The following is a 455,873-nucleotide window of genomic DNA, read 5'->3' as shown; positions in this document are numbered from 1 at the left end:
AGAATTTGCACGACGGGACGGGGTAACGGTTTGATGGCCGGTCCGTCTTCGTCAGGCCGGGGCCACCGTCTCGGACCGACGGCTTGCTCCGAGCCTGTAGCGTGGCCGACGGAGACCGTAACAACACCGCGCGCACCGCGGGCAGAAACGACGGCGAGGACCGATGGCACAGCAGCAGCGCGCTCAGGGCCCGTCCGACCCCGAGGCGGCTGGCGGCGGTATGTCAGACGCGCCGGAAATGTGGGGTAATGGCGGACTTGTCGGGGATGGCCGATATCGGCTGACCCGCAGACTCGGCCGGGGCGGCATGGCCGAGGTGTTCGCGGCCGAGGACGTACGCCTCGGACGCACCGTGGCGGTCAAGCTGCTGCGCTCCGACCTCGCCGAGGACCCCGTCTCCAAGGCCCGCTTCACGCGCGAGGCCCAGTCGGTGGCCGGACTCAACCACCATGCGATCGTCGCCGTGTACGACTCCGGCGAGGACGTCGTGGGCGCGCACAGCGTGCCGTACATCGTGATGGAGATCGTCGAGGGCCGCACCATCCGCGACCTCCTCCTCAACGCCGAGGCGCCCGGCCCCGAGCAGGCCCTGATCATCGTCTCCGGTGTCCTGGAGGCCCTCGCCTACTCGCACCAGCACGGCATCGTGCACCGCGACATCAAGCCCGCCAACGTCATCATCACGCACAACGGCGCCGTGAAGGTGATGGACTTCGGCATCGCCCGCGCCCTGCACGGCGCGCAGTCGACGATGACGCAGACCGGCATGGTCATGGGCACCCCGCAGTACCTGTCGCCCGAGCAGGCGCTCGGCAAGGCGGTCGACCACCGTTCCGACCTGTACGCGACGGGCTGCCTGCTCTACGAACTCCTCGCGCTGCGCCCGCCGTTCACCGGCGAGACGCCGCTGTCGGTGGTCTACCAGCACGTCCAGGACATCCCGACCCCGCCGTCCGAGACCTCCGACGCCGTGCCGCCGGAGCTCGACGGCCTGGTCATGCGCTCCCTCGCCAAGGAGCCGGACGACCGCTTCCAGACGGCCGAGGAGATGCGCGGCCTCGTCCAGTACGGCCTGCAGATGCTGTACGACCAGGGCGGCCACACCGGCACCTGGAACACCGGCCCGGTGACGATGCACGAAGGCCGGCACACCCCGGCCGCGGGCTTCGCGAACACGACCGTCATGGGGCACCCCGGCGACTCCGGCTCCGGCACGACGCAGATCCCGCAGCCGATCATGCCCTCCGGGTACGGCGGAGACGACGGCGGCTTCGAGGGGCGCGGCAACAGGGGCAGCGGCCGCGGCAAGCTGTGGATCCTCGCCGTCCTCGCGGTGATCGCCATCGCGGCGGGTGTCGCGCTGGCACTGAACAACGGCGGCGGTGGCGGCGGCGGCAAGGACACCAAGGACACGCCGACCACCTCGCAGACCACCGACGAGGACAAGGCCACCGACGAGCCGACGGACGAGCCGACCGAGGAGCCGACCGACGAGGTCACGGACGACGGCTCCGGCACGGGCACCGACCCGGACTACACGCCGTCGGACACGCCCACGTCCTCGCCGACCGACGAGCCGACGGAGGAGCCGACCGAGGAGCCGACGGAGGATCCGACCACCACCGAGCCGACGGACGAGCCGACCACCACCGAACCGACGGACGAGCCGACCGAGGACCCCACACTGCCGACACCGCCGACGGGCGGCGTCGAGGGCGGCTGACCCCTTCCTGGCGCAAAACAGCCTGTACGCGCGCGTGCGGCCCGGCAACGGGCTGCACGCGCGCGTGGCGTTTTCAGGACATATCGGCCGACCGGGTGGTGCTCCGAGGACACCCCCGGCTGGGATCTCACGTCCGGCGACTCTTCCCGTGTCCTGGGTCACCGATATAACGTGCCGTTGTTCCGGCCCCCTGCAAGGCTGTGACCAGGACTTGTTCCCGACTTTCGCGATTTACTTGGAAATCCAAGCAAAATCGCAGGTCAGGAGGGGTTTCACAGAAATGTGGAGCACTGGGTAACGTGCCTATTGCAGGGCGCTCGCCGGGGCACCTGTCACGCCTGTCCCCCAACGAGCCGCACCCACCCTGTGCGTCCGTAGGGCTTCAGGTGAGCCGCACTGGCACCCGGCGAACCCGGGTAGCCGGACCGACGGAGGAGCACACGTGACCGTGGAGAGCACTGCCGCGCGCAAGCCGCGACGCAGCGCCGGTACCAAGAGCACGGCCGGCAAGACAACCGCAAGGAAATCGCCGAGCACGGACCCCGAGCTCGTGCAGTTGCTGACGCCCGAGGGCAAGCGCGTCAAGAACGCCGAGTACGACAAGTACGTCGCCGGCATCACCCCCGAAGAGCTCCGCGGCCTCTACCGCGACATGGTGCTCACCCGCCGCTTCGACGCCGAGGCCACCTCCCTGCAGCGCCAGGGCGAGCTGGGCCTGTGGGCGTCGCTGCTCGGTCAGGAGGCCGCCCAGATCGGCTCCGGCCGCGCGACCCGCGAGGACGACTACGTCTTCCCGACCTACCGTGAGCACGGCGTCGCCTGGTGCCGCGGGGTCGACCCGACCAACCTGCTGGGCATGTTCCGCGGCGTGAACAACGGCGGCTGGGACCCGAACAGCAACAACTTCCAGCTGTACACGATCGTCATCGGTTCCCAGACGCTGCACGCGACCGGCTACGCGATGGGTATCGCCAAGGACGGCGCCGACAGCGCGGTGATCGCGTACTTCGGCGACGGCGCCTCCAGCCAGGGCGACGTCGCGGAGTCCTTCACCTTCTCCGCGGTCTACAACGCCCCCGTGGTGTTCTTCTGCCAGAACAACCAGTGGGCGATCTCCGAGCCGACCGAGAAGCAGACCCGGGTGCCGCTCTACCAGCGCGCACAGGGCTACGGCTTCCCCGGCGTCCGCGTCGACGGCAACGACGTCCTGGCCTGCCTGGCCGTGACGAAGTGGGCGCTGGAGCGCGCCCGCAACGGTGAGGGACCGACGCTCGTCGAGGCGTACACGTACCGCATGGGCGCCCACACCACCTCCGACGACCCGACGAAGTACCGGGCCGACGAGGAGCGCGAGGCCTGGGAGGCGAAGGACCCGATCCTGCGCGTTCGCCGGTACCTCGAGGCTTCAAACCACGCGGACGAGGGATTCTTCGCGGAACTGGAGACCGAGAGCGAGGCGTTGGGCAAGGGAGTGCGCGAGGCGGTCCGTGCCATGCCGGACCCGGACCACTTCGCCATCTTCGAGAACGTGTACGCGGACGGGCATGCGCTCGTCGACGAGGAGCGCGCCCAGTTCGCCGCCTACCAGGCGTCGTTCGCGGACGTAGAGGGGGCCTGACATGGCAGCGGAGACAGTCAAGAGCATGGCTCTTGCCAAGGCGATCAACGAGTCGCTGCGGCACGCGCTCGACTCGGACCCCAAGGTCCTCATCATGGGCGAGGACGTCGGCAAGCTCGGCGGCGTCTTCCGGGTCACCGACGGCCTGCAGAAGGACTTCGGCGAGAGCCGGGTCATCGACACCCCGCTGGCCGAGTCGGGCATCGTGGGCACCGCGATCGGCCTGGCCCTGCGCGGCTACCGCCCCGTGGTGGAGATCCAGTTCGACGGCTTCGTCTTCCCGGCCTACGACCAGATCGTCACGCAGCTCGCGAAGATGCACGCGCGCTCGCTGGGCAAGGTCAAGCTCCCGGTCGTCGTCCGCATCCCCTACGGCGGCGGCATCGGTGCGGTCGAGCACCACTCGGAGTCGCCGGAAGCCCTCTTCGCGCACGTGGCCGGCCTGAAGATCGTGTCGCCGTCCAACGCGTCGGACGCGTACTGGATGATGCAGCAGGCCATCCAGAGCGACGACCCGGTGATCTTCTTCGAGCCCAAGCGGCGCTACTGGGACAAGGGTGAGGTCAGCACCGAGGCGATCCCGGGCCCGCTGCACAAGGCGAAGGTCGTCCGCGAGGGCACGGACCTCACGCTGGCCGCGTACGGCCCGATGGTGAAGCTCTGCCAGGAGGTCGCCGCCGCGGCCGCCGAGGAGGGCCGGAACCTGGAGGTCCTGGACCTGCGCTCGGTCTCCCCCCTGGACTTCGACTCGATCCAGACGTCGGTCGAGAAGACCCGCCGTCTTGTGGTGGTCCACGAGGCCCCGGTGTTCTTCGGCTCGGGCGCGGAGATCGCCGCCCGGATCACGGAGCGCTGCTTCTACCATCTGGAGGCCCCGGTGCTGCGGGTGGGCGGTTATCACGCCCCGTATCCGCCGGCGCGTCTGGAGGAGGAGTACCTGCCGGGCCTGGACCGGGTGCTCGACGCCGTCGACCGTGCCCTGGCGTACTGAGGAGAGGGTCGTGACGACGATGACGGAAGCGTCCGTGCGCGAGTTCAAGATGCCCGACGTGGGCGAGGGACTCACCGAGGCCGAGATCCTCAAGTGGTACGTCCAGCCGGGCGACACGGTCACCGACGGCCAGGTGGTGTGCGAGGTCGAGACGGCCAAGGCGGCCGTCGAGCTGCCCATCCCGTACGACGGGGTGGTCCGCGAGCTGCACTTCCCCGAGGGCACCACAGTGGACGTCGGTACGGCGATCATCGCGGTGGACCTGGCGGGCGGGGCGGCACCCGCCGCTGAGGCGCCGGCCGCGCAGCAGGAGGCCGCTCAGGAGGAGCCCAAGCCGGAGGGGTCCGGCCGCCAGCCGGTCCTGGTCGGCTACGGCGTGGCCCAGACCTCGACGAAGCGCCGCCCGCGCAAGGGGGCCGACGTCCCGCACCAGGAGCCCTCGACGCCGGCGCAGGCACTGCAGTCCGAGCTGAACGGCCACGGCCCGGCGCCGGCGGTGCCGTCCGACCGACCGCTGGCCAAGCCGCCGGTGCGCAAGCTGGCGAAGGACCTGGGCGTCGACCTGGCCACGGTGACTCCGACCGGCCCCGACGGCATCATCACGCGCGAGGACGTCCACGCGGCGGTGGCCCCGTCCGCGCCGGCCGCCGAGCCGGTGCCCCAGGCCGCCCCCGCCGCCGCCCCGGCGCCGATGGCCGCGGCCACGTACGACACGGCCCGTGAGACCCGTATCCCGGTCAAGGGCGTCCGCAAGGCGACGGCGGCGGCGATGGTCGGTTCGGCGTTCACGGCGCCGCATGTCACGGAGTTCGTGACGGTGGACGTGACGCGCACGATGAAGCTGGTCGAGGAGCTCAAGGCGGACAAGGAGTTCGCGGGCCTGCGCGTGAACCCCCTGCTGCTGATCTCCAAGGCCCTGCTGGTCGCGATCAAGCGCAACCCGGAGGTCAACGCGTCCTGGGACGAGGCGAACCAGGAGATCGTGCAGAAGCACTACGTCAACCTGGGCATCGCGGCGGCGACCCCGCGCGGCCTGATCGTCCCGAACATCAAGGACGCCCACGCCAGGACGCTCCCGCAACTGGCCCAGGCGCTCGGCGAGCTGGTGTCGACGGCACGGGACGGCAAGACGACCCCCGCCGCGATGCAGGGCGGCACGGTCACCATCACCAACGTCGGCGTCTTCGGCGTCGACACCGGCACCCCGATCCTGAACCCCGGCGAGTCCGCGATCCTCGCGGTCGGCGCGATCAAGCTCCAGCCGTGGGTCCACAAGGGCAAGGTGAAGCCGCGTCAGGTCACCACGCTGGCGCTCAGCTTCGACCACCGGCTGGTGGACGGCGAGCTGGGCTCCAAGGTGCTGGCGGACGTGGCGGCGATCCTGGAACAGCCGAAGCGGCTGATCACCTGGGCGTGAGCCACGGGCAACAGCGAAAGGGGCGGCCACTGTCGAGTGGCCGCCCCTTTGCGTGTGACGCGGGGTGTCAGCTGATCTTGGCGTAGCCGTAGTTGATCAGCTTCTTCACGTCCGCCGTGCGGTTGGCCTCCGAGGAGGCGGTCAGCACGGCGCCCATGACCTGCTCGCCGTTCATCGTGGCGGCGAAGACGAGGCAGTACTTGGCCTCGGTGCCGGAGCCGGTCTTGATGCCGAGCGTGCCGTTCCAGCCGAGCAGCGCGTTGGTGTTCTTCCACGCCGCCATCGTGCGGGTGGAACCGGTCTTGGTGATCGTCTTGGCCGTGTACGACTTGGTCTTCACGACGCTCTTGAACGTGGAGCTCTTCATCACGCTGCGGGCGAGCTTCGTCAGGTCGCGCGGCGTCGAGGCGTTGGAGCCGTTGCTTATGCCGTCGAAGGAGTCGAACTTCGTGTTCGTCATGCCCAGGCTCTTGGCCATGGTGTTCATCTTGCCGATGAAGCTCTTGGTGCGGGCCGCGACCGTCGAGCCGGAACCGAACTTGTCGGCGAGGGCCATCGCGGCGTCGCAGCCGGAGGGCAGCATCATCCCGTACAGCAGCTGACGGACGGTCACCTTGTCGCCGACGATCAGGTGGGCCGTCGACGGGTAGCCCTTGCGGACCATGTAGTCGCTGACCTCCTTCTTGATCGTCACCTTGGTGTCCAGGTTCAGGTTCGACTGCGACAGCACGACCTTCGCGGTCATGATCTTCGTGGTGGAGGCGGTGAGCCTCTTGGTGTCAGCGGCCTTGGTGAAGAGCGTCGTGCCGGTCGCGCTGTTCATCAGGTACCCGCCCTTGGCGGTGATGGAGGGCGCCGTCACGGCCTGCGCGGGAGCCGCGGTGAGGGCTCCGGTCACGAGCACGGCACCGGTCGTGACGGCGACGGCTGCGGCTCTGCGCATGCGGAGGCCCTGGGTGGCGGTTATCAACTTAAATACCCCGATTACGTCGAATGCCCCGAAAGTGCGGCCGAGTTGGAGAGGGAAGAAAGTGGGGCCGCACGTGTGTGACACGTAATTAACACAGAAGGTTGTGCACCAGATGCGGCAGGTGCCGCGTCTTTACCCAGGGATTCCTTTTGGGGTCCGCATGATGGACGCGGACCGCCATGCGTACGTGTTGTATCTATGCTGTGGCCATGCCTTCCGCCCCGCCCGCCCCGCTCAAGCAGCCACCCGCCGCCGACCGCGTCTACACCCACGTCAAACAGGGCGTCCTGGACCGCCGTTACGAGGGCGGCACGCTCCTCACCGAGGGCGAGCTGGCCGAGGCCGTGGGGGTCTCGCGCACCCCGGTGCGGGAGGCGCTGCTGCGGCTGGAGGTCGAAGGGCTGATCAAGCTCTACCCGAAGAAGGGCGCACTGGTCCTGCCGGTCTCCGCACAGGAGATCAAGGACGTGGTGGAGACGCGGATGCTCGTGGAGGAGCACGCGGCGCGCAAGGCCGTGCCCGCGCCCGCCGGGCTCATCGAGCGCCTGGAGGAACTGCTCGCCAAGCAGAAGGCACAGGCCGCCGCCGGTGACCTCGCCGGGGCCGCCGTCACCGACCGGTGCTTCCACGTGGAGATCGTCCGCAGCGGCGGCAACGAGATCCTGTCGCGGCTGTACGACCAACTGCGCGACCGGCAACTGCGGATGGGCGTGGCCGTCCTGCACTCCCACCCCGACCGGATCGCCAAGACCCTCGTCGAGCACGAGGAGATCCTGCAGGCCCTGCGCTCCGGGGACGCCGAGGAGGCCGTCGGGATGGTCCACCGGCACATCGGCTGGTTCTCGCATCTGGCGCGGGGTGAGGAGCGATGAAGGCCGCCGCGTTGCCGGGCGGCCCTCCCCCGGAGGGGGCACCCCCAGGCGGCCGCCGCGCCGTCGCCATCTGGGGCATAGGCGTCTCGGTCTACTTCGTCGCCGTCATCTTCCGTACGTCCCTCGGGGTCGCCGGCCTCGACGCGGCGGACCGCTTCGACGTGAACGCCTCGGCCCTGTCGACGTTCTCGATCCTCCAACTGCTCGTCTACGCGGGCATGCAGATACCCGTCGGCCTGCTGGTCGACCGGCTCGGCACCAAGAAGGTGCTGGCCATCGGCGTGGTGCTGTTCACGGCGGGCCAACTCGGCTTCGCCTTCTCGCCGTCGTACGGCACGGCCCTCGCCTCGCGTGCCCTGCTGGGCTGCGGCGACGCGATGACGTTCATCAGCGTGCTGCGGCTCGGCACCCGCTGGTTCCCGGCCCGGCGCGGCCCGCTGATCGCCCAGCTCGCGGGACTTGCCGGCATGGCGGGCAACCTCGTCTCCACGCTGGTCCTGGCGCGGCTGCTGCACGGGGTGGGCTGGACGGCGGCGTTCGCGGGCAGCGCGGCCGCCGGTGTCGTCGTACTCGTCCTGCTGCTCCTGTTCCTGAAGGACCACCCCGAGGGGCAGGAACCGGAACCGCCCGCGCACCGGGGATCGGCGTACGTACGACGCCAGATAGCCGCGTCCTGGCGGGAGCCCGGCACCCGGCTCGGGCTGTGGGTGCACTTCACGACGCAGTTCCCGGCGATGGTGTTCCTGCTGCTGTGGGGCATGCCGTTCCTGGTGGAGGCGCAGGGGCTGTCCCGGGCGACGGCCGGTGAACTGCTCACCCTGGTCGTCCTGTCGAACATGGTCGTGGGCCTCGTCTACGGCCAGGTCGTCGCCCGGCACCACGAGGCGCGGCTCCCGCTGGCGCTGGGCACGGTGGGAGCGACGGCGGTGCTGTGGGCGACGACACTGGCCTGGCCCGGTGCGACGGCGCCGATGTGGCTGCTGATCGTGCTGTGCACGGTGCTCGGGGCGTGCGGGCCCGCCTCCATGCTCGGCTTCGACTTCGCGCGGCCGGCGAACCCGCCGGAGCGTCAGGGGACGGCGTCCGGGATCACCAACATGGGCGGTTTCGTCGCCTCGATGACGACACTGTTCGCGATCGGCGTGCTGCTCGACGCGACGGGGGACGACTACGCCGTCGCCTTCTCGGCGGTGTTCGTCCTCCAGGCCCTGGGCGTCAGCCAGATCCTGCGGCTGCGCGGGCGTGCGGAGCGCAGGGAGAGGGAACGGCTGGTCGCCAGCAGGGTGGAGACCGTACACGTGCCGGCGTAGCCGTCAGGGGACGTCAGCCGCGTACGGGTACGAGCGTGAGGTAGGCGATCCCGAGCACCCCGCGGTAGCTCATCCACTGGGCGCGATGCCGGTCGAGGCGCTCGCGCGTCTCGGCCGCGAGCGGGTGACCCGGGTGTTCGGCCAGCCAGATCTCCACGTCCGCCTGGTACGCCGACTCGAACTCCTCCCACTCGCCGAGGGTCGCCGTCTCCGTCCACTCCGGGCGGAAACCGGCGTCGACCGCGAGGTCGAGCAGGGTGGCGAGGTCGTGGTGGTCGGTGGGGGCGGCTCCGGGCCACATGCCGGAGAGCTCGGCAGCCGTCGGGGTGCGCTGCCAGAAACCCTCCCCGAGCAGCACCCGTCCGCCATCGGCGACCAGGCCGCGCAGTTCGCGCAGGGCATCCATGAGGAGCTGGGGCGGCTCTGCCGAGCTCAGGGCCTGGCTCGCCCCGACACACAGCACCAGGTCGGCCGGACCGCGCGAGGTCCCGACCGCGGACTCCTCGACGAACTCGGCCCTGCCCGCCAGCCCTCGGGCCTCGGCAAGGCGGCGGCCCCGCGCGAGATCCTCGGCCCTGATGTCGATGCCGACCCCCGTCGCCTCGGGCGCGGCCGACAGGACGCGCAGCATCAGCTCACCCCAGCCGCAGCCGATGTCGAGGACCGACGTGGGGTTCGTGCGGGTGAGCCGCTGGACGAGACCCTGCGCCCGTGCCTCGGACAGCGGACCGTGGAAGGTCAGCCGGGTGAGGCGGGGCGGTTCGTCGGTACGGGGGCCGGGGGCGGCCTCTGTTTCAGTTGTCGTGTCAGTCACGGCAGGCACGCTAACCCCGCGTCCCCTGCCGCCGACAGCGAATAACGGGCAGCCGCCTCGCGGCCCCCGGCGCCCGAAGGAGTCCTACGGCGTGACCGTGAAGTTCCGCAGGATCGCCGCCGTCAGGTCCGCGTCGCCCTCCGACTTCAGCCGGTCCGCCGCCGCCTCCGGCGTGATGCGGCCGCAGGCCAGGCGGACGTAGGTCTCCCAGTCGAGGGTGAGGGTGGCGGCGGGGCCCAGCGCGGGGGCCGTTTCGAGAGTGCCGCGGCCCTGGATGTCGATGCGGATCGTGCGCAGGAACTCGATCGGACCGTGCACGTCGAGGACGATCGCCGAACTGCGGGGCGCGTTCGCCTTGGTGGCGACGATGTCGGGCAGCTTGGCCAGCAGGACGTCACGGGCGACGTGTGCGCCGGGGGAATCGAGGTTGCCGGGGCGGCCGAGGGCCGCGCGCAGGTCCTGTTCGTGGACCCAGATGTCGAACGCGTGGGTGCGCATCGACTCCTCGAGGGTGAGCTCCGCCCCCAGCGGGCCGCGCACCTTCGTGCCGGGGTCGCGGGACTCGTTGCGCAGCTGGCGGTTGCGGCGGATGACCGTGTACTCCAGCTCGGACGTCATCTCCGGCGCCGTGTGGTGGCGGCGGACGTCGACCTGCATCTCCATGTAGCGCTGGCTGTCGTTGGTGACGTGGAAGAGGTCGCGCGGAAGCGTGTGGATGGGACGCGGGTCGCCGAGCATCTCGCAGTCCAGCCCGATGACATGGGACACGACGTCGCGGACCGACCAGCCGGGGCAGGGCGTGCGCCGATTCCACTCGCCCTCCACAAGCGGCGTCACCAGCTCGGATATCGCTTCGATGGAGTGGGTCCAGGCGTCGGCGTAGGGCTGGAGGGTGGGATGCAGACTCACGGAAACGGGACCCCTCGGCGGTTGGTACGTCGGTACGCGGGCAGGTTGTGGCGGCGGTGCCAGTGGGCGGCGGCTGCTGTCGGCGGGTGTCTTGAAACGCTAAGTTACGCTGCTGTGAGGCACCCCGGCAGTGCTTTCGTGTGACGATCGTAGGCCCCGCGTGGATGCCCGTGTGGACCGCTCGAATGCCAGGACGGTGGTAGTGTGCGCGCCTCTCTGCTCCAGATCGACGTCAATGAGGGCGAATCGGTCGAATCGCGTCGGCTGAGGGTCGCCTCGCTCGTGCGGGAACAAGCGGGCGCGGATCTGGTCGTCCTACCCGAGCTGTGGACCACCGGGGCGTTCGCCTACGAGGACTTCGGCAGCGCGGCCGAGCCGCTCGAAGGGCCCACGTACGAGGCGATGGCGAAGGCCGCGAGCGACGCGGGCGTGTGGCTGCACGCGGGCTCGATCCCCGAACGGGACCCTGACGGGCCGCTCTACAACACCTCTCTCGTCTTCTCCCCCTCTGGTGATCTGGCCGCCGCATACCGCAAGATCCATCGCTTCGGCTTCGACAAGGGCGAGGCGGTGCTGATGGGCGCGGGCGACGAACTGGTGACGGTCCGGCTGCCCGGGACAACCCTCGGCGTGGCCACTTGCTACGACCTCCGCTTCCCCGAACTCTTCCGCGGCCTCGTCGACGCCGGCGCCGAGACCCTGGTCATCCCGGCGGGCTGGCCGGAGCGCCGCCGGGCGCACTGGACGCTGCTGGCTCAGGCGCGGGCGGTGGAGAACCAGGCGTTCGTGCTCGCCTGTGGAACGGCCGGAACGCACGCGGGAGTTCCGCAGGCCGGTCACTCGATCGTGGTCGATCCGTGGGGCGAGGTGCTGGCGCAGGCCGGTGCGGGTGAGCAGATCCTCACGGTGGAGTTCGATCCGGGGAAGGTCGCGGTGACGCGGGATCAGTTCCCGGCGCTCAAGGACCGGATGCTGGGGCTGACGGCGCCGCGTCGCTGACGCCGTACCGCCCTCCCCGGCCGCCGTCCGTCAGTCGTCGTCCCCTCGCTCCTTCTCCGCCAGGTGGATCACGCACACCGCCACCGCGATCAGCAGCGCCGGATCCGCGTCGTCCCGTACGACGTCCACGCCGTAGGTCTCCCGCACGTGCAGCCACCGGCGGGATACGACGGCCAGCAGCTCGCCGTCGTACTCGACGGCGAACTCGCGGTCGAGGATCTTGCCGCTGACGTCGAGTTCCGTGCTGCCGTCCGCCAGGGACACCCGGTAGTGGTTGCGCAGCAGGGACAGCCGCTTGCGGCGGATCGTGGCGAGCGCTTCACCGGACCGCTCGATCACCATCGTGTCGCGCAGGGCGAGCATCTTCTGGTGGATGTCGATGAGGACGCGCCCCTGGGTGTCCTTCAGCTCGAAGGTGTCCCGCAGCCGCATCGCCTTGCCGTCGACGAGGAACACCTTGTTGCCCCGGTCGTCCTCGATCCAGTAGTCGTCACCGAAGCCGAGGAGCCGGTCGCGTACGAGGAATCTCATGACACGAGGGGTTCCCCGCCGCCCGGTCCGAAACGCCGTCTGTAGGCCGACGGGCTGAGTCCCGTATCGCGCCGCACGCGCGCGCGTAGGTTCGCCGCGGTGCCGAGCCCGCACCTGGCCGCCACCACGTCGAGCCGTTCCTCCCCGCGCTCGATCAGTCGGCACGCCAGCGCCACCCGCTCCCCCGTCAGCCAGGCCAGCGGCGTCGTCCCGAGCTGCGCCCGGAAACGGCGGTGCAGGGTGGCCGGCGACACCGCCGCCCGCGCCGCCAGGCCCGCCACCGTCAGCGGCTCGCCCAGCCGCTCCTGCGCCCACGTCAGCAGCGGCGCCAGCGACTCGTCCGGCACGTCCGGCACCGGCCGCTCCACGAACTGTTTCTGCCCGCCGTCACGGTGTGCGGCGAACACGAGCCTGCGAGAGACCGCGTTGGCGACTTCGGCGCCATGGTCGCGCCGTACGACATGCAGGCACAGGTCGAGCGCTGCGGCGCTGCCCGCGGCGGTCAGGATGTCGCCCTCGTCGACGAAGAGCACGTCCGGTTCCAGCAGGACCTCGGGGTGCAGCGCGCGGAAGGTGTCGGCCCAGCGCCAGTGGGTGGTGGCCCGGCGTCCGTCGAGCAGCCCGGCCTCGGCGAGCGCGAAGCTGCCGGTGCACAGGCTCATGACGCGGGCCCCGCGCGCGTGGGTGCGCCGGATGGCGTCGAGCACGGCGGCGCCGCGCGGCACGACGTTGTCCGGGCGGCCGGGCACGACGAGGGTGTCCGCCGCGTCGACCGCCTCCAGCCCGGGCACGCCGGTCAGCGTGAAGAAGCCGTGATTCATCCGGACCTCGGGCGTGGGCGTGCACAGCGTCACGTCGTACAGCGGCCCGGCGAGGCCCAGCTCGGGCCGCGGCAGCCCGAACAGCTCGGTGGCGACGCCGACCTCGAAGGGGTTGGTGCCCTCGTCGACGATCACGGCGACGCGGTGCGCCGGGCGTTGCTGAGAGGATCCTTGCGCCATATGCGATTCCTAGCACTCGTGCGGCGCGGGTGCCACCCGCACGATGAGCGCATGGAACCCATCTCCCGGCCCATCTCCCTGGAAAAGGCCCTCGCCTCCTTCACGGAGACCTGGAGCCCCCGGATCGTCACGGCCGTCAACGACTACGACGTCCGCATCGCCAAGGTCGACGGCGAGCACGTCTGGCACGTCCACGACCACACCGACGAGTTCTTCCTGGTCCTGGACGGCGAACTGCACATCGCCCTGCGAGAGCCCCAGGGCGAGCGCACGGTCGTCCTCCCCAAGGGCGCCGTCTTCACGGTCCCCCGCGGCACCGAACACAAGCCGTACGCCCCCGCCCCCACGGCCATCCTCCTCTTCGAACCCACGGGCACCCTGACCGTCGGCGACCACCACGACGAGGTTCCGGACCATGTGGACGCGACGACCGGGCATGCACTGACCTGACTGTCAGTGACCGGTGGCACCCTGGGGGCATGAACGACTCCGCACCTCGTCGCGTCCGCGTCCGCGCCCCCGAGCTGGTCGGCGAGGGCGGCTGGCTGAACACGGGCGACCGCTCGTACTCCCTCGTCGACCTGCGCGGACGCATCGTCATCCTGGACTTCTGGACCTTCTGCTGCATCAACTGCCTGCACGTCCTGGACGAGCTCAGAGAGCTGGAGGAGAAGCACCGGGACACGGTGGTCGTCATCGGCGTCCACTCCCCGAAGTTCGTCCACGAGGCCGAGCATCAGGCCGTCGTCGATGCCGTGGAGCGGTACGGCGTCGAGCATCCGGTGCTTGACGACCCCGAGCTGGCCACCTGGAAGCAGTACGCGGTGCGGGCGTGGCCGACGCTTGTCGTGATCGATCCCGAGGGGTACGTCGTCGCGCAGCATGCCGGAGAGGGGCACGTGCATGCGATCGAGCGGCTCGTGACCGAACTGGAGGCCGAGCACGAGGAGAAGGGGACGCTGCGGCGCGGGGACGGCCCGTATGTGGCGCCGGAGCCGGAGCCGACCGCCCTGCGTTTCCCGGGCAGGGCACTGCTGCTGCCGAGCGGGAACTTCCTGGTCAGTGACACCACCCGGCATCAGCTGGTGGAGCTGGAGGCGGACGGGGAGACGGTCGTGCGCCGGATCGGTTCCGGCACGCGCGCCTTCGCCGACGGTCCGGCCCACACGGCGGCCTTCAGCGAGCCGCAGGGTCTCGCCCTCCTCGACGGGACGACGGTCGTCGTCGCCGACACCGTCAACCACGCTCTGCGCCGCCTCGACCTCGCCACCGGCGCGGTCAGCACGCTCGCGGGCACCGGCAGGCAGTGGTGGCAGGGCTCGCCCACGTCCGGTCCCGCGCGCGAGGTGGACCTGTCGTCACCGTGGGACGTGGCCGTCTTCGCCGGGCGGGTGTGGATCGCCATGGCCGGCGTCCACCAGCTGTGGGCGTACGACCCGGCCGACGACACGGTGTCCGTCACCGCCGGCACGACCAACGAGGGCCTGGTCGACGGTCCCGGCGCCGAGGCCTGGTTCGCCCAGCCGTCCGGCCTCGCCGTGTCCCCCGACGGGGAGCGTCTCTGGCTCGCCGACTCCGAGACGAGCGCCCTGCGATGGGTCGACCTCGACGGCACCGTCCACACCGCCGTGGGCACCGGCCTGTTCGACTTCGGGCTCCGCGACGGTGCCGCGGAACAGGCCCTGTTGCAGCACCCGTTGGGCGTGACCGCTCTGCCCGACGGCTCGGTCGCGATCAGCGACACCTACAACCACGCCCTGCGCCGCTACGACCCCGCGAGCGGCGAGGTCACCACCCTGGCCACGGATCTGCGGGAGCCGTCGGACGCGGTGCTCGCCGGGGACGACATCGTGGTGGTGGAGTCGGCCCGGCACCGGCTGACCCGGCTGCGCCTGCCGGAGGAGGCCGTGCGCGTCGACGCGGTCGCCCACCGCACCCGGCGCGCCGCCACCGAAGTCGCCCCCGGCAGGCTTCGGTTGGACGTGATCTTCCAGGCGCCGGCGGGCCAGAAGCTCGACACCCGGTACGGCCCGTCGACGCGGCTCCTGGTCTCCGCCACCCCGCCCGAGCTGCTGCTCTCGGGTGAGGGTGCGGACACCGATCTCGCCCGCACCCTCCACCTCAACCCCGAGATCGCCGAGGGCGTCCTGCACGTCTCGGCGATGGCGGCGTCCTGCGACACAGCATCCGACAGCGGCTCCGCCGCGGGTGCCGCCAACGAATACCCCGCCTGCCACGTCCACCAGCAGGACTGGGGTGTGCCGGTCCGCGTGACCGGGACCGGCGCGGACCGGCTCCCGTTGGTGCTCGCCGGGATGGACGGCGAGGCGGAGTCTCAGACGCCGTAACCGTCGCTGTAGCCGTCCCGCCGATGCTGGGGCTCCTGGCCGACGACCGGTGTCGTCGGGGGCACCACCACGCGCTTGCGCCTGGCGATGCTGCTGAACGTCGTGACGCCGATGAGCCCCACGATCATGAGGATGATCCCGACCAGGTCGAGATTGACCCCCTCCATCTCCCAGTCGGTCGCAAACGTGAGGATGGCTCCCGCGGCGATGAGGATGATGCACCCGCCGAGGCCCATGAGTTGTCGCCTCCCTGTCCGGTCCGGTGGTTCCGGTCGGAGGCGGGTACCCCACCGCCCAGGAACTACCCCTCCAGGAACGCCACCAACGAGTTCGCCAGCAGCCACGGGTCTTCCGCGCCGCACAACTCCCGCGCGCTGTGCATGGAGAGGATCGCCACGCCGATGTCGACGGTCTTGATGCCGTGCCGGGCCGCGGTGATCGGGCCGATCGTCGTGCCGCAGGGCATGGAGTTGTTGGAGACGAAGGACTGGAAGGGCACGTCGGCCTTCTCGCAGGCCGCCGCCCACACCGCCCGGCCCGAACCGTCGGTCGCATAGCGGTTGTTGACGTTGACCTTCAGGATCGGCCCGCCGTTGACGCGCGGGTGGTGCGTCGGGTCGTGGCGCTCCGCGTAGTTGGGGTGGACCGCGTGGCCCGTGTCGGAGGACAGACAGACCGTGCCGGCGAAGGCCCGCGCCCGGTCCTCGTACGACCCTCCGCGCGCGAACACCGAGCGCTCCAGGACGCCGCCCAGCAGCGGCCCGTCGGCACCCGTGTCGCTCTGCGAGCCGTTCTCCTCGTGGTCGAAGGCGGCCAGCACCGGGATGTACGGCAGTGCGGCGCCCGAGCCGGCCACCGCGGCCAGCGCCGCAGTTCCGGCGTGGACCGAGAGCAGGTTGTCCATGCGCGGGCCCGCGACGAGTTCCTTGTCCCGGCCCAGGTAGGCCGGCGGCTCCACGGAGTGCACCATCAGGTCCCAGCCGGCGACCTCATCCGCCGCGAGCCCGGCCGTCTCCTCGAGGAAGGCGATCAGGTCGCCGTCGCGCACATCGCCGCCGAGGCCCCAAATGGGCTGCAGATGCCGCTGCTTGTCGAGCTTGAGCCCCTCCGCCGACACGGAACGGTCGAGGTGGATGGCGAGTTGGGGGACGCGCAGCAGCGGCCGGTCCACGTTCACCAGCCGTGTCGTACCGTCCCGCAGCGTCAGCCGGCCCGCGATGCCCAGGTCGCGGTCGAGCCAGGAGTTGAGGAGCGGTCCGCCGTAGATCTCCACGGCCACCTGCCGCCAGCCGTGCGCACCGGTGTCGGGCAGCGGCTTCACGCGCAGGTTGGGGGAGTCCGTGTGCGCGCCGACGATCCGGTACGGCATGTGGGGCGCCGCGCCCTCGGGGACGTACCAGGCCACGATCGCGCCACCGCGCAGCACGTACTTGCCGCCGCTCGTTCCGTCCCAGGCGTCCGTCTCCGAGACCTGCCTGAATCCGGCCTTTTCCAGCCGTTCGGCGGTGTTCGCCACGGCGTGGTACGGCGTCGGGCTCGCCGCCAGGAAGGACATGAGGTCGTCGGTGTGGCCGCGGTCGAAGCGGGGGGGTTCGCTCATGGGTTCACCTTAACGACGTACGAGGGCCCGCTCCCGGTGAAGGGGAGCGGGCCCTCGTAAGGGCGATGTGGAATGTCCGTGAGTGACTGGAACAGGTGGCTAGAAAGGGGCGGTGGCAGCGCCCCTTCGGCCGACTGGAAGGCGCCGACTAGAAGGCGGCCTCGTCCAGCTCCATCAGGTCCAGCTCGACGCCCTCGGCGAGCTTGCGCGCGCCGGTGACGCCCGGCAGGACGTTGGCCGCGAAGAACTTCGCCGCCGCGATCTTGCCGGTGTAGAAGGCCTTGTCCTTGGCGGAGGCCGACTCCAGCTTCTCGGCGGCGACCGCGGCGCCCTTGAGTAGCAGGTAGCCGACGACCACGTCACCGGAGGCCATCAGCAGGCGGGTGGTGTTCAGGCCCACCTTGTAGATGTTCTTGACGTCCTGCTCGGTGGCCGCGAGGTCGGTCAGCATCAGACCGACGATCGCCTCCAGCTCGACGGCGGCCTTCGCGAGGTGCTCGCGGGTGCCGGCCAGCTCCTCGCCGCCCTCACCGAGCGCCAGGAACTTCTTGATGTCCTCGGCGAGCGAGTTCAGCGCGGCGCCCTGGTTGCGGACGATCTTCCGGAAGAAGTAGTCCTGGCCCTGGATCGCCGTCGTGCCCTCGTACAGGGTGTCGATCTTGGCGTCGCGGATGTACTGCTCGATCGGGTACTCCTGGAGGAACCCGGAGCCGCCGAAGGTCTGCAGCGACTGGGCGAGCTGCTCGTAGCCCTTCTCGGAGCCGTAGCCCTTCACGATCGGCAGGAGCAGGTCGTTCAGGGCCTCCAGCGCGGAGGCGTCCTCGCCGGCGGCCTCCTTGACCTGGATCTCGTCCTGGACGGACGCCGTGTAGAGCACCAGCGCGCGCATGCCCTCCGCGTACGCCTTCTGCGTCATGAGCGAGCGGCGGACGTCGGGGTGGTGGGTGATGGTGACCTTGGGCGCGGTCTTGTCCATGAAGTTCGCCAGGTCCGGACCCTGGACGCGCTCCTTGGCGTACTCCAGCGCGTTCAGGTAGCCCGTCGACAGCGTGGAGATCGCCTTCGTGCCGACCATCATGCGGGCGAACTCGATGATGCGGAACATCTGGCGGATGCCGTCGTGCTTGTCGCCGATCAGCCAGCCCTTGGCGGGGTGCTGGTCGCCGAAGGTCATCTCGCAGGTGTTGGAGGCCTTCAGGCCCATCTTGTGCTCGACGTTCGTGGCGTAGACGCCGTTGCGCTCGCCCAGCTCGCCGGTCTCGAAGTCGAACAGGTACTTCGGGACGAGGAAGAGCGACAGGCCCTTGGTGCCGGGGCCGTGGCCCTCGGGGCGGGCGAGGACGTAGTGGAGGATGTTCTCCTCCATGTCGTGCTCACCGGACGTGATGAAACGCTTCACGCCCTCGATGTGCCAGGAGCCGTCCTCCTGCTGGACCGCCTTGGCGCGGCCGGCGCCCACGTCCGAGCCGGCGTCCGGCTCGGTGAGGACCATGGTGGAGCCCCAGGTCTTGTCGACGGCGATCTGGGCGATCTTCTTCTGGACCTCGTTGCCCTCCTCGTAGAGGATGCCGGCGAACGCCGGGCCGGAGCAGTACATCCACACGGCCGGGTTCGAGCCGAGCAGCAGCTCCGCGTACGCCCAGATCAGGGAGCGCGGGGAGGTGGTGCCACCGATGGCCTCGGGCAGGCCGAGACGCCAGTACTCGGAGTCCATGAAGGCCTTGTAGCTCTTCTTGAAGGACGCCGGGACGGGCGCGGTGTTCGTCTCGGGGTCGAAGACCGGCGGGTTGCGGTCGGCGTCGGCGAAGGACTCCGCCAGCTCGTTCTCCGCGAGCCGGGTCAGCTCCTCGAGGATGCTCTTCGCGGTCTCGACGTCCATCTCCTCGAACGGACCCGTGCCGTACAGCTTGTCGCGTCCGAGTACCTCGAAGAGGTTGAACTCGATGTCGCGGAGGTTCGACTTGTAGTGCCCCATGGTCACGGCTCCGTAGAGGGTCGGCGAGGCACTTGGTTCCTCGCGCTAGTTCACGTACCAACAAGTAGCTACGATGATGCTACCCGTCAGTAATAAGACGCAACCCCGATCCGCAATCTGTGACAGGTCACACCGGAACCGTCAGTGTCGCCGTGTAACCCGCCGCCGCGCTGCCCTTCATCGCGGCCAGCTGCCGGCCGTAACCGTCGCTGAAGATGCCGTCCGTCTCCAGGGAGAGACCGGTGAGGTTGCGCACGCTCTCGGCGTACCCGTCCGTGGCGTAGACCGTGTCGCAGACGTCCTTCGGGAAGGCGAGCTGCGAGGTGCTGGTGATGGACGTGCCAGCCGTGGCGTCCGCCAGGCTGCCGTAGACCTCGAAGTGGATGTGCGGCCAGCGGCCCGCGTAACAGCCGGGGAAGATGCTCCTGAAGGTGACCTGGCCCGAGCCGTCGGCCTCCTGGACGCCGCGCAGCCAGTTCTCGTCGGTGACGCCCTCGGAGTACAGGGAGTAGTCGCCCGCTCGGTCGCAGTGCCAGATGTAGACCGCGGCGCCCTTCTTCGGCGTCCCGCACCCGGAGGCGGCGTCGACCACCGTGAGAGTGACGGTCAGGGGCACGCCCTCGGCGGTGCCGCCCGCGGAGTCGCCGAAGCTGCTGGTGATGTCGCTGCGGACGACACCGCTCTCCTTGAGGACGTTCACGCCGTTCGAGCCGTCGCCGGGGAAGGGCCCGGCGGTCTCGTCCGGGATGGTCGCGCACTCGGCGGACGACGACGCGGACGACGACGCGGAGCCCTTGGCGGAGGAGGCCGAGGACGCCGCCGGAGTCCCGTCCTGCGAGGTGCAGCCCACCAGCGGGACCAGGCTCGCGCCCGCCATCAGCCGGATCATGCGCCGGCGGGCGAGGACGGGAAGGTCGTACGAGAGCCCTCTGTCGTGCTCGTGGACTCCGCCGTCGTGGACCTCGTCGGCGTGGTGTCGGCCCATGGCTGTCCCCTCGCTGGTGCGGTGCCGTTTCAGGCACCCCTCCCGATACTCCCGATACGACAGACGCTAGTGAGGGACGGCTGTCGGAAAGCAGTACGGCGGCTGTCGACTCGCTGTCGGTTTTGCCGGAGCCGTCGAAGCGGCCCCCGTACCGGTCCGCTCTCCCCGCCGCTCTCGGTACGCTTGCGTCCATGTACGGCTACGACCAGAACGTCGGCGCTCAGCAGCAGTACGCCTCGCCGCAGCAGCCCATGGCCGGCGGCGTCGGCGGCTATGGCCAGCAGCCACCCCTGTACCCCGAGCCGTCACCGCCCTCGCTCGCGGACGCGGTGCGGGCCTTCACCACCGGGCAGATGTCCGCCGAGGACTTCCAGCAGGTCTTCGCGACGTCGAAGGTCTACTGCCCGCGCGGCGACAACCCGGGCTTCCTCGCCCTGCACAACACCCAGCAGCCGGTGATCCCGATGTTCACCTCGCTGAAGGAGCTGCGCCGGTACGCGGGCAAGGAGTCCAAGTACTTCGTCATCACCGGCGCCGAGGTGATCGACCTGCTGCCGACCGGCTACGGCTGCGTCCTCGACATGGAGGGCGAGCACCGCATGGTCTTCGACGCGAAGGCCGTGGAGCAGATGGTCGAGTTCGCGATGCGGCGCATGTACGGCTGACCTCAGCGGTTGAGGCGTAGCGCCAGGCCGTCGAGGACCGCTTCCAGGCCGTAGGCGAACTTCTCGTCGCGCAGAGCCACCGGATCAGTGGTCGCGTTGAGAGCCTCCGCGTATCCCTCGGCGAGGTGCTCGTGGGCCGCGGCCGCCTGTTGGGCGGCGGGCATCAGACGGGCGATGAAATCGGCCTCGGTCTCACCGGAGCGGGCGACCGTGGTGAGCCAGGCGGCCTCCGTGGTGCTCATGCCGATCACGTACGACAGCAGCGTGTCGATCGGGCCGGTCGGCCTCGCGAACCCGGCGGCCGTGAACAGAGCCGCCAGCCGCTCGGAGAACGCCATCAGGTTCGGGCCGAGATAGGCGAGGCCCGCCTGTCCGAGCACCGACGACAGCCACGGGTGCCGCAGAGCCGTCGAGCGGAACGCACCCGCGGCCTCGCCGGCCGCCGCGCGCCAGTCGGGGCTGTCGGCCGGCGGTACGTGGATCTCGGCGGCGACCTCGTCGACGGCCAGTTCCATCAGCTCGTCCTTGGTGGCGACGTGCCGGTAGAGGGAGGCGGCGCCGGCGTTGAGCCGGGTCGCGAGCTTGCGCATGCTCAGCGCCTCGACACCCTCCGCGTCCAGCATGGCGATCGCCTCGCGCACGATCGTGGCGCGGCTGAGTGCCGGCTGGTCGGACTCGCGCTGGGGGCGGGCCCAGACGGAGGGGATGGAGCTCTGCTTCGTCGTCCTGGCGGCCATCGGCACTCCTTCGCATCCCTGCGTACATCGTTCGCATCGAGCGTACAGTAATCGATGGTTGCGAACACTGTTCCGTTGTGCGTACAGTGTTCGCAACGAAGGAACGGTGTTCACGAAGCCGGGGAGAACGTCATGGAGGGGAACGTCATGGACGTCAAGGGAACGCGTGATCCACGCCGCTGGTGGATCCTGATCGTGCTCTGCCTGAGCACGCTCGTGCTGGTCGTCGACAGCATGGCGCTGACCGTCGCGGTGCCCGTGATGACGGGGGACATCGGGGCGAGCGCCCAGGACACCCAGTGGATCCTGGACTCCTACATCCTGGTCTTCGCCGGCCTCCTGCTCACGTCCGGCAGCCTGGGCGACCGGTTCGGACGCCGGAAGGTGATGCTGATCGGGCTCCTGCTCTTCGGGGCGGCGTCACTGGCCGCGACCTGGTGCACCAGCCCCGGCGAGGTGATCGCCGCACGCGTCGCGATGGGTCTCGGCGGGGCCCTGATCATGCCGTCCACCCTCTCGATCCTCATCACCGTCTTCGACGAGGAGGAGCGCAGCAAGGCGATGGCGGCCTGGAGCTCGGTGTCGATGCTCGGCCTGGTCGGCAGCCCGGTGCTGGGCGGCGTCCTGATCGACCACTTCTCCTGGCAGTCGATCTTCTTCATCAACGTGCCGATCGTGGCGCTCGCGGTCGTCGCCGCTCTGGCGCTGATGCCGGAGTCCAGGGCGCCCTGGCAGAAGGCGGACCCGCTGGGTGCGGTGCTGTCGGCGGTCGGGATGACGGCCCTGGTCTGGTGGATCATCGAGCTCCCGCAGCACGGTGCGCTGGGCGGCCGCGCCACGGTCACCCTGGTGGTGGCGCTCGCCTCGCTGGCCGGCTTCGTGGTCTGGGAGAACGTCACCAAGTCGCCGATGGTCCCGCTGGTCCTGTTCAAGCACCGCAACTTCAGCGGCGGTTCGCTCTCCCTGGCGCTCGTGCAGATCGGCAACGGCGGTCTGCTGCTGGTCCTCACCCAGTACCTGCAGTTCGTGCTCGGCTACTCGCCCCTCAAGGCGGGCCTCGCCTTCCTGCCGCTGGCGATCACCGCGCTGCTCGGCAACGGCGTGGGCGTCAAGCTCGCCGCGAAGTACGGCAACCGGTGGGTGATCCTCGCGGGGATGCTGGTGATGGTGGCCTGCTTCGCCCTCATGGCCACGGTCTCGGCGGACTCCGGCTTCACGGTCCCGGCGGTGGCGCTCGGTCTGCTCGGCCTCGGCGCCGGCCTCGCGATGCCGGCCGCGGTCGCCGCGCTGATGGGCACCATCCCCGAGGACAAGGCGGGCGTCGGCTCGGCCCTGAACGACACCATCCAGCAGGCCGGCACCGCACTCGGCATCGCGATCCTCGGCTCGCTGCTGTCGAGCGGCTTTGCGGACCGGATGCCCGAGGGGGTGCCGGAGGAGGCGAAGCACTCGATCGCCGGGGCGGTGGCCGGCGGTGACGCCGGTCTGGTCGCGGCGGCCCGCGAGGCCTTCACCGCCTCGATGTCCACCACCTTCATGGTCAGCGCGATCGGTGTCCTGGCGGCGGCGCTGCTGGCGACGCTGGTGATGCGGGACGACCGGAAGAGGCCGGACGCCGCGGACGGCACGGCCGGGACGGACCGGTCGGACCGCACGGCCGGCAAGCAGCTCGAACCGGTCGTCTGACCTCCAAGTCCGCGCTCTTCCTGACACACTGAGCCGCTCCCGCACCACCGGGTCCTTGTGACGAAGGCCGCGCCCACTTCGGGTGTCGGCCTTCGGCTGTGCCCGGAGGGAATGCCCTCCGGGTTCTTCCCGTTAGGGGTAGCAAGAAGTTCAATGCTCAACTAAAGTGGACGCACAAGGAGGTACCGACATGCCTGCAGTGACCGTCGAGAACCCGCTGACGCTGCCGCGCGTCGCCGCGCCCGCGGACGCCGTGGCCCGTCCCGTGCTGACCGTCACGACCGCGCCGAGCGGTTTCGAGGGTGAGGGCTTCCCGGTGCGCCGTGCGTTCGCCGGGATCAACTACCGCCACCTGGACCCGTTCATCATGATGGACCAGATGGGCGAGGTGGAGTACGCGCCGGGCGAGCCCAAGGGCACCCCCTGGCACCCGCACCGCGGCTTCGAGACCGTCACGTACATCATCGACGGGATCTTCGACCACCAGGACAGCAACGGCGGCGGTGGCACCATCACCAACGGCGACACCCAGTGGATGACGGCAGGCAGCGGCCTCCTCCACATCGAGGCCCCGCCGGAGTCCCTCGTCATGTCCGGCGGTCTCTTCCACGGCCTGCAGCTGTGGGTGAACCTCCCGGCCAAGGACAAGATGATGGCCCCGCGCTACCAGGACATCCGCGGCGGCAACGTCCAGTTGCTCACCACCCCCGACGGCGGCGCGCTGCTGCGCGTCATCGCGGGCGAGCTGGACGGCCACCAGGGTCCCGGTGTCACCCACACCCCGATCACGATGATCCACGCGACGCTGGCGCCGGGCGCGGAGATCACGCTGCCGTGGCGGGAGGACTTCAACGGCCTCGCGTACGTCCTCGCGGGCCGCGGCAGCGTGGGTGCCGAGCGCCGCCCGATCCAGCTGGGCCAGACGGCGGTCTTCGGCGACGGAGGTTCCCTGACCGTCCGCGCCGACGAGAAGCAGGACTCCCACACGCCGGACCTGGAGGTCGTCCTCCTCGGCGGACAGCCGATCCGGGAGCCGATGGCCCACTACGGCCCGTTCGTCATGAACACCCGTGACGAACTCCAGCAGGCCTTCGACGACTTCCAGAAGGGCCGGCTCGGCACGATCCCGGCCGTGCACGGGATGAGCGCGGACGGCCCGTCCAAGGTCTGACCCGCCTGGCCTGCCTGGCCTGCCGACACGAGAAGGCCCGCCTCCGCGCCCCCTGGCGCGGCCGCGGGCCTTTCGTCGTCCCGTCACCCACCCGGTCCGCCCGCGCACGACAGCATCGCCCCGCGCATGATCCGCTGGAACCGTGCAGGCCCCCACCCCGCTGCTCCCCGATCCCGTCCGGCGGCTCGCCGCCTGGTGTGTCGTCGTGTTGCTGGTCGCGGGGGTCGTCTACGTCGGGATCCGGCTGGCCGTGGAATTCAGTACGGCCGTGGTGCCCGTCCTCCTCGCCATGCTCGGGACGGCGCTGCTGGGGCCGTTGCACCGGCGGCTGGTGAAGGCCAAGGTGAACCGGTCGGTGGCCGCCGGGCTCACCTGCGTCGCCGTGGTGGCCGTCGTCGGCGGGGCGGTGTACATCGTCGTCGCCGCCATCGTGGACAGCGGCGACGAGATCGTCGCCTCGCTCAAGCAGGCGGGCCGCGATCTCACGGGCCACTTCGGGGCCGCCGGGACCTCGCTGGACGATCTCGCCTCCAATGCCAAGGAGTTGCTCACCAAGTTCGGCGGGACGGCCGCCTCCGGGGTCATCAGCGGGGTCAGCGTCGTGGGCGAGACCCTCGCCATCGCCGTGCTCTCGCTGCTGCTCGTCTTCTTCTTCCTGCGGGACTCCGACCGGGCCGCCGGCGCCCTGCGGGCCCTCGTCCCCGGCGGGAGCGGAGACCTCGCGGAGGCCATGGCCAGGCGGGCCTTCCGGGCCGTGGAGGGGTTCATGCGGGGGACCACCCTGATCGCCCTCATCGACGCCCTGTGCATCACCGTCGGACTGCTGATCCTCGACGTCCCGGGCGCGGTCGGGCTCGGCGCGCTCGTCTTCGTCGGGGCCTACGTCCCCTACCTCGGCGCCTTCGTCTCAGGAGCCGTCGCCGTGCTGGTCGCGCTCGCCGACCGGGGGTTCGTCATCGCGCTGTGGGTGCTCGGGTTGGTGCTCGCCGTGCAGGTGCTGGAGGGGCATGTACTCCAGCCCGCGATCCAGAGCCGGACGGTCCAGATGCACCCGGCCGTCGTCATGGTGACGATCACCGCGGGGGCCTCCGTGGCCGGCATCCTCGGCATGCTGCTCGCCGTACCGCTCACCGCAGCCGCCACCGCAGTCGTACACGAACTCAGAGAGCGCTACGGCGACTCGGAGCCCTCCGAGCCGTCCGCGCCCCCCGATCCGTCCGTGCCCGCGCCGCCCTCGGACTCGTAGAGCTCGAACCAGATGCTCTTGCCCTCGCCCCGTGGGTCCACGCCCCAGGCGTGAGCCAGCAGCTCGATCAGCATCAGGCCCCGCCCGGACGACGCCAGTTCCCCGGGGCGGCGCATGTGCGGCAGGTCGTCGCTGGTGTCCGTCACCTCGACGCGCATCCGGCGGTCCCCCGGCTCGCCCCGCACCTCGGCCAGCAGCAGGGCGTCGGCGTCGGTGTGGACGAGGACGTTCGTCAGCGTCTCGGAGAGCAACAGGACAGCCGAGTCGACCTGGTCGTCGCAGGCCCAGTCGTGCAGCAGCTCCCGCAGCTGCTGCCGGGCCACCGCGACCCGCTCCGGCTCGGCCTGCGCCACCGACAGCATGGTGCGCCGGACCGTCGGCTGTACGCCCACCGGGTCACCGCAGCCGCACCCGTCCCCCTGCCGCCACAGCAGCAGCACCGCTATGTCGTCCTCGCGCCGGTCGGCGAGCGGGCCGGTGGTGTGGTGGGAGGACGGGCCGTGGACGGCCTGGACGAGGGCGTCGGCGAGTGCCTCCAGGTCGCCGTCGTGCTCCTCAAGGATCGTGCGGATGCGCTTCCAGCCGGTCTCCAGGTCGTGGCCGCCGGTCTCGATCAGGCCGTCCGTGCAGATCAGCATGGTTTCGCCGGGTTCCAAGGTGATCCGGGTCGTCGGGTAGTCGGCGTCCGGGTCGATGCCCAGCGGGAGGCCGCCGGCCGTCGGGCGGGCGAGCACCGTGCCGTCGATCATGCGGATCGCCGGGTCCGGGTGGCCGGCGCGGGCGATGTCCAGCAGCCCGGTCGTGGGGTCGACCTCGACGTACAGGCAGGTCGCGAAGCGCAGGTCGGTCGGGTCCTCGTCGAGGGAGCCGAACGTCATCCCGTGCAGGAAGCGCGAGGCGCGGGAGAGGACGGCGTCGGGGCGATGGCCCTCGGAGGCGTAGGCGCGCAGCGCGATCCGCAGCTGGCCCATCAGGCCCGCGGCCCGTACGTCATGGCCCTGGACGTCACCGATGACGAGGGCGAAGCGGCCTTCCCCAGACTTCGTCCGGGAGGTGCCCCCAGGCAGCGGGATCATGTCGTACCAGTCGCCGCCGACCTGAAGCCCGCCGCCGGTCGGGACATAGCGTGCCGCCACGCTCATGCCCGGTATCTCGGGGCCCAGCTGAGGGAGCATCGAGCGCTGGAGGCCGTCCGTCAGCTCCCGCGCGGACTCGGCGGCCTCGGCACGGGAGAGAGCCTGGGCGAGCATGCGGGCCACCGTCGTCAGCACGGACCGCTCGTCGGGCGTGAACGCGACCGGATAGGTGAACGCCGCCATCCAGGCGCCCATCGTGCGGCCCGCCACGGTCAGCGGCAGGAACGCCCAGGACTGCCGGTTGAAGTGCGCGGCCAGCGGCCAGGTGACGGGGTAGCGGTCCTTGTACCGCTCGGGTGAGGAGAGATAGACGGCACGGCCGGTGCGGACGACCTCGGCGGCCGGGTAGTCCGTCTCCAGGGCCATGTGTGTGAAGGGGCCCTCGTCGCCGGGCTGGTGGCCGTGATGGCCGATGATCGTCAGGCGATCGCCCGTCACCCCGAACACCGCGAGGCCGTCCGGTGAGAAGCCCGGCATCGACAGGCCCGCCGCGACCCGCAGCACCTCCGCCGTCGACCGTGCCTCGGCCAGCGCCCGGCCCGCGTCCAGCAGGAACGCCTCCCGGGAGCGCCGCCAGTCGCCGGTGACCGCCGTACGCCCGGCCGAGGTGCCCGGCACCGGTTCGGTGACCTCCTGGAGGGAGCCCGTCACCTCGTACGACTTCTTCTCGCGGTCGAAGGACGCATGGAAGCGGCTGCGGCCGAGCCGGATCACCCGGCCCCGCTCGTCCATGATCCGCACCCGCGCCTCACCGAGCGTGCCCTCGGCCACGGCGAGCTGGATCACCCCGCTGATCTCGTTCCAGTCGACCGGGTGCAGGCGGGCGCGCACCTGGGCCTGGCTGAGGGTGGCCTGTTCGGCGGGCAGCCCGAGCAGCCGTGCCGCCTCCGCGTCGACCGTGACCAGTCCCGTGGCGGTGTTCCAGTGCCACAGTCCGGTAGCGAGGGCGGCGAGAACCTCCCCCACGGCGGGCAGGGGCTCACCAGTGCGCATTGCCCCACTCTAAGAAGAGGTGATCGCACACTGCCACCGAAGCTGTACGGGGCACCTGGTCGGGAAGGGCCCGCGGGCGCCGCCAAATGGTGGGGAGCCGATCTTGGGGTCCCCGGTAGGCTGGGGGGAGTTTCACGGAAAGTTTCACGTGAAACAGGCCCCCCGATCCGCGAAGACTGGATGAACGACGATGCATCGGTACAGGTCCCACACCTGCGGCGAGCTCCGCTCCTCTGACGTCGGCACCGACGTCCGACTGAGTGGCTGGCTGCACAATCGGCGCGACCTGGGCGGCATCCTCTTCATCGATCTGCGCGACCACTACGGCATCACGCAGCTCGTCGCCCGTCCCGGCACGCCCTCCTACGAGGCTCTCGACAAGCTCTCCAAGGAGTCGACCGTCCGCGTCGACGGCAAGGTCGTCTCCCGCGGCGCCGAGAACATCAACTCCGAGCTGCCCACCGGTGAGATCGAGGTCGAGGTCGGCGAGGTCGAGCTGCTCGGCGCGGCCGCCCCGCTGCCCTTCACGATCAACACCGAGGACGGGGTCAACGAGGAGCGGCGCCTGGAGTACCGCTTCCTGGACCTGCGCCGCGAGCGCATGCACCGCAACATCCTGCTGCGTACGTCGGTCATCTCGGCGATCCGCCACAAGATGACGGCGCTGGGCTTCAACGAGATGGCGACGCCGATCCTGTCCGCGACCTCCCCCGAGGGCGCCCGCGACTTCGTCGTCCCCTCCCGGCTGAACCCGGGCAGGTTCTACGCCCTGCCGCAGGCCCCCCAGCAGTTCAAGCAGCTGCTGATGATCTCCGGCTTCGACCGCTACTTCCAGATCGCGCCCTGCTTCCGTGACGAGGACGCGCGTGCGGACCGCTCGCCTGGCGAGTTCTACCAGCTCGACGTCGAGATGAGCTTCGTCGAGCAGGAGGACGTCTTCCGGCCGATCGAGCAGCTGATGACCGAGCTGTTCGAGGAGTTCGGCAACGGCCGCCACGTCACGTCCCCGTTCCCGCGGATCCCGTTCCGCGAGGCGATGCTGAAGTACGGCTCGGACAAGCCGGACCTGCGCGCCCAGCTGGAGCTCGTCGACATCACCGACGTGTTCGAGGGCTCGGAGTTCAAGGCGTTCGCCGGCAAGCACGTGCGCGCGCTGCCGGTGCCGGACGTCTCCGCGCAGCCCCGCAAGTTCTTCGACCAGCTCGGTGACTTCGCGGTCTCGCAGGGCGCCAAGGGCCTGGCGTGGGTCCGTGTCGCCGAGGACGGCTCGCTGACCGGCCCGATCGCCAAGTTCCTCACCGAGGAGAACGTCAAGGTCCTCACCGAGCGCCTCGGCCTGGAGGCCGGTCACGCCGTGTTCTTCGGCGCGGGCGAGTTCGACGAGGTCTCGAAGATCATGGGCGCGGTGCGGGTCGAGGCCGCCAAGCGGGCCGGGCACTTCGAGGAGGGCGTCTTCCGGTTCTGCTGGATCGTCGACTTCCCGATGTACGAGAAGGACGAGGAGACCGGCGCGATCGACTTCTCGCACAACCCGTTCTCCATGCCGCAGGGCGGCCTGGAGGCCCTGGAGAACCAGGACCCGCTGGACATCCTGGGCTGGCAGTACGACATCGTCTGCAACGGCGTGGAGCTGTCCTCCGGCGCGATCCGGAACCACGAGCCCGAGATCATGCTCAAGGCCTTCGAGATCGCCGGCTACGACCGCGAGACCGTCGAGGAGAAGTTCGCCGGCATGCTGCGCGCGCTCCGCTTCGGCGCCCCGCCGCACGGTGGCATCGCGCCCGGCGTCGACCGCATCGTCATGCTGCTCGCCGACGAGCCGAACATCCGCGAGACGATCGCCTTCCCGCTCAACGGCAACGCCCAGGACCTGATGATGGGCGCGCCGACGGAGCTGGAGGAGGCGCGGCTGAAGGAGCTGCACCTGACGGTGCGCAAGCCGCAGCCCAAGTAGTCGGCTGAGCGAGGGGCCCGGAACCGTGATCGGTTCCGGGCCCTTTCAGGTTCCACAGGTAACCACAGCTCACACCCATGCCCCTTACAGCGCTCTTACCTAGCGTCCTGGGAATGACGGGAAACCACACGGCCCAAGAGCCGAAGCACAAACGGGATCTGACGCGTCGCAAGGTCGTCGTCGCCGGTGCGGGAGCCGCCGCGGCGGTGGGCGTGGGCGGCACGCTGGCGGCGGGCGCGTTCGCGGGAGAGTCGGGGACGAAGGGTGCGAAGGCGTCGGCGAGCAGCAGTTCCACCGCCGCGGAGGCCTGCTACAAGCTCACCTCGGAGACCACCGAGGGCCCCTACTACATCGACGCGGACAAGCTCCGCCAGGACATCACCGAGGACAAGGAGGGCATCCCGCTCACCCTCCGCATCAAGGTGATCGACGCCGAGAGCTGCAAGCCGGTCGGTAACGCGGCCGTGGACATCTGGCACTGCGACGCGCTGGGCCTGTACTCGGGCTACGAGTCCTTCTCGAACGGCGGCGGGGGCGGCACCCCGCCCACGGACGCCCCCTCGGGCACGCCCACCGCAGTGCCGTCCGGCACCCCGACCGGTGAGCCGCCGGCCGGCGGGGGTGGCGGCGGGCACGAGGAGCCGACCAGCGACACCCGCTATCTGCGCGGCACCTGGAGGACGGACCGCAAGGGCTTCGTCACCTTCAAGACGATCTTCCCGGGCTGGTACCAGGGCCGCTGCGTGCACATCCACACCAAGGTGCATGTCAGCGGCGCGTGGACGGACGCCGGTTACGAGGGCGGCACCACCTGCCACACCGGCCAGTTCTTCTTCGACGAGGAGACGGTGCTCCTCTCCGCCGAGGCGGAGCCGTACTCGACGTCCACGACGCAGCGCACCACGCTCGACGAGGACACGATCTACGACCAGAGCGGGACCACCGGCGGTCTGCTGAAGCTGAAGTACAAGAAGAACGACATCGCCAAGGGTGTCCAGGCGACGATCACCGTGGGCGTCGACCCGGAGGCGACGAACACCGGCACCTGACTCGACCTGACCCCACCCGAACGGCGCGGGGCGGATGTGTGCGTACACGTCCGCCCCGCATTCACATGAATGGACGCTGAGTCCGGGTGGCGGCGCCGTCACTCCTCCTCCGTCGGTGGCCTGAGTGCCTCCTCCTCCAGCAGGCGCTCGGCGATGTCGTCGGCCCAGGCCCTGACCCACCGGCGCAGCGTTGTCACTGACTCCGTGGTGAGGCCGCGGGCGGTGAACACCCGGTCGTCCAGCAGTTCCGTCGCCTCCAGGCGGGACTGGAGGTCGGCCGGGTCGAACTCGTCCCAGGCGTGGCGGCGGCCCTGCTCCTCCAGGTCGGGGAAGCTCCAGTGGGCCGCGGCGGCGTAGACGTCGATCAGGTCGCGTGCGGTGCCGCGGTCGGTCAGGGCGCGGACCTTGGTGCCGATGAGGTCTTCGAGGGAGAGGACCGGGCCGAGGTCGGTGGTGACCGGCGGGTGCCAGAGAGTCTCCTTCAGGAGGTCGAGCGTGTACTCCTCGGCACGGCCGCCCGAGAGCTGGTCACCGGCGTCCGGGGCGGTGACGAGCAGCCGGGCGGAGAGCGGGTCGGTCTCCAGGGGGCGTACCCGCCAGCCGAGTTCGGTCAGGCCGCGCAGCATGTCGGCAGCGATCCGGTCCATGGGCTCGGGCGACTCCGTCGCCACCTCCAGCGGCCCCCGCACCGACTCCCGCGACGTCAGACCGTGCGCCCGGACCGCGTACTCGCCGGCCAGGACGAGGGCATGGCGGGCGCCCAGAGCGAGGACATCGGTCAGGAGGTGGCGGGGCTGCGGGATCATCGTGCGCCGATTATGGCTGCCCCGCCGAGTCGGGCGACCTCGGCGGGGCCGGACGTACGGCTACTTCGCCACGAACTGCGTCAGGATCGCCTGCACCTCGTAGATGTCGACGCCCTTGGTGAACGTCTTCTGGACCGGCGTCGCCGACCCCGAGAGCCAGATCTTCAGCTCGGCGTCCAGGTCGAAGGTGCCGGCCGTCTCCACCGCGAAGTGCGTGATGCTGCGGTACGGGATCGAGTGGTACTCCACCTTCTTGCCGGTGATGCCCTGCTTGTCGACCAGGATCAGACGGCGGTCGGTGAACAGGATGGTGTCCCGTATCAGCAGGTACGCCGCGTGCACCTGCTCACCGTGGCCCAGCAGACGCGCGTAGTCCTGCTGCGCCTGCCCCTGGTCGATGGTGTGCGCGTTGCCGAAGAGTGCCATGAATGGATCCCCCCACTTGATGGCCTTACATGATCTTCGCAATGTACAGCGCCTCAGGGGCGTCCAGGCATAGAGGCCCAAAAGATCAGGTGTCGTACGAACCGTCCCAGGGCGCCCCGAAACCCAGGTGGTCCGGGTACAGCTCGGCCCACGCGTCACCCTCGTCCTCATCCGACACCAGGCCGAACAGCACGCCGTCGACGGTGAGTTGGAAGGGGCGGACGGCGATGTCCGTGTACGTACGGCGGGGCAGACTGCGCAGCTGCGTCGCGAGGTGGGCGCGGGCGCGGGCCAGCACCGAGTCGGCTCCGTGCGGGGCGCGCATCTGCTCGGCCCAGGTGCCGGCGCACCAGATCTCCGAGTCGCGGTACCGGCCTTCGGGGTCGAAGGTGTGCAGTACCGAATAGAGGCGTTTTTGCTCTTCCCAGCCGGTGCCGAGGTCGAAATCCTTGGGGAAGGCGTACGTGACCGATCCGAAGAACTGTCCGTCCGCGTAACAACCGATCGCCTCGGTACGGCCGTGCGGCTCGTAGGCGATCGGGATGACCTCTGGGACTGCCATGGCGGAAACCATACGGTCGTGACGGGGGGCATGGTGGCGGTGGGGGGCGATCCATGCCAACAGGATGGACAACATCCGCGTGATGTCCCCGAGTTGCACACCGATCAGTCAAGACCTCCACGGCAACCTTTCGGATCTCCGCGACCACAGACGGGTCGGAAGCCCGCCCACGCGGGATCGCTCGCCGCAGCGCGAGCCTCACCGAAAGCATCCGAAGGACTCATTCGTGGCATCCGATTCCCAACGCCCCGTCCACCGCCCCGTCCACCGCCCCGTCCGGCGCCCCTCCCACCGCCGTTCCGTCCGCGGGCCCCGCAGCGTCGTCGCGACCGCCGCTGCCCTGGCCGCCGGCATCGGTGCCGGTGTCTTTGTGATGAACGCCAACGCCAATGCCGACGCGGTCGACCTGTACCACCAGTCCCTGCCCGCGAAGGACGGATGGGCGGCCTCCGGCTCCGGTACGACGGGCGGCTCGAAGGCCGATTCCGCGCACGTGTACACCGTCAGCACCCGCGCGCAGCTCGTGAAGGCATTGGGGTCGGTCTCCGACACCACGCCCCGGATCATCAAGGTCAAGGGCACCATCGACGCCAACACCAGCGACGCCGGCAAGAAGCTGGCCTGCGCCGACCACGCCTCCGGTACCGGCTATTCGCTCGCCTCCTATCTCAAGGCCTACGACCCGGCGACGTACGGCAGGAAGGCACCGTCGGGCACGCAGGAGAACGCCCGCAAGGCCGCCGCGGAGAAGCAGAAGAAGAACGTCGTCTTCCGGGTGCCGGCCAACACCACCCTCGTCGGTGTCCCGGGCACGAACGCCGGCATCACGGGCGGCAGCCTCCAGGTGCAGAACGTGAAGAACGTCATCGTCCGCAACCTGACGTTCTCCGCCACCGAGGACTGCTTCCCGCAGTGGGACCCGACGGACGGTTCGGCGGGCGAGTGGAACTCCGCCTACGACTCCGTCACCCTGCGCGGCGCGACGAACGTCTGGGCCGACCACAACACGTTCACGGACGCGCCGGTCTTCGACAAGTCGCTGAAGACGTACTTCGGCCGCAAGTACCAGATCCACGACGGCGCCCTCGACATCACAGGCGGCTCCGACCTGGTGACCGTCGAGCGCAACGTGTTCAGCAGCCACGACAAGACGATGCTGATCGGCAGCAGCGACACGGACAGCACCGGCAGGCTGCGGGTCACCCTCCACCACAACGTGTGGAAGGGGATCGTGCAGCGGGCGCCCCTGGCCCGCATCGGCCGGATCCACCTCTACAACAACCTCTACGACACGACCGCGCTCAACGGCTACGAGCCGAAGTACAGCATCGACTCCCGCGCCAAGGCCCAGGTCGTCGCCGAGCACAACGCCTGGACGCTCCCGTCCGGCGCCAAGGCGGCCAAGCTGCTGAGCGGCGACGGCACCGGCTCGATCGCGGGCACCGGCAACCTCGTCAACGGCACCGCCACCGACATCGTGGCCGCCTACAACGCCGCGAGCTCGAAGAAGATCAAGACGACGGTGAACTGGAAGCCGGCGCTGACGGCGGGGCTCCAGACGTCGGCGAAGAACCTCGCGAACGAGCTGGCGACGACGACGGGCGCCGGGATCCTCAAGTAGTCGCCGGCGGTTCTTCCAGCCGCGGGAACAGCACCGCACCCTTGGTGACCGTCGTACCGGCGGGGAGCCTCCCCCAGTCGGCCGCCTCCTGGATCCTCTGGTCCTGGAGACGGCCCAGGGAGGCCTCCGCGCCCAGGGAGTCCCAGAGCTTCGCGGAGGTCTCCGGCATCACCGGTTCCAGCAGGACGGCGACGGCCCGGAGGGACTCGGCGGCCGTGTAGAGGATGGTGGCGAGACGGGCCCGGGCCTCCTCGGAGCCCGCTGCGTCAGCAGCATGGTCAAACGCAGTCTTGGCGACCTTCCAGGGCTCCTGCTCCGTGAGGTAGCCGTTGACCTGCCGGACGAAGTCGAAGACCGCCAGGATGCCGCCCTGGAAGTCCAGCTCGTCGCCGATCCTGCGGTCGGCCTCCGCGACGGCCTTGGCGAGAGCCTCCTGGACGGCCTGCTCGGCCTTGCCGTGGGCCGTCGACGCCGGCAGCTCGCCGCCGAAGTACCGGCCGACCATGGCCGCCACCCGGGAGGCGAGGTTGCCGTAGTCGTTCGCCAGCTCGCTGGTGTAGCGGGCGGAGAAGTCCTCCCAGGAGAACGAGCCGTCCTGGCCGAAGGCGATCGCGCGCAGGAAGTACCAGCGGTAGGCGTCCACGCCGAAGTGCGAGGTCAGGTCCTGTGGCTTGATGCCGGTCAGGTTGGACTTGCTCATCTTCTCGCCGCCGACCAGCAGCCAGCCGTTGGCCGCGATCCGGCCCGGCAGCGGCAGACCGTTCGCCATCAGCATGGCCGGCCAGATGACCGCGTGGAAGCGGAGGATGTCCTTGCCGACGAGGTGGACGTCGGCCGGGAACGTCGACTCGAACTTCTCGGGGTTCTCGTTGTAGCCGACGGCCGTGGCGTAGTTGAGCAGGGCGTCCGCCCAGACGTAGATGACGTGGTCGTCGTCCCAGGGGGCCTTGACGCCCCAGTCGAACGTCGAGCGGGAGACGGAGAGGTCCTGAAGGCCGCCCCGGACGAAGTTCACCACCTCGTTGCGGGCCGACTCCGGCTGGATGAAGCCGGGGTTGGCCTCGTAGTGGGCGAGGAGGCGCTCACCGTACTCGCTGAGCTTGAAGAAGTAGTTCTCCTCCTTGAGGAGATCCACCGGGCGCTTGTGGATCGCGCAGAGCAGAGTGCCGTCCGCCGCCTCGATCAGCTCGCCGGGGAGCTTGTACTCCTCGCAGGCCACGCAGTACGGGCCCTCGTAACTCCCCTTGCGGATCCGGCCGTTGTCGTACAGGTCCTGGAAGAACTCCTGCACCCGGTCGGTGTGCCGCTTCTCCGTCGTACGGATGAAGTCGTCGTGGGAGATCTCCAGGTGCCGCCAGAGCGGCTTCCAGGACTCCTCGGCCAGCCGGTCGGCCCAGACCCGCGGCGGCACGCCGTTCGCCTCGGCCGTCCGCAGGATCTTCTGGCCGTGTTCGTCGGTCCCCGTGAGGAACCACACGTCCTCGCCGCGTCGGCGGTGCCAGCGGGCGAGGACGTCGGCCGCCACCGTGGTGTAGGCGTGGCCCAGGTGCGGGGCGTCGTTGACGTAGTAGATCGGGGTCGTGACGTAGTACGTCATGACCTCACTCCATCACAGTCGCGCGACGCCCCTCACATCATTCAGGCGCCTTCGCCGCCGAAGCGCTCCTTGTACGCCTCCAGGTCCTCGTCCGTGAGCTTGGCGAAGAGGACCGGCGGGACGGTGAAGGGGGTGCCGGCGGGGACGGCCGTGAGGGACCTGGCCTCCTCGGGGCTCACCCAGGTCGCCGTGTCGTTCTTCAGGGCGAAGGCCTGGCGCATGGCGGCCGCCGACGTCGGGATGAACGGCTCCGAGACCACCGCGTACAGGTGGATCAGATTCATCGCCGTACGGAGGGTGAGGGCGGCGCCGTCCTTGTCGGTCTTGATCTCCAGCCAGGGGGCCTTCTCCTCCAGGTAGGAGTTGCCCGCGGACCACAGCGCGCGCAGGGCGGCGGCCGCCTTGCGGAACTGGAGGGTCTCCATGTGCTGCTCGTACTCGGCGAGGAGCTCGGCGATCTGCTCGCCCAGCTTCGCCTCCGCCTCGCCGGCCTCGGCGCCCGCCGGGACCTCCTCGCCGAAGCGCTTCTTGGAGAAGGACAGGACGCGGTTGACGAAGTTGCCGAGGGTGTCGGCCAGGTCCTTGTTGACCGTCGCCGTGAAGTGCTCCCAGGTGAACGACGAGTCGTCCGACTCGGGGGCGTTGGCGATCAGGAAGTAGCGCCAGTAGTCGGCGGGGAGGATCTCCAGGGCCTGGTCGGTGAAGACACCGCGCTTCTGGGACGTGGAGAACTTGCCGCCGTAGTACGTCAGCCAGTTGAAGGCCTTGACGAAGTCGACCTTCTTCCAGGGCTCGCGGATGCCGAGCTCGGTGGCCGGGAACATCACCGTGTGGAACGGGACGTTGTCCTTCGCCATGAACTCCGTGTAGCGGACGTCGGTGTCGACGTCGTACCACCAGGACTTCCAGTCACGCGTCGACGGGTCGAGGTCCGACCACTCCTTCGTCGCGCCGATGTACTCGATCGGGGCGTCGAACCAGACGTAGAAGACCTTGCCCTCGGCCGCCAGCTCCGGCCAGGTGTCGGCCGGGACCGGGACGCCCCAGTCCAGGTCACGGGTGATCGCGCGGTCGTGCAGGCCCTCGGTCAGCCACTTGTGGGCGATGGAGGACGCCAGGTGCGGCCAGACGCCGTCGTGGCGGGCGACCCACTCCATGACCTCGCTCTGCAGCTTGGACTGGAGCAGGAACAGGTGCTTGGTCTCGCGGACCTCCAGGTCCGTGGAGCCGGAGATCGCCGAGCGCGGATCGATCAGGTCGGTGGGGTCGAGTACGCGGGTGCAGTTCTCGCACTGGTCGCCGCGGGCCTTGTCGTAGCCGCAGTGGGGGCAGGTGCCCTCGACGTAGCGGTCCGGGAGGAAGCGGCCGTCGGTGGGGCTGTACACCTGGCGGATCGCCCGCTCCTCGATGAAGCCGTTCTCGTTCAGCTTGCGGGCGAAGTGCTGGGTGATCTCGACGTTCTGCGGGGAGGAGCTCCGGCCGAAGTAGTCGAAGGCCAGCGCGAAGCCGTCGTAGACCGCCTTCTGGGCGTCGTGCGCCTGCGCGCAGAACTCCGCCACGGGCAGGCCCTGCTCCTTGGCCGCCAGCTCCGCCGGGGTGCCGTGCTCGTCCGTCGCGCAGATGTAGAGGACGTCGTGGCCGCGCTGGCGGAGGTACCTGGAGTACACGTCCGCCGGGAGCATGGACCCCACCATGTTGCCCAGGTGCTTGATTCCGTTGATGTACGGAAGGGCGCTGGTGATGAGGTGTCGAGCCATCGGGGGCTGCTCCCAGGTCGGATTTCGGGGTTCTTGGTTCTTTGCGAACCTTGAAATCGTAGCCGACACGGGTGGGCCGCCCGCTTCCCATTTCGAGGGGTGGGAAGGGGGCGGCCCGGGTGGTTCGGGGTGATCCTCGGTGGTTACGGGCGCCAGCCGGCGAGGATGCCCTCGTAGATCTCCGCGTCCGTGAGCTCCTTCGGGTCCCCGCCGGCGAGGAAGTAGGACGTGTTGTCCAGCTTCAGCTTGCGGAGGTAGTCGAAGGCCTTGTTCTCCGGGTCGCCGAACGCGACGAAGGAGAAGAACACGGCGGGGTGGTTCTTCGCGGCCTCGGTGAGGGCGTGGGTGGCCGGGGTCTTGGCGTCGGGGGCACCGTCGGTCTGGAAGACGACCAGGGCGGGGGTGCCGGGGGCGGTCTTGGAGTGGTGGGCGACGACTTCCTCGACCGCGACGTGGTAACTGGTACGGCCCATGCGGCCGAGGCCGGCGTGCAGCTCGTCGATCTTGTTCTCGTGGTCGGTGAGGGTGAGCTCGCCGGTGCCGTCGAGTTCGGTGGAGAAGAAGACGACGTGGACCTTGGGGCCGGTGGCCTCGGGGTCGAGGTGGGCGGCCAGGGCGAGGGTCTGCTCGGCGAGGGCCTGGGCGGAGCCGTCCTTGTAGTACGGGCGCATGCTCGCGGAGCGGTCCAGCACGAGGTAGAGCTTCGCTGTGGTGCCGGTGAGGTTGGTTTTGGTGAGGGTGGCTGCTGCTGCGGTGTGGGCGGTGCGGAGGGTTGTGGGTACGGGGGTCTCGGCTTCGCCTTCGGCCTCGCTGTCGGCGGCTGCCGGGGCGGTGGGTGCGGCCTCGGCTTCGCCTTCGGCCTCGTTGTTCCCACCCGCACCACCCGTGACGCTTTCGTCGTCGGCTGCGAGTGGCCCCTGAGGGGCTTCCCCGCCGTCGGCGGCCGCGGCCACGACCGGCTCCGGCTCGGCCTCGACAGCCACGGGCTCGGGCTCCGGGGCGGTGTCCGTGGCCTTCGCCACCGGCTCCTCCACCACCGGCTCGGGCGCCGCCTCCGGCTCCTCGGCCGCCTCCACGGGCGCAGGCTCCTCAGCCGCAACCGGCTCCTCAGCCTCTGCCGCCTCGGCAGCGGGCTCCTCGGCGGCCGGGGTCTGCGCGACCGGCTCGGCGGCGGGCTCCTCCGCGGCGGGCTCCTCGGCCACCGGCGTCTCCGCGACCGGCTCCTCAGCGGCCACCGGCTCGGCAGCGGGCTCCTCGGCGGCCGGGGTCTCCGCGACCGGCTCGGCGGCGGCAACCGGCTCGGCGGCGGGCTCCTCGGCCACCGGCGTCTCCGCCGCCGGCTCTTCAGCCGCAACCGGCTCCTCGGCCGCCGCAGGCTCTTCAGCCGGCGTCTCCGCAACCGGCTCCTCAGCCGCAACCGGCTCCTCGGCCGCCGCAGGCTCCACAGCCGGCGTCTCCGCAACCGGCTCCTCAGCGACCGTCGGCTCCGCCGCAGCCGGCTCCTCCGCCGCAGCCGGCTCCTCCGCCGCAGCCGGCTCCTCCGCCGCAGCCGGCTCCGTCGCGGGGGCCTCCCCTGGCGTGGCCCGTTCCTCCGCCGGGCCCCCCGGCCTCGGCACCGATACGTTGTTGAAGGCGGCCGAGACCAAGTCGTGCTCGTTGTCCGACTCGGCGGTCGTATCCGGCGTTTCGGGCTTTTCCGGGCGGGCCGAGGGCTCCGACGTGCGCGGTTCCGGGACCTGGGCCGTGGTCGGCGGGGTGGGCTCCGGGGACGGGGACGGCAGCGTCGGCTGCGGTTCCGGCGAAGGAGTCGCACCCTCTGCTTCGGCGGTACGCCCCTTGCGTGACCGTCCGAATGCGTTTCGCAGGAGAGTGAGAATGCCCATGTCCGCAACCCTTCGCGTGAGTTGATGCCCGTCGATCCCTGGCCAGGACGGACACGTAAGGTTAGCGGCCCCAGATGGCGATCTTGGGGAGGGGCGGACACAGAAGGATTCCGTCCGTCGAGGTACGTCAAGGGCTGCATCGCGTCGATTCCGCGGCGCGGGCCCAACTCCCGTACGGATACCTCTGATTCACCTCCAGTTCATGCAGTCGCCCCGCTCCCGCACAAACGTGCCCCTACCGTCCCCCACGGTGCATTCAAGGGGAAGCAAGGGGAGTACCAAAAAATCATGCGCATTCAGCTGCCGATCATCAGAACGAACAGTGACTCGCATCCCGGCGGCCGGGCCGCCCTGACCTGCCGGTTCCGGTGTGGTGACGCCTGTTTCCACGAGGTGCCCAATACCACCACGAACCCGTACGTAGGTGACGTGATCGCCGAGGCCGTCAGCCGCCGTACGACGCTGCGCGCCGCCGCCGTCGTCACCGCTGCCGCCGCTGTGGGCGCCTCCGCCACCGTTGCTGCGCCGAAGGCCGAGGCCGCCGAGGCCGCCGCCGCGACCGAGCGGACCGGTACCTTCGGCCGCGGTGCGCGTGGTCTGCGGTTCAACCCCGTCGCGCCGAACACCGCCGACACCGTGACCATCCCGGACGGATACGGGCAGAACATCGTCATCCGCTGGGGCGAGCCCATCCTGCGCGGTGCGCCCGCCTTCGACCCGGCGAAGCAGTCCGCGAAGGCCCAGGCCGGTCAGTTCGGGTACAACTGCGACTTCCTCGCGCTGCTGCCGATGCCCGGCGAGCGCGGCCGCCAGATCCTCGTCGCCAACCATGAGTACACCGACGAGGTGCTCATGTTCCGTGGCTACGACGCCGCCAACCCGACCAAGGAGCAGGTCGAGATCGCCTGGGCCGCTCACGGTCTGTCCGCGGTCGTCGTCGAGTCCGAGCACCGTACCGGCAAGCTCACCCCCGTCTCGCGCCACCCGCTCAACCGCCGCGTCACCGCCACGACCGAGTTCCGGATCACCGGCCCCGCCGCCGGCTCCGACCTGCTGAAGACCTCCGCCGACCCGACCGGCCGGAAGGCTTTCGGCACCCTGAACAACTGCGCCGGCGGCGTCACCCCGTGGGGCACCACGCTGCACGGCGAGGAGAACTTCAACCAGTACTTCGGCAACGCCACCCGCGCCACGGACAAGCGCTACGGCATCGGCACCGGCGCCACCGAGCGCAAGTGGGAGCGTTTCGACAAGCGCTTCGACGTCGCGCAGGAGCCGAACGAGGTGCACCGCTTCGGGTACGTCGTCGAGCTCGACCCGTACGACCCCGACTCCAAGCCGCGCAAGCACACCGCGCTCGGCCGCTTCAAGCACGAGGGCGCGACCGTGCGCCTGACCGACGACGGCCGTCCGGTCGTCTACTCCGGTGACGACGAGCGCTTCGACTACTTCTACAAGTTCGTCGGCAGCAAGCGCATGAAGAAGGGCAGCTCGCGCGCGGTGCGGGAGCACAACCTCGCGCTGCTCGACGAGGGCACGCTCTACGTCGCCAAGCTCACCGGTGACTCCCCGGCCATCGAGATCGACGGGACCGGGAAGCTTCCCGCCGACGGCGAGTTCGACGGCAGCGGCGAGTGGATTCCGCTGGCCACGGCGACCGCGAAGGGCGCCGTCTCGCACGTCGAGGGCATGACCGCCGAGGAGGTCTTCGTCTTCACGCGCCTCGCCGGTGACAAGGTCGGCGCCACGAAGATGGACCGGCCCGAGGACATCGAGCCCAACCCGCACACCGGCAAGGTCTACGTCGCCCTCACCAACAACACCAACCGCGGCATCGGCACGAACGCCAAGACGGACGAGGCCAACCCGCGCAACGCCAACAAGCACGGGCACATCCTGGAGCTCACCGAGCGCTGGAACCGGGCCGACAGCCAGAAGTTCGCCTGGTCGCTGTTCCTGGTCGCCGGTGACCCGGAGGACCCGGCCACCTACTTCGCCGGGTACCCGAAGGACGGCGTCTCGCCGATCTCCTGCCCGGACAACGTCGCCTTCGACTCGTACGGCAACCTGTGGATCTCCACCGACGGCGCGCAGCTCGGCTCGCACGACGGCCTCTTCGGTGTCGCCACGCGCGGTGACCGGCGCGGTGAGCTCAAGCAGTTCCTGACGGTGCCGAAGGGCGCGGAGACCTGCGGTCCGCTCATCCAGGACCGCCGCGTGCTCGTCGCCGTGCAGCACCCGGGCGAGATCGACGGCGCCACGGCCGAGAAGCCGCTGAGCGCCTGGCCCGACGGTGCCGGCAAGATCAACCGCCCGGCGGTCGTGGCGGTGTGGCGCAAGGACGGCTGCGACATCGGCGTCTGAGACACGGAGGCCCTAGGGAAGGGCTGGGACCGGCGGCTGCCGCTCACCGTCGTGTTCCAGCCACTCCCGGTACGCGGGCGCCTGCCGCGCCGCCTCCCAGTACGCCTCCTCCAGCGCGGGATATACGCCGTCGAGGTCCGTCTCCGTTCGGGCCGCGAGGAGGAGCCGTACGCCGAGGGGATCGCCGTGCAGGCGCCGTACCGCCATCGTGGGGCTGTCGGCGTGGGTCGGCTGGCAGACGGCGACGACCTCGCCGGTGGCGACCAGGGCGTCGGCCGTGTAGTAGTCGCCGTGCAGGACGTGGGGATTGACGCCGGCCGCGCGGAACATCCGCTGCACGGCGTCCCACTCGCCGTCGACCGTCGGGTCGACCATCCAGCGGTCGTCGGCCAGGTCATGCAGGGCGACCTCGGACTTCGCCACGGCCGGGTGGTCGGTCGGCAACGACACGAACTGCGGTTCGCGCTCCATCAACACGCGTAGCCGCAGCTCCGGCGGGATCCGCAGCGGGCAGCCCTCCACCTCGTGCACGAAGGCGACGTCCAGCTGGCCGTCGGCGACCATGCGCAGCAGGGCGTTGGGGGACACGTTCATGTGGAGGGTGGGGTCCTGGCCGTGGCCGCGCAGCCGGCGCAGCCAGCCCGCCAGGGCCTTGCTCGCGGTCGAGCCGACCCGCAGTTCCGGGCCGCCCACCGCGGCCGCCCTCGCCTCGGCCACCAGGGCGCGCATATCGGCCACCAGCGGGCGGGCACGGCTGAGGACCAGCCGGCCCAGCGGTGTGGGCCGGCAGCCGGTTCTCGCGCGCAGGAACAGCGCGCCGCCCAGCTCCTGCTCGATCCGTCGCAGTTGCGTGCTCAACGATGGCTGGGCGACGCCCAACTGGCGGGCGGCCCGGTGCAGACTGCCGGTGTCGGCTATGGCGCACAGCGCGCGGAGGTGTCTCACCTCGAGCTCCATGCCCTCGGACACTAAAGCGGAACAGCGGGTTTCACCAGCCGCACAAATCCCCCCGGATGCCCGCCAATTGGGGCCCTGATAGGGCAGCGCTATCACCGATTGCCATCATCACAGCGGCCTCACAGGCGCCGACACTCGCCTTGACGACTCACCCCCCACCTAGGAGTCATCGATGCGTATGTCCACGTCCATGTCCGCCCGTACGGCGGCGGCAGTCGGTCTCAGCGTCGCGGCACTCGGCCTGGGCACGGCAGCCCCGGCCACCGCGGGCCCGGCCCACACCCCCGCCACCGCCGGCTACGTCGCCAAGTCCGCGGAGTCCGACGCCAGTCGGGCCTTCTTCGAGGCGGTCCTCAAGTCCGTCGCCGAGAAGCGCGCCGCGAACCCCCGCGCCGCGGCCGTCACCGTCGTCTACGACGCCTCCGGGGCGCCCACGTTCAGCGCGCAGATATCCCGCAGCACCCAGATATGGAACAGCTCGGTGTCCAACGTCCAGCTCCAGCAGGGCTCGAACGCCGACTTCACCTACCGCGAGGGCAACGACCCGCGCGGCTCGTACGCCTCGACCGACGGTCACGGCAACGGGTACATCTTCCTCGACTACGCGCAGAACCAGGAGTACGACTCGACTCGCGTCACCGCGCACGAGACCGGGCACGTGCTGGGTCTGCCGGACCACTACGAGGGCCCGTGCAGTGAGCTGATGTCGGGCGGCGGTCCCGGTCCGTCCTGCACGAACCCCAACCCGGACGCCAACGAGAGCTCCCGCGTGGAGCAGCTGTGGGCCAACGGGTTCGCTGCGGCGATGGACAAGGCGCTGCACAAGGTCGCTGCCCGCTAGTCGGGCCAGGATCCACCCCCCACACACGGCGCGGTCGCCCTCCTGCACGGGGCGGCCGCGCCGCTTTGTCCGATACAGCGCCGGGCCCCTTGAGCAGCTTCAGTGCGGGGACGCGATGGCTCTTGCCGCTGCCACCTCCTGGCGCAGCGGCTCCAGGACGCTGCCCTCCGGGCCGGTCAGGTCCGTGCGGACCTCGTACAGGGTTTCCGACTCGCGTAGGCCCTCTGCCAGTTCTCTCAGTTGGCGGGCCACCTGGGTTGCCTCCGTGGTGGACGGTGGAGCTGCGCCGTGGGCCACTCGTACCCTCGCCGCCGTGGTCGCGTCGACGATGCGTTCCACCGCTACGACCAGGGGCCACCAGGCGGCTGCCCGGCGGCCGGTGGGCGGGGGCTCGGTCAGGGCGCGTTGGAATTCGGTGCGGATGGCGGAGAGGGTGCGGTAGAGGCCGCGGCGCATCCGGGCGCGGGCCGGTGGGTCCACGGGGTCCGGGCCGAAGGCGCCCTCCACGTAGCGTGCCGTGTCCTGCACGGCGTCCGCGAGCCGGGCGCCGACCCGGGTGTGCCAGCTCTCCGGCCACAGCAGGTAACCGGCGATCAGGGCGATCGCGCACCCCATGAGGGAGTCACCGAGGCGGGGCAGCAGCAGGGCGGTGCCCTGACGGCTCAGGACGTCCGACAGGAGCAGGATCACCGGGGTGATGGCGGCCGTCTGGTAGCCGTACCCGCGCGGGGTGAGCGCCGGGATCAGCGGTGCCAGCAGGAACAGCACCGGTACGTCCCACCAGCCGCGCGGCACCTCCGCGAGCACCGCCGCCGCGATGACCAGCCCGGCGACCGTGCCGAGGGCACGCAGCAGCGCCCGGGAGAAGACGGAGCCGAAGTCGGGCTTGAGGACGAAGGTGATGGTCAGGGCTACCCAGTAGGAGCGGGGGACCAGGATGAGGGACACCAGCGCCTGGGCGATCCCGATGCACAGGGCGAGGCGCAGACCGTAGCGCCAGGAGGCCGCGGAGAGTGTGGCGCCCCGCAGTGCGCGGGCGGCGCGGATGCTCAGGGCGGCCGGGCGGCCCAGGCGGTCGTCGATGCCGCGCGGGTCGACGTCCGGGTCGGCGACGACGTCGGCGGCGTGCCGCAGGGCGTGGTCGACGGCGCGGCCGGTCTCGGTCGTCGGGGCGGGCAGTTTCAGCCCTATCGGTCCCGTGTATCCGCTCTCCACGGCGGAGGCGAGATGCCGTACCGCCGCCGGGACCTCGGGCGGGAGGGGGCTGCCGCTGAGGCGGGCGGCGGGGGCGGCCTCCACGACCGGGGTGATGGCGTTCAACTGGGCCAGCAGGCGGGTGAGTTCGGGGCTGCGGCCGTGATGGCGGGCGCGGTGGGTGAGGATGATGTCGTAGGACTGGTTCAGGGACTGCGTGACGGTGTGCCGGCCGGCGTCGTACGCCTGGGTGGTGCCGCTGTCGCTGCCGCCGACCTCCAGCAGCTCGGCGACCGCCCGGTAGCTGTCCGCCACCGCGGCCCGTTCCGGCACCCCCGACCGCAGCGGCCAGGCGAGCAGCGCCAGGACCAGGACGAGCAGCCCGCCGCCCGCCATCAGCAGCGGGGCCATCCACCACTCGCCCGGCAGCGGCAGCCCCGCGCCGATCACGGACGTCAGCAGCAGCAACAGCCCCGACACGGAGGCCACCGCACCGATCGTCGAGATCATCCCGGAGACCAGCGCGACGCCGGTGACGGCGGCGACGGCGACCCAGCCGTGGCCGTACACCAGGGCGCCGAGGGTGATGCCGACCGCGCCGAAGAGCTGCGGGATCGCGATCGTGGGGATGCGCAGGCGGTAGGCGGAGGCGGTGTCGCTGATGACGCCGTTGAGGGCGCCCATCGAGGCGAGGGCGCCGTATCCGGGGCGGTCGACGGCGAGCCCGACGGCCAGGGGCAGCGACAGCGCGATCGCCGCGCGGATCACGGCGGGCCAGTTGACGGGGGCCGGCTGGGCCCGGAGGTTGCGCACGAGCCAGTCGGGCGGGGTGAGGCCGATGGGAAGCTCGCGGGACATGGGGCCCATTATGGGCACGCCTGTTCAGCTCGTCGCCGGCCTCATCGCCGCTGGTGAAGGGTGACGTCGACGAGCAGGGCACGGTGGTCGGTGTCCGGCAGGTCGAGGAAGCGGGCGGTGCGGGCGGAGAAGTCGGCCGAGAGGAGCACGTGGTCGATCTGCACCCCGAAGGCCGGCGCGGTCCGGGCCGGCCAGCTGGGCGTGCGGTCCTCGCGGGTGAGCCGGGTGGCGTCGCGCAGACCGGCGTCGAGGATGCGGCGGAAGGCGGCGTGGTCCTGGGAGGCGTTGAAGTCCCCGGCGAGGACGACCGGGGTTCTGCCGTCGCCGCCGACGCTCTCGGCGGCGAAGTCCCGCAGGTCGCCGAGCTCCCGGCGCCACAGGTCGACGTGCCCGGGCAGCGGCGGCATGGGGTGCGCGAGCTGCAGCCGTACGGCATGTCCGCGCACGTCGGCGATCGCGCCGGGCATGGCCATGGTGCCGTCGACGCCGTCGGCCGGGTCGAGCGGGAAGCGGCTGAGGACGACCGACCCCGCCGAACCGGCCTCGATCCGTGCCGCCCGGTGCGGATAGTCGGTGCCGAGCGCTTCCTTGAGCCCGGCGTCGCAGGTGTACTCGCACTCCTGGACGAACACGATGTCCGGCCGCTCGCGGCGGACGGCGGCGACCAGGGCGTCGGTCGCCTGCCCGAACTCGACGTTCGAGGTCAGCACGCGGAAGGAGACGAGCGGGGCCCCGCCCGTCCGGCCGGTCTTCCCGTACGGCTCGATGTACCAGGCCAGCAGTCCGAGGAGGGCGACGGCCCACACGACGCCGAACCACCAGCGTGAGAACAGCGCGAGCAGCAGCCCGAGGCCCGTGGGCACGAGCAGCCACGGCAGGAAGGCGAGGAGCTGAGGGACGGGGGTGATGCCGTCGACGTCGGCGACCCGGCAGCCGATGACCGCGCTGACGCCCAGGAACAGCAGGGCGGCCGTCCATCTGCCGAGCCTGTGCCCGGCCCGGCCTCCTGGCTCGCCGTCCCGGGACGCCGTCCACTCGGCAGCCGCAGTCTCCAAGTCCCGGCCTTCCGCTCGCGGGTGGGATGCCCGAATCCTCCCTCAAAGACGGGGGTCATGGGGGGAAGGTTGCGTGGCGGCCACGGGTACGGATCACCCGTCCACCCGCGCCAGGAACTCCCCCAGCGCCTCGTCGAACTCCTCGGGCCGCTCCAGGTTCGGCATGTGGGCCGCGCCTTCGATCACCCGCAGGGTCGAGTCCGGGAGGGCCGCGTGCATGGACTGCGCGTCGGAGACGGGGGTGTAGGCGTCGTCCGCGCCGACGACGACCAGGGCGGGGACCGTGACCCGGGTGAGCAGGTCGCGGTAGTCGGGGCGTTCGGCGCGTCCGCGCAGGGCCGCCGCGGCACCCTCGGGCGGGGTCGCTGTCATCATGCGGTGGACGTGGGCCTTGACCTCGGCGTCGGCGTACGGCGCGACCATCTTCTCCAGCACCTCGTCGGCGTATCCGCGCATGCCCTCGCGCAGCAGCCGGTCCGCCATGGCGTTCCGTGCCCTCCTGCCTTCCGCCGTCTCCGCCGCCGGGAACGTGTCGGCGAGGACCAGACCCCGGATGCGGTGGGGGAAGCGGGCGTAGCACTCCATGACGATCTGGCCGCCCATCGACAGGCCCGCCAGCACGAAGGTCTCCACCTTGAGGTCGTCCAGCAGGGCCTCGATGTCGTCGGCGAAGGCGGAGAGCGGGGTGACGCCGGGGACGACCGGGGAGGCGCCGTAACCGCGCAGGTCGGGGGCGACGACCCGGCGGGCGGCGGCGAACGTCCCGATCTGCGGGGCCCACATCGTGCGGTCGAAGGGGTGGCCGTGAACGAGGACGAGCGGGACCGATGCGATATCGGCTCCTCTGTCCTCATATGCGAGGAAGGGGCTCATGTGGACGACCCTAGATCGCCCCAACTCCTCGGTGCAATAAGATCTTTGCCCTCGGTGCAATCCGGGGAGCCTGTGCCTGCGTATGGGGGTCTCGTGGACGACTATCGGCGTCTCGCCGACCGCATGGCCGACGACATCGCCGCCGGACGGCTCAGGCCGGGCCAACGGCTGCCCCCGCAGCGGGTGTTCGCGCGGCGGAGCGGGATCGCCGGGTCGACGGCGGGGCGGGTGTACGCCGAACTCGTACGGCGCGGGCTGGTCGTCGGCGAGGTGGGCCGCGGGACCTTCGTGCGGGCCGCTCCGGCGGGGAACGGGCGGGCCCTGGTCGAGGCCGCGACCGCCGCGCCGGTCAACCTGGAGCTCAACTACCCCTCGGCGCCCGGCCAGTCGGAGCTCCTCGCCCCCGCCCTCGCGCCGCTCCTGCGCCCCGACGTCCTGACCGACGCTCTCCGTCCGGCCGCAGTCACCGGCACGCCTGAAGCCCGCCGAGCGGCGGCCGGCCTCCTCGCCACCCCGGACTGGCATCCCGCCCCCGACCGGATCCTCTTCACCGGCAACGCCCGCCAGGCCGTCGCCGCCGCCCTCGCCTCCCTGGTCCGGCCGGGCGGCCGGGTCGGCGTCGAGGCGCTGACGTATCCCGTGGTCAAGGAGATCGCGGCCCGGCTCGGCATCACCCTGGTGCCGCTGGCCACGGACGAGGAGGGCCCACGCCCGGAGTCCGTCGCCGCCGCCCACCGCACGGCTCCGCTGGCCGCCCTCTACCTGCAGCCGACCCTGCACAACCCGACCTCGGTGACCACGAGCCCCGAGCGCCGACGCCGACTCGCCGATACGGCCGTCGACTTGAACCTCCCCGTCGTCGAGGACCGCATCTGGTCGTTCCTCACGGACGACGACCCCCTCGCCGCCCACGCGCCCGGCCTCACCCATGTCGTCGACGGCCTCTCCAAGCGCGTCGCGCCCGGGCTCACCGCCGGCTTCCTCGTCGTACCCGAGGAGCGGGTCGGGACCGTGGCGGCGGCTGTCCGGTCCGGTGGGTGGAGTGCGGGGCGGTTCGCGCTGGAGGCGGCCGTGCGGTGGATCGGGGACGGGACGGTGGAGCGGCTGGTCGCGGCCAAGCGGGCGGACGCCGAGCGCCGCCGGCGGATCGCCGACGAGGAACTGCGCGGGTTCGCCGTACGGTCCGATCCCCGCGCCTATTTCGCCTGGTGGGAGCTGCCCGCGCCGTGGCGCGCGGACACGTTCACGGCCGCTGCTGCGGCGCACGGCATCGCCGTGACGCCCGGTCCCGCCTTCGCGGTGGATCCGAACCGTACGCCGGACGCCGTCAGGCTCGGGCTTGCGTCGGTTCCTGCGCCGGATCTGCGGTGGGCGCTGCGGATGCTTGGCGGCGTCGTGCGAGCGGGGCCGTGAGGCGGCAGATGAGGGGGACGGTCGGGTCGGGGGTGGTGAGTAGCCGGGGCGCGGGGCGTTGGCAGCGGATTGTGGGCAGGGGATGCGCGGGTTCGCGGGACGCCGTCAGGCTCGGGCTCGCGTCGGTTCCTGAGCCGGATCTGCGGTGGGCGCTGCGGATGCTTGGCGGCGTCGTGCGAGCGGGGCCGTGAGGCGGCAGATGAGGGGGACGGTCGGGTCGGGGGTGGTGAGTAGCCGGGGCGCGGGGCGTTGGCAGCGGATTGTGGGCAGGGGATGCGCGGGTTCGCGGGACGCCGTCAGGCTCGGGCTCGCGTCGGTTCCTGAGCCGGATCTGCGGTGGGCGCTGCGGATGCTTGGCGGCGTCGTGCGAGCAGGTCCGTGAGGCGGCAGACCAGGGCCACGGCCAGGCCGAGGGCGATGAGCAGCCAGGACACTGTGCGCAGGGTCTGGGTCAGGGCGTCGTAGACCGCGCCCGCGGCCGGGCGGTGGGCCGCTTCGGCCAGGCCGGCCAGGGTGAGCCGGCGGCCGATCACCAGCGTCAGGAGCAGGAGCGCGCCGCCGAGGGCCGTGCCCAGCGCGGTCGCCGTGACCGCGCGGCGGCGGCAGGCGGCGACGGCGATGCCGGTCGCGGCGAGCGCGACGGCGGAGACGGGCAGCCAGAACCCGGCGACTTCGAGCACGTCGTACCCCTTCCTGAGCCGGTCCAGCTCGTGGGCCGGGAGCACGGGGACGTCGGTGTGCTCCACCGGGATGTGGTGCGCGAACGGGATGCGGTCCTCGGTGAGCCGGCGTTTGACCTGGGCGGTGACCGGGGCGAGGTCGACGGTGACCGTGCGCTGCTGTCCGTCCTGGAGGGCGCTCAGCACCGCGTCGTGGACGGCCCTGTTGCCCGCATCCCACGCGGTGCGGAAGGCCTCGGTCCGGGTGAAGGAGCGCACCGCGTCCTGCACGAAGGGGCGCACGGCGCCGCTCTCGGGCGAGACCGGCGAGACGGGGGAGACGGGGGAAGCGTCCAGTCGGTCGCCTACCGCGTCCATGATCCCGGCGCCGACGGTGTCCGCGACGGCGCCCTGCACCGCCGGATCGTGGGCCAGCGGCGCCATCGCGGTCACATACCGGCCGGTGTCGACCAGTGCGTACGTCACCCACGCCGCCAGCGCGCCGAACGGCACGAGGAGGCACGACAGGGCGATCAGCACTGCCGACAGGGCGTTCCGCAGACGGGTGGGCACCCTCTCAGGCAAAGGTCACCGGGGGCGGGGCGCCAGCGGTGTGCCTGCATACGGCGGCACTGTTCCGCCCTCCCGTGCGCCGTTCACCCGAACGGGTGGCTCATCAGAGGCGCTGGCCCTGGGCGTCCTCGTGCGTGTAGTAGCGGTAGAACAGCACGGCGAAGCAGGCCGCGCCGATCACCAGCCCCATGATCGAGGACCTCAGGACCGTGTTGGGGGCCTGGCTGTACAGGAACCCGAACGTGCCGCCCGTGAAGGCGGCCCACAGGACGGCGTGCACCTCCCGGATCATCCGCGAGGCGACCCAGCGCACGGCGACGTACAGCACCATGAACGCGGCCGCGGTGACGAAGCCGAAGAGCAGGTTCCAGCCGGTGATCTCCCCGCCGGAGCGCCGGTTCGCCGCGGCCCAGTAGCCGTAGACCAGTCCGAGGACGACCGGCATGGCCACACTCGCGACGCGGTGCGTCCGCGCGCTCAACACATCGGGCAGACCGCTCAACCCGGTCGTACCCACCCGCCGGGCCCGTCGGGGCACGGGTGCCGCATGAGCCATGAGAGCACTCCTCTCTCTCCACGCCCCCGCCATCCAGAGCACACCTGGGGCGGTCGGGTGGCAAGTCGGCGGTGCCGATCCCGCCCCGTCCGGCGTTCGAGGACGGGGCCCGGGTACCCGGATGCGGCGCGTCGAACGCCGTGTTTCGCTGAAGCCCATGAGGGCCGTAAGCGACGGTGAAGCCGGCCCGCAGGGCGTCGCGCGCCGGTCGGGGCTGCTGAGCGTGCGCGGTCACAGCGTTGCCTGGGTGCCGCCGCTGGTGCTGCTCGTCGGCATCGTGGCCGTCGACTTCAGGACCAGCAGCGACTTCCGGATCCTGTCCTGGATCGTGCTGGTGCCCGGTATCGCCGCGGCGATCTGCGGGGTGTGGGGGACGGCGATCTTCGCGGTGCTCGCCCCCGCCACCTACCTGGCCGCCGACGCGGCCCTGCCGCACGAGTACCAGGCAGGCCTGCCCGACCTCGTCCTCGCCGGCATCGGCGGCGTCCTCGCCACGCTGGCCTGCGCGGTCCGCGTGCGCGGTGAGCGGCGCATGCTGCACATCCAGGACGTCGCCGCCACCGTCCGCCGTACCGTGCTGCGCCCGCTGCCGCCGGGCTGGGGCGGTCTGGAGCACGCGGCCGTCTATCTCGCCGCCGACAGCGAGGCCAGGGTCGGCGGAGACTTCTACGACATCCAGATCGGCCTGCACGGCACCCGCGTCATCCTGGGCGACGTCCAGGGCAAGGGGCTGGGTGCCGTGGAGGCGGCGGCCGCACTGCTCGGCACGTTCCGTGAGAGCGCCTACCACGAGCCGGACCTGGCGAAGGTCGCCGTACTGCTGGAGGAGCGTCTGCTGCGGCACATCCGCCTGCGCGCGGCTCTGGGCAAGGAGGAGGGAGACCGGTTCGCCACCGCCGTCCTGATCGGCTTTCCCGAGGAACAGCCGGACACGATCGATGCCGTCGTCCTCGGCCACGACTGTCCGCTCGTCGTCGGCCCCGACGGCGTGGAGTCCCTGCCGCCCGGCCACGCCCTGCCTCTCGGCTACGGCGGTCTGGCCCCCGCCGACGGTCCGCCGCCCGTGCACCGGGTGCCCCTGCGGCCCGGCGAGACCCTGCTGCTGACCACGGACGGTGTGACCGAGGCCCGGGACGGCGACGGCGTCTTCTTCCCGCTCGACACCGAGGTCGCCAAGGCCGTCGCCGCCGACCCGGACATCGCACAGCCCCGGCGCCTGGTCGACTTCGTGCGGGAGAGCACGCTGCGGCACTGCAGGGGGCATCTGTCCGACGACACGACGGTGTTCGCGGTACGGCGGACGGCCGGTGTGGGGAATGGGGACGGAAACGGACGTTTGCAGCCCTGAGATCCCCTCTTTGCACCCGCAGCGGTTACGGTGCTGCCGTACGTGATCGACGGGGGATGGGGAGGGGCCGATGCCCGGAACAGTGCTGTTGCTCGCCGCCTCACCGGCGGGCAGGGGCTGTCTGGTGGACGCCGCCTCCGTGCTCCCGATCCTCGCGGCGGTCCCGCCCGCGGTGCTGTCCGGCACGGACACCGCCAACGTCGTCGAACTCGCCGACCCCCTGGAGCCGCAGGCCGTCCTCACCCGCCTGCGGGCCGCGGCGGTCGCCCCCGGCCCGCTCACCGTCTTCGTCGCCGGCCAGCTGCAACTGGACCGCCGCCAGCACCTGCCCCACCTGGCGCTGGCCCGGTCCACCCCGTCGACCGTGCGCTACAACGGTTTCCCCTGGCACTGGATCCGCGAGGAACTGCGCCTGCGCGCACCGGGTTCCACCTCGCTGGTCCTCGATCTGCACGCCGACCACGAGACCTGGCGGTGGCTGCTCGCCAACCCCCTCGACTCGGGCCGCAACCACGCCGTCTACGGCCGGATCGCGGCGCCGCCGAACCGGCGGACGCTGGCGGGCCCGGCGTACATGAAGGCGGTCGCGACCCTGCTGCGCAGCGGACACCGCCCGCCCCTGGACCAGTTGCACCAGCAGGCGCTGTCCCGGATCGCCCCCGAGGCCGGGGTCGGCATCGACATCGTGCTGACCGCACAGGGCCCCGTGCCGAGCGACCCGCACGCCGCCATCACCAGTGCCGTCCAGACGGGCCGGCACGCAGACGCCGACGCGCTGGCCGCCCGGTACGAGCAGACCGCCGTCCACACCCATGGCCACGCCTCCGAGGAGGCCCTGCACTGGGGCGAGGTCCGCGCGGACCTGGCGATGCTGGCCGGGGACCCGGTGCGCAGCTGCCGCACCTGGCTGACGGTCGCCTCGTCCCGGCTCTCCGCCGGACAGGCCCCGGACGCGCCCGCGGTGGAGGCCGCGGTGGACCGTGCCCACCACCAGTGGGGGCAGATCCACGACACGGCCCTCGCACGCGAACTGGGTCCCGTCCTCGTGGAGTTGAGGAGCAGAGTGCCGGGACGCCGGCGCGGCGCCCTGGAGAACGTCCACCGACAGCTGCGGCAGCTGCAGGTCAGCGGCTGACGGTCAGGGCGGGTCCCCGTGCGGGCGGTGGTGGCCGGCGTGGTTGCTCTGCGAGATCTACGGCGTCGTCGTCACCGGGATGACATGCTGGGTCGGTTGCTCTGTCCGAGTCGGTTCTGCTGCTCGGGTGGGGCCCGTGTTGGCTGCCAGGATCAGAGTTGCCACGGCGATGACGGCCGCGGCGAGACCTCGGGTGTACCGCTCGGTGGTGTTGGTGCGTTCCTGCACGGCGACCTCGCAACAGCCAGGTGTTAACCACGTTTAATACGCGGTTTAACCTATGGGCTGTCGGAGTCGAACGGCAAGGGGCACAGGGGGAGTTGGGGGCGTTGAGCGTGTCGGACCGTGATGATCCTGGGACGATCGGGCGAAGGGTCCAGCAGCTGCGGGCCGATCGTGGGCTGACGCAGCGACAGTTGGCGGAGCCGGCGTACACCCCCGCGTACATCTCCACCCTGGAGGCGGGACGGGTGCGCGCCTCCGACGAGGCGTTAAGGCATATCGCCGACCGGCTCGGCGTCGCCTTCGAGGAGCTCGCCACCGGACGGCCCGCGCACCTCGTCACGGCCCTGCGGATGAGACTGACCGAAGCCCAACGCGCCCTCGCCACCGGCGAGGCCGAGGCCGCGGCCGAGCAGTACACCGCGCTGCTCGCGGAGGCGGACGCGCACGGGTTCGCCGAGGAACGGGCGGCGGCGCTGCTCGGGCTCGGCCACTGCGACATCGACGTCGGGGAAATCGACTCCGCCCGGCGGTACTTCGAGCGGGCCGAGCAGGTCCTCGCGGACGCCGACGCCCCGCTGCCCGCCCGGGTGCCCGCGCTGCGCGGCCGGGCCGTGTCCCACTACCTCGCCGGTGAACTGCGCTACGCCGTCTACCTCATCGAATCCACCCTCGACGAGCTCAACCGCGGCGGACTGCACGACCCCGACGCCCTCCTGCTGCTCTACGCCAGCGTCATCGGCCCCTACATGGACATGGGCGCCCACGCCCGCGCCGCCCAGGCCGCCGAGTACGCCCTCGCCCTCGCCCCGCAGGCCGCGGACCCCGCCCTGGTCGCCCGTATGCACCGGTCCGTCGCCCGCACCCTGCTCGCCGAAGGCCGGGTCGCCGAGGCCGACGCCTCCCTCGCCAAGGCCGCCGAGCTGTACCGCCAGCTCCAGATCCGCACCGAACTCGCCAACTGCCACTGGATGCGCGGCTACGTCTACGCCCAGAACGGCGACCTGGAGCGCGCCGAAGCCGAACTGCGCGAGGCCCAGACCATGCTGACCGCCAAGCGCGCCGCCCTCTACACCAGCCAGGTCGCCGTCGAACTCGCCGACGTACTGCACCGGCGCGGCAAGTCCGACGAGGCCGCCGCCCTCCTCCACGAGGTGCTCAGCGACCTCAGCCCCGAGCGCGGCGCCCTGCACTCCGCCGCCGCCCACCGCCTCCTCGGCATCATCGCCGAGGACGCCCGCGACACCGAGGCCGCCGAGGAGCACTACGTCCGCGCCCTGAGCCTCCTGGAGCGCGCCGGCGCGGCCGGTGACCTGGCCGACCTGTGCCGGCTGCTCGGCGATCTGCTGCGCCGTACGGGACGGGTGGAGGCGGCGCTGGACGCGTACCGGACGGGACTCGGCCACCGTACGGCCCCCGGCACCACCACCCTCGGACCCGCACCCGCACAGCCCCCTCTGTAACCAGCCCAAGCCGGCCCACAGGTCGTCCCGCTTGGCTGCGCGGGACATCCGGACAGGTGGGGACAGGCACGTGGACAACCAGCGGACCGCGCGGACGCTCGCCGACGGGCTGCGGCTCGTCGTACGCGCCCTCGTGTACGCCGTCGTCGGCGGCGCCGCGCTCCTCGCCATCGCCACGGTCGTCTCCGTCCTCGGCCCCATGCTCGCCCTCGACCTCTACACCCCGCCCGTGGCCGCCTGGTGGACCGTCTTCACGGCGATCGCGGTGCAGGGCGTGCCCTTCCTGCTGCTCGGCACGGTGGTCTCGGCGGCGATCGGGGCGTTCGTGCCGGAGCGGCTCTTCAGCCGCCTGCTGCCGAGCAACCAGGCGCTCGCGGTACCGATCGCCGGGGCGGCCGGTGTCGTCCTGCCGGGGTGCGAGTGCGCGTCCGTGCCGGTGGCCGGGAGCCTGATGCGGCGCGGGGTCGCCCCCTCGGCCGCCCTCGCCTTCCTCCTCTCCGCGCCCGCCGTCAACCCGGTCGTCCTGGTGGCCACGTCCGTCGCCTTCCCCGGGCAGCCGCGGATGGTCCTCGCCCGGCTGATCGCCTCGCTGGCCACGGCGGTGGTGATGGGCCGGCTGTGGGCCCGCTTCGGCCGTGACGAGTGGCTGCGTCCGCCCGAGCGGCACGCCCACCCGGCCGCCACCGGACTGCGTGCCTTCACCGCCGGCCTCCAGCACGACTTCCTGCACGCGGGCGGCTTCCTCGTCCTCGGCGCGGCGGCCGCGGCGACCTTCAGCATCGCGGTGCCGCGCTCGGTACTGGACCTCTTCACCACCTCGCCCTGGCTGTCGGTGCTGCTCCTGGCGCTCCTGGCGGTCGTCCTGTGCGTGTGCAGCGAGGCGGACGCGTTCGTCGCCGCCTCGCTGAGCGGCTTCTCGCCCACCGCACGACTGGCGTTCATGGCGGTCGGCCCGATGGTCGACCTGAAGCTGATCGCCTTGCAGGCGGGGACGTTCGGCCGGTCCTTCGCCCGAGAGGCGCTAGCGCTCGGCCGGGGAGAGCCGTGCGTCGGGCCGCGGGCCGGTGGGGGCCGGCCGCGCAGTTCCCCGCGCCCCTTGCGGGGTCGCGGCCGGCGGGGTTTCGCCCTACTGGCTACGGGTAGTCGGGCGTGGTCCGGGGCGGGCGGTGGGGCGACCGCGAAGGCCTTGGACCACGCAGGCCGCGCAAGGTGAGGAGGCTGCCGTGCGGCCAAGAGACGATCACCGTGGTGAGACAGGGCACGAGCGGACCGGTGCCGCCGAGGCGCTCGCCGAGAGCGTGCGCGGGATGGGACCCGGCGAGATCCCGGCGCGGCTGTGCAACGTCGCCGTCGAGCTGCTGCCCGTGACCTGCGCGAGCGTGTCGCTGCACAGCGACGGCATGCCCGTACAACTGGGCGCGAGCAGTGCGCAGGCCGCGTATGTGACGGAGATCCAGGCGACCCTCGGCGACGGGCCCTGCCAGTCCGCCGTGGAGAGCGGTACGGCCGTGCTGGCACGCGACCTCACGGCGGGGCGGGACGTCCTGCGCTGGCCGGTCTTCGCCCAGCAGGCCACGGCCGCCGGGGTGCGGGCGGTGTACTCGATGCCGCTCGGCAACGACACGGTGTGCGTGGGCACGCTGGACCTCTATCGCGATACGCCCGGCGACCTCACGGAGCGGGACCTGCGCACAGCGCGGGTGGTGGCCGGAATGATGACCGTGGCGCTGATGGCGCTGCCGCGCGCGGAGGACGCGGGCGACCTGGGGGACGAACGATGGCTGAGCGGCCTCGCCGTCGACCAGGACCAGATCTACCAGGCCACCGGCATGATCATGGCCCAGCTGGGCGTCGGCACGGGCGAGGCGCTGGCACGGCTGCGGGCCCACGCGTTCGCGCACGGGCGCACGGCGGTGGACGTGGCCCGGGAGGTGGTGGACCACCAGCTGCGGTTCGACCGGGACCGGGGCCGCCTATGATCGCCGACCATGGACATAGTGGGTTACTTCATCGCGCTGGTCGTGATCATCGGCTTCGCCGGCGCCGAGAGCCGAATCTCCCGTACCGACCGGCGAGTTGCCCGGGTCGAGCGCAAACTCGACCTGATTATCGATCACTTGGGCCTGCGTGACGACGATCCCCGGATGGCGAAGGTCGTGGCGCTGCTGCGGGACGACAAGAAGATCCAGGCGATCAAGGAGTACCGGGAGATCACGGGAGTGGGCCTGGCGGAGGCCAAGGAAGCCGTCGAGCGCATGGGGCAGACGTGACCACCCCGGCACACAGCGATCTCGCGGCGGCGAAAGAGCTCGTCTACGACCCCTGCGGATTCACCTGCTCGCAGCCGGTTCCCGAACCCGAGAGTGCCGAGTACGCCGCCCACGCCTTCACCCTCGACGGCCTCTTTGTCCGGTTCCGCGCGGCCAGGACGACCCCCACCAAGGTCGGCCAGTTCGTCACCGTCTGGAAGAGGTCCCCGGGCGGGCCCATCCAGCCCTTCGACGTCATGGACCCCGTCGACCTCTTCGTCATCAGCTGCCGCGACGGTGAGCACTTCGGCCAGTTCGTCTTTCCCAAGGACGCGCTCCGCCGGCGCGGTGTCGTGTCGGTGGACGGTTCCGGCGGGAAGCGGGCCTTCCGCGTGTACCCGCCCTGGGTGACCACCACCAACCGCCAGGCGACCAGCACCCAGGCATGGCAGCTGGACCACTTCCTGCCCCTGGACCAGGACGGGCCCGTCGACTCCGCTCGCGCCCGGAAGCTCTACCACCCGTAGGACGGGGCGCCGGGACGACGTCCTAGATCTCCGCCCGGCCCCGCTTCCTGACCTCCGCCAGACGGTCGGCGCCCGTTTCGACGGCTGCCCAGGTGGCGTCGGCCGGTACCTCGCCGAGGCCGCCGTTGGTGATGGCGATCGCGTCGTCTCCCACGCGGACGGCGGCGACGTGCAGGGTGAGCGTGGGCGCGTCTTCGGACTCGGAGACGGCGCGCAGGACGACCCTCAGCCCCTGCCGGCCGTCCCCGACCTCCGGCATCTCGGCCTCCGTCACTTCGACGGCCATCTCCCCGCTCGCCGCGGTCGCCGTGAACTCGCCGCACGTGTCCGGCACGCGTCCCAGCCACGCCAGCGTCCGGTCCAGGTCCGCGGGCCGATGGGCGACGACCTGGTAGCGCAGCTGGGCCTCGTCCCAGGCGTCGTCCAGTCCGACCGACGCACGCGTCCGGGCGTCCGGGCCGAAGAGTTCCTCGGCATACAGGGCGTCGAGGAGGCGTCGGCAGTCCGCGGACTCGGTTTCCGCCTTGAGCATGGCCTCCCGCCAGGTCGCGAAGCCCTGCGTGGCCGCCCAGGATTCCCCGAGGTCGGCCTCGCTGATCAGAGCGTCCCGCGCCTGGGCCTCCGTCAGGGTGGGGGCGGCGCCGGGGGATTGGGACCGGCTGACGGCGCTGGGGGAGGCCGGGGTGCGGACGCCCGTGGCCGCGGTGTCCAGTCCGGCGAAGGAGCAGGCGGCCGCGGTCAGCAGGGTTGCCGCCGTGAGCGCCGAGGCGGTGACGGTGCGGGCCGGGGGACGGGGCATCGCAGGCCTCCTGGAGGGTGCGCTCAAGATCAGTACGTGCTCTTAAGGCACCACCCCAGGGCTACGGCCACCAGCGCGCCGGTCCGTCCGGGTGACGGCTGTATGTGGGTCCTACTGCGTCTGGACGTACCCGATGAAGGTGGCGTACGCCTCCGGCGAGAGCGTGAGCGTGCCGACCTCGGGGTTCTTGGAGTCGCGGACGGCTATGTGGGGGGTGGGGTGGGCGACCTCGACGCATTCGCCGCCGCTGCTGCCGCTGTACGAGGACTTGCGCCAGGCGACCGAGCCGAGCGGGGCGCACTCGACGCAATCGCCGCCGCTGGTACCGCTGTAGGACGACTTACGCCACTTCAGCTCCATAGCGTTCCTCCATCACGCGCGCGATCAGTGCCGCTGATTCTTTCGGCGAGAGAGCCTCGGCCTGAAGGCGAGCGTAACCGACTGAACGCCCCCTGATCACTGCAGGATTGGCCGTCATGTGCCCCTGGTCGTAGCTCTCGCTGTAGAACAAGTCGGGGTGATCGTCGAAGCGTAGGAGAGTGAAGGAGCCCATCACTCCGGAGTGCTGTCCGACCGAGAACGGCAGCACTTGGATGTGCACCGACTGGTTGTCCTGGAAGCTCAACAGGTGGGCGAGTTGCTCGCGCATGACGTCCGGGCCGCCGATCTCCCGATACAGCGCCGCCTCGTCCAGAACGACCCACAGGGAAGGCGGCTGTTCGCGCTCCAAGATGCGTTGCCGTTCCAGCCGTGCCGCCACCATCTCGTCGAGCGTGACGGTGTGGTCCACCTCCATCACCGCCCGGGCGTAGGCCTTGGTCTGTAGAAGCCCGTACACCAGCTGGCACTGGTACGTGGAGATGTACGTCGCCTTCGCCTCCATGTCGGCGAATGGCTGGAACCACGTCGGCAGCTGGCTCCGCAGCACCAGCCCCACCAACCGCGAGAACATCCCGTCCGTCACCAGCGCCGCATCCAGCCGCTCGGCGAAATCCCGCGTCGGCACCTTCAATGTCGTCTCGATCTGGCCGATCAGTGAGCCCGAGCAGAACAGCACCGAGCCCAACTGCTTCAGCGTCAGCCCCGCCTCCTCCCGTTTCCGCCTCAGCTCGTAGCCGAAGTAGTCCAACGGAGAGGCCGTGGGATCGAGTTGGCGGATGTGAACCAAGGCGTACCACCCCCAGAGTCGGTATGTAGCAGAGCGTAACCATGTGACTTCGCATTGGTGACGCGAATCGTGAAAATCACCGCGACGCCCCCACCCACCCGCTGTTACGGTCGCCCCATGCAGCGCGCCAACCCGTCTCTGACGACGACGCCGGACTCCGTCCCGGCGCCGCGCTGAAAGCTGCGCGAAGATCAAAGCCCCGGGGCGAGTGCCCCGGGGCTTTGTCGTGGGCGTTCGTCCCCTCACCCGGAGGAGCAGCCATGCACGACCACCGCCGCCTCGGCCGCGAACTGGACCTCTTCGACACCGACCCCCTGATGGGCGCCGGCCTGCCGTACTGGCTGCCCGACGGCGCAATCGTCCGGCACGCACTGGAGGAGTACGTCCGGGAAGCGGAACGCGAGGCCGGCTACCGGCACGTCCACTCCCCCGTCCTCGGCAAGCGCGAGCTCTACGAGATCTCCGGGCACTGGGACCACTACAGCGACGACATGTTCCCGCCGATGGATCTCGGCGGCGGCGACGGCGACAGCGGCAGCGAACAGCTCGTCCTGCGCCCGAGCCTGTGCCCGCACCACGCCCTGATCTACCGCTCCCGCTCCCACAGCTACCGCGAACTACCCTTCCGGATGGCCGAGTTGGGCGGCATGTACCGCGCCGAGCTGTCGGGCGTCCTGGGCGGCCTCACCCGCGTGCGGGCGATCCACCTCAACGACGCCCACATCTTCTGCACCCTCGACCAGGCGGTCGACGAGGCCCGATCCGCCCTCCAGCTCATCGCCCGCGCTTACGCCGACCTGGGTATCCGGGCCGTCCGCCACCGCCTCTCCCTCCCGTCCGAGGGCGGGGGCGAGGGCGCGGGCGGCGGCAAGTACGTCGCCGATCCCGAGCTGTGGCAGCGAGCCACCGCGCTGCTCCGCGAGGTGCTGGACGCCTCCGGCATCCCGTACGAGGCCGCGGAGGGCGAGGCCGCGTTCTACGGTCCCAAGATCGACGTCCAGATCGCCGACCCGGCTGGACGGGAGTCGACCCTCTCCACCGTGCAGATCGACTTCCACCAGCCCGAACGGTTCGACCTGCACTACATCGGCCCCGACGGCGCCAAGCACCGCCCGGTCATGGTCCACCGCAGCATCATCGGCAGCGTCGAAAGAGCCGTCGCCCACCTCATCGAGCAGCACGGCGGCGCCTTCCCGGTCTGGCTCGCCCCCGTCCAGCTGGTCGTCCTTCCCGTGTCGGACGCCCAGACCGAACAGGCGGAGAGGCTGCTGCACCGGGCCCTCGACCAGGGCCTGCGCGCCGAGCTCGCGGGCCCCGAACACGGCACCCTGGGCGCCCGTGTCCGGGCGGCACGGCTCGTGCCGTACCAGGCGGTCATCGGGGAGCGGGAGGCGGCGGCCGAGGCGGAGGGGGAGCTGGTGGCCGTACGGCTGCGGGACGGGCGTAAGCCGGGGGCCGTACCGGCCGCGGAACTCGTCACCCGGATCGCCGCCCGCGCGGCGGCCCGCGGCCCCGAGCTGTGGGACGGCCGAGACGCCCGATGACGCCTGCGACGGGTGCTGACGGGTGCTTAAGACGCCGTATGACGCCGCGCGCACGAAGCCCGTACGGCGGCGCCATACGGCGACGCACTCCACCTGGACAACACCGTAAGGTCGGTTCCGGTGACCCGCCACCGCACGCACCCGTGAGAGGAACCCCGCCGTGACGAACGCCGACGGTCCGCCCATCCCGGTGATCATCGACTGTGACACCGGCGTCGACGACGCCCTCGCGCTGCTGTTCGCCGTACGCCACCCGGGTGTCGACCTGCGCGCGGTCACCTGCGTGGCCGGGAACACGGATGTGGACGGCGTCGTACGCAACACCCTCACCGTGCTGGAGCAGGCCGGCGCCCCGGACATCCCCGTCGCCCGGGGCGCCGGACGTCCGCTGATCGAGTCCGCCCGCTCGGCCCGGCACGTGCACGGCGAGGACGGCATGGGCGACATCGGCCTGCCCGCCCCGACCCGCGCCCCGGCCGCCGTGGACGCGGTGACGCTGCTGCGCCGCGAGATCCTGGCGTCCCCGCGCCCGGTCACCCTCGTCCCGACCGCGCCCCTCACCAACATCGCCCTGCTGCTGCGCACGCACCCGGAGGTGACCCGCAACATCGAGCGGATCGTCTTCATGGGCGGCGCGGTGGCCTGCGGAAACGCCACGCCGGTCGCGGAGTTCAACGTGTGGCACGACCCGGAGGCGGCCGCGATCCTGCTCACCGCCGGGGTGCCGATCACCATGTACGGCCTGGACGTCTTCCAGCAGGTCGTGGTGCCCGGAGCGGACGTACGGCGGCTGCGGGAGAGCGCGGAGCCCGGTGCCCGTCTGGCGGGCCACCTGCTGTCCCACCGCCCGGCCACGCCCGATGTCGCCCCCGACTCCGAGGCGGGCGGTATCGGAGACGCGGGCGCGGTGTGCGCGGTCGTGGACCCGGCGGGCATCACCACCCGTCTGCTGCCCGTCGAGGTCTCCCTCGCCCCCGGGCCGACGCGCGGCCAGACGATCGTCGACCGCCGGCCCCGGCCCGGTGAGGCCGAGATCCACACCGGCCTGCGCGAACAGCCGTTGGTGGACGTCGCCCTGGACGTGGACGTGGACCGCTTCGTGAAGCTGTACCTGACGACGGTCGAGCGTTTCTGACCGGTCTCCGGACACTGTCGCTCCCGTACCGAAGGCGCGTCCGTGGCCGCCGCGCTTACGCCGTCCGTGTTCCGTCGGAGACGGGGCTGAGGTGCCGGAAAGGCGCACGTCAGTCGGGTCGAGGTGTGGCCGGCCACACCTCGGCAGGGGGCCAACCACCACCTCCGACAGGCCAGTTGGCCTGATCGTCCGCGACCGGCCGCGTTTCTAGGTTGGTGTCCGCATCGCACAGAGCGGTGCCGACACCGACCGACCCGCAAGGAGCACCCGCCATGAAGCGCACCGCCACGGCCCTGGTCGCCGCGATCGCCGCGTCCGTCCTGACGATTCCCGCCGCGTCGGCCACCGCCAAGTCCCCGCACCCCGCTCAGGACTCGCTGCGGGACCGCGTGGGCGCCGTGATGGAGACCGGAACTGTCGGCGCCGTGGCCCGCTCGACCGGCCCGCGCGGACAGCGCTCCGCCGCCGCGGGCGTCATCGACAAGGCCACCGGCGAGGCGGCGCGCCCCGGCGACCGGTTCCGGATCGCCAGCGCGAGCAAGACGTTCGTCGCCACCGTGGTGCTGCAACTCGCCGGCGAGGGACGGCTGTCGCTGGACGACACCGTCGAGGACTGGCTGCCCGGCGTCGTCTCCGGCAACGGCAACGACGGCAGCAGGATCACCGTACGGCAGCTGCTCCAGCACACCAGCGGGCTCTACAACTACACGTCCGACCTCCCGCTGCTCGCGAGCGTCGAAGGCTACGAGGCCGGCCGGTACACCACCTGGACCGACGAGCAGCTGGTCGCGATCGCGATGAAGCACGAGCCGGACTTCGCACCCGGCACCAAGTGGTCGTACTCGAACACGGGTTACATCCTCGCCGGAATGATCATCGAGAAGGCCACCGGGCACACCTGGCAGCAGGAGGTCACCCGGCGCATCATCAAGCCGCTGCACCTGAGCCACACCCTCGCCCCGGGCACCGGGACCCGCATCCCCGGCCGCCATCTGCACGGCTACTCGAACTTCGACGGCTCCGGCGCGACCATCGACGTCACCGAGTTCAACCCGAGTGCGGCGGGCGCGGCCGGCGCCATGATCAGTACGACGGCCGACCTGACCCGCTTCTACCAGGCGCTCCTCGGCGGGCACCTGCTGGGCCCGGCCGAGATGAAGGCGATGAAGACGACCGTGCGGGCCCCCGAATTCGACGACGTGTGGCCCGGCGCGAGCTACGGCCTCGGCCTGGTACGGATCCCGCTGTCCTGCGGCGGCTCGTACTACAGCCACGGTGGCGACCTCCCCGGCTACACCACCCGCGACGGCGTCACCGCCGACGGCCGCCGTGTCGTGGTCCTCGCGACGACGGGCGACGGAGCGGCCGACATGTCCACCGAGCACGCCCGGAACAACCTGATCGACGGCGAACTCTGCACCCCGGGCAGGCAGTAGCACCACGGGCGGTGCCGATCGCCCGGTGGCCGTGGGCGGGGCGGCCCCTCACACCGCGGCACCGAAGAACACCCGCACCTCCTTGATCAGCCCGTCCCGGACGGTGATCGTCTCGACGTTGCGGAAGCGGCCGCCGGCGGTGAGCTCGTACTCGTAGTACGCGAAGACGAGTTCGCCGTCGGCCGGGGTGACGTGCAGCATGCGCTGCTCCTTCACCCGGCCGGCGGTCGGGAAGCACCGCTCGAAGAAGGCCGCCTTGCCGATGTGGTCGTCCTGCGGGCTGGTGAAGGTGAAGTCGTCGGCGTAGAGGGGGAAGGCGGCTTCCCGGTCCTGTGCCAGGTAGTGGCGGAACGCCGCCCTGACGATGTCCGTCGGATCGCTGCTCATGCGGGACTCCTCAGCCGTGGTGGGCGGTCCCCCGCCACCCACCGTATCCAGCGGACCTCGCGCCGCGTGCGCACCACAAAGGGCCCGGGGTGTTCACCCCGGGCCCCTTCACATGCCGTCTGCCCGGGCCGGGGCGGGCGCCGTCCGGGTGAGAGGCACGGGCCGCGCGCGTGGCGCAGCGGATCGCCCGGCCCGGCTGCCGCAGGATCCGGACGCGTGGCACACACCTTCGACGAACTGGTCGCGATGCAGCGGGCGGCGGACCAGGCGCACTCCAGGGTGGAGGACCTGCGGGACGAGTACGGCCCGCCCGCCCACACCCCGTGGACCGACCTCCAGACCGACACCTACACAACCGCCTGGCGCACCTGGCGCGACCTCGCCCGCACCGTCCAGACCGCGGTCACCGAGCACGCGACGGAACAGGGCATCGCCCGCAGCGAGGTCGAGGCGGACGTGAAGACGACGGCCCGCCACCCGAGGCCCACGGCGCAGGACTGACGTCGGCTTCCCGGCGGCCGGACGGGTGGTGCGGACCGCACTCCTGGTCCGTACGGCCGAACAGCGCGCGTCGTCCGCGCGGGCGGGACCCGACAATCGCAGGCAGTGGTGTTGCCGACGCGCGTGTGAGGAGCTCTGCCGACGATGAGCAGATTCAGGAGGGCAACGGTCCTCGGTTGTCTCGCCGTGGCCGGCGCGATGACTGCGGCCGGAGTGGCGTACGGCGCTGACGGGGCGTCAGGGTCGGGCGGCAGTGACCTGTGGGCGACCGCGACCATCGAGCCCGGGCGGGAAGGCATCGTCCAGGTCGGCGGGTACGAGGGGGCGCCGCTGGGCGCGGGATCGGCACTGACCCTGTCGGCGCCCGCGACGGCGAGGGTGACGGGCACGCCGTTCGCCGCGGGCGGTTACCAGGGGGCCGTGACTCTGGGCGGGAGCGCCGGGACGTACACCTTCGTGGGGACGCCCGGCCCGGTCGCCGGGGAGTCGGCATCGGCGGCCTGGAAGGGCCGTACGTTCCCCTTCGTCCTGTCGGTACCCGCGGACGCCGAGCCCGGTACGCGGCTGCCCGACTGCGCCCTGGTCCTGAAGGACGCCGAGGGAACGGTGCAGGAGAAGGGCACGTGCGCCGTGACCGTCGGGCTGCCCGCGCCGACCCTGTCCCGACCCCAGTCGGGCGTGCCGCTGGGCGCGATGCCGCGGATGTCCGGGACGGCCTACCCGGGCGCCCAGGTCACGGTGCGCGACGCGCTGGAGGAGGAGATCTGCGCGACGACCGCCGCGCCCGACGGCGCATGGTCCTGCGTGCCGAGCGTCGCCCTCCAGCCGGGCGCCGGGCGCGTCCAGGCGACGGCCACGTTCAACGGGGTCAGCGCGGCGAGCGAGCAGATCCACGTCCTCGTGACGGAGGTGGCAGGCGCGCAGCCGGACACGGTCACGGACAGCGAGGGCGGACGGCTGACGCCGAAAGCCGCGCACGACCACGCCGGGCGCGCAGGTCGGTAGCGCGCCAGGTCAGTAGCGCACCGCCCTGGCCACCTCCGTCCGGACATCCCCGCCCAGCTCACGCGTGCTGCGTACGGTGCCCTTGCCCGTCTTGCCGGCGGCCACGTCCGACACGGTCACCACGTTGGCGTCCAGCAGATTGCCGCCCTCGTCGCGGAAGTTGATCTGTACGCCGAAGGACTTCGTCGAGTCGGTCGTGTTCTCCGCCGTGACCTCCACGGTCGTACGGCCGTCCGAGTCGGTCGTCGGATCGCCCAGCCGGATCGCGCCCTTGGCGTTGACGCCGCCCTGGATGTCGTCGAGCTGCTGCCCCGCCTTCGCGGTCGCCGAGGCGAAGGCCGACGCCGCCTGGCTGGCCACCGAGGAGGGCGTGTCGTCGTCGCTGCAGGAGGTCAGGGTGAGGGCGGCGGCCACGGCGGCGGTCGTCGTGAGGATCGCGGTGGTCGTCCACCGCGTTCGATGACCGGGCATGGCGCCTCCAGCAGGTCGTTCGGTCCGATGTCCTCCAGTGAAGGTCCGTACGCCGCTGTCCGCACTCCGGGCACTCCGGGCGTCACCCGATCGGTCCTTCCCCCGTGGTGGCCGCCCCCGGGCCGGTCGATCGTCGAACCGACCGCAGAACCCGACCACGGGTACACGCGAGAAGTGGGGTACGGCAGCCATGAGCCAGCAGCAGCCGCAGTCGCAGTCGCATGCGACGGACGCGGCCCACAGCCCCGCCGGGACGCCAGGCTCTCCTGGCGGTACCCAGACCACCTGGGGCTCGGCCGCACCCGACGCCGGCGGCTACCGCCCCGGCCCGCCCGGCCCCTCCGACACCGGCTGGGCCACCGGCGCGCTCGTCTTCGCCGGTGTGCTGATGCTGGTCAACGGGCTGCTGGCGATCCTCCAGGGCATCTCCGCGATCGCCGAGGACGACGTCTACGGCAGCGTCGGCGACTACGTCTACAAGATCAACCTCATGGCGTGGGGCTGGGTCCTGCTCGGCATCGGCATCGTGGCCGTGTGTGTCGGCTACGGCATCCTCAGGGGAGCCTGGTGGGCCCGGATCACCGGCATCTTCCTGGCGTCCCTCAGCATGGTCGCCCACTTCCTGTTCCTGCCGTACACGCCGGTCTGGTCGGTGATCATGGTGGGCATCGACTTCTTCGTGATCCTCGCCCTCGCCACGGCTCCGGACGTCCCGCGCGCTAACGCTTCAGCGCGCGGTAACGCTTCAGGAATGCGCTGATCCTGGCCGGGTCCTTGCGGCCGTTCAGCTCGGTCAGCAGATCGTCGGGGCACAGTTCGTAGAGGTCGCCCCAGAAACGGCGGCCGTGGTTGTCCCAGATGCGGTAGCCGCCGGGGACACCCCTGGCCACATAACGTCGTCTGCTCAATCCGCCCTCGCCCCCGTCCGGACCGTATGCGCGTCGTGCACCTACGGTCCGGACAGGGTGGCAGGGCGCGACCGCTCGCGTCGCCTGGATTTCCGTAGGGGCACGGCGGGGTACGGCGGGGTACGGGGCTCAGCCGTGCCCGATGCCGCCGCCGCCGAAGGAACCGCTCTTGCCCGGCAGCCAGCGCTTGCGGTGCTGGTCCGTGCTGCGCCTGCTGCCCGCGTGGTGCAGCTCGTGCGGCAGGAGCCGTTCCCTGCCCTCCGCGTGCGGCACTTCGTCGGGCTCCCTCAGCTCCCGCTCCTCATGGACCGCGCCGGTGTCGGGAAGATGGGGCTGCTCGTCGGCCGTGGGCCGGGGCAGCTCTCGATCACGGACCCGCATGCCGAAGTGCACGGCCCAGACCAGGGCGCCGGCGATGAACAGGCCACCCACCAAGGCGGCGATCACGTTGAGTACTTCACTCGACGTGGCCGCTAGTACAAACGTCGTCGTACTCATGCCCCAATTATCGCCGAAACGGCCGAATAAGCTCCTTGTGTCGCCGAGGCGCCCCGGAACCGCGTGTTCTCGCGGGTCTACGCGCGTTCCGTGGTGTCGTCCAGCTCGGTGAAAAGGGTCAGCTGCAGGGCGCCGGGCGCTTCCAGGCGGGAGTTGAGGGAGTTCCAGGGCGTACGGGTGGGCTCCGCGAGAACCTCCGCTCCGGCCGCCGCCAGCCTTGCCGTGGCCGCCGTGGAGTCGGCCACCTGGAAGGCGACCCGGACATGACCGGCCACGCGGCGGCCGACCTCGACCTCGTCGATGAACTCCGCGTGCTTCGGATCCGTCAGCTCCAGCGTCGCCCGGCCGGCGTCGAGGATCGTGACCCGCCCACCGGGCGAGGTGAACGCACCACGCTCGGGAAGCCCCAGCACATCCCGGTAGAACCGCAACGCCTCGTCGTAGTCGTCCGCCGTGACCACCAGACGGAGCTCGCGTACGGGGGGTTCGGCCTGGGCGCCGGCGGCGGGTACGTCGGACATGTTCGGCTCCTACTCGACGGGCGGCTCTTCGCATTGGTTGTGACACCTGAACCCTGGGCCTTGGGCCGGTGATTCCCGGCCGACGTCGGTACCGGCCCCGCCCGTGGTCACCGCGGTCCGCGGACGCTGCCCCGCTACGGCGACCTGGTCCTGGACGACGCCGCCTGCCGGGCCCGCCGCGGCCCACGCCCCCGCCCCCTCGATCTGATCCACACGCGCCGGGGCTTCGGGTACTGGCTCGGGGGCGCCGGCTGAAGCCACGACCGGGCTACGGCCGCACTGCCCGGACTCCCCTCACCGCCCAGGCCCGTGCCGTGAGCGGGACGGAGCCGTCCGGGGCCGTGGGGATCGTGGCGCGCAGTGCCTCGCGCAGTCGGTCGCGGGCGGCGGGGGTGAGGGAGGCGACGTAGCCGGGGGCGGGGCCCTGGCCGGAGCGGAACGGGTCCCAGAGGTCGGTGAAGTCGGCGAAGACCGTGGGTACTTCGAGCGGGGCCGTGGTCACGTCGGTGAGTCCCGCGCCCGTCCACAGGCTGTGGAGGGGTTCCGGGCGGCAGTCCCCGAAGCGGCGGGTCTCGTCCAGCGCGGCGGCTGCCGGGTCGGTCGCGGTGGCCGCGGTCCAGAAGTGGCGCAGGAGGTCCATGCCGTCGCCGTAGTCCCACACGTACGCCGCGACGAGGCCGCCCGGACGGACACCTCGCGCCAACTCCCGTACGGCGATGGCGGGTTCGGGCAGGAAGTTCAGCGTCAGCCCGCTGACCGCCACGTCGAAGGCGCCCTCCGGCACGGGGAGCGCCAGGGCGTCCGCCACGACGAAGCGCGTGGCGGCGGACGACGTTCTTCCCCTTCGCGCGGCCGTCCTCACGAACGCCTCCGAGCGGTCGCACCCCACCACCCACCGGGGCCCGCACTGCTCTGCCACCACCGCCGACAGCGAGCCCGTGCCGCACCCCACGTCCAGCCACCGCAGACCGAGGGCGCGGTCGAGCCACGTCACGAAATCCCGCGCGACCAGGCGGCTCCACCGGCCCATGTACCGCTCGTAGTCGGCTCCCGACGTACACGCGTCGGAGCGCTGCTGCGCCATGCCGTCAACGATCCACCTTTCGGCGCCGCCCGCACCCGCACCGGCACGCACATCGGCCTGCGGATCGGCTACCAAAGAGGCACCCCGAGCGACGATCGGCCGACGCGGGCCGGGCCGTCCCCGCCCGACCATGGACACGTCCGGCGAACGGGAGGAGCGGGAACATGGCGGACCTGCGGTTCGGAGCGGTCGTATCGGCGCTGATGATGGCGGTGGCCGGTGGGGCCTGGGCGGCTGCTCCCCCGGCGTCCGCGTCCGCGTCGGCTTCGGCTTCGGCTTCGGCGTCGGAGAGCGGGCGGCACGACACCGCGCGGCAGCTGTACGTGGCGCCCTGGGGGAGCGACGGGTGGCCGGGCACGTTCGAGCGGCCGTTCGCGACGCCGGCCCGGGCCCAGCAGGCGGTGCGGGCCAGGACGGCCGGGATGACCTCGGACATCGTGGTGAACCTGCGCGGCGGCACCTACCGGCTGACGGCTCCGCTGCGGATGTCGCAGGCCGCCGGCGACTCCGGCCGGGGCGGCCACCGCGTCGTCTACCAGGCGTACGGCCACGGCACCCGGTGGCAGGAGCCCGTGACGCTCAGCGGCGGCCGGGAGATCGGCGGATGGCGGCCCGACCCGCAGCGGCGGGGCGTATGGCGGGCGGACGCCGGCACGCTCGAAACCCGTCAGCTGTACGTCGGGGGGAAGCGGGCCGCCCGGGCGAGCCAGGGTGACGGCATCCCCGGCAGGCTGAAGGTGACCGGGACCGGCCTCACGACCACGAGCGCCGTCCCACGCGGCTGGCGGGCGCCGCGCGACATGGAGCTGCGGTTCCGGTTCGACTACCTGGAGGGCCGCTGCGGCATCGCGGGCATCACGCCGGGTCCGGGCGACGGGTCGACGATCACCATGGACCAGCCGTGCTGGCGGATGGCCCACGACCTGTACGGGCCGGACCTGCTCGCCCTGCCGTCCGACGTCGAGAACTCGCCCGACTTCCTGGACAAGAAGGGGAGTTGGTACCTCGACCGCTCCCGTCCCGGACACCACGAGCTGCTGTACCGGCCGCGGGCGGGGGAGGACATGCGGCGCCAGCGGGTGACGGCACCCGTGCTGGAGACACTGGTCAGCGGCACCGGCAGCACCGGCCGGCCCGTGCACGACATCGCCTTCAAGGGGCTGACGTTCGCCCACGCCGGCTGGACGGCGCCCAGCGAGCCTGCCGGGTTCGCCGCCGCGTGGAGCATGTATCTGCGGCCGGGGAAGGGCGACGACAGCAAGCTGCTCACCGTGCCCGGGAACGTCGCCTTCCGCACCGCCGAACGCATCACCTTCCAGGGCAACCGGTTCGTCCATCTCGGCGCCCAGGGACTGGAGTTCTCCGAGAACAGCTCGCACAACACCGTGGACGGCAACGTCTTCACCGACATCTCGGACGGCGTCGTCGTGCTGGGAGCCCTGCCACCGGACACGAAGGGCACGGACCGCGGCAACCGGGTCACCAACAACCGGGTCCACCGCACCGGGGCCGACCACCACGCGTCCTCCGGCATCTGGGACGCCGGCAGCCGGGAGACGACCATCGCGCACAACCAGGTCGACCACGTGCCCTACACCGGCATCCTCTCCGGTCCCGCCGAGGACGTGCGCGGCCTGATGAGCGGCAACCGCATCGTCGGCAACCGCGTCTTCGCGACCAACCGGCTCCTGGCCGACGGCGGCGGCATCTATCTGCGGGGCGAACAGGGCACGTCGTACGCGGACGGCGCGGTCGTCAGCGGCAACGCGGTCACGGACAGCGCGTACGGCACGTGGAACGTCGGCATCTACACCGACGACAGCAGCACATGGATCACCGTGCGGGACAACGCCGTCCACAGCTACCGCGCCTCGATCGGCGGGTGCAGTGAGGACTGGGGCGACCGCCCCGTGCAGAACGTCCGCTTCCACGGCAACTTCTGGGACGACACCGTCCCCGACTGGCTGCCCCGCCGGTCCTACCCCGGAGGCTGGCCGCCCGCACCCGACTGCGGTGACCCCAAGAACCTCGAGTTCAGGCAGAACACCCTGCTGACACCGGCCGACCCCGCCTCGGACTGCGCGGCCCGCCCCGCCTGCGCCGCGATCGTGGACCGGGCCGGGCCGGGGGAGTCGTACCGGCGGAGCCTGGGCCTGAAGTGAAGGAAGGCGTAGGAGGGTGTGGGCCCGGGACGCCTCGCGCGGCCCGGGCCCACTGACTGTCGGAGCGTCAGCCCGCGTTCTTGCCGAGCAGCTTGTTCATCTCGTCGATCTCGGCCGTCTGGGCGGTGATGACGGCGTCGGCCAGGGCGGTCGCGGGAGCGTACTTGCCCTTCGCCTTCTCGGCCTCGGCCATCTCCACCGCGCCCTCGTGATGCTCGACCATCATGGTCAGGAACATGGAGTCGAAGGCCTTGCCGGAGGACTTCGCCAGCTTGTCCATGTCCTTCCGGTCCATCATCCCGGCCATGCCGGAGCCACCGCCGTGTCCGCCGGAGTGGTCCATGCCGTCCATGCCGGGCGCGTCCGACGGCACGTCCTCGCCCCAGGCCTTCAGCCACCCCGACATGGTCCGGATCTCCGGGTCCTGGGCCTTCTCGATGCGTGTGGCGAGGTCCTCGACCCGGGCCGAGGAGGCACGGTCGGCGGCCAGTCCGGCCATCTCCACCGCCTGCCGGTGGTGCGGGATCATCCCCTGCGCGAAGGAGACGTCCTGGGCGTTGTGCGCGCCGGCGGTGGCGTGGGCGCTCGTCGAGGACGACGGGTGCGCGCCGGAAGCGGTGTCCGAGTGGTCGCCGCCCCCACAGGCGGCGAGGACGAGTGCGGCGGTGACGGCCGTCGCGGCCGGGGCGGCGCGACGGACCACGGTACGTGTGCTGGTCATGCTGGAACTCCTGCGATGTACGGATGTACGTGAGTTGCGGCGCCCTCGGGGCGCGGCACGGACATGGCTGAGTGCCGTGCGCCTCAGTGGTGAGGGGGACGGCTCGGCCTTGTCCTAGGTCCGCAGGATCTGCAGTTCGGCCAGTGAGGGAGGCGCCCGCCCGCCGTCGGGCGCGGCGGCCACGGAACGGCCGTCGAGGCCGACCGCCACGGCACTGCCGGCCGGATCGGGCACCGGGGCCGGCAGCACGGGGCCCGCACCGACGGCACTCGACGCGCACGTCGGGTCGGCATGCTGGGCGTGCCCGCCGCCCGAGTCGGGGCCGTGGCAGGCGGACTCGTCGGTCACGGCCGTCAGGTGGGCGCTCATGACGGGAGCGCCGTGTCCGGGGTGCGCAGAGGCCGCGACGGCGTCGGCGGGGCCGAGCGCGTGCATCCCGAACAGCCCGGCGAGCAGCCCGAGCAGCAGAAGCATGCGCCACGGCCCCGGCAACGGGATCCGCAGCGCACGGTCTTGCTGCGCACGGGCTGTCACGCCGCCATCGTAGCGGCGGACGGCTTTGCCATCTCTTTACAACCCGCCTCGCCGCCGCGTCGTCTCTTCGCTCGACCCGTCACCCAGCCCGCCGGGTACGGCAGTACCGGCCGGGCCGACGAAAGAGAGCGACTCAATGCGCCGAACCGTCCTCAGCGCCATGGCACTCAGCTGCGCGGCCCTGTTCGCGACCGCTGCCCCCGCGCTCGCCGACAGCTCGACCCCGACCCCGGCCCCGAGCACGACGGCCACCTCCCCCGCCACGGACGCCCCGAGCCCCAGCGCCGAGCCGACCCGTCCCCCGGCCGACGCCACCCCCGAGCCGTCGGCCACGCCGACCCGGGACGACGGCCAGGTCTCCGTCAGGCCGTCCGGGGCGCCCGACACCGGCGTGACGCCGACCTCTTCGGACTCCGGCAGCGGACAGGGCGGGCTGATCGGCGGGGGCGCCGCCGCGGTGCTCGTCGCCGGGGGCGCGACGGCCTTCGTCGTACGGCGTCGCCGGGCCCCGGGGGCATGATGCCGCTGTCCAGGCGGGCGTTCGCCACGGCGGCGATGGCGTCGTTGCTGGTGGGCTGCGGCGGCCAGGGCACAGAACAGAGTGCTACCGCGGGCTCCCGGAGGAAGAGGGACACGGAAGCCTCGAAGGAGGGGCAGGAGGGCGGGTCCTCCTCGGCGTCCTCGAACTCCGCGCGCACGCCGGGCAGTTCGCCTCCGGTCCGGCTCCGGATCCCGGCGATCGACGTCGACACCCCGGTCATCCGGCTGGGCCTGGCGCAGGACGGCACCGTGGAGGTGCCGCCGATCACGGCCGACGACCGGGCGGGCTGGTACCGGCACTCACCGACGCCGGGCCAGGTCGGCCCGTCCGTCATCCTCGGCCATGTCACGGTCGGCTCCTACGGGGACGGAGTGTTCCGGGACCTGGCGCGGCTGCGCCGGGGCGACCGGATCGTGGCGCGCAGGAAGGACGGCACATCGGCGGAGTTCGCCGTGAGCTCCGTACGGACGGTCGCCAAGGCGGACTTCCCGGCGGACGACGTCTACGGTGACGTGGACCGCCCGGAGCTGCGGCTGATCACGTGCGGCGGCCCGCGCTCCGGCGACGAGTACCGCGACAACGTGATCGTCTTCGCCGAGCTGAGCTCCACGGCCCCCTGACCGCACCCCGCTCCCCCAGTACCGGTACGGAACCGGTGCCGGGCCGACGGAACGTACGCCGTCGGCCCGGCATCCCCCTCAGTGCCGCGCAAGCTTCCCCACGACCATGGAGAGCGTTGAAACGGTCCCGCGACGAGGCAGCGTCCGAGCTGTTCGCTGCCCTCTACCCCCGCCTGGCCGGCTGGTGCCGCCGTCTCGTCGACGACGACGAGACGGCCCACGAGATCGCCTCGGAGGCCTTCACCCGGCTCTGGGCGCGCTGGAGCCGGGTGGAGGAGCCGCGCGGGTTCCTCTACGTCACCGCGGCGAACCTGGTCCGGGACCACTGGCGCAAGCTGGAGCGCGAACGGCGGGCGATGCGCCGGGCCACGACCGAAGCCGCGGTCAACTCCCACTCCGAGCAGGAGGACCCGTCCGTCCGCCTGCTGGTCCAGTCCCTCCCCGAACGCCTCCGCGTGCCGATCCTGCTCCACTACTACGCTGACATGCCGATCCGGGAGGTGTCCGTGCTGACCGGACGAAAGGAAGGAACCGTCAAGGCCGACCTCCACGCGGCCCGCGAACTGCTCCGCGTCCACCTGAGGAGAAGCCTTGACCACACGCTTTGACGAAGACGCGGACGGTCCGGAGTTGTCCCCCGACGACCCGCTCGCGGTGATCCTGCGCCCCGCCACGGACTACCTCGCCCCGCCGCAAGGCAGCTACGAGTCCATCCGCCGCCGGGCAACGCGCCGCCGACTCGTCCGTGCGTCGATCGGGGCGGCCCTGACCTGCGCCGCGGCGGTCCTGGTCGCCGTCCCCCTCACCTCGGGAACCTCCGACGCCCCGCCCTCCCCGGCGCCCCCGCTCGCACCCCCGCCCGCGACCGACCGCACGACGCCGCCCACCCCGTCCCCGTCGCCGCCGCGAGGGATCTCGGCGACCCCGACGGTGCCACCCGAGGCCACGACCTCCGAGCCCACCCCGACGGCCCGGGCCACCGACCTTCGTACGCCGAACGGTTCGAGCCTGCCCACGGCCGCTCCGTCGACGCCGACGCCGACGCCGGACGGGCCGGGGGCGTCGGTGGATCCGACCACGGGCGGCGTGACGACGGACGTGACGGGGACGCCGCGGCGTTAGTCGTGTGCGTGTGAACGAAAATGACTCGCGGCGCTGCGCGGGCCGCATTACGCTCGCCCGCGATGACGACTCACTCTGTTCACAGATTGGGGGCCCCGTCCGCGCAAGGTGAGTGCTGATGAGCACTCGGATCGCGAACGGGAACACCCGGCTCTCCGAGCCTTCCTCTCCTTCCCTGTCTTCTCCCCTGTCCTCCTTCTTGCTTTCCTTCTGGCCGCGCGTGCGGGAGTTCGCCGTGCCGGCCGCCATGATCGAGACCGCTACCGCCCGCCGGCTGGCGGGGGACTGGGCCGGGGCCTGTGCCGCCGCCGGCGTCGACGTCGATCTCGAACTGCGTTCTGTGCTGCGGGACTACGGCCGGGACACCGCCGCCCGCCTTCGCAGCGACCTACGGCACCTCGCCCCCGACCTGCTGCGCTGGCACATGCCGAGGATCGCGCCCGACGGGCTGTTGCGGCCCGGGCTGACTCTCGCGCTGGCCAAGTACGGCGGTGGGGAGCGGGGTTGCAAAGGTCGCCTGCATCTCGTCGTACGGACTCCGCCCGCCTGGGCCGATGCCGGGCAGCGGATCAGCCTCGGGTTGTGGGACGGGGCATCGAACCCCCACGCCCACACCCACACTCACACCCACCCGCATCCGCGTCCCAGCCGACGGTTCCGGTTCGATCTGCACCGACATCTGTGGGATGCGCGGCGGGCCGGTGAGCTGCGGATTCGGGCCGGTGGGGGGCTGCCCGGCGGTGACCTGCCCGGGCTCGATCCGGACCTGCTCGGGACTCTGCCGTACGGGCGTGGCTGTGCCGTTGACCGGTGGGCCCACGAGGCGCGGTTGCTGCTGCGCGCCGAGGGGCGCTCCGCCCAGGCCGTGCTCGTGCGGTTGGGGGGAAGGCGTCGGCTGGTCCTGGAACTGGAGGGCGACCGGGACGAGGGCGGGTGCGGGGTCGGTGGCGCCGGGCCGGCCGCGATGCGGATCGCGGCGGCCACGAAGCGCAGTGCCGGTGCGCTGCCGGTGCTGCCGGACGCGGCGACTTGGGTGCTGCCCGACCTGGAGTTGCTGCGCACCGGTGCTGTCGACGCCGATCGGCTGCATCCGCTGGTCGCCGCGGCCCTCGTACCGGATCGTCCGCCGCCGTCACGACCGTCCCGACCGTCACGGCCGTCCCCGGATCCGGACCGGACAGGGCAGCCACGTCTGGTCGAGTGCCGCGGTGCCCGGCATCGGATCGGTCCGGTCGACGGGGTACTGGCTCCCCTGGACCACGACCCCGCCGAGATCCAGCGGGAAGAACTGCTGGCCGCCCTCACCGGAACGCCGCTGCCCTGTCTCCAGGCCATCGATGAGGCGCACCGGCATCCGGAGTGTCTGCCCGACGTCCGCGAACGGCTCTGTCACGGCGACACCGCCGGTGCGCTGGCGGTCGTCGAGGGGCTGTTGGGGCCGGACGCGGTGCTGCGTGACGGTGCGTTGCGGGACGAGTTGCAGGCCGCTGCGCGCCGGCGGCTCACCTACGGCCTCTTCCGGGCCGGGTTGATCGGCCCCGGTCCGGGCCGGATCCGGTACGACGAACGCGGCCGGCCCCGTGAGCGGCGCGGGCACCCACGGCACGCGGCACTTCGCTGACCGCGCCACGCCGCAGCTGCCTGGATCCGTAAGGCGTCCTCGCTCCTTTCCCTCACCTCACCTCACCTCATCTCACCCCGCCCGCCCACCCTCACGAGACCCACAGGTGACCTCACATGCCCACATGCACCCAGAACCAGCCCGCCATGACCCAACTCGACGTCGCCGCCGACCTGTTGGACCTCCTCCGCGCCACCACCACCGAACCCCGGCCCGACGTACAACTGGAGGCCCTCACCCTGGCCGTGGCCGCCGACCTGCCCGTCCTCCTCTGGGGCGAGCCGGGGATCGGCAAGACGGCGGCGCTCACCCAACTCGCCGCCACCCTCGATCTTCCGCTGACCACGGTGATCGCCAGCGTCCACGAACCGTCCGACTTCTCGGGGTTGCCCGTCATCGGGGACGACCCCGCGGAACAGGGGGTCCCGATGGCTCCGCCGGACTGGGCCGTGCGGCTGGTGAAGGCCGGGCGGGGGCTGCTGTTCCTGGACGAGTTGTCGACCGCGCCGCCCGCGGTGCAGGCGGCGCTGCTGCGGCTCGTGCTGGAGCGGCGGATCGGGGCGTTGCGGCTGCCGCCGGGGGTACGGATCGTGGCCGCCGCCAATCCGCGGTCGTCCGCGGCGGACGGGTGGGAGCTGAGCGCGCCGCTGGCCAACCGGTTCGTGCATCTGCAGTGGACCCACGACCACGAGGTCGTCGTACGCGGCCTGGGCGGCACCTGGCCACGGGCGACCCTGCCGCGGCTCGACCCGGAGAAGCTGGCGGGGGCCGTGGACTTCGCCCGGCGCGCTGTGTGCGGGTTGCTCTCCGGGCGGCCGGGGCTGGTGCACCGGTTGCCCAGCGGTGAGGCGCGGCGGGGTGGGCCGTGGCCCTCGCCCCGGAGTTGGGAGATGACACAGTGCCTGGTCGCCTTCGCCACCGCGGCCGGAGCCTCGCGGGAGGTGCTCTCCCTGCTGGTGCGGGGCACCGTGGGGGACGGGCCGGGGCTGGAGCTGCTGGCGAGCGTCGACCGGATGGACCTGCCCGACCCCGAACTGCTCCTCGCCGACCCGGCGAGCGCCGAGCTGCCCGAGCGGGGGGATCTGCGGCAGGCCGCGCTGGACGGGGTGGTGGAGGCGGTCCGGGCCCGGCCGGACAAGTCCCGCTGGGACGCGGCCTGGGCGCTCCTGGTCCGAGCCGTGGAAACCGGCGCCCCCGACCTGGTCGTCGTCCCCGCCACCACCCTCGCCTCCCTCCGCCGGCAGGACTGGGACGTACCGACCTCCCTCGACCGGCTCGCCGGAGTGGTGTCCCTGTCCCGCCGAGCGGACCACACGGCGGCACGGACAGCTGCGGTGACCGCGGAGGCGGGGCGGCGATGAGCGGGGGTGCGGCGGGGGCGCGCCGGGATGCGCCCGGGTCGGTGGAGGTGCGGCCGGCGGGCGCGGGCCCGTCGGGAGCGCGCCGGGCTGTGCCTGGCGCGAGCTCCCCGGGGGCGCTCGCGGAGCCGGTTCGGTCCGGCGGTGCGGGGCACTTGAGGGCGGCGGATCCGGCCGGGGCCGGTCGGGACGCCTTGCGGTCTGCGCCAGGCGGGGCGCCGCTGAGCGGGAGTGCGGCGGGCTCCATGAGTGGCGACCCCTCAGGTACCCCCCACCCTGCACCCGACCCCTCACCCCGCCCCCTGGACCGGGAGAAGCTCTTCGCCGCCCGGCTTCATGCCGCTCGGGTTCGGCCCTATCTGGCCACTGCCCTGTTCGCCCTCCACGTCGTCGAGTCGTGGCGGGTGCCGACGATGGCTGTGGACCGGCACTGGCGGTGTTACGTGTCGCCGGGGTTCGTGGCGCGGACGCCGGTGGAGGAGTTGGCCGGGGTGTGGGTGCACGAGGTGTCGCATCTGCTGCGGGATCATCACGGGCGCGGCGACCGGGTGGCGCGTGAGCGCGGGCTGACCGGTCCCGGGGAGCGGCTGCGGATGAACATCGCCGCGGACTGCGAGATCAACGACGACGTGTACGGCGACGGGCTCGCCCGGCCCGACGGCGCCGTCGAACCGGCGACGCTGCACCTGCCAGAGGGCGAGCTCATGGAGGATTACCTGCGGCAGTTCCGGCTGGGACCGCGTACGCAGGATTTCGCGTGGCTGGACTGCGGCAGCGGGGCCGACGGGCTCGAGCGGGAGTGGGATCTGGGGGCGGACGGCGCGCATGGGCTGAGCGCGCAGGAACGGGACGCCGTCCGGTTCCGGGTCGCGCAAGGCATCACCGGGCGGCCGGGCAGCGCCTCGCGCGGGTGGCAGCGGTGGGCCGAGGAGGCGTTCCATCCGCCGCAGCCCTGGCGGGAGTTGCTGGGGGCGGCGGTGCGGTCGGCCGCCGGTGGCCCCGGGGCCGGCGAGGACTACACCTACGGCCGCCCGTCGCGCCGCTCCGCCTCGGTGCCCGGCGCCGTCCTGCCGAGTCTGCGGCGCAGGCCGCCCCACGTCTGCGTCGTCATCGACACCTCCGGTTCGGTCAGCGACGCCGAACTGGGCAGCGCCCTGCTGGAGGTCGCCGCGATCTCCAGGGCCGTGGGCGGGCGGCGGGACCTGGTCAGCGTGGTGCCGTGCGACGCGGCGGCCCAGGACGTGCACCGGGTCTGCCGGGCCGAGGGAATTTTGCTGGTCGGGGGCGGGGGCACGGATCTGCGCGCGGGCTTCGCCAGAGCCCTGCGTGCGCAGCCACGCCCCGATGTGGTCGTGGTCCTGACGGACGGCCAGACACCCTGGCCGAGCACCCGGCCGCCGTGCCGGACCGTGGTGGGGCTGTTCCCCCGGCCACGGGCGGCGGCCCGCTCCTGGGACGAGGACGATCCCGAGTACGTACCGGACGCACCGCCGGCGTGGGCGCGCGTGGTCGAGATCGGCGCGGTGGGAGCGGGCCGGTGAGACCCGGGCGGGACACACGGGTATGAGATCTGAACCGTGGGCCGTCGTACCCACGGTTGAGCCGCCGCCGCTGCGTACTGCGTTCTCAGTACCCCCGATTGTCGGCAGCCGCACGACGACACGGCACCCCCGCTCCGGACAGCCTGGGCACACGTTCGAGTCCCAGATGTGGAGACCCCCTGCCGTGGCTACTTTCCTGTATCGAGTGGGCCGTCTGGCCTTCCGGCGGCGCTGGTACGTCGCCCTGGTCTGGGCGGCCGTCCTGGCCGCCGTAGGACTGGGTGCCCTGAAGGCCCCGGGCGCCGTCGACGAGGAGTTCTCGATGCCGGGCATCGAGTCGCAGAAGGCGTTCGACCTGATGGAGGAGCGCTTCCCCGGCGCGACGGCGGACGGCGCCACCGCACGGGTCGTCTTCGTCGCGCCCGGCGGTCAGAAGGTGACCGCCGCCGAGAACAAGAAGGCCGTCCAGGAGGCCGTGACCGAGCTCGGCGACGGGTCGCAGGTCGCGAGTGCCGTCGACCCGTTCCGGGCGCAGGCCGTCAGCAAGGACGGCACGACGGCGTACTCGACCGTCACCTACAAGGTCGGGGCGAGCGACCTCACCGACGCGAGCAAGGCGCATCTGGAGCGGACGCTCACGCAGGCCCAGGAGTCGGGGCTGACCGTCGAGGCCGGCGGGACCGCCATGGACGACGGCGGCGGTCCGGGCGGGGCGGCCGAGGCCATCGGCGTCGCCATCGCCGCCGTCGTGCTGCTCATCACCTTCGGGTCCCTCGCCGCGGCCGGGCTGCCGCTGCTGACGGCCGTCATAGGCGTCGGCGTCAGCATGGCCACGATCCTCGCCCTGTCCAGCGCGCTCGGCCTGTCCACCACGACCGGCACCCTCGCCATGATGCTGGGCCTGGCCGTCGGCATCGACTACGCCCTGTTCGTCGTCTCGCGCTACCGGGAGGAGCGTGCCAAGGGCCGTACGCCGCAGGAGGCGGTCGGGATGGCCGTCGGTACGGCCGGCTCCGCGGTCGTCTTCGCCGGGCTCACCGTCGTGATCGCGCTCGCCGGACTCGCGGTGGTCGGCATCCCGATGCTCACCAAGATGGGGCTCGCCGCGGCGGGCGCGGTCGTCGTCGGCGTACTGATCGCGCTGACGCTGGTCCCGGCGTTCCTCGGCTTCTGGCCGAACGCGGTGCTGTCGCGGCGGGCCCGCAAGAGCGGCCTCATTGAGGAGAGCGAAGTCAGCAACGGCGGCACCCGCTGGGCGCGGTTCGTGCTGCGCCGGCCCCTGCCCGTGCTGCTCCTCGGCGTCGTCGGACTCGGGGCGCTCGCCGTGCCGATGACGGATCTGCAGCTGGGCATGCCCGGTGACGAGGCCAAGTCGACGTCGACCACCGAGCGGCGGGCCTACGACGCGCTCGCCGAGGGCTTCGGGCCGGGCTTCAACGGGCCGCTGACCGTCGTCGTCGACGCCAAGGGCGACGCGGATCCGAAGGGTGCCGTCAGCACGATCGCCGAGCAGATCGGCGGCACGAAGGGGATCGTGTCCGTCTCCCCCGCCCGCTTCAACGACGCCGGTGACACCGCCGTCTTCTCGGTCGTGCCGTCCACCGCGCCGACCGACGAGAAGACCAAGGACCTGGTGACGGCCATCCGGGGCGAACGGGACGGCGTCGAGGCCGAGACGGGGGCCACCTTCGAGGTCACCGGCACCACCGCGATGAACATCGACATCGCCGACAAGGTGCAGGCCGCGCTCGTCCCGTATCTGATCGTCGTGGTCGGGCTGGCGATCGTGCTGCTGCTGGTGGTCTTCCGGTCGCTGCTCGTCCCGCTGAAGGCGGCCCTCGGCTTCCTGCTGTCGGTGCTGGCGTCCCTCGGCGCGGTCGTCGTGGTCTTCCAGCAGGGGCACGGCGCCGAACTGCTGGGCGTGGAGCAGACCGGGCCGATCATGAGCCTGATGCCGATCTTCCTGGTGGGCATCGTCTTCGGGCTCGCCATGGACTACGAGGTCTTCCTCGTCTCGCGGATGCGGGAGGCGTACGTCCACGGCGAATCGCCCGGCCAGGCGGTCACGTCCGGCTTCCGGCACAGTGCCCGCGTGGTCGTGGCCGCCGCCCTGATCATGATCGCGGTCTTCGCCGGGTTCATCGGGGAGAGCGACTCCATGATCAAGATGATCGGCTTCGGGCTCGCCTCCGCCGTACTCTTCGACGCCTTCGTCGTACGGATGGCGATCGTGCCCGCGGTGCTCGCCCTGCTCGGTGACAAGGCCTGGTGGCTGCCGAAGTGGCTGGACCGGATCCTGCCCCGGGTCGACGTGGAGGGGGAGGCGCTCAGCGGGCGGTCCGCGGCGGAACCCGCCCCGAGCGAGGCGGCCGAGCTGGAAGCGGCGCGCACCTGACCCGTCCGCCCGGCACCTGATCCGTCCGCCTCACCCCCCACCGGGACCGCCCGTGACGAAGGACACGGGCGGTCCCGTCCGCCGTCCGTACCGTCCTCGCGCGCAGGCGTCCACCATGGACCCAGCCGACCAACCGGAGAGCACGATGAGTACCAGCCCGGAGCGGCGCTACGCGGACCGCATCGAGGAGTTCTCGGACCGCCACCCCCATGTCGTCGACGTGGTGCTGGTCGCGGCGCTGATGGGCTGCGCGTCCCTCGGCAGCATGCTCACCCTGCCCGGCGCCGACCCGCCGGACCAGGACAGGACCGCCGTCGCCTTCATGGGCGTGGCCTGCCTCGCCCTGCTGAAGCACCGCAGGCATCCGCGCGTCGCCGTCGTCGTGGCCGCCGCGTGCACGGTGACCGTGATCGCGCTGGGGTACCTGCTCACCCCGCTGCTGCTGGCCCCCGTCATGGCGGCGCTCTACTGGCTGGCCACCCTCACCGAACGCCCGACGACCCGCGCCTACGGCCTCGCGACCATGGTGGCCGTGACCGTCGCCGCGGCGATCTCCGACAGCATGGACCACCTCTCGCTGCTGCTCAGGACGATCGGCCCGTTCTTCTGGCTGCTGCTGCCCCTCGCCGCCGGCAACATGACGCGGCTGCGGCGCGCCTACCTCCAGGCGGTGCAGGCCCGTGCCGAGCACGCCGAACGCACCCGGGAGGAGGAGGCCCGGCTGCGCGTCACCGAGGAGCGCATGCGGATCGCCCGCGAGCTGCACGACGTCGTGGCCCACCACCTGGCCCTGGCCAACGCCCAGGCCGGCACAGCCGCACACCTGATGCTCACCAGCCCGCAGCAGTCGCAGAAGATCCTCACCGACCTGACCGGGACGACGTCCTCCGCGCTGCGCGAGCTGAAGGCCACGTTGGGGCTGCTGCGGCAGAACGGCGACCCGGACTCCGCCCCCCTGGAACCGTCCCCCGGGCTGGCCCGGCTGCCCGAGCTGGTCTCCGCGTGCGCGTCGGCGGGGGTCACCGTCACGGTGACCACGGAGGGGGAGCCGCAGCCGCTGTCCCCCGGCGTGGACCTGACCGCGTTCCGGATCGTGCAGGAGGCGCTCACCAACGTCACCAAGCACGCCACCACGGAAGCCGCGACCGTCGGACTCAGCTACTCCGACTCCCGCCTGCTGATCACGGTCGTCAACGACGGCCCCGCCGCAGCCGGTGCCGGCCCCGCTCCCGGGACCGGGGCGCTCCACGGCTTCGGCGTCATGGGCATGCGCGAGCGGGCCCACTCCATCGGCGGTGAACTCCGGGCGGGCCCGCGCCCCGAGGGCGGCTTCGAGGTCACGACGGCCCTGCCGCTCCAGCCGCACGGCGCCGGGGAGCGGGCGACCCCATGAGCGGCGGGGCCCCTCCGTGCGAGAATGCCGGTGCTCCACGTCCGTGTCCGCACGGTGTCCCACTTGCTCAGCGCTGATCCATCGAGGTTGTTGTGACCAAGCCCGTCGCCCGCGAGCCCCTGCGCCGCAACGCGCGGGCCAACCGGGCACGCATCCTGGCCACGGCCCGCCGGGAGTTCGGCCGGAACCCGGACGTCACGCTGGAGGAACTGGCGCGCGCCGCGGGTGTCGTACGGCGCACTCTCTTCGGCCACTTCCCGGGGCGCGAGGCGCTGTTGGAAGCCCTCGCCGAGGAGGCCTCCGAGAGTCTGCGCAGTGCGCTGGCCTCCGGTGTGCAGGCCGTCGAGGGGGAGCCCGCCGAGCGGTCGCTGGCCCGGCTCGCGTTCTCGATGTGGCCCGTGGGCGACCGTTACCGCCTGCTGCTGGCGCTGGCTCAGCGCGACCTGGGTGCGCAGCGGGTGGCCGAGGTGCTGGCGCCGGCCCGCGCCACGGCCACGGCCATCCTGGAGCGGGGTCAGCGGGACGGCGTCTTCCACACCCACCTGCCGGCCGCCGCGCTCAGCGCGGGGCTGGAGGCGATGACGGTCGCGCTGCTGGAGTCGGTCAACACCGGGGTGCTGGAGGACGACGGCACCCGGGTCGCCATCGTCACGCTGATAGCGGCCGGTGTGCCGGAGGAGCGGGCGCGGGCCGTGGCGGAGGCGGTCGCGCCGACGGTGGCCCCGGTGCCGGACGCCGCCGACGCCTGAGGCGTCGTATCCCCGGTCATCCGCGCGTAGCCCGCGAGCGTCTCCCGACAGCGTCCCCCGACAGGGGAAGGACGGTGCCGGGCGTCCCCTCCCGGCACCGTCCGGGGCCGTGTGCCGCTCAAGGCACGGCCCGTTCAGGGGTGGCGGCGGCTCAGACGGCGCCGCCCGTGTGAGCCTCCTGCGAGTCGCGGGTCTCCTGCGTTCCCTGCGTCTCCTGGGGCTCCGGCTTCTCCAGCGCGTCCTCCGAGCGGTGCTTGCCCGCCTTGCGGTGGCCGGGCAGGACGGCGAGCACGATCAGCGTGCCGGCGGCCATGATGATCCCGCCGATCATGCTGGTCCGGGCGACGCCGTGGGCGAAGGCCTCGTGCACCGCGTCGATGAGGGCCTGCGCCTGCTGGGCGCCGCCGGCGGGGTTCTTCGCGACCTGCTCGGCCACCGCGATACCGCCGCCCACCGAGTCCTGGGCCGTCTCCAGCGCGGAGTGCGGCAGCCGGCCGCCGATCAGGTCCGAGAGCTTGTCGCGGTACGCCGTCCCCAGCAGCGAGCCGAGGATCGCGATGCCCAGGGCACCGCCCAGCTCCAGCGAGGTGTCGTTCGCACCGCCGCCGACGCCCAGCTCGGACTCGGGGAACGAGCCCATGATCGTGTCGGTGGCCGGGGACACGCTCAGGCCGATCGCAAAGCCCAGCATGATCAGCGAGGCCAGGAAGTCGGTGTACGAGGAGCCCTGGTCGATCCGGGTGAGCAGGAACACGGCGACCGTGCCGATCAGCATGCCGGAGACGACCATGGCCTTCACGCCGAGCTTCGGCGTCAGCCGCCCGGTCGCCGCGGCGCCGACGAAGACGGCACCGGCCAGCGGCAGCAGCCGTACGCCGGTCTCCAGCGCGTCGTAGCCGAGGACGAACTGGAGGTACTGCGTGGCGTAGTAGAGCGCGCCGAAGGTGCCGAAGAAGAAGAACAGCACCGCGAGCATCGAGCCGCTGAACGGCCGCTGGGCGAACTTGCGCACGTCCAGCATCGGGTGCGGGTGGCGCAGCTCCCAGGCGACGAAGGCCAGCAGGCCGACACCGGCGGCCACGGCCGCGGCGATCGGGCCGGCGCCCCAGCCGAAGTGCGGGCCCTCGATGGCCGCGTAGACGAGGGAGCCGACGGAGACGATGGACAGCAACCCGCCGACGTAGTCGATCCGGCCCATGCCCGCCGCCTTCGACGGCGGTACGAGCGCCAGCGCGCCGACGACGGCGACGATCGCGATGGGCACGTTGATCAGGAAGGTCGACCCCCAGGCGTGGTCCTCCAGGAGCCAGCCGGCGACCAGCGGGCCCACGGCGATGGCCAGGCCCGAGGTGGCGGTCCAGCCCGTGATGGCCTTGGCGCGCTCACCGCGAGGGAAGATCGCGACCAGCAGGGACAAGGTGGCCGGCATGACGACGGCGGCACCGACTCCCATGACCGCGCGGGCGGCGATGACCAGCGCCGTCTCGTCGACCAGGCTGCCCATCACGGACCCGCCCGCGAAGATCAGCAGACCCACGATCAGGGCGCCGCGACGGCTGTACTTGTCGCCGATCGCGCCCAGGACGAGCATCAGCGCCGCGTACGGGACGGTGTAGCCGTCGATCACCCACTGCAGGTCACTGCTGGTGAGGTCCAGATCCCGGGTCATGTCGGGCGCGGCCACGATCAGCGACGTGTTCGCCATGACGACGATCAGCAGGCTCAGGCAGAGCACGAGCAGTGCCCACCAGCGCCGTGTGTACGGCCCGGTCATCTTCTCGACGGGTGTGGTGGCAAGGAAGGGCACGGGGACTCCCAGGGAGGGCGAGTTATTTGCACATCAGTGAGCAGACTAGTTTCTTGCCCGTCGATGTGCAAATATCGCCGGTGAGCCCACCCGACCCCTCCCTCCGCACCGAGGTGCCGACGTGACCACCCCGACAGCCCCGCACCCCGTACGCCGCCGCCGTACGACGCGTGCCACGCGCGCCCGCATCCTGGACGCGGCCCTGCGGGAACTGGGCCGCAACCCCGAGTGCAGCCTCGGCGACATCGCCGAGGCCGCCGGGGTGGCACGGCGCACCGTCTACACGCACTTCACCGGCCGGGCGGCGCTGGTGGAGGGGCTCGCGGGGGAGGCGGCGGAGGCGATACGCCTTGCTGTCGCCGACACGCACGAGGCCACCACGCACGGGGCCGACACCCACGGGACCCGTACGAGCGGGGGCGATCCGGGCGCCACCGGCCCGGGGGCACCCGACCCCGGCCCCGCGAGTGCCCTCGCCCACTTCGTCCTCACCCTGTGGCCGGTCGGCGACTGCTACCGCACGCTGATGGGCCTCGCCCGCCAGGACCTGGGCAGCGCGCAGGTGAGCGGCCTGCTCGCCCCGGCCCGCGAGCGGGTCGCCGGCATCCTCGCCGAGGGGCAGCGCCAGGGCGTCTTCCACGGCGCCGTACCGCCCGGCCCGCTCAGCGGCGCCATCGAGGCCCACCTGCTCGCCCTGCTCGGCACGGTCAACTCCGGGATCTGGGCCGACGACGGCACGGGTGCCGCCACCGCCGCGCTGATCGCCGCCGGAGTCGACAGCGACACCGCCGCCGCCACGGTCCGGCAACTGCACGCCACCGACCGGATCCGCCCGCCCCACCGACCCCACTGAGGAGGCCACCGCGCATGCGCAGGTCCCAACAGCACGGACACGACTACGAGTACAACCCCGACTACGACCCCGACCATGGCTACGGCCCCGACTACGCCTACGAGCCGTACACCCCGCACGAGCCGATGGATCCGAACGAGCCCCACCGCCCCCGCCGCCACCGCAGCCGACGACGAGTCACCGCCATGGCCGTAGCCGCCCTGCTCACGCTGACCCTCCTCCCCGTCGCCGCCGACCGGTTCGTGGCGGCGCGCATCGAGTCACGTACGGCGAAGGCATTCCAGGAGGGCATGGACACACCCGTCGAGCCGGAGGTGCACGTCCGCGGCTTCCCCGTCGTGACGCAGGCGGCCTCCGGCCCCCTGGACCATGTCGACATCACCGCCCACGACATACCGGCCCGCGGGACCACGCGCCCCCTGCCGGTGAGTGAACTCCGCCTCCGGCTCAACGGGTTGACGAAGTCCGACGACGACAGCGAGGCACGGGCCCGCAGCGCGGAAGCCACCGCCTTCCTGTCGTACGCGGACGTCTCGAACGCGCTCGGCCTGGAGATCTCCCAGGGCCGCCGCCCGGGCCGGGTGAGCGCGGTCGTCCTCCTGCCCCTCGGTGAGGAGATCACCGTGACGACGACCGTGGCGGCGGACTCCGGAAACCGCATCGCCTTCGACGACTTCGCCGTCTCGGGCGGCGCGTTGCCCGGTGTCGGGAGCGCGGTCCTCGACAAGGTCTTCGAGCGGCCGATCCAGCTGCGGAACATCCCCGAAGGCCTGCACCTGCGCTCGGTCACCCCCACGGCCGACGGCCTCAGCGCCCGCTTCTCGGGCCACGCGGTCACCTTCCGGCCGGACGGGGAGGCGCAGGGCGACGTCTGACGGTCCGCCGGTGCGGCCGGCCGGGGCGTCGGGGAGCCGACCTCGGGCTCGGCTTACCTTCGCGGAGTACCGTGCGGCGTGATCACCGGCGGCCCGGCCGTCGCTGCACGGAAGGACCGAACCTGAACACCCCGCTCGCCGAGACGCTGTCCGTGGCCATGCTCGTGCTCGTGCTGGTCTGTGCCGTCGTCCGTCCCTTCAACTGGCCGGAGGCCGTGGTCGCCGTACCGGCCGCGGCGCTGGTGGTGGCGACCGGCGCGATCTCCCCGGGCCACGCGCTGGACGAGGCCGAACGGCTCGGGCCGGTGATCGGCTTCCTCGCGGCCGTACTGGTCCTCGCCCAACTCTGCGACGACGAGGGGCTGTTCCAGGCCTGCGGGGCGTGGATGGCACGTACGGCCGCGGGCCGGCCGCGCCGCCTGCTGATGCAGGTGTTCCTGGCCGCGTCGGCGATCACGGCCGTGCTGAGCCTGGACGCCACGGTGGTGCTGCTCACGCCGGTGGTGTTCGCGACGGCGGCCCGGCTCGGGGCCCGCCCCAAGCCGCACGTCTACGCCTGCACGCACCTCTCCAACACGGCCTCCCTGCTTCTGCCGGTGTCCAACCTGACCAACCTGCTGGCGTTCGCCGCCAGCGGGCTCAGCTTCACCCGGTTCGCCGCGCTGATGGCGCTGCCGTGGGTGGCCGCGATCGCCGTGGAGTACGTCGTCTTCCGGCGCTTCTTCGCCACCGACCTGGACGCCGGGGCGCAGGCCCCGCACACCGCCGACGCCCCCGAACTGCCGCTGTTCGCCCTGGTGACCGTGGGGTGCACGCTGGCCGGGTTCGTGCTGACGTCGGCCGTCGGCATCGATCCCGCCTGGGCGGCGCTGGCCGGCGCGGTCGTCCTCGCCGTACGGGCCCTGCTGCGGCGCAGTACGTCCCCGAAGGCGCTGCTGCGGTCCGTCTCGGTGCCGTTCCTGGCCTTCGTGCTGGCGCTCGGGATCGTGGTCCGCGCGGTCGTCGACAACGGGCTCGACACGGCCCTTGGCCATCTCATCCCCGACGGCACCGGGCTTGCGGCCCTGCTCGGGATCGCGGCGCTGGCCGCGGTGCTGGCCAATGTCATCAACAACCTGCCCGCGGTGCTGGTCCTGCTGCCACTGGCCGCCGGCTCCGGCCCCGGCGCGGTCCTCGCGGTGCTGCTCGGGGTGAACATCGGCCCCAACCTCACCTACGCCGGTTCGCTCGCCACCCTGCTGTGGCGGCGTATCGTCCACGCGCATGACGCGGAGGTGGAGCTGGGGGAGTTCACCCGGCTCGGTCTGTACGCCGTACCGGCGAGCCTCCTCGCCGCGGTGCCGGCACTGTGGGCCTCACTGGCCGTGATCGGAGGAGGCTGATCCCATGACGGTGGTCGTCTGGATCGTCGAGGGCACCTGGCCCGCCTGTGTGGACGCCGCGCGCCGGCACGCGCCCGAGGATGCCGAGGTCGTCCTGCTGCACGTCACCGGGCACGAGGTCGCGGACGCCGCGCACGGCGCGTTCGCCGGGCTGCTCGGCCGGGGCCACCCCGAGCGCGACCCCGGCACCCGCGTCGAGCACCTCGCCGCCGCCTCCGCCGAGAGCCTCCTCCAGACGGCCGCCGAGCGTCTCGACCGCCCCTGCACGCGCGTCGAGCGCTCCGGCCGCGTCGAGCGCGAGGTCGTCGCCGCTACGGAGGGCGCCGAACTGCTCGTCCTGGCCCGGGACGGCGACCGCGCCACCCTGGGACCCCACAGCCTGGGCCCCGCAAGCCGCTTCGTCGTCGACCACGCCCCGTGCCCGCTCCTGCTGGTCTGGCCGGAGCCGGCTCCCGACCTGACGACTATGCCGCCCCCGCCGCCTCATCCTCCGCACCACGCATAGCCGGCGGCCCGGCCACGCCCACGCACGCCTCGTTGCCCTCGGGGTCGGCCAGTATCCAGAGCGAGGGGGCGTGGGTGTCGTCGACCAGCCGTCCGCCCGCTGCGATCGCCGCCTCGACCCGGGCCTCGGCCCGGTCGTGGGGTACCCAGACGTCGACGTGCAGGGTGTTGCGCTGGGGGCGGGGGGCGTCCAGCTCCTGGAAGTAGAACGGCGCTCCGCGGCGCCTCGGGTCGACCAGGTCCTCCGGGCTGCCTGCGCGGTCCTCGTAGCCGAGCAGTGCACGCCAGAACGCCACCACCGCGGGCCCGTCCAGGGCGTCCACGGTGACCTGGACGGTCTGCACGGCCGACGGGTCGGCCGGGATGCCCAGCCGCCGCGCCACGGCCGAGATCTCCCGGGCCAGCTCGACGTCCCGCTCGGTCAGTCCGAAGTACTCGTCGGTGAGCGTGACGACCCGGACGTCGACGGCGTCGGCCCGCACGTCGACGTCCGGAACGCCGTTCCCGGCGGCCGCCAACTCACCGATGGCCCGCACCAGTTGGACGCCCGCCGCGAACGACCCGGTACGGAAGTACGCGCACGCCCCCTCGCCCACGACGCGCCAGTCCTCCAGGCCGGCGGTCTCATGGAACTGCTGGGGCCTGATCCGCCGGACCTCGTTCTCCACATTCCCCGCGTATGTCATGGGCGCAACATAGCGGCCAGTGGTGGAGAGGTGGCGTCAGAGGCCGAACTCCTGGGGGGACAGGTTGAGCGTCGAGCATGCCTCGCGCAGGACCTGCTCCTCCGCCGGTGCGATGTAGCCGTCCGCGCCCGCCACGACGAAGCCGGTCTGGACGACCGCCCGGGCCTCCGTCGGCTTCTTCGCGGCCTTGGCGATCTCCTGCAGGGCCTCGGTCTTGCCCTGCTGGAAGTTGAAGGACAGCTGGTCGACGTGCTTGTTGAAACGCTGCCGCAGCTGCTCGGACGGGAAGTTCTGCAGGACGTCGTTGTTCAGGATCAGCGACTCCACATGCTGCCGCTCGGCCGGGTCGACATTCCCGTCGGCGGCGGCGACCAGGGCACACATGGCCATGCTGGCGTCCCGGTAGGCGCCGCTCTTCAGCTCCGTCTTGAGGGAGGTGAGCTGCGTCTTGAGCGCGCTCACCAGCTGGGCCTTGGATCCTCCCGAGGACCCGGAACCCGGCCGCCCGTGCCCGCCGGAGCTCCGCCCGGCCTGTGCCTGCTGCTGCAGACCCTTGGCCTGGTCCTTGATCCGATCCCACATCGCCATCCGTGCCACCTCGGCTTCAGCCCATGTCGTTCAGGTCGACTGCGTGTGTTGCATGTGTTCCGTGTGTCCTCCTGCAAACGTCCGCCGGCCCGTGGGAGTTCCTGGGCCGGGGAGTCCATGGGCCCGTCACCCCTGGATGTACGGGGACGCCGGGCTGCGCACGGAGAAGTAGCCGCGGCCCGTCGCGCCGCTCACCATCCACAGGGCCGCCACGTCGATGCCGGCGACCACGAACGTCGCGAGGTTGGGCGCCCCGGAGGCCAGCGAGCCGAGGAAGGCGACGGCCGTCGACAACGCCACGAACGACAGGCACACGATCAGCACCACACGGACCCAGCCGCGGCGCTTGCGGGCCAGCACGACGCAGGCGATCAGCAGCGCCGCCAGGCCCCAGCAGAACAGCGCCAGGAACCAGGCCATGCCCATCGGCATGAGCAGGTCCTGCCCGTGCTCCTGCTTGCTCCGGTTCTCCTCGACGACCGCCCAGCCGCCGAACGCCGTGCCCAGCGCGTGCACGGCGACGACCACGAGGACGAAGACGACGGCCCCGGGCATGCGCACCCCTCCGGGAGAAGCCGGGCGGGCCTGCTCGGGCTGGTAGGGAGAGCTCTGCATCGCGTTCACCTCATGCTTTCGTTGTCCGGCAGGTCGTGGACCCGGGCCCAGTCCACTTCGTAGACCGCGCTCTGCAGGTCGTCACCGTGGAAGTTGTCGAGCTGGATGGTCTGGTGCATCGACGGGGCGCACTGCATGCAGTCGCGGTCGTCGTTCGCCCCGTCGGCGAAGCGGAACCACTCCTCGCCGTCGATGAAGCCCCGCACGTGGTCCGGGGTCCACTCGACGGCGACGTTGTGCCACTGCGTCAGATCCACGCCGCACCGCTGCGCGAACTCCTGCTGCACGGGCACGCCTTCGGGGTGCGGGTAGTGCAGGAAGGCCTCGGCGCACTGCTCGCCCGGGGCGCCGTTCTCCAGGTAGTCGTACTCGCCGTCCTCGGGGTGCCGGTTCGAGTCCGGCCACAGGATCAGCAGCGGGTGGTACTGCCGCCCGTTGTCCGGGGCGGTGGCCCGGGAGCGGACCCTGGCCTCCCACCTGCCGTATCTCCGGCCGTACGACGAGGCGAGCCAGCCGGAGTCGCCGTCCGCCTCCCCGGTCATGCGCAGGATGCCGCCGACGACACGGGTGTTGACGTCGCAGCGGCGGCCGTTGTCGCCGTGGCCGGGCCAGCACGTGTCGGGTCCGCCGCCCGCCAGGCGCCACCGGTCGCGGTCCGGTACCGCGGGCTCGGCCTCGGAGCCGTAGTCGAACTCGTCCGACCCCTGGGGCAGCGGCTCGCCCCAGCCGTACCGCTCGGCGGCGGTCACCGCGGGGCCGGCCGCCGTGGTCGTCATACGTCCGGCTGCGGCGTTCACCGTGGCCGCCGCGAGCGCCGGCCCGAGGACCGCCGCGCCGAGCCCCACGGCGAGGTGCCGGGCGCGAAGTCGTCGGTCCATGACTCCCTTTCAGCGGGTCGTGTACGACAAGAGCGACAAGCGGGAGCGGCGGGCCGAGCCCTCCCCCCTTGGCGGGGCTCGGACCGCGCCATGGCCGTCCTGGCCACGTCCCACGACCAGTCGACCGCCGAGCGGGGTTGTTCGGCAGGCCGGTCCCCGGCACCGAACAACCGGGAGGCGCGGACGTCGCCAAGCGCGGACCGCCCTTGGCATCTACGCCACACAGCGGCCCGAGGCGAGTTCCTGCCGCCGGGCATCAGTGCGAACGCCATCCTGCGCTTCTGCCTGAAGGCGGTGGGGCACACCGTCAGCGACCTGGTCCTCGGTACCGGCGCCTACAAGTCGGGCATCCGCGCGACCATGTTCAGCCACTCCGACCGTGGCAGCTGCTGGGTGCCGGCGAGGGCTACGGCCCGCTCATCGTCGCGTCCGCGTACGTCGACGGCACGGCCGCCGGGGCTCATGCCCTCGCTTGTCACTCTCGGGTGGCATTCCTCCGGGAAAACCCTGACAAACGCTTGTATCACCAGCACACTGCCCACACGCCATCGACACCACGGGAGCCGCGTATGACCAGCAACCCCTACTTCAATCAGCCCTTAACACCAGCCCGGCCGCGCATGTTCAACTCCACGGTCGCCAAGGTGATCTGGGTACTGGTTCCGATCGTGACCGTCGGCCTCGCTGCCGCAGTCCCCTTCGTCGTCGCCGCCGTCAAGGGCGTCGTGAAGCCATGGCTGGCCATCGCCTACGTCGTCGGGGAGATCGCCGTATTCTCCATCGCCTTCGCGATCAGTCCCAACCCTGATTCCACCAGCCCAGTGCCCGGGTTCCTCATGGTTCTTCTGATCATCACCGCCGCGACGCACACCGCGCTCCTCGACAACGACAAGATCAGCATCGGGAAGTAGGCCATAGGCTTCCGCCGGTTGATCCAGACCGCGCAGCGTGGTGCTCCCGCCGTCAGCCCCGGCCTCGTTGCTCATGCGAGTGGCGGGCCCGGGTCCGTGTCCGGATGCTCCTCCGGAGTGCATCGTGGTGCCGTACCTCCCCACCTCGCGTGCCGGACGGGTGACATCCCTGCATGAAGCCGCACGTCACAGCCAGCAACCGCATCTCATGCCCTCTCCAGCACGCACGTCCAGGGGGACTATGCGCACCCGCACCACCATCGCCGTCTGCCTGCTACTCGCCGGCCTCACCGCCAGCTGCTCATCGAACGACACCGATGAGCCGACCGTGGCGAAAGCCTCCGTCACAGAGTCGGCCGGCCCTACCCCGAGCCCCACGCCGTCACCCAGGCAGGAGACGTACAAGCTCGGCGACATCGTCGACATCAGCGCTGGCGGCAACGACTTCTCCGCAGCCACGCTCACCTACAAGAACCAGGGCGTCACCAGCCCGCCGGGACTTCTGCAAGAGGGGCAGAAGTTCGCGACGGTCCAGGTGAAGGTGTGCAACCGGAGTGATGAGCCGATCGAGGTGAGTCCGTTCACGTGGTCGCTCGCGTACGAGGACGGGGCGCGGGTGGAGCCGACGCACGTGAGCGGGGGTGGGCTGCCTCAGCCGGCGTACCCCCTGGACGCGAAGGTGCGGGGCGGGGACTGCGTGCGGGGCTACATCCTGTTCGAGGTGCCCGAGGAGTTCGGCCGAGCGGAGCGGGTGTTGTATTCGCCGGGGGATCTGGATGAGCCGGTGGAGTGGACAGTCCCGACGGTGTAGCCAGAAGCCCCCGGCACGGGCCACTACGGCCGCGCCGGGGGGCCTTACACATGGTCGCGGGCGCCGCATACGCTCCCGCCCATGGCTGACTACCTTCAGGTATCCACGGCAACCCCCACCCGCGACCAGGCCATCGACCTCGCCCGCACTGCCGTCGCCGAACGGCTCGCCGCCGGTGCGCAGATCATCGGCCCCGTCACTTCCGCGTTCTGGCACAACGGTGAGTTCGGAACGGGCGAGGAATGGCAATTGCTGCTGAAGACCACCCGAGCCCGCTACCCGGAGCTGGAGGCTCACCTGTTGGCGAACCACCCGTGGCGGAACCCGGAGATCGCCGCCGTGGCGATCGAGACCGGGGCGCAGGGCTGCCTCGACTGGATCGCCGCGAACACCAGCTCTGCCGAGTAGCTCAACTGCGAGCCATGTCCAGGACGTCGGCGACCACGGGCAGCGCCTGGTGCTTACCGAGCCGTTGCAGTACCGGCGCCAGCCGCTCGCGCGGACGTACGGACGCGACCCCGGAGGACAGGTCGAGCGCGCGGCCCGTGACCGTGGCTGCCTGCTCGATCTCCCCGGCGGTCAGGTACGAGTCGGCGAGCCACGACAGATATAGCGCCTTGTCCCGCGCGTGTGAGTCGTCGTACCGGGCGAGCGCTGCTTCAAGGACGGGCACCGCCCGCAGCGGGCGACGGAGCTCCGTCCAGCAACGGCCGTACATGATCTGCAGCTCAGTCTCGTCGACCCACGCCGCCCAGTCGGGTTGGGGCGCGCCGTCGACCTCGGCGAGCGCGGCGCGAGCGGCGTCCAGGGCACGCTCCGTCTCGTCGGCGTGGCCCGCCACCGCGTGCGCCCACGCGAGCCGCTCGTACAGCAGGGCCCGCACCCCAGGTGCCGCGTCGCGGCCGGCCATGGCGCACGATCGGGCAGCGGTCTGTACTGCGTTCTGCCGGGCATGCTGGTCCCCACACAGTCCCTGGTACGCCAGGAAGGCGAGCGCGTTCCCGGCGAGCGCGGCACAGCCGCCATCGACCGCGGCCTTCTGGCTGGCTTCGTACAGGCCGCGCGCCTCGGCATGCCGGCCGCCGTCGAACGCGGCCCAACCGGCCTGCTGCGCCTGCTCGGAGAGTACGGACAGCAGCCTGCGGCCCGTCTCTTCGGTGTACGAGCCGCGGCGCAGGAGCGTCCTGGTGGCCTGGTACTCGCCGAGGTAGGTGCGGTAGGTGTCGCCGCCGCCGAGGACGTCGTCGAGGCGCCGCAAGCGGGTCGTGCGCTGTCGTAGCCGCTCGGGCAGATCGCTGCCGACTCGGCCACCCTCGGAGGCCCGGGAGAGTTCGGGGAGGCCCACGGCGAGTCCGGCGGCAGCGGAGGTCTTGAGGAACTCCCGGCGTCCCGCGTCCGCCGAGCCCTCGGGCGCCGCCTCCCACGGGCGCCGGGCCAGCCCCACCATGTGACCAGGGATACGCAGCGCATCGGCGATGGCGGCGATCTTCTCGAAGGTAGCCACCTTGCCCTGTCCCTTGGCCAGCGTCCCCACGCGCTCCGGCTTGATGCCGCACTCGGCCGCGATCATCGAGTAGCTGATGCCCGCCTCGGTGCGGGCGACGTGGATCACGGTGCCGAAGTCGTGGGCAGCAAGCGCGGATCGCACGTCGGGGCGCTCAAGTAGCCCACGGGGGAGCGCGGTTGGCGGTTCGTGACCGGACATGAGGTGCCTCATCGCGCTCGGTGACGGCGTGGTCTGACGGTGAGGGTACCCATGACGGGTACCCCTCGGAGGGAAGTCAGAAGCCGTACGTGCTCGGAAGATTGAGCCCTCAGACCCCGACGAGGTACTGGCCTCCCGGGGCGTGGCCAACGCTGCCTGGAGCGCCGACATGCCAACAGATGCCACCTACCTACCCACTTCAGCAGGCCCGGGCTCGGCCGATCCGCCGGACATCAGCACGATGCGCGCCAGTGTGCGCCAGCTGCTCGGGCCGGATGACGCCCCGGATGCGCCGCCACCCAATGCCGGCGAACTCGACACGCTCACCCTCACCCTGCGCGGGCACCTGGCGCTGATCATTCCCGAGGTAGAGCGGGCAGCCGGGCCGCGGCCCAAGGACACTTCGACGTTCTGTGCCCTGGGATGCATTGGGGAGGCCCGAGGGAAACTGCGCCACACGCCGGGCGCCACGCTGCAGTCCCGGGTTGCCCATGCCCGATGCCTGGCCCGCGTCTTGCATGCCCTGTGCGACCACTACGAGCGGCTCGCCATCAAGGGCGAGACACGCGAGCAGACCGCCCTGCGGCGCCTGGGTGAGCACTCCGTGAAGTGCCCGGCCTGCCGAACCTTGGACGACGAGGGAGCGAACGCGAACCTCCCCTGCACTGAGGGCGATCGCATGTACGACGAGTACCGGCAGGCGCGCCGCGCCAAGGCGTCGCCCTTGGGCCATCCGTGACGTGACATCCAGGCTTCCGTCCGGCCGCCGGCGGGAAACGGATCGCGAGTCAGGGAGAACGGCTGCGATGACCGCGGCGTTCCGCTCGGTTCTGCGGACCGTGGCCATCTGCTGCCGTTGCCGGGCGAGGTCGGCGGCTTCGGCGACGGGCCTCCTGGGGCTCCGACCCCTAATGGGGCGTCACATTGGATTCCCGGGGCGGAGTCGGCGGGACGGGTCGGCAAGCCGTTGAACGGCGTAACCCTCGGCTCACCGCACCGAGTGGCCCGGAGGAACCGTGAGGATCGGGTGAACGCCCGTGCCCCGACCGGCGATACGTCGGAGAGTCGGTCGAGGGTGACCGAAGGGGAGGGCGGGCCACGTGTCGGGACAACCGGGGCCGGGGCGTACCGAGGGCGAGCTTGATCCGGAGGCCGGACCGGTACCGCGTTTCGCCGCCGAACTGCGTGCCCTGCGCGAGTCCGCGGGGAAGCCCACCTACCGGGCGATGGCCGAGCGGGCCCGGTACGGCGTGACCACCCTGTCGCAGGCGGCCGCCGGAAAGCAGCTGCCCTCCCGCGCGGTGACGCTCGCGTACGTCAAGGCGTGCGGCGGCGACCTGAGCGAGTGGGAGCGGCGCTGGCGCGAGGTGTCGGACGAGCTGGCCGCCGAGGCAGCCGCGGCCGACGACAGCTCCCGGCCGCCGTACCGTGGCCTGACCCGGTTCGAACCGGGCGACGCCGATCTGTTCTTCGGCCGGGACCAGCTGGTGGAGCGGCTGACCGAGCTGAACCGCAAACACCGCTTCACGGCGGTCTTCGGCCCGTCCGGCAGCGGCAAGTCCTCGTTGCTGCGGGCCGGGTTGATCCCCCGGCTGCGTATCGCGGGCGGCGGTGAGGGCGGCGATCCCCGCGACGTGCCTCCCGCGGCCGTACGCATCCTCACGCCCGGCGCGGACCCGCTGCGCACTCACGCCGAGCGGCTCGTGCCCGTGCCGGACACCGACGCCGACACCTGGCTGATCGTCGATCAGTTCGAGGAGCTGTACACCCTCGGCGCCGACCCGGCCGAGCGGGACGCCTTCATCGACCGCCTCGTCGCCGCCGGCGACGCCGACAGCCGGCTGCGGGTCGTCATCGCGGTGCGGGCCGACTTCCTCGGCCGGTGCGCCGAACACCCGGGCCTCACCGCCGCGTTGCAGGACGCCACGCTGCTCGCCGGTCCGATGAGCCGGGCCGAGCTGCGGGAGGCCATCGTCCGCCCGGCCGCCGCGGCCGGACTGATCGTCGAACGCGCCCTGACCGACCGCCTCCTGGACGAGGTCGAGGGTGCCCCCGGCGGACTGCCGATGATGTCCCACGCCCTGCTGGAGACCTGGCGCCACCGCAGCGGCCGCGTCCTGACCGAGAGCGCGTACGAGGCGGCCGGTGAACTGCACGGCGCCGTCGTCCGCACGGCAGAGCAGGTGTACGGCGAACTCACCGCACCGCAGGCCGAGTCGGCCCGCCGGATTCTGCTCCGCCTCGTCGCCCCCGGCGCACCGGACACCCGCCGCCCCACCGACCACGCCGAGCTCGACCTCGGCAATCCCGCCGACACCCGGGTCGTACTGGAACGGCTGGTCCGGGCCCGTCTCATCACCTTCGACGACGGCACCGTCGACCTCGCCCACGAGGCCCTCATCACCGCATGGCCCCGCCTGCGCGCCTGGATCGACGCCGAACGCGACCGGCTGCGCGTCCACCGCTCCCTCTCCGAGGCGGCCCGCACCTGGCAGGCCCTCGGGCAGGAGAACGCCGCACTCTACGCCGGGTCCCGGCTGTCCGCGGCCCGCGACGCCTTCCCCCGCGACACCTTCCCCCGCGACACCGCACCCGAGGGCGGCCGCAGCGAGGAACTCACCCCACTGGAGCGGCAGTTCCTCACCGCCTCGCTCCGGCGCCGGCACCGCGCCGCGCTGCTGCGCCGTACGGTCGTGGCCGTCCTCGCGGCACTCACCCTGCTCGCCACCGGCACCGCGGTCGTCGCCCTCCAGGCCCGTGCCACCGCGCAGGCGGAACGCGACGAAGCCGTCTTCGGCCGGCTCACCGCCGAGGCCGACCGGGTCCGCGACACCCAGGCCGGGGTGGCCGCCCGGCTCGACGTGGCCGCGTACCGCATGCGCTCCACCCCGGACCTGCGGACCCGGCTCGCCTCGGACGCGGGCCGGGTGCTGGCCACCCGGCTGCCCGGCCACGACGGTGTCGCCGGCTCCGTCGCGTACGCGCCCGACGGCCACACCCTCGCGAGCGGCGGCCATGACGGCCTGGTCCGGCTGTGGGACACGGCGGCGGGCAAGCCGCTGGGCGCACCGCTGCGCCTCGGTACGGGAGGCGTCGGCGCGGTCGCCTTCTCCCCGCGGGACGGTGACCTGCTCGTGGCCACGGGGAAAGGCGGCGGCATCCAACTATGGGATGTGCACGACCGGTCGCGGCCCCGCGCTCTCGGCCGGCCGCTCGTGAGCCACGACGAGCAGAACGTCGTCTCCGCCGCGTTCGCCCCGGACGGCACGACGCTCGCCACCGCCGGCGACGACGGCACCGTACGCCTGTGGGACATGACCGACCCGGCACGCCCCGCGCCGATCGGCGAGCCCGTCGACGCCGACGCATCCGAGGCGCGCAGCGTCCGCGCGGTCGCGTTCGCCCCGGACGGGGAGACCCTGGCCACGGGCGGCTACGACGGGACCGTACGGATGTGGCGGTTCGGCGAGGACGCCGGGAGGAAGGACGGGACCGGGATCGCACCGCTCGGCAAGCCGCTGCGGGAACACACCGACCCCGTCTGGACACTGGCCTTCTCCCCGGACGGCCGCACGCTGGCCTCGGCCGGCTTCGACGAGACCGTGCGCCTGTGGGACGCGTCCGACCCGGGCCGTGTCCAGCCGCTGGGCGAACCGCTCAGGGGGCACACCGCGCCCGTCATGTCGGTGGCGTTCAGCTCCGACGGCGAGACCCTGGCGACCGCGGGCGAGGACGACCGGCCCCTGCTGTGGAACGTGGCCAACCCCGCCTATCCGCTACAGCTCGGGGAGCCGCTGACCGGGCACACCGAGGCCGTGTGGGAGGTGGCCTTCAGCCCCGACGGCCGCACCCTCGCCGGCGCCGGCGCCGACGGCGGCGTCCTGCTGTGGCACCGGCCGCCCACCGTCCTCACGGACTTCACCAACCCGCTCACCGCCGTCGCCTTCAGCCCCGACGGCCGCCTGCTCGCCGTCGCCAGCACGGACGACGGCCTGATCCGCCTGTGGGACGTACGCCGCCCGGACCGCCCACGCCGGATCCCGCGGACGCTCGGCCACGAGGACGCGGTCCTGTCCGTCGCCTTCGCCCCGGACGGCCGTACGTTGGCAAGCGGTTCGAGGGACGGGACCGTACGCCTGTGGGACCTCTCCACGCCCGAACGTCCCGCCCCGCTCGGCGAACCGCTCGACGCGCACGACCGCGGTGTCCTCGCCGTCGCCTTCGCCCCGGACGGCCGCACGCTGGCCACCGGCGGCGACGACGACACCGCGCGGCTGTGGGACGTACGCCGCCCGGACCGGGTGCGGCCGCTCGGCGAGCCCCTGCGCGGCCACACGGACGCCGTCACCTCCGTGGCCTTCAGCCCCGACGGCCGCCTCCTGGCCACCGGCGCCGAGGACGACACGGCACGGCTGTGGCAGGTGGGCGGAGAGGGCGACGGGACCCGGGGGCGGCCCGCGGGCGCGGCCCTCACCGGGCATGACGAGCCGGTCAACGCGGTGGCGTTCGCCCCGGACGGGAAGACGCTGGCGACCGGCAGCGACGACCGTACGGTCCGGCTGTGGGACGTGCGACGGCCGGACCGCGTCCGTCCGTCGGGGGAGGAGCTGGCCGAGCATCGCGGGGCGGTCAGGGCGTTGGCCTTCGCCCCGGACGGCCGGACACTCGCGACCGGCAGCGGTGACCACACCGTCCGCCTGTGGGACGTGACCGACCCCGCCCGCGCCGAGCCCTACGGCCAGGAACTCACCGGCCACACGGACACCGTCACCTCCGTCGCGTTCGGCGCGGACGGCACCACCCTCGCCTCCGTCGGCTACGACCTGACGGCCCGGGTGTGGACCCTGGACGCGGACCGCGCGACGGCCTACGTCTGCGACCGCACCGGCGGCGTCCTGAACCGCGCCGAATGGGAGGAACGGCTGCCGCGGCTCGGGTACCGGGACGTGTGCGAGGGGCGGTAGGAGCGGTCAGGGGCGGTTTTCGAGTGCGGTCCGGGGGTGGCTCAGGGGGCGGTGAACTTCAGCACCGCGCCGTCCTTGTTGTGCGCGACCACGGTCGCCTTCAGCCGGTCGCCGAAGCCGGCCTCGCCGCCCGCGCCGCCGAGCTGCATCAGGGTGCCCGCCGTCTGGAAGGTGACGTAGTCGTCGCCCAGGGACACGTGCACAGTGACGTCGTTCGCCGTGATGTTCGCCGTGGAGGTCACCAGGACCTCGCACGCGCCGTCCGTGCAGGCGCCGTAGTTCCTGCCGTCGGCCGCCTCGGGGAGCGGGCCGTCGGGGACGGGCGCCGGCGAGGCGGTGTCCTCGCCCTGGCCGTCGGGCTTCCAGCCCGGGGCGCACTGCTCCGCCCGCTCGTACGCGGCGGCGAGCCGTGCGTCCTGCTTGGCCAGCGCGGGCAGGTCCGGCCGGGGCGAGGTGAGGGACTGGACCAGCTTGTCCACGTCCGCGGCACTGCCCTCGGCGTCGCCGTCGGCCGGGTTCGGGGACACCCGGTCGAGTTCGGCCACGACGCCCCGCACCTTCTTCAGCCAGGCGTCGCGCAGCCGGTCGGCCGCGGGGACGCCGGACGGGCCGAGGTCCGCCAGACCGCTCTCCACGTCGTCCACCGCCGAGGGCGTGCCGGCGAGGTAGCCGACGGCGCGGGCTCTGGCGACCAGGTCGGCCTGGGCGTCCGAATCCCGGATCTCCCCCAGGTCGGCGGCGCTGTCCGACCGCAGATCCTTGAGCGCCACCGTCGACTCGCACATGCCGCCGACCCACTTGACCAGCTGCCCGGACGGTGACTTTGCCGGCGTCGGCTCGGCCGACCCCTTGCCCGAGGTCCCCGACGCGTCGGCCTTCCCGCCCTCGCCCTTCCCGTCCTCGTCCGTCCCGCCCCCGCACCCGCCGAGAGCCAGTACCAGCCCGGCGGCGGCCACCACGGCGACGCTCACCCTCTTGACCATCGATCGACCTCTCTCCGTGCGCTGCACCCGTCTGCACGGGCCGGATCCCGGCGCCGTGGGACCAGTCCAACGCGGGCACGGATTGTTCGGTCACCCCGCACTCAGCCGCGAACAATGCCCTTCGGCGGCGGTGCCGTGCTCCGGCGCCCGACGAGCCGGGTCGGGACGAGCGTCGTGCCGTGGTCCGGGCCGCCGTGCCGCATCTTGCTCAGGACACCCTCGACGCAGAGGCGGCCCACCTCGGCGAAGTCCTGGTGGATGGTGGTGAGCGGGGGCTGGAAGGACGCGGACTCGGGGATGTCGTCGAAGCCGATGACGCTGACGTCGTCGGGGACCTTCCGGCCGCGTTCGTGCAGGGCGCGCAGCAGACCCAGCGCCATCTGGTCGTTGGCCGCGAACACCGCCGTGCAGTCCGCCTGTCCGGCGAGCCGCAGACCGGCCCGGTAACCGGACTCCGCCGACCAGTCGCCGCGCACCAGGGGCGGCGGGTCCACGCCCGCTGCCGTGAGGGCGCCCCGCCATGCGTTGGCACGGCGCTGCGCGGCGAAGGAGTCCTCCGGCCCGGCGAGGTGCCACACCGTGTCATGGCCGAGGTCCAGCAGATGCCGTACGGCGTCGCGGGCGCCGCCCGCCTGGTCGGTGTCGACGACGGTGTAGCGGTCGCCGGCGTCCGAGTCGGCGACCACGACCTGGACGCCGGGCGGCAGGGAGACCGTCGCGGCGTCCAGCAGATGGATCTCCATGATGACGATGACCCCGTCCACGGCGAGTTCGCCGAGGCGGGAGAAGGCGCCGTTCACCTCGTCCTGGGTCGGGACGGCGACGGGCAGCAGCGTGACGGCGTAACCGTGCTGGGCGGCGGAGGTCGCGATCGCCTCCAGGGTGCGGATGTTCCCCATGGTGGAGAGGGAGAAGGTGATCACGCCGAGGGTGCGGAACTCGCCGCGCCTGAGGGCCCGTGCGGCGCTGTTGGGCCGGTAGCCCAGCTCCCGCATCGCGGCCAGGACCGCCTGCCGGGTCTCCTCGTTCACGCCCGGGAAGCCGTTGGAGACGCGGGAGACCGTCTGGGAGGAGACCCCGGCGAGGCGCGCGACGTCGGCCATGGAGGCGCCCTGACGGGGGCGGGCGGCACGCTTTCGCGTCCCCGCCGGTGTGCCGTCACCGTCCGCTGTGCCCATCGTGCCCACCTTGTCCCGTAGGTCGCCGGACTACGCAACTTTCGGTCCCCGACGACTCCTTGACCCCTGAGATTCGGACAGTGTAGACATCCCGCCAACGCATGTTTACGTAAACATTCCGAGCAGAAACGATACGAGAACACACCGAACCGCACCGAACCGAACCCCAGCTGGAGTACTCGACATGGCACACCGCACCCGTAAGAGAAGGCTCCTGGGGGTCGGCATCACGGCCCTCGCGACCGGAACCGTGCTGGCCGCCACCACATTGCCGGCCGCGCACGCGGAGACCCCGACGGCCGCCGCTTCGGTCACCGTCGTGCCGGACCCCTCCTACAAGCAGGAGAAGTTCGAGGGCTGGGGCACCAGCCTGGTCTGGTTCGCCAACGCGACCGGTGACTACCCGCCCGCGATACGCGAGCGGCTCGCGAAGCTCCTCTTCGGCGACGACGGCCTCGCGCTGAACATCGCCCGCTACAACATCGGCGGCGGCAACGCCCCCGACGTCAAGGACTACCTGCGGGCCGGCGGCGCGGTCCAGGGCTGGTGGAAGGCGCCGGCGGGCACCACCCGCGAGGACGTCGACTGGTGGGACGCCGACGACCCCGCCGACTGGAACACCAAGGCCGACAAGACGCAGCGCTGGTGGATCGACCGCATCAAGAAGGACATCACCCACTGGGAGACCTTCAGCAACTCGCCGCCCTGGTTCATGACCGAGAGCGGCTACGTCTCCGGCAACTTCGACGCGGGCAAGGACCAGCTCAAGACGGAGTCCGTCGACGACTTCGCCGAGTACCTGGTGGGCGCCACCGAACGCCTGGAGAAGGCGCACGGCATCAAGGTCGACACCCTGGACCCGTTCAACGAGCCGAACACGAACTACTGGGGCACCCGGCTGGGCCCGGACGGCGAGCCCGTCGGCGGCCGTCAGGAAGGCGCCCACATCGGTCCGGAACTCCAGCAGAAGGTGATCAGCGCGCTGGGCCCGACCCTGGCCAAGTCCCGCACCCACGCGGAGATCTCCGCGATGGACGAGACCAACCCCGGTACCTTCGCCACGAACTGGAACTCCTACCCCGAGGAAGTGCGCGACCTCGTCGGCCAGATGAACGTCCACACCTACGGCACCGGCCAGCGCACCACGGTGCGCGACCTGGCCAAGGCCGCGGACAAGCCGCTGTGGATGAGCGAGGTCGAGGGCGACTGGGGCGACGGCCAGAGCTTCACGGACATGCGGCCCGGCCTCGGCCTCGCCCAGCGCATCGTCGACGACCTGCGCGAACTGGAGCCCCGCGCCTGGGTGTTCTGGCAGCCCGTCGAGGACCACGACAACATGAAGCCGGGCGGCGAGTCCGCGAAGGGCGGCAACTGGGGCGAGATCCAGCTGTCGTTCAGCTGCACGTCGCAGGACACGCTCGAGACCTGCCCGGTCTACACGAACACCAAGTTCGACACGGCCCGGAACTTCACGCACTACATCAAGCCCGGCGACCGGCTGATCAAGACGAACGACACGTCCAGCACCGCGGCCGTCTCCCGCAAGGGCGACGCGGCCACCGTCGTCCACGTCAACAGCACCGCCGAAGCCCGCGAAGTCACCCTCGACCTATCGAAGTTCGGGCGGATCTCGTCCCGGGCCACCGTCACCCCGGTGGTGACCAGCGCCGACGGCAAGCTGGAGCGGCACAAGGCGGTCCGGGTCAGCGGTGAGCGGGCCACGGTCACCGTGCCCGCCCAGTCGGTGACGTCCTTCCTCGTCAAGGGTGTGTCCGGCGTCGCGGAGGACGCGGCCGAACTGAAGAAGGGCCACACCTACCGGCTGACCGGCGTCCAGAGCGGCAAGGACCTCACCCTCGCCGACAACGGCACCGGGCTGGTCATCAAGAGCGCCGACGCGGCCGACCCGAGCGGCCGGCAGTGGCGGGTGGAGCAGATCAGCGGCTCCGACAACCGCAAGCGGTACGCCTTCACCGAGGCGAGCGAGGGCAAGCGCCTGGCCGTCCGCGACGGGGCCCTGGTGGCCGAGCCGGACGAGGGGCGCCGGGACAGCGCCGCCCAGTGGATCATGTCGACGACCGGCGACGGCACCTGGACCCTGGTCAACGCCGCCACCGGCCGGCTCGCGGAGGTCTCCGGGCAGTCCACGAACGACGGCGCCGGGGTCGGCGTGTGGCTGGCGAACTCCGGTGCCAACCAGCGGTGGAAGGTGACCGAGGTGACGGGCGCCGACGCCGCGGGAACCGAGTAGTCGGACCGAGCGGCCGGTCGGGGCGGCACGTCAGGACCGCGTGGGGCGTCCGGGCCTCACTGGTCCGAGTAGCCGATGTCGCCGATGGTCCAGGCGCTCACGTCTTCCAGGGCGACCCGGTACATGCCGCCCGTGTCGGGAATGCCGAAACTGCCCTGGAGGATCCGGGCGACGTGGAAGTGGAGGTGCGTGGGCCGCTCACCGTGGTCCGGCCCGCGGCCGTCGCTGTCCTGGTGGTCGTCCCCGTGGTCTGCTCGGTGCCGGGTGAACGCGGGGGCGAACTGCCCCAGGTGCTCGGAGTCCCGCAGGACTTCGGCCACCCGCTCCTTCCACAGGGATTCCGGCGCGAGCCGGCCCGTGATGACGGCTCCCGGAACCACCACGGTCAGGGACATCTGGCTGCTGTGCCGCGACTCCACCATCGCGGCGATCTCGACGAGCAGGTCGTCAGGGTGCGTCATGCCTCCGGAGCCTAGCCCGACGAGGTGCGTCCGGGCGTGGCAGGAGGCGAGGCGTCACCAGCCGAGCGCACCTTCGTCAGCTCGCGCGTCCCGGGTCGGCGGGACCGGCGGCGGCGTGTCGTGGCAGACGAAGCCGAGTCTGGTCAGCGCCCGGCGCATCTCGCCCGCGGTGAAGTCGCGGCGGTTCTGCCTGGTGATCACTTCCCCGACCTGCATCACGGGGTAGACGCGGCGGCCGATGGTCACGGCCACGCCGCTGACCGGTTCGGGGGTGATGCCGCTCATCGACTGTTCGACCTCGCTCTTGATCAGGTCGAAGGGGAAACGGGCGATGACGCAACGCATGGATGCCTCCACGGCACGAGAATGAGCCGAAGGAATTCGAAAATCCGGACCTCTCGGCGGTGAATCCGAGGCTGTTGACAATCCGGGAAAGTCAGGAAATGCAAAGAGCTGGGGCCCGCACCCCAAGAGCGCGGGCCCCAGCCACTTAGAACGCGTCAGCGTCAGGCAGGAACGATGTTCTCGGCCTGCGGGCCCTTCTGGCCCTGCGTGACGTCGAAGGTAACCTTCTGGCCTTCCTGAAGCTCGCGGAAGCCGCTGGTGGCGATGTTCGAGTAGTGGGCGAACACGTCAGCGCCGCCGCCGTCCTGCTCGATGAAGCCGAAGCCCTTTTCCGCGTTGAACCACTTCACGGTGCCAGATGCCATATTGAATCTCCCTTGGGGGGCAGTGCCGGACTCCGCACTTTACGGGTCCGAGTCGCCGCGATGATCACCCCTCCGGAAAGATCCGGAAAGCTCTGCAAAGAAACAAATCTCTGGCAACCAAAACTGCAACTGGTATCACGCTAACACAGCTCGGGCGTAAGTACCCGTGTGTTTTCGGCACCGGGTATTGATTCTCATCCCGCAGCAGCCTGCATTTCTGTACCGGCGGGACTAGGTATTCGGGCCGCGCTCGTCCAGCTTCCGGCGCATGTCCCGGTTCAGGCGGAGGGCGTCCGCCAGCTGGTCCTCGAGGGAGATGATCCGGCAGGCCGCCTCGACGGGAGTGCCCTGGTCGACGAGCTCGCGGGCGCGGGCGGCGATGCGCAGCTGGCGCCGCGAGTACCGGCGGTGACCACCTCCCGAACGCAGGGGAGTGATCAACTCGGCCTCGCCGATGGCCCTCAGGAAGGCGGGAGTGGTGCCGAGAACGTCGGCGGCCCGCCCCATGGTGTAGGCGGGATAGTCGTCGTCGTCGAGATTCCCTGCGACAGGGGCGTTCTCCGCGGGCATGGCACCTTCGTTTCGGGGACGCGGCGAGGGACCCGGCAGGCACGGCACCCGTGCTCCGAACGGTTCAGCACCCTCTGCCTCGTGTCACAACCCTAGCGCCGACAGCCCAGGAGATGTGGTCCGGCCGTTGCAGACTTTCCCCGCCGCCAGGATCAGGCCACGTGCCCGAGGGGATGCCCGGCCTGTCATGGGGGCTGGTACCAGTACATATGGCGATATGTCCTCGGGTCGCTGAGGTTGCGGGGCCCGTCGCCGGATCCAAGCATGGGCTGAGGTGAGGAAACTGTTCCGGGAGAGATGAGGCCCATGACGGTTCCCGCGGAGCGGCCGCTGCGCTGTCTGGTCACCGGTGCCACCGGTTACCTGGGCGGCCGGCTGGTGCCCGAACTGCTGGCCGCCGGGTATGCCGTGCGGTGTCTGGCCCGTACGCCCGGCAAGCTGCGGGACCATCCGTGGGCGGGGCAGGTGGAGGCCGTGCGGGGGGACGTGACGGACGAGGAGTCCGTGCGGGCGGCGATGGAGGGGATCGACGTCGCCTACTACCTGGTGCACGCGCTGGGCACGGGGCGGGGCTTCGAGGAGACCGACCGGCGGGCGGCGCGGGTCTTCGGTGAGCAGGCACATGCCGCCGGGGTCCGGCGGATCGTCTACCTCGGCGGGCTGACCCCGGCCGGCGTACCCGAGCAGGCGCTCTCGCCCCATCTGCGCTCCCGCGCCGAAGTGGGCCGCATCCTCCTGGCCTCGGGCGTGCCGACCGCCGTGCTGCGGGCGGCCGTGATCATCGGGTCCGGGTCGGCGTCGTTCGAGATGCTGCGGTATCTGACGGAGCGGCTGCCCGCGATGGTGACCCCGAGCTGGGTGCGCACCCGCATCCAGCCGATCGCCGTGCGCGACGTGCTCCGCCTGCTCGTGGGGTGCGCGCAGTTGCCGTACGACGTGAACCGCACCTTCGACATCGGCGGACCGGACATCCTCACCTACGAGGAGATGATGCGGCGCTACGCCGCCGTCGCCGGACTGCCCAGGCGCGTCATCGTCCCCGTGCCGCTGCTCACCCCCCGGCTGTCCAGCCTCTGGGTCGGTCTGATCACCCCGGTGCCGGGCGGACTCGCCCGCCCGCTGGTCGAGTCGCTGAAGCACGAGGTGGTGTGCGCCGAACGGGACATCGTCGGTTACGTGCCGGACCCCCCGGACGGGCCCGTCGGCCTCGACCGCGCGATCCGGCTGGCGCTGCGGCGCGTGCAGGACGCGGACGTCGCCACCCGGTGGTCCTCGGCCGCGACGCCCCGCGCCCCCAGCGATCCGCTGCCGACCGACCCCGACTGGGCGGGCGGCAGCCTCTACGCCGACGACCGTGAACGCACCGTCGCGGCGTCGCCGCAGGCGCTGTGGCGGGTGGTCGAGGCGATCGGCGGCGAGAACGGCTGGTACTCCTCGCCGGTGGCCTGGTCCCTGCGCGGGTGGCTGGACACGCTGGCCGGCGGAGTGGGCCAGCGCAGGGGACGCCGGGACGCGAACCGGCTGCGGGTCGGCGACACCCTGGACTTCTGGCGGGTGGAGGAGATCCAGCCGGGCCGGCTGCTGAGGCTGCGGGCGGAGATGCGGCTGCCGGGCCTGGCCTGGCTGGAGATGACCGTAGACCGGGACCCGCAGGGGCGCACGGTGTACCGGCAGCGGGCACTGTTCCATCCGCACGGACTCGCCGGGCATGCGTACTGGTGGGGCGTGGCACCCTTCCACGCCGCGGTCTTCGGCGGGATGATCCGCAACATCGCCGCCGCGGCCGAGTCGGCCGCCGACGAGCCGGTCCACGATCGGCCGGCCCGTACACACTGAGGGAGCCCAAGGAACCGTGCGCGTCTCGGTCGCCCTGTTCACCGCGGACCTGCGGGTTCACGACAACCCGGTCCTGGTGGCCGCGCTGAAGGACGCGGAACGCGTCGTCCCGCTCTTCGTCGTCGACTCGGGCATCCGCCGCACCGGCTTCGTCGTGCCCAACCGCGCGGCGTTCCTCGCCGACAGCCTGGCCGACCTCGACGCGGCCCTGCGTGCCCGCGGCGGCCGGCTGGTGGTGCGTACCGGCGATGTCGTGGAGGAGACCTGCCGGGTGGCGGCGGAGACCGGCGCCGCGGTGGTGCACATCGCGGGCGGGGTCAGCCGTTACGCGGTGCGGCGGGAGGAGCGGCTGCGCGCCGAGCTGGCCGGCGACCGGCGCGAACTGCGCGTCCACGACGCCTCGTTGACGGCCGTGCCGCCCGGGGCGCTGACGCCCGCGGGCAAGGGCAAGGACCACTTCGCGGTCTTCTCCCCGTACTTCCGCCGCTGGGAGAGCTTCTCGGTACGCGGCGTCCGGCGCGCCCCGAAGGAGGTGCCGGTACCGGACGTACGCTCGGCCGACCTGCCCGGCGCCAAGTCACTGGCATCGGGCTCCCCGTCCCCCGCCCTCCCCACCGGCGGTGAATCCGAGGCCCGCCGCAGGCTGCGCTCCTGGCTCTCCGGCCCGCTGTCCGGGTACGACGACCGGCACGACGACCTGGCCGCCGACGCCACCTCCAGGCTCTCGCCCTACCTCCACTTCGGCTGCCTCTCCCCGACCGAACTGCTGCACAAGGCCCGCGGACAGGACACCCCCGGCGCCGACGCCTTCGTCCGCCAGCTCGCCTGGCGGGACTTCCACCACCAGGTCCTGGCGGCCCGCCCCGACGCGGCCCACCACGACTACCGCCCCCGGCACGACCGCTGGCGCCGCGCCAGGAAGGACATTGAAGCCTGGCAGGAGGGCCGTACGGGCTACCCCGTCGTCGACGCGGCCATGCGGCAACTGAGCCACGAGGGCTGGATGCCGGGCCGGGCCCGTCTGCTCGCGGCGAGCTTCCTCGCCAAGACGCTGTACGTGGACTGGCGGGTGGGCGCCCGCCACTTCCTGGACCTGCTCGTCGACGGCGACCTCGCCAACAACCAGCTCAACTGGCAGTGGGTGGCCGGCACCGGCACGGACACCCGCCCGAACCGCGTCCTCAACCCCCGTGTCCAGGCCCGCCGTTTCGACCCCGACGGCGCGTACGTACGCCGCTGGCTCCCCGAACTGCGTGACCTCGACGCCCGCACGATCCACCGTGTCCCGGCCCTCGACGACACCGCCCGCGCGGACCTGGACTACCCCGCCCCGATCGTGGACCTGACGGCGGGCGCCGACCGGTTCCGGGAGGGGCGGGGCCGGTGAATTCCTGACGACGTCTGCCCGACAGGCACAACCGGGACTGATCCGTACCGGCCCGCACCGGGTCTGCCAGCCGGTTCAGTTGTCGTCGAGCAGTCCGACGTCGTGGGCCAGTACGGCTGCCTGGACGCGGTTGGCGCAGCCGGTGCGGGTGAGGATGCGGCTGATGTGCGCCTTGACGGTGCCGGCGCTGAGGTACAGCCGGTCGGCGATCTCCGAGTTCGACAGTCCCGTACCGAGCAGGCGCAGGACATCGCGCTCGGCCGGGGTCAGTTCAGCGATCCTGTGCAGGGCGGACTCGGTGCCGCGGCCGGACTGCACATGGCGGTCCAGCAGTTGGCGGGTGACCCGGGGCGCCAGGACCGGTTCCCCCTTCGCGGCGAGCTGTACGGCGCGGATCAGTTCGGTGGGGCCGGTGTCCTTGAGGAGGTAGCCGTTGGCCCCGGCCCGCAGGGCGCGCGTGACGCTCGCCTCCTCGCCGAAGGCCGTCAGCATCACGACATTCGTACGGGGCGACAGGCGGGTGATGTCCTCGGCGGCCGCGATGCCGTCCCTGACCGGCATCTGGATGTCGAGCAGGGCGACGTCGACGTCCTGGGTGCGACAGGCCGCGGCGGCTTCCCTGCCGTCCCCGGCTTCGGCCACGACCTCGATGTCGTCGGCGTTCTCCAGGATCAGCCGGATACCGGTGCGCATCAGCGCCTCGTCGTCGGCGATCAGGACTCGGATCATCGGCTCATCTTAGAACTCGGCTGTTGTAACTCACGCCTGCGTAACTCGTCGCTTGTAACTCCACTCCCGTAACTCCACTCCCGTAACTCCCCTTCCGTATTTCCCCTTTCGGGATTCACCTCAGCGCCGCCAGCAGCACCACGACGAGGAAGCCCGCCGTCGGCAGGACCACGAGTACGGAGGCGCAGCCGGCTCCGAGGACGCGTGGCCAGGTCAGGACCTCGGTCGACAGCGGGGCGTGGGCTCCTCTCGGGGGCGGGAGTGTCCCGGCGGAGGTCTCCGGGAGCGGTCCGGACACGGACCCGATCGCATCGGTCGGCAGCCGTGCCGCCACGCGGAAGCCGCCGTCCGGCAGAGGCCCCGCCCCGAAGGTGCCGCCGAGCAACGAGATGCGTTCGTGAAGTCCGGCCAGCCCACTGTGGGTTCCCCCCTGAGAACGGCCCGCCTCGCGCGGCGGCCCGTTCGTGACGTCGACCTCGATGCCCGCGTCCGTACGTCTGACCTCCACCCGTGCGGGCGCACCGGACGCGTGTTTCAGCACGTTCGTCAGCCCCTCGCGGACCACCCGGTGGATCGCCTGCCGCGCACGGGCGCCCACCTCGGCCGTGCCGGGAACCGACCAGTCCAGCTCGACCGGGCCGCCGCCCGCCTGCCGGGACTGTGTCACCAGGGCGGCGATGTCCTCACGCGTCCCCCGCTCGCTCGCGCCCCCGTTCCCGCTGCCGTCCGTCGGATCCATCCCGTCCGCCAGTTCCGCGCGCCGCAGGACGCCGAGGATCTCGCGCAGTTCCTCCATGGCCGTGCCGGCGGTCGTGCGCAGCAGCTCCGCCTGCCCCGCGAGGGGCGGCGCCTGCCGGGCGGCGGCGAGTTCCAGCGCTCCCGCGTGCACGGAGATCAGGCTCAGCCGGTGGCCGAGGAGATCGTGCATCTCGCCCGCGATCCGGGTCCGCTCCTCCAGCCGGGCCGCCTCCGCGGTGAGCGTACGGGTCTGCTCCAGATAGGCGTTGCGCTCCCGCAGCAGGCCGGTCAAGGGGCGGCGGCGGCCCAGCAGGGTCCCGGACAGGGCGGGGAGCAGCAGGAGGAGAGCCGCGGAGATCGCGTTGTCGGCCAGGTCCATCGGCAGCTGCTGCCACCGGAACAGGCCGATGGCGACGGTCAGGACACCGAGGACTCCACAGGCCGCGCCCACGGCCCGCCAGGCGCGCCGGGTCGGTGCGATACGGCGCGTGGCGGACAGCACGATCAGCACAATCACCGGCAGCGTCCACACGTTGCCGCCCATGACCAGCGGCGCGGCACACAGGACCGCGGCGACGGGACGGTCACGCCGTACGGCGACGAGCAGCGCTGCCCACAGTGCTTCCAGGACCGCCAGTACCGGGTGCTGAGGGTGCACCAGCAGCAGCGGCAGCAGCCCCAGGGCCGCCGCCAGCGCGGCAGGGGCGGGCGTCCCCCGGCGGCCCCCGGGTTCCCCGCCCGTCACGTCCGCGTGGGTCACGCGCCCGCCCGGCGCGGCAACTCCGCCCGCAGCGCGGCGACGTCCACCCGCGAGGCGGCCGACAGCAGCCGGACCACTTCGGTGCCCTCGGCTTCGAGCAGAGCCGCCAGCAGGTGGACCGTACCGACCGAGGGTGAGCCGTGCTCGACGGCGGTGAGCTGCGCGACTGCCTTGGCCCGCTCGGCGGAGTCGGAGAGCCGCACCTGGCCGGCATCGCGGTCCGACGCGGAGGCGCTGTCCGCGGGGGCCGTCGGTGTGCGTTCCATGGCCGCACGGGTCAGGGAATCCTGCCGTACGCCATGCCTGCGCAGCAGCGCGGCGGCGGAGTTGGCGGCGGCGAGGTCCTCGGGCAGGGGGCGTCCGGCAACGGCAAGGGAGCGGTCCAGGGCCAGGATGCCCAGCAGCAGATCCACGGGCTCCGCCGCGGAACGCCCGCACCGCACAGCCTGCCGTACGGCCTCGACGGTCACCGCGAACACGATCGGTGAGCCGTACACGCCGGCCCCGGAGGTCCACGACGTCAGCGCGCGCGTCAGCCGGTTGCCGCTCCTGCCCAGCGTCCCGGCCCGGCGCAGAAGGGTGACGCCACGCGATTCCGGCAGTTCGGTCTCCGCCGGGGCGCTCGCGTCCAGCGCGTCGAGTGCGGTCGCCGCGGCTGCCAGGTCCAGCTTCTGCAGCACCAGCGCCTCCCGGGCCCGGCTCTCCGGCAGGTCCAGCAGAGCCCGTACCACATGCCGGCAGCGCACCGGGACCGTACCTTCGGCGCGGGCCGCGGCGAGCGCGAGCAGCAGGCACCGTCGCAGTGCGCCGGTCATCCCGGGCAACTCCCGTGCGACGTCCGCGGCCGGTCCGCGCTTCGCCGGCCCGAGCCGCCAGTGCGCCTCACGCCAGGCGGCGGTGACCTCGTCGTCGTCGGCACCGGCCGCGACGGTCGCGCCCGCGTCCTCGTCCCCGTCGTCGCTCACCCAGCCACGGCCGCCCCGACCGGCGATCAGGCCGCTGAGCGAACCGGCCTTCCGCATCCCCGGGGCGATCGCCGCACCCGCGTCCGTGTCTCCCATGACGAGCGCGGCCAGCAGGTTCTCGGTCCCGACGACGGCTGCCTCCTGCTTGAGCGCACCGCGCAGCGCCGCCACGAACAGGTCCACGACGTCGCACTCGAACTCCACGGTGGTTCCGGCCACGTCCGTGGCGCCGTTCCGCACTGCGGCACTCGCTCGCTGATCCATCGAAAGCTCCCCCTCGGGCTGCGGTATCCGGTCCTGTCCGGTCGTGACCGACCCTAGGCAGCCGCCTGCCGGCACCGCGTCGGCCGACCGGCCAGGCCTCCGGTCCGACCGGCCAGGTCCACGGGCCGACCGGCCGGGCGGCAGGGCCTCCCGGTCCGATCGGCCGGGGTGAGAGCATGCGGCGTGTTCGTTCGCCGACGTATGCAGGCCGAGTGTGACGCAGGTCACGGGAAGTCGGTGCGGGGTGCCGGACAGCTCATTGAGGTGAGCACTCATATGCGTACTCGGGTACGGGCCGGGGAGTCGAGCGCGTTCGCTGAGCTCTTCGACAGCTACTCCCGCGCGGTCTACAACCATGCCTTCCGGCTGACGGCCGACTGGTCGGTGGCCGAGGACGTGATGGCCGCGACCTTCCTGGAGGCATGGCGGCTGCGCGACAGGGTCGAGCCGGAGGGCGGCTCCCTGCGGCCCTGGCTGCTGGGCATCGCCACCAACACCGCGCGCAACCAGTACCGGAGCAACCGGCGCTACCGGGCGGCGGCCACCGCGGCCGCGGCGGCCGAGCTGTCGGTGGCCGACCACGCCGACGAGGTGGCCGACCGGGTCGACGACCGCCGGCGCCTCGCGACGGCCCTCACCGCGCTCGCCGCGCTGCGCAGGCCGGAGCGCGAGGTCATCACGCTCTGCCTGGGGGAGGGCCTGGACTACGAGGCCGCGGCCGAGGCGCTCGGGATCCCGGTCGGAACGGTGGCCTCCCGGCTCTCCCGCGCCCGCAAGAAGCTGCGCGCCGCGGCCGTCCGGTCGGCAACCGAAGGACAGGGCGGGAAAGTTCGCGGGAATCGGGAAGGCGGCCGGCTCGGCCGACAGATAAGAGGCGATCACACAAACGCGATACGGCCCGCACAGGAAGGAAACCGATGAACGCGAACACGTCCCGGCAGCACCCGGCAGAGCGGGATGAGAGCGCAGAGCTCCTGTCCCGGACGGCGCGTGACCTGCCGGTGGGCCGTCACGAGTTCCACAGGGAGCGCCTGATGGCCCAGATCCACGACATGCAGCAGGAAGAGCGCACGGCGACGGCGACGGCAACCCCGGGGGGCCCCGAAGCCCCTGCGAAGGTACGGCGGTTCCGGCTGCCGCGTCCGGCGATCGTGCTGCCCGCCATGGCGGCCGCCGTGGCCGGCATCGTCGTCGCCGGGTTCGCGGTGTCCGGCGGTGGCGGAGCCACGGGCGGCCGTGACGGAGCCCAGGACGGCGCCCTCGCGACGGGACCGGCCCTGACCACGCAGCTCGGCGCCGCGACCACCGAAGGTGTCCCGCAACTGCTCGACCAGATCTCGCTGGCGGCGGCCGACGTGTCCCACCCGACCGTCAAGCCCGGCCAGTACGTCTACGTCGAGTCCAAGACGGCCGACACCTTCGTCAGGACCGTCGGCGACAAGACCAGCCTGGCCAGCCACCAGCTGCACCGCCGGCAGGTGTGGATGTCCGCCGACGGCACCAAGGGCTGGCTGATCGACCCCGCGGTCAACGACAGCCCCGAGGGCGAGACCCTCAGCCTCCCCGACGAACAGGGCAACGAGCGCGAGGCGTACCTGAACGCTCCGTCGTACGACTACCTCGCCGGGCTCACCACCGACCCCGACGCACTGCTGGCCAAGATCTACAAGGAGACGGAGGGGATGGGCAACTCGCCCGACCAGCAGGCGTTCACCACGATCGGGGACCTGCTCGGGGAGAGCTACCCGCCGGCGGAGCTCTACTCGGCGCTCTTCAAGGCCGCCGAGAAGATCCCGGGCGTCGTCGTCGTGAACGACGCCGTGGACGCGGTGGGCCGGCACGGTGTGGCGGTGGCCCGGCTCGACGAGACCAGCGGCCAGCGCGAGGAGTGGATCTTCGACAGGAAGACCCATGTCTTCCTCGGCGATCGCAGCGTCCAGGTACGGAAGGGCACCGGCGAGTCCGCTCTGATCAAGCCCGGCACGGTGATGTACACGAGCGCGATCATCAACCGTGCCGTCGTCGACGGGATGAAGCAGACCCCGTCGCAGGCCGGCTGACCCGGCCCACGACCCCGAACTCTCGCAACGAACCTCGCAAACAGGGTCGTTGCGAGAGCCTTCGTGTCCCGGAAAAGCGTTCCAGGACGACCGTATTCTCCCTGCTCAGAGGGCGTTCCAGCGTTCCGGCGTCCCCAACTGACCGTCATACGTGGCCGCTGGGACGGATCACCGCACAAGCTTCGGTCATCCAGTCACCACCCACCGGAACACGAAGGGCACAGCCACATGTCGAACCTCCGCACCTCCCGTATCCGCCTCGCCGGCGCCGCCGCGACCGCAGTCCTCGCCACGCTCTCCCTGGGCGCCTGCAGCGACGGGGCGGGCGTCAAGGACGAGGGTGCCTCGACGACGGTGCAGCCCTCGAAGAACACGAACCCGGACTCCGGCACCGATGCCTCGAACGCCGGCTCCGGCTCCGGCTCCTCCTCGAACTCGTCGAACTCCGCGGGCTCCTCGGGCGCCAAGACCTCCACCAACGGTTCGGGCATCACGGCCCACACCCCCACGTCGACGACGCCCGCCGCCTCCTCCGCCAAGCCGGTCACCTGTGAGGGCTCCAACACCAAGACGGTCGCCGCCCCGCTGAACCGCCCCCTGAACCACATGCTGCTCACGGTGACCAACACCGGCAGCAAGAGCTGCTACCTCTACGGCTACCCGGCCGTCCGCTTCGGCGAGGCCCAGTCCGTGCCCCCGGTCATCGAGGACTCGCAGCCCCAGGCAGTCGTCACGCTCCAGCCGGGCGAGTCCGGCTACGCCTCCGTGAACCTCTCGGCAGCCGACGGCAGCGGCACCAACGGCCACACCGTGAAGTCCCTGTCCGTCTACTTCCAGGGCCGCTCCGGCAGCGGGAGCGTCGGCACGGGCGCCCACCCGTCGCTGCCCGCGAAGGGCGTGTACGTCGACGACTCGCTCAAGGTCACGTACTGGCAGCAGGACATGGACGACGCCATCAACTGGTGACGTGGCGCCCGGTCATCGCCGACTGCGTTGTCAGTGCCCGCGGCTATGGTCTCCCACGCGCGGTCGGCTTCCGGGGGTTCCAGCTCCGTAGGGAATGGTTGCATCCCCGGTCTGTCGGGGGCGGTCCGGAGATACGTCCGGGACCCAACCGACGGCCGGGCTTCGTCGATGGCCAAGCAGTGACCTGCCAGCGCCGACCGCGCACCACCCTCCGTCCGGACAACCGCAGCACCCGGGTGCCCGTCGGCCGCTCACCCCGATGTAGGTACCGATGAAGGTACCGACGAGGGCCGCCGAGCTGCTTGCTCCTCGTCGGCGCCTGACGGTTCCCCCTTCGTGGCGGCACTCCAGATCGCCGTCGTCATGCTCTCCGCGAAGTCGGTCGGGGGCGGTTCGTTCGGCAGCCGGGCCGGGGTCGTCGTGCCCTTCTTGGTGCCGGCCCGGTCGGCGAACAGGGCGACCGTCAGGGTGAGCCGGCTGTCGTAGCCGGTGGTCCACACGGTCCGGCGGGCGGTTCCGCCACCCGCCCCCTCGGTGGTGAACCCCTGGGTCTGCGCCGGGCGGACGCCCACGGGGATCGGCCCGCCCCCGGTCATCGCGCCCGCCATCATCGCTTCCTTCTCGCCCAGCACCTGCCGCACATCGGGCCGCGCCTTGTAGACCGTACGGCCCGCCCGGGTGATGCGCGCGACGGTGTACGGGGCGGCGTACTCACCGCCCGCCGCGACCGTCGCATAGGCCGATGCCAGGTTCAGCGGGGTCGGCGCCGGTGTCCTGAGCAGGGCGCGCAGTGGCTCGTCCGCCCGCGCGAGTTTGGTGAACGGGTCCAGGGCGGTTCCCGCCTCCACCGCCCCGCTCACGGCGTCGTTGAAGGGCTGGCGCGCGTAGTCCGAACCCCCGTACAGCAGCCGTACCGCTCCGTCGCCCGGCACCATCCCGACGACCGCGGTGTGCACCCGCACCCCGCCCTTGCCGCCGGGATGCTCCGCGACCCGCTGCGTGGCGGTGTCCTGGAGGGCCAGGTCGAAGGTGGTCGTCACGTTGTAGCCGCCGCTCGCGAGCTGGTCCTCGGTGATGCCGAGCCGGGCTGCGGCCTCCTTGGCGGCGACGTCGATCAGATACTGCCGCTGCCCCTCGGTCTCGCCCGGCGGATAGAACCGGAACGCCGGGAAACGCGCCGCCGCCCGCTGCTGCGCCGTGATGCTCCTACTCGCCGCCATCGCGTCGAGCACCCACTCCCAGCGGTCGCGAAGCTTCGCGGTCACCTTCGGATCGGAGCCCGCCTTCTCGTAGTACGAGGGGATGTTGACGATGGACGCGAGCGCGGCTCCCTGCGCGACCGTCAGGTTCTTCGCGTCCACGCCGAAGTAGTTGCGTGACGCGGACTGGATCCCGGCGGCGCCCCGGCCGAAGTACACGGTGTTGAGATAGCCCTCGAGGATCTCGTCCTTGCCGCGGGTGCGGTCCAGCTTGATCGCGATGAGCGCCTCGCGCGCCTTGCGGGTCAGCGAACGCTCCGGGCTCAGCAGCGCGTTCTTCACGTACTGCTGGGTGATGGTGGAGCCGCCCTGCGGCTCGCCGCCCGTCAGCGTCGCCAGCGCGGCCCGCGCGACGGCCCGCGGAGAGATCCCCTTGTCCGTACGGAAGGAGCGGTTCTCCGCCGCGATCACCGCGTCCTGCACATGCCGGGGGACCGCCGACAACGGGACGTCCTGCCGGTCGACCGGTCCGCGCCGGCCCAGATACGCCCCGTCCGCGTCGAGGAACACGGTGCTCTGGGTGACGGTCTCCGGGTGCGGCCTGGGAATGTCCGTCAAGTGGTACGCCACGACGGCCGTCGCGCACAGCGTCGCGACCAGCGCGAGGAAGGCATGGAGCAGCCGGCGAAGTCGCCGGCCCCGGGTGCGGCGGAACCGGACGCGCAGCGGCACGCGTTCGCGGTGGCGGGGCGTCGAGGGCCTGCCCGGCTTCCCGACCCTTTTCCAGCTCTTCTCCAGCCACCGTGCCGTGTTCATATCCGCCACCATTCGCGGTCGGACCGTGCGGCGACCTTGCCCGAGGTGTCGTACACCGTGACGATCCGCTCGTCCCCGCCGAGGGAGAGAAGCGCCTTCATGTCCTCCCCGGGCAGCGGCGCGGGCGCGTACCAGACGCCCCAGCCCGGACTGCCCGCCAGGACGAGGACCTTCGCGGTGGTCGTGCCGTCGCCGGTTCTCACCTCGACGCGTCCCGGCTCGCCGCGCAGGCCGCGGAAGAGGCCCGAGAGGAAGAAGCCGCCCCGCACGGTGTCCGCCCGCGCGGACACGGCCGCCGCGCCGCCCGGTCCGTCGACGGGGAGGTGGTTGTCGTCCTGCGGGAGGGCATCGGGCACCGACCAGTGCCCGCCGTCGGCCGTGAGCCACACCCGTACCCCCGGAGCCACGGTCACCCGCTCGCCCGGCGCCACGACCCGGACCGGGCTCGTCGCCGAACGCTCGCCCCGGGCCCCGGACGCTCCGTCCCGCGCACCGCCCCCGATGCGGTCGACGCTGAGGAGGGCGACCGTCACCGGCGTGAGCAGCGCCACGCAGGCGGTCGAGGTCACGGCGAGCCGGCGCCGCCGCCGGAGACGGCCCCGTGTCTGGAGGCCGGCCAGCGGCACCTCGGACGGAACGAGGTCCTCGACGGCACGGGCGTACCTCTCGCGCAGCCGTACGGGTTCGTCGCCGGCCTCCTTCAACCCGTGCCGGGCATGCGCACGGACCGCACTCACGGAGCAGCCCAGCACCTGGGCGATCTCCGAGTCCGCCAGCCCCTCCCAGATCCGCAGCACCAGAACGGTCCGCCGGCGCGCTGCCCGCCTCCCGCGCAGCGGGCGCAGATGGCTCCGCACCAGACAGCGCCGCACATGGAAGTCCACGTCGTCACGCGGGACTCCGCGCCACCGCGCGCACATCCGCACCAGCGTTCTCCGCACCAACTCCTCAGCCGCACCGGCGTCGTCGGTGAGCAGCCGCGCGGTCGCGACCAGCCGGGACCAGTGCGTCCGGGCGTAGGCGGCGAAGTCGGGGCCGGCGGGGAGTACGGCGTGGCTGGGTGGCACGTGGGGGGTCCTTCGGCTCGGGGACTGGGACGTGGCTCGTGGCCGGGTGCGCAGGTGCCCAACACCGTCCAGGAAAAGGGAGCCTGAAACCCCCGTGCACCGTCTTCCTTATGGGTTGCGCTTCACTGGATGCGATCCACGCGATCCAGCGGGACCTACGGGACCTGTACGCACGGGCGAGGCGACCGGGTTGCAAGGAAACGGAAAGAGCACGGATCCCGGTGGGGAGTGGGGGTGGCGGGCATGACCGAGGAAGAGTTCGACGCCTTCTACGCGGCCGCGTTCCCTCGGCTGACCGGACAGCTCTACGCCTTCACCGGGGACCACGGCGAGGCCCAGGACGTCGTGCAGGAAGCGTTCGTACGGGCCTGGGACAGGCGCAGACAGTTTCTGGCGGACAGTGCGCCCGAGGCGTGGATCCGCACGGTGGCCATGCGGCTGGCGGTGAGCCGCTGGCGGCGGGCGAAGCGCTGGCTGGAACTGGTGCGGCGCACTCCGCCGCCCGACTCCACACCGGGGCCCGGCCCTGAGCACACCGCGCTCGTGGCCGCCCTGCGCGAACTGCCCGAAGCGCAGCGGATGGCGATCGTCCTGCACCATTTGTGTGACCTGACCGTGCAGCAGGTAGCCTCCGAGACCGGCGCGCCCGTGGGGACGGTCAAGGCGAGGCTGGCGCGGGGACGGGCCGCGCTGGCGGAGCGCCTTGCGGAGGACGGGGCCGACGAGCCGGTCCGGAAGGAGAGCGGACGTGTCCGATGAACTCTCTGCCGCACTGCGCGAGTTGGCTGCCGCCGAGGCGACCCAGCCGGTCGCAGCCGGCGCCGAGATCCGCGGCCGGGCACTGCGCCGCAGACGCCACCGCCGTGTCGCGGCGACTCTGGGTGCGGGAACCGCAGGCCTCACCGCACTGGCCGTCGCTCTCACGCTGCACCTCGGCGGAACCCCGCACGACCCGGACCGGCTCCGCACCCCGGCCGCAACCCCGGCCGATCCGTCCGCGCCCTCCGCGCCGACCCCGACCAGCCCGGAGCCCGTCTCCGGCACCCTCGACCTGCCCAGGGGCACTCTCACGTTCGGCGGCCGGCTGATGTCGGTCCTCTGGGAGTCGGCACATGACGCCCCGGTGATCCCGACGACCTCGATGACGGTGGTCACGAAGCAGGAGCAGCGAGAGCTGCCGGTCGACATCCCTTCCAAGGACCGTGCCGTGGTGGACGTCCCGTATGTGGTCGAGCTGCGCGACGACAAGGACCAGCCGCTCTACGTCGGTGCCTTCACCTCACAGCTCAAGGCCCTGACCGGATTCCGCGTCGGCGGCGGCCTGATCGCCCTCGGCGCCGAGGACGCCAAGTCCTTCTACGCCCGGGTCGGCCTGGGCGAACGCATCTCGGTGAGTACGGGGGCGACACCGACGGCCGATCCTTCGGTCGATCCTTCAGCCGATGTCTCGATGCCGGTGGAGGGACGCCCGAGCGGCGCCGTCCGAGAGTCCCCCCGCTTCATGCCCTCGTCCTGAACGAGGAGCCTTGACGCCTGTGCTCCGGCCGACGACTCCGCGTCGCCGGCCCGCCGCGCGTCACCGCGCCGGGAGCCGCCACCACGCCGCCGACGCGTCGCGCAGGGTGTTGGTGCCGCAGTGCACCTCGCCCATGCCGAGGTGGTAGGTGTACCAGTCGTCGATGTACGACACCTGCAGGCCGACCTTCCGGTACCCGGCGGTCACCGCTTCCGTGAAGAGGTCCTTGCCGTTGACGACGGGTCCCCACTGGCGCGGGGCGAGGTAGCGGTCGCGGCCCAGGAGCACGCCGTTGACCGCTCCGGGAACGTACGCGCTGGTCGTCACCGTCGCCGGAGCCGCCGCACGCGGGGCGGCCGGGTTCTCGGCGAGCCACTTCTGCTGGCCGTTGTCCTTGAGGCTGTTCACGAGGTCGGAGCCCGCGCCCATGCGCGTCAGACGCGGCACGGGAACCTCCTCGCCCTCGGAGGTCAAGGCCTCCGAATCACGGGTGTACAGGGCCGGTACGCGCACGATCTCGGCCTCGGTGACGCCCGTCTCGCGCTTGAGGATCTCCAGGTTGGCCGCGATGCGCCGGGCCGCCATCTCGTTGTCGGCCACCAGGTGCCGGGAGGCGAGCGCCTGGTCGATGGTCTCCTTCGGCGCCGGGGTGTCGGCGCGGCCCGGGACGGAGAACATCTTCGTCGAGCCGTGGCCGTCGCGCTTGGCGTCGCGCAGCAGCCGCAGCCCCGCCTGCGGGTCGGCGACGCCGATGCGCCAGCCGCGCGGGGTGTCCGCGGGCAGGAACTGCACGAACTCGTCGACATGCCCGACGCCCAGCCAGGAGGTGTCCAGCAGCAACGGGTCCTGCATTCCCTGCGACTTGAGCATGGTGCGCATCACCTTCGACGGGCGTGCCCCGCTGTCCTTGCGCTCGCCCATGATGATGCGGCCGGCCGGGAAGGAGCGCCCGCCGTGGGTGTAGGGCGGGATGGTCTCCAGGTTGCCCATGGAGTTGAGCGACCAGTCGTCGGGTTCCGCCGGGTCGGTCACCTCCACGACGCCGATGTCCCGGCCGCGCACCTTCTCGAACAGTTCCCGCCCGGCGTCCCGGTCCGGCTGGGCGGAGCGCAGCATCACGCGCATCACGTGCCGTTCGCCGTTCGGCCCGGTCATGCTGACGTAGGCCGGTTCGACGAAGTCCTGGGCCCAGCGGTCGGCGTACTTCTCGAAGGTGACCAGCGGCGTGGTGATCCCGGCCTTCTTGACCTCCTTCCCGAGCGCGGTGACGAACTCCCGCTGAAGGCGGCTGTCCGGGCCCTCGCCCTGGACCTTGGACACCATCACCTGCTGGGTGTTCTGCAGGTGATGCTGGGTCAGCAGCGGCGCCACGCGCAGGGTGACCGCGTCGGAGGTGGACGTCTGCCCGGACGTCACCGTCAGCCGGACCACCGCCCGCCCGTCCCACTTGGCGCTGTCCCGGACGACGTCGGTGGCCTCGACGCCGAACTCCACACCGGAACGCAGTTCGGCGGCGGTCAGCCGGGTCCCGGACGTCACCAGGACCCAGGCGCCGGCCCGCTTGACGAAGAGGTGCGTGTGCTTGCCGCCCGTGGTGATCTTCAGGCTGCCCTTGGCGCCCGCCGGGAGGTCGGCCATGGGCACGGAACGGACCCGGGCGAGGTCGGCGGCGTCCGCGCTGCCGTTGACCTTCTTGTCCGTTCCGTCGTTGCACGCGGCCAGCTCGGCGTCGGACAGCGGTCTGCCGCCCGGGCCGGTGACGGGACACCGTTTGGTGTCGTCGTCGATGTTGGGCAGGTATACGGCCCCGCGCTCGACCGACCAGCGGTCCTCACGGTATGCGTCGGTACCGCCGGTGACATCGACCCGCCCGTCGCGGTTCACGTCCGCGCGCAGATCGGCGCCTGCGGACGGTCCGGCGACGGGGGCCGAGTACGCCGGCCCCGCCAGCACGGATCCCGTCGCGGCGAGAGCCAGGACCAGAGAGCCGGCGGGGTACGGGCGTATGCGTATGCGTGAACGTGAACGCACGGCGCGTTCCTCTCAGTTGAGGGAGCAGTTGAGCGGTGTCGTCGTGCAAGAGGCGGAACGATGCGCTGTGCGTTCACTGCGGAGCGAGACTTGCTCAGTGGTCGTCGCGGACGCTGGTCGCGATGCCGTTGCTGATCACGACCTCGGCGCTGAAGCCCTTCTTGGCGGCCGCCTCCAGTTGGGCCTCGGTGCACTCGGTGCCGCCCTCGCCGCCCGCACCCGTGTTCACGGCATCGCAGATGTCGTCGTAGCCCCGGATCTCGGTGTCCTCGGCGATGAAGAACTGCTGCTCCACGCCCTTCATGTCGGAGACCGTGTACTTGCCCGGTGCGAGGTAGGAGACGTTGCCGAACCAGGTTCCGTTGACGCCCTTGCCCTTGTTGATGCCTTCGAGGACGCTCTCGTCGGAGTTGGAGCCGGATTCGGAGCCGGATTCGGAGCCGGAGCCGTTGTCCTGCTGGGCGGCGCGCCGCTCGGTCACCAGGGTCGCGATGCCGTTCTTCATCTTCACGTCGGCGCTCACGGCGTCCTTCTTGGCGGCCGCCTCCAACTGGTCCAGCGTGCACGGCGCGTCCACCTTGGCCCCGGCCTCGCCGCAGATCGTTCCGGCGCCGTAGACCTCGGTGTCGTCGGCGACCAGGAACTGCTGGTCGCCCTTGCCCGGTACGGACACGATGTACTTGCCCGGGGCGAGATAGGTGACCTCGCCGTCCGTGAACGAGCCGCTGACGCCCTTGGAGTTCTTGGAGCCCTGGGTGCCCTCGGAGTCCGACGCCTTGTCCGCGACCGCCGTCGCGCCCGTTCCGCTCTTGCCGGCCGAGTCCGCGTCGGAGCCGTTCTGGCACGCCGTCATCAGCAGCCCGGCGGTGATCGCGGTGGCGGCGACGACGGCGGTGCGCAGGTGGCGGTTCATCACGGGAGGTTCCTTCCGAGGCGGGGATAGTGGGGAGCCGGCGGCGTTCTCCGCCGGTTTCCCGCTCTGTACCGACTATGAGGAGCGCCCCGGCCCGCAGGTCACGCCCGTCTGCCCTTCAGGACACCCCCGTGGCACGGCCGTGACACAGCAACACAACGCTGGTCCGGGGAGGTGCGCGCGGGCGCCCGTCGGCGACGGCTCCATTCCCGCCGGGGGGAGTTACCGTGGGTCAACCGAGGGCACGCCCACTGGAGCGTGTCCCAGACAGGAGTGCCTTGATGGCAGCCGTCGCTCAGCCCCCGCCCTCCCCGCCCTTGGTCCGTCTGCGACTGGCGCCGCTCGGCGCGGTGGCGCTGCGGGTCGACGGGGCGTGGTGGCCCCGCTCCCGCAGCCTGCTGACGGAACTCCCCCCGCTGATCGGCGCTTTGCCCGAGGAGTGGGGGAAGATCGTCGTCGTCACGGTGAACGCGCAGATGTGGGCGGATGCGCCGGGACGGATACTCGTCGGCCATCACGTCGTACGGCTGCGCAGGGAGTCCGTCTGGCGGCGCCGGTACACCGTGCGCCTGCTCGCCCCGGACCAGGGCCGGCGGGACCTGCTGGTCGTGCCCCCGGAACTGGCCGCGGCGGACGCCGAGTACCTGATGGCGGCCGTGGCGTCGTACGGCCCCTGACCGTCCTACGACACCGTTCGAACCCGGAGGCCGGTCGTCAGGAGTACGGTTGAGGAGCCGAGGGCTTGTCGTATGCCGGTGCTCAGACCGGTCTCGTCCCCGGCCCGCAGTACGACACGGGCCACTCGGGCCCGGGGCAGGGTTTCGCCATGGCACCCCGCACGACACTCGAAGCCACGCACCGCCCCCACCGCCCGGAGACCGTGGACGAGCCGAGTCGGCCGAGCGCGCGGAGCAGGGTGGAGGTCCGCATCGTCGCCGAGGACCCCGAAGCGGCCAGGCAGGTCGCGGACGCGCTTCGGCTGATGTTCGCCGGAGCCGAACAGCGCAGTTATCCCGAGGGCCCTTCGGGGACGGGAACGCGACTGCATCTCACGCTCGACCCCTCGCACACCGCGGGCCCGCTCCGTTCCTGGCTCGACACCAGCAGACCACCGGCCGACCAGTCCCACCCGGACGAGACCGTCTGACGGCTCCCGCCCCTCGTATCCCCTTCCATCCGGTCGGTGTCCCTCAGTTCACTCGCGGGTAGCGGGTCGGCCGATCGGCGGGAGCGGGGTGCGGACCGACACACCCCGCCCGCCCGAACCGTTCGTTCTCGCCCTGGAGTTCTCATGCCCTTCGCCCCGCAGCCTCCGCCCTCTTCCTCATCGGACGTCCGGCTGAGCCTCGCGTCCCAGCCGGCGCACGGCCGGATGCCCCGGCTCATCGACGGAGCCTGGTGGCCCCGCTCCTACGACCTGATGTCCGAACTTCCCAGACTGCTGGGCGGACTGCCGCCTGCCTGGGGACACATCGGCAGCGTCACCGTGAACGGGGTCGGTTGGTCGCCGTTCCCGGGGCGGATGCTCGTCGCCAACCAGGTCGTACGCCTGCACCTGACGAATCATCCGCAAGCCCCGCCCACCGTCTGCCTGCTCGCGCCGGGCCACGGCCGATGGGATCTGCTGGTGGTGTCGCCCGACACCGGACAGGCGACTGCCGGGCGGCTCATGGATGAGGCCGCGAGGGGGATCACCGCGGCGGACGGCGGGGGACAGGCGGCCTGAGGCGCGCCCGCGCCCACGTGGTCAGCTCGAACGTGGTCGGCCCGGACCGGGACCGGAACCGTCGGACGCTTCGTTCGCGGCACGGCGGTACGCGGCGTTGATGCGCTGGGCTTCCTCCAGCTGGTCCTCGAGGATGACGATGCGGCAAGCAGCCTCGATCGGGGTTCCCCTGTCGACGAGCTCGCGGGCGCGGGCGGCGATCCGCAGTTGGTAGCGGGAGTACCGGCGGTGTCCGCCTTCCGAGCGCAGGGGGGTGACCAGGCGGGCCTCGCCAATGGCCCGGAGGAAGCCAGGGGTGGTGCCGAGCATTTCGGCGGCCCGGCCCATGGTGTACGCGGGGTAGTCGTCGTCGTCAAGACGATCGCTGAGCGGAATATCTGCTGCCATGTCACCTCGTTGTGCAACGCGTCGAGGGGCCCTGATGCCGTACGGCACCACGGCGCCGGAGGGAATTCAACACCATCTGGCGGACCTGGTGCCGTGCCGACCTGCTCGCGAGGCGACGAGACGGCGACGCGGCCGTACGACGGTGAGGGCCCTGCCGAAGCGTGTCGGCAGGGCCCTCACCGGGTCTTGGGCGGCGGTTTTCCGGCGGCTCTAGGCAGCCGAGCCGAAGCCGGTCCGCCGCTGTGCCCTGCGCTGCGCGGCTTCGCCGAGGGGCCGACCCTGGCCGCCGTTGCCCCGGCGGCCCCGTCGTCCCTTGGACGGGGACGAGGCGTTACGGGGACGTTCCACGGTCGGCGCGGTGACGACGACCGGGATACCGGAGGGTGCCTGGGCACCGGTGATGCGGCTCAGCTCCGCCTCGCCGGACCGTACCTGGGCCACCCGGGGGGTGATGCCCGCCAAAGCCATCAGTCGGTTCATGTCGCGACGCTGGTCGGGCGTCACCAGGGTGACGACGCTGCCGGACTCGCCGGCGCGTGCCGTACGACCGCCGCGGTGCAGGTAGTCCTTGTGGTCACTGGGCGGATCCACATTGACGACCAGGTCGAGGTTGTCGACGTGGATTCCGCGCGCGGCGACGTTGGTCGCCACCAGTACCGTCACATGCCCGGTCTTGAACTGGGCCAGCGTCCGCGTGCGCTGCGGCTGGGACTTGCCACCGTGCAGGGCCGCGGCGCGGACACCGCTGCTCAGCAGGTGCTTGGTCAGCCGGTCCACCGCGTGCTTGGTGTCGAGGAACATGATCACTCGGCCGTCGCGCGCCGCGATCTCGGTGGTCGTGCGGTGCTTGTCCGCGTCGTGCACATGGAGGATGTGGTGCTCCATCGTGGTGACCGCGCCCGCCGACGGGTCGACGGAGTGGACGACCGGGTCCGACAGGTAGCGGCGGACCAGCAGGTCGACGTTGCGGTCCAGGGTGGCCGAGAAGAGCATCCGCTGCCCACCGGGACGCACCTGGTCGAGCAGGGCGGTGACCTGGGGCATGAAGCCCATGTCGGCCATCTGGTCGGCCTCGTCGAGGACCGTGATGTCGACGGCGTCCAGCCGGCAGTCGCCCCGGTCGATGAGGTCCTTGAGCCGGCCCGGCGTCGCGACGACCATCTCCGCCCCGGCGCGCAGCGCGCTGACCTGCCTGCCGATGGACATCCCACCCACGATCGTGGCCAGGCGCAGGTTCACGGAGCGGGCGTACGGGGTGAGCGCGTCGGTGACCTGCTGGGCGAGCTCGCGGGTGGGGACGAGGACGAGGGCGAGCGGCTGCCGCGGCTCGGCGCGCTGACCCGCGGTACGGGCCAGTACGGCGAGGCCGAAGGCGAGGGTCTTGCCGGAGCCGGTGCGGCCACGGCCGAGTACGTCCCGGCCGGCCAGGGAGTTCGGCAGGGTCGCCGCCTGGATCGGGAACGGCACGGTCACGCCTTCGCGGCCGAGCGTGGCCAGCAGTTGCGCCGGCATGGCGAGATCGGCGAACGAGTCGACGGCGGGCAGCCCCGGCGTGATCGTCTTCGGCGGCGCGAACTCGCCCGACACGGGCCGTGCGGCCTGCCGAGTTCCATTGCCCCGGGAACGGCGCGGACCACCGGAGCGGCCGGCGCCTCCTCCGACGCGGTCGGATGTGCGGGATGTGCGGGATGTCCGCTCGGATGTACGGGATGTGCGGGCACGCTTCATGCGAAACCTTCCTTGATGAGGCGCGTATCAAGGAATTCCCGCAGCAGTTGAGCGGCGCAGAGAATCTCGAGACGAGCCGAAGTCGATGCGGGCATGGCCGAACCGACGGGAAATGCGTCACCGTCCGGTGACGTGGTGGAACCTTCCCGTCGTGCGCCCTGAAATGCAGCGAGCCGGGGCCCGCACCCCAGAGGTGCGGGCCCCAGCTGCGAAGTATGCGTCAGTGCCGATGTCAGGCGTTGACGATGTTCTCGGCCGTCGGGCCCTTCTGGCCCTGCGCGATGTCGAAGGACACCTTCTGGCCTTCCTGCAGCTCGCGGAAGCCCTGGGCGGCAATGTTCGAGTAGTGGGCGAAGACGTCGGGGCCGCCGCCGTCCTGCTCGATGAAGCCGAAGCCCTTTTCCGCGTTGAACCACTTCACGGTGCCAGTAGCCATTTTATTTCCCTTCGAGGCGGTTTCAGGAATTTGCACTGTGCGAATTCCGTGTCGCCGTGATGATTACCCCGTCGGAAATGAACCTTCTGGCAACCACACCTGCAACTCCGCTCGACAGTAGCACGGTGCGATCGGGCCTGCACCGTCGATAATTTCGTTCGGTCGGCGGCCGGGGAATATTCGCCGTGCCCCGCTCCTATTTCTCATTCCACGGGAGCAGATATTGCTCCGCGCGGGCCGCCGCCTTCCGGCCCCGGACTGCCGCCCGCAGCCCTGTGACCTCCGACGACGGGAAATTTGTCGCTGCTGCCGTCGCCGGCGGACGGCACACCGGCGAACGGGCCGGGACGCCACTACCGCGATGAAAGTCACATCCCCCGCGGAGGGCGAAGCGAACCCGCGTTCGCGCCGGCGAGATCATGATGAAGGGCACCCCGACCGGGGCGGCTCAACGCACCGGAAACCCGCAGGAGTAACCCTGCTCCTTGAGCCAGGGGAGGATCCGGCGCAGGGCCTCGACGGTCTGGGAGCGCTCGCCGCCCGCGTCGTGGAAGAGGACCGTCGGCCCGTTGGGCAGCTCCCGCTCCACGGTGGCGACCATGGCGTCCGTGCCCGGCCGTTCGAAGTCCTTGCTGTCCACGTTCCAGCCCAGCGGGCGCATGCCCCGGGAGGCGGCGAGCTTGCGGCTGTAGGGAGTGAAGGCACCGCCGGGCGCCCGGTAGTACAGCGGCCGTACGCCCCCGGACGCCTTGGTGATCATGCGTTCGGCGTCGAGGATCTGCTGGGACTGGTAGGCCTCGGACTGCTTGTCCATGGTGGTGTCGTGCGACACCGAGTGGTTGCACAGCAGGTGCCCGGCCGCGACCACCTTCTTCACGAGGTCGGGGTGGGCCTGCGCCTGCGTCCCCACCATGCAGAACGTGGCCTTCACCCCGTACTCCCTCAGCACGTCGAGGACTTGAGGGGTCCACACGGGGTCGGGGCCGTCGTCGATGGTGATGTTGACGCCGCGCGCCCCCTTGTCGGAGGCGTGCACGATGGTCTCCGCGACCGCCTTGACGTCACTGCCCGGCCCGGCCGACGCGGTGGCCTTCGGCGACGAGGCCCCCACGGCATCGGCCTGCGCGGTCCACAGTGAGGCACCGGTGGCGAGCATCGTCACCCCGAGCGCCGCCCCGACCAGCTTGCCGTACCAGCCCCGCCCGCCGCTGTGCCGTGCCATGTCCGCCCCGCTTTCGCGCAGTTCCTCGCCGATGCCCGGTCACCTTGTGACCACATGGCAGGACGAGGGGCGCCGGTCATGGGATGCGTCCGTTACCGATCACGGACAATCTCGGGGGAGTTCGCGGACAACTCGGCGAGCAGGGGCCGCAACCATGCCGGCCGGCAGGGCCGGCGGCGCAGCTCAACTCGTCGGCGGACCGGCCAAGTCGTCCAGTTCGGCGGCGAAGAGCCGCGCCGGGTCGAAGCCCATACCGGCGAACTGGCCGGCGAGTTCCAGGGACAGCACGCCGTGCAGCCGGCTCCAGAAAGTCAGGGCCCGGTGGAGCGCCGCGGGCGGGGCGGGATGGCCGCGCGCCCAGTCCCGGTGGCCTTCCAGGTGCGCGTCGAACGGCGTCGCCGGACCGTCCGAGGGCACCTCCGAGGGCAGCGCGGCACAGGCGTCCAGGATGGTCGCCATGATCTCGGAGGAGATCGCGGTGGTGTCGTCGGGCGCGTGGTAGCCGGGGATGGGTGTGCCGTAGATGAGGAAGTAACGGTGGGGGTCCCGCAGGGCCCAGCCTCGCAGGGCGTGCGCCAGCCCGGTCAGGTCGGCGCCGGCGTCCGAGGCCGCGCGGAAGGTGTCGGCGAGGCTTCGGTACGCGTCTTTCACGAGCTCGGTGATCAGCTCGTCACGGCCGCTGAAGTACCGGTACAGCGCGGGTCCGCTCATGCCCATCTGCTTGGCGATCGCGTTGAGGGAGAGCGCGGACGCGCCCGCCGTGGCGACCTGCTCCCACGCGCGTTGCTTGATCTCCGTACGCACCTGGGCGCGGTAGCGCTCGCGCGGGGTCGTCGTGCCCTGTTCCGCCACTGACCTGCCACCTTTCCGTGCCGTTGCGCTCCACTCGCACCGTCTTGTTAGAGGTTATCACTGAAGCTATTGACTCTCCGCGGCGTGATGCGTTAGAACTTATAACGAACACGACAGCGCATAACCACATCGGGAACGCAGTGGAGGTCACCATGGGCACCGAAGGACTCGTTGAGGTCGTTCTGCCGGGCAAGGTCGAGCCCGAAGGGCTTCGGATCCGGCACGGAGCCGTCCCCGCCGCGGGCCCGGGCCAGGTCGTGATCCGGATGGAGGCGACGGGCGTCTCCTTCGCCGAGCAGCAGATGCGACGCGGCCGCTACTACGACCAGCCGGCCTTCCCCTTCGTGCCCGGCTACGACCTCGTGGGCACGGTGCTGACGACCGGCGAGGGCGTCGAGCCGCACCTGGCCGGCACCCGGGTCGCCGCCCTGGTCAAGGTCGGCGGCTGGGCCAGCCACGTGGTCGTCGACGCGGCGGACGTGGTGCCGGTGCCGGACGGGATCGGCGCGGCGGAGGCGGAGACCCTCGTCGTCAACGGCATCACCGCCTGGCAGATGCTGCACCGCAAGGCCCGGGTCCGGGCCGGGCACACCGTGGTGGTGCACGGTGCCAACGGCGGGGTCGGATCGGTCCTGGTCCAGCTCGCCCAGGCCGCGGGCGCACGAGTGATCGGCACGGCGTCCGCGCGCCACCACGACGCCCTGCGGGAACGGGGAGTCGCCCCCGTCGACTACCGCGCCGACGACGTCGCCGCTCAGATCCGCGAGCTCGCCCCGCACGGGGTGGACGCCGTCTTCGACCACGTCGGCGGCGCCGGCATCGTCGACTCCTGGCGCCTCCTCGCCCCCGGCGGCACGGTCGTCTCGTACGGCAGCGCCTCCACCCGGGACGACGAGGGCTCCAAGCAGATGCCCGTCCTCAAGCTGCTCGGCCGGGTGTGGCTGTGGAACGCGCTGCCCAACCGCCGCCGCGCGTACTTCTTCAACGTGTGGGCCGGCCGGGCCCTGACCAAGAACCGGTTCCGGTCCCGCCTCCACGCCGACCTCACCCAGGTCTTCGCCGCACTCCAGCGCGGCGAGGTCAGCGCCCAGATCGCCGCGCAGCTGCCGCTGACCCGCGTCGCCGACGCCCTTCGGCTGGCCGAGTCGGGCACCGTCGCCGGAAAGGTCGTCCTGAACCCGTAGCGAGCCTCCGAGCGCCCGGCCCCCCCTTCACACCGACCGACCCACCCACCAGGGAGAGGCACCCCATGTCCAGCAACAGCCCGTCGAACGCCCCCGTCCAGCAGCCGCGCCGGCACCGGAGCGTCATGGCCGCGGTCACCGTCGCACTCGCCGTCACCGGCGTCCTCGCAAGCACCGTCCCGGCCGCCCAGGCGACCCCGCACAGCCGTCCGTCCCAGTGCGGCGGTCGCGGCGTCGACCAGGACGCCGTCATCCGCTACGAATCCGACGTCTTCATCAAGGCGCCCCTGAGCACCGTCTGGAAGCTCCAGACCGACGTCGAACGCTGGCCGTCCTGGCAGGCCCCCGTCCTCACCGCCGAGCGTCTCGACGACGGCCGCCTGAAGGCGGGTTCGCAGTTCCACTGGACGACCCCCGCGCCCGCCACCCCCACGACCCCCGCCACCACACTCTCCATCACCTCGACCGTCCAGGAACTCCAGCGCCACAAGTGCATCCTGTGGAGCGGACCCGCGATCGGTGAGGGACTGCGCATCGACGAGGGCGTCCACCTGTGGACGTTCAAGAAGGTCAAGGGCGGCGTACGCGTCCACACCGAGGAAACCTGGACCGGCGACCAGGTCGAAGCGGACGTGCCCACCGCCACCGAGGCCCTCGGCTGGGGCCTCGAAGCCTGGCTGCGCGACCTCAAGGCCACCGCCGAAGGGTGACGCACGTGACGCACGGCAAGCAGGCCCAGGTCTCTGACCTGGGCCTGGGGCGTGTCTCAGCAAGACGGGTCTCAGCAAGACGTGTCTCAGCAAGCCGGGTCTGAGCAAGCCGGGTCTCAGCGCAGGGCGCTCTTCCCCTGCCACTCGCTCCACGACAGGTTCCACGCGCCGAACCCGTTCCCGGGCGCGACCACGCCCTTGGTGTCCTTGCCGGTGATCTCGAACGGGTCGCCGGGCCGCACCTGTCCGTAGAACCAGGCCGCGTTCGCGTCGCTCATTCCTATGCAGCCGGAACTCTGGTTGGCGCTGCCGAAGTAGCGCGCGTTCCACGGGGCGGCGTGGGCGTACATGCCCGACCAGGTCAGCCGCATCGAGTAGTCGACCATCTTGTCGTAGGCGTCGCCGAGGCCCACCGTCTCGGAGTTCATGTTGATCGTGCCCTCCTTGGCCATGAGCACGGCGGTTCCGCGCCAGGAGCGCTTGTCACCGCCGGGGGTGCCGCCGGAGACCGGTATGCGGCGGACCGTCTCCCCGTCGCGGACGAGGGCGAGTTGGTGGCTGTCGAGGTCGACCTTGACGATCTGCCGGGCGCCGACGGTGAAGGTGGTCGTGTAGTCGCGTACGAACCAGCCGCCGTCCGCGCCCGAGTCGGTGCCGTTCAGCTCGGCGTTCAGCGTGACCTTGGTGCCCGGCTTCCAGTACGTCCTGGGCCGCCAGTCCACCCGGTCCCCGCCCGACCAGTCGCGTATCCAGCCCCAGGAGCCCTCGGTGCCGTTCGAGGTGGTGATCCTGAGCTGTTTCTCGACCTCGGCCTTGTTCCTGACCGGACGGTCGAAGACCAGGGAGATCGGCTGGGCGATGCCGACGGTGGCGCCGGCGCCCGGCCGCCAGTCGACCTTGTTGACCTTGTCCGCCTCAGCCGTGGTGAAGGCGGCCCTGGTGCTCTTGGCGGTTCCGCCCTCGGTCCTGGTCGCCGCCGTCACCTCGTACGACGCACCGGGTACGGCCTTGCGGTCGGAGACCCACGACCGGCCGTCGGCGGCGACCTTGCCGGCGAGCCGGTGGCCCTCGGCGTCGGTGACGGTCACCGAGGTGAGTCCGCCGCCCGAGGCCGTGACCCGCACGGGCTCGCCCGCCGGGACCCGTTCTCCCGTGGGCGTGACGGTGACCGTGACAGGGCGTTCGTCGGCGGTCGGCTTCACCTTGTCGTCCGGAGCAGTGGGGGATCCGCTCGACGAGCAGGCGGCGAGCGGCGTCAGCAGGGCGGCCATGGCGGCGGCCACGACGGCGGCCCGGACGCGGGCAGGGGGAAGTACACGGGTGCGCGACAACGGGACCTCCGGGAAGGGCGGGAAAGGGTGGGTGAGTGGCGATGTCGTGACTGTAGAGCCGGAAAACCCGAGGTCAGCCGCTATGCGGCTATGTGACGGCGGCTGGTGAGGAACGGTCATGGTCCGGTCACATTCGCCGGACGGAGCGGTCATGGGCCGCTGTGAACCTCCTGTGTGTCCCCGCGACAGACCCGGGGAGAAGGAGAGGTTCAGACTGTGTCAGCGCTGCTCGTGCCGCCCGGCCGCGTGCCCCAGGCACGGAACCGGGACGTGGTCCTGCGAACCGTCACCGCGGAGACCTACCGCGCCTTCCTCGCGTCCCCCGCCGGTACGGCCCTCGGCGCCGGCTTCCTTCAGTGCCCGTCCTGGGCCGACGTCAAGGAGGGCTGGCGCTCCCAACTGCTCGGCTGGGGGCCCGACCCGGAGGCAGGGCAACTGACGGGCGTGGCCCTGGTGTTGCTGCGGCAGTTCCCCGGCACCCGTAAGTACTTCGCCTACCTGCCCGAAGGGCCCGTCGCCGACTGGAGCGACCCCGACATCGACGGCTGGCTCGGTCCGCTGCTGGAACACCTGCGCCGCGCGGGCGCCTTCGCCGTGCGCATCGGCCCGTCGCCCGCCTACCGGCGCTGGGACGCCGCCCATCTCAAGCCGCTCACCGGCCCGGGCCGACGCCTCGGCGACGTCCTCGCCAGCGAGGTCGACCCGCTCGGCACCGCCGTCGCCGAGCGGCTGCGGGCCCGGGGCTGGCGCCGCTGCGGCGGCGAGGGGACCGCGGGGGACGGCACCGGAGGGGACGGGGACGCCCAGCCCCGGCACGTCTTTCATGTGCCGCTCGCCGGACGCACCCCCGAGGACCTGTGGTCCGGGCTCAACCAGGAGTGGCGGCGCAATGTCCGCCGGGCCCAGAAGGAGGGCGTGGAGGTGGTGGTGGGCAGCGCCGCGGAACTCCCCGAGTTCTACCGGCTGCTCGGCATCACGGAGCGACGCGACGGTTTCCGGCTCGGCCGCTCGCTCGCCTACTACGAGCGTCAGTACGCGGCGCTCAACGCCGAGGAACCGGGCCGGATGAAGCTGTACCTCGCCCGCCACCGGGGAGAGGTCCTCGCCGCCCACACGATGATCACGGTGGGCCGCCGGGCCTGGTACCAGACCGGCGCCTCGGCCGATCACCGCCGCGAGGTCCGTCCCTCCAACGCCCTGCAGTGGCGGATGCTGCAGGACGCCCACGCGCTCGGCGCCGACGTGTACGACATGCGCGGGGTACCCTCCACTCTCGATCCGGGCGAACGTGCGTACGGACTGCTGCGCTGGAAGCTCGGCACCGGGGGACGGGTCGTCGAGACGTTGGGGGAATGGGAGAGACCCTTGGCCGGCAGCGCCAACCACACGCTTCACCGCGCCTTCCAGGCGTATCTGAACCGCCGATGAAGCAGACGACGCCGACTTCAACGACGCCGGCCGGCACGGATAGCACGGAGACCACGGAGACCACGGAGACCACGGAGAGCACGGAGAGCGCGGAAGGGACTAGGGCGGAAGCGACCAAGGCGGCCTCCCCGGCTTCCTCCGCGGCACGCGGCAGCGCCGTCATGGCCGCCGGTTCCCTCGTCTCCCGGGTCACCGGTTTCGCCCGCTCCGCCGTCGTCGCGGCAGCGGTCGGCACCATCGGGCCCGTTGCCGACGGCTACGCGGTCGGCAACTCCCTGCCCACCATCGTCTACATGCTGCTCCTCGGCGGCGCGCTGAACGCCGTCTTCGTGCCCGAACTGGTCAAGGCCGCCAAGGAGCACGCCGACGGGGGAGCCGCGTACACCGACCGGCTCGTCACCGTGTGCGTCCTCGCCCTGCTGGCGATCACCGCGACCGCGGTCTGGGCGGCCCCCGCGATCGTCGACGCGTACACCGACTACACCGGCGAACAGGCGGCCATGACGACCGCGTTCGCGCGCTACTGCCTGCCTCAGATCTTCTTCCTCGGACTGTTCACGCTGCTCGGCCAGGTGCTCAACGCCCGCGGCCGGTTCGGCGCGATGATGTGGGCGCCGGTCCTCAACAACCTCGTCGTCATGACCGTGTTCGGCCTGTACCTGGCGCTGGCCATGGGCGGCGGGGACACACTCACCGCGACCGAGACCGCCGTCCTCGGCTGGGGCACCACCGCCGGTATCGCCGTCCAGGCACTCGCCCTCGTCCCCGCCCTGCGCGCCGCCCGCTTCCGCTGGCGGCCCCGCTTCGACTGGCGCGGCAGCGGACTGACCCGCCCCCTGCGAGCGGCCGGCTGGCTGGTGCTGCTGGTCCTGGCCAACCAGGCCGCCTACTGGGTCACCACCCGCCTCGCCACGACCGCGGGCCTCGACGGCGGCCCCGGATACGGCGCCTACAACAACGCCTATGTCCTGTGGGTCGTACCGCACGGCATCATCACGGTCTCCGTGGTGACCGCGCTGATGCCCCGGATGAGCGCGGCGGCCGCCGACGGCGACACGGCCGCCCTGCGCGGCGACGTCTCCCACGCCCTGCGGGTCTCCGCCGCCGCCGTCGTGCCCGCCGCCTGCGCGCTCTTCGCCCTCGCCCAGCCGGTGATGGCCCTCGTCTTCGGATACGGCAGGACCAGCGCCGCCGACACGGCCGCCATGGCCGGAATCCTGATGGCCTTCGCGCCGGGACTCGTCGCCCTGTCCGGCCAGTACGTCCTGTCCCGCACTTTCTACGCGCTCTCCGACACCCGTACGCCGTTCCTGCTCAACCTCGTGATCGTCGCCCTCAACGCGGGACTGTCCGTGGCCGCCGCGCACCTGCTGCCGGCCCGCTGGGCCGTGACGGGCATGGCGGCGGCCTACTCACTGGCGCTGTGCGCGGGCTGGGCGGTGACCGCCCGGGTGCTGAGCCGCCGGCTCGCCGTCGCCCGACCCCTGCGGTCGTCCGCCGTCGGCGCCCACGTACGGCTGATGCTCGCGGCCGTCCCCGCCACCGCGCTGAGCCACCTCGCGGTCCTGGGAACCGCACCGGCGGGGCCGGTGGTCTCCACGGGTGCCGGCGCGACCGCCGTCATCGTCACCTTCGCCCTGCTCGCCCGTCCGCTGCGGCTCGCCGAACTCGAAGCGCTGCTCTCCGGCATACGCCGGACCCGGACCCGGACCTGACCTGACCTGACCCGACGATCACCCCTGACCACCATCGAGGGAGAACCGCCGATGCCCCGCGTGCTCCTCATCGAGGACGACCCTTCCGTACGCGAGGGGGTCGAACTCGGTCTGCGCCGCCGCGGCCACGAGGTACGGGCGGCCGCGACCGGCGAGGCCGGCCTGGCCGCGATGGCCGAGTTCCGCCCCGATCTGCTGCTGCTGGACCTGATGCTGCCCGGCATGAACGGCGTCCAGGTCTGCCGTCAGGTCCGCGAGCGCAGCCAGCTGCCGATCATCATGCTCACCGCGCGCGGCGACGACTTCGACGTGGTCATCGGCCTGGAAGCCGGCGCCGACGACTACATCGTCAAGCCGGCCCGCACCGAGGTGATCGAGGCCCGGATCCGTGCCGTACTGCGCCGCCTGGACGACGGTGGCACGGGCCGCCCGGCCATCGAGTTCTACGGCGAACTCGCCATCGACCGGGTCGGACTGACGGTCACCAAAGCCGGCCGGCCGCTCGCGCTCGCCCCCTCGGAGCTCAAGCTCCTGCTGCACCTCGCCGCCGCGCCCGAGCAGGTGTTCAGCAGGCAGCAACTGCTGGAACACGTCTGGGATCACAGCTACCACGCCGACGCCCGGCTGGTCGACGCGTGCGTCGCACGGCTGCGCGGCAAGATCGAGGACGAGGTCGGCAGCCCCCGCTACGTCCAGACACTGCGGGGCTTCGGCTACCGCTTCGGGCCCCTGTGACCGCCGGTCGTCGTCCCGGTCGGTTCAGGGCGTTCGGGCTGCGTACGCGGCTGCTGCTCGCCTTCCTGCTGGTCGCCGCCGTCAGCGCCGGCACCACCGCCGCGCTGACCTTCCGCGAGGCCCGCACCGCGCTGCTGGAGACGGCCCAGGACACGGCGGTCACGTCGTTCCGTGACCACGTCCAGCAGACGGCCTTCGGGCTGCCCATGCAGGGCGGGGAGGACCTGCAGTCAGTTCTGCGTGACATCGCGCGCAAGGGCAAGCCGCACCCCTGGGTGGTGTTCGCCGAGTACGGATCGGTGCGCGCCTCCTCGGGCGAGAACCCCGTCTCCACCGTCATCACACCCGAACTGCGCCGGGCCGCACGGGCCAACCCCCACGGCAGCTTCGAACGGGTCGTCAAGGACGGCGTTCCCTACCTGACCATCGCCATGCCCATGGTCTTCAAGACCAGCCCCGACAGCGTGCTGCCCAGCGGACTCGTCCTGTACGCCGTCATGCGGATGACCGACGAGCAGGTCAACGTCGACGCTCTCCTCATGGCCGGCCGGGACGGTGCCCTGCCCGGCCTCGCCATCGCGCTGATTCCCGGCCTGATCGCCGCGCGCAGCGTGCTGCGACCGGTGCGGGAACTGAGCCAGGCGGCCCGGAGCATGGGCAGCGGCAGACTCGACACCCGGATCGCCGTGCGCGGCAGCGACGAACTGGCGGACCTGGCACGCACGTTCAACGAGTCGGCCGGCCAACTGGAGAGGACGGTCCGGGAACTGCGCGAGGCCGAGGCCCGCGCCCGCCGCTTCGCCTCCGACGTCTCGCACGAACTCCGTACCCCCCTCGCCGGAATGCTCGCCGTCACCGAGGTCCTCGACGAGGACGCGGATCACCTGGACGCCGACACCGCCCGCGCGGTCCGCCTCGTCAGCGCGGAGACCGGGAAGCTCGCCGTGCTCGTCGAGGACCTGATGGAGATCTCCCGCTTCGACGCCCGCGCGGCCGAACTGAACGCCGACGAGATCGACGTGGCGGAGACCATCCGGAAGACCCTCCACAACCGGCACTGGACCGAGACCGACGGCCGGGTCCGCACCGAACTCCCCGACGGCATCCGCGCCCGGCTCGACCCGCGCCGCTTCGACGTCGTGATCGCCAACCTGGTGGGCAACGCCCTGCGGCACGGCAGCGCGCCGGTCACGGTACGCCTGCGCACCGAGACCCGCTCCCCGGCCACCCCCGACCTGCTGATCACGGAGGTCGCGGACAACGGCCCCGGCATCCGGCCCGCCGTGCTCCCGCACATCTTCGACCGCTTCTACAAGGCCGACGCGGCCCGCACCCGCTCGGCGGGCAGCGGCCTGGGCCTGGCGATCACCCTGGAGAACGTGAAGCTGCACGGCGGAACGATCCACGCGGGGAACCTGCCCGGGGGCGGCGCCGTCTTCACCGTCGAGATACCGCTCCACGCGGAGGAGGCCGGCGGATGAGGCGTGCGCGGACGCGCCGTCGTACGGCGGCCGTCGCCCTCGGCGTCGCGGCGACGGCACCGCTGCTGGGTGGCTGCGGCATCCAGGAGACCGACGTGATCGAGGCGGGCGGTCCGGCCAGCTTCCAGGCCTTCCTCAACCGCGACTACGACATGCTGCTCTTCTTCCGTGCCCCCGACGGAGGGCTGAGCCCGGTCATCCGGACGACCGAGCCCTCGAACGCATACGTGGAGCCGGACTCCGAGGACCAGAACCCCGGCGAAACGGCCGGCCCGGTGCCGACGGAGAAGGTCGTCAAGGCGTTGCTCGGCGGCCCGGGGAAGGACGACCGGGCCGCCGGCCTGAGCACCTCGCTCCCGGCGGCCCGCCCCGGCGGAACCGTCGAGGTCGGGCGCGCTGCGGGTGACGAGGTCAGGATCCGCCTCCCCATCGCCCTGCACGGACTGGACAGCACGGCGCTGCGTCAGCTGACCTGCACGATCGCCTACAGCCAGGACGCCGACGGCAAGGTCACCGTGCAGCTGACGGGGCAGGACGGGGCAACGAGGTCCGGCACGTGCGGACTCGCCCTCGGCGGCATGAGTACGCGTGGGGCCCGCCGCTGACGGAGGGCCCCACGCGGTCGTCACCTTGTCCCGGGTTCAGGGTTCAGAAACGGCCGGCCATGCCCGGGATGCCCCGAGGCGTCGGCAGCGGGAGCGGGTTGTCGCCGGCGCGCTCGCGTGCCTCCGGAGCGGCCTTGCAGGTCACGTCCTTCACCGGCAGCCTTCCGGTGGTCAGATAGGCCGTGGCCGGCTTGTCGGCGCACGACTTGGAGCCGTAGATGCCGTGTCCGACACCTCCGGCGACCGTGACCATCTTCGCGCCCTTCATGACCCGTCGCAGGCCCTGCCCACTGGCCAGCGGGGTCTGGGAATCCCACTCGTTCTGGAGGATCAGCGCGCCGACCTTGTTGTCGATCGTGGTGGCGGGCTCGGAGCCGTTCTTCTTCCAGAAGGCGCACGGCTTGATGTTGGAGACGAAGTCGCCGTACAGCGGGTACCTGGCCTTGTCGCGGATCGCGTCGGCGCGGTACTGCTCGGGATCGCGGGGCCAGTTGCGGGTGTCGGCGCAGACGACGGACCAGAAGCCGGCGTCGCCGTTGTCCTCGGGCACGGCGCGGGCGAACGACGGCGGCTGCGGCTTGAGCGTCCTGGCCTCCCGGCCACCGGAGGTCGGCCTGCCCTCGGCGGCCTTCTTCAGCTCGACGACCGACTCGGCGGCGTCGCGCACACTGAAGAACGTGGCACGGGTGCCGGTGCGGATGTCGTCACCGGTCAGCTTGGTGCCGTCGAGCTCGATCGGCTTCCTGTCGGCCTGCGCGACCAGGTCGTAGAACGTCTTGCGGACCGCCTCGGGCGTCTTCCCCAGCTTGTACGTGGAGTGCCGCTCGGCGGTCCACTCGGTCCACCGGGTGAAGGCGGGCTCGGTGCCCTCCGCCCAGATCTGGATCATGCCGCGCCAGACCCTGGCCGGGTCGACGGCGCTGTCCAGCACGAAGCGGTCGGAGCGCTTCGGGAACATCTGCGTGTAGACGGCGCCGAGGTAGGTCCCGTACGAGTACCCCAGGTAGGAGATCTTCTTCTCGCCGAGCACGGCACGGATCACGTCCATGTCCCGGGCGGTGTTGCGGGTGGTGATGTGCCGCAGCTTGTCGCCCTGCTTGGCGTCGCACTTCTCGGCGACGGTCCGGGCCCACTTCACGTCCTTGGCGAACGTCGCGGCCTTGTACGGCCGTTCCGAGTTCGCCTGCTCGGGCGTCAGGCCGCAGCTGACGGGGGAGCTCTGGCCGATGCCCCGCGGGTCGAAGCCCACGAGGTCGTACTTCGCCTTCACGCTCTTCGGCAGCTCGCTCGCCATGAACTGCGGCATGTCGACGCCCGGACCGCCAGGTCCGCCCGGGTTGAGCAGGAGCACACCCCGGCGCTCCTGCTTGGTGCTCGTCTTCAACCTCGATATCGCGAGATCGAGCTTCTTGCCGCTGGGGCGGTTGTAGTCGAGCGGCACCTTGATGGTGGCGCACTGGAAGGTCGCCGGCATCTCTCTGTCGCAGCGGTGCCAGGCCGGCTTCTGCTCAAGGTACTGACTCAACGGGTTCGCCGCGGCGGACGCAGCGGATGACGCGGACGCAGCGGACGCCGTGGCCGGCGCGAGTGCGGGGACCAGGGCGGCGACGGAACTGGCCGCCAGGAAGCAAGCTATTCGACTGTTTCGCACGTGGGGGAGGTCCTTGGCCTTGGTGTGTGTGGATTGGACCCACCCTTTCGGCTAAAGGAGTTGGGGCGAATCCATCACAGAGCCAAGGTTTCTCCGACCGTGGAAGGACAGACGGGACGACGGATGGTCCCGGAGTCGGACAACCAAGATTCGCTTCCCGGCATCCTGGGCCGAACTCCCTCCGTCACGCCGAGGCCGACCGGGCCTTTCTGACGTGCAGCACATTGCCGTCCAGGGGCAGTGGTGACCGGCCCACCAGGGCGAGGCCGGCGTCGGCGAACAGCCGCCCGTAGTGGGCCGCGTGTCGTTCGCGGCCGCCGACGTTGCACATCATGTGGAGGTCCCAGGCGGTGGCCAGCGAGACCGAGCCGTCGCAGGGCAGTACGCGTTCGACGACGAGCAGATCGGCGTGGTCGGGCATCGCGCGGGCACAGTGGCGCAGGATCTCGCGGCAGCGCTCGTCGTCCCAGTCGTGCAGGATGCGGGACAGGACGTAGACGTCACCGCCCGCGGGCATGTCCGCGAAGTCGCCGGCCACAAAAGCGCATCGCGTGCCGAGGCCGGTCTCCTCAAGTCGGCGGCGGGCGGCTTCCACAGCGTGTGGACGCTCCAGCAGGACCCCGTTCAGACTCGGGTGCGCGGCGAGGATGCGGCCGAGCAGCTCCCCGTTGCCGCCCGCGACATCGACCACCGTGGCCCCGCCGGGTGCCTCGGCCGCCGCGGTGAGCGCCGGATGTGCGGGGACCGGGTCGAACATGGCGGATCCGGCAGCCATGGACTGGTCGAAGAGTTCGGCGAGTTGAGGGTCGCGGGCGAAGTGGTCGAAGTGGTTCTCGCCGAAGAGATGGTCGAACGCGACCTGCCCCGTGCGCACGGTGTGCACGAGTCCGGCGAAGGACTCGTAGAACGGGCCGCCGTACATCAGCGCCAGCGCCCGCATCGATCCCGGGGCGCCGGCGCGCAGCAGTGCCCCCGACTCGGTGAGCCGGAAGCCGTCGCGGCCTTCCGTCACCGCGCCCAGCATCGCGAGATAACGCAGCAGCGTGGCCAGATTCCGCGGCCTCGCGCCGACCGCCCGCGCCAGTTCCTCGACGCCGACCCCTCGCTCCGAGTCCATGGCGTCGGGCACCCTCAGCTGCGCGAACGCACTGAGTGCCTGTGTCGTCCACGCCCCGGGTCACACCGTGGTCGCAGTGGTGCCGGCGCACCGAGTCGGCCGGCAGCGATCGCCGGGCCGCGCCGTGCCGCCCGTCGCACCCGGCCACGTACCGCGCCCGCCATCGGCCGGGCCGACCGTCCGCCTCGTGCACGGTCACCGAGGGCTGACCGGTGTCGGTGTCGAGGACGGCCACGGCCTCGGTGGCGAATTCGACCCGCCCACCGCAGGCCAGAAACCGCGTCAACAGGTCGGTGACCAGGTGCTGTTGGGGATAGACGGTGTGCCGCTCGCCGCGCCCGAGCCCGCTGTAGTCCAGCCGGAACCTGCCGTCCGCGGTGCGGAACTCGCAGGTGCTGTGCGCCTGTCCACGCAGGTGCAGCCCCTCGGCCAGACCGTGCCGCTCCAGGATCCGCACGGTGTTGGCCGCCAGGAACCCGGCGCGCGCCCGCGTCCGGATGTGCCCGCGTGCGGCACGCTCCAGGACGACGCAGTCGATCCCGCTGTCCTGGAGGAGATTGCCGAGTATGAGCCCGGCCGGTCCGGCGCCGAGGATGACCACGTCGGTTGCTCGCCGGGTCTGGCTTTCTGTCACGAGACGGGATAGTAGGTCCCATGAAGTTACTTAACTGACAAGAATCACCTGATTGGGGAGGGCCGTGGCAGCGAGGCGGGGCGCGAGGCCGGAGCGGCGCGCCGACCCGGTGGACGCGCGCGGTCACTGAAACGGAGGCCCACCCCCGGACGGTGCGTGGTAGCGTCCGTATACAAGGTGTATACGAGAGCTGGGGGTTGCCGTGACGTCCGGTCGGGAGAAGGCGTACACGTATCTCAAGGAGACGGTGCTGACGGATCCCGGGATGCAGGGCGCCTTCCTGTCGGAGCAGGAGCTCGCGGACCGGATCGGCGTCTCCCGCACGCCCATCCGGGAAGCGCTGCTGCAGCTCGCGGCCGAGGACCTGGTCGAGCTGGTGCCGAAGCGGGGCGCCCGGGTGTCCCCGCTGACGGGGCGGGAGATCCGCGAGCTCATGGAGCTGCGGGGCATCGTCGAGCGGTACGCCGCGCAGCAGCTCGTCTCCGGCGGCGGAGCGCCGGTGGCGGAACTGCGGTCCCTGCTGGAACGGCAGCGTGGGCTCACCGGCGCCGACCAGGCGCGGGAGTTCATCGCCGTGGACCATCGTTTCCACGCGGTCATGGTGTCCGCCGTCGGCAACGCCCTCCTCGACCGGCACTACGAGGGCCTGCGCAGCCGCCAGGTCCGTACCGGAGTGGTCGCCCTCTTCAACCAGCAGGGGCGTCAGGAAGCCGTGCTGGAGGAACACGAAGCCATCCTGGACGCCCTGGAAGCCGGTGACGCGCAGGCCGCGTGGGCCGCCATCGACCACCATCTGGAGTCGACGCTCAAGGTGCTGCTCGCGGGTTAGGACATGGGGTAGGTGATCACCAGCATGGTGACGCCGTCCCGGGACGTCCAGGGGCCGTGCGGCATCCCCGGCGGGCGGCAGGCGTACATGCCGGCCGTGAAGGTCCGGCCGAGCGTCAGGTCGTGCAGCGCTCCCTCGACGAGGTAGACCTCCTCCCAGAAGTCGTGACGGGTCACGCCGTCCGCCGACGTGTCGGTGCCCGGCGCCCAGCGGACGAGCGCCGTACGGGATCCGCGCTCGGGATCGTCGGCCAGGACGCGCTCCTCGACGCCCGGGCCGCCGCCGGCCGGGGTTCGCCACGGTCCGTCGGGGAGGTGGAACTCCAGCTCGGGCTTGCTCATCGCCACATCTCCGGGCGCCTGTTGGCCAGCACGGAGGTCCGCTGCCGGACCGCGGCGACCTCGTCGACGTCCAGGTCGGCGACCAGCAGCTCGGGCTCGGTGCCCAGAGCGTGCCGTACGGTCCCGTCGGGTCCGGCGACGAGACTGTGTCCGATCCCCGTGGGGGCGGAACCCGGGCCGGCGCCCGCGCCGGGGTCGGCCTGGTCGACGGCGGCGAGCCACACGGTGGCATCCAGCGCGCGGGCCCGCACCAGCAGCTCCCACTGCTCGCGCTTGCCGGGCCCGGCGCCCCAGGAGGCGGCCAGCAGCGTGGCGACGGCTCCGGCGTCGGCGTGCGCCCGGAACAGCTCCGGGAACCGGACGTCGTAGCAGGTGGCCAGGCCCAGCCGTACGCCGTCCACGTCGATGACGGTCGTGGCCGAGCCCGCGGCGACGGTGTCGGACTCACGGAAGCCGAAGGCGTCGTAGAGATGGATCTTGTCGTACGACGCCTCGACCCCGGGCCCGGTGGCGAGCAGGGTATTGGCCACCCGGCCCCCCGTGGCCGGGGTGAACATGCCGGCCACGACGACCGTGCCGGTGGCGCGGGCGATCCGCCGCACGCCGTCGGCCCACGGTCCGTCCAGGGGCTCGGCGAGCGGTGCGAGCGGGGTGCCGAAGCAGGCCATCGACGCCTCCGGGAAGACGACGACGCGGGCCCCGGCGTCCGCAGCGCGCCGTGTCCACTCCTCGATGAGCAGGAGGTTCTTCTCGGGGTCGGGGCCGGTGGTGAGCTGGCTCAGGGCGATCCGCATGGTGCGGTCCTCCTTCGTCCGGGGTCAGTGGGAGTGGGTGGCCTTCACCGGGTGCGGCGCCTTGGGCGCGGCGAGGGCGGCGTCCTCGTCGAGGGCGGCTTCGGGGTCGCGCCCCAGCCGGACGCCGACGAGGGAGACGGCCGAGGCCAGCGCTATGTACACGGCCAGCGGCGCCCAGGTGCCGTAGGCGCTCAGCAGGGTGGTGAACAGCAGCGGGGCGACGGCGCCGCCGATGATCCCGGCCAGGGTGTAGGCCAGGGACGAGCCGGTGGAGCGCAGCCGGGGCTCGAACTGCTCGGTGATGAAGGCGGCCTGCGGGCCGTACAGACAACAGTGGATCACCAGGCCCACGACGACCCCCGTGGCGAGGGGCAGCCAGGTGCCGCCGCCGATCATCGGGAAGAACACGAAGGGCCACACACCGGCGGCCACCGCGGCACCGCCGTACAGCAGGCGGCGGTTGACCCGGTCGGAGAGGGCGCCGGCCAGCGGCATGAGGAAGACCTGGATCGAGGAGCCGATGAGCACGGCCGCGAGGGCGGAGCCGCGTGACATGCCGAGTTCCTGGGTGGCATACGTCAGGACGAAGACGGTGAACATGGCGTACAGCACGTCGGGGCCGACGCGGCACAGGATCGCGGCGAGCAGGGCGCGGGGCTGGGTGGTGAACACCTCACGGATCGGTGCCTCCGGGCGGGAGTGCTCGGCCTCCATCGCCTTGAAGACCGGGGTCTCCTCCAGCTTCGCCCGGATCCACAGCCCGAACCCGACGAGGACGCCGGAGAACAGGAACGCCACACGCCAGCCCCACGACTCGAACTGCGCCTCGGTCAGCAGCGCGCCGAGGGCGGCGAGGACGCCGTTGGCCAGCAGGTTTCCGGCGGGCGGGCCGACCTGGGCGGCGGAGGCGTAGAAGCCGCGGCGGCGTGGGTCCCCGAACTCGCTGGACAGCAGTACGGCACCGCCCCACTCGCCGCCGACGCCGACGCCCTGCGCGAAGCGCAGCACGACCAGGGCGATCGGGGCGGCCACGCCGGCCGTCGAGTACGCGGGCAGGACGCCGATCAGGAACGTCGCCGCGCCGATGAGGACCAGCGTGGCGATCAGCACCTTCTTGCGGCCGATCACATCGCCGAGGCGGCCGAAGACGAACCCGCCCAGCGGGCGTGACACATAGCCGACCGCATAGGTGGAGAACGCCAGGAGCGTGCCGGTGAGCGGGTCCTCCGAGGGGAAGAACAGGTCGCCGAAGACCAGGGCGGCCGCGGCGGAGTAGACGGCGAAGTCGTACCACTCCAGTGCCGTGCCGGTCAGGCTCGCGACGAAGGCCCGGCGGACGCCGGAGTGCCGATCGGACGCCTTCGTGCCGTCCTTCGGCTCGTCCTTCGTGTCGTCCTTTGGGGTGTCGGGCATGGTTCCCATCCTTGCTCGGGGACGTCGGGGGACATCGACCTTCCGGCATACTTCTTGTATACAGGTCGTATGCGCAAGCCCTGCGCGACGAGAACTTCGTCCCCGGATCCCCGACCCCGACCCCTGGGAGTGCCCTCATGGCCGTGCTGACCTTCGACCTGCCCGACGGATCGACGCGCGAGGTCGACGTCGTCCAGGTCCTCAACGCCGGGTACGCCGGACGCAGCCAGGAGGACGTCGCCGCGCACGTCGCGGAGCTCGCCGAGCTGGGCGTGCCCGGCCCGTCCGTGACGCCTGCCCTGTATCCCGTCTCCCCCTACCTCGCCCAGCAGACCGACCGGGTCCACGCGCAGCACGGGCACACCTCAGGCGAGGCGGAGTGGGCGCTCGTCGTGGCGGACGGCGGGGAGCTGCTGCTGACGGCGGCCTGCGACCACACCGACCGCGACCTGGAGGTGCACGGCGTGGCCTGGAGCAAGAACGCCGGCCCCGACGTCCTCGCCCGCCGCGCCTGGCGCCTGGCCGACGTGGAGTCCCGCCTCGACGACCTCACCCTGCGCGCCTGGGTCACCCACGGCGACACCTCGACGCAGATCCAGCACGGCACCCTCGCCGAGCTCCTCGCCCCCGCCTACTGGGTCGACGTCCTGCGCTCACGCGACGCGCTCACGCCCGGCACCGTCCTGATCTCCGGCACCATCCCCATGACCCCCGGCGTCGACCAGTTCGCCGAAGCCTGGAGCGTCGAACTGGCCGACCCCGCCACCGGAGACACGATCCGCCTCGACTACGACGTCCGGCCCATGCCGGCACCCATCGGCTGACGCGAGGGCCTGGCGGCGGCGCCCGCGAGCTCGGCCACGGAACAGAAGGAGTGGCACGTTGACCGACCACGACGAGGCGGGCGGCGTCCGGCCGTTGGAGCTGGCCTGGGTGAACCGGCACCTGGAGGTCGGCGAACGGGTCGTCGGGGCCGAGGTGCTGGACGGCGGCATCACTGCCGACATGCGGAGGCTGACCATCGGCACACGGGACGGTGGCACCCGTGACCTGGTGCTGCGGACCTTCGTCGACGTGGAGCACGCCGAGGACTGGCTGAACAGGGAGGCCGGTGCCCTGACCCTGCTCCAGGGGACCGGCGTGCCGGCTCCCGGACCGGTCGCGGTCGATCCGGCCGCCGCGCATTGCGAGTACCCGTCGCTCCTCATGACTCATCTGGCGGGCCGGACGGTCCTCGACGACGAGGGATTGGAGACGCGTGTCCCTTTGCTGGCCCGTCAACTCGTGGCGATCCACGCGCTGCGACCCGCCGAGCGGCCCCGCGAGTACGTGGCGTTGACGACCGCCGACACCGTCGTGACTCCGAAGGGCGCCGACGCGGCGGCATGGGCCGCGGCGATCGACGTGATCCGGCGGCCCGCGCCGCCCTACGAGGGGCGGTTCCTGCACCGGGACTTCCACCCCGGCAACGTGCTGTTCGACATGCCGCCCTCAAGGCCGGCGGATACCCGGATCACCGGCGTAGTCGACTGGGCGGCTGCCTCCTGGGGCCCGGCGGACCTCGATGTGGCGCACTGCTCCACCAATCTCGCGCTGCTGCACGGCCCGGTGTGGGGTCTGCGGTTCGCCGAGGCGTACGAGGAGGCCGGCGGGGTGCCGGCCGCGGCTGCGAGCGAGCGGCTGTACTGGCGGGTGCGGGACGCGCTGGCGTTCTCGGAGGAAGTGCAGTCGGTGTCGCGGCCATGGCGGGAGGCAGGGAGGACGGACCTGACGACGCGAGCCGTTGAGGAGCGGCTGGACGCCTATGTCAGCGCCCTGATGGACGCGCTGGGGTGAGTCCGGGGCGTCCCGGGCGTCCGGAGAGTCCGGAGAAAAGCGGGGAGCCCCGGTGCCGCCTGAACGCAGACCTTCCGCCGGTCAGTTGGGCCCGTCGGGACTTCGGGAGAAGGCCGTGTCGCCGGCCGTCGCCACGATCGCGTCCTTGACGAGCAGCACACGCGGCGGGGTGCCCTGCGCCTTGTCCCCGGGGTCGTTCAGTGCGGAGGTGCGCCATACCTCCGCTCCGGTGCGGCTGTCGAGGGCCAGCAGGCGGCCGAAGCGGTTCGAGAAATAGACCCGCTTGTACGTCGCCGACAGCACGGGCGCGGACAGGCTCTCCATGTCCGTCGCCTTCTGCCAGAGCTGCTTGCCGCTGTTCGCCGACACCGCGGTGACCGACCCGTTGGCCCGGACGAAGTAGACGACGCCGTCCACAAGGGTGGCCGCGCCGGTCAGCGGACGTGCCAGCGGTATCCGTTTGACCTGCCCGGTTTCCGGGGCCACGCGCAGCAGGGCGTTGTACGGCCGTTCGTACCCGGACTCGTACACGTCCTTCGCGGTCTGCGGGGCGAGGAACAGGGGCTGCCCGCCGACAGCACCGAGCGCTTCCGCCTTGCGGGGCAGTACGGCGGCTTCGGTCAGGCTGCCGGGTTCGAGCTTCATCAGGTCGACCGGGGCCTGGCCGGGCTCGGTGCCGGCCGAGCACAGGGCGTAAGGGACGCCTCCCAGTGCCGACGGAGCGCAGTACTCGTCCAGCGAGGCCGCCCGCCACAGTTCCTTGCCGGAACGGCCGTATGCGACGAACGATGAGGAATCGGGAGACAGGGTCAGCAGTCCGCCGCCGTACAGGACCGGGTCCGCGGCCTTGTCGATGTCGCGCTGCCACCGGCGCTGTCCGGTGCCGGCGTCGAGGGCCACCACGCGCCTGGTCGCATCGTCCGGATCCTCGTACACATAGACCAGCCCGTCGCGAACGCCGATCGGTCGCACCCCCTGAGGACGGGTGCCGCTCCGCCACAGGGTGCGGCCGGAGGCCGGGTCGATCCTGGCGACCGTGAAGCCCGTACCGCCGCAGAACAGGGCGCTCCCGTTCGCCACGCACCCGGGGGCCTGGTAGTCGAGGGGGACACCCTTCACGTCGTCCCGCAGGGCGGTACGCCACGGCCGCCAGCCGTCGGGCAGTGACGCGGCAGGGGTGGTGGTCGTGTCGGTGGCGTCGGAGGCGGTGGTCGTCTCCTGGCCCGACAGGAAGACACCAGCCCCGATGGTCAGCCCCATGACGGCCAGTGCCGCGACGAGGCCGGTGAGCAGCATCCGGGCTCGGCGCCCCTTGCCGGTGCCGGCTCCCACAGAGGTGGTGGCCGCGCCCCACGGAGCAGGCCGGGGCCGGGGCCGAGGGCTGGGACCGGCGGACTCCCCGGCCTCCCTGGCCTTCATGGGCGCGGTGGCGTCGGATTCCGGCAGCGCCTGGAGCATCCGATGCAGATCCGTCAGTTCGGGCCGTGCGGCCGGATCCTTGTCGAGGCAGCGCTCGACGATGAGCAGGAGCGCCTCGGGCACCCCTTCGAGGTCCGGGGCCTCGTGCATCACCTGATAGCCGGTCATGTAGGGGCTGTCGGCGTCGAACGGCCCGGTGCCGACGGCCGCGAACACCATCAGCGACCCCAGCGAGAACACGTCCGAGGCCGAGGTGACGTCCCGGGGCGAGGCGAGCTGTTCCGGCGACATGAAGGGCGGCGTGCCGATCACCCGCCCGGTCACCGTGAGGCTCTGGTTGTCGGCGGCGCGCGATATGCCGAAGTCGATGACGCGCGGCCCGTCCTCGGTCATCAGCACGTTGGCCGGTTTGAGGTCCCGGTGCACCAGGCCCGCCCGGTGGATGTCGCGCAGCGCCTCGGTGAGACCCAGCCCCAGCGCGCGCAGTTCCCGCTGGCTCAGCGGGCCGTCCTTCTTCACGACTTCGGCGAGGTTGAGCCCGGGCACGTAGAGCGTCGCCATCCACGGCCGGTCGGCGTCCGGGTCGGCGTCCACCACAGGAGCGGTGAAGGCGCCGCTCACTCTGCGCGCCGCCGCGATCTCCTGCCGGAAGCGGGTTCGGAACTCCTCCTCCTCGGCATACGACCCGTGCACGAGTTTGACCGCGACCTGCCGCCCCGACGCGGAGACGCCCAGATAGACGACCCCCATGCCGCCTGCCCCGAGCCGACCGAGCAGGGTGTACCCGCCTATGTACTCCGGGTCCCCGGTGCTCAGGGGCGTCATCGCCGATCTTCCTTCCCCGCGCCTGCCCTACCTCACGGGGATCAGCGTAGGGCCTGCCGCCGCGGAGGCTGAGTGGCGGCTGTCACGGATCGGGTGTGCGTGTGCCTCTGAGGCCTGCGATGGGGTGCTCATCATGGTCAGTCCTGGTCAGTTCTGGTCAGTCCTGATTGGGGCTCAACTCGGTCCCGTTCAGGCGAGTTGTACCGGGACGCCGGAGTCATTGGCGGGGGTCGGCTCCTAGTCGGCGCGTTCGGCGGTCCAGGTGATCCGTGGGGGCTCGACCCGTGCGCAGAGAGGTCCGCCGTGCGCGTCGGTCAGGCCGAGGCGTCCGACCAGCAGCCCGTCGCGTGCGGCGGCGGCGAGTACGTCGGCGGGAATGACGTCGAGCATCAGCTTGGCGCGGCGGAACATCGTGAAGGTGCCCGACTCGTCGACCGTGCCCCACGAAAGGTAGATGAACCGCCGGCCCAGACGGTCCTGTACATAGGGGCCTTTGACCTCGGTGCCGGTCGGCGAGTCGCTCGTGGTGCACTCCAGGGTCCAGGTCGCGGACGGTGCGTCACCGGGCTGCGGCGCGAGGAGTTCGGCCGGCCGGTCGCGGCGTTGCACGGCGACGTGAAGATTGCCGTACTCAGCGGCATTGCCGTCGGCAGGGGCCGGACAGGTGAGGCCGGGCAGGTCGACGGCGTCGATGCGGATGCGCATGCCCGCCATCATCCGGCCGATGTTCGAGCGTTGGCGAGTCGAGGCGGCGGACTCTCCATCGACGGGATTCCCCCAACGGGTGCTCGACGGCACATCTGTACGGTGAACTGAGGCCTCCACTTGGCTCATTCGTCGAGTTGAACCCCTCGAACGAGGTACCCGCGGTCAATTCTGCGATGCGTGATCAAGAACCTCAGGCGAGCCGCGCTCGCGACCGCACTCCTTCTCGCGCCCCTCGTGACACCCACCCCGGCCCATGCCCAGCATCGCCCCGCCGAGACGTACACGCTCCCCATGGCGGCCTCGGTCCACCTCCTCCCGCTCGCGGCAGAGGTGCGGGACGGCTACCAGCGCACGAGCTTCAAGCACTGGAACGCCGGCCAGAACCCCACCGACGGCTGCAACACGCGAGCCGAAGTGCTGCTCGCAGAGGCGGTCGAGCAGCCTGAGGTCCTCCCCGGCTGCAAACTCTCCGGCGGGCGCTGGTGGTCGTACTACGACGCCAGATGGCTCACCTCGGCGTCCGCCCTGGACGTCGACCACATGGTCCCGCTCGCCGAAGCCTGGGACTCCGGAGCGTCGCAGTGGACTGCCGAGCGGCGTGAGGCATACGCCAACGACCTCGCCGTCCACCCCTCCCTCGTCGGCGTCTCCGCCGCCTCGAACCGCAGCAAGGCCGACAAGGACCCGGCCGAATGGCTGCCGCCGGCCGTCGAGATCACGTGCCGGTACACCGCGGAGTGGATCGCGACCAAGCTGCGCTGGGGGCTGACCGCCGACACCCCCGAGCTCGAAGCACTCACTCAGCACGCGGAGGCGTGCCCCGGCACGACCGTGACCTACGAGCCCGCGCCGTAGAACCGGGCCTCAGAACTGGGCCTCGCCCCCTACCCCGCCCTGACTGCTCAGAGGCGGGGTTCTTCACGGCAGGGCCCGAGCAGTCGACACCTGCTGTTACGCAGATTCGCGTGATGACCCGGCCCCTGGCGAGGTGGCGCACGTGGCGAGGAGACGTCAAACCCCAACGCCCGCAAGGCCTCCCGCCCTGTCTGTGTGTCAGCAATGAGCTGTAGCTGACATAGCTGGACGTTACATCCGAGAGTAATGGAAATATGGACAACGAGTAACAGAGGTGATGCCTTCTCCCAAACTTCTCCACGGCGTGGACAAAGTGTGGTCGCGGCCAGCCGGCCGCCAACACACAGCACCGCATCGACTCCCCGGCAGCCTGTAGCGGCCTCTCGGGGAGGGTGCCCGCACCACGGGAGACCTCTTGTCCGCCTCCGCTTCTTTCAGCGCCCGTCGTATCGCCGCCACCGCGCTCGCCGCCGGCGCCCTGGTCTCGGTGGTCACGCTGCCGGCATCCGCCACCGACCACGCCCGTCACGAGCGGCCGAAGGTGAAGATCTCGGACGTCCAGTACGACTCCCCGGGCCGTGACGACCGCTCCAACCGTTCCCTGAACCGGGAGTGGGTGGAAATCACCAACACCACCCGTCACACCGTCAACCTCGACGGCTGGACCCTCCGGGACGAGGACGGCCGCACCTACACCTTCGACCACTACCGCCTGGAAGGCCGCGCCACGGTCCGCGTCCACACCGGCATCGGCCGCGACACCGACAGCGACCTGTACCAGGACCGCCGCCAATACGTCTGGGACAACCGCTCCGACACCGCCACCCTCCGCAACGACCGCGGACGCTTCATCGACAACCAGTCCTGGGGCTACGACCGCCACCACGGCCACCACGGCCACCACCACCACTGACCCCCACCGCACGCGCGTGAACTGAACGCATCCCCCACCCACCGACAGCCACCAGCGCGCCCGGCCTTCCACGGCCGGGCGCGCCGCGTGCATGGGCGGTCCTCAGCGATCGGCTGCTGCGAGGCTCCCGAAGCGACTTGGATGGGCGGGGAGTCTGTCCCAGGGCGATGGTGAGGTCGTTTAGGGCGGTTACCGGACGGGGGCGGTGCGCTGACGGGTGGCCCGGGCCGGCCCGTCCCGTACCGCACTGTGACGTTTGAGCATGCAGGTGCGCTGGGTATTGCGGGCAACCTGTGTGACGGCTGTGCCCAACTCATGGCAATTTGATCTGGGGGTATGAGAGTGGCACCGCGTGTAGCACGTCATCGGCGTTCACTGAAGCGTCGTGTCCTTACGGGGGTTTCGGTTGCTGCGGCGGCCGGGATCGCGGTCACCGCGGCGGTGACCGCGAGCAATGGTGCCTACGCGGACGAGACCGTGGGCGACATCCAGATCACCGGCGTCGCCGTCAACGGTGGTAAGAGCATCGTGGTCGACACGGCCGACAAAACGATCACGGTCTCGGCCACCGCCACCGACCCGTCGGGCATCTGGGATGCTGATTTCTACTTGTGGCGGGGCCCGGGCGGCACTGACCCGCATGACAACCCCGACGGCTACATCCTGCCCAACGAGGACACCACCCCGGCGGACTGCGTTGCCTCCAGCAGCACGACGTCCACCTGCACGAAGACCTTCACCTTCGAACCGGACTGGTGGCTCACGAGCGCCGACGCCGGTACATGGAAGGTCGGTGTCCAGGTGTGGGCCAACGACGACAGCCGGGCCGAGCGGTGGGCCTACACCACCACCCGCCTCCAGCGGCACTCCAAGCTGACCGCCAACGCGAGTCCTGAGCCGATCGCCAAGGGCAAGACACTGACGATCACCGGCAAGCTCACCCGGGCCAACTGGGACACGCTCGACTACCGGGGCTACACCAACCAGCCGGTCAAGCTCCAGTTCCGCAAGGCCGGTACTACGACCTACACCACCGTCAAGACCGCGACCACCTCCAGCACCGGCAACCTGACCACCACCGTCCCCGCGTCCGAAGACGGCTACTGGCGCTGGAACTTCGCGGGCACCTCCACCACCCCGGCCGTCAACGCGACCGGCGACTTCGTGGACGTGCAGTAACCCCGAACACCGCTCTCGACAGATCACGTGTGCACGGCGCTCACATCAACGTGCCCTCGCTCTCCTGCAGAAGAGCGAGGGCAGTGGTGTCGGGTTACCACTCTTGCCCTGGGTGTTGTCGGGCGCTGGCCACAAGTCCGCATGCCGTCTTGCCGGTTGCGGACGGGAGGGGAGCCCACAACGGCATGTCTTTGGCCCGCGGATGACGTTCTCGGATCAGTGATCAGTGGAGAAGGTTGTAACTCACCCTGGGGCGTGCGGATCGCGTCGCGTTGCTCGGGCAAGCCCTAGGCTTCCCGGGGTGATTGAGACCATCGTTCTCGACGTCGGCGAGACCATCACCCGCGACGACCGGTACTGGCACTCGTGGGCCGACTGGCTCGGTGTCCCGCGCCATACGCTCTCCGCGCTGGTCGGTGCCGTGGTCGCCCAGGGGCGCGACAATGCGGATGCCATCCGGCTGGCGCGTCCCGGGGTCGACATCGCCGCCGAGTATCACGCTCGTGAGGCCGCGGGGCGCGGCGAGGCGCTCGATGAATCGGATCTGTACGACGACGTACGGCCTGCCTTGTCCCAGCTCCGTCACCTCGGGGCTCGCGTCATCATCGCCGGGAATCAGACCTCCCGCGCCGGCGAACTGCTCCGTGACCTCGATCTGCCTGCGGACCTGATCGTGACGTCCGGGGACTGGGGTGTGGCCAAGCCGCAGCCGGAGTTCTTCCATCGGGTGCTGGAGGTGGCGCAGGCCGCGCCGGAGCGGACGTTGTACGTCGGTGATCACCCGGCGAACGACATCTTCCCGGCCAGGGCTGCCGGATTGCGTGTGGCGCACCTTCGGCGCGGCCCCTGGGGGCATCTGTGGGCCGATGACCCCGAGGTGGTGGCCGCCGCGGACTGGAGGATCGACGACCTCACGCAGCTCGCGTCGATCGTGGCCAACTGAAGAGACCGCGGAACGAGTTGTCGCGGCCGTCTCGTCGGGCCGAGCGATGGGCCACGACGGTTTCAAGAGCGCTGTCGGCCCTCGGTGCCGAGTGTGTTCGACAGCCTGTACCGGACCTCCACGTTCCGGTGCTCCACGCCGACGTCGACCGGGTCGGCCAGGTTCGTCCTCGTGCTCACCGTGGCCGAGCGGGTGCCGGGGCTCCCGCTGAAACGGACGTCCGCCCGCGGTGCTTCGCGGAAACGGAGCCGGTCGGCCGCCACGGTGGAGGTGAACTCGATGTCCGCGTGCCGGTGTTCAGGCCTTCACGGAGGCCGGCCGTCGTCCTCCGGCTCTTGCTCCCGCACTCGCTTCACCTTGCGACGAGGCGCTTCAGCGCCCCGTCGCGCCCGCCCCTCGCCACCTTCGGCGGCCCGTTGCCTGCGCGCGGGTTCTTCGCGCGCGAGCTTCCGTTCTGCGCGGCCTGTCGCGCCCCCGGCCTTCCTGGCGCGTGTGGCGCCGCCACTCGCGGACTTCGGGACGTCGGGCTCTTTCTCCGCGGTGTCCGGCAGCGTCTCGCCGGCCCGCGCAGCGGTTCCCTCCACCGTGTCCCCGGTCCGCTCCGCGAGCCCCGCGACCGCGCTGCCCGTATCGTCACCCACGTCCTCGACGGCCGTTCCGGCCCCGCGCCCCACGTCCTCGACGGCCGTTCCGGCCCCGCGCCCCACGTCCTCGACGGCCGTTCCGGCCCCGCGCCCCACGTCCTCGACGGCCGTTCCGGCCCCGCGCCCCACGTCCTCCACCGCCCTGCCGGCACCACGCCCGACCTCGTCGAGCGTCCGGCCCGCCCCAGTGCCCACCTCACTTACGGCGGTCCCAACGCCCGAGGTCACGTCCCTGAGGATGTCCGGGTTGCGGTCGAGGGTCGTCAGAACCCTCCCAATGACCTCCACGACGTTGTCCAGACGCACCTTCAGCTGCGCCTGCGCCTCCACACCCTTGATGTCGAGGTGGACGGCGCCCAGCTCCACGTACGCCCCCACATTCAGCCGGAGCAGGTCGAGCACCTCCGCCTGGAGCGACACCTTCGCGCGCAGATCCTCGACGTCCAGGGCGATCTCGTCGACCTTCAGCAGGGGGACGTCGAGGAGAACGTCCGGCTCCGTGAGCTCCGCGCTGACGGGTTCCTCGTCGGCGTAATCACCGATGTCATCGGCGTCGGTTTCCGTCACGTCCTCTGTGCCCTCGTCGTCCATGCCGCTCCTCGGGAACGCGTACGTAAGGGGGTATTTCCGATCCTTTCACCGCCCATGGGAGGCCGCCACCGGTCGGCGAGCTGCCCGGCGCCGCCCCAGAGGATGTTCCGGGCCATGCGCGGGGCGGGCCGCCAGCAGGGGGCGCAGGAACTCCAGCAGGTCCTCGTCGATGGGCAGGACATCCCGCTCGCGGTGTCGCTGAACGCGGGAATCGCAACGACATCACCCAGCCGGTACTCCTGCTCAAGAGAATTCCCTCGGCCCGTGGCCTCGGCGGACGCCGGTGATCGCACGCCCTGGCGTCCCGCATGGATCCGGCCTCGGCATCCATCGGGCCAGGGCGTGCGGCCGGCCGCAGGCGATGCGGGACGCGAGGACGGCCGGGCATCGAGCGCCGTCTCCCACTTTGCGAGAGCCGCCGCCAGCGGCAGCGCCAGGGGGGTGCTCTGGCCGGCCTGTGCCTGGGCAAGCTGCGTGCCGGTTGCCGATGAACGACGATGGAGGGATAGGGGTTGGCCGATTCTGTAGCTTCCGCCTCCCAGGGCGCCTGCCACCTGTAGCGCGCCGAGGACCGCGGCGGAGGGAGTTCGCCGTGGACCCACCTGTCTCCTCCGGCCCGGAGGAGCCTGACCGGCATGGGCCGAGCGGCCCGTTGGACCATGCCGAACGAGCGGAGTACGAGCGACTCCGGCGCGTTCTCGGCACGCGACACCGGCGTCTGCGACTCTGTGGGGCTTCCCTGCTTCTCACTCTGGCCGTTCTGCTCGCACCTGTCAGTGTCGTTGCCACCTGGATAAATTCCGAGGTCACCGATGTTGATCGGTATGAGCAGACCGTCTCACCCCTCGCCAGGGACCCCGCCGTCCAAGATCTGATGATTGATCGTGTCACTGACGGTCTGGTGGAGAACATTGACGCTCGCAAGATCACCGACGGGCTGGCCGACGCGCTGGCGGACCGTGATGCACCCCGGTTCCTCGTCGACGCGGCCCGGTCGCTGGATGAACAGCTCAAGGGCGGACTGACGACCGGCGTGCGCTACGCGGTCGAGAAGGTGGTGACGAGCGACGCCTTTGGCCAGGCGTGGGACGCCATCCACCGCGGCGCGCACACCGCCGCGACGAATGTCCTCACGGGGGAGGGAGGCGGAGCGCTCGAGGTCAGGGGCGACACCATCACACTGAACGTCGGCACTGTGATCGAAGAATTGCAGGAGCAGCTGATCGGCGTGACGCTTGTTGAGGCAGCGGACGTTCCCGGGGCCGACAAGTCGATCGTGCTGGTTCGGAACGACAGTCTGAGTGAGGCCCGTGATGCCGCCCGCTGGCTCGGCGTCGTGGGCCCGTGGTTGCCCCTGGCGGTGGTTGTGCTCGCCGGGCTGGGCATCTGGGCGGCACCTTCCCGCCGGGTTGCGCTGATGGCCGGCGGCATCGGCGTCGCCATCATGATGTGCGGGCTTCTCGTAGGACTCGCCGTCATGCGCCAGATCTTTCTGGATGCGGTGACTCCGGTTGCCCAGTCGCAGGATGCCTCAGCTGCCGTCTACGACACCCTGGTGAGGTTCCTGCGGCAGGCCATCCTCACCGCGCTTCTCACGGCCTTGCTCACCGTGATCGCAGGGTATTTCTACGGACGAGGCCGCGGTGCCGCCGCTGTACGCTCAGCCGCGGCCCGAAGTACGGAATCTGCCGGGCACGCGCTCGCCCGGACCGGGCTGACGACAGGTGCCGTCGGACAGTGGCTGCGCACGAACCAACGCCTGACCACAGGCGCCGTCATCGGCGCCGGGGGCCTCACCCTCTTCCTGTGGAACTACCCCACGCCCGCCTCTGTGGCCCTTCTGCTCCTGCTCGTCGTGGTTGTCCTGGTGATCCTGAACGTCCTTGCCGCTGCGGACGGATCGGAGCAGCACTCACAGAGGTGACGCTGCTGATCCCGGCACAGGGCAGCACGCAGAACGGCCAGTCGATCGGCACCCCGGCAGTCGACGTCAAAGGCCCTGGACCATGAGCGGTCCGGGGCCTGTTGGCCGGTGCCCCGGCATGATTCGAACCTGCGACACCCGCTTCAGTAGTTCGACCAGCGCTCCGTCCTGCCCCAGAGCCCTGCGGCTGGGTAGTCCACGGTGGCGCATGCAAGTGCGTTCCCGTCCGGCGGCGTTGATGTCACCTGCGGATGTCAACCTGGGCTAGCGCTTCCTGCGTATCTTGCGCTTCTTCGCCTGGGCTTCCTTCGCCTTGCGCCGGGCCACACCGTATGCCGACCACGGCCCCTGATGCGCTGGGCAGCGGGAGGTGCCTGACACAACCTGCCCCTGACACCGACCGCCTGTCTCAGGCTGTTCGATCAGGACTTCCGCCTCTGCCTGTCGTTGGCGTCTACCGGCTCAAGCACACAGGGGTCAGCTACGTGATTCACTCCAACTGCACGACCTCCCCCGAGAAGAGGGTTGTCAGCTACTCCCCCCATCGCGTTGGCTGGTACCTGTGGGAAAGCTGAGGAAGATCACTGTCGTTGGAGGAGTCGCAGCGGTAGTTGCGCTGGCAGGCTGCACCAGCGACCAGGATCAGGCCACGCCCTCTCCTGAAACGCCGTCACCCCGGCCCACCGCCTCTCCGGCAGGCTCGCCGGCATCAGACCGCGCCGAGCACGTACCCGGGGAGACCGTGACCAAGGCGCCGGTCCTTCCGGACGGAAAGGTCGTAGCGCAGGCCGTGAACGCCACCGGCAACCGCGAAATGGAGATCCGCGGCGGAATCAAGGCCGGCCCGCTGTCAGTCCTCGTGAATTGCCAGGGCCAGGGAACACTGACCGTCTCCGTGGAGCCGGTCGGGTTGAGTTTTCCCCTCGAATGCGTGGATGGAGAGGTGAGTAGCACCTTCAACCAGCTATCCCTGAAGCGCGCTCGTGTTCACGGCACGGTGAGCGTGACTGCCCCGGCCGGCGTGCGCTGGGCACTCACCGTCGGACGGTAGACGAACGGGGTTCGGCAATCGGGACGATTTCCGAACCCCGTTTCCCGGAGGCAGGCTCCATCCCTTCCCCCTCAGACTGGATCCCTGAAGCAGTCTTAGTCCACGGTCGGCAGGCCTGGTTCGGCCGTGCGGCGAACTCAGGTGAACTGGTGGCTCCTGGCGCCCGTAGCCAGTGCCACATTGGAGGCTGTCGCGCGAATGAGCTGTTTCGCGGCCACAGTTCACCCGCCTTGAAGCTCGCTTCTCATCTGCTCCCGGAATTGCGCGACGACTTCACGCATCACTTCGTGATCACCCTCTTCTACAGCCGCGCTCCACTCAGTGGCCCGATGCTGAACTTCCGCACTGCCGAAGGCATACAACGCATTGAGCGCGTCCGTTGTCATTTCGATTCGCTTACCTTTGGTCCAATAGGTTTCAATCTGTTGGAGTTTTTCTGCTTTGCCTTGATTTTTATACTTCGCTCGCCGTCTTTCGAGGTCGAGGACGCGAAGTGCTGCGAAGTATGCCTCTCGTCGTTCCTGAGTGAGACGTGCCTGTCTCTCGGCCTCGCGCGACGCGCGAACCATCTTCTCGGCATGTGCTCGGCTCTGTGCGCCGGCCAGCCACGTGAACACAACGCCGACAACTCCAGACGCGGATGCGGCGACAGGTGCTACCCACTCCCAGGCCATGAGTCGATGGTGGCAGTGGGGAGTGCCCTTCGCTCCTCAAAGTGAACGACGTCAAGCTAGGGGGGCGAGGCCTGCGGCTGCTTTCACCGTGATTCCCCGCTGGTCCCCGCCAATGGTGCGGTTGTGGTGCGCACTCCGCGCACCGGTCTAGACAACAAACAACCCCCGGGTCACTGACCTGGGGGTTCGTAGTGGAGCGGGTGACGAGAATCGAACTCGCGCTCTCAGCTTGGGAAGCTAAGGTGATCTACGGAACGTTGCCTGGCTGACCTGGACAGGAGCACTGCCGACGTTTTGGCCGCTCCTCGGGTTGATACCCGGTGTTCCCCGTGGCTCCCCGCACGATCTGGCACGGGTGTGGCACGCCTGCTACCTAGGGACGGCAGAGCCGGAGTCGCTAGCATCGTCCGTACCGAGGGGCAGTCATGGCACTGGGGCGTAAGGGCGCACGGCGCATCGTTGGCGACGGCACGGCCTACCGTTGGCGGCTGCGATGCACGCCCACATACTTCCAGGGTCTGGCCTGGTCGCCGAGCACGTTTGCGGTCGAGTATGCGGACACCCCGGGGACAACGCTCTTGATCACTACCGACCAGCCACACCTGAACAACTGGATCGGGCGAGGGGCCGAACCGGTACTGCCACCCGACGTTGTTCAGGCCATCGAACGCGCCCTGCGCGAGGGCTGGACCCCGACGGCTCCAGGGTCCACCTTCCATCTCGACCTGTCCGACGGCTTCACCCCCTCGCCCTCGGCCGGCGGGCGGCACCACGTGCGGCCCGTCACCACAAGGAGGGACTGTCTCAGCGGCGCTTTCTGTACCTCAAGCACTCACACTCGGACAGCCCGCGCACGTCCGGGATGTGGTTGTAAAGCGTGCCCGGAGAGTCGCCGAGCAGCTTGGCGATCGAGGTGGTCGAGCGGCCCGGGTCGGGCAGCAGGTCGCAGGCGGCACGGATGATCTCCTCGGTGGCGATGCTGGGGCGTCCGCCGACCCTGACCGCCATCCGCCACCGCTACGCCTCAGGGGCCCACCCCTCCGGCATCTTCGTGCGCTTGTCAGTCACGATGTCAGTCGTGACTGCCCGGGACAGGTCGGCCCCCGTAAGGATTGCCCCGGACAGGTCAGCCCCGGACAGGTCGGCCCCCGTCAACGTTGCCCCGGGCAGGGCGGCCTTCGTCAGAGTCGCCCCCTTCAGGACAGCCTCCGTCAACGTCGCCTTGCCGAACTTGGCCCCCGTCAGCGTTGCCTGTACCAGGTAGGCCTCCGTCAAATCCGCCCTGCGCAGATTGGCGTCCGTCAACGTGGCGTAGGCCAGGTCAGCCCTCGTCAACGTCGCCTCGAAAAGGGTCGCCTTCGACAGAGTCGTCCTGATCAGAGTGGCCTCCGTCAACGTCGCCCCGGTTAGGCGGGCCCCTGTCAGATCCGCCATGCGCAGGTCGGCGTAGGTGAGATCTGCGGCCTTCAGATGTGCACCAGCGAGGTGAAGCCCACGCAAATCGAGCTGTTGGCGGGGGTCGACGTGGGTGCGTGATTCTGCTCGGGTGAGTGCGGTGAGCGCTGCCTGTACGTCTGCCTCCAGTTCATTGGGAAGGCCGCCGGGGTCGGGGTCGTTCTGACGTCGGGCTTTAGGAGCTCGGTGGCGGAGGAAGTGGCCGAGGACCTCGGCAGCGTCGGTGGCTGCCTGTTCGGGGGCGTCCTGCACGATCTGCTCGAGGGCGAGGATGCCACCGATACGGACGTAGATCTCGGGCGAGCCCAGCCGTTCAAGAGCTTTGGTGAAGCGGTCGGTGATCTGCCCGCGCCGGGTGAGACGGTAGGTGCGGGCGGTGTAGAGCAGGGCGATGCTGGCGCCGAGAGCAGCAACGACCGCGACCAGAGCGGTACGCAGACCGGTGACGAGGGCTGCTGATCCTTCACCGAGAGCTTTGCGATCGATGTACTTGGCATCCAGGACATAGGGCCCGCGCCAGATAAGCCATGGGAGGCCGACCACAACTGCGAGGCCTCCTATTGCCATCAGGGCAACCAGCCCCCGTCGTCGAAGACGGTCGGCTCTCCTGACGCGCTCCCGGCGTCGGTCCAGCGCGGCACCTATCCGTAAAGCGCTCTTTCGTCGGCGAGCGCTCCTACGCCCCTGAGCTAGTGCAGACGGTCTTTGGGCCAAGTCAGACAACAGGTTCATGCCTGCTAGACAACCTTCAGGCTTGGTGCGGTTGCAGAGTTGCAGCCAGCCAGACCATGATCAATCTTGGCGAGGTCATACAGGCTGCCCGAAGAGCGTGAGGGGCGCCAATGGCCAGGGCTCGTTGTCGTACTTCGCTGCTGTACTGCACCCGTCGGAACGGCCCCTCGATGATGGAGCCCCGCTTTAGGAGTTCGATCCGAGCTGGCTCCGCCTGCGGCTGTCGGCTGAAGCGGCAGCCAGGTAGAGGTGCGGATGTGCGCCCCTGTCCCGCGTCGTTGATGTCAGCTGTGGATGTCAGGAGCCTTCTGATCCGTAGCTCTACGGAGATCGGACGAAGGTCATACAGGCTGTGGCGGTACAGCAACCAGCTGCTTCGGCACAGCCATGGCCGTGCGCATTGCCGCTTTCGTTCATGCGCCTGCGTTCTCAGCAACGCAGACGTACATGGGAGGTTGCGCATCGTCCTCGTTCGGGAAGTCCAGGACGCCGGGGTAGGTCATCCTGGTGCCCGGGTAGGACCCCTCGCAGGACAGAGGGCTGTCCGAGAAGACCGAAGTGCCGTCCGCCTGGGTCACCTGTCCGTCTGAGCCGACCAGGTACGCACCGCACTGATAGCCGGCCGCGTTCATCAGAAGAGTGGCATCCTTTCCTGCACCATCGCTGCTGCCCGTCCACGCGAGACAGTAGGCGGCTCCGGGATCCCCTCCGGTGGCCGGCTGCGAGATGACGTGGATGGCCTGGAGAGGCACGGGCCCGCCGCGCAACCCGTCGATGTCTTCCACATGCCAAGGTGCTCCAGCAACACAGACATCGGCCTTTGGCTCACAGCCAGTTGGACCATCAGACGTCTTGTAGGTCACCGGGATACACAACGGCGATGCATCCGCTGACCGGGACGGTCGAGCACTCGACGACGAGGCCGGCTCTGAAGGTGTCGGGGTTCCACTGTTTCCGTGTCCGGCTCCTGTGGCGCTGCGTGTTGCGTTGGAGAGCGCCTTCCCATCAGAAGTGTGTCCTGAGTCCGTCTGCTGGTGCAGAACCAGAGCCAGGCAGACGCCAACAACTACTGCGACACTTCCCCCAGCCATCGTCGCCTTCCACGGGAACCGCGGTGGTCGAGAAGCTGCGGCATCGCGGATTACGGGGATGTTCTCCAGCGTGTCCCCGTTGTGGAAGGCAAGCACTTCATCCGGACGCGGCGGTCGCTGCGGCGGTGGTGTACTCACGGTCCCCCCTGCTTGCTGTGCTGGCGGCCACGGTAGGGCACCAGCGGCAGGGACAAGATGGACTGGTGGGAAGCGCAACGGTGTCGTGACCAGCGCTACGCACGCCCGGCCGCCTGTCGGCTTGGTGCCCGGGTGCTCCCCGGGATTACCCGAACGATCTGGCACGGGTTTGGCATGCTGCGACTCGGATCCGATCCGAGTCGCAGCATGCGACGCACCTTTAAGCGTTAATGATCTTCTGGACTTCGCGAAGCTTCTCCTCCGCACTGAGTGACGAGTAGTCGCCGCTCACCAGCCCGTCCAAGGTGCTCCGTACGTTGTGCGAGTGGGGGTGCAGAACACAGTCCAAGACGCGGGCACGCTCGCTCCCGTCACGCGTATACACCCACACCTGCTGTTCCTTGCGCGGTTCTGTGTTGCACTGGGGATCAAGGACGGCAAGCGGGAAGTACCCGAGACCCGAAGCTTCGAGTTTACGAGCGATGGAGCTGAGGACATGCTTGCCGAGTCTGTCGAACCCCAATGCGGTCCGTAGGCGTCCCAAGTTGTCTTGCATCAGCCCGCCTTCGTCTTCACACGCCTCAGCGGTCTCTTGAAGATCAGCCACTGCACCCTCCCCTGGTGTGGCACTGAGTGGAGAGCATATAGGGATCATGGAAATAAAATGCGTGATCTCCGGAAGCTCATGGTTGCCAGATTCCTCGTGACGAGGCGCGTAACCGCTGACGCAGACTGTGGGGCCCGTGCATAGGCTCCGGAGGGTGCTTTGGTAGGAGCAACCACCGCTGGTCAGAGCAAGGTATGCGGGTGACAGGGTCGCGCTTGTCCACAGATAGTCCGCGACTGGGCAAAGCCTCCTCCTTTCAGAGCGGCGGGGCTGAGCGGTAACGCCTGTTGCGCACCCCCATGCGCCCTCCGTGCTTCTGCCGTCACGATCCGGGGAGATTAGTGCTTGACATGGCGTAAATACTCCCAGTTATCGAACAACTTGAGAAGCATCTGTAACATTGGCCGCTTGTTTTCCCGCAAGTGACAATGCGGCATTGTGAGCCATTGAAACTATCCGTACTCTCCCAACGCATCGAATTAGCGAGTCGGAGTACGGGGGTGCTGTGGCCGGCGGTCAGGGTGATACAGGGGGACGCGCGCGCTCGACCGGGAGTGTTACACACACTCCTTCTGCATTGACAGAAGAGGAAGAAAGACGCCTACAGGAAGAGTATCGCCAGCGCGTAAAAGTATTTGACGAGATCGAAGACGATCTGCGAGCTTCCAGAACCTTTCAGCGCATTTTCGTGTTGTGCCTGTTCGGCGCCGTAGCGCTAGCCTTTTTGCTGGGATACACGGTAATAGTCGGGCTTTGGGAGTCGAAGCCAAATTTCACACGCTGGGCTGGACTGGTAATTGTTCTGGGGCTCTGGATTGCCCTAACTTGGACCATCTGGAAGAACCGCAAGAAAATCGTTAGTCGCGCCGGATCCCTCCGTAACGCGTTACAGGATCGCCAGACGGCCGCCGCCCGCCTGCCACTGGACTCTCCATCTGGACTCCGAATCTATCGCGAAGCATCACTCGATCTTATTGCCCAATACCGAAAAGGGGCCAGCAGGAATCGGCGGGTTCATAACGTATTCCAACTGTTGATCATCAGTGGCTCGATCGCAACGTCGACCCTCACTGCTATGAATGAGGGCAGCAATAAAGTTCTCGCCATTTTCACGTCGGCCCTCAGCGCGGCGGTCGGCATCTCGGCTGGCGTTACCGGATACTTCAAGTTTCGGGAGCGCGGCTACAATCTTCAATCCACTGCAGATGAAATTGAGAAGCATTACAACGCTTCTCAATTTATGCTCGACGACTATGCGAGCCAGAACGGCGTACCCCTGGCTGAAGCAGACCGTCTGCGCCTCTTCGCGAGATACGTGGAGCGTCTCAAAGAAGAGCAGCGAAAGCGAGAACTGCAACTAGAGCAGTCCAGCTCGGCTCGCGAGGAACGGGCCAGTTAATCCGGCTAAGCGCGTTGTCGAGCCTACGGAGAAGAGTCCGTGACTGCAATGTGGCGGTGGCTGCTGGCGCCTATAAGCCAGTGGCGTTCTCATCGGCTAGTGATGCATCACGGCCCATCGCTGAGTTATGAAACAGCATGGTGTCTGGTATTACTGGCTCAAGATCCGGCATCCCTTCCCTACGTGCGTCGATTATGGCTTCAAAATGAACGTGGAAATTCTCATGCAGGCGTCATGGTGGACGTCTGGGTTCAAATAACCGAAGTGGAGAGGGGAAGACGTCTTAAGTGGCTACAACGCCATTCCGAAACGCCTTTGTATAGGTTAGGTATCACGGAAGAATTGATCGAGCTAGCTGGACTGTCCGTCACTGAGTGGTCCTTGCCACCCAACTGCCCGGCCACGTCCATCGTGGTTCAGCAGCGAGGCCGCAGGTCTGAGTGACTCTGCCGCGTCTGTGTCGACCGTCTTCGGAGACCTGAGAGTCGTCGGTCGCCCTCCTGCCCAGAGAGCACCAAGCCGGCCGACTTCATGAGTGGCCACAGTCTGGATGCCTGGAGCGTCATAGCCTGCGACGCACCTAAACGGAGCGACTTCTTCGTCCCGAAGCAACTCGGGAGGCTTGCTGTCCCTGGGCTAAAGCGCCTGCCACCTGCGCTGACGGTCCGGTGACGTCCATGGTTGTTCGCGGTTGTGCGCCGTGGTTGTCACGCAGTTAGACACTCAGTGCGCTTCTCTACCATTGGTCTGGTTGGTCGGCTGACCCTCAGTCCCGGACTTGTGCAGTCCAAGAAGTTCTCTACGCGCTTCGCGGCGGCTACGAACCGGTGCAGAACTCATTGAGACGCTGACTCCTGGTCCACAGCGATGTCGTCAGTTGTCGGATTCCACAGCAAGGTGGGCCTTACCACTTTGGTGCGAGTACCAACCGTGGAGCCGTAGGGGAAATGCTTGTCCCTGGAGATGAAATAATCAGCATTGCGCCGAATTGCGGTTGCAAGATGAGCCGCGTCAGCGCCAAGCAGGCGGTGAGCTTCCGAAATCTTGCGAGCATCCCGCGCGGTTATTTGGTCAACCTCCACCCACTCGACATCGAGTGACTCCAAGTATTGCTCGACGACTTTATCGCGGTCATCGCGAAATGCGCGTTCGTCGGAACGCTTCTGACCGTTGAGCTCGACCAATAAGAGGGTGGAAGCGACCAGGCGGATGTCGCCACGATGGGCGGCCAACAAAACTTTCAGCGAATCGGGCCAGAGTGTAGCCTCGCGACGGATGACGTTAATGAATATGCAGGAATCTACATAAACAAGTGGTTCAACCACGTCTCACCCGCCTAATGTATTCTTCCGTGCTGAGTCCGTCTGTAAAGTTGGGGTCAATCCCCAGAAGATCCCACGGGCCGACACTGCTGCCCCGATCCGGAATGGCCTCGATGGAATCCAGAACCAGCGACACTGGCTGACCGAGGATATTACGTTTCAGCAGGCCCTCTACAAGGACACGCTCGCCCCACGCTTCCCTCAGGAGGGCCGATTGGTCTTCACGTGCTTCAATGCGCACTGCATGCTTCGAGTTGTCCACCTTCAAGAACGCGCGCGGCGTGCGGCCCGTGCGATGCTCCAGAACTTCAAGTACCCCGCTAATGCTTGAGAAAGCTTTCTTGACGGGCTCGACGGCTCGTGCCGCATTAGTGGTAGTCGCTTGATCGACAGTTGCCCATTCATTCGGCGCCCGCATGCTCGCTACTGCGACGCGATCAACATCGCCGGATTTTACGTGCTTGCCGATAATGCCGACTCTGTTCACCGTGGCATCGGTGAAATAGGCGGGGATCTCGGCGATTTTCGATAGAGATTGAACCCCGCTCACCAGCCCATCTATGGGCACGGATAGCGTCGAAATTGCTCGCTTGTTCGGGATTTCCTTGGGTGTCAGGATCATGCGCACCTCTTCACGCATGCTCATTTCCTTGATCGCCCAATGCATGCGCGGTGTCCGTGTGGGGATAGCGGCGCGATCCACTTCTTCCAGAGTTTTCCGAACCTCGGAAAGGATACTTGTGTAAGCCTGCAAGTCGAGCCTGCGATGTCCGGGGACGATGCGCACCTCAAGGGCTGCCCCGCCGATCTCTGCGATCGTCATGTACGCCCCCTTCAGGTCTGGTGCTGGCCGCGTCACCATGTACGCCTGGCTCTACCCCCTGCTAAAGCCAGGCTAACGGGCATGCGGGGAACACCGCACTAGTTGTCACACGGCCGTACCCGAAAGAAGCGATTTCCGCCTGGCCGGGGAACCGAGTCTGCTCCCGCCAGCCCACCACTCTCCCCAGCTCCCATCCCGTCCGCCGTCGACCCACACGTCTGCTCGGCTCCGCCTGGGTCGACGGCGGACGGGATGGGAGCCCCCAACACGCACTCCGGCGGATCCGCAGTCGGCAACGGTGCTCCTGCCATCCCGGTGTCGGCCGATCCCCCGCCGGAGGCATCGTGGTGACCGGACACCGCCCTGTGCGGAGATCGATTCGCGGTTCTCAACTCGCCCACCAGCGCGACGCGGCCCCCGGCCGGGCTGGAGCGGGGCGGAGACAGGAGCGCAGGCCCGGCCGGGGGTCGGGCCGCGCGCGGGGAGCGGAGCGAGCCGCTTTGAACCCGTAGAGAAGGTTGTTACTCAGGCTCCAGCTGGGATGTGCCACAGGGGTGCAACGTAGCGCTCCGGACGGCTGTTGATGAGGAGCTGGCGCAGTTCGTCGCGCTGTGACCCGTTGAGGTTCAGGACCTCTGTGAGGTGCCGGAACGTCGTGTGGGTGACTCCGCGGCTTCGGGCCTCGTCCTCGAACCGGTCGAGCTGCGAGAGCACGCTGTCGCGGTCGAGTTTCACTGCTGGCTGTTCCTTGAGCCAAGCGGCCTTGTTGCGCTCGTAGTCGATTTCCGAGTAGCCGCAGACTTCGCGACTGTGGGCCTCCACCTCGTCCAGGGTGGCGGTCGACAGGATGGCGCGAGCCAGCTCGTTGCGGTTCAAGGCGTCGTCCAGGTCGACTTCATGGACAGTCGGGCCGTCGTCCGTGAGCGGAATGGGGAGTCCGGCATCCCGTACTTCGCAGATACCTCGTACTCCTCGCGCCGTTGCAGCGAGCATCCCGGTGGCCTCGGACGGGTGCCATTCCAGTACGGAGCTGACTGGCTCCGTGTTTTGCGCGGTCAAGGTGAGGACGAGGGACCCGAGCAGACTGCGCACCTCGTCGAGCGGCAGTTCACCGTCCAGACCGGGTCCGGCGACCAAGAGCCTGACGGGAGCGTTCACCTGGCAGCACGCGGCCAGAGTGAGGGCGTCTGCCAGCGGGCTCTTCAGCGTCGGTTCGTCGCCTCGCGCGAGGATGTCACCGCCCACGTCCAGGAGGTCGATCGAGGTCGGCTCCAAGTGGCCTACCAGCTCTTCGAGTTGGCGGGCAATGCCCTCGGCACCGTGATGCGGGTCGATCAGAGCGAAGGTGTGCCGGAGCTCTGCCGCGAGTCGTGGGACGGTGGATCCTGCCGGGGCGATCGGGCGGGCTTCGGCCGGCACCGCCCAGACCGAGGGAGTGATGGGTTCGAGGCCCGTGAAGTCGGATGGGCCTCGGGGGCCTGGCACGGGGTCGACCAGTAGGCGGTCCCATGCGTAGGTGAGGATCACCGCCTGATCCTCGTCGCCGTACAGGGCGGCGTCAAGCATTGCGGCGGCGACTGCGTCGCCTCCTCCTCCTGCTGCGACGATCAACCGCGTCATGTGGTCAACATTACGGGTTCGGCGTCTGGCCACTCACCCTATAGTGGCTAGAGGCCATAGCCACTTGGATGAGGAGGGGACATGCCTCAGATCGAAGAGGCGCAGCCGAAGTATCTCCAGATCGCTCACTACATCCGCGATCAGATCCTTCGGGGCGACCTGAGGCCGGGGGACGAGGTCCCTTCGGAGCGGCAACTGGCGGCGAACTGGAAGGTCTCCAGGCCAACGGCGGCGCGGTCGTTGGAGGCGCTGAGCCACCAGGGGCTTGTTGAGAAGAGGCAGGGTTCGGGTACGTACGTGCGGAGCCTTGAAGTCAATCGGCGGGCACGGGAGTTGTACGGGCGGGCGCGGCAGACCGGGAAGATCTACACGCCTGGTGAGTACGCGGTCATCACCTCCGCCGGGTGGATGGAGGCGCCGGATCACGTGGCTGAGGCGCTGGGCCTGGTGAAGGATCGTCGGGCAGTGCACCGCCGGCGCGTGACCAACAACCAGGACGGGCCCATCACGCTGTCCACCTCGTGGTTCGCGCCGGATGTCGGGCAACGGGCGCCCAAGCTGCTGGAGCCCGAACGCATCCAAGAGGGCACTCTGATGTACGTCGAGAACATGACGGGACGGCAGGGGAGTTACGCCGAAGACCGCATGTGCGCTCGGCAAGCGAGCGACGAGGAGAGCGCAGACCTCCAACTGGTGTCCGGATCAGCAGTGTTGATCGTGCACCACGTCGTGTTTGACCTCCAAGACCGGCCGTTGGAGTTCGCCGAGGCCACCTACCCGCCGAACCGCTGGGCGTTCGAGCAGGGCTACCCGCTCACCTGATGGCCCGTCATTTCGGGGAACTGCTTGCGTCGCGCGAGTGGCTAATGCCACTATCCAGTAAGTGGCTAAGTCCACTTACGAAAGGGGGCATGGCGTGGCGGGTCAGCGGCCGGCACATGGCGCGCACTTACCTTGCCGGGGATGTCGTGGGCGGGGCTGGAAGCGAGTCAGTACGCGCACGGCCCTGGCGCTCTCCACCGTCAACGACCGTGCCCGTGCCGCATCGAAACGGCGCTGCCTCGACTGTGACGGCAGCGGCAAGGAGTGAGCACGGATGGCCTACACGATCGACCGCTATCCCTCCGAGGACTCGCCGCGACTGGGTGCGATGACCCTGCACCCCGTGGCGGAGTCGGTGCCTCGGGCCCGGCGCTGGTTCCGGAAGTTCATCGCCCCCTACAACCCGGCCTGCTCGGTCGACGACTGCCTGTTGATGGTCTCGGAGTTGGTGACCAACGCCATCGCCTACGGTCGGTCGGAAGACCCGTGGCACGTCCGGGTGGAGTGGTTCCGCGAGGGGACCTCGCTCCGTGTCGAGGTACACAACCCAGGGTTTCCGGCGAATGTGAGGCTGCGGCACCCCGACGCCGCCGACGCGCACGGTCGTGGGCTCCTCCTCGTCGACGCCATCGCCGAGTCGTGGCACTCCGGGCCCAGTCGGTGCGGTGGGACGGTCGTCTCCTTCGTGATGGCCGACGCCTGGCCTGCCTGAGGCAGGTGTGGCGCGGCAGTATTGCGTAATTGGATTTATCGCTGGTCTGGTTGACCAGTTGACTTGGCTAGCCTCGATAGGCGGCGTTCATGGCGTATGAAGTGGAGGCACCTAAGTACGTCCGCCTAGCCCAGACGATCCAACGCCGCATCGAGGATGGCACGTACCCGCCGGGCACGCGGGTCCCCAGTGAGAATCAGCTGGTCCAATCCTTCGGGATGTCCCGCCCAACCGTTGTGCGCGCCCTTGAGCTGCTGAAACGGGACGGTTGGCTGGAGTCCCGGCAGGGGTACGGCACGATCGTGCGGGGGCGGCCGGCCGTCGTCGAGCAAGTCCCGGTTCCGGCGCGCTGATCTATCAGCACTCCGACGAGGAGCGGCAGCGTGACATCGCGGCCGGGCTCGACGATCTGGTCCGCGCTGAGCGTGCGAAGCACCACAAGGACGACCGAGCGCACCGCAAGGAGTAGCCCACTGGCAGCTAGCCAGGCTCTTATGGTGCGGATGTGGTGCGCGCCCTGCCCACCGGTCTAGACAACAAAGAACCCCCGGGTCAATGACCTGGGGGTTTCACATGGAGCGGGTGACGAGAATCGAACTCGCGCTCTCAGCTTGGGAAGCTGATGTTCTACCATTAAACTACACCCGCGTAAGACGCCCGCCGGGAAGATCCGAGAGGATCCGGAGGCGGTGTCCGATCGCCTGGTCACTGTACCTCATCACCGGCCCCCGGCGCTGACGCCGTGGGGCCTGAGTGGGTTTCAGGGGCTGGGATCCGGGTGCAGGGGGCGGGAGTTGGGGCGTACGGTGGAGGGGTGGGAGAGGGTCCGGGCGGGGTCGGAGTGCCGCCTGGAGAGCCGTCCCTTTGATCCCGTAATGTGGCCTCTCGTCGTCAGGCAGGCAGTAGCCGGACGCGGCTCTTGGGGAAGGGACTCTTGGACTTGATGGAGCGCACCGTCGTCCGTTGTGCCGATGGGCACGTGTTCAGCACCGCTTCGTTCCCGATGCAGCAGGCCGATCGCCTCGGCCCCGGCCGGCTCCTCCGGTGTCCCCGGTGTGCACGGCTTCGGAGTGTGGTGCCGGTGACGCTGGAGAAGCGGTAGCGGAGCAGGGTAAGCAGCGGTAGGCGAGCAGCACGAAGTAGAAGTAGAAGTAGAGGTAGAGGTAGAGGTAAGCAGCCGTAGCAGGAGTATCAGCAGTCACCGCAGGTGTGGCGCTGGGCGCGCGGGCGGCGCGATTGTGGCCGTTCCGCGCGCCTTGCGTATCCTCGGGGCGTGCTTCTCTCAGACAAGGACATCCGGGCCGAGATCGACGCCGGGCGGGTACGGATCGATCCCTACGACCAGACCATGGTGCAGCCGTCCAGCATCGACGTACGGCTGGACCGGTACTTCCGGGTGTTCGAGAACCACCGGTACCCGCACATCGATCCCTCCGTCGAGCAGGCGGATCTCACGCGGCTCGTGGAGCCGGAGGGGGACGAGCCGTTCATCCTGCATCCCGGGGAGTTCGTGCTCGCCTCGACGTACGAGGTCATCTCGCTGCCCGACGATCTTGCGTCGCGGCTCGAGGGGAAGAGCTCGCTCGGGCGGCTCGGGCTCGTCACCCACTCCACCGCCGGGTTCATCGACCCGGGGTTCAGCGGGCACGTCACCCTTGAGCTGTCCAACCTCGCCACGCTCCCCATCAAGCTCTGGCCGGGCATGAAGATCGGGCAGCTGTGCATGTTCCGGCTCAGCTCGCCCGCCGAGTTCCCGTACGGGAGCGAGCGGTACGGGTCCCGGTACCAGGGGCAGCGCGGTCCGACCGCCTCCCGGTCCTTCCAGAACTTCCATCGGACTCAGGTGTGAGCGGCGGGATGAGCGAAGAGCAGGTACGCGAGAACCTCACCTACGAGCGGTTCGGCACCGCCGTTCGCGAGCTCGCGCAGGCCATCGCCGATGACGGGTACGAGCCGGACATCGTGCTGAGCATCGCCCGCGGCGGGGTCTTCGTCGCCGGCGGGCTCGCCTACGCCCTCGACTGCAAGAACCTTCACCTGGTGAATGTGGAGTTCTACACGGGGGTGGGGACCACGCTCGAGATGCCCGTCATGCTGGCGCCCGTCCCCAACGCGATCGACTTCACCGACAAGAAGGTCCTGATCGCCGACGACGTCGCCGACACCGGCAAGACGCTGAAGCTCGTGCACGACTTCTGCGTCGAGCACGTCGCCGAGGTGCGGTCCGCGGTCATCTATGAGAAGTCGCACTCCCTCGTGAAGTGCGAGTACGTGTGGAAGCGCACCGATGAGTGGATCAACTTCCCGTGGAGCGTCGAACCGCCCGTCGTCCGCCGGGCCGGGCAGGTGCTCGACGCCTGAGAGGCGCGACGAGACGATGAGAAGGGCCCCCGGCATGTCGAATGCCGGGGGCCCTTTCTCGTACGTGTTCTCGTACGTGCTCGGCCGAGCCCGCGTCCTAGAACGTGCCCAGCTTCACGATCGACAGCAGCGCGACCAGCTGGATCGCGCTCGCGCCCAGGGCCTTCGGCCAGGGGAGGTCGTGGGACTTGGAGACCATCAGGGTGAGGAGGACGCCGGCTGCGATCCAGGTGGCCCAGCCGAGGGCCTGGACGAAGGTTGCGTCGCCGCCCGCGAACATGGCGAAGACCAGGCGGGGGGCGTCCGTGAGGGACGTGATCAGCATGGAGAGGCCGACCGTGGGCTGCCAGGCGCCGTCGCCGCCGAGCTGGCGGGCCAGGGTGTGGGTGACCACGCCCAGGACGAAGGCCGACAGGACCATCGCGACGGCGGTCGTCAGGACGATGGGGACCGCGTTCGAGAGGGTCGCGTTGATCGCGTCCGCCCGCGCGCCGTCGAAGCCGAAGACGGCCAGCAGGCCGTAGAGGAAGCTCACGATGAGGGCGGTGCCCCACATCGAGTAGTCCCGCATCTGCAGGAACGTCTGCGCGGGGGACAGGACGATGCCGCGCAGCAGCTGCTTCCAGTGCAGGCGGGGGCCGGCCGGGGCGGCCGGGGCCGTGCCCGCCCGGTAGGTGCCGCCCTGGCTGTAGGCGTCCTCGTCGACCGAGAACGCCTGGGTGTGGCCCGGGTTGTTCGCCGCGTACGGGTCGGGGGCGCCGCCGCCCGGGCCGTGCGGGTAGCCGCCGTCGCCGAAGTACTCCGGCTCGCCGTGGCCGCCCTGGCCACCGGCACCGTAACCGCCGTAGCCGCCACCGCCGTTCGCCTGCGGCCAGCCGCCTGCGCCGCCGCCCTGGCCGCCGTACGGCTGCTGCGGCGGCGGGGGATAGCCGTACGACTGTCCCTGGGGCGCCTGCTGCCCGTACGGAGGTTGTTGGGGGCGCGTTTGCGGGCTGCCGTTGTTCCGGCTTCCGCGTCCGATCCTGAATCCAGCCACGTCTTCGAACGTACCTGGTCCCGGAGATTCGCGTGCCGGGCCCTGCGGTTCGGGCCCGGCTTTGCTGCCGAGCTGTGACATCCCCTAGGGGGTGTCCCTAGCGCAGCATCACCTGTCCCAGCCGCAGGTAGCCGGACGGCAGGCCCAGCGAACCCGGGCCGAAGCTGATCGCCTTGCCGGTGGTCACGCCCGAGGCCGCGCCGCGCAGGTTGTAGAGGGAGCCCGCGGGGTGGTTCTCGCCGTCGGCGCCGACGGACAGGTCGGCCTTGCCGTCGCCGGTGAGGTCGCAGAGGCGTACGGACGCGCCGAAGCGGTCGGCGGACTCGGCGGTGCCGGGGACGCCGGCGGTGTTCTGGGTGAAGGACTGGGCGCCGGTCGCGGTCAGGCCGGAGGCCGAGCCGCGCAGCACCGTCACGCTGCCGGCGATCTTGGCCGCGCCGATGGTCTCGTGGAGCGTGCCGACGGCCACCTCGGCCCTGCCGTCGCCGGTGACGTCGGCCACAGAGAGCGCGTTGCCGAACCAGTCGCCTTCCTCGTCCGAGCCGGGGACGCCGGGGGTGTCCTGGGTGATCGTGGTCTGGGGCTGGGTGCGGACGCCGGTCGCGCTGCCGAGGTAGGCGCTGACGGAGCCGCCGAGGCTCGTGCGGCCCTCGTCTCCGTACGTCGCCGTGACCACGTCCGCGTAGCCGTCGCCGTTGAGGTCGCCGACGGCCGCCAGCTCGTAGGCGCCGTTCTTCAGGAACGTCTGGCGGGTGAGGCCGGAGGCGGAGCCCAGGTAGACGAAGGCGCCGTCGTCGTACGTCTCGGCCTGGCTGCCGCTGACGACCAGGTCTGTGGTGCCGTCGCCGTTCAGGTCGCCGGAGGCCAGGCTCTGGGCGCCGTAGATGCTGCTGCCGGTGCTGTACAGCTCGGTGGCGAGCTCGTAGCGGGACGCGGCGCCCGTGGCCTTGGTGAAGCCGCCCCTGTGGATCCAGATGTCGCTGCCGGTGCTGCCGACGGCGAGGTCGGCTCTGCCGTCCCCGCTGTAGTCGCCGACGGCCAGGGACATGCCGTACTCGTTGTGGTCCGCGGGGGCGGGGTCGGGGACGACCTGGCCGCCGGAGAGGCCGCTCTTGGCGCCCCAGACGATCACGACGGCGCCGGACTCGGCGTTCTCGCCCGTGCTGCCGATCACGAGGTCGGCGTATCCGTCCCGGTTCAGGTCGCCGGAGGTGAGGGCCTGGCCGAACTCGTCGCCCTGCTCGGCGGTGCCGGGGATGCCGGCCGTGTTCTGGGTGACGATCGTGCGGCGGGAGGCGCTGATGCCGTTCGCGGAGCCGTAGTTGACGACGACGGCGCCCGCATCGGTCTTGCCGCCGACCGGGGTGTACGGCGCGGCGGTGGCGAGGTCGCGATAGCCGTCGCCGTTGAAGTCGTCGGCGTACTTGGCGGGCGCTGCCGCGGCCGGGGCGGCGGTGAGCAGCGGGGCGGCCGTCAGCGCGGCGGCGACGGTGGCCGTGGCGAGGGCCAGGGCATGGAGTCGGCTGCTGCGGTGGTGCCGGAGCATGTGGGGCCTCCTGCGGTGGGGTGGGTGGTCGAGGGGGAGAGGCGGTCCCGCACGGCGACGCCGACGTGCGGGTACGCCCGTCTGCGGGGCGTCAGCCCGCCAGTACGTCTCCGAAGTACGCGTCGCCCGTCGGGCCGCCGACCGTCGCGGCGCCGAAGGACTTGGAGCCGGTGGCGGTGATGCCGGACGTGCCGGACTTGAAGAGCCAGACGGAGCCGTCGCCGGTGTTCTCGTGGGCGGCGCCCGCGACGAGCTCCGCGCGGCCGTCGCCGTCGACGTCGGTGAGGTGGACCGCGCCGCCGAAGTTGTCCAGCCGCTCGGCCGTGCCGGGGACGCTCGCGGAGTCCTGGCTGAAGACCTTGGCGCCGCTGCCCGTCAGACCGGACGCCGAGCCGTGCAGGACCGCGACCGAGCCCGCCTGGTACACCGAGCCGATGGCCTCGTTCTGGATGCCGACCGCGATGTCCGGGTATCCGTCGCCGTTCGTGTCGCCCGCCGAGAGGCTCCAGCCGAAGCCGTCGCCCTTCTCGGCGGAGCCGGGGACGCCCGCGGTGTCCTGGGTGATCCTGGCCGGGGTGCGGGAGCTGATGCCGGTGGACGCGCCGTACGTGACGGTGACCGCACCGCCGGGGCCGCCGTTCGGCTCGGTGGCCGACTTCTCCATGAAGTTGCCGGTGACGATGTCGCCGTAGCCGTCCTTGTTCACGTCGGCGATCACCGCGTCGTAGCCGCCCGCGGCCTTGCCGCCGGCGGCCGGGGCGGACGCCGTGCCCTTGTAGAGGACGCTGCGGGTGCGGTAGCCGCCGGTGAACTCCTCCTGGCCCATGACCAGCAGGTCCGTCCTGCCGTCGCCCGTGACGTCGCCCGCGACGAGCTTGTCGGCGTTGATGCCGGTCTGCTCGAACGTGTCGATGCCGACGAGTTCCGCCGCCTGGCCGGCACGGGTGAACGGGCCCTTGAAGACGTTCAGTTCGGGGAAGGCGATGTTGGCGGCGGCCAGGTCGGTGTCGCCGTCGCCGTCGAAGTCGCCGGTGGCGACGGACCAGCCCAGCTCGTTGCGGTTCTCGGGGAGCGGCGAGGCGATGTCGGTGCCGGACTTGATCCCGCTCGCGCCGCCCCACAGCACCGTGAGCACGCCGGAGTCGTCGGTCGAGCCGATGCGCTCGCCGTGCACGCCGACGACGATGTCCGTGTATCCGTCGCCGTCCAGGTCGCCGGTGGTGAGGCGGTCACCGAAGTAGTCGCCCGACTCCGGAACGCCCGGGATGCCCGCGGTGTCCTGGCTGATGATCTGCCGCTTGCCGGTGTTCGGACCGCTCGCGGTGCCGTAGACCACGGCGACATAGCCCGCTCCGGTCTTCCCGGCGACCTTGGCGATGGGGGCGGCGATGGCGACGTCGCGGTAGCCGTCGCCGTTGAAGTCGCCGGACAGGCCCGAGGGGGCGGCGGAGGCGCTGGTCGCCGGCAGGGCGGTCAGCAGACCCGTCGTGAGCGTTGCCGCGAGCAGAAGAGTGCGCTTGCGCATGGTGAAGTCCTTGTCAGGGCTCAGGAGTTGAGGGCCGTGCCGTAGCCGGGGCTGCCCGCCGTGGACACGCCCGTCGTGCCCGGGCCGAAGCTCGTCGCGCCGCCGGTCGTCACGCCGGCCGTCGCGCCGCGCAGGGACCAGACGGCTCCGTCACCGTTCTCGCCGGTCGCGGCGACGGTGAGCTCGGCGCGGCGGTCGCCGGAGTGGTCGGCGAGCAGGACGCGGTCGCCGAAGCGGTCGTTCGACTCGGACGTGCCGGGAACGCCCGCGGTGTTCTGCGTGAGGGACTGCGCGCCGGTCGTCCGGAGCCCGGAGGCCGAGCCGTACAGGACGGTCACCGCGCCCGCGCCGGAGTTCTCGCCGGACGCGCCGACGGCCAGGTCGGCGTAGCCGTCGCCGTTGATGTCGCCGAGGGAGACGTCGCTGCCGAAGCGGTCGCCGGACTCCGAGGCGCCGGGGACGCCGGCGGTGTCCTGGGTGAGGACGAGCGGGGCGCGGGACGTGTCCGTGCCGCCGGAGCCGCCGTAGACCACCGTGACCTTGCCGCCCTTGGCGCCGGCCGGGTCGGCGGAGGTCTCGCGCTCGTTGCCGATGGCGATGTCCGCGTACCCGTCCTTGTCGATGTCGCCGATCGCGGAGACGTAGCCGGACGGCAGCTCCTGCATCCAGTCGGTGTAGTTGCCGATGGACGGGTCGGTCACCAGGTGGGTGATCGCGTCGTCGGTACCCGTCCTGCGGCCGTGCACGACCACGTTGGTGTGCCAGGAGGCGGTGACGGGCCCGACGGCCAGGGACGTGATGCCGTACGAGGACGCGTACGGGTGGGGGAAGCCCGAGCCGGAACCGCCCTGGAAGGAACTGGTCCTGGTGAAGGGGCCGTTGACGAAGGCGAGGGTGAACAGGCCGTTGGCACCGACCAGGATGTCCAGGTCGCCGTCGGCGTCGACGTCGCCCACCGCCACCGTCTGCCCGTAGCGGTCCACGTCCCTGTCGTTGGAGTTGGGCACCGTACGCGCCCCCGACAGACCCGACTTGGCGCCCCAGACGACGACGACCGTGCCGTCGTTGGTGTCGCCGTTCACGTCCTCGCCGGGCGTGCCGATCAGCAGGTCCGCGTATCCGTCGGTGTTGAGGTCGGCGGAGGCGACCGCGGATCCGAAGGCGTCGTCGGCCTCCGCGGCGCCGGGCACGCCGGCGGTGTTCTGGGTGATCAGGGTGCGCGTGGAGGTCTTCAGCCCGGTGGAGCTGCCGTAGACCACCGAGACCGCGCCCGCCTTGGCCTTGCCGCCCACCGTGGCGCCCGGCGCGCCGATCGCGAGGTCGGCGAGGCCGTCCCCGTTGAAGTCGTACGGCTTGGCGGCCGGGGCGGCGTGGGCGGCCGGGGCGGAGAGGGTGAGCGCGAGCGGGGTCAGGGCCGCCGCGAGGAGGGCGCAGGCGATGCGGTTGCGCATGGGGCGGCTCGTCTCGCGGGGGAGTTGACGGTTGGTCACTGGGAGATCACCGAGCCGAGGTAGTGGCCGGCCTTGAGGGCGATACCGGCCACGGTCAGGCCCTTGGCGCCCGAGGTGGTCAGGCCGGTGGACGTGCCGCGCAGGGTCCAGACGCCGCCCGAGCCGTTCTCGCCGTCCACGCCGATCGTGAGGTCGGCCTTGCCGTCCTTGGTGATGTCGGTCAGGTCGACGGCGGAGCCGAAGCGGTCCCAGGCCTCGGCGTCGCCGGGGACGCCGGCCGTGTTCTGGGTGTAGGACTTCGCGCCCTTGGTGGTCAGACCGGAGGCCGAGCCGAACAGCACGGTCACCGAGCCCGCTTCCTGCGCCGAGCCGATGTCCTCGCCCCAGGCGCCGACCACGACGTCCGCGAATCCGTCGCCGTTGATGTCTCCGGCGCTCAGGGCCGAGCCGAACGCGTCGTCGGTCTCGCCCGAGCCGGGCACGCCGGTGGAGTCCTGGTGGACGACCGTCGGCTGCTGCGTGGGAGCGGGGCCGTTCGGGCCGCCGTACCAGACGGTGATCTGGCCGCCCTTGTGGCCGCCGGGCTTGTCGGTGTTGGGGTCCGAGGGGTCGCCGAGGGCGAGGTCCCCGTAGCCGTCGCCGTTGATGTCGGCGACGGAGCCTGCGAAGCCGTCGGCATTCACCAGCTCGGACAGCTTGTACCCGGTGGCGGTGTGGCGGTAGTAGAGGATCTGACCGCCGGAGTCGCCGTCCACGCTGAACGGGTAGACCCGCTCGGCCGCGCCGTCGCCGCTCAGGTCGCCGGCGATCACCTCGAACGTGGTGCCGAGCTCGCCGACGCCGTAGTGGCTCAGCGGACCGCCGGTGCGGGTGAACGGACCCAGGTAGAGGCGGGTGTGGTTCTGGCCGGTGAGCGTCACGTCCGTGTCGCCGTCGCCGTCGAAGTCCCCGGTGGCGATGCCACGCGAGAAGCCGCCCCACTCGGCGATCGTGGACGGCTGGGGCAGCCCCTTGCCGCCGGACAGACCCGACTTGGAGCCCCACAGCACGGTGCCGGAGCCGACGCCGTCCCGGTCTCCGATGCTCTCGCCGGAGGAGCCGACGACGAGGTCGGAGTAGCCGTCGCGGTCCAGGTCACCGGAGGCGAGGGAGGACCCGAACAGGTCGCTCGACTCGGCGGTGCCGGGCACGCCGGGGGAGTTCTGGGTGATGACGGCCTTCTTGGTCGCCGAGACGCCCGACGACGAGCCGTACAGCACGACGACGGCACCGGCGCACGACGCGGAGCCGACATCGGTGCACACGGCGCTGACGGCCACGTCGCGGTAGCCGTCACCGTTGAAGTCGCCGGCCAGGCCCGACGGGGCGGCGGAGGCGGTGGCGGCGGGCAGCGCGGTGAGCAGGCCCGTGGTCAGGGTGGCGGCGAGGAGGAGGGGGCGCTTGCGCAAGTGGGTGCTCCTGGGAGGAGGGCCGGGCCCGCGGGGGACGGGCCCGGCCGTTCAGCGGGTACGACGGCCGGGTGCCGCCGTACGGGGATGCGGGCCGGACAACTGCACGGCCTGCCTGGCGGACTCAGTCCGCGAAGACCGCGCCGAACTGCGGGGTGCCGGTCGTCGAGAGGCCCGAGCTGCTCGGGGCGACGGTGCGCGAGCCGGAGGTGGTGATCTTCGTGCCGTTGGAGGGCAGGTAGGTCAGGCCGCCGTTGCCCTCGTTCTCGTACGAGCCGAGGACGAGGTCCGCCCTGCCGTCGCCGGTGACGTCGTCGAGCTTGACGTCGGCGCCGAACAGGTCGTTCTTCTCGTCGTTGCCGGGGACGCCCGCGGTGCTCTGGGCGAGGCCCTGGACGCCGGAGACGGTGTCGATGCCGCTCGCGGAGCCGTACAGGACGGTGACCTGGCCGGTGTTGGCGAGGCCGGCGATGTCCTCGTTCGGGGAGGCGACGACCAGGTCCTGGTATCCGTCGCCGTTGACGTCACCGAGGTCCAGCTCCCAGCCGAAGCCGTCGCCCTGCTCCGAGGTGCCGGGGACGTTGCCGGAGTTCTGGGTGATGCCGGAGGTGGCGGCGGGCCCGGCGGCGGCGCCGTAGGTGATGTTGACCTTGCCGCCGTTGGAGGCGTCCGGGACGGGGGTGCCGTCGGTGGTGGTGCTGTCCCAGCCGGCGCCGCTGACGATGTCGCCGTAGCCGTCGCCGTTGATGTCGCCGATGGCGGTGATGATGCCGGGCTTGAGGACCTTGGCGGAGGCGACGCTCAGGCCGCTCGCGGTGCCGGGCACGAAGTAGTTCTGGTTCCAGCCGTAGTCGGTCTGGGTCTCGTACCCGTCGACGATCAGGTCCGTGCGCTTGTCGCCGTTGACGTCACCGGCGGTGAGGCTCAGCGGGCCGTAGGGGAAGTCGTTGGTGCCGGTGTGGATGGGCGGCTTGACGGTGTAGCGCCCGCCGGGGGTGCCGGTGGCGTTGAAGCCGCCCTTGAAGACGTGGATGGTGCTGGACGAGTTGCCGACGGCCAGGTCGGCCTTGCCGTCGCCGTCGAAGTCGCCCGCGGCCAGGTCCTTGCCCCAGAAGTCGTGCGACGAGGGCGCCGGGTCCGTGACGGTGACGCCCTTGCCGGTGAGGCCGCTCGCGGAGCCCCACAGGACGGCGACGCCGCCGCCGTTGGTGTCGGTGCCGACCTTCTCCCACGGGGCGGAGACAGCGAGGTCGTCGTAGCCGTCGCCGTTGAAGTCGGCGTACGCGGACTCGGCGCCGAAGCCGTCGCCCGCCTCGGCGGTGCCGGGGGAGCCGGTGGTGTTCTGGCTGATCGTCGTGCGCTTCGCGGACGATACGCCGGTGGCGGTGCCGTAGAGCACGACGACCTGTCCGGCGCCCGCGCGGCCACTGACGTAGGAGCCGTGCGCGGAGGCCACGACGTCGCCCCGGCCGTCACCGTTGAAGTCGGCGGCCGGTACGTGCGCGGAGTCGGCAGCGGTCGCCGACGTGGCCGTCGCGAGCGTGAGCAGTCCGCCCGTCAGCGCGGCCGCGGTGGCCGTCGCGAGGGCGAGTCGCAGGTGGTGCTTGTGCATGCGGGTTCTCCTGCTGCATGCGGGGGATGCCTGGCAGACATCCGCAGTTGATGGGGTGCGACCGCTCGTGTTCTCCGGGAGTTGACCTCGGGTTCACGGGGTGGTCGGCGATCAGGAGACTCGCGGTGGGGTGTGAGGGTTGTACGTGAGTTCGAGAAACTTCTGAGGTCCCCGGTGCGGCGCCGCCGCCCGCGATTCCGGTCACTCCCCACGCGTCTGCCGAGGTGGGGCGTTTCGTGCGGATTCCGTGACCCCTTGGGGGTCCCTTCACCCCTCCATGGCATCATCGGGCCCATTCGGCCACCGGCTGTCGTTTGCCGATGCGACTGCGAAGCGTGAACGGGGAGAAATCGCGTGGGGGACCACTTCAAGACCGATATCGAGCAGCTTGCCGCGTTCACCAAGGACCTCAACGGCGCCAACGAGTCCCTTGAGCAGGTGCGAACCGCGCTGCAGCACGTGCGGTCGGACCAGATCGGGACGGCGGAGCTGGACGAGGCCTGCGACACGTTCCAGGAGCGCTGGAAGTACGGCAACGAGCAGATCCGCGAGCGCATCGGCAAGCTCACCGAGGGGCTCCAGAAGAACACGGACAACTACCGCGAAGTGGAGACCTCCCTGGAGGAGAGCTTCAAGCGGGCCGCGGCTGCGGGGAAGTGACTGATCGCGATGGCACAGAATCCCTACGTCCACCTCGGCTGGAACCCCGTGCCGGGCGAGCCCGGCGAGGTCGAGAAGCTCCGCACCCAGCTCGTGAACTCGGCGAGCGCGCTGCAGACGGCGTACCAGAAGATCGACAAGCTGCTCGGCGAGTCCAGTTTCTGGGAGGGCGACGCCGCCGTCGGCTTCCGTGAGGCCCTCGACGGCGATCTGCCGAAGTACATGAAGGACGCCCACAAGTCGCTGACCCTGGCCGCGGGCCACCTGGGCAGCTGGCACGGCGGGCTGACCGGTCGGCGCGAGCTGGCGCACAAGTACGACGTCGAGGCGGCCGACCACAAGGGCGACCTGAAGACCGCCGACGCCCGGCACGACACGGCGAAGCAGGACCCCGACCTGAAGCTCGCGGGGCAGACCTTCCAGGAGGGCCCCGAGCTGGAGTCCGCCCAGGCCCGCCTGAACGCCGCGAACACCCGGCTCAGCGATGCCGTCACCGCGGTGAACAACGCGCAGGGCGCCCTCGACGACGTACTGCGCAAGGCGCGCGAGCTGGAGGGGACGCACGAGGCGGAGGCGCGGGACCTCGCGAAGAAGCTGAAGGACGCCACGAACGATCTGGCACCCGAGGAGCCGGGGTGGCTGAGCAAGGCCCTCAGCTGGATCGGGGACAACCTCACCAACATCCTGAGTGTGCTGGCGGCGGTGGCGGGGTTGCTGGCGCTGTTGTGCACGGGGCCGTTCGGGATCGCGATGCTGCTGGCGGCGGGTGCGCTGAGCCTGGCGACGATGGGGTCCCGGCTGGCGGATCCGAAGGTGCGGGCGTCGCTGGCGGACGGCTTCACCAAGGGTGAGTTCGACTCCGACTTCTGGGAGAACTCCATCGGCCTCGTCGGTGACGCGCTGGGTGCGGTGCCGGCTGTGGGTGCCGTGACGCGCGGCCTCAACGGGGCGGTTCAGTCGACCCGTTTTGCGAGCGAGTCGGTGAGCGTGGGCCAGTTCCTCGGCCGGTTCGGCGATGACACCGTCACGGCCGCCGGACGGCTGATGCCCGCCACGACCGACGCCGGGCCCATCGGGAACCTGATCGTCCGGGGCGTGGGCGGCGGCGAAGGCCTCACCAAGGCGCTGGCCTACGCCTCTCCGATCGCCGGCGTCGGGACGGCCGGCTTCGGTCTCGCGGCCGACCAGATCGACGCGCTCAAGCCCGGCAAGGACGGGGCCACCGGCGTCGACGGCGGCCGCGCGGGCCTCTTCGACGCGCCCGGTGCGCTCGGCCCGATCCAGGCCACGCTGCGGGCGGTGCTGCGATGACGGAGCAGACGGAGCAGACCGAGCAGACGGAGCAGACCCAGCAGACGGAGCACGCAGCCGAGAGGCCGCTGCGCCTGGTCATCGACGACTCGGCCCGGGACAGCAGCGCAAAGCTCTGGTACGCGCTGCCCGACGGCTATCTCGACGTACCGCTCGAAGCGCTCGATCCGGCGCCGGGAACCGAGTACGAAGAGCAGTTCGCGAACGTCATGGCCCTGATCCTGGCCAGTGCGCCCGAGGAGCAGCGCGACCGCTACGTGGGCGCGCTGCGGGACATGCGGTTCGTGGTGGCGCAGATGCGCAGCGAGGGCGTCATCGGCTGCTCCCTCGGCATGCACTTCGCCGGCGACGGCTCCTCGGCCATGTCCACGGTCACGGTCGCCCTGCGCGACGTCGAGTGGGCGCCCCCGAAGCTCACCGCGGTCCGGGCGGTCTCCTTGCGGGAGAGCGCGGTGAACGTCAAGCTCCTGACGCTGCCCGGCGGTCGGCCCGGCTCGGTGAGTGACACGCTGGTGACCACGCCGGCCATGGCGGGGATGCCCGCGCAGGACCTCTATCAGTGCGACGTGTACATCCCCGCGCCGTCCGGTACGCAGCTGGCGGTCCTCACGCTGAGCACGACCTCCGTGTCCGCGCGTGCGCACTACCGTGAGTGGATGGAGGCCATCGCGCACACCGTGGCCTTCCACGACCCGCTGCCGGACATCGAGCGGACCGTGCAGGGCGACGGACCGGACGCGGACCCCGACCGCATCAACACCACCATCACGGCCGACTTCGGATGACCAGGTGAGCGCATGAGTACGTACTCGACGCAGAGCGGCTTCGACGGCCCGGTGGCGTGGGACACGCCCGGCACCAGCAGTGGCCTGGCCCGCGCGGTCGCGGCCCAGCTGGCCAAGTTCCTCGGCTGGGTGGCCCTTTGGTGGGCCGCGCTGTATGTCACGATCGTGCTGCTGCCCGTGGCGGCCGTGGTGCCCATGGTCCTGGTGCTCGCCGTGCTCGTGTTCAACGCCGTGTTGTCCCTCGGCAGGCTCTTCCGGTTCCGGCGGGTGCTCCGCATCCTGCGGGTCTATCCATGGCGGCAGCAGCGGGGTGCCGTCCGGATCACGAAGGGCAAGGACGCGGTCTTCGTGCTCCCGGATCCCGACAAGCCCGAGACGACGGTGTCGCTGAAGGCGGCTGCGGGACTGTTCAGGTCCCTGACCCGCCAGTCCATGAAGGACTACGACGAGGAACTCCGGTACGCGGGTGACCCGCGCTTCGCCTGCGTGGTGGCGGGGCCCGGCCTGCGTGGGCTCAGCTACCTTGCCCAGCCCACCGCCTACAACCACCGCACGTCCCCCCGCCGCAAGGGCCTCAGCCCCGAAGCCCGCCGCCGCGCTCGCGCCATCGGCGCCCGGGTGGCCGACTGACGGGGGCGGACGTCGGCCCGGCTAGCGTGCCAGGAACTCCGAGCTGGAGAACCGCACCGACGGCTCCGCCGCCACCAGCCCCTTCTTCACGCCCGGATACACCGCCACCGTGTCCTTCGTCTCGCCGGCATACGTCCGCACCACCAGGTCCGCCCGCCCGTCCCCGTCGAAGTCGGCGGCCGTCACGACGCGCGTGGTGCCCCGGGCGGGCGGCTTCACCGTCACCATGCCCGCCGCGGTGAGTCCTGCCGTACGACCGCGGAGGATCCGCAACTCGCTCCCGCTGGACAGGAGTTCGCTCTGCCCGTCACCGTCGAAGTCGGCGGCGTCGAGTACCGAGCCAGGGGTGGCGAGGGTGCCGCGGGCGGTGGCTGCCGGGAGGTCGTAGCGCAGGGACGTTCCGTCCATCGTGCCGATCGCCGCGTCGAGGGCCGCCTTGCCCTTGCCGAAGGTGCCGAGAGCCACGTCGATGCCGGTCGGGAGGGTCGCGCCGGTCCGGGTCGGTCCGGTCGGGCCGCCGAGGACGAGTGATGACGTGCCCGCGCCCTCCGTCGTACGGACCACCAGGTCGTCGTATCCGTCGTCGTTCACGTCGGCCGCCGGGCCCGAGGGGGCGTTCCCGGGGGCCTCGACGGGGGCACCCGCCGCGCGTGGAGCGCCCTTGCGGGTGAACGGGCCGCGCAGGAAGCTCAGTTGGCCGCCGGAGGCGTGGACTACGAGGTCCTGCGCGTCGTCGCCGTCGAAGTCGCCGCACACGGGCTGGTCGGGCCAGTCCTTGCCGGCGCGGGCGCGGGCCGGGATCGCGAGCTTGACCGCTTTGCCGGTGAGGCCGTTCGGGGAGCCGTAGAGGATCTGCAACGGCACCGGGGGCTGCCCCTGGCCGTCGTAGGGCGGGTCGGTGGAGACGACCAGGTCGGTGAAGCCGTCGCCGTCCAGGTCACAGGTCGCCTCCGCGTCGAAGGCGGCCGGGAACCGGCCCTTGGTCGGGGCCGCCTGGCGGCGCGGACTGAGCAACTGCCGCGCGCCCGGGGTCAGTCCGCGCTCGCCGCCGTAGACGATGCCGATGCCCGCGTCGTCGGCATGGGCCTGCGCCTTGACCAGGTCGTTGAGGACCAGGTCGCGGTGGCCGTCGCCGTTGAAGTCGGCGGGCGTCCTGCTGCCCTTGCCGTGCGGGACGGGGAGCCGGGCGGGGGCGTCGGCTATGTGGACGGGGGTGTGGCGGGCCGGCTCGGCGTCGTCGTGCGGGGTGGGGCCGCAGGCCGTGAGGGGGAGGGCGAGGGCGCAGAGGGTGGCGATCGTGCCGGTCACGGCCGCTCTGCTCTTCCCGGTTCTTCGCGCGCGCACCGCTCACCTCGTCAGCACCTGGGGCAACAACTGGGTAATGATGCACGCGTTCGAGATGGGGCGACAGACCTGTGCGGGGATGGGGTGCGGGGGATGTGCGGTCTGGCTGAAAGTGTCCGCAGGGCGGGATGCGAACGCAGGGAACGTTTCCGGCGGGACTTGGCGTTGACCTCAGGACTGCTGCTGCGCCGAACCAGGAACCTGGGGGGACCATGCCCGATATCGCGCCCGACGCCACTGTGACCGCCCTCCCGCCGCTCGCCGCCCAGGCGGCACGCCTGATCGAGCTCGGGGTGCATGAGCTCGCGGGGATACCGGCCCACGAGCTGCGTACCTTCGCGGAGAACGCCGGGGGCGCCGACGGCGATGCGCTCCTCGCCGTCCACCCCGACCGCGCCCCCGCGTCCGCCCTCGCCCCGCTGCTCCGCCGGGACGGCAAGCCCGGCTTCGTCGTCGTCGACATGCCCGACGTCGATGACTTCGTCCCTGACATCGTCGAGCTGCCCGACGCGCCGCTCTACGTCGTCACCGGCCTCGACCGCGGCGACCGCATGGCCAACTGGAGCCCGGAGGAGGCGCTGCCGGCCCTGACCGAGGAGGGCCGCAGCCCGCTGCTGCTCACCGAGGGCATCCACTGGGTGCTCCAGCAGCCGGCGATCCTCGAGCGCAACCGCTGCTTCATGACCATCGGCTCCCGCCTGCGCAAGCCGAACGGCACCCTGGACGCCCGGACTCCGGCGATCTGGATCAGCAACGGCACGGGACGCGACGGCCGCGAGCGGCGCAATGCCCCGAAGGTCGGCTGGTGTTGGTGGGGCAACCGTCATACGTGGCTGGGGTTCGGATCGGCGACGGGCCGTGGCAGCGGGGTACAGCCGCAGGAGTCGTAGCCGCATTCGTTTCAGTTGATACCGTTTCGAGTGAATCGGCCGCTGTAGTGTGGCCTCATGCCCGCCGACGTTCCCGCTGTGCCCGCCGCCTCGCGTGCGACCGACCGCCCCGGTGACGGGTCGCCGTTCGCTCTCGGTCTGCTGCTGCGCCGGGCGCACTGGCGCGCGCAGACGGTGATGACGGAGGCGCTGAGGCCGCTCGGCATCGAGTTGCGGCATTTCGCCGTGCTGATCGTGCTGGTGGACCGCGGGCCCACGGTGCAGCGGGACCTGGCGACGGCCACCGGGACGGACAAGGCCGGAATCATGCGGGTCGTGGACGACCTGGAGCGCAAGGGGCTGGCCGTACGCAAGGCCGTTCACGGAGACCGTCGGGTGCGGGCGGTGGAGATCACGCCTCAGGGCATCGAGCTCTTCGACGCGGCCCACGTGGCGGCGGAGCCGCGGGCCGAGCGCCTGGTCGGCGGACTGCGGCCGGGCGAGGCCGAGCAGTTGAGGGATCTGCTGACCCGGTTCGCCTATCCGGCGGACGACGAGGCCTGAGCGCACCGGCCCACTCGCCGACCGGTCCACTCGCCGACCGGCGTACCCGCCGACCGGCGTACCCGCCGACCGGCGTACCCGCCGACCGGCGTACCCGTCGACCGGCGCATCGCAGCGCGCCCGTCGGCGGGTACGCCGTGTGCCGTCCCCGGCGAAGGCGTCACGCGGCGAGGCGCTCCGCGAGTTCCTTGGCCTTGGCGGCCGCGTCCGCGAAAGCGCGCGTGCGGGAGGCCTCGTAGAGGGGGACCAGTTCGGACATGGCCGGGTTGCGGGGGGCCATGGTGAGTTCCGGGACGATGAAGTCGAGGTCCAGGCCGAGCGTGCGCTTCAGGACGACTTCCAGGTAGTTCTGCACGAACTCGAAGCCTTCGCGCGGGGTGCCCGGTGCGTATGAGCCGCCGCGGCTGGCGATGACGGTGACCGGGGTGCCCTGGGCGGAGGGGTTCTCGCCCGCCGTGCGGCCGAGCAGGAGCACGTTGTCCAGCCATGCCTTGAGGGTCGACGGGATCGAGAAGTTGTGCATCGGGGCGCCGAGCAGGACGGCGTCCGCCGCCTCCAGTTCCTCGATGAGCTTCACCCGCTCGGCGAACGCGGCGGACTGCTCCGTGGTGCGCTCAGACGGGTCGGCGTAGCCGGCGGACCAGGCGGTGGCCGTGATGTGCGGGACGGGATCGGCGGCGAGGTCGCGGTAGATCACCGTGCCCTTCGGGTGCTGCTCCTCCCAGGCCGTACGGAAGGCGGCCGCGACCGAACGGGACGAGGACGCCTCGCCGGGGAGCACGGACGAGTCGATGTGCAGCAGCGTGGCCATGGGCTTTCTCCAAGGGGGGTGCCCGAGGCGGGGGTTGCCAGGGGCTGACGGGCATGGCTTGAGATCGACCATAGTTAAACACGAGACGGTATCGAATGATACCGTCGCGACTGCAACGGAGACGGACGCACCGAGCAAAGAGGAGGCAGGCGACCTTGGACGTCTACGAGGCGGTCACGAGCCGACGGGCCGTGCGCGGATTCACCGATCGGCAGGTCCCGAGGGAGGTGCTGGCCCGCGTGCTGACCGCCGCGGCCTGGACCCCGTCGGCGTCGAACGTCCAGCCGTGGCACGCCTATGTGCTGACCGGCGCACCGCTGGCCGAGCTCAAGAAGCGTGCCGGCGAACGCGTGGTTTCGGGCGACCCCTGGGACGAGCCGGAGTACGAGCAGTACCCGCCCGATCTGAAGTCCCCTTACCGCGAACGCCGGTTCGCGTTCGGCGAGCAGCGCTACGGCGGACTCGGCATCCCACGCGAGGACCTGGAGGCGCGCCAGCGGGCCGCTGCCGCGAACTGGGACTGCTTCGGCGCGCCCGCCGCCCTGTTCTGCTACCTCGACCGTGACATGGGCCCGGCGCAGTGGTCCGACGTCGGCATGTATCTGCAGACCGTCATGCTGCTGCTGCGCGCCGAAGGGCTGCACAGCTGCACGCAGATGGCGTGGGCGAAGTACCGCAAGACCGTCGCGGAGGTGCTGGCGCCGCCGACCGAGCTCATCCTCTTCTGCGGCATGTCGATCGGATTCGAGGACGTCACCGTGCGGGACCCCCGCACGGGCCGGGCTCCACTCGACGAGACGGTCACCTTCGTCCACGGCCGCTGACATCCCGTCATGTCCTGGACGCCCGACGGCGACACCGCTACGGCGACTGGCTCTCCCGGCCGCTCGCACCGGCTGCTCCGGTCGGCGCGCGCACCATGAACACGTCCACCGCATCCTCGGTCTCGATGGTGAACCCGTGCCGCTCGTAGAGCCGTCGGGCCGGGCTGCCCTGCAGTACGTTCAGCCGGACGAGGACACCGTCGCGGTCACAAGACTCCATCAGTTCGCGCAACACGTCCGAACCGATACCCCGGCCCTGGAGGTGCGGGGCCAGGTAGAAGTGTTCCAGCCATTGCTCCTGCGACCGCCCCGGCCATGGGCCGTCCTCGGCCGGTCGCAGCGCCACGCAGCCGGCAAAGACCTCGCCCGTCTCGATCACCCAGGTGTGCGCCGGGTCGAATCCGTCCCGCAGCCGCTGCCGCACCCGGCGCTCGTCGTAGCGCCCGAGCCGCTCCAGATCCGCCCGCAGCACCACGGCACGCAACTCGGCCACCGCCTCGACGTCGTGCGCCGAGGCCGGCCGAAGCCCCCAGTCCGCCATGATCGCCACGCTATCGCGCAGGGCTCCGGCCGGCGTCAGGGGTCCGTCGCGCCGCTCAGTAAGGCGCCGTGGGAGAACACATCATGGATGTAACGGCTGCTACATTCACCCATGTGACCGATGTGACTGATACCGACGTGCGCTGGATCGTCCTCGTCATCAAGGTTCCGGCCGAACCCTCCCGGCACCGGGTCGCCGTCTGGCGTGAGCTGCGGAAGATCGGTGCGCTGTCGCTCGGGCAGGGCGTCTGGGGCGTACCGGACGTGCCGGTGTTCGGCGACGGGATCGCCCGGGCGCTGGAGCTGACCGAACGGGCCGGGGGCGAGGCGGTGTCGCTGGCGGCCACCGGGCGTGGCGCGCAGGACGGGCAGCGGTTGCGGACGATGTTCACGGCCGCCCGGTCCGCCGACTGGGCCGAATTCCTCGCCGACTGCGGCAAGTTCGAGCAGGAGCTGGCCAAGGAGATCCGCATCGCCAAGTTCACCCTGGCCGAACTGGAGGAGGAGGAGCAGTCGTTGGAGCGGCTGCGCCGCTGGCACCGGGATCTGACGGCCCGGGACGTGTTCGGCGCCCCCGAGGCCGTCACGGCCGGCGAGCGGCTCAAGGACTGCACGGCCGCCTGCGAGGACTACGCCGAGCGCGTCTTCGCCGCCCTGCACCGGACACCGGTGTCCGAGGAGGGGACGGGCACTTGACCGCGACACCGGCGCCGGCCCGACAAACAGCCCCCGCCCACCAGATGTGGCCCCTGTACGCCGCCGGCTTCACCACCGCCTTCGGTGCGCACGGCATCGCCGCCAGCCTCGGCGGCCACTCCGACGACGCGGTGACCTCCCTGCTCGTCCTGGGCGGCCTGCTCGCCCTGTACGACGGCGCCGAGGTCCTCCTCAAGCCGCTGTTCGGGACGCTCGCCGACCGGGTCGGCGCCCGCCCGGTGCTGCTCGGCGGCCTCGTCGCGTTCGCGCTCGCCTCCGCCGCCTACGTCGCTGCCGACAGCCCCGGCTGGCTCTGGGCCGCCCGTCTCGGTCAGGGTGCCGCGGCCTCCGCGTTCTCGCCGTCCGCCGCCGCGCTGGTCGCCCGGCTGAACCCGGCCGCCAAACACGGGCGGGCATTCGGCAGTTACGGCTTCTACAAGTCCATCGGCTACACCCTCGGCCCGCTCCTCGGCGGGGTTCTGGTGTGGGCCGGCGGTCTGCGGCTGCTGTTCGCCGTGCTGGCGGTGCTCGGCGTGGCGGTCGCGCTCTGGGCCGCGGTCGCGGTTCCGCACGTACCGCCGTTGCCCAAGCAGCGGCAGACCGTGCTGGACCTGGGCCGGCGCCTGGCCGACCCGGCCTTCCTTCGCCCGACGGCCGCGCTGGCCGCCGCGACCGCCGCCCTCTCCGTGGGCGTCGGCTTCCTGCCGGTCTCCGGCGCCGCCGCCGGACTCGGCACGGTCGCGACCGGAGCGGCGGTCTCGGTGCTGGCGGCCTGCGCCGCCGTCGTGCAGCCGAAGGCCGGGCGGGCCCTGGACGAGGGCCGGCTCACCGTCCGCACCGGCCTCACCGCCGGGCTGACGACCACTGCGACGGGGCTGGCCTGCGCGATGCTGCCCGGCCTGGCCGGGATCCTCCTCGCCGCCGCCCTGATCGGCATCGGCACCGGCCTGATCACCCCGCTCGGCTTCGCCGCGCTGGCCGCGTCCACCCCTGCCGAACGGCTCGGCCAGACCATGGGCTCCGCCGAACTCGGCCGCGAACTCGGCGATGCGGGCGGCCCCCTCCTGGTCGCAGCCGTCGCCTCCCTGGCCACCCTCACATACGGCTACGCCACCCTGTCCCTCCTCCTGGCCGCCGGCCCGGTCCTCACCCTCGCCCTCGCCCTCGCGGCTCGGCGGCGGGCCACGCGCGGAGTCGTACGGGAGCCGTCCGGCGGAGGATGAGCCGGCGCGGCGGCGCGTGGGCCTGGGGGGAGGACGTCCGAGGGGCGTCCGCGAGCTCCCCGACCGATGAGTTCCCGCACCGCATGAGGTCAAAGGGGGTACAGACGTCCGACGTGCCCCCGGACAGGACATCCAGGGCCCCGAGCGGAAGTGGTGTGTGCGATGAAGGTGACGGTGCAGGAGTTTCTGTCGCTGGACGGTGTCTCCCAGGGGCCCGGGTCCCCGGAGGAGGACACCAGCGACGGGTTCACGCAGGGCGGCTGGTTCGTGCCGTATGCGGACGAGGAGTTCGAGCGGCTGGTCGGCAGCTGGCTCGGGGAGGCGGACGGGTTCCTGTTCGGGCGGCGTACGTACGAGAACTTCGCCAGGGACTGGCCGAAGATGACCGACCATCCGAACGCCGGGCCGCTGAACGGCCTCCCGAAGTACGTGGCCACCCACACCCTGACCAGGGCCGACTGGAACCCCACCACGATCCTGTCCGGTGATGTGCACGCCCAGGTGGCCGAGTTGAAGCAGCGGCCGGGCAGGGAGCTGCAGATCCACGGCAGCGCCCGCCTCGCCCAGTCCCTGCTGGCCGCCGGGCTGATCGACACGCTGCGGCTCGCGATCGCCCCGGTCGTGGTCGGGCAGGGCCGACGCCTGTTCCCGGACGGCGGCGCCCCCGCGGGTCTACGGCCCGTCAGCCACCGGATGACGGCGGGCGGTCTCTCCGTGCACGTCTTCGAGGCGGCGGGACTTCCGCAGTACGGGACCTATGGGGCCGCGCCCCAGCCGTGATCCCCCGCAGGTCCTCGAAAAGGAGCCCGACCCGGCGCTGCGCCGCGCCGAGCTGACCGTGGACAGCTGTGCCGCGTCGTCGGCGGCTCGGAGCGGACGGACCGGGTGACGGCGGACGGGGTGTACCTCCAGGAGGGCGAACGGCTGTGACCTGCCCGGACCAATGGAACCGGTAATCGTAAGTCCCTCGATAACACCGCATCATAAATTTGCGTTGATATTTTAGATAATCACCGTTGACGCATATTCCCCCGAATGCCAGATGTCCTGCCCTGTCCGGTGCTCGTTAGGTGGGCGTGACTTGGCATGAAAAACATGCAGCTGAGGCTCGTCCGCTCCGCTCGCTTCAGGCAGCTGATCAGACCACTGCGGAAGGCATCACGCACTGCTCGGATCTGCTTGAGGATTTTCTGAGAACCATCAGCCGGATGGAGAGCGAATATCTCCGGGCCACGATGGAAGGGGAAAAGTTCTAGCAATGAGGGCCGACTATGACGCGGTAGACGAACAGCCTCTTTATACTCAGCAGCTCGACATGCAGAACCTCTGGCATGTCCCCGATGCGACGATCTCGTCGTCGGGCGGCTGGGACCTGGACGAAGAGCTGGCCCAGATGCTGAACACCACGCAGGGCATCGATCTTTCCGCCGCTTCTGTTCCCGCTCCCGCTCCGACCCCGCCGCCGGCACACCGCGACAGGCCCCCGCCCCGCCCGGTCCATCGAAAGCGGCCTCAGCCCAGCAATAACATCCTTGCCGGAAACCCAAAGATCTTCACCGTCGGGGTCCTGGTCACACTCATCACCCTGTGTGCGGTCACGATGCTCACCTGGTCCATTTCGTATTCGTACGATCAGCTGCGCTCCATCGCGCTCCTTGTGGTGTCGCCGAATCTGGCCCATTGGTGGCCGTTGACGGTCTACGGACCGTGGCTGCTGGCGGGTCTGTCCATCCTGCGGGCTTCCGTTCAGCGTCGGACGGCCCGGCGTTCCTGGGCCGTCATGCTGATCTCCTCCGGCACCGCGGTGGCGTTGTGCATCGGCCAGTCGGCGCATTCCCTGCTTGCGATGGTGGTCGTCGGAATTCCGCCGATCACCGCCCTGGTCTGCTTTCGCGAACTCGTCGGACAGTTCTCGTCACGGCCCGGCCCCCGGCATGCCGCCGACGCGATGAACGGACCCAAGCAGCCGAAGCCGTAGGCCGAAGCCGCAGACCGATCAGGACTGGTACGGCTGCTGCGGCTGCCCGTACGGCTGCTGACCGCCGTGGGCGCCGTGCTGTCCGGCGGCGGCGGCCTGCGCCTGCAGCTGCTCCGCCTGCTCGCCGGTCACCTTCTGTTCCGCGCCGCAGAAGGTGCACTGCGTCGCGTACTTGGTCGAGACGGGGAACAGCGGGACGAAGAACAGCGTGAACTTGGTGACGCGCTTGCGCAGCGTATGCGCGGACGGGTTGCCGCAGTGGCCGCACACCAGCGTCAGTATCGCCAGCTGGTAGAGGTAGCCCTTGGTGCCGAAGATGATCACGAGGTGGTCCTTCCGGAGCGGGTTCTGCCGCAAAAGTACAGCTGTCGAGCGTACGGCGACGCCCCCAGGCCCTGCGGGGCGTGGGGGCGTCGGACTGCCGTAGGGACTGCCGTAGCGGGTGCTACTTGACCGGCTGGGGCTCCGGCTCGCTCTCCGCCTCGGCGGTGCCCGCCGGGGGCTCGTCGTCCGGGACCGGGGTCTTGACCGACTCCAGCAGCAGCTGGGCCACGTCGACGACCTGGATGGACTCCTTGGCCGTGCCATCGTTCTTCTTGCCGTTCACGGAGTCCGTGAGCATGACCAGGCAGAACGGGCAGGCCGTCGAGACGATGTCCGGGTTCACCGAGAGAGCCTCGTCGACGCGCTCGTTGTTGATGCGCTTGCCGATCCGCTCCTCCATCCACATCCGCGCACCACCGGCGCCACAGCAGAAGCCGCGCTCCTTGTGGCGGTGCATCTCCTCGTTGCGGATGCCCGGGACGCTGGCGATGATCTCGCGCGGGGGCGTGTAGATCTTGTTGTGCCGGCCCAGGTAGCAGGGGTCGTGGTAGGTGATGATGCCCTCGACCGGGGTCACCGGGACCAGCTTGCCCTCGTCCACCAGGTGCTGGAGCAGCTGGGTGTGGTGGATGACCTCGTAGTCGCCGCCGATCTGCGGGTACTCGTTGCCGATCGTGTTGAGGCAGTGCGGGCAGGTGGCGACGATCTTCTTGGCCGACTTGGGCTTGCGGGACTCCTCGGTCACCTTGCCGTCGTCGTCCATCTCCTCGCCGAACGCCATGTTCAGTGCCATGACGTTCTCCATGCCGAGCTCCTGGAACAGGGGCTCGTTGCCGAGGCGGCGGGCGGAGTCACCGGTGCACTTCTCGTCGCCGCCCATGATCGCGAACTTGACGCCCGCCATGTGCAGCAGCTCCGCGAAGGCCTTGGTGGTCTTCTTGGCGCGGTCCTCCAGGGCGCCGGCGCAGCCGACCCAGTAGAGGTACTCGACCTCGGTGAGGTCCTCGATGTCCTTGCCGACGACCGGCACCTCGAAGTCGACTTCCTTCAGCCACTCCAGGCGCTGCTTCTTCGCCAGGCCCCAGGGGTTGCCCTTCTTCTCCAGGTTCTTGAGCATCGTGCCCGCCTCGGACGGGAACGCGCTCTCGATCATCACCTGGTAGCGGCGCATGTCGACGATGTGGTCGATGTGCTCGATGTCCACCGGGCACTGCTCGACGCAGGCGCCACAGGTGGTGCAGGACCACAGGACGTCCGGGTCGATGACGCCGTTCTCCTCGGCGGTGCCGATCAGCGGACGCTCGGCCTCCGCGAGGGCGGCCGCGGGGACGTCCCTCAGCTGCTCCTCTGACGCCTTCTCCTCGCCCTCCATCGTCTTGCCGCCACCGGCCAGCAGGTACGGCGCCTTGGCGTGCGCGTGGTCGCGCAGCGACATGATCAGCAGCTTGGGGGAGAGGGGCTTGCCCGTGTTCCAGGCGGGGCACTGCGACTGGCAGCGGCCGCACTCGGTGCAGGTGGAGAAGTCCAGCAGGCCCTTCCAGGAGTACTGCTCGACCTGGGAGACACCGAAGACGTCGTCCTCACCGGGGTCGGTGAAGTCGATCGGCTTGCCGCCGGAGGTCATCGGCAGCAGCGCGCCCAGCGAGGTCCCACCGTCGGCGTTGCGCTTGAACCAGATGTTCGGGAACGCCAGGAAGCGGTGCCAGGCCACACCCATGTCGGTCTTCAGGGCGACCGTGATCATCCAGATGAAGGAGGTCGCGATCTTCACGCCGGCGAAGAAGTAGGTGAGGTTCTGGAGCGTGGAGATGTCCATGCCCTCGAACCACGACACCACCGGGTACGAGATGAAGAACGAGGCCTCGTAGCCGTCCACGTGGTGCTGGGCGCCCTCCAGCGCGTGCAGCATGAAGATGCAGACGCCGACGATGAGGATGACGCTCTCGACGAAGTACGCCTGGCCGGTGTTGGACCCGGCGAAGCGGGACTTGCGGCCGGCCTTGCCCGGACGGCTCAGCTGGCGGATCACGATCAGGGTGAGGATGCCGAGAACCGTCATGGTGCCGAGGAACTCGACGAAGACGTTGTACGGCGCCCAGTCGCCGATGACCGGCAGCATCCAGTCGGCCTTGAACAGCTGGCCGACGGCGTTGACGATCGTCAGCAGCAGCGAGAAGAAGCCCACCGCCACGAACCAGTGCGCGACACCCACGATGCCCCAGCGGTTCATCCGGGTGTGGCCGAGGAACTCCCTGGCGACGGTGACGGTGCGCTGCACCGGCTCGTCCGTGCGGGTGCCCGCGGGCACGTTCTGGCCGAGCCGCATGAAGTTGTAGATCTGAAGGATGGCGCGCGCGAACAGGGCCACGCCGACCACGATCAGAACCAGCGACACGATGATCGCGGCGAGTTGCATTTCGGGGCTCCTCGGGCCTGCGAGGGGGTGGTTCGAGGGTGTCCTCGACATTACTAAGCGGTAACTTATGCAGTCCTCTGAGACTACCCGCATCCTCCGTCGCACTGTAGCCAGGCGCGGAGTGATGTGAGTCGCTGAGGGTTGCCTTAAGAACAGATCGTGTTATTCATCCCGAAATGGTATATACGGCACTAACCTATCCCCGTGCTTTACGGGATCGCCGCCGCCACCACCGCCCTGCTGCTCGCCGCCCTCCTCGCGGCGCTGCTTCGGCTGCCCGCCCTGCGCTTCGGCATCTTGGACCGCCGGCGCCAGCGGCCGACGCCCCTGCTGGGTGGTGTCGCCGTCGCGCTCGTGACCTGCCTGGTGGCCGCCGCCGGGGAGTGGACGCGGTTCGCCCCGCTGGGCTCGGAGATCATGCGGCTGGTGATCGCCGCGGGCGCCGTCGCCGCGCTCGGGCTGGTCGCCGACGTGCGGCGGGTGAAGGCGCGGTTCCTGATCGGCGGTACGGCGGTGGCGGCGGCCTGCGTGGTGCCGTACGGCGACACCGGGATCCTGCTGGGGCTGGTGGCCGTCGGCTGGATCGTTCTCGTGGCCATCGGGTTCCAGGCGCTCGACCATGCGGACGCCCTGGCCGGCACCGTCGGGGTGCTCACCGCCTTCGGTGTCGGGATCTGTGCGGCGGCCGAGGTGATGGACGAACTCGCGGTGCTGCTCAGCGTGCTGGCCGCCGCGCTGACCGGGTTCCTCATGCACAACTGGCATCCCGCGCGGATCGGGCTCGGGGCGTGCGGGTCGCTGTTCGTCGGGTTCGTGCTGGCGGCGTCGGCCGTGATGACCCGGGCCGGGCACGATCCCTTGTCGAGCGCGGCCGTGCTCTACTCGCTCACCTCCCTCGCCACCGCCGACGTACTCCTCGTGGCGCTGTCCCGCCGGCTGGCCGGACGGCCGCTGCTGCGGGGCGGGCCCGACCATCTCGCTCATCGTTTGCGCCGGATCGGCCTCACCCCGCAGGGTGGGACCGTCCTGCTGGGGGTCGCGGGGTTCTCCGGGGTACTCGTCGGCGTCCTCGTGCACATGGGATGGATGGCGCCGTCCGCGGCGTTCTGGGTGGGGGTGGGGGTCCTCGTCACCGTCTTCGCGATGCTGCACATCAAGCCGTACGGGCCTCGGCGTCAACCCTATTTTCCCGTAGGGGGTGCGGTTCGCCCGCCCGCGCAGGCGACATCGTCGCAGGTCGGAGCCCAGTTGCGTGTAAGGAACGGATAAGAGTTGAGTGAGGTCGACTCAGCTCTGTTGACCGGTTGCGAGCCGTCGTGCACACTTGAGTCCGTTCCACTCAAGTCAGCTGGAGGAATCAACCATGGCACGTGCGGTCGGCATCGACCTGGGCACGACTAACTCCGTCGTCAGCGTTCTGGAGGGCGGCGAGCCCACCGTCATCACCAACGCCGAGGGTGCCAGGACCACGCCGTCCGTCGTCGCCTTCGCGAAGAACGGCGAAGTGCTGGTCGGCGAGGTCGCCAAGCGTCAGGCGGTCACCAACGTGGACCGGACCATCAGGTCCGTGAAGCGCCACATGGGCACCGACTGGAAGACGGAGCTCGACGGGAAGCCCTTCAACCCGCAGCAGATGTCCGCCTTCATCCTGCAGAAGCTGAAGCGGGACGCCGAGTCCTACCTGGGCGAGAAGGTGACCGACGCGGTCATCACCGTCCCGGCGTACTTCAACGACTCCGAGCGCCAGGCGACGAAGGAGGCCGGCGAGATCGCCGGTCTGAACGTCCTTCGCATCGTCAACGAGCCCACCGCGGCCGCGCTGGCGTACGGCCTCGACAAGGACGACCAGACGATCCTCGTCTTCGACCTCGGTGGCGGCACCTTCGACGTGTCCCTCCTGGAGATCGGCGACGGCGTCGTCGAGGTGAAGGCCACCAACGGTGACAACCACCTCGGCGGCGACGACTGGGACCAGCGCGTCGTCGACTACCTGGTGCAGCAGTTCAAGTCCGGTCACGGCGTGGACCTCGCCAAGGACAAGATGGCCCTCCAGCGTCTGCGTGAGGCTGCCGAGAAGGCCAAGATCGAGCTGTCCTCGTCCACCGAGACCTCGATCAACCTGCCCTACATCACCGCCTCCGCCGAGGGCCCGCTGCACCTGGACGAGAAGCTCACCCGGGCTCAGTTCCAGCAGCTGACCGCGGACCTCCTGGAGCGCTGCAAGACCCCGTTCTTCAACGTCATGAAGGACGCCGGCGTCTCCATCAACGAGATCGACCACGTCGTCCTCGTCGGTGGCTCCACCCGTATGCCCGCCGTCGCCGAGCTCGTCCGCGAGCTGACCGGCGGCAAGGACGCCAACAAGGGCGTCAACCCGGACGAGGTCGTCGCCATCGGCGCCGCCCTGCAGGCCGGTGTCCTCAAGGGTGAGGTCAAGGACGTCCTGCTCCTCGACGTGACCCCGCTGTCCCTCGGTATCGAGACCAAGGGCGGCATCATGACCAAGCTCATCGAGCGCAACACCACGATCCCGACCAAGCGGTCCGAGATCTTCACGACGGCCGAGGACAACCAGCCGTCCGTGCAGATCCAGGTCTACCAGGGCGAGCGCGAGATCGCGGCGTACAACAAGAAGCTCGGAATGTTCGAGCTCACGGGCCTTCCGCCGGCCCCGCGCGGTGTCCCGCAGATCGAGGTCGCCTTCGACATCGACGCCAACGGCATCATGCACGTGACCGCGAAGGACCTCGGCACGGGCAAGGAGCAGAAGATGACCGTCACCGGTGGCTCCTCGCTGCCGAAGGACGAGGTCAACCGGATGCGCGAAGAGGCCGAGAAGTACGCGGAGGAGGACCACGCCCGCCGCGAGGCCGCCGAGTCCCGCAACCAGGGCGAGCAGCTCGTCTACCAGACGGAGAAGTTCCTCAAGGACAACGAGGACAAGGTCCCCGGCGAGGTCAAGACCGAGGTCGAGGCCGCCGTCGAGGAGCTGAAGACCGCGCTCAAGGGCGAGGACACCGCAGAGATCCGCACCGCCACCGAGAAGGTCGCCGCGGTCTCCCAGAAGGTCGGCCAGGCCATGTACGCCGACGCCCAGGCCACGCAGGGCGCCGCCGGCGGCGGTCCCGAGGGCGCTGCCCCGGGCGGCAAGGCCGCTGACGACGACGTCGTCGACGCCGAGATCGTGGACGACGAGCGCAAGGACGGTGCCGCGTAATGACGGAGGAGACCCCGGGCTTCGAGGAGAAGCCCGACGTCCCCTCCGGCGCCACCCCTGACGACGCCGAGTCGAAGGCCGTCCCTCAGGAAGGGGCGGCCCCGGCCGGGGACGGAGCAGCAGACCCGGGCCTGGTGGCCCAGCTGGACCAGGTGCGTACGGCGCTCGGCGAGCGCACGGCGGACCTCCAGCGGCTCCAGGCCGAGTACCAGAACTACCGCCGCCGCGTGGAGCGGGACCGGATCACGGTCAAGGAGATCGCCATCGCGAACCTCCTGACCGAGCTCCTGCCCGTGATCGACGACATCGGCCGCGCGCGTGAACACGGCGAACTCGTCGGCGGATTCAAGTCCGTCGCGGAGTCGCTGGAGACCGTCGCGGCGAAGATGGGACTGCAGGCGTTCGGCAAGGAGGGCGAGCCCTTCGACCCGACGATCCACGAGGCCCTGATGCACTCCTACGCGCCGGACGTCACCGAGACGACCTGCGTGGCGATCCTGCAGCCCGGGTATCGCATCGGCGAGCGCACCATCCGCCCCGCGCGGGTGGCCGTCGCCGAGCCCCAGCCGGGCGCGCAGGCGGTCAAGGAGGAGTCTGCCGAGGCGGCCGACGACAAGGAGAGCGGTGGCCCGGACGAGGGCTGACGTTGAACTGACGAGGTACTACGGGAAGGGGGTACGTCGAGGATGAGCACCAAGGACTTCATCGAGAAGGACTACTACAAGGTCCTCGGCGTCCCCAAGGACGCCACCGAGGCCGAGATCAAGAAGGCGTACCGGAAGCTCGCCCGCGAGAACCATCCGGACGCCAACAAGGGCAACGCCAAGGCGGAGGACCGCTTCAAGGAGATCTCCGAGGCGAACGACGTCCTCGGTGACCCCAAGAAGCGCAGGGAGTACGACGAGGCTCGCGCCCTGTTCGGCAACGGCGGCTTCCGCCCGGGGCCGGGCGGCGCGGGCGGCGGCAACTTCAACTTCGACCTGGGCGACCTCTTCGGAGGCGGCGCCCAGGGCGGCGGCGGCCAAGGCGGAGCCGGCGGCTTCGGCGGCGGACTCGGGGACGTCTTCGGGGGCCTGTTCAACCGTGGCGGCACGGGGACGACCCGTACCCAGCCCCGGCGCGGCCAGGACATCGACACCGAGGTCAACCTCAGCTTCACCGAGGCGATCGAGGGTGCGACGGTCCCGCTGCGGATGTCCTCGCAGTCACCGTGCAAGGCCTGCGCGGGCACCGGCGACAAGAACGGCACGCCGCGGGTGTGCCCGACCTGTGTCGGTACCGGCCAGGTGGCGCGGGGCTCGGGCGGTGGCTTCTCCCTCACCGACCCGTGCCCGGACTGCAAGGGGCGCGGGCTGATCGCCGAGCACCCCTGCATGGACTGCAAGGGCAGCGGCAGGGCGAAGTCGTCCAGGACCATGCAGGTCCGCATCCCGGCCGGGGTGTCGGACGGCCAGCGCATCCGCCTGCGCGGCAAGGGCGCACCCGGCGAGCGCGGCGGCCCGTCCGGCGACCTGTACGTCACGGTGCACGTCGACGCGCACGCGGTGTTCGGCCGCAAGGAGGACAACCTCACGGTGACCGTCCCCGTGACGTTCACGGAGGCGGCCCTCGGCGGCGAGGTCAGGGTCCCCACCCTGGGCGGACCACCGGTCACCCTGAAACTGCCGCCCGGTACGCCCAACGGCCGCACCATGCGGGCACGGGGCAAGGGCGCGGTCCGCAAGGACGGCACCCGCGGCGACCTTCTGGTCACCGTCGAGGTGAGTGTTCCGAAGGACCTGACGGGGAAGGCTCGTGACGCACTTGAGGCGTATCGCGAGGCGACCGCGGATGAGGACCCGCGGGCGGAGCTGTTCCAGGCCGCGAAGGGAGCATGAGTCAGATGGACGGTCGTCGACGCAACCCGTATGAACTGACCGAGGAGACCCCGGTCTACGTCATCTCGGTGGCGGCCCAGCTGTCCGGCCTGCACCCGCAGACCCTGCGCCAGTACGACCGCCTGGGCCTGGTGTCTCCGGACCGCACCGCGGGCCGGGGGCGCCGCTACTCGGCCCGCGACATCGAACTGCTGCGCACCGTCCAGCAGTTGTCGCAGGACGAGGGCATCAACCTCGCCGGCATCAAGCGCATCATCGAACTGGAGAACCAGGTCGCCGCGCTCCAGTCCCGGGTGGCCGAACTCCAGGCCGCCGTCGAAGGAGCCGCGGCGGCTATGCAGCAGCGCGAGGCGGCGGTACATGCGTCGTACCGCCGCGATCTGGTGCCGTACCAGGAGGTGCAGCAGACCAGCGCGCTGGTGGTGTGGCGGCCGAAGAAGGCCAAGGACTAGGCGGCGGCACGGCCGTACGCGAAGGGGCCCGGAGGTTCGTTGAGAACCTCCGGGCCCCTTTCCCATGCCGTCAGCGGCCGACGAAGAAGACCGGTGACGTGCAGGTCGCCGCGGCGGACGCGGGGGCGGCGAGAGTGGTGAGCAGGCCGCCCGCGGTGGCGAGCACGATGGCGGTCGCGGTGGCCGCGGTCGTGCGTCTGGCTGGGTTCATGCGGTCCTTCGTCCAGTTCGGCGACGGCAGTGATCAACCGTCGCCGAACGGGACCGGTCGGCCCGCCAATTGCTTGTACGGGCCACGGCGAAGGCGACCACCGCGTCAGGGAATCAGATCCCCGATCGCATCCACGACCAGCATCCACATCGGCTGTGCCCCCGTGCCGAATCCGGCTGCCAGGGCGTAGCCGAGGCTCACGTCCAGGGCCTCCGGAGCCGCGTCCTCGTGCCACTCGGCCGAGACCTCTCCGTTGCCCTGGGAGGTGAACTCGCCGAGGCGCCGGCCGTCGCGCAGGAAGCGGCTGTCCGGCACGGAGTCGGGCAGCAGCCGCCAGACGCGGCCGGCGTGCCGGACGTCGACCGCGTACGAACGCCGGGTCAGCCGCCCCTTCGCCGGGCGCACCTGAGCCTCCTCGCCGTCCACGGTGAGCGTGAGCCGGTCACCGGCCCGAGTGCCGACGGGGATGTGCTCCTCGGCCTCGGTACCGGCGGACCGGCTCAGCACGATCCGCGGTACGGCGGCGCCCTCGACGACGACTTCGCCGCGCTCGGTGTCCAGCCGGACGGTCAGCGTGCCGAAGTGGCCGTCCTCCACGAGGGTTTCGGTGATGACGGTCATGCGGGTGATCTTCGCAGGTCGGTCGGGGCCCGGGTCGGTCAGGTGGCGGGCGCGGTCACTGCCCGGTCGCCCGGGGGGACGGGCTCGGTCCCGTCGGCCTGCGCACCCGTCACCCAGTAGGGCCGGCGCTTGAAGACCGGCGAGCTACAGGTCGCTGCGGGGGTCGTGCGTCTGGCTGAGTTCGTTCGATCCTCTGGTCGAGTGCGGGTCGACGGGGGAGTCGTCCTGAACGGGACCCGTGGCGAATGAGGTTGGTTGTGCGGATCTTGGCGCGTGTTCGATCCAGGTTCGGTGGAGGGGGTGTAACGGCCGTTGCGATATGTTTCGCCATGTCTTTACATGATCAGCGGAGCGTGGTGTTGCGCACTCGTTAAGTGATTCCGCTTGACGCTGGGGGCGGTCGACGCGTTGTCTTTTCAGACATCTGGGCGCAATGGCGCGCCCGTGTCCCGAAGGCACCAGAAGTGAGCTCCTCTATGCGTCCCTTGCGCCCCCTGCGCCGCACCGCCACCGCCGTGGCCGCCGCGTCCACGATGACCCTCTCGCTGGCAGCGTGCGGGGCACTGGGCGTCACCGGGGACAGCAGTGAGGCGAGCCCGACCAAGGGCGACGACGTCACCGTGGGGCTGCTGCTGCCGGAGACGGCGAACACGCGCTACGACAAGTTCGACTACCCCATCATCAAGAACAAGGTGGCGGAGCTCACCGACAAGCAGGGCCAGGTCGACTACCGCAACGCGGACGCCGACGCCAAGAAGCAGGCGAGCCAGCTCCAGCAGATGATCAACGACCAGGTCGACGTGATCCTGCTGGACGCCGTGGACGCCCACGCGATAGCCGACGGCGTGCAGAAGGCCAAGGAAGCCGGCATCCCGGTCATCGCCTACGACCGCCTCGCCGAGGGACCGATCGACGCGTACGTCTCCTTCGACAACGAACTGGTCGGCGAGGTGCAGGGCCGCTCCCTCATGGAGGCCATGGGTCCGGACGTCGACTCGTCCGACAAGATCGTCATGATGAACGGGTCGCTCACCGACCCGAACGCCAAGCAGTTCAAGGCGGGCGCCCTCTCCGAGCTCAACGGCTCGGTGGACATCGCCAAGAGGTACGACACCAAGGACTGGAAGCCGGAGAACGCCCAGGCCAACATGACCGAGGCGATCAAGGACATCGGCGCGAACAACATCAAGGGCGTCTACTCCGCCAACGACGGCATGGCCGGCGGCATCATCAAGGCCCTGCAGGCCCAGGGCGTGACCGATCTGCCGCCGATCACCGGACAGGACGCCGAACTGGACGCCGTCCAGCGGATCCTGAGCGGCGAGCAGTACATGAGCGTGTACAAGTCGTACCCGCAGGAGGCCGAGAGCGCCGCGGAGATGGCCGTGGCCAAGGTCCAGGGCAAGGACATCCAGTTCGACTCCCTCACCCAGGACCAGGTCGACAGCCCGACCGCCAAGGACATCCCGGCCCTGCTGGTCCCGGTGGTCGCCCTGACCAAGAAGAACGTCAAGCAGACGGTCCTCGCCGACGGGATCTACGAGCTGTCGGAGATCTGCGCGGGCGAGTACAAGGCCGCGTGCGCGGAGGCCGGGCTCACCAAGTAGGGCGCAGACACGGCTCACCGGACAGGGTCCGTCGGTCTTCCGACGGGCCCTGTCTCGTTTTCCGGCGCCTGGTGCCGTCGTCGACGGCGAGGGTCCGCTTTGCGAGTGCGCTCGACTGGCTGCTCGGGTTGACCGGGCTGTTCGGGCTGCCGAGGACGGCGGCTCGTCGTCGGCGTTCGCGAGTGTGACGTCGCCCGCCCCGGCCGCCCTCGAAGGCGTACGGCACCCCCCCTGTCGGTCATAGCCCGGGCCGCCCGGGCGCCCGCGTCCGGCCGACGCGGTTTGCAGCGCGCAGCGCAAAGGCCGGTATGGCACCCCCAGCTTGTTGCAACTCGACGGACGGAGGCCGGGAAAAACCGGGGCGTACTGGTGGTTTACGGCGGCCGTCCCGGCGGGAGCCGTGTTGCGGAGCACGGCCGGTCCGCGCATAGTTGCGCTGCGGAAGCGCGAGCGAACCGTAGGCCCGATGGGCCGAGCACGGTGGGCCTGTCGACCAGGGCCACGCCCGGCCCGGGTGTCCCGGCAGAGGTCGACACCGCGCTCCGGAGGTGAGCGAGCCGGCGAAAGGCAAGAACCGGGGGTGGATGGGGCGATGGCCGGGCACGGGACCGAGGAGCATCCCCACGGTGCCGACCGACTGTGCGACGCGGGGGATCGCGTGTACTCCCGGGCCGTACGGCGCGGCCGCGTGTCGCGCCGGGACGCGGAGCCGGTGCCCTGCCTGCTGGACCTGGCGCTGCTGCATCCCGACCCCGACGACATGGACTGGCTGGTGCCGACCTCCCCGCAGGAGGTCATGACACGGCTGCTGCGCGGGGTGTACGACGAGGTCAGCGCGAGCCAGCGGCGGGTGGGCTCGGCGGTGGCGGCGTTCGAGTGGTACGCCGGGCTCGGTCCGCAGCTGCCGCAGGCGTCCGGCGTCGAGGGCACGGCGATCCGGGTCCTGGACGGTGACTCACGCATCCAGGGCGCGCTGGACGAGGCGACGCAGGCGTGCACCAGCCAGGTGCTGACCGTGCAGCCCGGCGGCATCCGTCCCGAGCACGAGCTGACGGAGGGGCTGCACCGGGCCATGGAGCTGCGGGGGCGGGGCGTGCGGATGCGCGACCTGTACACGCACGTGGCGCGGCACGGCCAGGGCCTGCTCAACTACCTTGAACTGATGGGTGATTCGGTCGAGGCCCGCACGCTGGACGAGGTGATCGACCGGCTGATCCTCTTCGACCGCACGGTGGCCTTCGTCCCCGCGAACGCGGACCGCACCATGGCGCTGGAGCTGCGGCATCCGGCGCTGGTGAACTACCTGGTCACGGTCTTCGAGCGGCTGTGGCGCCTCGCGATCCCGCTGACCGCGCCCCTGCCCGACACCGGCATCGAGGGCATCTCCCACCGCGAACAGTCCATCGCGGCGCTGCTCGCCGAGGGCCACCAGGACGCGGTGATCGCGGAGCGGCTGGGGATAAGCGTACGGACGTGCCGGGCGCACATCGCGCGCCTGTCGGAGACCCTGGGCGCGGCAAGCCGTACACAACTCGGCGTCCGTATCGCCCAGGTGGGCCTGGACCGCTCGCGGGCGTCGTCGTCGGGGGCCGCGGTGATCAGTGTGCCCGGGGTGCCCCGGGTGCCCGGTCAGGAGTCCCCGACCGGCCGCTGAGCCGGGCCGGGCCGAGCCCGAACCGTCCTCACGGCTCCACCCCCCGTCCCCGTCGCTCAGCTGTCGTTGTCGAGGATTCCGGACTGCGCGATGAGGAAGCCGAGTTGGGCGCGGCTCCCGCTGCCCAGCGCGGTGGCCAGCTTGGCGATATGGGCCCGGCAGGTGCGCACGTTCATGCCCAGCCGGCGGGCGATCGCCTCGTCGACGTGTCCCTCCACCAGGAGCTTGGCGATGGAGTGCTGGATCTCCGTGATGCCGTCGGGCGCGGTCTCGTAGGGCGCGTGCTCGGTCAGCGGTACCGCGCGGCTCCACATGAACTCGAAGACCTTGATCAGGTAGCGGATGAGTCCGGGATGGCGCAGCTCCAGGGCCACCTGCTGGTCGTCGCGGGTGGGGATGAAGGCGACCGACTCGTCGCAGATGATGAGGCGCTCGACCAGTTCGTCGATGGTGCGGTACTCCACCTTGCCGTCGGAGAGCTGGGCGACATAGGCCAGCTTCCCCGGGTTGTAGCGCACCGTGTGCTGGTAGAGGGTCCTTATCCGCACTCCGCGTTCGATCAGCGGCCGGTCCCGCTCCAGGCCCTGCAACAAGCTGCTCTCCGAGATGCGGTTGCTCGGCTGGACCGTGAGCATCTCGGTCTGGCACTGGGCGGTGGCCAGATTGAGGGCGGCGTTGATCCGCTCCCCGCCCTCCAGGACAGTGATGGAGTGCGTGCTTCCCGTCACCTGAGCGCTGAGGTCCATGTATGGCTGGAGTGCGTCGGCCAGCTCGACGGACATCCGCCTGCGCTCGGAGATCTCCCGCTCGATGGGATTGAGCCGTTGAGCCAGGGCGACCGACGCCGGAACGGGACGCAGCCAGTTCGGGTCGTCAGCATCCGGGTAGAGCAGAGCGAACTCCATCAGGCAGGGAGCTGACTCCACGTCGATGCGTGCGATACGCCCCGTGCGCAGCGCGTTCGCATAGAGTCGGCCACCTTCCGCGCACATCTCGGTCATCGCATGGGGATGTATCGCTTTAGTCTGATTCGTCACCAAATCTCCACCCCCCAGGGTCCTGAACATGCAGGAACATGATGCACCGATCGTGTGGCCATGAAGTGCCCGAATGAGCCATCGTCTTACTCGACGGGGGAAGAGGGGACCTTCAAGTGAGGACGAAGCCGACTATGCGGAACAGAATGCTTCGCTCGATTCTTGTCGCCGCCTTCTCCACCGTTGTGGCCTTCGGAGTCCTGGGGGGCCTCTCGGAATCGAAGAGCGACTCGCGAGCGGACAGTAGCTGGCCCTCCCGGTCACAGACTGTCACGATTGCCAAGGACAGTTCCTGGCCGACCAACGCCGAGGCGAGCAGCGGTGAGCAGGAGTCGGCATGACCATCCCACCCGACGACCGCTCCTTCCGCCGAGAAATGGCCACCGCCTACCGGTCCGGCTGGCACTTCATCGACCTGGTCACCGCGATCCCCCACTCCGGTGACTCGTTGATGGTGACCGTCTTCGGAGAACCGGTCGTCGTCACGCGGGACGACGACGAGGACGTACGGGCGTACCGGTGTCTGCGACGGCCTCGGGGGGCGCCGCAACCCGTCAGGTGTGCCATCCGGTACGGAATGATCTTCGTCAATCTCGATCAGCGCGACCACCGCCTGGTGGAGCCGGAAGCCCCGGCGCCAAGGACCATCTCAGCCACCCCCCGCAGTGCCTGACGCGATTCCCCCGTCGTAACAGATCGCTCAGGTGCTTCCCCCCGCAGCGGCGTCACCGTGACCTGAACACGGTGACGCCGCTGCAGTTTCCGGGTGACATTTCCCCGTATCCGCCTGTTCCGCCGGTGGCCGAAACCGGTCGCCCGGTATCCAGCCACTGGGAACCAGGCCCCCTTGGGTCGCGTCCCAGGGCTCACCCCTGCCCCATCGCCCGCGTCAGTTCGATCTCGATCACCACCCGGTCGGGATTGGGCCGCGGCATACGCCCGTACCGCTCTGCGTACCGGCGTACCGCCTCCGCGACCCGCTCGGCGTCGTCGTGGACGTGCGCCAGGCCCTCCAGGGTCGCCCACCGCCGTCCGTCCACCTGGCAGACCGCGACCCGGGCGCCGTCCGGGCCGGCGGCCCGGACGTGGCCCACCTTCGCGCTGGACTTGTTCGTGATCACCCGAGCAAGCCGCGCCTCAGGGTCGTATGTCACTCCGACGGGTACGACATGCGGGGTGAGGTCCGGGCGAAGGGTCGTCAGGGTGCACAGGTGTCTCTCCTGCCAGAAGGTGAGGTACGGCGCGTCCGGCGCGCCGGGATCCTGGGGGTATGCCGCCATGGCCCGGAACCCTATGCCCCGCCTAGCCGCCCCAAGCCTCCCCGGACTACCTTGAGTGGAATAGACTCAACTTTGTGTACGCTGACTCAGTCAGTTACTGGGAGACGCTGACGCCAGGAGGAGAACGCCAACGTGGAAGCCGAGCTGACCAACAGGAGCCGGGACGCGATCAACGCGGCCAGTAACCGGGCCTTGACCGAGGGGCATGCGGACCTCACGCCCGCCCATCTGCTCCTCGCTCTGCTCCAGGGGCAGGAGAACGAGAACATCATCGACTTGCTGGCGGCCGTCGACGCCGACCAGGCCTCCGTGCGGGCCGGCGCCGAGAAGGCGCTCGCCGCGCTGCCCAGCGTGACCGGGTCCACGGTCGCGCCCCCGCAGCCCAACCGCGAGCTGCTCGCCGTGATCGCGGACGCCCAGGCGCGGGCCAAGGAGCTCGGGGACGAGTACCTCTCCACCGAGCACCTGCTCATCGGCATCGCCGCCAAGGGCGGCCAGGCGGGTGAGGTGCTCGCCCAGCAGGGGGTCACCGCGAAGAAGCTGCTGGAGGCCTTCCAGAAGGCCCGCGGCGGGCGGCGCGTCACCACCGCCGACCCCGAGGGGCAGTACAAGGCGCTGGAGAAGTTCGGGACCGACTTCACGGCCGCCGCCCGCGAGGGCAAGCTCGACCCCGTGATCGGGCGGGACCAGGAGATCCGGCGGGTCGTGCAGGTGCTCTCCCGGCGCACCAAGAACAACCCCGTCCTCATCGGCGAGCCCGGCGTCGGCAAGACCGCCGTCGTGGAAGGGCTCGCCCAGCGCATCGTCAAGGGGGACGTGCCGGAGTCGCTGAAGAACAAGCGGCTCGTCGCGCTCGACCTGGGCGCCATGGTCGCCGGGGCGAAGTACCGCGGTGAGTTCGAGGAGCGGCTGAAGACCGTGCTCGCGGAGATCAAGAACTCCGACGGGCAGATCATCACCTTCATCGACGAACTGCACACCGTCGTGGGCGCCGGTGCCGGCGGGGACTCCGCCATGGACGCCGGGAACATGCTCAAGCCCATGCTCGCCCGCGGTGAGCTGCGCATGGTCGGCGCCACCACCCTCGACGAGTACCGCGAGCGGATCGAGAAGGACCCCGCGCTGGAGCGGCGCTTCCAGCAGGTGCTGGTCGCCGAGCCGACCGTCGAGGACACCATCGCGATCCTGCGCGGGCTCAAGGGGCGCTACGAGGCCCACCACAAGGTGCAGATCGCGGACAGCGCCCTGGTCGCCGCCGCCACCCTGTCGGACCGGTACATCACCTCCCGGTTCCTGCCCGACAAGGCCATCGACCTCGTCGACGAGGCCGCCTCCCGGCTCCGTATGGAGATCGACTCGTCCCCCGTCGAGATCGACGAGCTCCAGCGGTCCGTGGACCGGCTGAAGATGGAGGAGCTGGCCCTCAGCAAGGAGACCGACGCGGCCTCCCTCGAACGCTTGGAGCGGCTGCGCCGCGATCTCGCCGACAAGGAGGAGGAGCTGCGGGGCCTGACCGCCCGCTGGGAGAAGGAGAAGCAGTCCCTGAACCGCGTCGGCGAGCTGAAGGAACGGCTCGACGAGGCGCGCGGGGAGGCCGAACGCGCCCAGCGCGACGGTGACTTCGACTCCGCCAGCAAGCTGCTCTACGGCGAGATCCCCGCCCTGGAGCGGGACCTGGAGGAGGCCTCGCAGGCCGAGGAGGAGGCCGCCAAGAGCACGATGGTCAAGGAGGAGGTCGGCTCCGACGACATCGCCGACACCGTCGCCGCCTGGACCGGCATCCCCGCCGGCCGCCTCCTGGAGGGCGAGACGCAGAAACTCCTGCGGATGGAAGAGGAGTTGGGCAAGCGGCTCATCGGGCAGGGTGAGGCCGTGCGCGCCGTGTCGGACGCGGTACGCCGCACCCGTGCCGGCATCGCCGACCCGGACCGCCCGACCGGCTCCTTCCTCTTCCTCGGCCCGACCGGCGTCGGCAAGACCGAACTCGCCAAGGCCCTCGCCGACTTCCTCTTCGACGACGAGCGGGCGATGGTCCGCATCGACATGTCGGAGTACGGCGAGAAGCACAGCGTGGCCCGGCTGGTCGGCGCGCCCCCCGGGTACGTCGGCTACGAGGAGGGCGGCCAGCTGACGGAGGCGGTGCGCAGGCGGCCGTACAGCGTCGTGCTGCTCGACGAGGTCGAGAAGGCGCACCCCGAGGTCTTCGACATCCTCCTTCAGGTGCTGGACGACGGACGGTTGACGGACGGGCAGGGCCGTACGGTCGATTTCCGCAACGCGATCCTGGTGCTGACGTCGAACCTGGGCAGCCAGTTCCTGGTCGACCCGATCACCAGTGAGGCGGAGAAGAAGGAGCAGGTCCTGGAGGTGGTCCGGACTTCCTTCAAGCCGGAGTTCCTCAACCGCCTGGACGACCTGGTGGTCTTCTCGGCACTGTCGAAGGACGAGCTGGGCCGGATCGCCCGGCTGCAGGTAGACCGGCTCGCCAAGCGGCTGGCCGAGCGGCGGCTCACCCTGGAGGTCAGCGACGAGGCCCTGGCCTGGCTCGCCGACGAGGGCAACGACCCGGCCTACGGTGCCCGGCCCCTGCGCCGCCTCGTGCAGACCGCCATCGGCGACCGCCTCGCCAAGGAGATCCTCTCCGGCGAGGTCAAGGACGGCGACACGGTACGGGTGGAGGCCTTCGGGGACGGCCTGATCGTGGGGCCGGCCACGGGGAAGACGCTGTAGCCGCAAGGAACGCTGGGACGGCCCGCCCCGCATCCCGGGACGGGCCGTCTTCATGTGGTCACCGCGGCACGTGCTCGCGCGGTCACATGGTGAACGCGGCGAAGCGCACGAGTGCGGTGTCGGCGTCCTCGTACTCCACCCTCACCTGCACCGCGTGGGCGCCCGCGTCGGGATGGCCGCCCGGGGCGTCCACATCGAGACACAGGTCCACGTCCACGGCGCCGCAGAACTTCTTCCCGGGCGCCGGCGCGTCCGGATACGTCCCCTTGAGCCAGTCCGGGACGTCGGCGCGCGGCATGCGGAAGGTCGCGCTGTAATGGATGTCCTGGAACCCTTGCGTCTTGCACGCCCCGACGACCTCGGCGCCGTCCGGCAGCTCGGCCCCGCCGAAGTGCAGGGCGTCCGCGCAGGAGACCGTATCGGCACCGGAGCGGGGCGGATCGTCTGCCACCACCCACATCACCACCAGGGCCACGAGGCCCGCGAGGACCAGCCCCGGCAGTGCCATGATCGCGGCGAACACCGGCCATCTGGTGCGGCCCCGAGGCGCCTGAGCGCCTCCCGCGTCTCTCTCTGTTCCGGACATGACCCCCGCCTTCCGCATCGGACCGTCGCGACAGGCCAGATCATGTCAGCCGAGGGCAGACAGGCCCTGTCCGGGCTTGCCACCCCCCTCCCCGCATGGGGGAGGATGGCGGAATCCGTACGAAGGGAAAATCACGGTGAGCATCGACCCGTCCTCGATCCCGAACTTCGGGGGCCAGCAGCCGGAGCCCGGGCCGCCGCCCGGACCCGTTGTCCCGGATCAGGACCTCGTGAAGCAGCTCCTCGACCAGATGGAGCTGAAGTACGTCGTCGACGACGAGGGTGACCTCGCGGCGCCGTGGGAGCAGTTCCGTACGTACTTCATGTTCCGCGGCGAGGGTGACCAGCAGGTCTTCTCGGTGCGGACGTTCTACGACCGGCCCCACAAGATCGACGAGAAGCCCCTGCTTCTCGAGTCGATCGACGACTGGAACCGCCGGACCCTGTGGCCCAAGGTCTACACCCACACGCACGACGACGGCACCGTCCGCCTGATCGGCGAGGCACAGATGCTGATCGGCACCGGCGTGAGCCTGGAGCACTTCGTCTCGTCGACGGTCAGCTGGGTGCGGGCCGCCATCGAGTTCGACAAGTGGCTCGTCGAGCAGCTCGGCCTGGAGCAGGAGATCAACGAGGCGGACAAGCCCGAGGACGACGAGGAGTAGTCCTCGACACCCGGATTCGGCAGAGCCCGGCCAGGGCACCGGCCATCACGGTCGCGTGCCGGGCCGGGTTCGTGCTGTCCGCGCCCGTCCACAGCCTGTGGACGGGCGCGAGCACTCAGACCGCCAGGGACTTGAGCCGCTTCACCGCCTCCTGAAGGACCTCCGTCCGCTTGCAGAACGCGAACCGGACGAACGGCGCCCCCGCCTCCCGGTGGTCGTAGAAGACCGCGTTGGGAATGGCGACCACCCCGGCCCGCTCCGGCAGCGCACGGCAGAAGGCGAAACCGTCCGTCTCGCCGAGCGGGCGGATGTCGGTCGTGATGAAGTACGTGCCCGCGGGCTCGAAGACCTCGAAGCCCGCCTCCGCCAGCCCCGCCGCCAGCAGGTTCCGCTTGACCAGCATGTCGTCACGGAAGGCCGCGAAGTAGCTGTCGGGCAGGGCGAGCGCCTCGGCGACCGCGTACTGGAACGGCCCCGACGCGACGTAGGTCAGGTACTGCTTCGCCGAGCGCACCGCCGTGACCAGGGCGGGCGTCGAGGTCAGCCAGCCGACCTTCCAGCCGGTGAACGAGAAGGTCTTGCCCGCCGACCCGATGGACACCGTCCGCTCCCGCATGCCCGGGAACGTGGCGAGCGGCAGGTGCTCGGCGTCGTCGAAGACCAGGTGCTCGTACACCTCGTCGGTCACCACCAGCAGGTCCCGCTCCACGGCCAGCTCGGCGATCGCCGCCAGCTCCTCGCGGGTGAGGACCGTGCCGGTCGGGTTGTGCGGCGTGTTGATCAGCAGCAGCCGGGTGCGGTCGGTGACCGCCGCGCGCAGCTCGTCGAGGTCGAGCCGGAAGCGTCCCCCGCCCGGCCGCAGGGTGACCGGCACGCGCGTGCCGCCCGCCATGGCGATACAGGCCGCGTAGGAGTCGTAGTACGGCTCGAAGGCGATGACCTCGTCGCCGGGCTCGACGAGCGCGAGCAGGGCGGCGGCGATGGCCTCGGTGGCGCCGGCGGTGACCAGGACCTCGGTGTCGGGGTCGTACGACAGCCCGTAGCGCCGCTGCTGGTGCGCGGCGATCGCGGTACGCAGCTCGGGGACTCCGGGGCCCGGCGGGTACTGGTTGCCGCGCCCGTCGCGCAGGGCCCGTACGGCCGCCTCACGGACCTCCTCGGGGCCGTCCGTGTCGGGGAAACCCTGACCCAGGTTGATGGACCCGGTGTGCAGGGCCAGCGCGGACATCTCGGCGAAGATCGTCGTCCCGAACTCGGCGAGCCGGCGGTTGAGCAGGGGGCGGGAGCTGGAGGTCATGCCGGCCATCCTGCGCCCAAGCTCTGGAGTTCCTCAACCTGCCAAGCCTGGACGGGTGCTCGGCCTCAGGCCGGTGTGCCGCTCACCTGCGCTGACGGGGCGGCAGAAGTCCGTGCTTGTTCGCGTTCGGGCCGAGCGCGGGCGGGTGACTCCCGTCAAGATCGTCGGTCTGCGGGCGGCTTCGCGGTTCGTCGGGACCAGCCGGCCTCTCACCAGCGCGGTCGCCCATTCGGGGCCGGTGCGTATCGGGGCGCATCCTCCTCGGAGGGCTGCGTAGAGTACCTGCGGTCATCGATTGGAGAAGACGTTGGACGCGGTCGAGTTCCCTCTCAGCGCTCGGGTGCGTGGGGCCCGGCGATGGCTCGTGGCCACGACCGTGGCGGGTGCCGTACTCGTGGGAGCCGCCGTGGCGTCCGTGACCGCCGACGCCTCCGGCTGGGTGCCGGTGCCGCGGGCGATCCAGGCGGGTTCGGTGCTGGTGACGCTGTTCGTGCTGCCCGTCGCATGGGTGGGAGTGCACGCTGTGTGGGCGCTGCGGGGGCGGTCCGAGCTGTTCCTCGCCGCCGGAAAGCACCCGCGGCGGCGTCCCACCGACCGACAACTGGTCGACCACCTGCGCGACGAGCACCCGCTCACGCCACTGTGGTGGATGGTTTCCGTCCTCAGCAGCCTCGGCACGCTCTGCCTCGGGGTGGCGCTTCCGTTCGCCCTGGCGGACGGCGCCGCACTCGCCGGTGTACTCCTCGGGACCGGGCTCGCCGTGTCCCTGGCCGCCCTGGCCCTGGCCGTGCCCGGTATCCGCCGCGCCGCCCGCCAGGGCTCGGAGGACCGAAGGCGGCGCACCGAGCTGTGGTCCCTGCCCTCCGCCGTCGAACGCCGGCTCACGAACTCCCTCCTCGGCGCCGGCGACGGGGGACACCTCGGAGTCTGAACAATCGTTGGGCAAGATCACGTCCAGTGACGGCCCAGTGCGCCCCGAACGGCCCCTGAACTGCGCTTATATGCAGGTCAGGGGCCGTTCCGCCGAGAGAACCCTCTGAAGTTCCTCAACTCTGCTTTGGGCCGTGAAGCGGCCGGGCATCTCCCTCCCACGCACCGAGCGGGAGGCGCCCACGGGGGGACGCCACGGTCCGCTTCGGGGGAACGGAAGGAGGCTGACGCCATGATCACAGGGTTCGTTCTGGCGCTGGTCGCAGTGGTCTTCGTCTTGATCTTCGTGTCCGCCGTGCGCGGCGGCTCACGGTCGGCCAACCGCTCGCACAGCCGAAGGAGCAGCTCGCACGACAGCGGCGGCAGCAGCAGCTGGTGGGCCGGCGGAGGAGACAGCGGTGGTTCGTCCTGCGGGGGCGGCTCGTCATGCGGAGGCGGGTCGTCCTGCGGAGGGGGCGGGGGCGGCGGCGGATGCGGTGGCGGAGGCAGCTGACACGGGGCAGCTGAGCTCCCCGAGCAGGGGGAACCGCATCCGTATGGAGTGGGGCCGGTACCTGGGACCGGCCCCGCTTTCGTGTTCACACCCGCGCACCGGCGCACGCCCCGCCCTCTGAGGCGTGCGCCGGAGTTGAACAGTTGAGCTGATAAGCCCTCTGAGGGATGGAAACCCTACGAACTTGGGTAAAAACGCTGTGGCGGCGCCACACTTCATGATTCCCTGAAAATCACCAACGCAGCCCCTCGGACGTCCCGCGGACACCCCTTCTGACCGGCCGACTGGGCTGACCGGCTCGACTCCCGGTGTCGGCCGGGGTGCGCCGCCGGAGACCGAAACCTCCCCTCTTTCTTTGCGTGCTTGCGGAGCCGACCCATGCTCACGACCCTGAACACCGCCTATACCGACACGCGCGCGACCGACCTCGCCTGGGCCCTGGGGCGGGAACCGCTGCCCGCGCTGGCCACACTCGACCTCGAACTGACCGGGACGAAACTCCAGTTGAGACTGCTCGGCGCGTCCCACCAGGTACTCCTGGAGGAGGAGCGGGGCATCTGCTCGGAGACGGTGGCCTGCATGCCCGGCAGCAGCACGCCCCTTCCGCTCGGCGTGGCCAAGCGGGCGGGCGACTGGGAGTACGAGTTCGCGGCCCGGGTGGAGGTCCTGTCACCAGGTCAGTTCGCGGGCCGTGCCCAGGAGTTGCTGGCCCTGGTCTCCGACCACCCGCACGGCCTCGCCGGCGTCTTCCCCGGCAGCCCGCACGCCTTCACCGCGATGCTGGCCCAGCACCACGAGGGTCAGGTGCACTGGCGGACGTGGCACGCGTACCCGCAGGACGGGCAGTTGGTGGCGACGCGAACGAGGGTGGGGGTGAGAGCGGTGGCGGTCACGCTCAGACCCCGGTCCAGGCAGTCAAACCGCCAGGCCAGCCCGTCCGGCGCTTGAGCCCCCGGCGGCGGCGACGCAAACGTCCCGCACCTCAACAACACACGTGTGGGTGACGTAGCGTGCCGCAGGCGTAACGTACCGTCGGCAACGTGATCGAGCCGCACGCCCCCGCCCCGCCCGGCACAACACCGCCCTGGGGTGGCCCCGCACGGCTTCCGGTCCGGCCGGGGACCGGGCGGTTCCTGGTCCTCGCGGGCGTCTTCGTCTGTGCTGCCTGCGGACTCGTGTACGAACTCGAACTCGTCGCCCTCGCCTCGTACTTGATCGGCGACTCGGTCACCCAGGCCTCCGTCGTCCTGTCCGTCATGGTCTTCGCGATGGGCATCGGCTCCCTCGCCGCCAAACGCCTGCGCCCGTACGCCGCGGCCGGCTTCGGCGCCATCGAGGCCTTACTCGCCCTCGTCGGCGGGTGCAGCGCGTTCGCGCTCTACGCCGTCTTCGCCTGGACCGGCGACTGGGGCGGCCTGTGGGTCAACGGCCCCCGCTGTCTCCTCGTCGCCTTCTCCCTCACCATCGGCCTGCTGATCGGCGCCGAAGTGCCGCTGCTGATGGAGCTGATCCAGCGCATCCGGCGCCAGGACGCGGGCGGCGCGGTGGCCGACCTGTTCGCCGCGGACTACGTCGGCGCGCTCGTCGGCGGCCTCGCGTTCCCCTTCCTTCTGCTGCCGCTGCTGGGCCAGTTGACCTCCGCGCTGATCACCGGCGCCGTCAACGCCGTCGTGGGCGGCGCGCTGGTCCTCGGCCTGTTCCGCGGGGACCTCAGCCGCCGCGCCCGGTGGCTGCTGGTGATCGCCAACGTCGCCGTCCTCGGCGTGCTCGCCTCGGCCGCCGTACTCGTCGACGACTTCGAACGGGCGGCACGGCACGCGGTGTACGGGCGGGACGTCCGCGTGGCACTCCACACGGACCTCCAGGAGGTCGTCATCACCGGCGGCACGCACGGCCGCCCCCTGAACCTCTTCCTCGACGGCCGCCTGCGGGTCAGCGGCCAGGACGAACGCCGCTACCACGAGGCGCTGGTCCACCCCGTGATGAGCGGCGAGCGCTCACGCGTGCTGATCCTCGGCGGCGGGGACGGGCTGGCGGCGCGCGAGGTGCTGCGCCATCCCGGGGTGGACCGGGTCGACGTCGTCGAAGCCGACGCCGAGTTGGTGAGCCTGGCGCGCCGGGATCCTCCGCTGTCCGACCTCAACGACCACTCCTACGGCGACAGCCGCGTCCACGTCATGACGAGCGACGCGTTCCGCTGGCTGCGGGCGGCGCCGCCGGCGACGTACGACGTCGTCATCTCGGACCTGCCGGACCCCGGCATCACCGCCAGTACGAAGCTGTACTCGCAGGAGTTCTACGGCCTCGCCCGGCGCGCCCTGGCCCCGCACGGCCGCCTGGCCGTCCATGCCGGCCCGGTCTCCGCACGGCCCCGCGTCTTCTGGACGGTCGACACGACACTGCGCGCCGCGGGCCTGCGGACCGCCCCGTACTGCGTCCGAGGCCGCGGTTCCGGTTTTGCGGCGGGCCCCGACCGCTCGGCGGGCCCGACGCCGGCGCCGCACGACTGGGGGTTCATCCTCGCGGGCCGGGGCGAGCGTCCGGCGCTGCGGCTCGGGGCGGGGGAGGGGGTGCCGCGGCCCGGGACGCTGACGCGGGAGGGGCTGGTGGCGGATGCGCGGGCGGCCGAGGGGACGCGGGTCGCGGGGTTGGGGGCGTCGACGTTGGTGCATCCGCGGTATTGAGGGGCGGGGTGGGGCGTGGTGGGGCGGGGTGGGTGCAGGGCTCTTGGTGCGGGCGGGGAGGGTACGCCCGGCGGGAGGGCTCGTGGTGAGAATCCTCGGATGTGTGGGTGCGGTTCACGCCATGCTGGGTAGGCTCGGTCCCCATGGAGCATGAGGTGTTCGTTCCGGTTGCGGCCGAGCGGCTCAGGGCGGTGCTGGCCGATCCCGTACGGGTTGCCCGGGCGGTCCCCGGGCTCCAGCAGGACGCCGGGGCCGAGCCCGTTGCCGGGCGGCTGAAGGTGCGCGTCGGTGGTCACACGATCACGTATCGGGGCGCCGTGCGGGTGTCTGCGCGCGAGGACGGCGACGGTGCCGGTGACGGTGCGTCTGCCTTCGCCGTCGAGGGCGATGCGACCGAGGTGCGGGGCAGCGGGGTCGTGAAGCTCGCGCTCACGGTGTGGGTGCTTGAGGCCGAGGGTGGGGCCACCGTGAGGTTCGCGGGGACCGCTTCGGCGGACGGGCGGGTGGCCGAGTTCTCGGCGGAGGCCGTTGGCTCTGCTGTGGGTCGGTTGCTGAACCGTTTTGGTGAGCAGTTGGGGGTTGTCGCGGGGGAGGGAGCGGGTGCCTCCGAGGGTTCCGAGGATGTGGAGGGCTTGGCTCCTGGGGAGTTCGAGACTCGGGTGACCAGTGACTTCGAAACGACGCCGGATGCGGATGACGCTGCGGCGCCTTCGCCTTCGCCCTCGCCTTCGTCGGCTCAGGGGTCGGATTCCGGGGACGGTGAGGAGGAGGCGTCCGTCTTTGATGCCGAGGTTCCGCCGCCGGCGCTCGAACCGGAGTCCGAGGCCGAGGTCGAGTCCGAGTCCGAGGACGGTGAGGCTCCCGTGGCCGAGGCGGCTCATGCTCGGCGGACGATGATCGGGCGCAGCGCCGAGGAAGTGGATCACGCGCCGCCGCGGGGGCGGTACGCGCCGGTGCCGGCGCCGCAGACTGTCGTGGCGGGTTCTACTTTGCGGTGGGCTGCTCCGGCGGCTGCGTTGGTGTTGGCGTCGGCGATTGTGGTGGGGCGGGCGTGGCGGCGGCGCCGGTGAGGGCGTTTTTCCGCCCCTGCCGCCCCTACCCTTCCCGTCCTCCAGGGGCTGCCGCCCCTTCGACCCCGCCTCTGGGGGCTGCCGCCCCCAGACCCCCGCTGTCGGCCTGAACGGCCTCGTCCTCAAACGCCGGACGGGCTGAATTGCCTGGACCGGCGTCGGGAGGTGAAGCCACCTGCGGGTGGGTGGGGGCTGGGGATGGCGGTGGCTTGTCCTCGAAGGCCGGACGGGCTGAATTGTCCGGACCGGCGTCGGGAGGTGAAGCCACCCCCGAAGGCCGGGCGGGTCCGGGATGTCTCGGTGCGGTTCAGGAGGGTTGATCGTCCCAGTAGGGTCGTCCCCGTGAGTAACGAACACATCACGCTGACCGCGGGTGACGCGGAGGTGGACGTGCTGCCGGGGAACGGTGGGCGGGTCGGGGGGCTTCGGGTCGGGGGGACGGAGTTGTTGCGGCAGGGGGAGCGGTTCGGGTGTTTTCCGATGGTTCCCTGGTGCGGGCGGATCCGGGACGGGCGGTTCCTGGACGGTGCCGTCGTGCGGCAGATGCCGCTGAGCGCCCCGCCGCACGCCATCCACGGCACGGTCCGCGACGGTGCCTGGAAGGTGGCCCGGGTCTCCGGTGACGAGGCCGTCATCACGTACGACCTGGTCGAGCCGTGGCCCTACCCCGGCCGGGTCACCCATGTCATCGCGCTCACCCCGGACAGCCTCAGCCTCACCATGTCCGTCGAGACGTACGAGACGTCCTTTCCGGCCCAGATCGGCTGGCATCCCTGGTTCAACCGGAACCTCGGCGGAGAGGACGCACAACTCGAATTCGCTCCCGCCTGGCAGGAAGAGCGTGGTGACGATCATCTGCCCACCGGGAATCGGATCGACCCCCGGCCCGGTCCCTGGGACGACTGCTTCGGGATGCCCGGCGGTGTCGATGTCACGCTCACCTGGCCGGGGCAGCTGGAGCTGAAGGTGGCCAGTCGGGAGGAATGGGTCGTCGTGTACGACGAGCAGGAGGCCGCCGTCTGTGTCGAGCCGCAGACCGGGCCGCCCAACGGCCTGAACACCCTGCCCCGCCTGGTCACGCCCCTGGAGCCGCTGGAGGCTGCGACCGTCTGGAGCTGGCGGCGCCTCTAAGCTGGGCGGCATGACTGACGTACGTGGCGCGCTGTTGCAGCAGATCAAGGACAAGGCCGTGGTGCACGGCAAGGTGACCCTGTCTTCGGGGCTGGAAGCCGACTACTACGTCGATCTTCGGCGCATCACCCTCGACGGGGAGGCCGCTCCGCTGGTCGGGCAGGTGCTGCTCGACCTGACCGCGGAGCTGGAGTTCGACGCGGTGGGCGGGCTCACCATGGGCGCCGACCCCGTCGCCGGCGCGATGCTGCACGCCGCCGCCGCGCGCGGGAAGCGGCTGGACGCCTTCGTCGTGAGGAAGGCGGCCAAGGCGCACGGGCTGCAGCGGCAGGTCGAGGGGCCGGACATCGCGGGGCGGCGGGTGCTCGTCGTCGAGGACACCTCCACCACCGGCGGCTCGCCGCTCACCGCCGTCGAGGCCGTGCGCGCGGCGGGCGCCGAGGTCGTCGCCGTCGCGACGATCGTCGACCGGGCCACCGGTGCCGCGGAGAAGATCCAGGAGGGTGCGGGTGTGCCGTACCTGTTCGCGTTCTCCAAGGACGAGTTGGGGCTCGACTGACCTCCGTCCCGGCGGACGTCCGTCTCGGCTGCTGACAGGCGCTCGGAGCATCCCGGTTCGTCGTGGAAAGATGGCCCCGCGATGCCGACGATGACGTCGCAATCGAGGTCTAGGTCAGGGCCGTAAAGAAGAACGCAGTACGCAGCACGTCAACCCGCACACTCAAGGAGCGGACAGATGCCCATCGCAACCCCCGAGGTCTACAACGAGATGCTCGACCGGGCGAAGGCAGGCAAGTTCGCCTACCCGGCCATCAACGTGACCTCCTCCCAGACCCTGCACGCGGCCCTGCGCGGCTTCGCGGAGGCGGAGAGCGACGGCATCATCCAGATCTCCACGGGTGGTGCGGAGTTCCTCGGCGGCCAGCACAGCAAGGACATGGTCACCGGCGCCGTCGCCCTGGCCGAGTTCGCGCACATCGTCGCCAAGAAGTACGACATCACCGTCGCCCTGCACACCGACCACTGCCCGAAGGACAAGCTCGACGGGTACGTACGGCCGCTGCTCGCCGTCTCGGAGGAGCGGGTCGCGCGCGGTGAGAACCCGCTGTTCCAGTCGCACATGTGGGACGGCTCGGCCGAGACCCTCGCCGACAACCTCTCCATCGCGCAGGAGCTGCTGGAGCGCGCCCGCGCCGCGAAGATCATCCTCGAGGTCGAGATCACCCCGACCGGTGGCGAGGAGGACGGCGTCTCGCACGAGATCAACGACTCGTTGTACACGACGGTCGACGACGCGATCCGTACGGTCGAGGCCCTCGGCCTCGGTGAGAAGGGGCGCTACCTGCTCGCCGCCTCCTTCGGCAACGTCCACGGCGTGTACAAGCCGGGCAACGTCGTGCTCCGTCCCGAGCTGCTGAAGGAGCTCAACGAGGGCGTCGCCGCCAAATACGGCAAGGCGTCCCCGTTCGACTTCGTCTTCCACGGCGGCTCCGGCTCCTCCGCCGAGGAGATCGCGACCGCGCTGGAGAACGGCGTCGTCAAGATGAACATCGACACCGACACGCAGTACGCCTTCACGCGTCCGGTGGCGGCCCACATGTTCCAGAACTACGACGGTGTCCTGAAGGTCGACGGCGAGGTCGGCAACAAGAAGACCTACGACCCGCGCACCTGGGGCAAGCTGGCCGAGGCGAGCATGGCGCAGCGCGTCCTGGAGGCCTGCGGAAACCTGCGCTCCACCGGCACGAAGATCAAGTAGCCGTTACGCATGCAGCGAGCCCGGTGCCACGGCACCGGGCTCGCTGTATACCTGGGGTCATGCCCGACGTCCGGATGGCCTCCCCACAAGGCAAGTGGATCCTGCTCACCACCGTCCTCGGCTCCAGCATGGCGATGCTGGACTCGACCGTCGTCAACGTCGCCCTCCCCCGGATCGGCGAGGACCTGGACGCGAACCTGTCCGCCCTCCAGTGGACGGTCAACGCGTACACCCTCGCCCTCGCCGGTCTGATCCTCCTCGGCGGTTCCCTGGGCGACCGCTACGGCCGCCGCAAGATCTTCGTCATCGGCGTCGTCTGGTTCGCCGCGGCCTCGCTGCTGTGCGGGCTCGCCCCGAACGCCGGTTTCCTCATCGCCGCGCGGACCTTTCAGGGCATCGGCGGCGCGCTTCTCACACCGGGCTCCCTCGCGCTGATCCAGGCGTCCTTCCACCCCGACGACCGGGCCCGGGCGGTGGGCCTGTGGTCCGGTTTCGGCGGTATCGGTGCTGCCATCGGCCCGTTCCTGGGCGGCTGGCTGGTCGACGGCCCCGGCTGGCGCTGGGTCTTCCTGCTCAACGTCCCGCTGGCGCTGCTGTGCGTCCCCATCGCCCTGCGCCACGTCCCCGAGTCCGGCGACGGGTCCAAGCACGGCCGCTTCGACGTGCTCGGCGCGGCCCTCGGAGCGCTGTCCCTCGCGCTGGTGACGTACGCGCTGATCGAGGCCCGCGACGGGTCCCTGGTCATCGCCGTCACCGCGGTCGCGGGCGTCGCCGCCGGGATCGCCTTCCTGTACGTCGAGAAACGGCGGCCCGACCCGATGATGCCGCTCGACATCTTCGCGTCCCGGCAGTTCACCGCGGTCAACCTGGTCACCGTGTGCGTGTACGCGGCCCTCGGCGGCTTCTTCTTCCTGGCCGCGCTCCAGCTCCAGGTCGTCTCCGGCTACTCGGCCCTGCAAGCCGGTACGGCACTGCTGCCGACGACCGTGCTGATGCTGCTGTTCTCCGCCCGGTCCGGTGCCCTGGCCGGCAAGATCGGGCCGCGCATCCCGCTCACCGTCGGGCCACTGGTGAGTGCGGCCGGCCTGCTGCTGATGCTGCGCGTCGGCCCGGACGCCTCGTACGTCGCCGACGTACTGCCCGCCGTTTTCGTCTTCGGCGTCGGCCTGGTCACCCTGGTCGCTCCGCTGACCGCCACCGTCCTCGCCTCCGTGAACGTCGCCCGCGCGGGCCTGGCCAGCGGCATCAACAACGCGGCGGCCCGAGCGGCGGGCCTGATCGCGGTGGCCGCACTGCCGCTGCTCGCCGGCATGAGCGAGGAGGCCTACCGGTCGCCGGACGCCTTCGACAGCGCGTTCGGACGGGCGATGCTGTGGTGTGCCGGGACCATGGTCGTCGGCTCGGCAATCGCTTTTGCCACGGTACGCACCCTGCCCCCGGACTGCCGCAAACCGGAATGCCTCCACCACGGCTCGATCACTTCGCCGCCGCTGGAGGGGGTGCGGAGCAGGTCCCGGCTGGCGGGGGAGGGGGAGGGCTAGGCGCCGGTCCAGGCATGCCGGCGGCGAGGGCGAAGGACACGGCACCCACCGGCCCCGGCGATGGCCCACACTTGAACCCATGGCCATTCACGAAAACCTTCTCGGGGGCCCGCCCCCGACCCACCTCCCCGACGACCCCGAGCCGCGCGAGCTCCTCGCCGGCGGCACCGCGCCCGCGGACGTCGCAGCGAAGTACCCCACTTCCTCCCTGGCCTGGGCCCAGCTGGCCGACGAGGCCTTCGAGCGCGGCAGCGTCGTGGAGTCGTACGCCTACGCCCGTACGGGCTACCACCGCGGCCTGGACGCCCTGCGCCGCAGCGGCTGGAAGGGCCACGGCCCGGTCCCCTGGGAGCACGAGCCGAACCGCGGCTTCCTGCGCGCCCTGCACGCCCTCGCCCGCGCCGCCGGGACGATCGGCGAGCAGGAGGAGTACGAGCGCTGCTCGCAGTTCCTGAAGGACTCCTCGCCGACGGCGGCCCAGACCCTGGGCTAGCCGCCGCGCCTCCCCCGTCGTGGGGCCCGCCGGTGTGACGAGGGCGGGCCTTGCGATGCGGGGGGACATCCCTGAGGATGCCGGTGGGGACCGGGGCCCCTTTGTCGATAACGGCAGGGCGGACCGCTACCCGGAGTTACACAGGAGACAGCAATGTCCCAGCAGGCTCACCGGTCCGCGGAGACATCCCCGGAGACTCAAGAGCCCGAGACCCCCAATCTCGACTTCGCAGGCACGACGCCGTACGAGGACTACGTCAAGGCGGACGTGCTCACCCACCTCCAGCACACCCTCTCCGACGACCCCGGAGAGATGGTCTTCCTGGTCACGACCCAGGTCATGGAGCTGTGGTTCACCGTCATCGTCCACGAGTGGGAGACCGCGGCACGCGCCCTGCGCGAGGACCGGCCGGCCGTGGCGATCGACGCCCTGAAGCGTTCGGTGCGGGAACTGGACGCCCTGAACTCCTCCTGGAAGCCGCTCGGCCAGCTCACGCCGGCCCAGTTCAACTCGTACCGCAGCGCCCTCGGCGAAGGCTCCGGCTTCCAGTCGGCGATGTACCGCCGGATGGAGTTCCTGCTCGCCGAGAAGTCCGCGTCCATGCTGGTCCCGCACCGCGGCGCCCCCCGCGTCCACGCGGAACTGGAGAAGGCGCTGCACGAGCCGAGCCTCTACGACGAGGTGCTGCGTTTCCTCGCCCGCCACGGCTGCGCGATCCCGCAGGCCGTCCTGAAGCGTGACGTGTCCCAGAAGTACGAGCCCTCGCCCGCGGTCGAGGCGGCCTGGACCGCGATCTACGCAGGCGACCAGAACTCCGAGCTCGCCCGCCTGGGCGAGGCACTGACCGACGTCGCCGAACTGGTGTGGCGCTGGCGCAACGACCACCTGGTCGCCACCCGCCGCGCGATGGGCGCCAAGGCGGGCACGGGCGGCTCGGCCGGCGTGGCCTGGCTGGAGAAGCGGGCGCAGAAGAACGTGTTCCCGGAGCTGTGGACGGCGAGGTCCCATGTCTGAGTTCGCCGAACTCGCCGCCAGGGCCGAGAAGCTCGACGCGACCGACGAACTCGCGGGCAAGCGCGCTCAGTTCATGCTGGACGAGGTCGTCTACCTCGACGGCAACTCGCTGGGCGCCCTGCCGTCGAACGTGCCGGGACGGGTCGAGGACGTCGTACTGCGGCAGTGGGGGCGGATGCGCATCCGCTCCTGGACCGAGAGCGGCTGGTGGACCGCTCCGGAGCGGATCGGCGACCGGATCGCCCCGCTGGTCGGCGCGGCGCCGGGCCAGATCGTGGTCGGTGACTCGACAAGTGTCAACGTCTTCAAGGCACTTGTGGCCGCCGTGCGGATGGCGGAGTCCGCCGGTCCCGGCCGGGACGAGATCCTGGTCGACGCGACGACCTTCCCCACGGACGGCTACATCGCCGAGTCGGCGGCCCGGATGACCGGCCGTACGCTACGGCCGGTGACGCCCGCCGAGGTGCCGGCGGCCCTGTCCGGCCGTACCGCCGCAGTCCTCCTCAACCACGTCGACTACCGCACGGGCCGGCTGCACGACCTGCCGGCCCTCACCGCCGCCGTGCACGCGGCGGGCGCGATCGCCGTGTGGGACCTGTGCCACAGCGCGGGCGCGCTGCCCGTCGGACTCGACGAGCACGGTGTCGACCTGGCGGTGGGCTGCACGTACAAGTACCTGAACGGCGGCCCGGGTTCACCGGCGTACCTGTACGTGCGTCACGATCTCCAGGACCGCTTCGACTCCCCGCTCCCCGGCTGGAACTCGCACGCCGAGCCCTTCGGGATGCGTCCCGCCTACGAGCCGGCCTCCGGCGCCCTGCGCGGCCGGGTCGGCACGCCGGACATCCTCTCCATGCTCGCCCTGGAGGCGGCCCTGGAGGTCTGGGACGGTGTGTCGGTCGAGGCGGTGCGGGCCAAGTCGCTGGCGCTGACGGACTTCTTCCTGGAGTGCGTCGGGGCGTATGTGGGGGAGGGGCGCGTCGAGTCGCTGACCCCGCTGGCCCATGACGAACGCGGCAGCCAGGTGGCCCTGCGGTGCGAGAACGCCGGGGAGGTCATGCAGCGGCTGATCGAGCGAGGGGTCGTGGGCGACTTCCGGCACCCTGACGTGCTGCGGTTCGGATTCACGCCGCTGTACGTGGGGTTCGCGGAGGTGGAACGGGCGGCCCGGGTGCTGGCGGCGCTGCTGCCCGGGGAGGCCCGGCCCTAACCGGCGTACACCCCCGCCACGGCAGCCGCGTGCGCGGCCCGCGCTGCACGCTCCGCGGCGGGGGCGTCGGGGATGACCCCGGTCGTCAGCAACTGGTAGTAGAGGGGTGCCGACACCGCCCGTACGACCGCCTCCGGGTCCGTCCCCTCGGGCAACTCCCGCCTGGTGACGCCCTGTTGCACGCACGGCGCCCACTCCGCCACCCGCACCTCGTAGAACCGGCGGAGCGCCTGCGCCGTACGCTCGTCGCAGGTCGCCGCGGCGATGACGGCACGGAACAGGGCACCCTGCCGGGGATCCGCCAGCGTCCGCTGCACCAGCGTCGCGTTGGCGAGCAGGTCGCCCAGCACGGACCCGGTCTCCTCGCGCGGCAGCGACTGCTCGGCCATGTCGGCGAGCAGGTCGGCCACCAGCCCGGTCACCGAGCCCCAACGCCGGTACACGGTGGTCTTGCCGACCTCGGCCCGGCGGGCGACGTCGGCGAGGTCGAGGCCGTCGAAACCCTGCTCCGCGAGGACGTCCCCGGCCGCCCGCAGCACGGCCTCACGGACACGCGCGGTACGCCCTCCGGGACGTACGGTGCCGGGTTCGGCGGACATATCGGCCTCCTTGGTGCGCTCGCGATCTGCGTCCCCAGCGTAACGGAACAGTGGAACCATTTAACCCTCACCCTGCGTGACATCCCCATGTCCACGCACGTCACCCGCCTGATACCGTCCCCGCCAACGGCCGAATTCCCACGTGGTCCGCCACCCCGCTTTCGTCCAAATCCGTTTCGTCGCTGAGAGGTTGGAGCATGCCGGAGGACGTCGCAGCAGCCCGGGCCGCCGCCGAGGAGGAGTCCGCCTTCTCGCACGCGCCCGTGGACCCCGACGCCATCGCCTCGTACGGCGACCACCCCGACCAGGTGATCGACTTCTACGCGCCGCGCGGCGAGTCCGTTCCGGGCGTCCTGGCTCCGCTGGTCGTCGTCCTGCACGGTGGCGCATGGCGGGCGCCGTACGACCGGCGGCATGTCACGCCGTTCGCCGACTTCCTGGCGCGGCGCGGGTTCGCCGTGGCCAACGTGGAGTACCGGCGGGGGGCGGAGGGCGGGGACTTCGGCGCTGCGGATTCCGGTACGGGTGGCCCGGTCGCGGGACGCTGGCCGGACACGTTCGACGACGTCACCGCCGCGCTGGACGCGTTGCCCGCTCTCGCACGGGAGGTGCTCCCGCAGGCCGATGCGCGCCGGATCGTGGTCACCGGCCACTCGGCCGGCGGTCACCTGGCCCTCTGGGTGGCGGCCCGCCATGTCCTGCCCGCGGACGCCCTCTGGCGCACCGACCGCCCCGCGCCCCTGCGGGGTGTGGTCGCGCTTGCCCCGATCGCCGACTTCACGGTCGCCGACAAACTGGACGTCTGCGGGGGCGCACCGCGGCAACTCCTGGGCGGGGCAGTGGAGTTCCCCGAGCGTCAGCCGTACGCCGACCCCGCGCTCCTGCTGCCGACGGGCATCGCCACGACGGTCGTCCAGGGCCGGACGGACGTCGTAGTCCCCCAGGCGGTCGCCGAGTCGTACGCGGACGCGGCGGCGAAGGCGGGGGAAGTGATCGGTCTGACACTGCTGGAGGACGTCGGCCACTTCCCGCTGATCGACCCTGCGGCGGATGCGTGCGCGGTGGTGGCGGAGGAGATCGCACAGCTGGCATGGTGAGTTCGCAGATGCCCTCTCACCTGCGAGTATCCCGTCACCTGCAGCTGCCCCGTCACGTGGGCGCGCCCCGCCCGGAGAGGCCCCTGCCGGGAGGGCCCCCTCATACCCGTAGTACCTGAGAGCTACATCGCAGGTGAGCTCCCTGGCATGACGCGGACGACAAGTCCGGATCCGTAACTTCCCTTCCAGGTAGGCCCGATGGCCGGGCGGACTGGAAGGGATGACGACCATGGGGCGTACGACGGGGGCAGCGGGGGCGAGCTCGTCGGGCAAGGTGGGTGCGCCGGGCGAGCGGGCCGAGTCGAGCGAGGCGGCCGACTCCGGCGGGCCGGGCGAGCGGGGTGCGCCGACCGAGCGGAGTGCGCCGCGCAGGCCGAGGAAGGCGCGCCGCACGCACCGACTGCGTCGAGCGCTGCTCGCCACCCTGATCACCGGTGCCGTGGTCGTTCCGCTGGCCGGTGCGGCGCGGCCCGAGATACCCGCTCCGAAGCCGGCCGCCTTCGCGCCGGTCACGGCGGCGACGCTGGACGACGCGTATGCGGCCAACCGCGCCAACGCCGCCGAGGCGTCCCGTATGGCCGCGGCCAACGGCAGCCGTGAACGCGCCGCCGCGGACCGGGCGATGGCCGACCCGTCCCGTCACTTCCTCACCTTCGACGGCCGCGGCCCCGGCCTCGCGACGGAGGTCTTCGGCGACCTGGCGCACGCCGACCGCATCGCCGTCCTGGTCCCCGGCTCCGACACGTCCATCGAGACCTACGGCCGTTTCCGCAATGCCGCCCGCGCGCTGCACGAACGGCTCACCCGGGAGGCCTCGCAGGGCACGCGCACCGCGGTGGTGGCCTGGCTCGGCTACGAGACGCCGGGCACGATCAGCGCCACGGTCGCGACGGCCGGGCGGGCCGAGGACGCGGCTCCCAAGCTGCGGGAGTTCGTGCGGCAGCTGCGCGCCATCCCGGACCGCACGCCGAGCGCGGCAGGCGGGCCGCACATCTCCCTCCTCTGCCACTCCTACGGCTCGGTGGTCTGCGGCAGCGCGGCTTCCGACCTCGACGTGGACGACATCGCCCTGATAGGCAGTCCCGGCACCGGCGTCGACACCGCCGGCGCCCTGCACACCCCGGCCCGCGTCTGGGCGGCCCGCGGCGGTGACGACTGGGTGGCCGAGGTCCCGCACATCAGGTTCGACCTGCTCGGCACGACCATCGGCTTCGGCACCGACCCGATGTCGCCGTCCTTCGGTGCCCGGGTCTTCTCGGCGGGCTCCGGCGGCCACAGCGACTACTTCAGCCCGGGCTCGCCGTCCCTGACGAACCTGACCCGCATCGTCCTGGGCGAGACCTCGGAGGTGACCCATGGCTGAGTCCACCATCGCCGGGCGTCCGCGCGGTGCCTGGCGGGGCATACCGGAGGGCATACGGCTGGGCGCCGCCCGCGTCGACGCCGTCACCCCCGTCGAACGGGACCGGGCGGTCGACGCCCTGCGCGCCTTCGCCATCCTCGGCGTCGTGCTCGGCCACTGGCTGGTGACGGCTCTGGTGGCGGACGGCGGGTCCGGCCTGCGCACCGCGAGCCCGCTCCAGCACATGCCGTGGCTGGCCCCGATCTCCTGGGCCTTCCAGACCCTCGCCGTGTTCTTCCTGGTCGGCGGCCATGTGGCGACCCGCGGCTACACCTCGGCCCGGGCCCGTGGCACGACGTACGGACAGTGGCTGAGGTCCCGGCTGTCGCGCCTGTTCAAACCGGTGGCGGCCGTCCTCACCCTGTGGACGGTGACGTCGGTCCTGCTGCTCCTCTCGGGCACGGACATCGACACGGTCCACACCCTGGTCAAACTGGCCCTGTCCCCGCTGTGGTTCCTCCTGGTCTTCGCGACGCTGACGGCGGTGACGCCCCTCCTCCTGCGCCTCAACCCCCTGTGGCCCCTGGCCGTCGTTCTCCATGTGGACCTCCTGCGCTTCGGCCTGGGCGGCCCCGCGTGGCTCGGCTGGGTGAACGTGGCGGCCGGCTGGCTGGTGCCGTTCAGCCTGGGCGCGGCGTGGACCCGGGGTGAGCTGGAGCGCCGCCGCGCGGGCTGGATCCTGCTGACGGGCGGCGCGGCGGCGACGGCGGCGCTGGTCGCCTGGGCGGGCTACCCGGCGTCCATGGTCGGCGTGCCCGGCGCCGGCATCTCCAACCTCAACCCACCGACCCTGGCCGCCGTCACCTTCGGCCTGGCCCAGTGCGGCCTGGCCCTGCTCCTGCGCGAGCCCCTGCGCCGCACGATGCGGCGCCCCCTGGCCTGGGCGGCGGTGGCCCTGCTCAACCTCTCCGCGATGACGATCTTCCTCTGGCACCAGACGGCCCTGATGGCCACCACAGCCACGGGCCTCCTGGCAGGCCACCTCCCCGGCCTGCACACCCTCCCCGACAACCTCACCTGGGTGGCGGCCCGCCTGGCATGGCTCCCGGTGTTCACCCTGGTCCTGGCGGCCTGCTGGACGGCATTCCGCCTGTACGAACAGGGCCCGCGCCGCCCCAAGGGCCGCACCTCCAGGGTGATCCGCTCCAACCCCACCCCACAGAACGAGAAAACGAAGGCCCGGCACCATGCCTAGTGTTGACCCCGTGAACGACGAGGAGGAGAAGCCGAGGGCCGCCGAGGGGGAGCGGGGTTCGCGGGGGTCGGCTGCGGGGGCTGCGGGGGCTGACGGAGGGGGCGCCTCGCAGGCGCCGGCCGCTGCGGCTGATGGCGAGGGTGCCTCGGCGGTGCAACCCGCAACGCCTCACGGCGGCCACACCTCGCACGTGCCGCCCGCAGCGGCTGACGTCGGGGTTGCCTCGCACGCGCCACCCGCAGCCGCCGACGGCGAACACGCCCCACCGGTGCCGCCCGCACCAAGGAAACGCCCCCTCGCCACCAACCTCCGCAAACCCTTCGGGAGAACCTGGCTCCGCTGGCTGACCATTTTCCTCACCACCTGGATCGCCCTCGGCGTCTCCCTGGCGGGCGGCAACGAAATCAGCGAGAGCTACGACCTGAGCACGGCCGACGGCCTGATCGCCGGCTTCGCCCAAGGCATCACCCTGTGCCTGGCCCTGTGGCGCCCGGGCAGAGCCTGGGCCCTCAGCCTGGCGGCCACATTCATCACCGCCATGATCGCCCGCCCCCACCTCGCAGACCTCCCAGCCCCAGCCCCCGCCCCCAACTGGCCCTGGAGCACCCCAGAAGTCATCGCCCACGCCGGCGTCCTGCTGCTCCTGGCCCTCCGCGTCCCCACCCGCAGGGCCGTCGCGGCCCTCGCGGTGTCGGCGCTGGCCACCTTCGCCCTTCAGGGCGGGCTGGGCGGCACGAAGTACTCCGGCACCGGCGCCGCGGCGGTCGCCGTCTTCGCCATCGCCGTCGTCGTCGGCACCGCCCTGCGCGGCCGCAAGGAGGCCCGCACCCAGCTCGTCGTGCAGGAGACGCTCACCGCGGAGGAACGAGCCCACCGCACCCTGCTGGAGGAGCGCAGCCGTATCGCCCGCGAGCTGCACGACGTGGTCGCCCACCACATGTCGGTCATCTCCATCCAGGCCCAGGTAGCCCCCCACCTCGTCGAGAACCCGTCCGACGAGCTGAAGGAAAACCTCGACGGCATCCGGCAGAACGCCCTGGAGGCGCTCACCGAACTCCGCCGCGTCCTGGGCGTCCTGCGCTCGGAACACCCCGACGCCCCGGACAACGTGGAAGCGGGCGGCACCGGCACAGGCACCGGATCGACAAGCGCCCCGCACGCTCCGCAACCCACCCTCGACCGGCTCGACGCGCTCGTGGAGAACACCCGGGCCGCCGGCCTGACCGTGACCCTCGACGTCACCGGCGAGCGCCGCCCGCTGCAGCCCGGCCTGGAGCTGTCGGCGTACCGGATCGTGCAGGAGGCGCTGAGCAACGTACTGCGCCATGCCCCCGGCGCGACCGCCCGCGTCGAAGTCGTCCACGAGCGCAGCGGCCTGACCGTGTGGGTCGCCAACTCGCGGCCGGAGCGTCCCGCGCCGCCGTCGCCGGGCGCGGGGCACGGGCTGCTCGGCATGCGGGAGCGGGCCGCGATGCTCGGCGGCGCCCTGTCGGCGCACCCGTCGCCGGACGGCGGCTACCTGGTGAGCGCCTATCTGCCCGCGTACCCGCGCCTCGAAGGCCTCGGCTACGTTCCCCAGGATCCCCATCACGCCCACGCCCACGCCCCCGCCCCCGCCCCGGACAAGGACGGCACCGCATGACGAGCAGCCCCATCCGCGTACTCATCGCCGACGACCAGCAGATGGTCCGGCAGGGTTTCACCGTGCTGCTCAACACCAAGCCCGACATCGACGTCATCGGCCAGGCGGTCGACGGCCTGGACGCGGTCACGAAGGTCGCCGACCTGCTCCCCGACGTCGTGCTGATGGACATCCGCATGCCCGAACTCGGCGGCATCGAGGCCACCCGCCGTATCACCGCCGCGACCCCGCAGATCAAGGTGCTGGTGCTGACCACCTTCGACCTCGACGAGTACGTGTACGAGGCACTGCACGCGGGCGCCTCGGGCTTCCTCCTCAAGGACGCCTCCGCCGACCAGCTGGCCGAGGCGGTCCGGGTCGTGGCGGCCGGCGACGCCCTCCTCGCGCCCGGCATCACCCGGCGGCTGATCGTCGAGTTCTCCCGCCTGGTCAAGCGGCCCCGCGCACCGCTCAAGGAACGTGTCGGCGACCTGACCGAACGCGAGACGGAGGTCCTCGCGCTGATCGCGCAGGGGCTGTCGAACGCGGAGATCGCCGAGCGCCTCGTCGTGGCCGAGCAGACCGTGAAGACCCACGTGGGCCGCATCCTGGTGAAGCTGGGGCTGCGGGACCGTACGCAGGCGGCGGTGTTCGCGTATGAATCGGGGGTGGTGCGGCCCGCCGGACACTGAGCGGGGCCGCAGCCCACGGACACCCGCATCCGGCCTCGACCAGCAGCGATACCCGTAGTACCTGAGATGGACCTGCGGGAACCCTTCTCACTGGGGACGACCGCGACACGGCCCTGCGCCTACCGTTCTGTACGTGACCGAGACGACTCAGATGCCGACCCCGCCACCCGGGGACGGGGCCAAGACGCGCAGCCCCGAGTTCCGGCTGGCCGTGAATGCCGTGCAGGGGCTGCGCCAGGATCTGTTCCACGACGCCTTCGCCTACCGCCCGCTGGCCCGGATGAAGGTCGACGGCCCCGTGACCCGGCGGCTGCCCGGCCGCATGCGCGAGTACGCGACCTGGACACCGCATGCCGTGATCACCACGATCGGCCTGCTCACGCTCCTCATGTCCGCCGCCGACAACGACAAAGGGGCGCTGCTGCTCGGCCCGCTCGCTCTGATCCCGATCCTGCTGACCATGGTCCGGCCGGTCGGAGCGTTCTGGCTGTCGATGGCGGCCACCCCGGTCAGCCAGGTCTTCGGCAGTTCGTGGGACGGCTGGCCATGGCTGCCTGCGACCTTCCTCTGCCATCTGACCGTGCTGACGGTCGTGGCGATACGCACCAGGCCCCGCACGGCCGCCTACATGTGGGTTGTCACCGCGGCGTACGCCTTCGCGGCGGACGTGCTGTTCGGGTCGCCGGGCTACTACGGCACGAACTCCGGCCCGATGCTGATCCTCTCCGCATTGATGCTGCTCGTCGTCGCCGTCTGGCACACGCGCAAGGAGGCCCGGCAGGAGGTCACCGCCCAACAGACCGTGACCGCGCAGGAGCGCTCCAAGCGCACCCTGCTGGAGGAGCGCACGAACATCGCCCGGGAGCTGCACGACGTGGTGGCCCACCACATGTCGGTCGTCGCCATCCAGGCAGAGGCCGCCCCCTACCGGGTGGAGAACCCTCCGCCGGAGCTGGAGCGGGCCTTCGCCACCATCCGGGAGAACGCGGTGGCGGCCCTCACCGAACTGCGCCGCGTCCTGGGCGTCGTCCGCGCCGAGGACTACGAGGCCCCGGACGCCCCGCAGCCCACCCTCTCCGACCTGGACGCACTGCTGGCCAACGTGCGGGACGCGGGACTGAGCGTGGAGAAGACGGTGATCGGCGCGGTCCGCGAGCTGCCGCCCGGTGTGGAGCTGTCGGCGTACCGGATCGTGCAGGAGGCGCTGAGCAACAGCCTGCGGCACGCGCCCGGCGCGAGCGCCCGGGTGGAGGTCGGATACGTTCTCGGTGGTCTCGGCCTGCGCATAGTCAACGGGCCGCCGCCCGCGCCGGCCCTCGTGAAGCCCTCGCCGGGTGCCGGGCACGGCATCACCGGGATGCGGGAGCGCGTCAGCATGCTGAACGGTGAGATGACGGCGGACCGGACGGAGGACGGCGGCTACGAGGTGGCCGTGTTCCTGCCGGTCGCCATGACGACAGAGGACGGCTCATGACCATCCGTGTGCTGATCGCGGACGACCAGATGATGGTGCGCGAGGGCTTCTCGGTCCTGCTGAACGCGATGCCGGACATCGAGGTCGTCGGCGAGGCGGTCAACGGACGGGAAGCGGTGGACCGGGTCCGCGAACTCACCCCGGATGTCGTGCTGATGGACATCCGCATGCCGGAGCTCAACGGCATCGAGGCGACCCGGGAGATCGTCGCGGCCGACGGCGCGGCGAAGGTGCTGGTGCTGACCACCTTCGACCTCGACGAATACGTCTACCAGGCGCTGCGCGCGGGAGCCTCCGGCTTCCTGCTGAAGGACGCCTCGGCTCGCCAACTCGCCGACGGAGTAAGAGTGGTGGCGGCCGGCGAAGCTCTTCTCGCCCCCTCCATCACCCGGCGGCTGATCACGGAGTTCTCGAAGCTGTCCGACTCCCCGCGTCTGATGTCGTCCGCGCACGCGGCGTACGGGGATCTGACCGAGCGGGAGACGGAGGTGCTGGTGCTGATCGCACAGGGCCTGTCGAACCAGGAGATAGCCGGGCGGCTGGTGGTCGCCGAGTCGACGATCAAGACCCACGTCAGCCGGATCCTGGTGAAGCTGGGCCTGCGGGACCGTACGCAGGCGGCGGTGTTCGCCTACGAGGCGCGGCTGGTCACGCCGGGCTGAGCGGACACCCCTGGTCAGGGAGGGGGAGGTGGGGCTAACGTCCGGGCATGGCAGCTCCTTCCGCCCTCGCGTTCGACCCGTGGGACCCGGCGTTCCTCGCCGACCCGTACCCCGCCTACGCAGAACTGCGGGACAGGGGCCGGGTGCACTGGTTCGAGCCCACGAACCAGTGGCTGGTCCCGCATCACGCGGACGTCTCGGCGTTGCTGCGCGACCGTCGCCTCGGCCGGACGTACCAGCACCGTTTCACCCACGAGGACTTCGGGCGGACGGCGCCGCCGCCGGAGCACGAGCCGTTCCACGTCCTGAACGACCACGGGATGCTCGATCTGGAGCCGCCGGACCACACCCGGATCCGCCGGCTGGTGTCGAAGGCGTTCACGCCGCGCACGGTGGAGCAGCTGAAGCCGTATGTGCAGGGGCTGGCGGGTGAGCTGGTGTCGGGGCTGGTCGAAGCGGGTGGCGGTGATCTGCTGGCGGACGTCGCGGAGCCCCTGCCGGTCGCGGTGATCGCCGAGATGCTGGGGATTCCCGAGTCGGACCGGGCGCAGCTGCGGCCCTGGTCGGCGGACATCTGCGGGATGTACGAGCTGAACCCGTCCGAGGAGACGGCGACCAGGGCGGTCCGGGCCTCGGTCGAGTTCTCGGAGTACCTCCTGGAGCTGATCGCGGCCCGCCGCAAGGAGCCGGGCGACGACCTGATCTCGGGCCTGATCGCCGCGTACGACGAGGGTGACCGGCTCACCGAGCAGGAGATGATCTCGACGGCGGTCCTCCTGCTGAACGCCGGCCACGAGGCCACGGTGAACTCCACGGTCAACGGCTGGTGGGCGCTGTTCCGCAACCCCGACCAGCTGGCGGCCCTGCGGGCCGACCACTCCCTGATCCCCTCGGCGATCGAGGAGCTGATGCGTTACGACACCCCGCTGCAGCTCTTCGAGCGCTGGGTCCTGGACGAGATCGAGATCGACGGCACGACGATCCCGCGCGGCGCGGAGATCGCCCTGCTGTTCGGCTCCGCCAACCACGACGCGACGGTCTTCGAGACCCCGGCCGAGCTGGACCTCACCCGCAAGGAGAACCCGCACATCTCCTTCAGCGCCGGCATCCACTACTGCATCGGCGCCCCGCTGGCCCGCATCGAACTGGCCGCCTCGATGACGGCCCTGCTGGAACAGGCCCCGACCCTGCGGCTTGCGGCAGAGCCGGAGCGGAAGCCGAACTTTGTGATCCGGGGGCTGGAGGGGCTGAGCGTCGAGGTCGGGTGAACACTCGATCGGCTGATCGCTGAGCGAATCCCGATCGAGGGTCGTCGGCTGCTCGTCAAGCTGGTGCCTGCCTACGAAGGGAGGCACCATGACGGTTATGGCAGAGCGCGCGTCGTCTCAGTTGTCGGTGGACATGTTCGAGCGGATCGCCGAGTTCGCCGAGCGGGAGGACGAGACCGTCAGGTTCGAGTTCATCGACGGACGGATCGGGCTCAGGAAAGTGACAAACGGCAACCACGGCGCGATCACTATGTGGCTGATCCGGCAATGCATGCGTGCCAGGCCTGAGCTCGACCTCAATCCATTGCAAGGTCTCAAGGTGGAGGCCTACCGCCAGGGACGGGCCCGACCTGACGGGGTGCTCGCCCCGGTTGATCACTTCGTGGGCCAAGGGGACTGGGCCGACCCCCACGGCGTGCTGATGGCAGTCGAGATCACGTCGTACGACTCGGACACGCACAACCGGGACCGGGTCGAGAAGCCTCGGGCGTACGCCGAGGCCGGCATCCCGGTCTATGTGCTGATCGACCGGGACAACCTGACCGTCCTCGTACACAGCGATCCGGACCTGGAGGACGGCTACCGGGACATCCACGTGGTCAGGCTCGGCGGCAAGGTAACTCTCCCCGATCCGGTCGGCATCGACCTCGACACGGAGGAGCTCAAGCTGTACTTCGACTGATCCCGGTCACGTCGTCATGTCCCGCCGCCGCAACCCCGCCAGCCCCCCGGCCACCAGCACCACCGCGAGACCGGTGAGGGCCAGCACCGGCCCCCACTCCATCCCCCCGCCCGGCAGCTTCGGCAGATGCCCGAACGGGGACAGGTCCAGGACCGCCTGCGGGACATCGAGCGCGGGGCCCACCCAGCCGATCAGCAGCACCGCCCCGGCCACCCCCCACGCCGCCATCGCCGCGCGCGGGAGCAGGCCGTACAGGAGGACCGCCAGGCCGCCGACGACCCAGACCGCGGGGAGCTGGACCAGGCAGGCGCCCAGGATCGGGCCGAGCTGGTTGCCGTAGCCGACGGCGAAGCCGAGGCCGGCCAGGAGCATGATCAGGGCCGAGCCGGCGAAGGCGATCACGAGATGGCCGGCCGCCCAGCGCAGGCGGCCCACCGCGTTCGCCAGGATCGGTTCCGCCCGCATCGACGTCTCCTCGCCGTGCAGCCGCAGGACGGAGGCCACCACGTACAGGGCGGCGATCAGGCCGAGCATGCCGACCATCGAGGCGAGGAAGGCGTCGGTGATGCCGGACTGGCCGCCCATCCGCTGGAAGATCTCGCGGGCGTTGTCGTTGTCGCCGACCAGGTCGGCCACGCCGTCGGTGAGACCGCCGTAGATGACCCCGGCGAGGAGGAACCCGATGCTCCAGCCGAGCACGCTGCCGCGCTGGAGTCGCCAGGCGAGCGCGCCGGCAGTGCCGAGGCGGCCGTCGGGCGGTCCGGGCCGGGCGGGCAGGAAGCTCATGCCGACGTCCCGGCGCCCGGCGAGCTCGTACGCCACCACGCCCTGGACGACGGTCGCCCCCGCGAACAGCAGCAGGACCCACCAGCGTTCGTGTGCGAACGGCCGCAGGTTCTCCAGCCAGCCCAGTGGCGACACCCACGTCAGCGCCGACGAACCGTCGTCCGACGCCGAGTCGCCCGCCGCGCGCAGCACGAACGCGGCGCCCACCAGCCCCGCCGTCAGCCCCCGTGCCAGCCGGGCGCTCTCCGTGAACTGGGCGACGATCGCCGCGAGCGTGGCGAAGACCATGCCGACCCCGGCGAGAGAGAGCCCGAACGCCAGCGCGCCGGACGTCCCCTGGCCCGCGAGGCCGGCGGTCACCAGCACCGCCAGTACGGCATTCGCGACGGCCGCCGTCAGCAGCGCCGCCGTCAGGGAGGCCCGTCGGCCCACCATCCCGGACGCCACCAGCTCCTGACGGCCGCTCTCCTCCTCGTCACGGGTGTGCCGTACGACGAGGAGCATGCTCAGCACGGCCGCGAGGGCGCCCGCGTACACGCCGACCCGCCAGGCCGTCAGGGCGCCGATCGAGTCGCCGAAGACGGGGCCGATCAGGGCGCGGAAGGAGGCGTTGGTGGCGGTGTCCTGCACCAGGTCGGCCCGGTCGGCCGGGGTGGCGTACAGGTTCTCCAGGGTGTTCGGCATGGAGAGGATCATCAGCGCGTTCACCGCCACCCAGACCGGGATCATCGCCCGGTCGCGGCGCAGGGCGAAGCGCAACAGCGTGCCCGTGCCGGCGAGTTGGCGGGTGCCGCCGCCGGTCCGTACGGCGAAGTCGCCGGTCGTCGTGGTCGCCGTCGTCATCGGGCCACCTCGCTCATGTCGGCCTGGTAGTGCCGCAGGAACAGCTCCTCCAGCGTCGGCGGCGTCGAGGCCAGCGACCGTACGCCGGACTCGCTGAGCGACCGCAGGACGGCGTCGAGTTTGTCGGTGTCGACCTGGAGGCGGACGCGGTGGCCCTGCCCCTTCTCGATCGACTGAATGGCGAGGTCGTGGACTCCGGGCAGCTGCGCCAACCCATTGGGCGGACCGGCCAGTTCGGCCGTGACGCTGGTCCGCGTCAGATGGCGCAGGTCGGCCAGGGAGCCGCTCTCGACCGTACGGCCCTTGCGGATGATGCTGACCCGGTCGCAGAGTTCCTCGACCTCGCTGAGGATGTGCGAGGAGAGCAGGATCGTACGGCCGCGCTCGCGCTCCTCCTCGACGCAGCGCTGGAAGACCTCCTCCATCAGCGGGTCCAGACCCGACGTCGGCTCGTCGAGGATCAGCAGGTCGACGTCGGAGGCGAACGCGGCGACGAGGGCGACCTTCTGGCGGTTGCCCTTGGAGTACGTGCGGCCTTTCTTCGTCGGGTCCAGCTCGAACCGCTCGATCAGCTCGGTCCGGCGCCGCTTGTCGAGGCCCCCGCGCAGCCGGCCGTACAGGTCGATGACCTCGCCGCCGGACAGGTTCCGCCACAGCGTCACATCACCCGGCACGTACGCGATCCGGCTGTGCACCTCCACCGCGTCCGCCCAGGGGTCGCGGCCGAGTACCTGCGCGCCGCCCGAGTCGGCGCGCAGCAGGCCGAGCAGGACGCGGATGGTGGTCGACTTGCCGGCGCCGTTGGGGCCCAGGAAGCCATGGACCTCGCCGGTCTCGACGTCCAGGTCGAGGCCGTCGAGTGCATGCGTCTTGCCGAACGACTTGTGCAGTCCGGAGACGGTGATTGCCTTCGTCATGCTTCAGAACGTACGCTTCTTTCAGAAATTTGTGAAGTTAAGGAAGCGTAGAAAGCCTCGATAGGATGGGTGCATGACGGAATCAGTCGGCGCAGGGGCGGCAGGCCGGGACGCGGAGTCCGTGTCGAAGTTCGTGGAGTCCTTCGCGGCGCAGCTCGTCGAGGCCGGGATGCAGCGCATGGCCGCCCGCGTCTTCGCCGCGCTGCTCTCCTCCGACAAAGGCGTGCTGACCTCCGCCGAACTGAGCGAACAGCTCCGCATCAGCCCCGCGGCCGTCTCCGGGGCGGTGCGCTACCTGTCCCAGACGCACATGGTGACGCGCGAGCGGGAGCCCGGCTCGCGCCGCGAGCGCTACCGGGTGCACGGTGACCAGTGGTACGAGGCCCTGACCAACCGCGAGGCCGTGCTCAAGCGGTGGGAGGTGGCCCTGCGCGAGGGCGTCACCAGCCTCGGCGCCGACACTCCGGCGGGCCGCCGGCTGGCGGAGACGCTCGCCTTCTTCGAGTTCGTGGAGACCGAGGTCGCGGCGATGATGGAGCGCTGGCGGGCCCACCGCGAGAAGACCTTCGGCCAGGGCTGACCCGCCCCGCTCTCCGCACCCTCGGCGACCGCGTCCGCACCCGGCAGGCCCGCCGGCCGGCTCACCGCCCCGGCAGCATCAGCCGCAGCCCGCCCTCGCCCACGGTCCACGTCCGTCTGCGTACCGGCCCGGAGACGGCCGTGTCGGCCCGGTAGCGGAAGTGGGCGCCCGAGACGGTCACCGTCCGGCCCTCGGCCCGCAGCGGTGTGGCCTCCGCGCCGACCGAAGCGGGGCGCACCTCCACCTCGGCCACCCCGGCGAGCCCCGGCGCCACCGACACCGCCTCGACCGGCTGGTCGAGGTCCACCAGCGTCGTCCCGTCGACCTCGACCCGCAGCCGCGACGGTCCCGTCTCGGCAGGGGAGGCGCCGCGCGCCGGCACCAGGGTCCGTACGAGCGACTGACACGTCCGCAGCCAGGGCCGCCCCGCCATCGACCCCACCGCGGTGGCCCCGGCCGGCGCGGCGGGGTCCCGTATCGGCGGGATCCGCAGCGCGCCCAGCACCACCCCGTCGCTGTCGTCCACGAGCAGGTCCAGCCGCCGCTCCACCCCGTCCAGCACCGCCCGGGCCGCCGCCACCGCCCCTATGGGCAGCCCGAGGGATCCGGCCAGGGCCAGCGCACCGCCGACCGGCACCACCGACAGCACACATTCGGCCAGCTCCCGCTGCCGGTGCAGCACCGTCACCGCACGCATCAGCGCCCGGTCGTCGCCCACGACCACGGGCCGCCGAGACCCCCGTCGGGTCAGCGCCCTGGCGAATTCGTCGGGATCGTCCGGCAGGCAGACCTTCGTGGCCGCACCCGCGCTGAGCACGTCTTTCGCGATCCTGACGGACTCACCGTCCGTCCTCCGAGCAACCGGATCGATCACCACCAGCAGCTGATCGGACGTCGCGAAAGTCGCCACCTCGGCCATGCCTCGCTTCCTCGGGTAGCATCTTTGTGCAAGAGCCCCTTGCGCTATTGCGCCAGGGGCTTCGTCTATTCCGGGGCTATCCGGTCCGACGGTTCGCGGCCAACGACGGTCGCGTCCGGTCGAGGTGTACACGGTGGAAGACCTCCGCGTACACCCCTGACCTTGGACATGCCCCGCCCGGAAGGGGTGTACGCGCGTGCCCGCACTTGTGCTGCTCGGTGCTCAGTGGGGTGACGAAGGCAAGGGAAAGGCGACGGACCTGCTAGGCGGCTCCGTCGACTATGTGGTGCGCTACCAAGGCGGCAACAACGCCGGCCACACGGTAGTCGTGGGCGATCAGAAGTACGCCCTTCACCTGCTCCCTTCCGGAATCCTGTCCCCGGGGTGCACCCCGGTCATCGGAAACGGCGTCGTCGTCGACCCGTCGGTCCTGTTCTCCGAGCTGAACGGGCTGAACGAGCGCGGCGTCGACACGTCGAAGCTCCTGATCAGCGGTAACGCTCACATCATCACGCCGTACAACGTGACGGTGGACAAGGTGACGGAACGCTTCCTCGGGAAGCGGAAGATCGGCACGACCGGCCGCGGCATCGGCCCGACCTACGCGGACAAGATCAACCGCGTGGGCATCCGGGTCCAGGACCTCTACGACGAGTCGATCCTGACCCAGAAGGTCGAGGCGGCCCTCGACGTCAAGAACCAGGTCCTCACCAAGCTCTACAACCGGCGCGCGATCGCCGTCGACCAGGTGGTCGAGGAACTGCTGGGCTACGCCGACAAGCTCGCGCCGTACGTCGCCGACACGATCCTCGTCCTCAACCAGGCCTTGGAGCAGGACAAGGTGGTCCTCTTCGAGGGCGGCCAGGGCACGCTGCTCGACATCGACCACGGGACCTATCCCTTCGTCACGTCCTCCAACCCCACCGCCGGTGGTGCGTGCACGGGCGCCGGCGTGGGCCCCACCAAGATCAGCCGCGTCATCGGCATCCTCAAGGCGTACACGACGCGCGTCGGCTCGGGTCCCTTCCCGACCGAGCTCTTCGACGAGGACGGCGAGGCGCTGCGCCGCATCGGTGGCGAGCGGGGCGTGACGACCGGCCGTGACCGCCGCTGCGGCTGGTTCGACGCGGTGATCGCCCGGTACGCGACCCGCGTGAACGGTCTGACGGACTTCTTCCTCACCAAGCTGGACGTCCTGACCGGCTGGGAGCAGATCCCGGTCTGCGTGGCGTACGAGATCGACGGCAAGCGCGTCGAGGAGCTCCCGTACTCCCAGACCGACTTCCACCACGCCAAGCCGGTCTACGAGATGCTGCCCGGCTGGTCCGAGGACATCTCGAAGGCCAAGTCGTTCTCCGACCTCCCGAAGAACGCCCAGGCCTACGTCAAGGCACTGGAGGAGATGTCCGGCGCCCCGATCTCCGCGATCGGCGTGGGTCCGGGCCGGGACGAGACGATCGAGATCAGCTCGTTCCTGTGAGTCGAAGAGGGGCGCCCGCCTGGGCGCCCCTCCTTCTCCTGATGGAGCAGTGAACGGGCGGATCGTGCAGGGCGCCCATAGCGTGAGGTCGTACGGCTCAGCGACGACCGGAACGAAGGTGTGTCATGCGCGTGCTACTGAAGGCGAATATGGACACGGAGAAGGGGAACGAGGCGATCCGCGCCGGCAAGCTCCCCCAGGTGATCCAGGAGCTGATGGAGAAGGTCAAGCCGGAGGCCGCCTACTTCACCACCGAGCACGGGCTGCGCACGATGTTCCTCTTCTTCGATCTGAAGGAGCCCTCCCAGATGCCGGCGATCGCCGAACCGCTGTTCTTCGAGCTGGGCGCCAAGGTGGAGTACACGCCGGTGATGAACGCCGAGGACGTCCAGAAGGGGCTCGCCCAGCTGAAGGTCGGCTGACCGTCAGCTGAAGACGATCATCGACCCCTGCGCCAGGCTCCGCGTCGCCGCCGCGTGCAGTCCCAGCCACACGTGCCGTTCGCGGGCGAAGGGGCTCGGGTCGTAGGGGCCGGGGACCGCCGGCTCCTCCAAGGACGTGGGGGAGAGCGGGGGTTGCGGCGGCGCCGGGGGGTTGGCCGGGTCGATGCCGATGATCTGGGCCACGAACTCCAGCTCGCGCAGGAGTGCCTGGGAGGAGCCCAGGGGGCCGCCGCCCGCCAGGAGCTCGTCGTTGGCGAGCGGGTTCGGGAAGTCGACGGGGACGTAGGCGCCCGCGTGGTCGTAGTGCCAGACCAGGTGTGACTGCTGGGCCGTCGACTCGAACATCTCCAGGAGCTGTTCGTAGTCCCCGCCCAGGTCGTCGACCGGGGTCACCGGGAGGCCGCAGACCTGGAGCAGATACGCGCGGCGCAGGAAGTGCAGGGCGTCGTAGTCGAAGCCGGCGACCGGGGCGACGTCGCCGGACAGGCCCGGCATGTACTGGTACACCGGAACCGGCGGCAGCCCGGCCTCGGTCAGCACCTTGTTGTATTGCGCGAGTTCTTCGGCGAACGGGTTGTCGGGGGTGTGGCACAACACGTCGACGAGCGGTACCAGCCACAGGTCACAGGCCAAAAGAGGGCTCCTCACACAGCGGTCGGGCAGCAGTCACACGGCGTGGCAAAGGCGTAGCACAGTGGGTAGCACGGTGGTCAGGGAAGGGTAATCGGTGCGGGTCCGGGGCGGACCCCCTCATGCCGGTCTTCGTGGGGCTCTTCAGGGCCCGGGCTCTTCCGGGGCTCGTCATGCAAGTCCCCGCTCGTGCAGGTCCCATACCCACACTCCGTCCACCCACCTCTCCGGAGCGCCCACCAGCTTCTCCGATGCCGGGTACGGTCGTTCGGCGGATGAGCAAGTTGCCCGCCCGGCCCGGGAGTTCGCGCAGCCGGTGCCGGCGGGCGCCGGGGTTCCGGAGGTCGGGGGTCGCCGCACGTCGGGGCCTTTCGCAGCTCCCGCTCGTGGGTCACCCGCCCGCCAGTCGCTCGATCAGGGCGAGAGCGCTGGCGTCGTGGTCGGCGATGATCGAGCGGGCCGTGGGCAGGTCGCGGCGCATCAGGGCGTCGACCAGTTCGGTGTGCCGGGACCACAGGTGGCCGCGCAGATCGTCGAGGCGGCGCAGATGCTGGACCGCGCAGACCCAGGACTGCACGCGCAGCCGGTGCAGGAAGTCGGAGAGGTACGGGTTCCCGAAGAGGGCGCCGAGTTCGCGCCAGAAGCGCAGGTCGTAGCCGATGAGTACGGTGAGGTCGCCTGCGGTGGCGGCGCGCTGCGCCTCCTCGGCGCGGCGGCGTACCCCGACGGCGGCGGCCAGGACGCGCGGGTCGTCGGGATCCCGGTGGCCCTTCTGGTCGGTGGCCAGGACTTGGAACATGCCGTCGGTGACCAGGCCGCGGGCCTCGATGATGCCGCGGTAGTCGTCGACGGAGTACTCGTGCACGCGGAAGCCGCGGTGCTGGTCGGCCTCCAGGAGGCCCTGCGCGGAGAGGTCGACGAGTGCCTCGCGGACCGGGGTCGCGGAGACGCCGTACTGGTCGGCGATCTCCTTGACCGTGAACTCCCGGCCTGCCTGCAGCCGCCCGGACAGTACCTCGTCGCGCAGTGCGTCCGCGATCTGCTGCCGCAGGGTGCTGCGGGTCACGGAGCCGTTGCCGCCGGTGCCGGTGCCGGGCATGGTGAGGGCGTCTCCCGTCGTCGCGATGAGGTGGCGTGCGCATGTATGTCTACGAGCACGCCACCTTACGCGTTCGGCTTCCGCGTGAGATTCCCGCGACGGCCGGACTTTTCCGCCCCCGCCGCCCCTGCCCCTCCCGTCCTCCAGGGGCTGCCGCCCCTGCCCGTCCCGTCCTCCAGGGGCTGCCGCCCCTTCGACCCCGCCTCTGGGGGCTGCCGCCCCCAGACCCCCGCTGTCGGCCTGAACGGCCTCGTCCTCAAACGCCGGACGGGCTGAATTGCCTGGACCGGCGTGGAGAGGTGAAGCCACCTGCGGGTGGGTGGGGGCTGGGGATGGCGGTGGCTTGTCCTCGAACGCCGGACGGGCTGGAATGCCGGGCCGGCGCCGAGGGGCGAGGCTGTTTGATGGGCGGAGCCCCGGGTCGCTTTTCGAGTTCGGCCTCTTGGCTGACCGAGTCGGGTGGTGGGTGGATGAGGCTGGGGGTCTGGGGGCGGAGCCCCCAGGGGTTTCGAGTCCAGCCTCCTGGCCGACCGAGACGGGTGGGCCGGTGGGCAAACCCCCTGGACGCCTACTCCACGTACCCGTCCGCCACAGCCAGCGCAGCGTCCAGCGCCGCGAGGCCCTCCTTCAGTTCCGCCTCCGTCACGTTGCAGGGCGGGACGACGTGGGTGCGGTTCATGTTCACGAAGGGCCAGATGCCGCCCGCCTTCGCGGCGGAGCCGAACGCGGCCATGGGGGCGTTGGCCTCGCCCGCCGCGTTGTAGGGCACCAGCGGCTCGCGGGTCTCCCGGTTCTTGACCAGTTCGAGCGCCCAGAACATGCCGACGCCGCGGACCTCGCCGACGGAAGGGTGACGTTCGGCCAGCTCACGCAGCGCGGGTCCGACCACGTCGGAGCCGAGCCGGGCGGCGTTCTCGACGACGCCCTCCTCGGCCATGACGTTGATCGTCGCGACGGCGGCCGCGCAGGCCAGCGGGTGCCCGGAGTAGGTCAGACCACCGGGGTACGGCCGCTTCGCGAAGGTCTGTGCGATGGCCCCGGAGATGGCCACGCCGCCCAGCGGCACGTACCCGGAGTTCACGCCCTTGGCGAAGGTCATCAGGTCGGGCGTGACATCGAACAGGTCCGCCGCGAACCACTCACCGGTCCGCCCGAACCCCGCCATGACCTCGTCCAGGATGAAGACGATCCCGTACTTGTCGCAGATCTCGCGGACGCCCGCCAGATAGCCGGCCGGCGGAATCATGATCCCGGCCGTCCCGGGAACCGTCTCCAGGATGATCGCGGCGACGGTCGACGGGCCCTCGAAGGCGATCGTCGTCTCCAGGTGCTCCAGCGCCCGCGCGCACTCCTGCTCCTCGGTCTCGGCGTAGAACCGGGAGCGGTAGAGGAAGGGCGCCCAGAAGCGCACGACACCGGCCGCGGCACTGTCGGAGGCCCAGCGGCGCGGGTCGCCGGTGATGTTCACGGCCTGCTGCGTACCGCCGTGGTACGACCGGTACGCCGACATCACCTTCGGCCGCCCGGTGTGCAGCCGGGCCATCCGTACGGCGTGCTCCACGGCGTCCGCGCCGCCGTTGGTGAAGAAGATCTTGTCCAGGTCGCCCGGCGTCCGCTCGGCGATCAGCCGCGCCGCCTCGGACCGGGCCTCGACGGCGAAGGCGGGCGCGAAGGTGGTCAGGTGTGCGGCCTGCTCCTGTATCGCGGCGACGACCTTCGGGTGCTGGTAGCCGATGTTCGTGTAGACGAGCCCGCTGGTGAAGTCGAGGTAGCGGTTGCCGTCGTAGTCCCAGAAGTACGACCCCTCCGCACCGGCGACGGCGAGCGGGTCGATGAGTTCCTGAGCGGACCAGGAGTGAAAGACATGCGCACGGTCCGTGGCCTTCACGGCGGCGCCGACCTCGGGATTTGGCTGAGGGGTCATGCGGCCGAGCGTACGGGTGGGCCCTTCCGGCGCGATATCGGCGTCCTGTCTGCGGTCGCTGGGTTTCCGCGACAGATTGTCGACGCCCATACAACCCGCCCGTTGACAGTAAGCTGTCTAAGTGACAGGATGTTGTCATCTTCGAGGTCTCCAGGAGGAGCCATGAGCAAGCCCGTGTACCTCGCCGTCTACAACACGCTGGCCGACTGGGAGCCGGGCCACGCCACCGCCCAGCTCGCCCGCGCCGGATACGAGATCCGTACGGTCGGCCCGACCCGGGAACCCGTCACGACCGTCGGCGGGCTGCGCATCCAGCCCGACCTGGCCCTGGACGACGTACGGCCCGCCGACGCGGCCCTGCTGATCCTCCCGGGCGCCGACCTCTGGGACACGGGCGACGAGCTCGCCCCGTTCGCCCGCAAGGCGCGGGAGTTCCTGGACGCGGGTGTGCCCGTCGCGGCGATCTGCGGGGCGACGGCCGGGATGGCGCGCGAGGGGCTGCTCGACGACCGGGACCACACCAGCGCGATCTCCTTCTACCTGGCCGCGACCGGCTACGGCGGCGGCGAGCGGTACGTCGAGGCCGACGCCGTCACCGACGGCGGGCTCGTCACCGCCGGCCCGACCGAACCCGTCGCCTTCGCCCGGGAGATCCTGCGGCTGCTGAAGGTGTACGACGACGAGGCCGTCGACGCCTGGTACCGCCTCTTCCACGACTCCGACGCCGAGGCGTACGCCGTACTGGAGAAGGCCGGAGTTCTGTGAGCGAGGAACGCCAGGATCTGCTGAGCCGCAGCGCGCTCGGTGTCTTCAGGCTCAACGGCCAGTTCCTCGCGGTCGCCGAGGAACTGGCCCGGCCGGCCGGGCTGACGGCGGCCTGGTGGCAGGTGCTGGGCGCGGTGCTCGGCGAACCCCTGCCCGTCGCCGGCGTCGCCCGCGCCATGGGCATCACCCGGCAGAGCGTGCAGCGCATCGCGGACCTGCTGGTGGAGAAGGGGCTCGCCGAATACCGGCCGAACCCCGCGCACCGCCGGGCGAAGCTCCTCGCGCCGACCGAGGAGGGGCGCGCGGCGATCTCCAGGATCAACCCCGGGCACGCCGCCCTCGCGGACCGGCTGGCCGACGCCTTCGGGGACGCGGAGCTCGCCGAGGCCGTACGGGTCCTGGAACGGTTGTCGAAGGTCCTCGACGGGATCGACGCTCCCGTTACCGAACCGTAGACGCCGCCCCGCTCACCTCCCGGTATGCCGCACTATCGTGGGGCCGTCGCGTAGGCGGGGGCTTGCGTGGGTGGGGTTGGGGGCGAGCGATGGAGAAGCTGGGGTCGGGTGATCCGCAGCAGATCGGGGCTTATCGGCTGCTGGCGCGGCTGGGAGCGGGCGGCATGGGGGACGTGTATCTCGCCCGCTCCGACCGCGGCCGTACCGTCGCCGTGAAACTCGTCCGGCGGGAACTGGCCGCCCAGGAGGAGTTCCGGGCCCGGTTCCGGCAGGAGGTGCAGGCCGCGCGGCAGGTCGGCGGGTTCTGGACCGCGCCGGTGCTGGACGCGGACACCGAGGCCGACGTGCCCTGGGTCGCCACCGGGTATGTCGCCGGGCCCAGCCTGCAGCGGGTCGTCGGGCGCGACCACGGGGCCCTGCCCGAGCGCTCGGTGCGGATCCTGACGGCCGGGCTGGCGCACGCGCTCAAGGACATCCATGCCGCGGGGATAGTGCACCGGGATCTGAAACCGTCCAATGTGCTGGTCACCATCGACGGGCCCCGCGTGATCGACTTCGGGATCGCCCGGGCGCTGGAGACGGTGGGCGGCGAGAGCGGGCTCACCCGCACCGGCGCGCTCGTCGGCTCACCGGGGTTCATGGCGCCCGAGCAGGTGCGGGGGGACCGGATCACGCCCGCGTGCGACGTGTTCTGCCTGGGCTCGGTGCTCTCGTACGCCGCGACCGGCAGGCTGCCCTTCGGCTCCGTCGACAGCGGCGCGCACGCCCTGATGTTCCGCATCGCCCAGGAGGAACCCGACCTGGAAGGGGTGCCCGAGGGGATCGCCGAGCTGGTGCGGGACTGCCTGCGCAAGGACCCGGGCGCCCGGCCGACACTGGACCGGATCCTGGAGCGCACGGGGGCCGAGGACACCGTCTCCGGGGGGCGGTCCCGGGATCCGTGGCTGCCGAGTGCGCTGGTGGCGCAGCTGGGGCGGCATGCGGTGCGGCTGCTGGACACGGAGGATCCGGTCGGGCCGGGGGAAGCCGGCGGAGCGGAGGGGTCCGCGAGGCCCGGAGGTGCGGACGGGCCCGCGCGTCCCGGCCCGGCGGAGGGTGGCTCCGGGGAGCCGACCCCCGCGGCCTCGCCCGAGCACGCCCCGGCCGCCGGGGCGACACCGCCGGACCAGCTCCCGACCGCGGCCGCGACCCGGGTCGGCCCGCCGCCGGGGCCGGGTGCCCCGCCCGGGGGCGCCTTCGGAGACGCCGCCGCCCCTGGCGGCACCCCGGCCCACCCGGCCTACGGCTCTCCGCAGCAGCACCCGCAGCAGCCGGCGTACGGCTACCCGGAGCCCGGCCCGCACTTGCCCCACGGCCCGGCCCCGTCGTACGGCGCCACACCCTCGTACGGCCCGAACCCGCCGTACGGTCACGGCTCGTCGTACGGCCCCACCCCGCCGTACGACGTACCCCTGCCGTACCTTCCCACCGCCCCCGAGGAGCCCCGCCGGAGCGGTCGTTCCACGGTGGCCCTCGTCCTCATCGCGCTGGTCGTCGCCCTTGCCGCCGGTGGTTCGGTGTACGGGCTGATGAACGGCGGCGGTGAGGAGCGGACCGGCGGTGATCCGACCGTCTCCCCGACCGTCACCACCGACACGACCGGCTCCGGGGGCGACGACCCGAACGCCCCCACCCCTTCCCCGAGCCCGACCACCTCGGCGCCGGGGGACGGTGTGATCCCGCCCGGCTTCCTGGGCACCTGGACGGCCTCGATCGACAACGCGGGCGGCGCGAACACCCGCCGGCTGACCATCCGGCAGGGCGAGGTCGGCGACACGGTTCTCTCCCTCGTCGCCGACGGTCCCGCCGGAACCGGCACCTACCACTGCGAGTTCGAGGCGGACCTGACCCGAGCGCCGGTCGGGAACGGCCCGTTGGCGATGGGCCCGTCCACCGTGACGACCGGCGAGCCCGCCACCTCCTGTTCACCGGGCGGCGCCACCGAGATCACGCTGCTGCCGGACGGCAGGCTGGAGCGGGTGAACACGAGCAGCGGGGAGAAGCTGACGTACCGGAAGCAGTAGCGGGCGCAGTAGCGGGAGCAGTGCCCAACCAGTGGTGTGATTCCGGTGAACGCCCCTTTCCTGTGAGCTAGTTGAACAAACCGCGAACTCCCGCAGGAGTCGGTCGTATGTTCCCCTGCGCGTGCGTACGGTGACCCCACCATCCGACTCCGGGGAGTAGCGGGGGCACCCACATGGAGTGGCTGAGCGCAGAAAACGTCGTGGCCATCGGGACGGCGGTCATCGGCGTCGTCGCGTCCGGTGTCATGGTCTGGTACGAGCGCCGGGTGCCGCGCCGCAAGCGGATCGGCTATCGCGTCCAGATGGACAACGCGATCGGCGACGACGTGCGCTCGGGCCGGGAGAACCGGCGCCTGGGCCTGTTCGACGAGGCGCCGGGCATGGTCGACGCCACGCTGGTCCTGCTGCGCATAGAGAACGACGGCTCGCAGAGCATCGACCGCGACGACTACACGAGCCCCGAACGGCACGGGCTGACCGCGGTGTTCACCGACCGCACCATTCGCGGTGTCTCGGTCACGCAGCCGACCGACATCGACCACATCATGGACCACTTCAGCGCCGACCGCGGCTTCGGCTACGACGGCAACCGGCTGCGCATCCCGCGGGTGCCGCTCAATCGCGGCGACTACTTCAAGCTGCTCGTGCTGCTCTCCGGCGGTGACGTGGGGCGCGAGATACGGCTGTACGGCGGGATCCGGGAAGGCGAGGTGCACCCCAACCGCAGTGCCACCCCGGACGAGAAGGAGAACGTCTTCAGCCTTCCGGCGCGGGTGTTCACCGCCCTGCTCACGGCGTCCGTGCTGGTGCTCGCCGGGATCGTCGTCTTCCGGGACGGCAATCCGATCGAGTGCGCGCGGGGTGGGCTGACGGTGACCGGCTCGACCGCGTTCGCGCCCGTGATCGAGACGCTCGCGAAGGACTACGAGGGCAAGTGCCAGGGTGCCGACATCACGGTCGAGGCGCGCGGCAGCGAGCTCGGTGTCGTCGAACTCGACGCGCTGGCGGGCCGGTCGAAGGACAGCGCCCGTTCTGTGATCGCCTTCTCGGACGGGCCGTCGGGGGAGCGGCTGGGGCTGCGGGGGAAGAAGATCGCGCTGTCGGCCTACACGCTGGTCGCAGGCGAAGGGAACACGTTCGCGGCGGCGGGGTTGTCGGTGCGGCAGGTGCGGGAGCTGTATGCGGGGACGTACACCCGCTGGGGACAGCTGATGTCCGAGGCGGAGCGGGAGACGACGTACCGCGACCTCGCCGACCTGCCCATCGTCCTCGTCAGCCGGGGGGACAACTCCGGGACCCGGCAGATCTTCCAGGAGCGGGTGCTGGACGGGCGGTGGGAGAGTGCGCCGAGTACTTCCCTGGACTGCCGGGAGAACCCCTCGGTCGTCGTGCGCTGCGAACTCGCCTCCACCGGCGATGTGCTGAAGAAGGTCGCGGCAACGCGAGGCGCCATCGGCTACAGCGAACTCGCCCTCGCCGAGGCCGCCGAGAAGGACGGCGTGGCCAGGGTCCCGCTGGACGGCAAACAGGCCGACATCGACGAGATCGAGACCAACGGCAGCACCTATCCGTATCGCGACGTCGAGTACGCCTACACCTACGGCACCCCGCGCAACGGGACCCTCGCCGCCGGCTTCCTCGCCCACCTCGACGAGGAGACGAGCCGGCAGGCGATCCGCGACAAGGGGCATCTGCCGTGCCGCCAGGCGATGCCCCTTTGCGAGTGACTTCGCCGGTCCAGGGGGCGAGGGAGAGTCACCGGATCTCCGGAGGACGTTGGCGCGGCATGTTGGGGCGGGTGCCGTTCGCCGGGGAGGCGGGGAAGCGGCCCAAGGCCGTGCCCGTGTCGTGGCGGGTGCCGCCGGCCAGCGCGGACTGGATACCCAGCGGCGCGGACCCCGTCCGGAACTCCACCATCCAGTCGGACGTCTCCGCACGGACCAGGTCCGTCACGTCCTCGCAGAACCGCCGCAGCACCCCCAGGCACCGCTCGGCAGCCTCACCCGCCGTCCCCTCGGCCGGCCCCAGAACCTCCCGCACGCTCTCCGTCGCCCAGTCGAACTGCAGCGCCTGCAGCCGCCGCTGCACCGCCTGGGCCGTGGCGACGTCCCTTATCCACCCGGACGTCAATCCGAAGAACCGGTCGGCCGCGACGCACGCCACCGCAAGCAGCAGCGCCAGGTATCCCCAGGGAGCCGCCCCGCTCGCCGCCCCCGTCAGATCCAGCAACGGCAACGCGGCCCCGACGACCGCCCCGAACGCCGCCCCGCCCCGCAACGCCCGCGCCCCCCGCCGCTTCCACACCCGGTCCGCCAGATACCACGCGGCCGTGTTCAGCGCCCCCCGCTCCACCCACCGGTACAGCTCGTCCAGCCGCACCGCCGGCTCTCCCCAGTCCCCGAGCGGAAAGGCCCGACCCGTCAGATCGCCCGGCCGCAGTCCGGCCGCCCCTTCGCCGCCCCGCCCGTCCTGTGGCGACCTGTCGGGCTGCATCTCCGGCTGACCCACCCGGCACTCCCTACTGATCACGGTGTGTGACCGCACGTACGACCCGGGTACGACCACCGCGCCGCACGGAACGTCACGCAACACCTGAAGCTGACGCGCCGGACCCTTCCTACCGCCCAATGGGTGGCGAAGAGATGCCTTTCGCCTCTTTTCCGCCCGGAAGGGGGTCTTGATCAGGTATAGGACTCCAGTTCCTCTCACTCGAAAGAGTGCCGGGGCGACGGCTGCCCGGACCACGTAGGCTCGTGCTGAACGGGAAAGCCGTACAGAGGCAAGGAGCTGATCGTGATCCCCGGTGGTGGCCAGCCCAACATGCAGCAGCTGCTCCAGCAGGCCCAGAAGATGCAGCAGGACCTGGCGAGGGCGCAGGAGGAACTGGCGCAGACGGAGGTCGAGGGCCAGGCGGGCGGCGGCCTGGTGAAGGCCACGGTGACGGGTTCCGGCGAACTTCGGGCGCTCAAGATCGACCCGAAGGCGGTGGACCCGGAGGACACCGAGACCCTCGCCGACCTGGTCATCGCGGCTGTACAGGCGGCCAACGAGAACGCGCAGGCGCTCCAGCAGCAGAAGCTGGGCCCGCTGGCCCAGGGCCTGGGCGGCGGCAGCGGCATCCCGGGCCTGCCCTTCTGACGCCGCGGTGTTGTCCGGCTTGTCTTTCTAAGACGGCCCGGCGCCAACTACCGTACGTACCGTAAGGAACCCGCAGGACCCAGGAAGGACGGCAGTCCGTTGTACGAAGGCGTGGTCCAGGACCTCATCGACGAACTGGGGCGGCTGCCCGGCGTCGGTCCCAAGAGCGCGCAGCGGATCGCCTTCCACATCCTGCAGGCGGAACCGACGGACGTACGGCGCCTCGCGCAGGCCCTGATGGAGGTCAAGGCGAAGGTCCGCTTCTGCGCGACGTGCGGGAACATCGCGCAGGAAGAGCTGTGCAACATCTGCCGGGACACGCGCCGCGACCCGGCGGTGATCTGCGTGGTCGAGGAGCCGAAGGACGTCGTGGCGATCGAGCGGACCCGCGAGTTCCGCGGCCGTTACCACGTCCTCGGCGGCGCGATCAGTCCGATCGAGGGTGTCGGCCCGGACGACCTGCGTATACGAGAACTTCTCGCGAGGTTGGCCGACGGGACGGTCACGGAGCTGATCCTGGCCACGGACCCGAATCTGGAAGGCGAGGCCACGGCCACGTACCTCGCCCGCATGATCAAGCCCATGGGCCTGAAGGTCACCCGCCTGGCCAGCGGCCTCCCGGTGGGTGGCGACCTGGAATACGCGGACGAGGTCACCCTCGGCCGCGCCTTCGAGGGGAGACGACTCCTAGATGTCTGACGCCACGCTGCACGCGACCGAGCAGAACCCGGACGACTTCGCGGTCCAGATCTCGGACCAGATCGAGAGCTTCCTGGTCGCCGTCACGGAAGTGGCGAAGGGCGACGAGCCGGGCTCGACCGTGCCCTTCCTGCTCCTGGAGGTCTCCCAACTCCTCCTGGCCGGCGGCCGGCTGGGCGCGCACGAGGACATCGTCCCCGAGGAGCGCTACGAGCCCGACCTGGGCCCGGAGCCCGACGTCGACGAACTCCGCGAGAACCTCGCCCTCCTGCTGGACCCGGTGGACGTCTACTCGGAGGTCTTCGACCCCTACGAGCCGCGCAGGGCCCCGGTTCCGGCCCGGATCTCCGACGACCTGGCCGACGTCATCACCGACCTGCGCCACGGCATGGCCCACTACCGCGCCGGCCGCACCACCGAGGCCCTGTGGTGGTGGCAGTTCTCCTACTTCTCCAACTGGGGCTCGACGGCGTCGGCGACCCTGCGCGCCCTGCACTCGGTCCTCGCCCACGTCCGCCTGGACCAGCCGCTGGCGGAGCTGGACGGCCTGGACACCGACCAGGGCGTGGGCGACGAGACCCTGGAGTTCGAGGCCGGCAAGGTGATGGAGCAGGAGATCGTGGAGCCGCTGGGGCTGCGCCCGGCGAAGTAGGTGCTCCGGCGGGTGTGACGCGAGTTGCAGAACACGGCTTCTGAACCGGCGTAATGCGTCGGGCCCTCGGGAGGTCTCACAGGCACGCGCAACGGCCGCCCCGGCCGACGTGCCCGCCCCCGGACAGCGAGGTCACGACCTGGACGTTCGCCCGCGTGCTGCTGCGCGAAGGGCTGCGCGCGCCCGCCGGGTTCGGCAGTGTGCGGGTCCGGCCGCGGACTCCAGGACGGGGTGTAGCCCGCTACACCTCCCCTTCGGCAGTGCACTCCCTCGTGGCGGACCTCGGCACGCGGGATCGTTGATCGCACCAGGTCAACGGCCGTCGAACCGGCCCCGCCCCGAAGGAAACCGTCGTGAAGACCCTGCTCTCCTCCCGCCCCGTCCTGTGGTTCCTCTTCCTCTTCAACGCCGTCGTCGCGGCGGCCGCCCCCTTCGTCGTCGACGGCACGCAGGGCGTCATGACCGCCGTCGGCATGGGGGTCGTATCGCTCGGCGCCGGGGTCGAGTTGGCGCGCGGGCGCGGTCGCAGCAAGGCTGCCGCTGTGTGAACGGGCGGGCGCGCAACGTGAATTGGAGAGCTGTTGTCCCGGGCCTGTACGTGCGCTGCACGGGCCCTAACCGGTGCCGGGCGAGTCTGGGGTCACTTCCACCAGACCCTGGAGATGCGATGACTCGTCGTTCCATCAGCAAGCGCGTAGCCCTTGTCACCGCCACCGCAGTTGCAGCCGTAGGCACCGTCACCGCCGGTGCCGCGGTCGCCGGGCCCGGATGGGGCGACGGGAAGCCCAGCAAGGAGCAGGTGGCCGGCCTGTTCGACCAGTGGAACAGGACGCTGCAGACCGGCGACCCGGAGAAGGTCGCGGACCTGTATGCGAGCGACGCGGTCCTGCTGCCCACCGTGTCCAACCAGGTCCGCGCCGACCATGCCGCGATAGTCGACTACTTCGAGCACTTCCTCGCCAACAAGCCCGTCGGCAAGAAGATCGAGACGCACATCAACGTCCTCGACAACAACTCCGTGATCGACGCCGGCACCTACCAGTTCACGCTCACCGACCCCGAGACAGGGGAGAAGAGCGTCGTCAAGGCCCGCTACACGTACGCGTACGAGAAGCGCGGCGGTGAGTGGCTCATCGTCAACCACCACTCCTCGAAGATGCCCGAAGGCTGATCCGTACGGACAGCCCGCTCCCGGGGGCGTCGCCCAGGGCCACCGTCCCGCCGTCGTCGGTCACCAGTTGCTTGACGACGGAGAGGCCGAGCCCCGAGCCCGTGCGCCCGGTCAGGCCCTTGCCACGCCAGAAGCGGTCGAAGGCACGGGACTTGTCGGTGTCCGGCATGCCGGGGCCTTCGTCGTCCACCGACAGCACCACCTCGTCGCCCCGCGGCTCCACCCGGACCGTGATCGTGCCGCCGTCCGGTGACACCTCCAGGGCGTTCGAGAGCACGTTGTCCAGCACCTGTTCCATGTGACCGGGGCTGGTCAGCACAAGCAGCCGGCCGTCGGCACTCCCCCTGAGCGCGATGGTGACTCCGCGCTCGTCGGCGGCCGGCCTCCACACCGCCAGCCTCTCCTGCACGATGTCCCACAGGGCCAGCGGCTCCGCCGCGGTGACCTTCGCCTCCGCCCGCGCCAGGACCAGCAGGCCGTTCACCAGGCGGCTCATCCGGACGACCTCCGCGGTCGCCTGCTCCACGTCCTCCTTGACGAACTCGTCGTCCACACCGTCCGCGATGTTGTCCAGCGACAGCCGCAACGCCGTGAGAGGGGTCCTGAGTTGATGCGAGGCGTCCGCGACGAAGATGCCCTGCGAGGCGATCAGGGTGTCCAGGCGTTCCGCGCCCTGATTGAGGGTGCGGGCCAGCGTCTGTGTCTCCTGCGGGCCGGTGACGGGCGAGCGGGCCGTGAGATCGCCGTCGCTGAACTTGCTCGCCATGTCGTTGAGTTGGCGCAGCGGACGGGTGAGGCGGCGGGCCACCACGACGCCGATCACGGCGGCCACGCCCAGGACGAGCACGGCGAGGATCGCGCGAAAGCCCCAGATCTGCCACAGGCGGCTGGTCATCTCGCCGGTCGAGTACTTGATGCGTACGGCGCCGACGACCGGGCCCTTGTCGTTGTCGCCGGCCGTGGCCCCCTCGTGCGCGGGGACGGTGACGACCAGGTGGTCACCCCAGATGAAGTCGGAGCCCCAGTCGACCGAGGACTCGCCCGATCGCAGGGCCCTGGTCAGTGCCGCGTCCGCCGTGGGCCGCGGCAGGTCGGCGGCGCAGCCCGCGGTTGGGGTCACCTGGATCTCGTCCTCGTAGGCGTTGGCCACCTCCTCCAGGGCCTCGCACGCCGCGCTCTCGTCGTTGCCGAGCAGCAGGGCCATGGCGTCGGCCTCGCGCAGGACGGACGCCTTGGTGTCGTCCCGGAGCTGGTCGGTGAGCGTGAAGGCCACCGGCACGGTGAACAGGGCGATGGCGACCGCGACGAGCAGGACGTAACTGCGGACGAGCTGACGGATCATGACGTGCCGTCGCCCCCGCCGCTCCCGCCCCCGTCACCCTTGACGATCTCCAGCCGGAACCCGACCCCCCGCACCGCCTCGATCGTGATCGCCCCCGCCAGCTTCCGCCGCAGCGCCGCCACATGCACGTCCAGCGTCTTCGTCGGGCCGAACCAGTTCGCGTCCCAGACCGCCTCCATGATCTGCTCGCGCGACATCAGCGCCCCGGGCTCCTCGGTGAGGAAGGCCAGCAGGTCGTACTCCTTGGGCGCGAGGGCCACCTCCGTGCCGTCCAGGCGGACGCGCGCGGCCTTGCGGTCGATGGTCAGGCGGGGCCCGTAGTGGTCCGGACCGGTCTCGGCGGACGTACGGGGCCGGGCGCGCCGCATCACCGCCCTTATCCGTGCGATGACCTCGCGGACCCCGAAGGGCTTGGAGACGTAGTCGTCCGCGCCGAGCTCCAGCCCGACCACCCGGTCCGTCTCGTCGCTGCGCGCGCTGATCACGATGATGGGCACGTCGCCGCGTCGGCGCAGGGCCTTGCAGACGTCGAGTCCGTCGGTGTCGGGGAGGCCGAGATCGAGGAGTACGACGTCGTAGCGGTCGTCGTGACTCAGCGCCGCGCTGCCCGTGGTAACCCAGGCAACCTCGAAGCCGTACCGCAGGAGTCCTCGCCGGAGCGACTCGGCGACCGGTTCGTCGTCTTCCACCAGAAGTACGCGCACAGGGCGAACCATAGTGGTTGAACTTTAAAGACGTCCGGCCGCCGAGCCTGTGAACAGGCGATATGTGGGCAAAACGCGGTTACCACATGATCGGCAGCCGCTCCGGAATCCGCTTCATGAAGCCGGTCCGCCACACCAGCTGCTCGATGGGCACCGCCAGGCGCAGGTCCGGTATCCGCTCCAGCAGGGTCTCCAGTGCGATCTCGGCATGTCTGCGGCCGAGGGCGGTGGCGGGGCAGTAGTGCCGGCCGCCGCCGAACGAGAGGTGCGCGGTGCTGTTCTCGCGGGCGAGGTCGACGGTGTACGGATCGGGGAAGGCGGCCGGGTCGAAGTTGGCGCCCTCGACGAGGACGAGGATCAGCTCGCCCGCCTTCACCTGCACATCCCCCAGCTGTACGTCCTCGGTCGCGAGCCTCGGCAGGCCGTCGCCGATGGACAGGTTGATGCGCAGGAGCTCGTCCACGGCCGCGGGGATCCTGTCGGGGTGCGCGATCAGCTCGGCCTGGAGCTCCGGGTGCTGGATCAGCGACACCAGCGCCATGGTCAGGAAGCCCGCGGTGGAGATGACGCCCGCGCCGAACATCGTCACCCCGACCGTCGCGAGCATCTCGTCGGTGAGGTGGCCGTATTCGGGGTCCGCGCGCAGGGCGGCGAGCTCGGCCATCAGACCCGTCGTCGCCGGGTCGTCGAGCCGCTCGGTCATGTACGTGATGTCCCGGTCCCAGTTCAGCCGGGCCCCCGCCACCGGGCAGGCCGAGTTCATGAACGCGATGTCCAGACTGCGCATCAGGCGGGGCGCGTCCTGCTGCGGGATGCCGAGGATGCGGCAGTGCATGCCCGCCGAGTACGGGTCGGCGAAGCCGCCGCGCAGATCCGCCGGGGCGCCCTCGCGGACCAGCCCGTCGACGAGCTCGGCGGCGTAGGACCGCAGCCACTCGGCGAGGCCGGGGCTCTTCGGGTTGAGCGCCTTCAGTACGGCCTTGCGCAGCCCGGCCCCGGTGATGTTCCCCATGTTGTTGACGACCTCGGGCGGGATCGTCAGCGCGTACTGGCGGGGCACGCCGGGGGCGGAGGTGTCCTTCAGGCTGAACCGCGGGTCTTCGAGTACCTGCCTGCAGAGTTCGTACGACGACACGAGCCAGGCCTCGTCGCCGGCGATGGTGCGGACGCGCCGCACGGGCGTGCCGGTGCGCAACTCCTCCACCTCGGACGGGAGTTGGTCGCCGCGCCAGGAGAACGGGAAGTCGATCGCGGTGAGTGTTTCAGCGGACATCGGTGCCGGTCTCCTCCGGGTCGGTTCCCGCGGCGGGCGTCACGATGGCGTGCCCCTGGTTGCGGGAGGCGCGCAGGCCGGCGCCGCGGGAGTAGAGCAGCTCGGCCATCGGCAGGAGCTGGTGGTAGCAGTTCAGGGAGGAGGGGACGCCGAGGATGGCCGGGGTGTCCAGGAAGAGGGGGGCCTCGGCGCAGACGTAGGCCAGGCAGACCTCGCGCTGGGCGTCGCTCGCGCGTCCCGCCCTGCCGGCCAGGAAGGTGTCGATGAGCTTCTCGCAGGTCGTGCGGAACTCGTCGTCGGTGGCGAGGCGGGTTCGGAGCCGGTCGTGGATCTCGCGGTACGCCGTGTTGCCGCGGAAGTCGGACATGGCGTGGGCGTACAGGCGGGTGCCGCCGGGGTCGACGGCCTGGACGGCGCCCAGGACCTTGGCCCGCACGCCGCGCAGGTTCTTCACCGCCTTGCGGCGGGCGTCCTCGGGCGGATAGCCGGACGCGGCGTACATCTCGGCCACGTACAGGTCGGTGTAGACGAAGTCCACCCGCTCGAAGAGCGCGAGGCCCCAGCGGGCCAGGTCGTGGACGCGGGCGGCGGAGAAATAGCTGTTGCCGGGGGAGACGCCGATGACGGCGTGGTCACCGGCGGTGCGGATGACTTCGCAGTGGGGTGTGAAGGGTTCGATCTTGAAAAGGCCGGCCGGGGAATCCGTTTCCGGGTGATCCGTGGCGGGTGCCGAGGCGGCTGGAGTGACGTGCTGGATCTCTGAAGCGGTCGCAGTCGTCAAAGGAGGAGGGTCCTTCGCGTCGCAAGTCCCGATGGAGCCGTGTGCTCCTGGTGTGGCGACGACGACGCGAAGTTAGCGTTCGACTACGGAGAGCGTCAATGCCCTCTTGACGCCGATAGCCCGCCGGTAGTGACCTGCCCCACTTTCCGGAGTGCCCTGCCCGCGGCCGGGCAGACACCATCCCGGAGCGTCCGAATCTCACCATCTGGGAACCCCAAGGTCGTTTTCGGACGCTCGATAGACTGAGCCGACACACACGGACTGAGCGAGGAGCGCACGTGGGCCTTGTCGTGCAGAAGTACGGAGGCTCCTCCGTAGCCGATGCCGAGGGCATCAAGCGCGTCGCCAAGCGGATCGTGGAAGCCAAGAAGAACGGCCACCAGGTGGTCGCCGTGGTTTCCGCGATGGGCGACACGACGGACGAGCTGATCGATCTCGCCGAGCAGGTATCCCCGATCCCTGCCGGGCGCGAGCTCGACATGCTGCTGACCGCGGGAGAGCGGATCTCCATGGCCCTGCTGGCCATGGCGATCAAAAACCTGGGCCACTCGGCCCAGTCGTTCACCGGCAGCCAGGCAGGTGTCATCACCGACTCGGTCCACAACAAAGCCCGGATCATCGATGTGACACCGGGCCGGATCCGCACCTCGGTGGACGAGGGCAACATCGCCATCGTCGCCGGTTTCCAGGGCGTGAGCCAGGACAAGAAGGACATCACCACGCTGGGGCGTGGCGGGTCGGACACCACCGCGGTCGCGCTGGCAGCCGCGCTCGACGCCGAGGTGTGTGAGATCTACACCGACGTCGACGGCGTGTTCACCGCCGACCCGCGCGTGGTCAAGAAGGCGAAGAAGATCGACTGGATCTCCTTCGAGGACATGCTGGAGCTGGCTGCGTCCGGCTCGAAGGTGCTGCTCCACCGCTGTGTGGAGTACGCCCGCCGGTACAACATCCCGATCCACGTCCGGTCCAGCTTCAGCGGACTTCAGGGCACATGGGTCAGCAGCGAGCCGATCGAGCAAGGGGACAAGCAGGTGGAGCAGGCCATCATCTCCGGTGTCGCGCACGACACCTCCGAGGCCAAGGTCACGGTCGTCGGTGTGCCGGACAAGCCGGGCGAGGCCGCCGCGATCTTCCGGACGATCTCGGACGCCGAGATCAACATCGACATGATCGTGCAGAACGTGTCCGCCGCCTCCACGGGCCTGACGGACATCTCCTTCACGCTCCCCAAGGCCGAGGGCCGCAAGGCCATCGACGCCCTGGAGAAGAACAAGCACGGCATCGGCTTCGACTCGCTGCGCTACGACGACCAGATCGGCAAGATCTCCCTCGTCGGCGCCGGCATGAAGACCAACCCCGGTGTCACGGCCGACTTCTTCAAGGCGCTGTCCGACGCCGGCGTGAACATCGAGCTGATCTCCACCTCGGAGATCCGTATCTCGGTGGTCACCCGCGCCGACGACGTCAACGAGGCCGTGCGTGCCGTGCACTCGGCCTTCGGGCTCGACTCGGACAGCGACGAGGCCGTGGTCTACGGGGGCACCGGGCGATGACCCGACGACCGACGCTCGCGGTCGTGGGAGCGACCGGGGCCGTGGGCTCGGTCATGCTCCAGATCCTGTCCCAGCGTGCGGACATCTGGGGTGAGATCCGTCTGATCGCCTCGCCGCGCTCGGCCGGCCGCAAGCTGGCCGTGCGCGGCGAGGAGGTCGAGGTGGTGGCGCTCACCGAGGAGGCCTTCGCCGGGGTCGACGTCGCGATGTTCGACGTACCCGACGAGGTGGCCGCCCGATGGGCGCCGTTCGCCGCCGCCAAGGGCGCGGTGGTGGTGGACAACTCGGGCGCCTTCCGCATGGACCGGGAGGTGCCCCTCGTCGTCCCCGAGGTCAATCCGCACGCGGTCCGGATGCGGCCGCGCGGGATCGTCGCCAACCCCAACTGCACGACCCTCTCCATGATCGTGGCGCTGGGCGCGCTGCACGCGGAGTTCGGGCTGCGCTCCCTGGTGGTGTCCTCGTACCAGGCGGTGAGCGGGGCGGGGCGCGCCGGTGTGGAGACGCTCAGGCAGCAGCTGTCCCTGGTCGCCGGTACGGAACTGGGGACCGCACCCGGTGACGTACGGCGGGCCGTCGGCGACAACACCGGGCCGTTCCCGGAGCCGGTCGCGCTGAACGTCGTGCCGTGGGCCGGGTCGCTGCGCGAGGACGGCTGGTCGTCGGAGGAGATGAAGGTGCGGGACGAGTCCCGCAAGATCCTCGGGCTGCCGCAGCTGCCGGTCGCGGTGACCTGTGTGCGGGTGCCGGTGCTGACCGGGCACTCGCTGACCCTGCACGCCCGCTTCGAGGGCGAGGTCACGGTCGCCAAGGCGCGCGAGATCCTGGCGACGGCACCGGGGGTCGTGCTGTACGACGATCCGGATGCCGGCGAGTTCCCGACACCCGTCGACGTGGTCGGCACGGATCCGACCTGGGTCGGCCGGGTGCGGCGCGCGCTCGACGATCCGACGGCGCTCGAACTCTTCGTCTGCGGAGACAATCTGCGCAAGGGCGCGGCCCTCAACACCGCGCAGATCGCGGAGCTCGTGGCGGCGGAGTTTTCGTGAGGCCCCCGGTGGCACCGGAAAACCCCTTGGCCTGGGCCGATTCGTTTGTAGGATCTGTGTGAAAAGTGTGAGCTGATCGATGGTCCGGACCACTTGAACCGGGCCCCGGCGGCAGCTGAAGATTTTCCTCCCCGCTCTTGCAACCGCTTGCAGGGCGGGGAGCGTCTTTGCGGTCGCCCTTATGGGGTGTGGAGACGCGTTTTTTTCTGGCGTGGGGACGCCAATGAGCAGGCGTGGGGACGCCCGCTCATATATAGACATAAGGGAAGAGCGGGTAGGCATGTGGGCGTTTGACGCACGGTCAGTTGTGCTGCCTGGCACGAGACGGTCGGCCGCGGGGTCCGGAGGCTCGGCTGCCGTGGGCGGAGGGCCTCATGCGGGGACTGACGCAAAAGTGACGTCCGGCACGTACAACCCTCTCGGGGGGACGCGTGTCCAACTGGCGTGGCAGAGGTTCTCGACTTCAGCGCGGCGACCCGCGGTACGGCCCTACGGCCGCCCCGCCGTCCCGTCCGACCCCGCATGGGCACGCCCGGCGGCATGCCGGTGATCGCGCCCATGCCCGCAGCGCGGCCCACCCGCATCCCAGGTCAGCGCGACGGCGCCGAGCTCGCCGAGAACAGCGCGGCGGCCGGTACGACCGTCGACCATCTCACCGAGACCTACCGGGCGCACTACCGCTCGCTGCTCGGTCTCGCGGCGCTCCTCCTCGACGACACCGCCTCCTGCGAGGACGTCGTCCAGGAGGCGTTCATCCGCGTCCACTCCGCGCGCAAGCGGGTGCGTGACCCGGAGAAGACGCTGGCGTATCTGCGCCAGACCGTCGTGAACCTCTCCCGCTCCGCCCTGCGCCGCCGCATACTCGGCCTGAAGCTGCTGTCCAAGCCGATGCCCGACATGGCGAGCGCTGAGGAGGGGGCGTACGACCAGCTCGAACGCGACTCCCTCATCAAGGCGATGAAGGGCCTGCAGCGCAGGCAGCGCGAGGTGCTGGTCCTGCGGTACTTCGCGGACATGACCGAGGCCCAGGTCGCCGATACGCTCGGCATCTCCCTGGGCTCGGTGAAGGCGTACGGCTCGCGCGGCATCGCTGCGCTGCGGGTCGCGATGGAGGCGCCGGCATGAGCGAGGACCATGACGGCCGGCGTGACCCGGCAGGGTGGCCGGACAAGCAACAGCCGAAGCAATCGCACGCTGGGAACGGAACTGTGAACCACGGCCCCGACGACCAGAGCCCCGAGGGGTTCGACTCGGACGAGCTGGCACTGCGCCGCATGCTGCACACCGCGGTCGACGAGATCGAACCGCGCGACGGCACGCTGGACCATCTGCGGCGGGCGGTCCCCGCACGGCGGGCGCGCAAGCGGCAGGCGCTCGTCGGCGCGGCGGCCGCGGTGCTCTTCATCGGCACCGCCGTCCCGGCTCTGCTGCACGTCTCCAACTCCACCGGCTCCGACGTCAACCCGTCCGTCGCCGGCCACGGCGAGCAGGCGCAGGGCGGAGCCGGGGAGGGCAAGCAGACGGAGGGCGGCGCGGGCACCTCCGGCGGCACCTCGGGCAGCTCCGACGAGGACAAGGGCCAGGGCGGCGAGAAGGAAGACGACAAGGGCACCGGCACCGGTCCCGGCACGGGCCCCGGAAGGCCCGACGACCCCTTGGCGACCAGCACGGCCGGCATAGCCGTGTGCACCCCGGACCAGCTCGGCGCGTCCGGTGCCTCGGCCGACCTGCCCGACTCGTCCGGCACGGTGTACGGCACCTTCCGCTTCAGCAACGTCTCGGGCACCGAGTGCACGGTGAGCGGCCCCGGCACGGTCGGTGTGGTTCCGCAGGGAGCCGCGGACCCGACGAAGGTCACCTCGGCCCGGCACATCGCCGGTGACGCCGCGGTCGGCCTGCCCGACCCGTCGACGGAGTACGCCTCCCTCGTCCTCAAGGCGGGCGCCTCCTACGAGGTCAAGTTCGCCTGGCTCCCCTCGGCGACCTGCCCCACGACGGGCGACAACAACGGCGGTGGCTCGGGCGGTCCCGACCCCTCGCCGGACCCGACCCCCACCGAGGACCCCCCCGGTACGACCGAGGGCACGTCCACGGGCGGCGACACCGGCACCTCCACGCAGCTGCTGACGGAGGACACGACGGCCGACGGCAGCGTGGCGGTCACCAACACCCCGGAGGCCGGAGCCCCTAGTGCCACGGTCACGGTGTCCAACGCCTGCGCGGGCACGGTGTACTGGACGGGCCTGCTGCCGGGTGCGTAGGGCACGGGCGGCAGCGCCGCTGTCCCCGGCCGGCCAGGCGTAGTCGCGCCCGTCGTGCGCCTAGGCGTTCGCCTTCTCCTGCGCCGGGCCCTCGTTCGGCTCCCCGGCACCGGCCCGGTTCCCTTCGTCCACGGCGGTCTGCTCGTCCCCGTCGGTCTCGCCGTCCGGGAGCAGGCCCAGTTCCGCGTCCCGTGCGAACTCCGCCTCGCGGCGCAGCAGACGGAACCACATGAAGACCACGAAGCCCGCGAAGACGAACCACTCGCCGGTGTAGCCGAGGTTCTGGAACGCCTTCAGGTCGAGCCCGGTGTCGTTGGGGGAGGCCACCGGGACCGGCTTCATACCGGAGTCGGCCTTGTTGAGGGTGACCCAGGCGTCGTAGACCTCGTCCGGCACCAGGTTCACCAGCGACGCCGCGCTGATCGCCCCGGTCTGGCCGGACGGCAGGCCACCCTGCGCCGGCACGCCGTTCTCGCCCGGCACCTCGGACGCCTGGAGCGCGCCGGTGACCGTGACCTCGCCGGACGGTGCTGCGGGGATCGCGGCACGATCGGCGTCGCCCGGCCGCCAGCCCCGTACCACCGGCAGGGTCCTGCCGTCGTCGGTGTGCAGCAGCGTCAGGACGTAATAGCCCTGCTTGCCGTCCAGCTCGCGGTCGGGCACGAGCAGCTGCTTGCCGTACCGGCCGCTCGCGATGGCCTGCTTGCCCACCGTCGCCTTGTCCACGGGCAGCAGCTCGGCGAGCGGACGGGCCGCCTCCTGCTTGTTCTCCGCGGCCTGCTCACCGGCGCTGCGGTGGTCCTCGACCCGCGCCTCGAACCGGCTCAGCTGCCAGGACCCCATGAACACGCAGAAGGGGATGGCGAGCAGCACGAAGACGTTGATCCCCCACCAACGGGGCGTCAGCAGAAACCGGTACACGCCCTCAAAGGTACGGGGCTCCGGCATAGGGCCGGGCCGCGGGGTCAGTACCGCTCGACGAGGTGCTCCCGGCCCGCCGGCGGCTCGTACGGCTCCGGCCAGAAGTCCGTGACCGTGGATATGCGACCGCTCCCGTCCCCCGTGAAGAACGAGATGCCGTACATCTCCTCCAGCCCCACCGTGAAGTGGACCCAGGTCACGACCTGTTCCGGCTCGGCGACGACGCGCTCGACGCGCAGCCGCCAGTCCCCCGGGTACTCCCGGTTGAACCGCACATACCGCTCCCGCCCGCTGATGAGCTCGCGGGTCTGCGGCAGCGTGTACACGACGTCTTCGGCGAGCGTCTCGGCGAACGCGTCCCACTCCCGGGCCGCGGCGGTGGCCCAGAACCTCTCGACTGTCCTGCGCAGATCGGTCATGGAACGGAGTCTGCACCCCGCCACTGACAATCGCCCTGACCTGCGCGAACGCTCGTGATCGAGCGATAGCCCTTCGGTCAGGCCGGTCCGTCCCAGCGGGCCCGCAGCGAGTGCATCAGCGGAACCCGCGGCCGGCCCGTGGGAACCGGAAGCAGCCGTCGCGCTCCTCGAAGGACTCGAACCGGCGGAACAGCGAGGGGTCGTGCTGGGTGTCCAGGCCCAGGTGACACTGCAGATGCAGCAGCGTCCGGCTCGTGACGTCCCCCACCTCCTCGTGCCACCCGGGGGGATCGGGGAGTGCCTGGTCGCGAAGTTATCCACAGGCTGGGGGCCTCGCCAGCGGATTGTCGGCCGGGCCAGGCACTATGGGGCCATGACTGAGAGCCACGGGTCCGATTCGCGGGATCACCACATGCAGGACAAGGGCATGCCGGGCAAGGGCATGCCGGACTGGGAGAAGCGCTTCCGGGCACCCCGGGTGTCGCTGCCCGACTGGGCGGAGGACGCCCCGGACCGCTCCTTGTTCGTGTCGAACGCCACAGGGACGTACGAGCTGTATGCCTGGGACCGTGCGACGGGAGAGCAGCGCCAGGTGACCGACCGGCCGAACGGCACGACGGACGGCGTGCTGACCCCGGACGGCGCGTGGATCTGGTGGTTCGACGACAAGGACGGCGACGAGTTCGGCGTCTGGCGCCGCCAGCCGTTCACCGGCGGCGAGGACGAGCTCGCGGCGCCGGGCCTGGACCCGTCCTACCCGGCCGGCCTCGCCCTCGGCCGGGACGGCCGGACGGCGATCGTGGGCCGCTCGACGGACGAGGACGGCACGACCGTTTATCTGGCCCGCACCGGCGAGCCCCCGGTGGAGATCTACCGCCACCGCGAGTCGGCCGGGGTCGGCGACCTCTCGCACGACGGCTCGCTGATCGCCGTCGAGCACACCGAGCACGGCGACGCGATGCACTCCGCGCTGCGCGTCCTGCGCCCCGACGGCTCGGCCGTCGCCGAGCTCGACGACACCAAGGGCGGCACGCAGGAGCTGGGCCTGGAGGTCCTGGGCTTCGCCCCGGTGGACGGCGACGCCCGCCTGCTCATCGGCCACCAGCGGCGCGGCCGCTGGGAGCCGCTGGTGTGGGACGTGGCGACGGGGGAGGAGACGGACCTCGCGCTGGAGCTGCCGGGTGACGTCGGCGCCGAGTGGTACCCGGACGGGACCGGCCTGCTGATCGCGCACAGCTTCGAGGCCCGCAGCGAACTGTTCCGGTACGACCTGGCCCGGCGTGAGCTGGAGCGGGTCCCGACCCCGGCGGGCTCGGTGTCCGGGGCGACGGCCCGTCCGGACGGCAGCGTGGAGTACCTGTGGTCGTCGGCGGCGGAGCCGTCGGCAGTGCGGTCGACGACGGGACGGGTGGTGCTGGATCCGCCCGGCCTGAAGTCCCCGGGTTCGGTCCCGGTGGAGGACGTGTGGGTGGAGGGGCCGGGCGGCCGCATCCACGCCCTGGTCCAGCGTCCCGCGGGCGCCGAGGGCCCTCTCCCCACCGTCTTCGACATCCACGGCGGCCCGACGTGGCACGACAGCGACGCCTTCGCGGCGGGCCCGGCGGTCTGGGTGGACCACGGGTACGCGGTGGTGCGGGTCAACTACCGCGGCTCCACGGGCTACGGGCGTGCCTGGACGGACGCGCTCAAGCACCGGGTGGGCCTGATCGAGCTGGAGGACATCGCTGCGGTCCGCGAATGGGCGGTGACCTCGGGCCTGGCCGACCCCGCCCGCCTCATCCTGACCGGCGGCTCCTGGGGCGGCTACCTCACCCTCCTCGGCCTCGGCACCCAGCCGGACGCATGGACGCTGGGCATCGCGAACGTCCCCGTCGCCGACTACGTCACGGCGTACCACGACGAGATGGAAGCCCTGAAGGCCATGGACCGCACCCTCCTGGGCGGCACCCCGGAGGAGGTCCCGGAACGCTTCGAGGCCTCGTCCCCCCTGACCTACGTCGACCAGGTGAAGACCCCGGTCTACATCGCGGCCGGCGTGAACGACCCCCGCTGCCCGATCCGGCAGATCGACAACTACGTCAAGCGCCTGGAGGCCCGCGAGGCGGTACACGAGGTGTACCGCTACGACGCGGGCCACGGTTCCCTGGTCGTGGACGAGCGAATCAAGCAGGTACGCCTGGAACTGGACTTCGCGGAGAGGCACTTGGGGGGCTCGGCTGCTTGAGGCCGGCGCTTCTCGATGCCGGTCCCGGCATTTCAGCCCGTCCGGCGTTTGAGGACGAGGGCTGCCTCTGGGTGTCCAGGATTGAGGGGCAGGTGTGGCCATTCCGTGACCGTTCCGTTGCCTCAAGGTGTGATCGACGCAGCCAGCAACAAGCCCCCCAACTGCGGCCCTTGCTCACGCAGTTGGGGGCGTTGCCCGTCCCGGACGGGGGAGGCCGGGGCGGAGGTACGGCTTCCGTTCCCCTGGGGTGTCTCTCTGCCTTGGGCCACCCGGGCGCGATTGCCCAGGCTCCAGGGTGGCCTACCTCTGGCGAGGCGCGTTACAGGGTGGGCGCAGCGACCGAACGCATTTCAGAACGGGGTGTTTCATCGCGCCTGGGTGGTAGCGGGCGCAGATGCTGCGGATTGCAGAGCGGGTTTCCGGGCGCCCAGGCGGCAGGGTCGGCCACAACGCATTTGCTGTGTCCGGGCATTCCGTGCGCGATTCCCTGTTCATCGATCATGGCTGCCGTCGCTCTCACGGTAAAGATTGCCCTCCGCAGGGGCCACCCGCCAATAGGTCTCGACCATGGCTTTGTACTGTCGATGGCCGGGGTTCAGACCCGTGTGTTTCAGCGCCCAAACCTCCACGGGCGCAGGGTCGTTGTCAGATGCGGGCGCCTCCACGCCGCACGCCATGCACACGGCGGAATAGATGGCCTGCGGCGCGCCATCCCCGGTTTCCGCGCCCAGGGTCCATTCCGCGGCTTTGATGATCGAGCGCGTCAAAGTGCCCCCCTGCTACGCCGGTTTACTTCGGCCACTCTCACGCTCAAAGGGGCACGCCCTTGGGCGCCCCCTTCCAGGGTCCGCAAGGCCGCCGCGACGGATTCCGGATAGGCCACGTGGTCAGGGTGGCGACGCAGCAAAACGGCGCAGTCCGTTTTCAGACTCTCGTCACTGGTCGTGCCCTTGAGCGCTTCCAGCGCCTTGCACTCCTTGCAGGCGCTCATCGGGCCGTCTCCCAGGGACTCACCCACGGTCCTGCCCATGGGGGTGCCTCGCCCGTGCGGGCCGCTCGACGCTCTTTCTCATGAGCCAGCACGTACGGCCGGACCATGGAGCCCGTGAGCTCCCAGGCTTCCTCTGCCCTGACCTGCGGCTGCCTGCGGAGCCTGGGCACGTCTACGAGCCTGGCGCCGACCACGTAGGGGGTTGGCCGATAGCGCCTCTCCCTGGGGGCCTGGGGGCACTCTGCGGCGCCTGGGGCGCTGCCTGTCGGGGGTGCCTGCCGGAGGTACGCGGGCCGAACAGGACCGCGCTCATCCATTCGAGTGCGTGTGATAGGTAGGACACTGTCAGCGCTTCTCTGAAGCGTTGGCCATGCCCCGGGACCGTCGTGAGCGGTCGCCGGGGTCTTCTTGGTCATCGACCGTAGGAGCGGCGAGAGGGGGGCAGGGGCACAATCTGTGCCCCTGCCGTCAGGCAGCCAACAGCCCGATCTTTACAGCGAGTTCGGACGCACGGCGGCGACGGGCCGGATCTTTGGACTCGGCTTCTTCAAGGACGATGCGCTTCGCATATCCGTTGTACTTGATCGTTTCCGGTGCCGCCTCGTGTGCCTTCCCCAGAGTGGCGAGGGCGACGTCAGGTTGCCCGTCGAGCTGGTAGCCACGGGCTTCCTCGATACGGTGGCGGGCTCGTCGCGGCCTCGATTTGATCGTGACCGCGTCAGCGGCGGCAGCCTGCCGTACCGACTCGCCACCCTGGCGTAGCTCCACAGCCACGGTGACCGCATGTGCGCCCATGATGGCGCGAGAGAACGACGTCACTGGGTGGTAGTAGTCGTCAGGGAGCCGCTGGGCCATGGCGCGCGCCTGGTCCCAGTACCGCCATGCCGTGCCGGTCTCTGCCCTCCGGGCAGCGGTGTATCCAGCCTCGAAGGTGAGGGCGCCGGTGATGGCGAGAACATCGTCTGAGGCATCAGGCAGGAGCGGTTCGAGATATGCCAGGGTCTCCAGATTGACCGCGTCGGCAGCATCGAAGTGCGCTGGCCCCGCATCGCGGTGCGCCTGCGCGGCCAGCCACGCGGCCACGCCGATAGCGTGCGGATCCTCGGACTCCTGGGAAGCGATCAAGCCTCGTTCGGCGACGCGCCACAACAGGGCAGCGTCCGGCTGATAGGCCACGAAGAACTGACACAGCGAATAGACCTCGGCGAGCACGGCCTGGGCCGCCCTGCGATCGGGAGCAGTCTCAGCCTGCCGCACGGCGAGTTGGGCATCCCGGATCAGATCCGGCAGCAAAGCGCCGATCACCTCGCGGTGGTTGGGTGCCTCATGCCGGGCCTTCCAGGCGCGGGCGAGCCTCGCCTGAAGGTGCGCAGCCGGGGGTGCCTCCTGCTGGGTCGTAAGCGGGAAGGCATCAACAGCGGCTTTGACCGCGGCGAGGCGAGGGTGACCGGGGCCGCTGAACAAGTCGACGTGTACGGACTGGTTGCCGGTGAGATCCGACAGGTCACGGACACGCAGCAACTCGGCAATATGCAGGACGGTCTCCAACTTGGGAGTCTTCAAACGTCCGGTCTCGACGCCCTTCACCCAGGATCCGGACTTGCCGAGCAATCCGCCCAACTGGTCGCGTGTCATGCCCTTGCGGGTTCGCAGCATCTGTAGGCGCTGGCCGAAGACCAGCGGATCGGCGTACTGGTCCGGGGTAGCATCTTCAGACGACACGGCCTTGCCCCTCTCTGAACAGCTCGACACTGTCAGGGTATGGGGCAGGGCCGCTCTCGCGTGAGGATCCCGCTCTACGCCGGTCTCCGCGACGGACTCTGGCGCGGCCCGACGGATGCAAGTGCTCGCCTGTACCAGGGCCCCGATGCCCTCTCCGCAACGCGAGGGGACATAAGGCTCACCCGTGATGGCACCCACACCTAAGAAGTTTCACGGGCGGCAGCCCCCAGAGGCGGGGTCGAAGGGGCGGCAGCCCCTGGAGGACGGGAAGGGTAGGGGCGGCGGGGGCGAAAAAACACCCCCTACGCCTCCGCCCGCTCCCGCGACCGCCTCCCCAACAACTCCGCCAACCCCCGCCGAGTAGCCGCCAGCACCACCCGGTCCTCCTTCTGCAGGACATACGCGTCGGGCAGATCCCACACCCACCCCGACACACCACCCACCCCGCCGCGGTCCTCGTAGGCCTCCTCCACCGCAGGCTCCTCCCGCCGTTCGTCGCGCCGCTCGTCCCGCGACGTCCGATCCAGCGCCAGCACCCGCCACGCACCGGCCCGAAAGGCCTCACCGACAGTCTTGTCCTCAAGCTGTGGATGACCACCCACATCCACCGCAGCGAACAACAACACCCGCCGCTCGACAGGAATCGCCCCCAGAATCTGCCGCCCCATCATCGCCCCGGCGAACGCGGGCGCGGCCAGATGCGTCACGCTGCGGCTGCGCGTGGACGCATGGGGGTGCGCGGCCCGCAGGGTCCGGTACACGGCGGTGGCGAAGTCGTCGTCGTACAGACGAAGGACCACGCGGAGGTCCGGCCGCACGGAGCGGGCATACAGCGCGGCCTCCAGATTGGTCGTGTCGGCACTGGTCACCGCGAGCAGCGCATGCGCCCGATGGATCTTCGCGGCCTCCAGGACCCCCTCCTGCGTGACGTCCCCGAGCACCACAGGCACCCGCAGCCGCCGCGCCGTGGCCATCCCGCGCGCGTCGGGGTCGGCCTCCACGCACACCACGGGGATGTGCAGTTCCCGCAGCCGGGTCAGCACCCGGGTGCCGATCTTGCCCAGGCCGAGCAGCACGACATGCCCGCCCAGCCCGCGCGGCGGTTTGCGCAGGGCGGACGCGGAGCGGAAGGTGCCGAGGGCCTCCAGCACCGCCGCCAGCAGGACCGGAAGCAGCAGCAGACCCATCAGCCCGGACAGCAGTTGGAGGATCTGCCGGGCCAGGGACTGATGGAGGGCGGGTTCGTTGATGGCGAAGAGGTCGAGGAGGGTCATGTACGTGGCGTACAGCGGGTGTTCCCCGGTCACGACCGTCAGCGCGACGGCCAGCGCGGCCACACACCCCACCAGCCCGGCCAGCGACCACCTGAGCCGTCGTGAGAACAGTGAGGCGAACGACGGTACGACGCCTCGCCCCGAGGGCAGGGAGGGACCCGCGTACGACACCTGCTCCAGGACGACCGTCCCGCGGCCCGTGGCTTCCTGCACGGCCGCCGCGTCCGGCAGCAGCAGCGGTCCCTGTTCGTCGCCGTTCTCCGAACCGTCCGTCCCCGCCGGGTCGTTGCTGGTCGTGGACAGCAGGGCCAGCGTGGCCAGCCCGGACGGGGCCGCCTGCCCCGGGCGCAGGGGCGGGCGCTCCACCGCGCGCAGCAGCAGGCCGTCGGTCTGTACGACCTTGGTGGTGCCGGCGACGGCCGTGGCGGCCAGTGCGGGGGCGGCCGTATCGGCGTCGGACAGGACGGTCGTGGAGGCGTCGAGTCCGGCGTCCCCGGCGCCCGTCGCCAACGCGGCCGCCTGGTCGAGGAGTTCCTCGATGTGCTGGCCCAGGCGCCGGTTGTACAGGCGCAGGACGAGCCGGAGGCGGGGGTTGAGGCGGCGGGCGGTGAGGGCGGCGCGGATGTTGGTCTCGTCGTCGTCATAGACGAGGGCGAGCGCGTCGGCCCGTTCCACGCCCGCGTCGGCGAGGGCGGCCTCCGTGGCCTCGGGGGCCTCCACCACCCGGATGTTCCCGGCCGGTTCGCTGCCGCCGCCGGCCCCGCCGCCCGCACGGTTGACGGCCGCGCTGACCGCCCCGAGCAACGCCGCCGACGCGGCCCGGGCACGGCCCACGACCGGTGGTCGTACCGTGCGCTCGGAGGGTGGCACGAGGAGCGTCACCTGCTCGCCGTACACCCCACGCAACTCGGCGGCCAGCCGGTGCGCGAGCCCGTCGTCGCCGCACACGACCATGTGTGCGGCCGTGTCACTCCCTAAGCCCTGATTCGGAACGCTCGCCACGAGGGAAAAGACTGCCTCAATGTGACGGGTGGTTCCAGAAGTGGCCCCCTCGGGTCTGAACGCCCGCTCGCTTCGGGCCGTACCGGAGGGGAGGGAAGCCAGCGCCCTACCGCACCACCGGAGGTACCTCGCCCGTGGCGATCACCAAAGCGGCCCCGCAGCAGACGGACGGCGGGACCGGCGACCGCGATGGCCGCCGCACGCAGCGGGGGCGGGCCGGGGAGGAGGGCCGGCACCTCAACTCCTCGCTCCTGCTCACCATGCTCATGCTCGTGCTGGTGCTCCTCCAGAGCCCGATCCGCCGTGCGCTCTCCGCACCGGTCATGCAGAGCTGGACGACGGTGTTCGTCGCGGTCATGGTCCAGGCGCTGCCCTTCCTGGTGCTCGGCGTGCTGCTGTCGGCGGCGATCGCGGTGTTCGTGCCGCCGTCCTTCTTCGCCCGTGCCCTGCCCCGCCGTCCCGCCCTCGCCGTCCCGGTCGCGTCAGCGGCGGGCGCGGTGCTGCCGGGCTGCGAGTGCGCGTCCGTGCCGGTGGCGGGGGCACTGGTCCGGCGCGGCGTCACCCCGGCCGCGGCGCTGGCGTTCCTGCTGTCCGCGCCCGCGATCAACCCGATCGTGCTGACGGCGACGGCGGTCGCGTTCCCCGGCAACCCGGAGATGGTCCTCGCCCGCCTGGTCGCGAGCCTGTTGGTGGCCTGCGCGATGGGCTGGCTGTGGTTGCGCCTCGGCCGCACGGACTGGCTGAAACCGCCGTCCCGCCAGGCCTACGACGGCCAGAGCAAGGGCGAAGCCTTCTGGGGCTCCGTCCGGCACGACGTGATGCACGCCGGCGGCTTCCTGGTGGTCGGCGCGATGGCGGCGGCGACGCTCAAGGCGGTGGTCCCGGAGACGTGGCTGAGCACGACGGCGGACAATCCGGTGCTGGCGGTCCTGGCCCTGGCGGTCCTCGCCGTGGTGTTGTCGATCTGCTCGGAGGCGGACGCGTTCGTGGCGGCGTCGCTGTCGCAGTTCTCGCTCACGGCCCGGCTCACTTTCCTCGTCGTGGGCCCGATGATCGACCTGAAGCTGTTCGCGATGCAGGCGGGCACCTTCGGCCGCGCCTTCGCCCTGCGCTTCGCACCGGCCACCTTCGTGCTGGCCGTGGTCGTGTCGGTGCTGGTCGGGGCGGTGACCCTGTGAACCGTCAGGCCCAGTCGGCGGTCCTCTTCCTGCTCGGCGCGTCCCTGCTGCACGCGGCCACCACCGACCTCTATCTGCGGTACGTCAAGCAGGGCCTGCGCCCGCTGGTGCTGGTGGCCGGCGCGGTACTGGTCGCGGCGGCCGTGGCGACGGTCTGGTACGAGCGGAAGCGGGCCCGACGGCAGAAGGAGCACGCTGCCGACCACGCGGAGAGCCACGAGAGTCACGAGGACCACGGGAACCAGGAGAGTCACGAGAGCCACGTGGCTCATGGGAGTCACGAGGCCCACGACAGCCACGAGGCCCACGAGGACCACAGTCATCGCGAACCCCGCATCTCCTGGCTCCTCGTCCTCCCCCTCCTCGCCCTGATCCTGGTGGCCCCGCCCGCCCTCGGCTCCTACAGCGCGACCCGCACCGGTACGGCCCTCCAGGAGCCCCTGGCCTACCCCGCCCTCCCCGCCGCCGATCCCCTGAGCCTCAGCCTCGTCGACTATGCGGGCCGCGCCGTCTACGACCACGGCCGCACCCTGCGTCACCGCCAGGTCCGGCTCACCGGCTTCCTGGCCCTGGACCGCGACGGCACCCCCTACCTCGTGCGCATGGCCCTCAACTGCTGTGCCGCCGACGCGCAGCCGGTCAAGGTCGCCCTGACCGGCCAGGTCCCGCCGGTCCTCCAGCCGGACACCTGGCTCCGGGTCACCGGCACCTACGTCCCGCGCCGCGCCGAGGACCCGGTCAACGGCGGCCCGATCCCGTTCATCCAGGTCACGGCGGCGAAGCCGGTGGCGGCGCCGACGGACCCGTACGACGAGAGCTGGAACAGCTGACGAGTGCCCTCTCTTGCCGGTCCCCGGGACGCCCCCTACGCTGAATCTGATGGGTCGTCAGATTCGGGAGGCATGGCGTGGCCAGTACCGAGAGCGGCACGAAGGACCTGCCCAAAGTCATCAGCGTGGACGATCACGTGATCGAGCCCGCGCACCTCTTCGAGACCTGGCTCCCGGCCAAGTACCGGGACCGGGGCCCGAAGCCCCTCACCGCCGGGATCGGGGAACTCGCGTACGTCGGTGGGAAGTACCGGTTCACGACGGACCCGGAGGGCCAGATCACCGACTGGTGGGAGTACGAGGGCGGCCTGTTCCCGTACAAGCGCATCATCGCGGCCGTCGGCTTCTCCCGGGACGAGATGACGCTCGACGGCATCACGCGCGAGCAGATGCGGCGCGGCTGCTGGGACCCGAAGGCCCGGCTGGCGGACATGGACATCAACCATGTCGAGGCCTCGCTCTGCTTCCCCACCTTCCCGCGCTTCTGCGGCCAGACCTTCGCCGAGGCCAAGGACAAGGAGGTCGGGCTCGCCTGCGTGCGCGCCTACAACGACTGGATGGTCGAGGAGTGGTGCGGCGACAGCGGCGGCCGGCTGATCCCGCTGTGCCTGATCCCGCTGTGGGACATCGACCTCGCGGTCGCGGAGATCCATCGCAACGCGGCGCGTGGGGTGCGGGCGGTGACGTTCAGCGAGATCCCGACGTATCTCGGGCTGCCGTCCATCCACTCCGGCTACTGGGACCCGTTCTTCGCGGCCTGCGAGGAGACCGGCACGGTCGTCAACATGCACATCGGGTCCTCGTCGCAGATGCCGGCCGCGTCCCCCGACGCCCCGCCCGCCGTGCAGGCCTCGCTGAGCTTCAACAACGCCATGGCGTCGATGATGGACTTCCTCTTCTCCGGGGTCCTGGTGAAGTTCCCCCGGCTGAAACTCGCGTACAGCGAGGGTCAGATGGGATGGATCCCGTACGCCCTGGAGCGCGCGGACGACGTCTGGGAGGAGCACCGGGCCTGGGGCGGTGTGAAGGACCTGATCCCGGAGCCGCCGTCGACGTACTACTACCGCCAGATCTTCTGCTGCTTCTTCCGCGACAAGCACGGCATCGAGGCGATCGAGACGGTCGGCGTCGACAACGCGACCTTCGAGACGGACTACCCGCACGTCGACTCGACCTGGCCGGAGACGAAGCGGGTGGCCGAGGAGCATGTCGGCGGGCTCTCCGACGAGGTGGCCTACAAGCTGCTGCGCGGAAACGCGATCCGGATGCTCGAACTCCCCTTTGATCAGTGATGGGTCAGTGATGGGTCGTGATTGATCAGGGGTGAGTCAGGGCTGGATCAGGGCTGGATCAGTGATTAAAGGGGCGTGGTGGCTGGGCAGTTCAGTCGTGTAGGCGACGGCGGTCCGCGACGGGAGCACGGATGAAGGTCTCGATCGACACCAACCTCTGCTACGGCTCGGCCGAGTGCGTGCACAGGGCCCCGTCGGTCTTCGAGTTCGTGGACGAGTACGGCGTGGTGAGACCGGGGCGGGAGGGGAGCGGCGACGACCCGCAGGTGCGGGAGGCCGCCGAGAAGTGCCCGTCCCAGGCCATCTCCCTCACCGGGTGACGGCGTTCACGGACCGGTCGGGTACTGCCACCCGAACGAGCCCAACGCCCGTGCCCTGGCCTCCACCACCGCCATCCGGGCCTGCCGCTCCGCCGGGTCGACGTGCGCCGACTGACCCGTCATCTGGCCGTCCCACTTCCGGTAGAGCAGCCCCGCCTCCGCCGAGAACCAGCCCCGGCTCACGGAGTTGAGCGCGAGCAGCAGGCCCGTGTCCTCGGACGCCGGGAGGGCCATCCAGCCGCCGAGGGCGAGCAGGAGGTCCCGGCGTACGCACAGGGTCGCGGGGTGGACCTGCGCGCGGAAGTCGTTCGCCCGCCAGAAGTCGAGTACGGCGCCCTGCTCGATCGGCCCGTCCTCGGGGTCGCCGGGGAAGCCGGCCGTCGAGCCGTCCGGCAGCAGGTCCAGGACCCGTGAGGTCGTCCAGCCGACGGCAGGGTCGGCCCCCAGCACGGCCAGGTCGCGGGCGAGCGTCCCCGGGGTGAGCTGGTCGTCGGCGTCCAGGATCTTGGCGTACTCGCCCTCGGTGTGCGCGAGCGCGACCGTGCGAGCCACTCCGGGGCCTCCGGGGCGGCCCTGACGGAAGGTCACCCGCGGGTCGTCGGGGACGTACGGGCGGACCTCGTCGGTCCTTCCGTCCTCCTGGATCACCCAGTGCCACTCCCAGCCCGGCGGCAACTCCTGCGCGCACAGCGACCGGTGGGCCTGCGGCAGGAACGCCGCCGACGGGCCGTGGACAGCGGTGACGACGATGACGCGCCGGGACACGGCGGCCCTCACCACCTTTCGGACATGCGAAGGCCCGACCGCTGGCGACGGGGGATGCACCAGCGATCGGGCTGGGGCCAACAGTAACAAGGCTGCCTGCCTCGTGGGAGCCGCCTCATCCGCTGCGATGACGCGTTGTGATCGGGATCACGGAAACCGCTGTCCGTGGCGCCCCCGTCGTACCACTTGCGTTCACGCCCCGTCACTGAGCGCACGGAGTGAGGAGGAGCCGGGAGCCGGGAGCCGTATGCCGGCACGGGCGGGCCTAGTTCGCGCACGGCGGCTCGTACGACAGCCGAGGCAGGTACTCGTGCCACTTCTCCCGCGTCAGCACGCCCTGCGTGGTCGCGCAGACGCGGCTGATCGCCTGGTCGACGTCCAGGTTCCACAGCCGGACCGTGTCGGTGCCGCTGGAGACGCCGAGCATGTGGCTGGTGGGGCTGAACGACAGGAAGTTGCCCGTCGTGGCGTTCGGGCTCATCGCCTCACCGATCGCCGAGGCGTCGGACGGGTTCGAGACGTTCCACAGCCGGACCGTGTTGTCGTTGCCGCCGCTGGCCAGATAGCGCCCGCCCTTGCTGAACGTCAGGGAGACGACGGCTTCGGTGTGGCCGCTCAGGGGGTCCCCGTGCGGGGTTGCCCGGCGCGGGTCGGTGACGTCCCAGAGCCGTACGGTGTCGTCGTCCCCGCCGCTGGCCAGCGTATGGCCGTCCGGGCTGTAGGCGAGCGCGTTGACGGGCCCGGCGTGCCCGGTGAGCGGTGCGCCGCGCAGGGTGGGCCGGCGCGGGTCGGTCACGTTCCACAGCCGGATCGTGCTGTCCGCGCTGCCGCTGGCGAGCGTGCGGCTGTCCGCGCTGAAGACGAGGGAGTTGATGTAGCCGTTGTGCCCCTTGACGGGTGCGCCGAGCGGCACGACGTGCTCGGGGTCGCTGACGTTCCACAGCCGGATGGTGCGGTCGTCGTAGGCGGTGGCCAGCGTGCGGCCGTCCGGGCTGTACGCCAGCGCGTCGGGGCCCATGAACCGGGTGCGCAGGGTGATGGGCGTCCCGAGCGAGACCGGCCGGGTCGGGTCGCTGACGTCCCACAGATGCACGGCGCGGTTCCCGGTCAGCACTGCGAGGGTGTGGCCGTCGGGGGAGAACAGCAGGGACCGCTGGCCACCGTCGCCCGGCATGAAGGCGTCGTTCAGCAGCACCGGCCGGGCCGGCTTCGCCACGCTCCACAGCCGGATACTGCCGTCGCGTGCGGCCGTGGCCAGCACCCGCCCGTCCGGCCGGAACGCCCCGCCGCGGCCGATCATGTCCGACGTCGGTATCGACCACAGGCGGACCTTGCTGTCGCCGCTGCCGGTGGCGAGCGTACGGCCGTCGGGGCTGAACCCGAGCGCGTACATCTCCCCGCTGGCACCCGCGAGCGGCTCGCCGACCTGCGAGGGATACGCCCGGTCGCTGACGTTCCACAGGCTCGCCGTGCTGTCCGCGCTGGCGGCGGCGAGCATGTCGCCGTCGGGGTTGAAGGCCACCGACCAGATGGGGCCGGTGTGCCCGGTGAGCGGTGCGCCGAGCTGCCGGCCATGGCGGGGGTCGGAGACGTCCCACAGCCGGATCGTGTCGTCCGCGCTGCCGCTGGCGAGGGTGCGGCCGTCCGGGCTGAACGCGACGGAGTGCACCAGGTCGGTGTGTCCGGTCAGCGTGGAGATCGCCTTCGGCCGGCCCGGTTCGGCCACGTCCCACAGCCGGATGGTGTCGTCGTCGCCCCCGGCCGCCAGCGTCCTGCCGTCCGGGCTGAACGCCACCGAGCGCACGGCGGCGCCGGCCCCGGTCAGCGGCTCGCCCAGCGGCTCGGCCCGCTCCGGATCGCTGACGTCCCACAGCCGTACGGTCCGGTCCTCGCTGACGGAGGCGAGCGTACGGCCGTCAGGGCTGAAGGCGACCAGGTAGATCGTGGCGTCGTGCCCCGTCAGGGGCGCCCCGAGCGGACGCGGCCGGTTCGGCTGCCGTACGTCCCACAGCCGGACCGTGCCGTCGTCCGAGGCACTGGCGAGGGTGCTGCCGTCCGGGCTGAAGACGGCGCTGCTCACCCAACTGCTGTGCCCGGCCAGGGGTTCGCCCAGGGGCTTGGGCCGCTCCTGGTCGGAGACGTCCCACAGCCGTACGGTCCGGTCGTAGCCGGCGGTGGCCAGGAGCCGTCCGTTCGGGCTGAAGGTGGTCAGGTAGACGGCGCCGGTGTGGCCGCGCAGGGGCGTGGCCAGCGGGGCGTTCACGATCGAGATGAGCCGGCTCTTGGTGTCCTCGTCGTCCGGGCGCAGCCGGTTGGCCACCAGGTCGAGCTGGGCGGACAGCGACGGGTCGGTGTACTGGAAGCGGTCGGCCTCGGCGAGCACCTGCGCGTACACGGCGTCGTCCCGCTGCTGCCAGGCGACCACCGCCGCCCCGACGGCCACCATCACCAGCGCGAGCAGCGCAGCGACCGCGCTCCGCATGATCCAGACCGTACGCCTGCGCAGCCTGACCGAGGCGGCGAGGAACTCCACCGCGCCCCGGGTGAGGAACGTGTCCCCGGCGGACCGCGCCCAACTGTGGGCCTGCTCCAGCCGGGAGCCCCGGTACAGCAGCGACGAGTCCCGCGCGGACTCCTCCCAGGCCCGGCCGTCCTCCTCCAGCCGCTGGCGCAGCAGATTGCCCTGCCGGTCCTCGTCGATCCAGTCCCGCAGCCGCGGCCAGGCATGCAGGAGCGCCTCGTGCGTGATCTCCACGGTCTCCGCGTCCAGCGTGACCAACCGGGCCCGCACCAGCGCCTCGAGTGACTCCTCCGTCTTGTTCGGGTCCGTCGACTCCTTCGCCAGCTGCCGCCGCGTTCCCCGCCGCCGGGTCGTCTGTGTGTCCTCTCCGAGCCGGACCAGCCTGAGCAGCAGCAGCCGCGCTGCGGTACGCGCCGCCGGATCGAGGCCGGACCAGGCCCGCTCGGCGGTGGCCGCCACGGCACCCTGAATCCCGCCGGCCGCCCGATACCCGGCCAGCGTCAGCCGCCCGGCCTTGCGCCGTTGCCAGGTGGCGAGCAGCGCGTGCGACAACAGCGGCAACGCCCCCGCGTCATGCGTCCCCCGCGGCCCGTCCGCACTCACCTCCCGCACGATGAGCTCCGCCAGCCCCGGCTCCAACTCCAGCCCCACAGCCTTGGCCGGCCCGGTCACCGCCTCCCGCAACTCCGAGGCCGTGAGCGGCCCGAGCACCATGTGCCGGTGCTGCAACGCGTCGGCCAGCTCCGGGTGCGCGAGGCACTGCTCGTAGAAGTCGGCACGAATGCCCAGAACTACGAGAACGGGCGGCGGGTCGCCGGGTTCGGCGGGGGTGCAGGCGGCGTGGAGGAGCTGGACGAAGGTACGGCGGTCTGCTTCTTCGGGGCAGAGGGTGAAGGTCTCTTCGAACTGGTCGACGATGAGGACGGGCGGGGTGGCGGGGGCGACGGAATGGGTGGAAGTGCCGGTGCCGGAGGAGCGGTCTGGGTCGGCGTGGACGTGAGCGCCGTCGTCGCCGTCGTCGCCGTCGTCGCCGTCAGCGCCGGAGGCCTCGCGCCGGGCCCAGGCGAGGACTGCGGCGCGTATGCGGCGCCCGAAATCGGCACGGAGCTCCTCGGCGCCGGTTTCGTCCCCGTCCTTCGCCCGCCGGCCCGAGCCCGCAACGTCCGCCGACCGGACGACATCGGCGAGTTCCGGTATACGACGGGTCAGCTCGGCAAGCGGATCGGCACCCGGCACGAGCTGCACCACGGCGCCCGCCGGACCGCTGCTCCCCGCCCCGCCCAGGGCGCCGTTGCGCAGCGCAGTCACCAGACCGGCGTTCAGCAGGGAGGACTTGCCGGCCCCCGAGGCACCGACGAGCATGACGAGACCGCCGGTCTTCTCCACGGCGCGGAGCTGCGCGACCAGCGCGTCGGTACTCCGCTCCCGCCCGAAGAACCACCGGGTGTCCTGCTGCCGGTACGAGGCCAGCCCCCGATAGGGGCACACCCCACCGGCCACCGCGGGCGCCTCGACCGAAGCCTGGAGGTCCTCCTCTTCCCCGGAGGTGGCCCGCTCCCACAGCCGCTGCCACTGCCCCAGGTCGTACAGCCCGGCGGACACGGGCGTGGGCCGCGCGCGGCGCGCCTGCGGAACGAGGACATGCAGTACGGCTGACAGCGCGGCGAACTGGGCCGGCACGTTCTTGGCCCGACGCCAGTCACTGATCCGCTGAGCGGACACCCGTACGGGACGCCCCCGCTCGTCGACCCGCTGAAGCCGTACGACCGCGTCGGCCACACTCTTGAGCGGCGGATTGCCGGCCTCCTTGTAGAGCAGCGCGAGCCGTTCGGCAAAGGCCGTGCGCGCTGCCGAGTCGGAACTCAAGCCCTCCACTCCCTTACTCCGCCGCTGCTCGGCCCCACCTGGTCTTCCGGACCGGAAAACTCACTTTATACGGCTGACCTGCGGCTAAGACGGCGTCCGGAGACCGGATGTTCCTCTCCGGCACGCTCGACTGGCAGGATCACGACGCAATTGCGCATCCATCGCGCGACGCCCAGGCAGGCCACCAGCCCAGAGCCCGGAGAGACCACTCATGGCGCCGCATGTTCTCGGACACCTTCGACACGATTCGTTTTCGCAGGAACTACGAGCCCTCGACGCCGCCCCGGTCCAGCTCGACCCGCACTGACCCGCCGACACGGCACGTCACCCACGGGTCGACACCTCCTCGCCGTTCGGCACCGGTCCCCACGAGGGGAGGGACCGGTGCCGGACGACGCGGTTGCCATTCGCGCAGGCGCGGGCAGGCGCGAGGGTTGAAGTCCGGTCATGGACGGTCGCTGTGCGCGGCATCCGGAGTGGTGGTCACACAGAGGTTCGGAGAGCAGATCGGCTCCGGTGCGCAACCTTCCGGCGAAATGCATCGGCGCGCTCGCGTCGTCCAGGGCGAACTTACCGCCGAGGGTGAGCATCGCTGTGCCGGAGCCGTCGACCTCCTCGTGGCTGCGAATGATCGACTTCAGGTAGCCGGTCAGCCACCGAGGTCCACTGCATTGGTCCCCCGCGAAAGTCGGTCTATTTGCTCTTATAAAGAGCGTCCATTCGGTCAACTCCGGCTACAAAGCGTGAAAATAGGCCACATGCGGTCCGGTCTATGTGCAAGAGCACGGCTCGACGGCAGCATGGTCAGGCGCTTGAACGGCGCGCTGCGCCGCGGAGTGAGATCGTCGGGGGTGTTGGTGAATCACGCGTGGCCGCCGTCCACCTTTCTCGGCCGGTTGAGAACTGCGACCCGCGACGAACTCCTGGAACAGGGCACCCCGGTCACCTATCCACCGCATAGGGCGCTACTGCAGCAGGGAGACGAGAGCCGGCATGTCCTGCTGATCACAAGTGGCGTCGTGAAGGTCGTCGCCAGCGCGGAGAGCGGCTACGACATGCTGCTCGCCGTCCGTATAGCGGGTGACCTGGTGGGCGAAATGGCGGCCTTCGAGGAGCGCCCCAGGTCCGGCACGGTGATCGCGTGCAGTGATGTGACCGCACGGATCATCCAGGTGCGGACGCTGGAGACCTTCCTCACCCGCCACCCTGACGCCATGCGGGCCATCCTTCACATGCTGAGCGCCCGGCTGCGCTGGGCCAACCGACGCCGGATCGATTTCCAGGCGTACGACTCGCTGACCCGACTGGCCCGGGTTCTGGCCGAGTTGAGTCAGGCATACGCCCAGCCCGTGCCACACGGCGACGGCAAGCGATGCGTCCTCGGTGTGACGCTCACCCAGAAGGAACTCGCGTCGCTGGCCGGTCTGGCTCTCAACACGGCGGAAAAGAGTCTGGCCGCTCTGACAGCGAAGGGACTGGTGGAACGGAGCTACCGGAACATAACCATCTGTGACGTTCCGAAACTGCTTGAATTCGCCAAAGTCGTGGCCGACAACCCGTATTGATACGGGATCACTTCACGCGCTCTCTCCTAGCCTCTCGCACACGCACTTCATGGGCAGTGTCAGCCCATGGCCTGCCCCAGAGAGGAATGATCGGGTGGTTGAGTGGTCGGGGTTCCGTCCCTGCACATGTATAGCCGTGGACGCACAGGCCTATGGCAGCCAGAACGACCGTAGACAGTCCGAAACTCAGCATGACCTGCCGCGGCTCCTCGATCGAGCCGCCAGAGGCGCCGGCTTGGACCGCGCACAGTGGAAGATCCAGCGCAAGGGCGACGAACAGCTCGCAGTGCGGCCCCTGGACGGCACCGAGCCCCGTCTGGTCGACGACTACGTCCGCCATCTCCTCGCCGAGCTGCGCGAGTACAACGCCCAGCGCATTCCCCAGGCCCGGATGCGGCTGCGGGCCGTCATCCACCAGGGACTGGTGGAGTTGGCGGACAACGGCTTTGCCGGCTCGGCCGTGGTGGCCACCGCGCGTCTGCTGAACGCCCGTCCGCTCTACGAAGCCCTGGCTGCCCACCCCGCCGCCGACCTGGCGCTCCTGCTGTCCGACGACGTGTTCCGCGCCACGGTGGCGGGTGGCCACACGACCCTCACCACCGAGGACTTCACCGAGGTCACCGTCCAGGTGAAGGAGTACGAGGCAACCGCCTGGCTGCGCGTGCCCACGCATGCCGCACCGGCCGCCGCCTCGCGCGAGCCCGGGACCGCGGAGACGGGGAAGCCCGTGGCCCCGGCGGCGGGGGAGCCCGTGGCCCCGGCGGCGGGGAAGCCCGTGGCCCCGGCGTCGGGGGAGCCCGCGGCGGGCCGGCTCGAACGGGCCGCCGCGGGCGAAGCCGGCAGCGGGACGGGGGTCAGCAACGCATACCGGGCCGACAAGATCAACGTCACCAACGTGGCCGGCTCCGTGGACGCACGGGGAGCCGTCTTCGGCTTCGGGAGCACGGGTGACTGACGCTTCGGACCACGCCGACGGGCCGGCCGTACCGCCCGTCCCCGCTCCTGACGACGACGTGGAGCCGCCCACGCCGGACTACGGCGGCGGTGTGCCAGAGGCCGGAGAGGACGACCGTGGCCCGGATTCCGGACCGGACGCCGAGCGGCGCAAGGAGCAGGACGAGCGGGAGGCGGACGACCGGGGCTATGACGATCTGCGTCGTGTCCACCAGCTCGTCAACAACAACTTCTACGGTGTCGTCGACGCCTCCGGAGCAGCGTTCGGATTCGGCGCCGCCTCGTCACTTGGACTCGCCCCCGGCACCATCGAGCCCGAGGAGACGGACCGCGTCCTGCGGTTCTACGTCCCGCCGCAGCCCTGCTTCGACGCGGCGCTCGGCAAGCTGCACGAGGACGGCCTCGTGGTGCTGACCGGCCAGGACCGCTGCGGCCGGGGCGCAGGCTCCCTTGCCCTGCTCAGGAAGATTTTGGGCAAGGAGGCCAAGCTGCGCAGCCTGTCGCCCGCCAACGCCCTGTCTGAGCTGGCGGCTTCGCGGCAGCTCAAGCGTGGGCAGGGATTCATCATCCTCGACTACGTCGGCGAGCTGCATGTCGAGGCGGTGCAGGCGTACGACATCGGGCGGCTGAGCGAGGAACTGCGCCGCGAGGGGTCGTACCTCGTGATCACGGCGGGCGACGCCACCAGCCGGCGGCTGGCTCTGCGGGACCACTGTGTGCCGTGGCAGGCCCCGGACCCCGTGGATCTGTTCGAGCACTGCAGAGAGAACCTGCCGCAAACCGGCCTCGAACCCGACACCGAGAAGGAGCTGCTGGAGCGGGTAGGCGAACAGCGAGGGCCGGCGGACGTCGTCGCCGCGGCCGTGGCCCTGTCCCGGGACGGCGCGGAGGCGGCGCTGGACACGCTGCGGGACCGGCACCGGGAGCAGGTCCAGGAGTGGTTCCGCAGGAAACCGCCCACGGAGGACCTGCTTCCGCTCGCGGCCCTGGCCTTCCTGGAGGGCATCCCTGAGCGGACGTTCGAGAAGGAGTGCGCCGCTCTCGCCGCTCATGTCTGCAACTGGGAGCAGAGCGGCGAAACACCGGTCGTGGAGGCGGACGGACCGAAGGGGAAGCCGTTGCGCGGTGCAGCGGCCGACCAGTCCCGGGCCCGGTGGAGAGACCGGGCGGCGGGGCTTGTGACGACCGAACACCGGCCGGGGCCGAGCCGGGACGCTGAGCGCAGCGAGCGGCGCCTGGTCTTCACCACGCCTCGCGTCCGCGAGCTCGTCATCGAGGAACTCCACGACCTGTACGGCTACGCACTCTGGTATCCGTTGCGCCAATGGCTGAGCGAGCTGGCCCTGCTCGGCGACCTCGACTCTCGGACGGAGGTGGCCCGGGGTGTCGCGCTCCTCGCGCGGTACGCGCTGGTCGAGGTCGACGAGAACTTGCTGAAGGTGTGGTCCGACGGCATCACCAGCCAGCGGGTGACCGCCGCGCTGACGCTCGGGTTCATGTGCGACGACGAGCATCTCGCCCCGCAGGCCCTGAGCATCGTCGTGAGCTGGGTGGACAACAGCGGTCCCGGGCGTGCCGTGACGGCAGCCATGGCGCTGACGGGCCGTTTGGGCTCGCTCTACCGCCTGCAAGCGGTCAACTGGTTGTTGTTCCTCACGCACCGGGGCGAGCGGATTGCGTTTTCGGCCCGGCGTTCCCTGGTCCTGCTGCTACAGACCGCCGAACAGGACCCCGATCGTGTCCTGTTCACCCTTCGGTACGTAAGGACCGTGATCGCCAGGGCGGCCCCGGGTTCCCGGGAGCGGTCGATTGCCCTGAGGACCGCCGTGCAGCTCCTGGAAGCTGCCCGGCTGCAGGCTCCCGAGCCCGTCACCGCGGCACTGCTGCGTACTGTCCCGGACAGTGCCCGCCATCTCGGATCGCTGTGGGCAGACGTCCTGCACAGCAGCAACCGGAGCCGGGCGGTCAGCGCGCTGTGCCGGACGCTGGTGCAGCTGCGGGACGACCCGGCCGTCACCGACGCCGTAGGCGAACTCGGCGAAGCCATGCGGAACGCCATGAACCGGCGGCAGTGGACAGCGCTGTGCCATCACATGTCCATCGCGCTGAAGCACCCCGACTACGCGATTCCCGGTGCCCAGCGACTGGCGCAGGTGCTCCTGGGATCACTGCGCGGCCCGGCCCAGGCGGAGTCGCAGTACTCGTCTACGTCCCTCAGATCCACCCCTCCCTTCACTTTCGCTCAAGGAGGCCGAAACAAGTGAACTACCCGGTCATAGCCGAGCACATCCTTGCCACGGTGCAGGGCACCTGGTGGTCTCGGCGCCGCCGCCGCGAGGACGTGCCGCCGCTGCCGCCCGGCGCGGTCTATGTCTTCAGAGTCGGCGGGAACTACCGCACCTTCCCCGAGGGCATGGTGTTCGACCCGTCCCACCCCGACGTGCTCGATGCCTCGTCGGTCAGCTTGGTCGACACCCGGGCGCGTCTGGTCGATGTGGATCGCCCGCTGCCGTCAGTGAGCGAGGCGGACAACTTCACGATGCGCGCGTCCTTCACCTGCCAGGTGACCGACCCGACTGTGATCGCTCGGCAGGGCATCATCGACGTCACCGTTCCCCTGCGCGCCTACCTGATGGGCGACGGCGACCTGCCAAGGGTGAGCGCTGGACACCGTGTCGAGGAGATCAATGCGGTGCGCACCGAGGCCGGCCACCGCATGGCCGCCTACAGCGCGGTCGTGCCGCCGCGTGTCGCGGGCATGAGCGTCGAGTTCGTCAACGCCGAGGTGCACGCGTCGGACGACCTGCGGGACTGGGAGCAGAAGCTGCGCGACGAGCGGCGCTCCTGGGAACTCCAGCGGGGACAGCGCGACTTCGAGACCCAGGACGCGCTCCGCATCGCGGAACTGCTGTCCCAGGGATCCGACCACGTGGACGCCTTCGGCATCGCACGCAAGGAGATCGACGTCACCGAGGTGGCGTCCCGTGTCCATCGGATCACCGGGGACGAGTCGGCCCGCCGGCACGAAGCCGAGAGGGCGGAGCGGGCCCACACGCAGGGGTTGGAGACGTCGGAGGCGCAGATGCGCCGCGAGATGCTGCTGACGCTGCTGCGGCAGATGGGCGGCAGTGAGTACGTCGACTACCACCAGGTCCTGGAACAGGTCCTGCGGGAGACGGGCGGCCAGGCCGCACCCGGCATCGGAGCCGCCGCGGACACCGCCCGCATGGTCGAGTCGGGACAGGCACGCTCCGGTCGTACGGGCACGGGCCGGGACGCTTCGCGCGACCCGCAGGGGGGTTTCGTCAAGGACGAGGACGATCTAGTTGACTGACTTCCTGACGAACGATGAGACGGCCTCCGGTACGGCGAACGGCCAGGGCGCTGCCTCTCCTGTGGCAGACGGCCGGGCCACCGCCCGCACCACGGGCACGACCTCTGCCCGCACCACGGGCACGACCTCTGCCCGCACCACCGGTGCCGAGACCCTGGCCGGCTCCACCCGTCGCCCCTCCGGCTTCGACACCGCACGACGCCTGCGCTCGCTGACCGGCGTCGACGAGGAGCTGCTGACCAGGATCAAGTTCGAGCGGAGCAAGTACACGGCCCTCGGCGGGGTGGTGCTCGGCACCTCGGTCATAGCGGCGTTCTCCATGTGGAACTTCGCGACGCAGGCGCTCGGCAAGGTCTCTTACGTGGCCCTGCTCCCGACGGTCATCTGGATGCTGTTCGTACTGAACCTCGACCGCTGGCTGGTCACTCCTCAGCCGAACGCACGCCGGCGGGTCGGGCCTCTCCTCACGCGCCTGCTGATTGCGCTGATGCTCGGCACGGTGATCGCCGAGCCGCTGGTGCTGCGCATCTTCCAGACGGCCATCGAGGAACATGTCGCGGATGAACGTACGGACGCCATCGACCAGTTGCGCACGAACCTGGTCCGCTGCAACCCCGTACCGTCCACGACGCAGACAGCCACCCCGAAAGGCTGCGACAGGACATACGTCCTCTCCTTCGGTGCGACGCCGGGCGAACAGGCCGAGGAACTGGCCGCCTTGCGCTCGGACGCAGCCGCCCTGCAAAAGCGGGTGGACCGGGACACCACCAGGCTGGAAGGCATCGACTCCGAGGTTCTGGACGAGTGCCGCAGGCTGATCCGCATAGCGGCCACCGGTCTGCTTCAGCGGACGTCCGAGTGCCTGCGCCTGCGCGAAAAAGCGCACGACTACCGGACCACCCACCGCACCAGGGACAACGAGGAGCGACTGGCCGGCATGAACAGCCGCATCTCGAAGATCGAGGCTGACCTGACCTCGTCGCGCGGCGCATTTCTCAAGTCCCGGGCCGACGGCATCGAGCAGCGGCTGGACGACGAACGAGCCAAGCAGAAGGAGATCGGTGTCCTGGAACGGATCCGGGCGCTTGACGAACTCGCGAGCGGGAACCCTGTGCTGTTCGCGGGTATCTGGCTGGTCCGGCTGCTGTTCATACTCCTCGACGTGCTCCCCGTGCTGGTGAAGTACCTGAGCGGAGAGACCGCGTACGACCACATGCTCACCGGCGAGAGCAACAGCGCGGTGAAGATCCACGGCGAGGAGGTCCGGCTGGCCGAGCGCCGAGCCGTGGCGAACCTCGAGATCGCCCAGGACGCCATCGAACAGGAGATCCGCCGCCACCGTGCCGAGTCGGAGGCGGCGTACCGCGAACACACGGCTGCGATGAACATCCGGGTCAGGCAGGCTGTGAACGCGCTGGAGGACGAGATCCGCCGCTCGTCGACGGTCTGACGCACCCGCCTGCACCACGAACACAGCACCACGGCCGCCCCGCATCCCGGGGCGGCCGCATGACACTCACGGAACGCGAGGAGGAGGCATGACCACACCCGGAGGCGACCCCGATACCGGCGCCGCACCCGACCGGGGCACAGAACTCGCCAGGATCCTGCTGTCCGAGGCCCGTGAGGAGCTCGTGCGGGCCGACAACAAGGCCGGCCTCCTGCTGGCGTCCCTGGGCGCGGCCCTGACCGCCCTGCTCGGCGCGATCGGAAGCGGCGTCATCGCCCCACGGAACTACCCGATCGTCCCGCAACTCCTCCTCTGGATGGGCTGCGCTGCTTGCGTACCGGCGCTCGTCCTGCTGGGTCTGGCAGTGACTCCACGCCTTGGAAACCCCCACCACTCCCGCACTCACTACTTCGGCGACGCGAGGCTGGCAATGTCGGTCGCACACCTGGAGCGGACGGTCCGCCGTACCGACCCAGTGGCCCGGGACCTGAGTCAACTGGCGACCCTTTCCCAGATCGCATGGACCAAGTACCGCTGCATACGCCACGCACTGGCCTGGGGCACGGCCTTCTGCGCGCTCACGCTGCTGGGCATAGTGACGGGAGCGTCAACTTAGCGGCATGAGCAGCGAGCCGCTGGATGCGCGGGGACTGGCACGGATGTTGCGCAAGTGGATGACGACGCGTGGGAATCGCACTGCCCCCGCCCTCTGAGAGCAGATCCGCCCCGTGATCCAGACCGGCGCCATGGTCATGGACGGCATGTTCAAGCGCGATCCGGAGCGCTAGTCACGCAGATAGACACGCAGCAACGCCAGAGGGCCCTCACCGATCCGGTAAGGGCCCTCTGAACTGCTATTTAGCTGTCGGGGTGGCGGGATTTGAACCCACGACCTCTTCGTCCCGAACGAAGCGCGCTGCCAAGCTGCGCTACACCCCGATGTCGCTGCTGTCGCGGCGACGTCGTTTACTTTAGCCCACCGGTGGCTTGAGACGAAATCCGGTTTTCGTGCGGTGGTGGACCCGGTGGCGGATGGGGTTGGGGCGGGCGTGGTCGAGGGCCACGAGGGCGATGGCCAGGGCGTAGATGGCGAGGCCGATGAGGAGGGCGTTGCCGAGGACGCTCTTGTATCCGTGCCGGGCCACGTCGAGGAAGGGGTAGAGATAGCGGGCCGGCGTGCCGGCCACGAGCAGCTCGCCCCGGGTCAGGGCGATCGCCAGGTAGACGAGGGGGTAGAGCAGCCAGGTCGCCGCCGGGCGCAGGTGCAGCTGACCGGGAGCCGTCAGGAGCAGCCAGTCCAGCAGGGCCGCGATGGGCGTCGCCGTGTGCAGGACCTGAGTGGTGATCGCGTGCCAGCCCGTGGGGTCCGTGGCCTCGCCCGTGAGGACGCCGGGGAGGGCGTAGGGGCTCGACTCGTTGGCCAGCAGCAGGTGGTAGACGAGGCCCGTGACCAGGGCGTAGAGCAGCGTGGCGCCCGTCAGTGCGGAGGGCAGGGGGCGGCGGGCGGTCCAGGCGCGGCGGGCCGAGAGGATGAAGACCAGGGCCAGCAGGATGTTGGCCTGGATCGCGAAGTGGCTCAGGGTGCGCACCGGGCTGCCGAGGGTCAGTTCGATGGCGACGGCCGCGGCCGCGACCAGGGCGACCAGCAGGCGGTACACGGCTGCCAGGGGGCGGCGGGCGGGGGCCACCACCGCGGTGGCGGGGACGTGGGACGGCAGCAACGCGGGGATGCCCGGTATCGCGGGGAGGTCCGGGATGTCCCTGGGTATCGGGGCTGTCATGCCCTCACGCTAAGCAGGGTGGGGCAAACGGGCGATACGGGTGGTCCGTGCGGGTTACGCCGAGCGGCCCTACGGCAAGGCCCGGCCATGAGAGGCACGGCCAGGCGAGGCCAGGCGAGGCCAGGCGAGGCCAGGTCAGGCCAAGCAGAGCCAAGCCCAGTCAAGCCGCCGGTGCCGCCGCCGGCCCCGTATCCGCCCCGAGGCCCCCTCTTACCCCCGCCCCACCAGCATCAACAGCCCCACAGCATCTACTCCCGCCCCACCAGCGTCAGCAACGTCGCCTCCGGCGGGCAAGCGAAACGGAACGGGGTGTAGCGGTTCGCGCCGCAGCCTGCCGAGACGTGCAGGTAGGACGTACGGCCCTGAGCCGTGTGCGTGGACAGACCCTTCACGCGGTCCGTGTCGAGGTCGCAGTTGGTGACCAGGGCGCCGTAGAAGGGGATGCAGAGCTGGCCGCCGTGGGTGTGGCCGGCCAGGATCAGGGGGTAGTCGTCGGCCGTGTAGGAGTCCAGGACGCGCAGGTACGGCGCGTGGACCACGCCGAGCGCGAGGTCGGCGGCGCCCGACGGGCCCCCGGCCACCCGCTCGTAGCGGTCCCTCTTGATGTGCGGGTCGTCGAGGCCGGTGAGCTCCACCGACACGCCCTCGACCTTCAGCGTCCCGCGCGTGTTCGTGAGGTTGAGCCAGCCCGCGGCGTCGAAGCCGTCGCGCAGGTCCTCCCAGGGGTTGTGGATCGCGCTGACGGCGGGCGCGTTGCCGTTCAGGCCGTGGCGGCCCTGGGCCTTCTCCAGCAGATAGCGGGCGGGGTTGCGCAGCTTCGGGCCGTAGTAGTCGTTCGAGCCGAAGACGTACGCCCCCGGGAACTGCATCAGGGGGCCCAGCGCGTCCAGCACCTCCGGTACGCCCTCCGGGTCGGAGAGGTTGTCGCCGGTGTTGATCACGAAGTCCGGGCGCAGGCCCGCCAGCGAGCGCAGCCAGCGCTGCTTCTTGCGCTGGCCGCCGACCATGTGGATGTCGGAGACCTGGAGCACTCGCAGCGGACGCATGCCCGCTGGCAGGACGGGGACCGTCACCCGTCGGAGGCGGAAGGAACGGGCCTCGAAACCCGCCGAATACAACAGTCCGGCGGCGCCAACCGCCGTGATGCCCAGGGGTACTCCGTATCGCGCGCGCATACGACCATCGTGTCAGACCGGCGAAGTCCCCGTGCCGGGCCGCCCCCGGTAGGGCATCGACGCGCACGCCCCTTGAAATCAAGGGGCGTTCCCTGCCGCACACCTGCGACAATCGACGGCATGACCACGCTCAAGTCGAAGCTGCAGGAAGACCTCAACGCCGCGATCAAGGAGCGCGACGAGCTCCGCTCCTCGACGCTCCGGCTGACGCTCGCCGCGATCACCAAGGAGGAGGTCGCGGGCAAGGAGAAGCGCGAGCTCTCCGACGACGAGGTGCAGAAGGTGATCACCCGCGAGGCGAAGAAGCGCCGTGAGGCGGCCGAGGCCTTCGCCCAGGGTGGTCGTGCCGAGTCCGCCGAGCGGGAGAAGGCGGAGGGCGAGGTCCTCGCCACGTACCTGCCGAAGCAGCTCAGCGACGACGAGCTGAACCAGATCGTCGCCCAGGCCGTCGAGGAGGCCAAGGCGGCCGGCGCCGAGGGGCCGCGGGCCATGGGCGCCGTCATGAAGATCGTGAACCCGAAGGTGGCGGGCCTGGCGGAGGGCGGCCGGGTGGCCGCGGCGGTCAAGAAGCTGCTCGCCGGCTGACACCTGCGGCACGGCAGGCGGTGTGGCTGCCGACCGCTCCGCCTCGGACGACAGACGGCCCCTGTCCCTTCGTACGAACGAAAGGACAGGGGCCGTCCCCTTTTCAAGGCCGCGTCAGCCACGCCCTCCGGTGCCGCCCCCGTTCGACTGGCCCTGCCACCAGCCCTCGGGGATCGAGAAGGACGGCGTCGGGAACGTATCGCCACCGCCGCCGTTGTTCCCGCCGCCGATCAGGCCGCCGATGACGTTGTCGCCGTTGTTCCCGTCGTTGCCGTTCTCGTCGCCGTCCTCGTCCTCGTCACCCCGGCCGCGGTCCGGCTTGTCCTCCGGGATGTCGACGGTGTTGAAGTTCTCGTCGGGCTTGCCGTCGAGGGCGCCGTTCATGGCGTCCCGCCAGATCGGGCCCGGGACCCGGCCGCCGTAGACGAGGTCGTGGTACTGGCCGCCGATGTAGATGTTGCGCATCTTGACCTTCTGGGTGGCGCTGCCGACCCAGACGGCGCCCGAGAGGTTCGGCGTGTAGCCGACGAACCAGGCGTTGCGGCGCTCGTCCGTCGTACCCGTCTTACCGGCGCTCTGGCGGTTGGTGAGACCGGCCTCCTTGCCGGTGCCGGAGTCGACCACGCCCTGGAGCAGGGTGTTGATGGTGTCCGCGGTCTGCTCGGACATCGCCCGCGAGCACGTCGACTTGGGCACCTCGAGCGACTTCTGCTCCCCGCCGACCTTCTGCGAGATCGACTCGATGGCGATCGGCGTGCAGTACATGCCGCGGGAGGCGAAAGCGGCGTACGCGCTCGCCATCGTCAGCGGGGAGAGGCCGATCGAGCCGAGGGTGACCGAGGGGGTCTCCGGGAGCTTGTCGCCGTTGCCCTGCCGGACCTGCAGCTTGTCGGTGATGTTGACGACCGGGCACAGGCCGATGTCGGCGACCATCTGCACGAAGTAGGTGTTGACCGACAGCTCCATCGCCTTCCTCAGGCGGTAGGGGCCGCGCTCGGACTCGGCTTCGTTCTCCAGCTTCTCGCCGTTCAGATTGGTCCACGGCTTGCTGTCGCACGTCTGGACCGGGCTCGGGTACTCCATCTCGTACGGCGACGGGTACTCCTGCGTCGGCGGGCGCCCTTCCTCCAGCGCGGCCGCCGCGACGAACGGCTTGAACGTCGAACCGGTCGGGAAGCCGAAGTTGGAGCCGCCGTAGGCCGCGTCGACCGAGTAGTTGTACTCGGTCTCGTTCTTGCCGTAGCCGTACGGCTTCGACTGGCCCATGCCGAGGACCTTGCCGGTGCCGGGCTCGACGAGGGTGGTCGCGGCGGCGACCTTGTCGTCCTGGTTGACGTGGTCCTTGAGCGAGGCCTGGACCGACTCCTGGGCCTGCGGGTCGAGGGTCGTCGTGATGGTCAGGCCGCCGCGGTTCCAGATCTTGGCGCGGGCCTCGCGGTTCTTGCCGAAGACCGGGTCGCTGAGGAAGACCCTCTCGACGTACTGGCAGAAGAAGCCGGCGCCCTTGACCGCGGTGATGCAGCCGTTGTTGGGCTTGCTGACCTTCAGGCCGAGCGGCGCCTCCTTGGCCTTGTCGGCATCCGCCTGGGAGACGTCGCCGACGTCGGCCATGCGCTGCAGGACGATGTTGCGCCGCTTGGTGGCCTCGGCCTCGTCGTTGACCGGGTCGTAGCGGCTCGGCGACTGGACGATGCCCGCGAGCAGGGCCGCATCCTGGAGCTCGAGGTCCTTGGCGGACTTGGAGAAGTAGCGCTGGGACGCGGCCTCGACGCCGTATGCCTGCTGGCCGAAGAACGTGATGTTCAGGTAGTTCTCGAGGATCTTCTTCTTGCCGAGCTCCTCCTCGACCTGGATCGCGTACTTCAGCTCCTTGATCTTGCGGCCGAGGGTCTGCTGGGTGGCCTGCGCGACCTTCGTCGCGTCGTCGCCGGCCTCCTCGACGAAGACGTTCTTCACGTACTGCTGGGTGAGCGTGGACGCGCCCTCGGTGACGCCGCCGCTCTGCGCGTTGCGGTTGAGGGCGCGCAGGACGCCCTTCAGGTCGACCGCGCCATGCTGGTAGAAGCGGGCGTCCTCGATCGCGACGATCGCCTTCTGCATGTACGGCGAGATGTCCTTGAGGTCGACCACCGTACGGTCGCGTGAGTAGACCGAGGCGATCTGGTCGCCCTTGGCGTCCAGGATCGTGGTGCGCTGGCTCAGCGGCGGCGTCTTGAGACTGACCGGGAGCTCGTCGAAACTCTCGACCGAACCCTTGGCCGCGAGCCCCAGCGCGCCGACGGCGGGCAACGCGATACCGGCCAGCACGGCTCCCGCGAGCACACTGACACCGAGGAACTTGGCGGCCTGTTGCGTTGGCGACAGACCACCGCCCGAGCGCTTCTTTGGCATGGGGGCAGCCTAAACCGTAGAGATGAGCGAACCGAGGGCCGACCGTGCGCGAGCAGAGCACGCTCGCGGATGCAGCCCATTCGCCGGACAGGCATGCAGGCGTTGGCCTAAGCTGCTGTCAACTGTCACAGCAGCGCGGCCACGTATCAATACGTCCGGCGACCCCGAATCGTTCCGGAGGTTCCTCACTTTTTTTGGTGGGGACGTGTCCGAATCCGCCTTGTGTGTCATCCGGCGTCCGTTGTGACTCAACAGAACTGTCCCGGTTTGCCGGGAAAGTCACGCATGTCGCCAGCTCACTCCCCCGGGTGATCTGCCGCTTACGCATAGTCCGTTCGGGCCATTCAAGATTGGGCCCGAAGGGGGTGTTGCGCTGTGCCCACCTTCCGTAACGTCCTCAACTGGCGGCGGTGAATATGCCGCTGCCGCCGTGGGGGAGCCTCGATTCGGGAGAGGACGGCGCCGGTATGGGCTGGGTAGTCGACTGGAGTGCGCAGGCGGCCTGCCGCACTACCGATCCGGATGAACTGTTCGTTCAGGGAGCAGCGCAGAACAGGGCCAAGGCGGTGTGCACCGGATGCCCGGTGCGCACGGAGTGCCTGGCGGACGCGCTGGACAACCGCGTCGAGTTCGGCGTGTGGGGAGGAATGACCGAGCGGGAGCGCCGTGCACTGCTGCGCAGGCGGCCCACCGTGACCTCCTGGCGGCGGCTGCTGGAGACCGCGCGCACGGAGTACGAGCGGGGCGCGGGCATCCTGCCGCTCGACGACGACCAGGTGTACGAGGACTTCGCGGCGGTGAGCTGAGGGGTCAGGGCTGAGGGGGCCAGGAGGGCCTCCTCCCGGAACCCCCTCAGGTGCCGGCCGCGGGGTCGGGCAGCTCCGGCCGATGGGCCGCGAGTCGGTTTCCGATGTCCCGCAGTCCCGCGAGGTCATGGACATCGCCGGGCAGCGCGGCCACTTCGGCCACCGCCACCTCGGGGTGCAGCGAGGTGAAGCGGTCACGCGTGCGCTGCTCACGGGAGAGCAGCTGCATGCGCTCGGCGTGCAGCCTCAGCAGACCTGCGGTGAGTTGGTCGACGGACCGCTCCACATGCCCGGTGGCGGATTGCGGAGCGACGGGCTGCGGCTCGTCCGTGGCTGCGGTGCGCTCCGTGTCCGGGGCGGGGGAGCCTGCCTCAGGAGCGGCGGGGGAGCCTTCTTCGGGAGCCGGTTCTTCGGAAGCGGTCGATTCGGAAGCGGTCGCCTCAGATGCGGTCGCTTCAGATGCGGCCGATTCTGAACTGTCGTACGTGTCGGGGGAGTTACGAAGTCCAGCTTTCCCGCCCTCCTGATCCACAATGCCGGGCTCTTCAAGATTTTCCGCGGCGGCGAGCGCCCGCTCGGCCGACAGCCGGGCGGCGCCGCTGCCGTGGACCCGGTTGAGCACCAGACCGGCGAGCGGCATGTCCTCGGCGGCCAGCCGCTCCACGAAGTAGGCGGCCTCGCGCAGCGCGTCCCGCTCCGGCGCGGCCACCACCAGGAACGCCGTCCCGGGCGCCTGGAGCAGCTTGTACGTCGCGTCCGCGCGCGTCCGGAACCCGCCGAACATGGAGTCCATCGCGGCCACGAAGGTCTGTACGTCCTTCAGCAGCTGGCCGCCGAGCAGCTTGCCCAGCGCGCCCGTCATCATCGACATGCCGACGTTCAGAAACTTCATCCCCGCACGGCCGCCCACCTTCGCCGGGGCCAGCAGGACGCGGATCAGCTTGCCGTCCAGGAACGAGCCGAGCCGCTTGGGCGCGTCCAGGAAGTCCAGCGCCGAGCGGGACGGCGGTGTGTCGACGACGATGAGGTCCCACTCGTCCCGGGCGCGCAGCTGCCCGAGCTTCTCCATCGCCATGTACTCCTGCGTGCCCGCGAAGCCCGCCGAGAGCGACTGGTAGAAGGGGTTGCCCAGGATCGCGCCCGCCCGCTCGGGGTCCGCGTGCGCCTCGACGATCTCGTCGAAGGTGCGCTTCATGTCGAGCATCATCGCGTGCAGCTCGCCCTCACCCTCGACGCCCTTCACCCGGCGCGGGGTGTTGTCCAGGGAGTCGATGCCCATCGACTGGGCGAGTCGGCGGGCCGGGTCGATGGTGAGGACGACCACCTTGCGCCCGCGCTCGGCGGCCCGCAGTCCCAGCGCCGCCGCGGTCGTGGTCTTGCCGACGCCGCCCGAGCCGCAGCACACCACGATGCGGGTCTTCGGGTCGTCGAGCAGCGGGTCGAGGTCGAGCACGCGCGTGGGGGACAGGTGAGAGGTGCGCGCGGCGTCGGTCGCCTGGGCGGATTCCGGACGGCTCATGACATCCCCTGCTTCCGACGCTGACGCTCCTGACATACGACGTGCCGGTCCCGCCGTACGGCGGGCCGCTCCCGCCTGCTGAACGGACTCGTGGCCCGCCTGCTGAACGGACTCGTGTCCTGCTTGGTGAACGGACTCATGACAGGCCCTGTTCCCGCAGCTCGCCCGCGAGTTCGTACAGGCCCGCCAGGTCCATGCCCTCGGCGAGCAGCGGCAGTTCGTGCACCGGCAGCCCCAACTCGTCCAGGACCGCCCGCTGCTCCTGCTCCAGCGCGTACCGCTCGGCGTACTCGTCGGCCTGCCCCAGCAGCGGGTCCACCAGCCGCTCGGCGTTCCCGCCGCGCCGTGCCCCGCCGAGCCCGGCGGAGGCCAGCGACTTGGCGACGGTGGCGCGCGGCACACTGCGTACGAGTTCCAGGTCGGTGGCGTCCAACACCTCCGGCCGCACCATGTTCACGATGATCCGCCCCACCGGCAGCCGTGCCGCCCGCAGCTCGGCGATCCCGTCCGCGGTCTCCTGGACGGGCATCTCCTCCAGCAGCGTCACCAGGTGCACGGCCGTCTCCGCCGACTTCAGCACCCGCATCACGGCCTGAGCCTGATTGTGTATCGGCCCTATCCGGGCGAGCCCTGCCACCTCGTCGTTGACGTTGAGGAAGCGGGTGATGCGCCCGGTGGGAGGCGCGTCCATGACGACACAGTCGTAGATGAACCGCCCGGCCTTGTCCTTGCGCCGCACGGCCTCACACGCCTTGCCGGTCAGGAGTACGTCTCTCAGCCCCGGCGCGACGGTGGTGGCGAAGTCGATCGCGCCGAGCTTCTTCAGGGCCCGGCCCGCACCGCCCATTTTGTAGAACATCTGGAGGTAGTCCAGAAGGGCCAGTTCGGGGTCTATGGCGAGGGCATACACCTCCCCGCCCCCTGGAGCGACGGCGATCTTCCGCTCCTCGTAGGGCAGCGCCTCTGTTTCGAAGAGCTGCGCGATGCCCTGCCTGCCCTCGACCTCGACGAGAAGCGTCCGCTTCCCCTCCGTGGCGAGGGCGAGGGCGAGGGCGGCGGCGACCGTGGTCTTTCCGGTCCCACCCTTGCCGCTGACGACCTGGAGCCTGCTCACGTCTTCGAGCCTAACCAGTCGGTGCGCAAGCTACGCGACAGCCTGTGGACAACGTGACCGCGGTCGGCCGCATGACCCTCGCCGGGCAGCGGATAAAGTCGGCCACATGACCAAGTGGGAATACGCAACTGTGCCGCTGCTCGTCCACGCCACGAAGCAGATTCTGGACACCTGGGGCGAGGACGGCTGGGAGCTCGTCCAGGTCGTGCCCGGGCCGAACAACCCCGAGCAGCTCGTGGCCTACCTGAAGCGGGAGAAGCAGGCATGAGCGCGGTCGAGGAGAAGCTTGCCGAGCTGGGCCTGACGCTCCCGGAGGTCGTGCCTCCGCTGGCCGCGTACCAGCCGGCCGTCCAGTCCGGCGTGTACGTCTACACCGCCGGCCAGCTGCCCATGGTGGAGGGCAAACTCCCGGTCACCGGCAAGGTGGGCGCGGAGGTCACCGCCGAGGAGGCCAAGGACCTCGCCCGCACGTGCGCCCTGAACGCCCTCGCGGCCGTGAAGTCGGTGGCGGGCGACCTGGACCGCATCGCGCGCGTGGTGAAGGTCGTGGGCTTCGTTGCCTCGGCCCCCGACTTCACCGGCCAGCCCGGCGTTCTCAACGGCGCGAGCGAACTGCTCGCCCAGGTGCTGGGCGACAAGGGCGTTCACGCGCGCAGCGCGGTCGGCGTGGCCGTGCTTCCGCTGGACGCGCCGGTCGAGGTCGAGGTCCAGGTGGAGCTGACCGGGGCGTAGCCGACGGCGTTGGCGCAGGCCTTCGGCGGTGCGGCCGGCGTGGCGGCCCGCCGCCGGGTGCCGGCCACACGGAGGGGTTGAACATCGCTGAACGGCACCGTAAATGAGCGGCCCGCCGCCCTCCCGGCACGGCACAGTGGGCCCATGGCCGAAACCGTCCTCCGACGCGGGCTCGACGCCCAGGGGTACATCGCGCGCGAGGGGGCGCTCGGGCGCGTTCCCCATGCTTTCCGGCCCGTCGTCGCCGCCGCGCGCGACCGCCTGCTGGATGTGTTCGGGGCGCGGCTGCACAGCGCCTACCTCTACGGGTCGATTCCGCGCGGCACCGCGCGCGTGGGGCGCAGCGACCTGGATCTGCTGCTCGCCCTGCGCGAGGAGCCGACCGAGGCGGACCGCACGGACGCACGCGGACTCGACGAGGCGCTCGACAAGGAGTTCGCGCAGATCGACGGGGCGGGGACGCTGCTGTGCAGTCGCAGGCAGCTGCTGAGCGACCTGGAGCGGTACGACGGCGGGTGGTTCGTCGCCTGCCTGTGTACGCCCCTTCTGGGGGACGATCTCGCCGAGTATCTGCCGCGCTACCGGCCCGACTCGCTGCTCGCGCGCGAGACGAACGGTGATCTCGGCCTGCTGCTGCCCAAGTGGCGGGCGCGGATCGCCGGTGCCGACGACAGCGATGACGCCCGAAGGCGGCTCGTCCGGTTCATGTCGCGGCGACTGGTGCGGACGGGGTTCACGCTCGTCATGCCTCGCTGGGGCGGGTGGACCAGCGATCTGGTGGAGATGGCGGAAGCCTTCGGCTCGTACTGTCCCGCGCGGGCCGAGCAGATGCGGACCGCGGCCCTGCTCGGGTGGGAGCCGACCGGCGACGCGGCCGTCCTCCGGTCGTACGTCGAGGATCTCGGCCCTTGGCTTGCGCAGGAGTACGCGCGCGTGCACGGCGTCAAAGCCCCCCGGCCCGACTGAGGACGCTCAGGAGGCGGCTCTCGGCTCGGCGGGATGAGTCCGTCAGATGAGCCCGTGCTCCTCCAGATAGTCCAGCTGCGCCCGTACCGACAACTCGGCCGCGGGCCACAGGGACCGGTCCACGTCCGCGTACACGTGGGCGACGACCTCGGCCGGGGTGCCGTAGCCGTCCTCGACCGCCGTCTCGACCTGGGCGAGGCGGTGCGCGCGGTGGGCGAGATAGAACTCGACGGCGCCCTGGGCGTCGTCGAGCACGGGGCCGTGACCCGGGAGGACGGTGTGCACGCCGTCGTCGACCGTGAGGGACCGGAGCCGCCGCAGGGTGTCCAGGTAGTCGCCCAGACGGCCGTCGGGGTGCGCCACGACCGTGGTGCCGCGCCCCAGGATCGTGTCGCCGGTCAGGACGGCCCGGTCGGCCGGGAGGTGGAAGGAGAGCGAGTCGGCTGTGTGGCCGGGCGTCGGGACGACCCGCAACTCCAGGCCGCCGATGTCGACCACGTCCCCGGCGCCGAGCCCCTCGTCACCGAGCCGCAGCGCCGGGTCGAGGGCACGCACGTGTGTGCCGGTCAGTTCGGCGAAGCGTACGGCGCCCTCGGCGTGGTCCGGGTGGCCGTGGGTGAGCAGCGTCAGGGCGATGCGCTTGCCGGCCTTCTCGGCCGTGTCGACGACGTTGCGCAGGTGTCCCTCGTCCAGCGGGCCCGGGTCGACCACGACGGCCAGGTCCGAGTCGGGCTCGGACAGCAGCCAGGTGTTGGTGCCGTCCAGGGTCATCGCGGAGGGGTTGGGCGCGAGGACGTTGACGGCGCGGGCGGTGGCGGGCCCGGAGAGGACCCCGCCTCGCGGCTGGCCGGGGAGGGCTGCTGCGTCCGTCATACGAGGGGGCCTTCCAGGGCTGTCGGCACGGCGGGAACGTCGGGAACCGCGGGCGCTGCGGACACTTCGGGCAAGGTCATGCGGGGGCTCCGCCGGTCGGGATGTGTTTGGTGAACTCGTCGTGGCCTGGCCAGGACAGCACGATCTCGCCGTCTTCGAGGCGGGCCTGAGCCAGGACGGGCGTGAGGTCGCAGCCGGGAGCGGCGGCGAGAGCCTCAGCGGCGCTGTCGTACGGGGTCAGCCGGCGCAGCGTGGCGATGGTGGGCGGCATCATCAGCAGCTCGCCCTTGTCGTACGAGGCGGCGGCCTCCGCAGGACGGATCCACACCGTGCGGTCGGCCTCCGTGGAGGCGTTGCGGGTGCGCTGGCCCTCAGGGAGGGCGGCGACGAAGAACCACGTGTCGTAGCGGCGGGGTTCGAACTCCGGGGTGATCCAGCGGGTCCAGGCGCCCAGCAGATCCGAACGCAGCACCAGTCCCCGGCGGTCCAGGAACTCGGCGAACGACACGTCACGGGCCACCAGGGCGGCACGGTCCGCCTCCCAGGCCTCGCCGGTGGTGTCACCGACCACGGAATCGTGGGTGGGGCCGGCGAGCAGGACCCCCGCCTCCTCGTACGTCTCCCGCACGGCCGCGCAGACGATCGCCTGGGCCGCCGCCTCGTCGACACCGAGGCGCTGCGCCCACCACGCGCGCGTGGGGCCCGCCCAGCGGATCTGCTGCTCGTCGCGCGGATCGACGCCGCCGCCCGGGTAGGCGTACGCCCCGCCCGCGAAGGCCATGGACGCTCGGCGGCGCAGCATGTGCACGGCCGGGCCGGTGTCGGCGTCCCTGAGCAGCATGACGGTGGCCGCGCGTTTCGGGGCGGCGGGGGTGAGGCGTCCTTCCGCAAGAGCGCGGATTCGGTCCGGCCACTCCGGTGGGTACCACTGCCCGTTTGCCATGGGCGGAGGCTATCTCCTGGTGCGCAGATGTTCGAGGGGTGGCCGGTCAGGGGGCAGTCGAACGCGCCGGGGCCCCGCCTCACGGAGAGACGGGGCCCCGGCGTCGTACGGCTCGGTGCACCTGGCGGTGACTCGGTGTGCCTAGCGCGAGCGCTTGGCCAGTCGTTCCACGTCCAGCAGGATCACCGCGCGGGCCTCCAGCCGGAGCCAGCCGCGCTGTGCGAAGTCGGCCAGCGCCTTGTTCACCGTCTCGCGGGAGGCGCCGACCAGCTGGGCCAGCTCCTCCTGCGTCAGGTCGTGCACGACGTGGATGCCCTCCTCGGACTGCACGCCGAAGCGGCGCGAGAGGTCCAGGAGCGCGCGGGCCACGCGGCCGGGGACGTCCGAGAAGACGAGGTCCGACATCGCGTCGTTGGTGCGGCGCAGCCGGCGCGCGACGGCGCGCAGCAGCGCGGTGGCCACCTCGGGGCGGGCGTTCAGCCAGGGCTGGAGGTCGCCGTGGCCCAGGCCCAGCAGCTTGACCTCGGTCAGCGCGGTGGCGGTCGCCGTGCGCGGGCCCGGGTCGAAGAGGGACAGCTCGCCGATGAGCTCTCCGGGGCCGACGACGGCGAGCATGTTCTCGCGGCCGTCGGGGGACGTCCGGTGAAGCTTGACCTTGCCCTCGGTGACGACGTAGAGCCGATCGCCCGGGTCGCCCTCGTGGAACAGTGAGTCGCCACGCGCGAGGGTCACCTCACTCATGGAGGCGCGCAGTTCCGCGGACTGCTCGTCGTCGAGAGCCGCGAAGAGCGGATTGCGCCGCAGAGGGTCGTCCACGAGTTCTCTCCTTGTCGACCTGCTCAGGGGATCGCTCCCCCGCGTACCAGGGGACCGTGCTCCCCATTTTGCCGGACGGTCCAAACAGTGTGATCTGTCACAAGGATGCCGCACAGGTGTCCCGAGGTAAGCGGCAGGGGTCCAATTGGGGGCCGATCTTCAGGGTCCGGGGCGGATGTCAGTGTCGGGCTTTAGGCTGGCCGGGTGTCCAAATCGCCGGTGAGAGCACAGGCCAAGGGGGCTGGGCGGGTGGTTGTACGTCGGGATTCCGCTGTGGGCGAACAGGACCCTGGTGGCGGACGGAAAACGGCAAAAGCGGCGAAAAAGGCGCCGGGTGAGACGGTGCCGCGTGGCGAGAAAGCGGCGGTGAAATCGAACGCTGCTGAGAAGGGTGCGAGCGGGAAGCAGTCGGGCGGCGCCAAGGCGCCGACGGGTGCGAAGAAGGCCGCGCCTGGCAAGAAGGCCGCGCCTGCCAAGAAAGCTGCAGTCACGAAGAAGTCGACCGCGACCAAGAAAGCCACGCCGGCCAAGAAAGCCGCTCCCGCGAAGAAGACGGCTCCTGCGAAGAAGGCGGCCGGCGCGAAGAAATCGACCGCGGCGAGGGCGAGCACGAAGAGGGCGATCAGTAAGAAACCGGCCATCGTCCCCGAGAAGGCCACCGCCTCGGTGAAGGGCGCGTCTGCCGTAAGGACCGTCACCCCGAAGCCCCCCACGGCCGAGTCCCGCACCGCCCTCGTCCGTCGCGCCCGCCGTATCAACCGCGAGCTCGCCGACGTCTACCCGTACGCCCACCCCGAACTGGACTTCGACAACTCGTTCCAGCTCCTGGTCGCCACGGTCCTGTCCGCCCAGACCACTGACCTGCGCGTCAACCAGACGACGCCCGCGCTCTTCGGCAAGTACCCGACCCCGGAGGATCTGTCGGCCGCCAACCCGGAGGAGGTCGAGGAGATCCTCCGTCCGTGCGGTTTCTTCCGGGCGAAGACCAAGTCGGTCATGGGCCTGTCGAAGGCGCTGGTGGAGAACCACGGCGGCGAGGTCCCGGGCCGGCTCGAGGACCTGGTCAAGCTGCCCGGCGTCGGCCGCAAGACGGCCTTCGTCGTCCTCGGCAACGCCTTCGGCCGCCCCGGCATCACCGTGGACACGCACTTCCAGCGGCTGGTGCGGCGCTGGCAGTGGACCGAACAGACGGACCCCGACAAGATCGAGGCCGAGATCGCCGCGCTGTTCCCCAAGAGCGACTGGACGGACCTCTCGCACCACGTGATCTGGCACGGCCGCCGCATCTGCCACGCCCGCAAGCCCGCGTGCGGCGCCTGCCCCATCGCGCCGCTCTGCCCGGCCTACGGCGAGGGCGAGACCGACCCGGAGAAGGCGAAGAAGCTCCTCAAGTACGAGAAGGGCGGCTTCCCCGGCCAGCGCCTCAAGCCCCCGCAGTCCTACCTCGACGCGGGCGGCAAGCCGGCCCCGCCGCTGGGGGCCGGATGACGCGGCCGGGCAGACGGGCTGCCGGGGCACCGGTGCACGGTCGCGCGGCGGGGGCGGGACGGTCCGGCCGGTGGCCGGCGGGTGGTCGTACCGCAGGCTCGGAACGGACCGGCCGACGCTCGGCATGCATGCGTACGGCCCGCCCGGAACCGTTCGAGCGCCGGCGGGCGTGTGGTCGTACGGCCACCTCCGGGCGGACGGGATGCCGTTCGGCGGGCGGGCGTGTGGGCCGGACGGAACGATCTAGGCGCGGTCGGGCGTTGGACTGGGCAGGACGAGGGGGGTGGCGATGACGCGGGCGAGCGATACACAGGGCGGTCCGGTGGTGCTCAGCAACGAAGGGCTGCCGGCCTGGCTGGCCCCGGTGGTGCGGGTGGTGGAGACGGTCGAGCCGGTGCAGCTGAGCCGCTTCCTGCCGCCGGAGGACGGCGCGGGGCGCCAGTCGGCCGTACTGATCCTCTTCGGCGAGGGCGAGCGCGGGCCCGAGCTGCTGCTGATGGAGCGCGCCAGCTCACTGCGCTCCCACGCCGGACAGCCCTCCTTCCCGGGCGGCGCCCTCGATCCCGAGGACGGCGACCCGCAGGCCGACGGGCCGCTGCGAGCCGCTCTGCGCGAGGCCGAGGAGGAGACCGGTCTCGATCCCGGCGGCGTCCAGCTCTTCGGTGCGCTGCCCAAGCTGTACATCCCGGTGAGCGGCTTCGTCGTGACGCCCGTGCTGGGCTGGTGGCGCGAGCCGAGCCCGGTCGATGTCGTCGATCCGAACGAGACGGCCCGCGTCTTCACCGTCCCCGTGGCGGATCTCACGGACCCGGACAACCGCGCCACGACCGTCCACCCCAGCGGGCACCGAGGTCCGGCATTTCTGGTCGAATCGGCCCTGGTCTGGGGCTTCACGGCCGGCATCATCGACCGTCTGCTGCACTACTCGGGCTGGGAGCAGCCCTGGGACAGAAGCAAGCAGGTCCCGCTCGACTGGCGGTCATGACAGGGTGGCCTCCGTGAATGTGCTGGACATCCTGTTGCTGGTCGCCGCCGTGTGGTTCGCGATCGTGGGCTACCGCCAGGGCTTCGTCGTCGGCATCCTGTCGGTGATCGGCTTCCTCGGCGGCGGTCTCGTGGCCGTGTACCTCCTCCCGGTCATCTGGGACGCGTTGACCGACAACGCCGAGGTGAGCACGACCGCCGCCGTCGTCGCGGTTGTTGTGGTCATCGTCTGCGCCTCCGTCGGCCAGGCCCTGACCACCCACCTCGGCAACAAGCTGCGCCGGTACATCACCTGGTCCCCGGCCCGCGCCCTGGACGCGACGGGCGGCGCCCTCGTCAACGTCGTCGCGATGCTGCTGGTGGCCTGGCTCATCGGCTCCGCCCTCGCCGGGACCACCCTGCCGACGCTCGGCAAGGAGGTCCGCAGCTCCAAGGTGCTGCTCGGCGTCTCACAGGCCCTGCCCGACCAGGCGGACACCTGGTTCGCGGACTTCTCCACGGTCCTCGCGCAGAACGGCTTCCCACAGGTCTTCAGCCCGTTCTCGAACGAGCCGATCAACGAGGTCAAGCCGCCCGACCCGGCCCTTGCGGGCAGCCCGGTGGCCGCCCGCGCCCAGCGCTCCATCGTCAAGGTCATGGGCACGGCGACGAGTTGCGGCAAGGTGCTGGAGGGCACCGGCTTCGTCTTCGCCGACCGCCGCGTCATGACCAACGCGCACGTCGTCGGCGGCGTCGACGAACCCACCGTCCAGATAGGCGGCGAGGGCAGGAAGTACGACGCCACCGTCGTCCTCTATGACTGGGAGCGCGACATCGCCGTACTCGACGTGCCCGACATGGCCGCGCCCGCGCTGCAGTTCACGGCCACCGACGCCGAGAGCGGCGACAGCGCGATCATCGCGGGCTTCCCGGAGAACGGGGCGTACGACGTGCGTGCCGCGCGGGTGCGCGGACGCCTGCCGGCCAACGGCCCGGACATCTACCACCGCGGCACCGTGCGCCGTGACGTCTACTCGCTGTACGCGACGGTGCGTCAGGGCAACTCGGGCGGCCCGCTGCTCACGCCCGAGGGCAAGGTGTACGGCGTGGTCTTCGCCAAGTCCCTCGACGACGCCGAGACCGGTTACGCGCTCACCGCGGACGAGATCCAGGAGGACATCGTCAAGGGGCGTACCGCCAACCAGCAGGTGGACAGCGACAGCTGCGCGCTGTAGGCCCGGGTGCCGAAGGGCTGCTGGGCGCCGCCGGTGTCAGGTGCGCGGGTGGCGCAGCCGCACCGAGACCCAGCGGGCCCGGCGGCGCAGAATGCGCGGAATGCCCACCCGGAGGTCCGAGCCCGGCATCTGCGGGGCGGTGCCTCGTTGGTGGGAGCTCAGCCCACTGGCCGAGCGGCGATTGCGTGCTGCGTCACTGTAGTCGTGCGTCCAGCCCATACCCCGACGTCTGCCCCTGCCCGATGGTCGATAACCGCCCCCAGGGCCCCCAATTGGCCTATGCGCCAGGCAATTGGCTGTTCGTAGTACACCTGTTCAGATCCGGATACCGGGCGCATCGGAGCGGTCACCGATCGGGTTCGGGATCTTTCAGCCAGTTGATCAGTTCGGTGGAGAAAGCGACCGGGTCTTCCTCGTGCGGGAAGTGCCCGAGCCCGTCGAACAGCCGCCACCGGTACGGCGCTTCGACGTACTCGCCGGAGCCGGCCGCGCTGCGCGTGCGCATCACGGGGTCGAGCGAGCCGTGCAGATGCAGCGTCGGGACGCGCACCGGCCGCTTCATGCGCCGGTTGAACTGGATGCCGTCGGGGCGGGCCAGCGAGCGCACCATCCAGCGGTACGGCTCGATGGAGCAGTGCGCGGTCGACGGGATGCACATCGCGCGGCGGTACGTCTCCACCGCCTCGTCGTCCGGCAGACGCGGGCCCGACCAGTCCCGGACCAGCCGCGCGACCAGCGCCCCGTCGTCGGCGGTCAGCTGCCGCTCGGGAACCCAGGGCCGCTGGAACCCCCAGATGTAGGAACTCGCACTCGTCTGCTTGACGTCCGAGAGCATCGCCGAACGCCAGCGCCGCGGGTGCGGCATGGACGCGACCGCGAGCCTCCGTACGAGCTTGGGGCGCATCACGGCCGCCGTCCACGCCAGGTATCCGCCGAGGTCGTGTCCGACCAGCGCGGCGTCGGGCTCACCGAGCGAGCGGACGACGCCGGTGATGTCGAGGGCGAGGTTGGCCGGGTCGTAACCGCGCGGGGTGCGGTCGCTGCCGCCGACGCCCCTGAGGTCCATCGCCACCGCCCGGAAGCCTGCATCGGCGAGGGCGACGAGTTGGTGCCGCCAGGTCCACCAGAACTGCGGGAAGCCGTGCAGGAGCAGCACCAGCGGGCCGTCGCCCATCTCGGCGATGTGGAAGCGCGCACCATTGGCGGCCACGTCCCTGTGTGTCCAGGGACCATCGGGTCGTACGACCGAGGCAGGTTGCGCCGAGGGGGTGGCGGGATCCGTCATGACGACGAGCGTGCCACAGCCTCGATGGCGGCGGGCGCCCGGTCCTCCAGCTCCGGTGTCGTCGCCGGGGCCGGACGCGGATGCGGCTTGGCCTTCTGCAGGACGCCCGCCGTCTCCTTCACCGAGGCGGCGACCTTCTGCGGACCCTGGCTCTTCTTGGCCTTCTTCGCGAACACGACCCCGATCAGTGCGAGGACGAGGGCGATGAGGACGTTCGCCGCGAAGGACAGCAGGAAGCAGATCGCGAGGTTCCAGTCGCTCCAGGTCCGAATGCCGTACGCGAGGGCGAAGTTCAGCATCGGCAGCGAGAACACCAGCACCGCGGCGGCCACCGTGAACGCGCCGCCGCTCGTCGCGCCGCGCTTGACGTCCTGCTTGAGCTGCGCTTTCGCCAGTGCGATCTCGTCGTGCACCAGCGCCGACATCTCGGTCGTCGCCGAGGCGAACAGCTGGCCGATGCTGCGTTCGGTGCCGACCGGGCTGCCGTCGGGTGCGCTCATCGCGGGGTCTCCCTCGTAGTCACGGTTCCGTCTTCTGCCTGACTGGGTGCGGTTCCGTCTTTTGTGCCGTCCCGTCAGATCATGCCCGACGCTGCTCCTCCTCGCCTGCCCCGCCCGCCACTTCGGCAAGCGCGTGGCGTGCGGCGACCTGCTCCTCGGCGATACGACGGTGCTCGGCGGCCTTGCGATCGTGGATGGCGGCCATCCGCAGGTGGTACTCCGGAGTGTCCTCTTCATAGATGTCCGGAATGCCGCTCTCGTCCTCGTCGCGCTCCTCGGCTTCGACCATCGCGCGGTACTTGGCGTTCCGGATCTTCAGCAGCACCGTCGCCAGAACCGCCGCGATGAGGGAGCCCATCAGCACGGCGGCCTTGACCTCGTCGGTCAGCGTGGCGTCGCCCCCGAAGGCGAGCTCCCCGATGAGCAGCGAGACGGTGAAGCCGATGCCGGCGAGGGTCGCCACGGCGAACACGTCCGCCCACTCCAGGTCGTCGCTGAGCGAAGCCTTGGTGAAACGTGCCGTCAGCCAGGTGCCGCCGAAGATCCCGATCATCTTGCCGACGACGAGCCCGAGGACCACGCCCAGTGTCTCCGGCCGGACGAACACATCGCCGAGCGCACCGCCGGAGACGGCCACGCCGGCGCTGAACAGCGCGAACAGCGGCACGGCCAGGCCCGCCGACAGGGGGCGTACCAGGTGCTCGATGTGCTCGCCGGGGGAGTGCTCCTCGCCCTCGCGCCGGGTGCAGCGCAGCATCAGGCCCATCGCCACGCCCGCGATGGTGGCGTGGACGCCGCTGTTGTACATCAGCGCCCAGATGACGAGGGCGAGCGGAACGTACACGTACCACCCGCGTACGCCCTTCCTCAGCAGCAGCCAGAACACGCCCAGCCCGACGGCGGCGCCGCCGAGCGCGGCGAAGTCGATCTGGTCTGTGAAGAAGATCGCGATGATCAGGATCGCGAAGAGGTCGTCGACGACCGCGAGGGTGAGCAGGAAGGCGCGCAGGGCGCTCGGCAGGGAGGTGCCGATGACGGCGAGCACGGCCAGCGCGAAGGCGATGTCCGTGGCGGTCGGGACGGCCCAGCCCGCCGGCGAGCCGCCCCCGCTGACATTGGTCAGCGTGTAGACCAGCGCGGGCACCGCCATCCCGCACAGCGCGGCGACGACCGGCAGTACGGCCGCCTTGGGGTCTCGGAGATCACCGGCGACCAGCTCACGCTTGAGCTCGATACCGGCGACGAAGAAGAAGATCGCCAGGAGTCCGTCGGCGGCCCAGTGCTCGATGGACAGGTTCAGCCCGAGGGCCTCGGGACCGATGTGGAAGTGGCCGACCGTCTCGTAGCTGTCGTGCAGTGCGGGAACGTTTGCCCAGACCAGCGCGGCGATCGCGGCGACGAGCAGGAGCACACCGCCGACGGTCTCCGTGCGCAGCGCGTCGGCGACGAAATTCCGCTCGGGCAGGGACAGCCGCGCGAAGACCTTGCGGGCGGGAGCGGTGGTGCGGGACGCGGCCACGAGGAAGACCTCCGGTCGGTGGGCAGGACAGAACACATGCCGACCAGACTTCCCGGCGCACCTGAGGGTGAGGCTCTTTTTGGTTAGTTTACCTAAGGGTGCGCCGGGGTGCATCCGTCGAGTTCCACCGTACGTACACGAAGGGCACCCGGCGCGCTTGACGCCGGGTGCCCTTCGCGGTCGTGCTCAGTCCTCGCTCGGCGCCGCCGGGAGCTTCGCCTGGATGAGGTCCATGACGGTCGAGTCGGTCAGCGTGGTGACATCACCGAGCTGGCGGTTCTCGGCGACGTCCCGCAGCAGCCGGCGCATGATCTTGCCGGAGCGGGTCTTCGGCAGCTCGGCCACCGGCAGGATCCGCTTCGGCTTGGCGATCGGTCCGAGGGTGGTACCGACGTGGTTGCGCAACTCGTTGACCAGGCCCTCGTCCTCGGCGTTCGCCGACCCGCGCAGGATCACGAAGGCGACGATGGCCTGTCCGGTGGTCTCGTCGGCCGCGCCGACGACGGCCGCCTCGGCGACGGAGGGGTGGGAGACCAGCGCGGACTCGACCTCCGTGGTGGAGATGTTGTGGCCCGACACGAGCATGACGTCGTCGACGCGCCCGAGGAGCCAGATGTCCCCGTCGTCGTCCTTCTTCGCCCCGTCACCGGCGAAGTACTTGCCCTCGAAGCGCGACCAGTACGTGTCGAGGAACCGCTGGTCGTCGCCCCAGATGGTGCGCAGCATCGACGGCCACGGCTCGGTCAGGACCAGATAGCCGCCACCGCCGTTGGGCACCTCGTTCGCCTCGTCGTCGACGACGGTCGCGGCGATGCCGGGCAGCGGCGTCTGCGCGGAACCGGGCTTGGTCTCCGTGACACCCGGCAGCGGCGAGATCATCATCGCGCCGGTCTCGGTCTGCCACCACGTGTCCACGATCGGGGTGAGGTCGCCGCCGATGTTCTTGCGGTACCAGATCCACGCCTCGGGGTTGATCGGCTCACCGACGGACCCGAGCACCCGGAGGCTGCCGAGGTCGAACTTCGCGGGGATGTCGTCGCCCCACTTCATGAACGTACGGATCGCGGTCGGCGCCGTGTACAGGATCGTCACCCCGTACTTCTGCACGATCTCCCAGAACCGGCCCTGGTGCGGCGTGTCCGGCGTGCCCTCGTACATGACCTGCGTCGCGCCGTTCGCCAGCGGCCCGTACACGATGTACGAGTGCCCGGTCACCCAGCCGACGTCGGCGGTGCACCAGTAGACATCCGTCTCCGGCTTGAGGTCGAAGACGGCGTGGTGGGTGTACGCGGTCTGGGTGAGGTAGCCGCCGGAGGTGTGCAGGATGCCCTTCGGCTTACCCGTCGTCCCGGACGTGTACAGGATGAACAGCGGGTGCTCCGCCTCGAACGCCTCAGGCGTGTGCTCGGCGCTCTGCCGCTCGACGATCTCGTGCCACCACACGTCGCGACTGTCGTCCCAGGCGACCTCCTGGCCGGTGCGCCGGACGACGAGCACATGCTCGACGTTCTCCACGCGCGCGACCGCGTCGTCCACGGCCGGCTTGAGCGCGGACGGCTTGCCGCGCCGGTAACCGCCGTCGGAGGTGATGACGACCTTGGCGTCCGCGTCCTGGATACGGGTGGCGAGCGCGTCCGCCGAGAAGCCGCCGAAGACGACGGAGTGCGCGGCGCCGATACGCGCGCAGGCCAGCATCGCGACCGCCGTCTCGGGGATCATCGGCATATAGACCGCGACCCGGTCGCCCTTCTGAACGCCCAGCTCCAGCAGGGCGTTGGCGGCCTTGGAGACCTCGTCCTTGAGCTCGGCGTAGGTGATCGCGCGGCTGTCGCCGGGCTCGCCCTCGAAGTGGATGGCGACCCGGTCGCCGTGTCCGGCCTCGACATGCCGGTCCACGCAGTTGTACGCGACGTTCAGCTCGCCGTCCTTGAACCACTTCGCGAACGGCGGGTTCGACCAGTCCAGCGTCTCGGTAGGCTCCTTGGCCCAGGTCAGCCGACGGGCCTGCTCGGCCCAGAAGCCGAGCCTGTCAGCCTTGGCCTGTTCATACGCCTCCGCTGTGACGTTGGCACCTGCGGCCAGGTCGGCGGGGGGTGCGAACCTGCGTTCTTCCTTGAGCAGGTTGGCCAGGCTTTCGTTGCTCACGACATCTCCCTTTCCCAGGGTGTCCGTTGTGTCCCAGGCCACAGCTCATCAGACCCGGGGGCCCGATGACAAGGGTCGACGGAAAATTGGTTTAGACCTGTCGGCGGGCGGGGTCCGAGGACGGCCGGAGGGCTTTCGGGCGCCAGGGTGAACGCGCCGGGGTCATCCGTTCCCACGGACGCCGGACGGACGCGGTTCAGCTCTGTAATCCCTTTCACATTCCAGCCTGGTCCAGGCGAAACGCCGGCCCGGCGGGAAAGGGGGTTCGGGGCCCCGCCCGGCTCGGAAATGGATCCCCCCAGGTGAAGTGCGGCTCACTTGAAGCGCGGGCCCACGCACGACCCATGTGAAGCGCGGCCCCGCGCCGAGCGAGGCCGCGCACACCTCCCCGCATCACGCCGACAGATCCGCCACTCCCACATGGTCGAACACGTCGTCCGTACTCTCCTCACCCTCCTCGGCGAGCAGATACGCCTGCGCCTCGCCCACGTGGAAGTACATCCCGTGCAGCTCCAGCGCCCCCTCCCGCAGAGCCCGGGCCACCGACTCGTGCGCTCGCAGATGCTCCAGCTGTTGGACCACGTTGGTCAGGCACAGCTGCTCAACCGCATCAGCCGGGGCTCGCCCGGCGAGTCTGGCCCACGGTCGGTCCTCGTCGGACATCCGCACCAGGCTCGGCAGCCCATGCCGCAGCCATCTCCTGAGCGGGGTCTGCGGGCCGTCCGGCTCGGAGTTGAGCAGCGTCTGCATCGCCCCGCACCCGGAGTGCCCGCACACCGTGACGGACCGCACCTCCAGCACGTCCACCGCGTACTCGATCGCGGCCGCCACCGAGTCGTCGCCGCTCTCCTGGCCGGGCAGCGGAACGAGGTTGCCGACGTTGCGCACCACGAACAGGTCGCCGGGACCACTGGAGGTGATCATCGACGTGACCAGCCGTGAGTCCGCGCAGGTGAGGAACAGCTGGGATGGCTGCTGCCCCTCCCGCGCCAGCCGCGCCAGCTCGCCCCGCACCAGGGGCGCGGTGTTGCGCTGGAACGCGCTGATGCCACGGGCCAGTTGTCGGCCACTCGGCCGGCTCCCGTCGGTGCCGCCGGTCACCCCGCGGGTCTCGCTACCCGCGCCGACCCTGTCGGCCCCGTCGACCCCGCTCTCGTCGGGTCGGCCGGATCCGGTGGGGCTTTCGGTTCCGTCGGACGTGCCGGCACCGCCGACCGTGTCGAGTTCGCGGCTGTCGTCCGAGGCGCCGGTGTTGCCGGCGGCTCCTGTGGTGCCAGAGGCTCCGGTCTTGCCGGGCGCGCCTGCCTCGTCGCTGTCGTTGGCCCCGGCCGCCTGCGCTTCCCCGGCCTGTCCGACGCGGGATGTGACGGAATCCGGGATCTCGCACTGGTGGTTGCGCCAGGCTGTCCAGGGGTGGCACCGGCAGTCGGCCGACTCGGCCGTGCCCGTCCCGTCGAGATGGAGACCGACCGGTCCTGTCGGCTCACCGATCCGGACCCCGGATCTGCGGCCGATCAGCTCGACGGAGCCGCCGTGGGCGGTGTGCGTGTTCTGCCAGTCCTGCAATGACTCGTACGCCGCGTGGTCCATGAACGAACCGTCCAACTCCACTACGGCTCGGGCGCCTTGGGGTACGAGATGCAGGGCCCGGCTGAGCCGTGGCACTGCGAGGAACGTCAACTGGCCTCTTACGTGTACGTGATGGACTCCTTCCTTCTCGTCGTGCGTGATGCGGGTGCGGGTGAGGCGGTGCATGGCGACGGCGACGGCCATGGCGATCCCCAGCGTGACGCCCTCCAGGACGCCGAAGAACACCACGCCGAGTGTGGTGGTGGCGTACACCAGCACCTCTCGGTGGCGGGTCACCGTGCGGATGTGGTGCAGGGACACCATCTGGATGCCGACGGCCATCACCAGGGCGGCGAGCGAGGCGAGCGGGATGAGCTCCAGGATCGGGACCATCAGCAGCGCGGCGACTACTACGAGAACGCCATGCAGCATCGTGGAGTTCCGGCTGACGGCACCGGCTTGCACATTCGCGGAACTGCGCACGGCCACTCCGGCTACGGGCAGCCCGCCGAGCACGCCGGAGACGACATTCGCGGCGCCCTGACCGAGCAGCTCACGGTCCAGGTCGGAGCGCCCGACGCGGGCGGACAGCTCCGGCCGCGTGGCGACCAGCTTGTCCACGGCGACCGCACCGAGGAGTGACTGCACGCTGCACACCAGCGTGATGGTCAGCACGGCGGCGACCAGGCCGAGGACCGGGCCCTCGGGAAGCCCGGCCAGGGCATGGCTGCTCCAGGACGGCAGGTCGACCTTGGGCAGGCTGAGCCCTGCGAACGACGCGGCTGTGCTGGCTCCGGCGACGGCGACGAGCGGGGCCGGCACCTTGCGCAGCAGCCCGCCAACGCGGCCGGGAATCCGGGGCCAGGCCAACAGCAGGGCGAGGGTCAGCGCGCTCACCGACAGGGCGGCGGCATGCACACCGGCCAACTGGGCCGGCAGCTCCCGCATGTTGTCGAGGACCGAGCTGTGCGGGATGCCGCCGAGGACGATGTGCAGCTGGGCCACGGCGATGGTGACGCCGATGCCGGCGAGCATGCCGTGCACGATGGCGGGGCTCACGGCGAGTGCGGAGCGTGCCACCCGCACGAAGCCGAGGCCGAGTTGGGCGAGTCCGGCGAGGACGGTGATGGCGCAGGTCGTACGCCATCCGTATCTCTGGATGAGCTCGGCGGTGACCACCGTGAGACCGGCCGCGGGGCCGCTGACCTGGAGCGGAGTGCCCCCGAGATAGCCGACGACGATCCCGCCGACGGCGGCGGCGACGAGGCCGGCCTGCAGGGGCGCGCCCGTGGCGAGGGCGATGCCCAGGGACAGGGGGAGGGCGATCAGGAAGACCGCGATCGAGGCCGACACGTCGGCGCCCGCGATGCGGTGGCGGGGCCGGGTCGGGGGCGGGCTGTGGGGTTCGTGGAGGTGCTTCTCTCGGCTGGGTTCGTCGGTGCGGGTGGGGACGAAGGCTGACATGTTTTCCCGTCTCCTCCGGGGCAGCGCGGTCGCGGATCTGGTGGTCCCCCGCTTTCGGGCGAGGGGTCGGGTCGCGGCCGTGTGGTCACGGCATGCAGCGGCGGGATGCATTAACAGTCGGTAAACGGATCGTAATGCAGAGTAAAGTACCGGAATAGTTTTTCCGAGCAAATGGACTAATAAATCCCCCTGAAGGGTGAAGTGGCCGATTAGTCGGCTTGTCGTACTAATTCCTTCTCGGCCCCATGCGATCTTGACGGCGCTGTCGGCACCCGAGAGAAGGAAGAAGGTGGACGGAGCATGGCCGCCACCCGCCACAACGCCGCCCCCCGCGGAATTGCCGCGTCACACAGGGCCTCCGCGGCGCACAGGATCGTTGCGACGCACAGGATCACCGCGGGCACCGCGATCGCGGCCGTCTGTGCTGCTTCGCTCGCCGGTTGCTCGACCGGCACCGATGCCGGGCAGGGCGTGCCCGGACCGCCCAAGGTCAAGCCGGCGGCACCCGCGCCGCAGAACGTCGTCCGCCTGATCGGCGACGGGTCCACCGCGTACACCGGAGCGCAGCCGCATCTGCCCAGACCGGAGCGGCTGAAGCCCGGTCAGAAGCCGCCGCAGTTCGTGGTGTTCTCCTGGGACGGCGCCGGCGAGGACAGCCAGAAGCTGTTCTCCCACTTCCGTGCGGTCTCCAAGGCGAACAACGCGACGATGACGTACTTCCTCAGCGGCGTGTACATGCTGCCGAACCACAAACGCGACCTGTACCGGCCGCCCCAGCACTCCCCGGGCCGCTCCGACATCGGCTTCAACGACGAGGAGGGCATCGCCGACACCGTGAAGCAACTGCGCCTCGCGTGGCTCGAAGGCAACGAGATCGGCACTCACTTCAACGGCCATTTCTGCGGCAGCGACGGTGGGGTCGGCGAATGGTCGGTGGAGGAATGGAAGGACGAGATCACCCAGGCGAAGAAGTTCGTGAAGTCCTGGAAGACCAACGCCGGAATGGCGAAGACGACCCCGCTGCCCTTCGACTACGACAAGGAGCTCATCGGCGCCCGCACGCCCTGTCTGGAAGGTCAGAAGAACTTCGTGAAGGCCGCGCGGGATCTCGGCTTCCGCTATGACTCCAGCGGCGTCAACACCCAGCTCTGGCCCACGAAGAAGGAGGGCCTGTGGGACCTGTCGCTGCAGCTCGTGCCCTTCCCCGGGCACTCCTACGAGCAGCTCACCATGGACTACAACTTCATGGTCAACCAGTCGGGCACCGACACCCAGGGCGACCCCGCCAAGCACGACTTCTGGGGCGATCAGATGCGGGACGGCCTGCTCAAGGGCTTCCACCGGGCGTACGACGGCAACCGCGCGCCCCTGATCATCGGCAACCACTTCGAATCCTGGAACGGCGGCACCTACATGCGCGCCGTCGAGGACGTCGTCGAGGCCGTGTGCAACAAACCCGACGTGCGCTGTGTGTCCTTCCGCCAGCTCGCCGACTGGCTGGACGCCCAGGACCCGGCGACGTTGAAGAAGCTGCGCACCCTTGGGGTCGGTGAGGCCCCGAAGGAGGGCTGGGCGTCCTTCCTGTCGGGGCGCCCGGCCCCGGCCCCGAAGGGGGTGCCCGGGGCGCCGGCGGTGAGGGAACGGGCCAAGGAATAGATCAGGGCGGTACGTCAGGCGGTCGGTCAGGCGGTAGGGGTCAGGCGGTAGGGGTCAGGCGGGAGTTGTTGCCCCTGACAAGGCCGCGACATTCTCGCCGAGGACGTGCTCGCCGAGTACGAATCCGGGGTCGATCTGCGCCGCCAGGTCGGCCCCGGTGCGCTCGTTTCCCCAGGACTGGGCGTTCTTCAGGTGGAAATGCACCATCTGGCGGGTGTAACTCTCCCAGTCCCGCAGCTCGTACGTGGCGTCCACGGCCGTGTGCAGGCGGCGCAGGGCGAGCTGATTGACGTCCTCCAGGAGCTCGAACCGGGGCGGGCGGCCCTTCTCCATGGCGCGCACCCAGTCCGAGTGCCCGACGGTCACCAGCAGGTCGTCGCCGACCTCGGCGCGGAGGAAGTCGAGGTCGTCCTGACCCTGCACCTTGTTGCCGATGACCTTCAGGACGACGCCGAAGTCGCGGGCGTACTCCTTGTACTGGCGATAGACGGAGACCCCCTTCCGGGTCGGCTCGGCGACGAGGAACGTGATGTCGAAGCGGGTGAACATGCCGGAGGCGAAGGAGTCCGATCCCGCAGTCATGTCGACCACGACGTACTCGTCGGGACCGTCCACCAGGTGGTTCAGGAACAGCTCCACCGCCCCCGTCTTGGAGTGGTAGCAGGCGACTCCGAGGTCGGAGTCCGTGAAGGGGCCGGTGACCATCAAACGGACGGCGCCGCCGTCGAGTTCCACCGGCCGGGCGCAGGCGTCGTACACCGCATTGCTCTCGCAGACCCGCAGCAGTCGCGACCCCTCGCCCGGCGGCGTCGTCTTGATCATCGTCTGCGCGGAGGCGATCCGCGGGTTGGAACCGCGCAGGTAGTCCTTGATCAGCGACAGCCGCTCGCCCATCGCGGGCAGTGCCGCGGCCTCCGTGTCGTCGAGGCCGAGCGCGGCTCCCAAGTGCTGATTGATGTCGGCGTCGACGGCGACGACCGGCGCGCCGACGGCGGCGAGGTGGCGGATGAACAGGGAGGACAGGGTCGTCTTGCCGCTGCCGCCCTTCCCGACGAAACCAATTTTCATGTTCACAAAGGGTAGTGGAGTGATAGCTGTACGTGGCACACGTGCGTGAAGAAGGCCACTCGATCGTGGGGTGCGCGCCCGGGTTGCGTAGTGTCGTACTCATGAGTACGACAGGCGCGTCCGCCGATCCGCTCGCGACTCTCGGTTCCCTGCCCGGTGTGCCCGAGTCCGTGGAGTCCGTGCGTAAATCCGTGGACCGGGTGTACGGGCACCGGATCATGCGGCGCCGCAGTAACGAGATCACCGGCGAGGCGGCGCTGCGCGGCGCCCGTGGGTCGGCGTCGCTGTCCGGGGCGGACTGGGCGCTGGAAGAGGTGCGTCGGCGTACCGACTTCAGCGGGGACGACGAGGCGCGTGTTGTTGGCGCCTCCCTGCGGCTGACGGCCGAGGCAGGCCAACTGCTGTCCATCTGGCGGCAGTCGCCGCTGCGGGTGCTGGCCCGGCTGCACCTCGTGGCGGCGGCGAGCAAGGACGACCGGGTCGGACGGCCGCGGCAGGAGGGCGAGCCGGTCGACGAGCCGCTTGTCGAGCTGCCGCTGCCGAGCGCGGCGGAGGTGCATGGCCGGCTGGAGGGGCTGTCCGAGCTGATCATCGCCGGCGGGTCCGCGCCCGCGCTGGTGACGGCCGCCATCGTGCACGGCGAACTTCTCGCACTGCGCCCCTTCACCTCCCACAACGGCCTGGTCGCGCGCACGGCCGAGCGCATCGTCCTGGTCGGCAGCGGCCTCGACCCGAAGTCCGTCTGTCCGGCCGAGGTCGGCCACGGCGAACTGGGTCGCGCGGCCTACCTGGCAGCGCTCGACGGTTACGTCTCGGGCACCCCCGAGGGCATGGCCGCCTGGATCGCCCACTGCGGCAAGGCGATCGAGCTCGGCGCGCGCGAGTCGACGGCTGTCTGCGAGGCGCTTCAGCGCGGCGCGGCGTGACGCACGCGCGCGAGAGGCATTGCGAGCCGTGAGGCATTGCCATCAGTGAGCAGTGGCGAGCCCTTGGGCGCGGTGATCTGCAAGGCATGAAAAAGCCCCCGGGCGGGGGCTCACATAAGTTGCGGCGGTACGAGAATTCGTACCGCCGCTGGCATGTCCACCGGGTTACCAGGCGTCCTCGATATGTTGCCCATCAGGTCGGGAACTTTGCCCGTCACCTGGTGCGGCTGGCCCGTAATCGACGGGTCGACGTCGCGTGGGTGCCCGGTGTCCATGCTCGGTCCGTGGGGCCAAATGCGTGTTTAAGGTGATCCTCTCGGATGTCCTTGGTCTCGCGGGCCGTTGAGTCCTTTGTACTCCTGGACCCAACCGAGCGGAAGGCCTGGCTGCAGTTCTTTACTTTTGCTCGCAAAACGGAGACAAACGGTCATCGGTATAGCGAACCTGGTGCGCCCAGTCCTGGGAGCGCAGTTCAGGCGAGTGCGGAGCGGCGTCGACTCGCGTACCAGACGAGGCCCGCGGTGGCCGCCGCGGCTCCTATGGCCGCAGCCGCGACAAGGGCGGGACGCGGGGGTACGGAGAACGAGGGAATGCGCTGCTTGAGCCGGACCGGGCGATGGAAGTCGAGAATCGGCCACCCGCGCGCGACTGCTTCACGGCGCAGTGTGCGGTCGGGATTCACCGCATGGGGATGGCCGACGGCCTGAAGCATCGGCAGATCGGTGGCCGAGTCGCTGTAGGCGTAGCAGCGGGAGAGGTCGTAGCCCTCGGACCCGGCAAGCTCCTTGATTGCCTCGGCCTTCGTCGGGCCGTACGCGTAGTACTCCACCTCTCCGGTGAAGCAGCCGTCGTCACCCACGACCATGCGCGTGGCCACCACGCGGTCGGCACCGAGCAGCTCGCCGATCGGCTCGACCACCTCCGCGCCCGACGTGGACACGATCACGACGTCGCGGCCGGCGGTGTGGTGCTCCTCGATGAGGGAGGCGGCCTCGTCGTAGATGATCGGGTCGATCAGGTCGTGCAGCGTCTCGGCGACGATCTCCTTGACCTGCTGGACGTTCCAGCCGCGGACGAGCGCGGAGAGGTACTCGCGTGTGCGCTCCATCTGGTCATGGTCCATACCGCCCAGGCGGAAGACGAACTGGGCATATGCGGTCCGCAGGGCGGCCCGGCGGTTGATCAGACCGCCTTGGTAGAAGGACTTGCTGAACGTGAGCGTGCTCGACTTCGCAATGACCGTCTTGTCCAGGTCAAAGAAGGCGGCTGTGCGGGGCAAGGAGTGGTTTTCCACGACCCCGAGCATAGGCGCAGCCCATTCGGCGTAAGGTGGGCGCGTGGGTTTGCCTGAGAGGGCTCTCGGGTACACCATGGAAGTCACGGATCGTTCGCGACCGTGCTAACACGGTCCGGCTCCTCCCCCCCCGAGTCGGCCGTGGAGACGACCCCCGCTCTCCCCCCCGGCGGGGGTCGTCGCATGTCCGGGTGCATTTTCCCCTTCTGAGAGCGGCCGCAGGGCCGAGTTGAGGCGGCTGCGGCCGCCTCTTTTGCATGCCCATGATTCATCACTGTGCGTAGCGATCGGGCTGCTCTGCGGAAGTCGCACAGGGGTCGGTGCGGGGTCACCGGTATGGGTGACGGCGATATTCACAACCGCCGAGTTGTCCACAGTTATCGACCAAGATCCACACGATTTCCGGGTTCGCTGCACCGTGTTTCCAACGCGTCCCGCTCAGGCCGACTTCATGGCCGGTTCTGGTTAGTCGGTTAGTCGGGCGTGTTTGGCCGGTTCGTATCGGCCGTTCATATGGAGGCCGCTCGCCGGTTCTTCACACGTTTGGGAATCGCGGGGCCGCAGGGCTGCGCGAGTGATGCAGCGAAGGGGGACGGAAACCGTGACCGCAACCGTCACACACGATCCGCCACCCGCCGCCTCAGGGCGGCCGGGCCGGCCGTTGATCGTCACGGAGGACGCCGATCTGCTCGACGACCTGCTGCGCCTGTGCGCCGCGGCAGGCGCCACACCGGAGGTCCACCACGGAGTGCCCGAGCCCAGAGGCAACTGGGAGGCCGCGCCACTCGTCCTGGTCGGCGACGACGCAGCACGCCGCGTGCGCGGTGCCGGACGCCGACGCGGAGTGGTACTCGTCGGCCGCGACCAGGACGATTCCGGGGTCTGGCGCCGGGCCGTCGAGATCGGCGCCGATCACGTCCTGATGCTGCCGGACGGCGAGCAGTGGCTGGTCGACCGCATCGCCGACGTCACCGAGGGCGTCGGGCGCCCCGCCCTCACCGTCGGCGTCATCGGTGGACGCGGCGGGGCCGGCGCCTCCACGCTCGCGTGCGCCCTCGCCGTCACCGCCGCAAGTGAGGGGCTGCGCACGCTGCTCGTGGACGCCGATCCGCTGGGCGGCGGACTCGACGTACTCCTCGGCGGCGAATCGGCCGACGGCCTGCGCTGGCCGGCATTCGCCGGCTCACGCGGACGGCTCGGCAGCGGGGCCCTGGAGGAGTCGCTGCCGAAACTGCACTCCCTGCGGGTCCTGAGCTGGGACCGCGGCGACTGCGTCGCCGTCCCGCCACAGGCGATGCGAGCGGTCCTCGCAGCGGCCCGGCGCCGGGGCGGCGCGGTCGTAGTCGACCTGCCCCGCCGTATCGACGACGGGGTCGCGGAAGCCCTCGCACAACTCGATGTCGGGATCCTCGTGGCCCCCGCCGAACTGCGCGCGGTGGCGGCCGCTCGGCAGGTGGCCTCCGCGGTCCAACTGGTCCTGCGCGACCTGCGGGTTGCGGTACGCGGACCGTACGCGGCCGGGCTCGACGACCGCGAGGTCGCCCGCCTGCTGGATCTGCCGCTCGTGGGCGAGGTGCCGGTCGAGTCGGGACTGCTGCGGCCGCACGAGAGCAAGGATCCGCCGGGGGTGGCGGGGCGGGGGCCGTTGGCCCGGTTCTGCCGGGAGTTCTGGGAGCGGGCGTTGCTTGAGGCGAGGGTGGCATGAGTAAGGCTTCGGGGTTTGGGCGGGTCGGCGGTCGCGAGACTCGGTCGGTGCGGGGGCCGTCCGCGGGGGCGCGAGCGGGCGGCGGGGCGTCAGGTGGCTGGGCGTCGGGCGGTGGGGCTCGCAGGGGTACGCCGCGGTGGGCGTCGGATGGGTCTGCGAGCGACGCGGCCGAGCGGCGGCTGGCGAGTCGTGCGGTGAGTGGAGCTGTGGCCGGGCCGTTGCCGGGCCACACGGCGAACGGGGCTGTCGTGGGGCGGCTGTTGGACCCGACGGCGATTTCGGGCGCCGGGCGGCGGGAGTGGGCCGACAGGGACGGATCGTCGGTTGTGCCCTGGGAGTCAGCCGACAGGGCTGGGTCGTCGGATGCGCGGTGGGCGGTGGAGGGGCCGGCGGCCGGGGTGGGCATACCGGCGGGGCTGCTCGACGGGGTGCGTCAGAGGCTGGCCGAGAGCGGGGCCGAGCCGACTCCGGCACGGGTCGCGCAGGCCTTGCGCGAGCAGGGCAGGGTGCTGGGGGACGCCGAAGTCCTCGGGGCGGCCGAGCAGTTGCGGTCCGAGCTGGTCGGGAGCGGCCCGCTGGAGCCGCTGCTCGCCGATCCGTCCGTGACGGACGTGCTGGTCTCGGCGCCGGACCGGGTCTGGGTGGACCGGGGCGGCGGCCTGGAACTGACGTCCGTGTCCTTCCCGGACGCGGCGGCCGTACGGCGCCTCGCCCAACGCCTCGCCGCGGTGGCGGGGCGGCGCCTGGATGACGCGCGGCCCTGGGTGGACGCCCGGCTGCCTGACGGGACCCGGCTGCACGCGGTGTTGCCGCCGGTGGCCGTCGGCTGCACCTGCCTGGCGCTGCGTGTCGTACGGCCGCGGGCGTTCACACTCGACGAGTTGGTCTGCGCGGGCACGGTGCCGCCGGGCGGGGACCGGGTCCTGCGGGCGCTGGTCGAGACGCGGCTGTCTTTCCTGATCAGCGGCGGGACCGGCAGCGGAAACCCCAATCTATGACTGAGACACCTCTAGAGCGATCTTGCTGGGGAGGGTTTCGGGGCTGGCGAAAACCTGCCTCTGACCTGCGGCTTTGTGGTCCGATTTCGCAGTCGCCGTGATCACCTTTGAATCGAAGGTGACGGCAGAAAGCGGCCCCGGCGACAGTCGGGGGAGGCTGTCGGCCGGGGCCGCGGGGATCGTCACCGGTGCGATCGGCGCACCACGCCGGTGACGGGGTCTAGTGCCACTCGGTGTGCGCGTAGTGGTCCTTGTGCCCGCCGGAGCGGTGCGGCGGCCAGGTGCAACGGCCCGGCCCGTTGGGGTTGCGCTCCCAGCAGTACCCGGCCGCCTGGCCGGCGGCGCGCGACGTCTGGTCCTGTGCCGCCGAGGCGGCGGTGCGGTGCTGAGTCGACGTGCTCACGGGGTTCCTCCTGACTGGTCGGTCTCCGGGGTGCGCCTGCGCCGCCTCGGCCGCTCCGGGCACTTCGGCCCGCACTCGTACACCTCGACGCTCAAGTCGTGTGCGCCCGCCGACCCTTCAGCCCGGCCGGCGGACCGGGCGCCGTCGGCCAGTGAGGTGTGGCACCAGCAGCAGGCCCACCCGGAGTACTGCGCGCGGGTCAGCCCGGTTGCGGGCGGCGGCTTGGGCTGCCATGTCATCGGCTCGTCCCTAACTGCGCCCACAGGCCGCACTCGTCGGTGGTGAGTCCGGCGAGGTGGGCCAGGCTGGTGACGAGTGACCAGCCTGGCCCGTTGCTGTAGAGGATCGGGAGCGGGTCGGTGCCGCGCGCCGTGATGCGGATGCGGGTCCCGGCGGTCGAGATCTCCATGTCGACGACCGGGGCGCCGGAGCCGAGTACGGCGGTGTACAGCTCGCTGGCGATGAGGGGGGCGTCGGGGTGCTTCACGCGGCCGGCGGTCCACAGGCGGACGTGTGCTGCCTCGATAGGCTCGCCCTTGAAGGGCTTTTGCCATGTATGACCCGACTCGGGCATAGCTGTCCCCCGGAGACAGATGGTATCTGAATACGGATACTTGCTTTGTGTATTCAGATTGTCGCCGGGATTGGCGTTGGTCAAGTGGGGCGGGAGAGTATGCGTATACAGATTGACGCGATCAGTGGAAGCGGGAGCATCGCTGTGGCACAGCCTGAGTACCTGCGCATCGCCGCCGACCTGCGACGACGCATCGCGCCAGGCGGTGAGTTCGAGCCCGGCGACCGCATCCCGACGCTGCCGGAACTTTGCGCGCACTACGCGGTCTCAGAGATCACGGTCCGCAACGCGATCCGGCTGCTCGCCAACGAAGGTCTCCTGGAGTCCCGGGCTCGCGCAGGCACCATCGTTCGGAAGCGGCCGGCCATCCACCGGATGCCCGCCGACCGCTACCGACAGACGCCCGGGACGCGCTCCACCCCGTACACGAAGGATCAGGGCATCTCCTGGTCCGAGTACCGGCTCGACAAGCGGTTCGAGCGCGTCCAGGCCGACGCCGAGATGGCCGCGCTGTTCGAGTGCGAGGTGGGCGAGCGACTCCTTGCCCGGCACTTCGTGTTCTACGACAACGACCAGCCCACCCAGATGAGCACCAGCTACGTGCGCTGGGCGGACGTCGAGGGCACGCCGGTCGCCGACCCCATCAACGAGCCGTGGCCCGGCGGCACTCGGGCGCAGATGGCGTCCCTCGGTATCCGCGTCACGGCGATCACGGAGTCGTTCCAGGCGGGCATGCCCACCGAGCTGGAGGCGGCGACGCTGCGAATCGGCTCGGGCGTGCCGGTGCTGCGGTACACGCGCAGGCACATCGCCGACACCGGTCGCGTCGTCGAGGTGGCCCACCCGATCGTGCGCCGCGGCGACACGACCATCGTCGACTTCCGCATCGAGCTGGAGGACTGAGGGTGTAGCTACACCCTGGACGCACGAAAGCGGCCCCGCCCTCCCGGAGGAGAGCGGGGCCGCATTTCGTTTCGTGTTTCGTTACGGGTACTGGCGGCGGCTCGGGTCGAGGCCCATGGAGAGCAGCCCACCGTCGTCTGTGGGTTCGGGGTCGGGTGCGCCGTCCTGGCGGCACACTCGCGCGTAGGGGTCGTAGGACGGGGTCTGCCACGAATAACCCTCGGGGCAAGACTGCCCGGCCGGCCCGGGCGGACCCTGCTCGCCGGTGTCACCCTTCTCCCCACGCTCGCCTTGAGGGCCTGGCGGACCGGTCACGGTGGCGCCCGGGGGTCCTTCGGGGCCGGGCACGGTGGAATCCGCGCCCGGCTGACCGGGAGCCCCGGACGCGCCGGGCGACGGGGTGATGGTGGGAGCCGGCTCCCCAGGATCCCCCTTGTCTCCCTTGTCGCCCTTCTCTCCGGGGACTGGGATGGGTACGGGCACCCGGACGCGGTCGTCGAGGTCTTCGACGGCCTGGCTCGGGTCGGGCGCCTTGGGTGTCTCGCCCGCGGCTTTGACCTGCTCGCGCAGGACGCGGACGTCGGAGGCGAGGACGCTCACAGCCGCGCCTCGTCGGTCGGTCTCGTCGGCGAGCTGGTTGTAGTAGGACCGTCCGATGACGACCGCCCCGGACAGGGCCAGCAGCCAGCAGAAGACGGCGATCCACCGCCAGCGCCCAGCGAGCGCGCGCTCTGCACGGGTCACGGATCGCCTCCCAGGTTGATGACTTGGGCACGGAGGCGGGCGATGGTCACGTAGTCGTCTCCCTGCTGCTTGAGCAGCTCGCCGACCCGGGCGTCTCGTTCGGCGAGTTGCTTACGCAGCCCATCGCGTTCCTCCTGGATCTGGTCAATCTCCGAGTTCATGCGGGTGGTTGCGTTCTCACCGCGCTTGCCGAGGTACGCCACCACCGAGCCGGACAGAACCCCGATCAGCGCGAGGCACGCGCCGATGGTGGTGGCGTCCAAGGTGGCTCCCTACAGGTCGCGCGGAGGGGCGGCCGGCTTGTTGGGCACAGCCCAGGTGAAGCCGAGCGCGGCGAGCACGGCCAGGCCAGCGGCCCAGCCCTCGGCCGCGGTGATGGTGTCGTCGGCAAGGGCGGTGGACAGGGTGCCGCCGCCCGCGACGACCGCGGCGACGACCGCCTTCCAGGACTTCGAGATCTTCATCAGGAACCCTTCTTCTCCAGCACGGTGACGCGCTTCTCCAGCGCCGTCAGCCGCTCCTCGACGGTCGGGGGTTTCGGCTTAGGCGCTGGCGCAGGGGCTGTGTCCGGCGACCAACTGGCCGGGTGGTCCAGCCGCTCGGCGACGCGCTTGCGGATGTCGGGCATGGAAAAACCGGGGCCGCGCGGGTCGACCTTGCCCGGCTGCCACTCCTTATGGCCGATCACGGAGGTGTCGCCGTCGTTGCCCCAGCCGTGCGCACGACACAGGGCGGCGGACACGCGCACGATGGCCTCGACCTGCGCCTCGGGCCACGGGTCTTTGCCGTCGCCGAGGTTCTCGCACTCGAAGCCGTAGAAGCGGGCGTTACCGTCGGTGTTCGCCTCGTTCGGTGCGGGCAGTGCGTTCTCGGCGATGACGGCCTTGAGGACGTCGTCGTCACCCAGGCCCGCGTGGTTGGTGCGTCCGTAGCCAACGAGGTGCACGGTGCCGTCCTTGGCGATGACGCCGTGGCACAGCGGGCCGGGGAGGGACGAGTAGCCGTCGGTGCAGATCTTGACGGTGTTCGCGGTTCCCTTGGTGACGGTGTGGTGGACCATCACGCCGTGCACGGGACCCCAGGCGCCGTGTCCGGCCCGGCTGTGGGTGCGCCAGTTGCCGCGCTCCTGGATCCTCACGCCCTCGGCGCGAAGCTTGGCCAGGAACGTGGCCGCGCTCAGGGGAGTAGCCAACGTGTCTCCAGACATGAGAAAGGCCCCGGGCCGGCGGCACGGGGCGGGGAACGAGGGAGGGTCAGCCGGTGGGGGTGATCGGCTGCGCTTGGGAGTACGTGCGAGACGCGGAGACGAACCGGAAGTCCGCCGAGGTTTCGATCATGTCGACGAACTTCTGCACGATGTCCGGCACCGCAGGCGCGTCCGGGTTGTCGGTCGTCGCGTCCACGTTGAAGGTGACGGGGTAGTCGCCGGCCGAGTCCCGGCTCTGCGCCGTGATCCTCCACAGGCTTGCGGTGGGGTCTCCGGGGGTGCCGAGGGGCATGTCAGGGCTCCTTGTTGAAGACGATGTGAAGGCGGAGGTTGCGGTTCGTGACGATGTTGCTGGACGCGGTACGCAGGGAGCAGATGCCGTCCGTGCCGATGACCCAGCCACCGGTCGCGGTGCCGTCATCCCACGTGCCGTTGATGGTCGAGGCACTGTTCGGTCGCCACCCCGAGGGCGCGGTTCCCACGGCGGTGTCGCCGATGTTGCCGGAGGTCGCGGTGATGTCCGCGCCGGACCTCAGGACGTAGATGTTCATCTCGATCGTGGACCGGCTGCGGTTGGCCCAGAAGTTGTTCAGGGTCCACCCGGAGGCGATCACGAAGCCGCTGGTGGTCTCGTCGTCGAGGGAGGAGTCGTTGAGCCGATCGGCCGTCATCAGCATGCCGGAAAGCCACACGGTCACAGCCGCCTCCTACATCGCCACGTAGACGGGATGGGCCAAGCTGATCGGCTGGCCGCTCGAATGGGACTTGCTGACGCCGTTGATCCCGCGGGTCACGGTGAACGTCTGTGACGTGGTGGTGCCCGTGCAGGCGGTCACCCGCATCATCTCCCCGCCCGTGCGGACATCGAACGGGAACTCCGCGGCGTAGGTGGCCGAGTCGATCCACCGTGCGACGGCCGTGGTGAGCACGTCCACGCCGGTCTCCGAGGCGTCCAGGGCCTCCGCCAGCTGACAGCCGCCCGTGTCCGCCCGCCCGTAGGTGGTGGAGCCGACCACACCGGCCGTCCACGGTTCGCCGGGCACGCAGTTGAACGTGATCTTCCAGACGTCCGGGCCGACTTCCTCGGTGTAGCCCTGGACCAGGACGTCGACGTCGTCGGGCCCGTGGTCGTCCGGCAGTCTTGTCAGGCGCAGTTTGTCGCCGACGTCGAGCCGGAGGATGTCGTCGATCATCTGGAAGACGCGAGGGTTGGCCAGGTCGAGCGTGACGCGGGTGTACCGAACCCCGTTGTAGGTGCCCAGGTGTACCCGCATCGCGGCGACCTGGCGGGCCTGCGCGTCCGTCTCGACGCTGTAGGTGTACGCCTGGTCGTAGCGGCCCACACCGCCGTCTTCGGGGTCCTGGACGGACAGTGCACCGTCCTTTCGGACCTCCCGTGCGGGCACGCTTCCGAACTCCCGCTTCACGGATACGTCATTCTCGGTCAGCTTGTCGCCGTCTTCCGGCCGGAAGGGCGCCGAGATCAGGCCTGCCTTGAAGTCCAGGACGAGCCCCGGGGGCTGGTTCCACAGCGTCGACTGCCCGCGGTGGATGATCTCGATCCGGTCCCTTGCCTCGAGGAGGTAGCCGAAGTTCGTGCGGGCTGTCTCGTTCATGAGCTCCAGCAGCTTCTTCGACCCCTGGATGCCCATGCGCTGTTGGAACACTGTCTCCCCGGCGACCGAGGCGACGTACCCGGCCTCGGTGGCCAGGCGCTCGATGCGGTCCCCGGCGCGCTCGCCCTGGAAGCCGGTGAACGCGTCGTACATCTCGCCCGCGGTGGGGCCGGTGCTGTCCCAGTAGGTGATGTAGCCGATGGACTGGTCGGTGGTGGTGAGGCCGCCGCCGGCCACCAGGGACCAGTTGTAGCGGATGTCCCGGATGGCCTTGAAGACGATGCCCGACATGTTGCCGGACGCACGCTGTACGCCGTCGACGTAGACCGCCCAGTCGGTTGTGGTGGCGAGCGGGTCGATGGTGACGCGGATGTGGTGTCCGCGCTCGTCGTAAATGCCCGGGCTGGCGATGTGGGCGAGGATGGCGCCCGACGAAGTCGTCTCGCCGAACGCGCCCCGGATGATGGTGATGTCGTCGTCGTTCGGGAAGAAGGCGACCTGGATGCGGTAGCGGTTGTCGCTGTCGGTCCCTGCGCCTCGGTCGGTGATTTCGAAGGTGCCGCCGCCGATTTCGCCGCCGCCCGCGAGGAAGAAGTCGACGGACCAGGCGGAGGCGGCCGCCGTGCTGTTGGGCACGCCACCGGCCAGCACGCCGATGGTTTCCGCCTTGAGCTGGAGGACGTCCTCGATCCACTCCCGCAGCTGGCCGCCTTGACGGACCGGCTGGTCGCCGCCGAAGCCGGTGTCGAGGTAGGCCGTCATGTCTCGGCCGCCGACCAGCGATGCCGCGCCGTCGGCGTCGATGCCGTCGGTGAGCGGCCAGCACTCGATCGGGTTGTTCGCTTGGATGAACCGCAGCAGCGCGCTGTCCGTCGGTTTGTTGCCCGCGTCCATGCGCCGGGTGACCCCGGCCGGGGCGATGCTGACGTAGTTGTCGTTGCCGGACCGGTCCCGGGTGGGCGGCCAGGCGGGCACCTCGCCGGCCATGCGCACATGCCGGTTAGTGAGGACTGCGGCGCCCGCGACGGTCCACGTCAGACCGTGCGAGGTGAACGAGGTTGCGGCGGGTGCGGCATCGGAGGTCGTCATGTGGACGGCGGTGGTCCCGCCGATGCCGCTGAGCAGCTTGAAGGCGTACAGCTTGCCGTTCAGGGGGTTCTCGGTCAGCTCGGCGATGTCGCCGAGCTCGATGCCGTTGGAGCCGTCGAACACCGAGGTGGTGGAGGCGCCCACCTTCGGGTCTCCGATGAGGTGCCATTCCTCGTCGTCGACGGTACGCCCGGTGTAGAACCTGAGCTCGTACTTGCCGGCCCCGTTGTTCACGTCGAGGGTGACGCGCAGGGCCATGCGCTGGCCGTTGTACGCCCTGATGTCCTCGGTGGCGAACTCGACGACCCTGCTGGCGAGGGTGCCGTCAGGGGACCAGTAGAAAGAGAGCTGCCCGTCGGCGGCCATGAGGAACGCCCAGCAGCGATTGTTCCCGGTGACCCCGTACCGGCCGGCGAGGTGGCATTGGGTCGACCAGTCCTCCAGAGCCAGGTCGATGCGCAGGTCCAGGTCCCCGGTGACGGCCAACTGGGCGCTGTCGGGGGTGGTCAGCTTGTTCCCGGACGTGCCCGTCATCGCGGCCCACGGGGAGCCGACCTTGTAGCCCCACCGGAAGCCGGTGTTGCGCCCGATCAGGCCGTACAGGGACGACTGCGGGGCCCGCGGCGCGTACTTGTAGCCGCGGCTGTCCAGCACGCACTCGGTGCTGGTCGGCTCCGCCGCGGAGGACGACTCCGAGGACAGGCCCCGGGTGACGGTCAGCGTCTCCGTCGCGCGCACGTCGCGGCTGATGTCGTTCCACGCTCCGTCGTAGAACAGGTCGGCCCAGATGGGCGGGGGCAGGCTCGGCATCAGTCACCTCCCGCGTACTTGACGATGTCGCCTCCGGACGTGACCCGGACTCTCTCCTGAAGGAACTCACGGAAGCCGCCGCCGTTGATCTGGACCACGATCGGGCGCCCGCCGTCTCCCTGCATGTTCAGCAGGCCCTGGAGCTTGCTCAGGGGAAGCACGGCTTCCTGCTCCCGGCCTTCACCGATCATGGCCAGGGTGGGGCCTGTGGTGACGCCGCCCTCGGCGAGGTAGGGGATGTACGGGATGAAGGGGATGTCGACGCCCGGGATGCTGTTGGCCCCGGCGATCAGCTTGTTCACGCCGTAGATGCCGTCGTTCAGCATGCTGATGATTCCGTTGAGCGCCCACTTCAGGCCGTCCGTGACTCCATCCCACATGCCCTCGAAGAATCCGCCGATCTTCGAAACCCAGCCAGAGACCGACTTGGAGATGTTGCTCCACTGGGTGTTGATCCAACCGGTAATCGCACCCCAGTTCTTGATGATGATTCCGAGCGGGGTGAAGTTCAGGAAGATGTACTTGACCGTGTCGACGGCCCAGTTGAAGATCCCCACGATGTCGTCCCACAGGCCCTTGAGCCAGCTCCAGACCGCGTCGAAAATCTTGATGGTCCACGCCTTGATCGTGTCCCAGTTCTTGATGATGACGACTGCCAGGCCGACGACAGCCGCGATGATCAGGGCGATCGGCCAGATGGAAAGCAGCCACGCAGCCGCCATGGTGATCGCGCTCATGGTGGCGGATGCGGCCATGGCGATCCAGGAACCCACCCATGCCGCGGCCGTGGCGATGGCCGAGCCGACAGCGGTCGCGGCGGTGGCGACGGTGCCGGCCCCGAACAGGGCGAAGGTGCCGATGAGACCGAAGAGCGCGGTGCCGACCTGCGAGATCGTGCCGACCCAGCTGCCCATGACGCCCGCGCCGACCTGGTTGCGCTGGGCCTCGTTGAGGTCGATCTGCGCGCCCTTGGCGTCGATGGCCGCCTGCTTGCCGTCGAGCTGGGCCTGGTTGTAGTCCTCGGTGGCCTGCTTCCCGTCGAGTTTGGCCTGCTTGGCGTCCGCGTCCGCCTGGGTCAGGTCGATCTGCGCCTGCTGAGCCTCGAGAGAGTTGGGGCCGAACTCCTTGACCGCGTCGTTGTAGTCCTTCTGGGCAACCTTCTGGTCGAGCAGGGCCTGCTTGAGGTCGATCCCGGACTGGACGCCGTCGATCTGCGCCTGGTTGGCGTCGACCTGGGACTGCTTCATGTCCTGGTTGGCCTGCTTGACATCGAGGGCGGCCTGGGCGACGTCGTTCTGTGCGCGAGCGAGGTCGTCGGCCCGCTGCTCTCCCGTGTTCCACAGGTCGACGGCGCCGTTGACGATGTCGCCCATGCTGGCGAACGCGCCGGCGGCGCCGAGCGCTCCGACGCCGACCTTGTCCATGCTGCTGGCGAGGCCGCCGGCCTGGCTGTCCGCCTGGCTGAGGTCACCGCTGGCAGAGCTGGCCGCGTCGCCCAGTCCGTCGATGCTGGTGGTTGCGTCGTTGAGCGTTGCGGACGTGTTGCCCATGTCCGCAGCGATCTCAACCCTTACGTCCTCCATGCTCTTCACCCCCCATCGACCTGTTGATGCCGCGGATGGCCGCCAGCATTTCTTGCGGCCCCTTCCGTTCGGCGCCGTAGGGCAGCAGGAAGTCCTGCGGCGTGAACCTCTTGCCGCCCTTGCCCCGGTTGGCATTGGCGACGGTGGCCGCGATGGTGGCCGCCTGGATGTCGTTCCGGCGCCTGCCGAGCGGGCCGGTGATTTTCTCGAAGGCCATCCACTCGGTCAGCTCGGCCGAACCCAGCCGGGAGTCCAGGTCGGCCACCGTCATCCCGAGATGCTCCGCTAGCCGGAAACGGAAGAGCCGCTCGGGGCGGCGTCGGAGTTTCCCTCGGCTTCCTTCACGGCGAACCGGCCCATGCGCGAGAGCTCCTGGACCTTGGCTGCCAGCCGCTCGATCACCGCGCCGGACTTCTGGCTCAGCTCGCCGATCTCCTTGTTGGAGTAGAGCCGCTCGAAGTTCTCGTCCACCATTCCGAATGCGACGAGCTTCTCGCGGTACGTCTTGAGGGACTCGATCCGCAGCTGCGGGCTCTGGCCGTTGGCGACGACGCTGCCGGCCTCGATGTAGCCCCGGTCGGCGGCCGACAGCTCCATGAGACGGACCACCGCACCCTCGCCCCACTCGGGCACGGGCACGTCCTCCCACTCCCGGTCGACAGCCGCGTTGATCTGAGCCTTCGTCAGTAGTGCCATGATGCGCTCTTCCCCGCTCTCGTCAGGCGCCGGTCGCGGTCAGCACAGGCTTGCCGGAGATCTTGAACGTGGCTGTCCGCTCCATCTTGTCGTCGTGCGGGAACTCGTCCCCGAGGCTGGTGATCAGAGCGGAGAACTCCCACGTGTGCTCATCCGCCTTTCCCGGGAGGATGACGACCTGGTAGTCGCGCAGGTCGTCTTCCTCGAAGTCGGCGTCGAGCGCCTGGTGGGTCGTGTCGGCGGGGTCGTAGTTGATGGTGATCTCGACTTCCCCGCCGTCCTTGAGGCCCTTGACGAACTCCCGGTACTTGTCGGGGGAGTCGTGGGCGGTGACTTCGATGGCCTCACGCGACCTCGAAGGACCGGAAACGTCCGAGACGTTGGCGACGGCCACGAAGGTGCCAGCGCCGTTGGAGTCACGCTTGAGCTGGGTACCGAATGCGTCAAGACCGGCCATGGTCTCCGCCCTCCTGAGGTTGTCCGGCGCTTGCGGCCGGTCGTTGATCGAACAGTTACGCGGGGGCGACCTCAGTGCCGATCCGGAACGTCATCGGCACGTGCCGGATGTCGCCCGGGGGCTCGGGGTCCTTGAGCGTCTGCAGGGACACGAACCGCGTCCACCGGTGGACATGGCCCTCGATGGTCAGCGGTGTGTGGTCCAGGACCTGAAGCACACGGGCCGCGATCGTGAGGCTTGGGGCGAAACCGCGGTTCTGGTCCCAGATGTGCAAGGTCTCCAGCACCTCGGAGCCGTACCGGTCGTGCGCGTTGGACGGGGTCTCCACCGCCTCACCGATGACGATGTACGGGTAAGGCTGCTTCTCGTTGACCCAGTCGAAGACGCCCTTGATCAGGTCCATGAGCGGCGCGTCGGCGAGCAGCGCGTTACGCACGCCGTCCTGCGTGGGCAGCGCTGCCAGCCCCGGGATGGGGGTGCTCACCGCAGGGCCCGCCTTATCTCGTCCGTCAGCCGGGCGGCAAAGCGGCCCCGCTCCCGCTCCAGAGCCGGATACAGCGACGGCTGCGCAGGGCGCCTGCGGGTGCCGAACTCGACATAGGTGGCGTAGGAGTTCTCGGGGCCGAACCAGCCGACATCGGCGACCAGGCCGCCCTCGCGGTAGCGGATGTCGACGGCGTCCTTGAGGTGGTGGCTGTCTCCGCCCCTGGTGTCGACCGGCACGTTGCGCTTGACGTCGTCGCGTACCGCCTCGGCCGACTCCTTCACAGCCTCTACCAGGGCGTCCGTGATCTGGTCGGGCATGTCCTGGAGGCGTTCCTTCAGTCGGGCTAGGCCCTTGACCCTTACCGCCCGTCCGCTGCGTGCCATCGCCGTCACCTCCTGCTGATCTGCTTGCGGATGGTGTGCAGTTCGCCGGCGACGGCGAGCAGGGCCCACGCGATGGCGCGCGGCACGTCGACGTCCACCTGCCCTAGCCCGAGGTAGCACTCAGCCTCGCGCCGGCACTCCTGGGGTTCCGCCCGCGGCAGCTCGCCGTCCCCGGCCATCACTGGCCCAGTTCGAACGGCTTGACGGTCAGCGAGGTGACGCCGCTGTAGGTGATGGCCGCCCGCCCGTTCGCGCCGCGGAAGACGTTCGCCAGCGGGATGATGGCGTGCTTGCCTGCCGCGACGGCGTAGGTGGGGTCGGCGATGGCGATCCCGGAGGCCTGCCCCGGGGTGGCGATCGTGACGGTGATCGAGCCACCGCTGCCGTTGTTGACGTACAGGAACCGGTTCGGTCCGACCGGGGCGGTGTCTCCGCCGCCCGCGGCTGCGGTGGCCTGGGCGGCGACGTCGAGGACGCCGGTGGCGATCGACACGGTGGCAAGGCTGAGGTCAGCCATCGGGCTCTCCTTCTCCCTGGGTCAGCTCGACAAGAGCCTTGGAGTAGACGGGGGTGGACGGCTGCACCACCGACTGCACCCGGAACACCTGAGGGTTTCCGAGCGCGTCGCTGCCGCGCAGCTCATCGCCGCGGCGCACGTCCGCGGTCGGCAGCAGGTAGACGTCGTGGGAGTGCCGAGACCCGGACTGCGCGGCGACCATCCGCTCGGTGGGCGAGGGCTGGTCGACCTTCGCCCGCACGGAGCCGACCAGGGTCAGGACCGTGGTCTGGCCGCCGTGGCCGTCGTCGCTGGTCTGCGGACGGTGCACTTCCAGGGCGCGGTTGAGCAGCCGCCCGGGGATGCCCCTCATCGGGACCTCAGCACGGCCACGCCGCCGCCGAACCGGGCTTGGAGGCGCTCCCGCCAGTACTGCGGCAAGTCCATCTCGGTGATTCGGCCATCCGCCCCGTAGGTCACCGACCAGTCTCCGAGACGCTCGGAGGTGACTTCCTTGCTGTTGCCCAGCGCGGTGCCGCCGCCTGCCGACCGGTAGGAGACGATCCCGGATGCGGCCATGCGGCAGACCAGGTCCACGATGTCGTCGGGCACGTTGACCAGGCCGTGTGTCTGGACGACTTCGACTTCGGACGGCTCGCATCCGGTCCAGCCGCCCGCCCGCCACAGCCGCTCTGAACGAAGCCGCCAGTCCGTGACGGTGTCGCCGTCGATGCTGACCGAGGCGACGGACGCGATAGGCAGCCCTGGCAGCGTCAGCCACTGCCCGCGGACACCCTCCAAGGTGATGGTGGACGTGACGCGGGAGATGGGCACGCCGGCCGCCTCCCGCACGGCCGCCGAGGCGACGCCCAGGTAGATGCCTGCCAGGCTCGTCTCGGAGGCCTCCACGTCGAAGCCGCGGGCCTCGAGGTCGGCCACCGTTGCGAGTGGGTCCAGTGCCACGGTAGGCCCCCTCTCTCGTCAGCTGACCATGTCGATCAGGTCGGCCTTGGTGTAGTTCGCGGCGTCCTCACGGGACATGTGCTGGGTGCGGGCCACGTAGACCACCCAGTCCGCCTTGGGCGCGCTGAGCGCCGGACGGTCCGGGTCAGGCTCCGCCTCGGCGGCGGCCTCGTCCGTGGCGGTGTCCTCCGTCGGAGGCTCATCGGTGTCCGGCCCGGGGGAGGGCGGCGGGGCATCGCCCGGCCAGCTCCACTCCCCAGAGTCCAGACGGCGCTGGATCTCCGCCTGCGTGAACGGCTGGCCGACGATCACCATGAACGGTGCGCCGGCCGAGCCGATCAGACGGACCTCGTCCCCGTCCCTCATCAGGCGACGATGACGTCGGCGGCCGCGAGACCGGTCGCGCGGACGACCTTCGCGCCGTACAGGTGCAGGCCCTTCACGATGTCCGCGAAGCCCTTCTCCTTACGTGTCGCCTCGGTCTTGTTGATCTGCTCGGCGTAGGTGACCGCGCCGGAGTACCCGGCGAGGATCAGCCGGCCCGCGCCCGCACCCGGGCCTGCCGGGTGGTTGTTGGACTTGCGGATGGTGAAGCCAGCAGCCTCACCGACCATGCCGTTCGTCCGGGTCGCAGCCGCGGCAGCGTCGCCCGCGGCGACGAACCGGGAGTCCTTCAGCAGCAGGCCGTGGAACGCCGGCGAGACGACCGTCCAGCGGCCCTCGGAGGGCACGTTGTCGACGTCCAGGATGACGCCCAGGTCGACCAGCAGGTCGTAGGCGTCGGACGGGGTGCTGATGGTCTGCTCGGCCACCAGGTTGCCCGCGTCGACACCGGCCGCCATGAGGCCGGCCACGTACTGGTCAGCGACGTCGCGCAGCTTGTACGCCGCCTTGCGGGCCTGCTCGGTGAGGACCTTGCCACCGTTGAAGGCCTGCCGCTTCTCCACGTCGTCGACCTCGAACGCGAAGTACTTCGACTGGTCGATGAGCAGCGTGGTGTCGCTGTCGTCGACGTCCTCGATGGTGATGTCGGTGTGCGGGGTGTACGTGCCGACGGTCGGGTCGGCGAGAGAGGTGATGTGGACGGTGTCGCCGTAGTTGGCGATGTCACCCTCGTAGTCGCGGTTCACGACGCCGGGCGCCGCGTACACCAGGGACTTCTCCAGGGCGACCAGAAGGTTGGCGTTCCAGACTTCCGGCTTGAAGGCGCTGATGGCCATGGGGTTCTCCTCAGGGGGTTACCGGGTTTGACCGAGGTAGTCGTCGAGGCGGCCCTCGTTCTGGGCCTTGACGATCTCGGCGTGCTTGCCCGCCGCCGACAGACGCTTGACGTCCGCCTCGGTGAGCTGGGTGGGCCGGGCATTCCCCTTGCGGGCGCCGGAATCTGCGGTCCCTTGGAACCGCGGCTTAGTGCTGCCGCCTTGCGCGGCCAGGTAGGGCTTGGACTGGATCAGGTCATCGATTGCCTCGGCAACCTCGTCGGCGTCGACGTTGCCGTCGCCGTCGACCTCGAACTGGGAAAGGTCCAGGAAGCGGTAGGCGTCGGCGGGGTCGGCCAGCTTCCCGGCGGCCGCCGCCTTCACCTCCGCGCGCACGATGCGCTCGTTGTAGCGCGCGGCCGCGGTCTGCTCGGCCTGGCGCAGCAGAGCGTCCGGGTCGGGCGTGGCGCCCTCGGCCGGCTTGTTGAGCTCGGCCAGCTGCGCCTCGAGGCCGCGCCGCTTCTCGCGCTCCGCCTTGAGCTTGTCCTTCATGGACGCCAGGGCCTTCTTGCCCGGGTCGCCGAGCTGGTCGGCGCCCTCCGGGTCGTCGTCGACGTTGCCGTCGCCGTCCGGGTCCAGGGCGTCATCCACCTCGGTCGGCTCCGCCGGGTCGACGGCCGGGTCCTCGGTGGGCTCGGCGTCGGTCACGGCAGGCGTGGGTGTGCTCATCGAGTGCTCCCATTGCGGGTGTGGGCCTGCGCGTTGCGCGCGGGCGGGTGAAGGTCAGGCGATGTAGCCGTGCTCCCGCAGCAGCCGGACGGCGTGCTGCCGGTCGCCCGCCTGGCGGTAGATCTCTTCGGGCATCAGCCGCGGCCGGGTCGGGCGGAACCCGCGCATGGACTGCGAGCGGGGGATGGCTCCGGCCTGCTGCAGGGCGCGGAACTCCTGACGGCGGAACTCTCCGCGCACCGTGCCCTCGGTAGTGGTGACCGGGCGGCCGCCGAGGACGGACGCGCCGGACATGCCGCGGCGGGCGTTGACCAACTGGCCCAGGTCGGCGCCCTCGTTGATGGCCTTGGCAGCGTCCGTGCCGAACGTCTTGCGCTTCTGTTCCTCGGACATCTGCGCCACCAGATCGTCCGGCGAGGCGGGCCTGGGCCGGTGTGTGCGGGTGACGGGCTCCATGCCGCAGTTGCAGCGCGGGTGCCGTAGGAAGGCCTTGTCGGTCTGGTACTCGTTCCCGGCGAGGATCAGGCAGCGCGAGCAGGCGCCGGCCTCCACTACCCGGATGTAGCCGGTCACGGCGGGACGTGCGGTCATGGCGACAGAGTCGGCGGCCCGGCCCACGTCGGCGACGGCGGTCTGGGCGATGGCGTCCAGCAGCGACCGCCCGGCGACAAGGGCCTGCACGATGGGGCGACCGGCGGTGACCAGGCGCAGCGCGGCCCAGATGGGTGCCATGAGCGCGCCGGCGAGGGGACGGCCTGCGCCGTCGGCACCCGCGAACGCCTCGGGGATGACGCCGCCGGCGCCGGGTCGGTCGTCGTTCTCCGGTCCCAGCAGCTCGTTGAGCCAGGGTCCGGTCATCTGCGCTGCCGCCATCTGCCCGCCCGCGACCACGGCGAGGACGTCACCGGCCAGGCCAAGCCAGGACTGGTACAGGTTGTCCTGGTCCAGGCGCCGCCAGATGCTGTGGGTGGCCAGGGCCGTTGCCGTCGCCAGGCGTTGGCGCGCCTCCTGGTGCGCGACCGCCTCGGGGGACGGGCTCATGCCGCCGGCTCCTCACCCTCATCCGGCTCGCCCTCCGGCTCCGGCCCGGTGTTGCCGATGGTGTCGGCGCCGCCGCCGAGCTGGCGGGTGAGCTCGGTGACCGGGTCGGCCTCCAGCTCCTGCATCCGCATCGCCATCACGTCGGCCACCTCGGTCGGCGTCAGCCCGTAGCGCAGGGCCAGCCACTCAAAGGGGAAGCCCAGCTGCTTCAGCTTCAGCAGCGCGTCCGCCATCTGCGCGTGGGACCGGGATTCGGCGTCCTTCCACAGCACGCGCCCGGAGCGCAGGGCCTGGGCCTTGGCGTACTCACCCTTGGCCAGGGCGATCAGGCGGGCCATCTCGCGCAGGCCCTGCCCGGTCCAGATCTCTTTCTCCTCGGTCCGCTTGACCAGACCGGTCTCCGCGGCGAGCAGCGCGCCCTCGGCCAGGTTGGCCATCTTCCCAATGAGGTAGTGCTGCGGGGTGCGGGTCTGTGCGGCCACGTGCCCTACGGCGACCTCGATCAGGCCGGTGTACATAGCGAGGTTGGCGGCCTGCCACTCGCCGATGCGGACGTCCTTGCCGTTGAACATCATCACGCGGTCCACGGCGAACTTCTCGATGTCGACCGGCTGGGTGCCGATCACCTCGCCTTCGCTGTTCAGCTTCGGGACGACCGGGCGTTCGGCGCCCATGATGACCCGCTGCGGGAACGAGGCGTAGTCGGAGGCGGTGAACAGCTGCGCCCACAGCAGGTTGATGGCGTCCTGCATGGCGATCACACCGCGCACGTCGCTGATGGGCTCGCCCACCAGCACGGACTTGTTGGGCAGCTCCACCATCGGCACCACGCCCATGGGGTTGGGCTGCGGGTTCGGCTCGCCCATGGCCTCCGGGTCGCGCGGCTGCCAGCGCTTCAGCTCCTCATCCACGTCCGCCATCTGCGGTGTCTTGCTGTCGTCGTGGACCAGGCGGGGGCGGCAGAACTTCCACACCTCATCAGCCAGGTAGAGGGTGGCGTAGTCCTCGTTGCCGTCCTGCCACCGCTTCAGTGCCGCACGCCGCCGGCGGCGCGAGCCTGGTTCGTAGGCGATGATGCACTGGCTCGGATCCTCGAAGGTGACCACGGGCATGTCCGGGTCGTCGGGGTCGCCCCACACCAGCACGAACGAGCGGGCGTTGATGACCGAGCCGAGGAATCCCAGCTGGCTGTCGGCGTCCAGGCCGTTGACCTGCCACACCTCCCACAGGTCCTTGTCGGCGGAGATCTCGCCGGAGGCTTGGAAGCCGGTCACGGTCATCCGCTCCACCGGGGAGTCAGCGACGACCTGCACCCAGTTGTCGGAGAAGTCGCGGTACCGGTCGCCGTGGAACTTGGCGAACTCATCCGACGCGTACTTCAACGGATGCTCTCCGCGGTAGTAGGCGTTGTGGCGGGTGATGTCGCGGCTGCGCTGGATCAGCTCAGCCTCGAGCAACTGCACCAGATTGAGGGCCTGCTCAATCGTCGCCATCGGGCCCCCTCTCAGCTGCCGTAGTAGAAGGACTGCTGTTTCTCGGCGAGGCCGGCCGCGATGACGTCGCCGAGGGCCTCGTGCGCCAGGACGCTCGGGATGGTGGCGTCGATCTTCTGGGCCGGGCTCGCCTTACGCAGGACGTACCGGTCCATCGGGCGGGCGGCCGCGCGCGTGTTCTCGATGTGATCCGCCGTGATCGGGCAGCCGTCGTGCGTGAACGCGGCCCTGTCCGAGTTGCGCTTGACCACGTCCGTCTTCAGCCGCTCGCATGCGGCGTGCATCTGGACGATGCGGCGGGTGTGCCAGCGGATGACGCGTTCCTCGCCGTACAGGTCGACCCACTCGTCGATCTCGGACTCCCAGTACGGGGGGTCCGCGTACACCCGGACGACGTCGTAGCGGGCCATCAGCTGCGACAGCGCCGCCCGTACCTCGCCGCGCGGCACCTGCCCGCCGAAGTCCGCCGGGTTCCAGATGGTCGGCTCATCGTTGACCCCGTACACCGGGGTGAACTGGTAGCCGTCCATCGTCTCTGCGCGGAACGCCGTCCAGTCGTCGACGTCGGAACCGTCGAAGCCCAGCACGATCCGGGTCGTCGCGCGGATCCGGCGAGGCTCCGCCTTGGCCGCCCACTTCGCCGGGTCCAGCCACGCCATCGACCCCGACACGCACCGGTTGCCGAAGAACCGCTCCGCCTGCGCAGGGTCCTTCTCCATGATTTCGGCGGCCTCGGCCTCGATGGCGTCGAGGTCGACGTGCGACGAGCCCGCGTACACCACGGCGTGGATCTTCCGGCGCTCCCGCTTGTTGGCATACGACAGCGTCTTCGGCGCCTGCGGGTGATAGCGGAAGATGTCCTTGGACTTCGACTCGGAGGTGGTCTGCGCCACCGAGTTCTCTGACGGATCCCACCCGTTCGTCGTCTCCATCGACCGGCCGCCCATACCGGCCAGACCGCGGCGCTGCGTCTCGGCGACACGGCGCAGCTTGTTCGCCGTGTTCCACAGCCCGGTCTCGTCCTGGTTGGCGAACGTGATCGGGTTGCCCAGCCTGGACATCGCGGACGAGGTCACCGTGTCGATGCGGCCCTGGTCGCCGACCCGAGTGAACTCCTCGCCGACCCGCATGAACTCCGACAGCGGGCCCAGCTTCACCATGTTCCGCAACGGCCGGTAGACGTTATCGACCTGATCCTCGGCGGTGGCCACCAACTGAATCAGCGGCGTGGGCCACGGAGTGCCCATCGGCTCGCCCGGCTCGTACTGGTACCACCAGCCGCACCCGCAGCCGTGGTTCGAGCAGCGGTACACCTCGCCGCCACGCGCCCAGCCCGCGAACACGACGGGGCCGGCCGCCTCCGCCAGGGTGATGGTTGCCGACCACGGGCCCTTGCCGGTCTTCTGCGGGGCGACGATCTGGCTACGGCGGTAGTGGAACGCTGGCGCCAGCTGCCCCACGCGCGCGCTCGGGCGGACGCGGTAGTGGTTGACGGTGCACCACAGCTGCCACGGGTACAGCTCCAGGTCCTCGCCCTGCCGGAAGCCGTCCGGGATTGGGCAGTGGGCTTCGATCCAGTCCGGGACGATCCAGAACGTGGGGAAGTCGACGACGAACTCGGGCCCGGCGTCAGGCCCCTTCGCCACTGGGCACGACCTTCATACGGTCACGGGCGGAGCGTCGGCGCGGTGCCTCCGCAGCGCCGGCTGGCAGGTCGAGGACGACCGCGTCGACGGACGGGGCGATCTTCCACCGGTTGCGCAGCATCCCGGACACGCTCAGCCCGAGGCTGTCGAGGTAGCCGCGCACCATCTTCTTGATGTCCGCGCGGGCGTCCGGCCGCTCAGCCTCCGCCAGCGTCCGGCAGAACAGCGCCACCTCCAGCGCCTGCCCGAGCTCCGCCCACATCACCGCCTGCGGCTTCGCCCACAGGTCCGCCCAGATGACATCCTCCCGCGGCGTCGCCTCCGTCAGCGGCCAGTCGGGCACCTCGCCGGCGTAGCCCTCCGCCGGAAGCGTCTTCCATCCGCCGGCCTCAGCTGCGCGGGCCTGCCTCAGTGAGTTCGGATCCGGCGGCGGCCCGGAGACGGTGCGCGCTCCACCACGGGGCATGTCGATCACTCCTCCACGCTGCGTTGCGCAGCACGAACGGCGTCACGTTGCGTGACGCCTGGGGGGTCTCAGGTGGACCTCTGAACCCGACGGACCAGACAGCGCCCTCCCCCGCGCTGTTCACCCCCGCCCCCCGCCAGGGGTACCCCCCTGGGGCGCGTGACCGTGCGTCACGTCCCCCAGGTCTCGGAGGCTGTCTTGCGGGAGTGGTGGCGCTTGCTCATGGCCTGCCAGTTGCTCGGGTCGAAGCCTCGGGGGCCCAGCGGTCCGAGTCCGTCGATGTGGTCGACCTCGGTGGCCAGGTCGCGCTGCAGCTGGGGCAGAGCAGAGCAGGCGGGGCACTCGCAGTACGGGTGTGTCTGTAGGTACTCGGCGCTGGCCTTGCGCCATGCCGTGTTGTAGCCGCGCTGGTTGGGCTGGGGTCTGGCTGCGCGGGCCGTGGCCTGGCAGCGGGGACAGCGCCCTGCTGGGGTGAGGGTGGGGCAGCCTGGCGTGGGGCAGACCTGCATGGCCCTACGTGCGGGCACGGCGTTACGGGCGCCAGCCGCGCAGAGAGCTGAGCGCGATGATGCCCAGGAAGATGCACACCAGGATCTCGAACAGGGTCATGGTTCTGCCTCCTCTGTTAGCCCTGCCGTTACGGGCAGTTGATGGCGACGTGTGGCCAGGAGTCGGGCCAGGCCTCGGTGTTGCCGCTGTGGGTGAGGTAGGCGTCGGGATCGGCGTACCAGCGCGCGCGGCAGACGTATCGGTGGGCGTCGGTGCTGCGCATGACCTTGAGGTAGTACAGCTCGTACCCGTTAAGGCCGGCGGCGTGGTCCCGGATGGCGTCCTGCGCCTCGGCCTTGGTGACTCCTGGGCGGATCAGGTCTGCGCTGCCTACGCGTGGGGCGTCTACCTGGGGCTGCGTGGGGCTCTGCCCTACGGAGGCGATGGGCTGTACGGCCCCGCAGCCGGTGAGTGTGAGTGCGGCGATGGCGGCTGCAGCGACGTGGATGCGCATGGTTCCCCCTGTGCCTGCGTGGTGACTGTCCATCATGCGCAGGTGTGGGGGCTGGGTGTAAGCGGTGTGGCGATGCTGTGACGGCGTGGATGCTGTGACGACGAAGCCCCGGCCGGTGAGCAGTCGGCCGGGGCTTCGTGTGCGTCTGTGGTGCCGTATGAGGGCACAGTTGTTCACCGAGATCGTGACACTCGCTGTGACCTGCGGTCAAGCGGCGTTGCGTTCTTGCCGCTTGACGGCGAGTGCGGCGACGTCCTGGACGGCGTACCAGGGCTGTCGCGGGCTGCCTCCTGAGCGTGTGAGGCGGCCGCGTCGGACGAGCTGGCGGACGCCGTCGAGGCCGATGCCGAGCTGCTGTGCGGTCTGGTGTGCGGTGAGGTGGCCGGGCCGTATGTTCTGCGACTCCATGGCCCCATGATGCGCCAGGGAGGGAGGCGCGGCGAGGGAGGCGAACCCTCCTGTTTCCCGTTTCCCAGGGGTGCGCCTCCCTGTCCTCCCTTGCCTCCCTGATTGGCCATTTCCGCAGGTCATGTACAGGGAGGCAGGGTAGGGAGGCGGGTAGGGAGAACTCCCCTATTCTTCGCTGCCTCCCTCGTCGGGATCGTCGTCGTCGCGGGAGGCGATGGCGTCGAGGATCCGGTCGAGACTGACGTGCATCTTCCCGCCGTTCGTCTTGTACTCACCGTGGCCGGCGTCGTCGAGGACGCCCTTGAGGTCCCGGAACGACCAGCTGCCGTACTCGGTCGGGTTGCGGTCCTGGAGGCCGTGTAGGACGTCCTGGGTCCGCATCTTCGTCTCGTGGCCGAGGACGGCCGCGATGTCGGCGAGATGGTCGACGGGAGCGAACGCAGGGGCGGCAACCGGCCCGCCCTCGTACAGCGCCATGGCGCGTTCGACGACCGGCGTCACCTCGTCGATGCCCTTCTCGGCGTCACGCTGGACGTAGTGGGACCGGATGATTTCGAACGGCTTCGAGGTGAACCCGTAGGTGACCGCCGTACCGACGTCCTGGCCGGGCACGAGCTCGGTTGCGCGGATGCCGGCCTTGTACTTGCCGGAGCCGAGGAGACCGTCGTTGGCGACCTGGTCGCCGACCGCGAACGCCACACGGTGGGAGGTGTTGCGGGTGACGTCGCGCGGGATGCTGTCCGCGGTCGGGGAGACCGTGACCCAGATGAGGGTGATGCCGACCTTGCGGGCCTTCTTCATGACGCGAATGGCCAGTTCAGCGGCTTCCTTGCCGTACTCCTTGTTCATGAACAGCTCGTGGCACTCGTCGAACACGACGACCTTGGGCCGCATCCGCGCGTCCTTCAGGGCGAGTTCGCGAGTGAGCTTGGTCGAGTCGCCGCCGAGTTCTTCCAGAAGCTTGCCCCGCTCGGTGACTTCGTTGGCCAGGCCGCGCAGTGCGTCGAGGGCGGCCTTCAGTTCCTCGGGGTCGTCGCCCTTGACCAGCTGCCGCAGGCGCGGCCGGAGCGGGTCGTAGTCCACGTTCGCGGCCATCACGTACACCTCGGCGATGACCAGTGGGTCGAGGATCGCGCCGAGCAGCAGGGAGACGACGATGGACGTCTTGCCGGAGCCCATGATGCCGCCGACGATCCAGTTGGCTGCCATGAGCTTGCCGATGATGGGCTCGCCGCGCTGCGAGACGGCGACCGGAACGCCCTTGAAGTAGTCCGTGGTGCCCTCGTGCAGCAGCGGCCAGTCCGGCACCACCCCGTTCAGTGAGCCCTGGTCGGCGACCCACAGGTCGAGGACGCCGGGCTGGTTGGGCGGCTCGGTCGGCCAGGTCTCGACGGGCTTGCGCATCAGGTTGTGGGCGAGCACGTTCTTCTTGGCATTGACCATCTCGACGGTGACGCCGAGCGGCAGCTGCAGCTGTGTGTGGTAGCCGTTGCCGAGCCTGGTCGTCGGCTGTACCCAACGGGGCTGCCAGCCTTCCTTGATGGCCGCGTTGAGCTGTGGAATCGACAGCTTGCCCAGCGCGCGCAGGATGGCGTTCTCGTCGGGGATGACGCCCTGCTCACCCGCGTCCGCGGGGAGGGCCCACGTTGGCGCGGTCTTCTGGTTCCTGCCGACCGACCAGGCGCCGGCCAGCATGAGGATCGGCATCGAGTACAGGAGCGGCTCCCAGATGACGCCGGCGAGGAACGCCACCCATCCGACGAACTCGATGACGGCGTTCGTGGGGGCCAGGACGTCGCGGACGTCGCCGTTGTAGACGGCGAGCATGATGCCGAGCATCAGGAGCAGTCCGCCGAAGCCGACGGCCGCGGAGGCGATCGCCCTGGGGGCGTTGATGGCCATCTGCAGGAGGTCCATGCGCCGCTTGTGCCGGGCGAACCGGTAGGCGTAGGCCCGCTGCTCCCACTTGGTCACCATCTCCTCGTTGCCGGATGCCTCGGCGATGCGCATCATCCGCGCGTGCAGGGCGGTCGTGCGGGCCTCCCAGGTACGCCGGGTGAGGATGCGGGTCCCGCCCCACACGTAGGCGCCGTGGCGGACGGTGAACCGGTACGTGGGGCTCTGGCGGGTGTCGACGAACACCCGCCGCAGCGAGTCGATACGGATACGGCGCCGGGTAGGACGCGTAGGGGACGCCTCGGTCGGGGGCGCGTCCTTGGCGTCCTCGGTGGCGTCCTGTCGCTCCTTGATGAGGTGCACTGTCATGCTGGGGGCTTCCTGCCTCTTGCTGGGGTGCGGGACGCCCGGGGACGGCGGCTGCTTGGCGGTAGGACGCCGTCCCCGGGGCGTTGCTACTTCTTGTTCTTGCGGCTGAGTGCGTCCTGCTCGACGCGCTCGACCTTGCGGCGCAGCTTGGTGAGGTTGGCGCGGGGCAGGGCCATGCGGGCGGTCAAGGCGGCGACGCGCCTCTTCTCGGCGGGCGTGAAGTCGGAGAACTTGATGTCGTCAGCCATGGGTTCCTCCTGGTCAGTTTTCGGTGGGGCGGAAGGGCAGTTCATCGACCCTTGCGGATGTCCTGCCAGATGGAGCGCAGGACCAGGGCGAGGATCGCGACGGAGATCCCGCAGATGGCGATGGCAATCGAGGCGAACGCGATCCCGACGCCGCCCACGCAGATGGCGCAAGCGATGCCGAGCCACTCGCCGGTGCCGCGCCCCTGCTTGTGCTGGTGCTCGCACACGTGCGGCTGGACGGTGGGCTGCGCCTGTGCTGTCTTGGCCAACTCGACGGCGGCGAGCGCGATCTGTACGGCGGCCGAGTTCACCGCGGCTTCTCTGGCGGCGGCCTCCGCCTTGTCGAGAGCGTCGCTCATCGTGCCGACCGCCGTTGCATGCGGAGGCCAGCGGCCAGGCCGAGGCCGAACGCGACGACGAGGGGCTTGGACAGCAGGGCCGCGACGATGACGGCCACGACGGCGAGCAGCTGCGGGAAGACGAGCAGGAGACCGAGCAGGACACCGAGAATCAGGTAGCGCATCAGTTGTACCCCTCTCGCATCGGGTCGGGCTGCGGGTCGGCCGGGGGCTTCTTCGCGGCCCGGGACAGGGCGGTGCGGATGTACGGCTCGTCGACGACGAGGCGCCGGTGCCGGGCGAGGTGCTCGGCGATGGCCTTGGCCTTGGCGTCGGGCCCGAGGGCTGATGCGGCCTCCTCGATCGCGCCCTGCAGGTTCACGGCGGGCAGTGCGCTGACCAGCGGCGCATCAGCCGCATCAGGGCGGTACACCTCGTACTCGGGGGGCCGGGTGCCGAGGACCAGGGCGACCTGGACGGCGTCGACGACGAGCCCGTAGGTGATGAGCAGAGAGGCGAGTTCGGCCGGGGGCATATCAGGGTGCGCATCGTGGGCGATCCGGATTGCCTCGGCCGGGTCCATCTCGGCGAAGCGCCGGCGCAGGACGTCCTGCGCGGAGTACGACCGGGCGGGACTGGCCGACGGCTTGTCGGCCTGTCTGCGGTACATGGTGGCGAGGGCTGAATCAGCCCCTTCGCGGAGCCGTACCCGCTGAACCTCGACGAGGTCGGCGCCGAGGACCTGGTCGCCGACTCCGACCTTCTTGGCGAGCTCCCACGACTTCCGCAGGGACGAGGCGCGGGTGTCCTTGTCCGGGTGCCGCTCGGCGGCGGCCTGGTGGTACGCCAGCTGCTGTACGGCGTCCGCGTTGCGGCGCTGTGCCTCGGCGTCAACGCCGGTGGTGTAGATGACGACGCGGCGGGCGATGAGGCCGAGGCCCTCGGCGGCTCCGCTCATGCCGAGCGGGGTGGTCGCGTAGACCACGGCCTCGGTGACGTTGCTCGCGAGGGACAGGCCCATCCCGCACGCTGCGAGGGGGGCGATCCATAGGCCGACGCGGACCCAGAGGGGGGCGGACTGTCCGAGCAGGGTGAGCCCGAGCATGGTGATCGCGAGGACGAGGGTGAGGCCTTCACCGGCGGCGACGACGCCGATGGCGGTGGCCCTGCGTCCGAACTCGGCCAGCGTGTTGGAGAACGTGCCGACTGCGCCGGCCGCGCCGACGGCGACCATGATGACGGCGGCCGCGCTGAGTACCGAGCGCTGACCCTTGGTGAGGCGGCGGGTGGTCACGACGCGTTCCTCCTCAGCCGGTCCAGCTCGTTGCTGAGCCGGTACAGGCGGCCGGCGTGCAGGGCCGTCTCCGCGGCGAGCTCCCGCAGCTGCGCGGGGTCCATCGCCGGGAAGTCGTCGACGTCCGCCAGCGGGTACGGCTCCGGCCGCAACTCGGCGAACGGCCCCCAACTGATGCAGGCGGGCAGGAACTCGACCGCTCCCGCGTCCGTCTCCACCTCTGCCGCGACCTTGCGGCCAACGTGGGTGACGTCGACGCGCTGCACGATCTGCTCACCGTCATGGCCCGTGCACCAGCGCGGCTCGTCGATGGTGATCTCGCCGTGATCGAGGGTCTGCAGCGTCACCGTGCCGTCCCCGTAGCGGGGCGCCTGTACGGCAGGTGCGTAATTTTGCGCACCTGCTGCCGGGTACGCCCGCTCGACGGCCTCGGCGAGCAGCTGCAAGACACGCTGCTGCTCGGGCGGAAACTCCCGCTGCCGGTCGCGCTCCATCTGTACGTCGAGCTCGTGGAAGGCCTGCACGGACAGGTACGCCTCGACCTCGTGCCGCACCTGCAGGACGGTGAGCGACTCGGGGGCGCCGGTCGTGAAGCCCTCCGCCCACGCGATCCCGAGCGCCGTCGTGATCTGCTCACGCGACATCAGGAAGTCCACGCGGACGATGACGTCGGGCTCGTGCTCCTCGTCGCCGAACGGGTCCGTCGGCCCGTACACCGGCATCTCGGGGCGCTCACGGCGCCAGTAGCGCTCGCTGCTCACGCCCGCTCACCCCGCTCGTTGGTGAGGAAGGCGGCGACAGCGGGAAACTGGTCGTCGACCGAGCGGCGCACGGCCTCCTGCTCGTCGACGGGCTCGGCGCCGTGGGCGCGGAGCAGCATGCGCAGGGACTCGCGCAGGATGGCCGGCTGGTCGCTGTGGAACAGCTGCTGGGCGACGCTGATGGCGACGTCGAGGTCGGTGGGCTCGGGCGCCGGCCCGTGGTCGGCCAGGGTGAGCGCCGCGTAGGACGGGGCGAGGTGTGGGGTGGCGCGCTGCTGCTGGCCCTTGATGTAGTCCTCGTCGCAGAGCTGGTGCAGCTCGTCGAGGGACAGGGAACTTGCGTGCGCGTCAGGGCGCGCGGAAAGATCGGCCATAGCCGGATCTCCTCCTGGTTAGGTCAGGTAGGCGGTGCGGTCAGGCCCTTGGCTGGCGTTGGCGCGCCGGCCTTGGGCCGTCTTCAGTTGTGGGGTGTAGCTACAGCCGCTTGTTCTTCAGGGCGTTGATAGCCCGGCTGATGCCGGCTCGGGTGACCCCGAGTTCCCTGGCTACTGCGGCTTGGCTTCCGAGTTCGGCCTCGCCGTCGATCAGGGCTTGTGCCCGTTCGTCGGTGGCTTCCTGGTAGGCCTGCTGTGCGGCCTCTTGCTTCCGGACGGCCTCGTCGTGCCGTGCTCTCCACGTAGTCACGTCCCTCCTAGTACCGGAATCGGTGACTGCCCGACAACTGTAACCAGGGGTGGCGACATGCGTCAACACCCCTGGCGACATCATGCCGGCTCCTTGCGGAGCGCCCGCTGGTACGCGGCGTGGATCAGGCGCTGCGCCTCGGCCAGGTGCCGGGCACAGAGCAGCACCTCGGCGCTCGGGTCCACCGCTTCCGCAGTGCACTGCGTGTCGTAGGCCTTCAGATACCGGCAGGTCACGATGCGCTCGGGCACGGCTCCTCCTCGGGCTGGAGCGTCTTCAACATCAGGAAGTCGCGGGCCTCGTAGACGCACGTGCACCAGGGGCAGACGAGTCGCGTCTCGCCGGAGTGGTGGCGCAGGACGGCTCCGCAGATGACGCCGGACGCGTCCACCGCCACGCAGTTGCCGATGCGGCGGCCGCGGTCCGGGGCGGCGCCGACGATGGACAGGGCGGCGCCCTCCAGCTCGCGCACCTCGCGGGCGAGGTCGCCGGCGGCCGGATAGGAGGCGGCGATCCAGGAGAGTTCCATGCCGAGCCACCGGGCGGCGCGACGCACGCGCCCCTCGACGCTGCCCTCGGCGGACGGCTCACCCCACCCGCGCACCCGCTGTACGTCGGAGCGCCAGCCTTCCAGGACGAGAGCGATGCCGCCGTACCGGAGGTCGAGGACGGCCTCGTCGACGGGCAGTGTGGCGCCCGCGTGGCTGCGGGAGACGAACTCTGTGGTGGCGCGGCCCGCCGGGCTGAGGAACCCGGCGAGCGCGCTGTAGATCTTCGGCATGCGTTCAAGGCGCTCCGCCAGGGCGAGCGTGTCGCCCGGGCAGAGGTACCCGGCCTCCAGGCCGCGGTCGCACAGGCCGCAGCTGGCGGTCACGCTGCGGCCTTCTCTCGCGCGGCGTCGAGCTGCGCCTGGGCGGCGCGCGCGACCTTGCGGTCACGGCGGTCGTCGATGACACCGAAGACGATCTGGACGAGCAGCATGAACAACATGCCGGCCGAGGCGCCGAGGGTGAGCAGCTGGATGTCGTGGTCGCTCATGTCGGACTCCCGGTCCTAGAAGGGGGGTTCGTCGGAGTAGCCGGCGCCCTGCGCGGTGGGCTGCTGCTGGCCGTTGGCGGGCTTGGCGTTCGCCCACGGGTCCTGCGTTGCCTGCTGAGCACTGGAGGCCCGGCCGCCGCTCGGGTTCTTCTCGACCTTGGCGGTGGCGCGGGCGAGGGTCGGGCCGACCTCGTCGACGTCGAGCTCGTACACGGTGCGCTTGACGCCCTCGCGGTCCTCGTAGCTGCGCTGCTTGAGGCGGCCCTGGGCGATGACGCGGACGCCGCGGGCGAGGGACTCGGCAACGTTCTCGGCGGCCTGGCGCCACACCGAGCAGGTGAGGAACAGGGCGTCGCCGTCCTCCCACTCGTTCGTCGTTTTGTTGAAGCGGCGCGGGGTGGAGGCGATGCGGAAGCGGGCGACGGCGGCGCCGGCCGGGGTGAAGCGGAGTTCGGGGTCGTCGACGAGGTTGCCTACGACGGTGATGACGGTCTCGCCTGACATCAGATGGTCTCCTTCTCGGTGGGAACCGTGGGGCTCTGCCCCTCAGTTGCGGGCTGCTGGCCCACACCTGCGTGGCCCTCTGCACCACGCAGGTCGTCATCCGTGGGCGTATCCCCACGGTTGGCTTGGTTGCGGAGGCGTTGGGCGTGCCGGATGGCGAGGCCGCGTTGCCGGCTGGCAGCGAGGGCCGCGCGCCGGCGCTTGGTCGCCTCGGCGCGGGCCCGGGCGGCGGCGATCTTCTCGGCGACTACGTCATCGACGTTCACGGGTGGGCCTCCTCGGGCCCGGCCGCTGGACTTTCGTCCATTAATTCCATGCGGCCGTGCAGGTAAGGGGTGTGGGTGGTGGTGTCTGTGATGCACGCAGGGTTATTGAAGTAATTACGGAGAGTAATAATTAGTTGAAAAATGAGCTTTATAGGGACCCTGGAACTAACCCAGGGCCCTTCAGGCAGCTCCCCGGGACATGGAATTAATGGAAGTAACTCGGCTTGGGGCGGCTCCGGAGACGTCCGGATGCGCCACATAGCGGGGCTTCTGCGGGCGTCCGCGCTGACCCTCCTTGCGTTCCGGAGGGTCGATCTGCCGGAGCCAGCCGGAGCGCGCCAGGACGTCGATCGCGTCGTGAACGTCCTCCATCTCGGTGCACCAGGCCTGCCCGCGCACGCCCTTCTCGACGTCGTTCGCGGCGAACCGGCCCTCGATGTGGCCCTCGGCCGTCTTCCGTCGCAGCCAGTCCAGAACGGCGCGGGCAGGGCCGAGCTTCGACTGCCGCTCGGCGGACATCAGGTCGGACACCAGGCGGGCGTGGGCGATCAGGTACGGGACCAGGGCGACGGCGTCGTCCATCACGTCGCCGTGAACGGTCAGGGCGGATGGGTCCTCGAACAGCGTCAGGACCGCGGCCAGGCGCAGGACTTGGCCGGGCAGCTTCTTCGCCCAGCCCTCGATCGACGCGAGGTCGCCGTGTGCCTTGTGCCGCGGTTCGAGGGCTTCCCAGAAGGCGCGGAAAGACTTCCTCGCGTGCTCGTCCAGGTCCATCTCGCGGTACTCGGAGTCGTCCCAGATCGCCGTCATCATCGCGGTGATGGCCTCGTGCCAGGCGAGCCGGGCGGCGCCCGGGATGGGGTCGGTGTCGTACACGCGGTCACCGACGCGGCTGGCGGGCATGGAGAAGATGAACCGGGCCATGAGGCCGCGGGCCTCGAAGACGTCGCCCGTCTCGCCCATGCCGGTCAGGAAGCCCGGCTGGACGGCCAGGCCGAGGGTGAGGTTCGGCCGTTCCAGCAGCAGCGTGCGGCCACTCTTGCGGTTGACGGCGTGGGGCTCGTGGCTCCAGGCCTTGAGGACGATCTCAGGGTTGGCGTTCTTGGCGTACCGGCCGCCGACGTTGCCGAGGAACGAACTCTCGGTGGAGAGCACGGCCAGGCGCTCGCCCTGCTCGGCGATGACGTCGGTGGCGGCCTCCGGGGTGGTGTCGTCGGCGATGAGCTGCGTGTACACCTTGGGCTCGCCGAGTGCCTCCAGTTCGTCGCGGGCCAGGTCGAGATCGGTGCGAGCCTTCTTGCGGCCGTCCGCGTCCTTGGCCTTGATGACCTTGCCCTCGGCGTCGGTCACGATGGACTCGGCGATGCGCCGATCCTGCTGGTCTCGGACGACGGCGACCTTGTCCTCGTCGCGGCGGCGCTTCTGCTCGTCATAGACCGGCTTGGCCATGAGGCCGAGCGCCGGCGACTTCATCTCGCCGGGCGCGGCCACGGGCATCGTGTACAGGGTGACGGGCTCGACCCAGTCGGGCTTGGGGCTGACTGTGCGGCGGCCGCCGATCGCGGTGGAGGCGACGGCCATGCCGAGCCATGCGGGCAGGTCGACGGGCACCTGCAGGCTGTCGGCGACGGCCTGTGCCATGGCGCCGATGCCGCGCAGCTTGGACGCGTCGAGCGGCGGCGCGGGCGGAGGCTCCAGGGGAATGGGCTCATCCCAGTCCTTGGCGTCCTCCGGGTGCAGGCCCTTGTCCCAGGACGGCGCCTCGACGTTCGGGGCCCAGTTCGGTGCTGACGTCATGCGGTCACCGCCGGGTCCTGCGGGTGCGGGACGGGCGCCCACACCTGAACGAACTCGGAGTCGGTGTGTCCGGCGGCGAAGTGGTCGGCGGCGTCCTTGCCTGTGCGGGCCTGGACGACGTACACCGTGTGCGCCAGGCCGCGGAGGCTCTCGACGACGGCGGTGGCGTGCTCGCGCCCCTTGTCGTCGCGGTCGGCGACGATCGTCACGTCGGCGCCTTCGAGGTGCTGGGCGTGCTCGGCGCCCCACTTGCCGCTGCCGCCCGCGTTGCAGGTGGCGGGCAGGCCGTGGTCGACGAGCGCGTGCACATCCTTCTCGCCCTCGGCAATCCAGATGACCCGGTCCGCCTCTTTGGCGGCGAGCAGCTCGGGCAGCCGGTACGGGACGAGGGGGACGAGTCGGTTGCCCTGCTTGTCGTTGAGGGACCAGCGGCGCCCGGACTTGGCGCTTTCGTCGGGCCGCCACTGCGCGAAGCACTTGTGGTTGCAGCGGGTCACGCCGTGCACGGTGATGCGGTTCTCGTTGCGGTACAGGTACTGCGCGACACGCTTGTGCCCGCGCTCTCCGCACGGGATCCATGCGTCGTCGGCCGGCCGGTCGCGCGACCGCTCAAGGGGCTCGTCGTGCAGGTCGGCCAGGGTCCAGCCGATCCCGGCGAGGAACTCGGCGTTGCCCTGGCACTTGTGGCAGTACACGGCGACGCCGTTGGCGATGCGGCTGATGGCGACGGTGTCGGGGGCGTCACCGCCGTGGCAGACGCCGCGCGTGCGGAGCTTGCCGCCCTGGTAGCGCGTGGGCTCGCCCCGGTCACGGAGGAAGTCCGCGAGCCTGTTGAAGGCGATGGTGTCAGTCACGAACGTGCTCTCTTCTACGAGCTGGATCAGAAGTTCGCGGGGGTGCGGGCAGGCGCCTGGCGGGGGGATGGAGGCGCCCGCCCGCGGCTCAGGCGGCTCGGCGCTTCACCTCGGCGACCTCGTCAGCGATGGCGAGGATGTGGGCGCACCAGATGCGGGCTTTGGCCTGCACGGACGGCCCGGTGGGCTGCTGCTCCAGGTCGTGCTGGATGGAGTCGAGGCACATCTCGTGCAGGGCCTTCTCGGCGGCGCGCTTCACGTACAGCTCGTCGGCGTCGGGGGCGTCCACGGAGGCGGACACCCTGTCGAGGTCGGCGGGCTGCTCAACCGGCCACTGGCCGGGTCGGTGCTGCGTCATGACGCGTCCTTCCGGTGGGCCGGCCAGCCAGGACCAGGCGGGACTTCGGGCTTGCCCTGCAGGGCGTTCGGGGTGTGGGCCGGGCAGCGCAGGCCCGGCAGGTAGTGCCGGACACCGTCGGCCTCGCGGCAGTACCGGCGCTCGGCGCCGATCCAGTGGCCGCACTCGGGGCGCGTCTCTTCCTTCACGCCGCCTCCTGTGTCGCGGGCGCGTGGAAGGCGGTGCGGATGATGGCGCGCTGGTCGTCCGTCAGCGGGGGAGCAGCGTCGGCGATGCGGTCAACGCGCGCCCAGTAGGCGGCGTTCCGTGCCGGGTCGTCGAAGCGGACCGGCCGGGCCGGGGGGCGCTGGGGAACCATGCAGTCCTCCTTCAACTGCTTGGGCCCCGCGCCCGAGTTCAAGGACAGCACAGAATCCGGAACGTGTTCCCCCCGCTCGGAATCGTCGGAGCGGGCCGGGCGGCCGGGGGTGCCCACGAGCTGCGCACCCCCGGCTACCGCGGTGTTACGCGGGCGGCTCATGCGGCCGTCCGCTTCTGGAGGTCGAGGTCGAGGACGAGCTCGCGGATGGCGGCGAGCCGCACGACGGGAGCCTGGCCCTCGGGGACGACGACGATGAAGGTGCTGTCGCTCTGGCGGGCGGCGAAGGCTCTGAAGCCTTCCGCTATGGCAGGGCTGATCTCGGCGAGGCCGTCGAGGCTGGTCTCGATCAGGTCGATGCTGTAGTGCTCGACGAATGCGGGGATCACGACCGTGGCGGCGTACTCGTTGGCGAGGGCCTCGATGCGGTCGGCGTCCGCACGCAGCTTGGCGACCTTGGCCAGCAGCTGCGAGGGCGTGACTTCCTGCAGGTCGCCGAGGTTTCCCTCGGTGGCGGCGACGAGGGTGGGGCGTCCGTCGTCGAGGTCATTCATGATCTCGACGTGCAGGATGGTGCTGAGGCTCTGCTCGGGCAGAGTCGACGCAGGTGCTGAGGTGCTGACAAGATGGTTCACGAGCTTCCCCGTTCTTTCCTTTGCTGGGTGGTGCGGATTGCTCGACTGACGCCGCCGGCTGGACCCCGGCGGCGTCGCCGTTTCTAGGCGGCCGATTCCGACTGGACCTCGGAACCGGCGCCGTCCCCGTCGGCTATGACCTCGTAGATCTGGCAGCCGAGCGCGTCGGTGATCTTCTTGAGCGTTTCGGGCCGAGGGGCGCGTTGACCGTTCTCGATGCGACTGAGTGCAGCGCCGCTGATACCTGCGAGCGCGGCAAAGCGGTTCAGCCCGTGGCCCAGCCCGATGCGCTTTCGGCGGATCAGGCGTCCGTCCGTTCTCATGGCGACGACGTTAGACCACAAGTGGTGTCGATACCAAGCGTTGACGCCAAATTACTTCCAAGTTGGACGTTCAATGCCAACAAGTCTGGCGCCTGACCTGCGCAATCGTGGAGTCGGAGCTTCTTCGATGCCAAGTCGGTCTGGACATGAAGCCTCTTGCCGGGCAAGCTCTAGCCTGGAGACGTTGCCAATCGTTGACAGGAGTTGGACATGGCGATCACCGTCCCGCGAGATCCGGAAGCCTGGGCCAAGCTGGGTAAGACGATCCGCGAGCACAGGGAAGAAGCCGGGTACAGCCGCAGGGCGCTCGCAGAGAAGGCCGGCGTCTCCGAAAAGAGCATTCAGGTTGCCGAAGAAGGCCGTGTGCCCCGTGGTCGGATGCCGCAGTCGCTGAGCCGGATCGGGGATGCCCTCGGGTGGTTGCCAGGCGCCTATATCTCGATCCTGAGGAATCAGGCTTGGGGACGCCTGAACCCCCCGGTGGAGGTGGAAGTCGAGCTCGAGTCCGTGGCTGCAGCGGAACAGCGGGCCAAGGATTCTGCGTCTTCGCCAAGTCCCATCGGGATGATGAGCAGCCGGGATGTCGAACTCACGCAGTCCGGGCACCTTGCACAAGATGTATTTATGCGGCAGGCCAAGCGTTTTCGAAAGCTGCGGGGAGTGTCCACCGAGCAGCTAGGGGAGAAACTCGCAGGCGCAGAGCCGGTCCTTACGCAGGATGACATCAGGCGCCTGGAGGACGGGACCCGACTGCTGAGGATGGCGGAGGCTACGGCGATCGCAAGCGCCCTGGAGACCACGGTCGACTGGCTACTCGGGTCAGGATTCAGCAGCGATGCGCCGGAGGAAATGAGGTGGCCACCCAACGCTGAGGAACTGGAGGCTGAGGCGAACGCTGTCCTGCGAAGGATGGGCGACGTGGGGACACAGGTAAACATGGCGGTCGCGCAACGCGACCACGCCTTGGAACGGGCAGAGGAGGCGCGGCGGCAAGCCGAGATGGCTACAACCATGCTCGAGTCGGCCACGGCTCAGCAGCGAGAGATGGAAAGGCACTACCAGTATCTGCTTGGTCGCATCGATTCCATTCGCGCGGCTAAAGGCGAAGACCCGGTAGTTCAGTTCGTTCCCGTATACGAGGATGATGGTGAGCCCGCTGAAGCGAAGCAACAAGTGCGGCCCGTGCACACGCGCTCGGGCGACAAGGCGGGCATGAGGTACTACGGCAGCAAAGCTGAGCGCCAAGCGGCGATTGAAGCTGCAGCCCGCAAATTTACCTAAGGCGCCTGGCGTCCCCGCTTCCACTCGAACTGCACGGCGTCGTAGTCGAAGTACCCGCCGTCGGGCATCCGCCCTTGTCGCGGCACTGCCAGCGTCACTTGGACCAGCGCCTGCAGCACCGTCCGCTTCCGGTCCAGGCTCAGCGCCTTCCACGCCTTCCGCACGTCCGGTGCCCCCACCAGGTCGACGAGCGGATCCTTCGTCGCCGCGCGCGCCAGCTGCTGCGTGACACCCCCCAGCTGCGCGCGGGCCGTCTCCATCCCCTCGGTGAACGGCGCCAGTTCCAGCTGGCCCGCCCCGAACAAGCCGGCCAGGTCCTTCATTCGCCGCCGGATCTGCTCGGCCTCAGCCTGCAGCCCGGCCACGTCCACGTTCTCCGGGCCCGGCAACAGCAGATCGTGCGCGTCCGGCCGTGACAGCCGCTCGACGATGGTGTCTTCGACGAACTGGTCGACGAGCTCGGCCCGCCGGCCGCCGCCGTGGCCGGTCGGACACCGGTAGCTGGGGTACTGGCGGCCGCCGGACTGGGTGACGGTCATGCCCTCGTTGCAGCCGCTCCTGCCGCACTTGTGGAGCATCGAGCCCACCCATTTCGGCACGGCGCCCTGGTTCGTGGTCCGCTCCGGGTCGTTGAGGATCGCGCAGACGGCCCTGTACTTCGCCTCGTCGACGATCGGGTCCCACTTGCCGCGGCCGACCTCCTCGCCCCTGTAGACGGCGATCCCGGCGTTCCTGGGGCGCAGCAGCATGTCCCGCATGTCGGTGTGCGTGACCGCGTTCCCGCGAGTCGTGAGAACTCCCTTGTCGGCGCACCACTTCACGAGCGACCGGATCGAGCCGCCGGACAGGATCTCGTCCGTCCAGTGGCGCAGCGCCACGGCCTCCTCGGGCACGGCTTTCATCATGTCCAGCTCGTCGACCTCGACCTCCTCGCCGGTCTTGCGGTCGACCTTGTTGCGTTTCTGGCCCGTGGGTACTCCCCAGCCGAACGGGCGGATGCCGCCCATCCATTCCCCGTTGAGGGCCTTCTGCTGGCGGGCACGGGCGACACGTTCGCCCTTGTGTTCGGACTCGTGCCGGGCGACGGCGCCGAGGATGCGTGCCGTCATGCGGCCGGACGGTGTGGACAGGTCGATCGGGCCGGCCTGGCAGGTGTGTGTGTTCACGCCGCGGCGTTCGGACAGGTCGATGTACTCCTCCAGCTCGGTGGGGGAGCGGTGCAGCCGGTCGGTGTGCCAGGCGATGACGACGGTGGCGGTGCCCTCGTCGAGGTCGGCGAGCATCTGCCGGTAGCCAGGGCGCTTCTTGCCGCTGTAGGCGGAGAGGTCGTTGTCGATGTACGTCTCGACGACGTCCCAGCCGTTCCGGTCGGCGAGGGCCTGGCAGTCTTCGCGCTGTCGGTCGACGCCGAGATGGGCGCCGGTGCGGTCCTGGCTGATGCGCAGGTAGACGACGGCGCGCGTCCGGCCGCCTTCCGTCCGGGTGGTCTTCATGCCCTGAGTGTGCCGGATTAGTGGTGTCACTGTCCCGGGTTCGGGAAGACGACGCTGCTGAGCGCGTTGCTGGGGCTCGTCGGGTCCGGTGAGCGGATCGTCCTCGCGGAGGACTCGGCGGAACTCAGGCCGGACCACCCGCATGTCGTACGGCTGGAGAGCAGACCCGCCAACCAGGAAGGCGCCGGGCTCGTCACCCTGGAGGACCTGGTGCGCCAGGCGCTGCGCATGCGGCCGGATCGGCTGGTCGTGGGCGAGGTGCGAGGGTCCGAAGTGGTCCATCTGCTGGCCGCGTTGAACACCGGCCACGAGGGAGGCTGCGGGACCGTCCACGCCAACGCGGCGGCCGACGTGCCGGCCCGACTGGAGGCACTCGGCACGGCGGCCGGCCTCGACCGGGCCGCGCTGCACAGCCAGTTGGCGGCCGCGCTGTCGGTCGTACTCCATCTCGTGCGTGACCGGAACGGGCGGCGGCGGATCGCCGAGGTGCATGTCCTTGAGCGGGACCCGTCGGGCCTGGTGCGGACGGTGCCGGCGCTGCGGTGGGGCGCGGAGGGGTTCGTGTTCGAGCGGGGATGGGAGCGGCTGCGGGGGCTGCTTCGGGAGGAGGGCGATCGCGGGGCGGAGGTGTGAGCGGAGGTGTGAGGGGGCGGGGGCGTGAGGCGTTGGCGGGCGGTCTGCGGGGTTGGCGGGCGGTCGTGAGGAGCGCGAACTACGGGAGGGCGCCGCGACGTGAGGGACGCGAATTCGTGAGGGATGGGCGGTCGTGAGGGGCGCGGGACGTGAGGGCTGTGCAGGCGTGAAGGGTGTGGGTGATCCGGATGGGTGAGATGTCGTTGGGCGCTGCCGTGGCCTGCCTCGGGGCGGCGGTCTGGTTGCTGGGTGGGCGGAACTCCGGGGCACGGCGGGCGGAGTTGCTGCTCGCGGGCGGTGGGTCTGTGGGGGCCGGGCCGCCCGACTGGCGGCAGATGGTTCGGGAGCTGCGGCGGCTTCGCGGGCGGTTGCGGGCCGAGTGGTGGGCGCCGGTCGTCGGGTTGGTGGTGGCGGTGCTGGGGTCGTCGGTGCTGCCGGTCGTCGCGGGGGCGGCCGGGGTGCCGGTGCTGCGGCGGGTACGGCTGGCCCGGGAGGCGAGGCGGGCACGGGAGCGTCGCGGGGACGCGGTGATTGCGCTGTGCGGGGCGCTCGCCGGGGAGGTGCGGGCCGGGCGGCAGCCGGGTGAGGCGTTGCTGCGGGCTGCGCGGGACTCCGGTGGGCTCGGCGAGGCGCAGGCCGCGGTGCTGGCGGCGGCACGGTTCGGCGGGGATGTGACGGGCGCACTCGCCTCCGCGGCACGGAAGCCGGGCGCCGAGGGCTTGTCGGGCCTGGCGGCGTGCTGGCGAGTGGCCGTGGACCAGGGTGCGGGGCTCGCCGCCGGACTTGATCGGCTGGAAGGGGTGTTGCGAGCCGAGCGGGACCAACGTACCGATCTGCGTGCGCAGTTGTCGGGCGCTCGCTCGACCGTGGTGATGCTCGCCGGTCTGCCGGTCCTCGGATTGCTGCTCGGCGCCGCCATGGGGGCTGAACCGTTGCGGGTGCTGCTGCATACCGGGGCGGGGATCGGGTGCCTGGCCGTCGGGGGCGTGCTGGAGGGGCTGGGGATGTGGTGGGCGCTGCGGATCGTGCGGGGAGCGGAGGCGACGTGAGGACTCGAACCGATCGAGGGCGTGAGAGGGAGGTGGCGTCGTGAACGCGGAAGTTGTCCACAGGGTGGGGATGGCTTTGGGGGCGACGGTGGTCGTCGGGTGGCTGTTGAGGTGGTCGGTCGCGGCCCGGAACGAGAGAAGGGCCCGGCGACGGCTCGCCGAATTGATGACGACGATCGACTTGGCATCGAGTCGCCGGCGGTTCGACGTGCGGCGGGGTGTGCGGCGAGGGCTGCCCATGGCGGCTGTCGTGGCGGCCGGTTGGGCGGTGGTGGGCGGTGTCGCCGGGCCGGCGGTGGGGCTGGTCGTCGCAGGCGGGCTGTTGGTGTGGCGGCGTCGGCAAGAAGCCGTCCGCCCCGCGGAGGAACCCGACGCCGGTGAAGTGGACAGGCAACTTCCACTCGCGGCGGATCTGTTGGCGGCATGCATCGCTGCGGGAGCCGGCCCGGTGATCGCGGCACAGGCCGTCGGCGAGGCCCTGGGCGGCCCCGTCGGGGACCGCCTGGCGCGAGGCGCAGCTGAAGTACGGCTCGGCGGTGAACCGGGCAAGGCATGGCAGCGGTTGGCCTCGTTGCCGAGGGCCGGGGCGCTGGCGCGGCTGCTGGAACGGGCCGACGTGTCCGGGCTCCCTGCGGCCGGGCCCGTCGCGCGGATCGCCGCGGAGGCCCGCGCCGACTGGGCACGCGCGGCGACGGAACGTGCCAGGCGAGCGGCCGTCATGGTCAGCGCGCCGGTGGGGCTGTGCTTCCTGCCCGCGTTCATCGCAGTCGGAGTGGCGCCCGTCGTGATCGGGCTGGCGGGTGGGGTGCTGGCAGGGGGTGGCGGATGAGGAGGTGAGGCGCGAGTCGGCTGCGGATCAACAGGAGATTCAGCGGATCAGAGGGCCCTTCAACGGTTCAGCGGGACTTTCAACAGTGCAGTAGCAAACATTCAACAGCTGGTTTCAAAGGAACCGAGCTCTACGGGGGTTTGAGATGTACAAGGCGGTACAGACACGGATGCGCGCCCTGGTGTGCAGGATGCGGGCGGCGCGGAGGGACGCGGGGATGGTCACCTCCGAGTACGCGATGGGGATCGTCGCGGCGGTGGCGTTCGCGGTGGTGCTCTACAAGGTCGTGACGAGCGGCCAAGTCAGCGCGCAGCTGCAGGACATCGTGAAGCAGGCGCTCGATGCGCGGATGTGAGCCGAGGACCGGGAGGAGGAGCCGGCGAGGGCCGGGCAGGCTCGGGGTTCGGGGTTCGGATCGGGGGTTCGTGACGGCGGAGTCGGCTGTCGTGCTGCCCGTGCTGGTGATGTTCGCGATGGCGTTGGTGTGGGGGCTGCTCGTGGTGGCCGCGCAGATCCAGTGCGTGGACGCGGCTCGGACGGGCGCCCGCGCGGCAGCCCGGCAGGATCCGGCCGACGCGGTCATCGAGGTCACCCGGGAGGCAGCACCGCGCGGCGCGACGGTCACGGTCGGCCGGGAGGGGGACGAGGTCCGCGTGATCGTCGTGGCCAAGCCGCCGGTGCTGGGCGGCATTCCCTTCGAGGTACGGGAGGAGGCCGTGGCGTCGGCGGAGGACAAGGTGGGGGCGGGGACATGAGAAGGGGTTGGGCAGTACGCATTGGGTCTGGCGCCGGGGAGGGCCCCGGGCGCGGGGCGGCGCGCGGTCGGCGGTCCGGGCGGGTCGCCGGTGCAGATGCCGAGGCCGAGTGGGGCCAGGGCCAAGGCCAAGGCCAAGATCAGGGCAGGGCATGGGGCCGCGTGGCCGGACGGCATGAGGGCCATGACCGGGCCTGGTGCAGAGTGATCCGGCGGCGCGCCGTCGCCCTCCGTTCCGATCGCGGCTCCGCCACCGTCTGGAGCGTCGGCGCCATCGCCGTACTCTGCGTCGTCTTCGGCGTCGTACTCGCCCTGGGCCAAGCCGTCACGACCCGGCACCGCGCGGCCGGCGGTGCGGATCTCGCGGCGCTGGCGGCGGCCGACCATTGGGCTGAGGGCGGTACGGCGGCCTGCGCCCGGGCGGAACGAGTGGCCGAGGCGCAGGGCGTGCGGCTGGTGAGGTGTGTGCTGGTGGGGGAGGTGTCGGATGTGACGGCGACGTCGGGTCGCGGGCCGTTCGCGGCGGAGGTCAGGGCGCGGGCGGGGCCGGCGGGGCCCGCCGGGCCGACGCGGGCGTTGCTGCCGCCGGGGCCTCAGCCGTTCGGCCCTGAGGGGACGGATCGGCTGACGGGGAGTCCGCAGGTTTTCCTGAGGACGCAGGTCCTTCCTGAGGGCACCGACCCGCCGACGCCGCCCCCCTGACCGGTTGCGTGGCCACACCGGCCACCGGCCGATCCCCCTGCCGCTGCTGCCCAAGGGCCGGGGGGAGAGGCTCTCTCGCCCGCTTCGGGACAGACCCGCCCCCGGGGCCAGGGGTTGGCTTTCGCTTCCTGTGCGCGACAGCCGCGCCCCCTGGGGCCCGGGCCGGTCCTGGCGCAGCTTCCCCTCACCGATCCGGCACAGCCTCCCCCGAGCCGCGAGAGCATCCCCTTACCGATCCTGCGCAGCCTCGCCCCCGAGCCGCGAGAGCATCCCCCTACCGATCCGGCACAGCCTCGCCCTCCCGAGCCGCGACAGCGTTCCCCTCCCGCTCCATGGCAACCTCGCCGTCCCCACCCACCCCAGGCTCCCCCGCCTCCTCCGGCGCCCCCCGCAACAGCACAGTGAGCAGTCGCACGGCCCCCCGCTTGTGCAGCGGATCGTTGCCGTTGCCGCACTTGGGGGACTGGATGCAGGACGGGCAGCCTGCGTCGCACTCGCAGGAGGCGATGGCCTGGCGGGTGGCGGTGAGCCAGCTGCGAGCGGTGTGGAAGGCGCGCTCGGCGAAGCCCGCGCCGCCGGGGTGGCCGTCGTAGACGAAGACCGTCGGGAGCAGCGTGTCGGGGTGCAGCGGGATCGAGACGCCGCCGATGTCCCAGCGGTCGCAGGTCGCGAAGAGGGGCAGCAGGCCGATCGAGGCGTGCTCGGCGGCGTGCAGGGCGCCGCCGAGGATCTCCGGGTTGATCCGGGCCTCGTCCAACTGGTCCTCGGTGACCGTCCACCACACCGCGCGCGTACGCAGCGTACGAGGAGGGAGGTCGAGCTTCGTCTCGCCCAGTACTTCGCCGGTGATCAGCCGACGCCGCAGGAAGGAGACCACCTGGTTGGTGACCTCGACGGAGCCGTAACACAGGCGGCCGTCACCCCAGGGGACCTCGATGTCCGTCTCCAGGACGGAGATCGCCGTCGTGTCGCGGGCGACCGTCGAGTACGACGGGGCGGCCTCCTCGACCAGGGCGACCGAGTCCTCCAGGTCGAGGGAGCGCACCAGATACGTACGGCCCTGGTGCAGGTGCACCGCGCCCTCGTGCACCGTGCCGTGCGCGGCGCCCGCGTCGACGGTGCCGAGCAGCCTGCCCGTCCCGGACTCGACCACCTGGACCGGGGTGCCGCCCTCACCGCGGATGTCGGTCAGGTCGGCGGCCCGTTCCCGGCGCGTCCAGTGCCAGGCCTTCGTGCGGCGGCGCAGTAGCTTCGCGGCCTCCAGCTGCGGCAACAGCGCCTCGGTCTCGGGGCCGAACAGTGCCAGGTCCTCGTCCGTCAGCGGGATTTCGGCGGCGGCTGCGCACAGGTGGGGGGCGAGGACGTACGGGTTGTCGGGGTCGAGGACCGTTGACTCCACCGGACGGTCGAACAGGGCCTCGGGATGGTGGACGAGGTAGGTGTCCAGCGGGTCGTCGCGGGCGACCAGGACGGCCAGCGCGCCCTGCCCGGCGCGCCCTGCCCGGCCCGCCTGCTGCCACAGGGACGCGCGCGTGCCCGGGTAGCCGGCGATCAGCACGGCGTCCAGGCCGGAGACGTCGATGCCGAGCTCGAGGGCGGTGGTGGCGGCGAGGCCGAGGAGTTCGCCGGAGTGGAGGGCCTGTTCCAGGGCGCGGCGTTCCTCGGGGAGATAGCCGCCGCGGTACGCCGCGACACGCCGGGCGAGGGAGCGATCTACCTCGGCGAGGCGTTCCTGCGCGATGACGGAGATCAGCTCGGCGCCACGCCGAGAGCGTACGAAGGCGACCGTGCGGGTGCCCTGGACGGCGAGGTCGGTCAGGAGGTCGGCCGTTTCGGCGGTGGCGGTGCGGCGGACGGGGGCGCCCTTCTCGCCCTGGAGCTCGGTGAGCGGCGGCTCCCAGAGGGCGAAGACCAGCTCGCCGCGCGGGGAGGCGTCGTCGGAGACCTCCACCACCGGAAGGCCGGTGAGACGGCCGGCGGCGACCGCGGGCTCGGCGGCGGTCGCGGAGGCCAGGAGGAAGACGGGAGAGGCGCCGTAGCGGGCGCACAGGCGGCGCAGGCGGCGCAGGACCTGGGCGACGTGGGAGCCGAAGACACCGCGGTAGGTGTGGCACTCGTCGATGACGACGTACTTCAGCGACTTCAGGAAGGAGGACCAGCGGGGGTGGGACGGGAGTATGCCGCGATGCAGCATGTCGGGGTTGGTCAGCACGTAGTTGGCGTACTGGCGGATCCACTCGCGTTCCTCGAACGGAGTATCGCCGTCGTACACGGCCGACCGTACGGAATTGCCCAGCGGATGTGAAAGTTCCTTCACCGAACGGCACTGATCCGCCGCAAGAGCTTTGGTCGGAGCCAGGTAGAGGGCGGTGGCGCCACGCCCGTTCGGCGCCTCGGAGCCGTCCAGAAGTGTCGACAGGACCGGCACCAGGTAGGCCAGGGACTTGCCCGACGCCGTGCCCGTGGCGACGACCACCGAGTCGCCGTCCAGGGCGTGCTCGGCGGCGCGTGCCTGGTGGGCCCAGGGATGTTCGATTCCGGCCGTCTGTACCGCGGCGATGACCTCGGCGCGGATCCGATCAGGCCAGACGGCATGGCGACCGGCGCGCGGGGGCACATGCTCCGTATGAGTGATGCGCGAAGCCCGGTTCGGTCCCGAGGCGAGCCGTCCCAGCACCGTGCCCGGGTCCACCCGGGAAACGGGGCCCGTCGGGGATCGATCGGATCGGAGATTCTTGGCCATCGGCACCGAGTGTGTCACTGGCGTGACGGACAATGGGACCAAGGCGTCGTGCACGCCTGCCGGTAAGTGATTGAATGCCATCGCGGCTGGCGAACCGTCCAGGGGGCTGTAAGCCGAGATGTCCCTAGGGACGACCGCTCGATAGCAAGGTGCTGGAGGATCCGTGGACCTGTCCCTGTCGACCCGTACCGTCGGCGATCGTACGGTCGTCGAGGTCGGTGGCGAAATCGACGTATATACCGCGCCCAAGCTGCGCGAGCAGTTGGTCGAGCTGGTGAACGACGGGAGTTTCCACCTCGTCGTCGACATGGAGGGCGTGGACTTCCTCGACTCCACCGGGCTCGGCGTGCTGGTCGGCGGCCTGAAGCGTGTGCGTGCCCATGAGGGCTCCCTGCGCCTGGTCTGCAACCAGGAGCGCATTCTGAAGATCTTCCGTATCACCGGCCTCACCAAGGTGTTCCCGATCCACACCTCGGTCGAGGAAGCGGTAGCGGCTACCGACTGATCACCGGACCCGGGCACGCCGTACAGCGGCGTGCCCGGGTCCGCAGAAGGTGAAAGCGAAGGGGGACTGGGCTTTCGGCGGCCCGGTCCCCCCGACAGCACGCCCGTAGTTCTGAGGGGGATGCATGGCCACCGTTGAACTCCGCTTCAGCGCGCTGCCCGAGCACGTCAGGACCGCCCGACTGGTGGCGGCAGCGGTGGCGCGCAGGGCCGGAGTGGACGAGGCCGTACTCGACGAGGTCAGGCTCGCCGTCGGCGAGGCCTGTACCCGTGCCGTCGGACTGCACCAGAGCGTCGGCATCACGGCGCCGGTGAAGGTGGCGCTGATCGAGGAGGAGAAACAGTTCTCCATCGAGGTCGGCGACGAGGCACCACGCTCCGTTCCCGGTGAACGGTCAGCCGGTGCCGCAGGCGGCGACGGCGAAGTTGAGGCCGAGGAGGACGAGATGGGCCTCGCGGTCATCAGCGGACTCGTCGACGACGTCGAGGTCTCCGCCGGGGAGCACGGTGGGCTGATCCGTATGACCTGGCCGACCACACCGCCGGCCGCGGTGCTCGCCTGACCGAACCATCCACCCGTCTCATCGCGAAGGGGCCCTGCTCAGCAGGGCCCCTTCGCGTTTTTCCGCAGAGTGCGCGGGAATTCGTGAATGAATTCACGATCAATCCGCCGATAGTTTGATCAAGTAAACGCGGGCGTCAATGGTTTTGGGGCATTAGCGCTTTCGGGTTCCGTGGCGGTACGCCGATCATTTGCTGAACGGCATGTGAAGGCTGATTCCGTTTACCGCGCTCTGTTTTGATCAGGTTCCGGTACCTAGAATCCGTCCACATCTTGAGCTCAGCCCAAGCGTCAAGGAGGACGAATGGCGGGGCTTCCTACCCCTCATCAGCTGGACCAACCCACTACCCTCGCAGCCGCGGTGCTGACGGACGACAACCGGATCATCATCACGATCATCGGTGTCGTCGCACTGGCAGCGCTCGTGGTCGCCGGAGTCCTGGTACGCCAGGTGCTCGCGGCGGGCGAGGGCACCGACAGCATGAAGAAGATCGCGGCCGCGGTCCAGGAAGGAGCCAACGCCTATCTGGCCCGGCAGCTGCGCACGCTCGGTGTATTCGCCATCGTCGTGTTCTTCCTGCTCATGCTGCTTCCCGCGGACGACTGGAATCAGCGCATCGGCCGATCGGTGTTCTTCTTGATCGGCGCCGCGTTCTCGGCGGGCACCGGTTATATCGGCATGTGGCTCGCCGTGCGCAGCAATGTGCGCGTTGCCGCAGCCGCGCGCGAAGCGACCCCGGCGGAGGGTGAGCCGGAAAGGGATCTCACCGCCGTCTCGCACAAAGCCATGAAGATCGCTTTCCGCACCGGCGGCGTCGTCGGCATGTTCACGGTGGGGCTCGGCCTGCTGGGCGCCTCCTGTGTGGTGCTGGTGTACGCGGCCGACGCGCCGAAGGTGCTCGAAGGATTCGGCCTCGGCGCCGCGCTGATCGCGATGTTCATGCGTGTCGGCGGCGGCATCTTCACCAAGGCCGCCGACGTCGGCGCCGACCTGGTCGGCAAGGTCGAACAGGGCATTCCGGAGGACGACCCGCGCAATGCCGCGACCATCGCCGACAATGTGGGCGACAACGTCGGCGACTGCGCGGGCATGGCGGCCGACCTCTTCGAGTCGTACGCCGTGACCCTGGTCGCCGCGCTGATCCTCGGGTCGGCGGCGTTCGGTGACTCCGGGCTCGCCTTCCCGCTGATCGTGCCGGCGATCGGCGTGATCACCGCGATGATCGGCATCTTCGCCGTGGCACCGCGCCGCAGCGACCGCAGCGGCATGACGGCGATCAACCGCGGGTTCTTCATCTCCGCGGTGATCTCGATCGTGCTGGTCGCGGCCGCCGTCTACATCTACCTGCCGTCGTCGTACGCCGACCTCGACGGCATCACCGACGCGGCCATCGCGGCCAAGGACGGCGATCCGCGGATCCTCGCGCTCGTCGCCGTGGTCATCGGCATCGTGCTGGCCGCTGTCATCCAGCAGTTGACCGGCTACTTCACCGAGACCAACCGCCGCCCGGTCATGGACATCGGCAAGACCTCGCTCACCGGTCCCGCCACCGTCATCCTCGCCGGTATCTCTGTCGGTCTCGAATCCGCCGTCTACACCGCCCTGTTGATCGGCCTCGGTGTCTACGGGGCGTTCCTGCTCGGCGGTACGTCGATCATGCTGGCGCTGTTCGCGGTGGCGCTGGCCGGCACCGGCCTGCTCACCACGGTGGGTGTGATCGTCGCCATGGACACCTTCGGTCCGGTCTCCGACAACGCGCAGGGCATCGCCGAGATGTCCGGCGACGTCCAGGGCGCGGGCGCCCAGGTGCTCACCAACCTGGACGCGGTCGGCAACACCACCAAGGCCATCACCAAGGGCATCGCCATCGCCACCGCCGTCCTGGCGGCAGCGGCGCTCTTCGGGTCGTACCGCGACGCCATCACCACCGGCGCACGGGACGTGGGCGAGAAACTCAGCGGCGAGGGCGCGCCGATGAACCTGATGATGGACATCTCGCAGCCCAACAACCTCGTCGGTCTGATCGCGGGCGCGGCGGTCGTCTTCCTCTTCTCGGGGCTCGCCATCAACGCCGTGTCGCGGTCGGCGGGTTCCGTGGTGTACGAGGTGCGGAGGCAGTTCCGCGAGCGCCCCGGGATCATGGACTACACGGAGGAACCGGAGTACGGCAAGGTCGTCGACATCTGCACCAGGGATGCCCTGCGCGAGCTCGCCACGCCCGGACTGCTCGCCGTATTGGCGCCCATCTTCATCGGGTTCACGCTAGGGGTCGGTGCCCTGGGCGCGTTCCTGGCGGGCGCGATCGGCTCCGGCACGCTGATGGCGGTGTTCCTCGCCAACTCCGGCGGCGCCTGGGACAACGCCAAGAAGCTCGTCGAGGACGGCCACCACGGCGGCAAGGGCAGCGAGGCCCACGCCGCGACGGTGATCGGCGACACGGTCGGCGACCCGTTCAAGGACACCGCCGGTCCCGCGATCAACCCGCTGCTGAAGGTGATGAACCTGGTCGCACTGCTCATCGCGCCCGCGGTCATCCAGTTCAGCTACGGCGAGGACAAGAACGTCGGGGTACGGGTCGTGATCGCCGTGCTCTCGCTCCTTGTGATCGTCGGCTCGGTGTACGTCTCCAAGCGGCGCGGTATCGCCATGGGTGACGAAGGCAACGCCGACAGGGTGGCCAAGCCGGCCGACCCCGCGGTGGTTTCATAGCCGGTCTTACGACGGCCCAGCTCAAGATGCGGGCGGGCGGCGCGCGTTGGCGTGCCGCCCGCCCGCCTTGTGTCCGTTCACGCCCTAGCCGTGACCCTTCTCTCACATGGTGCAAAGAATTAGGTAACGCCATGAATGCCGCATTCCGCTCGGGGTCGCCTCCCGGCATCCGTGTAAGGTCCGGTGGCCGAGAGCCACGGAAGGGACCAAACCGGTGAACAAGAAGCTCACGGCCGCACTGTCCGGCGGTGCGGTGCTGCTGCTGGCGCTGACGGGATGCACGAGCGACGAGGGCAACCCGGAGCTGGACGCCTGGGCCAAGAAGGTCTGCGACGCGGTGCCGGCGCAGAACGCGAAGATCTCGGCGGCCTACGTCGCGATCACCAAGGCGGCCAAGGACACCACCAGCACGCCCAAGGAGCTCCAGCAGGCCGATTCCGAGGCCTTCCAGGACCTTGCCGACGGCTACAAGGCGCGCGCGAGCCTCATCAGCAACGCCGGTGCGCCTCCCGGCGTCGAGAACGGCGCGAAGGTCCAGCAGGACGTCGTCAAGAAGCTCACCGCGCTGTCCGCGGCATACGGCGACCTGAAGAAGCGGGTCGACGGCCTGGACACCAAGAACCAGGCGAAGTTCGCGTCCGGCCTCAAGGACGTGTCGGCCGAGATGAAGCAGGTGGAGACCCAGCGCAAGAGCGCCGTCCAGGCGCTGAAGACGCTGGAGTCGGGCGACACCAAGAAGGCGCTGACCTCACAGGAGGGCTGCAAGCAGGCCGCCTCGGTGACCGCGTCGGCCGCGGCTGCCGACAGCTGAGCCCCCTCAGCGCGCGGGCGCGGGTCACAATGAGGGCGTGAGTGACTCCAGCCTGCCTGCCCTGCCCGCGTCCGACCGCCACGATGTAGCCGCCCGGCTGCGGGAGGCCCTGCTCGGGGCCTCCTTCACCGCCGACGGGTTGCTCGAACTGCTCGGCGCGCCCGCGTACGCGGCGCTCGCGCGCAGCGAGACCGTGCCCGCGCTCCGGGCGACCCGCGGAGACACGCCCCTGGAGGCGCTCGTACGGCTGTTCCTGTTGCAGCAGCCCGTCCCGCACGCGCGCGTGGCGGGTGTTCTGCCCGTCGACGCGTGCCTGGAGAGCGGGTGGCTGGTCCGCGTCGGCGGGAACCCGGCCGGGCCCGGGGACCCCGGCGACGACGTCGCCGCGACCGTCGACGTACGGCCGTACGGCGGGCCCGCGGGCGAGGACTGGTTCATCGTGTCCGACCTGGGGTGCGCGGTCGGCGGTGCCGGCGGCATCGGCAGCAAGGACGAGGGCGTCGTCCTCGGCGTCGGCGGGGCGTCCACGACCCTCGCAGGCATCACCGTCCGTACGCCCGTCTCCTCCGCCCTGGACCTCGGCACCGGTTCCGGAATCCAGGCGCTCCACGCCACGCAGCACGCCACGCGCGTGACGGCGACCGATCTCAACCCGCGCGCGCTGGACATCACCGCGCTCACGCTCGCGCTGTCCGGCGCCCCGACCGCGGATCTGCGGGAGGGCTCGCTGTTCGAGCCGCTCAAGAACGGTGAGACGTACGACCTGATCGTCTCGAACCCGCCCTTCGTGATCTCGCCGGGCGCGCGGCTGACGTACCGCGACGGCGGCATGGGCGGGGACGATCTGTGCCGGTCGATCGTTCAGGGGGCGGGGGAGCGGCTGAGCGAGGGCGGGTTCGCGCAGTTCCTCGCCAACTGGCAGCACGTGGAAGGGGAGGACTGGCAGGACAGGCTGCGGTCGTGGGTGCCGCGCGGGTGCGACGCATGGATCGTGCAGCGCGAGGTCCAGGACGTCACGCAGTACGCCGAGCTGTGGCTCAGGGACGCCGGCGACCACCGGGGTGACGCGGCCGAGTACCAGGCGCGGTACGACGCGTGGCTGGACGAGTTCGAGGCGCGCAAGGTGAAGGCCGTCGGGTTCGGGTGGATCACCCTGCGCAAGACGTCGGCCGCCGTGCCCGCGATCACGGTGGAGGAGTGGCCGCACCCTGTCGAGCAGCCGCTCGGCGAGACGGTCCGGGAGCACTTCGACCGGCTCGACTACCTGCGTGCCAACGACGACGCCGCCCTGCTGGAGGACCACTTCAGGCTCGCCGCGGAGATCGTGCAGGAGCAGATCGGGATGCCCGGCGCCGAGGACCCGGAGCACGTGGTGCTGCGCCAGCACCGTGGCATGCGCCGGGCCACCCAGGTGGACACGGTCGGCGCGGGCTTCGCGGGCGTGTGCGACGGCTCGCTGAGCGCGGGGCGCATTCTGGACGCCATCGCCCAACTCATGGGCGAGGACCCGGTGCTGCTCCGCGACCGTACGCCCGCGCAGATCCGGCTGTTGGTGGAGCAGGGCTTTCTCGAGCCGGCCAGGTCATAGGCACAGTTCATGCGTCCGGCGAAATGATCCGCAAGAAGGGCTCCGACAACGCCGCCAAGCCGTACGGCATCAAATTCGGGTCGATCTGGACGCCGGGTACGGAGAAGATCATCCACGGCTGGATCGGAGAGGTGAGACCAGGGGGCGGACCAGGAGTGTGACCGGAGAGGGGCGTGGGTCTCGTGGGTCCACGAGCCCATTCCGGGGCGCTTCGGGGCGGCTGAGTCCACCGGGGCGGAAGTCCACAGGCGCGTCGGCTCCTCGTTCACCTCAGGTTCGCCTGTACGCCGTCCGTGCGTGTCAGCCTCGCCGGGCTGGGCGCATACTGACGGGAGAAAAGGGGCAAGCGGAACCATGGAAACGGGACCGGCGCTCTTCGCCGGGGTTGTGTTCGCCCTGTTCGGAGGTGGGCTGCTGGCCTGGACCGTGGTCCGGGTGCGGCAGCATCAGCCCGTCGCTCAGGGTGTGAGTCCCGTCGCATCGGCGACCCTCGCGGGCCTTGTCTCGGTGATCGCGCTGATCATCGGAACGTGGTGCTTCACCCGACTCTGAGAACGGCCCACGAGCTGGGCGGCCGGTAATTGGGAGGCCCTCTTCCGGAAAGGCTCGAAAAGGCCGGTGGGCACTCCGGGCGGCAGGAATGGCGGAAGTCGGGTTACCGTTCGAGTGGCCGTTGCGGGCTTTTCCCGTTTGACAACCGGGCGGGATGTACCGTCACACTCCGCAGCGTCACCACCACCCGACCCCGGGATCCAAGCGACCCTGGGGAGGCCCCAGCGTCGACCGGAGAGAAGAGCGAAGTTGTCCCCGACCAGCGAGACCGCACAGGGCGGCCGCCGACTCGTCATCGTCGAGTCGCCTGCCAAGGCGAAGACGATCAAGGGCTACCTGGGCCCCGGCTACGTAGTCGAAGCGAGCGTCGGGCACATCCGCGACCTTCCGAACGGCGCCGCGGAGGTGCCGGAGAAGTACACCGGCGAGGTCCGTCGCCTCGGCGTGGACGTCGAGCACGACTTCGAGCCGATCTATGTCGTCAATGCCGACAAGCGGGCTCAGGTCAAGAAGCTCAAGGACCTGCTGAAGGAGTCCGACGAGCTCTTCCTCGCCACCGATGAGGACCGCGAGGGCGAGGCCATCGCGTGGCACCTCCAGGAAGTGCTCAAGCCCAAGGTCCCGGTCAAGCGGATGGTCTTCCACGAGATCACCAAGGCCGCGATCCAGGCCGCCGTCGCCAACCCGCGCGAGCTGAACCAGAAGCTGGTCGACGCCCAGGAGACCCGCCGCATCCTCGACCGCCTCTACGGCTACGAGGTCTCGCCGGTCCTGTGGAAGAAGGTCATGCCGCGCCTGTCGGCCGGCCGTGTCCAGTCCGTCGCCACGCGGCTCGTCGTGGAGCGGGAACGCGAGCGCATCGCGTTTCGTTCTGCTGAGTACTGGGACCTGACGGGCACCTTCGCGACCGGCCGCGCCGGGGATTCGTCGGACCCGTCGTCGCTGGTCGCCCGCCTGCAGACCGTCGACGGCAGGCGCGTCGCGCAGGGCCGCGACTTCGACTCCCTCGGACAGATCAAGAGCGCGAACACCCTCCACCTCGACGAGGCGAACGCCCGCGCCCTCGCCGCCGCCCTGGAGAACACGCGGTTCGCGGTGCGGTCCGTCGAGTCCAAGCCGTACCGCCGCTCGCCGTACGCCCCGTTCCGTACGACGACCCTGCAGCAGGAGGCGAGCCGCAAGCTCGGCTTCGGCGCGAAGGCCACGATGCAGGTCGCGCAGAAGCTGTACGAGAACGGCTACATCACGTACATGCGTACGGACTCCACGACGCTGAGCGACACGGCCGTCACGGCGGCCCGCGCCCAGGTCACGCAGCTCTACGGCGCCGACTACCTGCCGTCGGCCCCCCGGACGTACGCCGGGAAGGTCAAGAACGCGCAGGAGGCGCACGAGGCGATCCGCCCCTCCGGTGATCGCTTCCGCACGCCCGCCGAGACCGGGCTGACCGGCGACCAGTTCAGGCTCTACGAGCTGATCTGGAAGCGGACGGTCGCCTCGCAGATGAAGGACGCGACCGGTAACTCGGTCACGGTCAAGATCGGCGGCGCGTCGGCCGACGGACGGGACGTCGAGTTCAGCGCGTCCGGCAAGACGATCACCTTCCACGGCTTCCTGAAGGCCTACGTCGAGGGCGCCGACGACCCGAACGCCGAGCTGGACGACCGTGAGCGGCGCCTGCCGCAGGTCAGCGAGGGCGACGCGCTCAGCGCCGAGGAGATCACGGTCGACGGGCACGCCACCAAGCCCCCGGCCCGCTACACCGAGGCGTCGCTGGTCAAGGAGCTGGAAGAGCGGGAGATCGGCCGCCCGTCGACGTACGCGTCGATCATCGGCACGATCCTCGACCGCGGCTATGTGTTCAAGAAGGGCACGGCCCTGGTGCCGTCCTTCCTGTCCTTCGCCGTGGTCAACCTCCTGGAGAAGCACTTCGGGCGGCTCGTCGACTACGACTTCACCGCGAGGATGGAGGACGACCTCGACCGCATCGCCCGCGGCGAGGCCCAGTCCGTGCCGTGGCTGAAGCGGTTCTACTTCGGCGAAGGCACCCACAACGGCGGCGCGGCCGAGGCCGGCAACGGCGACGGGGACCACCTCGGTGGCCTCAAGGAGCTGGTGACCGACCTGGGCGCGATCGACGCGCGTGAGGTGTCGTCGTTCCCGGTGGGCAACGACATCGTGCTGCGCGTCGGCCGCTACGGCCCGTACATCGAGCGCGGCGAGAAGGACTCCGAGAACCACCAGCGGGCGGACGTCCCCGAGGACCTGGCCCCGGACGAGCTGTCCGTGGAACTCGCGGAGGAACTGCTCGCCAAGCCGAGCGGTGACTTCGAGCTCGGTGCCGACCCGCAGACCGGCCACCAGATCATCGCCCGTGACGGCCGCTACGGCCCGTACGTCACCGAGGTGCTCCCCGAGGGCACCCCGAAGACCGGCAAGAACGCCGTGAAGCCGCGTACGGCCTCGCTGTTCAAGTCGATGGCGCTCGACACGGTGACGCTGGAGGACGCGCTCAAGCTGATGTCGCTGCCGCGTGTCGTCGGCACGGACGCGGAGGGCGTGGAGATCACCGCGCAGAACGGCCGCTACGGCCCGTACCTGAAGAAGGGCACCGACTCGCGCTCGCTGCAGGCCGAGGAGCAGCTCTTCACGATCACGCTGGAAGAGGCGCAGGCGATCTACGCCCAGCCCAAGCAGCGTGGCCGTGCGGCCGCCAAGCCGCCGCTGAAGGAGCTGGGCACCGACCCGGTGAGCGAGAAGCCGGTCGTCGTCAAGGACGGTCGCTTCGGGCCGTACGTCACCGACGGGGAGACCAACGCGACCCTGCGCTCCGGCGACAGCGTCGAGGAGATCACCCCCGAGCGCGGCTTCGAGCTGCTCGCCGAGAAGCGGGCGAAGGGGCCCGCCAAGAAGACGGCGAAGAAGGCTCCCGCGAAGAAGGCGACCGCCAAGAAGGCCGCCCCGGCAAAGAAGACGGCCGCCAAGAAGACCGCGGCGAAGAAGACGACGACGGCTGCGAAGAAGACGACGGCCAAGAAGACGACCGCCAAGAAGGCGACGGCTTCGAAGTCGGCGAGCGAGGACTGAGCCGCCGCCTCCGTGAGGAGCGATCGGTCTTCGTGAAGTCCAACCGGGCGCTCACGGAGGCCGATTGAGGGGTCCGGTTCCTCACTTCCGGTTCGCAAAACGAACGCCTCGGCATCAGTTTGGTGTCGGGGCGTGCGTACGTTCGGGCGGGAGCACCGGGCTGTCGGTGGGTCCCGATAGGCTGAACGCATGACGCGAGCCGACCAGCCAACGGCCCACCACCCCGCCCCCGACGACGCCCTGGCCGCGGACTCCCGCGAGCGTGCCGTCCGCGCCCTGCTGCGCCGACCGCAGCTCAAGCGGCTGTGGAGCGCGCAGCTGGTAGGGGGTGTCGGCGACATCCTCGCCCTCCTGGTGCTGGTCCTGCTGGCCCTTCAGACGGCGATCGCCGAGGGGTCGTTCGGCGGCGGTTACCGGGGCGTGGCGTTCGCAGTGGCGACCGTCTTCGGGGTGCGCATCCTGGCGACGCTGCTCTTCGGCGCCGTACTCCTCGGCCCGCTGACCTCGCTGACCTCGCAGGAAGGCCCGCTCGACCGGCGCTGGACCATGGTCGGCGCGGACGGCCTGCGGGCCGCCATGCTGATCGTCGCGCCCCTGTGGATCGACTGGACGCCGGACAATGCGCTGGCGCTCCTCCTGGTCACGGTCTTCGTGACCGGCGTCGCCGAGCGCTTCTGGACGGTGTGCCGGGAGAGCGCGGCGCCCGCACTGCTGCCGCCCCCGCCGCCGGAGGGCGCGACCGTACGACCGCTGCCGGACCACATGGACGCCCTGCGCCGCCTGTCGCTGCGTACGAGCTTCGTGGCGGTCCCCCTGGCCGCCGCCGCACTTGTCGTCGCGGCCCTGCTGAACAACCTGCTCGGTACCGGTCTCGACTGGTTCGAGCAGCACCAGGCGGCCCTCGCGTCGTACGTCGCGGCCGGTCTGTTCGCCGCTTCCCTGTCCGTGCTGACCTTCCTGGAGCTGCCCGACACGCGCACCCCCCGCGCGCGGTCGCCGCTCGAGGGGCTGCGCCGTCCGAAGACCGGCTCCGGCGTCGACAAGGGTCGTACCGGCGCCATCCCGCTGCTGGTGACGGCATGCGCGGCCGTCGCCGGGGCGGTGGCCGCCGCGGTCGCCGTGTCCGTGCTGCACGCCAAGGACCTGGGCGGCGGCCCGGTGCTGTACGGCCTGCTGGTGCTTGTGCTGACCGGCGGCGTGGTCGTCGGCATCCGTACGGCGCCCTCCGTGCTGCCCTCCCTGTCGCGGCGCCGGCTGCTGGCGCTGGTGATCGCCTTCACCGGCGTCGCGCTGCTCGCCGCGGGACTCGTCCCGGACGTCACCACCGTGCTACTGATCCTCGCGCTGGCCGGGATCGGCGCGGGTGTGGCCGCCAACACCGGGCACACCCTGCTCGACCAGGAGGCCGAGGAATTCCGGCGCGCGCGCACGACGGAGCATCTGCACGCGGTCGTACGGGTGTGTGTGGCGCTCGGCGCGGTGATCGCGCCGCTGGTCGCCGCCCTGATCGGGCCGCACCGGCTGGAGAGCGGCAAGTTCGTCTTCGCGCACGGCGGAGCGGCGTTCACGCTGATGCTGGTCGGGGCGCTGCTGCTGCCGGTGGCCGTGCTGGTGCTGGCCAAGGTCGACGACCGCTCCGGTGTGCCGCTGCGCCACGACCTGCGGGACGCACTGCTCGGCGGCGACGACCCCGAGCAGGTGCCCGCGGCGGCCGGCTTCTTCATCGCCCTGGAGGGCGGCGACGGCGCCGGGAAGTCCACCCAGGCCGAGGCGCTCGCGGAGTGGATCCGCGGCAAGGGCCACGAGGTCGTCGTCACGCGCGAGCCCGGGGCGACGGCGGTCGGCAAGCGGCTGCGGTCGATCCTGCTGGACGTGTCGAGCGCGGGCCTGTCGCACCGGGCCGAGGCGCTGCTGTACGCGGCGGACCGCGCGGAGCACGTCGACACGGTGGTCCGGCCCGCCCTGGAGCGCGGCGCGGTCGTGATCTCGGACCGGTACGTCGACTCCTCGGTCGCCTACCAGGGGGCGGGCCGTGACCTGTCCCCGACGGAGATCGCCCGGATCAACCGCTGGGCCACGAACGGACTCGCGCCCCATCTGACGGTGCTGCTGGACGTCTCGCCGGAGATCGCCCGCGAGCGGTTCACCGAGGCGCCGGACCGGCTGGAGTCGGAGCCGGCGGAGTTCCACGCGCGCGTGCGCTCCGGGTTCCTGACACTGGCCGCGTCCGACCCCGGGCGGTACCTGGTGGTGGACGCGGGCCAGGAGCCCGAGGCGGTGACGACCGTCATCCGGCACCGGCTCGACCAGATGCTGCCGCTGTCGGAAGCGGAGATCCAGGCGCAGGAGGAAGCGCGCCGCAAGGCCGAGGAGGAGGCCCGCCGCAAGGCCGAGGAAGAGGCCGCCCGCAAGGCCGAGGAGGAGCGCCTGGAGCGTGAGCGCCAGGAGCAGCTCGCCCGGCTGCGTGCCGAGGAGGAGGAGCGCAAGCGGCGCGAGCTGGAGGAGGCGCAGCGGCGCGAGGCCGAGCGGCAGGCGGAGGAGGCCCGGCTGCGGGCCGAGGAAGCACGTCGGCGGGCCGAGGAGGAGCGGCAGCGGCTCCTCGCGGAGGAGAAGGTGCGCGCCGAGGAGGAAGCGCGCCGCAAGGCCGACGAGGAACGTCGCCGCAAGCAGGCCGAGGAAGAGGCCCGGCTGCGGGCCGAGGCGGAAGCGGTCCGCGTGGAGAAGCAGCGCAAGGCGGAGGAGGCCCTGCTGCGGGCCGAGGAGGCGAGGCGGCTCGCTGAGCAGGCGGCGGCGCAGGCCCAGGCGGGCCCGAAGCCGGCGGCGCCCGCTGCCGGTGCTGCACCTGGGGACGCGTTGACGGTGCCGACGCCGGTCGTTACGCCGGGGCAGACGCCGGGCGGGGCCTCGGACGAGACGACTGTGCTGCGGCCGGTGCGGGATCGGGATGAGGAGCGGCGGGGGACGGACGGTGAGGGATCTTCGGGCGACCGTGCCTCCCGTGACCGTGCTTCCGGCGGCCGTGCATCCGGGGAGTCCGAAGCCGAGGTGACCACGAAGCTGCCGCAGCCGCCGGCACCTTCCGGAGCGGCTGACGAGACGGCCGTGCTGCCGCCGGTGACGCCCGGTGCCGCCGATGAGACCGCTGTGCTGCCGCCGGTTCCGCCGGGGGCCGCGGATGAGACGGCGGTGCTGCCTCCGGTGTCCGGGGAGTCCGCGGACCGGGTCCCGCCGGGGTACTTCCGGCAGGAGGAGGAGCGTACGCGCGAGATGCCTCAGGTCGACGAGGCCGGGGCACCGCGCCGAAGGGCTCGCTCCGACTGGGCTGAGGAGACGCCGCTCGATGACCTGCCCACGTTGGCGGACGAGCTGCTGGGGCCGCACGAGGACGAGGACGGCGGCCGGGGGCGGCGGCGCTGAGGTCGTTGGGGTTGAAGCCGGGCGGAGCCGAGAGCCGGCCGCGCTGAGATCCGCCGCGCTGAAATCTGGCGGTGCTGAGATCTCAGCGGTGCTGAGATCTGGTGGCGCTGAGGTCGGTTGGTCAGCCGGGTGTGGGATGCCGCTCGGCGCGAGTCGGTTCCGTGCGGGGTCGGCTCGGGGTACGGCCGGCTCGGCGCGGGGACCGCTCGGGGCCGGTCGGCTCGGTGCGATGGTGGGGTCGGCGCAGGCCGGTTCCGCCCGCTCCGTCACTCGTTGTCAGTGGCGCCCCGCACAATGGATCCCGCACCGCGAAATGTGAGCGAAGGGCGGCGTGACCCGTGAGCGTGTGGGACGACCTGGTGGGACAGGAGAGGGTGAGTGAGCAGCTCGGTGCTGCCGCTCGGGACGCTGATGCCCTCGTCACCGCCGTTGCCTCCGACGCGCCGCCCCCCGAGGCGTCCAAGATGACGCATGCCTGGTTGTTCACGGGACCACCCGGGGCGGGGCGGAATCAGGCGGCGCGGGCCTTCGCCGCCGCGTTGCAGTGCGTCAGCCCTGACAGAGCGCTGGGTGGCGCCCCCGGATGCGGCTTCTGCGACGGATGCCATACGGCACTTGTCGGCACGCACGCCGACGTCACCACCGTCGCCGCCGTCGGCGCCCAGATCCTCGCCGACGACATGCGGGACACCGTCCGTAAGTCGTTCACGTCGCCGGCGAACGGCCGCTGGCAGGTCATCCTGGTCGAGGACGCCGAGCGGCTGAACGAGAAGTCCGCCAACGCCGTGCTGAAGGCAGTGGAGGAGCCCGCCCCCCGCACGGTCTGGCTGCTCTGCTCCCCCTCCATCGAGGACGTCCTGCCCACCATCCGCTCCCGCTGCCGCCACCTGAACCTGAGCACGCCCTCGGTCGACGCCATCGCCGACATGCTCGTACGGCGGGAAGGCATCGAACCGGAAGTCGCAGCCGCCGCGGCCCGCGCCACCCAGGGCCACGTCGACCGGGCCCGCCGCCTTGCCACCGACCCCGCCGCCCGCGAGCGCCGGGCTGCCGTGCTCAAGCTGCCCCTCCGGATCGGCGAGGTCGGCGCCTGCCTCAGAGCCGCCCAGGAGCTGGTGGACGCCGCAGCCGAGGACGCGAAGCAGCTTGCCGAGGAGATGGACGCCAAGGAGACCGAGGAGCTGAAGGCGGCGCTGGGTGCGGCCCAGGGCGGCAGGATGCCGCGCGGCACGGCGGGCGTGATGAAGGACCTGGAGGACAAGCAGAAACGGCGCCGTACACGCACGCAGCGCGACAGTCTCGACCTCGCACTGACCGACCTCACCGCCTTCTACCGCGACGTTCTCGCCCTGCAGCTGGGCTCCCGCGTCGCTCTCGCCAACACCGACGCCGAGGACGCCCTGGAGCGCCTTGCCCGCGACAGTTCCCCGGAGTCCACACTCCGCCGTATCGAGGCGATTGCCGCCTGCCGGGACGCGCTCGACCGCAATGTGGCGCCGCTGCTGGCGGTGGAGGCGATGACCATGGCACTCAGAGCGGGCTGAGTCGCCGGGTGGGCCGATGCCCCCGGCAGGGCACCCGCGAGTGATCAATTGGAGGTTGACCATGTAACACGTACGAGCCGCGATGTGTACGCACGGCATCCAAGCCACTGCACAGAGTTACGCTCGCCAAATGCACACCAGGCCCAGCTCTCCAGTCAGCCCCGACCCGAGCCCCAGCGGGCAGGGCGCACGCCACCGCCGCTCGACCTCCCGGCGGGCCGGCACGTTCGGCAGCCTCATGGCAGTCGCCGCGCTGCTGGTATCCGCCTGCTCCTCCGGTGGGACACCCGACGCGACGATGAAAACCGGAAGCCCGGCGGCCGGGGCGGCGCTGGCCGCGCTGCCGAGGTCGACTCCGGCCGCGCTCACGCCGTACTACGCACAGAAGCTGACCTGGCACAGCTGCGGGGTTCCCGGCTTCCAGTGCACGACCTTGAAGGTGCCGCTCGACTACGCCAAGCCCGACGGCGGGGAGACCCGTCTCGCGGTGGCCCGGAAGAAGGCGACGGGACCGGGCAAGCGGCTCGGGTCGCTGCTGGTGAACCCTGGCGGCCCGGGCGGTTCGGCGATCGGCTATCTCCAGCAGTACGCGGGGATCGGCTACCCGATGGAGGTGCGGGCCCAGTACGACATGGTCGGGGTCGACCCACGCGGCGTCGCGAGCAGCGAGCCCGTCGAATGCCTCGACGGCCGTGAGATGGACGCGTACACGCAGACGGACTTCACGCCCGACGACACCAAGGAGACCGGTCGGCTCGTCAGCGCGTACAAGAAGTTCGCGGAGGGCTGCGGAGCGGACGCCCCCGGCCTGCTCCGGCATGTCTCCACCGCCGAGGCGGCACGGGACATGGACCTCCTGCGGTCGGCGCTGGGCGACGACAAGCTGTCGTATGTGGGGGCGTCGTACGGCACCTTCCTCGGGGCGACGTACGCCGGGCTCTTCCCGGACAGGGTGGGCCGGCTGGTCCTGGACGGCGGGATGGACCCCTCCCTGCCGGCCCGCCGGATGAACCTCGACCAGACGGCGGGCTTCGAGACGGCGTTCAAGGCGTTCGCGCGGGACTGCGTGCGGCAGCGGGACTGCCCGCTGGGCACCAAGAAGAGCGAAGTCGGCAAGAACCTCAAGGCCTTCTTCGAGAAGCTCGACGCGAAGCCGATCCCGACCGGCGACACGGCAGGCCGTGAGCTGAGCGAATCCCTCGCCACCACCGGCGTGATCGCGGCGATGTACGACGAGGGAGCCTGGGCCACCCTGCGCGATGCCCTGTCCGCGGCGATGCGGGACAACGACGGCGCCGGCCTCCTCGTCCTCTCCGACAGCTACTACGAGCGCGACTCCGACGGCCGCTACACGAACCTGATGTTCGCCAACGCAGCGGTCAACTGCGTGGACCTCCCGGCCGCCTTCTCCACCCCCGAGGAGGTGCGTGCCGCCCTCCCTGCCTTCGAGAAGGCGTCCCCCGTCTTCGGCAAGAGCCTCGCCTGGGCCACCCTGAACTGCGCGTACTGGCCGGTGGCACCGACCGGTGAGCCGCACCGCATCGAGGCGAAGGGCGCGGCCCCCATCGTCGTGGTCGGCACCACCCGCGACCCGGCCACCCCCTACCGCTGGGCCCAGGCCCTCTCCCGCCAGCTCTCCTCGTCCCGTCTCCTCACCTACGACGGCGACGGTCACACAGCGTACGGGCGGGGCAGCGCGTGCATCGACAAGACGATCAACTCGTACCTCCTCCGAGGGGCGCCGCCTGCTCGGGACAAGCGCTGCTGACAGCGGCGTGTTCGGTGGCCGCGGGTCCCGGAGCACCACGCTCCGGGGCCGGCCCGCGGACGGGTCGGCGGACGAGCGGCGGGCGGGTCGGCGGACGCTCGACGCGCGATGGGCGGAGGCCGAGGGACAGCCTGGGGGAGGCCCGCGGACGGCAGTGGAGGGCTGCGTAGAGGCCCCGCAGGAGCCGGCTAGGGGCGGGGAGAGGCTGTTGAGGGGCTGGTACGGAGCACTCTCAGAAACTGTGTAGACTTACCGACGTTGCTGATCGCACCATAGTGCGGACAGCGCGCCGCCTTAGCTCAGATGGCCAGAGCAACGCACTCGTAATGCGTAGGTCTCGGGTTCGAATCCCGAAGGCGGCTCTTATAGAAGCCCGGGTCAGAAGCAGCTGACCTGGGCTTTTCTCTTTGCCCAAGGCCGAGGGGCGGGGTTTTCTCCGAGGAGGCGCAGAGGACTGCGTGAGCGGGGGTGGCCAAGGGGTCGCCACGTGCGCAGTAACCGTGCAGAGGGGGCCACAGAGCGGCGTGCTCGGTCGCTGTCCCGAGCTGGTCACCGATCAGGTGAGGGTTCCGGAGCGCAACGAGCGAGGCCCCGAGGTGTTGATCGAGATGTCTGTCGTCTCAACCATGCTGCTTGGAGGCCTCGTTGGTCATCCGTCCTGCCGCACTCGACCTGCCGCATGCGCTTGTGGAGCGGGCGACGGTGCCCGTCGTCACCCGTGGGGGCGTGCGGCGCTGCAAGCTCCGCCCGTCCCAGCGGGCGATGGAGGCACTGGTGCACCTGCGCGAACACACAGCTCTGGCACACCACAGTGGTGAGGACCGCTACCGGATCCGGCACCAGCGAGTCCACCGCCCACGCCTGCACCAGCCAGGTCATCCACCCGCTCGCCGAACGTGCGCCGGCTCTGCTGAAGGGTCCTGCGCGAGACCGATGCGGACATCGTCCTGCCGGACGGCACCCCGCCCAGTGCGACCGGGCCGGAGACGGACGAGCCGACCACTCCCGCAGACACCGCCGGCACGGGGTGAACGTGGAGGTGGTCACCGATCCGAACAGCCCGGCCGCTGTGGCTGTGCCCCGCCCTGCCGGGCCGGGCTCACGACCTGACCGCGGCCGCGGCACGGGCACCGGTCGAAGGCGGCGTTTCGCGCCTGAAGTCCTGGCAGATCTTTCGCAGATCCCGATGCGCCCGAATCGCATGACGTCAATCGCCAAAGCCCCCAAGGGTCCGGTCGTCATGGCTGGCCGGATCAACGGTGACTGCCTGTACCAACGAGCTCCGTTGCATCGCGTCCGAAACCCGTCAACTCACCTTGCGTGTCGTTACTCGATCCGCGGGGGCGTCCTGGGCCGGGGCGCGAGGTTTTCGATGCGGCCGCTGGACGGGCCGCCTTGGCGCGGACGTTGCGAAACCATCGCCGGACCCGGGCGGGCGGCAAGACGAGCGATCTAGGCCTGCCCAACAGGGTGGACCTTGCTGGATGCGGTCCCGGCAACCGCCGTGCCAAGTGAGCGTTCGGCGGCGCGGGCCACGGACGGGGTGACGACGGCCGCAAGGACGACGATGGCAGCGATGGTGAGCCAGCCCGCCATGTGCCAGTTCAGGGCGAGATAGGTGTAAGCGGCCGGCGCCCACACGTTGCCGATCGTCTGGCCGACTTGGTTTACGCCCTGGTATTCGCCGCGCCGAGCGGGATCGGACAAGAGCGCCGTGAATCCCCAGCCCGCCGCTGCCTGGAAGAGCTCGGCACCGGTCAATACGACATGCGCCAGCCAAACCAGAGCGACGGTCAGCCACTCGACGCTGCCGTCAGTGAACATGATGATCACGCAGGAGGCGACAAAGCAGGCGGCGCTCCGGTATGTCGCCCGAATCGCGCCTGACAGTGTGTCGGTGCCGCGGGCAGTCATGGTCTGCAGAGCTACCGTCATCAGGGTGTTGGTCGCGACCAGTACTGCCAGGAGCACCCGAGGCGCGTTGGTGTCCTCCACCAGCCAGAGTGGAATGACCACGAAGAGGATTACCTGGTTCGTAGACAGCACACCGCCCAGGACGGAGAGGGCGAGAAACGGACGATTGGTCAGCGCGCCATAGCGCTTCCGATGCTCGCGCCCTTCCGACTGGGTGGGATTCTGGACGGGGCTAGCCGCCTTGGGCAGTCGGGAGATCACCGCTGAGTTGATCAGCATCACCACTCCGACGAACAAGGGGAGCATCCGGATGGCTGTCTCGCTGTCAGTTGCCAGGGCCAGGCCGCCAAGTCCCGCGCCGATGGTGAACCCGGCGTTCAACGCACTTCGGTTGTAGGCGAGCCCCGCGATCCGCTCCTTGTCGGTGTAGAGGTTGAGCACGTACGCGCCATAACCTGCAGCCCCGGCGGCGTTGCTCAGCCCGAGGGCTATGACGATCACCAGGTAGGCGGAGAACCCGCGAACCGCCGGGTAGGCCAGGTAGCAGGCCGCCTCCGCGAGAGACGCCACAGCCCACGCAGCCTTCGGGCCGACCCGGTCAGCGACCCGGCCCAGCGGCACAGCGGCGGCGAACGCGCCGATTCCGGCAATCGTCAGGCCCAGGCCGACAGCGGCAGCGGAGAGGCCTACGACTTTGGTGAAAAAGACTGCGTTGGTGGTGATGTAGCTGCCGGTGCCCAGCCCGTAGAGCAGCGCCTGAGCACTGACTCGCCCCGCAGTCGGCGACGGCGGGGCCATTCGCCGGAGCAGGCGAGGGAACGGGCTGCGAGGGGTAGACGGCGGTACATCTGGGGTGGATCGAGGCATGCGCGGACGTTAACGGAGAAGTTGGCGCGCGTCTCCTGGCATGGGACAGGTCTCCGGCGTTGCGAGTGGGCGTTGAGTCCCGTTTCCTGGGGTTCGGTATCGCCCGCGTGTGATTGCCCATACTTCCGTGGGGGGTGCTGTCCTGTTCTCATGGGCCCTGAGTCGTACCCGAGTGACTTATCGGACAAGCAGTGGGAGCTGGCGCGGGTGGACCGGTCGGTGACCGCTTGTCGGCGTATGCATGAACGTGGCCCTGGCAAGATTTTCGTGAAGCGGGGTGTGCCACCGTGCGCCGGTCACGTGGCCAGGGCGTCCGCTGGACGCGGCCTCTACCGGAAACGGACTTGACGCTCTCTCAGCGCACCTCCGCCTTGGCGGCTGCTGACGGTGCCAATGACTCAACGTCGGAGCCAAACGCACTCAACTGGAATGGCGTGTTCGTGTTGGGGTGTGCAACGGCCCGAAGCCGTACGTCCATCAGGTCGGCTTGCTCTGGCGGCCAGGTCGGATACGCGAAGAACACCAACGGTGGAGCCAGCCCATCGTCATGCACAACACGTGTGAGCACGTCTTCGGAACCGTCGGCTCGCAGCGCAGCGCGAGGTACGGGACGGAACCCCAGCAACCATTTGTATGCTGCCAGGCCGGCCTTGCCGATGTGCCCATACAGGTTGGGCTCCCACCCCAGGCTGACCATTGGCATCTCGTAGGCCCTGACGACATTCATCATGGCAAGATCGAGTAGCCTGGAGAAGTTGTGGCTTCGCGGGCCGCCCCGTTCGCCGTACATCGCGCGCGTGTAGACACCGCGGCGGTGGTCGTTGAGCGTAACTATGCCGGCGCGCATGTTTCCTTGGGCGTCTCGGATTGCCAGCATTTCCACGTCCGGCCCGATGCCCACCACCTCTTCCGGTGAGCTCACAAGTGGGGTTGCGAAGGCCATGCCGGCCAGGGACGCTCGGTAGAGTGGCAGCCATTCCTCGGCCAGGGCATGCGTGATTTTCTCGACATGCTCAAGCGTCATCGTGGAGGCCCGGAAATCCCTGAGTGCCGTTCGCACGGTGCGCCGCTCGGAACGCCCTAGCCCCTCGACGTATTCCTCTTCGGATCCCTTCGGATACGCGAGCCAGACGACGTTGGTGGGCCGGAAGCGGAATCCGTCGGTCAGCCACTCGCCGCCGGATGCCGGCGGCGGCGCCACGTTGACGACGTGCAGGTCTTTGCGGAACCTGAGTGCCTTCCACGTCAAGTGGTCGTTCGCTGCGAGGGTAGCCGTGACCAGTCCCTCATGATGCTGCAGCATCCGTAGCCCTCCTGTATCTCATCGAATACATCAGGCCGTCCACGACGCCGCCACCGAGACCGTTACCGATCTGCGCAAACAGATGGCCCACCCGGCCGAGGAACTGACCGAGGCCGAGACCCGGCAGACCGAGCTGGCGACCGCCCGGAAGGTCATCGAGAACGCCCTCTCAGCGCACCGCCACCTTGGCGGCTGCTGACGGTGCCAATGACTCAACGTCGGAGCCAAACGCACTCAACTGGAATGGCGTGTTCGTGTTGGGGTGTGCAACGGCCCGAAGCCGTACGTCCATCAGGTCGGCTTGCTCTGGCGGCCAGGTCGGATACGCGAAGAACACCAACGGTGGAGCCAGCCCATCGTCATGCACAACACGTGTGAGCACGTCTTCGGAACCGTCGGGTCGCAGCGCGGCGCGAGGTATGGGACGGAACCCCAGCGACCGCTTGTATGCTGCCAGGCCGGCCTTGGCGATGTGCCCATACAGGTTGGGCTCCCACCCCACGCTGGCCAGTGGCATCCCGTGGGCCCGGGTGACATTCATCAAGGCGAGATAGAGCACCCGGGAGAGGTTGTGGCTGCTTCGCAGGCCGCCCCGTTCCCCGTACAGCCCGGCCGTGTAGACACCGCGGCGGTGGTCGTTGAGCGTAACCATGCCGGCGCACATGTTTCCTTGGGCGTCTCGGATCACCAGCATTTCCACGTCCGGCCCGATGCCCACCACCTCTTCCGGCGAGCTCACAAGTGGGGTTGCGAAGGCCATGCCCGTCAGGGACGCTCGGTACAGTGGCAGCCATTCCTCGGCCAGGGCATGCGTGATTTTCTCGACATGCTCAAGCGTCATCGTGGAGGCCCGGAAATCCCTGAGTGCCTTTCGCACGGCGTACCGCGGGTTATGCCCCAGCCCCTCGACGTATTCTTCTTCGGATCCCTTCGGATCCGCGAGCCAGACGACGTTGGTGGGCCGGAAGCGGAATCCGTCGGTCAGCCACTCGCCGCCGGATGTCGGCGGCGGCGCCACGTTGACGACGTGCAGGTCTTTGCGGAACCTGAGTGCCTTCCACGCCAAGTGGTCGTCCGCTGCGAGGGTAGCCGTGACCAGTCCCTCATGCTGCTGCAGCATCCGTAGCCCTCCGGTATCTCATCGAATACATCAGGCCGCCTTTACCGCCGCCCGTTGGCCGCCGAGTGCACGCGCGATCGCCAGAGCCGCGCCGACCATCAGCACACCCCCGATGACCAGGGTTGCGCGAGGGGTCAGTTCAGCGCTGACAGGACCCACCAACACCTGCCCCAGCGGTACGCCGACGAAGGACCCGAGGGCGTCATACGAGTACACCCGCCCTAGCTTGTCCGGCTCGATCCTGTCCTGGAGGGTCGTCTCCCAGACGGTGCCGAAGATCTCCATTGACAAGCCTCCGACGAATGCGGCCAGTAGCAACACCGCGAATGACGGATAAACGCCCAGAGTGAGCGGCAGCGCGGCGCCGAGGGGAAGCGCCAGGAGTCCGGCGCGCAGCGAGATTCGCCGGCCGCTTCTCATGATCAGAACGGCCGCTACTGTCAAGCCGAAGACTTGGGCGCCGAGTACGAGGCCCCAGAGGTGACTGCCGAAGGTTTCCTCGGCCATGATCGGCCCCAGCACGGGGATGGTGCCGGAGTAGCACAGGTTCATCAACGTTGAGCCGACGATGGCCTGCCACAACCACTTCTGCTCCGAGAAGGCCACCCAGCCGCCCCGGACCTGGCTCATCAGCGATTCCTTCTGTGACGCAGTGCTGGCTGCGACCCGGACCCTTGAAAACAGGACTCCGGCGACGGCAAAGCAGAGCGCGTCGAAGGCGATCAGCCAGCCAGGGGCGGCTACGAGCAGGAATAGCGCCGCGAGTGCTCCGGAGGTCACGGAGCACAGATTCAGGGTCAGTCGCATGGCCGCGTTGGCCTGGGGGCGCATGTTGGACGGCACGGTCTGCGGCAGTAGCGCCGACGAGGCCGGGGACGCGAACGCCGCACAGATCCCGTTCAGCAGGGCCAGTAGAGTCAGCGGGGCCAGGGAGCTGCCACCGGACAAGACGTACCACGCCACGACCCCTTGCGTGACGGCGCTGGCTGCACTCGACCCCTCGAGGACCACGGACCGTGGGAACCGGTCGGCGAGGATTCCTCCAGCCAGAACGAACAGCAGGTTGCCGGCGGACCTCGCGCCGACAACGATGCCTATGGTGGCGGCGCTCCCGCCGGCATCGATGATGGCGAGCGCGAGTCCGATGGGCGCAACGGTGTTGCCCAAGATCGACATCGTACGGCCCGCGAGGAGCCACCGGAAGGCGGCGGGAAGCTCGGTGAAGGTACGGAACCTCAAGCGCCTTCTCCGTCTCGGTGCCCATCAATGACCAACAACACCGCTCCTATGCCGATCATCGAATTGCCCTCCGATGCATATAAGGCTCGCTCAGAGTGCACAGTCATGCGGAGCCAACTTCCTGCCGGCCCCGAGGTTTTGCGCAGTCGCCATAGATGCGCCATGCCTCCCCCTTGGTAATTGCATGGATACGATCGGCGGCCTCGGGATCGAACAGGATCCAAGTGCGGCGGCGAGTTGAGAGTTCTTCAGCGAGTGAGGTTTTGCCTGCGTCAAATGCCGTGTTCAGTAAAAGAGTCATGGACTTGAGGGCAGTTTGGCACGACGAATTGAGTTCACCACTCAAAGCCCTCCGAAGGGTGCGCCCCGATTTAGGTGTAGTGGCCCGGTCAGGTCTTGAAGTCGTCTGGGATGCTAATCACAGCCTCCCTTAGCCGTCAATCGGCGGCCCAGGCGCTGGAGTTGCGGTCGAAGACCGTGCCGGCGTGCTCGGAGGGCCGGCGGAACTCGCAGGTCGCGGAGGGCATCGGGGTCTCGCGGGAGGCCGTGCGCAAGTGGCGCGCCCGGTTCGCCGCCGACCGGCTTGAGGGGCTGGTGGACAAGTCGCGCTCGGGCGCCCCCGCGGAAGATCACCGATGAGCAGGTCGAGGGCCTGATCGCCAAAACGCTGGGGGAGAAGCCGTCGTCGGGAGATTCGCACTGGTCGACCCTGTCGCCGGCCAATGCGGTCGGGATGTCGTCGCCGTGTCTCGCGGAGGCTGACCAGGCTCGCCCCGAGAGCGAGCGGACCGTGTCCGGTCGGCGGAGCGGGAGCCGGAGGCTGTGGTCGGTCACTGCCATATGTCAGGAGCGACGCAGGACGGCCCCAGCTTAGACTCAGGGGGCCCGTCGATAAATTGATGGTTTCTCGACGAGCCCAGGATCCCGGCCTCCTAACCAATTGTCTGCTTTCCACCGGGCGCCTGCAGCCACTCCGTCGTGCTCACAGCGGCGACCGGACGAGCTTGGCTACCGCAGGATGACGAAAAAGCGGGCAAACGAAAGGGCGCCGCGGCCCTGGTGGCTTACTTGGGCTGCGTCTGCATTCGTCACTTCGTGGCGTAAGGGAAGCATCCTTGTTCCAGCCGTGTAACCAACCGTTCGCATTTGCTGCTTCGGTGCACGAACTGTCTCCACTTTGACGAAGGAAGCTGGCTGAGTCATGAGCGCCGTGTCCATCCATATGGTTCTGCATGACCTTGCTCAGGCGGATCCTGCGCGTCCCGCACTGATCCACGGCGATGAGGTCGTCAGCCGAGGTCAGCTCGATGCCCGGTCCGACGCCGTCGCCGAGTGGCTGGCAGCGGAGGGGGTCCGAGCCGGCAGCATCGTCCCCCTTCAGCTGGAGACATCACCTGCACTGATCGCCGCGGCCCTCGGTGTGCTGAAGCTCGGCGCCGCTTACACGGTCATGGATCTGGAGTGGAACGCGCGGCGCCTGCGGCGGATCGACGAGATCCTCGGCGGCGCCCTCGCGGTCGCCGCGCCGGGCCGGGCCAGCGGTTGCTTCCGGCGTGAGATCGAGTTGCCCGGCTTCGACACGCCCTCTGGGGACTCCACGGACCACGCCTGGAAATCGGTCCCCGCTGCAGGCACCGATATCGCGACGGTCTTCTTCACTTCGGGCAGCACCGGCGAGCCGAAGGCGGTGCTCTCGACGCACGAGGCGACCCTGCGAATGTTCACCGGGGAGGGCATCGCCTCCATCGACGACGAGACCGTGCTGGCGCACCTGGGTTCCTCGAACTGGGACGCCCTTCCGTTCGAGGTGTGGGGCCCGCTCCTGCGCGGCGGCGCGTCCTTGCTCCGGAAGCATCGGGCACTCACGCCCGACGAGCTGCGTCACGAGATCTCGGACCACGGCCTCAACACCCTCTTCGTCACCTCTTCGCTGTTCAACGTTCTGGTCGACGAGGATGTGTCCGCGTTCGAAGGCCTGCGCGTCGCCATGGCCGGCGGCGAAGCGCTCTCCCCCGCGCATGTCGGGCGCTTCCTGGCCGCGCATCCGGACATCCCCTTCATCAACGGCTACGGCCCCGCCGAGTCGACGTGCATCGCTTTGATGCACCGAGTAACAGTCGACGACACCCGCGGCGCCATCCCGCTGGGCCGACCCATACCCCGCACCGGCGTGCATGTGTTGGACGGCGAGCGGGAGTGCGGCCCGGACGAGATCGGGGAGCTTTGCATCTCAGGCGACGGAGTGTCTCCTGGATATCTCGGTGACGAGGAGTTGACCGCGGCCAAGTTCGTCGAGGTGCTCGTCGGAGGCCGACGTCTGCGGGTGTACCGCACCGGGGACTACGGCAGCAGGACCGCCAGTGGCGTGTTCACCTACGCGGGGCGTCGCGACCGCGAGCTGAAGATCCGTGGACACCGGATCGACGCGGGCCAGATCGAGCGGACGGCAGCCGCTTTCGACGGGGTCGCGCAGTGCGCCGTGGTCCCACTGCTCGGCCTCTCCGGCCGGCCGGAGTCACTCGCTCTCGCCGTGGTCGCGGCCAGTGGCAACTTCGACGAGGAAAGCCTGAGGACTGCGTTGGCGGCCGACCTGCCTCCGGGGTGGGCTCCGGATGTGGTCGTCCGGTTGGCGGCGATGCCGCTGACCAGTAACGCGAAGCTCGACACGGTCGCGCTGCACTCCGCCGTCGTAGAGCTGACCGCTGCTCGCGCAGAGGCCAACTCCAGCGATCCGATCGAGGCTGCTTTCAGCCGGGTTCTCGGTGGCACATCGGTGGATCCCGATGCCTCACTGTTCGACTTGGGCGGCACGTCGCTGGGCGCGGTTCGTCTGTGCACGGCCCTGAGCCGGGTGACCGGCCTCAGCATTCCGGTATCGGTGGTGCGCAGCCACCCGTCGGTCAACGAGATGCGGGTCTGGATCGCCAAGCAGTCCGCAGCGACGCCGGACGGTGCAAACGGGACAGACGCAGCGGACAGCGTGGACGCAGCCGCGCCGTCACCGCTGACCGGGATGCAGTCCGGATTCCTCTTGCCGCACCTCGACGGCAACGACACGCACAATCACCTCTACTTGGCCTGGCGCATCGCCGGCGCGCTCGACATCGACCATTTCGTTGAGGCGCTGCAAGACGTCCACCGCCGCCACCTGTTCCTCCAGGGCCGTTACGCCTTCGAGGACCTGGCCATGTGGAATCGCTCCGACCGCCCGGTCACGGTCGAGCACATCGAGGCCCCGGACGAGGAGACGGCCCTACCGCAGTTGAAGGCAGTACTCGACAGGACCTTCTCCCTGTTCGAAGGAGACGTCTGGCGCGCGGTGCTCTGCAAGCTCGGGGAGCCCGAGCAATGGATCTTCGGCATGTCCGTTCACCACATCGCGTTCGACGGATGGTCCAAGCGGATCTTCGCGGAGGATCTGGCCGAGGCGTACCGCGCGCGGTGCGATGGGCGCGAGACACGGTTCGCGCATCCGGTCGCCGTACCGTCGGAGATCTACGCGGAGACGGAGCGGATCCGGGACTCGGCGGACCTCGCGGCGCAACGGGACTACTGGGCGAAGGAACTTGCCGAGCTTCCGGTCGATCCTGCACCGTGGGTCACGCCCACGCTGTGTACGGAAGTCGGCGTGACGAAGATCGACGTGCCTCTGACGCCGGAGCAGGCGGACTCCCTGGGTCGGCGCTCCATCGGGGGCGGCCTCCTCCCGCTGTTCATCGCCGCGCTCGGCGGAACGCTGTCCGAGGTCACGGGCACCGAGGATGTCACGATCGGCATTCCGATATCCCAGCGTTCCACCCCGGTTCTGCAGGACACCATCGCATGCCTGATCGACACGGTGTGCGTCAGACTGCGGACGACCACAGCTCACGATGCCGCAGCCCAGGCCGAGACCGCAGTTCTCGCCGCCCTGCGCAACAGCGATCTGTCCATCGCCGAGGTGGCCCGGACCGCCGGGCAGGCAGGGCAGCAGCTGTATCACGTCATCGGTGCGGTGCAGGACTCGCCCAGCGCTGAGCTCCAGCTCGACGGCTGCGCGGTGCACGGGATCGAGCTGCCGTACGTCCGCCTCCAGGTTCCCCTGCTCGTCGAACTGCTCGCGGACGACGGCATCGCGTCGACGGTGCGGGTCTCCTACGAAACCGCGCTGGTGACCGAGAGTACGGCCCGGAGCATCAGCGGGCGTCTGGTCGCCCGGCTCACGGAAGAGAGTGGCAGTGGAAGCGGAGGGCCGGGTGGCGCATGAGCAGGGGCAGCTGACGGAGCGCTTCGCCGGTACGGTGCGAGCCTCGCAGTAGACGAGGAGTTGGCAACGCGAATGCCCAATGTCTGCACCCGCCCGGACGCCGGCGCGCACACATCAGGATCCGCGACGCCGGCCTACGCCGAACTCTCCGCGCAAGCACGGGCCCTTGCCGAGGAGTTGCGCGAGGCGGGAGCTGGACTCTTACTTCCCCGACATCAGCAAGCGGGCATCGAAGACCTCTTCGGTAATGACAATCAAAGGAGCCCCCAAGTATGAAGACCGAATACCAGAACGTCTCGGACCGCACAGCCGCACTCACGGAGATCTGGCGCGAAGTCCTTGGGAAGGAGGACCTCGACGAGACCTCGGACCTCCTCGACAGCGGCGGCACGTCCCTGCACCTCCTTCAGATCGTCGGCAAGGTCTACGACGTCCTCGGTGTGGACGTCCGGCTGCGCGACCTCTTCACGCACGCCTCGCCGCAGAGTCTGTCGGCATTCATCGACAACTCCCAGGCTTAGCTTGGTGTTTGACCTTGGGTGTCACCCGACCTGCTCATCTGCGGTTCTACCCGGGACTGCCGAGACGGCCGTTCTCCACGCTTCGAGATGTCGAGTAACGAAGTGCGAGAGAACGGCCGCTGTGTATGAGTCCCCCAGTCACCGGGCCCGCCGGCAGGGCGGTTCCAAGGTCTTGATGATCAAGTGAGTGTGCTGGTCACGGCCGCATGAGGATGCGCTGGTGGGCCATGACGGACGCATCGAAGCTCCGGTCGACGGGGTGAGCTCGACAAGTGAGACTCCCGCCTGAGCCTGGGCTGCGGGTGGTTACGCTGCGGGGGCGAGATCTGGTTGCAGCAGCGATCTCCGCTCTGAGTAGTTCGAAAGAGCTTTCGGTTGCGGCGCTTTCGTAACATGATCCGGTCCGTCCCATGCTCGCCTCAGCTCCAACTTCCTTATGTGCCTGTGGAATTCACCAGCAGCGAAAGGAACTCGCCCATGGACCAGAGCGAACGCCCTGTGGTTCTCGCACTCGACTATCCCGGATACCGGAAGGAAGCCCGGATCGACGAACTGGCCCTGGAGCGGCACGGGGTGCGAGTCCACGACCTGCTGCCCGCCCCCCTGCCGAGGGCGGTGAACGGCGCGGACTACGCGGCCCGCCTGTTGGCGAACGTGCCGGCCGGGACGGGCCCGGTCGCGGCGGTCGCCGCATACTGCGCCTCGGCGCCGCTTGCCTTCGAGGTGGCCGCCGCCCTGGGTGGGGAGCCACCGGTGATCATGCTGTTCGACCCCGAGGTCACGTCGCTGGAATCGATCACGGCGGAATACCGCGCGCGGCTCGCCGGACTCGGCGTCCAGCTGGACGAACAGGAGCTGAACGAGCGCGCCGACGCCGACACCCTGGCCGAGGACCCGGAGCGCTTCGTCGCCGACCTCACCGGCGAACTGGCCCGCCATGCCTTTGCGGCGCTACGTGCGGCAGGCGCCAACGAGTCGGAGATCGCGGCAAGCGCCACGCAAATGGTCAGTGCATACACGGACTGGCTCAGCCATCTGGTGGCGGCCCACCACGCCCGTACTCCGACCTGGGAGGGGCATGTGCTGCGCGTTGACTCCGCGGACGCCGACCCGGAAGGTTACGCCTGCACTGCCGGGCACCAGCGCGCACTGCGCTTGAGCTGCGACCGGTTTGAACTGCTCAGGGCCGAGGAGACGCGTGCCGCGGTCCTTGAGGCGCTGGGCCTTCCGCTTGCGTCGGGCACGAGGGAGAGGACAGAGCGTTGCCCAGCCGAGTAGTTGAGTTGATCGCCTCCCAGGCACAGCGCCGCCCTCTGGCAGCCGCCCTGGTCGCACCCGACGGCAAGCTCGACTATGCCGAACTCGACCGCAGGTCGGCCGACTTGGCCGGCCGCCTGACGCGACACGGGGCGCGCCCCGGCGACGTCGTGCTCGTCCAGGCTTCCCGCGGAATCGCACTCGGCGTAGCTGTCCTTGCGGTGCTCCGGTCGGGCGGGGCCTTCTGCGTGGTGGATCCGAACTATCCGGCGGACCGCATCCAGCACATGTGGCAGCGTTGCGGTGCCCGGTTCGCGCTGGTCGAGCCCGGTCTGCGGCTCCCGGACGTTCCGGACGGGCCCGTCGTGCTCCCTCTCCGGGAGGACCCCGCTGCCAGCACCGCGCACGATGCCCCGGCACCTGACCGAACGGAGCCGGGCGGCGAGGATCCCGCTTACGTGGTGTTCACGTCCGGGTCGACAGGAGGGCCCAAGGCGGTTTCCCTGCCGCACCGTTGCCTGGACAATCTGATCGAGTGGACGCTGGCCAGTACGTCACCCGAGCCACTGAGCACGCTGATGTTCGCCCCGCTCGGCTTCGACATATTCGTCCAGGAGGTGTTCACAGCCTGGTGCAGTGGGGGCTGCCTGTACACACCGTCAGACGCCGAACGCGTCGACTTGCAGCGTGTGTGGGAGCTGTGCCGTGCATGGGAGATCCAGCGGATCTTCCTGCCGCCCGTGGCGCTGCGTCGACTCGCGGAGCTGACCGTCGAGTTCGGCATAGTGCCCGGCGCGTTGCGCGAAGTGGCAGTGGCGGGAGAGGCGCTGCAGATCACGCCTGCCGTCCGGGAACTGTTCCGACGGCTGCCCGCGGCGCGTCTGCACAACCACTACGGCCCGGTGGAGACCCATGTCGCCCTCGCCCACACCCTCACCGGTCCGTCGCACTCCTGGCCCGACTTTCCCCCCATCGGGCGTCCGCTGCCCGGCATGACGGCCCATGTCATCCCGCAGGAGGAGGGCGGCGAGCTGTGGGTGGCGGGGGTCGGCCTCGCCCGCGGGTATGTGGGTGATCCACAGCAGACGGACGCGCGGTTCCCCAGCGTACAGATCGAGGGACGGACCGTACGCGCGTACCGCACCGGTGACCTCGTGCGCGAGCGGCCCGACGGAGCCCTGGACTATCTGGGCCGGGCCGACGACCAGCTCAAGATCCGCGGATACCGGGTCGAGCCCGGTGACATCGAGGCAGCGCTGCTCCGCCACCCCGCGGTCCGGGAGTGCGCCGTGGTGGCCTGGACGCCGCCCGACAGCGAGGAACGCAGGCTGGTTGCTCATGTAGTGCCTGAGCCGGGCTGCTCACTGGAGACCAGCGAACTACGCGCACATGCAGCACAGTTGCTGCCGAACTACATGGTTCCTCACCACGTGGTCCACGCGTCCGAACTGCCGCTCTCCCCGCACGGGAAGATCGATCGCCGCCGCCTGCCGGCCCCCGGCGATGCTCGTGACTGCGCCGGGCCGCTCCCGGAACCCGCCGATATGCAGTCGGCCGTCGCCGGCATCTTGTCGACCGTGCTCGGCGTTGCCGACATACCACCCGACCGGCACTTCATGGACCTGGGCGGCACCTCGCTCTCCGCCGCGCTGGTTGTCACCCGCATCCATCAGCGCTTCCAAGTCCAGGTGTCCGTGCAGGAGTTCCTGTCCGAGCCCACGGTGGAATCGGTCACCGCGCTGATCAGGGGACGAACTGCCGCATGACCGTTCCAACCGCACATACGGAGCGCGCGAACGTCCGAGTCCTGGCGGTGCAGTACCCAGGGCGCCAGGACGGCTGTGCCGAGCCCGTCGTCGAGAGCGTCGCGCGGCTCGCGGACGAGATCGCACGACTGCCGGCCGCATCGCAACTGGCCTCTCCGCCGGTCCTGTTTGGACACAGCCTGGGCGCTCTGGTCGCCTTCGGGACGGGCTGCCCGGCTCGAGTACCGCTACGGTGGCGCGCCTGCAGCTCTCCTGCCCCATTACCGCTTGGACGGGCCGGGACGACGAACTCATATGAGGCTGCTGCTGATGGCATCCTCCCTGCTCCTGTTGCCTGTTAGGACTTCAGAGGCTCCTGCGTCAGTAATCTGAACCAGATTCTTCATGCGGTCGGCAGGGGCCGTTGTCGCGGCCGAAAGGGGCACACATGGCGGACAGGCTCCCATTGCTGAGCACGCAACTCGGCTTCGCGCTAATGGCGGAACGCACCGGTCAGCGAGTCGCGATAAACAAGCTCTTTCGTATGCCGCCCGCTGTCCTGTCAGCCGCCGATCTGAATCGGGTCCTGCACTCGATCATGCTCCGGAATCCTACGCTGTCCTGTCGCATTGGGTTTTCCCGTGGCGAGACGTATCAGGAGCGGTATTTGGCCACGTATGACTTCGCCGAAGTGCAGGCGGAGGATGAAGAGGCCGTCGTGAGGCTTTCTATGACGGTGGTCGATGAATTCGAAGCCTCTCTGGACGGTGCCGCGATGGCGGCACGTCTCGTACGCTCCCACGACGCCGACTATCTGCTGCTGGTCTTCGACCACGCACTGGTCGACGGCCAGTCGCAGCTCATGATGATCCAGCAGTTGGCTGCCCCGGGGCCTCCCGATGACGGGCAATGGGAGCGCTTCGAGGCCGCTGTCCGGGACAGGGCCGAGTCCGAGAGTGCCGCGGCAGGCGGACGCGGAATCGACTTCTGGGCGGACCGCCTGAAGAACTTCCACGGAGAGCTCCCCCAGGGGGCGGCGCACATGCTCTCTGAAGTCATCGTCGGCCTCCCGGGCGTCGCCAGCCCGAGTGCCATCCGTGGCTCCCACTTCCCGTACGTCCTCTTCTCACTCCACCGCGCTCTGCGCGACGTCACGGGGGCCGAGGCAACCGTCGTCGCTTACCCGTGGGGACGGCGGAACGAGGCGTTCTCCGACGTCACCGGGTGTTTCCTGAACACTGTCATCTCGCTCGACCTGACCGGACCACGCAGCCCGCTCGAGGCGATGGACGACTTCCTCGACGACTGGTTTCTGGAGATCGACCACGCGGATGTGCCGTTCGTCTCGCTCGCAGGGCTCGGATCCGCCTTCTCCGGCTCGGTCGCGGCGGGGATGCTCGTCTACGAGGTCGCGACTGAGGACAGCGTGAACGTCGCAGGGATCGAGGCTGTCGAGGTCTCGCCGCGGTTCGGCCACAACCAGCCGATGTCGGCGTTCACCGCTGCTGCGACGGTCCGTGGGCACGAGATCGGGCTCGAACTCACGGTGGACGAGGGGACCGGCTTCGGGGTCCAGGACCTCGGTACCCGCTGGCGCCATCGGCTCAGCGAAGTGTTCTCGTGCTTTCCCGCACGGCAATCCTGACAGCCTGATCCATGGAGGGTGGAGACATTGACCCGATCAGCTTTTCCGAGTGTGCTCTGGCAGCCGTGGGGGCCGATCACCGAGCCGGCCCCCCACGCTGCGTATTTCGGTAACGTTGTCGCCCTTCTGGGCTGATACGGAGGTAAGGAAATGACTGTGGGCCGGGCTGAGGTCACGCGGGGTCCGACATCGCTCGCCGAGATGGCCCGGCTGTCGGGGGAGTTTGCGGACAGGCACAATCTTGTCTATTGCGTGCTGTGGCTCACCGGGGAGCTGGACCTCGCCGCCGTTCGTGAGGCGTGGCGGGGCGTCTGTCTGAGTCATGACGTGCTGCGCCGGGCCTACGTCTCGCCGGACGAAGCATGCACGTACGAAGACGTGTTGGGGGAGGTGGAGTTCTACACCGCCGATACGGACACGGAGGCGCTCAAGACGGTACGCCGGATCACGATCCCCTTCGACCTCGCCGGCGTGGGGTTGTCGCGCATCGCGATCGTGCAGCGCGACGACCGCAGGCACCTCCTCGCGATCGTGCTGGACCACATCATCGTCGATGAGAAGACGTGGAAGCGTCTCATGGCGGATTTCGGCGAGTTCTATGAGCGCGCCACTCAAGGCGCGAGCGTCCCCGACAAGGCCGAGAAGAACGCGTATCACGACTTTACGTTGCTTGAGCGCCGCGAGCTCTCCACTGCATGGGGTGAGGAGCGTAGGGCGTTCTGGCGCTCCCAGACCGAGCAGTTCGGAACGTTTCCTCCCGCCTTTCCGATCGCCTGTGAAGCGAAAGGCGAATCCAGGCTCACGGCGGTGCATCACGCGTTGCCGGCGGACGCGAAGGCGAGAGTACTCGACATCGCAAAACGTGCCCGGGCGACATCGTTCGTAACGGTGGCCTCCGCTGTGCTGGCAGGTTTGCAAGAGGTGAGCGACGCCCCGACCGTGGGGGCCACCACCCCTTTCCACGGGCGCGTTCTGCCGGGTACAGCCGATATCGCTGGCCTGTTCGTCCAGATGGTCCCCCTGCAGCTGACTGCGCGGTCGCGACGTCCGCTGGAAACGGTTCGCGAACTCTTTTCTCATACCCTCGACGTGTTCGAGTACATCCTCCCGCTTCGGTCCGCCGGAAGGCTCTGGAATGAGGAACTGGCGTCCGCGGACCGGCAAGCCGGGGTGAACGTGGTCCTTGACAAGCGGACGGTGACCTTCGGGGAGTCGGAGTCACTTCTAGTCGGAACGACGGCCGAAATCGTGCCGCTTTATGTGCCGGGTGAGGTGACTTGGCCGCGAACCGTTCAATTCAGGTGGGAACTGGATGGAGAGGACCCGCAGATCGTTGTTTATTACAACGAGAACTATTTTCCGGACGACGTCGTCGAATCGCTGATCAAGGCAGCTGAGAGCTTCGTGCTTTCGGCGGACAGCTGACCTCGATCCTTCAGCGGGGATCGCTGCTCCCTGTGCAGATTGGTTCATCCCTGTTTATCCCGGCGGGTGCCGTGCGGGGGAGAGCTGTTTCCGGCAGGTGGTAGAGCCGAAAGCGCATCGTCTCGGGTTCGGCGTCGGAGAGTTCGTCCTGGCCCCGTGCAGGGTCAGCGACCCGTCAGGGGCACAGGGTGCGCGCGGACACAGCCACCGATCAGGTGATGGTCCGCTGCAAGCTCCGCCCCGCTCCAGCACGCGATGGTGGCACTGGTGTACCTGCGCGAGGCCGACGACTTCGTCCTGCTGGACGGCACCGACGCCGAGTGTGACGGCCGGGCCGGGCTCACGACCTGACCGCCGCCCGCACCCACCGGCTCCAGGGTGAGGACGACTCTGGCGATCGACGTCATGCGGTTCGGAATGCATCGGGATCGACGGAAAATCCGCCAGGACTTCAGGCGGGCGACGCCTCGTTCGACCGGTGCCCGTGCCGCGGCCAGGCCCCGGCGTTTGATGCCCGGGGTCACCCAAGGACCGCCGCCTGGTGGCGCTCGTGCAGCAACGGGCGTATCTCTGTGACGAGTTCAGCGATGACGTCGGGCTTTAGTTCAGCACTCGAAGGAGACCCTGACTGGTGCCAGTACGTATGCGTCCGGTCGGTGCCATAGCCTTAACCTTCAGTTCATGGTGGCTGACAGCTAAAGCGTCGTTCGAGACCGCTCCACCATTTCCCCTCCGACCACCTTTCGAAGGTGCCTGCTCGGCATCGTTCGCATTACCTGGGGGACCTCGTGTTCACACCTGGCACGCCACAGCCTGACAGTGGTGAATCTTCCGACTCGGCTTGGCTCCAGGCATTTCGTGAGGTTCTTGCGTCCGCCGATATCGACGAGGACACCAACTTCTTCCAGGCGGGCGGCCATTCGCTGCTGATCCCGAAGCTGTTGTCGCGCTATGAATTGCTTTCGGGTTGGCGGCCGCCGGCGAGTCTCGTGTTCAAGTTCTCGTCCCCACGCGAGCTCGAGGCGGAGTCTGCCGTGCTCCGTTAGCGGACCGCGGAGCAGGGCGGCCGGTAGCGCTATTCCGGTGCATCGGCGGTCAGGGCTGTGGATACGCTGACCTTCCTTGGGCTTCTGATGATCGCCTGTCTCCTTCGCCCCAACGGTTGGGCCGTGTTTCGGAGTTACTCAGAGCACATATCGGTGAGTTCGGAGAATCTCATCTCCTGTCGTTGGGATGCCGAAGGGAACCTGAGGACGACTCAGCGGTGAACTCGGGGCGGACGACCTGCCCTTCGAGACCGGTTTCGGCAACGGTCAACTCCTCACTCGTGAAGAACTCGAAACCATCAACACCACTTACGCGGAGGCAACGGTGCGGCAGGCCTCGCAGCCTGGCGATGTCATGTTCGTCGCGATGGGCAACCCCATCCACCTTGAGGACCACCAACCGACTGTGGCCGCTTCTGCGGAGATCGAGGACGTCGCGTGAGCCTCACGGAAAAGCTCCTGGCACCGTCGGCCCGTACTGCGCTGGTCGACCCGATGGTCCGCTTTCGGTATGCGGTTGACTCGGCCCCGAACCGGACGGCTGTGCACGGTAGCGATCGCACTTTGACCTTCGCCGAACTTGATTACCGCACCAGGCAGGTAGCCGGCCGGTTGGCCGATCACGGCATCGGGCGGGGCGCTCGCGTGGGCGTGAGCCTGCACCGTGGTGCGGATCTGGTCGTCGCGCTACTGGCCGTGTGGCGGGTTGGTGCCGCCTACGTACCGTTGGACCCGGCCTACCCGCAAGACCGGCTTACGTACATGGTGGAGAGTGCCGACGTACGGACGGTGCTGGCGGAGGCTGACAGCGGGACCGCATGGCCCACCGGGGTAGCGACAATCTCGCTTGCGGACGCAGTATCCACGCAGGCGACGGATCCTGACGTGGTGGCAGCGGAGTCCCCCCTCACGGATCCCGCCTATGTGATCTTCACTTCCGGTTCGACTGGGATGCCGAAGGGAGTGGAGGCCACCAGGGGCGGTGTGGCCTCGCTGATTGCGGATCTTGAGGATGCGGGGTACTACGGCGAGCAGCCACGCGTGGTGGCCTGGAACGCGAGCTTCTCCTTTGACGCGTCCGTCCAGCAGTGGGCGCGGATCTGCCGTGGCGACAGCATCGTCGTGATCAGCGACAGCGAGCGCACGGATCCGGATGCACTCCGCGCGCGGCTGGACGAGCACGCTGTCGACGACCTGGACTTGACGCCCTCCCACTGGACGTTGTTACGCGAGACTCTCCTGGCTCCCACAGCCGACGGTCGGACGCTGCGGCTCTTCATGGGCGGCGAACCGGTTCCGGCAGACGTATGGAAGGAGCTGGGACAGGCACGCCAAGACGGGATGATCGAGGCGATCAACCTGTACGGCCCCACCGAGTGCACAGTGGATTCCACGGCGACTTGGATCACTGGCGAGGGCCCGCACATCGGCCGTCCGCTGCCTGGGTTCGCCGCCTACGTGCTCGATGACGCCCTCCGTGCCGCCGCCGTCGGCGAGCCAGGTGAGCTCTACCTGGCTGGAGCCGCTGTTGCCAACGGCTACGTGAATCGGCCCGCGTTGACAGCTCAGAGGTTCGTCGCCGACCCGTTCGCCGTCGGCGGCCGGATGTATCGCACGGGCGACCGGGTACGGCTGCGCCCCGACGGCACCATCGACTACCTGGGGCGGTCCGATCGGCAGATCAAGATCCGTGGCTGCAGGGTGGAGTTGGACGAGATCGAGACGGCACTCGCGGAACATCCTGACGTCGGGGAAGCCGTCGTCATCCTGCACGCCACCGCGACGGTCGGCGACCAGCTGGTCGGGTACTACGTTTCATCGGGCGAGAGAGCCCCAGGCGCAAGAGAGTTGCAGGAGCACCTGGCCGGCCTGCTGCCGCCGTACATGATTCCCTCGGCGTTCGTCATGTTGACAGCCATGCCGCTGAGCGTGAACGGCAAGGTGGACCACAGGGCGTTGCCTGTCGAGGCCCTGTGGTCCAGCGCTGAAGTGGAGGAGCCGCAGGGCGAGGAGCCGCAGGGCGAGATCGAGATGTTGATCGCCGGAGTGTGATCCGAGGTGCTCGAGCGTCCGCACATCAGGCCCACCGACAACTTCTTTTCAGCGGGCAGCCATTCGCTTGTCGCGCCGCGGGTCATCGGGCGCCTGTAGGGGCAGCTCGGTGTCCGGGCGCGCCCGCCTGACGGCCTCCGCCGCTGGTACACATACGGACGCAAACGCGGTTCCAGCCCCCAGTCCCCTGCCTCGGGGGGGGCGGCTCCTGGCGGGGTACGTCCGAGGCCGTCAGCCCGTTGCAGCACAGGCGGCCCGGCGCGGCCCCGAAGCCGCCCGTCCGGTGCGACTGCTGGAGATGTCCGACCCGTCCGCGTGCAGGACATCGTCAAGCGGATGCCGTCTCAACCCACAATGTCGCCGAGCGTCGCCCCATCTGCCGGAACGAGGAGCTGCGCCCGACCCTCGGCATCGTACGAACCGAGCAGCAGGAACTCGCTCCGGAAACCCGCGATCCGTTTGGGCTTGAGGTTGACCACGCCGACGACCAGTCGGTGCTTGAGGGCCTCCCGGTCGTAGTGGGTGACCTGAGCGCTCGTGTGCAGGACGCCCGCGGGACCGAAATCGACAGCCACCTTGTACGCCGGCTTCCTGGCCTCGGGGAAGTCCTCGACCTCGACAACCCGCCCCACCCGCAGCTCACAGGCGAAGAACTGTTCGGCGTCGATCTTCTCCGACTCGGTGGCCGTCATCGCACTCCTCGTCCTTGTCTCATGTTGGTCCAGGGGACTGCCTGTTGGGATCGATCAGGCATGTCCGTACGTTACTTACGGTCGTCGAGGATGAGTAATCCGATACCGGGGCGAGACGCTCGTCCGCCACCACCACGCTCACTACCGCGGACGTCACCGGCTCGACCAGGATCAGCGTGGCCGCCGTGCCAGCCGCCACAAGGATCAAGCCCCGGCCGAGGAGATGGTACGCCAGCGCCATCCGCACCAAAGAGAGATATCCCCACGGCGGATGAGGCGTCCGGCGCTGTAGGAGTGAATGGCGTACGCCGCAGTACCAGTGCTGCCCCACAGCAGCGCGGCCGGCGGGATGGGCAGAACACCCGCGATGAAGCGCCCGCCCCGGTGGCGTGGTGGGCCGGTATCGGTTCAGAGGCGACGACGGGGGGTGCGCCCGAGGGCGTCCTTCCGGTAGATCTCCAGGGTCGAGGGGCCCTGGAAGAGGTACTGGGGCTGAGGTTCGGCCATGACCGTGTCGATGCCGAACGTCCCGCAGTACTCCTGCGCGAAGTGGCATCCGGTCACGGCGAAGACCACCAGGCGGGTGTCGTGCTCCGCGGCGGTCTCCACCAGCTCCTCCAGGGTGTGGCTGGCCAACGTCTCGCCACACACCAGCGCCACGTCGCTCTCCGCGACCAGCCGTGCGCTCTCGTCACCCGAGTACACCGGGACGCCGAGGATGCCGTTCTCGATGAGGTGGGGGTCGAAGTCGCTGGCAGTGAGGTCGACGTCCTCGCGCTGGAGGTGATGGATCAGATTTCCCATGACCCCGATCTGGGCGACCTTGCGGCCTGGTGAGCGGTTCAGCAGCCGCATCGTCTCACCGACCACGGTCCGCGCCCTGGCCAGCGCCTTCTCCTCCGGCGGCCCGTCAATGGTGAGGACCTCGGCCGGGGTGCGGGGCAGCGCGCCGAACGCGGCGTCCAGGATGGCGATGTCCTCTTCTCGGGTGCTGCCGCGCACCAGGCGAGCGTCCTTCCCTATGAGCCCGTCACTGGCCTCGCCGATCCTCACAGTGCCGAAGTCGGCGTAGCAGCAGCCCTGCCGGACGGTCTGCGCCAGTACGAAGCTGTAGACCATGAACCGTTCGTAGTCGGTGGGTTGAGACCGGTAGTCCACGCTCCACAGGCTGCGCAGCCGGAAGTCGTCGTCGGGTAGATCGCGGCTGCGCTCGGCGAGGACGGCGCGCAAGGTCCCCAGCATGTCGTCCATGTCTGTGGTGACTCTTTCGGTCGGCGGGTTACGGGAGTGCGGGCTCGGCGGAGTTGCGGGTGGTGCCCCAGCGTTTGGCGGTCGCGTCATGGATGAACCAGATGTCGTCCTCGGACAGACGGCGTGAGACGACGCCGGGGAAGGCTTCCTCGAAGTAGATGTACGGCGGCCGGTTGTCGACGTCCGGGGAGTGGTAGTCGAGCTGGTCCTGCACGCCGTGGTCTCGCGTGATCCGGGTGGCCGGGTGGTAGGTGAGGATATTGGGACTGGCCAGCATGACGAGGCCGTCGTCGACGAGCTGCCCCACCTCCTCGACGGTCTCCTCGATCGTCCGGCGGTTCTCGCCCTCCAGACCGAACAGCACGGAGGTACCGACGGGTATGCCGGCCTCCCGTATCCGCTCCAGGGCAGTGCGGACCTTCTTCTTCCACGGCAGGTCGATGGTGCGGCGGAGGTTCTTGTGGACGTGCTCCATGACCTCGCTCGACATGCTCTCGATGCCCAGGTAGAGGTAAGTGCAGCCCGCCTCGCGCAGGGTGGACAGCAGCGCGCGCACCTCGCTCTCGCCGTGCAGCGTGGTGAGCAGATCGGCGGTCACCTGGCAGCCGAACCGCAGGTCACGCAGACGCTGCCAGTCGTCGTCCCCGGTGATCCACCGGCGGCAGCGCTCGGGCAGCTGCTCAGGCGACGGCGCGGTACGGGCCGCGCGCAGCACCTCGCAGAACTCGTGGATGGCCCGGAACGTGCCGGCCCAGAAGATGGAGTCGTCGAAGAAGACCGCCGCGGCGCCGTAGCTGACGTACTCGCACACCCGCTCAAGGGCGGCCTCGGCTGGTGAGGCACCGAAGCGCTTGAGTCCGCCGACCACGAGGGCCGACTCGGAGCAGAAGTCGCAGTGGTAGGGGCAGGCGTTGGTCACGGTCATGTGAGCCGTGCGGGCGGGGCTGCCGTCGGGCAGCGGGAAGACGGGGAACCGGGCGCGGACGGCGAAACCCTGGTACGGGGACGGCAGTTGGGCCAGATCGTACTTCCCACCTCTGACAGGGAAGGCGTGCAGAGCGTCCTCGTCCCGCGCGCACAGCAGCGAGCTGCCCGGCAGGCGCAGCCCCGCGGCACCGAGCAGGGACAGCATCTCGACAACGTCGCGGACGCGAGCCCGGGTACGGTCGAGGTCCATCGCCAGGGCGACCGCCTTCATCAACAGGTCGAGCGCGAAGTAACCCTCGCCCCCGACGCAGAAGTCCACGACCGGCTCGGCACGGCCCTCCTCGATAGCGCGCAGCGTGCTGCTGTACTCCAGGCTGACGGACCGGTCCGCAGGGGCATAGCGCATGGTCTCGTCCATGTGCCGTCCCCCGAACACCACGAGACAGTCGGGCGCCTCCTCCTTGACCAGACGGGCCATCTCCAAGGCGTAGCGGTGTCCCGGAGAGACCGTGCTGACAAGGAAGACCTTCGGGCGTAACCGCCGAGTGACCGCCCGCAGGTCGTTGCGGGCCTGCTCGTCCCACACCCGGGGGTCGAAGACGGCACTGTCGGGGGTGCTCTCCATGTCCCGCTCGGCGCGTAGCCCGTGCCGCGCGGACAGCCGCCGCTCCTTACTCGGGGGACAGTGCCAGTCAGGACACAGGTCCGTGAACGGCAGGTCCTCGCTGCCGTCCGCCGCGATCCGGGCCGACTTCAGCGCGCTGTCGACGGCGACGCTGAGCGCCGCGTACAGGCACATCGGGTCGCCGGGGTACGTGATCTCTCCCTCGGGCGACGTCATCACCGGCGCGAGCGCGGCGAGCACCGGGAAGGCACGAGTGCTCCACGGCACCTGGCCCAGGTGTTCGCACCGAGCCCGTTCGAGCAGAGCGTCGCGTCGGGACCGGCGTAACGCGGCGAGCGCGTCGGCTGAGGCCTCATCCACGTGCATGGGGCGCTGGAAGACGTCATGGACGACGGTCTTGAGTGCTGCTGTGGGCAAGGCGGTACCTCTCGTTGCTGTTGGTTACGAGGAACGGCATGGGCGGGGGACGGAACAAGAGCGGCGCCGATCGGTATCGCTGGTGGTTGTGGAGCCGGGGAGGCGTGGGTAACCGTGGCGTTCGTCTCCGCACGGCAGCCGATCGCCAGTTGAGTGGTGGGTCGGCCGTGGGTGTCCTCAGTGTGCGAGGTCGGAGAACGGCAACCAGATACCGTTCACAGCACGGCCATACGATGCGAGTTCCTCCCCATGCTGTGTCAACATCGGTTACCCACATTCAGGTAGCCCCGGCTGAGCATCGGAGGGGGCTTCGGCACGGCCATCCTGAATAGTTGGCGGATACACTGTCAACATCCAATGGGCCGTGGATTTTCAGGGCTCGCGCCACCGCCGATCCAATTGGATCGGATGGTCATTGTTGACAGGGTTTGACGACGGGTAGGTTCTGGTCGCCCGTCAGAAAGCGGCCTCGATGGCGAACCTGGTCTTCAAGCGGGACTCGACCGACCAGCAGTCGACCGCCCGGCAGGACCTCGTCCTCGCCCAGTGCCACCGAGAGCGCCATCTGCAGCAGGATCTTGCGGACCGTCTGCACCAGCAGCACGGCCCCGGCCTGGGTGACCACTGAACGGCCACCGCCCCGACGCGAACAGGCGGGTACGACCCGCTGCTCTTCTTCGCCTGGAAATGCATCCGGCGATGGCAGGAACAAGAACCTCGACGATCCTCATTCTTGCTGGTCAGAGGCACTTTTCGCTGTTCTGGCAACCTGCCGGACAGCCCGCTTCATGGCAGCGCGAGGCCAGTTGTTCCCCTGGTCCGCCGGAGAGTCGTGGGTCCGTCTCGCCCGGAGCGAACCGGCCGGTGAACTCCCGTCCGGGCTCCGGTGCGACCCGTTGCCGGGAGTTCAGCACTCGGAGGAGACCCTGACTGGTGCCAGTACGTATACGTCCGGTCGGTGCCATAGCCTCAACCTTCAGTTCGTGGTGACTGACGCTAAAGCGTCGTTCCAGACTGCTCCACCATCCCCTCCGACCACCTTTCGAAATGCCTGCTCGGCATCGTTCGCATTACCTGGGGGACCTCGTGTTCACACCTGGCACGCCACAGCCTGACAGTGGTGAATCTTCCGACTCGGCCTGGCTACAGGCATTTCGTGAGGTTCTTGCGTCCGCCGATATCGACGAGGACACCAACTTCTTCCAGGCGGGCGGCCATTCGCTGCTGATCCCGAAGCTGTTGTCGCGTTACGAGTTGCTTTCGGGTTGGCGGCCGCCGGCGAGTCTCGTGTTCAAGTTCTCGTCCCCACGCGAGCTCGAGGCGGAGTCCGCCGTGCTCCACGAGCGGACCGCGGAGCAGGGCAGCCGGTAGCGCGATTCCGGTGCCGACGGTCAGGGCTGTGCCAGGGCGCGGGCCCGGGCGACTGTCGGGTCGGGAGGAGCGTTTCACTCGAACCACTGGAAGAGGGCAGTAGCCATAGTCGACTTCGAGATCAGGCCGAACCGGAAGCCGGCGCCCGAGGCGGAGCGCCGCGCCGCTCTCGACGCTGCTGCGTTCGGCCAGGTGTTCACCGATCACATGATCACTCTGCGCTGGGATGAGGAGCACGGGTGGCACGACGGACGGGTCGAGGCCTTCCAGCCCATCTCCCTGCCGCCGTCGGCGTCGGTCTTCCACTACGGGCAGGAGATCTTCGAGGGGATGAAGGCGTACCGTCAGGAAGGTGGGTCCATCGCCCTCTTCCGGCCGGAGCGCAACGCCGCCCGGTTCAACGCCTCCGCCCGTCGGCTCGCGATGCCGGAGATCCCGGTGGAGACGTACGTCCACGCCGTTGAACTGCTCGTCCGGCAGGATCGCCAATGGGTGCCGGACGGTGAGGGCAACAGCCTGTATCTGCGGCCGATGATGATCGCGACCCAGCCGACGCTGGGATTCACCCTTCCGTCGAACAGCTATCTGTTCTGTGTGATCGCCAGCCCGGCACCCGGGTACTTTCGCGGGCGCACCGGGCCGTCGGCGCTGTCCGTCTGGCTGTCCGAGGAATACAGCCGCGCCGCGCCCGGTGGGACCGGATTCGCGAAGGCCGGCGGCAATTACGCCGCGGCTTTCCTGGCCCAGCGGAACGCCGTGGACAACGGTTGCGACCAGGTCGTCTGGCTGGACGCGGTCGAGCGCACGTGGGTCGAGGAGATGGGCGGGATGAACCTTTGCTTCGTCCAAGGCTCCGGTGACTCTCAGACGCTCATGACACCTGCGTTGACCGGAACGCTGCTGCCGGGGGTGACGCGGAGCTCGCTGCTCCAGCTCGCCGGAAGGCTCGGCCTCGACTGCGAGGAGGGACGTATCTCGGTGGATCAGTGGCGCAAGCAGTGCGAAACGGGCCAGATCACCGAGGTCTTCGCCTGCGGGACCGCGGCGGTCATCGCACCGGTCGGACAGGTGCGCGGTGCCGACGGCGGATGGACGATCGGCGATGGCCGCCCCGGCCCGGTCACCATGCGGCTTCGCGAGGAGTTGCTCGGTATCCAATACGGCCGCATCCCAGATGAGTTCGGTTGGACGCACCCCGTGTGCTGACCATGTTTGGCCGTATCGGACTGACAGAGAAAGATCTCCCGACTTGAATGAGTTTGATAACCCCAACGGCACGTTTGTGGTCCTGGTCAACGATGAGGAACAGTACTCACTGTGGCCGTCGAAGCTGGAGCGCCCATCCGGCTGGCGGGTGGCGCGGGAGGCCGGCTCTCGCGAAGAGTGCCATGCGTTCATCGAATCGACGTGGTCCGACATCCGGCCGGCGAGTGCCCAGGGCGCCGCGCCTGAGCACGACCCGGTGGCGCTTATCCACAACCTGGTTGCCGAGCAGGCCAGGCGTACGCCCCGCGACGTGGCGGTCAGCCACGCAGGCACCGCACTGACCTACGAGGAACTGGACACGCAGGCTGAGTTGCTGGCCGGCCGACTGCGATCGGCGGGCGTCGGTGGCGGATCCGTCGTCGCCGTCGTCCTCGGCCGGTCGCTACCGCTCATCACCACGCTGCTGGCCGTCCTCAAGGCCGGTGGGGCGTACCTGTATCTCGACCCGACCGAGCCGGCCGACCAGCGACGCCGGATCGTGGCGGACTCCGCCGTCCGGTTCGCGGTCGTCAGCCGCGAGACGGCGGACGCGGTCCCGGAGATCGGCCAGATCCTGTGCGTCGACGACGAGACCGCCGACCGGTACTCGCCGGAGCCGGTCGACGAGACGCCGATCACGGCGGACACTCCTATGTACGTCTGCTACACCTCCGGGTCCACCGGCGAGCCCAAGGGCGTCGTGGTGCCGCACCGCGCGGTCTTCCGGCTGATCGACAATCCCGGGTGGATCGACGTCCAGCCCGAGGACGTCTTCCTGCAGCTCACTCGCGTTGGGTTCGACGTCTCCACCTTCGAGATCTGGACCCCGCTGGTGCGCGGCAACCGCCTCGCGCTGGCCGGCACCGGCCACGCCGACTTCGGCGAGCTCATCGCCACGGTACAGAACGAGGGCATCACCGTCCTGTGGCTCACCACGGGGCTCTTCCACAAGATCGTCGACCACCATCGTGACGGCCTCGGTGGGGTCCGTCACCTCCTGGCCGGCGGAGACGTCCTGTCGCCGACGCACGTCAGGCAGCTCCTGGAAACACACCCGCACCTGGTCTTCACCAACGGGTACGGCCCGACCGAGAACACGACGTTCACGACCTGCTGGACGTCGCGCACGCCGCCCAGCGGTTCCCGGGTGCCGATCGGGCGGGCCGTCGACGGCACTACGACCATGGTCCTCGACGACGCGCTCCGGCCGGTGAAGCCGGGCGAGGTCGGCGAGCTCTGGGTCGGCGGGCCCGGAGTGGCCACCGGCTACCTGCGCAGGCCGGTGGCCACTGCGGAGAAATTCGTCGCCGACATCGATCCCTCCAGGCCCGGCGCCCGGATGTACCGTACCGGCGATCTCGTGATCGCCGACGACGCCGGCGACCTCGACTTCCTGGGCCGTGCCGACCGGCAGCTCAAGATCCGCGGCTACCGTGTCGAGCCGAGCACGGTGGAAGTGGAGCTGATGGCCCATCCGAAGGTGCAGCGGGCCGTGGTGCTCGCCCACACCGACGGCGCGGGCGACGCCCGGCTCATCGCCACCGTCGCCGTCGGCGAGCTCCTGGCGGACGAAGCGACGACGCTGGGCAGCGAGCTGCGCGACCACCTGCACAAGACACTGCCCGCGCACCTCGTCCCGTGGGGGATCTTCCCGGTCGCGGACATCCCGCTGAATCCGAATGGCAAGGTCGATCGCTCGGCCCTGCCCGCGGCCCGGATGCCGCGCAACGTCTGGAATGACTTCGTCGGGCCCTCCACCGATCTCCAGCGGCAGCTGGCGGAGATCTGGAGCGAAGCCCTGGAGATCGAGCCGATCGGCATCACCGACGACTTCTTCGAGCTGGGCGGGCATTCGCTGCTCGCAGCCGAGCTGCTGGCCGCGCTGGAGAATCGGTTCAAGGTGGCCATGTCCGCGCGTACTTTGTTCCTGAATCCCACGATCGAGGCTTTGGCCGAAGAGGTCTCGCGGCGGCTGGACAGCGCCGCGGCCGAGGCCGGACAAGGGTGATGAAGATGACCGATGTCGATGAGATGCCCGCCCGCCTGGTGGGCAAGTGCCCGGTGAGCCACACGGCGGCGTACGGCGTCGCCGACCCCATGCTGTTCAGCGACGGCGACTACCGCGCCACCTGGGCCCACTTGCGCGGGCTGGATCGGCTCACCTGGCAGCAGGTGGACGATCGGCGCGGCTTCTGGTCCGTGGTCAAGTACGAGGACGCCGACCGGGTCCTGCGCGACCACGAGACGTTCACGTCCGAGCGCGGAACGATGCTCGACACCCTGGGCACCCAGGACCCCGCGGGCGGCCGTCAGATTCCGGTGACCGACCCTCCGCGGCACACCGGGATGCGCGCGCGGTTGCAGAAGGCGCTCACGCCCAAGTCGCTGGAGGCGCAGCACGCGGCGATCCAGGGTCTGGTGCGCGAGCTGTTCGCGCCGCTGGGCGACGGCGGCACCTTCGACTTCGCTGAGGCCATGCTCATGCTCCCCGTGGCGGTGGCCGGGGTCGCGATGGACCTGCCCCGGGAGGACTGGCCGCGGCTGTGCCACCTGCTCAACGCCTCGATCGCGGGCCACGATCCCGACTATCTGGACGCCGACACCGGCGATGCCGTGGCGACGGTGGACGGCGCGCACCGAGAGCTGTTCGCGTACTTCCAGGAGATCTACCGCGAGCGGAAGCGCAAGCTCGGCGACGACCTCATCAGTGTTCTGATGACCACCCAGGTGGACGGCCGGCCGATGGCGCCCGGCGAGGTCATGTCCAACTGCTACAGCGTGCTGCTCGGGGCGTCGGTGACGACTCCGCACTCGCCCAACTACGTCATGGCCGAGCACATCGGGGACGGGCTGCTCGACGAGTGGGCCGCCGACATCAGCGTCACCGGGTCGGCGGTCGAGGAGGCCTTGCGCCTCGCTGCGCCCGTGAACTACTTCATGCGCCATGCCACCAGGGATGTCGAGGTGCGGGGCACCACAGTCAAGGAGGGCGACCCGCTCGTCGTCTGGTTCGGATCGGCGAACCGAGACGGGGATGTGTTCCCCGATCCCGACGAGTTCCAACTGCGTCGCAAGCCGAACCGGCACCTCTCGTTCGGCATGGGCCCGCACTACTGCGTCGGCCACACACTCGCCCGCGCCACCCTGAAGATCCTCTTCGAAGAGCTGCTGACCTCGTATCACCGGTTCGAGTCCGCCGGCACTCCGGTACGGATGCGCTCGACGTTCGTGTCCGGTTACAAGCACCTGCCGATCACGGCACGCCCCATCTGACGAACACCGAGAGGTAAGAAGCTCCATGTCCGACGGACATCGCTGGTTCAAGCGTTTTCGAAGCCCGGCAGCCGGGGCGACCACGCTGCTGTGCCTGCACCACGCGGGCGGCAACGCGGCGATGTTCCGCGAGTGGCCGCGGCTGCTGCCGCCGTCGATCGACCCGATCGCGGTGCAGCTGCCCGGCCGTGCCGACCGGATCGCCGAACCGCCGTTCCGCGCCATGGAGGACTTGGTCGACGGCCTCGTCGATGCCGTCGAGCCGCTGCTGGACCGGCCGGTCGCCTTGTTCGGAGCGAGCATGGGCGCGCGGGTCGGGTGGTCGCTCGCACATGCCCTGCGCGAGAGGGGGCTGCCGATGCTGCGCGCGCTGTACGTCTCGGCGAGCTCCGCGCCGAGCCTTGATCGCGAGGTGCGCGGCTGGAACGGTCCGGACGAGGGCTTGGTGCAGTACATGAGGACGCTGGGAGGCACCCCGGCCCAGTTCCTCGACGACCCTGAGCTGTTGGACGAAATCGTGGCCACCTTGCGCGCTGACCTGACCGTGCTCAGTACGCACACGTATCAACCCGACGTGCTGCTCGACATCCCGATCACAGCCTTCGCCGGCGCTGCCGACGAAGAATCCTCACCGCAGCAGCAGGAGCCGTGGGGCAAGGAGACCACCGGTCCGTTCGTCATGAACGTCATCGACGGCGGGCACTTCCTCGACGCGAATGCGACGCGGCTCGTGATCGACGCTATCTCGGAGGACCTGCGATGAGCGATGTCACCGCAAGGCTGGCACCGAACAAGTGGTTTCCGCGCGCACCGCTGGCCGAGGCGTCGGCGCGCCTGTTCTGCATCCCCTACTCCGGCTGCGGGGCGATGATGTACCGGCAGTGGCCGGATTCCTATCGGGGAATCGACTTCTGCCGCCTGCAACCGCCGGGCCGGGAGAACCGGTTCAACGAGCCGATCTTCGCCACCTACCAGGACATGGCGGCGGCGCTGGCGGACGCCGTCGAGCCCTACCTCGACGTCCCCTACGGCTTTTTCGGCCACTGTGGTTCCGCGCTCGCGGCGTATGAGGTATCCGCGGAGATCGAGCGGCGCGGATGGCCGACGCCGAGCTCCCTGTTCATCTCGTCGCAGGTCGCACCGCAGGATGGACCGACCGGGCGATGGCTCGTGATGAACCGGTCCGAGCTGAACGACGAGCTGGACAAGATGACCATCGCGATGGGCGGCACACCGATCCCCGACCTCAGCGACGTCTATCTGGACATCCTCGAAGAGGACATCGCCGCCAACAAGCGGTACGTCATGCCGGACCCGCAGCGGCTGGCGACGCCGATCACTACGATCGGATGGAGCGAGGACATCGAGGTCGACCATCGGCACATGGGCGGATGGACGGCCTGCGGGGACACGCACTTCGTGCTCCTCAACGGCCCGCACCAGCGCTTCCTCAGTGCGCCGCCGGACCTCTTCGAGACCTTCGCCGCGGGCCTGCCGACCCTTGCATGAAACGCGCGTGAGCATCGAGGGCTTGCAGGGCTGGGTGAAGCAGGCGAAGGCCGACCTGGGCGAGGGGCCGGCGGGTGCGTTGATCACCCGTCGAGCGTGAAGAACTCCGGCGGCTGCGCAGGCGGGACCGTGAACAGCAGCAGACCATCGAGATCCTGAAAAGAGGTCTCGCCTTCTTCGCGAAGGAAATGAAGTGGGCGAGGTCTGCCGCTTCATCGACGTGGAGAAAGGCCACCGAACACAACCCGGGCGGTTTCAGTATCGCTGCCCTGTGTCGCGTCCTGGACGTCGCCCGGCGAGGACGAACTCGCCGAGGCGATACGGAAGATCCACGTCGAGCACCGGGGTGCCTACGGCGCGCCCCGCGTGCCCGCCACGCTGCGGCGGAAGGGCCGGCGGCTCATCCGGAAGAAGGTCGAGCGGATCATTAGCGAGCGCGACATCCGCGGGATCACCCGCCGCAAGCGCGCCGCAACCTCACCAAGGCCGACCGCAAGGCCGCCCCGTCCCCGGACCTGATCGGACGCAACTTCACCGCCGACGAGCCGGGCCAAAAGCTGGTCGGTGACACCACGTACCTGCCGGCCCTCGCGGGCTGGTGGTATCTCGCGACGGTCATCGAGCCGGCGACCCGCGAGGTGACCGGATACGCGATGGCGGACCATCACCGCACCGAACTCGTCGTCGACGCCCCGCAGATGGCCGGTGGCCGCGGCAACTTGAAGCGGGCTGCATCATGCACACCGACCGCGGATCGGAATACACAAGTGGTGAATTCCACAGGCACATAAGGAAGTTGAAGTTGAGGCAGAGCATGGGATGAACCGGATCATGTTACGATAACGCCGCGACCGAAAGTTCTTTCGGGCTAATCAAAGCGGAGATCGGCACCACCGTCTGGGAATCCCATGAGGCGGCCCGTTCCGAAAACACCCCGAGCGCGGGTACGTCACCCAACTCGAAACACGAACTCTGCTGCAACCAGATCTCGCCCCCCGCAGCGTAGCCACCCGCTGTCCAGACTCAGGGCGGAGCTTCACCTTGCGCGCCCCACTTGAGGAGTTCCATGCCCACCCAGACCGTCATGCTCGTCAAGCAAATCCCTGAATACCTCGGCTCCGAGCTGGCTAAGCGAATTTACTACGTCACGCCAGGGATCGAGGGTTTTCAGCTTATTTCTGAAGGCGGGCGGGTCGTGGGTGTAGAGGTCACCACATCGACCGCTGTGAATGGGGATGAACTCAGCCGAAAATTGGACGTGATAATTACCAAGGACGTGCTGCCCCAAGAGCAGTTGGAGACCGAAATAATTTGGAAGTCTCCACACGCCGCACAGGGAGACGATGGGGTCTTCGCGAAGCTGGCAGACGCCGATATAGTCGCAGAGATGGGGGAAGGGCTCTACGCCGTTGGCGGCCTATTCGGCAAGGTGATGTTCGGGCTTGACCGTAGGCTTCACGAACTGGCCGTCCAAGAATTCGACGCCGACTCGTTCCACTACCCCACCCTCATATCTACGGAAACCCTGCGGCGCGCTGGGTACATGAGTGCCTTTCCTCAGTTCCTGATGACGGCCAGTCGATTCCACTCGGACGTCGACACCTACGACTCATTCACATCGGGAATCGCGGCGTCCGAAGATATCGGCAAGCATATCGAAGAGCACAGCGAACATATCGGCTACTGCCTTCCTCCTGCCGTTTGCTATCACGTCTACGAGCACTTGTCTGGCAGCAGCCTGGACAAAAAGTCCATCGCAGTGACCACTCGAGGGAAAACCTTCCGCTTCGAGGCCCGCTATCGGCGCTCTCTGGAACGGCTCTGGGAATTTACTATGCGGGAGGTCGTCTTCTTCGGTGACCGGAATTCGGTCGTCGAACAGCGCCGTCGTATGGTTTCCGCTGTCTGCGATCTGGTCGACGAACTGGGACTGGCCGGTCGAGTTGAAGTCGCCAACGACCCATTCTTCCTCAACGAGCAGGTCGCCGACTATGTGCAGGTCCAGCGAGTCATGGAACTCAAGTACGAGCTGTGCCTACCCGTCGAGGCCGGCCGCAGCGTAGCCGCCGGATCGTTCAACGTTCACGGCGACAAGTTCGGCTCCGTCTTTGGGATTTCCGACGCGAACGGCGGTACCGCGTACACCGCATGTGTCGGATTCGGGCTCGAGCGTTTCGCGTACGCGGTGTTCTGCCAGCACGGCGCGGACCCCGGCGCGTGGCCCGATGCTCTGAAGGCGCTGGTCAGCTCACACGGTAACGGGGCAGCAGGAGAGCCGGATGTGGAGAAGGGTCGCCCGCGCCGGTGATTTGCCGTCTGGCCCGTCTTCGGCCAGGTGCGCCCCGGACGACGCCCAAGTCGGCGGCTCGCCCTCCGCACGACCGTCGTCGGGATGAGTGAGCTTCTTCGAGCTGGTCACCGATCAGGTGACGGTTCCGGAGCGCAACGAGCGAGGCCCCCGAGCTGTTGATCGAGATGTCTGACATCTCAACCACACTGCTCGGGGGCCTCGTTGGTCATCCCGCCTGCCGCAATCGACCTGCCTCCCGCTCGCCGGACGTGCGCCGGGTCTGCTGAAGGGTCCTGCGCGAGACCGATGCGGACATGGTCCTGCCGGACGGCACCCCGCCCGGTGCGACCGGGTCGGAGACGGACGAGCCGACTACTCCCACACACACCGCCGGCACGGGGTGAACGTGTAGGTGGTCACCGATCCGAACAGCCCGGCCGCTGTGGCTGTGGCTGTGGCTGTGCCCCGCCCTGCCGAGCCGGGCTCACGACCTGACCCCGGCCCGTACCCACCAGAGCATCCGCATCCGCGAGCGCCAGGGCGTCCCCGCCCTCGCCGGCTTCGCCTGCCAGGGCGGCGGCCTCTGGGTGGCCACAGGCATCAAACGCGGGCCCCCGCAGGAGCCCACCCTCTCCGCCGGAGCAGCAACGCGAAGAAGCTCAATGACGCAGGCGAGATAGAGCCATACGGGCCGACCTGCATGTATGTGATGTCGCCGCACCATTTCTCGTCCAGAGCGCGGGCGGTGAAGTCCCTGAGGACGAGGTCCGCCCCGGCGGGGCGAGACGGTCCGCGATGGTGGTCCGCTTCTTCTTGCGCAGATACCGGCCGACGATGTCGTTCTTGCCCATCAGCCGCGGGACACGCTTGCCGTTGAAGGTGTGGCCGAAGCCCTGCAGATCGGCGTGGACGCTCAACGCGCCGTAGTTCCCACGGTGTTCGGCATGGGTCTCGGCGACCAGGGCGTCCTCCCTGGCCTGCCGCTCGGCGCGCGTCAGCGCCAGCGACCCACCGCCGAAGGACTCGGTATTCTCGGAAATGAAGTGAAGTCCCAGCGGCGGGCCTTCACTTCATCTCGTACGCGAAACATTGCGCCGCCCGGCGCAGGATCTCGCGTTCCAGCTGCCATTCCTTCTCGGCCTTCACGAGCCGGGCGTTCTCCGCCCGCAACCGGGCGACCTCGCTCTGCACGCCTTCTTCGTCCTGGCCGCCGCTCCCGGCCGGGCGGCTATCGGCGACGCGCACCCAGCTACGGAGCGCTTCGGGGTTGCCGTTCAGATCAGCCGCAACGACCCTGAACGCCGGCCTGCCGTTCAATCTCAGCAGACGGATTCGCCTAGCAGAGCCTCAATAGAATTGTCGTCGCAGGTCTCCCAGAAGCCACCCACAGTGTCTTCAAGCTGGTTCATCGAGTCCGCTTCGAACAAAACTTTCTGGTAGGTCGATATATCGTACTCGACGTCGGCCAGGCTCTTCAGCTCCAGCGGGAGGATGTCAGCGTCACGGAAATGGTTCAGCTCTCCGTACGAGGAAACGATCGTCGCACCGTACGCCTTTGGCTTTCCCTGCTCCCGGATCAGGCCGCACTCGAGCGTGAACCAGAACACCTTGGCAATGAACTGCAACGCCGCCTCACTTTCGGCTCGCGCGGCAGCCTCACCAGCCAGGCGGTACAAACGGGCGAACCGCTTGTTCGCCAGAGCGTTCCCGTGCCCGATAACATCGTGCAGCATGTCCGGATCTGCGGTGTAGAACGGTGTGCTCGGATGCCTCAAATACTGTGTGGAGTGGAAGGCCGAATCTGCCAGGCCGCTGCAGAACTGCCGGAAGGGCACGAGCGCAGGCGCTGACCTGAAACGAAAGCCGGAAAGCGACTCAATACGCCCGCTGACATCCCGGAGCTGCGGAACCTGTTCCTGGGGGATTGCGAGGGATTCCGCCGCGTCAAGGTACTCGATCGTGGCGTCCGAGCGGTGGCGTGCGGCAAGCTTTCCGCTCACCAGCCGCCAGACCTCGTGTTCCTGTTCCGTGTACTCGATCGTTGGGATCGGATCGTCCGGACCACAGCGATCCGCCAAGGCCGCTATTTCGGCACGTCGCGCCTCGTAGTACGGGTCGGAAGCCTCTGTTGATTGTTCCTGCACGTGCTTCTCAGCTCCTTGCCCAGGTGTCATTCGAGTTCAAATATAAATCCGTTTGTCAACCCGTCCAGGCGGTGAGTCTTCAGAAGTCGCCAGCCCGTCTCGGGAAAGACATCTTCCCAATCCTCCATGGTCGGCAGATAAACGCCCATGAGGTCGTGCCCGACTTCGTAACCCAGGTTGAACATCGGGAATCGGTGGTCGGGCAGATCGGTCAGTCGAGCTGTGTCCGCCAGCAGGAGTCGGCGCGCGTTCGGAAACACCTCGCGAAGTTTCCGGAAAGAGGTGATGCACTTCTCTCGGGGCCAGAAGTCGTGCGCCATCATGAAGCTGGTGATGAGGTCGACGTCGGCGAGTTCGGGACGTGGTTCGAGCGCGCGGGCGTCCGCGACACCGAACGAAATGCGGTCTCCGAGCCCAGCCTCCGCTGTGGCGGCCTTGGCGGCCTCCAGCGCACGGGGGGCGATGTCGAGCCCGAGTCCCTGGACTCCGGGATGACGCCGGGCGATCTGCCGAAGTCGTTCACCGCTGCCGCATCCGAGGTCGGCAACCTTGGTGAAGGGGAGATCCAGACCATCCATCACCTCCCAAAAGACAGGGTCAAAGACCTCAGCATTGATTTCCCGGCAGGCGAAACTGATCGCCGGCGCGTCCCGGGTGTAGAACTCGCCGACTCGGTTGGCGTTCTTCATCACCGTGGGCATGGCCGTGAACAAGGACGCACTGCCGCGGGTGAGCCAATGGAAGAAGGACTTAGTCCGGAACACGTCGTCGAACAACGGGCCGGGGAGGATGGTGTCGCCTTCACGCTCGACGACGCCGACGCTGGCCAGCGCGGTGAACATGCCCCTTGTCGACTGGACGTGCAGGTCGTGCTCCTCGGCGAAGGCGGCCGCCTCGAGCTTGCCCTTCCCGCTCAGTTCATCAAGAGCGCCGATCTCCCATCCGGCAGCGATCGCCCAAGACGCGACTGCCGAGTTGAAGAGATCAGCCGCTGACTGCGAGGCGGCCAGGTGCGGTTGATCGGCTACCTGGCCTGTTTCCCATTCAGGAGGATTCATTGTACGGCCTTCCCGTCACGCGGATAGAGGGAGCCTTCGAAATTGCGGCTCCCCCAGGTTCTTTTATGCCACTGCCTGAGTCCAGCTTTATCCAGGCCGGGCGGCGGGCTTCAGGGGCGGGGAGTGTTCGGAATCTGGTTCTTTTCCAGAAACCTAACGTGGCGTTCGTTCGCTTCGTCCCACGCCGGGGAGACAGTGAGCAGTAGCTCCATGTTTCCGAAATAGTAAATACGTGTCCCCGGTGGGACGGCGACTAGATCCGTGGCGTTCACTTCTACGGCTTCGTCGTTGAGATAGAAGGTGCCATGGCCGCTGATGACGTAAATCGTATAGGAGCTCTTAACGTTGTAGAACTCCTCAAAATGACCTTCCGCGACACGGATGTGGACGGTGGTCACAGACGGATCCGCTTGCCCGTATACGGTCAGGTCGACGCCGTGCTTGTTGAAGCGAGCCGCAGCCTCAGCCGTGTATTTGTATTGATTCACGGTTCTGCGCACCGGGCCCGGGGTCACAACCAGCCGTGGAGCTGAATCAGCTCCGCGCGCAGTTGCTCGACGGAAGGACGTTCGACATAGATCTCCTGGTCTCCGGCCTTCTCGATCTCCCGGTCTCCACCCTTCTCGATCCCCCTGACTCCGCCCTTCTCGCCGACCGGGGTCGTGCGATAGACATTCGTCGAACTCCGCACAGTGGGCCCTTGCAGGACGACCGTGGCCGTAGGCCCGTCGTGGGAACGCGCGATGCTGTGGAGGACTCGGTGGTCAAGGTGGTAGACCGTGCCGGCCTGCAGGTTGGATTCGAACACCTGGGCCAGCTGATCGGTCCCCATGGACTCCAGCGAGAAGAACTGGTCCGCCCGGACTGGGGTGTACTTGTAGTGGTGGTACTCGTCGCCGGGGGCAATCATGTACTCGCGGGCGTTGTACTCGCCGAGCAGCAGGGCGGTTGTGAAGTCCCAGCGATGCGAGTGGATGTCCTCCCTGGGCGGGCGATCCGCCTCCGACTGTGGATGCCATACGTGGAGGCGAAGCTTCCAGGCGTTCTCGCTGCCGACCGCCAAAACGAGCTTGAGAAAGCTGTTCGCGTGGTAATACGACCGCGCCGCGATCTCGGCGAGTTGATCGTCGTCCGACACTATGTGGTCTATCAGGGACCGCATCTCGTCGTGCCTGGCGAGACTGCGGACCACCGCCCCGGTCCGTTCGGAGAGCGTGCCGTCGCCAAGGTGGCCCGTCATTTCCAGGTGGTCGCGCACTTCAGGCAGTAGCGTCTTTGCGAAAAGTTGTGCCATGAATCGGATCCTTTGTGCGAGCGTTGGTTCCCCATAAACCGGGTATGTCTAGTAACTGCCGCTCCCTACCTGGCGGCCCTCCGCGGAAGAACGCGAAACGGAGCGCATTCGGAATGATCCGAGTGACGCGTCGGCCTCGCCCCGGCAGGGGCGCTATGTAGCCAGACGGCCATCTTGGTAGGCAATTCTGAGTTTCACTCACGGGCTGCTATGGCCAAGTGAGAAGAAGCTGCAAGACTGGATTTGCTCCGACGGGGGCCAGGTCGGATTGAACGTCTCCATACGTGGCATCCAATCTCTATTGCGGCTCGGTCATCTCCTGACAGGTGGTGCAAATTCCTGAGCCGGGGCAGCAGCTCATTGACTATACGGAACCGGATACTAGCGATCCGCTGGCGGCACGCGTACTGACATCAGCCAGGGCCGCCTAACCAGCCCTTGCATGATTGGCGGTGGCACGGCAGGTGCGCTCATCCGGCCCCGGGTCCCGGCCGGCGGGGACGTCGCCGCACGTACTGTTGTGGGGCGTCTTGGTTCTGGGGACGTATCGGATGGTCGCGTCGTTCTTCGTGGGGATCTGTGCTCGGACGTCTTCGGTTCGGCAGCCGGCCCGTGTGCGACGACGGGATGAAGATGAACGACGGTCTGCCAGCTCAGGGGCCGGACGTTGCTCGTTATTGAGCTTCTTCGAGCTGGTCACCGATCAGGTGACGGTTCCGGAGCGCAACGAGCGAGGCCCCCGAGCTGTTGATCGAGATGCCTGACATCTCAACCACGCTGCCCGGGGACCTCGTTGGTCATCCACCCGCTCGCCGAACATACGCCGGGTCTGCTGAAGGGTCCTGCGCGAGACCGATGCGGACTTCGTCCTGCCGGACGGCACCCTCGCCCAGTGCGACCGGGCGGGAGACGGACGAGCCGACCACTCCCGCAGACACCGCCGGCAGGGGGTGAACGTGCAGGTGGCCACCGATCCGAACAGCTCGGTTGCTGTGAAAGAACCGTCGGACGAACTACGCTCCGTCATAACATGTTTGACGCGCGAAGCCGCAGGAGTGCTCGACATGCCGTCCGATGTCGTGCAGTACAGCATTCTGGGCGTGCTCCAGTCGCCGTCAACTGCTTACTCTGACGCCGCAACTGCCAGCACTTCGTGATGTTCCTGCGCGCTGACCTTCCCCTCATAGCGTGGAGTCCTGGACCAGAGGGGTAGTTGAGGGCCGATTGCGGGCGCGACCGACACGAGCGGCATGCCGGCCGCAATCACGCTGTCCGCACCTAGCGTTGAAGAGTCCGACACACGGATCGCCGACGATTCGCGATTGGTATACGGAACAGGTCTGACTTCCTCCCTACGAATGGGCGACACCGTGGAACCCACATCCCTCATCAAGCTCGCAACCTGGAACATAGGAGGCGGGATTCTCGGCGCATCCCATCAGCGCGGCGGAATCCCCTCGCCGGACTACTATGCGTCGGTGCTGCGGCAGCATGCGCCCGATGTGGTCTGCCTCCAGGAGGCTCACGACTACCTCGGGCGTCGCGAGAGCCAGCCGCACTACCTGGCGCGCCGAGCGGGGTATCCGCACGTGGTGTCGTTCCCCACCAGCGCCTCGCACCTGGCAGGAGACGCCAACCTCACGCTGGCGGTCCTGTCCCGCTTCCCGCTCGGGAACGCGGTGTACAGACAATTCCCAAACCCCGGCCTGACTGGCACCGGCCCAGACGGAGAGGCGTGGTCGCTGGCAGACAAGGGATACATGATCACCAAGGTCGACCTGGGTGGCCGTCAGGTCGGGCTGATCAACGGCCACTGCTTTCCGCTGCGGTACTTCGGCGCACGTGCCACAGACCCGGGATTTGCTGGCGTATGGGACATGCTCACACGGGACATGCTGACCCTCAAGGAGTCCGGTCCGGCCGTGGTCGCCGTCGACCTGAACCATGACCCGATCGAGGACGTGCTGAATGAGGTCCTCAGGCGAGACAGGTACATCAACGCGTTCGCGAATACCGCCACGGCCGTCAAGGGTGCCAAGCGGGACTTTGTCCTCTACGAGCAGGGAATGCGCCTACTGTCGGCTACGGTGACGGCCACCGAATCCGATCACGCGTACCGTCAGGTGAGCCTTCTCGTCGAATGCTCTACCTCCCAAATCCATCGTTGACCTCGATCATTCAACGGGGTTGCTGACGGTCTGAGGTCGTGGCTTCACCCCGTTTGTTCCGCCAGTGGGCGCGTGGAGTCGTCGCGTGTCGCTGCGGCTGCGCCGGGTTCCACTGGCCCGGGACTGCGGGTCTTCCTCCTTCCTGGCTCGCGTCGGAATGCGTTCGTGCAGGTCAAGTGGTCTGTGGCAGGGCGGTGAGTCGATTCCAGGCGAGGACGAAGGCGTCCGTCCAGGGCCAACTCGGGTCGAGGCGGAGGTATCGGCGCCTTGCGTGGCGGGCCAGGCGGGCGGGCTGGTGATAGATCCGCAGCCGCATGGTCTGCGGCTCGGCCTCGGCAAGGTCGTCCTGGTCGTGCAGGGTCAGGAGCCTCAGCCAGGCATCCAGGTCCGCGGCCGTGTTGGCTGCCGCCATCCAACTGCGGTTGATGGTCCAGGACTTGGACGGAAGATTGTGTAGGCCGGTGGCCTTGCCGGTCCGGACGCGGTCCTCAACGACCGCGTGCTGCCGGTGCAGCGCGTCCAGCCACTGGATCTGGTGCGAGCCGGGGATGCGGGTCATCTTGCTGATGTCGGTCGCGACGACGGAGTACTTCCAGCCGGTCTTCTTCTCCAGGTCGGTGAGGTTCTTCAGGTGCCTTCGGGACGGTCTGACCCGGCGGACGATCAGCCGCAGTCCGTCGATCCAGCCTTCCCGCTCGTTCAGCCCGGTCAACTCCGCGACTTCGTACTCCTCGTGAGGACTGCCGTCCTGCTGCAGGGCCGGCTCCCAGGCCCGTTCCGGGAGGCGGGCGATCGCCGCCTCGTCCGCATCGGTGATGGTCCAGCCGGTAGTGAAACGGACCCGGCGACGGCGGGTGGTCAAATCCCGCAGATACTCGTGCAGTTTGTGGGTGGCCCCGGCGCCGTCCACCCTGACCAGGAGTTTCGCGCTCGAGGAGCCTGGAATCTGGCGGAGGGCCTCGTCCAGCACGGCAATGTGGTCCTCGGCCGTGTTCGAGCCGGCGTTCCCGCTTCTCAGCATCATGGCCAGGCACTCGCCGGTGTTCGCGCACCAGACAGCCAGTGGATGGAAGCCGTATGTCTTTTTGAACGTGGCGCCCGCCCCGTCCTTCTTCGACGCGGACGTGATAATCGTGGCATCGACGTCGACGATCACCCACTTGTCCAGGCGCTTGCCTGCCACGCTCATCCAGGGAAAACCGTTCGGCCGCAGCGTCAGCAAGGTCCAGACGACGCGTCTCGCCCGGGCCCTCGCCCGGGACAGGGCGGCGAACATGTCCTCGTCGAAGGCCGCGAGCATCCGGTGCATCGTCGAGTCCGACACCACCGGCCCGAACACCCGCCGCTGGTGCAACGAGAGCTGCTCGGCCTCGAGAACGCTCCGGGCACCCAGCGCGATCGATATCGCCAGCTGCACGAAGACCACCGCCCGGTCCCGCCAACCGCTCCCGCCCGCGGGAAACACCCTGGTCAGCGCGATGACCAGCCCCGTCCGGTCGGCGAGCCGGCGCAGCAGCACCGCTCCCGCATGCCCGACCATGCCCTTCCCGCCAGCCCCCACGGACAGCCCGCGGTCCCACGCTGTACCCTCGATCACCAGAAAGGTGTCCTGACATCTGCACCGGATATGACCTAGACACTCACATCCTTGCAGGTCACGGGCACCTTTCTTCTATCGGGCCGCCAGGTCACCCAACTCCGCTGAAGAACGGAGGTTGAGCTTCTTCGGCGTTGCTGCTCCGGGGTGAGGGTGGCTTTGGCGGTTGGCATCATGTGGTTCGGGCTGGATCGGGATCTGCGGAGGGTCTGTCAGGACTCCAGGTGTGCGAGGCCGCGTTCGGCCGGTGCCCGTGCCGCGGCCGGGGCCCGGTTGACGGTGTTCTCGGTGTGGGTGTGTTCCTGCGGGGCCTGCGTTTGATGCCTGTGGTCGCCCAGAGGCGGCCGCCCTGGCAGGCGAGGCCGGCCGGGATGGGGGATGCCCTGGCGCTCGCGGATGCGGATGCTCTGGTGGGTGCGGGTCGCGGTCAGGTCGTGAGGCCGGCCCGGCAGGGCGGGGCACAGCCACAGCCACAGCGGCCGGGCTGTTCGGATCGGTGACCACCTACACGTTCACCCCGTGCCGGCGGTGTCTGCGGGAGTGGTCGGCTCGTCCGTCTCCCACCCGGGGTCGCACTCGGCGGGGGTGCCGTCCGGCAGGACGAAGTCCGCATCCGTCTCGCGCAGGACCCTTCAGCAGACCCGGCGCACGTCCGACGAGCAAGTGGATGACCGCGCTGGTGCAGGCGTGGGCGATGGACTCGCTGATCCTGAACCCGGCAGCGGTCCTCGCCACAAGTGGTGTGCCAGAGCGGTGTGTTCGCGCAGGTGCACCAGTTCCTCCATCGCGCGCAGGACGGGCGGAGCTTGCAGCGCCGGACGCCCCCACGGGTGACGACGGGCATCGTCACCCACTCCACGAGCGCATGCGGCAGGTCGAGTGCGGCAGGCCGGACAACCAACGAGGCTCCCGAGCAGCGTGGTTGAGATGTCAGGCATCTCGATCAACAGCTCGGGGGCCTCGCTTGTTGCGCTCCGGAACCGTCACCTGATCGGTGACCAGCTCGAAGAAGCTCACTCGTTGACCGCCGCGAAGCTCTTCGCCCCGCAGACCACGGCGGAACGGGCAGTCAGCAGTACCGCCATGAAGGGGTGACGCTTGCCGCGCCGACACCGCGGATCAGCCGGCGTGGGCCAGCCGCTCGGCCAGCGAGCCCACCGCGCCGTGCGCTGACGGGTGGGCTACTTGACCAGGCAGACGGTGGCGGACTGGCGGCACATCGAAGCTCCTTTACGCGAAGGGGGGTTGGGAAGGCCACCTCCGCAACGGAGCTCCGCTGCATCTGGTCGTGTGCTCACCCGGCACCGTCACACTGTCGTGGCCTGCGCACTCGCAAGGTCATCGGGGACCTTGCAATCGCCCTGTCTGGCCGGCGTGTTGACCGACCGGCCGGTGGATGCCACCAGCTCGACCGCGTCCCGCTTGAACTCCTCCGAATACCGCCGTGCAGCCACCCGGACACGTCCTCCTCGGACCCCACGATCCGATCCTCAAGGAAGTCCATAAACGGGGGCAAACCCCAAGGTCACATGATCTGAGGCTGTAGTACGTGGTTCCGGGCGCCGACGCCTACTCCGTGTCAGCGAAGAAGTAGGGACTCTCGAACGACTGCCGTGCCTGTGAGCGGTTCTTGGCAGCACGGTCTACTGCACCGTCCCGAGCCGCCGCGAATGCCTCGGCAATTAGGGCCATGGACGTCTCGGAAGCGCCTTCGAACGTCACCTCGTTGGTGCCCAGTCGGAACACGGGACCTGAGACGTTCGGCATTTCATTCTCAGTCTGGACGTTGGCCCGGATCCCAGCCTCGGCCAGAGCCCCAGCGAGCTTGTTGGTTGCGGCGTGGTCCCCGACATCAACCCAGAGCATGTGGTTATCGGTGAACCCGTCCGTGCAGCGGGCAACGTCAAAGCCCCGCTCCGTCAACTCGGCACCCAACCGCTTGGCATTGGCAACGACCTGTCGTGCGTAAGCTGGGCCGAAATGCTGGAACTCGCGTGCGGCCAGACCCAGTGCCAGGGTCGCGGCGAAGTGGTGGCTGCTTACCAAGATACGCTGCGCGTCCTTGATGAGCCCACGCACATGCGGCAGCCGGGTGAACAGGACGCCCTTGTGCGGCCCGGGAAAGGTCTTGTGCGTAGAGCCACCGAAGCTGGTTGCGCCGAGATCAAGTGGGTTGGGCGCCTGGCCGCCGAGAATGAGCCCGAGGGTGTGACTGGCGTCGATGTGCAGCAAGGTGTGCGGGCTGTGCTCAGCGAGGCATGCGGCGACTGCGCCGACGTCCAGCAGATGCAGGCTGTTCGCCAGGTCAAGGTAAAGCAGGGATACGTGCTGTGAAGAGAGGATCTTCCGCAGGCCATCGATGTCCACGGCGCCTGCCTCAACAGAGACGGTGGCAGGAACAAAGCCAAAACGCTCGGTCACTCCCGCGGAGGCGTGGTGGCCTCCGCTCGCCGGCTCAATACAGACGATCGTGCTGCCCGGGTCGCCACCCATGCCCGAGATCGCGACGATCATCGCGCTGAGCCCGGAAACCGGGCGGAGGTTGACGAACGGCGCATCGGACAGCGCACTCAAGCTGCTATGCGCCACATCCGTTTCGATGTCTGCGATGCTTTCCCCGCCCCTGAATTGCCAAAAATCCGGGTCGTGGTCTTCATTGAAGAAGTAACGGTTGTGAAAATCGAGCTGCAGAGGCAACTGGGCCAAAGGGGAAAGACGGTTCTCGCTCGGGACCAGACTCAGTGCTTCTCGACTTCGGTTATGGCCATCGCGAAGTCGCCGTGCGAATTCATAGAGTTGACGCCCATGCTGTTCTCGTGAAACCGCGCTGGGTATAGCGCTTTCGTCTGTTGACACCTTACCCCGCATATCAGAGTGAACTTTGACGGATGGCGTAACAGGCGTTTACTTGCCTGTTCAACCTGTACTGCATTGCATAAGCGCCAGAGAAATGAACGGATCGTTCAGTTCGCGCCGATTTTCGTGAGTGGCTACCGAGTGGCCGATCCGTCAAATCAACAGGGATTCAAACAATATCCAAAGGCCAGTCGAGCGTCAAGAGCGCAAGATCGAGCGTCAAGAGCACAAGATCGAAGAACCGCATGTACGCAGAACGTATCAGACCATTGCAAAACGGAACCACTACCGGAAACGACGCCAACGATCTCTTGAAGATCCCCTGCAGTACCGGCCTGACAGCAACCGAGCTCACCACCAGAGCCCCAACTTTTTACTTTGCTAGGGTAGTTGTGCGCGTTGTACGGTCTCATGATCAAGCAAGTCAGATATGAGGCGCGGGGGAGTTGGCCGGTTCTGGGGCCACCGAACCTCATGCTGGCAGGCTCCGATGCCAACACGGGGGAAGTGCTGTTCATGCCTACCAAAATCGAATCCGACGTAGAAGTGATAGTGACGTGGCGCGGAAACGCTCGCGACCTGACCGGGGTAAACTCAGAAGGGGGCCGTAGTAACCTAAAAGTCGGCGATCGGCTGGAATTCAACATATCGAGCCGGACCGGTATGTTTCAACCCAAAGCCGTGCCAGGAATTGGCGCGTTCGAGGTCTCCAGCAATCACCTTCTCCTCTCGAACTTCACCACGTCCTCCACTTTTGTCATCGAGAACCTGGAGGGGGGTACGGAGCTGATCAAGGCGCGCCCTCGTCGACTGGGCATGGTCATTCCTTTTGAAATGTCCCGCATTCTGATTCCGTCCGGTTTGGACATAGTCGAGCTCACTGTTTTCAGTCCGCCGCCGCTCATGCTCGGACCTGAGCGGGCCGCTAGGGTGGCCGAGTCGGATATGTTCAAATTGGACACGGCGAGCAAGTACTTTGCCGTTCTCGTTACGCTCTGTGAGCCGCGATTGCGCGGTTCATCTATGGCGGCGGTGCCCTCCGTTCAAGAGGTGGTTGAGAGGTTGAGGGTTACCGATCAGTTCAAAGGTGCAAACCGCAGCAGTATCAATTACCACATCGACTACCTGGCCGATCAGAAGCTACCGGTCAGCCATTGGGCCAAGTATGTGGACGGAGGCCGTATGCACTCCAAGCGTGAGGCCCTGGTCGCATTCGCTCTCAGGTTCGACCTGGTCCGCGAGGAACACCTTGCCCTGCTTCCTGACCTCGATCTTTCGTGATGATCGGCCGACGGAGTCGGCGGATCATTTCGCGTTCTGCGGCTGAGGGTGGGCAGTCCTGTGGCCCGAGTGTCGGATCGGGTGGTCGCCGGGTTCCAATTGACTATATGGAACCGCATATTAGCGATCCACTGTCGGCGCGCGTCCTGACATCAGCCAGGGCCGCCTAGGCGGGCCAGTGGCTCGGCAGGTGCACTCATCCGGCTGAAGTGACCGCTTGAGGTCCGACACTTCCGTTTATGCCGTGAGGTCGAGTCGTTGTCTGCCCTGGCTATTACCGCGCGGGCTGGGCGCCTGGCGGGAACGGGCCGAGGTGCTCATCTCGCCGGCGGTGTCGATCGTGCTGGGCGCGAAGAACCTGTCGGACGCGGAAGGGCTACTGGCGGCGGGGTCATCCGGAGTCAGCCAATTGCGGCTCCGGTCCACGCGCCGCCTCGACCTCGGGCAAACGGCGGTGTAGGCCATCCCCGCCGAACAGCTGCCGGCCGAACGGCTGTGGGCCAAATCCGACTGTCTCCTATGCCCGCTCTCCTCGCGGCTCGTCGTGTCCACCCAGATGGCGGCCAACCGGCGGTTTGATGGCGAGCCGGGTCGGTGCGTCGCGGTCGTTCAGCCGCATCGCCCGCCCGGCCGGCGGCCAGAGCGCCACCGTCCGTCGGCTCCTCGTGCACGACGGATCCGGTTGAGGGGGCACCCCTACCGGCTGCCCGACCGGCCGGATGTCACCCGCGAGTGGCTGCACCGCGAGTACGTCGAGGGTCTGCGCGAACCGCGTCCAGCCGAGCATCTGACTCACGAAGCGGGAGATGTGCGTCATGTTTCCGGTCGATGGAGCACAGGCCACAGACGCGTGACGGCAAGTTACCTCGCCCGCGACAGGCTTATCGATCAAGCCATCAAGTAGACGACAGTTCTGGTCGCAGACCTCCCAGCGAACCGGGCGGGAAAGTGCATTATATTCGGGCAAAGGCCCCCGGGTAGCGTCGGAAAATAGTCAGACGGATGCGATGTCGAGGCTTGGCCCCTATGGCGCAAAACATCTCTCTCTGTAGGCGATTTCGTTATACAGTTAACGAGCAGCCGCTCGCGCACCGAGGGTCGCGTCCGGCTCTACAGCCTGTGGGTGGCGTGAATAACGGGGGCGTTTTCGTTGAATTCTGGACGTAGGGCTGTGATCCCGCCCATCGGGCGATGCCGGCCTACGCGGTAGACCAAATCCAGCAGGAATTGACTTAGCAGTCGACTGTGCCTCTTCGGGGTGCAGTGCCTAACGCTGCCGTCTGAGCGGCGAACAGTTTTGAGAACTGTTGGTAACTTGAAAGGCGTGGATTCGCAGTGCATCGCTCAGAACTTACGCTGAACCTGTCCCTGGTCAGCCGGAACGTCGAGCTTCTCATGAAGAAGCTCGACGGAGCAGAGTTATGGGCTGTTGTCAAAGCAAATGCATATGGGCACGGTGCCATTCCAGTGGCGCGGGCGGCGTTAGAGGTCGGGGCCAGTGCCCTCTGTGTGGCGACCCTCAATGAAGGGCTGTCCCTCAGGAACGTGATGCCTGGGGAAAGAATAATAGTCATGGGCCCCTTGTCGCCTCACGACATAGCAATTGCGCGAGAGGCAAAGCTGGAGTGCGTGGCCCACACGGATGAGATGGTGGAGCTCCTCGCAGCCCAGGTGGACTTTCACCTGAAGATCAATACAGGATTGAACAGGTGGGGGATTGAGTCCCCGCCCGTCACCTCGAACGGAAGACTGGTTGGTGTGATGAGCCAGTTCGCCACCGATGGCGACCCGGACATCACTTCCCGTCAGCTCGCTGCATTCCTCGACGTCAGTGCCAATTCGACGGGTGCTGTGCGGCACATTGCCAACAGCTGTGCAGCCTGGTTGTTTCCGGAGACACAGCTCGACGCGGTCCGCAGTGGCTGCACGCTGGTCGGATTTCCACCAACACCTGACGTCGACTTTGGTATTCGGCCGACCCTTCGCTGGACCAGCTACCTGGCTCAAGTCAGACGAGTTTCCCCTGGCGAGACGATTGGTTACGAGGGCTCGTACCTCGTGCCGAAGAATACAATTATGGGGCTTATTCCTGTCGGCTACGCTGATGGATTCAACGTAAACTTGGTAGGCACCCATGTTCTTGTAGGAGACGCCCGCGCCCAAGTTGTGTCCGTCTATATGGACGCAATGTGTGTGATCCTCGACAGGAAACTCCCGACAGGAACCCCTGTAACCCTTGTCGGTGACGGCATCACTTTCGCGGATCACGCAAAAAATGCTGCCATTGACAGCTGGGAAATAAGTGCCGGGTTGGTTGATGACGCCAGGCGCACACTCCGGAGAATCGTCGACTGACGATTCGCGTAGCGACTGTCCTGTCGTCCGTTCTCATTTCCGAAAAAAGAAACAGTTCTGGAGCTCTGTCATGCGTATTGCTGTACTCATTGGTGGTCCCAGCCCGGAGGGCGAGGGGTCGTACACCTCGGGCGAACCGGCCGCGAAAGCTCTGAGTGATCTGGGGCACAGCGTCGATCTGCTGGACATGTTGGACGTCGAATTCTGGAAGAAGCTCCCCGACTATGAAGCGGCGTTCATAGCGGGCCACGGCTGGTATGCCGAAGACGGCAAACTTCAGGGCATGTTGGAGATGCTGAGGTTCCCTTACACGGGCTCGGGTGTCCTGGCGAGCGCGCTGGGCATGCACAAGCCCACGTTCAAGCAGCTCATGGCAGCCCACGGGATTCCGACTCTGCCGTCGGCCGTACTTCGGCGCGGGATGTCGAACACCGAAATCCGCCAAACTCTGAGTGCTCTCGAGTTCCCGCTCTTCGTGAAACCCGCGTCGAGCGGCGACAGTTTCGAGGCGGGTATCGTGCGGAGCGTCGAGGACGTGGCGAGACTCCTCAATGGAGAAGGAAAGTACGTATCGCAAGATTACCTGGCGGAACCGTACCTCTCGACCAATACGATGACTGTCGGTGTGCTCGAGATCGACGGCGAGGTTCGGGCCCTCCCGGTGCTTGAGGCTGTCTCCAAGAACGAGTTCTACGACAACGAAGCGAAGAACGATCCCAACCTCACCGAGTACAAGTGCCCTGCTCCCGTTCCGGACGAGTTGTCCGAGCGGATGCGCTCCATCGCGCTCAGGGTCTTCGAACTGTGTGGATGCTACGGAGTCGGTCGAGTGGACTTCATGATGTCGCAGGACGGCCCGGTCGTGCTGGAACTCAACACGGTTCCAGGTATGGCCCTCACGGGAAACCTGGCCACGATGGCCAACGCCGACGGCATCAGCTACGAAGGCATGATCGGGGCAATTCTGTCCAGTGGGATGAAGCGCCCCGCTGTATATCACCCGTGATGCCATCGGCCGCGATACTTCTGGCAGCCGAGTAAGCGGCACCCTTACATCTCGGACTTACGTCTCGGATGTGAGGGTGCCTCGGCTTGCCGGGCGCGTGTCGCAGGGGCCCAGCCCCCGTTTCCGCTCTCTCGACCCCACCGAATGGAACCGAAGCTGTGATGGCCGGCCTGAATCTTTTGCCTGCTTCACCGAGGCTGCGTCGCTTCGCCTACGCGAATCTTGTCAATACCATTGGAATCGGTCTGTACCTTGCCGGCAGCGCGCTGTTCTTCACCCGCGCTGTGGGTCTCAGTGTCGGCCAGGTCGCTCTGGGATTGGGCGTCGCCACAGGCGTTGGCCTCGCGTTGATGATGCCCCTTGGGAAGCTGGCCGACCGGTACGGCGTCAAGAAGATCTACCTGATCCTGCTTATCGGCCAGGCGATCGCCATGGCGTCATTCACCCTGGTCGACAGCTTCCCCGTGTTCGTCTGCGTGGCCGTCGTCAGTGGTATAGCCGAGAGCGGGGTGGCGGGTACCGCGGGTGCTTTCATTCATGCCATCAGCGAGCCTGGTGAACGCGTGGTAGGACGCGCACAGTTGCGCACGAGTACGAACATCGGTCTGGGAGTCGGCAGTTTACTGGCGGCCGGAGCCTTGGCCGTCGGGACCGCGACCAGTTACACCATCCTGATTGCGGGAAACAGCTTGCTGTTCGCGGCGGCGGCCGTCCTGGTGTCCCGCATCCATGTCTCCACGCAGTCTCCCGAAACCGTTGCACCTTCCCCGGCCGTATCGCTCATCGCGCCACTGCGCGACGCGGGCTACATGGCGGTCACCGCTACGAACGCTGTTCTCTCGCTTCATGTCACTGTGCTGTCCTTCGCTCTCCCGCTCTGGGTGGCCAATCACACGCAGGCACCGGTGTGGAGTGTCTCCGCAGTACTTTTGGTCAACACCGGCCTGGTGGTGCTTTTCCAGGTCCGTGTCAGCAAGAGTGCCGGTACGGTACCCACCGCTGCTCGCGCCGCACGTCGAGCCGGATTCTTCCTCGCGGCTTCCTGCGCTGTCATGGCTCTCACACCGCACATGGCCGCCTGGCCGGCCTTGGTCGTCCTCATAGGATGGGCAGCTCTCCTCACGTCGGGGGAACTCCTGCAGAGCTCCGGCGAGTTCTGTTTCAGCTTCAATTTGGCGCCCGATGACGCCCAGGGCGTCTACCAGAGTGCTTTCGCGCTCGGCCCGGGCGTGGTGCGGGCCCTGGCGCCCGGAGCCCTGACCGTCCTGGTCCTGGGGCATGGCGCCATCGGCTGGCTCGGTCTCGCTTGCGTCTTCGTCCTCGGAGGGCTGGGGACAGCCGCCGCGGCCGCGTGGGCCGAACAGCGACTGGCCACTCGCGCTGTGCCCGCACGCAAAGAGCCACAACACGATGCGACAGCGCCATGAGTGAGCGACTCCTTCCTCCGTGACCATCGGCCATCCTCGCTAGGACGCAGCATGAAGATCTCGATAGCAGACTCAATTCGCCAGGTGGATGCCTCTGCCTGGGACGCGCTGGCCGGCGGCTGGTTCTACGCCGGCTATGCCTGGACCGTCTACCAGGAGCAGGACAAGCACTCCATCGCTCGATACGTGCAGGTCACGAGTGGGGACAGAGTCGTGGCCGCGGCCGCCGTACATCTGGTCGAGCAGGAATGGAGCGAGCTCTACGACACGGCCGTGCTGTTCCCGGACCTGGACGACGGAGGGCGGGGCGGGAGGCCGGTTGTTCTCGCAGGGGGCCGACGGGGCAACTCAAGTCGGCTCCTGGTCGACCGCTCCCATCCCGAGGCGGAAGCCGCACTGCGAGAACTGGTCGGCGCGGTGAACGAGATCGCCGCAAAGGAGTCCGACGGCCGCGCCTGGTGGCTCTACCTCAGTGACGAGGACACCGCATATCTCACCGAACACGTACCAGCCACGTCCCCCCGCATCATGGCTGCCGACTGCGCCATTGAGCTTCCTGGTACCACGTTCGACGACTACCTCGCCGGGCTGAGCCGCAATCAGCGCAGGCAAGTCCGGGTCGACCGACGGGCGTTCCAAGGTGCCGGATACACCACGGATGCGGTCGACTTCCGCGAATCCTGGGACCAGTTCGCACCGCTGGTTGCCCGTCACGAGAGAAAACATGGGCATGACGTCGATGATGAGTTCATTGGTGAACTGATGCGCCTGCAGGCGGAATGCTGCGGCGAATTCGGAACTATCCAGGCATGCTGGGCAGACAAGGAGATGCGGGCGGGTGGCCTGGCCTTCACCACATCCACCATGATCGCCGGTCGGGCTTTCGGGTTCGACCATCCCCGCCCCAGTGCCTCAGAATACTTCGAGCTCTTCTACTACCGGCCGATCGAGCAGGCATACCTCGCCGGCGTCCGCCTACTGCATCTCGGTATTGGGACGCTCGCAGCCAAGGCTCGGCGCGGCGCTCAAGTCCGACCTCTCTGGGGCCTGGCCACCGGGCAGTTCAAGGAGACGCTTCCCCCTTTGGCAGCGCGTCACAACCAGGAGGCCTGGAACCGCTTCCGTGACGAACTGGTGCTCACTCCTGACGCACTGACCAGCACTTTTCTGCACCGCGGCATCTGACCGCGCAACTTCACCAACCCCGGAAGGGAAACTGCATGAAGAACTCGTGGGTCGTCCTCATCGAACTGCACACATCGCCAGGAGGCGCCCGCGCACTGCCCTCCGCCGGTCAACCCCTCAGGTCATCCAGCGAGCACTTCCTGGAAGCAGCGCGTGCGCGCGGTCACCGTACGGCTGTTGTCACCGTCGACCACGACTACTACGGGGACCATTTCGACCATCTCGTCGATGCCTGGCTGATCACCGACAGTACCGATCCCAAGGCCGTGCAACAGACCCTGGGAGCCCTTGATTCCCAAATCGCCGCGGTCCACAGTTCTGTCGACAGCTTCGTACGCATCGCCGCTCAGGTGGCCCGCAACCTGGGGCTTCGCGCTCCCTCCCCGCATGGCGTGGGTATTGCGCGAGACAAGGCGAAGGCGCGAGAGGCCCTTGCCGATGCCGGCCTGGAGAACACGCGTTGGGCTGTGCTGCCCGCCGACGAGCAGAATCTGAGTTCGCCCATCGGCTACCCCTGCATCGTCAAGCCCGTGGACGGTGCCTACAGCTGGGACGTTGCCCTGGTCTCCAATGACGAGGACGTACAGTCCCTGGCACAAAACCACCTCGCACGCCGCTATGCGAGGAAGGTGGAGCCCAAGCGGCAGCTCCTGTTCGAAGAGCACCTTGAGGGTCCGCTATTCAGCGCCGAGGGTTTCATCGACGGCGATGAACTGACCATCTTCGGCTACTCCGACCGTGTGATGTCGGCACCACCGCATTTCGTGGAACTCGCCCTGCGATTCTCCGGCGAAGAGCCTCACCCCGAGGCGGACACCTTCGTGCGCCGCACCCTGGATGCGCTCGGATACGACTTCGGGCCGTTCCACCTTGAGTTCATCCTCACCTCGGACGGGCCGCGTCTGGTCGAACTCAACGCCCGCCTTGTCGGTGCCGGGATGGAACAGGCCATAGGCTACGTGTCCAGCATCCCGCTCGCCGACTTCTTGGTCGCGAAACTCACCGGAGACGATCCGGTCGTGACCTTCTCCAGCGCGGTGACCGAGCTCTACCTCACAGCCCCGCAGAGCGGCTTTCTCCGGAAGGCAGAGGGTCTCGACAAGGCAACGAGGCAACCAGCCTGCCATTCGGCTGGCCTTTACTACGCGTACGGCGAGGCTGTCAGCGACGTCATTGACTCCAACAGCAGTCCTGTCGGCTACGTCCACGCCACGGGGGAAGACCGCGAGCAGTCCTGTCGGAACGCGCAGCAGGCAGCGCGGGACATAGCCTTCGGCATCAGCCCACTGTGAAGTGCGCCCCCCGGAATCAGAGGACTTCATAGGACAAGGCTGGGTCCCGCTCAACCATCGAGCGGGACCCAGCCCCTTTTCAGCCGGCTTGAACTACAGCCCGCCGACGCCGATCACAAGCGGGTCCGGCGACGTGCAGCCATATGCTTGCTCACCGCATAAGGCGCTGCAGGCGATGCAGTCGCCGTCACGATACGGGTACTCCTTCACCACTCCGGAGTCGCACAGGTCGCATGCGTCCGACATGAAGTGGTGTCCGGCTGCGCACTTCCTGATGACCGGTTCGCTCGCCTGCGAAGAGGTCACGTACATCACTCACCCTTCAATTGGGGACAGTCCTGGCAATGGATGTACTTCGTGCACACACTCAATGAGCAGCCGACATGAGTGCCCGACAGCCCCAGCGGCACGCGCTCCATGTGCATGAAGCGCGCTCCCTTGGCTAGTACGACACATCGTCCGGCAGTCCCCGAGACGATGTCCTGCGTCGTCGTCTGGGCATCCCGCGCCGACGTGGCCAGCCACATAGCCGCGGAAGGGAAGCCCTGGTCCGCCGCCGCCTCGAGGAGCTTCTTTCCTTCTTCTCCGACCGCGATGAGATGAGTTGCCGCTGACGCCGCCTTGCGTCCGACCAGCTTGTGCAGCTCGTCCGACCAGGCACCGAGCTCCCGCATCTCGCCGAGTACCGCGATCCGTGTACCCGCAGACATCTCGCCGAGCAGGTCCAGCGCTGCGAGCGTCGCGTCAGGGCTGGCGTTGTAGCTGTCGTCCAAGACCGACAGCTCCTCCGTCACCTGCTTCATCGAAGCTCTGCCTTGCGGCGTGGAGAATTCTTCAAGACTCTTTACGCCCGAACTCACGCTGATGCCGCAGAGGCGACCGACAGCCAGAGAGAAGAGCGCGGCATAGACGAAATGGCGTCCGGGAAGCGGGAGCCGGAAGGGCGTCGAGCCATCCTGCGTGAGGATGGAACCAGACGTTCCGTCTTCGGTGAATCGTGTGTCGACAGCCCTGATGTCGTTCTCGGGCCCGAAACCCACACGAACCACGGTGACGCCGTCCGGGACAGGCTGACGTCGTGCCGCCTCATTCAGCAGCTCATCGTCGCCGTTCAGCAGCCAGAATCCCCCAGGATTCACATTCCGCAGCAGGTCCGACTTCTCATCGGCGAGGTCTTCTCGGGAATCGAAGTTGCCGACATGCGCAAAACCAACATTCGTGACGAGAGCAATATCGGGCTTCACGAGCATTGCCAGATTTCCGATTTCGCCCCGGTGGTTGGTGCCCACTTCCGCGACGGCGTGCGAATGCTCCGACGTCAGCCTGAGGAGACTCAGAGGGACGCCCAGATGATTATTGAAACTCTTTGCACTGCTCAAGACGTTGAGGTGTGCGCCCAGTAGATGAGCGACCATGCTCTTGGTCGTTGTCTTGCCCGCACTCCCCGTGACGGCGATGACTCGGGCGTCAGAACGTGCTCGTGCCGCTGAGCCCAATTCCTGCAGCGCCGTGAGAGTGTCGGGCACTTTGATCACGGCGACGGAATCTGAAATATCGGGCACATCCTGCTCGACCACCAGACCGGACGCTCCCGCACGGACGGCATCCAGCACGAAATCGTGCCCGTCTCGAGTGCCGCGAATGGCGAAGAAGAGGTCACCAGGCGAAACCTCCTTGCTATTGATGGTTGCACCGGTAAAGCTTTCCGCGCCTGATCTGATCAAGGAAGCGCCGGTGCACGCCAACAGCTGGGAAACTTCAATCATTTCGCCCTCATCGCTTTTAGCCTCAGGCGACCCAGCCTAGCACGGAGGTGTCGGCGAACCCGCCTTCCGTATTGGGGAGTTCGCGGCGCCTTGTGACTACTCCGGCAACTTGGACAGTCCCATGAGATCCTGTCAGTTTACGGAAGCCCTCTCTTTGCTTTGCGGCAGCGTGTGTTGGGCGATGGAGAGCGCCCTGCATGCGGCCGTTCGCCGGGTGCTCCATCGCTGCTTCCGCGGCGTGCGGGCGCATGGCATGCATGTGGTCAGCACCGCCGAGGTGAGGGCGGGCGATCGGTTCTGCTTCTGGCGCGAGGTGAACGCGAAGCTCTCGGTGTCCTACGAGTTACGCAGCGACCCGCAGGTGGAGAGCGGATTTCGGGCCCGGACCACGATGTCGCACTTGGTTGCAGAACACGCGCCGCGTATTCCCGCATTCCAGCTGCTACTCCTGCGCTTCCCGCGCTCGCTGCTGCCGTTGCCGCCCCGGGGACTTACGGCCGCTGAGCGCCGTGCGCATCCCCGGCACCCAGGTCATCGGTGCACTGTCGTCACAGTTCCTACCGCAGCTCGCCCGGCACATGCACGAACGCAGCCCCTCGCGCCGCCGCCCTCGGCGCCCGCGCCAGGCGGCGATGTTTGTCCGAGGCCGCCGTCTGCGCTGGTCAGACCCACGGCCCGGGTTCGAATCCCGAAGGCGGCTCAGACACAAAGCGTCCCGCCCGCCCGACGGACATGCGGTCGCTGGCCGGTCGCCTCTTCAACTGCACTCCACTTCCCGCCCGTTGACCCACCCCACCCGCACCACCAGAATGACCCCGCACCCATGAGAGCGCTCTCAAATGACCGCCAAGGGAGACCCATGAACGGCGTGAACAGCGAGAACAGCGTGAACGGCGAGAACGGCGAGAACGGCGAGAACGGCGAGAACGGCCTGATCGGCGGCACCGGCCGGCAAGAACCGGCGTTCAGTCGTCGTGGGCTCATCGGGGCCGGCCTCGGAGCTGTGCTGCTCACCGCAGCCGGAGCAGGCGAGGCGCGGGCCGGGGTGGGTACGGCTCGGGGTGGGGCGGGTGCCGCCCCCGCCGCCGCGGCCTCCCCCCGCCGCCGCGGCCGATCCTTCCTCGCCGCCGCCATGGACGCCTACCCCGACCACGGCACCGTCCGTCTCGCCCAGAGCTACAGCGACGAAGCCGGTCTGTTCAGTACCGCCTTCACGTACGACAACGCCCTCGCGATCCTGGCCCTCCTTGCCACCCGTACCGCCGACGGACGGGACCGGGCCGTCGTGCTCGGGGACGCGTTGCTGTATGCCCAGCAGCACGACCCGGTGCACGACGACGGGCGGCTCCGGCAGGCGTACAACGTGGGGCCGTACACGTTCTACGACGGCTCGCTGCAGCCCGATGGGTTCGTGCGGGCGGACGGGGTCGCCAATGTCGGCACGCAGTTCGGGTTCACGGGCACGGCGGTGGGGGACATGGCCTGGGCCGGGATCGCGCTCAGTGCGCTGGCGCGGCGGACGGGGGAGCGGCGGTTCCTGGGCGGTGCCGTGCGGATCGGGGCGTGGATCGAGCGGAACGGGCGTACCGATGAGCCCCTCGGCGGGTACAAGTTCGGGGTCAACGGCGCCGACGAGAAGCTGCCCTTCACCTCCACCGAGCACAACACCGACCTCCTCTGCTTCTTCGGTCGGCTCGCACGGCTCACGGGGGAGAGGGTGTGGCTGGCGCGGCGCGCGCGTGCCGAGGCGTTCGTGATGAGGATGTGGGAGCCGGACGGCGGCTTCTTCTACACGGGTACCAATGACGGGGTGACCGTCAACAAGTCGCCGATTCCCGAGGACACCCAGACCTGGACCCACCTCGCCCTCGACTCCCGTACCCACGCCCGGGCGCTGGACTGGGCCGCGCGCGAACTGGCCGTCCTCGACCACGCCGGGCGGCGCAACAGTACGGTGCCCGCGGGGCAGTCGTACGACGGTGTCACCTTCAGTTCCGCCAGTCTCCTCGCGAACGAGGACGCCCCGATCGCCGACTCCCAGCCCAAGCCCGACCGCAACGGCGTCTGGTTCGAGGGGACCGCTCATCTTGCGCTCGCCCTGCGGGAACGGCGCCGGCACGGTGACGAGGGGCGTGCACGGCGGCTGCTCGACTCCATCGAGCGCGCCCAGGATCTGCTGGGCGAGGGGCAGACTGTCGGTGGGCGCGCGCTGCCCGAGCGGGCGGGGGTCGTATCGGCCAGCAGTCCGCTCGACACGGGGTTCGGGTTCGGGTACTACCCGTATCGGCACGTGGGGGCGACCGCCTGGTACTTGATGGCGGCCACGCGTTCCAACCCGTTGCGGGTCTGAGCCGGCCCTCGCCCCGAGGCCCGAGGCCTGAGGCCTGAGGCCTGAGGCCCGAAGACGGACGACGGACGCCGGACGCTGGCCACCTGGTTGTACGGCGGCCGGGGGCGCAGCCGGCGTACGTAGCCCGCCGATCGCCCTGCGAGAAGGCGAAATTGAGACGTCCTTACCGTGAACCACTAGCATCTCGGCGGTAATTGCAGCCGGGACGAGGTGAGGGCAGGGTATGACGGAGCCGAGGATCGCTGTCGCCGTGGTGACCATGGGGAACCGCCCCGCCGAGGTCGACGCGCTGCTCGAGTCCGTGGCCAAGCAGGACCTCGCCCCCGAGCGCATCGTCGTCGTCGGCAACGGCTGCCCGCTGCCCGAGTTCGCCGCACGGCTGGGGCTGCCCGGTGAGTTCACGCCGATCGAGCTCGACGAGAACCTCGGCTGCCCGGGCGGCCGGAACGCGGCCCTCGCCCGGTTGCGTGAGTTCGGGGACGTCGACGTCGTGGTCGAGCTGGACGACGACGGTCTCCTCGTCGACGCCGGCGTGCTGCGGCGGGTGCGTGACCTGTACGCCGCCGACGGACGGCTCGGCATCGTCGGCTTCCGCATCGCCGACGAGCACGGGGAGACACAGCAGCGGCACGTGCCCAGGATCGGCAAGTCGGATCCGCTGCGGGGCGGATACGTCACCGGCTTCCTCGGCGGCGGACACGCGCTGCGCATGGCGATGCTGGCCGAGACGGGGGACTGGCCCGCCGAGTTCTTCTTCGCCCATGAGGAGACCGATCTGGCCTGGCGGGCCGTCGACGCGGGCTGGCGCATCCTCTACGCGCCCGAACTCCTCCTCCAGCACCCCAAGACCTCGCCCGCGCGGCACGCCATCTACTTCCGCGTGAACGCCCGCAACCGTGTCTGGCTGACGCGCCGCCGACTGCCCCTCGCGCTGATTCCCGTGCATCTCGGGCTGTGGGTGCTGCTCACCCTCGTACGCAACCGCTCGTCGTTCTCCGGCCTGCGCGCCTGGTTCGGGGGCTTCCTGGAGGGCGTACGGGAACCGGCCGGTGAGCGGCGGCCCATGCGGTGGCGCACGGTGTGGCGGCTGTGCCGGCTGGGGCGTCCGCCGGTCATCTGAGGACCAACCCTGAGGGCAGGGCGACCGGGCCACCGGACGAAGGGGGAAGGGGACGCGGGTCCCGGTCGTTCACCTCCGCCGACCGGAACCCGCATGCGTCCCCGGATCCGGCCGCGGCGGCGACACTCCCCCGAGTTACGCGTCGTACGCGCGCACCGTCGGGCCAGATCCGATGAAGTGATCACATCAGGCCACACCAACGGATCGCTAACATGTGGCCAACGATGCTCCGTTTCGACGTCGTTCAGTTGGCGCGAAGTCGACGGACGGTGAGGGAAGACGGCCAGGACGGAACGGTTTCCGGCCGAGAAACGTCGTGAAGGGTGTGGCGGGAAACCGTCGTACATGGGTTGTGCATGGGCGTGCACATAGGTCGGACACCAGGGCGCGGGCGCGTCGCGCGGGAAGGCAGTGGCGGCGTGAAGCGGTACGGGCTGCGGTTCGGACTGCTGGGACCGCCGGTTGTGTTCGAGGGCGGGACGGACGGCGGCGGTCCCGAGGACCGTGACGGTCCCAAGGACAGCGACGGTTCTTACGGGGCCTACGGCGGCCCGAGCCCCGACGATGCCCCGGCGAGCGTGTCCGCCCGCCCCGCCCGTCCCGACCGCGCTGACCGCGCCGTCCGGACCATCCGCAGTCCCAAGGTGCGGGCCCTGCTCGCCACGCTGCTGCTCGAAGGCGGCCGGGTCGTCTCCGTCGAGTCGCTGACGGACGTGCTGTGGGGCGGGGCACCGCCCCCGTCGGCGCGGGCCTCGCTGCACAACCACGTGGCCCGGCTACGGCGACTGCTCGACGACCCCGAACGGCTGCGGGCGGTGCCGCCCGGCTATGTCCTGCGCGTCGACGAGGGCGAACTGGACGTCGACGTCTTCGTGACCGGCGTCGCCGCGGCCCGCGTCGCCCATGCCGGCCGGGACTGGGAGCGCACGCTGCGCGAGAGCACGGCGGCACTCGCACTGTGGCGTGGCACGCCCCTGGCCGGCCTGCCCGCCGAGGTGGGCGGTTACGCGCTCGTCCAGCGCCTGGCGGAGGCGCGGCTCCTGCTCCTGGAGTGGCGCTACGACGCCGAGCTGAGCGTGGGCGGGCCACGCGTCGACGCCCTGGTACCCGAGCTTGCGGCCTTGGCCGCCGAGCATCCCCTACGGGAGTCCTTCCACCGTCACCTGATGCTCGCCCTGCATCGCACGGGCCGACGGGCCCAGGCTCTGGCGGTGCATCGTGATCTGCGCATGCGGCTGATCGAGGAGTTGGGGGTGGAGCCGGGGGTGGGGGTTCGGGCGGCGCATGTGGAGGTGCTGCGTGGGAGGTCGGAGGGGGGAGTCGGGGGAACCGGGGGTTCGCTGCGAGGGGGTTCGGGCGGTGGGATCGGGCGGGAGCCGGGTGGGGGCGGTGACGTGGTGCGCGGGGCCGTTGGCTCTGCCGTTGCCCACGACGGCGACGTCGCCCACGGTGCCGCGAACGACGTCGCCCACGGTGCCGCGAACTCTGACGCTACGCGCGATGACGACGCCATCCGGCGACCTGCGCCGGCCGATGCCCTCCCCGAGGAGGACACTCCGGCCGGCCCACCTCGACCACCCCGCCCCGCCCAGCTTCCGCCACCCCCGGCCCACTTCACCGGCCGCACTGCCGTACTCACCGACCTGCGCGGCACTCTCGCCCCAACGGCTACCCCCACTCCAACCCGGCCCCCCGCCAGCACCGTCGCCGTCATCAGCGGCATGCCCGGCGTCGGCAAGAGTGCCCTCGCGCTGGAGGCCGCACATGGGCTGGCGAATCGTTTCCCCGACGGCCAGCTCTACGTCAACCTGCACGGCGCCACCCCCGGTATGCCCCCACTCACCCCCGGCCAGGCCCTCACCGCACTCCTGCGCGACCTCGGCGCCGACCCCCGCTCCATCCCCGAACACCCGGACGCGGCAGCCGCGTTGCTGCGCTCGCTGCTCGCACCGACCCGCACGCTCATGCTTCTGGACGACGCCGCGAACGCCGCCCAGGTACGCCCGCTGCTCCCGGCGGGCCCCGGCTGCGCGGTGATCGTCACCAGCCGCTCCCCGCTGACGGCCTTGGACGGCGTCCGCCGCTTCCCGCTCACGCCCCTCACTGCCGAGGAGAGTGCGGCACTGCTGCGCGCGGCGTCGGGGCGGGACGGCTTCTACGGCGGCGAGGGCGGCTCCCGCCAGGCCGGCGACGGCCACCCACCCGGCAGCCAACCCCAAGCCCCCACCCCCGAGGGCCAAGCCCCCACCCCCGAGGGCCAAGCCCCCACCCCCGAGGGCCAAGGCCCCACCACCGAGCACCCCACCCCCACCAGCCCCCCAACCCCCACCCACCCCCTCATCACCCTGACCGGCGGCCTCCCCCTGGCCCTCCGTGTCGTCGCCGCCCGGCTGGCCGCCCGCAGTGCGCTCACCCCCGACACGCTGGCCGGGCAACTGGCCGCGGCGGAGAGCCGGTTGCATCACCTGGAGTACGACGACCTGAGCGTCCGCCGCTCCCTCGCCGTCGCCCACGACGCCCTCGCCGCCTCCGAACGCGAGGCCGACCGGGACGCGGCCCTCGCCCTGCGCCACATCGGCGCCCTCGACCTGCCCGCGTACGGCGCACCCCTGCTGGCCCGCCTGACCGGCACCGACGAGCGCCGCGCCGAGGCCGCCCTCGACCGTCTCGTCGACGTGGCCCTCCTGGAGGAGACGGCGTACGGCCGCTATGCCCCCCACGACCTGGTACGCGACTTCGCCCGCGAACTCGCGGGGGCCGGCGCGGGCGTTGACACCGATGGCGACGACGAGGTCATCGAGACCGCCCTGCGCTGGTACGCCGCCGTAGCCGAACGCACCCTCACCGCCATCGTCGAACCCGGCCTCGACCAGGACGACCGCCGCCGCCCGACCCCGACCCAAACGCCGGAGCACGCCACGACCGTCGCCACGGTGCCCCCCTTCCTCGGCGCCGAAGCCGCCTTCGCCTGGGGCGACTCGGAACTGGAGAACGTCGTCGCGCTGGTGGAGCAGTACGGCGGCGACGAAAGCGACGAGCAGTCCGCCCTGCCTACCGCCATCGCCTCCTCCCGTCTCTCCGCCCTCTCCACTCTCATCCGCCTCCTCTTCCCCTACCTCCAACGCAGCGGCCACGTAGCCGAAATGGAGCTCCTGGGCCGGACCGCCCTCCGTCTCGCTGGTCGGCTCGGGGACGACGCCGCCGAGGCATACGCTCTGGGCGACCTCGCCGGCCTGCACTTCCTGACCGGCCGCCACACCGAGGCCCTGCACCTCAACGACCGCGCCCTGACGATCTGGCGGCGGCTCGAAGTGATCTCCTGGATGCGTCGTTGCCTCAACAACCGAGGCCTGCTCCTCGAAGGGCTCGGCCGCTACGCCGAGTCGGGGGAGGCGTTGCGCCAGAGCCTGGAGTACTCACGGCAGTTGAACGACCCGCACGGCGAGGCGGTGACCTACAGCCACCTCGGCAACCTGTACGAGCACACCGACCCCCGGGCCGCCATCGAGCAGCACCGCCGCTCACTCGCCATCGGCGACGGGACCGGCAACTTCATCGTGCAGCACTCGGCCCACTGCAACATCGGCTACGCCCACCTCACCCTCGGCGAACCGGCGGCAGCCGCCGCGCACTTCGAGGAGAGCCTGCGCATCCTCGGCGGCCACGGCGACTGGCACGGCGAGTCCCAGACCCGTCTCGGCCTGGTCCGCGCCCTGCGTCTCCTCGGCCACACCGACCGCGCCACCCACGCCTGCGCGGAACTCCTCACCCGGGCCGACGCCCGAGCCGACCGCTACATGGGCGGCCTGGCCCGGCACCAGTACGGCCTGCTGCTGCGGGAACTGAGCCGTGTCCAGGCCGCGCACGCCGAGTGGCGCACGGCTCTCGACCTGCTGGAAGGCACCGACGAGAAGGCGGTCGTCGAGGAGCTCCGCCTCCTGCTGGAGCAGGCCCGGTGATCACTTCGCATCCGCATAGCACTCCACCACCGCCGTAGTGAACGGAAACCGCACCGGCGTCTCCCCGAACGTCAGCCGCCCCGCCAGTTCGGCCGCCTCACGGATCGCCGTCACGACCGTCTCGGCCTCTTCCTCGGGACAGTGCACGATCACCTCGTCGTGCTGGAAGAAGACCAGTTCCGCCGCCATGCCCGCGCAGGCCCGCCGCAGCGCAGCGAGCAGCAGCAGGGTCCAGTCCGCGGCGCTGCCCTGGACGACGAAGTTGCGGGCGAAGCGGCCCCGGGCGCGGGCGTTGGTGGAGGCGTAGCCCGGCCCCCAGTCCTGTGGCCCGGAGCCCTCGGCGGGCTCGTCCGGCACCGGAATGCCGGCCTCCTCGGCGGCGTCGTCCGTCGCCCCGGCCGCCGGTGGACACGTCCGCCCCAGCCACGTCCGCACGAGCCGCCCCTCCTCACCGGCCCGCGCCGCGTCGTCGACGTAGGCCACCGCCTTGGGGAAACGGCGTCTGAGCGCGGCGAGGTTCTTGAGCCCGTCTCCGGAGGTCTGGCCGTAGACGGCACCCAGCACGGCGAGCTTGGCCTGGGCGCGGTCGCCGGAGAAGGCGCGGTCCGACACCGACTGGTAGAGGTCGGACTCCCGTCCGGCGACCTCCATCAGCCCGGGGTCACGGGAGATCGCGGCGAGCACACGCGGTTCCATCTGGTCGGCGTCCGCCACCACGAGCCGCCAGCCGGGGTCGGCGACCACAGCGCGCCGGATGACCTTCGGAATCTGCAGTCCGCCCCCGCCGTTGGTCACCCACCGCCCGGTCACCGTCCCGCCCGCGAGGAACTCCGGTCTGAACCGCCCGTCGCGCACCCAGTCCTGCAGCCAGGACCACCCGTGGGCCACCCAGATCCGGTACAGCTTCTTGTACTCGACCAGCGGCTTCACCGCCGGATGGTCGAGGGACTCGATCTCCCAGCGACGGGTCGATCTGACCTTGATCCCGGCCTGCGCGAAGGCCTTGATGACGTCCGCGGGCAGATCGGGCCGCACCCGGCGACCGAAGGCCGCGGACACCTCGTCGGCCAGCTCGGCCAGGCGCCGCGGCTCCCCGCCCCCGGCATACCGCTCACCGAGCAGCTCGTGCAGCACCCGGCGGTGCACCTCGGCGCTCCACGGCAGCCCGGCCCGGTTCATCTCGGCGGCGACCAGCATCCCCGCCGACTCGGCCGCGGTCAGCAGCCGCATCCGCTCCGGATGCCCGGCCTTGTCGTGCCGGCGCTGCTGGTCGGCGTACACCTCGACGAGGTCGGCGAGCGGCACATGGACCGCCTGCGGCTCGAAGAGGGAGGACTGCGAGCCGGGTTCGGCGGACCGCTGGGGAGGATCGGGCGGTACGGGGCGCCCGCGCAGCCGGGCGAGGGCCGCGGCGGCCGATCTCGGCTCCCCGGACCGCCCCTCGTGACCCAGGAGGAGGGTCTCGGCGTCCTCGATGTCGTAGCACCGCTCCACTCGCACCCCCGTGGCGAGCAGGCGCGGATAGACCTCGGCGGTGGACCGCCACACCCACCGCGCGACATCGGGCCGCCCCCGCACGGCCTCCGCCAGGTCCGCCTCCCGGCGCACCGGCCCCGCGGGCAGCGCGTCCGGACCGAGGGGGGCGATCTCAACGCCGCCGTCCTCGGCCGGAGCGAGCGCCCACCGGTCGGTCATGCTGCGAGTGTGGCACCCGGGTCTGACAACGGCCTCAGCCCTGCGCCTCGCCCGCCTTGCCCTGCGCCTCGCCCTGCTCGCGGGCCTCCTTGCTCGTCTGCTCACCGCTCTGCAGGAACTGCGAGAGCAGCTCGACGACGTAGTCCTCCACCTCCTGCTTGGTGAGGCCGAGGCCGGACAGGACGCCGGTGCCGTTCTCGAACTCCAGCAGGGCCAGCAGCATGTGCTCGGTGCCGACGTAGTTGTGGCCGAGGCGCAGAGCTTCGCGGAAGGTCAGCTCCAGCACCTTCTTGGCGTCGGAGCCGTAGGGGACGAGCTCGGGCACCTCCTCGACGGCGGGCGGCAGCGCCGCGGTGGCGGCCTGGCGCACGGAGTCCAGGAGCACGCCCTGCGCCGTGATCGCTTTCGCGGCCAGGCCGTCGGGGTCGGCCAGCAGGCCGAGGACCAGGTGCTCGGGCCGGCCCTCGGAATTGCGGGCCGCGACGGACTCGTTGTGGGCGGCGACCACCGCGCCCCGGGCACGCGGCGTGTAGCGGCCGAAGCCCTGCTGCGGGTCGAGGTCGATGGACTCCTTTGGCACGAACCGCTTCTGCGCGGCCTGCCGGGTGACGCCCATGCTCTTGCCGATGTCGGTCCAGGAGGCGCCCGATCGCCGGGCCTGGTCCACGAAGTGGCCGATCAGGTGGTCGGCCACTTCGCCGAGGTGATCGCCGGCGATCACCGCGTCCTGGAGCTGGTCGAGGGGTTCCTGGTGGACCTTTTTGATGGCCGCGATGAGTTCGTCGAGACGTACGGATGACGTGATGGTCGGTTTCGTCGACATGTGTCAACCGTAGGTTGACACCAAGGGAGTGTCAACCCGTGGTTGACATCAGGCGGCCCGGGGTCTGCGGGCCCTCCCCGGCGGCCCCGCCTGCGCGACGCCCGCCCCGTGGCACCATCGCCAGGTGAGCAGTACGAACAGTTCGAGCGCCGCGCCCGGCCCCGTCGACCGGGCCTTCGGGCACGCCCTCTACGCCGACACCGACACCGCCCTCGACACCGGCGCCTCCCTACTCGCCGCCGACCCCGCCTCGGACGCCGAACTCGCCGAGCGCGGCCAGGAGTTCGTCGCGGCGGCCTGGCGGCGCGGCTGGCAGCCCGCCGATGTCGTACGGCTCGTGCGGCGCGAGCTGGAGGACGTGCATGTACGGCTGCTCTCGGCGCTGATCCACGCGCAGCAGCCGTACGACCGCCCCCGCGGCCCCCGCTGGAACGCCCAGCTCGACGACCTGCCCGCCGAGGCCCCGCCCCGCACCGACCGCTTCTCGCACGCGAGCGCCGTCCTGGAGCTGTACCGCCTCCTGCTGCGCCTGCCCGCGCTGGAGCCCCTCGACGAACCGACCGAGCCGGCCGGGCCGACCGCGCGGCGCCCCGGCTCCGAGTCCCGCATGCTCACCCGCATCCGCGCGCTGCTCGCGAAGGCGGAGGCGACCGGGTTCCCGGAGGAGGCGGAGGCGCTCAGCGCAAAGGCGCAGGAGCTGATGGCCCGGTACAGCATCGACGAGGCGCTGATCTCGACGCGTACGCAGGGCACGAAGGACGCCCCCGGCGCCTGCCGGATCGGCGTGGAACCGCCGTACGAACAGGCGAAGGCGGTCCTGCTGGACGCGGTGGCGACCGCCAACCACTGCCGAGCCGTGTGGAACGAACCCTTCGCCTTCTCCACGGTCGTCGGCTTCGAGGCCGACCTGGAGGTGGTCGAACTGCTCTACACCTCGCTCCTCGTGCAGGCCCGGACGGCGATGACGAAGGCGGAGGCGGCCCAGCGGGCGGGCGGCCGCAAGCGGACCAAGACCTTCCGGCAGTCCTTCCTGGCGGCGTACGCCCACCGCATCGGCACCCGCCTGACGGAGGCGGCGCAGACGCAGGTGACTCAGGACCTGCTCCCCGTCCTCGCCACCCGCGAAGTGGCGGTCACCGATCGCCTGGACCGCATGTTCCCGGAGACGACCACGACCCGCCTGCGCGGCGTCAGCGACGAGGCGGGCTGGGTGGAGGGTTCGGAGGCGGCCGACCGGGCACAGGTGGCTCCCCGCCGGCCGCTGCGCTGAACCGCCGGACCGGCGTCAGTCGCCGGTCCGCTGGAATCCGCTCACCGAGGCGTCCGGCGCTTTCCCGTCGCTCTTCAGAGCGACATCGCCGTACGACCACTTGAAGCTCTGCGTCTTGCCGGACCCGGGCAGCCGGACCTTGACCGTCTCCACGGCGAGGCTCTTGCTGCCGCCCTCCTCGCCCCGGACGTAGGTGAGGGTGAAGGAGGTCGAGGCCTCCTTCACGAGGGTCGTTCTCGTCGACGCGACGGCCCCGGCAGCCTCCTCGGCCGCGACGGACGTCGATGTGCCGCCCGCGTCGAACTCGACGGTGGGAAGCCCGGCCAGGACGCACTTGCCGCCGCTGCGGTTGGTGACCGTGACGGGGACGTTGCCGGTGTCCCCGGCAGCGGGGGCGGCGTTGGCGGGCCCGAACTCAACGGCCAGCTCGCCGACACAGGCGGAACCGGCCTTGCTGTCCTGGGTCTTGCCGCCCCCGTCCCCGCCGTCGTCGCAGGCGGTCAGGAGGAGGGCCGCGGCGAGGGCGGCGACGGTGAGGGAAGTGGCGCGCATGGGTCCTCTGGGAGTGGCTCGGTGAGCGGGCGGCGATCTCTGCACCGATCATCGGTGATTGCCGCATGGATCGGCAGCAGGCCACCGCACTGACCGGGCGGACGTCACCGATGAAACATCACGATCCCAGACCGGCCGTAGGCAGCCCCGTCGGCAGCTTCCCGCCCTGCGACCTGGTGTACGTCTCGGCGCCGAGGCCGCCCTCCCAGGTCACCTTCAGCTGCGACTTGTCGACGGAGTCGACCATCCCGGTCGCCCGGCCCTTGCTGCCGTCGGTGCACTTCAGGCGGATCATCTTCATCCCGCCCTCCTCGCCGGCGGTCCCGCTGCACACGGTCCCGCCGGTCGCGAAGAGGCCTGCCTGCTTGCCGGTGACGACCAGCGCGACGGCCTTGCCGTCGGTCGTGGCGAGCCAGCTGCCCTCCAGTTCACCTGAGGCGGACGCCGATCCGCCTCCCGTACCGCCGCCCGTGTCGGCGCCGGAGGTCGCGGAGGGGCCGGCCGAGGAGCCGTCCTTGGCGTCGGAGTCGCCGTCGCCGCTGCACCCGGTCAGGGCGAGCGCGCCGGCCAGGGACGCGGCCATGGCCGCGGCCCGCATCCGCCGGCCCGACATCGTGCGCATACGCGAGAAAGTCGCCGAGGTCACTGGAAGCTCCCAAGCTGTAGCGGTCGGCATACGGCCGAGTCGGCCATGTGGCCGAAACGACCGCTGCAAGTTACCAGGGAGTCCGGTCCGAAGCCCCGGAACGTGCCGGACCTACCAGGACGCCTTGCGCACTCCCGGCAGATACCCGGCATGCGCCTGCTCCCGCAGACCCACCCGGGACAGCCCGAAGGCACGGAAGTAGCCGCGCGGCCGCCCGTCCACCTGGTCGCGGTTGCGTACGCGCGTGGCGCTCGCGTTCCGCGGCTGCCTGCTCAGCTCCCGCCGGGCGGCGAGCCGTTCGGCAGCCGTGGACGAGGGCCGCCGGATGATCTCCTTCAGCTCGGCCCGCCGGGCGGCGTACCGCCCGACGACCTCCTGCCGCTGCCGGTTCTTCGCGATCTTGCTCTTCTTGGCCATCAGACCTTCACCCCCCGGGCGCGGATCCGGGCGACGGCGGCCTCGACGCCGATGACGTCGACCGTCTTGATCCCCTTGGCGCTCAGCCGCAGCCGTACATACCGGCCCTCGCCGGGCAGCCAGTAGCGCTTGGTCTGGATGTTGGGGTCGAAGCGGCGGGAAGTCCGCCGATGGGAGTGGGAAATCGTGTTGCCGAAGCCGGGCCGGGCGCCGGTCAGCATGCAGTGGGCGGACACGGGTGACGCACCTCTCCTCGCTCGCTACTGTTAATGGAATTCATTTTCAGTAAGATAGCAGCATGGCACGCACCGAACTCCGTCCGGTCATCAAGCTCCGGTCCACCGCCGGAACCGGCTTCACCTATGTGACCCGCAAGAACCGCCGCAACGACCCCGACCGCATGGTCCTGCGCAAGTACGACCCGGTCGCCGGCCGTCACGTCGACTTCCGAGAGGAGCGCTGAGCATGCGCAACGGAATCCACCCGCCCTACGGCCCCGTCGTCTTCCGCGACCGCGCCGCGAACCACGCCTTCCTCACTCGCTCGACGATGACCAGCGAGAAGACGATCGAGTGGGAGGACGGGGCCACCTACCCCGTCGTCGACGTCGAGATCTCGAACGTCAGCCACCCCTTCTACACCGGCACGGCCCGCGTCCTGGACACGGCCGGCCGAGTCGAGCGCTTCGAGCGCCGCTACGGGCAGCAGGGCTGACCCCGTGCCCGAACTCTCCGTCGTGATCGTCGGCGGCCTGCACGCCGACGCCCGCAAAGAGGCCGTGGCACGGCTGCTCACCGACGTCCCCGACAGCGTCGTACTCCACCACGACCTGTCGACGGCCGCCGCCGGCACAGTCGTACGGACGATCCGCGATGCCACCGGCATCGTCAGCGCCGGCGAGGCGCCCCTCGTCAACGACTGCGCCTGCTGCGCCCTGCGCGAGGACCTGGTGCCCGAACTCCTGCGCATCCGGGACGCCGGCGGCACCCGTATGGCGATCGTCGAGCTCTGGGACTCGGTCGAGCCGAAGGCCATGGCCGAGGTGGTCACGGCAGGCGGGCTCACGGTCACCGGCGTGCTCACCGCGGTCGACCCGGCGCTGGTCCTGCCGTATCTGGGCAACGGCGACGACCTGGCCGAGCGCGGCCTCGCGGCGGCGGCGACCGACCGGCGCACGGTCGCCGACACGTTCGCGCGCCAGCTGGAGTACGCCCCCGTCCTCGCCGTCGCCGCATCGCCGGAGGCCGACGACGAGGACCGCGAACTTCTCGCCCAACTCCACCCGACGGCCCGCCAGGTCCCGATCGACGACCTGACGGTGCCCGCCCCACGCCGGCGCTCCCTGTCCTCCCTCGCCCGGGCGGCCCTGGCCGGCTTCGACGTCGAGGCGGCCGACGCCGCCCAGCACCCGGCCTGCGCCTTGCTCCCCGCCGACGCCGACGCGCACGGCGTCTCCACCCTCGTCTGGCATCGCCGCCGCCCCTTCCACCCGGAGCGGCTGTACGCGGCGCTGGAGGACCTGACCTGCGCGGCGGCCCGCAGCCGTGGCCGGTTCTGGCTCGCCGACAAGCCCGACGTGCTACTGCACTGGGACGCGGCGGGCGGCGCCCTGTGCGTGGAGAGCGCGGGCCCGTGGCTCGCCTCGCTCCCCGACGCGGCCTGGGACATGGTCCCGCCGGTACGCCGGGCTGCCGCCGCCCTTGACTGGCACGCCGAGCACGGCGACTGCTGCCAGCACCTGGTCTTCACGTCGCCCGCCCTCGACCGCGACGGCCTGGAGCAGCTCCTCGAATCCTGCCTCCTGACCGACGCCGAGTACGCCGCCGGCCGCGCCGCCTGGAAGCAGCTCCCGCCCGCCTTCGACACCCTCCTGGAGGTCTGACCCCCCATGCCCCGCAAGCCCGACCACAAGCCCGTGAAGTCCCGCCCCAACCCCCTGGACCAGGCCGGCATCACCTACATCGACTACAAGGACACGGACCTTCTCCGCCGCTTCCTCTCCGACCGAGGCAAGATCCGCAGCCGCCGCATCACCCGAGTAACGGCCCAGCAGCAGCGGAACCTGGCAAAGGCGATCAAGAACGCAAGGGAAATGGCCCTGCTCCCATACGCCACCCGCTGACCCCCACGGGCTGAATTGCCGCGACCGGCCTGGAACACCAACGCCCCAGAACGCGTCTCTTCCTAATACACGAGGGACCGATCCCGACTGCGACGCGATCCCCGGGGCATGCGAGGGAAATGCTGGAACGCATCCAGTCCCGCATACGTCACAGGAGTAACCACAGGAACACCCCCCGTGCACGTGCATCTGCTCATGCAGTTGCACGTGAACAGAGCTATGATCCGGACGCACACCACTGAACACCACCGGGGAGCGACCTGTGGACCACGACGTGTACAACGGCATGGCAGCCACGGATCTGAACGGGGTGGCCTGGCAGAAGAGCAGGCACAGCAACTCCCAGGGCTCCTGCGTCGAGTTCGCGAGGCTCCCCGGCGGCGATGTCGCCGTGCGCAACTCGCGCTTCCCGGACGGCCCGGCGCTCGTCTACACCCGCGCCGAGATAGAGGCGATGCTCCTGGGCATCAAGGACGGCGAGTTCGACCACTTGGTGGCGGGCTGAGACCAGCCGCCGGCCACGCCCACCGACCAACAGTGCATACCCACCGAAAACAACCAACGCAACGCGCGTAGAACTACGACGTCAGCACGCGCCGCAGCGCATCATTCGGCCGCCCCGGAACCCCCCTGCGGCGCCGGAAGCCGAAACAGTGCCCACACCACCTTGCCGCTGAGCGCCCCAGCCATCGGATGCCACCCCCAGCTGTCACTGAAGGAGTCCACAAGGAACAGCCCCCGCCCCGACTCCGCCGAAAAGTCGTCGGAATCGCGCGCGACCGGACTGTCATGGCTGGGGTCACGCACCGCACACACCAGCCGCTCGGTCCACCGCATCAGATGCAGCCGCACCGGCGGCGCCTGGTCGTGCACTCGCTGCGCACTCGCCGGCAGGGCATGGCGCAGCGCGTTGGTCACCAACTCCGAGACCACGAGGCACACATCGTCGAAGCGATCGCCCAGTTCCCACTGATCCAGGGTGCGGCGCGTGAACTTCCGTGCCTCACGCACCGCTTCGTAGCGGGCCGGCAGTGCACAGGAGGCGGCGTTGGAGACGGCTGCGGGATCAAGCGGCGGAAGGCCCTGCCGTAACGGCTCGAGCATGGTCGATCCATTCGTCCCCATGCGAGGCACTCCCGGGAGTTCGCGGTCGTTGCGATGCAGCGGTTGCGCGGGACCATGGTTTCGGATGCGCAGGGCAGATGCAAGGGCAGATGCACGTGCACGTGACCGAATTGGCCGTTCCCGTACCGCTTGTTGGCCATTTTTTCCGCCAACTTCAGCACCTTTCCTTGCTCACCCCTCACCTCTTCCTGAGGGAAATCCTTGTCTTCTTTCCATCTCTGTAATCGGACGAGTACTGCTCGAAGTGATTTAGTGGCAGACTGCGGGCCCTGAAGACGGTTGGGGAGGCTGGCGAACGTGAGCGCGGGAGAGCCCGGATCGGTGGTGCGGCGCATGCTGCTCGGCTCGCAACTGAGGCGACTGCGGGAAGCGCGCGGGATCACGCGCGAGGCGGCGGGTTACTCGATCCGCGCCTCGGAGTCGAAGATCAGCCGGATGGAGCTGGGCCGGGTGAGCTTCAAGACGCGTGACGTCGAAGACCTGCTGACGCTCTACGGCATCACGGACGAGCAGGAGCGCGCCTCGCTCCTCTCCCTCGCCCGCGAGGCCAACGTCGCGGGCTGGTGGCACAGTTACTCCGACGTCCTGCCCAGCTGGTTCCCCACGTATGTCGGCCTGGAGGGCGCGGCCAGCCTCATCCGCGCGTACGAAGTGCAGTTCGTGCACGGCCTGCTGCAGACCGAGGCGTATGCCCGCGCGGTCGTCAGGCGCGGCATGAAGGGCGCGAGCAAGGCCGACGTCGACAAGCGTGTGGCGCTGCGCCTGGAGCGGCAGAAGTACCTCATCGACGCGAGCGCCCCCGAGTTCCACATCGTCCTGGACGAGGCCGCCCTGCGCCGCCCGTACGGCGACCGCGAGGTGATGCGCGGCCAGCTCCAGCACCTGATCGAGATCTCCGAGCGCCCCAACGTACGGCTGCAGATCATGCCGTTCAGCTTCGGCGGCCACTCCGGCGAGTCCGGTGCCTTCACCCTTCTCAGCTTCCCCGAGTCCGACCTTTCGGACGTCGTCTACCTGGAGCAGCTCACCAGCGCGCTCTACCTCGACAAGCACGAGGACGTCACCCAGTACGAGAAGGCGCTGAAGGAGCTTCAGCAGGACAGCCCGGGTCCGGACGAGAGCCGGGATCTTCTCCGGGGTCTCCTTCAACTCTCTTGAAACACAAGTACGATGACGTGTGATCAGACCGTGAAGGCGGTCTGGGCGATCGAGTTCGATCAACGCGATCAAGGCCGGTCGAAGCCGGTCAGGGCTTCCGTGATCACTCGATCGGGTATCCGCTAGGGATTGAGGGATCACATGTCGTCCTACTTCACCGACCTGGCTCAGCAGTACATCGACGGTGAGTGGCGCCCGGGCACAGGTTCCTGGGACATCATCGACTTCAACCCGTACGACGGTGAGAAGCTGGCGTCGATCACGATAGCCACGGTCGACGAGGTGGACGACGCCTACCAGGCCGCCGCCCGTGCCCAGAAGCAATGGGGCGCGACCAATCCGTACGCCCGCCGTGCCGTCTTCGAGCAGGCGCTGCGCCTGATAGAGGACCGCGAGCAGGAGATCACCGACGTGATCATCGCCGAGCTCGGCGGCACGCGGCTGAAGGCGGCCTTCGAGCTCCACCTCGCCAAGGAGTTCCTGCGCGAGGCGGTTCACCTGGCCCTGCGTCCCGAGGGCAAGATCATCCCGTCGCCGATCGACGGCAAGGAGAACCGCGTCTACCGCGTCCCGGTCGGCGTGGTGGGCGTCATCAGCCCCTTCAACTTCCCCTTCCTCCTCTCCATCAAGTCGGTCGCCCCGGCCCTCGCACTCGGCAACGGCGTGGTGCTGAAGCCGCACCAGAACACCCCGATCTGTGGCGGTTCCCTGGTGGCGAAGATCTTCGAGGACGCGGGCCTGCCCGCCGGCCTCCTGAACGTCGTCATCACGGACATAGCCGAGATCGGCGACGCCTTCATCGAGCACCCCGTCCCGAAGGTCATCTCCTTCACCGGCTCCGACAAGGTCGGCCGCCATGTCGCCACCGTCTGTGCCTCGCTCTTCAAGCGCTCGGTCCTCGAACTCGGCGGCAACAGCGCGCTGGTGGTCCTGGACGACGCCGACATCGACTACGCGGTCGACGCGGCGGTCTTCAGCCGGTACGTCCACCAGGGGCAGGTCTGCATGGCCGCCAACCGCGTCCTCGTGGACCGCTCGGTCGCGGACCGGTTCACCGAGAAGTTCGTCGCCAAGGTGAAGGCCCTGAAGGCCGGCGACCCGCGCGACCCGGAGACCGTCATCGGTCCGGTCATCAACTCCTCTCAGGCGGAGGCCATTTCGGCCACCGTCGAGCAGGCGATCGCGGAGGGCGCGACGGCTCTCGTGCACGGCGCGACGACGGACAACCTGGTCGAGCCGTCCGTCCTCACCGGTCTCCCGGCCGACTCGCCCCTGCTGAAGCAGGAGGTCTTCGGTCCGGTCGCCTTCCTGGTGCCGTTCGACGGCGAGGAGGAGGCCGTACGCCTCGTCAACGACACCCCGTACGGCCTCAGCGGTGCCGTCCACACCGGCAACATCGAGCGCGGCGTCGCCTTCGCCAAGCAGATCGACACCGGCATGTTCCACGTCAACGACGGCACCGTCCACGACGAGCCGATCGTCCCCTTCGGCGGCGAGAAGCACTCCGGCCTCGGCCGCCTGAACGGCGAGACGATGTTGGACGCGTTCACGACCACGAAGTGGATCTCGGTGCAGCACGGCAGGAGCGGCTTCCCGTTCTGAGGGTCAACGAGGCTGAACGAGGGTGAACAGGGTGCTTCCCGGGGCTGATCTCGGCCCCGGCCGCCCGCCGCCCTAATCTGGACCGCATGTCAGCGATCCGTCTTCTCGTGCTCGGCGCGGTCCGGCAGCACGGGCGTGCCCATGGGTACCAGGTGCGCAACGACCTGGAGTACTGGGGCGCGCACGAGTGGTCCAACGCCAAGCCCGGCTCGATCTATCACGCCCTGAAACAGATGGCGAAGCAGGGGCTGCTGCACGCCCACGAGATCGCGCCGTCCACGGCCGGCGGGCCGCCGCGCACCGAGTACGAGATCACGGAGAAGGGCACCGAGGAATACCTCGGGCTGGTGCGGCAGTACCTCACGGCGTACGACCAGCGGCCGGACGTGCTCACCGCCGCGCTCGGCTTCATGGTCGACCTGGACCGCGAGGAAGTCCTCGCCCTCCTGGAGGAGCGGGTGCGCAGCATCGAGGGGTGGCGCAAGGCGGTCACCGAGTACTACACGCCCGAGGAGGGCCCAGCCCAGCTCGGCCACATCGGCGAGATCATGAACTTCTGGGTCCACTCCGCCGACACCGGCGCCGAGTGGACCCGCGGTCTGATCGGACGCATCCGGGGCGGCGCCTACACCTTCTCCGGCGAGGGCGATCCGTTCGTCGGGATCCTTGCCGACGACCAGGAGAACCCGTACGCGTCCGGGGAGCGGCACCCCGAGGATCAGAGCTGATCAGGTCCGCGAGCTAATCAAGTTTGACTAAGTGCGTCCCGGGTATTAGCTTCGAGCTGGTAGTCAAGTTTGACTAGCGAGGGAGATTCAGTGGCCGACGCGGCGATCATCGTCGAAGGGGCACGCAAGAAGTACGGCGGCAAAGCCGGCACACACGCACTGGACGGGCTCGACCTCACGGTCGCGCGCGGCACCGTGCACGGGGTGCTCGGCCCGAACGGCGCGGGCAAAACGACCTTGGTCCGCATCCTGTCCACCCTCCTGCGGCCGGACAGCGGCCACGTCGAGGTGGCGGGACACGACGTGCTGCGCCAGGCCTACGAGGTGCGCCTGCGCATCGGCCTGCTCGGCCAGCACGCAGCCCTGGACGAGGAGTTGGGCGGCCGGCAGAACCTGGAGATGTTCGGCCGCCTCTACCACCTGGGCGCCCGCCACGCGC

At 70.0% G+C, this 455,873-nt stretch carries 429 protein-coding genes, 3 tRNA genes and 11 pseudogenes (1 of these 443 only partly in view); 232 read left to right on the top strand and 211 right to left on the bottom strand.

The genetic code is table 11. The annotated features are described in order from the left end of the window. Window positions 1-163: 163 nt before the first annotated feature. The 4 genes from OG331_RS24845 to OG331_RS24830 all read left to right on the top strand — a co-directional run bounded on the left by OG331_RS24845 (window position 164) and on the right by OG331_RS24830 (window position 5,749). The gene (locus OG331_RS24845; RefSeq protein WP_406199917.1) at window positions 164-1,723 is read left to right on the top strand and encodes a protein kinase domain-containing protein; all 1,560 of its coding nucleotides are present in this window, start codon (window positions 164-166) and stop codon (window positions 1,721-1,723) included. Between the two features lie 442 nt (window positions 1,724-2,165). Next, on the top strand, window positions 2,166-3,341 hold the full coding sequence (gene pdhA / locus OG331_RS24840; RefSeq protein WP_363034996.1) for a pyruvate dehydrogenase (acetyl-transferring) E1 component subunit alpha: 1,176 nt from the start codon (window positions 2,166-2,168) through the stop codon (window positions 3,339-3,341). 1 nt (window position 3,342) lies between these two features. Next, complete coding sequence (locus OG331_RS24835) at window positions 3,343-4,332, top strand: alpha-ketoacid dehydrogenase subunit beta (RefSeq protein ID WP_406199914.1); 990 nt, start codon at window positions 3,343-3,345, stop codon at window positions 4,330-4,332. 10 nt (window positions 4,333-4,342) lie between these two features. Further along, complete coding sequence (locus tag OG331_RS24830) at window positions 4,343-5,749, top strand: dihydrolipoamide acetyltransferase family protein (RefSeq protein WP_406199912.1); 1,407 nt, start codon at window positions 4,343-4,345, stop codon at window positions 5,747-5,749. Window positions 5,750-5,816: 67 nt separating this feature from the next. On the opposite strand, the gene OG331_RS24825 is transcribed toward OG331_RS24830, so the two are convergent. Then, on the bottom strand, window positions 5,817-6,692 hold the full coding sequence (locus OG331_RS24825) for a D-alanyl-D-alanine carboxypeptidase family protein (RefSeq protein WP_406199909.1): 876 nt from the start codon (window positions 6,690-6,692) through the stop codon (window positions 5,817-5,819). Window positions 6,693-6,928: 236 nt separating this feature from the next. Between OG331_RS24825 and OG331_RS24820 the strand changes: the two genes are divergently transcribed. Further along, the gene (locus OG331_RS24820; protein WP_406199907.1) at window positions 6,929-7,591 is read left to right on the top strand and encodes a GntR family transcriptional regulator; all 663 of its coding nucleotides are present in this window, start codon (window positions 6,929-6,931) and stop codon (window positions 7,589-7,591) included. After that, a complete protein-coding gene (locus tag OG331_RS24815) occupies window positions 7,588-8,901 on the top strand; it encodes a nitrate/nitrite transporter (RefSeq protein ID WP_406199905.1) in 1,314 nt (437 codons plus the stop codon). Before OG331_RS24820 ends, OG331_RS24815 begins: the two co-directional genes overlap by 4 nt. 13 nt (window positions 8,902-8,914) lie before the next feature. Here OG331_RS24815 and OG331_RS24810 read toward each other — a convergent pair whose 3' ends face one another. Next, window positions 8,915-9,715 (bottom strand): SAM-dependent methyltransferase, encoded by an 801-nt coding sequence (locus OG331_RS24810; protein ID WP_406199903.1) that lies wholly within the window; start codon window positions 9,713-9,715, stop codon window positions 8,915-8,917. 84 nt (window positions 9,716-9,799) lie between these two features. Next, the gene (locus OG331_RS24805) at window positions 9,800-10,624 is read right to left on the bottom strand and encodes a maleylpyruvate isomerase family mycothiol-dependent enzyme (protein ID WP_406199900.1); all 825 of its coding nucleotides are present in this window, start codon (window positions 10,622-10,624) and stop codon (window positions 9,800-9,802) included. 204 nt (window positions 10,625-10,828) lie between these two features. Between OG331_RS24805 and OG331_RS24800 the strand changes: the two genes are divergently transcribed. Further along, a complete protein-coding gene (locus OG331_RS24800; protein ID WP_406199898.1) occupies window positions 10,829-11,623 on the top strand; it encodes a carbon-nitrogen family hydrolase in 795 nt (264 codons plus the stop codon). A 30-nt stretch (window positions 11,624-11,653) separates the two neighbouring features. Here OG331_RS24800 and OG331_RS24795 read toward each other — a convergent pair whose 3' ends face one another. Together OG331_RS24795 and OG331_RS24790 are read right to left on the bottom strand one after the other, a co-directional pair. Then, complete coding sequence (locus OG331_RS24795; protein WP_406199896.1) at window positions 11,654-12,154, bottom strand: LURP-one-related/scramblase family protein; 501 nt, start codon at window positions 12,152-12,154, stop codon at window positions 11,654-11,656. After that, window positions 12,151-13,155, bottom strand: coding sequence for a helix-turn-helix domain-containing protein (locus OG331_RS24790; RefSeq protein ID WP_406199894.1), 1,005 nt, complete (start codon window positions 13,153-13,155; stop codon window positions 12,151-12,153). The genes OG331_RS24795 and OG331_RS24790 overlap by 4 nt, the downstream gene beginning before the upstream one ends. Before the next feature lie 51 nt (window positions 13,156-13,206). On the opposite strand from OG331_RS24790, the gene OG331_RS24785 reads away from it, so the two are divergent. Together OG331_RS24785 and OG331_RS24780 are read left to right on the top strand one after the other, a co-directional pair. After that, window positions 13,207-13,605, top strand: coding sequence for a cupin domain-containing protein (locus tag OG331_RS24785; RefSeq protein WP_406199891.1), 399 nt, complete (start codon window positions 13,207-13,209; stop codon window positions 13,603-13,605). Window positions 13,606-13,634: 29 nt separating this feature from the next. Further along, window positions 13,635-15,503, top strand: a complete 1,869-nt coding sequence (locus OG331_RS24780; protein WP_406199888.1) for an NHL domain-containing thioredoxin family protein — start codon at window positions 13,635-13,637, stop codon at window positions 15,501-15,503. Here the strand turns inward: OG331_RS24780 and OG331_RS24775 are convergent. The 4 genes from OG331_RS24775 to OG331_RS24760 form a co-directional block, all read right to left on the bottom strand. Continuing rightward, window positions 15,491-15,739 (bottom strand): DUF6458 family protein, encoded by a 249-nt coding sequence (locus tag OG331_RS24775; protein ID WP_328880461.1) that lies wholly within the window; start codon window positions 15,737-15,739, stop codon window positions 15,491-15,493. The two genes, OG331_RS24780 and OG331_RS24775, sit on opposite strands and share 13 nt — an antisense overlap. 65 nt (window positions 15,740-15,804) lie before the next feature. After that, window positions 15,805-17,103 carry a M18 family aminopeptidase gene (locus tag OG331_RS24770; RefSeq protein WP_406199885.1) on the bottom strand — a complete coding sequence of 433 codons (1,299 nt, stop codon included), beginning with the start codon at window positions 17,101-17,103 and terminating at the stop codon, window positions 15,805-15,807. A gap of 148 nt (window positions 17,104-17,251) precedes the next feature. Then, the gene (locus OG331_RS24765) at window positions 17,252-19,078 is read right to left on the bottom strand and encodes an acyl-CoA dehydrogenase (protein ID WP_406199882.1); all 1,827 of its coding nucleotides are present in this window, start codon (window positions 19,076-19,078) and stop codon (window positions 17,252-17,254) included. A 127-nt stretch (window positions 19,079-19,205) separates the two neighbouring features. Further along, window positions 19,206-20,063, bottom strand: a complete 858-nt coding sequence (locus OG331_RS24760; protein ID WP_406199880.1) for an intradiol ring-cleavage dioxygenase — start codon at window positions 20,061-20,063, stop codon at window positions 19,206-19,208. 191 nt (window positions 20,064-20,254) lie between these two features. Between OG331_RS24760 and OG331_RS24755 the strand changes: the two genes are divergently transcribed. Continuing rightward, entirely contained in the window at window positions 20,255-20,728 is a 474-nt protein-coding gene (locus OG331_RS24755) for an SseB family protein (RefSeq protein ID WP_328880457.1), read from the top strand. A gap of 2 nt (window positions 20,729-20,730) precedes the next feature. Here OG331_RS24755 and OG331_RS24750 read toward each other — a convergent pair whose 3' ends face one another. Then, window positions 20,731-21,465, bottom strand: a complete 735-nt coding sequence (locus tag OG331_RS24750; protein ID WP_406199877.1) for a TetR/AcrR family transcriptional regulator — start codon at window positions 21,463-21,465, stop codon at window positions 20,731-20,733. Between the two features lie 132 nt (window positions 21,466-21,597). On the opposite strand from OG331_RS24750, the gene OG331_RS24745 reads away from it, so the two are divergent. From OG331_RS24745 to OG331_RS24735, 3 genes are all read left to right on the top strand, one after another. After that, window positions 21,598-23,151 carry an MFS transporter gene (locus OG331_RS24745; RefSeq protein ID WP_406199874.1) on the top strand — a complete coding sequence of 518 codons (1,554 nt, stop codon included), beginning with the start codon at window positions 21,598-21,600 and terminating at the stop codon, window positions 23,149-23,151. Window positions 23,152-23,341: 190 nt separating this feature from the next. Continuing rightward, window positions 23,342-24,322 carry a pirin family protein gene (locus tag OG331_RS24740; RefSeq protein WP_406199872.1) on the top strand — a complete coding sequence of 327 codons (981 nt, stop codon included), beginning with the start codon at window positions 23,342-23,344 and terminating at the stop codon, window positions 24,320-24,322. Window positions 24,323-24,464: 142 nt separating this feature from the next. Further along, window positions 24,465-25,568, top strand: a complete 1,104-nt coding sequence (locus tag OG331_RS24735) for an AI-2E family transporter (protein WP_406199870.1) — start codon at window positions 24,465-24,467, stop codon at window positions 25,566-25,568. Here OG331_RS24735 and OG331_RS24730 read toward each other — a convergent pair. After that, window positions 25,493-27,697, bottom strand: coding sequence for a SpoIIE family protein phosphatase (locus tag OG331_RS24730; protein WP_406199867.1), 2,205 nt, complete (start codon window positions 27,695-27,697; stop codon window positions 25,493-25,495). The genes OG331_RS24735 and OG331_RS24730 overlap by 76 nt on opposite strands. Before the next feature lie 190 nt (window positions 27,698-27,887). Between OG331_RS24730 and aspS the strand changes: the two genes are divergently transcribed. Both aspS and OG331_RS24720 read left to right on the top strand, forming a co-directional pair. Further along, window positions 27,888-29,651: an aspartate--tRNA ligase gene (aspS, locus tag OG331_RS24725; RefSeq protein WP_406199865.1), complete on the top strand. Its 1,764-nt coding sequence runs from the start codon at window positions 27,888-27,890 to the stop codon at window positions 29,649-29,651. 113 nt (window positions 29,652-29,764) lie between these two features. Next, the gene (locus tag OG331_RS24720) at window positions 29,765-30,700 is read left to right on the top strand and encodes an intradiol ring-cleavage dioxygenase (RefSeq protein ID WP_406199863.1); all 936 of its coding nucleotides are present in this window, start codon (window positions 29,765-29,767) and stop codon (window positions 30,698-30,700) included. Window positions 30,701-30,798: 98 nt separating this feature from the next. Here OG331_RS24720 and OG331_RS24715 read toward each other — a convergent pair whose 3' ends face one another. From OG331_RS24715 to OG331_RS24705, 3 genes are all read right to left on the bottom strand, one after another. Next, a complete protein-coding gene (locus tag OG331_RS24715) occupies window positions 30,799-31,506 on the bottom strand; it encodes a nucleotidyl transferase AbiEii/AbiGii toxin family protein (RefSeq protein WP_406199860.1) in 708 nt (235 codons plus the stop codon). Between the two features lie 60 nt (window positions 31,507-31,566). Beyond that, on the bottom strand, window positions 31,567-31,932 hold the full coding sequence (locus OG331_RS24710) for a PH domain-containing protein (RefSeq protein WP_093907565.1): 366 nt from the start codon (window positions 31,930-31,932) through the stop codon (window positions 31,567-31,569). An 85-nt stretch (window positions 31,933-32,017) separates the two neighbouring features. Further along, window positions 32,018-32,494, bottom strand: a complete 477-nt coding sequence (locus OG331_RS24705; protein WP_406199856.1) for a hypothetical protein — start codon at window positions 32,492-32,494, stop codon at window positions 32,018-32,020. Between the two features lie 226 nt (window positions 32,495-32,720). Between OG331_RS24705 and OG331_RS24700 the strand changes: the two genes are divergently transcribed. After that, window positions 32,721-34,115 (top strand): polysaccharide lyase family 1 protein, encoded by a 1,395-nt coding sequence (locus tag OG331_RS24700; RefSeq protein ID WP_406199853.1) that lies wholly within the window; start codon window positions 32,721-32,723, stop codon window positions 34,113-34,115. Here OG331_RS24700 and metG (OG331_RS24695) read toward each other — a convergent pair. The 3 genes from metG (OG331_RS24695) to OG331_RS24685 form a co-directional block, all read right to left on the bottom strand. Beyond that, window positions 34,108-35,712, bottom strand: a complete 1,605-nt coding sequence (gene metG / locus OG331_RS24695; protein ID WP_406199850.1) for a methionine--tRNA ligase — start codon at window positions 35,710-35,712, stop codon at window positions 34,108-34,110. The genes OG331_RS24700 and metG (OG331_RS24695) overlap by 8 nt on opposite strands. Window positions 35,713-35,753: 41 nt before the next feature. Next, entirely contained in the window at window positions 35,754-37,469 is a 1,716-nt protein-coding gene (gene metG, locus OG331_RS24690; RefSeq protein WP_406199848.1) for a methionine--tRNA ligase, read from the bottom strand. Between the two features lie 143 nt (window positions 37,470-37,612). Next, complete coding sequence (locus OG331_RS24685; protein ID WP_406199846.1) at window positions 37,613-39,352, bottom strand: VWA domain-containing protein; 1,740 nt, start codon at window positions 39,350-39,352, stop codon at window positions 37,613-37,615. 288 nt (window positions 39,353-39,640) lie between these two features. On the opposite strand from OG331_RS24685, the gene OG331_RS24680 reads away from it, so the two are divergent. Continuing rightward, on the top strand, window positions 39,641-41,716 hold the full coding sequence (locus OG331_RS24680) for a PhoX family protein (protein WP_406199843.1): 2,076 nt from the start codon (window positions 39,641-39,643) through the stop codon (window positions 41,714-41,716). Between the two features lie 12 nt (window positions 41,717-41,728). On the opposite strand, the gene OG331_RS24675 is transcribed toward OG331_RS24680, so the two are convergent. After that, window positions 41,729-42,673: a LysR substrate-binding domain-containing protein gene (locus OG331_RS24675; protein ID WP_406199840.1), complete on the bottom strand. Its 945-nt coding sequence runs from the start codon at window positions 42,671-42,673 to the stop codon at window positions 41,729-41,731. Window positions 42,674-42,845: 172 nt separating this feature from the next. On the opposite strand from OG331_RS24675, the gene snpA reads away from it, so the two are divergent. After that, window positions 42,846-43,514 carry a snapalysin gene (gene snpA, locus OG331_RS24670; RefSeq protein ID WP_406199838.1) on the top strand — a complete coding sequence of 223 codons (669 nt, stop codon included), beginning with the start codon at window positions 42,846-42,848 and terminating at the stop codon, window positions 43,512-43,514. 99 nt (window positions 43,515-43,613) lie between these two features. Here snpA and OG331_RS24665 read toward each other — a convergent pair whose 3' ends face one another. From OG331_RS24665 to OG331_RS24655, 3 genes are all read right to left on the bottom strand, one after another. After that, window positions 43,614-45,566 (bottom strand): FUSC family protein, encoded by a 1,953-nt coding sequence (locus OG331_RS24665; protein ID WP_406199836.1) that lies wholly within the window; start codon window positions 45,564-45,566, stop codon window positions 43,614-43,616. A 41-nt stretch (window positions 45,567-45,607) separates the two neighbouring features. Further along, a complete protein-coding gene (locus tag OG331_RS24660) occupies window positions 45,608-46,621 on the bottom strand; it encodes an endonuclease/exonuclease/phosphatase family protein (RefSeq protein ID WP_406199834.1) in 1,014 nt (337 codons plus the stop codon). Between the two features lie 93 nt (window positions 46,622-46,714). After that, on the bottom strand, window positions 46,715-47,494 hold the full coding sequence (locus OG331_RS24655) for an alpha/beta fold hydrolase (protein ID WP_406199832.1): 780 nt from the start codon (window positions 47,492-47,494) through the stop codon (window positions 46,715-46,717). Window positions 47,495-47,587: 93 nt separating this feature from the next. Here OG331_RS24655 and OG331_RS24650 point away from each other — a divergent pair, with 93 nt between their 5' ends. After that, entirely contained in the window at window positions 47,588-48,907 is a 1,320-nt protein-coding gene (locus OG331_RS24650) for a PLP-dependent aminotransferase family protein (protein WP_406199829.1), read from the top strand. A gap of 296 nt (window positions 48,908-49,203) precedes the next feature. On the opposite strand, the gene OG331_RS24645 is transcribed toward OG331_RS24650, so the two are convergent. Both OG331_RS24645 and OG331_RS24640 read right to left on the bottom strand, forming a co-directional pair. Further along, window positions 49,204-50,139 carry a hypothetical protein gene (locus OG331_RS24645; protein WP_406199827.1) on the bottom strand — a complete coding sequence of 312 codons (936 nt, stop codon included), beginning with the start codon at window positions 50,137-50,139 and terminating at the stop codon, window positions 49,204-49,206. A gap of 103 nt (window positions 50,140-50,242) precedes the next feature. Continuing rightward, complete coding sequence (locus OG331_RS24640) at window positions 50,243-50,695, bottom strand: hypothetical protein (protein WP_406199825.1); 453 nt, start codon at window positions 50,693-50,695, stop codon at window positions 50,243-50,245. 157 nt (window positions 50,696-50,852) lie between these two features. On the opposite strand from OG331_RS24640, the gene OG331_RS24635 reads away from it, so the two are divergent. From OG331_RS24635 to OG331_RS24605, 7 genes are all read left to right on the top strand, one after another. Further along, window positions 50,853-52,043, top strand: a complete 1,191-nt coding sequence (locus tag OG331_RS24635) for a PP2C family protein-serine/threonine phosphatase (RefSeq protein WP_406199823.1) — start codon at window positions 50,853-50,855, stop codon at window positions 52,041-52,043. 70 nt (window positions 52,044-52,113) lie between these two features. After that, window positions 52,114-53,178, top strand: a complete 1,065-nt coding sequence (locus OG331_RS24630) for a hypothetical protein (RefSeq protein WP_406199820.1) — start codon at window positions 52,114-52,116, stop codon at window positions 53,176-53,178. A gap of 335 nt (window positions 53,179-53,513) precedes the next feature. Further along, window positions 53,514-54,863: a tetratricopeptide repeat protein gene (locus OG331_RS24625; RefSeq protein WP_406199818.1), complete on the top strand. Its 1,350-nt coding sequence runs from the start codon at window positions 53,514-53,516 to the stop codon at window positions 54,861-54,863. Window positions 54,864-54,933: 70 nt separating this feature from the next. After that, window positions 54,934-56,076 carry a permease gene (locus tag OG331_RS24620; protein ID WP_406199816.1) on the top strand — a complete coding sequence of 381 codons (1,143 nt, stop codon included), beginning with the start codon at window positions 54,934-54,936 and terminating at the stop codon, window positions 56,074-56,076. Window positions 56,077-56,086: 10 nt separating this feature from the next. Continuing rightward, entirely contained in the window at window positions 56,087-56,842 is a 756-nt protein-coding gene (locus OG331_RS24615; RefSeq protein ID WP_406199814.1) for a GAF and ANTAR domain-containing protein, read from the top strand. Between the two features lie 9 nt (window positions 56,843-56,851). Then, window positions 56,852-57,133: a ribosomal protein L7/L12 gene (locus OG331_RS24610; protein WP_406199812.1), complete on the top strand. Its 282-nt coding sequence runs from the start codon at window positions 56,852-56,854 to the stop codon at window positions 57,131-57,133. Continuing rightward, window positions 57,130-57,639 (top strand): MepB family protein, encoded by a 510-nt coding sequence (locus OG331_RS24605; protein ID WP_406199810.1) that lies wholly within the window; start codon window positions 57,130-57,132, stop codon window positions 57,637-57,639. Before OG331_RS24610 ends, OG331_RS24605 begins: the two co-directional genes overlap by 4 nt. Before the next feature lie 22 nt (window positions 57,640-57,661). On the opposite strand, the gene OG331_RS24600 is transcribed toward OG331_RS24605, so the two are convergent. The 3 genes from OG331_RS24600 to OG331_RS24590 all read right to left on the bottom strand — a co-directional run bounded on the left by OG331_RS24600 (window position 57,662) and on the right by OG331_RS24590 (window position 59,606). Further along, the gene (locus tag OG331_RS24600) at window positions 57,662-58,438 is read right to left on the bottom strand and encodes a hypothetical protein (RefSeq protein ID WP_406199807.1); all 777 of its coding nucleotides are present in this window, start codon (window positions 58,436-58,438) and stop codon (window positions 57,662-57,664) included. Window positions 58,439-58,549: 111 nt separating this feature from the next. Continuing rightward, window positions 58,550-58,798: a DUF397 domain-containing protein gene (locus OG331_RS24595; RefSeq protein ID WP_406199805.1), complete on the bottom strand. Its 249-nt coding sequence runs from the start codon at window positions 58,796-58,798 to the stop codon at window positions 58,550-58,552. Then, window positions 58,779-59,606, bottom strand: coding sequence for a Scr1 family TA system antitoxin-like transcriptional regulator (locus OG331_RS24590; protein WP_406199803.1), 828 nt, complete (start codon window positions 59,604-59,606; stop codon window positions 58,779-58,781). Before OG331_RS24590 ends, OG331_RS24595 begins: the two co-directional genes overlap by 20 nt. A gap of 260 nt (window positions 59,607-59,866) precedes the next feature. Between OG331_RS24590 and thrS the strand changes: the two genes are divergently transcribed. From thrS to OG331_RS24575, 3 genes are all read left to right on the top strand, one after another. After that, complete coding sequence (gene thrS, locus OG331_RS24585; protein WP_406199800.1) at window positions 59,867-61,150, top strand: threonine--tRNA ligase; 1,284 nt, start codon at window positions 59,867-59,869, stop codon at window positions 61,148-61,150. Between the two features lie 160 nt (window positions 61,151-61,310). Further along, on the top strand, window positions 61,311-62,285 hold the full coding sequence (locus OG331_RS24580) for a nucleoside hydrolase (RefSeq protein WP_406199798.1): 975 nt from the start codon (window positions 61,311-61,313) through the stop codon (window positions 62,283-62,285). A 272-nt stretch (window positions 62,286-62,557) separates the two neighbouring features. Continuing rightward, window positions 62,558-63,721, top strand: coding sequence for a serine hydrolase domain-containing protein (locus tag OG331_RS24575; protein WP_406199796.1), 1,164 nt, complete (start codon window positions 62,558-62,560; stop codon window positions 63,719-63,721). Window positions 63,722-63,769: 48 nt separating this feature from the next. On the opposite strand, the gene OG331_RS24570 is transcribed toward OG331_RS24575, so the two are convergent. Continuing rightward, entirely contained in the window at window positions 63,770-64,108 is a 339-nt protein-coding gene (locus OG331_RS24570; protein ID WP_406199794.1) for a nuclear transport factor 2 family protein, read from the bottom strand. Between the two features lie 216 nt (window positions 64,109-64,324). Here OG331_RS24570 and OG331_RS24565 point away from each other — a divergent pair, with 216 nt between their 5' ends. Beyond that, a complete protein-coding gene (locus OG331_RS24565; protein ID WP_406199792.1) occupies window positions 64,325-64,609 on the top strand; it encodes a hypothetical protein in 285 nt (94 codons plus the stop codon). Between the two features lie 144 nt (window positions 64,610-64,753). Beyond that, the gene (locus OG331_RS24560; protein WP_406199789.1) at window positions 64,754-65,614 is read left to right on the top strand and encodes a carboxypeptidase regulatory-like domain-containing protein; all 861 of its coding nucleotides are present in this window, start codon (window positions 64,754-64,756) and stop codon (window positions 65,612-65,614) included. Window positions 65,615-65,623: 9 nt separating this feature from the next. Here OG331_RS24560 and OG331_RS24555 read toward each other — a convergent pair whose 3' ends face one another. After that, window positions 65,624-66,085: an FxLYD domain-containing protein gene (locus OG331_RS24555; protein WP_406199787.1), complete on the bottom strand. Its 462-nt coding sequence runs from the start codon at window positions 66,083-66,085 to the stop codon at window positions 65,624-65,626. Window positions 66,086-66,275: 190 nt separating this feature from the next. On the opposite strand from OG331_RS24555, the gene OG331_RS24550 reads away from it, so the two are divergent. Continuing rightward, window positions 66,276-66,845 carry a hypothetical protein gene (locus OG331_RS24550; protein WP_406199784.1) on the top strand — a complete coding sequence of 190 codons (570 nt, stop codon included), beginning with the start codon at window positions 66,276-66,278 and terminating at the stop codon, window positions 66,843-66,845. On the opposite strand, the gene OG331_RS24545 is transcribed toward OG331_RS24550, so the two are convergent. The 4 genes from OG331_RS24545 to OG331_RS24530 form a co-directional block, all read right to left on the bottom strand. After that, the gene (locus OG331_RS24545) at window positions 66,805-66,993 is read right to left on the bottom strand and encodes a hypothetical protein (protein ID WP_328880414.1); all 189 of its coding nucleotides are present in this window, start codon (window positions 66,991-66,993) and stop codon (window positions 66,805-66,807) included. The genes OG331_RS24550 and OG331_RS24545 overlap by 41 nt on opposite strands. 129 nt (window positions 66,994-67,122) lie before the next feature. Continuing rightward, window positions 67,123-67,491 carry a DUF6479 family protein gene (locus OG331_RS24540; RefSeq protein ID WP_406199782.1) on the bottom strand — a complete coding sequence of 123 codons (369 nt, stop codon included), beginning with the start codon at window positions 67,489-67,491 and terminating at the stop codon, window positions 67,123-67,125. 77 nt (window positions 67,492-67,568) lie between these two features. After that, on the bottom strand, window positions 67,569-68,012 hold the full coding sequence (locus OG331_RS24535; RefSeq protein ID WP_365055662.1) for a VOC family protein: 444 nt from the start codon (window positions 68,010-68,012) through the stop codon (window positions 67,569-67,571). 268 nt (window positions 68,013-68,280) lie between these two features. Next, on the bottom strand, window positions 68,281-69,096 hold the full coding sequence (locus OG331_RS24530) for a class I SAM-dependent methyltransferase (RefSeq protein ID WP_406199780.1): 816 nt from the start codon (window positions 69,094-69,096) through the stop codon (window positions 68,281-68,283). Window positions 69,097-69,260: 164 nt separating this feature from the next. On the opposite strand from OG331_RS24530, the gene OG331_RS24525 reads away from it, so the two are divergent. Then, window positions 69,261-71,258, top strand: coding sequence for a right-handed parallel beta-helix repeat-containing protein (locus OG331_RS24525; RefSeq protein WP_406199778.1), 1,998 nt, complete (start codon window positions 69,261-69,263; stop codon window positions 71,256-71,258). 67 nt (window positions 71,259-71,325) lie between these two features. On the opposite strand, the gene OG331_RS24520 is transcribed toward OG331_RS24525, so the two are convergent. Continuing rightward, complete coding sequence (locus OG331_RS24520) at window positions 71,326-71,979, bottom strand: DUF305 domain-containing protein (RefSeq protein WP_406199776.1); 654 nt, start codon at window positions 71,977-71,979, stop codon at window positions 71,326-71,328. A gap of 114 nt (window positions 71,980-72,093) precedes the next feature. Next, window positions 72,094-72,513, bottom strand: coding sequence for a DUF6153 family protein (locus OG331_RS24515; RefSeq protein WP_406199774.1), 420 nt, complete (start codon window positions 72,511-72,513; stop codon window positions 72,094-72,096). A 136-nt stretch (window positions 72,514-72,649) separates the two neighbouring features. Here OG331_RS24515 and OG331_RS24510 point away from each other — a divergent pair, with 136 nt between their 5' ends. From OG331_RS24510 to OG331_RS24465, 10 genes are all read left to right on the top strand, one after another. Further along, the gene (locus OG331_RS24510) at window positions 72,650-73,033 is read left to right on the top strand and encodes a sortase-dependent protein (RefSeq protein ID WP_406199771.1); all 384 of its coding nucleotides are present in this window, start codon (window positions 72,650-72,652) and stop codon (window positions 73,031-73,033) included. Further along, window positions 73,030-73,674, top strand: coding sequence for a class F sortase (locus OG331_RS24505; protein ID WP_406199769.1), 645 nt, complete (start codon window positions 73,030-73,032; stop codon window positions 73,672-73,674). Before OG331_RS24510 ends, OG331_RS24505 begins: the two co-directional genes overlap by 4 nt. A gap of 116 nt (window positions 73,675-73,790) precedes the next feature. Continuing rightward, the gene (locus tag OG331_RS24500) at window positions 73,791-74,282 is read left to right on the top strand and encodes an RNA polymerase sigma factor (protein ID WP_406199767.1); all 492 of its coding nucleotides are present in this window, start codon (window positions 73,791-73,793) and stop codon (window positions 74,280-74,282) included. Then, on the top strand, window positions 74,266-74,796 hold the full coding sequence (locus OG331_RS24495) for a hypothetical protein (protein WP_406199765.1): 531 nt from the start codon (window positions 74,266-74,268) through the stop codon (window positions 74,794-74,796). The genes OG331_RS24500 and OG331_RS24495 overlap by 17 nt, the downstream gene beginning before the upstream one ends. Before the next feature lie 118 nt (window positions 74,797-74,914). After that, entirely contained in the window at window positions 74,915-76,417 is a 1,503-nt protein-coding gene (locus OG331_RS24490) for a hypothetical protein (protein ID WP_406199763.1), read from the top strand. Window positions 76,418-76,533: 116 nt separating this feature from the next. Further along, window positions 76,534-77,778 (top strand): AAA family ATPase, encoded by a 1,245-nt coding sequence (locus tag OG331_RS24485; RefSeq protein WP_406199761.1) that lies wholly within the window; start codon window positions 76,534-76,536, stop codon window positions 77,776-77,778. A gap of 242 nt (window positions 77,779-78,020) precedes the next feature. Continuing rightward, on the top strand, window positions 78,021-79,316 hold the full coding sequence (locus OG331_RS24480; protein WP_406199759.1) for a DUF2201 family putative metallopeptidase: 1,296 nt from the start codon (window positions 78,021-78,023) through the stop codon (window positions 79,314-79,316). A 184-nt stretch (window positions 79,317-79,500) separates the two neighbouring features. Further along, window positions 79,501-81,711 carry an MMPL family transporter gene (locus tag OG331_RS24475; protein ID WP_406199756.1) on the top strand — a complete coding sequence of 737 codons (2,211 nt, stop codon included), beginning with the start codon at window positions 79,501-79,503 and terminating at the stop codon, window positions 81,709-81,711. 145 nt (window positions 81,712-81,856) lie between these two features. Beyond that, the gene (locus tag OG331_RS24470; RefSeq protein ID WP_406199753.1) at window positions 81,857-83,104 is read left to right on the top strand and encodes a sensor histidine kinase; all 1,248 of its coding nucleotides are present in this window, start codon (window positions 81,857-81,859) and stop codon (window positions 83,102-83,104) included. A gap of 92 nt (window positions 83,105-83,196) precedes the next feature. Next, window positions 83,197-83,853, top strand: a complete 657-nt coding sequence (locus OG331_RS24465; RefSeq protein WP_383234563.1) for a TetR family transcriptional regulator — start codon at window positions 83,197-83,199, stop codon at window positions 83,851-83,853. Window positions 83,854-84,004: 151 nt separating this feature from the next. On the opposite strand, the gene OG331_RS24460 is transcribed toward OG331_RS24465, so the two are convergent. Then, the gene (locus tag OG331_RS24460; RefSeq protein WP_406199751.1) at window positions 84,005-85,660 is read right to left on the bottom strand and encodes an MFS transporter; all 1,656 of its coding nucleotides are present in this window, start codon (window positions 85,658-85,660) and stop codon (window positions 84,005-84,007) included. A 121-nt stretch (window positions 85,661-85,781) separates the two neighbouring features. On the opposite strand from OG331_RS24460, the gene OG331_RS24455 reads away from it, so the two are divergent. The 4 genes from OG331_RS24455 (at window position 85,782) to OG331_RS24440 (ending at window position 89,275) form a co-directional block, all read left to right on the top strand. Next, window positions 85,782-86,513, top strand: a complete 732-nt coding sequence (locus OG331_RS24455) for a TetR/AcrR family transcriptional regulator (protein WP_406199748.1) — start codon at window positions 85,782-85,784, stop codon at window positions 86,511-86,513. Window positions 86,514-86,527: 14 nt separating this feature from the next. Further along, entirely contained in the window at window positions 86,528-87,388 is an 861-nt protein-coding gene (locus OG331_RS24450) for a DUF2993 domain-containing protein (RefSeq protein WP_406199746.1), read from the top strand. A 122-nt stretch (window positions 87,389-87,510) separates the two neighbouring features. Continuing rightward, complete coding sequence (locus tag OG331_RS24445) at window positions 87,511-88,770, top strand: SLC13 family permease (RefSeq protein WP_406210248.1); 1,260 nt, start codon at window positions 87,511-87,513, stop codon at window positions 88,768-88,770. A gap of 4 nt (window positions 88,771-88,774) precedes the next feature. Then, window positions 88,775-89,275 (top strand): universal stress protein, encoded by a 501-nt coding sequence (locus tag OG331_RS24440; RefSeq protein WP_406199743.1) that lies wholly within the window; start codon window positions 88,775-88,777, stop codon window positions 89,273-89,275. On the opposite strand, the gene OG331_RS24435 is transcribed toward OG331_RS24440, so the two are convergent. The 4 genes from OG331_RS24435 to OG331_RS24420 form a co-directional block, all read right to left on the bottom strand. Beyond that, window positions 89,235-89,960, bottom strand: coding sequence for a VOC family protein (locus tag OG331_RS24435; protein ID WP_406199741.1), 726 nt, complete (start codon window positions 89,958-89,960; stop codon window positions 89,235-89,237). The two genes, OG331_RS24440 and OG331_RS24435, sit on opposite strands and share 41 nt — an antisense overlap. Before the next feature lie 36 nt (window positions 89,961-89,996). Beyond that, window positions 89,997-90,548, bottom strand: a complete 552-nt coding sequence (locus OG331_RS24430; RefSeq protein ID WP_406199738.1) for a tellurite resistance TerB family protein — start codon at window positions 90,546-90,548, stop codon at window positions 89,997-89,999. Between the two features lie 126 nt (window positions 90,549-90,674). Beyond that, window positions 90,675-91,163: a hypothetical protein gene (locus tag OG331_RS24425; RefSeq protein WP_406199736.1), complete on the bottom strand. Its 489-nt coding sequence runs from the start codon at window positions 91,161-91,163 to the stop codon at window positions 90,675-90,677. A 5-nt stretch (window positions 91,164-91,168) separates the two neighbouring features. Continuing rightward, the gene (locus OG331_RS24420; protein ID WP_406199734.1) at window positions 91,169-92,041 is read right to left on the bottom strand and encodes a glycoside hydrolase family 16 protein; all 873 of its coding nucleotides are present in this window, start codon (window positions 92,039-92,041) and stop codon (window positions 91,169-91,171) included. A 182-nt stretch (window positions 92,042-92,223) separates the two neighbouring features. On the opposite strand from OG331_RS24420, the pseudogene OG331_RS24415 reads away from it, so the two are divergent. The 4 genes and pseudogenes from OG331_RS24415 to cutA form a co-directional block, all read left to right on the top strand. After that, a pseudogene (locus OG331_RS24415) lies at window positions 92,224-92,496 on the top strand (cell division protein FtsK); the annotation flags it as partial. 114 nt (window positions 92,497-92,610) lie between these two features. Further along, entirely contained in the window at window positions 92,611-92,952 is a 342-nt protein-coding gene (locus OG331_RS24410) for a hypothetical protein (RefSeq protein ID WP_369272307.1), read from the top strand. Window positions 92,953-93,193: 241 nt separating this feature from the next. Next, on the top strand, window positions 93,194-93,763 hold the full coding sequence (locus OG331_RS24405; protein ID WP_406199732.1) for a DUF4352 domain-containing protein: 570 nt from the start codon (window positions 93,194-93,196) through the stop codon (window positions 93,761-93,763). An 81-nt stretch (window positions 93,764-93,844) separates the two neighbouring features. Then, entirely contained in the window at window positions 93,845-94,171 is a 327-nt protein-coding gene (gene cutA, locus OG331_RS24400) for a divalent-cation tolerance protein CutA (RefSeq protein WP_406199730.1), read from the top strand. Between the two features lies 1 nt (window position 94,172). Here the strand turns inward: cutA and OG331_RS24395 are convergent, their stop codons facing one another. After that, window positions 94,173-95,411, bottom strand: a complete 1,239-nt coding sequence (locus OG331_RS24395) for a twin-arginine translocation signal domain-containing protein (RefSeq protein WP_406199727.1) — start codon at window positions 95,409-95,411, stop codon at window positions 94,173-94,175. A 199-nt stretch (window positions 95,412-95,610) separates the two neighbouring features. Between OG331_RS24395 and OG331_RS24390 the strand changes: the two genes are divergently transcribed. Together OG331_RS24390 and OG331_RS24385 are read left to right on the top strand one after the other, a co-directional pair. Further along, window positions 95,611-96,207, top strand: coding sequence for a DUF6415 family natural product biosynthesis protein (locus OG331_RS24390; RefSeq protein ID WP_406199725.1), 597 nt, complete (start codon window positions 95,611-95,613; stop codon window positions 96,205-96,207). 361 nt (window positions 96,208-96,568) lie between these two features. After that, window positions 96,569-100,432, top strand: a complete 3,864-nt coding sequence (locus tag OG331_RS24385) for a WD40 repeat domain-containing protein (protein ID WP_406199723.1) — start codon at window positions 96,569-96,571, stop codon at window positions 100,430-100,432. 41 nt (window positions 100,433-100,473) lie between these two features. Here the strand turns inward: OG331_RS24385 and OG331_RS24380 are convergent, their stop codons facing one another. After that, the gene (locus tag OG331_RS24380; protein ID WP_406199721.1) at window positions 100,474-101,415 is read right to left on the bottom strand and encodes a hypothetical protein; all 942 of its coding nucleotides are present in this window, start codon (window positions 101,413-101,415) and stop codon (window positions 100,474-100,476) included. 101 nt (window positions 101,416-101,516) lie between these two features. Then, window positions 101,517-102,518: a LacI family DNA-binding transcriptional regulator gene (locus OG331_RS24375; RefSeq protein ID WP_406210244.1), complete on the bottom strand. Its 1,002-nt coding sequence runs from the start codon at window positions 102,516-102,518 to the stop codon at window positions 101,517-101,519. Window positions 102,519-102,777: 259 nt separating this feature from the next. Between OG331_RS24375 and OG331_RS24370 the strand changes: the two genes are divergently transcribed. Next, complete coding sequence (locus OG331_RS24370; RefSeq protein ID WP_406199719.1) at window positions 102,778-104,844, top strand: RICIN domain-containing protein; 2,067 nt, start codon at window positions 102,778-102,780, stop codon at window positions 104,842-104,844. A gap of 56 nt (window positions 104,845-104,900) precedes the next feature. On the opposite strand, the gene OG331_RS24365 is transcribed toward OG331_RS24370, so the two are convergent. The 4 genes from OG331_RS24365 to OG331_RS24350 all read right to left on the bottom strand — a co-directional run bounded on the left by OG331_RS24365 (window position 104,901) and on the right by OG331_RS24350 (window position 106,585). Further along, window positions 104,901-105,305 (bottom strand): hypothetical protein, encoded by a 405-nt coding sequence (locus tag OG331_RS24365; protein WP_406199717.1) that lies wholly within the window; start codon window positions 105,303-105,305, stop codon window positions 104,901-104,903. A 54-nt stretch (window positions 105,306-105,359) separates the two neighbouring features. Then, window positions 105,360-105,650, bottom strand: coding sequence for an SCO5918 family protein (locus tag OG331_RS24360; RefSeq protein ID WP_362386216.1), 291 nt, complete (start codon window positions 105,648-105,650; stop codon window positions 105,360-105,362). 161 nt (window positions 105,651-105,811) lie between these two features. Further along, window positions 105,812-106,015 (bottom strand): cold-shock protein, encoded by a 204-nt coding sequence (locus OG331_RS24355; protein ID WP_007383480.1) that lies wholly within the window; start codon window positions 106,013-106,015, stop codon window positions 105,812-105,814. A 231-nt stretch (window positions 106,016-106,246) separates the two neighbouring features. After that, window positions 106,247-106,585: a MerR family transcriptional regulator gene (locus OG331_RS24350; protein ID WP_406199714.1), complete on the bottom strand. Its 339-nt coding sequence runs from the start codon at window positions 106,583-106,585 to the stop codon at window positions 106,247-106,249. 306 nt (window positions 106,586-106,891) lie between these two features. On the opposite strand from OG331_RS24350, the gene OG331_RS24345 reads away from it, so the two are divergent. Together OG331_RS24345 and OG331_RS24340 are read left to right on the top strand one after the other, a co-directional pair. Further along, a complete protein-coding gene (locus OG331_RS24345; protein WP_406199712.1) occupies window positions 106,892-108,421 on the top strand; it encodes an SDR family oxidoreductase in 1,530 nt (509 codons plus the stop codon). 16 nt (window positions 108,422-108,437) lie between these two features. After that, complete coding sequence (locus tag OG331_RS24340) at window positions 108,438-109,808, top strand: cryptochrome/photolyase family protein (RefSeq protein WP_406199710.1); 1,371 nt, start codon at window positions 108,438-108,440, stop codon at window positions 109,806-109,808. A 75-nt stretch (window positions 109,809-109,883) separates the two neighbouring features. On the opposite strand, the gene OG331_RS24335 is transcribed toward OG331_RS24340, so the two are convergent. From OG331_RS24335 to OG331_RS24325, 3 genes are all read right to left on the bottom strand, one after another. Next, window positions 109,884-110,537: a response regulator gene (locus OG331_RS24335; protein ID WP_406199708.1), complete on the bottom strand. Its 654-nt coding sequence runs from the start codon at window positions 110,535-110,537 to the stop codon at window positions 109,884-109,886. Between the two features lie 115 nt (window positions 110,538-110,652). Then, the gene (locus OG331_RS24330) at window positions 110,653-112,035 is read right to left on the bottom strand and encodes a sensor histidine kinase (RefSeq protein ID WP_406199705.1); all 1,383 of its coding nucleotides are present in this window, start codon (window positions 112,033-112,035) and stop codon (window positions 110,653-110,655) included. Continuing rightward, window positions 112,032-113,264, bottom strand: a complete 1,233-nt coding sequence (locus tag OG331_RS24325; protein WP_406199703.1) for a Clp protease N-terminal domain-containing protein — start codon at window positions 113,262-113,264, stop codon at window positions 112,032-112,034. The genes OG331_RS24330 and OG331_RS24325 overlap by 4 nt, the downstream gene beginning before the upstream one ends. A gap of 276 nt (window positions 113,265-113,540) precedes the next feature. Here OG331_RS24325 and OG331_RS24320 point away from each other — a divergent pair, with 276 nt between their 5' ends. The 3 genes from OG331_RS24320 (at window position 113,541) to OG331_RS24310 (ending at window position 116,290) form a co-directional block, all read left to right on the top strand. After that, on the top strand, window positions 113,541-114,185 hold the full coding sequence (locus OG331_RS24320; RefSeq protein ID WP_406199700.1) for an RNA polymerase sigma factor: 645 nt from the start codon (window positions 113,541-113,543) through the stop codon (window positions 114,183-114,185). Further along, on the top strand, window positions 114,182-115,324 hold the full coding sequence (locus OG331_RS24315; protein ID WP_406199698.1) for a CU044_5270 family protein: 1,143 nt from the start codon (window positions 114,182-114,184) through the stop codon (window positions 115,322-115,324). Before OG331_RS24320 ends, OG331_RS24315 begins: the two co-directional genes overlap by 4 nt. A gap of 228 nt (window positions 115,325-115,552) precedes the next feature. Beyond that, window positions 115,553-116,290, top strand: coding sequence for a DUF4232 domain-containing protein (locus OG331_RS24310; protein ID WP_406199696.1), 738 nt, complete (start codon window positions 115,553-115,555; stop codon window positions 116,288-116,290). A gap of 251 nt (window positions 116,291-116,541) precedes the next feature. Here OG331_RS24310 and OG331_RS24305 read toward each other — a convergent pair whose 3' ends face one another. Continuing rightward, window positions 116,542-118,305 carry a transglycosylase domain-containing protein gene (locus tag OG331_RS24305; RefSeq protein WP_406199694.1) on the bottom strand — a complete coding sequence of 588 codons (1,764 nt, stop codon included), beginning with the start codon at window positions 118,303-118,305 and terminating at the stop codon, window positions 116,542-116,544. After that, window positions 118,302-119,372 (bottom strand): sigma factor-like helix-turn-helix DNA-binding protein, encoded by a 1,071-nt coding sequence (locus tag OG331_RS24300; RefSeq protein ID WP_406199691.1) that lies wholly within the window; start codon window positions 119,370-119,372, stop codon window positions 118,302-118,304. Before OG331_RS24300 ends, OG331_RS24305 begins: the two co-directional genes overlap by 4 nt. 243 nt (window positions 119,373-119,615) lie before the next feature. Here OG331_RS24300 and OG331_RS24295 point away from each other — a divergent pair, with 243 nt between their 5' ends. Together OG331_RS24295 and OG331_RS24290 are read left to right on the top strand one after the other, a co-directional pair. Further along, on the top strand, window positions 119,616-120,131 hold the full coding sequence (locus tag OG331_RS24295; RefSeq protein ID WP_406199688.1) for a SigE family RNA polymerase sigma factor: 516 nt from the start codon (window positions 119,616-119,618) through the stop codon (window positions 120,129-120,131). Continuing rightward, window positions 120,121-120,888 carry a hypothetical protein gene (locus OG331_RS24290; protein WP_406199686.1) on the top strand — a complete coding sequence of 256 codons (768 nt, stop codon included), beginning with the start codon at window positions 120,121-120,123 and terminating at the stop codon, window positions 120,886-120,888. The genes OG331_RS24295 and OG331_RS24290 overlap by 11 nt, the downstream gene beginning before the upstream one ends. Before the next feature lie 60 nt (window positions 120,889-120,948). On the opposite strand, the gene OG331_RS24285 is transcribed toward OG331_RS24290, so the two are convergent. Next, entirely contained in the window at window positions 120,949-122,919 is a 1,971-nt protein-coding gene (locus OG331_RS24285; protein ID WP_406199684.1) for a protein-arginine deiminase domain-containing protein, read from the bottom strand. Between the two features lie 94 nt (window positions 122,920-123,013). Continuing rightward, window positions 123,014-123,832, bottom strand: coding sequence for a hypothetical protein (locus tag OG331_RS24280; protein WP_406210242.1), 819 nt, complete (start codon window positions 123,830-123,832; stop codon window positions 123,014-123,016). Between the two features lie 281 nt (window positions 123,833-124,113). Here OG331_RS24280 and OG331_RS24275 point away from each other — a divergent pair, with 281 nt between their 5' ends. The 3 genes from OG331_RS24275 (at window position 124,114) to OG331_RS24265 (ending at window position 125,558) form a co-directional block, all read left to right on the top strand. After that, on the top strand, window positions 124,114-124,509 hold the full coding sequence (locus OG331_RS24275; protein WP_406199682.1) for a DUF5994 family protein: 396 nt from the start codon (window positions 124,114-124,116) through the stop codon (window positions 124,507-124,509). Between the two features lie 65 nt (window positions 124,510-124,574). Next, window positions 124,575-124,979 carry a hypothetical protein gene (locus OG331_RS24270; RefSeq protein WP_406199680.1) on the top strand — a complete coding sequence of 135 codons (405 nt, stop codon included), beginning with the start codon at window positions 124,575-124,577 and terminating at the stop codon, window positions 124,977-124,979. Window positions 124,980-125,123: 144 nt separating this feature from the next. Then, window positions 125,124-125,558: a DUF5994 family protein gene (locus OG331_RS24265; protein WP_406199677.1), complete on the top strand. Its 435-nt coding sequence runs from the start codon at window positions 125,124-125,126 to the stop codon at window positions 125,556-125,558. Between the two features lie 21 nt (window positions 125,559-125,579). Here the strand turns inward: OG331_RS24265 and OG331_RS24260 are convergent, their stop codons facing one another. The 5 genes from OG331_RS24260 to OG331_RS24240 form a co-directional block, all read right to left on the bottom strand. Further along, entirely contained in the window at window positions 125,580-125,945 is a 366-nt protein-coding gene (locus tag OG331_RS24260) for a helix-turn-helix domain-containing protein (RefSeq protein ID WP_406199675.1), read from the bottom strand. Between the two features lie 210 nt (window positions 125,946-126,155). After that, the gene (locus tag OG331_RS24255; protein WP_406199672.1) at window positions 126,156-127,673 is read right to left on the bottom strand and encodes a DEAD/DEAH box helicase; all 1,518 of its coding nucleotides are present in this window, start codon (window positions 127,671-127,673) and stop codon (window positions 126,156-126,158) included. Between the two features lie 232 nt (window positions 127,674-127,905). Beyond that, on the bottom strand, window positions 127,906-128,109 hold the full coding sequence (locus OG331_RS24250) for a cold-shock protein (protein ID WP_079661011.1): 204 nt from the start codon (window positions 128,107-128,109) through the stop codon (window positions 127,906-127,908). A gap of 448 nt (window positions 128,110-128,557) precedes the next feature. Then, complete coding sequence (locus OG331_RS24245) at window positions 128,558-129,331, bottom strand: polysaccharide deacetylase family protein (protein WP_406199670.1); 774 nt, start codon at window positions 129,329-129,331, stop codon at window positions 128,558-128,560. A gap of 183 nt (window positions 129,332-129,514) precedes the next feature. After that, window positions 129,515-130,183, bottom strand: coding sequence for a TetR/AcrR family transcriptional regulator (locus OG331_RS24240; RefSeq protein ID WP_406199667.1), 669 nt, complete (start codon window positions 130,181-130,183; stop codon window positions 129,515-129,517). 152 nt (window positions 130,184-130,335) lie between these two features. Here OG331_RS24240 and OG331_RS24235 point away from each other — a divergent pair, with 152 nt between their 5' ends. Together OG331_RS24235 and OG331_RS24230 are read left to right on the top strand one after the other, a co-directional pair. Then, window positions 130,336-131,367 (top strand): medium chain dehydrogenase/reductase family protein, encoded by a 1,032-nt coding sequence (locus OG331_RS24235; RefSeq protein WP_406199665.1) that lies wholly within the window; start codon window positions 130,336-130,338, stop codon window positions 131,365-131,367. Window positions 131,368-131,492: 125 nt separating this feature from the next. Further along, entirely contained in the window at window positions 131,493-132,077 is a 585-nt protein-coding gene (locus OG331_RS24230; protein ID WP_406210240.1) for an SRPBCC family protein, read from the top strand. A 116-nt stretch (window positions 132,078-132,193) separates the two neighbouring features. On the opposite strand, the gene OG331_RS24225 is transcribed toward OG331_RS24230, so the two are convergent. Further along, a complete protein-coding gene (locus OG331_RS24225; RefSeq protein ID WP_406210237.1) occupies window positions 132,194-133,348 on the bottom strand; it encodes an Ig-like domain-containing protein in 1,155 nt (384 codons plus the stop codon). 276 nt (window positions 133,349-133,624) lie between these two features. Here OG331_RS24225 and OG331_RS24220 point away from each other — a divergent pair, with 276 nt between their 5' ends. Genes OG331_RS24220 through OG331_RS24200 form a run of 5 tightly spaced genes read left to right on the top strand, consistent with a single transcriptional unit; the run spans window position 133,625 to window position 139,372 of the window. Beyond that, window positions 133,625-134,836, top strand: a complete 1,212-nt coding sequence (locus OG331_RS24220) for a lipid II:glycine glycyltransferase FemX (RefSeq protein WP_406199663.1) — start codon at window positions 133,625-133,627, stop codon at window positions 134,834-134,836. Further along, entirely contained in the window at window positions 134,833-136,551 is a 1,719-nt protein-coding gene (murJ, locus tag OG331_RS24215) for a murein biosynthesis integral membrane protein MurJ (RefSeq protein WP_406199661.1), read from the top strand. The genes OG331_RS24220 and murJ overlap by 4 nt, the downstream gene beginning before the upstream one ends. A gap of 51 nt (window positions 136,552-136,602) precedes the next feature. Further along, window positions 136,603-137,286 carry a response regulator gene (locus OG331_RS24210; protein ID WP_406199658.1) on the top strand — a complete coding sequence of 228 codons (684 nt, stop codon included), beginning with the start codon at window positions 136,603-136,605 and terminating at the stop codon, window positions 137,284-137,286. Then, window positions 137,283-138,767 carry an ATP-binding protein gene (locus OG331_RS24205; protein ID WP_406199655.1) on the top strand — a complete coding sequence of 495 codons (1,485 nt, stop codon included), beginning with the start codon at window positions 137,283-137,285 and terminating at the stop codon, window positions 138,765-138,767. The genes OG331_RS24210 and OG331_RS24205 overlap by 4 nt, the downstream gene beginning before the upstream one ends. Next, window positions 138,764-139,372 (top strand): hypothetical protein, encoded by a 609-nt coding sequence (locus OG331_RS24200; protein ID WP_406199653.1) that lies wholly within the window; start codon window positions 138,764-138,766, stop codon window positions 139,370-139,372. Before OG331_RS24205 ends, OG331_RS24200 begins: the two co-directional genes overlap by 4 nt. Window positions 139,373-139,415: 43 nt before the next feature. Here OG331_RS24200 and OG331_RS24195 read toward each other — a convergent pair whose 3' ends face one another. The 3 genes and pseudogenes from OG331_RS24195 to OG331_RS24185 form a co-directional block, all read right to left on the bottom strand. Then, the gene (locus OG331_RS24195) at window positions 139,416-141,023 is read right to left on the bottom strand and encodes an alpha/beta hydrolase (RefSeq protein ID WP_406199651.1); all 1,608 of its coding nucleotides are present in this window, start codon (window positions 141,021-141,023) and stop codon (window positions 139,416-139,418) included. A 184-nt stretch (window positions 141,024-141,207) separates the two neighbouring features. Then, window positions 141,208-142,140 carry a methyltransferase gene (locus tag OG331_RS24190; protein ID WP_406199649.1) on the bottom strand — a complete coding sequence of 311 codons (933 nt, stop codon included), beginning with the start codon at window positions 142,138-142,140 and terminating at the stop codon, window positions 141,208-141,210. Window positions 142,141-142,294: 154 nt separating this feature from the next. Further along, window positions 142,295-142,741: pseudogene (locus tag OG331_RS24185) on the bottom strand (FAD-dependent monooxygenase); the annotation flags it as partial. A 235-nt stretch (window positions 142,742-142,976) separates the two neighbouring features. Between OG331_RS24185 and OG331_RS24180 the strand changes: the two are divergent. Then, entirely contained in the window at window positions 142,977-143,603 is a 627-nt protein-coding gene (locus OG331_RS24180; RefSeq protein WP_328880353.1) for a GntR family transcriptional regulator, read from the top strand. Here OG331_RS24180 and OG331_RS24175 read toward each other — a convergent pair. From OG331_RS24175 to OG331_RS24165, 3 genes are read right to left on the bottom strand one after another with little or no spacing between them, the layout of a single operon-like run. Continuing rightward, window positions 143,600-143,944 (bottom strand): cupin domain-containing protein, encoded by a 345-nt coding sequence (locus OG331_RS24175; RefSeq protein ID WP_406199646.1) that lies wholly within the window; start codon window positions 143,942-143,944, stop codon window positions 143,600-143,602. The two genes, OG331_RS24180 and OG331_RS24175, sit on opposite strands and share 4 nt — an antisense overlap. After that, window positions 143,941-144,738 (bottom strand): carbon-nitrogen hydrolase family protein, encoded by a 798-nt coding sequence (locus OG331_RS24170; RefSeq protein ID WP_406199643.1) that lies wholly within the window; start codon window positions 144,736-144,738, stop codon window positions 143,941-143,943. Before OG331_RS24170 ends, OG331_RS24175 begins: the two co-directional genes overlap by 4 nt. A gap of 24 nt (window positions 144,739-144,762) precedes the next feature. Beyond that, a complete protein-coding gene (locus OG331_RS24165; protein WP_406199641.1) occupies window positions 144,763-146,151 on the bottom strand; it encodes an MFS transporter in 1,389 nt (462 codons plus the stop codon). Between the two features lie 137 nt (window positions 146,152-146,288). Here OG331_RS24165 and OG331_RS24160 point away from each other — a divergent pair, with 137 nt between their 5' ends. Both OG331_RS24160 and OG331_RS24155 read left to right on the top strand, forming a co-directional pair. Next, the gene (locus OG331_RS24160; RefSeq protein WP_406199638.1) at window positions 146,289-146,975 is read left to right on the top strand and encodes a DUF2848 domain-containing protein; all 687 of its coding nucleotides are present in this window, start codon (window positions 146,289-146,291) and stop codon (window positions 146,973-146,975) included. A gap of 58 nt (window positions 146,976-147,033) precedes the next feature. Then, window positions 147,034-147,987 carry a phosphotransferase family protein gene (locus OG331_RS24155; protein WP_406199637.1) on the top strand — a complete coding sequence of 318 codons (954 nt, stop codon included), beginning with the start codon at window positions 147,034-147,036 and terminating at the stop codon, window positions 147,985-147,987. Window positions 147,988-148,068: 81 nt separating this feature from the next. Here the strand turns inward: OG331_RS24155 and OG331_RS24150 are convergent, their stop codons facing one another. Beyond that, window positions 148,069-150,231 carry a protein kinase domain-containing protein gene (locus tag OG331_RS24150; RefSeq protein WP_406199635.1) on the bottom strand — a complete coding sequence of 721 codons (2,163 nt, stop codon included), beginning with the start codon at window positions 150,229-150,231 and terminating at the stop codon, window positions 148,069-148,071. Window positions 150,232-150,468: 237 nt separating this feature from the next. Continuing rightward, window positions 150,469-150,936, bottom strand: a complete 468-nt coding sequence (locus OG331_RS24145) for a DUF5990 family protein (protein ID WP_406199633.1) — start codon at window positions 150,934-150,936, stop codon at window positions 150,469-150,471. A gap of 180 nt (window positions 150,937-151,116) precedes the next feature. Here OG331_RS24145 and OG331_RS24140 point away from each other — a divergent pair, with 180 nt between their 5' ends. The 4 genes from OG331_RS24140 to OG331_RS24125 all read left to right on the top strand — a co-directional run bounded on the left by OG331_RS24140 (window position 151,117) and on the right by OG331_RS24125 (window position 154,829). Beyond that, on the top strand, window positions 151,117-151,794 hold the full coding sequence (locus OG331_RS24140; RefSeq protein WP_406199631.1) for an HNH endonuclease family protein: 678 nt from the start codon (window positions 151,117-151,119) through the stop codon (window positions 151,792-151,794). Between the two features lie 415 nt (window positions 151,795-152,209). Then, window positions 152,210-152,707, top strand: coding sequence for a lamin tail domain-containing protein (locus tag OG331_RS24135; RefSeq protein ID WP_406199629.1), 498 nt, complete (start codon window positions 152,210-152,212; stop codon window positions 152,705-152,707). A gap of 336 nt (window positions 152,708-153,043) precedes the next feature. Further along, window positions 153,044-153,886 (top strand): DUF5707 domain-containing protein, encoded by an 843-nt coding sequence (locus tag OG331_RS24130; protein ID WP_406199626.1) that lies wholly within the window; start codon window positions 153,044-153,046, stop codon window positions 153,884-153,886. A 301-nt stretch (window positions 153,887-154,187) separates the two neighbouring features. Then, the gene (locus tag OG331_RS24125; RefSeq protein WP_406199624.1) at window positions 154,188-154,829 is read left to right on the top strand and encodes an HAD family hydrolase; all 642 of its coding nucleotides are present in this window, start codon (window positions 154,188-154,190) and stop codon (window positions 154,827-154,829) included. Window positions 154,830-155,134: 305 nt separating this feature from the next. On the opposite strand, the gene OG331_RS24120 is transcribed toward OG331_RS24125, so the two are convergent. After that, window positions 155,135-156,064: a hypothetical protein gene (locus OG331_RS24120; protein ID WP_406199622.1), complete on the bottom strand. Its 930-nt coding sequence runs from the start codon at window positions 156,062-156,064 to the stop codon at window positions 155,135-155,137. A 592-nt stretch (window positions 156,065-156,656) separates the two neighbouring features. On the opposite strand from OG331_RS24120, the gene OG331_RS24115 reads away from it, so the two are divergent. After that, window positions 156,657-157,988 carry a hypothetical protein gene (locus OG331_RS24115; protein ID WP_406199620.1) on the top strand — a complete coding sequence of 444 codons (1,332 nt, stop codon included), beginning with the start codon at window positions 156,657-156,659 and terminating at the stop codon, window positions 157,986-157,988. 742 nt (window positions 157,989-158,730) lie between these two features. After that, window positions 158,731-159,039, top strand: a complete 309-nt coding sequence (locus OG331_RS24110) for a hypothetical protein (RefSeq protein WP_406199618.1) — start codon at window positions 158,731-158,733, stop codon at window positions 159,037-159,039. 221 nt (window positions 159,040-159,260) lie between these two features. Here OG331_RS24110 and OG331_RS24105 read toward each other — a convergent pair whose 3' ends face one another. The 4 genes from OG331_RS24105 to OG331_RS24090 all read right to left on the bottom strand — a co-directional run bounded on the left by OG331_RS24105 (window position 159,261) and on the right by OG331_RS24090 (window position 162,685). After that, complete coding sequence (locus tag OG331_RS24105) at window positions 159,261-159,713, bottom strand: hypothetical protein (protein WP_406199616.1); 453 nt, start codon at window positions 159,711-159,713, stop codon at window positions 159,261-159,263. An 804-nt stretch (window positions 159,714-160,517) separates the two neighbouring features. Continuing rightward, window positions 160,518-160,721 carry a hypothetical protein gene (locus OG331_RS24100; protein WP_406199614.1) on the bottom strand — a complete coding sequence of 68 codons (204 nt, stop codon included), beginning with the start codon at window positions 160,719-160,721 and terminating at the stop codon, window positions 160,518-160,520. A 9-nt stretch (window positions 160,722-160,730) separates the two neighbouring features. After that, window positions 160,731-161,711 carry a pentapeptide repeat-containing protein gene (locus OG331_RS24095; protein WP_406199612.1) on the bottom strand — a complete coding sequence of 327 codons (981 nt, stop codon included), beginning with the start codon at window positions 161,709-161,711 and terminating at the stop codon, window positions 160,731-160,733. Between the two features lie 602 nt (window positions 161,712-162,313). Continuing rightward, on the bottom strand, window positions 162,314-162,685 hold the full coding sequence (locus tag OG331_RS24090; protein WP_406199609.1) for a hypothetical protein: 372 nt from the start codon (window positions 162,683-162,685) through the stop codon (window positions 162,314-162,316). A 1,628-nt stretch (window positions 162,686-164,313) separates the two neighbouring features. Between OG331_RS24090 and OG331_RS24085 the strand changes: the two genes are divergently transcribed. Then, window positions 164,314-165,135: a DUF4231 domain-containing protein gene (locus OG331_RS24085; RefSeq protein ID WP_406199607.1), complete on the top strand. Its 822-nt coding sequence runs from the start codon at window positions 164,314-164,316 to the stop codon at window positions 165,133-165,135. Window positions 165,136-165,971: 836 nt separating this feature from the next. On the opposite strand, the gene OG331_RS24080 is transcribed toward OG331_RS24085, so the two are convergent. The 3 genes from OG331_RS24080 to OG331_RS24070 form a co-directional block, all read right to left on the bottom strand. Beyond that, window positions 165,972-166,460, bottom strand: coding sequence for a type II toxin-antitoxin system VapC family toxin (locus tag OG331_RS24080; RefSeq protein WP_406199605.1), 489 nt, complete (start codon window positions 166,458-166,460; stop codon window positions 165,972-165,974). Beyond that, entirely contained in the window at window positions 166,453-167,280 is an 828-nt protein-coding gene (locus tag OG331_RS24075; RefSeq protein ID WP_406199603.1) for a hypothetical protein, read from the bottom strand. The genes OG331_RS24080 and OG331_RS24075 overlap by 8 nt, the downstream gene beginning before the upstream one ends. 525 nt (window positions 167,281-167,805) lie before the next feature. Further along, window positions 167,806-168,900 carry a DUF1152 domain-containing protein gene (locus OG331_RS24070; RefSeq protein ID WP_406199601.1) on the bottom strand — a complete coding sequence of 365 codons (1,095 nt, stop codon included), beginning with the start codon at window positions 168,898-168,900 and terminating at the stop codon, window positions 167,806-167,808. An 81-nt stretch (window positions 168,901-168,981) separates the two neighbouring features. Here OG331_RS24070 and OG331_RS24065 point away from each other — a divergent pair, with 81 nt between their 5' ends. The 4 genes and pseudogenes from OG331_RS24065 to OG331_RS24050 all read left to right on the top strand — a co-directional run bounded on the left by OG331_RS24065 (window position 168,982) and on the right by OG331_RS24050 (window position 170,903). Then, window positions 168,982-169,722, top strand: a complete 741-nt coding sequence (locus OG331_RS24065) for a GntR family transcriptional regulator (RefSeq protein ID WP_406199599.1) — start codon at window positions 168,982-168,984, stop codon at window positions 169,720-169,722. A 274-nt stretch (window positions 169,723-169,996) separates the two neighbouring features. Further along, window positions 169,997-170,434, top strand: a complete 438-nt coding sequence (locus OG331_RS24060) for an ATP-binding protein (RefSeq protein WP_406199597.1) — start codon at window positions 169,997-169,999, stop codon at window positions 170,432-170,434. Window positions 170,435-170,523: 89 nt separating this feature from the next. Continuing rightward, window positions 170,524-170,763 (top strand): annotated as a pseudogene (locus tag OG331_RS24055) (GntR family transcriptional regulator); the annotation flags it as partial. Continuing rightward, window positions 170,703-170,903, top strand: a complete 201-nt coding sequence (locus OG331_RS24050; protein ID WP_406210920.1) for a hypothetical protein — start codon at window positions 170,703-170,705, stop codon at window positions 170,901-170,903. The pseudogene OG331_RS24055 and the gene OG331_RS24050, both read left to right, overlap by 61 nt. A gap of 105 nt (window positions 170,904-171,008) precedes the next feature. On the opposite strand, the gene OG331_RS24045 is transcribed toward OG331_RS24050, so the two are convergent. Beyond that, window positions 171,009-171,082, bottom strand: a tRNA-Gly gene (locus OG331_RS24045). A gap of 625 nt (window positions 171,083-171,707) precedes the next feature. Between OG331_RS24045 and dcd the strand changes: the two genes are divergently transcribed. Beyond that, window positions 171,708-172,283 (top strand): dCTP deaminase, encoded by a 576-nt coding sequence (dcd, locus tag OG331_RS24040; RefSeq protein ID WP_147994749.1) that lies wholly within the window; start codon window positions 171,708-171,710, stop codon window positions 172,281-172,283. Window positions 172,284-172,291: 8 nt separating this feature from the next. Continuing rightward, the gene (locus OG331_RS24035) at window positions 172,292-172,795 is read left to right on the top strand and encodes a phosphoribosyltransferase (RefSeq protein WP_406199595.1); all 504 of its coding nucleotides are present in this window, start codon (window positions 172,292-172,294) and stop codon (window positions 172,793-172,795) included. A gap of 97 nt (window positions 172,796-172,892) precedes the next feature. Here the strand turns inward: OG331_RS24035 and OG331_RS24030 are convergent, their stop codons facing one another. The 6 genes from OG331_RS24030 to OG331_RS24005 all read right to left on the bottom strand — a co-directional run bounded on the left by OG331_RS24030 (window position 172,893) and on the right by OG331_RS24005 (window position 181,413). Further along, the gene (locus OG331_RS24030; protein ID WP_406199593.1) at window positions 172,893-173,912 is read right to left on the bottom strand and encodes a Yip1 family protein; all 1,020 of its coding nucleotides are present in this window, start codon (window positions 173,910-173,912) and stop codon (window positions 172,893-172,895) included. A 16-nt stretch (window positions 173,913-173,928) separates the two neighbouring features. Further along, window positions 173,929-175,377, bottom strand: a complete 1,449-nt coding sequence (locus OG331_RS24025; RefSeq protein WP_406199591.1) for an FG-GAP repeat domain-containing protein — start codon at window positions 175,375-175,377, stop codon at window positions 173,929-173,931. Between the two features lie 91 nt (window positions 175,378-175,468). After that, window positions 175,469-176,902: an FG-GAP and VCBS repeat-containing protein gene (locus tag OG331_RS24020; RefSeq protein ID WP_406199589.1), complete on the bottom strand. Its 1,434-nt coding sequence runs from the start codon at window positions 176,900-176,902 to the stop codon at window positions 175,469-175,471. 20 nt (window positions 176,903-176,922) lie between these two features. Then, window positions 176,923-178,353 (bottom strand): hypothetical protein, encoded by a 1,431-nt coding sequence (locus OG331_RS24015; protein WP_406199586.1) that lies wholly within the window; start codon window positions 178,351-178,353, stop codon window positions 176,923-176,925. Window positions 178,354-178,388: 35 nt separating this feature from the next. Next, window positions 178,389-179,801 (bottom strand): FG-GAP repeat protein, encoded by a 1,413-nt coding sequence (locus OG331_RS24010; RefSeq protein WP_406199584.1) that lies wholly within the window; start codon window positions 179,799-179,801, stop codon window positions 178,389-178,391. A 124-nt stretch (window positions 179,802-179,925) separates the two neighbouring features. Next, window positions 179,926-181,413: an FG-GAP and VCBS repeat-containing protein gene (locus OG331_RS24005; protein WP_406199582.1), complete on the bottom strand. Its 1,488-nt coding sequence runs from the start codon at window positions 181,411-181,413 to the stop codon at window positions 179,926-179,928. Between the two features lie 354 nt (window positions 181,414-181,767). Between OG331_RS24005 and OG331_RS24000 the strand changes: the two genes are divergently transcribed. Genes OG331_RS24000 through OG331_RS23985 form a run of 4 tightly spaced genes read left to right on the top strand, consistent with a single transcriptional unit; the run spans window position 181,768 to window position 184,799 of the window. After that, on the top strand, window positions 181,768-182,073 hold the full coding sequence (locus OG331_RS24000) for a hypothetical protein (protein WP_406199579.1): 306 nt from the start codon (window positions 181,768-181,770) through the stop codon (window positions 182,071-182,073). A gap of 9 nt (window positions 182,074-182,082) precedes the next feature. Further along, window positions 182,083-183,384: a hypothetical protein gene (locus tag OG331_RS23995; RefSeq protein ID WP_406199577.1), complete on the top strand. Its 1,302-nt coding sequence runs from the start codon at window positions 182,083-182,085 to the stop codon at window positions 183,382-183,384. Continuing rightward, a complete protein-coding gene (locus tag OG331_RS23990) occupies window positions 183,381-184,169 on the top strand; it encodes a hypothetical protein (protein WP_406199575.1) in 789 nt (262 codons plus the stop codon). The genes OG331_RS23995 and OG331_RS23990 overlap by 4 nt, the downstream gene beginning before the upstream one ends. A gap of 12 nt (window positions 184,170-184,181) precedes the next feature. After that, window positions 184,182-184,799: a hypothetical protein gene (locus tag OG331_RS23985; RefSeq protein WP_406199573.1), complete on the top strand. Its 618-nt coding sequence runs from the start codon at window positions 184,182-184,184 to the stop codon at window positions 184,797-184,799. A 21-nt stretch (window positions 184,800-184,820) separates the two neighbouring features. Here the strand turns inward: OG331_RS23985 and OG331_RS23980 are convergent, their stop codons facing one another. Beyond that, on the bottom strand, window positions 184,821-186,107 hold the full coding sequence (locus OG331_RS23980) for an FG-GAP repeat domain-containing protein (RefSeq protein WP_406199571.1): 1,287 nt from the start codon (window positions 186,105-186,107) through the stop codon (window positions 184,821-184,823). A 248-nt stretch (window positions 186,108-186,355) separates the two neighbouring features. Here OG331_RS23980 and OG331_RS23975 point away from each other — a divergent pair, with 248 nt between their 5' ends. Together OG331_RS23975 and OG331_RS23970 are read left to right on the top strand one after the other, a co-directional pair. Continuing rightward, window positions 186,356-187,033: a DUF5701 family protein gene (locus OG331_RS23975; RefSeq protein ID WP_406199569.1), complete on the top strand. Its 678-nt coding sequence runs from the start codon at window positions 186,356-186,358 to the stop codon at window positions 187,031-187,033. A gap of 57 nt (window positions 187,034-187,090) precedes the next feature. Continuing rightward, window positions 187,091-187,576 carry a MarR family winged helix-turn-helix transcriptional regulator gene (locus OG331_RS23970; RefSeq protein WP_406199567.1) on the top strand — a complete coding sequence of 162 codons (486 nt, stop codon included), beginning with the start codon at window positions 187,091-187,093 and terminating at the stop codon, window positions 187,574-187,576. Window positions 187,577-187,736: 160 nt separating this feature from the next. Here OG331_RS23970 and OG331_RS23965 read toward each other — a convergent pair whose 3' ends face one another. Next, window positions 187,737-188,387, bottom strand: a complete 651-nt coding sequence (locus tag OG331_RS23965; RefSeq protein WP_406199564.1) for an FMN-dependent NADH-azoreductase — start codon at window positions 188,385-188,387, stop codon at window positions 187,737-187,739. A gap of 155 nt (window positions 188,388-188,542) precedes the next feature. Here OG331_RS23965 and OG331_RS23960 point away from each other — a divergent pair, with 155 nt between their 5' ends. Next, window positions 188,543-189,211 (top strand): nitroreductase, encoded by a 669-nt coding sequence (locus OG331_RS23960; RefSeq protein ID WP_406199561.1) that lies wholly within the window; start codon window positions 188,543-188,545, stop codon window positions 189,209-189,211. A 37-nt stretch (window positions 189,212-189,248) separates the two neighbouring features. On the opposite strand, the gene OG331_RS23955 is transcribed toward OG331_RS23960, so the two are convergent. Further along, window positions 189,249-189,752: a GNAT family N-acetyltransferase gene (locus OG331_RS23955; protein ID WP_406199559.1), complete on the bottom strand. Its 504-nt coding sequence runs from the start codon at window positions 189,750-189,752 to the stop codon at window positions 189,249-189,251. Window positions 189,753-189,835: 83 nt separating this feature from the next. Between OG331_RS23955 and OG331_RS23950 the strand changes: the two genes are divergently transcribed. From OG331_RS23950 to OG331_RS23935, 4 genes are all read left to right on the top strand, one after another. Continuing rightward, window positions 189,836-190,447: a Chromate resistance protein ChrB gene (locus tag OG331_RS23950; RefSeq protein WP_406199557.1), complete on the top strand. Its 612-nt coding sequence runs from the start codon at window positions 189,836-189,838 to the stop codon at window positions 190,445-190,447. Window positions 190,448-190,491: 44 nt separating this feature from the next. Continuing rightward, a complete protein-coding gene (locus OG331_RS23945; RefSeq protein WP_406210234.1) occupies window positions 190,492-191,670 on the top strand; it encodes an MFS transporter in 1,179 nt (392 codons plus the stop codon). A gap of 162 nt (window positions 191,671-191,832) precedes the next feature. After that, a complete protein-coding gene (locus tag OG331_RS23940) occupies window positions 191,833-192,450 on the top strand; it encodes a dihydrofolate reductase family protein (protein WP_406199554.1) in 618 nt (205 codons plus the stop codon). Between the two features lie 478 nt (window positions 192,451-192,928). Then, window positions 192,929-193,648: a DUF2637 domain-containing protein gene (locus OG331_RS23935; protein ID WP_406199552.1), complete on the top strand. Its 720-nt coding sequence runs from the start codon at window positions 192,929-192,931 to the stop codon at window positions 193,646-193,648. 18 nt (window positions 193,649-193,666) lie between these two features. On the opposite strand, the gene OG331_RS23930 is transcribed toward OG331_RS23935, so the two are convergent. Together OG331_RS23930 and OG331_RS23925 are read right to left on the bottom strand one after the other, a co-directional pair. Beyond that, complete coding sequence (locus tag OG331_RS23930) at window positions 193,667-193,972, bottom strand: zinc-ribbon domain-containing protein (RefSeq protein WP_406199550.1); 306 nt, start codon at window positions 193,970-193,972, stop codon at window positions 193,667-193,669. Window positions 193,973-194,093: 121 nt separating this feature from the next. Then, window positions 194,094-196,388, bottom strand: a complete 2,295-nt coding sequence (locus OG331_RS23925) for a (Fe-S)-binding protein (RefSeq protein ID WP_406199548.1) — start codon at window positions 196,386-196,388, stop codon at window positions 194,094-194,096. Between the two features lie 204 nt (window positions 196,389-196,592). On the opposite strand from OG331_RS23925, the gene OG331_RS23920 reads away from it, so the two are divergent. The 5 genes from OG331_RS23920 (at window position 196,593) to OG331_RS23900 (ending at window position 201,934) form a co-directional block, all read left to right on the top strand. Then, window positions 196,593-197,657: an MraY family glycosyltransferase gene (locus OG331_RS23920; RefSeq protein ID WP_406199544.1), complete on the top strand. Its 1,065-nt coding sequence runs from the start codon at window positions 196,593-196,595 to the stop codon at window positions 197,655-197,657. 94 nt (window positions 197,658-197,751) lie between these two features. Beyond that, complete coding sequence (gene dnaK / locus OG331_RS23915) at window positions 197,752-199,605, top strand: molecular chaperone DnaK (protein WP_406199542.1); 1,854 nt, start codon at window positions 197,752-197,754, stop codon at window positions 199,603-199,605. Next, window positions 199,605-200,249, top strand: a complete 645-nt coding sequence (grpE, locus tag OG331_RS23910; protein ID WP_406199540.1) for a nucleotide exchange factor GrpE — start codon at window positions 199,605-199,607, stop codon at window positions 200,247-200,249. Before dnaK ends, grpE begins: the two co-directional genes overlap by 1 nt. 42 nt (window positions 200,250-200,291) lie before the next feature. After that, on the top strand, window positions 200,292-201,482 hold the full coding sequence (gene dnaJ, locus OG331_RS23905) for a molecular chaperone DnaJ (protein WP_406199538.1): 1,191 nt from the start codon (window positions 200,292-200,294) through the stop codon (window positions 201,480-201,482). Between the two features lie 5 nt (window positions 201,483-201,487). Further along, window positions 201,488-201,934, top strand: a complete 447-nt coding sequence (locus OG331_RS23900; protein ID WP_037706704.1) for a heat shock protein transcriptional repressor HspR — start codon at window positions 201,488-201,490, stop codon at window positions 201,932-201,934. Window positions 201,935-202,004: 70 nt separating this feature from the next. Here OG331_RS23900 and OG331_RS23895 read toward each other — a convergent pair whose 3' ends face one another. Then, window positions 202,005-202,145: a hypothetical protein gene (locus OG331_RS23895; RefSeq protein ID WP_406199536.1), complete on the bottom strand. Its 141-nt coding sequence runs from the start codon at window positions 202,143-202,145 to the stop codon at window positions 202,005-202,007. Between the two features lie 105 nt (window positions 202,146-202,250). Further along, on the bottom strand, window positions 202,251-202,766 hold the full coding sequence (locus OG331_RS23890; RefSeq protein ID WP_406199534.1) for a hypothetical protein: 516 nt from the start codon (window positions 202,764-202,766) through the stop codon (window positions 202,251-202,253). A 476-nt stretch (window positions 202,767-203,242) separates the two neighbouring features. Between OG331_RS23890 and OG331_RS23885 the strand changes: the two genes are divergently transcribed. Then, window positions 203,243-204,373 (top strand): sugar ABC transporter substrate-binding protein, encoded by a 1,131-nt coding sequence (locus OG331_RS23885; RefSeq protein ID WP_406199532.1) that lies wholly within the window; start codon window positions 203,243-203,245, stop codon window positions 204,371-204,373. Window positions 204,374-204,965: 592 nt separating this feature from the next. Then, the gene (locus tag OG331_RS23880) at window positions 204,966-206,027 is read left to right on the top strand and encodes a LuxR C-terminal-related transcriptional regulator (protein WP_406199530.1); all 1,062 of its coding nucleotides are present in this window, start codon (window positions 204,966-204,968) and stop codon (window positions 206,025-206,027) included. Window positions 206,028-206,083: 56 nt separating this feature from the next. Here OG331_RS23880 and OG331_RS23875 read toward each other — a convergent pair whose 3' ends face one another. After that, the gene (locus OG331_RS23875) at window positions 206,084-207,028 is read right to left on the bottom strand and encodes a helix-turn-helix transcriptional regulator (RefSeq protein WP_406199528.1); all 945 of its coding nucleotides are present in this window, start codon (window positions 207,026-207,028) and stop codon (window positions 206,084-206,086) included. Between the two features lie 373 nt (window positions 207,029-207,401). Here OG331_RS23875 and OG331_RS23870 point away from each other — a divergent pair, with 373 nt between their 5' ends. Next, a complete protein-coding gene (locus OG331_RS23870; RefSeq protein ID WP_406199527.1) occupies window positions 207,402-207,737 on the top strand; it encodes a hypothetical protein in 336 nt (111 codons plus the stop codon). Between the two features lie 193 nt (window positions 207,738-207,930). Here OG331_RS23870 and OG331_RS23865 read toward each other — a convergent pair whose 3' ends face one another. After that, window positions 207,931-208,344: a pyridoxamine 5'-phosphate oxidase family protein gene (locus OG331_RS23865; protein WP_406199524.1), complete on the bottom strand. Its 414-nt coding sequence runs from the start codon at window positions 208,342-208,344 to the stop codon at window positions 207,931-207,933. Between the two features lie 132 nt (window positions 208,345-208,476). Here OG331_RS23865 and clpB point away from each other — a divergent pair, with 132 nt between their 5' ends. Then, window positions 208,477-211,074: an ATP-dependent chaperone ClpB gene (clpB, locus tag OG331_RS23860; protein WP_406199521.1), complete on the top strand. Its 2,598-nt coding sequence runs from the start codon at window positions 208,477-208,479 to the stop codon at window positions 211,072-211,074. Window positions 211,075-211,156: 82 nt separating this feature from the next. Here the strand turns inward: clpB and OG331_RS23855 are convergent, their stop codons facing one another. Then, the gene (locus tag OG331_RS23855; protein ID WP_406199518.1) at window positions 211,157-211,660 is read right to left on the bottom strand and encodes a hypothetical protein; all 504 of its coding nucleotides are present in this window, start codon (window positions 211,658-211,660) and stop codon (window positions 211,157-211,159) included. A 136-nt stretch (window positions 211,661-211,796) separates the two neighbouring features. Between OG331_RS23855 and OG331_RS23850 the strand changes: the two genes are divergently transcribed. Continuing rightward, complete coding sequence (locus tag OG331_RS23850; RefSeq protein ID WP_406199515.1) at window positions 211,797-212,324, top strand: YbjN domain-containing protein; 528 nt, start codon at window positions 211,797-211,799, stop codon at window positions 212,322-212,324. A 115-nt stretch (window positions 212,325-212,439) separates the two neighbouring features. Here OG331_RS23850 and OG331_RS23845 read toward each other — a convergent pair whose 3' ends face one another. Beyond that, window positions 212,440-213,630, bottom strand: coding sequence for a pyridoxal phosphate-dependent aminotransferase (locus OG331_RS23845; RefSeq protein WP_406199512.1), 1,191 nt, complete (start codon window positions 213,628-213,630; stop codon window positions 212,440-212,442). A 286-nt stretch (window positions 213,631-213,916) separates the two neighbouring features. Here OG331_RS23845 and OG331_RS23840 point away from each other — a divergent pair, with 286 nt between their 5' ends. From OG331_RS23840 to kynU, 11 genes are all read left to right on the top strand, one after another. Beyond that, window positions 213,917-214,552, top strand: coding sequence for a hypothetical protein (locus OG331_RS23840; RefSeq protein WP_406199510.1), 636 nt, complete (start codon window positions 213,917-213,919; stop codon window positions 214,550-214,552). A gap of 870 nt (window positions 214,553-215,422) precedes the next feature. Next, window positions 215,423-215,992, top strand: a complete 570-nt coding sequence (locus OG331_RS23835) for a DUF2617 family protein (RefSeq protein WP_406199508.1) — start codon at window positions 215,423-215,425, stop codon at window positions 215,990-215,992. Window positions 215,993-216,084: 92 nt separating this feature from the next. Next, the gene (locus tag OG331_RS23830) at window positions 216,085-217,728 is read left to right on the top strand and encodes a polyamine aminopropyltransferase (RefSeq protein ID WP_406199505.1); all 1,644 of its coding nucleotides are present in this window, start codon (window positions 216,085-216,087) and stop codon (window positions 217,726-217,728) included. Between the two features lie 143 nt (window positions 217,729-217,871). Beyond that, window positions 217,872-218,798 (top strand): SRPBCC domain-containing protein, encoded by a 927-nt coding sequence (locus OG331_RS23825; RefSeq protein ID WP_406199502.1) that lies wholly within the window; start codon window positions 217,872-217,874, stop codon window positions 218,796-218,798. A gap of 342 nt (window positions 218,799-219,140) precedes the next feature. Next, window positions 219,141-219,929 (top strand): aldose 1-epimerase, encoded by a 789-nt coding sequence (locus OG331_RS23820; protein ID WP_406199500.1) that lies wholly within the window; start codon window positions 219,141-219,143, stop codon window positions 219,927-219,929. 10 nt (window positions 219,930-219,939) lie between these two features. Next, window positions 219,940-220,488, top strand: a complete 549-nt coding sequence (gene pyrE / locus OG331_RS23815) for an orotate phosphoribosyltransferase (RefSeq protein ID WP_328880295.1) — start codon at window positions 219,940-219,942, stop codon at window positions 220,486-220,488. 177 nt (window positions 220,489-220,665) lie between these two features. Continuing rightward, entirely contained in the window at window positions 220,666-221,688 is a 1,023-nt protein-coding gene (fbaA, locus tag OG331_RS23810) for a class II fructose-bisphosphate aldolase (protein WP_383234256.1), read from the top strand. Between the two features lie 59 nt (window positions 221,689-221,747). After that, the gene (locus OG331_RS23805) at window positions 221,748-223,229 is read left to right on the top strand and encodes an MFS transporter (protein ID WP_406199496.1); all 1,482 of its coding nucleotides are present in this window, start codon (window positions 221,748-221,750) and stop codon (window positions 223,227-223,229) included. Window positions 223,230-223,308: 79 nt separating this feature from the next. Beyond that, window positions 223,309-223,722, top strand: a complete 414-nt coding sequence (locus OG331_RS23800; protein WP_328425366.1) for a DUF3151 domain-containing protein — start codon at window positions 223,309-223,311, stop codon at window positions 223,720-223,722. A 153-nt stretch (window positions 223,723-223,875) separates the two neighbouring features. Next, complete coding sequence (locus tag OG331_RS23795) at window positions 223,876-224,736, top strand: tryptophan 2,3-dioxygenase family protein (protein ID WP_328880293.1); 861 nt, start codon at window positions 223,876-223,878, stop codon at window positions 224,734-224,736. Then, window positions 224,729-225,946 carry a kynureninase gene (gene kynU, locus OG331_RS23790; protein WP_406199493.1) on the top strand — a complete coding sequence of 406 codons (1,218 nt, stop codon included), beginning with the start codon at window positions 224,729-224,731 and terminating at the stop codon, window positions 225,944-225,946. The genes OG331_RS23795 and kynU overlap by 8 nt, the downstream gene beginning before the upstream one ends. On the opposite strand, the gene OG331_RS23785 is transcribed toward kynU, so the two are convergent. After that, window positions 225,943-226,545: a TetR/AcrR family transcriptional regulator gene (locus OG331_RS23785; RefSeq protein WP_406199490.1), complete on the bottom strand. Its 603-nt coding sequence runs from the start codon at window positions 226,543-226,545 to the stop codon at window positions 225,943-225,945. The two genes, kynU and OG331_RS23785, sit on opposite strands and share 4 nt — an antisense overlap. Before the next feature lie 197 nt (window positions 226,546-226,742). Between OG331_RS23785 and OG331_RS23780 the strand changes: the two genes are divergently transcribed. From OG331_RS23780 to OG331_RS23740, 9 genes are all read left to right on the top strand, one after another. Next, window positions 226,743-227,642 (top strand): alpha/beta hydrolase, encoded by a 900-nt coding sequence (locus OG331_RS23780; protein WP_406199487.1) that lies wholly within the window; start codon window positions 226,743-226,745, stop codon window positions 227,640-227,642. A 229-nt stretch (window positions 227,643-227,871) separates the two neighbouring features. Further along, a complete protein-coding gene (locus tag OG331_RS23775; protein WP_406199484.1) occupies window positions 227,872-229,005 on the top strand; it encodes an alpha/beta hydrolase in 1,134 nt (377 codons plus the stop codon). Beyond that, window positions 228,998-230,239 (top strand): acyltransferase, encoded by a 1,242-nt coding sequence (locus tag OG331_RS23770; RefSeq protein WP_406199481.1) that lies wholly within the window; start codon window positions 228,998-229,000, stop codon window positions 230,237-230,239. The genes OG331_RS23775 and OG331_RS23770 overlap by 8 nt, the downstream gene beginning before the upstream one ends. Window positions 230,240-230,507: 268 nt before the next feature. After that, entirely contained in the window at window positions 230,508-231,881 is a 1,374-nt protein-coding gene (locus OG331_RS23765; protein ID WP_406210231.1) for a sensor histidine kinase, read from the top strand. Next, entirely contained in the window at window positions 231,878-232,552 is a 675-nt protein-coding gene (locus OG331_RS23760) for a response regulator (protein WP_406199478.1), read from the top strand. Before OG331_RS23765 ends, OG331_RS23760 begins: the two co-directional genes overlap by 4 nt. 133 nt (window positions 232,553-232,685) lie before the next feature. Further along, window positions 232,686-234,026: a sensor histidine kinase gene (locus OG331_RS23755; RefSeq protein ID WP_406199475.1), complete on the top strand. Its 1,341-nt coding sequence runs from the start codon at window positions 232,686-232,688 to the stop codon at window positions 234,024-234,026. Then, window positions 234,023-234,688, top strand: a complete 666-nt coding sequence (locus tag OG331_RS23750; RefSeq protein WP_362383779.1) for a response regulator transcription factor — start codon at window positions 234,023-234,025, stop codon at window positions 234,686-234,688. Before OG331_RS23755 ends, OG331_RS23750 begins: the two co-directional genes overlap by 4 nt. Before the next feature lie 47 nt (window positions 234,689-234,735). Next, window positions 234,736-235,956 (top strand): cytochrome P450, encoded by a 1,221-nt coding sequence (locus tag OG331_RS23745; protein ID WP_406199471.1) that lies wholly within the window; start codon window positions 234,736-234,738, stop codon window positions 235,954-235,956. An 88-nt stretch (window positions 235,957-236,044) separates the two neighbouring features. Beyond that, a complete protein-coding gene (locus tag OG331_RS23740; RefSeq protein ID WP_406199468.1) occupies window positions 236,045-236,638 on the top strand; it encodes a Uma2 family endonuclease in 594 nt (197 codons plus the stop codon). A 6-nt stretch (window positions 236,639-236,644) separates the two neighbouring features. Here OG331_RS23740 and OG331_RS23735 read toward each other — a convergent pair whose 3' ends face one another. Further along, window positions 236,645-238,267: an ABC transporter permease gene (locus OG331_RS23735; RefSeq protein WP_406199465.1), complete on the bottom strand. Its 1,623-nt coding sequence runs from the start codon at window positions 238,265-238,267 to the stop codon at window positions 236,645-236,647. Then, complete coding sequence (locus OG331_RS23730; RefSeq protein ID WP_406199462.1) at window positions 238,264-239,184, bottom strand: ATP-binding cassette domain-containing protein; 921 nt, start codon at window positions 239,182-239,184, stop codon at window positions 238,264-238,266. Before OG331_RS23730 ends, OG331_RS23735 begins: the two co-directional genes overlap by 4 nt. A gap of 73 nt (window positions 239,185-239,257) precedes the next feature. On the opposite strand from OG331_RS23730, the gene OG331_RS23725 reads away from it, so the two are divergent. After that, complete coding sequence (locus OG331_RS23725) at window positions 239,258-239,764, top strand: MarR family transcriptional regulator (RefSeq protein ID WP_328880279.1); 507 nt, start codon at window positions 239,258-239,260, stop codon at window positions 239,762-239,764. A gap of 61 nt (window positions 239,765-239,825) precedes the next feature. On the opposite strand, the gene OG331_RS23720 is transcribed toward OG331_RS23725, so the two are convergent. Further along, window positions 239,826-240,683 carry a diacylglycerol kinase gene (locus tag OG331_RS23720; protein ID WP_406199459.1) on the bottom strand — a complete coding sequence of 286 codons (858 nt, stop codon included), beginning with the start codon at window positions 240,681-240,683 and terminating at the stop codon, window positions 239,826-239,828. A gap of 196 nt (window positions 240,684-240,879) precedes the next feature. Here OG331_RS23720 and OG331_RS23715 point away from each other — a divergent pair, with 196 nt between their 5' ends. Together OG331_RS23715 and OG331_RS23710 are read left to right on the top strand one after the other, a co-directional pair. Beyond that, window positions 240,880-242,163, top strand: a complete 1,284-nt coding sequence (locus tag OG331_RS23715; RefSeq protein WP_406199456.1) for an adenylosuccinate synthase — start codon at window positions 240,880-240,882, stop codon at window positions 242,161-242,163. A gap of 125 nt (window positions 242,164-242,288) precedes the next feature. Beyond that, window positions 242,289-242,585 carry a hypothetical protein gene (locus OG331_RS23710; RefSeq protein WP_406199453.1) on the top strand — a complete coding sequence of 99 codons (297 nt, stop codon included), beginning with the start codon at window positions 242,289-242,291 and terminating at the stop codon, window positions 242,583-242,585. A gap of 3 nt (window positions 242,586-242,588) precedes the next feature. Here OG331_RS23710 and OG331_RS23705 read toward each other — a convergent pair whose 3' ends face one another. The 3 genes from OG331_RS23705 to OG331_RS23695 form a co-directional block, all read right to left on the bottom strand. Next, entirely contained in the window at window positions 242,589-243,239 is a 651-nt protein-coding gene (locus tag OG331_RS23705) for a hypothetical protein (RefSeq protein ID WP_406199450.1), read from the bottom strand. Between the two features lie 388 nt (window positions 243,240-243,627). Further along, window positions 243,628-244,335 carry a GntR family transcriptional regulator gene (locus OG331_RS23700; protein WP_406199447.1) on the bottom strand — a complete coding sequence of 236 codons (708 nt, stop codon included), beginning with the start codon at window positions 244,333-244,335 and terminating at the stop codon, window positions 243,628-243,630. A gap of 568 nt (window positions 244,336-244,903) precedes the next feature. Next, window positions 244,904-246,259, bottom strand: coding sequence for an aspartate aminotransferase family protein (locus OG331_RS23695; RefSeq protein WP_406199444.1), 1,356 nt, complete (start codon window positions 246,257-246,259; stop codon window positions 244,904-244,906). A 162-nt stretch (window positions 246,260-246,421) separates the two neighbouring features. On the opposite strand from OG331_RS23695, the gene OG331_RS23690 reads away from it, so the two are divergent. The 4 genes from OG331_RS23690 (at window position 246,422) to OG331_RS23675 (ending at window position 251,269) form a co-directional block, all read left to right on the top strand. Then, complete coding sequence (locus OG331_RS23690; protein ID WP_406199441.1) at window positions 246,422-247,024, top strand: type 1 glutamine amidotransferase family protein; 603 nt, start codon at window positions 246,422-246,424, stop codon at window positions 247,022-247,024. Continuing rightward, window positions 247,021-247,479: a MarR family winged helix-turn-helix transcriptional regulator gene (locus tag OG331_RS23685; protein ID WP_406199438.1), complete on the top strand. Its 459-nt coding sequence runs from the start codon at window positions 247,021-247,023 to the stop codon at window positions 247,477-247,479. The genes OG331_RS23690 and OG331_RS23685 overlap by 4 nt, the downstream gene beginning before the upstream one ends. 89 nt (window positions 247,480-247,568) lie before the next feature. Beyond that, on the top strand, window positions 247,569-249,542 hold the full coding sequence (locus OG331_RS23680) for a protein kinase domain-containing protein (protein WP_406199435.1): 1,974 nt from the start codon (window positions 247,569-247,571) through the stop codon (window positions 249,540-249,542). 173 nt (window positions 249,543-249,715) lie between these two features. Further along, entirely contained in the window at window positions 249,716-251,269 is a 1,554-nt protein-coding gene (locus tag OG331_RS23675; RefSeq protein ID WP_406199432.1) for a PstS family phosphate ABC transporter substrate-binding protein, read from the top strand. 28 nt (window positions 251,270-251,297) lie between these two features. Here the strand turns inward: OG331_RS23675 and OG331_RS23670 are convergent, their stop codons facing one another. Then, entirely contained in the window at window positions 251,298-252,050 is a 753-nt protein-coding gene (locus OG331_RS23670) for an SLATT domain-containing protein (protein WP_406199429.1), read from the bottom strand. Window positions 252,051-252,335: 285 nt separating this feature from the next. Between OG331_RS23670 and OG331_RS23665 the strand changes: the two genes are divergently transcribed. From OG331_RS23665 to OG331_RS23640, 6 genes are all read left to right on the top strand, one after another. Further along, entirely contained in the window at window positions 252,336-252,680 is a 345-nt protein-coding gene (locus OG331_RS23665; protein WP_328425310.1) for a YbaB/EbfC family nucleoid-associated protein, read from the top strand. Window positions 252,681-252,779: 99 nt separating this feature from the next. Then, window positions 252,780-253,379 (top strand): recombination mediator RecR, encoded by a 600-nt coding sequence (gene recR, locus OG331_RS23660; RefSeq protein ID WP_274241543.1) that lies wholly within the window; start codon window positions 252,780-252,782, stop codon window positions 253,377-253,379. Then, window positions 253,372-254,031 (top strand): DUF5063 domain-containing protein, encoded by a 660-nt coding sequence (locus tag OG331_RS23655; RefSeq protein ID WP_406199425.1) that lies wholly within the window; start codon window positions 253,372-253,374, stop codon window positions 254,029-254,031. The genes recR and OG331_RS23655 overlap by 8 nt, the downstream gene beginning before the upstream one ends. A gap of 53 nt (window positions 254,032-254,084) precedes the next feature. Next, window positions 254,085-254,333 (top strand): SsgA family sporulation/cell division regulator, encoded by a 249-nt coding sequence (locus OG331_RS23650; RefSeq protein ID WP_406199423.1) that lies wholly within the window; start codon window positions 254,085-254,087, stop codon window positions 254,331-254,333. A gap of 51 nt (window positions 254,334-254,384) precedes the next feature. Continuing rightward, complete coding sequence (locus OG331_RS23645; RefSeq protein ID WP_406199421.1) at window positions 254,385-254,579, top strand: hypothetical protein; 195 nt, start codon at window positions 254,385-254,387, stop codon at window positions 254,577-254,579. A 119-nt stretch (window positions 254,580-254,698) separates the two neighbouring features. Beyond that, window positions 254,699-255,202, top strand: coding sequence for an SgcJ/EcaC family oxidoreductase (locus OG331_RS23640; RefSeq protein ID WP_406199418.1), 504 nt, complete (start codon window positions 254,699-254,701; stop codon window positions 255,200-255,202). Here OG331_RS23640 and OG331_RS23635 read toward each other — a convergent pair. The 4 genes from OG331_RS23635 to OG331_RS23620 form a co-directional block, all read right to left on the bottom strand. Next, complete coding sequence (locus OG331_RS23635) at window positions 255,168-256,544, bottom strand: sensor histidine kinase (RefSeq protein WP_406199416.1); 1,377 nt, start codon at window positions 256,542-256,544, stop codon at window positions 255,168-255,170. The two genes, OG331_RS23640 and OG331_RS23635, sit on opposite strands and share 35 nt — an antisense overlap. Continuing rightward, the gene (locus OG331_RS23630) at window positions 256,541-257,248 is read right to left on the bottom strand and encodes a response regulator transcription factor (RefSeq protein ID WP_406199413.1); all 708 of its coding nucleotides are present in this window, start codon (window positions 257,246-257,248) and stop codon (window positions 256,541-256,543) included. The genes OG331_RS23635 and OG331_RS23630 overlap by 4 nt, the downstream gene beginning before the upstream one ends. 79 nt (window positions 257,249-257,327) lie before the next feature. Continuing rightward, on the bottom strand, window positions 257,328-258,521 hold the full coding sequence (locus tag OG331_RS23625) for a cytochrome P450 (protein WP_406199410.1): 1,194 nt from the start codon (window positions 258,519-258,521) through the stop codon (window positions 257,328-257,330). Then, the gene (locus OG331_RS23620) at window positions 258,511-259,302 is read right to left on the bottom strand and encodes a tRNA-dependent cyclodipeptide synthase (RefSeq protein ID WP_406199408.1); all 792 of its coding nucleotides are present in this window, start codon (window positions 259,300-259,302) and stop codon (window positions 258,511-258,513) included. The genes OG331_RS23625 and OG331_RS23620 overlap by 11 nt, the downstream gene beginning before the upstream one ends. Window positions 259,303-259,580: 278 nt before the next feature. Between OG331_RS23620 and OG331_RS23615 the strand changes: the two genes are divergently transcribed. From OG331_RS23615 to OG331_RS23600, 4 genes are all read left to right on the top strand, one after another. Then, entirely contained in the window at window positions 259,581-260,858 is a 1,278-nt protein-coding gene (locus tag OG331_RS23615) for an aspartate kinase (protein ID WP_328880259.1), read from the top strand. Further along, entirely contained in the window at window positions 260,855-261,907 is a 1,053-nt protein-coding gene (locus tag OG331_RS23610; protein WP_406199405.1) for an aspartate-semialdehyde dehydrogenase, read from the top strand. Before OG331_RS23615 ends, OG331_RS23610 begins: the two co-directional genes overlap by 4 nt. Window positions 261,908-262,351: 444 nt before the next feature. After that, window positions 262,352-263,032 carry a SigE family RNA polymerase sigma factor gene (locus OG331_RS23605; RefSeq protein WP_328880257.1) on the top strand — a complete coding sequence of 227 codons (681 nt, stop codon included), beginning with the start codon at window positions 262,352-262,354 and terminating at the stop codon, window positions 263,030-263,032. After that, window positions 263,029-264,168, top strand: a complete 1,140-nt coding sequence (locus OG331_RS23600; protein ID WP_406199402.1) for a hypothetical protein — start codon at window positions 263,029-263,031, stop codon at window positions 264,166-264,168. Before OG331_RS23605 ends, OG331_RS23600 begins: the two co-directional genes overlap by 4 nt. Window positions 264,169-264,228: 60 nt before the next feature. Here the strand turns inward: OG331_RS23600 and OG331_RS23595 are convergent, their stop codons facing one another. From OG331_RS23595 to OG331_RS23585, 3 genes are all read right to left on the bottom strand, one after another. Beyond that, window positions 264,229-265,089, bottom strand: coding sequence for an SURF1 family protein (locus tag OG331_RS23595; RefSeq protein WP_406199399.1), 861 nt, complete (start codon window positions 265,087-265,089; stop codon window positions 264,229-264,231). 44 nt (window positions 265,090-265,133) lie between these two features. After that, on the bottom strand, window positions 265,134-265,508 hold the full coding sequence (locus OG331_RS23590; RefSeq protein ID WP_406199397.1) for a nuclear transport factor 2 family protein: 375 nt from the start codon (window positions 265,506-265,508) through the stop codon (window positions 265,134-265,136). A 115-nt stretch (window positions 265,509-265,623) separates the two neighbouring features. Continuing rightward, complete coding sequence (locus OG331_RS23585) at window positions 265,624-265,776, bottom strand: hypothetical protein (RefSeq protein WP_406199395.1); 153 nt, start codon at window positions 265,774-265,776, stop codon at window positions 265,624-265,626. Window positions 265,777-265,881: 105 nt separating this feature from the next. Between OG331_RS23585 and OG331_RS23580 the strand changes: the two genes are divergently transcribed. Continuing rightward, window positions 265,882-267,732: a prolyl oligopeptidase family serine peptidase gene (locus OG331_RS23580; protein ID WP_406199393.1), complete on the top strand. Its 1,851-nt coding sequence runs from the start codon at window positions 265,882-265,884 to the stop codon at window positions 267,730-267,732. A gap of 491 nt (window positions 267,733-268,223) precedes the next feature. Here the strand turns inward: OG331_RS23580 and OG331_RS23575 are convergent, their stop codons facing one another. The 3 genes from OG331_RS23575 to OG331_RS23565 all read right to left on the bottom strand — a co-directional run bounded on the left by OG331_RS23575 (window position 268,224) and on the right by OG331_RS23565 (window position 272,673). Further along, complete coding sequence (locus OG331_RS23575) at window positions 268,224-268,499, bottom strand: hypothetical protein (RefSeq protein ID WP_406199391.1); 276 nt, start codon at window positions 268,497-268,499, stop codon at window positions 268,224-268,226. Window positions 268,500-269,191: 692 nt separating this feature from the next. Continuing rightward, window positions 269,192-270,445 carry a helix-turn-helix domain-containing protein gene (locus OG331_RS23570; RefSeq protein WP_406199389.1) on the bottom strand — a complete coding sequence of 418 codons (1,254 nt, stop codon included), beginning with the start codon at window positions 270,443-270,445 and terminating at the stop codon, window positions 269,192-269,194. A gap of 302 nt (window positions 270,446-270,747) precedes the next feature. Further along, window positions 270,748-272,673, bottom strand: a complete 1,926-nt coding sequence (locus OG331_RS23565) for an NAD-binding protein (RefSeq protein ID WP_406199386.1) — start codon at window positions 272,671-272,673, stop codon at window positions 270,748-270,750. Window positions 272,674-272,855: 182 nt separating this feature from the next. Here OG331_RS23565 and OG331_RS23560 point away from each other — a divergent pair, with 182 nt between their 5' ends. The 4 genes from OG331_RS23560 to OG331_RS23545 all read left to right on the top strand — a co-directional run bounded on the left by OG331_RS23560 (window position 272,856) and on the right by OG331_RS23545 (window position 276,341). Further along, window positions 272,856-273,899, top strand: coding sequence for a permease (locus tag OG331_RS23560; RefSeq protein ID WP_406199384.1), 1,044 nt, complete (start codon window positions 272,856-272,858; stop codon window positions 273,897-273,899). After that, on the top strand, window positions 273,896-274,729 hold the full coding sequence (locus OG331_RS23555) for a TIGR03943 family putative permease subunit (protein ID WP_406199381.1): 834 nt from the start codon (window positions 273,896-273,898) through the stop codon (window positions 274,727-274,729). The genes OG331_RS23560 and OG331_RS23555 overlap by 4 nt, the downstream gene beginning before the upstream one ends. A gap of 77 nt (window positions 274,730-274,806) precedes the next feature. After that, window positions 274,807-276,021: an amidohydrolase family protein gene (locus OG331_RS23550; protein ID WP_328425270.1), complete on the top strand. Its 1,215-nt coding sequence runs from the start codon at window positions 274,807-274,809 to the stop codon at window positions 276,019-276,021. Between the two features lie 131 nt (window positions 276,022-276,152). Then, window positions 276,153-276,341, top strand: coding sequence for a ferredoxin (locus tag OG331_RS23545; protein ID WP_406199378.1), 189 nt, complete (start codon window positions 276,153-276,155; stop codon window positions 276,339-276,341). A gap of 6 nt (window positions 276,342-276,347) precedes the next feature. Here the strand turns inward: OG331_RS23545 and OG331_RS23540 are convergent, their stop codons facing one another. Both OG331_RS23540 and OG331_RS23535 read right to left on the bottom strand, forming a co-directional pair. Continuing rightward, on the bottom strand, window positions 276,348-277,106 hold the full coding sequence (locus tag OG331_RS23540; protein ID WP_406199376.1) for a glycosyltransferase family 2 protein: 759 nt from the start codon (window positions 277,104-277,106) through the stop codon (window positions 276,348-276,350). 265 nt (window positions 277,107-277,371) lie between these two features. Beyond that, the gene (locus OG331_RS23535) at window positions 277,372-281,502 is read right to left on the bottom strand and encodes an AAA family ATPase (RefSeq protein WP_406199374.1); all 4,131 of its coding nucleotides are present in this window, start codon (window positions 281,500-281,502) and stop codon (window positions 277,372-277,374) included. Between the two features lie 887 nt (window positions 281,503-282,389). Between OG331_RS23535 and OG331_RS23530 the strand changes: the two genes are divergently transcribed. The 6 genes from OG331_RS23530 (at window position 282,390) to OG331_RS23505 (ending at window position 289,412) form a co-directional block, all read left to right on the top strand. Further along, complete coding sequence (locus OG331_RS23530; protein WP_406199372.1) at window positions 282,390-283,058, top strand: Crp/Fnr family transcriptional regulator; 669 nt, start codon at window positions 282,390-282,392, stop codon at window positions 283,056-283,058. Window positions 283,059-283,293: 235 nt separating this feature from the next. Next, complete coding sequence (locus OG331_RS23525) at window positions 283,294-284,013, top strand: hypothetical protein (protein ID WP_406199370.1); 720 nt, start codon at window positions 283,294-283,296, stop codon at window positions 284,011-284,013. Next, a complete protein-coding gene (locus OG331_RS23520) occupies window positions 284,006-286,276 on the top strand; it encodes a hypothetical protein (protein ID WP_406199368.1) in 2,271 nt (756 codons plus the stop codon). Before OG331_RS23525 ends, OG331_RS23520 begins: the two co-directional genes overlap by 8 nt. Continuing rightward, window positions 286,273-287,346, top strand: coding sequence for a hypothetical protein (locus OG331_RS23515; RefSeq protein ID WP_406199366.1), 1,074 nt, complete (start codon window positions 286,273-286,275; stop codon window positions 287,344-287,346). Before OG331_RS23520 ends, OG331_RS23515 begins: the two co-directional genes overlap by 4 nt. Then, window positions 287,339-288,796 carry a DUF4407 domain-containing protein gene (locus tag OG331_RS23510; protein WP_406199363.1) on the top strand — a complete coding sequence of 486 codons (1,458 nt, stop codon included), beginning with the start codon at window positions 287,339-287,341 and terminating at the stop codon, window positions 288,794-288,796. Before OG331_RS23515 ends, OG331_RS23510 begins: the two co-directional genes overlap by 8 nt. Before the next feature lie 88 nt (window positions 288,797-288,884). Continuing rightward, window positions 288,885-289,412 carry a Pycsar system effector family protein gene (locus OG331_RS23505; RefSeq protein ID WP_406199360.1) on the top strand — a complete coding sequence of 176 codons (528 nt, stop codon included), beginning with the start codon at window positions 288,885-288,887 and terminating at the stop codon, window positions 289,410-289,412. Window positions 289,413-289,661: 249 nt separating this feature from the next. On the opposite strand, the gene OG331_RS23500 is transcribed toward OG331_RS23505, so the two are convergent. The 3 genes from OG331_RS23500 to OG331_RS23490 form a co-directional block, all read right to left on the bottom strand. After that, window positions 289,662-289,735, bottom strand: a tRNA-Pro gene (locus OG331_RS23500). Window positions 289,736-289,767: 32 nt separating this feature from the next. Beyond that, window positions 289,768-290,577 carry a Pr6Pr family membrane protein gene (locus tag OG331_RS23495; RefSeq protein ID WP_406199358.1) on the bottom strand — a complete coding sequence of 270 codons (810 nt, stop codon included), beginning with the start codon at window positions 290,575-290,577 and terminating at the stop codon, window positions 289,768-289,770. A gap of 248 nt (window positions 290,578-290,825) precedes the next feature. Further along, entirely contained in the window at window positions 290,826-291,752 is a 927-nt protein-coding gene (locus OG331_RS23490; protein ID WP_383234162.1) for a metallophosphoesterase, read from the bottom strand. 120 nt (window positions 291,753-291,872) lie between these two features. Between OG331_RS23490 and OG331_RS23485 the strand changes: the two genes are divergently transcribed. Beyond that, window positions 291,873-292,337, top strand: a complete 465-nt coding sequence (locus tag OG331_RS23485; RefSeq protein WP_389441888.1) for a GatB/YqeY domain-containing protein — start codon at window positions 291,873-291,875, stop codon at window positions 292,335-292,337. A 114-nt stretch (window positions 292,338-292,451) separates the two neighbouring features. Here OG331_RS23485 and OG331_RS23480 read toward each other — a convergent pair whose 3' ends face one another. Then, complete coding sequence (locus OG331_RS23480; protein WP_406199355.1) at window positions 292,452-294,728, bottom strand: transglycosylase domain-containing protein; 2,277 nt, start codon at window positions 294,726-294,728, stop codon at window positions 292,452-292,454. A gap of 467 nt (window positions 294,729-295,195) precedes the next feature. Between OG331_RS23480 and wblA the strand changes: the two genes are divergently transcribed. Further along, window positions 295,196-295,534 (top strand): transcriptional regulator WblA, encoded by a 339-nt coding sequence (wblA, locus tag OG331_RS23475; RefSeq protein ID WP_328880237.1) that lies wholly within the window; start codon window positions 295,196-295,198, stop codon window positions 295,532-295,534. 46 nt (window positions 295,535-295,580) lie between these two features. Here the strand turns inward: wblA and OG331_RS23470 are convergent, their stop codons facing one another. Both OG331_RS23470 and OG331_RS23465 read right to left on the bottom strand, forming a co-directional pair. Continuing rightward, window positions 295,581-297,053, bottom strand: coding sequence for an ArsA family ATPase (locus tag OG331_RS23470; RefSeq protein WP_406199353.1), 1,473 nt, complete (start codon window positions 297,051-297,053; stop codon window positions 295,581-295,583). Window positions 297,054-297,189: 136 nt separating this feature from the next. Then, window positions 297,190-298,167: an ArsA family ATPase gene (locus OG331_RS23465; protein ID WP_406199350.1), complete on the bottom strand. Its 978-nt coding sequence runs from the start codon at window positions 298,165-298,167 to the stop codon at window positions 297,190-297,192. 106 nt (window positions 298,168-298,273) lie between these two features. Here OG331_RS23465 and OG331_RS23460 point away from each other — a divergent pair, with 106 nt between their 5' ends. The 3 genes from OG331_RS23460 to OG331_RS23450 all read left to right on the top strand — a co-directional run bounded on the left by OG331_RS23460 (window position 298,274) and on the right by OG331_RS23450 (window position 299,865). Beyond that, window positions 298,274-298,435, top strand: coding sequence for a DUF4177 domain-containing protein (locus OG331_RS23460; RefSeq protein WP_003975360.1), 162 nt, complete (start codon window positions 298,274-298,276; stop codon window positions 298,433-298,435). Next, window positions 298,432-298,899, top strand: a complete 468-nt coding sequence (locus OG331_RS23455) for a RidA family protein (protein WP_362383859.1) — start codon at window positions 298,432-298,434, stop codon at window positions 298,897-298,899. Before OG331_RS23460 ends, OG331_RS23455 begins: the two co-directional genes overlap by 4 nt. Before the next feature lie 144 nt (window positions 298,900-299,043). Next, on the top strand, window positions 299,044-299,865 hold the full coding sequence (locus tag OG331_RS23450; protein WP_406199347.1) for a nucleotidyltransferase: 822 nt from the start codon (window positions 299,044-299,046) through the stop codon (window positions 299,863-299,865). Between the two features lie 42 nt (window positions 299,866-299,907). Here OG331_RS23450 and OG331_RS23445 read toward each other — a convergent pair whose 3' ends face one another. The 3 genes from OG331_RS23445 to OG331_RS23435 form a co-directional block, all read right to left on the bottom strand. After that, the gene (locus OG331_RS23445) at window positions 299,908-300,738 is read right to left on the bottom strand and encodes an MBL fold metallo-hydrolase (protein ID WP_406199345.1); all 831 of its coding nucleotides are present in this window, start codon (window positions 300,736-300,738) and stop codon (window positions 299,908-299,910) included. Between the two features lie 76 nt (window positions 300,739-300,814). Further along, window positions 300,815-301,681 (bottom strand): NUDIX hydrolase, encoded by an 867-nt coding sequence (locus OG331_RS23440; protein WP_406199342.1) that lies wholly within the window; start codon window positions 301,679-301,681, stop codon window positions 300,815-300,817. A gap of 141 nt (window positions 301,682-301,822) precedes the next feature. After that, complete coding sequence (locus tag OG331_RS23435; protein ID WP_030046018.1) at window positions 301,823-302,497, bottom strand: Crp/Fnr family transcriptional regulator; 675 nt, start codon at window positions 302,495-302,497, stop codon at window positions 301,823-301,825. A gap of 366 nt (window positions 302,498-302,863) precedes the next feature. Between OG331_RS23435 and nth the strand changes: the two genes are divergently transcribed. The 3 genes from nth (at window position 302,864) to OG331_RS23420 (ending at window position 306,183) form a co-directional block, all read left to right on the top strand. Further along, window positions 302,864-303,985 carry an endonuclease III gene (nth, locus tag OG331_RS23430; protein ID WP_406199340.1) on the top strand — a complete coding sequence of 374 codons (1,122 nt, stop codon included), beginning with the start codon at window positions 302,864-302,866 and terminating at the stop codon, window positions 303,983-303,985. Window positions 303,986-304,274: 289 nt separating this feature from the next. Further along, on the top strand, window positions 304,275-304,970 hold the full coding sequence (locus tag OG331_RS23425; protein WP_406199338.1) for an NUDIX hydrolase: 696 nt from the start codon (window positions 304,275-304,277) through the stop codon (window positions 304,968-304,970). A gap of 13 nt (window positions 304,971-304,983) precedes the next feature. Then, window positions 304,984-306,183, top strand: a complete 1,200-nt coding sequence (locus OG331_RS23420) for a MarP family serine protease (RefSeq protein WP_328880229.1) — start codon at window positions 304,984-304,986, stop codon at window positions 306,181-306,183. Between the two features lie 36 nt (window positions 306,184-306,219). Here the strand turns inward: OG331_RS23420 and OG331_RS23415 are convergent, their stop codons facing one another. The 6 genes from OG331_RS23415 to OG331_RS23390 form a co-directional block, all read right to left on the bottom strand. Next, a complete protein-coding gene (locus tag OG331_RS23415) occupies window positions 306,220-306,402 on the bottom strand; it encodes a hypothetical protein (protein ID WP_369272531.1) in 183 nt (60 codons plus the stop codon). 127 nt (window positions 306,403-306,529) lie between these two features. After that, entirely contained in the window at window positions 306,530-307,468 is a 939-nt protein-coding gene (locus OG331_RS23410) for an alpha/beta hydrolase (protein WP_365062969.1), read from the bottom strand. Next, window positions 307,465-307,968 carry a phage holin family protein gene (locus OG331_RS23405; RefSeq protein WP_406199334.1) on the bottom strand — a complete coding sequence of 168 codons (504 nt, stop codon included), beginning with the start codon at window positions 307,966-307,968 and terminating at the stop codon, window positions 307,465-307,467. Before OG331_RS23405 ends, OG331_RS23410 begins: the two co-directional genes overlap by 4 nt. Window positions 307,969-308,047: 79 nt before the next feature. Further along, the gene (nhaA, locus tag OG331_RS23400; RefSeq protein ID WP_406199332.1) at window positions 308,048-309,487 is read right to left on the bottom strand and encodes a Na+/H+ antiporter NhaA; all 1,440 of its coding nucleotides are present in this window, start codon (window positions 309,485-309,487) and stop codon (window positions 308,048-308,050) included. Between the two features lie 186 nt (window positions 309,488-309,673). Continuing rightward, window positions 309,674-311,632: an acetate--CoA ligase gene (gene acs / locus OG331_RS23395; RefSeq protein ID WP_406199330.1), complete on the bottom strand. Its 1,959-nt coding sequence runs from the start codon at window positions 311,630-311,632 to the stop codon at window positions 309,674-309,676. 393 nt (window positions 311,633-312,025) lie between these two features. Continuing rightward, complete coding sequence (locus OG331_RS23390) at window positions 312,026-314,665, bottom strand: bifunctional SulP family inorganic anion transporter/carbonic anhydrase (protein WP_406199327.1); 2,640 nt, start codon at window positions 314,663-314,665, stop codon at window positions 312,026-312,028. Window positions 314,666-315,037: 372 nt separating this feature from the next. Here OG331_RS23390 and OG331_RS23385 point away from each other — a divergent pair, with 372 nt between their 5' ends. Then, entirely contained in the window at window positions 315,038-316,321 is a 1,284-nt protein-coding gene (locus OG331_RS23385) for a hypothetical protein (protein WP_406210228.1), read from the top strand. A gap of 54 nt (window positions 316,322-316,375) precedes the next feature. Here the strand turns inward: OG331_RS23385 and OG331_RS23380 are convergent, their stop codons facing one another. After that, entirely contained in the window at window positions 316,376-317,389 is a 1,014-nt protein-coding gene (locus OG331_RS23380; protein WP_406199325.1) for an ATP-binding protein, read from the bottom strand. A gap of 101 nt (window positions 317,390-317,490) precedes the next feature. Between OG331_RS23380 and OG331_RS23375 the strand changes: the two genes are divergently transcribed. Then, window positions 317,491-318,315, top strand: a complete 825-nt coding sequence (locus tag OG331_RS23375) for an oxidoreductase (protein ID WP_406199322.1) — start codon at window positions 317,491-317,493, stop codon at window positions 318,313-318,315. Between the two features lie 472 nt (window positions 318,316-318,787). Here OG331_RS23375 and OG331_RS23370 read toward each other — a convergent pair whose 3' ends face one another. Continuing rightward, window positions 318,788-319,621 (bottom strand): HAD family hydrolase, encoded by an 834-nt coding sequence (locus tag OG331_RS23370; RefSeq protein WP_406199320.1) that lies wholly within the window; start codon window positions 319,619-319,621, stop codon window positions 318,788-318,790. Window positions 319,622-320,186: 565 nt separating this feature from the next. On the opposite strand from OG331_RS23370, the gene ssd reads away from it, so the two are divergent. Continuing rightward, complete coding sequence (gene ssd / locus OG331_RS23365; RefSeq protein ID WP_406199318.1) at window positions 320,187-321,314, top strand: septum site-determining protein Ssd; 1,128 nt, start codon at window positions 320,187-320,189, stop codon at window positions 321,312-321,314. 326 nt (window positions 321,315-321,640) lie between these two features. Beyond that, a pseudogene (locus OG331_RS23360) lies at window positions 321,641-322,309 on the top strand (ATPase, T2SS/T4P/T4SS family); the annotation flags it as partial. Window positions 322,310-322,532: 223 nt separating this feature from the next. Here OG331_RS23360 and OG331_RS23355 read toward each other — a convergent pair. The 3 genes from OG331_RS23355 to OG331_RS23345 are packed head-to-tail and all read right to left on the bottom strand — an operon-like array spanning window position 322,533 to window position 323,202. Next, on the bottom strand, window positions 322,533-322,715 hold the full coding sequence (locus tag OG331_RS23355) for a hypothetical protein (protein ID WP_406199315.1): 183 nt from the start codon (window positions 322,713-322,715) through the stop codon (window positions 322,533-322,535). Beyond that, on the bottom strand, window positions 322,712-322,954 hold the full coding sequence (locus tag OG331_RS23350) for a hypothetical protein (RefSeq protein WP_406199313.1): 243 nt from the start codon (window positions 322,952-322,954) through the stop codon (window positions 322,712-322,714). The genes OG331_RS23355 and OG331_RS23350 overlap by 4 nt, the downstream gene beginning before the upstream one ends. Continuing rightward, the gene (locus OG331_RS23345) at window positions 322,951-323,202 is read right to left on the bottom strand and encodes a hypothetical protein (protein WP_406199311.1); all 252 of its coding nucleotides are present in this window, start codon (window positions 323,200-323,202) and stop codon (window positions 322,951-322,953) included. Before OG331_RS23345 ends, OG331_RS23350 begins: the two co-directional genes overlap by 4 nt. Window positions 323,203-323,433: 231 nt before the next feature. Here OG331_RS23345 and OG331_RS23340 point away from each other — a divergent pair, with 231 nt between their 5' ends. After that, window positions 323,434-324,192 (top strand): GntR family transcriptional regulator, encoded by a 759-nt coding sequence (locus OG331_RS23340; RefSeq protein ID WP_406199308.1) that lies wholly within the window; start codon window positions 323,434-323,436, stop codon window positions 324,190-324,192. An 81-nt stretch (window positions 324,193-324,273) separates the two neighbouring features. Here the strand turns inward: OG331_RS23340 and OG331_RS23335 are convergent, their stop codons facing one another. From OG331_RS23335 to OG331_RS23105, 47 genes are all read right to left on the bottom strand, one after another. After that, window positions 324,274-324,936, bottom strand: coding sequence for a collagen-like protein (locus OG331_RS23335; RefSeq protein ID WP_406199306.1), 663 nt, complete (start codon window positions 324,934-324,936; stop codon window positions 324,274-324,276). Further along, window positions 324,933-325,199, bottom strand: a complete 267-nt coding sequence (locus OG331_RS23330) for a hypothetical protein (RefSeq protein WP_406199304.1) — start codon at window positions 325,197-325,199, stop codon at window positions 324,933-324,935. The genes OG331_RS23335 and OG331_RS23330 overlap by 4 nt, the downstream gene beginning before the upstream one ends. Before the next feature lie 9 nt (window positions 325,200-325,208). Beyond that, window positions 325,209-325,400 carry a hypothetical protein gene (locus OG331_RS23325; RefSeq protein WP_406199301.1) on the bottom strand — a complete coding sequence of 64 codons (192 nt, stop codon included), beginning with the start codon at window positions 325,398-325,400 and terminating at the stop codon, window positions 325,209-325,211. Beyond that, window positions 325,400-326,128 (bottom strand): N-acetylmuramoyl-L-alanine amidase, encoded by a 729-nt coding sequence (locus tag OG331_RS23320; protein ID WP_406199299.1) that lies wholly within the window; start codon window positions 326,126-326,128, stop codon window positions 325,400-325,402. The genes OG331_RS23325 and OG331_RS23320 overlap by 1 nt, the downstream gene beginning before the upstream one ends. Before the next feature lie 61 nt (window positions 326,129-326,189). After that, entirely contained in the window at window positions 326,190-326,435 is a 246-nt protein-coding gene (locus tag OG331_RS23315) for a hypothetical protein (RefSeq protein WP_406199296.1), read from the bottom strand. 1 nt (window position 326,436) lies between these two features. Continuing rightward, window positions 326,437-326,841, bottom strand: a complete 405-nt coding sequence (locus OG331_RS23310; RefSeq protein ID WP_406199293.1) for a hypothetical protein — start codon at window positions 326,839-326,841, stop codon at window positions 326,437-326,439. 9 nt (window positions 326,842-326,850) lie between these two features. Then, the gene (locus OG331_RS23305) at window positions 326,851-329,658 is read right to left on the bottom strand and encodes a hypothetical protein (protein ID WP_406199291.1); all 2,808 of its coding nucleotides are present in this window, start codon (window positions 329,656-329,658) and stop codon (window positions 326,851-326,853) included. Then, the gene (locus OG331_RS23300; RefSeq protein ID WP_406199289.1) at window positions 329,658-331,241 is read right to left on the bottom strand and encodes a hypothetical protein; all 1,584 of its coding nucleotides are present in this window, start codon (window positions 331,239-331,241) and stop codon (window positions 329,658-329,660) included. Before OG331_RS23300 ends, OG331_RS23305 begins: the two co-directional genes overlap by 1 nt. Further along, window positions 331,222-331,512 (bottom strand): DUF4035 domain-containing protein, encoded by a 291-nt coding sequence (locus tag OG331_RS23295; protein ID WP_406199287.1) that lies wholly within the window; start codon window positions 331,510-331,512, stop codon window positions 331,222-331,224. Before OG331_RS23295 ends, OG331_RS23300 begins: the two co-directional genes overlap by 20 nt. 14 nt (window positions 331,513-331,526) lie before the next feature. Then, window positions 331,527-331,937, bottom strand: coding sequence for a hypothetical protein (locus OG331_RS23290; RefSeq protein ID WP_406199284.1), 411 nt, complete (start codon window positions 331,935-331,937; stop codon window positions 331,527-331,529). Between the two features lie 22 nt (window positions 331,938-331,959). Next, a complete protein-coding gene (locus OG331_RS23285) occupies window positions 331,960-332,394 on the bottom strand; it encodes a phage tail tube protein (protein WP_406199281.1) in 435 nt (144 codons plus the stop codon). Window positions 332,395-332,449: 55 nt separating this feature from the next. After that, the gene (locus OG331_RS23280) at window positions 332,450-332,878 is read right to left on the bottom strand and encodes a DUF3168 domain-containing protein (RefSeq protein WP_406199279.1); all 429 of its coding nucleotides are present in this window, start codon (window positions 332,876-332,878) and stop codon (window positions 332,450-332,452) included. Next, window positions 332,875-333,264, bottom strand: a complete 390-nt coding sequence (locus OG331_RS23275) for an HK97-gp10 family putative phage morphogenesis protein (RefSeq protein WP_406199277.1) — start codon at window positions 333,262-333,264, stop codon at window positions 332,875-332,877. Before OG331_RS23275 ends, OG331_RS23280 begins: the two co-directional genes overlap by 4 nt. 5 nt (window positions 333,265-333,269) lie before the next feature. Next, window positions 333,270-333,443 carry a hypothetical protein gene (locus tag OG331_RS23270; protein ID WP_406199274.1) on the bottom strand — a complete coding sequence of 58 codons (174 nt, stop codon included), beginning with the start codon at window positions 333,441-333,443 and terminating at the stop codon, window positions 333,270-333,272. Then, window positions 333,443-333,781, bottom strand: a complete 339-nt coding sequence (locus OG331_RS23265; RefSeq protein ID WP_406199272.1) for a hypothetical protein — start codon at window positions 333,779-333,781, stop codon at window positions 333,443-333,445. Before OG331_RS23265 ends, OG331_RS23270 begins: the two co-directional genes overlap by 1 nt. After that, window positions 333,774-334,133, bottom strand: a complete 360-nt coding sequence (locus OG331_RS23260) for a head-tail adaptor protein (protein WP_406199270.1) — start codon at window positions 334,131-334,133, stop codon at window positions 333,774-333,776. The genes OG331_RS23265 and OG331_RS23260 overlap by 8 nt, the downstream gene beginning before the upstream one ends. Continuing rightward, window positions 334,130-334,723, bottom strand: a complete 594-nt coding sequence (locus tag OG331_RS23255; protein WP_406199268.1) for a hypothetical protein — start codon at window positions 334,721-334,723, stop codon at window positions 334,130-334,132. Before OG331_RS23255 ends, OG331_RS23260 begins: the two co-directional genes overlap by 4 nt. Window positions 334,724-334,741: 18 nt before the next feature. Continuing rightward, window positions 334,742-335,089 carry a hypothetical protein gene (locus OG331_RS23250; protein ID WP_406199266.1) on the bottom strand — a complete coding sequence of 116 codons (348 nt, stop codon included), beginning with the start codon at window positions 335,087-335,089 and terminating at the stop codon, window positions 334,742-334,744. Beyond that, the gene (locus tag OG331_RS23245) at window positions 335,089-335,943 is read right to left on the bottom strand and encodes a N4-gp56 family major capsid protein (RefSeq protein ID WP_406199264.1); all 855 of its coding nucleotides are present in this window, start codon (window positions 335,941-335,943) and stop codon (window positions 335,089-335,091) included. Before OG331_RS23245 ends, OG331_RS23250 begins: the two co-directional genes overlap by 1 nt. Before the next feature lie 18 nt (window positions 335,944-335,961). After that, window positions 335,962-336,651: a hypothetical protein gene (locus OG331_RS23240; protein ID WP_406199261.1), complete on the bottom strand. Its 690-nt coding sequence runs from the start codon at window positions 336,649-336,651 to the stop codon at window positions 335,962-335,964. Between the two features lie 54 nt (window positions 336,652-336,705). Further along, entirely contained in the window at window positions 336,706-337,692 is a 987-nt protein-coding gene (locus OG331_RS23235; protein ID WP_406199259.1) for a hypothetical protein, read from the bottom strand. Then, window positions 337,689-339,185 carry a phage portal protein gene (locus OG331_RS23230; RefSeq protein ID WP_406199257.1) on the bottom strand — a complete coding sequence of 499 codons (1,497 nt, stop codon included), beginning with the start codon at window positions 339,183-339,185 and terminating at the stop codon, window positions 337,689-337,691. Before OG331_RS23230 ends, OG331_RS23235 begins: the two co-directional genes overlap by 4 nt. An 11-nt stretch (window positions 339,186-339,196) precedes the next feature. Continuing rightward, on the bottom strand, window positions 339,197-340,831 hold the full coding sequence (locus tag OG331_RS23225) for a hypothetical protein (protein WP_406199254.1): 1,635 nt from the start codon (window positions 340,829-340,831) through the stop codon (window positions 339,197-339,199). Further along, window positions 340,815-341,297 carry a hypothetical protein gene (locus tag OG331_RS23220; protein ID WP_406199251.1) on the bottom strand — a complete coding sequence of 161 codons (483 nt, stop codon included), beginning with the start codon at window positions 341,295-341,297 and terminating at the stop codon, window positions 340,815-340,817. Before OG331_RS23220 ends, OG331_RS23225 begins: the two co-directional genes overlap by 17 nt. Window positions 341,298-341,467: 170 nt before the next feature. Continuing rightward, a complete protein-coding gene (locus OG331_RS23215; RefSeq protein WP_406199248.1) occupies window positions 341,468-341,824 on the bottom strand; it encodes an HNH endonuclease signature motif containing protein in 357 nt (118 codons plus the stop codon). Window positions 341,825-341,934: 110 nt separating this feature from the next. Further along, entirely contained in the window at window positions 341,935-342,300 is a 366-nt protein-coding gene (locus OG331_RS23210; protein WP_406199246.1) for a hypothetical protein, read from the bottom strand. A gap of 207 nt (window positions 342,301-342,507) precedes the next feature. Next, window positions 342,508-342,708, bottom strand: coding sequence for a hypothetical protein (locus tag OG331_RS23205; RefSeq protein ID WP_406199244.1), 201 nt, complete (start codon window positions 342,706-342,708; stop codon window positions 342,508-342,510). Window positions 342,709-342,873: 165 nt separating this feature from the next. After that, complete coding sequence (locus tag OG331_RS23200) at window positions 342,874-344,973, bottom strand: zonular occludens toxin domain-containing protein (protein WP_406199242.1); 2,100 nt, start codon at window positions 344,971-344,973, stop codon at window positions 342,874-342,876. An 86-nt stretch (window positions 344,974-345,059) separates the two neighbouring features. After that, window positions 345,060-345,221, bottom strand: a complete 162-nt coding sequence (locus OG331_RS23195) for a DUF6257 family protein (RefSeq protein WP_406199240.1) — start codon at window positions 345,219-345,221, stop codon at window positions 345,060-345,062. 41 nt (window positions 345,222-345,262) lie between these two features. Next, a complete protein-coding gene (locus OG331_RS23190; protein WP_406199238.1) occupies window positions 345,263-345,580 on the bottom strand; it encodes a hypothetical protein in 318 nt (105 codons plus the stop codon). Then, window positions 345,577-345,744, bottom strand: coding sequence for a hypothetical protein (locus OG331_RS23185; protein ID WP_406199236.1), 168 nt, complete (start codon window positions 345,742-345,744; stop codon window positions 345,577-345,579). Before OG331_RS23185 ends, OG331_RS23190 begins: the two co-directional genes overlap by 4 nt. Continuing rightward, window positions 345,744-346,853: a conjugal transfer protein gene (locus OG331_RS23180; protein WP_406199234.1), complete on the bottom strand. Its 1,110-nt coding sequence runs from the start codon at window positions 346,851-346,853 to the stop codon at window positions 345,744-345,746. The genes OG331_RS23185 and OG331_RS23180 overlap by 1 nt, the downstream gene beginning before the upstream one ends. Further along, complete coding sequence (locus tag OG331_RS23175) at window positions 346,850-347,614, bottom strand: DUF6907 domain-containing protein (protein ID WP_406199232.1); 765 nt, start codon at window positions 347,612-347,614, stop codon at window positions 346,850-346,852. Before OG331_RS23175 ends, OG331_RS23180 begins: the two co-directional genes overlap by 4 nt. Further along, on the bottom strand, window positions 347,611-347,988 hold the full coding sequence (locus tag OG331_RS23170) for a hypothetical protein (RefSeq protein ID WP_406199230.1): 378 nt from the start codon (window positions 347,986-347,988) through the stop codon (window positions 347,611-347,613). The genes OG331_RS23175 and OG331_RS23170 overlap by 4 nt, the downstream gene beginning before the upstream one ends. A 100-nt stretch (window positions 347,989-348,088) precedes the next feature. After that, a complete protein-coding gene (locus OG331_RS23165; RefSeq protein WP_406199228.1) occupies window positions 348,089-348,298 on the bottom strand; it encodes a hypothetical protein in 210 nt (69 codons plus the stop codon). An 80-nt stretch (window positions 348,299-348,378) separates the two neighbouring features. Next, a complete protein-coding gene (locus tag OG331_RS23160) occupies window positions 348,379-348,549 on the bottom strand; it encodes a hypothetical protein (protein ID WP_406199226.1) in 171 nt (56 codons plus the stop codon). Continuing rightward, entirely contained in the window at window positions 348,531-349,172 is a 642-nt protein-coding gene (locus tag OG331_RS23155) for a hypothetical protein (protein WP_406199223.1), read from the bottom strand. Before OG331_RS23155 ends, OG331_RS23160 begins: the two co-directional genes overlap by 19 nt. After that, entirely contained in the window at window positions 349,169-349,336 is a 168-nt protein-coding gene (locus tag OG331_RS23150) for a hypothetical protein (RefSeq protein ID WP_406199221.1), read from the bottom strand. The genes OG331_RS23155 and OG331_RS23150 overlap by 4 nt, the downstream gene beginning before the upstream one ends. Window positions 349,337-349,351: 15 nt before the next feature. Further along, the gene (locus OG331_RS23145; protein ID WP_406199219.1) at window positions 349,352-349,840 is read right to left on the bottom strand and encodes a single-stranded DNA-binding protein; all 489 of its coding nucleotides are present in this window, start codon (window positions 349,838-349,840) and stop codon (window positions 349,352-349,354) included. Further along, complete coding sequence (locus OG331_RS23140; protein WP_406199217.1) at window positions 349,840-350,106, bottom strand: hypothetical protein; 267 nt, start codon at window positions 350,104-350,106, stop codon at window positions 349,840-349,842. The genes OG331_RS23145 and OG331_RS23140 overlap by 1 nt, the downstream gene beginning before the upstream one ends. Window positions 350,107-350,286: 180 nt before the next feature. After that, a complete protein-coding gene (locus OG331_RS23135) occupies window positions 350,287-351,903 on the bottom strand; it encodes a YfjI family protein (protein ID WP_406199215.1) in 1,617 nt (538 codons plus the stop codon). Next, window positions 351,900-352,757 (bottom strand): toprim domain-containing protein, encoded by an 858-nt coding sequence (locus OG331_RS23130; protein WP_406199213.1) that lies wholly within the window; start codon window positions 352,755-352,757, stop codon window positions 351,900-351,902. The genes OG331_RS23135 and OG331_RS23130 overlap by 4 nt, the downstream gene beginning before the upstream one ends. A gap of 88 nt (window positions 352,758-352,845) precedes the next feature. Then, window positions 352,846-353,115, bottom strand: a complete 270-nt coding sequence (locus OG331_RS23125) for a hypothetical protein (RefSeq protein ID WP_406199211.1) — start codon at window positions 353,113-353,115, stop codon at window positions 352,846-352,848. Next, window positions 353,112-353,303 carry a hypothetical protein gene (locus tag OG331_RS23120; protein WP_406199209.1) on the bottom strand — a complete coding sequence of 64 codons (192 nt, stop codon included), beginning with the start codon at window positions 353,301-353,303 and terminating at the stop codon, window positions 353,112-353,114. Before OG331_RS23120 ends, OG331_RS23125 begins: the two co-directional genes overlap by 4 nt. Further along, complete coding sequence (locus OG331_RS23115; RefSeq protein ID WP_406199206.1) at window positions 353,300-353,473, bottom strand: hypothetical protein; 174 nt, start codon at window positions 353,471-353,473, stop codon at window positions 353,300-353,302. Before OG331_RS23115 ends, OG331_RS23120 begins: the two co-directional genes overlap by 4 nt. 158 nt (window positions 353,474-353,631) lie before the next feature. After that, window positions 353,632-354,108, bottom strand: coding sequence for a hypothetical protein (locus OG331_RS23110; protein WP_406199204.1), 477 nt, complete (start codon window positions 354,106-354,108; stop codon window positions 353,632-353,634). Between the two features lie 83 nt (window positions 354,109-354,191). Then, window positions 354,192-354,431 (bottom strand): helix-turn-helix domain-containing protein, encoded by a 240-nt coding sequence (locus OG331_RS23105; protein WP_406199201.1) that lies wholly within the window; start codon window positions 354,429-354,431, stop codon window positions 354,192-354,194. 210 nt (window positions 354,432-354,641) lie between these two features. On the opposite strand from OG331_RS23105, the gene OG331_RS23100 reads away from it, so the two are divergent. Then, entirely contained in the window at window positions 354,642-355,712 is a 1,071-nt protein-coding gene (locus OG331_RS23100) for a helix-turn-helix domain-containing protein (protein WP_406199199.1), read from the top strand. Here OG331_RS23100 and OG331_RS23095 read toward each other — a convergent pair. Beyond that, a complete protein-coding gene (locus OG331_RS23095) occupies window positions 355,709-357,205 on the bottom strand; it encodes a recombinase family protein (protein ID WP_406199197.1) in 1,497 nt (498 codons plus the stop codon). The genes OG331_RS23100 and OG331_RS23095 overlap by 4 nt on opposite strands. A 36-nt stretch (window positions 357,206-357,241) precedes the next feature. Here OG331_RS23095 and OG331_RS23090 point away from each other — a divergent pair. The 6 genes and pseudogenes from OG331_RS23090 to OG331_RS23065 form a co-directional block, all read left to right on the top strand. Further along, window positions 357,242-357,838: pseudogene (locus OG331_RS23090) on the top strand (CpaF family protein); the annotation flags it as partial. 188 nt (window positions 357,839-358,026) lie between these two features. Continuing rightward, complete coding sequence (locus OG331_RS23085; RefSeq protein WP_406199195.1) at window positions 358,027-358,887, top strand: type II secretion system F family protein; 861 nt, start codon at window positions 358,027-358,029, stop codon at window positions 358,885-358,887. Window positions 358,888-358,927: 40 nt separating this feature from the next. Further along, window positions 358,928-359,716, top strand: a complete 789-nt coding sequence (locus OG331_RS23080) for a type II secretion system F family protein (protein WP_406199193.1) — start codon at window positions 358,928-358,930, stop codon at window positions 359,714-359,716. Window positions 359,717-359,861: 145 nt separating this feature from the next. Continuing rightward, entirely contained in the window at window positions 359,862-360,071 is a 210-nt protein-coding gene (locus tag OG331_RS23075) for a DUF4244 domain-containing protein (protein WP_406199191.1), read from the top strand. Then, window positions 360,058-360,471, top strand: a complete 414-nt coding sequence (locus OG331_RS23070; protein WP_406199189.1) for a TadE family type IV pilus minor pilin — start codon at window positions 360,058-360,060, stop codon at window positions 360,469-360,471. The genes OG331_RS23075 and OG331_RS23070 overlap by 14 nt, the downstream gene beginning before the upstream one ends. Before the next feature lie 203 nt (window positions 360,472-360,674). Further along, the gene (locus tag OG331_RS23065) at window positions 360,675-361,172 is read left to right on the top strand and encodes an Rv3654c family TadE-like protein (RefSeq protein ID WP_406210226.1); all 498 of its coding nucleotides are present in this window, start codon (window positions 360,675-360,677) and stop codon (window positions 361,170-361,172) included. 274 nt (window positions 361,173-361,446) lie between these two features. Here the strand turns inward: OG331_RS23065 and OG331_RS23060 are convergent, their stop codons facing one another. Continuing rightward, on the bottom strand, window positions 361,447-363,996 hold the full coding sequence (locus OG331_RS23060) for a DEAD/DEAH box helicase (RefSeq protein WP_406199187.1): 2,550 nt from the start codon (window positions 363,994-363,996) through the stop codon (window positions 361,447-361,449). A gap of 82 nt (window positions 363,997-364,078) precedes the next feature. Between OG331_RS23060 and bldG the strand changes: the two genes are divergently transcribed. From bldG to OG331_RS22995, 13 genes and pseudogenes are all read left to right on the top strand, one after another. Continuing rightward, a complete protein-coding gene (gene bldG, locus OG331_RS23055; RefSeq protein ID WP_003975386.1) occupies window positions 364,079-364,420 on the top strand; it encodes an anti-sigma factor antagonist BldG in 342 nt (113 codons plus the stop codon). A gap of 124 nt (window positions 364,421-364,544) precedes the next feature. Continuing rightward, the gene (locus tag OG331_RS23050; RefSeq protein ID WP_328880201.1) at window positions 364,545-364,982 is read left to right on the top strand and encodes an ATP-binding protein; all 438 of its coding nucleotides are present in this window, start codon (window positions 364,545-364,547) and stop codon (window positions 364,980-364,982) included. A gap of 303 nt (window positions 364,983-365,285) precedes the next feature. Further along, complete coding sequence (locus OG331_RS23045) at window positions 365,286-367,691, top strand: sodium-translocating pyrophosphatase (RefSeq protein WP_406199185.1); 2,406 nt, start codon at window positions 365,286-365,288, stop codon at window positions 367,689-367,691. Between the two features lie 214 nt (window positions 367,692-367,905). Further along, window positions 367,906-368,502, top strand: a complete 597-nt coding sequence (locus tag OG331_RS23040; RefSeq protein WP_406199183.1) for a small secreted protein — start codon at window positions 367,906-367,908, stop codon at window positions 368,500-368,502. A 37-nt stretch (window positions 368,503-368,539) separates the two neighbouring features. Continuing rightward, window positions 368,540-370,090: a methyltransferase gene (locus OG331_RS23035; protein ID WP_406199181.1), complete on the top strand. Its 1,551-nt coding sequence runs from the start codon at window positions 368,540-368,542 to the stop codon at window positions 370,088-370,090. 23 nt (window positions 370,091-370,113) lie between these two features. After that, entirely contained in the window at window positions 370,114-370,251 is a 138-nt protein-coding gene (locus OG331_RS23030) for a hypothetical protein (protein WP_406199178.1), read from the top strand. 193 nt (window positions 370,252-370,444) lie between these two features. Beyond that, entirely contained in the window at window positions 370,445-370,642 is a 198-nt protein-coding gene (locus OG331_RS23025) for a hypothetical protein (RefSeq protein WP_328880197.1), read from the top strand. Between the two features lie 249 nt (window positions 370,643-370,891). Next, entirely contained in the window at window positions 370,892-373,729 is a 2,838-nt protein-coding gene (gene topA / locus OG331_RS23020; RefSeq protein WP_406199175.1) for a type I DNA topoisomerase, read from the top strand. 189 nt (window positions 373,730-373,918) lie between these two features. Continuing rightward, window positions 373,919-377,146, top strand: a complete 3,228-nt coding sequence (gene tmk, locus OG331_RS23015) for a dTMP kinase (RefSeq protein ID WP_406199173.1) — start codon at window positions 373,919-373,921, stop codon at window positions 377,144-377,146. 338 nt (window positions 377,147-377,484) lie between these two features. Next, window positions 377,485-378,690: a DNA polymerase III subunit delta' gene (locus OG331_RS23010; protein WP_406199170.1), complete on the top strand. Its 1,206-nt coding sequence runs from the start codon at window positions 377,485-377,487 to the stop codon at window positions 378,688-378,690. A 238-nt stretch (window positions 378,691-378,928) separates the two neighbouring features. Continuing rightward, window positions 378,929-380,458, top strand: a complete 1,530-nt coding sequence (locus OG331_RS23005) for an alpha/beta hydrolase (RefSeq protein ID WP_406210223.1) — start codon at window positions 378,929-378,931, stop codon at window positions 380,456-380,458. A 288-nt stretch (window positions 380,459-380,746) separates the two neighbouring features. Next, window positions 380,747-380,820: transfer RNA gene (locus OG331_RS23000), tRNA-Thr, on the top strand. Between the two features lie 283 nt (window positions 380,821-381,103). Next, window positions 381,104-381,680 (top strand): annotated as a pseudogene (locus tag OG331_RS22995) (transposase family protein); the annotation flags it as partial. A gap of 230 nt (window positions 381,681-381,910) precedes the next feature. On the opposite strand, the gene OG331_RS22990 reads toward OG331_RS22995, so the two are convergent. The 5 genes from OG331_RS22990 to OG331_RS22970 all read right to left on the bottom strand — a co-directional run bounded on the left by OG331_RS22990 (window position 381,911) and on the right by OG331_RS22970 (window position 387,202). Beyond that, the gene (locus OG331_RS22990) at window positions 381,911-383,170 is read right to left on the bottom strand and encodes an MFS transporter (RefSeq protein ID WP_406199168.1); all 1,260 of its coding nucleotides are present in this window, start codon (window positions 383,168-383,170) and stop codon (window positions 381,911-381,913) included. A 424-nt stretch (window positions 383,171-383,594) separates the two neighbouring features. Continuing rightward, the gene (locus tag OG331_RS22985; RefSeq protein ID WP_406199167.1) at window positions 383,595-384,542 is read right to left on the bottom strand and encodes a hypothetical protein; all 948 of its coding nucleotides are present in this window, start codon (window positions 384,540-384,542) and stop codon (window positions 383,595-383,597) included. A 169-nt stretch (window positions 384,543-384,711) separates the two neighbouring features. Further along, window positions 384,712-385,662 carry a hypothetical protein gene (locus OG331_RS22980; protein ID WP_406199165.1) on the bottom strand — a complete coding sequence of 317 codons (951 nt, stop codon included), beginning with the start codon at window positions 385,660-385,662 and terminating at the stop codon, window positions 384,712-384,714. A 30-nt stretch (window positions 385,663-385,692) separates the two neighbouring features. Next, complete coding sequence (locus tag OG331_RS22975) at window positions 385,693-386,901, bottom strand: MFS transporter (RefSeq protein WP_406199163.1); 1,209 nt, start codon at window positions 386,899-386,901, stop codon at window positions 385,693-385,695. Between the two features lie 103 nt (window positions 386,902-387,004). Then, window positions 387,005-387,202 carry a hypothetical protein gene (locus OG331_RS22970; protein WP_406199160.1) on the bottom strand — a complete coding sequence of 66 codons (198 nt, stop codon included), beginning with the start codon at window positions 387,200-387,202 and terminating at the stop codon, window positions 387,005-387,007. 224 nt (window positions 387,203-387,426) lie between these two features. Here OG331_RS22970 and OG331_RS22965 point away from each other — a divergent pair, with 224 nt between their 5' ends. From OG331_RS22965 to OG331_RS22930, 8 genes are all read left to right on the top strand, one after another. Then, window positions 387,427-387,540, top strand: a complete 114-nt coding sequence (locus tag OG331_RS22965) for a helix-turn-helix domain-containing protein (protein WP_406210221.1) — start codon at window positions 387,427-387,429, stop codon at window positions 387,538-387,540. Between the two features lie 562 nt (window positions 387,541-388,102). Further along, entirely contained in the window at window positions 388,103-391,147 is a 3,045-nt protein-coding gene (locus tag OG331_RS22960; RefSeq protein WP_406199158.1) for an AMP-binding protein, read from the top strand. A gap of 272 nt (window positions 391,148-391,419) precedes the next feature. Then, complete coding sequence (locus OG331_RS22955) at window positions 391,420-391,668, top strand: acyl carrier protein (protein WP_406199155.1); 249 nt, start codon at window positions 391,420-391,422, stop codon at window positions 391,666-391,668. A 477-nt stretch (window positions 391,669-392,145) separates the two neighbouring features. Then, window positions 392,146-392,946: a hypothetical protein gene (locus OG331_RS22950; RefSeq protein ID WP_406199153.1), complete on the top strand. Its 801-nt coding sequence runs from the start codon at window positions 392,146-392,148 to the stop codon at window positions 392,944-392,946. Continuing rightward, window positions 392,931-394,691: a non-ribosomal peptide synthetase gene (locus OG331_RS22945; RefSeq protein ID WP_406199151.1), complete on the top strand. Its 1,761-nt coding sequence runs from the start codon at window positions 392,931-392,933 to the stop codon at window positions 394,689-394,691. The genes OG331_RS22950 and OG331_RS22945 overlap by 16 nt, the downstream gene beginning before the upstream one ends. Beyond that, window positions 394,688-395,032 carry an alpha/beta fold hydrolase gene (locus OG331_RS22940; RefSeq protein ID WP_406199149.1) on the top strand — a complete coding sequence of 115 codons (345 nt, stop codon included), beginning with the start codon at window positions 394,688-394,690 and terminating at the stop codon, window positions 395,030-395,032. The genes OG331_RS22945 and OG331_RS22940 overlap by 4 nt, the downstream gene beginning before the upstream one ends. 86 nt (window positions 395,033-395,118) lie before the next feature. Continuing rightward, window positions 395,119-396,315: a hypothetical protein gene (locus OG331_RS22935; RefSeq protein ID WP_406199146.1), complete on the top strand. Its 1,197-nt coding sequence runs from the start codon at window positions 395,119-395,121 to the stop codon at window positions 396,313-396,315. A 150-nt stretch (window positions 396,316-396,465) separates the two neighbouring features. After that, window positions 396,466-397,740: a condensation domain-containing protein gene (locus OG331_RS22930; RefSeq protein ID WP_406199144.1), complete on the top strand. Its 1,275-nt coding sequence runs from the start codon at window positions 396,466-396,468 to the stop codon at window positions 397,738-397,740. Window positions 397,741-398,111: 371 nt separating this feature from the next. On the opposite strand, the pseudogene OG331_RS22925 reads toward OG331_RS22930, so the two are convergent. Then, window positions 398,112-398,300, bottom strand: a pseudogene (locus OG331_RS22925) (IS5/IS1182 family transposase); the annotation flags it as partial. A 189-nt stretch (window positions 398,301-398,489) separates the two neighbouring features. Here OG331_RS22925 and OG331_RS22920 point away from each other — a divergent pair. Then, entirely contained in the window at window positions 398,490-398,786 is a 297-nt protein-coding gene (locus tag OG331_RS22920; protein ID WP_406199142.1) for an acyl carrier protein, read from the top strand. A gap of 438 nt (window positions 398,787-399,224) precedes the next feature. After that, the gene (locus tag OG331_RS22915; protein WP_406199140.1) at window positions 399,225-400,838 is read left to right on the top strand and encodes an amino acid adenylation domain-containing protein; all 1,614 of its coding nucleotides are present in this window, start codon (window positions 399,225-399,227) and stop codon (window positions 400,836-400,838) included. A gap of 344 nt (window positions 400,839-401,182) precedes the next feature. On the opposite strand, the gene OG331_RS22910 is transcribed toward OG331_RS22915, so the two are convergent. From OG331_RS22910 to OG331_RS22895, 4 genes and pseudogenes are all read right to left on the bottom strand, one after another. Then, window positions 401,183-401,530: a tRNA-binding protein gene (locus tag OG331_RS22910; RefSeq protein ID WP_406199137.1), complete on the bottom strand. Its 348-nt coding sequence runs from the start codon at window positions 401,528-401,530 to the stop codon at window positions 401,183-401,185. A 408-nt stretch (window positions 401,531-401,938) separates the two neighbouring features. After that, on the bottom strand, window positions 401,939-402,781 hold the full coding sequence (locus tag OG331_RS22905) for a Rossmann-like domain-containing protein (RefSeq protein WP_406199135.1): 843 nt from the start codon (window positions 402,779-402,781) through the stop codon (window positions 401,939-401,941). 28 nt (window positions 402,782-402,809) lie between these two features. After that, entirely contained in the window at window positions 402,810-404,750 is a 1,941-nt protein-coding gene (locus tag OG331_RS22900; protein WP_406199133.1) for a B12-binding domain-containing radical SAM protein, read from the bottom strand. Window positions 404,751-405,294: 544 nt separating this feature from the next. Beyond that, window positions 405,295-405,443: pseudogene (locus tag OG331_RS22895) on the bottom strand (IS1380 family transposase); the annotation flags it as partial. Between the two features lie 393 nt (window positions 405,444-405,836). Here OG331_RS22895 and OG331_RS22890 point away from each other — a divergent pair. From OG331_RS22890 to OG331_RS22845, 10 genes and pseudogenes are all read left to right on the top strand, one after another. Beyond that, window positions 405,837-406,121, top strand: coding sequence for an acyl carrier protein (locus tag OG331_RS22890; RefSeq protein ID WP_406199131.1), 285 nt, complete (start codon window positions 405,837-405,839; stop codon window positions 406,119-406,121). 105 nt (window positions 406,122-406,226) lie between these two features. After that, window positions 406,227-407,327 (top strand): branched-chain amino acid aminotransferase, encoded by a 1,101-nt coding sequence (locus OG331_RS22885; RefSeq protein ID WP_406210218.1) that lies wholly within the window; start codon window positions 406,227-406,229, stop codon window positions 407,325-407,327. A gap of 43 nt (window positions 407,328-407,370) precedes the next feature. Further along, window positions 407,371-409,374 carry an amino acid adenylation domain-containing protein gene (locus OG331_RS22880; protein ID WP_406199129.1) on the top strand — a complete coding sequence of 668 codons (2,004 nt, stop codon included), beginning with the start codon at window positions 407,371-407,373 and terminating at the stop codon, window positions 409,372-409,374. Between the two features lie 5 nt (window positions 409,375-409,379). Next, window positions 409,380-410,639, top strand: a complete 1,260-nt coding sequence (locus OG331_RS22875) for a cytochrome P450 (protein ID WP_406199127.1) — start codon at window positions 409,380-409,382, stop codon at window positions 410,637-410,639. A 25-nt stretch (window positions 410,640-410,664) separates the two neighbouring features. Beyond that, window positions 410,665-411,402, top strand: a complete 738-nt coding sequence (locus tag OG331_RS22870) for a thioesterase II family protein (protein ID WP_406199124.1) — start codon at window positions 410,665-410,667, stop codon at window positions 411,400-411,402. Continuing rightward, window positions 411,399-412,148, top strand: coding sequence for a thioesterase II family protein (locus OG331_RS22865; RefSeq protein ID WP_406199122.1), 750 nt, complete (start codon window positions 411,399-411,401; stop codon window positions 412,146-412,148). The genes OG331_RS22870 and OG331_RS22865 overlap by 4 nt, the downstream gene beginning before the upstream one ends. Before the next feature lie 204 nt (window positions 412,149-412,352). After that, complete coding sequence (locus OG331_RS22860) at window positions 412,353-412,667, top strand: transposase (RefSeq protein WP_406210216.1); 315 nt, start codon at window positions 412,353-412,355, stop codon at window positions 412,665-412,667. After that, a complete protein-coding gene (locus OG331_RS22855; RefSeq protein ID WP_406210213.1) occupies window positions 412,664-412,939 on the top strand; it encodes a DDE-type integrase/transposase/recombinase in 276 nt (91 codons plus the stop codon). Before OG331_RS22860 ends, OG331_RS22855 begins: the two co-directional genes overlap by 4 nt. 275 nt (window positions 412,940-413,214) lie before the next feature. Further along, window positions 413,215-414,456, top strand: coding sequence for a hypothetical protein (locus OG331_RS22850; protein WP_406199120.1), 1,242 nt, complete (start codon window positions 413,215-413,217; stop codon window positions 414,454-414,456). Window positions 414,457-414,697: 241 nt separating this feature from the next. After that, window positions 414,698-415,097 (top strand): annotated as a pseudogene (locus OG331_RS22845) (IS5/IS1182 family transposase); the annotation flags it as partial. Here OG331_RS22845 and OG331_RS22840 read toward each other — a convergent pair. The 6 genes from OG331_RS22840 to OG331_RS22815 form a co-directional block, all read right to left on the bottom strand. Beyond that, window positions 415,098-415,400 (bottom strand): IS3 family transposase, encoded by a 303-nt coding sequence (locus OG331_RS22840; protein ID WP_406210210.1) that lies wholly within the window; start codon window positions 415,398-415,400, stop codon window positions 415,098-415,100. It abuts the pseudogene before it with no gap. 103 nt (window positions 415,401-415,503) lie between these two features. After that, a complete protein-coding gene (locus OG331_RS22835; protein ID WP_406199118.1) occupies window positions 415,504-415,683 on the bottom strand; it encodes a hypothetical protein in 180 nt (59 codons plus the stop codon). 74 nt (window positions 415,684-415,757) lie between these two features. Further along, on the bottom strand, window positions 415,758-416,582 hold the full coding sequence (locus OG331_RS22830) for a phenylalanine 4-monooxygenase (protein ID WP_406199116.1): 825 nt from the start codon (window positions 416,580-416,582) through the stop codon (window positions 415,758-415,760). Window positions 416,583-416,608: 26 nt separating this feature from the next. Further along, window positions 416,609-417,640, bottom strand: coding sequence for a class I SAM-dependent methyltransferase (locus OG331_RS22825; protein WP_406199113.1), 1,032 nt, complete (start codon window positions 417,638-417,640; stop codon window positions 416,609-416,611). 110 nt (window positions 417,641-417,750) lie between these two features. Continuing rightward, window positions 417,751-418,140, bottom strand: coding sequence for a cupin domain-containing protein (locus OG331_RS22820; protein WP_406199110.1), 390 nt, complete (start codon window positions 418,138-418,140; stop codon window positions 417,751-417,753). Window positions 418,141-418,151: 11 nt separating this feature from the next. Next, on the bottom strand, window positions 418,152-418,934 hold the full coding sequence (locus OG331_RS22815; protein ID WP_406199108.1) for a hypothetical protein: 783 nt from the start codon (window positions 418,932-418,934) through the stop codon (window positions 418,152-418,154). Window positions 418,935-419,721: 787 nt separating this feature from the next. Here OG331_RS22815 and OG331_RS22810 point away from each other — a divergent pair. Together OG331_RS22810 and OG331_RS22805 are read left to right on the top strand one after the other, a co-directional pair. Beyond that, window positions 419,722-419,941: pseudogene (locus OG331_RS22810) on the top strand (IS5/IS1182 family transposase); the annotation flags it as partial. A 243-nt stretch (window positions 419,942-420,184) separates the two neighbouring features. Continuing rightward, window positions 420,185-421,102 carry an endonuclease/exonuclease/phosphatase family protein gene (locus OG331_RS22805; RefSeq protein WP_406199105.1) on the top strand — a complete coding sequence of 306 codons (918 nt, stop codon included), beginning with the start codon at window positions 420,185-420,187 and terminating at the stop codon, window positions 421,100-421,102. A gap of 172 nt (window positions 421,103-421,274) precedes the next feature. On the opposite strand, the gene OG331_RS22800 is transcribed toward OG331_RS22805, so the two are convergent. Continuing rightward, window positions 421,275-422,699 carry an IS1380 family transposase gene (locus OG331_RS22800; RefSeq protein ID WP_406190362.1) on the bottom strand — a complete coding sequence of 475 codons (1,425 nt, stop codon included), beginning with the start codon at window positions 422,697-422,699 and terminating at the stop codon, window positions 421,275-421,277. A 131-nt stretch (window positions 422,700-422,830) separates the two neighbouring features. Continuing rightward, a pseudogene (locus OG331_RS22795) lies at window positions 422,831-423,600 on the bottom strand (transposase family protein); the annotation flags it as partial. Window positions 423,601-423,626: 26 nt separating this feature from the next. Between OG331_RS22795 and OG331_RS22790 the strand changes: the two are divergent. Next, the gene (locus OG331_RS22790; protein WP_406199102.1) at window positions 423,627-423,794 is read left to right on the top strand and encodes a hypothetical protein; all 168 of its coding nucleotides are present in this window, start codon (window positions 423,627-423,629) and stop codon (window positions 423,792-423,794) included. A 212-nt stretch (window positions 423,795-424,006) separates the two neighbouring features. Here the strand turns inward: OG331_RS22790 and OG331_RS22785 are convergent, their stop codons facing one another. Beyond that, window positions 424,007-424,153, bottom strand: coding sequence for a transposase (locus tag OG331_RS22785; protein WP_406199099.1), 147 nt, complete (start codon window positions 424,151-424,153; stop codon window positions 424,007-424,009). A 115-nt stretch (window positions 424,154-424,268) separates the two neighbouring features. Then, window positions 424,269-425,567, bottom strand: coding sequence for a hypothetical protein (locus OG331_RS22780; protein ID WP_406199096.1), 1,299 nt, complete (start codon window positions 425,565-425,567; stop codon window positions 424,269-424,271). Between the two features lie 399 nt (window positions 425,568-425,966). Here OG331_RS22780 and OG331_RS22775 point away from each other — a divergent pair, with 399 nt between their 5' ends. Next, complete coding sequence (locus OG331_RS22775) at window positions 425,967-426,836, top strand: hypothetical protein (RefSeq protein ID WP_406199094.1); 870 nt, start codon at window positions 425,967-425,969, stop codon at window positions 426,834-426,836. A 244-nt stretch (window positions 426,837-427,080) separates the two neighbouring features. Beyond that, window positions 427,081-427,296, top strand: coding sequence for a hypothetical protein (locus tag OG331_RS22770; RefSeq protein ID WP_406199091.1), 216 nt, complete (start codon window positions 427,081-427,083; stop codon window positions 427,294-427,296). Window positions 427,297-427,353: 57 nt separating this feature from the next. On the opposite strand, the gene OG331_RS22765 is transcribed toward OG331_RS22770, so the two are convergent. Beyond that, window positions 427,354-427,653, bottom strand: a complete 300-nt coding sequence (locus tag OG331_RS22765) for a hypothetical protein (protein WP_406199089.1) — start codon at window positions 427,651-427,653, stop codon at window positions 427,354-427,356. A 578-nt stretch (window positions 427,654-428,231) separates the two neighbouring features. Here OG331_RS22765 and alr point away from each other — a divergent pair. The 5 genes from alr (at window position 428,232) to OG331_RS22740 (ending at window position 434,101) form a co-directional block, all read left to right on the top strand. Next, on the top strand, window positions 428,232-429,191 hold the full coding sequence (alr, locus tag OG331_RS22760) for an alanine racemase (protein ID WP_406199087.1): 960 nt from the start codon (window positions 428,232-428,234) through the stop codon (window positions 429,189-429,191). Between the two features lie 70 nt (window positions 429,192-429,261). Next, the gene (locus OG331_RS22755) at window positions 429,262-430,197 is read left to right on the top strand and encodes an ATP-grasp domain-containing protein (RefSeq protein ID WP_406199084.1); all 936 of its coding nucleotides are present in this window, start codon (window positions 429,262-429,264) and stop codon (window positions 430,195-430,197) included. Between the two features lie 161 nt (window positions 430,198-430,358). After that, the gene (locus OG331_RS22750; protein ID WP_406199082.1) at window positions 430,359-431,624 is read left to right on the top strand and encodes an MFS transporter; all 1,266 of its coding nucleotides are present in this window, start codon (window positions 430,359-430,361) and stop codon (window positions 431,622-431,624) included. Window positions 431,625-431,675: 51 nt separating this feature from the next. Beyond that, on the top strand, window positions 431,676-432,809 hold the full coding sequence (locus OG331_RS22745) for a peptidogalycan biosysnthesis protein (protein ID WP_406199080.1): 1,134 nt from the start codon (window positions 431,676-431,678) through the stop codon (window positions 432,807-432,809). A gap of 35 nt (window positions 432,810-432,844) precedes the next feature. Continuing rightward, window positions 432,845-434,101, top strand: a complete 1,257-nt coding sequence (locus OG331_RS22740; protein WP_406199078.1) for an ATP-grasp domain-containing protein — start codon at window positions 432,845-432,847, stop codon at window positions 434,099-434,101. Between the two features lie 311 nt (window positions 434,102-434,412). Here the strand turns inward: OG331_RS22740 and murF are convergent, their stop codons facing one another. Further along, window positions 434,413-435,867, bottom strand: a complete 1,455-nt coding sequence (murF, locus tag OG331_RS22735) for a UDP-N-acetylmuramoyl-tripeptide--D-alanyl-D-alanine ligase (protein WP_406199075.1) — start codon at window positions 435,865-435,867, stop codon at window positions 434,413-434,415. A gap of 859 nt (window positions 435,868-436,726) precedes the next feature. Here murF and OG331_RS22730 point away from each other — a divergent pair. The 3 genes from OG331_RS22730 (at window position 436,727) to OG331_RS22720 (ending at window position 443,296) form a co-directional block, all read left to right on the top strand. Continuing rightward, window positions 436,727-438,217 (top strand): Tat pathway signal sequence domain protein, encoded by a 1,491-nt coding sequence (locus OG331_RS22730; RefSeq protein WP_406199072.1) that lies wholly within the window; start codon window positions 436,727-436,729, stop codon window positions 438,215-438,217. A gap of 223 nt (window positions 438,218-438,440) precedes the next feature. Then, the gene (locus tag OG331_RS22725; protein WP_406199070.1) at window positions 438,441-439,337 is read left to right on the top strand and encodes a glycosyltransferase family 2 protein; all 897 of its coding nucleotides are present in this window, start codon (window positions 438,441-438,443) and stop codon (window positions 439,335-439,337) included. A gap of 419 nt (window positions 439,338-439,756) precedes the next feature. Next, window positions 439,757-443,296 carry a BTAD domain-containing putative transcriptional regulator gene (locus tag OG331_RS22720; RefSeq protein WP_406199068.1) on the top strand — a complete coding sequence of 1,180 codons (3,540 nt, stop codon included), beginning with the start codon at window positions 439,757-439,759 and terminating at the stop codon, window positions 443,294-443,296. Here OG331_RS22720 and OG331_RS22715 read toward each other — a convergent pair whose 3' ends face one another. Then, window positions 443,297-444,991 (bottom strand): bifunctional 3'-5' exonuclease/DNA polymerase, encoded by a 1,695-nt coding sequence (locus OG331_RS22715; RefSeq protein WP_406199066.1) that lies wholly within the window; start codon window positions 444,989-444,991, stop codon window positions 443,297-443,299. Between the two features lie 34 nt (window positions 444,992-445,025). Then, entirely contained in the window at window positions 445,026-445,814 is a 789-nt protein-coding gene (locus tag OG331_RS22710) for a Clp protease N-terminal domain-containing protein (RefSeq protein WP_406199064.1), read from the bottom strand. Between the two features lie 124 nt (window positions 445,815-445,938). Here OG331_RS22710 and OG331_RS22705 point away from each other — a divergent pair, with 124 nt between their 5' ends. Then, window positions 445,939-447,084 (top strand): DUF2786 domain-containing protein, encoded by a 1,146-nt coding sequence (locus OG331_RS22705; RefSeq protein ID WP_406199061.1) that lies wholly within the window; start codon window positions 445,939-445,941, stop codon window positions 447,082-447,084. A gap of 15 nt (window positions 447,085-447,099) precedes the next feature. Here OG331_RS22705 and OG331_RS22700 read toward each other — a convergent pair whose 3' ends face one another. From OG331_RS22700 to rpmB, 4 genes are all read right to left on the bottom strand, one after another. Further along, window positions 447,100-447,636 (bottom strand): DUF4232 domain-containing protein, encoded by a 537-nt coding sequence (locus OG331_RS22700; RefSeq protein WP_406199058.1) that lies wholly within the window; start codon window positions 447,634-447,636, stop codon window positions 447,100-447,102. Window positions 447,637-447,754: 118 nt separating this feature from the next. Then, entirely contained in the window at window positions 447,755-448,258 is a 504-nt protein-coding gene (locus OG331_RS22695) for a hypothetical protein (protein WP_406199055.1), read from the bottom strand. 135 nt (window positions 448,259-448,393) lie between these two features. Continuing rightward, a complete protein-coding gene (gene rpsN / locus OG331_RS22690) occupies window positions 448,394-448,699 on the bottom strand; it encodes a 30S ribosomal protein S14 (RefSeq protein ID WP_406199053.1) in 306 nt (101 codons plus the stop codon). After that, window positions 448,699-448,935, bottom strand: coding sequence for a 50S ribosomal protein L28 (gene rpmB, locus OG331_RS22685; protein WP_019753827.1), 237 nt, complete (start codon window positions 448,933-448,935; stop codon window positions 448,699-448,701). Before rpmB ends, rpsN begins: the two co-directional genes overlap by 1 nt. Before the next feature lie 62 nt (window positions 448,936-448,997). On the opposite strand from rpmB, the gene rpmG reads away from it, so the two are divergent. From rpmG to OG331_RS22660, 5 genes are all read left to right on the top strand, one after another. Then, complete coding sequence (gene rpmG / locus OG331_RS22680; RefSeq protein WP_391408179.1) at window positions 448,998-449,162, top strand: 50S ribosomal protein L33; 165 nt, start codon at window positions 448,998-449,000, stop codon at window positions 449,160-449,162. A 2-nt stretch (window positions 449,163-449,164) separates the two neighbouring features. After that, window positions 449,165-449,413, top strand: a complete 249-nt coding sequence (locus tag OG331_RS22675; RefSeq protein WP_406199050.1) for a type B 50S ribosomal protein L31 — start codon at window positions 449,165-449,167, stop codon at window positions 449,411-449,413. Window positions 449,414-449,417: 4 nt separating this feature from the next. Beyond that, the gene (locus tag OG331_RS22670; protein ID WP_406199048.1) at window positions 449,418-450,581 is read left to right on the top strand and encodes a CobW family GTP-binding protein; all 1,164 of its coding nucleotides are present in this window, start codon (window positions 449,418-449,420) and stop codon (window positions 450,579-450,581) included. A 6-nt stretch (window positions 450,582-450,587) separates the two neighbouring features. Further along, window positions 450,588-450,821 carry a 30S ribosomal protein S18 gene (gene rpsR, locus OG331_RS22665; RefSeq protein WP_406199046.1) on the top strand — a complete coding sequence of 78 codons (234 nt, stop codon included), beginning with the start codon at window positions 450,588-450,590 and terminating at the stop codon, window positions 450,819-450,821. A gap of 286 nt (window positions 450,822-451,107) precedes the next feature. Next, complete coding sequence (locus OG331_RS22660; protein ID WP_217207196.1) at window positions 451,108-451,326, top strand: DUF397 domain-containing protein; 219 nt, start codon at window positions 451,108-451,110, stop codon at window positions 451,324-451,326. Between the two features lie 101 nt (window positions 451,327-451,427). Here OG331_RS22660 and OG331_RS22655 read toward each other — a convergent pair whose 3' ends face one another. Further along, window positions 451,428-451,946: an ATP-binding protein gene (locus OG331_RS22655; protein ID WP_406199044.1), complete on the bottom strand. Its 519-nt coding sequence runs from the start codon at window positions 451,944-451,946 to the stop codon at window positions 451,428-451,430. Window positions 451,947-452,279: 333 nt separating this feature from the next. On the opposite strand from OG331_RS22655, the gene OG331_RS22650 reads away from it, so the two are divergent. From OG331_RS22650 to OG331_RS22635, 4 genes are all read left to right on the top strand, one after another. Continuing rightward, window positions 452,280-453,104, top strand: a complete 825-nt coding sequence (locus tag OG331_RS22650; protein WP_406210206.1) for a helix-turn-helix domain-containing protein — start codon at window positions 452,280-452,282, stop codon at window positions 453,102-453,104. Between the two features lie 141 nt (window positions 453,105-453,245). Further along, complete coding sequence (locus OG331_RS22645; RefSeq protein ID WP_406199042.1) at window positions 453,246-454,706, top strand: aldehyde dehydrogenase family protein; 1,461 nt, start codon at window positions 453,246-453,248, stop codon at window positions 454,704-454,706. Window positions 454,707-454,792: 86 nt separating this feature from the next. Then, window positions 454,793-455,434, top strand: a complete 642-nt coding sequence (locus tag OG331_RS22640) for a PadR family transcriptional regulator (protein ID WP_406199040.1) — start codon at window positions 454,793-454,795, stop codon at window positions 455,432-455,434. 90 nt (window positions 455,435-455,524) lie between these two features. Continuing rightward, window positions 455,525-455,873 carry the beginning of an ATP-binding cassette domain-containing protein gene (locus OG331_RS22635; RefSeq protein WP_406199038.1) on the top strand. The gene runs 617 nt beyond the window's last position, so 349 of the gene's 966 nt are visible here — the first part of the coding sequence; its start codon is at window positions 455,525-455,527; its stop codon lies off the right edge, out of view.

The organism is Streptomyces sp. NBC_01017 (genome assembly GCF_045162795.1).
Classification (GTDB): domain Bacteria; phylum Actinomycetota; class Actinomycetes; order Streptomycetales; family Streptomycetaceae; genus Streptomyces; species Streptomyces machairae.
Note: the sequence above shows the minus strand (reverse complement) of the source record. Positions and strands in the feature narration are given on the sequence as shown.

Coding starts and splice junctions, on each gene's coding strand:
- OG331_RS24845 (WP_406199917.1), top strand. CDS start 164: ATGGCACAGCAGCAGCGCGCTCAGGGCCCGTCCGACCCCGAGGCGGCT.
- OG331_RS24835 (WP_406199914.1), top strand. CDS start 3,343: ATGGCAGCGGAGACAGTCAAGAGCATGGCTCTTGCCAAGGCGATCAAC.
- OG331_RS24825 (WP_406199909.1), bottom strand. CDS start 6,692: ATGCGCAGAGCCGCAGCCGTCGCCGTCACGACCGGTGCCGTGCTCGTG.
- OG331_RS24820 (WP_406199907.1), top strand. CDS start 6,929: ATGCCTTCCGCCCCGCCCGCCCCGCTCAAGCAGCCACCCGCCGCCGAC.
- OG331_RS24815 (WP_406199905.1), top strand. CDS start 7,588: ATGAAGGCCGCCGCGTTGCCGGGCGGCCCTCCCCCGGAGGGGGCACCC.
- OG331_RS24795 (WP_406199896.1), bottom strand. CDS start 12,154: ATGAGATTCCTCGTACGCGACCGGCTCCTCGGCTTCGGTGACGACTAC.
- OG331_RS24790 (WP_406199894.1), bottom strand. CDS start 13,155: ATGGCGCAAGGATCCTCTCAGCAACGCCCGGCGCACCGCGTCGCCGTG.
- OG331_RS24785 (WP_406199891.1), top strand. CDS start 13,207: ATGGAACCCATCTCCCGGCCCATCTCCCTGGAAAAGGCCCTCGCCTCC.
- OG331_RS24780 (WP_406199888.1), top strand. CDS start 13,635: ATGAACGACTCCGCACCTCGTCGCGTCCGCGTCCGCGCCCCCGAGCTG.
- OG331_RS24775 (WP_328880461.1), bottom strand. CDS start 15,739: ATGGGCCTCGGCGGGTGCATCATCCTCATCGCCGCGGGAGCCATCCTC.
- OG331_RS24770 (WP_406199885.1), bottom strand. CDS start 17,103: ATGAGCGAACCCCCCCGCTTCGACCGCGGCCACACCGACGACCTCATG.
- OG331_RS24765 (WP_406199882.1), bottom strand. CDS start 19,078: ATGGGGCACTACAAGTCGAACCTCCGCGACATCGAGTTCAACCTCTTC.
- OG331_RS24760 (WP_406199880.1), bottom strand. CDS start 20,063: ATGGGCCGACACCACGCCGACGAGGTCCACGACGGCGGAGTCCACGAG.
- OG331_RS24755 (WP_328880457.1), top strand. CDS start 20,255: ATGTACGGCTACGACCAGAACGTCGGCGCTCAGCAGCAGTACGCCTCG.
- OG331_RS24750 (WP_406199877.1), bottom strand. CDS start 21,465: ATGGCCGCCAGGACGACGAAGCAGAGCTCCATCCCCTCCGTCTGGGCC.
- OG331_RS24745 (WP_406199874.1), top strand. CDS start 21,598: ATGGAGGGGAACGTCATGGACGTCAAGGGAACGCGTGATCCACGCCGC.
- OG331_RS24740 (WP_406199872.1), top strand. CDS start 23,342: ATGCCTGCAGTGACCGTCGAGAACCCGCTGACGCTGCCGCGCGTCGCC.
- OG331_RS24730 (WP_406199867.1), bottom strand. CDS start 27,697: ATGCGCACTGGTGAGCCCCTGCCCGCCGTGGGGGAGGTTCTCGCCGCC.
- aspS (WP_406199865.1), top strand. CDS start 27,888: ATGCATCGGTACAGGTCCCACACCTGCGGCGAGCTCCGCTCCTCTGAC.
- OG331_RS24720 (WP_406199863.1), top strand. CDS start 29,765: ATGACGGGAAACCACACGGCCCAAGAGCCGAAGCACAAACGGGATCTG.
- OG331_RS24715 (WP_406199860.1), bottom strand. CDS start 31,506: ATGATCCCGCAGCCCCGCCACCTCCTGACCGATGTCCTCGCTCTGGGC.
- OG331_RS24710 (WP_093907565.1), bottom strand. CDS start 31,932: ATGGCACTCTTCGGCAACGCGCACACCATCGACCAGGGGCAGGCGCAG.
- OG331_RS24705 (WP_406199856.1), bottom strand. CDS start 32,494: ATGGCAGTCCCAGAGGTCATCCCGATCGCCTACGAGCCGCACGGCCGT.
- metG (WP_406199850.1), bottom strand. CDS start 35,712: ATGACGTACTACGTCACGACCCCGATCTACTACGTCAACGACGCCCCG.
- metG (WP_406199848.1), bottom strand. CDS start 37,469: ATGGCTCGACACCTCATCACCAGCGCCCTTCCGTACATCAACGGAATC.
- OG331_RS24685 (WP_406199846.1), bottom strand. CDS start 39,352: ATGGGCATTCTCACTCTCCTGCGAAACGCATTCGGACGGTCACGCAAG.
- OG331_RS24680 (WP_406199843.1), top strand. CDS start 39,641: ATGCGCATTCAGCTGCCGATCATCAGAACGAACAGTGACTCGCATCCC.
- OG331_RS24675 (WP_406199840.1), bottom strand. CDS start 42,673: ATGGAGCTCGAGGTGAGACACCTCCGCGCGCTGTGCGCCATAGCCGAC.
- snpA (WP_406199838.1), top strand. CDS start 42,846: ATGCGTATGTCCACGTCCATGTCCGCCCGTACGGCGGCGGCAGTCGGT.
- OG331_RS24665 (WP_406199836.1), bottom strand. CDS start 45,566: ATGTCCCGCGAGCTTCCCATCGGCCTCACCCCGCCCGACTGGCTCGTG.
- OG331_RS24655 (WP_406199832.1), bottom strand. CDS start 47,494: ATGAGCCCCTTCCTCGCATATGAGGACAGAGGAGCCGATATCGCATCG.
- OG331_RS24640 (WP_406199825.1), bottom strand. CDS start 50,695: ATGGCTCATGCGGCACCCGTGCCCCGACGGGCCCGGCGGGTGGGTACG.
- OG331_RS24635 (WP_406199823.1), top strand. CDS start 50,853: ATGAGGGCCGTAAGCGACGGTGAAGCCGGCCCGCAGGGCGTCGCGCGC.
- OG331_RS24630 (WP_406199820.1), top strand. CDS start 52,114: ATGCCCGGAACAGTGCTGTTGCTCGCCGCCTCACCGGCGGGCAGGGGC.
- OG331_RS24610 (WP_406199812.1), top strand. CDS start 56,852: ATGGACATAGTGGGTTACTTCATCGCGCTGGTCGTGATCATCGGCTTC.
- OG331_RS24600 (WP_406199807.1), bottom strand. CDS start 58,438: ATGCCCCGTCCCCCGGCCCGCACCGTCACCGCCTCGGCGCTCACGGCG.
- OG331_RS24595 (WP_406199805.1), bottom strand. CDS start 58,798: ATGGAGCTGAAGTGGCGTAAGTCGTCCTACAGCGGTACCAGCGGCGGC.
- thrS (WP_406199800.1), top strand. CDS start 59,867: ATGCACGACCACCGCCGCCTCGGCCGCGAACTGGACCTCTTCGACACC.
- OG331_RS24575 (WP_406199796.1), top strand. CDS start 62,558: ATGAAGCGCACCGCCACGGCCCTGGTCGCCGCGATCGCCGCGTCCGTC.
- OG331_RS24570 (WP_406199794.1), bottom strand. CDS start 64,108: ATGAGCAGCGATCCGACGGACATCGTCAGGGCGGCGTTCCGCCACTAC.
- OG331_RS24560 (WP_406199789.1), top strand. CDS start 64,754: ATGAGCAGATTCAGGAGGGCAACGGTCCTCGGTTGTCTCGCCGTGGCC.
- OG331_RS24555 (WP_406199787.1), bottom strand. CDS start 66,085: ATGCCCGGTCATCGAACGCGGTGGACGACCACCGCGATCCTCACGACG.
- OG331_RS24550 (WP_406199784.1), top strand. CDS start 66,276: ATGAGCCAGCAGCAGCCGCAGTCGCAGTCGCATGCGACGGACGCGGCC.
- OG331_RS24540 (WP_406199782.1), bottom strand. CDS start 67,491: ATGAGTACGACGACGTTTGTACTAGCGGCCACGTCGAGTGAAGTACTC.
- OG331_RS24535 (WP_365055662.1), bottom strand. CDS start 68,012: ATGTCCGACGTACCCGCCGCCGGCGCCCAGGCCGAACCCCCCGTACGC.
- OG331_RS24530 (WP_406199780.1), bottom strand. CDS start 69,096: ATGGCGCAGCAGCGCTCCGACGCGTGTACGTCGGGAGCCGACTACGAG.
- OG331_RS24525 (WP_406199778.1), top strand. CDS start 69,261: ATGGCGGACCTGCGGTTCGGAGCGGTCGTATCGGCGCTGATGATGGCG.
- OG331_RS24520 (WP_406199776.1), bottom strand. CDS start 71,979: ATGACCAGCACACGTACCGTGGTCCGTCGCGCCGCCCCGGCCGCGACG.
- OG331_RS24510 (WP_406199771.1), top strand. CDS start 72,650: ATGCGCCGAACCGTCCTCAGCGCCATGGCACTCAGCTGCGCGGCCCTG.
- OG331_RS24505 (WP_406199769.1), top strand. CDS start 73,030: ATGATGCCGCTGTCCAGGCGGGCGTTCGCCACGGCGGCGATGGCGTCG.
- OG331_RS24490 (WP_406199763.1), top strand. CDS start 74,915: ATGAGCACTCGGATCGCGAACGGGAACACCCGGCTCTCCGAGCCTTCC.
- OG331_RS24485 (WP_406199761.1), top strand. CDS start 76,534: ATGCCCACATGCACCCAGAACCAGCCCGCCATGACCCAACTCGACGTC.
- OG331_RS24480 (WP_406199759.1), top strand. CDS start 78,021: ATGAGTGGCGACCCCTCAGGTACCCCCCACCCTGCACCCGACCCCTCA.
- OG331_RS24470 (WP_406199753.1), top strand. CDS start 81,857: ATGAGTACCAGCCCGGAGCGGCGCTACGCGGACCGCATCGAGGAGTTC.
- OG331_RS24450 (WP_406199746.1), top strand. CDS start 86,528: ATGCGCAGGTCCCAACAGCACGGACACGACTACGAGTACAACCCCGAC.
- OG331_RS24440 (WP_406199743.1), top strand. CDS start 88,775: ATGACGGTGGTCGTCTGGATCGTCGAGGGCACCTGGCCCGCCTGTGTG.
- OG331_RS24435 (WP_406199741.1), bottom strand. CDS start 89,960: ATGACATACGCGGGGAATGTGGAGAACGAGGTCCGGCGGATCAGGCCC.
- OG331_RS24430 (WP_406199738.1), bottom strand. CDS start 90,548: ATGGCGATGTGGGATCGGATCAAGGACCAGGCCAAGGGTCTGCAGCAG.
- OG331_RS24425 (WP_406199736.1), bottom strand. CDS start 91,163: ATGCAGAGCTCTCCCTACCAGCCCGAGCAGGCCCGCCCGGCTTCTCCC.
- OG331_RS24420 (WP_406199734.1), bottom strand. CDS start 92,041: ATGGACCGACGACTTCGCGCCCGGCACCTCGCCGTGGGGCTCGGCGCG.
- OG331_RS24410 (WP_369272307.1), top strand. CDS start 92,611: ATGACCAGCAACCCCTACTTCAATCAGCCCTTAACACCAGCCCGGCCG.
- OG331_RS24405 (WP_406199732.1), top strand. CDS start 93,194: ATGCGCACCCGCACCACCATCGCCGTCTGCCTGCTACTCGCCGGCCTC.
- cutA (WP_406199730.1), top strand. CDS start 93,845: ATGGCTGACTACCTTCAGGTATCCACGGCAACCCCCACCCGCGACCAG.
- OG331_RS24380 (WP_406199721.1), bottom strand. CDS start 101,415: ATGGTCAAGAGGGTGAGCGTCGCCGTGGTGGCCGCCGCCGGGCTGGTA.
- OG331_RS24375 (WP_406210244.1), bottom strand. CDS start 102,518: ATGGCCGACGTCGCGCGCCTCGCCGGGGTCTCCTCCCAGACGGTCTCC.
- OG331_RS24370 (WP_406199719.1), top strand. CDS start 102,778: ATGGCACACCGCACCCGTAAGAGAAGGCTCCTGGGGGTCGGCATCACG.
- OG331_RS24365 (WP_406199717.1), bottom strand. CDS start 105,305: ATGACGCACCCTGACGACCTGCTCGTCGAGATCGCCGCGATGGTGGAG.
- OG331_RS24360 (WP_362386216.1), bottom strand. CDS start 105,650: ATGCGTTGCGTCATCGCCCGTTTCCCCTTCGACCTGATCAAGAGCGAG.
- OG331_RS24355 (WP_007383480.1), bottom strand. CDS start 106,015: ATGGCATCTGGCACCGTGAAGTGGTTCAACGCGGAAAAGGGCTTCGGC.
- OG331_RS24350 (WP_406199714.1), bottom strand. CDS start 106,585: ATGCCCGCGGAGAACGCCCCTGTCGCAGGGAATCTCGACGACGACGAC.
- OG331_RS24345 (WP_406199712.1), top strand. CDS start 106,892: ATGACGGTTCCCGCGGAGCGGCCGCTGCGCTGTCTGGTCACCGGTGCC.
- OG331_RS24335 (WP_406199708.1), bottom strand. CDS start 110,537: ATGATCCGAGTCCTGATCGCCGACGACGAGGCGCTGATGCGCACCGGT.
- OG331_RS24325 (WP_406199703.1), bottom strand. CDS start 113,264: ATGGATCAGCGAGCGAGTGCCGCAGTGCGGAACGGCGCCACGGACGTG.
- OG331_RS24320 (WP_406199700.1), top strand. CDS start 113,541: ATGCGTACTCGGGTACGGGCCGGGGAGTCGAGCGCGTTCGCTGAGCTC.
- OG331_RS24315 (WP_406199698.1), top strand. CDS start 114,182: ATGAACGCGAACACGTCCCGGCAGCACCCGGCAGAGCGGGATGAGAGC.
- OG331_RS24310 (WP_406199696.1), top strand. CDS start 115,553: ATGTCGAACCTCCGCACCTCCCGTATCCGCCTCGCCGGCGCCGCCGCG.
- OG331_RS24305 (WP_406199694.1), bottom strand. CDS start 118,305: ATGAACACGGCACGGTGGCTGGAGAAGAGCTGGAAAAGGGTCGGGAAG.
- OG331_RS24295 (WP_406199688.1), top strand. CDS start 119,616: ATGACCGAGGAAGAGTTCGACGCCTTCTACGCGGCCGCGTTCCCTCGG.
- OG331_RS24280 (WP_406210242.1), bottom strand. CDS start 123,832: ATGAACCGCCACCTGCGCACCGCCGTCGTCGCCGCCACCGCGATCACC.
- OG331_RS24275 (WP_406199682.1), top strand. CDS start 124,114: ATGGCAGCCGTCGCTCAGCCCCCGCCCTCCCCGCCCTTGGTCCGTCTG.
- OG331_RS24265 (WP_406199677.1), top strand. CDS start 125,124: ATGCCCTTCGCCCCGCAGCCTCCGCCCTCTTCCTCATCGGACGTCCGG.
- OG331_RS24260 (WP_406199675.1), bottom strand. CDS start 125,945: ATGGCAGCAGATATTCCGCTCAGCGATCGTCTTGACGACGACGACTAC.
- OG331_RS24255 (WP_406199672.1), bottom strand. CDS start 127,673: ATGAAGCGTGCCCGCACATCCCGTACATCCGAGCGGACATCCCGCACA.
- OG331_RS24250 (WP_079661011.1), bottom strand. CDS start 128,109: ATGGCTACTGGCACCGTGAAGTGGTTCAACGCGGAAAAGGGCTTCGGC.
- OG331_RS24245 (WP_406199670.1), bottom strand. CDS start 129,331: ATGGCACGGCACAGCGGCGGGCGGGGCTGGTACGGCAAGCTGGTCGGG.
- OG331_RS24235 (WP_406199665.1), top strand. CDS start 130,336: ATGGGCACCGAAGGACTCGTTGAGGTCGTTCTGCCGGGCAAGGTCGAG.
- OG331_RS24230 (WP_406210240.1), top strand. CDS start 131,493: ATGGCCGCGGTCACCGTCGCACTCGCCGTCACCGGCGTCCTCGCAAGC.
- OG331_RS24225 (WP_406210237.1), bottom strand. CDS start 133,348: ATGGCCGCCCTGCTGACGCCGCTCGCCGCCTGCTCGTCGAGCGGATCC.
- murJ (WP_406199661.1), top strand. CDS start 134,833: ATGAAGCAGACGACGCCGACTTCAACGACGCCGGCCGGCACGGATAGC.
- OG331_RS24210 (WP_406199658.1), top strand. CDS start 136,603: ATGCCCCGCGTGCTCCTCATCGAGGACGACCCTTCCGTACGCGAGGGG.
- OG331_RS24200 (WP_406199653.1), top strand. CDS start 138,764: ATGAGGCGTGCGCGGACGCGCCGTCGTACGGCGGCCGTCGCCCTCGGC.
- OG331_RS24190 (WP_406199649.1), bottom strand. CDS start 142,140: ATGGACTCGGAGCGAGGGGTCGGCGTCGAGGAACTGGCGCGGGCGGTC.
- OG331_RS24175 (WP_406199646.1), bottom strand. CDS start 143,944: ATGAGCAAGCCCGAGCTGGAGTTCCACCTCCCCGACGGACCGTGGCGA.
- OG331_RS24170 (WP_406199643.1), bottom strand. CDS start 144,738: ATGCGGATCGCCCTGAGCCAGCTCACCACCGGCCCCGACCCCGAGAAG.
- OG331_RS24165 (WP_406199641.1), bottom strand. CDS start 146,151: ATGCCCGACACCCCAAAGGACGACACGAAGGACGAGCCGAAGGACGGC.
- OG331_RS24160 (WP_406199638.1), top strand. CDS start 146,289: ATGGCCGTGCTGACCTTCGACCTGCCCGACGGATCGACGCGCGAGGTC.
- OG331_RS24150 (WP_406199635.1), bottom strand. CDS start 150,231: ATGACGCCCCTGAGCACCGGGGACCCGGAGTACATAGGCGGGTACACC.
- OG331_RS24145 (WP_406199633.1), bottom strand. CDS start 150,936: ATGCGCATCCGCATCGACGCCGTCGACCTGCCCGGCCTCACCTGTCCG.
- OG331_RS24130 (WP_406199626.1), top strand. CDS start 153,044: ATGAGAGTGGCACCGCGTGTAGCACGTCATCGGCGTTCACTGAAGCGT.
- OG331_RS24120 (WP_406199622.1), bottom strand. CDS start 156,064: ATGGACGACGAGGGCACAGAGGACGTGACGGAAACCGACGCCGATGAC.
- OG331_RS24105 (WP_406199616.1), bottom strand. CDS start 159,713: ATGGCCTGGGAGTGGGTAGCACCTGTCGCCGCATCCGCGTCTGGAGTT.
- OG331_RS24100 (WP_406199614.1), bottom strand. CDS start 160,721: ATGGCGGTCAGGGTCGGCGGACGCCCCAGCATCGCCACCGAGGAGATC.
- OG331_RS24075 (WP_406199603.1), bottom strand. CDS start 167,280: ATGACGATCGCAGAGATCGGCGGGGCAGCCCTTGAGGTGCGCATCGTC.
- OG331_RS24070 (WP_406199601.1), bottom strand. CDS start 168,900: ATGACGCGGTTGATCGTCGCAGCAGGAGGAGGAGGCGACGCAGTCGCC.
- OG331_RS24065 (WP_406199599.1), top strand. CDS start 168,982: ATGCCTCAGATCGAAGAGGCGCAGCCGAAGTATCTCCAGATCGCTCAC.
- OG331_RS24060 (WP_406199597.1), top strand. CDS start 169,997: ATGGCCTACACGATCGACCGCTATCCCTCCGAGGACTCGCCGCGACTG.
- OG331_RS24035 (WP_406199595.1), top strand. CDS start 172,292: ATGAGCGAAGAGCAGGTACGCGAGAACCTCACCTACGAGCGGTTCGGC.
- OG331_RS24030 (WP_406199593.1), bottom strand. CDS start 173,912: ATGTCACAGCTCGGCAGCAAAGCCGGGCCCGAACCGCAGGGCCCGGCA.
- OG331_RS24025 (WP_406199591.1), bottom strand. CDS start 175,377: ATGCTCCGGCACCACCGCAGCAGCCGACTCCATGCCCTGGCCCTCGCC.
- OG331_RS24020 (WP_406199589.1), bottom strand. CDS start 176,902: ATGCGCAAGCGCACTCTTCTGCTCGCGGCAACGCTCACGACGGGTCTG.
- OG331_RS24015 (WP_406199586.1), bottom strand. CDS start 178,353: ATGCGCAACCGCATCGCCTGCGCCCTCCTCGCGGCGGCCCTGACCCCG.
- OG331_RS24005 (WP_406199582.1), bottom strand. CDS start 181,413: ATGCACAAGCACCACCTGCGACTCGCCCTCGCGACGGCCACCGCGGCC.
- OG331_RS23995 (WP_406199577.1), top strand. CDS start 182,083: ATGGCACAGAATCCCTACGTCCACCTCGGCTGGAACCCCGTGCCGGGC.
- OG331_RS23990 (WP_406199575.1), top strand. CDS start 183,381: ATGACGGAGCAGACGGAGCAGACCGAGCAGACGGAGCAGACCCAGCAG.
- OG331_RS23985 (WP_406199573.1), top strand. CDS start 184,182: ATGAGTACGTACTCGACGCAGAGCGGCTTCGACGGCCCGGTGGCGTGG.
- OG331_RS23975 (WP_406199569.1), top strand. CDS start 186,356: ATGCCCGATATCGCGCCCGACGCCACTGTGACCGCCCTCCCGCCGCTC.
- OG331_RS23970 (WP_406199567.1), top strand. CDS start 187,091: ATGCCCGCCGACGTTCCCGCTGTGCCCGCCGCCTCGCGTGCGACCGAC.
- OG331_RS23965 (WP_406199564.1), bottom strand. CDS start 188,387: ATGGCCACGCTGCTGCACATCGACTCGTCCGTGCTCCCCGGCGAGGCG.
- OG331_RS23955 (WP_406199559.1), bottom strand. CDS start 189,752: ATGGCGGACTGGGGGCTTCGGCCGGCCTCGGCGCACGACGTCGAGGCG.
- OG331_RS23950 (WP_406199557.1), top strand. CDS start 189,836: ATGGATGTAACGGCTGCTACATTCACCCATGTGACCGATGTGACTGAT.
- OG331_RS23945 (WP_406210234.1), top strand. CDS start 190,492: ATGTGGCCCCTGTACGCCGCCGGCTTCACCACCGCCTTCGGTGCGCAC.
- OG331_RS23940 (WP_406199554.1), top strand. CDS start 191,833: ATGAAGGTGACGGTGCAGGAGTTTCTGTCGCTGGACGGTGTCTCCCAG.
- OG331_RS23935 (WP_406199552.1), top strand. CDS start 192,929: ATGAGGGCCGACTATGACGCGGTAGACGAACAGCCTCTTTATACTCAG.
- OG331_RS23925 (WP_406199548.1), bottom strand. CDS start 196,388: ATGCAACTCGCCGCGATCATCGTGTCGCTGGTTCTGATCGTGGTCGGC.
- dnaK (WP_406199542.1), top strand. CDS start 197,752: ATGGCACGTGCGGTCGGCATCGACCTGGGCACGACTAACTCCGTCGTC.
- grpE (WP_406199540.1), top strand. CDS start 199,605: ATGACGGAGGAGACCCCGGGCTTCGAGGAGAAGCCCGACGTCCCCTCC.
- dnaJ (WP_406199538.1), top strand. CDS start 200,292: ATGAGCACCAAGGACTTCATCGAGAAGGACTACTACAAGGTCCTCGGC.
- OG331_RS23900 (WP_037706704.1), top strand. CDS start 201,488: ATGGACGGTCGTCGACGCAACCCGTATGAACTGACCGAGGAGACCCCG.
- OG331_RS23895 (WP_406199536.1), bottom strand. CDS start 202,145: ATGAACCCAGCCAGACGCACGACCGCGGCCACCGCGACCGCCATCGTG.
- OG331_RS23890 (WP_406199534.1), bottom strand. CDS start 202,766: ATGACCGTCATCACCGAAACCCTCGTGGAGGACGGCCACTTCGGCACG.
- OG331_RS23885 (WP_406199532.1), top strand. CDS start 203,243: ATGCGTCCCTTGCGCCCCCTGCGCCGCACCGCCACCGCCGTGGCCGCC.
- OG331_RS23880 (WP_406199530.1), top strand. CDS start 204,966: ATGGCCGGGCACGGGACCGAGGAGCATCCCCACGGTGCCGACCGACTG.
- OG331_RS23875 (WP_406199528.1), bottom strand. CDS start 207,028: ATGACCGAGATGTGCGCGGAAGGTGGCCGACTCTATGCGAACGCGCTG.
- OG331_RS23870 (WP_406199527.1), top strand. CDS start 207,402: ATGACCATCCCACCCGACGACCGCTCCTTCCGCCGAGAAATGGCCACC.
- OG331_RS23865 (WP_406199524.1), bottom strand. CDS start 208,344: ATGGCGGCATACCCCCAGGATCCCGGCGCGCCGGACGCGCCGTACCTC.
- OG331_RS23855 (WP_406199518.1), bottom strand. CDS start 211,660: ATGTCCGGAACAGAGAGAGACGCGGGAGGCGCTCAGGCGCCTCGGGGC.
- OG331_RS23845 (WP_406199512.1), bottom strand. CDS start 213,630: ATGGCCGGCATGACCTCCAGCTCCCGCCCCCTGCTCAACCGCCGGCTC.
- OG331_RS23835 (WP_406199508.1), top strand. CDS start 215,423: ATGCTCACGACCCTGAACACCGCCTATACCGACACGCGCGCGACCGAC.
- OG331_RS23825 (WP_406199502.1), top strand. CDS start 217,872: ATGGAGCATGAGGTGTTCGTTCCGGTTGCGGCCGAGCGGCTCAGGGCG.
- pyrE (WP_328880295.1), top strand. CDS start 219,940: ATGACTGACGTACGTGGCGCGCTGTTGCAGCAGATCAAGGACAAGGCC.
- fbaA (WP_383234256.1), top strand. CDS start 220,666: ATGCCCATCGCAACCCCCGAGGTCTACAACGAGATGCTCGACCGGGCG.
- OG331_RS23805 (WP_406199496.1), top strand. CDS start 221,748: ATGCCCGACGTCCGGATGGCCTCCCCACAAGGCAAGTGGATCCTGCTC.
- OG331_RS23800 (WP_328425366.1), top strand. CDS start 223,309: ATGGCCATTCACGAAAACCTTCTCGGGGGCCCGCCCCCGACCCACCTC.
- OG331_RS23795 (WP_328880293.1), top strand. CDS start 223,876: ATGTCCCAGCAGGCTCACCGGTCCGCGGAGACATCCCCGGAGACTCAA.
- kynU (WP_406199493.1), top strand. CDS start 224,729: ATGTCTGAGTTCGCCGAACTCGCCGCCAGGGCCGAGAAGCTCGACGCG.
- OG331_RS23785 (WP_406199490.1), bottom strand. CDS start 226,545: ATGTCCGCCGAACCCGGCACCGTACGTCCCGGAGGGCGTACCGCGCGT.
- OG331_RS23780 (WP_406199487.1), top strand. CDS start 226,743: ATGCCGGAGGACGTCGCAGCAGCCCGGGCCGCCGCCGAGGAGGAGTCC.
- OG331_RS23775 (WP_406199484.1), top strand. CDS start 227,872: ATGGGGCGTACGACGGGGGCAGCGGGGGCGAGCTCGTCGGGCAAGGTG.
- OG331_RS23770 (WP_406199481.1), top strand. CDS start 228,998: ATGGCTGAGTCCACCATCGCCGGGCGTCCGCGCGGTGCCTGGCGGGGC.
- OG331_RS23760 (WP_406199478.1), top strand. CDS start 231,878: ATGACGAGCAGCCCCATCCGCGTACTCATCGCCGACGACCAGCAGATG.
- OG331_RS23750 (WP_362383779.1), top strand. CDS start 234,023: ATGACCATCCGTGTGCTGATCGCGGACGACCAGATGATGGTGCGCGAG.
- OG331_RS23745 (WP_406199471.1), top strand. CDS start 234,736: ATGGCAGCTCCTTCCGCCCTCGCGTTCGACCCGTGGGACCCGGCGTTC.
- OG331_RS23740 (WP_406199468.1), top strand. CDS start 236,045: ATGACGGTTATGGCAGAGCGCGCGTCGTCTCAGTTGTCGGTGGACATG.
- OG331_RS23735 (WP_406199465.1), bottom strand. CDS start 238,267: ATGACGACGGCGACCACGACGACCGGCGACTTCGCCGTACGGACCGGC.
- OG331_RS23730 (WP_406199462.1), bottom strand. CDS start 239,184: ATGACGAAGGCAATCACCGTCTCCGGACTGCACAAGTCGTTCGGCAAG.
- OG331_RS23725 (WP_328880279.1), top strand. CDS start 239,258: ATGACGGAATCAGTCGGCGCAGGGGCGGCAGGCCGGGACGCGGAGTCC.
- OG331_RS23720 (WP_406199459.1), bottom strand. CDS start 240,683: ATGGCCGAGGTGGCGACTTTCGCGACGTCCGATCAGCTGCTGGTGGTG.
- OG331_RS23710 (WP_406199453.1), top strand. CDS start 242,289: ATGCGCGTGCTACTGAAGGCGAATATGGACACGGAGAAGGGGAACGAG.
- OG331_RS23700 (WP_406199447.1), bottom strand. CDS start 244,335: ATGCCCGGCACCGGCACCGGCGGCAACGGCTCCGTGACCCGCAGCACC.
- OG331_RS23695 (WP_406199444.1), bottom strand. CDS start 246,259: ATGACCCCTCAGCCAAATCCCGAGGTCGGCGCCGCCGTGAAGGCCACG.
- OG331_RS23690 (WP_406199441.1), top strand. CDS start 246,422: ATGAGCAAGCCCGTGTACCTCGCCGTCTACAACACGCTGGCCGACTGG.
- OG331_RS23680 (WP_406199435.1), top strand. CDS start 247,569: ATGGAGAAGCTGGGGTCGGGTGATCCGCAGCAGATCGGGGCTTATCGG.
- OG331_RS23675 (WP_406199432.1), top strand. CDS start 249,716: ATGGAGTGGCTGAGCGCAGAAAACGTCGTGGCCATCGGGACGGCGGTC.
- OG331_RS23655 (WP_406199425.1), top strand. CDS start 253,372: ATGTCTGACGCCACGCTGCACGCGACCGAGCAGAACCCGGACGACTTC.
- OG331_RS23650 (WP_406199423.1), top strand. CDS start 254,085: ATGCGTCGGGCCCTCGGGAGGTCTCACAGGCACGCGCAACGGCCGCCC.
- OG331_RS23640 (WP_406199418.1), top strand. CDS start 254,699: ATGACTCGTCGTTCCATCAGCAAGCGCGTAGCCCTTGTCACCGCCACC.
- OG331_RS23635 (WP_406199416.1), bottom strand. CDS start 256,544: ATGATCCGTCAGCTCGTCCGCAGTTACGTCCTGCTCGTCGCGGTCGCC.
- OG331_RS23625 (WP_406199410.1), bottom strand. CDS start 258,521: ATGTCCGCTGAAACACTCACCGCGATCGACTTCCCGTTCTCCTGGCGC.
- OG331_RS23610 (WP_406199405.1), top strand. CDS start 260,855: ATGACCCGACGACCGACGCTCGCGGTCGTGGGAGCGACCGGGGCCGTG.
- OG331_RS23600 (WP_406199402.1), top strand. CDS start 263,029: ATGAGCGAGGACCATGACGGCCGGCGTGACCCGGCAGGGTGGCCGGAC.
- OG331_RS23590 (WP_406199397.1), bottom strand. CDS start 265,508: ATGACCGATCTGCGCAGGACAGTCGAGAGGTTCTGGGCCACCGCCGCG.
- OG331_RS23580 (WP_406199393.1), top strand. CDS start 265,882: ATGACTGAGAGCCACGGGTCCGATTCGCGGGATCACCACATGCAGGAC.
- OG331_RS23565 (WP_406199386.1), bottom strand. CDS start 272,673: ATGGTCGTGTGCGGCGACGACGGGCTCGCGCACCGGCTGGCCGCCGAG.
- OG331_RS23545 (WP_406199378.1), top strand. CDS start 276,153: ATGAAGGTCTCGATCGACACCAACCTCTGCTACGGCTCGGCCGAGTGC.
- OG331_RS23505 (WP_406199360.1), top strand. CDS start 288,885: ATGACCACACCCGGAGGCGACCCCGATACCGGCGCCGCACCCGACCGG.
- OG331_RS23495 (WP_406199358.1), bottom strand. CDS start 290,577: ATGACAGCCCCGATACCCAGGGACATCCCGGACCTCCCCGCGATACCG.
- OG331_RS23490 (WP_383234162.1), bottom strand. CDS start 291,752: ATGCGCGCGCGATACGGAGTACCCCTGGGCATCACGGCGGTTGGCGCC.
- OG331_RS23485 (WP_389441888.1), top strand. CDS start 291,873: ATGACCACGCTCAAGTCGAAGCTGCAGGAAGACCTCAACGCCGCGATC.
- OG331_RS23480 (WP_406199355.1), bottom strand. CDS start 294,728: ATGCCAAAGAAGCGCTCGGGCGGTGGTCTGTCGCCAACGCAACAGGCC.
- wblA (WP_328880237.1), top strand. CDS start 295,196: ATGGGCTGGGTAGTCGACTGGAGTGCGCAGGCGGCCTGCCGCACTACC.
- OG331_RS23470 (WP_406199353.1), bottom strand. CDS start 297,053: ATGAGCCGTCCGGAATCCGCCCAGGCGACCGACGCCGCGCGCACCTCT.
- OG331_RS23460 (WP_003975360.1), top strand. CDS start 298,274: ATGACCAAGTGGGAATACGCAACTGTGCCGCTGCTCGTCCACGCCACG.
- OG331_RS23455 (WP_362383859.1), top strand. CDS start 298,432: ATGAGCGCGGTCGAGGAGAAGCTTGCCGAGCTGGGCCTGACGCTCCCG.
- OG331_RS23450 (WP_406199347.1), top strand. CDS start 299,044: ATGGCCGAAACCGTCCTCCGACGCGGGCTCGACGCCCAGGGGTACATC.
- OG331_RS23445 (WP_406199345.1), bottom strand. CDS start 300,738: ATGACGGACGCAGCAGCCCTCCCCGGCCAGCCGCGAGGCGGGGTCCTC.
- OG331_RS23440 (WP_406199342.1), bottom strand. CDS start 301,681: ATGGCAAACGGGCAGTGGTACCCACCGGAGTGGCCGGACCGAATCCGC.
- OG331_RS23425 (WP_406199338.1), top strand. CDS start 304,275: ATGACGCGGGCGAGCGATACACAGGGCGGTCCGGTGGTGCTCAGCAAC.
- OG331_RS23415 (WP_369272531.1), bottom strand. CDS start 306,402: ATGGGCTGGACGCACGACTACAGTGACGCAGCACGCAATCGCCGCTCG.
- OG331_RS23410 (WP_365062969.1), bottom strand. CDS start 307,468: ATGACGGATCCCGCCACCCCCTCGGCGCAACCTGCCTCGGTCGTACGA.
- OG331_RS23405 (WP_406199334.1), bottom strand. CDS start 307,968: ATGAGCGCACCCGACGGCAGCCCGGTCGGCACCGAACGCAGCATCGGC.
- OG331_RS23390 (WP_406199327.1), bottom strand. CDS start 314,665: ATGTCAGCCTTCGTCCCCACCCGCACCGACGAACCCAGCCGAGAGAAG.
- OG331_RS23380 (WP_406199325.1), bottom strand. CDS start 317,389: ATGAAAATTGGTTTCGTCGGGAAGGGCGGCAGCGGCAAGACGACCCTG.
- OG331_RS23375 (WP_406199322.1), top strand. CDS start 317,491: ATGAGTACGACAGGCGCGTCCGCCGATCCGCTCGCGACTCTCGGTTCC.
- OG331_RS23370 (WP_406199320.1), bottom strand. CDS start 319,621: ATGCTCGGGGTCGTGGAAAACCACTCCTTGCCCCGCACAGCCGCCTTC.
- ssd (WP_406199318.1), top strand. CDS start 320,187: ATGCAGCGAAGGGGGACGGAAACCGTGACCGCAACCGTCACACACGAT.
- OG331_RS23350 (WP_406199313.1), bottom strand. CDS start 322,954: ATGACATGGCAGCCCAAGCCGCCGCCCGCAACCGGGCTGACCCGCGCG.
- OG331_RS23325 (WP_406199301.1), bottom strand. CDS start 325,400: ATGAAGATCTCGAAGTCCTGGAAGGCGGTCGTCGCCGCGGTCGTCGCG.
- OG331_RS23315 (WP_406199296.1), bottom strand. CDS start 326,435: ATGCCCCTCGGCACCCCCGGAGACCCCACCGCAAGCCTGTGGAGGATC.
- OG331_RS23305 (WP_406199291.1), bottom strand. CDS start 329,658: ATGCCGAGCCTGCCCCCGCCCATCTGGGCCGACCTGTTCTACGACGGA.
- OG331_RS23300 (WP_406199289.1), bottom strand. CDS start 331,241: ATGGAGGACGTAAGGGTTGAGATCGCTGCGGACATGGGCAACACGTCC.
- OG331_RS23295 (WP_406199287.1), bottom strand. CDS start 331,512: ATGACGGTGGCCGACCTGGACTCCCGGCTGGGTTCGGCCGAGCTGACC.
- OG331_RS23290 (WP_406199284.1), bottom strand. CDS start 331,937: ATGGCACTACTGACGAAGGCTCAGATCAACGCGGCTGTCGACCGGGAG.
- OG331_RS23285 (WP_406199281.1), bottom strand. CDS start 332,394: ATGGCCGGTCTTGACGCATTCGGTACCCAGCTCAAGCGTGACTCCAAC.
- OG331_RS23275 (WP_406199277.1), bottom strand. CDS start 333,264: ATGGCACGCAGCGGACGGGCGGTAAGGGTCAAGGGCCTAGCCCGACTG.
- OG331_RS23270 (WP_406199274.1), bottom strand. CDS start 333,443: ATGGCCGGGGACGGCGAGCTGCCGCGGGCGGAACCCCAGGAGTGCCGG.
- OG331_RS23265 (WP_406199272.1), bottom strand. CDS start 333,781: ATGGCTGACCTCAGCCTTGCCACCGTGTCGATCGCCACCGGCGTCCTC.
- OG331_RS23260 (WP_406199270.1), bottom strand. CDS start 334,133: ATGAGGGGCATCCCCGGGCGGCTGCTCAACCGCGCCCTGGAAGTGCAC.
- OG331_RS23250 (WP_406199266.1), bottom strand. CDS start 335,089: ATGAGGGACGGGGACGAGGTCCGTCTGATCGGCTCGGCCGGCGCACCG.
- OG331_RS23245 (WP_406199264.1), bottom strand. CDS start 335,943: ATGGCCATCAGCGCCTTCAAGCCGGAAGTCTGGAACGCCAACCTTCTG.
- OG331_RS23240 (WP_406199261.1), bottom strand. CDS start 336,651: ATGAGCACACCCACGCCTGCCGTGACCGACGCCGAGCCCACCGAGGAC.
- OG331_RS23235 (WP_406199259.1), bottom strand. CDS start 337,692: ATGAGCCCGTCCCCCGAGGCGGTCGCGCACCAGGAGGCGCGCCAACGC.
- OG331_RS23230 (WP_406199257.1), bottom strand. CDS start 339,185: ATGGCGACGATTGAGCAGGCCCTCAATCTGGTGCAGTTGCTCGAGGCT.
- OG331_RS23220 (WP_406199251.1), bottom strand. CDS start 341,297: ATGCCCCGTGGTGGAGCGCGCACCGTCTCCGGGCCGCCGCCGGATCCG.
- OG331_RS23210 (WP_406199246.1), bottom strand. CDS start 342,300: ATGCGCATCCACGTCGCTGCAGCCGCCATCGCCGCACTCACACTCACC.
- OG331_RS23205 (WP_406199244.1), bottom strand. CDS start 342,708: ATGGAGTCGCAGAACATACGGCCCGGCCACCTCACCGCACACCAGACC.
- OG331_RS23200 (WP_406199242.1), bottom strand. CDS start 344,973: ATGACAGTGCACCTCATCAAGGAGCGACAGGACGCCACCGAGGACGCC.
- OG331_RS23195 (WP_406199240.1), bottom strand. CDS start 345,221: ATGGCTGACGACATCAAGTTCTCCGACTTCACGCCCGCCGAGAAGAGG.
- OG331_RS23190 (WP_406199238.1), bottom strand. CDS start 345,580: ATGAGCGACGCTCTCGACAAGGCGGAGGCCGCCGCCAGAGAAGCCGCG.
- OG331_RS23185 (WP_406199236.1), bottom strand. CDS start 345,744: ATGCGCTACCTGATTCTCGGTGTCCTGCTCGGTCTCCTGCTCGTCTTC.
- OG331_RS23170 (WP_406199230.1), bottom strand. CDS start 347,988: ATGGCCGATCTTTCCGCGCGCCCTGACGCGCACGCAAGTTCCCTGTCC.
- OG331_RS23150 (WP_406199221.1), bottom strand. CDS start 349,336: ATGAGCGACCACGACATCCAGCTGCTCACCCTCGGCGCCTCGGCCGGC.
- OG331_RS23145 (WP_406199219.1), bottom strand. CDS start 349,840: ATGTCAGGCGAGACCGTCATCACCGTCGTAGGCAACCTCGTCGACGAC.
- OG331_RS23135 (WP_406199215.1), bottom strand. CDS start 351,903: ATGACGTCAGCACCGAACTGGGCCCCGAACGTCGAGGCGCCGTCCTGG.
- OG331_RS23125 (WP_406199211.1), bottom strand. CDS start 353,115: ATGACGCAGCACCGACCCGGCCAGTGGCCGGTTGAGCAGCCCGCCGAC.
- OG331_RS23115 (WP_406199206.1), bottom strand. CDS start 353,473: ATGGTTCCCCAGCGCCCCCCGGCCCGGCCGGTCCGCTTCGACGACCCG.
- OG331_RS23105 (WP_406199201.1), bottom strand. CDS start 354,431: ATGAGAACGGACGGACGCCTGATCCGCCGAAAGCGCATCGGGCTGGGC.
- OG331_RS23100 (WP_406199199.1), top strand. CDS start 354,642: ATGGCGATCACCGTCCCGCGAGATCCGGAAGCCTGGGCCAAGCTGGGT.
- OG331_RS23095 (WP_406199197.1), bottom strand. CDS start 357,205: ATGAAGACCACCCGGACGGAAGGCGGCCGGACGCGCGCCGTCGTCTAC.
- OG331_RS23085 (WP_406199195.1), top strand. CDS start 358,027: ATGGGTGAGATGTCGTTGGGCGCTGCCGTGGCCTGCCTCGGGGCGGCG.
- OG331_RS23075 (WP_406199191.1), top strand. CDS start 359,862: ATGTACAAGGCGGTACAGACACGGATGCGCGCCCTGGTGTGCAGGATG.
- OG331_RS23070 (WP_406199189.1), top strand. CDS start 360,058: ATGCGCGGATGTGAGCCGAGGACCGGGAGGAGGAGCCGGCGAGGGCCG.
- OG331_RS23060 (WP_406199187.1), bottom strand. CDS start 363,996: ATGGCATTCAATCACTTACCGGCAGGCGTGCACGACGCCTTGGTCCCA.
- OG331_RS23050 (WP_328880201.1), top strand. CDS start 364,545: ATGGCCACCGTTGAACTCCGCTTCAGCGCGCTGCCCGAGCACGTCAGG.
- OG331_RS23045 (WP_406199185.1), top strand. CDS start 365,286: ATGGCGGGGCTTCCTACCCCTCATCAGCTGGACCAACCCACTACCCTC.
- OG331_RS23030 (WP_406199178.1), top strand. CDS start 370,114: ATGATCCGCAAGAAGGGCTCCGACAACGCCGCCAAGCCGTACGGCATC.
- OG331_RS23025 (WP_328880197.1), top strand. CDS start 370,445: ATGGAAACGGGACCGGCGCTCTTCGCCGGGGTTGTGTTCGCCCTGTTC.
- tmk (WP_406199173.1), top strand. CDS start 373,919: ATGACGCGAGCCGACCAGCCAACGGCCCACCACCCCGCCCCCGACGAC.
- OG331_RS23005 (WP_406210223.1), top strand. CDS start 378,929: ATGGCAGTCGCCGCGCTGCTGGTATCCGCCTGCTCCTCCGGTGGGACA.
- OG331_RS22990 (WP_406199168.1), bottom strand. CDS start 383,170: ATGGCCCCGCCGTCGCCGACTGCGGGGCGAGTCAGTGCTCAGGCGCTG.
- OG331_RS22985 (WP_406199167.1), bottom strand. CDS start 384,542: ATGCTGCAGCATCATGAGGGACTGGTCACGGCTACCCTCGCAGCGAAC.
- OG331_RS22980 (WP_406199165.1), bottom strand. CDS start 385,662: ATGCTGCAGCAGCATGAGGGACTGGTCACGGCTACCCTCGCAGCGGAC.
- OG331_RS22970 (WP_406199160.1), bottom strand. CDS start 387,202: ATGACTCTTTTACTGAACACGGCATTTGACGCAGGCAAAACCTCACTC.
- OG331_RS22960 (WP_406199158.1), top strand. CDS start 388,103: ATGAGCGCCGTGTCCATCCATATGGTTCTGCATGACCTTGCTCAGGCG.
- OG331_RS22955 (WP_406199155.1), top strand. CDS start 391,420: ATGAAGACCGAATACCAGAACGTCTCGGACCGCACAGCCGCACTCACG.
- OG331_RS22950 (WP_406199153.1), top strand. CDS start 392,146: ATGGACCAGAGCGAACGCCCTGTGGTTCTCGCACTCGACTATCCCGGA.
- OG331_RS22940 (WP_406199149.1), top strand. CDS start 394,688: ATGACCGTTCCAACCGCACATACGGAGCGCGCGAACGTCCGAGTCCTG.
- OG331_RS22935 (WP_406199146.1), top strand. CDS start 395,119: ATGGCGGACAGGCTCCCATTGCTGAGCACGCAACTCGGCTTCGCGCTA.
- OG331_RS22930 (WP_406199144.1), top strand. CDS start 396,466: ATGACTGTGGGCCGGGCTGAGGTCACGCGGGGTCCGACATCGCTCGCC.
- OG331_RS22910 (WP_406199137.1), bottom strand. CDS start 401,530: ATGACGGCCACCGAGTCGGAGAAGATCGACGCCGAACAGTTCTTCGCC.
- OG331_RS22905 (WP_406199135.1), bottom strand. CDS start 402,781: ATGGACGACATGCTGGGGACCTTGCGCGCCGTCCTCGCCGAGCGCAGC.
- OG331_RS22875 (WP_406199127.1), top strand. CDS start 409,380: ATGACCGATGTCGATGAGATGCCCGCCCGCCTGGTGGGCAAGTGCCCG.
- OG331_RS22870 (WP_406199124.1), top strand. CDS start 410,665: ATGTCCGACGGACATCGCTGGTTCAAGCGTTTTCGAAGCCCGGCAGCC.
- OG331_RS22865 (WP_406199122.1), top strand. CDS start 411,399: ATGAGCGATGTCACCGCAAGGCTGGCACCGAACAAGTGGTTTCCGCGC.
- OG331_RS22850 (WP_406199120.1), top strand. CDS start 413,215: ATGCCCACCCAGACCGTCATGCTCGTCAAGCAAATCCCTGAATACCTC.
- OG331_RS22825 (WP_406199113.1), bottom strand. CDS start 417,640: ATGAATCCTCCTGAATGGGAAACAGGCCAGGTAGCCGATCAACCGCAC.
- OG331_RS22815 (WP_406199108.1), bottom strand. CDS start 418,934: ATGGCACAACTTTTCGCAAAGACGCTACTGCCTGAAGTGCGCGACCAC.
- OG331_RS22805 (WP_406199105.1), top strand. CDS start 420,185: ATGCCGGCCGCAATCACGCTGTCCGCACCTAGCGTTGAAGAGTCCGAC.
- OG331_RS22790 (WP_406199102.1), top strand. CDS start 423,627: ATGTCAGGCATCTCGATCAACAGCTCGGGGGCCTCGCTTGTTGCGCTC.
- OG331_RS22780 (WP_406199096.1), bottom strand. CDS start 425,567: ATGCGGGGTAAGGTGTCAACAGACGAAAGCGCTATACCCAGCGCGGTT.
- OG331_RS22775 (WP_406199094.1), top strand. CDS start 425,967: ATGATCAAGCAAGTCAGATATGAGGCGCGGGGGAGTTGGCCGGTTCTG.
- OG331_RS22765 (WP_406199089.1), bottom strand. CDS start 427,653: ATGACGCACATCTCCCGCTTCGTGAGTCAGATGCTCGGCTGGACGCGG.
- alr (WP_406199087.1), top strand. CDS start 428,232: ATGAAGAAGCTCGACGGAGCAGAGTTATGGGCTGTTGTCAAAGCAAAT.
- OG331_RS22755 (WP_406199084.1), top strand. CDS start 429,262: ATGCGTATTGCTGTACTCATTGGTGGTCCCAGCCCGGAGGGCGAGGGG.
- OG331_RS22750 (WP_406199082.1), top strand. CDS start 430,359: ATGGCCGGCCTGAATCTTTTGCCTGCTTCACCGAGGCTGCGTCGCTTC.
- OG331_RS22745 (WP_406199080.1), top strand. CDS start 431,676: ATGAAGATCTCGATAGCAGACTCAATTCGCCAGGTGGATGCCTCTGCC.
- OG331_RS22740 (WP_406199078.1), top strand. CDS start 432,845: ATGAAGAACTCGTGGGTCGTCCTCATCGAACTGCACACATCGCCAGGA.
- murF (WP_406199075.1), bottom strand. CDS start 435,867: ATGATTGAAGTTTCCCAGCTGTTGGCGTGCACCGGCGCTTCCTTGATC.
- OG331_RS22730 (WP_406199072.1), top strand. CDS start 436,727: ATGAACGGCGTGAACAGCGAGAACAGCGTGAACGGCGAGAACGGCGAG.
- OG331_RS22725 (WP_406199070.1), top strand. CDS start 438,441: ATGACGGAGCCGAGGATCGCTGTCGCCGTGGTGACCATGGGGAACCGC.
- OG331_RS22715 (WP_406199066.1), bottom strand. CDS start 444,991: ATGACCGACCGGTGGGCGCTCGCTCCGGCCGAGGACGGCGGCGTTGAG.
- OG331_RS22710 (WP_406199064.1), bottom strand. CDS start 445,814: ATGTCGACGAAACCGACCATCACGTCATCCGTACGTCTCGACGAACTC.
- OG331_RS22700 (WP_406199058.1), bottom strand. CDS start 447,636: ATGCGCGCCACTTCCCTCACCGTCGCCGCCCTCGCCGCGGCCCTCCTC.
- OG331_RS22695 (WP_406199055.1), bottom strand. CDS start 448,258: ATGCGCACGATGTCGGGCCGGCGGATGCGGGCCGCGGCCATGGCCGCG.
- rpsN (WP_406199053.1), bottom strand. CDS start 448,699: ATGGCCAAGAAGAGCAAGATCGCGAAGAACCGGCAGCGGCAGGAGGTC.
- rpmG (WP_391408179.1), top strand. CDS start 448,998: ATGGCACGCACCGAACTCCGTCCGGTCATCAAGCTCCGGTCCACCGCC.
- OG331_RS22675 (WP_406199050.1), top strand. CDS start 449,165: ATGCGCAACGGAATCCACCCGCCCTACGGCCCCGTCGTCTTCCGCGAC.
- rpsR (WP_406199046.1), top strand. CDS start 450,588: ATGCCCCGCAAGCCCGACCACAAGCCCGTGAAGTCCCGCCCCAACCCC.
- OG331_RS22660 (WP_217207196.1), top strand. CDS start 451,108: ATGGCAGCCACGGATCTGAACGGGGTGGCCTGGCAGAAGAGCAGGCAC.
- OG331_RS22655 (WP_406199044.1), bottom strand. CDS start 451,946: ATGGGGACGAATGGATCGACCATGCTCGAGCCGTTACGGCAGGGCCTT.
- OG331_RS22650 (WP_406210206.1), top strand. CDS start 452,280: ATGCTGCTCGGCTCGCAACTGAGGCGACTGCGGGAAGCGCGCGGGATC.
- OG331_RS22645 (WP_406199042.1), top strand. CDS start 453,246: ATGTCGTCCTACTTCACCGACCTGGCTCAGCAGTACATCGACGGTGAG.
- OG331_RS22640 (WP_406199040.1), top strand. CDS start 454,793: ATGTCAGCGATCCGTCTTCTCGTGCTCGGCGCGGTCCGGCAGCACGGG.